At 43.8% G+C, this 461,373-nt stretch carries 391 protein-coding genes, 1 tRNA gene, 3 pseudogenes and 2 riboswitches (2 of these 397 only partly in view); of the genes and pseudogenes, 181 read left to right on the top strand and 214 right to left on the bottom strand.

The window, feature by feature from the left end; genetic code table 11:
• Positions 1-225: the 3' portion of an octaprenyl diphosphate synthase gene (gene ispB / locus CXF83_RS06050; protein ID WP_101091331.1), read on the top strand. It extends 747 nt beyond the left edge of the window; only the last 225 of its 972 coding nucleotides appear in the window; its start codon lies beyond the left edge, outside the window; its stop codon occupies positions 223-225.
• 75 nt (positions 226-300) lie between these two features.
• Here ispB and mdh read toward each other — a convergent pair whose 3' ends face one another.
• Positions 301-1,236: a malate dehydrogenase gene (gene mdh, locus CXF83_RS06045; RefSeq protein ID WP_101091330.1), complete on the bottom strand. Its 936-nt coding sequence runs from the start codon at positions 1,234-1,236 to the stop codon at positions 301-303.
• A 351-nt stretch (positions 1,237-1,587) separates the two neighbouring features.
• On the opposite strand from mdh, the gene argR reads away from it, so the two are divergent.
• Both argR and CXF83_RS06035 read left to right on the top strand, forming a co-directional pair.
• Entirely contained in the window at positions 1,588-2,058 is a 471-nt protein-coding gene (gene argR, locus CXF83_RS06040) for a transcriptional regulator ArgR (protein ID WP_101091329.1), read from the top strand.
• A gap of 161 nt (positions 2,059-2,219) precedes the next feature.
• A complete protein-coding gene (locus tag CXF83_RS06035; RefSeq protein ID WP_101091328.1) occupies positions 2,220-2,690 on the top strand; it encodes a cupin domain-containing protein in 471 nt (156 codons plus the stop codon).
• A gap of 52 nt (positions 2,691-2,742) precedes the next feature.
• Here CXF83_RS06035 and CXF83_RS06030 read toward each other — a convergent pair whose 3' ends face one another.
• From CXF83_RS06030 to CXF83_RS06005, 6 genes are all read right to left on the bottom strand, one after another.
• Positions 2,743-3,675, bottom strand: coding sequence for a Dyp-type peroxidase (locus CXF83_RS06030; protein ID WP_101091327.1), 933 nt, complete (start codon positions 3,673-3,675; stop codon positions 2,743-2,745).
• Positions 3,676-4,003: 328 nt separating this feature from the next.
• A complete protein-coding gene (locus CXF83_RS06025) occupies positions 4,004-5,032 on the bottom strand; it encodes an ABC transporter ATP-binding protein (protein ID WP_101091326.1) in 1,029 nt (342 codons plus the stop codon).
• A 1-nt stretch (position 5,033) separates the two neighbouring features.
• On the bottom strand, positions 5,034-6,665 hold the full coding sequence (locus CXF83_RS06020) for an ABC transporter permease (RefSeq protein WP_101091325.1): 1,632 nt from the start codon (positions 6,663-6,665) through the stop codon (positions 5,034-5,036).
• Positions 6,666-7,145: 480 nt separating this feature from the next.
• The gene (locus tag CXF83_RS06015) at positions 7,146-8,153 is read right to left on the bottom strand and encodes a Fe(3+) ABC transporter substrate-binding protein (protein WP_101091324.1); all 1,008 of its coding nucleotides are present in this window, start codon (positions 8,151-8,153) and stop codon (positions 7,146-7,148) included.
• A gap of 195 nt (positions 8,154-8,348) precedes the next feature.
• Complete coding sequence (locus CXF83_RS06010; RefSeq protein ID WP_101091323.1) at positions 8,349-8,945, bottom strand: glutathione S-transferase; 597 nt, start codon at positions 8,943-8,945, stop codon at positions 8,349-8,351.
• Positions 8,946-8,954: 9 nt separating this feature from the next.
• Positions 8,955-9,704 (bottom strand): ferredoxin--NADP reductase, encoded by a 750-nt coding sequence (locus CXF83_RS06005; RefSeq protein ID WP_101091322.1) that lies wholly within the window; start codon positions 9,702-9,704, stop codon positions 8,955-8,957.
• A 186-nt stretch (positions 9,705-9,890) separates the two neighbouring features.
• Between CXF83_RS06005 and CXF83_RS06000 the strand changes: the two genes are divergently transcribed.
• Together CXF83_RS06000 and CXF83_RS05995 are read left to right on the top strand one after the other, a co-directional pair.
• A complete protein-coding gene (locus CXF83_RS06000; protein ID WP_157822917.1) occupies positions 9,891-10,436 on the top strand; it encodes a histidine phosphatase family protein in 546 nt (181 codons plus the stop codon).
• Between the two features lie 167 nt (positions 10,437-10,603).
• A complete protein-coding gene (locus CXF83_RS05995; RefSeq protein ID WP_101091320.1) occupies positions 10,604-10,798 on the top strand; it encodes a hypothetical protein in 195 nt (64 codons plus the stop codon).
• Here CXF83_RS05995 and CXF83_RS05990 read toward each other — a convergent pair.
• Positions 10,795-11,058, bottom strand: a complete 264-nt coding sequence (locus CXF83_RS05990) for a hypothetical protein (RefSeq protein WP_101091319.1) — start codon at positions 11,056-11,058, stop codon at positions 10,795-10,797. The genes CXF83_RS05995 and CXF83_RS05990 overlap by 4 nt on opposite strands.
• Before the next feature lie 422 nt (positions 11,059-11,480).
• Positions 11,481-13,253 (bottom strand): ABCB family ABC transporter ATP-binding protein/permease, encoded by a 1,773-nt coding sequence (locus tag CXF83_RS05985; protein ID WP_101091318.1) that lies wholly within the window; start codon positions 13,251-13,253, stop codon positions 11,481-11,483.
• Positions 13,254-13,594: 341 nt separating this feature from the next.
• On the opposite strand from CXF83_RS05985, the gene CXF83_RS22680 reads away from it, so the two are divergent.
• Positions 13,595-13,771 carry a hypothetical protein gene (locus tag CXF83_RS22680; protein ID WP_180961007.1) on the top strand — a complete coding sequence of 59 codons (177 nt, stop codon included), beginning with the start codon at positions 13,595-13,597 and terminating at the stop codon, positions 13,769-13,771.
• Between the two features lie 136 nt (positions 13,772-13,907).
• Here the strand turns inward: CXF83_RS22680 and nrfD are convergent, their stop codons facing one another.
• From nrfD to CXF83_RS05960, 4 genes are all read right to left on the bottom strand, one after another.
• On the bottom strand, positions 13,908-14,849 hold the full coding sequence (gene nrfD / locus CXF83_RS05975; RefSeq protein ID WP_101091316.1) for a cytochrome c nitrite reductase subunit NrfD: 942 nt from the start codon (positions 14,847-14,849) through the stop codon (positions 13,908-13,910).
• A complete protein-coding gene (locus CXF83_RS05970; RefSeq protein WP_443018877.1) occupies positions 14,846-15,475 on the bottom strand; it encodes a 4Fe-4S dicluster domain-containing protein in 630 nt (209 codons plus the stop codon). The genes nrfD and CXF83_RS05970 overlap by 4 nt, the downstream gene beginning before the upstream one ends.
• Positions 15,476-15,540: 65 nt before the next feature.
• Positions 15,541-16,014: a cytochrome c3 family protein gene (locus CXF83_RS05965; RefSeq protein WP_101091314.1), complete on the bottom strand. Its 474-nt coding sequence runs from the start codon at positions 16,012-16,014 to the stop codon at positions 15,541-15,543.
• A gap of 89 nt (positions 16,015-16,103) precedes the next feature.
• Positions 16,104-16,523, bottom strand: coding sequence for a DUF2726 domain-containing protein (locus CXF83_RS05960; protein ID WP_232775043.1), 420 nt, complete (start codon positions 16,521-16,523; stop codon positions 16,104-16,106).
• 474 nt (positions 16,524-16,997) lie between these two features.
• Here CXF83_RS05960 and CXF83_RS05955 point away from each other — a divergent pair, with 474 nt between their 5' ends.
• On the top strand, positions 16,998-17,996 hold the full coding sequence (locus CXF83_RS05955) for a LysR family transcriptional regulator (protein WP_101091312.1): 999 nt from the start codon (positions 16,998-17,000) through the stop codon (positions 17,994-17,996).
• A gap of 24 nt (positions 17,997-18,020) precedes the next feature.
• Here the strand turns inward: CXF83_RS05955 and CXF83_RS05950 are convergent, their stop codons facing one another.
• Both CXF83_RS05950 and CXF83_RS05945 read right to left on the bottom strand, forming a co-directional pair.
• Positions 18,021-19,094 carry a LysR family transcriptional regulator gene (locus tag CXF83_RS05950; protein WP_101091311.1) on the bottom strand — a complete coding sequence of 358 codons (1,074 nt, stop codon included), beginning with the start codon at positions 19,092-19,094 and terminating at the stop codon, positions 18,021-18,023.
• A gap of 488 nt (positions 19,095-19,582) precedes the next feature.
• Positions 19,583-20,107, bottom strand: coding sequence for an NADPH-dependent FMN reductase (locus CXF83_RS05945; RefSeq protein ID WP_101091310.1), 525 nt, complete (start codon positions 20,105-20,107; stop codon positions 19,583-19,585).
• Between the two features lie 153 nt (positions 20,108-20,260).
• Between CXF83_RS05945 and CXF83_RS05940 the strand changes: the two genes are divergently transcribed.
• Entirely contained in the window at positions 20,261-21,157 is an 897-nt protein-coding gene (locus CXF83_RS05940) for a LysR family transcriptional regulator (RefSeq protein ID WP_101091309.1), read from the top strand.
• Positions 21,158-21,221: 64 nt separating this feature from the next.
• Here CXF83_RS05940 and CXF83_RS05935 read toward each other — a convergent pair whose 3' ends face one another.
• Positions 21,222-21,992 (bottom strand): hypothetical protein, encoded by a 771-nt coding sequence (locus CXF83_RS05935; RefSeq protein WP_101091308.1) that lies wholly within the window; start codon positions 21,990-21,992, stop codon positions 21,222-21,224.
• Positions 21,993-22,572: 580 nt separating this feature from the next.
• Here CXF83_RS05935 and CXF83_RS05930 point away from each other — a divergent pair.
• Positions 22,573-24,750 carry a cation:dicarboxylate symporter family transporter gene (locus CXF83_RS05930; RefSeq protein WP_232775042.1) on the top strand — a complete coding sequence of 726 codons (2,178 nt, stop codon included), beginning with the start codon at positions 22,573-22,575 and terminating at the stop codon, positions 24,748-24,750.
• Positions 24,751-24,834: 84 nt separating this feature from the next.
• On the opposite strand, the gene CXF83_RS05925 is transcribed toward CXF83_RS05930, so the two are convergent.
• Positions 24,835-25,521: a pseudouridine synthase gene (locus CXF83_RS05925; protein WP_101091306.1), complete on the bottom strand. Its 687-nt coding sequence runs from the start codon at positions 25,519-25,521 to the stop codon at positions 24,835-24,837.
• Between the two features lie 332 nt (positions 25,522-25,853).
• On the opposite strand from CXF83_RS05925, the gene pyrC reads away from it, so the two are divergent.
• Positions 25,854-26,891 (top strand): dihydroorotase, encoded by a 1,038-nt coding sequence (gene pyrC / locus CXF83_RS05920; RefSeq protein ID WP_101091305.1) that lies wholly within the window; start codon positions 25,854-25,856, stop codon positions 26,889-26,891.
• 84 nt (positions 26,892-26,975) lie between these two features.
• Here pyrC and CXF83_RS05915 read toward each other — a convergent pair whose 3' ends face one another.
• Positions 26,976-27,755 (bottom strand): CLCA_X family protein, encoded by a 780-nt coding sequence (locus CXF83_RS05915; protein WP_101091304.1) that lies wholly within the window; start codon positions 27,753-27,755, stop codon positions 26,976-26,978.
• 60 nt (positions 27,756-27,815) lie between these two features.
• Positions 27,816-28,823, bottom strand: coding sequence for an AraC family transcriptional regulator (locus CXF83_RS05910; protein ID WP_101091303.1), 1,008 nt, complete (start codon positions 28,821-28,823; stop codon positions 27,816-27,818).
• Positions 28,824-28,967: 144 nt separating this feature from the next.
• On the opposite strand from CXF83_RS05910, the gene CXF83_RS05905 reads away from it, so the two are divergent.
• The 4 genes and pseudogenes from CXF83_RS05905 to CXF83_RS23040 all read left to right on the top strand — a co-directional run.
• Positions 28,968-30,707, top strand: a complete 1,740-nt coding sequence (locus tag CXF83_RS05905) for an N-acyl-D-amino-acid deacylase family protein (protein ID WP_101091302.1) — start codon at positions 28,968-28,970, stop codon at positions 30,705-30,707.
• A gap of 38 nt (positions 30,708-30,745) precedes the next feature.
• Entirely contained in the window at positions 30,746-32,275 is a 1,530-nt protein-coding gene (locus CXF83_RS05900; RefSeq protein WP_101091301.1) for an arylsulfatase, read from the top strand.
• 132 nt (positions 32,276-32,407) lie between these two features.
• Complete coding sequence (gene ppiC / locus CXF83_RS05895) at positions 32,408-32,686, top strand: peptidylprolyl isomerase PpiC (RefSeq protein ID WP_101091300.1); 279 nt, start codon at positions 32,408-32,410, stop codon at positions 32,684-32,686.
• A 176-nt stretch (positions 32,687-32,862) separates the two neighbouring features.
• Positions 32,863-32,958, top strand: a pseudogene (locus CXF83_RS23040) (peptidylprolyl isomerase); the annotation flags it as partial.
• On the opposite strand, the gene CXF83_RS22495 reads toward CXF83_RS23040, so the two are convergent.
• From CXF83_RS22495 to gshB (CXF83_RS05860), 7 genes are all read right to left on the bottom strand, one after another.
• Positions 32,936-33,091, bottom strand: coding sequence for a hypothetical protein (locus tag CXF83_RS22495; protein ID WP_157822916.1), 156 nt, complete (start codon positions 33,089-33,091; stop codon positions 32,936-32,938). The pseudogene CXF83_RS23040 and the gene CXF83_RS22495 sit on opposite strands and share 23 nt — an antisense overlap.
• A gap of 101 nt (positions 33,092-33,192) precedes the next feature.
• Positions 33,193-34,107: an FAD:protein FMN transferase gene (locus tag CXF83_RS05885; RefSeq protein WP_101091299.1), complete on the bottom strand. Its 915-nt coding sequence runs from the start codon at positions 34,105-34,107 to the stop codon at positions 33,193-33,195.
• Between the two features lie 118 nt (positions 34,108-34,225).
• Positions 34,226-35,524 (bottom strand): DUF3570 domain-containing protein, encoded by a 1,299-nt coding sequence (locus tag CXF83_RS05880; RefSeq protein ID WP_101091298.1) that lies wholly within the window; start codon positions 35,522-35,524, stop codon positions 34,226-34,228.
• A complete protein-coding gene (locus CXF83_RS05875; RefSeq protein ID WP_101091297.1) occupies positions 35,515-35,730 on the bottom strand; it encodes a DUF4266 domain-containing protein in 216 nt (71 codons plus the stop codon). The genes CXF83_RS05880 and CXF83_RS05875 overlap by 10 nt, the downstream gene beginning before the upstream one ends.
• A gap of 3 nt (positions 35,731-35,733) precedes the next feature.
• A complete protein-coding gene (locus CXF83_RS05870) occupies positions 35,734-36,201 on the bottom strand; it encodes a TlpA family protein disulfide reductase (protein ID WP_101091296.1) in 468 nt (155 codons plus the stop codon).
• 513 nt (positions 36,202-36,714) lie between these two features.
• Entirely contained in the window at positions 36,715-38,709 is a 1,995-nt protein-coding gene (locus CXF83_RS05865; RefSeq protein ID WP_101091295.1) for a flavohemoglobin expression-modulating QEGLA motif protein, read from the bottom strand.
• Positions 38,693-39,730, bottom strand: a complete 1,038-nt coding sequence (gene gshB / locus CXF83_RS05860; RefSeq protein WP_101091294.1) for a glutathione synthase — start codon at positions 39,728-39,730, stop codon at positions 38,693-38,695. Before gshB (CXF83_RS05860) ends, CXF83_RS05865 begins: the two co-directional genes overlap by 17 nt.
• Positions 39,731-40,316: 586 nt before the next feature.
• Here gshB (CXF83_RS05860) and CXF83_RS05855 point away from each other — a divergent pair.
• Positions 40,317-41,060 (top strand): phosphatase PAP2 family protein, encoded by a 744-nt coding sequence (locus CXF83_RS05855; RefSeq protein ID WP_232775041.1) that lies wholly within the window; start codon positions 40,317-40,319, stop codon positions 41,058-41,060.
• 166 nt (positions 41,061-41,226) lie between these two features.
• Here CXF83_RS05855 and CXF83_RS05850 read toward each other — a convergent pair whose 3' ends face one another.
• Complete coding sequence (locus CXF83_RS05850; protein WP_101091293.1) at positions 41,227-41,430, bottom strand: hypothetical protein; 204 nt, start codon at positions 41,428-41,430, stop codon at positions 41,227-41,229.
• Between the two features lie 41 nt (positions 41,431-41,471).
• Between CXF83_RS05850 and CXF83_RS05845 the strand changes: the two genes are divergently transcribed.
• Positions 41,472-41,894 carry a TonB-dependent receptor domain-containing protein gene (locus CXF83_RS05845; RefSeq protein WP_157822915.1) on the top strand — a complete coding sequence of 141 codons (423 nt, stop codon included), beginning with the start codon at positions 41,472-41,474 and terminating at the stop codon, positions 41,892-41,894.
• A gap of 252 nt (positions 41,895-42,146) precedes the next feature.
• Here CXF83_RS05845 and CXF83_RS05840 read toward each other — a convergent pair whose 3' ends face one another.
• From CXF83_RS05840 to CXF83_RS05820, 6 genes are all read right to left on the bottom strand, one after another.
• Positions 42,147-42,605, bottom strand: coding sequence for a hypothetical protein (locus CXF83_RS05840; protein ID WP_232775040.1), 459 nt, complete (start codon positions 42,603-42,605; stop codon positions 42,147-42,149).
• Positions 42,606-42,777: 172 nt separating this feature from the next.
• Positions 42,778-42,924 carry a hypothetical protein gene (locus CXF83_RS22490; protein WP_157822914.1) on the bottom strand — a complete coding sequence of 49 codons (147 nt, stop codon included), beginning with the start codon at positions 42,922-42,924 and terminating at the stop codon, positions 42,778-42,780.
• A gap of 42 nt (positions 42,925-42,966) precedes the next feature.
• A complete protein-coding gene (locus CXF83_RS05835) occupies positions 42,967-45,132 on the bottom strand; it encodes a c-type cytochrome (RefSeq protein ID WP_101091291.1) in 2,166 nt (721 codons plus the stop codon).
• Between the two features lies 1 nt (position 45,133).
• Positions 45,134-45,748: a cbb3-type cytochrome c oxidase subunit II gene (locus CXF83_RS05830; protein ID WP_101091290.1), complete on the bottom strand. Its 615-nt coding sequence runs from the start codon at positions 45,746-45,748 to the stop codon at positions 45,134-45,136.
• Positions 45,738-47,147 (bottom strand): cytochrome-c oxidase, cbb3-type subunit I, encoded by a 1,410-nt coding sequence (gene ccoN / locus CXF83_RS05825; protein WP_101091289.1) that lies wholly within the window; start codon positions 47,145-47,147, stop codon positions 45,738-45,740. The genes CXF83_RS05830 and ccoN overlap by 11 nt, the downstream gene beginning before the upstream one ends.
• 3 nt (positions 47,148-47,150) lie before the next feature.
• Positions 47,151-47,483: a c-type cytochrome gene (locus tag CXF83_RS05820; protein ID WP_101091288.1), complete on the bottom strand. Its 333-nt coding sequence runs from the start codon at positions 47,481-47,483 to the stop codon at positions 47,151-47,153.
• 380 nt (positions 47,484-47,863) lie between these two features.
• Here CXF83_RS05820 and CXF83_RS22960 point away from each other — a divergent pair, with 380 nt between their 5' ends.
• On the top strand, positions 47,864-47,989 hold the full coding sequence (locus CXF83_RS22960) for a hypothetical protein (RefSeq protein WP_257982831.1): 126 nt from the start codon (positions 47,864-47,866) through the stop codon (positions 47,987-47,989).
• Between the two features lie 89 nt (positions 47,990-48,078).
• Here the strand turns inward: CXF83_RS22960 and CXF83_RS05815 are convergent, their stop codons facing one another.
• The 8 genes from CXF83_RS05815 to CXF83_RS05780 form a co-directional block, all read right to left on the bottom strand.
• On the bottom strand, positions 48,079-49,365 hold the full coding sequence (locus CXF83_RS05815; RefSeq protein WP_101091287.1) for an NAD(P)/FAD-dependent oxidoreductase: 1,287 nt from the start codon (positions 49,363-49,365) through the stop codon (positions 48,079-48,081).
• A 177-nt stretch (positions 49,366-49,542) separates the two neighbouring features.
• Complete coding sequence (locus tag CXF83_RS05810) at positions 49,543-50,358, bottom strand: ABC transporter permease subunit (RefSeq protein ID WP_101091286.1); 816 nt, start codon at positions 50,356-50,358, stop codon at positions 49,543-49,545.
• Positions 50,355-51,260, bottom strand: coding sequence for an ABC transporter permease subunit (locus tag CXF83_RS05805; RefSeq protein ID WP_101091285.1), 906 nt, complete (start codon positions 51,258-51,260; stop codon positions 50,355-50,357). Before CXF83_RS05805 ends, CXF83_RS05810 begins: the two co-directional genes overlap by 4 nt.
• Before the next feature lie 10 nt (positions 51,261-51,270).
• A complete protein-coding gene (potA, locus tag CXF83_RS05800) occupies positions 51,271-52,407 on the bottom strand; it encodes a polyamine ABC transporter ATP-binding protein (protein WP_101091284.1) in 1,137 nt (378 codons plus the stop codon).
• Positions 52,408-52,518: 111 nt separating this feature from the next.
• Entirely contained in the window at positions 52,519-53,619 is a 1,101-nt protein-coding gene (locus CXF83_RS05795) for a polyamine ABC transporter substrate-binding protein (protein WP_101091283.1), read from the bottom strand.
• Between the two features lie 270 nt (positions 53,620-53,889).
• Positions 53,890-55,239 carry a glutamine synthetase family protein gene (locus CXF83_RS05790; RefSeq protein ID WP_101091282.1) on the bottom strand — a complete coding sequence of 450 codons (1,350 nt, stop codon included), beginning with the start codon at positions 55,237-55,239 and terminating at the stop codon, positions 53,890-53,892.
• A gap of 2 nt (positions 55,240-55,241) precedes the next feature.
• The gene (locus CXF83_RS05785; protein WP_101091281.1) at positions 55,242-56,003 is read right to left on the bottom strand and encodes a gamma-glutamyl-gamma-aminobutyrate hydrolase family protein; all 762 of its coding nucleotides are present in this window, start codon (positions 56,001-56,003) and stop codon (positions 55,242-55,244) included.
• A gap of 470 nt (positions 56,004-56,473) precedes the next feature.
• Complete coding sequence (locus CXF83_RS05780) at positions 56,474-57,022, bottom strand: cupin domain-containing protein (protein ID WP_101091280.1); 549 nt, start codon at positions 57,020-57,022, stop codon at positions 56,474-56,476.
• Between the two features lie 247 nt (positions 57,023-57,269).
• On the opposite strand from CXF83_RS05780, the gene CXF83_RS05775 reads away from it, so the two are divergent.
• Positions 57,270-58,577: an NAD(P)/FAD-dependent oxidoreductase gene (locus tag CXF83_RS05775; protein ID WP_101091279.1), complete on the top strand. Its 1,308-nt coding sequence runs from the start codon at positions 57,270-57,272 to the stop codon at positions 58,575-58,577.
• A 168-nt stretch (positions 58,578-58,745) separates the two neighbouring features.
• Here the strand turns inward: CXF83_RS05775 and CXF83_RS05770 are convergent, their stop codons facing one another.
• The 5 genes from CXF83_RS05770 to CXF83_RS05750 all read right to left on the bottom strand — a co-directional run bounded on the left by CXF83_RS05770 (position 58,746) and on the right by CXF83_RS05750 (position 61,922).
• A complete protein-coding gene (locus CXF83_RS05770) occupies positions 58,746-59,141 on the bottom strand; it encodes a DUF2391 family protein (RefSeq protein WP_101091278.1) in 396 nt (131 codons plus the stop codon).
• Between the two features lie 352 nt (positions 59,142-59,493).
• The gene (locus tag CXF83_RS22795) at positions 59,494-59,682 is read right to left on the bottom strand and encodes a GDCCVxC domain-containing (seleno)protein (protein WP_443018876.1); all 189 of its coding nucleotides are present in this window, start codon (positions 59,680-59,682) and stop codon (positions 59,494-59,496) included.
• A gap of 401 nt (positions 59,683-60,083) precedes the next feature.
• Positions 60,084-60,299 (bottom strand): hypothetical protein, encoded by a 216-nt coding sequence (locus CXF83_RS05760; RefSeq protein WP_101091276.1) that lies wholly within the window; start codon positions 60,297-60,299, stop codon positions 60,084-60,086.
• A 144-nt stretch (positions 60,300-60,443) separates the two neighbouring features.
• Positions 60,444-61,139 carry a haloacid dehalogenase type II gene (locus CXF83_RS05755; RefSeq protein WP_101091275.1) on the bottom strand — a complete coding sequence of 232 codons (696 nt, stop codon included), beginning with the start codon at positions 61,137-61,139 and terminating at the stop codon, positions 60,444-60,446.
• 237 nt (positions 61,140-61,376) lie between these two features.
• Positions 61,377-61,922, bottom strand: coding sequence for a carboxymuconolactone decarboxylase family protein (locus CXF83_RS05750; protein ID WP_101091274.1), 546 nt, complete (start codon positions 61,920-61,922; stop codon positions 61,377-61,379).
• 160 nt (positions 61,923-62,082) lie between these two features.
• On the opposite strand from CXF83_RS05750, the gene CXF83_RS05745 reads away from it, so the two are divergent.
• The 3 genes from CXF83_RS05745 (at position 62,083) to CXF83_RS05735 (ending at position 66,008) form a co-directional block, all read left to right on the top strand.
• Positions 62,083-62,667: a TetR/AcrR family transcriptional regulator gene (locus CXF83_RS05745; RefSeq protein WP_101091273.1), complete on the top strand. Its 585-nt coding sequence runs from the start codon at positions 62,083-62,085 to the stop codon at positions 62,665-62,667.
• 176 nt (positions 62,668-62,843) lie between these two features.
• Positions 62,844-63,857, top strand: a complete 1,014-nt coding sequence (locus CXF83_RS05740; RefSeq protein WP_101091272.1) for an AraC family transcriptional regulator — start codon at positions 62,844-62,846, stop codon at positions 63,855-63,857.
• A 180-nt stretch (positions 63,858-64,037) separates the two neighbouring features.
• Entirely contained in the window at positions 64,038-66,008 is a 1,971-nt protein-coding gene (locus CXF83_RS05735; protein WP_443018875.1) for an alkyl/aryl-sulfatase, read from the top strand.
• 282 nt (positions 66,009-66,290) lie between these two features.
• Here CXF83_RS05735 and CXF83_RS05730 read toward each other — a convergent pair whose 3' ends face one another.
• Positions 66,291-67,157: a TolB family protein gene (locus CXF83_RS05730; protein ID WP_101091270.1), complete on the bottom strand. Its 867-nt coding sequence runs from the start codon at positions 67,155-67,157 to the stop codon at positions 66,291-66,293.
• A gap of 893 nt (positions 67,158-68,050) precedes the next feature.
• Entirely contained in the window at positions 68,051-69,550 is a 1,500-nt protein-coding gene (locus CXF83_RS05725; RefSeq protein WP_101091269.1) for an aldehyde dehydrogenase, read from the bottom strand.
• Positions 69,551-69,833: 283 nt separating this feature from the next.
• Here CXF83_RS05725 and CXF83_RS05720 point away from each other — a divergent pair, with 283 nt between their 5' ends.
• The 5 genes from CXF83_RS05720 (at position 69,834) to CXF83_RS05700 (ending at position 74,871) form a co-directional block, all read left to right on the top strand.
• Positions 69,834-71,174: an aspartate aminotransferase family protein gene (locus tag CXF83_RS05720; protein ID WP_101091268.1), complete on the top strand. Its 1,341-nt coding sequence runs from the start codon at positions 69,834-69,836 to the stop codon at positions 71,172-71,174.
• 118 nt (positions 71,175-71,292) lie between these two features.
• On the top strand, positions 71,293-72,786 hold the full coding sequence (locus tag CXF83_RS05715; RefSeq protein WP_101091267.1) for a CoA-acylating methylmalonate-semialdehyde dehydrogenase: 1,494 nt from the start codon (positions 71,293-71,295) through the stop codon (positions 72,784-72,786).
• 65 nt (positions 72,787-72,851) lie between these two features.
• Positions 72,852-73,223, top strand: a complete 372-nt coding sequence (locus tag CXF83_RS05710) for a cupin domain-containing protein (RefSeq protein ID WP_101091463.1) — start codon at positions 72,852-72,854, stop codon at positions 73,221-73,223.
• Between the two features lie 122 nt (positions 73,224-73,345).
• On the top strand, positions 73,346-74,068 hold the full coding sequence (locus CXF83_RS05705) for a TorF family putative porin (RefSeq protein WP_101091266.1): 723 nt from the start codon (positions 73,346-73,348) through the stop codon (positions 74,066-74,068).
• Positions 74,069-74,526: 458 nt separating this feature from the next.
• On the top strand, positions 74,527-74,871 hold the full coding sequence (locus CXF83_RS05700) for a DUF3634 family protein (protein ID WP_101091265.1): 345 nt from the start codon (positions 74,527-74,529) through the stop codon (positions 74,869-74,871).
• A 52-nt stretch (positions 74,872-74,923) separates the two neighbouring features.
• Here the strand turns inward: CXF83_RS05700 and CXF83_RS05695 are convergent, their stop codons facing one another.
• From CXF83_RS05695 to CXF83_RS05635, 13 genes are all read right to left on the bottom strand, one after another.
• The gene (locus tag CXF83_RS05695; protein ID WP_101091264.1) at positions 74,924-75,112 is read right to left on the bottom strand and encodes a hypothetical protein; all 189 of its coding nucleotides are present in this window, start codon (positions 75,110-75,112) and stop codon (positions 74,924-74,926) included.
• A gap of 136 nt (positions 75,113-75,248) precedes the next feature.
• A complete protein-coding gene (locus tag CXF83_RS05690; RefSeq protein ID WP_180961237.1) occupies positions 75,249-75,833 on the bottom strand; it encodes a DUF3833 domain-containing protein in 585 nt (194 codons plus the stop codon).
• A 14-nt stretch (positions 75,834-75,847) separates the two neighbouring features.
• On the bottom strand, positions 75,848-76,468 hold the full coding sequence (locus CXF83_RS05685) for a chalcone isomerase family protein (RefSeq protein WP_157822912.1): 621 nt from the start codon (positions 76,466-76,468) through the stop codon (positions 75,848-75,850).
• A gap of 42 nt (positions 76,469-76,510) precedes the next feature.
• Positions 76,511-77,026, bottom strand: a complete 516-nt coding sequence (locus CXF83_RS05680; protein WP_101091261.1) for a DUF2878 domain-containing protein — start codon at positions 77,024-77,026, stop codon at positions 76,511-76,513.
• A gap of 1 nt (position 77,027) precedes the next feature.
• Complete coding sequence (locus tag CXF83_RS05675; protein WP_101091260.1) at positions 77,028-78,278, bottom strand: SAM-dependent methyltransferase; 1,251 nt, start codon at positions 78,276-78,278, stop codon at positions 77,028-77,030.
• A gap of 2 nt (positions 78,279-78,280) precedes the next feature.
• Positions 78,281-79,048, bottom strand: coding sequence for a DUF1365 domain-containing protein (locus CXF83_RS05670; protein ID WP_101091259.1), 768 nt, complete (start codon positions 79,046-79,048; stop codon positions 78,281-78,283).
• Complete coding sequence (locus CXF83_RS05665) at positions 79,045-80,322, bottom strand: NAD(P)/FAD-dependent oxidoreductase (RefSeq protein ID WP_101091258.1); 1,278 nt, start codon at positions 80,320-80,322, stop codon at positions 79,045-79,047. Before CXF83_RS05665 ends, CXF83_RS05670 begins: the two co-directional genes overlap by 4 nt.
• Positions 80,322-81,149 carry an SDR family NAD(P)-dependent oxidoreductase gene (locus CXF83_RS05660; RefSeq protein ID WP_101091257.1) on the bottom strand — a complete coding sequence of 276 codons (828 nt, stop codon included), beginning with the start codon at positions 81,147-81,149 and terminating at the stop codon, positions 80,322-80,324. The genes CXF83_RS05665 and CXF83_RS05660 overlap by 1 nt, the downstream gene beginning before the upstream one ends.
• The gene (locus tag CXF83_RS05655; RefSeq protein ID WP_232775039.1) at positions 81,146-81,679 is read right to left on the bottom strand and encodes a nuclear transport factor 2 family protein; all 534 of its coding nucleotides are present in this window, start codon (positions 81,677-81,679) and stop codon (positions 81,146-81,148) included. The genes CXF83_RS05660 and CXF83_RS05655 overlap by 4 nt, the downstream gene beginning before the upstream one ends.
• Positions 81,676-83,148: a deoxyribodipyrimidine photo-lyase gene (gene phrB / locus CXF83_RS05650; RefSeq protein ID WP_101091256.1), complete on the bottom strand. Its 1,473-nt coding sequence runs from the start codon at positions 83,146-83,148 to the stop codon at positions 81,676-81,678. The genes CXF83_RS05655 and phrB overlap by 4 nt, the downstream gene beginning before the upstream one ends.
• Positions 83,149-83,150: 2 nt before the next feature.
• The gene (locus CXF83_RS05645; RefSeq protein ID WP_101091255.1) at positions 83,151-84,134 is read right to left on the bottom strand and encodes a MerR family transcriptional regulator; all 984 of its coding nucleotides are present in this window, start codon (positions 84,132-84,134) and stop codon (positions 83,151-83,153) included.
• A 16-nt stretch (positions 84,135-84,150) separates the two neighbouring features.
• Entirely contained in the window at positions 84,151-85,107 is a 957-nt protein-coding gene (locus CXF83_RS05640) for a YbgA family protein (RefSeq protein ID WP_101091254.1), read from the bottom strand.
• 201 nt (positions 85,108-85,308) lie between these two features.
• Positions 85,309-86,226, bottom strand: a complete 918-nt coding sequence (locus CXF83_RS05635; RefSeq protein WP_101091253.1) for a DUF368 domain-containing protein — start codon at positions 86,224-86,226, stop codon at positions 85,309-85,311.
• 168 nt (positions 86,227-86,394) lie between these two features.
• Here CXF83_RS05635 and CXF83_RS05630 point away from each other — a divergent pair, with 168 nt between their 5' ends.
• Positions 86,395-86,886: a hotdog fold domain-containing protein gene (locus CXF83_RS05630; RefSeq protein ID WP_101091252.1), complete on the top strand. Its 492-nt coding sequence runs from the start codon at positions 86,395-86,397 to the stop codon at positions 86,884-86,886.
• 127 nt (positions 86,887-87,013) lie between these two features.
• Complete coding sequence (locus CXF83_RS05625) at positions 87,014-87,307, top strand: ArsR/SmtB family transcription factor (RefSeq protein WP_101091251.1); 294 nt, start codon at positions 87,014-87,016, stop codon at positions 87,305-87,307.
• A gap of 18 nt (positions 87,308-87,325) precedes the next feature.
• Here the strand turns inward: CXF83_RS05625 and CXF83_RS05620 are convergent, their stop codons facing one another.
• Positions 87,326-87,982, bottom strand: coding sequence for a cupin domain-containing protein (locus CXF83_RS05620; protein WP_101091250.1), 657 nt, complete (start codon positions 87,980-87,982; stop codon positions 87,326-87,328).
• A gap of 33 nt (positions 87,983-88,015) precedes the next feature.
• Positions 88,016-88,777 carry an SDR family NAD(P)-dependent oxidoreductase gene (locus CXF83_RS05615; protein WP_101091249.1) on the bottom strand — a complete coding sequence of 254 codons (762 nt, stop codon included), beginning with the start codon at positions 88,775-88,777 and terminating at the stop codon, positions 88,016-88,018.
• A gap of 113 nt (positions 88,778-88,890) precedes the next feature.
• Between CXF83_RS05615 and CXF83_RS05610 the strand changes: the two genes are divergently transcribed.
• From CXF83_RS05610 to CXF83_RS05600, 3 genes are all read left to right on the top strand, one after another.
• Positions 88,891-89,226: a winged helix-turn-helix transcriptional regulator gene (locus CXF83_RS05610; protein ID WP_101091248.1), complete on the top strand. Its 336-nt coding sequence runs from the start codon at positions 88,891-88,893 to the stop codon at positions 89,224-89,226.
• Between the two features lie 11 nt (positions 89,227-89,237).
• Positions 89,238-89,861 carry a DUF1294 domain-containing protein gene (locus tag CXF83_RS05605; protein WP_101091247.1) on the top strand — a complete coding sequence of 208 codons (624 nt, stop codon included), beginning with the start codon at positions 89,238-89,240 and terminating at the stop codon, positions 89,859-89,861.
• A 90-nt stretch (positions 89,862-89,951) separates the two neighbouring features.
• Positions 89,952-90,422 (top strand): FKBP-type peptidyl-prolyl cis-trans isomerase, encoded by a 471-nt coding sequence (locus tag CXF83_RS05600; RefSeq protein ID WP_101091246.1) that lies wholly within the window; start codon positions 89,952-89,954, stop codon positions 90,420-90,422.
• An 82-nt stretch (positions 90,423-90,504) separates the two neighbouring features.
• Here CXF83_RS05600 and CXF83_RS05595 read toward each other — a convergent pair whose 3' ends face one another.
• Both CXF83_RS05595 and CXF83_RS05590 read right to left on the bottom strand, forming a co-directional pair.
• Positions 90,505-91,722, bottom strand: a complete 1,218-nt coding sequence (locus CXF83_RS05595; protein ID WP_101091245.1) for a M24 family metallopeptidase — start codon at positions 91,720-91,722, stop codon at positions 90,505-90,507.
• Between the two features lie 524 nt (positions 91,723-92,246).
• Positions 92,247-93,440, bottom strand: a complete 1,194-nt coding sequence (locus tag CXF83_RS05590) for an MFS transporter (protein ID WP_101091244.1) — start codon at positions 93,438-93,440, stop codon at positions 92,247-92,249.
• Between the two features lie 288 nt (positions 93,441-93,728).
• On the opposite strand from CXF83_RS05590, the gene CXF83_RS05585 reads away from it, so the two are divergent.
• Together CXF83_RS05585 and CXF83_RS05580 are read left to right on the top strand one after the other, a co-directional pair.
• A complete protein-coding gene (locus tag CXF83_RS05585; protein ID WP_101091243.1) occupies positions 93,729-95,516 on the top strand; it encodes an aminopeptidase P family protein in 1,788 nt (595 codons plus the stop codon).
• 305 nt (positions 95,517-95,821) lie between these two features.
• Entirely contained in the window at positions 95,822-97,120 is a 1,299-nt protein-coding gene (locus tag CXF83_RS05580; RefSeq protein WP_101091242.1) for a DEAD/DEAH box helicase, read from the top strand.
• A gap of 177 nt (positions 97,121-97,297) precedes the next feature.
• On the opposite strand, the gene CXF83_RS05575 is transcribed toward CXF83_RS05580, so the two are convergent.
• Both CXF83_RS05575 and cyaB read right to left on the bottom strand, forming a co-directional pair.
• Positions 97,298-97,681 carry a VOC family protein gene (locus tag CXF83_RS05575; RefSeq protein WP_101091241.1) on the bottom strand — a complete coding sequence of 128 codons (384 nt, stop codon included), beginning with the start codon at positions 97,679-97,681 and terminating at the stop codon, positions 97,298-97,300.
• A gap of 177 nt (positions 97,682-97,858) precedes the next feature.
• Positions 97,859-98,410 (bottom strand): class IV adenylate cyclase, encoded by a 552-nt coding sequence (gene cyaB, locus CXF83_RS05570; RefSeq protein WP_101097988.1) that lies wholly within the window; start codon positions 98,408-98,410, stop codon positions 97,859-97,861.
• Positions 98,411-98,617: 207 nt separating this feature from the next.
• Here cyaB and CXF83_RS05565 point away from each other — a divergent pair, with 207 nt between their 5' ends.
• Both CXF83_RS05565 and CXF83_RS05560 read left to right on the top strand, forming a co-directional pair.
• Positions 98,618-99,259: a peroxiredoxin-like family protein gene (locus CXF83_RS05565; RefSeq protein ID WP_374702322.1), complete on the top strand. Its 642-nt coding sequence runs from the start codon at positions 98,618-98,620 to the stop codon at positions 99,257-99,259.
• Positions 99,260-99,349: 90 nt separating this feature from the next.
• Complete coding sequence (locus CXF83_RS05560; protein ID WP_101091750.1) at positions 99,350-99,997, top strand: DUF2913 family protein; 648 nt, start codon at positions 99,350-99,352, stop codon at positions 99,995-99,997.
• 65 nt (positions 99,998-100,062) lie between these two features.
• Here CXF83_RS05560 and CXF83_RS05555 read toward each other — a convergent pair whose 3' ends face one another.
• From CXF83_RS05555 to CXF83_RS05545, 3 genes are all read right to left on the bottom strand, one after another.
• Positions 100,063-101,901, bottom strand: a complete 1,839-nt coding sequence (locus CXF83_RS05555; RefSeq protein ID WP_101091749.1) for a S8 family serine peptidase — start codon at positions 101,899-101,901, stop codon at positions 100,063-100,065.
• A gap of 763 nt (positions 101,902-102,664) precedes the next feature.
• On the bottom strand, positions 102,665-103,288 hold the full coding sequence (locus CXF83_RS05550) for an OB-fold-containig protein (RefSeq protein ID WP_101091748.1): 624 nt from the start codon (positions 103,286-103,288) through the stop codon (positions 102,665-102,667).
• A 152-nt stretch (positions 103,289-103,440) separates the two neighbouring features.
• Positions 103,441-103,989, bottom strand: coding sequence for a DsrE family protein (locus tag CXF83_RS05545; RefSeq protein WP_232775038.1), 549 nt, complete (start codon positions 103,987-103,989; stop codon positions 103,441-103,443).
• A gap of 116 nt (positions 103,990-104,105) precedes the next feature.
• Between CXF83_RS05545 and CXF83_RS05540 the strand changes: the two genes are divergently transcribed.
• From CXF83_RS05540 to CXF83_RS05525, 4 genes are all read left to right on the top strand, one after another.
• Positions 104,106-105,593: a carboxypeptidase M32 gene (locus tag CXF83_RS05540; RefSeq protein ID WP_101091747.1), complete on the top strand. Its 1,488-nt coding sequence runs from the start codon at positions 104,106-104,108 to the stop codon at positions 105,591-105,593.
• Positions 105,594-105,639: 46 nt separating this feature from the next.
• Complete coding sequence (locus CXF83_RS05535; protein ID WP_101091746.1) at positions 105,640-106,119, top strand: GNAT family N-acetyltransferase; 480 nt, start codon at positions 105,640-105,642, stop codon at positions 106,117-106,119.
• 45 nt (positions 106,120-106,164) lie between these two features.
• Complete coding sequence (locus tag CXF83_RS05530) at positions 106,165-106,419, top strand: DUF2960 domain-containing protein (RefSeq protein WP_101091745.1); 255 nt, start codon at positions 106,165-106,167, stop codon at positions 106,417-106,419.
• Positions 106,420-106,480: 61 nt separating this feature from the next.
• Positions 106,481-106,990: an RDD family protein gene (locus CXF83_RS05525; RefSeq protein WP_101091752.1), complete on the top strand. Its 510-nt coding sequence runs from the start codon at positions 106,481-106,483 to the stop codon at positions 106,988-106,990.
• A 165-nt stretch (positions 106,991-107,155) separates the two neighbouring features.
• On the opposite strand, the gene lptG is transcribed toward CXF83_RS05525, so the two are convergent.
• Entirely contained in the window at positions 107,156-108,214 is a 1,059-nt protein-coding gene (lptG, locus tag CXF83_RS05520) for an LPS export ABC transporter permease LptG (protein WP_101091744.1), read from the bottom strand.
• The gene (gene lptF / locus CXF83_RS05515; RefSeq protein WP_101091743.1) at positions 108,211-109,326 is read right to left on the bottom strand and encodes an LPS export ABC transporter permease LptF; all 1,116 of its coding nucleotides are present in this window, start codon (positions 109,324-109,326) and stop codon (positions 108,211-108,213) included. The genes lptG and lptF overlap by 4 nt, the downstream gene beginning before the upstream one ends.
• A gap of 223 nt (positions 109,327-109,549) precedes the next feature.
• Between lptF and pepA the strand changes: the two genes are divergently transcribed.
• Entirely contained in the window at positions 109,550-111,058 is a 1,509-nt protein-coding gene (gene pepA, locus CXF83_RS05510) for a leucyl aminopeptidase (RefSeq protein ID WP_101091742.1), read from the top strand.
• 814 nt (positions 111,059-111,872) lie between these two features.
• Here the strand turns inward: pepA and recJ are convergent.
• From recJ to brnQ, 4 genes are all read right to left on the bottom strand, one after another.
• The gene (recJ, locus tag CXF83_RS05505; protein WP_101091741.1) at positions 111,873-113,597 is read right to left on the bottom strand and encodes a single-stranded-DNA-specific exonuclease RecJ; all 1,725 of its coding nucleotides are present in this window, start codon (positions 113,595-113,597) and stop codon (positions 111,873-111,875) included.
• A 134-nt stretch (positions 113,598-113,731) separates the two neighbouring features.
• Positions 113,732-114,460 carry a bifunctional protein-disulfide isomerase/oxidoreductase DsbC gene (dsbC, locus tag CXF83_RS05500; protein ID WP_101091740.1) on the bottom strand — a complete coding sequence of 243 codons (729 nt, stop codon included), beginning with the start codon at positions 114,458-114,460 and terminating at the stop codon, positions 113,732-113,734.
• Positions 114,461-114,668: 208 nt separating this feature from the next.
• A complete protein-coding gene (gene xerD, locus CXF83_RS05495) occupies positions 114,669-115,571 on the bottom strand; it encodes a site-specific tyrosine recombinase XerD (RefSeq protein WP_101091739.1) in 903 nt (300 codons plus the stop codon).
• Positions 115,572-115,697: 126 nt separating this feature from the next.
• Complete coding sequence (gene brnQ, locus CXF83_RS05490; RefSeq protein WP_101091738.1) at positions 115,698-117,041, bottom strand: branched-chain amino acid transport system II carrier protein; 1,344 nt, start codon at positions 117,039-117,041, stop codon at positions 115,698-115,700.
• A 497-nt stretch (positions 117,042-117,538) separates the two neighbouring features.
• On the opposite strand from brnQ, the gene CXF83_RS05485 reads away from it, so the two are divergent.
• From CXF83_RS05485 to CXF83_RS05460, 6 genes are all read left to right on the top strand, one after another.
• Positions 117,539-118,270 carry a tRNA1(Val) (adenine(37)-N6)-methyltransferase gene (locus CXF83_RS05485; RefSeq protein ID WP_101091737.1) on the top strand — a complete coding sequence of 244 codons (732 nt, stop codon included), beginning with the start codon at positions 117,539-117,541 and terminating at the stop codon, positions 118,268-118,270.
• A gap of 78 nt (positions 118,271-118,348) precedes the next feature.
• Entirely contained in the window at positions 118,349-119,575 is a 1,227-nt protein-coding gene (gene srmB, locus CXF83_RS05480) for an ATP-dependent RNA helicase SrmB (protein ID WP_101091736.1), read from the top strand.
• A 257-nt stretch (positions 119,576-119,832) separates the two neighbouring features.
• The gene (locus tag CXF83_RS05475; protein WP_101091735.1) at positions 119,833-121,047 is read left to right on the top strand and encodes an efflux RND transporter periplasmic adaptor subunit; all 1,215 of its coding nucleotides are present in this window, start codon (positions 119,833-119,835) and stop codon (positions 121,045-121,047) included.
• On the top strand, positions 121,047-124,205 hold the full coding sequence (locus CXF83_RS05470) for an efflux RND transporter permease subunit (protein WP_101091734.1): 3,159 nt from the start codon (positions 121,047-121,049) through the stop codon (positions 124,203-124,205). Before CXF83_RS05475 ends, CXF83_RS05470 begins: the two co-directional genes overlap by 1 nt.
• 189 nt (positions 124,206-124,394) lie before the next feature.
• Entirely contained in the window at positions 124,395-125,018 is a 624-nt protein-coding gene (locus CXF83_RS05465; protein ID WP_101091733.1) for a TatD family nuclease-associated radical SAM protein, read from the top strand.
• A gap of 167 nt (positions 125,019-125,185) precedes the next feature.
• Positions 125,186-127,405, top strand: a complete 2,220-nt coding sequence (locus CXF83_RS05460) for a PAS domain-containing protein (RefSeq protein WP_101091732.1) — start codon at positions 125,186-125,188, stop codon at positions 127,403-127,405.
• 17 nt (positions 127,406-127,422) lie between these two features.
• Here CXF83_RS05460 and CXF83_RS05455 read toward each other — a convergent pair whose 3' ends face one another.
• The 8 genes from CXF83_RS05455 to tkt all read right to left on the bottom strand — a co-directional run bounded on the left by CXF83_RS05455 (position 127,423) and on the right by tkt (position 137,547).
• A complete protein-coding gene (locus CXF83_RS05455; protein ID WP_101091731.1) occupies positions 127,423-128,877 on the bottom strand; it encodes a hypothetical protein in 1,455 nt (484 codons plus the stop codon).
• A 146-nt stretch (positions 128,878-129,023) separates the two neighbouring features.
• Positions 129,024-129,566: a hypothetical protein gene (locus CXF83_RS05450; protein WP_101091730.1), complete on the bottom strand. Its 543-nt coding sequence runs from the start codon at positions 129,564-129,566 to the stop codon at positions 129,024-129,026.
• Positions 129,559-130,287, bottom strand: coding sequence for a helix-turn-helix domain-containing protein (locus tag CXF83_RS05445; RefSeq protein WP_145991707.1), 729 nt, complete (start codon positions 130,285-130,287; stop codon positions 129,559-129,561). The genes CXF83_RS05450 and CXF83_RS05445 overlap by 8 nt, the downstream gene beginning before the upstream one ends.
• A 304-nt stretch (positions 130,288-130,591) precedes the next feature.
• Positions 130,592-131,332 carry a DUF481 domain-containing protein gene (locus tag CXF83_RS05440; RefSeq protein WP_101091728.1) on the bottom strand — a complete coding sequence of 247 codons (741 nt, stop codon included), beginning with the start codon at positions 131,330-131,332 and terminating at the stop codon, positions 130,592-130,594.
• 450 nt (positions 131,333-131,782) lie between these two features.
• A complete protein-coding gene (gene fba / locus CXF83_RS05435) occupies positions 131,783-132,847 on the bottom strand; it encodes a class II fructose-bisphosphate aldolase (RefSeq protein ID WP_101091727.1) in 1,065 nt (354 codons plus the stop codon).
• A 233-nt stretch (positions 132,848-133,080) separates the two neighbouring features.
• The gene (locus CXF83_RS05430) at positions 133,081-134,256 is read right to left on the bottom strand and encodes a phosphoglycerate kinase (protein ID WP_101091726.1); all 1,176 of its coding nucleotides are present in this window, start codon (positions 134,254-134,256) and stop codon (positions 133,081-133,083) included.
• 107 nt (positions 134,257-134,363) lie between these two features.
• Positions 134,364-135,392, bottom strand: a complete 1,029-nt coding sequence (epd, locus tag CXF83_RS05425) for an erythrose-4-phosphate dehydrogenase (protein ID WP_101091725.1) — start codon at positions 135,390-135,392, stop codon at positions 134,364-134,366.
• 163 nt (positions 135,393-135,555) lie between these two features.
• Entirely contained in the window at positions 135,556-137,547 is a 1,992-nt protein-coding gene (gene tkt / locus CXF83_RS05420) for a transketolase (RefSeq protein WP_101091724.1), read from the bottom strand.
• 518 nt (positions 137,548-138,065) lie between these two features.
• On the opposite strand from tkt, the gene metK reads away from it, so the two are divergent.
• Entirely contained in the window at positions 138,066-139,220 is a 1,155-nt protein-coding gene (metK, locus tag CXF83_RS05415; protein ID WP_101091723.1) for a methionine adenosyltransferase, read from the top strand.
• 96 nt (positions 139,221-139,316) lie between these two features.
• Complete coding sequence (locus tag CXF83_RS05410) at positions 139,317-139,805, top strand: GNAT family N-acetyltransferase (RefSeq protein WP_101091722.1); 489 nt, start codon at positions 139,317-139,319, stop codon at positions 139,803-139,805.
• Positions 139,806-140,323: 518 nt separating this feature from the next.
• Here CXF83_RS05410 and CXF83_RS05405 read toward each other — a convergent pair.
• From CXF83_RS05405 to CXF83_RS05385, 6 genes are all read right to left on the bottom strand, one after another.
• A complete protein-coding gene (locus CXF83_RS05405) occupies positions 140,324-140,557 on the bottom strand; it encodes a hypothetical protein (protein ID WP_101091721.1) in 234 nt (77 codons plus the stop codon).
• Positions 140,558-140,675: 118 nt separating this feature from the next.
• The gene (locus CXF83_RS05400; protein ID WP_157822924.1) at positions 140,676-141,383 is read right to left on the bottom strand and encodes a hypothetical protein; all 708 of its coding nucleotides are present in this window, start codon (positions 141,381-141,383) and stop codon (positions 140,676-140,678) included.
• A gap of 386 nt (positions 141,384-141,769) precedes the next feature.
• On the bottom strand, positions 141,770-141,940 hold the full coding sequence (locus CXF83_RS22485) for a hypothetical protein (RefSeq protein ID WP_157822923.1): 171 nt from the start codon (positions 141,938-141,940) through the stop codon (positions 141,770-141,772).
• A 306-nt stretch (positions 141,941-142,246) separates the two neighbouring features.
• The gene (locus CXF83_RS05395; protein ID WP_101091719.1) at positions 142,247-142,945 is read right to left on the bottom strand and encodes a VC0807 family protein; all 699 of its coding nucleotides are present in this window, start codon (positions 142,943-142,945) and stop codon (positions 142,247-142,249) included.
• A gap of 662 nt (positions 142,946-143,607) precedes the next feature.
• Positions 143,608-143,958: a hypothetical protein gene (locus CXF83_RS05390; RefSeq protein WP_101091718.1), complete on the bottom strand. Its 351-nt coding sequence runs from the start codon at positions 143,956-143,958 to the stop codon at positions 143,608-143,610.
• Positions 143,959-143,966: 8 nt separating this feature from the next.
• Entirely contained in the window at positions 143,967-144,524 is a 558-nt protein-coding gene (locus CXF83_RS05385) for a GNAT family N-acetyltransferase (protein ID WP_101091717.1), read from the bottom strand.
• A 266-nt stretch (positions 144,525-144,790) separates the two neighbouring features.
• Here CXF83_RS05385 and CXF83_RS05380 point away from each other — a divergent pair, with 266 nt between their 5' ends.
• Positions 144,791-145,735, top strand: coding sequence for a GGDEF domain-containing protein (locus CXF83_RS05380; RefSeq protein ID WP_101091716.1), 945 nt, complete (start codon positions 144,791-144,793; stop codon positions 145,733-145,735).
• Here the strand turns inward: CXF83_RS05380 and CXF83_RS05375 are convergent.
• Positions 145,729-145,947, bottom strand: a complete 219-nt coding sequence (locus tag CXF83_RS05375; RefSeq protein WP_101091715.1) for a hypothetical protein — start codon at positions 145,945-145,947, stop codon at positions 145,729-145,731. The two genes, CXF83_RS05380 and CXF83_RS05375, sit on opposite strands and share 7 nt — an antisense overlap.
• Before the next feature lie 78 nt (positions 145,948-146,025).
• On the opposite strand from CXF83_RS05375, the gene CXF83_RS05370 reads away from it, so the two are divergent.
• Entirely contained in the window at positions 146,026-146,439 is a 414-nt protein-coding gene (locus CXF83_RS05370; RefSeq protein WP_101091714.1) for an META domain-containing protein, read from the top strand.
• Positions 146,440-146,521: 82 nt separating this feature from the next.
• Here the strand turns inward: CXF83_RS05370 and CXF83_RS05365 are convergent, their stop codons facing one another.
• Both CXF83_RS05365 and CXF83_RS05360 read right to left on the bottom strand, forming a co-directional pair.
• Positions 146,522-147,820, bottom strand: a complete 1,299-nt coding sequence (locus CXF83_RS05365; protein WP_101091713.1) for a dicarboxylate/amino acid:cation symporter — start codon at positions 147,818-147,820, stop codon at positions 146,522-146,524.
• A gap of 170 nt (positions 147,821-147,990) precedes the next feature.
• Positions 147,991-148,287 (bottom strand): hypothetical protein, encoded by a 297-nt coding sequence (locus tag CXF83_RS05360; RefSeq protein ID WP_443018880.1) that lies wholly within the window; start codon positions 148,285-148,287, stop codon positions 147,991-147,993.
• A 141-nt stretch (positions 148,288-148,428) separates the two neighbouring features.
• On the opposite strand from CXF83_RS05360, the gene CXF83_RS05355 reads away from it, so the two are divergent.
• Both CXF83_RS05355 and CXF83_RS05350 read left to right on the top strand, forming a co-directional pair.
• Positions 148,429-148,872, top strand: a complete 444-nt coding sequence (locus CXF83_RS05355) for a GNAT family N-acetyltransferase (protein WP_101091711.1) — start codon at positions 148,429-148,431, stop codon at positions 148,870-148,872.
• A 220-nt stretch (positions 148,873-149,092) separates the two neighbouring features.
• Positions 149,093-150,625: an EAL domain-containing protein gene (locus tag CXF83_RS05350; RefSeq protein WP_101091710.1), complete on the top strand. Its 1,533-nt coding sequence runs from the start codon at positions 149,093-149,095 to the stop codon at positions 150,623-150,625.
• 53 nt (positions 150,626-150,678) lie between these two features.
• Here CXF83_RS05350 and CXF83_RS05345 read toward each other — a convergent pair whose 3' ends face one another.
• Complete coding sequence (locus tag CXF83_RS05345; protein WP_101091709.1) at positions 150,679-152,046, bottom strand: L-serine ammonia-lyase; 1,368 nt, start codon at positions 152,044-152,046, stop codon at positions 150,679-150,681.
• Positions 152,047-152,187: 141 nt separating this feature from the next.
• Entirely contained in the window at positions 152,188-153,477 is a 1,290-nt protein-coding gene (locus CXF83_RS05340; RefSeq protein ID WP_101091708.1) for a serine/threonine transporter, read from the bottom strand.
• A gap of 577 nt (positions 153,478-154,054) precedes the next feature.
• Between CXF83_RS05340 and yjjX the strand changes: the two genes are divergently transcribed.
• The 5 genes from yjjX (at position 154,055) to CXF83_RS05315 (ending at position 159,130) form a co-directional block, all read left to right on the top strand.
• Complete coding sequence (gene yjjX, locus CXF83_RS05335) at positions 154,055-154,594, top strand: inosine/xanthosine triphosphatase (protein WP_101091707.1); 540 nt, start codon at positions 154,055-154,057, stop codon at positions 154,592-154,594.
• Between the two features lie 159 nt (positions 154,595-154,753).
• Entirely contained in the window at positions 154,754-155,677 is a 924-nt protein-coding gene (locus tag CXF83_RS05330; protein ID WP_232775037.1) for a bifunctional helix-turn-helix transcriptional regulator/GNAT family N-acetyltransferase, read from the top strand.
• A 328-nt stretch (positions 155,678-156,005) separates the two neighbouring features.
• A complete protein-coding gene (locus tag CXF83_RS05325; protein ID WP_101091705.1) occupies positions 156,006-157,049 on the top strand; it encodes an NADP(H)-dependent aldo-keto reductase in 1,044 nt (347 codons plus the stop codon).
• 81 nt (positions 157,050-157,130) lie between these two features.
• A complete protein-coding gene (locus CXF83_RS05320; protein WP_101091704.1) occupies positions 157,131-158,342 on the top strand; it encodes a SufS family cysteine desulfurase in 1,212 nt (403 codons plus the stop codon).
• A gap of 341 nt (positions 158,343-158,683) precedes the next feature.
• Positions 158,684-159,130, top strand: coding sequence for a SufE family protein (locus tag CXF83_RS05315; protein WP_101091703.1), 447 nt, complete (start codon positions 158,684-158,686; stop codon positions 159,128-159,130).
• A gap of 199 nt (positions 159,131-159,329) precedes the next feature.
• Here CXF83_RS05315 and CXF83_RS05310 read toward each other — a convergent pair whose 3' ends face one another.
• Positions 159,330-161,288 carry a TRAP transporter permease gene (locus CXF83_RS05310; protein ID WP_101091702.1) on the bottom strand — a complete coding sequence of 653 codons (1,959 nt, stop codon included), beginning with the start codon at positions 161,286-161,288 and terminating at the stop codon, positions 159,330-159,332.
• 133 nt (positions 161,289-161,421) lie between these two features.
• The gene (locus tag CXF83_RS05305; protein WP_101091701.1) at positions 161,422-162,348 is read right to left on the bottom strand and encodes a TAXI family TRAP transporter solute-binding subunit; all 927 of its coding nucleotides are present in this window, start codon (positions 162,346-162,348) and stop codon (positions 161,422-161,424) included.
• Between the two features lie 251 nt (positions 162,349-162,599).
• Between CXF83_RS05305 and CXF83_RS05300 the strand changes: the two genes are divergently transcribed.
• Together CXF83_RS05300 and CXF83_RS05295 are read left to right on the top strand one after the other, a co-directional pair.
• Positions 162,600-163,754: a membrane dipeptidase gene (locus tag CXF83_RS05300; protein WP_101091700.1), complete on the top strand. Its 1,155-nt coding sequence runs from the start codon at positions 162,600-162,602 to the stop codon at positions 163,752-163,754.
• An 84-nt stretch (positions 163,755-163,838) separates the two neighbouring features.
• On the top strand, positions 163,839-165,020 hold the full coding sequence (locus CXF83_RS05295; protein WP_101091699.1) for an AAA family ATPase: 1,182 nt from the start codon (positions 163,839-163,841) through the stop codon (positions 165,018-165,020).
• 91 nt (positions 165,021-165,111) lie between these two features.
• Here the strand turns inward: CXF83_RS05295 and CXF83_RS05290 are convergent, their stop codons facing one another.
• From CXF83_RS05290 to norR, 11 genes are all read right to left on the bottom strand, one after another.
• Positions 165,112-165,486: a PH domain-containing protein gene (locus CXF83_RS05290; RefSeq protein WP_101091698.1), complete on the bottom strand. Its 375-nt coding sequence runs from the start codon at positions 165,484-165,486 to the stop codon at positions 165,112-165,114.
• 633 nt (positions 165,487-166,119) lie between these two features.
• Complete coding sequence (locus CXF83_RS05285; RefSeq protein ID WP_101091697.1) at positions 166,120-166,563, bottom strand: phosphate-starvation-inducible PsiE family protein; 444 nt, start codon at positions 166,561-166,563, stop codon at positions 166,120-166,122.
• Between the two features lie 111 nt (positions 166,564-166,674).
• On the bottom strand, positions 166,675-167,268 hold the full coding sequence (locus CXF83_RS05280; RefSeq protein ID WP_101091696.1) for a hypothetical protein: 594 nt from the start codon (positions 167,266-167,268) through the stop codon (positions 166,675-166,677).
• A 112-nt stretch (positions 167,269-167,380) separates the two neighbouring features.
• Positions 167,381-167,884, bottom strand: a complete 504-nt coding sequence (locus tag CXF83_RS05275) for a hypothetical protein (protein ID WP_101091695.1) — start codon at positions 167,882-167,884, stop codon at positions 167,381-167,383.
• 120 nt (positions 167,885-168,004) lie between these two features.
• Positions 168,005-168,322: a hypothetical protein gene (locus CXF83_RS05270; RefSeq protein ID WP_101091694.1), complete on the bottom strand. Its 318-nt coding sequence runs from the start codon at positions 168,320-168,322 to the stop codon at positions 168,005-168,007.
• Positions 168,323-168,430: 108 nt separating this feature from the next.
• Positions 168,431-168,751, bottom strand: a complete 321-nt coding sequence (locus CXF83_RS05265; protein WP_101091693.1) for a hypothetical protein — start codon at positions 168,749-168,751, stop codon at positions 168,431-168,433.
• A gap of 96 nt (positions 168,752-168,847) precedes the next feature.
• Positions 168,848-169,156, bottom strand: a complete 309-nt coding sequence (locus tag CXF83_RS05260; protein ID WP_101091692.1) for a hypothetical protein — start codon at positions 169,154-169,156, stop codon at positions 168,848-168,850.
• Positions 169,157-170,785: 1,629 nt separating this feature from the next.
• Positions 170,786-172,723 (bottom strand): peptidase U32 family protein, encoded by a 1,938-nt coding sequence (locus tag CXF83_RS05250; RefSeq protein ID WP_101091558.1) that lies wholly within the window; start codon positions 172,721-172,723, stop codon positions 170,786-170,788.
• Positions 172,724-172,939: 216 nt separating this feature from the next.
• Positions 172,940-173,146, bottom strand: a complete 207-nt coding sequence (locus CXF83_RS05245; protein WP_101091559.1) for a zinc ribbon domain-containing protein — start codon at positions 173,144-173,146, stop codon at positions 172,940-172,942.
• A 45-nt stretch (positions 173,147-173,191) separates the two neighbouring features.
• A complete protein-coding gene (locus tag CXF83_RS05240) occupies positions 173,192-173,509 on the bottom strand; it encodes a cupin domain-containing protein (RefSeq protein ID WP_101091560.1) in 318 nt (105 codons plus the stop codon).
• Between the two features lie 23 nt (positions 173,510-173,532).
• The gene (gene norR, locus CXF83_RS05235) at positions 173,533-175,113 is read right to left on the bottom strand and encodes a nitric oxide reductase transcriptional regulator NorR (RefSeq protein ID WP_101091620.1); all 1,581 of its coding nucleotides are present in this window, start codon (positions 175,111-175,113) and stop codon (positions 173,533-173,535) included.
• A gap of 277 nt (positions 175,114-175,390) precedes the next feature.
• Between norR and CXF83_RS05230 the strand changes: the two genes are divergently transcribed.
• The 3 genes from CXF83_RS05230 (at position 175,391) to hmpA (ending at position 178,394) form a co-directional block, all read left to right on the top strand.
• A complete protein-coding gene (locus CXF83_RS05230) occupies positions 175,391-175,756 on the top strand; it encodes a hypothetical protein (protein WP_101091561.1) in 366 nt (121 codons plus the stop codon).
• Between the two features lie 74 nt (positions 175,757-175,830).
• Positions 175,831-177,087 carry an NnrS family protein gene (locus CXF83_RS05225; protein ID WP_101091562.1) on the top strand — a complete coding sequence of 419 codons (1,257 nt, stop codon included), beginning with the start codon at positions 175,831-175,833 and terminating at the stop codon, positions 177,085-177,087.
• A gap of 104 nt (positions 177,088-177,191) precedes the next feature.
• The gene (gene hmpA, locus CXF83_RS05220; RefSeq protein ID WP_101091563.1) at positions 177,192-178,394 is read left to right on the top strand and encodes an NO-inducible flavohemoprotein; all 1,203 of its coding nucleotides are present in this window, start codon (positions 177,192-177,194) and stop codon (positions 178,392-178,394) included.
• A 130-nt stretch (positions 178,395-178,524) separates the two neighbouring features.
• Here hmpA and CXF83_RS05215 read toward each other — a convergent pair whose 3' ends face one another.
• The 3 genes from CXF83_RS05215 to nagB all read right to left on the bottom strand — a co-directional run bounded on the left by CXF83_RS05215 (position 178,525) and on the right by nagB (position 180,910).
• Entirely contained in the window at positions 178,525-179,196 is a 672-nt protein-coding gene (locus CXF83_RS05215; RefSeq protein WP_101091564.1) for a nitroreductase family protein, read from the bottom strand.
• 144 nt (positions 179,197-179,340) lie between these two features.
• Positions 179,341-179,877 carry an SRPBCC family protein gene (locus CXF83_RS05210; RefSeq protein ID WP_101091565.1) on the bottom strand — a complete coding sequence of 179 codons (537 nt, stop codon included), beginning with the start codon at positions 179,875-179,877 and terminating at the stop codon, positions 179,341-179,343.
• 241 nt (positions 179,878-180,118) lie between these two features.
• Positions 180,119-180,910: a glucosamine-6-phosphate deaminase gene (gene nagB, locus CXF83_RS05205; RefSeq protein WP_101091566.1), complete on the bottom strand. Its 792-nt coding sequence runs from the start codon at positions 180,908-180,910 to the stop codon at positions 180,119-180,121.
• Between the two features lie 467 nt (positions 180,911-181,377).
• On the opposite strand from nagB, the gene CXF83_RS05200 reads away from it, so the two are divergent.
• A complete protein-coding gene (locus tag CXF83_RS05200) occupies positions 181,378-182,007 on the top strand; it encodes a pseudouridine synthase (protein ID WP_101091567.1) in 630 nt (209 codons plus the stop codon).
• Positions 182,008-182,068: 61 nt separating this feature from the next.
• Here CXF83_RS05200 and CXF83_RS05195 read toward each other — a convergent pair whose 3' ends face one another.
• Positions 182,069-184,633 (bottom strand): putative bifunctional diguanylate cyclase/phosphodiesterase, encoded by a 2,565-nt coding sequence (locus CXF83_RS05195; protein ID WP_101091568.1) that lies wholly within the window; start codon positions 184,631-184,633, stop codon positions 182,069-182,071.
• Between the two features lie 516 nt (positions 184,634-185,149).
• On the opposite strand from CXF83_RS05195, the gene CXF83_RS05190 reads away from it, so the two are divergent.
• Positions 185,150-186,226: a hypothetical protein gene (locus CXF83_RS05190; RefSeq protein WP_101091569.1), complete on the top strand. Its 1,077-nt coding sequence runs from the start codon at positions 185,150-185,152 to the stop codon at positions 186,224-186,226.
• Positions 186,227-186,295: 69 nt separating this feature from the next.
• On the opposite strand, the gene CXF83_RS22475 is transcribed toward CXF83_RS05190, so the two are convergent.
• Complete coding sequence (locus CXF83_RS22475; protein WP_157822919.1) at positions 186,296-186,463, bottom strand: hypothetical protein; 168 nt, start codon at positions 186,461-186,463, stop codon at positions 186,296-186,298.
• A gap of 690 nt (positions 186,464-187,153) precedes the next feature.
• Between CXF83_RS22475 and CXF83_RS05185 the strand changes: the two genes are divergently transcribed.
• Positions 187,154-189,676, top strand: coding sequence for a PKD domain-containing protein (locus tag CXF83_RS05185; RefSeq protein ID WP_101091570.1), 2,523 nt, complete (start codon positions 187,154-187,156; stop codon positions 189,674-189,676).
• A gap of 112 nt (positions 189,677-189,788) precedes the next feature.
• Here the strand turns inward: CXF83_RS05185 and lysS are convergent, their stop codons facing one another.
• Both lysS and prfB read right to left on the bottom strand, forming a co-directional pair.
• A complete protein-coding gene (lysS, locus tag CXF83_RS05180) occupies positions 189,789-191,291 on the bottom strand; it encodes a lysine--tRNA ligase (protein WP_101091571.1) in 1,503 nt (500 codons plus the stop codon).
• Between the two features lie 12 nt (positions 191,292-191,303).
• A protein-coding gene (gene prfB, locus CXF83_RS05175; protein WP_180961075.1) for a peptide chain release factor 2 occupies positions 191,304-192,402 on the bottom strand; the annotation gives its coding sequence in 2 pieces (ribosomal slippage) (positions 191,304-192,326 and positions 192,328-192,402; 1,098 coding nt in all).
• 317 nt (positions 192,403-192,719) lie between these two features.
• On the opposite strand from prfB, the gene CXF83_RS05170 reads away from it, so the two are divergent.
• Both CXF83_RS05170 and fdhF read left to right on the top strand, forming a co-directional pair.
• Positions 192,720-193,721, top strand: a complete 1,002-nt coding sequence (locus tag CXF83_RS05170) for a pentapeptide repeat-containing protein (protein WP_101091573.1) — start codon at positions 192,720-192,722, stop codon at positions 193,719-193,721.
• Positions 193,722-194,482: 761 nt separating this feature from the next.
• Positions 194,483-198,757 (top strand): formate dehydrogenase subunit alpha, encoded by a 4,275-nt coding sequence (gene fdhF, locus CXF83_RS05165; protein WP_101091574.1) that lies wholly within the window; start codon positions 194,483-194,485, stop codon positions 198,755-198,757.
• A gap of 100 nt (positions 198,758-198,857) precedes the next feature.
• Here fdhF and chrA read toward each other — a convergent pair whose 3' ends face one another.
• From chrA to CXF83_RS05150, 3 genes are all read right to left on the bottom strand, one after another.
• Entirely contained in the window at positions 198,858-200,039 is a 1,182-nt protein-coding gene (chrA, locus tag CXF83_RS05160) for a chromate efflux transporter (RefSeq protein WP_101091575.1), read from the bottom strand.
• Positions 200,040-200,147: 108 nt separating this feature from the next.
• Positions 200,148-201,323 (bottom strand): glycerol-3-phosphate dehydrogenase/oxidase, encoded by a 1,176-nt coding sequence (locus CXF83_RS05155; protein ID WP_101091576.1) that lies wholly within the window; start codon positions 201,321-201,323, stop codon positions 200,148-200,150.
• 148 nt (positions 201,324-201,471) lie between these two features.
• On the bottom strand, positions 201,472-201,924 hold the full coding sequence (locus tag CXF83_RS05150; RefSeq protein WP_101091577.1) for a MarR family winged helix-turn-helix transcriptional regulator: 453 nt from the start codon (positions 201,922-201,924) through the stop codon (positions 201,472-201,474).
• A gap of 115 nt (positions 201,925-202,039) precedes the next feature.
• Between CXF83_RS05150 and CXF83_RS05145 the strand changes: the two genes are divergently transcribed.
• From CXF83_RS05145 to CXF83_RS05130, 4 genes are all read left to right on the top strand, one after another.
• Positions 202,040-202,465, top strand: a complete 426-nt coding sequence (locus CXF83_RS05145) for an organic hydroperoxide resistance protein (protein WP_101091578.1) — start codon at positions 202,040-202,042, stop codon at positions 202,463-202,465.
• A gap of 252 nt (positions 202,466-202,717) precedes the next feature.
• Positions 202,718-203,164 carry a hypothetical protein gene (locus CXF83_RS05140; protein ID WP_101091579.1) on the top strand — a complete coding sequence of 149 codons (447 nt, stop codon included), beginning with the start codon at positions 202,718-202,720 and terminating at the stop codon, positions 203,162-203,164.
• A gap of 355 nt (positions 203,165-203,519) precedes the next feature.
• Positions 203,520-204,941 carry a thioredoxin family protein gene (locus CXF83_RS05135; protein ID WP_101091580.1) on the top strand — a complete coding sequence of 474 codons (1,422 nt, stop codon included), beginning with the start codon at positions 203,520-203,522 and terminating at the stop codon, positions 204,939-204,941.
• A gap of 95 nt (positions 204,942-205,036) precedes the next feature.
• Complete coding sequence (locus tag CXF83_RS05130; protein WP_101091581.1) at positions 205,037-205,234, top strand: cytoplasmic protein; 198 nt, start codon at positions 205,037-205,039, stop codon at positions 205,232-205,234.
• 15 nt (positions 205,235-205,249) lie between these two features.
• Here CXF83_RS05130 and CXF83_RS05125 read toward each other — a convergent pair whose 3' ends face one another.
• From CXF83_RS05125 to ahpC, 3 genes are all read right to left on the bottom strand, one after another.
• Positions 205,250-206,392, bottom strand: coding sequence for a GGDEF domain-containing protein (locus CXF83_RS05125; protein ID WP_257982795.1), 1,143 nt, complete (start codon positions 206,390-206,392; stop codon positions 205,250-205,252).
• Positions 206,393-206,469: 77 nt separating this feature from the next.
• Positions 206,470-208,032 (bottom strand): alkyl hydroperoxide reductase subunit F, encoded by a 1,563-nt coding sequence (gene ahpF, locus CXF83_RS05120; protein ID WP_101091582.1) that lies wholly within the window; start codon positions 208,030-208,032, stop codon positions 206,470-206,472.
• A 259-nt stretch (positions 208,033-208,291) separates the two neighbouring features.
• The gene (gene ahpC / locus CXF83_RS05110; protein ID WP_101091584.1) at positions 208,292-208,861 is read right to left on the bottom strand and encodes an alkyl hydroperoxide reductase subunit C; all 570 of its coding nucleotides are present in this window, start codon (positions 208,859-208,861) and stop codon (positions 208,292-208,294) included.
• 358 nt (positions 208,862-209,219) lie between these two features.
• Between ahpC and CXF83_RS05105 the strand changes: the two genes are divergently transcribed.
• Positions 209,220-209,918, top strand: coding sequence for a DUF4937 domain-containing protein (locus tag CXF83_RS05105; RefSeq protein WP_101091585.1), 699 nt, complete (start codon positions 209,220-209,222; stop codon positions 209,916-209,918).
• 58 nt (positions 209,919-209,976) lie between these two features.
• Here the strand turns inward: CXF83_RS05105 and CXF83_RS05100 are convergent, their stop codons facing one another.
• Positions 209,977-210,720 carry a spermidine synthase gene (locus CXF83_RS05100; RefSeq protein ID WP_101091586.1) on the bottom strand — a complete coding sequence of 248 codons (744 nt, stop codon included), beginning with the start codon at positions 210,718-210,720 and terminating at the stop codon, positions 209,977-209,979.
• A gap of 311 nt (positions 210,721-211,031) precedes the next feature.
• Between CXF83_RS05100 and CXF83_RS05095 the strand changes: the two genes are divergently transcribed.
• Positions 211,032-211,556, top strand: coding sequence for a DUF3332 domain-containing protein (locus tag CXF83_RS05095; protein WP_101091587.1), 525 nt, complete (start codon positions 211,032-211,034; stop codon positions 211,554-211,556).
• A gap of 87 nt (positions 211,557-211,643) precedes the next feature.
• Here CXF83_RS05095 and CXF83_RS05090 read toward each other — a convergent pair whose 3' ends face one another.
• Positions 211,644-212,381 carry a dienelactone hydrolase family protein gene (locus CXF83_RS05090; protein WP_101091588.1) on the bottom strand — a complete coding sequence of 246 codons (738 nt, stop codon included), beginning with the start codon at positions 212,379-212,381 and terminating at the stop codon, positions 211,644-211,646.
• A gap of 196 nt (positions 212,382-212,577) precedes the next feature.
• Complete coding sequence (locus tag CXF83_RS05085; RefSeq protein WP_101091589.1) at positions 212,578-213,567, bottom strand: 2-hydroxyacid dehydrogenase; 990 nt, start codon at positions 213,565-213,567, stop codon at positions 212,578-212,580.
• Between the two features lie 462 nt (positions 213,568-214,029).
• Here CXF83_RS05085 and CXF83_RS05080 point away from each other — a divergent pair, with 462 nt between their 5' ends.
• The 6 genes from CXF83_RS05080 (at position 214,030) to CXF83_RS05055 (ending at position 221,147) form a co-directional block, all read left to right on the top strand.
• Positions 214,030-214,440: a hypothetical protein gene (locus CXF83_RS05080; RefSeq protein ID WP_101091590.1), complete on the top strand. Its 411-nt coding sequence runs from the start codon at positions 214,030-214,032 to the stop codon at positions 214,438-214,440.
• Entirely contained in the window at positions 214,415-214,954 is a 540-nt protein-coding gene (locus CXF83_RS05075; protein WP_101091591.1) for a class I SAM-dependent methyltransferase, read from the top strand. The genes CXF83_RS05080 and CXF83_RS05075 overlap by 26 nt, the downstream gene beginning before the upstream one ends.
• Before the next feature lie 27 nt (positions 214,955-214,981).
• Positions 214,982-215,272 (top strand): hypothetical protein, encoded by a 291-nt coding sequence (locus CXF83_RS05070; RefSeq protein ID WP_101091592.1) that lies wholly within the window; start codon positions 214,982-214,984, stop codon positions 215,270-215,272.
• Positions 215,273-215,443: 171 nt separating this feature from the next.
• Positions 215,444-216,121 (top strand): bifunctional tRNA pseudouridine(32) synthase/23S rRNA pseudouridine(746) synthase RluA, encoded by a 678-nt coding sequence (gene rluA, locus CXF83_RS05065; RefSeq protein ID WP_101091593.1) that lies wholly within the window; start codon positions 215,444-215,446, stop codon positions 216,119-216,121.
• 89 nt (positions 216,122-216,210) lie between these two features.
• Positions 216,211-216,672 carry a transcriptional regulator AsnC gene (asnC, locus tag CXF83_RS05060; RefSeq protein WP_101091594.1) on the top strand — a complete coding sequence of 154 codons (462 nt, stop codon included), beginning with the start codon at positions 216,211-216,213 and terminating at the stop codon, positions 216,670-216,672.
• A gap of 623 nt (positions 216,673-217,295) precedes the next feature.
• Complete coding sequence (locus tag CXF83_RS05055; protein WP_101091595.1) at positions 217,296-221,147, top strand: S8 family serine peptidase; 3,852 nt, start codon at positions 217,296-217,298, stop codon at positions 221,145-221,147.
• A gap of 93 nt (positions 221,148-221,240) precedes the next feature.
• Here CXF83_RS05055 and CXF83_RS05050 read toward each other — a convergent pair whose 3' ends face one another.
• The 3 genes from CXF83_RS05050 to CXF83_RS05040 all read right to left on the bottom strand — a co-directional run bounded on the left by CXF83_RS05050 (position 221,241) and on the right by CXF83_RS05040 (position 224,613).
• On the bottom strand, positions 221,241-222,347 hold the full coding sequence (locus tag CXF83_RS05050) for a succinylglutamate desuccinylase/aspartoacylase family protein (RefSeq protein WP_101091622.1): 1,107 nt from the start codon (positions 222,345-222,347) through the stop codon (positions 221,241-221,243).
• 32 nt (positions 222,348-222,379) lie between these two features.
• Positions 222,380-223,744, bottom strand: a complete 1,365-nt coding sequence (lysC, locus tag CXF83_RS05045; protein WP_101091596.1) for a lysine-sensitive aspartokinase 3 — start codon at positions 223,742-223,744, stop codon at positions 222,380-222,382.
• 182 nt (positions 223,745-223,926) lie between these two features.
• Positions 223,927-224,106: riboswitch (Lysine riboswitch) on the bottom strand.
• Between the two features lie 78 nt (positions 224,107-224,184).
• Positions 224,185-224,613 carry a DUF3293 domain-containing protein gene (locus CXF83_RS05040; RefSeq protein ID WP_101091597.1) on the bottom strand — a complete coding sequence of 143 codons (429 nt, stop codon included), beginning with the start codon at positions 224,611-224,613 and terminating at the stop codon, positions 224,185-224,187.
• A 568-nt stretch (positions 224,614-225,181) separates the two neighbouring features.
• Between CXF83_RS05040 and arcA the strand changes: the two genes are divergently transcribed.
• Positions 225,182-225,898, top strand: a complete 717-nt coding sequence (arcA, locus tag CXF83_RS05035) for a two-component system response regulator ArcA (RefSeq protein ID WP_101091598.1) — start codon at positions 225,182-225,184, stop codon at positions 225,896-225,898.
• A gap of 340 nt (positions 225,899-226,238) precedes the next feature.
• Here arcA and CXF83_RS05030 read toward each other — a convergent pair whose 3' ends face one another.
• On the bottom strand, positions 226,239-228,479 hold the full coding sequence (locus CXF83_RS05030; RefSeq protein ID WP_101091599.1) for a S9 family peptidase: 2,241 nt from the start codon (positions 228,477-228,479) through the stop codon (positions 226,239-226,241).
• Positions 228,480-228,706: 227 nt separating this feature from the next.
• Here CXF83_RS05030 and CXF83_RS05025 point away from each other — a divergent pair, with 227 nt between their 5' ends.
• Entirely contained in the window at positions 228,707-229,696 is a 990-nt protein-coding gene (locus CXF83_RS05025) for a class 1 fructose-bisphosphatase (RefSeq protein ID WP_101091600.1), read from the top strand.
• 895 nt (positions 229,697-230,591) lie between these two features.
• Here CXF83_RS05025 and CXF83_RS05020 read toward each other — a convergent pair.
• Positions 230,592-232,382: a flavocytochrome c gene (locus tag CXF83_RS05020; protein WP_101091601.1), complete on the bottom strand. Its 1,791-nt coding sequence runs from the start codon at positions 232,380-232,382 to the stop codon at positions 230,592-230,594.
• Positions 232,383-232,822: 440 nt separating this feature from the next.
• On the opposite strand from CXF83_RS05020, the gene CXF83_RS05015 reads away from it, so the two are divergent.
• From CXF83_RS05015 to CXF83_RS05000, 4 genes are all read left to right on the top strand, one after another.
• A complete protein-coding gene (locus CXF83_RS05015) occupies positions 232,823-234,835 on the top strand; it encodes an ATP-binding protein (RefSeq protein WP_101091602.1) in 2,013 nt (670 codons plus the stop codon).
• Entirely contained in the window at positions 234,832-236,211 is a 1,380-nt protein-coding gene (locus tag CXF83_RS05010; protein WP_101091603.1) for a sigma-54-dependent transcriptional regulator, read from the top strand. Before CXF83_RS05015 ends, CXF83_RS05010 begins: the two co-directional genes overlap by 4 nt.
• A 537-nt stretch (positions 236,212-236,748) precedes the next feature.
• Positions 236,749-237,243, top strand: a complete 495-nt coding sequence (locus tag CXF83_RS05005; protein ID WP_101091604.1) for a hypothetical protein — start codon at positions 236,749-236,751, stop codon at positions 237,241-237,243.
• Between the two features lie 176 nt (positions 237,244-237,419).
• Positions 237,420-237,917, top strand: a complete 498-nt coding sequence (locus CXF83_RS05000; RefSeq protein WP_101091605.1) for a hypothetical protein — start codon at positions 237,420-237,422, stop codon at positions 237,915-237,917.
• Between the two features lie 33 nt (positions 237,918-237,950).
• Here CXF83_RS05000 and CXF83_RS04995 read toward each other — a convergent pair whose 3' ends face one another.
• Complete coding sequence (locus tag CXF83_RS04995; RefSeq protein ID WP_443018879.1) at positions 237,951-238,103, bottom strand: hypothetical protein; 153 nt, start codon at positions 238,101-238,103, stop codon at positions 237,951-237,953.
• 9 nt (positions 238,104-238,112) lie between these two features.
• Here CXF83_RS04995 and CXF83_RS04990 point away from each other — a divergent pair, with 9 nt between their 5' ends.
• On the top strand, positions 238,113-238,295 hold the full coding sequence (locus tag CXF83_RS04990; protein WP_101091606.1) for a hypothetical protein: 183 nt from the start codon (positions 238,113-238,115) through the stop codon (positions 238,293-238,295).
• 179 nt (positions 238,296-238,474) lie between these two features.
• Here the strand turns inward: CXF83_RS04990 and CXF83_RS04985 are convergent, their stop codons facing one another.
• From CXF83_RS04985 to CXF83_RS04955, 7 genes are all read right to left on the bottom strand, one after another.
• A complete protein-coding gene (locus tag CXF83_RS04985; protein ID WP_101091607.1) occupies positions 238,475-239,719 on the bottom strand; it encodes a dicarboxylate/amino acid:cation symporter in 1,245 nt (414 codons plus the stop codon).
• A 613-nt stretch (positions 239,720-240,332) separates the two neighbouring features.
• A complete protein-coding gene (locus tag CXF83_RS04980) occupies positions 240,333-241,211 on the bottom strand; it encodes a DUF7281 domain-containing protein (protein WP_101091608.1) in 879 nt (292 codons plus the stop codon).
• A 190-nt stretch (positions 241,212-241,401) separates the two neighbouring features.
• The gene (locus tag CXF83_RS04975; protein WP_101091609.1) at positions 241,402-242,643 is read right to left on the bottom strand and encodes a hypothetical protein; all 1,242 of its coding nucleotides are present in this window, start codon (positions 242,641-242,643) and stop codon (positions 241,402-241,404) included.
• On the bottom strand, positions 242,643-243,266 hold the full coding sequence (locus CXF83_RS04970) for a hypothetical protein (RefSeq protein ID WP_101091610.1): 624 nt from the start codon (positions 243,264-243,266) through the stop codon (positions 242,643-242,645). Before CXF83_RS04970 ends, CXF83_RS04975 begins: the two co-directional genes overlap by 1 nt.
• A complete protein-coding gene (locus CXF83_RS04965; RefSeq protein WP_101091611.1) occupies positions 243,266-246,973 on the bottom strand; it encodes an ATP-binding protein in 3,708 nt (1,235 codons plus the stop codon). Before CXF83_RS04965 ends, CXF83_RS04970 begins: the two co-directional genes overlap by 1 nt.
• 307 nt (positions 246,974-247,280) lie before the next feature.
• Positions 247,281-248,651, bottom strand: a complete 1,371-nt coding sequence (locus CXF83_RS04960) for an alanine/glycine:cation symporter family protein (RefSeq protein WP_101091612.1) — start codon at positions 248,649-248,651, stop codon at positions 247,281-247,283.
• A 186-nt stretch (positions 248,652-248,837) separates the two neighbouring features.
• Positions 248,838-248,968, bottom strand: a riboswitch (glycine riboswitch).
• Between the two features lie 421 nt (positions 248,969-249,389).
• Positions 249,390-250,097 (bottom strand): DUF3581 domain-containing protein, encoded by a 708-nt coding sequence (locus tag CXF83_RS04955; RefSeq protein ID WP_101091613.1) that lies wholly within the window; start codon positions 250,095-250,097, stop codon positions 249,390-249,392.
• 489 nt (positions 250,098-250,586) lie between these two features.
• Between CXF83_RS04955 and CXF83_RS04950 the strand changes: the two genes are divergently transcribed.
• From CXF83_RS04950 to CXF83_RS04940, 3 genes are all read left to right on the top strand, one after another.
• Entirely contained in the window at positions 250,587-251,765 is a 1,179-nt protein-coding gene (locus CXF83_RS04950; protein WP_101091614.1) for a porin, read from the top strand.
• Between the two features lie 72 nt (positions 251,766-251,837).
• On the top strand, positions 251,838-252,371 hold the full coding sequence (locus tag CXF83_RS04945) for an FMN-binding protein (RefSeq protein ID WP_101091615.1): 534 nt from the start codon (positions 251,838-251,840) through the stop codon (positions 252,369-252,371).
• Complete coding sequence (locus tag CXF83_RS04940; protein WP_101091616.1) at positions 252,368-253,138, top strand: PepSY-associated TM helix domain-containing protein; 771 nt, start codon at positions 252,368-252,370, stop codon at positions 253,136-253,138. Before CXF83_RS04945 ends, CXF83_RS04940 begins: the two co-directional genes overlap by 4 nt.
• 161 nt (positions 253,139-253,299) lie before the next feature.
• Here CXF83_RS04940 and CXF83_RS04935 read toward each other — a convergent pair whose 3' ends face one another.
• From CXF83_RS04935 to CXF83_RS04915, 5 genes are all read right to left on the bottom strand, one after another.
• Positions 253,300-254,061, bottom strand: coding sequence for a class I SAM-dependent methyltransferase (locus tag CXF83_RS04935; RefSeq protein WP_101091617.1), 762 nt, complete (start codon positions 254,059-254,061; stop codon positions 253,300-253,302).
• A 58-nt stretch (positions 254,062-254,119) separates the two neighbouring features.
• Positions 254,120-256,510, bottom strand: coding sequence for a penicillin-binding protein 1B (gene mrcB / locus CXF83_RS04930; RefSeq protein WP_101091618.1), 2,391 nt, complete (start codon positions 256,508-256,510; stop codon positions 254,120-254,122).
• A gap of 270 nt (positions 256,511-256,780) precedes the next feature.
• On the bottom strand, positions 256,781-257,671 hold the full coding sequence (locus tag CXF83_RS04925; protein ID WP_101097984.1) for a LysR family transcriptional regulator: 891 nt from the start codon (positions 257,669-257,671) through the stop codon (positions 256,781-256,783).
• A 202-nt stretch (positions 257,672-257,873) separates the two neighbouring features.
• On the bottom strand, positions 257,874-259,154 hold the full coding sequence (gabT, locus tag CXF83_RS04920; RefSeq protein ID WP_101092314.1) for a 4-aminobutyrate--2-oxoglutarate transaminase: 1,281 nt from the start codon (positions 259,152-259,154) through the stop codon (positions 257,874-257,876).
• Between the two features lie 151 nt (positions 259,155-259,305).
• The gene (locus CXF83_RS04915; RefSeq protein ID WP_101092315.1) at positions 259,306-260,763 is read right to left on the bottom strand and encodes an NAD-dependent succinate-semialdehyde dehydrogenase; all 1,458 of its coding nucleotides are present in this window, start codon (positions 260,761-260,763) and stop codon (positions 259,306-259,308) included.
• A 174-nt stretch (positions 260,764-260,937) separates the two neighbouring features.
• Between CXF83_RS04915 and CXF83_RS04910 the strand changes: the two genes are divergently transcribed.
• Positions 260,938-261,879, top strand: coding sequence for a LysR family transcriptional regulator (locus CXF83_RS04910; RefSeq protein ID WP_101092316.1), 942 nt, complete (start codon positions 260,938-260,940; stop codon positions 261,877-261,879).
• Between the two features lie 341 nt (positions 261,880-262,220).
• Here CXF83_RS04910 and CXF83_RS04905 read toward each other — a convergent pair whose 3' ends face one another.
• The gene (locus CXF83_RS04905) at positions 262,221-263,132 is read right to left on the bottom strand and encodes a LysR family transcriptional regulator (RefSeq protein WP_101092317.1); all 912 of its coding nucleotides are present in this window, start codon (positions 263,130-263,132) and stop codon (positions 262,221-262,223) included.
• A gap of 233 nt (positions 263,133-263,365) precedes the next feature.
• Here CXF83_RS04905 and CXF83_RS04900 point away from each other — a divergent pair, with 233 nt between their 5' ends.
• Both CXF83_RS04900 and CXF83_RS04895 read left to right on the top strand, forming a co-directional pair.
• Positions 263,366-264,043, top strand: coding sequence for a glutathione S-transferase family protein (locus CXF83_RS04900; RefSeq protein WP_101092318.1), 678 nt, complete (start codon positions 263,366-263,368; stop codon positions 264,041-264,043).
• A 120-nt stretch (positions 264,044-264,163) separates the two neighbouring features.
• Entirely contained in the window at positions 264,164-265,291 is a 1,128-nt protein-coding gene (locus CXF83_RS04895) for a zinc-binding dehydrogenase (protein ID WP_101092319.1), read from the top strand.
• 814 nt (positions 265,292-266,105) lie between these two features.
• On the opposite strand, the gene hrpB is transcribed toward CXF83_RS04895, so the two are convergent.
• Positions 266,106-268,610 carry an ATP-dependent helicase HrpB gene (gene hrpB / locus CXF83_RS04890; RefSeq protein ID WP_101092320.1) on the bottom strand — a complete coding sequence of 835 codons (2,505 nt, stop codon included), beginning with the start codon at positions 268,608-268,610 and terminating at the stop codon, positions 266,106-266,108.
• A gap of 147 nt (positions 268,611-268,757) precedes the next feature.
• Here hrpB and thpR point away from each other — a divergent pair, with 147 nt between their 5' ends.
• Complete coding sequence (gene thpR, locus CXF83_RS04885; protein ID WP_101092321.1) at positions 268,758-269,291, top strand: RNA 2',3'-cyclic phosphodiesterase; 534 nt, start codon at positions 268,758-268,760, stop codon at positions 269,289-269,291.
• An 89-nt stretch (positions 269,292-269,380) separates the two neighbouring features.
• Complete coding sequence (locus CXF83_RS04880) at positions 269,381-269,692, top strand: hypothetical protein (protein ID WP_101092322.1); 312 nt, start codon at positions 269,381-269,383, stop codon at positions 269,690-269,692.
• A gap of 714 nt (positions 269,693-270,406) precedes the next feature.
• On the opposite strand, the gene CXF83_RS04875 is transcribed toward CXF83_RS04880, so the two are convergent.
• Together CXF83_RS04875 and pepB are read right to left on the bottom strand one after the other, a co-directional pair.
• A complete protein-coding gene (locus CXF83_RS04875; RefSeq protein ID WP_101092323.1) occupies positions 270,407-271,330 on the bottom strand; it encodes a winged helix-turn-helix domain-containing protein in 924 nt (307 codons plus the stop codon).
• A 295-nt stretch (positions 271,331-271,625) separates the two neighbouring features.
• Entirely contained in the window at positions 271,626-272,903 is a 1,278-nt protein-coding gene (pepB, locus tag CXF83_RS04870; protein ID WP_101092324.1) for an aminopeptidase PepB, read from the bottom strand.
• 507 nt (positions 272,904-273,410) lie between these two features.
• Between pepB and sfsA the strand changes: the two genes are divergently transcribed.
• The 10 genes from sfsA to CXF83_RS04820 all read left to right on the top strand — a co-directional run bounded on the left by sfsA (position 273,411) and on the right by CXF83_RS04820 (position 281,468).
• Complete coding sequence (gene sfsA / locus CXF83_RS04865) at positions 273,411-274,115, top strand: DNA/RNA nuclease SfsA (RefSeq protein WP_101092325.1); 705 nt, start codon at positions 273,411-273,413, stop codon at positions 274,113-274,115.
• Between the two features lie 160 nt (positions 274,116-274,275).
• Entirely contained in the window at positions 274,276-274,719 is a 444-nt protein-coding gene (gene dksA / locus CXF83_RS04860; protein ID WP_101092326.1) for an RNA polymerase-binding protein DksA, read from the top strand.
• A gap of 57 nt (positions 274,720-274,776) precedes the next feature.
• Positions 274,777-275,655, top strand: coding sequence for a tRNA glutamyl-Q(34) synthetase GluQRS (gene gluQRS / locus CXF83_RS04855; protein ID WP_101092471.1), 879 nt, complete (start codon positions 274,777-274,779; stop codon positions 275,653-275,655).
• Positions 275,656-275,835: 180 nt separating this feature from the next.
• Positions 275,836-277,137 (top strand): polynucleotide adenylyltransferase PcnB, encoded by a 1,302-nt coding sequence (gene pcnB / locus CXF83_RS04850; protein ID WP_232775035.1) that lies wholly within the window; start codon positions 275,836-275,838, stop codon positions 277,135-277,137.
• Positions 277,137-277,616, top strand: coding sequence for a 2-amino-4-hydroxy-6-hydroxymethyldihydropteridine diphosphokinase (folK, locus tag CXF83_RS04845; RefSeq protein ID WP_101092328.1), 480 nt, complete (start codon positions 277,137-277,139; stop codon positions 277,614-277,616). Before pcnB ends, folK begins: the two co-directional genes overlap by 1 nt.
• Positions 277,617-277,913: 297 nt before the next feature.
• The gene (gene panB, locus CXF83_RS04840) at positions 277,914-278,708 is read left to right on the top strand and encodes a 3-methyl-2-oxobutanoate hydroxymethyltransferase (protein ID WP_101092329.1); all 795 of its coding nucleotides are present in this window, start codon (positions 277,914-277,916) and stop codon (positions 278,706-278,708) included.
• A gap of 60 nt (positions 278,709-278,768) precedes the next feature.
• Complete coding sequence (gene panC / locus CXF83_RS04835; protein WP_101092330.1) at positions 278,769-279,617, top strand: pantoate--beta-alanine ligase; 849 nt, start codon at positions 278,769-278,771, stop codon at positions 279,615-279,617.
• Between the two features lie 474 nt (positions 279,618-280,091).
• On the top strand, positions 280,092-280,598 hold the full coding sequence (locus CXF83_RS04830) for a hypothetical protein (RefSeq protein ID WP_101092331.1): 507 nt from the start codon (positions 280,092-280,094) through the stop codon (positions 280,596-280,598).
• Positions 280,599-280,719: 121 nt separating this feature from the next.
• Complete coding sequence (locus tag CXF83_RS04825) at positions 280,720-281,127, top strand: hypothetical protein (RefSeq protein WP_101092332.1); 408 nt, start codon at positions 280,720-280,722, stop codon at positions 281,125-281,127.
• Entirely contained in the window at positions 281,127-281,468 is a 342-nt protein-coding gene (locus CXF83_RS04820) for a DUF4144 family protein (RefSeq protein ID WP_101092333.1), read from the top strand. Before CXF83_RS04825 ends, CXF83_RS04820 begins: the two co-directional genes overlap by 1 nt.
• A gap of 619 nt (positions 281,469-282,087) precedes the next feature.
• Here the strand turns inward: CXF83_RS04820 and CXF83_RS04815 are convergent.
• The 7 genes from CXF83_RS04815 to CXF83_RS04785 all read right to left on the bottom strand — a co-directional run bounded on the left by CXF83_RS04815 (position 282,088) and on the right by CXF83_RS04785 (position 289,035).
• Complete coding sequence (locus tag CXF83_RS04815; protein ID WP_180961097.1) at positions 282,088-282,858, bottom strand: ABC transporter permease; 771 nt, start codon at positions 282,856-282,858, stop codon at positions 282,088-282,090.
• 2 nt (positions 282,859-282,860) lie between these two features.
• On the bottom strand, positions 282,861-283,805 hold the full coding sequence (locus CXF83_RS04810) for an ABC transporter ATP-binding protein (protein ID WP_101092335.1): 945 nt from the start codon (positions 283,803-283,805) through the stop codon (positions 282,861-282,863).
• Positions 283,806-283,943: 138 nt separating this feature from the next.
• On the bottom strand, positions 283,944-284,477 hold the full coding sequence (gene hpt, locus CXF83_RS04805) for a hypoxanthine phosphoribosyltransferase (RefSeq protein ID WP_101092336.1): 534 nt from the start codon (positions 284,475-284,477) through the stop codon (positions 283,944-283,946).
• A gap of 7 nt (positions 284,478-284,484) precedes the next feature.
• On the bottom strand, positions 284,485-285,138 hold the full coding sequence (locus tag CXF83_RS04800; RefSeq protein ID WP_198553509.1) for a flavin prenyltransferase UbiX: 654 nt from the start codon (positions 285,136-285,138) through the stop codon (positions 284,485-284,487).
• 6 nt (positions 285,139-285,144) lie between these two features.
• A complete protein-coding gene (gene mpl, locus CXF83_RS04795; RefSeq protein ID WP_101092337.1) occupies positions 285,145-286,530 on the bottom strand; it encodes a UDP-N-acetylmuramate:L-alanyl-gamma-D-glutamyl-meso-diaminopimelate ligase in 1,386 nt (461 codons plus the stop codon).
• Between the two features lie 158 nt (positions 286,531-286,688).
• Positions 286,689-287,534, bottom strand: a complete 846-nt coding sequence (locus CXF83_RS04790; protein ID WP_101092338.1) for a universal stress protein — start codon at positions 287,532-287,534, stop codon at positions 286,689-286,691.
• 13 nt (positions 287,535-287,547) lie between these two features.
• Entirely contained in the window at positions 287,548-289,035 is a 1,488-nt protein-coding gene (locus CXF83_RS04785) for a SulP family inorganic anion transporter (protein WP_101092339.1), read from the bottom strand.
• 559 nt (positions 289,036-289,594) lie between these two features.
• On the opposite strand from CXF83_RS04785, the gene CXF83_RS04780 reads away from it, so the two are divergent.
• From CXF83_RS04780 to CXF83_RS04770, 3 genes are all read left to right on the top strand, one after another.
• The gene (locus tag CXF83_RS04780; RefSeq protein WP_101092340.1) at positions 289,595-290,911 is read left to right on the top strand and encodes an anaerobic C4-dicarboxylate transporter; all 1,317 of its coding nucleotides are present in this window, start codon (positions 289,595-289,597) and stop codon (positions 290,909-290,911) included.
• 121 nt (positions 290,912-291,032) lie between these two features.
• Positions 291,033-291,677 carry a 5,6-dimethylbenzimidazole synthase gene (gene bluB / locus CXF83_RS04775; protein WP_101092341.1) on the top strand — a complete coding sequence of 215 codons (645 nt, stop codon included), beginning with the start codon at positions 291,033-291,035 and terminating at the stop codon, positions 291,675-291,677.
• A gap of 206 nt (positions 291,678-291,883) precedes the next feature.
• Complete coding sequence (locus tag CXF83_RS04770; RefSeq protein ID WP_101092342.1) at positions 291,884-292,594, top strand: oxidative stress defense protein; 711 nt, start codon at positions 291,884-291,886, stop codon at positions 292,592-292,594.
• Positions 292,595-292,669: 75 nt separating this feature from the next.
• Here CXF83_RS04770 and CXF83_RS04765 read toward each other — a convergent pair whose 3' ends face one another.
• The 4 genes from CXF83_RS04765 to CXF83_RS04750 form a co-directional block, all read right to left on the bottom strand.
• Positions 292,670-293,836: a porin gene (locus tag CXF83_RS04765; RefSeq protein ID WP_101092343.1), complete on the bottom strand. Its 1,167-nt coding sequence runs from the start codon at positions 293,834-293,836 to the stop codon at positions 292,670-292,672.
• 307 nt (positions 293,837-294,143) lie between these two features.
• Positions 294,144-296,018 (bottom strand): GGDEF domain-containing protein, encoded by a 1,875-nt coding sequence (locus CXF83_RS04760; protein ID WP_232775034.1) that lies wholly within the window; start codon positions 296,016-296,018, stop codon positions 294,144-294,146.
• Between the two features lie 284 nt (positions 296,019-296,302).
• Positions 296,303-297,583 carry an O-acetylhomoserine aminocarboxypropyltransferase/cysteine synthase family protein gene (locus CXF83_RS04755; RefSeq protein ID WP_101092344.1) on the bottom strand — a complete coding sequence of 427 codons (1,281 nt, stop codon included), beginning with the start codon at positions 297,581-297,583 and terminating at the stop codon, positions 296,303-296,305.
• Between the two features lie 122 nt (positions 297,584-297,705).
• Positions 297,706-298,230: a DUF3087 domain-containing protein gene (locus CXF83_RS04750; protein WP_101092345.1), complete on the bottom strand. Its 525-nt coding sequence runs from the start codon at positions 298,228-298,230 to the stop codon at positions 297,706-297,708.
• Between the two features lie 354 nt (positions 298,231-298,584).
• On the opposite strand from CXF83_RS04750, the gene CXF83_RS04745 reads away from it, so the two are divergent.
• From CXF83_RS04745 to CXF83_RS04715, 7 genes are all read left to right on the top strand, one after another.
• Positions 298,585-299,934 (top strand): Na+/H+ antiporter NhaC family protein, encoded by a 1,350-nt coding sequence (locus CXF83_RS04745; protein ID WP_232775033.1) that lies wholly within the window; start codon positions 298,585-298,587, stop codon positions 299,932-299,934.
• A gap of 350 nt (positions 299,935-300,284) precedes the next feature.
• Positions 300,285-300,995, top strand: coding sequence for a DUF998 domain-containing protein (locus tag CXF83_RS04740; RefSeq protein WP_101092346.1), 711 nt, complete (start codon positions 300,285-300,287; stop codon positions 300,993-300,995).
• 8 nt (positions 300,996-301,003) lie between these two features.
• Entirely contained in the window at positions 301,004-301,723 is a 720-nt protein-coding gene (locus CXF83_RS04735) for an RNA pseudouridine synthase (protein ID WP_101092347.1), read from the top strand.
• 478 nt (positions 301,724-302,201) lie between these two features.
• Positions 302,202-302,999: a MipA/OmpV family protein gene (locus CXF83_RS04730; RefSeq protein WP_232775032.1), complete on the top strand. Its 798-nt coding sequence runs from the start codon at positions 302,202-302,204 to the stop codon at positions 302,997-302,999.
• 7 nt (positions 303,000-303,006) lie between these two features.
• A complete protein-coding gene (locus tag CXF83_RS04725; RefSeq protein WP_101092349.1) occupies positions 303,007-303,396 on the top strand; it encodes a DUF3019 domain-containing protein in 390 nt (129 codons plus the stop codon).
• 2 nt (positions 303,397-303,398) lie between these two features.
• On the top strand, positions 303,399-304,103 hold the full coding sequence (locus CXF83_RS04720; protein WP_101092350.1) for a response regulator: 705 nt from the start codon (positions 303,399-303,401) through the stop codon (positions 304,101-304,103).
• A gap of 13 nt (positions 304,104-304,116) precedes the next feature.
• Entirely contained in the window at positions 304,117-305,406 is a 1,290-nt protein-coding gene (locus tag CXF83_RS04715; protein ID WP_101092351.1) for an ATP-binding protein, read from the top strand.
• 1,041 nt (positions 305,407-306,447) lie between these two features.
• Here the strand turns inward: CXF83_RS04715 and CXF83_RS04710 are convergent.
• From CXF83_RS04710 to CXF83_RS04690, 5 genes are all read right to left on the bottom strand, one after another.
• The gene (locus CXF83_RS04710; protein ID WP_101092352.1) at positions 306,448-307,338 is read right to left on the bottom strand and encodes a VirK/YbjX family protein; all 891 of its coding nucleotides are present in this window, start codon (positions 307,336-307,338) and stop codon (positions 306,448-306,450) included.
• Positions 307,339-307,521: 183 nt separating this feature from the next.
• Positions 307,522-307,980 carry a CC0125/CC1285 family lipoprotein gene (locus CXF83_RS04705; RefSeq protein ID WP_101092353.1) on the bottom strand — a complete coding sequence of 153 codons (459 nt, stop codon included), beginning with the start codon at positions 307,978-307,980 and terminating at the stop codon, positions 307,522-307,524.
• Positions 307,981-308,002: 22 nt separating this feature from the next.
• On the bottom strand, positions 308,003-308,776 hold the full coding sequence (ompV, locus tag CXF83_RS04700; RefSeq protein ID WP_101092354.1) for an outer membrane protein OmpV: 774 nt from the start codon (positions 308,774-308,776) through the stop codon (positions 308,003-308,005).
• A gap of 914 nt (positions 308,777-309,690) precedes the next feature.
• Entirely contained in the window at positions 309,691-311,847 is a 2,157-nt protein-coding gene (locus CXF83_RS04695; RefSeq protein ID WP_101092355.1) for a S46 family peptidase, read from the bottom strand.
• Positions 311,848-312,046: 199 nt separating this feature from the next.
• Positions 312,047-313,246 (bottom strand): amino acid permease, encoded by a 1,200-nt coding sequence (locus CXF83_RS04690; protein ID WP_101092356.1) that lies wholly within the window; start codon positions 313,244-313,246, stop codon positions 312,047-312,049.
• A gap of 664 nt (positions 313,247-313,910) precedes the next feature.
• On the opposite strand from CXF83_RS04690, the gene CXF83_RS04685 reads away from it, so the two are divergent.
• Positions 313,911-314,465 carry a TMEM165/GDT1 family protein gene (locus tag CXF83_RS04685; protein WP_101092357.1) on the top strand — a complete coding sequence of 185 codons (555 nt, stop codon included), beginning with the start codon at positions 313,911-313,913 and terminating at the stop codon, positions 314,463-314,465.
• A 129-nt stretch (positions 314,466-314,594) separates the two neighbouring features.
• Here the strand turns inward: CXF83_RS04685 and CXF83_RS04680 are convergent, their stop codons facing one another.
• From CXF83_RS04680 to CXF83_RS04655, 6 genes are all read right to left on the bottom strand, one after another.
• Positions 314,595-316,043, bottom strand: a complete 1,449-nt coding sequence (locus CXF83_RS04680) for a catalase (RefSeq protein ID WP_101092358.1) — start codon at positions 316,041-316,043, stop codon at positions 314,595-314,597.
• 556 nt (positions 316,044-316,599) lie between these two features.
• Complete coding sequence (locus CXF83_RS04675) at positions 316,600-316,842, bottom strand: YgjV family protein (RefSeq protein WP_101092359.1); 243 nt, start codon at positions 316,840-316,842, stop codon at positions 316,600-316,602.
• Positions 316,843-316,949: 107 nt separating this feature from the next.
• Positions 316,950-317,387 carry a PaaI family thioesterase gene (locus CXF83_RS04670; protein WP_101092360.1) on the bottom strand — a complete coding sequence of 146 codons (438 nt, stop codon included), beginning with the start codon at positions 317,385-317,387 and terminating at the stop codon, positions 316,950-316,952.
• Positions 317,388-318,458: 1,071 nt separating this feature from the next.
• Entirely contained in the window at positions 318,459-321,131 is a 2,673-nt protein-coding gene (exeM, locus tag CXF83_RS04665) for an extracellular exonuclease ExeM (RefSeq protein WP_101092361.1), read from the bottom strand.
• Positions 321,132-321,516: 385 nt separating this feature from the next.
• On the bottom strand, positions 321,517-322,188 hold the full coding sequence (locus CXF83_RS04660) for a helix-turn-helix transcriptional regulator (RefSeq protein WP_101092362.1): 672 nt from the start codon (positions 322,186-322,188) through the stop codon (positions 321,517-321,519).
• 200 nt (positions 322,189-322,388) lie between these two features.
• Positions 322,389-323,000: a DUF2238 domain-containing protein gene (locus tag CXF83_RS04655; RefSeq protein WP_101092363.1), complete on the bottom strand. Its 612-nt coding sequence runs from the start codon at positions 322,998-323,000 to the stop codon at positions 322,389-322,391.
• A 201-nt stretch (positions 323,001-323,201) separates the two neighbouring features.
• On the opposite strand from CXF83_RS04655, the gene serA reads away from it, so the two are divergent.
• Together serA and ygfZ are read left to right on the top strand one after the other, a co-directional pair.
• Entirely contained in the window at positions 323,202-324,431 is a 1,230-nt protein-coding gene (gene serA, locus CXF83_RS04650) for a phosphoglycerate dehydrogenase (RefSeq protein ID WP_101092364.1), read from the top strand.
• Between the two features lie 164 nt (positions 324,432-324,595).
• Complete coding sequence (gene ygfZ, locus CXF83_RS04645; protein ID WP_101092366.1) at positions 324,596-325,567, top strand: tRNA-modifying protein YgfZ; 972 nt, start codon at positions 324,596-324,598, stop codon at positions 325,565-325,567.
• Positions 325,568-325,625: 58 nt separating this feature from the next.
• Here the strand turns inward: ygfZ and CXF83_RS04640 are convergent, their stop codons facing one another.
• Together CXF83_RS04640 and CXF83_RS04635 are read right to left on the bottom strand one after the other, a co-directional pair.
• Positions 325,626-326,642 carry a response regulator gene (locus CXF83_RS04640; RefSeq protein ID WP_101092368.1) on the bottom strand — a complete coding sequence of 339 codons (1,017 nt, stop codon included), beginning with the start codon at positions 326,640-326,642 and terminating at the stop codon, positions 325,626-325,628.
• A 111-nt stretch (positions 326,643-326,753) separates the two neighbouring features.
• Positions 326,754-332,048, bottom strand: a complete 5,295-nt coding sequence (locus CXF83_RS04635) for a PAS domain S-box protein (protein WP_101092369.1) — start codon at positions 332,046-332,048, stop codon at positions 326,754-326,756.
• A gap of 654 nt (positions 332,049-332,702) precedes the next feature.
• On the opposite strand from CXF83_RS04635, the gene CXF83_RS04630 reads away from it, so the two are divergent.
• From CXF83_RS04630 to CXF83_RS04600, 7 genes are all read left to right on the top strand, one after another.
• Positions 332,703-333,371 carry an ABC transporter ATP-binding protein gene (locus tag CXF83_RS04630; protein ID WP_101092371.1) on the top strand — a complete coding sequence of 223 codons (669 nt, stop codon included), beginning with the start codon at positions 332,703-332,705 and terminating at the stop codon, positions 333,369-333,371.
• A complete protein-coding gene (locus tag CXF83_RS04625; protein WP_101092373.1) occupies positions 333,364-335,886 on the top strand; it encodes an ABC transporter permease in 2,523 nt (840 codons plus the stop codon). Before CXF83_RS04630 ends, CXF83_RS04625 begins: the two co-directional genes overlap by 8 nt.
• Positions 335,883-337,022, top strand: coding sequence for a lipocalin-like domain-containing protein (locus CXF83_RS04620; RefSeq protein WP_101092374.1), 1,140 nt, complete (start codon positions 335,883-335,885; stop codon positions 337,020-337,022). Before CXF83_RS04625 ends, CXF83_RS04620 begins: the two co-directional genes overlap by 4 nt.
• A gap of 354 nt (positions 337,023-337,376) precedes the next feature.
• A complete protein-coding gene (locus tag CXF83_RS04615) occupies positions 337,377-337,661 on the top strand; it encodes a chaperone NapD (protein WP_101092376.1) in 285 nt (94 codons plus the stop codon).
• Positions 337,651-340,134, top strand: coding sequence for a nitrate reductase catalytic subunit NapA (napA, locus tag CXF83_RS04610; protein WP_101092378.1), 2,484 nt, complete (start codon positions 337,651-337,653; stop codon positions 340,132-340,134). The genes CXF83_RS04615 and napA overlap by 11 nt, the downstream gene beginning before the upstream one ends.
• Positions 340,135-340,159: 25 nt before the next feature.
• Entirely contained in the window at positions 340,160-340,585 is a 426-nt protein-coding gene (locus CXF83_RS04605; RefSeq protein ID WP_101092380.1) for a nitrate reductase cytochrome c-type subunit, read from the top strand.
• Positions 340,586-340,850: 265 nt separating this feature from the next.
• Complete coding sequence (locus tag CXF83_RS04600; RefSeq protein ID WP_332871382.1) at positions 340,851-343,451, top strand: cation-translocating P-type ATPase; 2,601 nt, start codon at positions 340,851-340,853, stop codon at positions 343,449-343,451.
• On the opposite strand, the gene CXF83_RS04595 is transcribed toward CXF83_RS04600, so the two are convergent.
• Entirely contained in the window at positions 343,399-344,289 is an 891-nt protein-coding gene (locus tag CXF83_RS04595) for a universal stress protein (RefSeq protein WP_101092383.1), read from the bottom strand. The genes CXF83_RS04600 and CXF83_RS04595 overlap by 53 nt on opposite strands.
• Positions 344,290-344,411: 122 nt before the next feature.
• Here CXF83_RS04595 and CXF83_RS04590 point away from each other — a divergent pair, with 122 nt between their 5' ends.
• The 3 genes from CXF83_RS04590 (at position 344,412) to CXF83_RS04580 (ending at position 346,524) form a co-directional block, all read left to right on the top strand.
• Positions 344,412-345,614 carry a cation:proton antiporter gene (locus tag CXF83_RS04590; protein WP_101092385.1) on the top strand — a complete coding sequence of 401 codons (1,203 nt, stop codon included), beginning with the start codon at positions 344,412-344,414 and terminating at the stop codon, positions 345,612-345,614.
• Between the two features lie 300 nt (positions 345,615-345,914).
• Positions 345,915-346,175, top strand: coding sequence for a DUF5062 family protein (locus CXF83_RS04585; protein ID WP_101092386.1), 261 nt, complete (start codon positions 345,915-345,917; stop codon positions 346,173-346,175).
• 133 nt (positions 346,176-346,308) lie between these two features.
• The gene (locus CXF83_RS04580; protein ID WP_101092388.1) at positions 346,309-346,524 is read left to right on the top strand and encodes a TIGR02450 family Trp-rich protein; all 216 of its coding nucleotides are present in this window, start codon (positions 346,309-346,311) and stop codon (positions 346,522-346,524) included.
• A gap of 23 nt (positions 346,525-346,547) precedes the next feature.
• On the opposite strand, the gene CXF83_RS22470 is transcribed toward CXF83_RS04580, so the two are convergent.
• The gene (locus tag CXF83_RS22470; protein WP_157822934.1) at positions 346,548-346,688 is read right to left on the bottom strand and encodes a hypothetical protein; all 141 of its coding nucleotides are present in this window, start codon (positions 346,686-346,688) and stop codon (positions 346,548-346,550) included.
• Between the two features lie 115 nt (positions 346,689-346,803).
• On the opposite strand from CXF83_RS22470, the gene CXF83_RS04575 reads away from it, so the two are divergent.
• Both CXF83_RS04575 and CXF83_RS04570 read left to right on the top strand, forming a co-directional pair.
• The gene (locus tag CXF83_RS04575; RefSeq protein ID WP_101092390.1) at positions 346,804-347,691 is read left to right on the top strand and encodes a LysR family transcriptional regulator; all 888 of its coding nucleotides are present in this window, start codon (positions 346,804-346,806) and stop codon (positions 347,689-347,691) included.
• A 108-nt stretch (positions 347,692-347,799) separates the two neighbouring features.
• The gene (locus CXF83_RS04570) at positions 347,800-348,417 is read left to right on the top strand and encodes a hypothetical protein (protein WP_101092392.1); all 618 of its coding nucleotides are present in this window, start codon (positions 347,800-347,802) and stop codon (positions 348,415-348,417) included.
• Positions 348,418-348,431: 14 nt separating this feature from the next.
• Here CXF83_RS04570 and CXF83_RS04565 read toward each other — a convergent pair whose 3' ends face one another.
• Both CXF83_RS04565 and CXF83_RS04560 read right to left on the bottom strand, forming a co-directional pair.
• On the bottom strand, positions 348,432-349,418 hold the full coding sequence (locus CXF83_RS04565) for a sensor domain-containing diguanylate cyclase (RefSeq protein ID WP_232775030.1): 987 nt from the start codon (positions 349,416-349,418) through the stop codon (positions 348,432-348,434).
• A gap of 234 nt (positions 349,419-349,652) precedes the next feature.
• Complete coding sequence (locus CXF83_RS04560; protein WP_101092394.1) at positions 349,653-354,206, bottom strand: ATP-binding protein; 4,554 nt, start codon at positions 354,204-354,206, stop codon at positions 349,653-349,655.
• Positions 354,207-354,328: 122 nt separating this feature from the next.
• On the opposite strand from CXF83_RS04560, the gene CXF83_RS04555 reads away from it, so the two are divergent.
• A complete protein-coding gene (locus CXF83_RS04555; protein ID WP_101092396.1) occupies positions 354,329-355,240 on the top strand; it encodes a LysR family transcriptional regulator in 912 nt (303 codons plus the stop codon).
• Between the two features lie 17 nt (positions 355,241-355,257).
• Here the strand turns inward: CXF83_RS04555 and blaOXA are convergent, their stop codons facing one another.
• Positions 355,258-356,094 (bottom strand): class D beta-lactamase, encoded by an 837-nt coding sequence (gene blaOXA / locus CXF83_RS04550; protein WP_101092398.1) that lies wholly within the window; start codon positions 356,092-356,094, stop codon positions 355,258-355,260.
• 300 nt (positions 356,095-356,394) lie between these two features.
• Between blaOXA and CXF83_RS04545 the strand changes: the two genes are divergently transcribed.
• The 9 genes from CXF83_RS04545 to CXF83_RS04505 all read left to right on the top strand — a co-directional run bounded on the left by CXF83_RS04545 (position 356,395) and on the right by CXF83_RS04505 (position 366,734).
• A complete protein-coding gene (locus tag CXF83_RS04545) occupies positions 356,395-357,555 on the top strand; it encodes a hypothetical protein (RefSeq protein ID WP_101092399.1) in 1,161 nt (386 codons plus the stop codon).
• An 84-nt stretch (positions 357,556-357,639) separates the two neighbouring features.
• A complete protein-coding gene (locus tag CXF83_RS04540; protein WP_101092401.1) occupies positions 357,640-358,206 on the top strand; it encodes a SprT family zinc-dependent metalloprotease in 567 nt (188 codons plus the stop codon).
• A 108-nt stretch (positions 358,207-358,314) separates the two neighbouring features.
• Entirely contained in the window at positions 358,315-359,058 is a 744-nt protein-coding gene (locus CXF83_RS04535; RefSeq protein ID WP_101092476.1) for an endonuclease, read from the top strand.
• 14 nt (positions 359,059-359,072) lie between these two features.
• Positions 359,073-359,804, top strand: coding sequence for a 16S rRNA (uracil(1498)-N(3))-methyltransferase (rsmE, locus tag CXF83_RS04530; RefSeq protein WP_101092403.1), 732 nt, complete (start codon positions 359,073-359,075; stop codon positions 359,802-359,804).
• Between the two features lie 119 nt (positions 359,805-359,923).
• Entirely contained in the window at positions 359,924-360,871 is a 948-nt protein-coding gene (gene gshB, locus CXF83_RS04525) for a glutathione synthase (RefSeq protein ID WP_101092404.1), read from the top strand.
• Positions 360,872-360,889: 18 nt separating this feature from the next.
• Positions 360,890-362,194, top strand: coding sequence for an alkaline phosphatase (locus CXF83_RS04520; protein WP_101092406.1), 1,305 nt, complete (start codon positions 360,890-360,892; stop codon positions 362,192-362,194).
• Positions 362,195-362,336: 142 nt separating this feature from the next.
• On the top strand, positions 362,337-363,365 hold the full coding sequence (locus tag CXF83_RS04515) for a methyltransferase (RefSeq protein ID WP_101092408.1): 1,029 nt from the start codon (positions 362,337-362,339) through the stop codon (positions 363,363-363,365).
• Between the two features lie 182 nt (positions 363,366-363,547).
• Positions 363,548-365,218: a DUF342 domain-containing protein gene (locus CXF83_RS04510; RefSeq protein WP_101092409.1), complete on the top strand. Its 1,671-nt coding sequence runs from the start codon at positions 363,548-363,550 to the stop codon at positions 365,216-365,218.
• 397 nt (positions 365,219-365,615) lie between these two features.
• On the top strand, positions 365,616-366,734 hold the full coding sequence (locus tag CXF83_RS04505; RefSeq protein ID WP_101092410.1) for a site-2 protease family protein: 1,119 nt from the start codon (positions 365,616-365,618) through the stop codon (positions 366,732-366,734).
• A 430-nt stretch (positions 366,735-367,164) separates the two neighbouring features.
• Here CXF83_RS04505 and CXF83_RS04500 read toward each other — a convergent pair.
• Positions 367,165-367,249, bottom strand: a tRNA-Leu gene (locus tag CXF83_RS04500).
• Between the two features lie 319 nt (positions 367,250-367,568).
• On the opposite strand from CXF83_RS04500, the gene CXF83_RS04495 reads away from it, so the two are divergent.
• Positions 367,569-367,703 carry a DUF3149 domain-containing protein gene (locus CXF83_RS04495; protein WP_101092412.1) on the top strand — a complete coding sequence of 45 codons (135 nt, stop codon included), beginning with the start codon at positions 367,569-367,571 and terminating at the stop codon, positions 367,701-367,703.
• Between the two features lie 123 nt (positions 367,704-367,826).
• On the opposite strand, the gene CXF83_RS04490 is transcribed toward CXF83_RS04495, so the two are convergent.
• Complete coding sequence (locus CXF83_RS04490) at positions 367,827-368,444, bottom strand: superinfection exclusion B family protein (RefSeq protein ID WP_101092414.1); 618 nt, start codon at positions 368,442-368,444, stop codon at positions 367,827-367,829.
• A gap of 176 nt (positions 368,445-368,620) precedes the next feature.
• Positions 368,621-369,436: a tRNA cyclic N6-threonylcarbamoyladenosine(37) synthase TcdA gene (gene tcdA, locus CXF83_RS04485; RefSeq protein ID WP_101092477.1), complete on the bottom strand. Its 816-nt coding sequence runs from the start codon at positions 369,434-369,436 to the stop codon at positions 368,621-368,623.
• 395 nt (positions 369,437-369,831) lie between these two features.
• Between tcdA and CXF83_RS04480 the strand changes: the two genes are divergently transcribed.
• Positions 369,832-370,893 carry a porin gene (locus CXF83_RS04480; protein ID WP_101092478.1) on the top strand — a complete coding sequence of 354 codons (1,062 nt, stop codon included), beginning with the start codon at positions 369,832-369,834 and terminating at the stop codon, positions 370,891-370,893.
• Between the two features lie 492 nt (positions 370,894-371,385).
• Positions 371,386-372,417: a porin gene (locus CXF83_RS04475; protein WP_101092479.1), complete on the top strand. Its 1,032-nt coding sequence runs from the start codon at positions 371,386-371,388 to the stop codon at positions 372,415-372,417.
• A 679-nt stretch (positions 372,418-373,096) separates the two neighbouring features.
• On the opposite strand, the gene CXF83_RS04470 is transcribed toward CXF83_RS04475, so the two are convergent.
• Entirely contained in the window at positions 373,097-373,756 is a 660-nt protein-coding gene (locus CXF83_RS04470; RefSeq protein ID WP_101092416.1) for a thiopurine S-methyltransferase, read from the bottom strand.
• 164 nt (positions 373,757-373,920) lie between these two features.
• Positions 373,921-374,271, bottom strand: a complete 351-nt coding sequence (locus CXF83_RS04465; protein WP_101092418.1) for a hypothetical protein — start codon at positions 374,269-374,271, stop codon at positions 373,921-373,923.
• Between the two features lie 279 nt (positions 374,272-374,550).
• Between CXF83_RS04465 and CXF83_RS04460 the strand changes: the two genes are divergently transcribed.
• Entirely contained in the window at positions 374,551-376,353 is a 1,803-nt protein-coding gene (locus CXF83_RS04460) for a serine/threonine protein kinase (RefSeq protein WP_101092420.1), read from the top strand.
• 2 nt (positions 376,354-376,355) lie between these two features.
• Here CXF83_RS04460 and CXF83_RS04455 read toward each other — a convergent pair whose 3' ends face one another.
• The gene (locus tag CXF83_RS04455; protein ID WP_101092480.1) at positions 376,356-376,958 is read right to left on the bottom strand and encodes an FxsA family protein; all 603 of its coding nucleotides are present in this window, start codon (positions 376,956-376,958) and stop codon (positions 376,356-376,358) included.
• Between the two features lie 329 nt (positions 376,959-377,287).
• Here CXF83_RS04455 and cutA point away from each other — a divergent pair, with 329 nt between their 5' ends.
• The 8 genes from cutA (at position 377,288) to CXF83_RS04415 (ending at position 389,784) form a co-directional block, all read left to right on the top strand.
• Positions 377,288-377,611 (top strand): divalent-cation tolerance protein CutA, encoded by a 324-nt coding sequence (gene cutA, locus CXF83_RS04450; protein ID WP_101092422.1) that lies wholly within the window; start codon positions 377,288-377,290, stop codon positions 377,609-377,611.
• The gene (locus tag CXF83_RS04445) at positions 377,608-379,419 is read left to right on the top strand and encodes a protein-disulfide reductase DsbD (protein ID WP_101092424.1); all 1,812 of its coding nucleotides are present in this window, start codon (positions 377,608-377,610) and stop codon (positions 379,417-379,419) included. The genes cutA and CXF83_RS04445 overlap by 4 nt, the downstream gene beginning before the upstream one ends.
• A 230-nt stretch (positions 379,420-379,649) precedes the next feature.
• A complete protein-coding gene (locus CXF83_RS04440; protein WP_101092426.1) occupies positions 379,650-381,284 on the top strand; it encodes a cation:proton antiporter family protein in 1,635 nt (544 codons plus the stop codon).
• Between the two features lie 197 nt (positions 381,285-381,481).
• A complete protein-coding gene (locus tag CXF83_RS04435; protein ID WP_101092481.1) occupies positions 381,482-384,622 on the top strand; it encodes a glycoside hydrolase family 2 TIM barrel-domain containing protein in 3,141 nt (1,046 codons plus the stop codon).
• Positions 384,623-384,698: 76 nt separating this feature from the next.
• A complete protein-coding gene (locus CXF83_RS04430; protein WP_101092428.1) occupies positions 384,699-386,123 on the top strand; it encodes a solute:sodium symporter family transporter in 1,425 nt (474 codons plus the stop codon).
• A 66-nt stretch (positions 386,124-386,189) separates the two neighbouring features.
• Positions 386,190-387,221 carry a UDP-glucose--hexose-1-phosphate uridylyltransferase gene (locus tag CXF83_RS04425; protein ID WP_101092430.1) on the top strand — a complete coding sequence of 344 codons (1,032 nt, stop codon included), beginning with the start codon at positions 386,190-386,192 and terminating at the stop codon, positions 387,219-387,221.
• A gap of 235 nt (positions 387,222-387,456) precedes the next feature.
• Entirely contained in the window at positions 387,457-388,614 is a 1,158-nt protein-coding gene (gene galK, locus CXF83_RS04420; protein WP_101092432.1) for a galactokinase, read from the top strand.
• Between the two features lie 138 nt (positions 388,615-388,752).
• The gene (locus tag CXF83_RS04415; protein WP_101092434.1) at positions 388,753-389,784 is read left to right on the top strand and encodes an aldose epimerase family protein; all 1,032 of its coding nucleotides are present in this window, start codon (positions 388,753-388,755) and stop codon (positions 389,782-389,784) included.
• A gap of 42 nt (positions 389,785-389,826) precedes the next feature.
• Here CXF83_RS04415 and CXF83_RS04410 read toward each other — a convergent pair whose 3' ends face one another.
• Entirely contained in the window at positions 389,827-390,246 is a 420-nt protein-coding gene (locus CXF83_RS04410) for a hypothetical protein (protein ID WP_101092436.1), read from the bottom strand.
• A 541-nt stretch (positions 390,247-390,787) separates the two neighbouring features.
• Here CXF83_RS04410 and CXF83_RS04405 point away from each other — a divergent pair.
• Entirely contained in the window at positions 390,788-391,522 is a 735-nt protein-coding gene (locus tag CXF83_RS04405) for a substrate-binding periplasmic protein (protein ID WP_157822935.1), read from the top strand.
• A 356-nt stretch (positions 391,523-391,878) separates the two neighbouring features.
• On the opposite strand, the gene CXF83_RS04400 is transcribed toward CXF83_RS04405, so the two are convergent.
• A complete protein-coding gene (locus tag CXF83_RS04400; RefSeq protein WP_101092440.1) occupies positions 391,879-394,392 on the bottom strand; it encodes a S8 family serine peptidase in 2,514 nt (837 codons plus the stop codon).
• Positions 394,393-394,871: 479 nt separating this feature from the next.
• On the opposite strand from CXF83_RS04400, the gene CXF83_RS04395 reads away from it, so the two are divergent.
• Both CXF83_RS04395 and CXF83_RS04390 read left to right on the top strand, forming a co-directional pair.
• Entirely contained in the window at positions 394,872-395,297 is a 426-nt protein-coding gene (locus CXF83_RS04395) for a curlin (protein WP_101092442.1), read from the top strand.
• 14 nt (positions 395,298-395,311) lie between these two features.
• A complete protein-coding gene (locus CXF83_RS04390; protein WP_101092444.1) occupies positions 395,312-396,823 on the top strand; it encodes a curlin in 1,512 nt (503 codons plus the stop codon).
• A 54-nt stretch (positions 396,824-396,877) separates the two neighbouring features.
• Here CXF83_RS04390 and CXF83_RS04385 read toward each other — a convergent pair whose 3' ends face one another.
• From CXF83_RS04385 to CXF83_RS04370, 4 genes are all read right to left on the bottom strand, one after another.
• Positions 396,878-397,549, bottom strand: coding sequence for a helix-turn-helix transcriptional regulator (locus CXF83_RS04385; protein WP_101092445.1), 672 nt, complete (start codon positions 397,547-397,549; stop codon positions 396,878-396,880).
• 295 nt (positions 397,550-397,844) lie between these two features.
• A complete protein-coding gene (locus tag CXF83_RS04380) occupies positions 397,845-398,642 on the bottom strand; it encodes a CsgG/HfaB family protein (RefSeq protein WP_101092447.1) in 798 nt (265 codons plus the stop codon).
• A 3-nt stretch (positions 398,643-398,645) separates the two neighbouring features.
• Complete coding sequence (locus tag CXF83_RS04375; protein WP_101092449.1) at positions 398,646-399,032, bottom strand: curli assembly protein CsgF; 387 nt, start codon at positions 399,030-399,032, stop codon at positions 398,646-398,648.
• 10 nt (positions 399,033-399,042) lie between these two features.
• Entirely contained in the window at positions 399,043-399,393 is a 351-nt protein-coding gene (locus tag CXF83_RS04370) for a curli production assembly/transport protein CsgE (RefSeq protein ID WP_232775057.1), read from the bottom strand.
• A 1,183-nt stretch (positions 399,394-400,576) separates the two neighbouring features.
• On the opposite strand from CXF83_RS04370, the gene CXF83_RS04365 reads away from it, so the two are divergent.
• Positions 400,577-402,103 (top strand): catalase, encoded by a 1,527-nt coding sequence (locus CXF83_RS04365; RefSeq protein WP_101092453.1) that lies wholly within the window; start codon positions 400,577-400,579, stop codon positions 402,101-402,103.
• 190 nt (positions 402,104-402,293) lie between these two features.
• The gene (locus tag CXF83_RS04360) at positions 402,294-402,842 is read left to right on the top strand and encodes an ankyrin repeat domain-containing protein (protein WP_101092455.1); all 549 of its coding nucleotides are present in this window, start codon (positions 402,294-402,296) and stop codon (positions 402,840-402,842) included.
• A gap of 116 nt (positions 402,843-402,958) precedes the next feature.
• Here the strand turns inward: CXF83_RS04360 and CXF83_RS22955 are convergent.
• Positions 402,959-403,520 (bottom strand): annotated as a pseudogene (locus CXF83_RS22955) (IS6 family transposase); the annotation flags it as partial.
• Positions 403,521-403,684: 164 nt separating this feature from the next.
• Here CXF83_RS22955 and CXF83_RS04350 point away from each other — a divergent pair.
• From CXF83_RS04350 to CXF83_RS04330, 5 genes are all read left to right on the top strand, one after another.
• On the top strand, positions 403,685-404,260 hold the full coding sequence (locus CXF83_RS04350; protein ID WP_101092457.1) for a YbhB/YbcL family Raf kinase inhibitor-like protein: 576 nt from the start codon (positions 403,685-403,687) through the stop codon (positions 404,258-404,260).
• Between the two features lie 11 nt (positions 404,261-404,271).
• A complete protein-coding gene (locus CXF83_RS04345; protein ID WP_232775028.1) occupies positions 404,272-405,441 on the top strand; it encodes a major royal jelly family protein in 1,170 nt (389 codons plus the stop codon).
• 120 nt (positions 405,442-405,561) lie between these two features.
• The gene (locus tag CXF83_RS04340; protein ID WP_101092459.1) at positions 405,562-406,038 is read left to right on the top strand and encodes a VOC family protein; all 477 of its coding nucleotides are present in this window, start codon (positions 405,562-405,564) and stop codon (positions 406,036-406,038) included.
• Positions 406,025-407,020 carry a glycine betaine ABC transporter substrate-binding protein gene (locus tag CXF83_RS04335; protein ID WP_232775027.1) on the top strand — a complete coding sequence of 332 codons (996 nt, stop codon included), beginning with the start codon at positions 406,025-406,027 and terminating at the stop codon, positions 407,018-407,020. Before CXF83_RS04340 ends, CXF83_RS04335 begins: the two co-directional genes overlap by 14 nt.
• Positions 407,017-407,499 carry an Atu1372/SO_1960 family protein gene (locus CXF83_RS04330; RefSeq protein WP_101092461.1) on the top strand — a complete coding sequence of 161 codons (483 nt, stop codon included), beginning with the start codon at positions 407,017-407,019 and terminating at the stop codon, positions 407,497-407,499. The genes CXF83_RS04335 and CXF83_RS04330 overlap by 4 nt, the downstream gene beginning before the upstream one ends.
• Before the next feature lie 225 nt (positions 407,500-407,724).
• Here CXF83_RS04330 and ssb read toward each other — a convergent pair whose 3' ends face one another.
• The 6 genes from ssb to CXF83_RS04300 form a co-directional block, all read right to left on the bottom strand.
• Positions 407,725-408,411, bottom strand: coding sequence for a single-stranded DNA-binding protein (ssb, locus tag CXF83_RS04325; protein WP_101092463.1), 687 nt, complete (start codon positions 408,409-408,411; stop codon positions 407,725-407,727).
• 369 nt (positions 408,412-408,780) lie between these two features.
• On the bottom strand, positions 408,781-409,161 hold the full coding sequence (locus tag CXF83_RS04320) for a hypothetical protein (RefSeq protein WP_101092465.1): 381 nt from the start codon (positions 409,159-409,161) through the stop codon (positions 408,781-408,783).
• A gap of 135 nt (positions 409,162-409,296) precedes the next feature.
• A complete protein-coding gene (locus CXF83_RS04315) occupies positions 409,297-410,004 on the bottom strand; it encodes a hypothetical protein (protein WP_101092467.1) in 708 nt (235 codons plus the stop codon).
• 886 nt (positions 410,005-410,890) lie between these two features.
• Positions 410,891-412,039 carry a BamA/TamA family outer membrane protein gene (locus CXF83_RS04310; RefSeq protein WP_198553507.1) on the bottom strand — a complete coding sequence of 383 codons (1,149 nt, stop codon included), beginning with the start codon at positions 412,037-412,039 and terminating at the stop codon, positions 410,891-410,893.
• Between the two features lie 56 nt (positions 412,040-412,095).
• Entirely contained in the window at positions 412,096-412,446 is a 351-nt protein-coding gene (locus tag CXF83_RS04305; RefSeq protein WP_101092468.1) for a hypothetical protein, read from the bottom strand.
• 293 nt (positions 412,447-412,739) lie between these two features.
• Positions 412,740-412,928 carry a hypothetical protein gene (locus CXF83_RS04300; protein WP_145991709.1) on the bottom strand — a complete coding sequence of 63 codons (189 nt, stop codon included), beginning with the start codon at positions 412,926-412,928 and terminating at the stop codon, positions 412,740-412,742.
• A 504-nt stretch (positions 412,929-413,432) separates the two neighbouring features.
• On the opposite strand from CXF83_RS04300, the gene CXF83_RS04295 reads away from it, so the two are divergent.
• Together CXF83_RS04295 and CXF83_RS04290 are read left to right on the top strand one after the other, a co-directional pair.
• Positions 413,433-413,639, top strand: coding sequence for a hypothetical protein (locus tag CXF83_RS04295; RefSeq protein ID WP_101092470.1), 207 nt, complete (start codon positions 413,433-413,435; stop codon positions 413,637-413,639).
• Between the two features lie 615 nt (positions 413,640-414,254).
• Positions 414,255-414,950: a hypothetical protein gene (locus CXF83_RS04290; RefSeq protein WP_198553505.1), complete on the top strand. Its 696-nt coding sequence runs from the start codon at positions 414,255-414,257 to the stop codon at positions 414,948-414,950.
• Between the two features lie 1,560 nt (positions 414,951-416,510).
• Here the strand turns inward: CXF83_RS04290 and CXF83_RS04285 are convergent.
• From CXF83_RS04285 to CXF83_RS04265, 5 genes are all read right to left on the bottom strand, one after another.
• Positions 416,511-417,215, bottom strand: a complete 705-nt coding sequence (locus CXF83_RS04285; RefSeq protein ID WP_101089431.1) for a hypothetical protein — start codon at positions 417,213-417,215, stop codon at positions 416,511-416,513.
• Between the two features lie 51 nt (positions 417,216-417,266).
• Complete coding sequence (locus tag CXF83_RS04280) at positions 417,267-417,548, bottom strand: DUF5666 domain-containing protein (RefSeq protein ID WP_101089432.1); 282 nt, start codon at positions 417,546-417,548, stop codon at positions 417,267-417,269.
• A 134-nt stretch (positions 417,549-417,682) separates the two neighbouring features.
• The gene (locus tag CXF83_RS04275; RefSeq protein WP_101089433.1) at positions 417,683-418,819 is read right to left on the bottom strand and encodes a carcinine hydrolase/isopenicillin-N N-acyltransferase family protein; all 1,137 of its coding nucleotides are present in this window, start codon (positions 418,817-418,819) and stop codon (positions 417,683-417,685) included.
• A gap of 647 nt (positions 418,820-419,466) precedes the next feature.
• Positions 419,467-419,808, bottom strand: coding sequence for a YgiW/YdeI family stress tolerance OB fold protein (locus CXF83_RS04270; RefSeq protein ID WP_101089434.1), 342 nt, complete (start codon positions 419,806-419,808; stop codon positions 419,467-419,469).
• Positions 419,809-420,289: 481 nt separating this feature from the next.
• The gene (locus CXF83_RS04265; protein WP_101089435.1) at positions 420,290-421,516 is read right to left on the bottom strand and encodes a serine hydrolase; all 1,227 of its coding nucleotides are present in this window, start codon (positions 421,514-421,516) and stop codon (positions 420,290-420,292) included.
• A 589-nt stretch (positions 421,517-422,105) separates the two neighbouring features.
• Here CXF83_RS04265 and CXF83_RS04260 point away from each other — a divergent pair.
• A complete protein-coding gene (locus tag CXF83_RS04260) occupies positions 422,106-422,474 on the top strand; it encodes a DUF4156 domain-containing protein (RefSeq protein WP_269801703.1) in 369 nt (122 codons plus the stop codon).
• Between the two features lie 178 nt (positions 422,475-422,652).
• Here CXF83_RS04260 and CXF83_RS04255 read toward each other — a convergent pair whose 3' ends face one another.
• On the bottom strand, positions 422,653-423,525 hold the full coding sequence (locus CXF83_RS04255) for a LysR family transcriptional regulator (RefSeq protein ID WP_101089437.1): 873 nt from the start codon (positions 423,523-423,525) through the stop codon (positions 422,653-422,655).
• Positions 423,526-423,635: 110 nt separating this feature from the next.
• Between CXF83_RS04255 and CXF83_RS22465 the strand changes: the two genes are divergently transcribed.
• Positions 423,636-423,773, top strand: a complete 138-nt coding sequence (locus CXF83_RS22465) for a hypothetical protein (protein ID WP_157822878.1) — start codon at positions 423,636-423,638, stop codon at positions 423,771-423,773.
• 187 nt (positions 423,774-423,960) lie between these two features.
• Here the strand turns inward: CXF83_RS22465 and CXF83_RS04250 are convergent, their stop codons facing one another.
• Positions 423,961-425,073, bottom strand: a complete 1,113-nt coding sequence (locus CXF83_RS04250) for an MFS transporter (protein WP_101089438.1) — start codon at positions 425,071-425,073, stop codon at positions 423,961-423,963.
• Between the two features lie 475 nt (positions 425,074-425,548).
• On the opposite strand from CXF83_RS04250, the gene CXF83_RS04245 reads away from it, so the two are divergent.
• A complete protein-coding gene (locus CXF83_RS04245) occupies positions 425,549-426,874 on the top strand; it encodes a phosphatase PAP2 family protein (RefSeq protein ID WP_101089439.1) in 1,326 nt (441 codons plus the stop codon).
• 99 nt (positions 426,875-426,973) lie between these two features.
• Here the strand turns inward: CXF83_RS04245 and CXF83_RS04240 are convergent, their stop codons facing one another.
• Positions 426,974-428,341: an MFS transporter gene (locus CXF83_RS04240; RefSeq protein ID WP_101089440.1), complete on the bottom strand. Its 1,368-nt coding sequence runs from the start codon at positions 428,339-428,341 to the stop codon at positions 426,974-426,976.
• 265 nt (positions 428,342-428,606) lie between these two features.
• On the opposite strand from CXF83_RS04240, the gene uvrA reads away from it, so the two are divergent.
• The 4 genes from uvrA (at position 428,607) to CXF83_RS04220 (ending at position 434,907) form a co-directional block, all read left to right on the top strand.
• Entirely contained in the window at positions 428,607-431,447 is a 2,841-nt protein-coding gene (gene uvrA / locus CXF83_RS04235) for an excinuclease ABC subunit UvrA (RefSeq protein WP_101089441.1), read from the top strand.
• 18 nt (positions 431,448-431,465) lie between these two features.
• Complete coding sequence (locus tag CXF83_RS04230) at positions 431,466-431,783, top strand: hypothetical protein (RefSeq protein WP_101089442.1); 318 nt, start codon at positions 431,466-431,468, stop codon at positions 431,781-431,783.
• A 64-nt stretch (positions 431,784-431,847) separates the two neighbouring features.
• Positions 431,848-432,804 carry a M28 family peptidase gene (locus CXF83_RS04225; protein ID WP_101089443.1) on the top strand — a complete coding sequence of 319 codons (957 nt, stop codon included), beginning with the start codon at positions 431,848-431,850 and terminating at the stop codon, positions 432,802-432,804.
• A 228-nt stretch (positions 432,805-433,032) separates the two neighbouring features.
• Entirely contained in the window at positions 433,033-434,907 is a 1,875-nt protein-coding gene (locus tag CXF83_RS04220) for a DEAD/DEAH box helicase (protein ID WP_101089444.1), read from the top strand.
• A 182-nt stretch (positions 434,908-435,089) separates the two neighbouring features.
• Here the strand turns inward: CXF83_RS04220 and CXF83_RS04215 are convergent, their stop codons facing one another.
• The 10 genes and pseudogenes from CXF83_RS04215 to metB form a co-directional block, all read right to left on the bottom strand.
• Entirely contained in the window at positions 435,090-435,335 is a 246-nt protein-coding gene (locus CXF83_RS04215) for a cysteine-rich CWC family protein (RefSeq protein WP_101089445.1), read from the bottom strand.
• Positions 435,336-435,349: 14 nt separating this feature from the next.
• Positions 435,350-435,727: a GFA family protein gene (locus tag CXF83_RS04210; RefSeq protein WP_101089446.1), complete on the bottom strand. Its 378-nt coding sequence runs from the start codon at positions 435,725-435,727 to the stop codon at positions 435,350-435,352.
• Between the two features lie 119 nt (positions 435,728-435,846).
• Complete coding sequence (locus CXF83_RS04205) at positions 435,847-436,905, bottom strand: c-type cytochrome (RefSeq protein WP_101089447.1); 1,059 nt, start codon at positions 436,903-436,905, stop codon at positions 435,847-435,849.
• A 10-nt stretch (positions 436,906-436,915) separates the two neighbouring features.
• Positions 436,916-437,509 carry a c-type cytochrome gene (locus CXF83_RS04200; protein ID WP_101089448.1) on the bottom strand — a complete coding sequence of 198 codons (594 nt, stop codon included), beginning with the start codon at positions 437,507-437,509 and terminating at the stop codon, positions 436,916-436,918.
• A 105-nt stretch (positions 437,510-437,614) separates the two neighbouring features.
• The gene (locus CXF83_RS04195; protein WP_101089449.1) at positions 437,615-437,998 is read right to left on the bottom strand and encodes a hypothetical protein; all 384 of its coding nucleotides are present in this window, start codon (positions 437,996-437,998) and stop codon (positions 437,615-437,617) included.
• A gap of 148 nt (positions 437,999-438,146) precedes the next feature.
• Entirely contained in the window at positions 438,147-438,260 is a 114-nt protein-coding gene (locus CXF83_RS04190) for a methylenetetrahydrofolate reductase (protein ID WP_374702359.1), read from the bottom strand.
• Between the two features lie 43 nt (positions 438,261-438,303).
• Positions 438,304-438,423: pseudogene (locus CXF83_RS04185) on the bottom strand (methylenetetrahydrofolate reductase); the annotation flags it as partial.
• Positions 438,424-438,460: 37 nt separating this feature from the next.
• Positions 438,461-439,351: a methylenetetrahydrofolate reductase gene (gene metF, locus CXF83_RS04180; RefSeq protein ID WP_101089450.1), complete on the bottom strand. Its 891-nt coding sequence runs from the start codon at positions 439,349-439,351 to the stop codon at positions 438,461-438,463.
• 279 nt (positions 439,352-439,630) lie between these two features.
• Positions 439,631-442,024 (bottom strand): bifunctional aspartate kinase/homoserine dehydrogenase II, encoded by a 2,394-nt coding sequence (locus tag CXF83_RS04175; protein ID WP_101089451.1) that lies wholly within the window; start codon positions 442,022-442,024, stop codon positions 439,631-439,633.
• Between the two features lie 15 nt (positions 442,025-442,039).
• Positions 442,040-443,200 carry a cystathionine gamma-synthase gene (metB, locus tag CXF83_RS04170; protein WP_101089452.1) on the bottom strand — a complete coding sequence of 387 codons (1,161 nt, stop codon included), beginning with the start codon at positions 443,198-443,200 and terminating at the stop codon, positions 442,040-442,042.
• Positions 443,201-443,409: 209 nt separating this feature from the next.
• Here metB and metJ point away from each other — a divergent pair, with 209 nt between their 5' ends.
• Both metJ and CXF83_RS04160 read left to right on the top strand, forming a co-directional pair.
• Positions 443,410-443,724 (top strand): met regulon transcriptional regulator MetJ, encoded by a 315-nt coding sequence (metJ, locus tag CXF83_RS04165; protein WP_101089453.1) that lies wholly within the window; start codon positions 443,410-443,412, stop codon positions 443,722-443,724.
• A gap of 228 nt (positions 443,725-443,952) precedes the next feature.
• Positions 443,953-444,681 carry a sulfite exporter TauE/SafE family protein gene (locus tag CXF83_RS04160; protein WP_101089454.1) on the top strand — a complete coding sequence of 243 codons (729 nt, stop codon included), beginning with the start codon at positions 443,953-443,955 and terminating at the stop codon, positions 444,679-444,681.
• Between the two features lie 30 nt (positions 444,682-444,711).
• Here the strand turns inward: CXF83_RS04160 and CXF83_RS04155 are convergent, their stop codons facing one another.
• Entirely contained in the window at positions 444,712-445,905 is a 1,194-nt protein-coding gene (locus CXF83_RS04155; protein ID WP_101089455.1) for a conjugal transfer protein TraF, read from the bottom strand.
• Positions 445,906-446,535: 630 nt separating this feature from the next.
• Here CXF83_RS04155 and CXF83_RS04150 point away from each other — a divergent pair.
• Positions 446,536-446,742, top strand: a complete 207-nt coding sequence (locus CXF83_RS04150; protein WP_101089456.1) for a hypothetical protein — start codon at positions 446,536-446,538, stop codon at positions 446,740-446,742.
• 12 nt (positions 446,743-446,754) lie between these two features.
• Here CXF83_RS04150 and CXF83_RS04145 read toward each other — a convergent pair whose 3' ends face one another.
• Positions 446,755-447,654 carry a LysR family transcriptional regulator gene (locus CXF83_RS04145; RefSeq protein WP_101089457.1) on the bottom strand — a complete coding sequence of 300 codons (900 nt, stop codon included), beginning with the start codon at positions 447,652-447,654 and terminating at the stop codon, positions 446,755-446,757.
• Positions 447,655-447,855: 201 nt separating this feature from the next.
• Here CXF83_RS04145 and CXF83_RS04140 point away from each other — a divergent pair, with 201 nt between their 5' ends.
• From CXF83_RS04140 to CXF83_RS04105, 8 genes are all read left to right on the top strand, one after another.
• A complete protein-coding gene (locus CXF83_RS04140) occupies positions 447,856-448,575 on the top strand; it encodes an SDR family oxidoreductase (protein WP_101089458.1) in 720 nt (239 codons plus the stop codon).
• 457 nt (positions 448,576-449,032) lie between these two features.
• On the top strand, positions 449,033-449,362 hold the full coding sequence (locus tag CXF83_RS04135; RefSeq protein WP_101089459.1) for a c-type cytochrome: 330 nt from the start codon (positions 449,033-449,035) through the stop codon (positions 449,360-449,362).
• A gap of 174 nt (positions 449,363-449,536) precedes the next feature.
• Positions 449,537-451,249, top strand: coding sequence for a DUF3373 domain-containing protein (locus tag CXF83_RS04130; RefSeq protein WP_101089460.1), 1,713 nt, complete (start codon positions 449,537-449,539; stop codon positions 451,247-451,249).
• A 69-nt stretch (positions 451,250-451,318) separates the two neighbouring features.
• The gene (locus CXF83_RS04125) at positions 451,319-452,692 is read left to right on the top strand and encodes a tetrathionate reductase family octaheme c-type cytochrome (protein ID WP_443018847.1); all 1,374 of its coding nucleotides are present in this window, start codon (positions 451,319-451,321) and stop codon (positions 452,690-452,692) included.
• A gap of 309 nt (positions 452,693-453,001) precedes the next feature.
• Positions 453,002-454,660 carry an ABC transporter transmembrane domain-containing protein gene (locus tag CXF83_RS04120; RefSeq protein ID WP_101089462.1) on the top strand — a complete coding sequence of 553 codons (1,659 nt, stop codon included), beginning with the start codon at positions 453,002-453,004 and terminating at the stop codon, positions 454,658-454,660.
• Positions 454,621-456,777 (top strand): peptidase domain-containing ABC transporter, encoded by a 2,157-nt coding sequence (locus CXF83_RS04115; protein ID WP_232775026.1) that lies wholly within the window; start codon positions 454,621-454,623, stop codon positions 456,775-456,777. The genes CXF83_RS04120 and CXF83_RS04115 overlap by 40 nt, the downstream gene beginning before the upstream one ends.
• Positions 456,770-458,095 carry an HlyD family type I secretion periplasmic adaptor subunit gene (locus CXF83_RS04110; RefSeq protein ID WP_101089464.1) on the top strand — a complete coding sequence of 442 codons (1,326 nt, stop codon included), beginning with the start codon at positions 456,770-456,772 and terminating at the stop codon, positions 458,093-458,095. Before CXF83_RS04115 ends, CXF83_RS04110 begins: the two co-directional genes overlap by 8 nt.
• Positions 458,096-458,109: 14 nt before the next feature.
• Positions 458,110-461,373 carry the 5' portion of a VCBS domain-containing protein gene (locus CXF83_RS04105; protein ID WP_101097980.1) on the top strand. It continues 10,164 nt past the right edge of the window, so only the first 3,264 of its 13,428 coding nucleotides appear in the window; it begins with the start codon at positions 458,110-458,112; the stop codon falls past the right edge of the window.

The raw sequence follows: 461,373 nt of genomic DNA, 5'->3' as shown, positions 1-461,373 counted from the left end.
ACAGAGAAAGCGCTCATTAGAGAAGCGATTGAAAAAGGTGACGGTACAGAGCACATTGAAGTGATTATAAGCGCCTTAAAGCGTTGTGGTGCGCTTGAATATACTGAACAGCGAGCCATAGAAGAGTCTAACAAGGCTATCGCCGCATTAGCTATATTGCCAGAGTCAGAATACAAAACAGCACTAATTTCACTGGCTAAGATAGCCGTACAGCGTAGTCACTAGTTTTATTGACTCAATAAAAACGGAGCCAATTGGCTCCGTTTTTTCGTTAAGGGCTTACATTGTCAAAAGGTAAGCTTACTTAACAAATTCGATACCAAGCTTAATATCTGCTTTTAGCGTATCTAGCATTGCATCACGAGCACTTGCTTCAAATGCGCTAACGTCACCATATGCTAATACTTCTTCAACACCATTTTTACCAAGAACAATAGGTTGAGCGAAAAACTCAGCATGTTCGCTGCCGCCATCTACGTAGGCACATTCAACAACGTTTGCTTCGCCTTGCAAGCCACGAACGAGAGAAAGACCGAAACGACAAGCTGCTTGTCCCATAGAAAGTGTCGCACTACCGCCACCCGCTTTAGCTTCAACAACTTCAGTACCTGCATTTTGGATACGCGTTGTTAACGCTGCAACTTCTTCATCAGTAAAGCTAACGCCTTTAACCTGTGAAAGAAGTGGCAGAATAGTCACACCACTATGGCCACCGATAACGTTCACTTTAACGTCTGCTACGTTTAAGCCTTTTGCTGCAGCAACAAAGGTTTCAGAACGAATAACATCAAGCGTCGTCACACCGAATAAACGGTTCTTATCATACACACCCGCTTTCTTAAGCACTTCAGCAGCAATAGCAACTGTCGTATTCACAGGGTTAGTGATAATAGCGATAAGCGCGGTAGGGCAAGTCGCAGCACACTTTTCAACAAGGTTTCTTACGATCCCAGCGTTGATGTTGAATAGATCTGAGCGATCCATACCAGGCTTACGTGCAACACCCGCAGAAATAAGGACCACATCGGCACCGTCTAATGCAGCAGAAGGATCTTCACCCGCAAATCCTTTTACTTCAACCGCTGTTGGGATGTGGCTTAAATCAACGGCAACACCTGGTGTTACAGGTGCAATATCATAAAGCGACAATTTTGAACCCGCAGGTAGTTGAGTTTTTAATAGTAGGGCAAGCGCCTGGCCAATACCGCCAGCAGCTCCAAGTACAGCAACTTTCATAGTTATCTCCGTCAATTCTCGGATTTTTGTGATTTAGATCCGCTTTTCTAATGGCGCAACAGTACTGGATTCACAACTAAAATTCAATTATCCCTTAGTCGTGTTCATTCTATTCTAGATTCACAATGCCACTTACCATCGCTTTAAACGCCCAGCCCGTCTAGCTTTGCTATCAAATCGCTTGCAAAAGATCAGTATAAAAATAAATAGAATTTATACTCTAATGAATTTAGTACCGCTCAACAAAACAACTCGCTGTGAATTATTATTCAAAAAAACGAATAAAATTTGACATGAAAGGCGAATATAATCATCATAGAGCGGATTTTTTTGAATAAAGAATAATAATATATGCAAACAAGCAAAAATCAGGACGATCTCGTTAGAACCTTTAAGTTGATCTTAAAAGAGGAGCGTTTTGGCTCCCAAAGTGAAATAGTGATAGCGCTTCAAGCTGAAGGCTTTAGCAATATCAACCAATCAAAAGTCTCGCGTATGCTGAGTAAGTTTGGCGCAGTTCGAACCCGAAATGCTAAACAGCAAATGGTTTACTGTTTACCCGCTGAGCTTGGTGTACCAACTGCTGGTAGTCCACTTAAAAACCTTGTACTTGATGTGGATCATAACCAGTCAATGATCGTTGTTCGAACCAGCCCAGGTGCGGCACAGTTAATCGCCCGATTACTTGATTCGATAGGTAAGCCAGAAGGTATTCTAGGCACGATAGCGGGTGATGATACTATCTTTATCAGTCCGTCAAATATCGACATGATTGTGGATACAGTAGAAACGGTTAAATCATTGTTCAATTACATGGATTAACTTTTTCTGCCAGCAAAATAAGGGCGGAAACGCCGCCCTACCTCCCTTTAAGCCAAATGCCAACGCTACCTTTATACAATATATTGAATATGTTATTTTTTATTATATCAATATGGTTATACTGCCAGTAGGGCAGCATTCCTAAGTTGAGGATAATAAAGATGAAAAACAAACTGATTAATGTTTCTGATGTTGGCTGGGAGTCTTGGTCACATGAAAATAATTACGGCAGTGATCAAAAGCACATTGGTGATACTGCTGGGGCTGAAAAAGTTGGCGTAACCATGGAAAAGGTAGCACCAGGCATGGCGTCAGCACTTGCTCATTATCACACTAAAGAAGAGGAACACATTTACGCGATGCAAGGGGAAGCCACTCTCTATATTGATGATGAACCTCATGTTTTTAGCGAAGGAAAATATATCTGCTTCACAGCCAACTCTGGTATCGCCCATAAAATAGTTAATAATAGCGATGCCGATTTCATTTTTTTAGTGGTCGGTAGCCGTGATACCCATGATGTCGTTGTTTATCCCGAAACCAATAAAGTACTCGTCCGGAGTATGAATGAGGTTTATGACCGCAGCCCTACTAGCTACTTTAATAACGATAAAGAAGAACAAGAAAAATAGCAGGCATAAAAAAACGCACTTATTGTGCGTTTTTTTTACAGATTAACCAGGCTTATGCGGATCGTTCTAAAAAATCTATCGATGGCACAAAAAAGGATGACCCTGTTAGTGCTTGAGTAAAATGCATCAGATGATCATGATTACCTTCTGTATCACCATAGATCATACTTTCGAGCATTTTTTCAAAATTCACCGAGTTTCCACACATAGAGATAAACATTAAACCTTGTTCTTTAACCGAACCATAAGGCATGCTTTGACGTAATATTTCCATTGAATTACCGTCATCATCTTTAAGATTAACTCGCTTAATATGACTTGTTAATGGCTTATCTGCAGAGGCGTATTCAATATTTTCAGCTTTGGTACGACCAATGATATCTTCTTGTTTCTTATCTGGCAGTCGATTCCACTTACTCAAATTATGAGCAAATTTTTGTACATGAATATAACTGCCGTTTTTAAACTCGTTATCTTCATCTCCAACCAGTGCAACACTTTGACGGCTGCGGCCCTTGGGGTTTTCAGTGCCGTCAACAAAGCCTGTTAGGTCGCGACTATCCATAAAACGGAAGCCGCGCTCTTCATCTATCAACTCTACGAGTCCATCAAACATTTGACACACTTCATTGGCCACTAAATGGAGAATATCGAAGCGATCACCACGCAGCTGCACAAAGAGATCATATTCGATCGCCGGCGCATCTCTATTCTCTTGATTCATCGCAGGAAATGGCTTTAATTGGCGTGGTCTGCCTACCGGGTAAAGCGCATCCCAATAGTTTGCCCCAACGGCAACAAACCCGTTGAATGCACTATCCGCAAATTGATCTGCAAGATCGTGAATATATTGGGCCACATTTGCAACACATGGGCGCATTTGCGATTCGATACCATCATTAGCATTAAACATTAAATAGACACTGTGCAAATTTCCTTCTGCACAAACTCCTAGTTGTTCACGAGGCATAACCTGACTATCCATTTTTATATGTAACCCTTATTTTGCATTAATCATCGGCAATATTATCTACAACTTTAGCATCTAATAATTCTACCTGACGCACATTAACCAGAATAAAGACTTATATTTAGCCTACTTGCAAAGCGCTATACTTGTGTCACATTGCTTTTGTCTTATAGCATGCGCACGAGTAAGCCGTTAATTAATTTTATATTAAACGCTCTAAACCCAAGCTTACTAAAATTGTCACTAAACGGCGATAAAAACAACACATTAAACGATGAATTAAACTCTCAATGTTTTCTTACCTCACTTCAAACGCGCAGATATTAGGTTAGTGCTACCTCCGTTAGAGTAAAATTAAATGGTGTCGTGTTGCTGTAATTGCCACTTTTTCACCAATATTGATATCTAAGCATTCACTATGGACATCGAGCGTGATGTCATCAATTTGGACCAAATACTGGCAGACATGCCCAAGAAAACGACGCTCAATGACTTCACCTAAGCCCTTGTCGTTTTTAGATATGACTAAGTGCTGTGGCCTTAACAAAAGCTCAGCTTCATCATTTAGCGCCACCATCAGCGGACGGTCACTTTCAATATCACCAATAAGTGTAGACACGGTTTTATCCGCAATCACTTTCGCAGGTAAGTAATTACTAGCCCCTAAAAAGTCAGCGACATACTTATCTTGTGGGCATAGATACAGTTTCTCAGCGTCACCACATTGAACAATTTTACCATGGTTAAACAAAGCGAGCTTATCAGCAAAAACAAACGCCTCATCTTTACTATGAGTTACAAAAACGGCACTTATATTATGTCGCTTTAGGATATGACGGATCTCAAGCATCATCTCTCGACGAACCTTGGCATCTATATTTGAAAATGGCTCATCAAGTAAAAGAACCTCAGGTTCATAGGCTAACGCTCGAGCGATTGATACCCTTTGCTGCTGACCACCCGATAGCTCGTGTGGATATCGCTCCCCTAGCCCGTCCAACTTTACCAGTGACAACATTTTATCTAGTCGCGTCACTCGTTGTGCTTTATTCGCTATTTTCACGCCAAAAAGTATATTTTCTGCCACTGTAAGATGAGGAAACAAAGCGTAATCCTGAAAGATCATGCCGATCCCACGCTTCTCACTGGCGACAAATTTTTTGTCGGATACCACGGTATTACCATTGATTGCGATCTCGCCTTCGGTAATATTTTGCAGACCCGCGATAGCCCGTAACAGTGTCGTTTTACCGCAGCCACTCGGCCCCAACAAGGCAATAATTTCACCTTTTTCAACGGTTAAATCGAGACCTTTCAACACCACTTGTTTTTGGTATTGGCTATGGACATTGCTGACTTGTAAGGTTGCCATACTACTTTTCTTGCTCCAAAGAACGGTTGAGGTATATCAATGGGACTAACCCCACCAACACGATAACAATCGCGGCTAAAGCGCCATGTTCTAGCTGTTCATCAGAGACAAACTGAAAAACATACGTCGCCAAATTTTCAAAACCGATCGGTCTGAGTAACAAAGCCGCCGGGAGCTCTTTCATACACTCAATAAAGACCAATAATAATCCCGCAAATATTCCTTTTCGCAGCAAGGGGACATGCACCCTAGCCAGCAATGCTTTTGGGGTTAAGCCTAACGTTACACTCGCCATATCTAAAGATGGCGAAATGCGTTTATAGCTATTTTCTATACTACCAATTGCAATTGCGGCAAAACGGATACAAAAAGCACAAACAAGAATAAAAACACTACCGGTTAATATAAGTCCCGGCCCTTCAAAACCAAAATATTCAGCGACATCATTAATCGCAAAATCAAGCTGTGTAAATGGCACTAAAATACCAATGGCCAACACGGTACCGGGTAGAGCGTAGCCAGTAGAGGCTAACCTTGACGGCAACATATCGGCTCTTCGAGGACTCACCCTTCTGACAAACATTAAAACAATACCGATGCAGACACAGATCACGCTTACCAATAGCGAAATCCATAAACTATTAAAGCTGTACTCAAAAAATTTGGCATTCCAACTCTCGGCAAAATAACCCCAAGCATATTGCAGCAAAATAGCGAATGGCAGCAAAAAAGCGAGCGTTAATAAGCCAAAGCAGTAGCCAGTAGCCGCAAATGCCTTTACACCACTCAGCGAGTAGCGATCTAACTCTCCTGGTGATGACTGTTTTTGGAAAAGTTGTTGTTTTCGGCGTGCAAAACGCTCGAAACCAATCATAGCAAAGATGACAAACAGCATAATAGTAGAGAGTTTTGCGGCAGCGGTTAAACTGCCATATTCAAACCAAGTATCATAAACAGCCGTGGTTAATGTGGGCACCGCAAAATAACTCACAGTGGCAAAATCTGCCGCCGTTTCCATAGCAACAAGTGTGGCTCCCACGGCTAAAGCGGGCCTAGCCATAGGTAAGCTAAGCCGCCAGAAGCTTTTCCAAGGACTACACCCCATAACGCGTGCGGCATGTCCTAAACTTGCTGATTGCTCCATAAATGCGGTGCGCGCTAGCAGATAAATGTACGGAAAAAGCACCAACGCCAGCATAATTGCTGCACCGCCTAAAGAGCGTACTTCAGGAAAGTAGTAATCATGGGGCGTTTGCCAGCCCAATAGGCCTCGCAGACTTCGCTGCACGGGACCTGCATAATCCAAAAGGTCCGTGTACACGTAAGCGACCACATAGGCTGGCATTGCCAGTGGTAACAATAATGCCCATTGGAAGATGTTTCGGCCAGGGAAACGACATTTGGCCACCAGCCAAGCGGCGGGTATAGCCAGTAGAAGAGCGCCTATCACCACCCAGAACATTAGCAGCAAACTATTGCTGATATAGGTCGGTAAAACGGTATCAATGAGATGACCAAAAACAGCTTCATCAGGCATCAGTGATTGCAGAATAAGCGCGATAAGCGGCATCACGATCAACAGTGCCAATGTGTAGCTTGCAACAGACCAGCGTCTAGCTAAGCCTAATATCATGGTGTCAAATACCTATACCCATCCAGCTTGGAGATGCTCGTTTCAGAGGCGTTGTGCCAGTTCAATTCTAGGCGCATTAACGTAGAAATGGTTATTCCCTTTTAAGTGAGTGCAACAACGAAGTGGGCTTGCACAACGCCTTCTGCGATGGGTATGCTTTTTATATTATTAGAGTGGGCTTTACTCTGTGTTATTGATTTTACTAAGGCAATGACCATTAGCGGCAATCAATGCCTCGCCTACATGGATGTAGGTGCTTAGGTTCAGCCTGGAGCAATGAACCAGTGATTAAAGCCCATTAAACTCCCATCGAATCCTACATCTTCAGGTAGGATGGGTATAGGAGCCATGAAAAATAAAAATATGTAGAAAAAACAAAACCTATCATAAAGATAGGTTCTGAGAATATTATCACGAAGCATTCGCGTTAATGCATTATATAACGATAGCGTTAGCCCAACCTTAAAAGCCTAGCTTGCACTAAAGATCAAACTTCACTTCATCCAATAGTTTTATCGCAGCGCTATGGTATTCAGCTAGCTTATAGATAGGCAAGTCATCAGCTTTAAATTGTCCCCAAGAGGCGACTAACTTCGATGGTTTAACATCAGCTTTAACCGGATATTCCATGTTCACATCAGCATAGGTTTGCTGCGCAGAATCACTTGATAGAAACTCCATCAACTGAATAGCTGCGTCACGGTTTTTAGTGTATTTGGCTAACGCCATACCTGATACATTGATGTGCGAACCACGGTTATCTTGGTTAGGGAAGTTAATCTCAACCGCTTCAGCCCATGGCTTCTGTTTAGGATCTTGTAGCATTTTGCCTAAATAATAGCTGTTGCCAATGGCGATATCACATAAACCTTCGCTTAGCGCTTTAACCTGGGCCCTGTCATTACCTTGTGGCTTACGCGCAAGATTGGCTTTTAAGCCTTGTAGCCATGTCTTAGTGTCTTGTTCACCATGGTGCGCAATCATCGATGCGACGAGAGAAACATTATAAGGATGCTTACCACTTCGGCTGCAAATTTTACCGAGATACTTAGGGTCGGCGAGATCTTCATAGTTAATATCTAACTTACCCAGTCTTTCTTTCGAGCTATAAATATTACGGACACGCATGGTTAATGCATACCACATGTCATCTGGTGAACGGTATTTTTGGGGAATATTTTGCTTTAGCGTATCGCTGCTTGCTGGGATGACAAGATCTTTCTTAACCAACTCCATTAACCGATAGAAATCTGAAGTCAGTACTATATCAGCTTTAGACAAGCGTCCTTCTCGCGACATACGCTCCGCGATGCCTTTCTTTGAAAACACGACATCAACTTCAATGCCCGTTTGCTTAGTAAAGTCAGTCAAAATAGGGTCAATAAGAAAAGCTTGTCGATAAGAGTAGACCGTTAACCTTTCAGCGGCACTAACCATAGTTGCACTACATAAAAGCCCAACCATCATTAGACTGTTGATCATTCTCATTGCCCTACTCCTTTATCAATGTACCTTTAACTACCACGTCAGTGATAATAATTCTCAATTGCAAGTAGGGTAATCAATCAAGGCTGGAACAGCAAGCATTAGTGGTAATTTCTGCCAACAAAATACACCACTTACCTTAGCAAATACTTAATTAACCTCTATTTATTCATAATACTAACAAGCGAAGTCGTGTTGTCACGCGGGCCTTGTGGCAACAAAAGCATCAGCTTTCTGCGCTTCCTTCAGCCAAAGACCGAGTGCAGGAGCCACATTTCGCCAAAGTATATCGGGATGCCTAAAGTCAATGTACTCCAATAGACAAACTAACATGACTTGCAATGCCGTTAACTCAGCAGAGTGAGTGATGCCAATGGTTTCAATCTCTTTTAAGCCTCTTAATAATGCTTGCTCAAATCGCGATGTCCAAAATGCAGAACGCAAACCCTCTTCATCTCGAAGTTGCTCCTGTCTAAGTGAGACCGCACTATCAAAAATACCTTTCAGTAATGAAAAGTGACACTGTTGCGACCAATTATTTACTCTCATTCCAAATAAACGAGACTGGCCAAATTCAGTGTCTAAGAAACGCATAATCACTTCGCTATCAAACAATGCCGAGCCATCATTTAGCTGCAAACAGGGGATCTTTGCTAAAGGGTTAACTCTAAGCAGTTCTGGAGAGTTATCGAAGGGGTTAGCAATAATCTCTTCAATCCCTTTAATCTTGTGGTAGCTAATAAAAACACGGACACAACGGGCATAAGGTGAAGCGTCGGAATAATACAGTTTCATGATCTGACCTTACCAGTATTTTTCGACGGTAACTTGTCCTGGCGCTCGGCGTAAGTTCTTGGCGAGTCCTCTGTTTTTTAGCACCAGCTGTGCATCGGTGATCATTCCAGGATTACCGCAAATCATCACTTGAGACTCATTGGCGGAAATAGTGACGCCCGCTAATGCTTCTATTTCACCACTTAAGAGTCCATCAGGGATCCGGCAACGTAGTGCCCCATCAACAGGCTCTCTTGTGACCAAGAGTACTAATTTAAACTGTGAAGGATATTTGCTTTCCAACGCCCTAAGTAGCGGCAGATAAGCCAAATCCTGCGCTTCTCGAACACCATAGACTAAGATTACTTTCTGATAGTTTTGCCACGGTTCTTCGGTTTCCATCATAGAGATGAAAGGACCAACTGCTGTACCTGTCGCAAGGAACCAAAGGTGTTCACCTTTCTTATCATCTTTAGGTAGCTCATCAAGCGTCATAAAACCTGATGCTTTGGTTGCAACATCAATGACGTCACCGGCAGACAATGCTTGCAGATCTGGAGATAATTGGCCGTCATCCACCGCTACCGCCAGTACCTCAATGTAATCAGTCCCAGGTGGGTTAACCAGAGAGTAAGCTCGGCCGATGCGTTTCTCATCAACGACTCGACTTAATTTAATAAATTGACCCGCGATAAAATTTCCAATATCGACTTTGATTTTTAATGAGAATAACTTGTCACTCCAATCATTCCGCTCAATGACTTTACCTTCAATCCACATAGCTTGCTCCAAAAGTGCGTCGTCGTTTCAGCATAAACTTTTATTTCATATTCAGAAAGATTAATCTAACGCCAACATTTTGTTAGGGACAGTGAACTCAAAGACGCATAAGCTTTAACAACTCAGGCTTTATAGGCGTAACTTTTAGTTATGATAGCCCTCAAGAAAAATATCAAGGACGCCACTATGCCAACCCTATTTAAGGCGATCATCGCCTTTATAGTTTTAACTCTTACCTTCAATTATAGTGCCTTGGCACTAGCACAAAACATAACCGATACCATCGATAGCAAAACTATCATTGTGGTTCGACATGCCGAGAAGCTCAGCGATGGCTCACGTGATCCACTTCTTAGTGACGTAGGCTACCAACAAGCGCAAGCTCTTGCTCAAGTACTAACAGACTTAACCGTTTCTCAAGCCATCGCCAGTAACTACCACAGAACCCAACTGACACTTAAGCCACTCGTCGATGCTCATAACATTAGTCTTACAACTGTCAGTACCAAAGAGGGAATTGAAGCCCATATTGCTGAGATAGTTGCGCTGGTGCAGAGTTCGAACGGCAACAGTGTCATTGCCGGTCACTCCAATACCGTGCCACTGATTATAAAAGCATTAGGAGGCCCACAAATTGCGACCTTAGATGAATCAAGTTATGGCGAGCTTTATCAGTTAACCATTCACCCATCTGGTGAGGTTAGCTTTGAGATATCTCAATTTGGTCAATGACGCTTAATCGCATCCCCGTTTGATGGAATAACCCAAAAGCATGGTCTGATTTCAAGTGAATGAGACTTAGTTTGCGGAATATTTAGTAAATAAGTATTAGCTCAGGTAGGATATACCTCTTTGTGGAGTTAAACTAAATAGTAATCTTTTACATATGAGGCACAGCAATGGATGACAAAGATGCGCCCTCACAAAACATGGGATTGTCTGTAAGTTGTAACAGTTGCGAACGCATGACAGTGATTGAAGGCGAATATATCTGCTACAGAGAGGGGAAAATCATCAGTTTACAACCGATGAAAACACCAGCGCCTAAAATCTTACTCTGTGATGGCTGGAAAATTGGCAAAATCAGCTATTAAGCTGTTAGCATTCCAGCATAATCGCGAGCTGAGAATTTTGGCTCATGCAGCAGTCCTTTTAAAGGGTCTACCGGACTCGCTTTAGCTAAACTCAAACCGCGAGTCGTTACTCTCATGCCGGCACACAATTCAAAATAAACCACTTCAAGTTCATCTGTTTCTAGACCACGCTTTTTAAGCGTCGCCATAATAGCAAGCCAGTCAGTGCTAGCCTTGCTGCCCTGTCCTTCGATATTTACAAGTAGAGGTATGTTTTTCATAGTGACCTTCTCTGTATAATCATGACGTTATACCTATTGTATTAAATATGTCGCCAATTCAGAAACACCCAAACTTTTCAACTCAAAGCGTATTGAAGGGATTATGGAAACTCCCTTGTGAACCAATGCAAAGCAGAAGTGGGATGTCTAAACATTCCCGTTGACTGAATTTCAAAGATCCACATGCTAGGTTGCAAACGTTCGATATAGAATAATGATGAGCTTCGAACTCCCCATGGGGCTCTAACGCTGAATTACCACTGAATGAACCGATATTTTAGGCAATAAGTATTGATGTAAAGCTATTATATGTACACAAGTCTGAACCTAGGCTGAATTGTATACAGAGATATCTTAAAACCACTCACTATAGCCACACCTAATCAGTCACACTATGTAGAAAGGACTTAAATCCTCCATCGTTACTCTTGTTGAATACGCCACAATTTTGAATACAAACCACCGGCCTCTAATAGACTGCTATGAGTTCCCGTTTCAACCACTCGACCTTTGCTCAACACCAAAATTTGATCCGCATCGACGACGGTCGATAAGCGGTGCGCTATGACGAGGCTGGTATGGCCTTTAGCCGCCGCTTTCAATGCCGTTAAAATAGCGTGTTCAGAATGACTGTCCAATGACGAGGTCGCTTCATCAAACACTAAGATAGGGGAACGTTTCAAAATCGCTCTCGCAATCGCAACCCGTTGTTTCTCACCCCCGGACAGTTTCAAACCGCGCTCACCGACACGGGTGTCGCCACCTTCTGGTAGGCTTGCAATAAAATCACTGAGGTGCGCCATTTTGATTGCAGCATCAATTTCATCATCTGTCGCTGATGGGCGACCGTAACGAACATTCTCAATTAGCGTATCATTAAAAAGTACAGTGTCTTGCGGCACGATAGCAATCGCTTGTCGCAAGGTATCTTGGCTTAATTGACGAATATCTTGCCCGTCAATTCGAATACAACCAGAAACGACATCATAAAACCTAAACAGCAACTTAACGATCGTCGATTTACCCGCCCCGCTATCACCGACTATCGCGACTTTTTGCCCAGATTTTATTGAAAAACTAACATCATCGAGAATATTGCGACTATCGTAACTGAAGCTTACATTCTCAAATGAAACGACTCCCTGAGTTAGCCTTTCAGTGTTGGCATTCTCGATATCTTCAATCAAAGGTTCTTTGTCTAATAAACTGAACATGCGCTCAATATTCGCAAATGCACCACGGATCTCTCGGTAAACAAAGCCTAAAAAGTTCAGTGGTATAAAGAGCTGCATCATAAATGCATTAATTAGCACAAAGTCACCAATGCTCATCACGCCCTGTGCTACATCCGTCGCGGCCATTGCCAGCATCAATGTCATCGCGACAGAAATGATACAAGCCTGCCCAGCGTTCAGGGCAAATAACGACAAGCGGTTCTTTCGTTTCGCCTCTTCCCAGTCAGCGAGGGCACTGTCATAACGATTAGCTTCATACTGTTCATTATTAAAATACTTCACCGTCTCGTAATTCAATAGGCTATCGACGGCGCGCGTACTAGAAAGCGAATCCGCTTTAGCGGCATCTCTGACATAACCTGTACGCCACTCTGTTGCCACCACAGAGTATGCACCATAGGCAACCACCGACAATAGTGTAACGGCCGCATAGCTAACACCGTAGTTGTAAAACAGAATGCCCACCACCAACACAATCTCCAATAGTGTGGGGACGATATTGAATACCATAAAGCGCATTAAAAAACTCACCCCACTGGTGCCACGTTCAATATCTCGCGACAATCCACCGGTACGCCTTTCTAAATGAAATGCCATATCGAGTCGATGCAGATGCTCAAACACAGCCATGCCTAAGCGTCGAATGGCACGTTCAGTGACTCGCCCAAACAGCGTATCTCTAACTTCAGAGATAATGGTGTTGAGTAAACGCATACAACCATAAGCAATCACTAACCCTATCGGCACCGCCAGTAGTTCCCCTGGTCCCTTTAACGTCAAGCCATCGACTAATGCTTTAAGCACAAAGGGCAGCCCGACACTTGCTGTCTTTGCCACCACTAAACACAACAGCGCTAAGCCTACTCGTTGCTTAAATTCAAGCAAATACGGCCAGAGCAGTTTGATGACATGCCAATTAAGCTTACCGATAGGACCGTCGAAATATAAAGAGGGACGCATGAACACTTCCAAAAGTTAAACATAAAAACTAAAAATAGATGATATTTAACGCGACTTTATTCAGCTAAAAAGGCGATAAACTTATTCACACCTGTAAAAAAAATGTAAATTTACACTTGAAATATACCGACAAAAAGTACTACTTTAGCACTATCTCTGTGATGTCTTTGGTCACCTAAGGTATTTACTCATATATTTTCTCATAACCTTGTTTAAAGCGGTGCAAATTTTGTTACTCCACGGTAAAGAATTTGATATTCTCTTTGATGCAATTTTAAAAGTGAACAGGATAAAGGGCATCAAAAATGCTCGAGTCAAGCCAACTATCAAAGGATGCAAACATGTTGGATTCATCCAATCAAAAATATCCACCTTTACCACTCATCCAAACATGGATATGGATGATGACCCAATCTGGAAACCCTGAAATCCAAGAGAAAGGTCAAAGCAATCTTATTGCTTCCTTTGGCAGTTTAGCCAAAGCAAATGAGTATCTTATAGAGCAAAATCAACAATAACGAAAATTATTACTGATTTTGCTTTGTATAGTACATACATTAAGGCTGCTCACCTAAAGTGAACAGCCTTTTTTTATCGCTATATGTTTAACACAAGACGCTAGCCTGACATGGTGATAGTGCAGATCGGTCTACACTAGACTCCGGTCATCTGCCCGGTATAAAGAATGAAGTTTCGCAGCAACAGAACCCCGATTAAACTGAAGCTCGCAGTCACAGCGACATAAGCGAACTTTCTGTCTGATGACACTTTCATCCATAAATTAAATGCCAATGGCAACGTTAGACCAACGCCAACCACGCCCCCCCAGAAAATCCAGCCCCAAAAGCCCTCTCCAATTGCATTCAATGCCGCGACCTCACTTTGACCTCCGGATAAAATAAGCCCTACAAAAAAGGTAAATAACAGCATGATCTCAACTAAGATCATCGGGATCTCTATGCGATGAATAAATCGCACCTCAACTCCATTGGGATTACCACGCATTAATACGCCACCAAGAAGGGTCGCCGCGGCACCAGAAGACAAACCAGAAATGAGGAATAACAGTGGTAACACAGGGTTGTTCAACAAAGGAAAACCAATCAGTGCCGATAACAAAAAGCCAGTATAGGCACCAAGTGATAAAGATAAGATCACCAATACACCCGTAATAACATCTTCATGTCGAGCCAACAGTGCCAAGAGTTTGCTTAGCAATGGCAAACGCTGTTTTAGCCACTGCTGGATTGGCGAGCTAAACACGCTACCAATCCACGCGAAGAGCACCACTTGATATGCCAACAGCACCAGAACGCCCATCGACATCACCGATGATGGGTTATAAAAAACCAAGATTTTCCAAAATGCCAATGGCTTGGTTAGGTCCATGACCAAAATCCCTAAGCCTGCACACACAGCAACTGGCGCAATCACTGCTGCAGCCTGAACAAAAGGTGACAGATAGGCTTTATCAGCTAACTTAAAGTGCTTAAGCATAATCGCAAAAAACACAGCCCCGGCCGATAATCCAGCCAAAAATAGGTAAATAGCAATCGGCCAATGCCAGACTAATCCATCAAAATGAAATGCACTCATAGCACTATCTCCCCATCAATCGTCCGCACATGGAATAGTTTTGGTCGAGTCCCTAAGTCTACTTTCTCCCGATAAGTGGGTTTAGACTTAAGCGTTTTAACTAATGCGGAATCAGGATCTTTCAAATTACCAAATACTAATGCATTCGTTGGGCACGCCAACACACAAGCGGGTTGTAAGCCTTCACTTAACTGAGTTTGCTGACAGAAATCACATTTATCAGCCACTTTAGTTTCAGGATTGATAAAGCGTATTTGATATGGACAAGCGGCAATACAGTATTGGCAACCCACACAACGGTCCTCATTAACTGCAACAATGCCTGTTTCTTTATCAATATAAGCCGCCCCTGTTGGGCATACTTTGACACAAGGTGCAGCTTCGCAGTGCTGGCAAGAATGTCGGATAAAACGATAGCTCTGATCGGGGTATTCCCCAAAGGGTCCGCTACGCTCAATCTTGACCCGAGTGACCCCATAAGGAACATGGTTCACTTCGCGGCAAGCATCTTCACAGGCATTACAGCCAATACAGAGGTTTTCATCATGCACCATGGCATACTTGAGGCCACTGTCCTGTTCGGAAGTATTCGCTTGTGGGGCCTTGGTCACTGTATAAACTGACATGCTCGCAATAACACCACCACAGCCTTTTAGAAAACGTCTCTTTGAATTATCCACAGTGCACCTCCTTATATTTCAGCTCGATGACATTTAGCACATGACTGATTAAGCGCCGGACCTGACAGCAATAATGCAGGATCAGTTTCAGGATGTAATTGATGGCACTGACCACAAGAAACTCGTTTCGCATGTACATTGTGAGTCCAATGAACTGTCGCGAGCTGTTGATGCTCATGACACGCTAAACACTGCTGCGCCTGTGTTTTTATAGCGGTGTCACTCTTAGCGCCAAATGCAATAATCGAAGCGCCTTTTCGAGGATGTTTACCTTTTTCACCATGGCAATCTTCACAGGTTAGTGCCAGCCCTTGATTGGCATGTAACCCCAACATTTGACCATTACGTTTATGGCACTTTAAACAAGCACTATTCGCTACTGTTCCAGCATCTTTAGCTAAAGCTGAACTTGGAAAGCTCACCCACAGTAAAACAAACCAAACAATATAGAGTAAGACAACGCCGTAACGGTTAGTAATCGACATCACAAAACCTTACACCGACAGGTGAATACAAAAAGTTTAAGAGAATGAGCGCCAAACAGTATGTTTAGCGCTAGGTTGGACTTGCTTGGTTATGCGGCGAGAGCCGTCTTTATCAACGCTTCATCGCAGTGCTTATACTTATCTAACTTGATGAATTGCACACCAACATAGTCTAAGCACTTCTCAACAAATTTAGCTTGTTCAGGGGAGCTATCATCGGGATTACTAATCACCAACTTTACTGAAGAAGATTCATTGTCGATAACAACATAATCAAGATGGCAATGCTCCATAAAATCTTGAACCTCTTCGTGATTATTAACCGATTCGTCAATATCAACCACATTCACCAATGACGCACCATAAAGAATGTCGTAACGTGTGTTTGCAATCGCTTTTAAGCTTTTTAAAAAGTGCATAGACTCTTTATCAAGTAGATGCGGTTTAATGCTAATTTCAGCCCCAACCCTTTCGACTTCACTTGACTTAAAAAATTTAATACACGTCATAACAAATGTCACAATGACGAAAGGAACAATCAGGAATAAAACAAAGTATATAAAAGCATAACTTAGTATTACGGTGGCGTTCATGATAAACCTCCAATGAATTTATTTACTAACTTAACCCTCGAGTTAATTATTACCCCTCAAAACATGACTTAGCAACAGAGATGAAAAACCTTTTATCAAAAATTAAAACGAGGTCGCAATATCGGTTTCCGACGTTAATAATTACAGATAATCAAAAAGTAGATATAGGACTATCACAATATGGAAAACTATAAATCACATATCACAAAAAGAACAACTTACTAATTAAAAACAGCAAGATACAAGAATGCGCGAATGGGATAGATAATTATTAAAAACATATTAAACACATGATAAATCTTTATTGAATTTAATTGAATTATTATTTTACCGTAAGTTATAATTAATATACTGTAATTGTAAAAGTGGTAATTTCTAGGGGTATTTAATATGCGCAACATAACTATTGATAATCTAGATATGCTAAGCATTAACATTCTCGTCAATTTATATGAAGAGCACTCAGCTACCTTTGTTGCAAAAAAAATGAACATTCCCGCACCTAAAGTAAGTCGTTGCTTACAAAATGCGAGAGTCATATTTAACAACCCGCTTTTTATTCGGAAAAAACATGGATTAATTCCTAACGAATTTACTCAACAACTCTACCCCATCGCCAAAGAAATTCTACAGTGTTCTGACCACCTGCAACAGCTATCCGTGTGCGCCAAAGATTTAAGCAACAGCGAAATCAACATCTATGCGAGTGATATGCTAGTGCAACACCTCCCGCAACAACTCAGCAGCGCTATCAACCAGTCAGATCTGCCCATAAGCTACAAGTTGCACACTCAATCGATTAATGTGTTTAATGATATCAATAACGGAGTCACTGATATTGCAATACTCACAGAATCAAATCCGCAGCTATTACAATTTTATGCCAACAATTTGGATATCGTACCTTTGCAAAAGCTCAACCATATTTATCTAGTGTGCGACTTGCATCACCCCATTTTAAAACAAGAGTTGGATATCGATACCATAGCCAGTTATCCCTATGTTAAGGCGTATAACCTAGCAACTCCTACCTCAGTTGATCCCTTTATATTCTATTGTCAGCAACACCATATCCGCTGCCGACTTGCTAATATAGATAACGTTGATGACAGTCCTAGTTTCCATGACTTGTACCCATTGCTCGCAGATAGCGAAAACCTTGCACTTCTGCCTTACAGTAAAATATATGAGCAAAGTAACTTACTACCTGGGTTACACGTTTGCTGTTTATCAGAAATGGAAACCAACCGACTCTATTTATCTCAGTCTCACCCAACACTTTATCTCGTTAGAGCTAAAGGTAATCATTCCGGAAACTTTGATCGACTAACCGAAGCTCTTAGTCAAATAGTGACTAAGAGTGGGCATCTATATCGTCATAACCAGTAAAACGATCAATTTTTGCGAGCGTATTTAATTATTGTATTGATTGGCTACCATACAAGAGCGCTGCTGACAGTCGGCATCGCACTGTAACGCGGAACAAGATTTATTGGTGCAACATGTCGTCAGAGGTTTAGCGGGGCTGGTTGATGTGGTGATGTTATCGTAATGACTTTGCATCTCCACTAATTTGTCACCTAATAAGTTTCTAAGGCAGTTAACCATCGGAGAGAGCACGCTTTGATGGCAATGCAGATAATAACTGTCACTCGTTAATTCTGGAGCATTGCGCCAATCATCAGAGATATCGACAAAATCAACATCTTTTCTGTTTTCAAAATAATAGTAAGACATTGCAGACACTAAAATACCCACATCCCCGGTCATGCTCACGTGATCAACCACCATACGAACACTTGGACTCTTAAGTACGACCTTAATATCGATATCCTTTGCTTGCGCATACTCCTCAATACGGTGCATCTGATGGCCTTGCAAATTAGAATTTACCAGCGCAATTTTATAATCAAAGATATCTTTCAGTGGTTGAGAAGATTCAAGAATTGGGTGTCCCGTTTTGGCGACAATAAAGAAATGTGTGATATCGCCAATTTTGGTGTCATTTACCATTGGATGATTAACCGGCTCAATAGAAATTGAGCAATCGATTTTACCTTGGCACAATCGCTGACTGACCGTTTCAGACCAAGGCTGTACATTGACATAAACACCACCATCAACACAGCGACATGATTGCTGAATACAATTAAGCACCATTAGTGACCAATGCTCATTTGCCGCAAACGTTAACTCATAGGGGGCTTCTCTTTTGTCTAACGTCGTTTCAATAATTTTATCAAACTGCTGCAATATGGTTTGCACCATAGGAGTTATTTTTAAGGCGACTTGATTCGGTTCAAAGCCGTACTTTTTCCTTATAAACAACTCATCGCCCAGAACGTCTCGCAAAGTTGTAAGCGCTCGGCTCACCTTTGATTGGGTCGTACTTAGCTTCTCTGCTACTGCACTACCATTTTTAAGTTCAACTAAACCAATAAATACCTGCAAAGTAAAATAATCAAGCCGACTGACTTGTTTCAACATTAGTCCTATCCTTTTGCTAACGATTGATATAGAAAAACTCCCCTTTTCTAATGGGGGCTTGCAACACAACGCATCAGTGGCTAAAGCTCCAATATATGATCTGTAACCATCCTTTTTAGCATCTAGACAAAACGAATACAGAGCGGCTTGTCACAATCTAATACTCAACTATACACCTTAATTTTAAATTTATATTTACCCTTTTAAATCAGCTTGTTACCTATAAAAGTAAATACTTAAATAGAAAGGTTAAATGCCAATGCTAATCATTTAAATAGTGTTCGCATTCGCTTTTATAATGGAGGGTATTTCAGAAAATATTTGCTTCAGAGTGCTGGTATTAACAACAAAAATGACTCATTAAGGGGCAAAAAGTAGGATAAATAGAAGGATAGCGGGCATTATTTTGGCAATAAAAAGCCTGATGTTTAAATCAGGCGTTATCTTAGTTCATCAGCCTTAATGAACATGTCTAAAAAATCGGTTTGTTATTTCAACCCTGCTAACGCGGCCACTAATGCTATTTTTAGCTCTGGGTTTCTAAGTTCCTGCTTTTCCATATCAAAGTTATCGAAAAAGCTTGGGATAGAAAGCGAACCTTTTACATCGGCTGCAAAGTACGGTGCTGAACCAGAAGCCGCAGCCAGTACTGAGGATGCGCCACCAGGTCCAGGTGAAGTTGCAAGTAATACCATAGGGGTATTCTGGAACACTTTCATGTCAATACGTGAGGTCCAGTCAAACAAGTTTTTATACGCGGCAGTGTATGAACCGTTATGTTCAGCAAAAGAGATAATAATGGCATCGGCTTCACCTAACTTAGCAAAAAATGTTTGCGCAAGCTCCGGCTGACCTAATAGCTCCTCTCTATCTTGGCTAAAGATTGGCATCTCAAAATCATTGATGTCTAAGATTTCAACTTCAGCACCTTCGACTAAAGAAGCCGCGTAAGTGGCAAGTTGCTTGTTGATTGACTTAGCGCTGTTACTCGCTGCAAAGGCTAATAGTTTCATATTCTGACTCTCTATTCTGTTAACGCTACAGTTAAATCTGCAGCATATTAGGGTAAATTGTCGAAGTAACGATTAGCGACAATCCGATAGAGATAAGTGTATATTACAACTCATACGTGATTAATAACCTTAAAAGATAATAACTATTTCCATATGACTCTTAATAAACTGTTTGATGGCGTAGTAATATTTGCTCAAGTCGTAAAGAGTGGCGGTTTCTCTGCGGCGGCCGAAGCCATGGGCCATTCAACCTCTTATATCAGTAAAGAGGTGAATAAACTCGAAGCACGCCTCGGCGTTAGGCTACTCAACCGAACGACTCGCTCTATCGGGTTAACGCCTGAGGGTGATGCCTATTATCAACAGTGTCAGCAATTGATTACCGACGCCGAGCTGGCGATAGGCTTAATCACCCAGCATGATGTCAGCCCCCGAGGAATATTAAAACTAAGCTGCCCGATAGGTTTTGCGCAAAATCACCTTGAGCCCATCATTTCTGAATATCTGCAGCGCTACCCTAACGTCAGCTTAGAGTTGGACTTAAGTGATAAACGCACTGATGTGGTTGCCGATGGTTACGATCTTGCTATTCGAGCATCATCACAGCTTGATGAATCCAGCCTTATTTGTCGCAAGCTTTATTCCTGTAAAGCCTTTACTGTGGCCTCAAAAAACTATATTTCACGCCATGGTAAGCCTTACCATCCACGCGAGTTAGCCAATCATAATGGGATCTGTTATTCCAATCTAAAATCGCCGAGCCGCTGGGATTATATCGATAATGATGGTAAATCCTTCTCTGTAGATGTGCGTCCTAAAGTCCTCTGTAACAACGGCCATATGCAACTGGCTATGGTGCTTGAAGGTCATGGCGTAGCCAGGCTACCAAGCTTTTATATGCAAGAGGCGTTACAGAGTAATCAACTTGAAGTGCTGTTTGATAACTTTCCAACAATCGACGTTGACGTTTTTGTGATCTACCCGAGTCGAAAACATTTATCGCCAAAAGTTAGGGCCTTTATCGATCTCGCAGCTGAGAGATTGGGCTAACGTGGTTACACAAATAAAGCCGCGAACGCGGCTTTATGATCTCGCTATCTGTATATTTGAGTCATCACTTATCTTTCATCGATAGCTCATCCACTAACCTATATACGGTGTAAGTGGTGGAGTGAAAATTATCAGACCACGCTTTTAACGCCGCCCCGGCTTTAGCTTCATCACCCATATGGGTCGCTAATACTTCCGCAAATGACTTGTCTGGCGGCGTCATGCCAGCGTAATTGTTGTAGGGAATAACTAAACTAAGTCCCCCTTCACCACCAATAGAATCAGCCCATGACCAAGAATATGGCCACTTCATCGCCTTAGCATTGTCACTTAACAGCTTTTTACCCGCGGCAATACCTTTGCTACTGCCCATCTTCTCTTGGTAATTGGTGACTGCAAAATACTTAAACTCTTCACTGTCTTGTGGCCAGTTACTATTTTCGATGTCTAAACGGCTGTAAAAGTGCTCATAATGATGAATATACTGCGCCACATTTGCGTACCAGTCATCGAGGATCTTGTTATCGGCCTGCCACTTTTGATAGCCATCAACATCATTCCACTGAGTACAACAGTAGCGAATAATATAGCGGTCCATGCCGGTGCCGATTGTAGGCCGATAGACTTTCCATGCTCTTGGGTCACCTTGACTTGCACGGAACTGAACATGTTTTATAAACGCGGTTTCAAATGCAGACTCTTGGCCATGGTTAGGTACCATAACCCATACATCAGCAAGTGAATCAGGCTTTGCATCAGCGGCAACGGCGGTATTCATCAACGCCATCATCGCCAATAAGCTACAGGTGAATATCTTAAATAGAATCTTTTTCATTTCTATAATCCTTTCAGTGAGTGAGTTGCAATCACGTCAACATTAAAAGTTAAGAAAACACATTAGAGAGAGTATGAGATTTGAAACATGCCAACATAATTACGCATAAAGCCTAGCAACTATTACTCAATTTGCGAGATCCTAGCGCATTTATTCGTCGCTAGTGGTAGATTTTATTGTTTTCAATTGAGCATCAATAACTGAATAAAAAGCGAGAACATGAGCGTAATACACTGTCTGTTAGAAGATCATTTTCAGCTTAGTAAGTAACGCTAACAATACTCAGCAGTAATGATTTTTTGTGTGACTAAAAAACCTTGAAGTCGCTGGTAAATCAAATTGTTAATACTAATGAGCAAACTTTAAAATATTTACTTTAAAGTTAAAGCTATCTATATCTATAATGAACATGGCTATGTCATACCAGCGCTAGCGTGGCTGAGCTTTAGCTAATATAGGACAGCGTAAACCAAGGTTAAAAACATTTTTAACCTTCAGGGTATTTCAATCGCTAAAACGAACATTTTCAGCTCTACTTTTAATCATTTGAGCTTACCACTAAAACTAAAATAATAATTGGATGGGATCGGTGCTAAAAAAAATACTAGCAATGACCAGCTCGACACAGATGTTAGTGGCCATGTTTTTGGGTTTCGGCGTTGGCCTATTCTTTGGTGAATCCGTAAGCTGGATGGGCACAATTGGCACCAGCGTGATATTACTCATGCAAATGACCGTTCTCCCTTATATCGTGGTCTCGCTGGTGGGCGGTATCGGTAAATTACAAAAGAATACTGCCAAGCTTATTTTCAGCCGCGCGGGACTTATCATGATACTGCTCTGGGGACTGGGGTTGCTCACAGTCGCCTTAATGCCACTTTCATTTCCAGTCGTTGAATCAGCTGCTTTCTTCAGCACCAGTAGCATTGAACCTGTAACCCCCATCAACTATTTCAAACTCTATATTCCATCAAACCCGTTCGAATCTATGGCGGGGGGCTATGTGCCCGCAATGGTGGTGTTCAGTATCGCCATGGGGCTTGCACTTATTGGCATGCAGGGCGAAAATAAACAGCAAATTTTAACCTTTATGCACACCAGTTCAGAGATATTTTCTCGCATCACTCAAGGCTTGGTCAAAGTACTTCCTATCGGCATTTTTGCCATGTCAGCCTCCGCAGCAGGCACTATGGGGGTTGATGAGTTTGCCAGTATGCAGGTGTATTTAATCAGCTACTTTGTGCTCTGTCTGCTACTCACCTTTTGGATTTTGCCGTGGATTGTCGCCTCTTTAACCCCTATCACTTTTGCACAAGCGCTACGGGTCTCAAAGGCTAGCTTAGTGACCGCATTTGCCACAGGGAACATCTTTATTGTTATTCCAGTGATTGTGGAAGAGTGCAAGCAGGTCATGCGTGAACACGATAAATTGAGTGAAGATGGCGCCACCTTGATAGAAATTTTGGTTCCGATTGCGTTCACGTTTCCTAATATTGGCAAGTTAACCGTGATCCTCTTTGTCCTCTTTGCGGGTTGGTTTAATGGCACGCCTGTTGATATCAGTAGTATTCCATCACTTTCTATTAGTGGCTTATTATCGCTATTTGGCAGTGTGTATGTGGCGATCCCCTTTATGCTGGATCTGGTCCATTTACCGTCAGATCTATTTCAGCTATTTGTGATGTCTGGCTTTATCACAGGAAAATTCAACTCCATCGCCGCCGTGATGAACCTGTTTGCACTGACGCTACTCACTGCTGCATTGTTTGAAAAGCACCTTACACTGCGTCCAACTCAATTGCTCAAAATGGGCTTGGGGATCGGCATAAGCCTTATTTTGACCTTGGTTGTATGCCGCGTGGGCATGGGGCTATTTATTCATAGCCCAGAGACCACCAGCGGCGTTATTGCGAATATGCAGGTGGCCGATAAAGTCCCAACAAAGGTCAGTAAACAGTTTCCGGTGATAGGAACAACTCCGCGATCCCCCATTGCTGGGATTAAAGAGATCCGCAGCAGAGGAATACTTAGAGTCGGCTATATACCCAGTAATGTGCCCTTTAGTTACTACAATAACACTGGCAATCTTGTTGGTTTTGATACAGCTATGGCGACTAAGCTCGCGGAAGATCTCAACGTTAAAGTCGAGTTTATTCCATTCAAGAAAAGCAAACTCGCTCAAGCGTTAGACGCGGGTTTTTTTGATATTGCCATGTCTGGTTTAGCCATGGATATTGAGCAGATGGATGCACTCAGCTATAGCAACCCGGTACTGGAGCTGAACTTAGCTCTGGCGACAAAAGATCACTTGGTAAATACCTTTAAAAGCACTGAAAAAATATTGGAACTGGACGCAGTCACTATCGCTTATGTAGAGCACAGCGACGTCGTTGAAGATGCTCGTTTAAAAGCGCCAAATATTAAATTTGTAAAAATAGACGGCTATAAAGATTTCTTTAGACAGAAAAAAGATAAATACGATGCAGTGGTGATCAGTGCTCAAGCAGGCTCAGCCTGGACACTATTCTTCCCAGGTTACGGTATTGCTTTGCTCGAAAGTAAATCACGTTACCCAGTAGCATACGCCGTTGCCCAATCAAACCAATCACTACTCAACTATGTCAATAACTGGCAGCGCTTGCGCAAAGTCGATGGTCACCAAGATGAGATCTATAACTATTGGATGCTGGGACAAGGTGCTGTTGAGAAGCTGCCTCGCTGGTCGATCATTCGCGACGTACTGCATTGGGTAGAGTAAGCCAGCAACGGCAGCGTCAAGCTGCCACCTTGGCTCTTTAATCAACACGAAAACTAATACACTAAAAAATTAACTCGCTCAAAATTACAGAAACTTGGCCACTTCATCGGGGGTAAGGTAGCGCCATTGAGCAAGTTCAACATCAAGTTGTAAGCTGCCAATTTGTTCACGGTGAAGACCATTAACTCGATTACCTACGGCGGCAAACATTCGCTTTACTTGGTGATACTTGCCTTCAGTGATCGTCAGCAGTACTTCATTTTCAGTCACAACCTTAAGATGCGCAGCCGCAGTAAGTTGTGACTCATTTTGCAGTTGAACACCCACTAAAAATTTAGCCGCAACATCGTCGCCAATAGCATCGCGCAGTGTGACTCGATAAGTTTTTGGGCACTGTTTTTCCGGTCTGATGATTTCAAATGACCAACGACCATCATCGGTCAGCAATACTAATCCAGAGGTGTCAGCATCTAAGCGTCCCACAATATGCAGATCCTCAGCTCTATCCACATCAATGCAACGAAATAGGCTCGGGTAATCACCATCGACATTCGAGCTCAAAGTATCAACGGGTTTATGCAGCATGATATAGCGTGAAGGCCGGGCGACTAATCGCCTGCCTTGCCAAACAACAGAGTTGTTCTCATGCACTTGAAATCTAGCTTCGGTAATAACCTTGTCATTCACGCTCACCTCGCCCAGCTCAATACATTGAGTAGCTGCAATACGGGTTAGCTCAGTACTTTTACACAAAAACTTATCAAGACGCATACAGATAAACATTCTTCTTTATAAATGACAGTAGAGGTTAACAGCCATCGGTGAAATAAGTAACTCTATAACGGTTTTCACAGACCGCTCTTTTTATAATCTGTTTGCGCGCCACTACAAAATTAGATTCATATCTACGGATAGGCTGGATCAACTCATAGAATATTGGCGAAACAAATATTTTCAAACAAGCCACGATAACAAGCTTAACGTTACTGTTATCTTCGCAGGTACTGCTATTAAGCAGAGGCGATTTCAGGCACAATATAGCTCGCAAAAATAGCATATAAGAAAGCACCTAATACTTTGTCGTAAACGCTTAGGAACCCTACATGACGCAGCTTACCCTACTGACACCAGACGATTGGCACCTTCATTTTCGTGATGGAGATATGTTGCAAGAAACCGTACCAGCAACCGCAAGATTGTTTAATCGCGCTATCGTGATGCCCAATCTGTTACCTCCTATCACAGATGCAAAGCTTGCCATTGCATACCGTGAGCGGATTTTAGCTGCTCGTCCAGCAGGTTCTAATTTTGAACCTCTAATGACCATTTTCCTAACCAACAATACGACAGAGCAAGACATCATCGATGCTAAAGCCGCGGGTATTGTTGCAGCAAAGCTTTACCCAGCGGGTGCCACCACCAATTCTGATGCGGCAGTAAAAGCGTTAGATTCGCTATTTCCTATATTTGAGGCAATGGCCAGACACGGTTTACTGCTGCTTGTTCATGGTGAAGTGACTGAATCACATATCGATATTTTTGATCGTGAAGCTCTCTTCATTGAGCGCTACCTAGCGCGTATCGTTGATGCCTTCCCAAACCTTAAAGTGGTGTTTGAACACATCACCACTAAAGAAGCTGCAGACTTTGTCATGTCAGCCGCAGATAATGTAGCAGCCACGATTACGCCACAGCATTTACTGCTTAACCGTAATGATCTACTGGTTGGTGGCGTGCGCCCACATAATTTCTGCTTACCGGTTTTAAAACGCAGTACTCATCAAGAAGCGCTGCGCGCTGCTGTGGCGACGGGTTCAAGTAAGTTCTTTTTAGGCACCGACTCTGCCCCACACGAAAAGCACCGTAAAGAATCTGCATGCGGCTGTGCAGGTTGTTATAGCGCTTGGAGCGCATTAGAGCTTTATGCTCAGGTGTTTGATGACTTAGGTGCGTTGGATAAGCTTGAAGGCTTTGCCAGTACTCATGGTCCAGACTTTTATGGTCTGCCACGCAACACGAGTACCGTCACGCTGATAAAAGAGACTTGGACAGTACCGTCAGAGATCATTCTGCCAAACGGCAACCCTATCGTCCCTTTCTTCGCTGGTGAAAAAGTTAATTGGAAAGTGAAGACCGCTTAACGGATCATTTTCACTGTCAGCCAGTTCGAGACCAAGCCCGCTAATGCGGGCTTTTTTGTCTCTAATATCAATATAATCTGTACTTTACTCTCGGCCTAACGCCTCACCCAAGGGTTCAAAATAATCAATCAACACACTGAATATTTGCTGTCGATGTTCGATCGTAGGATAACCGCCAGCATCAAAAAGGTCTGAATGTAAGGTTTCATCCACTAAATAAGGATTACTAATATCAGCATAGGATTCGATACAAGATTCAAACGCGCGCGCCATTAATTCGGTTGGTTTTGAAAAGTACTGCGTGCCATATTGCTTATCTAACGCAATCGCGCGGCAGACATAGTCATGCCCTTCCTCACCATCGTCGCTAAGCATACTCACTTCAAATACCCGTTCTAAGCGTTGGTTTAACGGATGTTTAATCGGCTTTACATCTGCAATCCAACTATGACTCGCAAAAGAGATTCTATTAGATGAGATATGAAATGATTTTGGAGCGATATAATGATCAAAGGCATGCCAAAACTCATGCGCAAGTGCCCCAGCACCCGCATTTTTAGCCAGTGCCAGTTCACGTCTATCCGGCGCATAATGCGCCTGCACTCCTTTTTGGCCACCGGTACCAAAAGCAAGGTTAAGTGTTTGCCGTAAACCGAGCGCTTTAGGCGGTAGCTTTAAAATAAAAGCAAGATCCGCTAAGGAGTCAAAGATCAGATTTGCCGCTTTATCACGCTCCGCATTTTCTACCCACTTGCCTAAGCGGATATGACCTAAGCCAAACACCTCTTTGACATCAACAAAACTGACTTGCTCATCAAAACGGTAATCAGGACCAATGCGATGATATGCCTTAGACTTTAACACTCACTCTTCCAACTAACTTATATTCACCCATTATAATCAAGCAGCAAAGCGAGTCACTGACTATTGTGTGTTTTGCTTGCGCCACTGCAAAGGAGACAGCTGCATCCTATGTTTAAACGATTTAGAAAAAGCACTCACATCGCTAAAGCCCAACACCTCAGATAACAAGGTAATGTCAATTTGACTTGAGGTTAAATGCCAACAGGCAGAACTCACTCTAACGTCCATCAATAACTGCTTAAATGTTAGACCTTTACATCTTAAGCGCCGTTGAAGGGTGCGCCTATTCATATTCAACATTGACGCAATTTCATCAATATTCGCATCCCCCATCCCCATCGTTTGTAAAACTAAAGTTTTAACCTTGCGCTCAATATCGTCACCAAACTGTCCAATGAGGGCCTCTAAATAACCTTCAACTTGAGCTTTATCTTGCGCTGAAATCGATTGCGATTTCTGTGCTAAATAACTGTTATCGAGGACCAGTCGGTCATTTTCCTGATTAAACACCACAGAGCACTCAAAGTATTTTCGATATACCGCACTATCAGATATTGCGGTATGGGCGAACTCAAGTCGGTCCAATTTTACTTGAGGGCCAATAAGTGTTTTAACTAAGCCTAAACACACACCAAAAGATAACTCCTTGTACTGCTTTGCATGGCTTATATCTTGGAACACTTGGTAACGTTCGATAAACGCCGATGAAGCAAACTCACGCAACATCCAATATTCACCCTGACTATGTATCGCCATATAACGCTGCGCATGAATCAAGGCTGCTCTCACTGTTTGGCTTGTCTGCATTATCATGCCTACCGCCCCCAACATCTCAAGCCCTTGTGTCGCCGCTAAACGTAAACCAAAGTCTTTGCAATTTAACTGTTCCGCGCTCAGTTCAAGCAAGTTAATCATGTCCGCAACGGCAATCATATTATCGGGGTTAACAATGTCTTCAGCGGTTAAAGCGCATTGTAAAAGCAAGTGTTCAGCATCACCTCCCAGTTCGGTCACTAAGCCATCAAACCCCACTAACGAGCCACTACGAATGAGATAATCTTGCTGCATCAATACGTCACCTATCAACTAACTGTGATTAGATAATCGCCAATTTGTCACCAAATGACAAGAATGTTAATTAGCTAAGCCTTAATCTGAATGTGTCGAATCGATAAACATAATAAAAACGATTAACAACATTCGGAGTTTTCAATGTCTGCATACGATACCATTATCAAGGGAGCTCGCTATTTTGATGGCACTGGCGCAGCCTCATCTATTCAAAATATTGCGATAAAAAACGGCAGGATAGCCAAAGTATCTAGCTCAAACATTAGTGAAACCGGCTGCGATCATATTATTGATGCCGAAGATAAATGGCTGATGCCCGGTTTTATCGACACCCACACACACTATGATGCTGAGCTGATTGTCAGTCCGAGCTTATCGGAGTCAGTTCGCCATGGCATCACCACCGTTTTAGTCGGTAGTTGTTCATTGAGCATGGTGTGCAGTGAATATGAAGATGCCTCTGATATCTTTACTCGAGTTGAAACCGTTCCTCGTGAAAAAGTGTTGCCTATTCTAAAAAAATACAAAACCTGGCACACACCAAAGCAGTGGGTGACATTTGCTAAAAACCATCCGCTAGGCCCCAATGTCGTTAGCATGCTAGGCCACAGCGATATGCGAGTCGCCGTTATGGGTTTAAACCGTGCCACTGATCGCAATGTAGTGCCCACTGAAGCTGAAATGGTACAGATGGAACGCCTGCTAAAAGAGTCTCTAGAGATTGGCTTTTTAGGATTATCAACCATGTGTCTTAAATGGGACAAACTTGACGGTAATCGTGAATGGTCCAAAAGCTTACCGAGCACCTACGCTAAGTGGAAAGAAGTTTCCCGCCTTAATAATTTAGTGCGCCAATATGACCGGGTGCATCAAGGCGCACCCAACGCAGCCGCCATTCTGCAAATAAACCAATACATGCGCGAATGCATCGGCATTTTCAAGAAGCCTTTAAAGACCACCTTAATTAGTCGAATGGATCTAAAAGGCAGCGTCTATTTGAGTAAAATCACCAACCTAGCCGCTCAAGTCACCAACTTCTTCAATGGTGATTTTCGCTGGCAAGTGCTACCAACCCCCTTCACTGTTTACGCTGACGGTATCGATGTGGTGTTTTTTGAAGAGTTCGGTGCCGGCGAACTGGCATTAGATCTAAAAGACAAAATAGCCCGTAACGCATTACTAAAAGATGAAAAATATCGCCGTGACTTTAGAAAGTTCTACGGTGAAAAACTCAGCCCTAGAGTCTGGCAACGCGACTTTGGTGACGCCATTATTCTCGACTGCCCAGATGAATCCATCGTGGGTAAAAACTTTGCCGAAGTAGCCGATAAAAAACAGATCCATGTGGTCGACCTATTTCTCGACCTCGTTGTGGAATACGGTACTGATCTTCGCTGGTACACCACCGTCGCAAACCACCGTAAGCACGTACTTAAAAACATGGTCAAAGATAAAAAGTCTTTAATCACCTTTAGCGATGCGGGTGCTCATATTCGGAATATGGCCTTTTATAACTTGCCATTAAGAATGCTAAAGCTCGTCAATGAAAGTATCGATGAAAACCAAGCCATTATGACAATGGAGCAAGCGGTATTTCGTATGACAGGCGATCAAGCGCAGTGGTTCAACATTGATGCCGGGCGCATTCACATGGGTGATAGAGCAGACATAGTGATTATCAATCCCGCCAAATTTACCCAAAACCTAGAGCAAGTCAGTTGGGCAGAAATGGAAAACTTTGACCTACAACGCTTAGTTAACCGAAATCCGGGGCTGGTCGAACAGGTATTTATCAACGGGAATCTGGCCTGTGAACATGATGAGATCCACCCTGAACTTGGAAAAAGTATGGAGTACGGCACCTACTTGCCAGCCCATTAAATGCGCCTCATTGACTCAATAAAATACGGATATTAATTATGATAAGCATGATAAAAAGCCTGATTGCCAGCTCTATACTCATCAGTACCGCTAGCGCCGCAGAGCAACCCAATATTCTGGTGATATTTGGTGACGATATTGGCTACAGCAATATTTCCGCCTATAACAACGGCATGCTTGGCTATCAAACGCCAAACATCGATAGCATTGCCAATGAAGGCGCAATGCTTACCTCCTATTATGCAGAGCAGTCGTGCACTGCTGGTCGTTCGGTATTTATTACCGGACAAATGCCTGTTCGCACCGGACTCAGCAAAGTCGGCTTACCTGGTTCTAGCCAAGGAATACAGCCTCAAGATATAACCTTGGCGCAAACCCTTAAAGACTTAGGCTACGCAACCGGACAGTTTGGAAAGAATCACTTGGGCGATCGAGATGAGATGTTACCGACTAACCATGGTTTCGATGAGTTTATGGGTAACCTCTATCACTTGAATGCTGAAGAGGAACCTGAAAATGCCGATTACCCGAAAGACCCGGCCTTTAAAAAACGCTTTGGTCCGCGTGGCGTTATTCATTCCTACGCAGATGGAAAAATTGAAGATACCGGCCCGCTGACAAGTAAACGTATGGAAACCGTAGACGATGAAACCCTAGCAGCAGCCAATGACTTTATCAGCCGCCAAGTGAAGCAGAAAAAGCCCTTCTTCGTTTGGTATAACAGCACGCGAATGCATAACTACACTCACGTCAGCGATAAACATTCAGGTGTAACGGGCTTAGGAGACTACGCTGATGGTATGGTCGAACACGATAACCTGATAGGAGAGTTGCTGGCCCATTTATCCTCACTCGATATTGATGATAATACGCTGGTGATCTATACCACCGATAATGGCCCAATGAATGCCACCTGGCCAGACGCTGCCACAGGTCCCTTTAGAGGTGAAAAGAATACTGGCTGGGAGGGCGGATTTAGGGTGCCGGCGTTAGTAAAGTGGCCCAAGCACATTAAACCAAACTCCAAGTTTAACGGTATAATGTCGTCATCGGACTGGTTTCCAACCCTCACCAGCATCGCTGGTAACTCAGAGATAAAAAAGCAATTACTCGCGGGTTATACCGCCAAAAATGGTAAGCAATACCACAATCATTTAGATGGTTATAATCAAGTCGATTACCTCAGCCATCAAACTGATGAAAGCGCTCGAAAGCAGTTTTTCTATTGGTCTGATGATGGTGAATTACTTGCTATGCGGGATGGCCGTTGGAAATTTAATTTTAAGATCCAAGAAAGCAAAGGCATGGCTGTTTGGACTCAGTCTCAAACAACCTTAAGAATCCCTAAACTGTTTGATCTTGCTACTGACCCTTACGAAAAAGGTGATCAGGGCTTTGGTTACGATGACTGGTGGTATAAGCGTGCATTTGTTGCTGTTCCGGCACAGGTAAAAGTAAAACAAATGTTAGAAAGCTTTAAAGCATTTCCACCACGACAAGTACCCGGCAGTTTTACGGTCGATATCGACATGCAGGATCTTATCAATATCTCCAAGCAAGCTCAGTAAGCTCATCAGCAGCCTTACCGTAAGTAGACCTTCAGCTGCTTACGGTAAGCATTGCTAATATCAACCCTAGCCTCCCCCTTAGATTAAACGGTATAATCGGCCTATTAGTTTCATCATGACATAGGCCTAAACATGGCAAAAACGGCAGCTGCACTGCACATTTTGGTTAAGCATAAAGAGCTTGGCGAAGACATTATTAAACAATTGAACAAAGGCGTTAAGTTTGACGTGCTTGCTAAGAAACACTCTAGCTGTCCGTCGGGTAAAAAAGGCGGTAGTTTAGGCGAGTTCAAAAGAGGCCAAATGGTGCCGCAATTCGATAAGGTCTGCTTCAGCGGTGAGTTGATTACACCGCATTTAGTTAAAACCAAATTCGGTTGGCATGTGATTAAAGTGCTTTACCGTACATAACAGCTTCTAATAAAAGGCCAAATGGGTTATTCCTAGCCCATTCGACAAAACCTGCTTCAGCAGTGAGTTGATTACACCGCATTTAGTTAAAACCAAATTCGGTTGGCATGTGATTAAAGTGCTTTACCGTACATAACAGCTTCTAATAAAAGGCCAAATGGGTTATTCCCAGCCCATTCGACAAAGCCTGCTTCAGCGGTGAGTTGATTACACCCCATTTAGTTAAAACCAAATTCGGTTGGCATGTGATTAAAGTGCTTTATCGGACTTAATAGACTCGGTACTTTTTACTCGCTTGACTAAAGCAACGGCCTTACGGCCGAACAAGTCGTGGCACTTCGCCCCTTCTGTAGTAAACAGCAGTGCAAGAAAGACTGCTAATCTGATGTGAATCGATTCAAACATACCGAATATTCATGCTTTTATAACCCTTTTTTATAAAGAGTTACATCCAACCTGAGTTGTGTCTGCACATGCGCTGACCGCTGGTCATTGGAACCGAGTCTCTATCTAAAACACTTAAACTCTACTTCTTGTTCGCTGAGAAAGGCTTCGGCTTGAGCGCCTTCAAGCATCGCCATGGTTGCTAGCATACCTGCCATGACGCAGTTAGGGGCGAGGACGGTGACCGAACGGGGCGCTTTGACTATGGGATAACCGGTTCTTGGATCGATGATATGGCCAAAACGCTGACCATTTTTTTCGATAAATCGGCGGGTATCACCGCTGGTGGCAAGTGCGCCTTGGCGAATTTCCAGTAACGCCGCAGCGCTATCGAGTCGTTGGGGATTTTCAATGCCCACTTGCCAAGGAGGGGCATCTGCCGCTTTAGAGACTGGGCAAGCGATATCACCGCCAAAGTTAACCAGCACCGAAATAGCGGGCCACTGCTCAGCAAGCAGATAAGCCACTCTATCGACGGCATACTCTTTAGCGATACCGCCAAAGTCGAGAGACATGCCTGCAGGAAACTGCAGTTGATGTTCGTTAAAGCTCACCTTTGAAAAATCGACTAACGCCCTCGCTCGCTCGATATCACTCGCCTTGGGGAACTGACTCCCATCGAAGCGCCACAGTGCCATTAAGGGACCGGCGCTGATGTCGAAACGCCCCTCACTGAGTTGATAACATTGGCGGGCAAACTGCAGCAAACTCGCTGTTTCGGCATCGATGGGAGAGGCTTTCCCCGCGGCATGATTGATTTTCCACAGAGGGTTATCTTTAATGAAGCGGCTAAATTTTTGTTCGATGCGTGCGGCTTCACAAGTGGCTAATTCCATCATGGCACGCGTAATATTTTCATCTTCGTTAGCGATGAGTAACTCACAGGGACTCGCCATCGCACGGAACGAACCTACATGCCCCCAGCTGCGACGACTCAATTGAAAATTAGATGATGCCCTTTGATGTTGAATACTCATTCTCCCGCTTTCAATTTCACTAGACCCTGAATGACTAAAACATCCGCTACAATCACCTTACATGATAGGAGAACGGCATGCTTATCGCTTAATTTACGCGAATTAAGTGAGCTAACATTTAAAACGAGTAACTCACCTGTGCCATGATGGCTTTCACCGCTGGAAACAGATCCTGATCTTGCAACTGGCCGACTAACTCGGTGCCGTTATTCTCTGGGTTCTGTTGATAGTACTCCAGTCGATAACTCATCTCATGACCGCCGGAGAGGCGCTGGCCAAACTTAAGCCCCAAAGTATAACTGCTCATATCACCGATACGGTAATCTGCACTGGCATATTCGGGAAGAGGTTCGTCAGCCATCAGGAAGGGACGATAAAAATTGGCGGCTTGTTGCTGATAATATCTCAGGTGCACCTGCCCATAGAAGCGCCCACTGAAATAGTAGCGATAATGGGTCTCCAGAGTATGGGAGTTTAAGTCCCAATCATCGGTACTATAACGGTAAGAAAAATCGACAACACCCGCATCTAGCGCCCCTTTCGTCATCATATAGAAGCTGTGTTTGAGACGAGAATCCGGACGATTCTCATATAAATAACCCTGCGACGTCCCAGTATCATCTACCTGGCTCAAGATTTTATAAGGATCCGTCATATAGCCCGATATGCTGGACAAGCCGTAGTTTGCCTGAAATACCCATCGACGACTCAGCACCTGGGTAATACTTAACATCATATCCATGGTTTTTTTGTCTTCAGTTCCCTCAACACGAGTCAGATCGAAAGCCGTTCTATATTCCTCTTCGGTATTATAATCTCCTCTGACTGCCATGGCCGAAAACGCTACGGGCTTGCCACCAACCGGATCTATGGTATCGAAGGTGTAAGCACCCGATAACACCAGTGTGGTGTTGTCTTTATTGAAGCTGCGCTCAATTCCAGCATTGAGACCCATAGAGAAATAATCAAACTCCTTAGATCCATTCACACCCACATTGGTTTTCCATACCGGAGACAAGGTTTCAGCCCAGTTTGCGCTCGCCTGCACTCGGGTATCATGAAAGGTATCATCGAGAGGCGTTTCACCTGGAGCAGTTTGATATTGACCATCACCGGAGGGGCGGGTAAAGGTTTGAGTTTCTGCCTGGGCGACAGCGCCAGACGCTGATGCACCGGTCAAGCTATCCACAACCAGTTTCATATCCAATAGAGACTCATCGCCAAATGCTTTCTGCACATTGCCGATAGCTTCAACGGCCTGGACTCTATCTTCCTCACCGTAGTACATGATGGCAGCATCAACTTTCCAATCATCCAACTTTTCTTCACTGGCTTGTACTTGGGCGCTTTGCCCAACCAGAGCGCAACTAGCAAGCGCTAATGCTTTAGCGATATTACTAGGATTCTTTAATTGCATCCGCATCCACCTCCCGCGAGTGAGCGACCACCACTACTCCCCTCTTTACTAAAATAGATATGGTCATCAAGGGCTAAGTCTAATTTCTCGCTGTCGAGCGCCATATCGGCCCGAGCCAACTGATTTTTCTCCCAAGGCTCGACACCCAAGCTTGAACAAGCGGATAAACTGATCGCAATAGCAATAGCAATGATGGTTCGATTCATGAGTTACTCCTTCAGCAATTCAATGATTTCATTTTCATAATCTGCCGATTTTTCTTCAAAAAAACCCAGATGCATTTGTACTAACTCTCCCTGACGATTGAAGATATAGCTGCTTGGCATACCTTGCAGATCAAACTTGCTGGCGACATCTGCTTGCGGATCGAAACGGATATGAAAGTCGGCGGGTAATTTTGATAGGAATTTTTTAGCTAGCGCCTTATTTTCATCTAGGTTAATAGCAACAATGGCCAGTCCTTGTTGTTGGTATTTCTGATGCATTGCATTCATCCACGGAAAAGACTTACGGCAAGGCCCACACCAAGAGGCCCAAAAATCCAAATAGACCACTTTCCCCTTAAACTCATTAAGGCTAACCAATTTGTCTTGAAAATTTTGTACCTGGTAGTCCAACGAAGGCGCGGCACTTAAGCTAAACGCCATAAAGCTCAGTAACAGCAATAATTTTTTCATTATATATCCTGATTTATTATCATTAATCCGTTAACCAAATCGACACATAACCCTAACCCAGAAAATGTGAAAGAAATGTCAATGTTAACTTAGTATCAGCCAATGAAGGGAATATCAATAAAAGCAGGGCTGTCTCTATGTTGAATGAGCCAGAAAGATTAGTTTTAATCTAATGAACTACAGTGAAATTATCGAAACTAATCCTCTGTTGCCGCCGGCTAACAATGCCAGCCACATAGAGATGATAAATGTGTCCATTATATCTGTGGCCTCCTTAATAAGGGCCGATTGATGTAGATATACAGGTAAGTCTTATGAGCATAAAAACATAAAGAGGTTGCAGCTAATTAGGATTGATTACTGATTTTGATATTTCTATTAGCATCACTCTCCCATTAGCGCTTAAGTTCTAACAAGCTGTGGTCCAAAAACGAGTTAGTCATCCCAAAACCAGCTGAAAAAAGCCCTGCTCCATTTCTGGAACAAGGCATTTTTATCGGTATAACACGACAATTAACGAATAGCTGAGACCAGATAATCGATAACTGCAGTATCGGCCGTAGCGGTATGCTGCAGTGCAAATAGCGGCACTGGTTTTTCCAGCATGTTTCGTTCGACCATTTCGTTAATAATAGGCAAATCGAGTAAACCAGCTTTACCTACCAGTAAGTTATCTAGCGGCATAGTTTTACTCAAGTTCACAATATCTCTAAAGCCTTTTAAATAAAGGAAGTCTTTGGTAAAACCACCACCGCGATAAACTCGCGTGGTTAAGGTAAATGCCTGCTCTGTTGTTTGACTATATTCGCGCATTAGAGTGTGGAACGTCATCGAAAAATCTCGCTGCTCCAGCATTAAGTTAACCGCGATCACTCGCATCGCCAGTATTTTCAATCGGCTCAAGGTTAAATTGCCAGAGCAATACTCGCTGTAAATCGCCAACCCCTCTTGAGTATGAGTATTGCCCACTAAGCCAAGAGACAATACCTTTAACTGCTGACGCCTAGCGTTAACCGTGGTCAACATATGCACTCCAAGCTCATGGTAAGCAAATGCAATCAGCTCTTTGCTACTGAACATGGCGTCTTTATTGATTAACAAGCTGCCCTTTTCATTATTAACCATCGCCTTGGCAACCAAGCGAGAAGATTTTTCGACCTTACACTTCAGCCCCCACTCATCCGCCTGCTTTTGGAATGACTCAACCGCATGGTCGGCATCAAAAATAGACGCGTCTTCATCAGCTTCAATGGCTGGCGCACGTAATAAGAACTGAGCATTTGCTATGTCATCTTTATCTGGCTGACCATAATATTTAAGCGAGTTATAAACAAAGTCATCAGTGCCAATAGAGCACAGCAGATCAATCTTTGTCGCTAAGTTATCAATCACATGCCGATAAAGCTGTTGAATGTCAGCATCCATCACGTTTTCGACGGGCAACTTATACAGCAGTTCTCGGAACTGGTACGGGTTCAAATTTAACTGTTTGTAGTTAAACTCAGGCGCAACAGCCCCTTTACGGGCTAAAAACTTTTTACGCTCGCTAGCGATATTAATCGGGTTAATATATTTCAGCGTGGCGACGTTATTGGCCAACTTAAACAAGCTCTTGTCGAGCGATAACAGCTCTGGCGGTAATGTCGATGATAATAGATCAATGCTCCTGACAGACTTACGCTTGCCAAAGCGGCGCATAAAATACGCTGCAGTTTCTGATATCGCTTGTTTAACGCCCGCTTTTAACTCCTCTAACACCAAGGGGTACAACTCGCCCGTGGTTTCGTCCATAAACACTTTCTTCACTTCCACTGGCAACACCAAGGTGTTGTCAAAGTGCGCGTTAATATGCGCAATTAAATAACCACGCCCTTGAAATACTTCATCGGTTGCTGCACGTACATCAAGGTTTGGTAGCGCTATTTTATTCAGCTGTTTTTCAAAATGTTGACAGGTCTCACCCCAGCGCTCGGTATCAATTTGACTAGTGCCAATATTAAATGTTGGCGTATTCGCCTCAATGCGTTGATGATTGTATGAGTGCACATCAAACACAATGCTGTTTTTAAACTGCTTTTCTAAGCGAGCAACCAGTGCCCCGAGCACATTATAAAAAGACTGATGCTTAGCATGGCTCTCACCGCGCTGCTTTGGCGTTAATGGCTTTTGCCAAACCTGCTTATCCCACGCCGTTTTAAAATAGGTCGATAACGTTTTAGGGCGATTTAAGTCGTATTCAAAACGTGAATCGTTGCCTATCAATACAATGGGAAAAGATGACAATAACTCATCAGTGTATGGGTCTTCCTCATAGAAGCGCTCAGGCTTAGTGAGTAAGAAGCTCTTTTTCAGATCAGCTCTCAGGCGGTGTCCATTATGAATAGCCGTACACACGACTGGCGAGTATTCATCAATCTTAACGATGAATGAACCGCCATCGACCTCAGCGTGGAAGCACTCGCCTTTATTGATTAAAGCAATACACTCTTTTTCAGTTAATATGAGCATCGTCGATCGCCTTTCTAAACGCTGTTTTTCTGATGTTTAACGCTTCTTTGGCATTGACCACGCTTTCAACAAAATCAATGACCTTCTTTTGCAGCTTAACGTTGTTCAACTTGTTGATCCGCATGATGCCACCAGGGCTTTGCACGTTAACTTCAATCAACTTTTCGTTAATCACATCAATGCCGACAAAGAACAAACCATCACGCACCAACTTAGGACCGATGTGCTTGCAAAGGGCTTTTTCATTTTTGGTCAGTGTATGCTTAACCACACTGCCACCCGCATGAATATTTGAACGCACTTCACCTGAGGCCGGAATGCGCTTCATAGCACCAATGGGTTCGCCATTGAGCATTAAAATTCGCACATCACCTTGCTCGGCACCTTCGACATACTCTTGCAAAATAACGTAGTTACCGCCCTTACCGCTGTTAATGTAGAACTCGAGCAACGAGTGAAAACTCTTTTGCGCCGCCTTCTCCACCAAAATAACGCCTTGGCCGCCAAAGCCATCAAGTGGCTTCATAATCATCTTGTCGGTCTTCGACTCACGCAGTACTTCCTCTAAATACTCAGGTGTTTTTGACACGTGAGTCACCGGAATGAACTGATTGGTTGGATCGTCAAATGATGCGGTATACAGCTTATTATTAGCAATTCGAAGACCATCAATATCGTTCATGATAAAGACATCATCACGCACTGAATCAAGGAAATTGAGCGCGATGGTGTCTAGCGGAGGGTTGGCACGCATAATAATGCTGTCAAAACCCGCTAACGGTAAACGCAGAGTTTTAAACTGCGCTTTTTTATAAAATGAAACGATATTATTTGGTACCGACTGCTCTTTACTAAACACACGGCAAAACGCACTAGCTTCACTGTCGCGCATGGTTAAATTGCTGGTAGTCGCTAGCGCAACAGTATAGCCGCGTGCAACGCACTCATGGATCAACCGAATGCTAGTATCGGTTTCAGGTTCGATGTTTTCCCATGGGTACATCAAAAATAAAATTTTCAATTGGATCTCTTAATAAAACGGAATGCTCTAAAGATCTTGGGCCAGGACTGGCTTGGGGAGGTGTAGAGTACTCAAAATAAACAACACAATAATTCGGGTGTAATCACCAGAATCCGACTATGACATCTATCTATCAATACAAGTTTGAACTAGATAAGGCGGCGTAATTTACACCGATTTTAAAAAAATGCAAATAAAAAATGCACTGATATTGAGTTTATTTATGGGGTGATAAATCATCTTAAAAATCCAACAACCATTTCATTTAGTCCCCCAAGAGCGCTAACAACTAAAACTCATTATAATCAGCAGATTGACTAGTAATTACACTCGGTTGACAACATACGATATCAAGTTCACTTACCAGTCAAAATTATCGAATAAAGTGCTCAATTTGAGCTATATAGCAGACGTCAGAAAAGTGATCGCCATAACTTAGTAATAAAGGCGCTTCAATGGTTAATATACTGACGTTACATTCATCGGATCCTCTTTCGACATTTCTTTCACAAGTGATTTAATAAACTCATGCCTCCGATATCAGTAGCCTTCCTAACAAGGCACGGTGAAAATAGGTATGGTTCCGATGCATAAAACAGTAGATGTTCAGCAACCTTTTTCTCTTGAGCGCCATATCAGCTACCCGCTAATGCTGTTTCTATTAGTGGCCGCCATTTTTGAATATTTCCAATTCGATCTTAATATTGCTCAGTATTTTTTTAGCCTAGAGGGCGGCGTTGATAGCTGGCCTTTAAGAGGCCAGTGGTTGAGTGAAAATGTATTGCACACCGGTGGTCGCAACTTAGTTATCGTATTAGGCACAGCATTACTGATTTCATTGGGATTAAGCTGTAAAAGCAAACGTTGGAACCAATACAGACGTAACTTACTCTGCTTAACGCTAAGCGTGCTGACCTCAATACTATTAGTGAAGTTTGCCAAAGAGTTCACTCACGTTAGTTGTCCGTGGGATGTGATTCAATTTGGTGGCCAATTTGCTTATGTACCCATTTTTAGCCCCTTACCTAATGGTGCTGAATTTGGACAATGTTTTCCTGGTGGACACTCAAGTGGTGGCTACGCTTGGGTTGCGCTGTATTACTTTGCATTGCAGCTCAAACCTAAACTACGCTGGTATGGATTAGCCTTTGGCATACTCTTGGGCGCGACATTTAGCTTAACTCAACAGCTAAGAGGCGCACACTTCTTCTCCCATGGTTTATGGAGCCTGGCCATATCCTGGTTTACCGCCAGCAGCTATTATTATTTCCTATTTGTGAGAGCCAAAAAACAAAACCGCCTAGAGGCGCCTGAAATAACTAGCCATTAAAACTGAACATAAATATATGATTTTAGAGAAATTACCCTTTATTCCCATTGCCATATAACATTAACAACATCAAGCTAACCCAAACCCAAACCCAAAAACGCCAAGGAGCTAGACTCTAGCTCCTTGGATGAACGCCACAATGCAACTAACTAATAACTCCACGCTGCTAGTCTAAAGCAGGTGCAGCCGTTAATTCGGCCACCCTTGCCTCGCTGCTGGCAGACAGTGTTTTCATCACCCAAATACCAATAAAAATAAACAGTAGCATTGCCACTTCAACACCAATAACAGCTCTAAATCCATCGTGCCATAACTGTATTATTTCCTCGCTAAATATCAGCCAATCAGCGAGTAAAGTCAGTATTAACACTGCAACGGTGGCGAAACCGTTACGACACGAAAACAGTTAACGTGGGCCAATCAAGTGTTAAAAGTTTCGAGCTCGAACTTAACTATCAGCTGAGTGACGAATTAGCTTTGTATGCATCTTTCGGCCAAGCTAAAAGTGAGCTTATTGATTTTGTCATCAGTATTCCTACTGAGACTGGTGCAGTTGTTAACGATCTCTCTGGTAGACAATTTACCGCGCCGGAATGGACTGGCAATGTGGGCGCGACCTACACTGCCGATAGCGGTATCTTTGCCAGCTTAAATGCCAACTATGCCAGCAGTACACCCAACCGTGTTAATCCATATCGAGAAGGACTAAAAGAAGGCGAAGCGGAGTTTGACCTACAAAATGACAGCCGCACCTTGGTCAATATGCAACTCGGTTATGAATGGCAAGATATCGGCCTTTACCTCCAAGGTAAGAACCTGTTTGATGAGGAATAATCACCACTAACTTCACCCGTACGCCGAGCCTAGGAGCCCCTAGGCAAGTTGCGCTAACACTGCGCGGCCAGTTTAGTTTATAAGTAGTAGCTAGATAAAAAAATTAGCCAGCTAACATTACTGCAGACGCTTATTGGCAGCTGATATAGCCGCTACCAATAAGTAAAAACGAACCTGAAAGGTTCGCTTTTTTATGGCTAACGTTATAGATAGAGCGAGTGCTACGGAGAAACTAGCGACAAACTTAATCAGTTAGTTACAAACACATTTTGCCGATTGTTCACAAGGCGCTGCAGCGGCAATAGTGCACATGCCACTGCTGTTGCCAGTGCCAACGCACCAAGCATTACAATCAAATTTATCTGGGTGGCCAGTATCATTAGTGTGTGCGTGCAGCACATCTTTACCTGGATTAGATTCGACAAGTAGGCCATCTTCCATGCAAGCTTCACCAAACATTCTGCCATTGGCAGTGCCTTTTTCATCGGTGCCAATATGACAACCGGCAACGCCAGGTGCGACGCCGTCGCTATCTTTCCACCAAGTCTTTTTTCCTTCCATCCAATCTCTGGGCTGAAAGGCAAATACCCCTTTAGCGCCGGGCATATCTTTAGCACCACTCGATGGGCTCGCATCATGGTCGTCACCTGCAATTGACATTGCAGAAAAAACAACACAAAAAAGCAGTACTATCGTTTTTAAATAAGTCATATCAATTCCTTTAATCTGTTTAATATCCACTATTATCGACAAGATTAATTAGGTTTATTGACCCAAACGACAAATCTTTATGCTGCATAAAATACTGTATTAAAAACTAGCAGTGGCGAGTTGTATTATCAAGTTAGATTATTTAAAGCCGCTTTATAGCGTACATTACAGCCTAGATAAGTCGTACCTTAATACACCATAGCCGCTTAGATTCGATAGTCGTGGTATCGCACAGCACGCTAAAAGAGACAATAAAGACAATCCGCTTCGCTACCACTTTAGCGTCACGTAGAAAACCCAGCTCGTTGTCTTTATACATAAAAAAGCCTGCATTAGCAGGCTTTTTTAATCAGTAAAACTATTAATCAATATTGATATCCGTGTCTTTATGATCGTACATATCAGGCGTTGTATGCAGATTGCCAGCAAAGCCCGCTTTTTCTAGCTTTTGCCGCACAGCTTTAACTTGTGCCGCGGTAACCGGTTCTTCTCGGCCGCCCAGATAGAGACGAACAAAACTAATTAATCCCGCTAACTCACTATCCGTTAATACATTCTGAAAGCTGGTCATTGGCATAAAGTTACGCTCTTCATCCAAATAGGTCGGCGCTAAGCCACGAATCGTCACCGCGATGGTATTGAATGGGTCGCTATGCATGATAATGCCGTTATGGAGCAACGTTGGCGCTATTGGATCGCGTCCTTTTCCATCTTCACCATGACAAGCACCACACGTATCCGCATACAAGGCGTAAGCACTAAACTGCTCTTGTGAGTAGGACTCTGCAACAAAGCCTGTGGGGGATAACTGCTGTTGCCCTTCAGGAATGGTGTTATGCACATCGCCCACCAGCAAGTAGCGTGAAATGGTTTCAATGTCATCACGAGTCATTAAGCTAGTACTGTTTTTCACCACATCAGCCATGCCAGCAAAAGCCGACCCTTTTGATGAATGTCCGGTGTGTAGAAAGTCTGTCAACGACTCTAAATCCCATCGATCTTCATACAGCTCCTGCGCCGTGATGTTGGGCGCATTCCAGCCATCAATGAGGTTACCTTGGAAGATCTTTTCAGGGATCAAGGCTTGCGCTAAATTCCTCGGTGTATGGCACTCAGAGCAATGACCTAGGCCCATCACCCAGTACTTACCTTGCTGCCACTGCTCGAGTTCATCTTCATTAAGCTGAACATGTTCGGGCGCAGAGTACGACAGCGGGTCAGTGTCCATAAATGCAATATTCCAGCCCAACAAACCCATACGGATATTAGAGGGGAAGATCATCGCATTTTTATCATTTTGCCTTGGAACGGCTGTAATCGATTGTAAATAGCTCCACAGATCTTGGGTATCTTGCTCGGTTAGATACTGATAAGAGGTGTACGGCATAGCCGGGTACAAATAACCATGTTTGCCTTTGCCGTCAAATAACGCTGCTTTAAAGTTTGCATAATCATTGTCACCAATACCTTCGCTAAGGTGGGGCGTAATATTGGTTGAGTAAACCGTGCCAAAGGGCGTTTTAAAAGGCAGGCCACCCGCAAAACGTTCACCACTTTCTGAACTATGACACGCCACACAATCCCCTGCATTGGCGAGATACTCACCTCTCGAAATTGATTCAGGGTCAAGTGCTGCAAGCTTTTCATCATACTGGTTTCTTTGCTCAGTGATGTAAGCTCCTATGGCTAATATTTCATTACGGCTTAGCTGCTCAGAAAAAGCTGGCATCAAATTATTCAATCCAAATTCAATAGTGTGCTTTATCTCCTCAATACTACCGCCATGCAACCAAATATCATCGGACAATATTGGCGCCCCGATGTCAGTATTTGCTACCGTACCATCGCCATGACAACTCGAGCAGTACTGCATAAAAATGACTTTACCCAAATCAACTTTCACTTGGGGTGCATTAAGATTTCGACGCTGCAGCGATGCAATGTAATAAGACATTTTTAGAATTTCATCTTCCGACAGTATGTCTTTCCAGCCCGGCATAGCACCATGACGTCCATCTTCGATAGAGTGTAAAATGTCGACTTCCGTACCACCATATAACCAATCATGGTCAATCAAATTAGGAAAGTGCTTTTGTCCCTGTGCATTCGCGCGGTGACAGGCGCCACAGTGATTTTGAAACAATAATGCCCCGCTATTCGTGACGTCAGAGTTTCTCGCCAATGCAGTTAGACTGAGATCGGTTAACGGCGTCATTTGAATATCTAAATCAGTGACTGGCGAGCTAAGTGCATCGTCACTTTGCTCCCACCCCATTAAGCCTGCCCAATTGCCAAGGCCCGGATACAGGACTAAAAAACCTGCGGAAATAATAAATGCGATGAGGTACGACAGATAAAATACCCGCGGTGGAGGTGCATCGTTTTCATCAATACCATCAAAAGTCTCAATGGTTCTATCTTTATCTGCTGTATGTTCAATGCGCCAATATTTAACGACAACCAACGCCATAAATGCGAGAAAAATCAAGATGAATACAATCACCCAGGTGTTCCAGAAAACAGTCATATCAACGCTCCTGATCGCTGGCAGTATCATTGCCTAAGCTTTGCAAATAGTGAATCAAAGCTTCACCTTTAGTCACTCCTTTCACGGCTAGACGCGATCGCTCTATTTCATTCTCGGTGTAAGGCACTCCCAATCCTTGTAAGACGCGCATCTTGGCTTCAATATCGTCCCCAGAAAGTGCTTGCTTGAATAACCATGGGTAAGCAGGCATCAAAGACGTCGGCACCACTTGCCTTGGGTCAATCAGATGCAAACGCTGCCACTGAGCAGAGTATTTTCGACCTAAGTTAGTCAAATCCGGACCGGTTCTTTTCGAGCCCCAAAGGTTGGGAAATTCATAGATATCATCGCCCTCTTCGTTGGGTCGACCATCGCGTTTTACTTCGGGCTCAATGTTGCGCACCATTTGCGTATGGCAAACATGGCAACCTTCGCTGATGTAAACATCCCTACCCGAAACCTCTAAAGCCGTTAAAGGTTTAGCCAACGAGGTAGCCCTTATTTCATCAGTGCGAACTAAGCTAGGTACAATAAGCACCAATATAGAAAAACTGGCAACCACGGTGGTGGAAACGATGAGGATTAAGAGCGATTGCGTAAAGTCTTTACTTAGCATCGGCTGATCCCTCCTGCTCTAGCGAAACGGTTTTATAGAGATTAAATACCATCAGCAGCAGACCCAATACGAAACATGCGCCGCCAAAGAATCGAACAAATAACCAAGGGGCTTTAAAGTCCATCGCTTCAACAAAACTATAAGCGAGCGAACCATTCTCTTGTTGCGCCAGCCACATGTAGCCTTCACCTATGCCAGCAACCCACAGTGCGATGGCATAAAGTGCGACCCCAAAATGGGCTATCCAGAAATGCCACTTAAGCAATCGGTTCGACCAAAGCTTAGTCTTGCCCCACAGCCGTGGGATAAAGTAATAGAACATCGCGATGCCCGACATCGCGACCCAACCCAACGCGGCGGAATGCACATGGCCAATAATCCACTCAGTGTTGTGTGCCAGCATGTTAAACCAACGTATCGCCAGCAAAGGCCCTTCAAACGTCGCCAAACAGTAATAGAGTATCGCCGACATAAAGAACCACATAATGTAATCGGTTTTAAGCTTCTCTTTGTTTTGCAGCAAGGTCATAGCGCTGTTAAATGCACCCGCCCAGGAGGGTAACCATAGGATAAGAGACATCACAATGCCGATGTTCTGCAGCCATACAGGCACTGATGAATAGAGTAAATGATGCGTTCCCGCCCATGTATAGAACCCGACTAACCCCCAAAAATGGATTACAGATAAGCGATATGAATAAATGGGGCGTTCAGAAATTTTGGGAATGAAGTAATAGTTCATGCCGATGATGCCAGCGGTTAGCAAAAAGCCCACCGCGTTATGTCCCCACCACCATTGAACGATTGCATCCTGCGCCCCTGCAAATACCGAGTATGACTTCATTGCAGACACTGGCATCGCTAAATTATTAAGAATAAAAATAAGGGCGACAACAATAATAAAGGCACCGTAAAACCAATTGGAAACAAAGATGTGATTCACTTTACGTTTCGCTATGGTGCCAAAAAATAGCACCCCATAAAGCATCCAAACGAGTACAATTAACAAATCGATTGGCCACTCAAGTTCTGCATATTCTTTACTTGAGGTATATCCCATTGGTAAGGTCACTAGTGCTAAAAACAACACCAATTGCCATCCCCAAAAAACCATCCAAGACAGGCTTTGATTAAACAGCTTTGTTTGACCGGTTCTTTGTACTATGTACAAGGATGTTCCCATCAACATATTCACCACAAAACCGTAGATAACCCCAGAGGTATGCAAGGGTCTCAAACGGCCAAACTGGATATATTCAGAATTGAAATTCAGCACCGGCCAATAAAGCTGAGCTGCTAGCACCACTCCGATAAACATTCCCGCTATGGACCATGCCACCGCAGCCACAATAAAATACCGAACCACTTTGACATCATAAAGCTCCGTGCCTGGTGTCATATACTATTCCCCTTCCTTTTTTGTACCCAGAACCGAGAAGTAGTAAGCAATATCCTGAATATCTTGTTCTGATAAGGCATCAGCCTGCTGCTGCATTAAAATCGCTAAGCCACTGGTACGCTGTCGAGACTGATAGTCTTTTAAGGAGGAGATCAAATAACCCATCTTCTGACCACGTAGATTGGGATAGGGGTCGATAGTAGAAATTCCATCTTCACCATGGCATGTCATACAGACCTTGGCTTTTTGCTTACCAATTTCAAATGACGGCTCATAGTTGGCTTTGGCATCCATGGTGATGAGCGCAAGTACTACTAGCAGGATTATTCGGTTCATTAGCGATTCTCTTATGTTCTTATGCACCCTATTGAAACTAGTATGAATTGCTTAATTTGCCACAAATACCAGTAATAACACTCAAATAAGCATACGTCGCTGATAACGAATCGGTTCACTATAGATGGTCGTAGCCATTGCTAGCTAAGTGAGTACGGGTCAATTTATATGGCCAAATATTGGTGTGAACATTTGCGCTAGTCACATCACGTGAATCTCATAAATAGCAGCTAAACATTCTCATGTTCCTCCCAATAAAATTGCTGTTCGCTATCTTCAAAACACTATTGTTTGTGACCGACATCAAGTAATTATCGCTAAGACTGTGGGATATTGAGAACAAGTAACAGGATATATCTAGCAATTAGAAGAGAATTGAGATGGATTTTATTAAGCATGTTCCGGCATTATTTTATGTTTTATTGGGTATAGGTGCGGTTGAGGTGTTCGTCATTGGTCTTGGAGTGAGCATTAAGAAGCTCAAGAAGCGTTTCTCGAATAACTAACTAGAACAAAGCTTAACTAAACCAAACGGAAAAAGCCTACTCACGTAGGCTTTTTTGTTTTGAGGTGCATTATCAAACTAATATTGTTGTTAAACACCTAACTTATCGCGCATGGTGTAGTACCACGCGCCAATCGCACTAAAAGGCACTTGGAACCTATGGCCACCAGGGAAGGGGTAATGAGGTAGCCCTGCAAAGGCATCGAATCGAGTCGCCTGACCATTAATGGCTTCAGCCAAGATCTTACCCGCTAAATGGGTGTAAGTTACCCCGTGACCACTGCAGCCTTGAGAGTAATAAACGTTGCTGCCAATACGCCCTACCTGAGGTAAACGTGACAGCGTCAGCAGGAAGTTACCGGTCCAGCTATAGTCAATTTTGACATCTTTAAGTTGCGGAAATATTTTCAACATTTTAGGGGTGATAATAGACTTAATATCAGCGGGATCGCGAGCACCATACACCACGCCACCGCCATAAATTAGGCGGTTATCACCCGACAAGCGGAAGTAATCCAGTAGATAATTACAATCTTCAACACAGTAATTTTGCGGCAGTAAGCTTTTTGCAAGCTCATCGTTTAGCGGTGCTGTGGTGATCACTTGTGTGCCACAGGGCATCGCCTTGGCTTGCAGCTTTGGAATTAAGCCGCCCAAATATGCATTGCCTGCAACCACCACAAATTTAGATTTCACGCTGCCATGAGCAGTATGCACCACTGGACTCTCGCCCTCTTCTACCTTAATCACAGCAGAATCTTCGTAAATTTTGCCCCCCAAGGACTCCACGGCATTGGCTTCACCCAATGCGAGATTCAATGGATGAATATGGCCACCACTCTTGTCGAGCAAACCACCAACATACGCCTCGGTATTAACCACCTTACGGATATCATTTTTATCCAAAAGCTCTAGATGGTTCATATGGCCATGTTTTTCCCACAGCGACTTTTGCGACTGTAGATGCCCCATCTGCTTGTCGTTTAGTGCCGCAAACACACCACCATCTTGCAGATCGCACTGAATGTTATACTTGCTAATGCGCTCTTTAATTATCCGCGCACCTTCAAATGCCATTTCACCAAATAGCTTGCCAGCATCTTTACCAACCGTCTTTTCAATCGAATCGATATCGCGGCTAAAGCTATTGACTATCTGGCCACCATTGCGGCCTGATGCGCCCCAACCAATACGAGCAGCTTCTAGCACAGTGACACTGTAACCCATCTCGAGTAGGTGCAATGCGGTCGATAGACCTGTGTATCCGGCACCGATAATACAAATGTCCGTGTCGATGTTGTCTTGTAGCTGTGCACGCTCTGTTTTGTCGTTGGCTGATGCCGCGTAATATGAATTTGCGTGTGGTGTACTGGTCATGGTTTCCGCCTGTCTTTCGTGACTAATTATTGACATAACTTCTGTCCTTTACGCTATAAAAGTAAATTTTTCGATCTCGATAGATGTGCTGATTAGCAACCCATCCCCCTCTACACCGCTCATCATTTTTTACCGCTGACAATGCAGAGCATGCTCTACATTGTCATGGGTTGTTGGCTATCCAGAGCCTGCCCGTTGTTTGGCTTCGGCTCTGCGGGCAAAGTACCAAGAGACAAATGCAATTAGCGAGACAATAAGGATAATCAAGGTCGCTAATGCGTTGATCTTCGGCGACACCCCCATTCTTACTGAAGAGAACACCACCATAGGTAGCGTCGTCGCACCAGGGCCAGAGGCAAAGCTGGCGATCACTAAATCATCGAGTGATAAGCTGAACGATAGTAACCAACCGGCGACTATCGCTGGCGAGATCATCGGTACCGTGATCTGAAAAAACGTCATTAACGGCGTTGCACCCAAATCCTGAGCAGCCTCTTCGATTGAACGGTCTATCTCACGCAGCCTCGCAGATACAACGACTGCAACGTATGCCGCACAAAACGTCGAGTGAGCAATCCAGATGGTTAACATGCCACGTTCCGCTGGCCAACCTAGAAATTCAGCCATATGTACAAACAGCAGCAGCAATGACAAACCAGTGATCACTTCTGGCATCACCAGTGGCGCTGTGATCATATTAGACAAGGTCAGCTTGCCCCAACCCCGCGCAAAACGCGTCATCACAAATGCCGCCATGGTGCCAAGTATTACCGCCATCGTAGAGGCATAGAATGCCACCTGTAAGCTGGTACCTACCGCATCAAGGATCTGCTGATCGCGAAATAGTTCGCCATACCATTTGACCGAAAAACCACCCCAAACCGTCACCAATTTAGATTCGTTAAACGAGTAAAAGACCAGAACAAACATAGGGGCATAGAGAAAGAACATTCCAGCCCACAACATTACGGTAGAGAAACTTAACTTCTTCATGACCCTTTCTCCATTTCACGTGCCTGATAATGATGAAACAGCGTGATAGGGATAATCAATAATCCTAACATTACCATCGCTAGCGCAGAGGCAACGGGCCAATCTCGGTTATTAAAGAACTCTTGCCATAGCACTTTACCTATCATCAAGGTGTCTGGTCCCCCCAACAGTTCAGGGATCACAAACTCACCCACCACAGGAATAAACACCAACATCGAACCTGCAATTACGCCGCCCTTAGATAAAGGCAAGGTGATTTTCCAGAAGGTATTGAGACTACGCGATCCGAGATCTGATGCGGCTTCCAATAAGCTCATATCAAGCTGAGATAAGGTCGCATACAGAGGTAAAATCATAAACGGTAAGTAGGTATAGATAATGCCGATATACACCGCAATATTGGTGTTTAATATCTGCAGCGGCTCAGAGATAAGCCCCGTCCACATCAATATGTTATTGATAACGCCATTGTTGCTCAAGATCCCCATCCACGCATAAACCCGGATAAGAAACGAGGTCCATGATGGCAGCATAACCAATAAAATCAGCAAGGTTTGACTACTCTTTGGCGCTCTAGCAATGGCATAAGCCATCGGATAACCAATCAGCAAACAACCAATGGTGGAAATGGCTGCCATCTTCAGGGAGCTCAAATAAGCGTTGTAATACAGTGAATCATCAAGGATCAGCAAATAATTGCCAAAATTGAGCATGATATTAAGCGATTCTTCAGCGTACTCTAATAGCGGTTCGTAGGGCGGTATCGCCATAAGTGGCGTCGAGAAACTAATCTTAAGTACAATCGCGAAGGGCAGTGCGAAAAACATTAGTAGCCAAAAATAGGGGACACCGATGGTCCAGCATTGGCCTTTGGGTAATCGAAATTTTAACGGCTTTTTCATGATCGATTCCTTATGTTCTAAGGACCACTCCGCTGGTGGCCTCCCAGCTAATGAAAACTGCTTCTTCCCACGTTGGAGGGTCTGAACGACGTTCACGGTTGGTCATGATGGTTTGGATTAACTGCTTATTGGGTAGGCGGATGTAATACACCGAAATTCCCCCTAAATAGGCAATATCTTCAACCACACCGCTCGACCAGTTATACTCACCTTCAGGTTGCTCGCGAGTAATACGGGTCTTTTCTGGACGCACTGCAACCCAAACGGTTTTATCTTCTACGCTGGTTGATACCCCATGCTCAATAAATATTTTTTGTGCCAAGCCTTGGCTTTCAATAATAATATGGTCAAATTTATCGACAGCTATTTCGCCTTCAAATAGATTTACGCTACCAATAAATTCAGCCACCATGCGGCTATTAGGACTTTCATAAATATCAGTTGGTGATCCAGTCTGTGCGATCCAACCATCATTCATAATCGAAATTCGCGCTGCCATAGTCATCGCTTCTTCTTGGTCGTGGGTCACCATCACACACGTCACCCCTACAGCTTCGAGAATATCGACCACCTCTAGTTGCATCTGCGTACGCAACTTTTTATCGAGTGCGCCCATTGGCTCATCGAGTAACAATAATTTAGGACGCTTAGCTAACGAGCGTGCTAACGCCACACGCTGACGTTGTCCACCCGATAATTGATTAGGTCTGCGTTTAGCATAAGCTTCCATATGGACTAGCTTTAGCATCTCTTGCACACGCGCTTCAATGTCTGCTTTTGATAACTTGTCTTGCTTCAGTCCAAACGCAATATTCTGCGCCACGGACATATGTGGAAATAACGCATAAGACTGGAACATCATGTTGATAGGTCGTTCATGTGGCGGCATATCGGTAATGTCTTCACCATCAAGAAAAATACGCCCTTCAGACGGTTTTTCAAAGCCAGCAAGGATGCGAAGTAAAGTTGATTTACCCGAGCCTGAACCGCCTAATAGTGCAAAAATTTCGCCTTTTCTAATACTCAGTGACACATCATCTACTGCGCGCACTTCGTCAAATAATTTACTGACTCGGTCGATCTGAAGTAGCACTTCTCCCTGCGTCTTTATAATCGGTTTATTGGTGACGTCCAAGGTACTAGCCATATTACTTCTCCAACAGATACGCCTTAAGGTCAAAGGCTCATCTCTTTAATATTGTGTCTATTTTTGCCGTTGATCAAAAAGGGCAAGGTAAACACCTTGCCCAAATTCTGATTAATAACCCGATTTCACTTTGGTCCATACACGTGTCAGTGCACGTTGTGATTTCATTGGACGTACATCACCGACGTAAAGGCGATCTAACACCTCTTTTGTGGGGTAGATTGAAGTGTTGGTACGCACCTCTTCATCAACCAACGGCAATGCCGGTACGTTCGCGTTAGCGTAAGCAACATAGTTACTAATAGGCGCTATCACTTCTGGACGAAGGAGATAATTAATAAAGGTGTGAGCATTTTTCACGTTAGCGGCATCAGCTGGGATCGCTAACATATCAAACCATAGGTTTGAACCCTCTTTCGGAATTGAGTACTCAATGACATTTCCATTTCCCGCTTCTTCAGCACGCGCTGCCGCTTGGAAAATATCACCTGAATAACCGAAGGCAACACAGACGTCACCATTGGCTAAATCGGTGATATAACGCGAAGAGTGAAAATAGGTAATATAAGGGCGAACTTTAGCTAAGACCTCACCGGCCTTCTTAAAGTCATCAGATTTAATGCTGTTAGGGTCAAGCCCTAAATAGATGAGTGCCATAGGGATCATCTCATCGGCACTATCCAGTACCGATAAACCACATTTAGACAACTTCTCAGCGTACTTAGGGTTAAAGATCAGCTCTAACGAATCAACGGGGGCATCGTCACCTAATACAGCTTTCACTTTATCGACGTTATAACCAATACCATTAGTGCCCCAAAGATAGGGTACAGAATACTGATTACCTGGATCGGCAGTCTCAAGCTGTGTCATTAACTCAGGGCTCAAGTTTTTATGATTTGATAGCTGGTTTGAATCGAGTTTTTGGAAGGCGCCTGCTTTAATTTGCTTTGCTAAAAAACTATTTGATGGCACAACGATGTCGTAACCTGAACGGCCTGAAAGCAGTTTTGCTTCAACCACTTCATTACTGTCAAACACATCATAAATGACGCGGATCCCTGTTTCTTTATAGAAATTATCTAGCGTGTCTTCGGCAATATAGTCAGACCAATTATAAACTCGAACGACTTCCTCAGCGTAAGTGACGCTGCTGGCCAAGACACTTACTGTGACGAGGGCTAAAGTGGTCACCTTTTTAAAAAGTTTCATGCTATCTCCTGTTTAGCGTAGCAGCAGATAAACCGCTTCTGCTGTTGCTGCATTGTGTTGCCGATTTATCGGCTTTAGTTCTTATTGTTGACCAATGCTACACCTGAAAAACGGCATCGGCAGTGCGTACTGCTTTAGCTTTCATATAGATAACGCTCAATACTCAAACAGCACTATCTATATGAATGACTCCTTTGTATCTGTTGATATTTCTTGTTCAAAAGCACCACTGCTATTCATCCCCAAAATCAATACCAGCGGTGACTATGTTTAAACGGTTAGCAGGAGGAATTTACGCTCCCAAGAGCTAATCACTTGACGATAGTTTTCTAAATCGGCTTGCTTCACCGCAATATAACCATTGGTAAAGGTTTCACCTAAATACTCACGACAAGCTGAGCTTTCAGCCATCACAGCCAGTGCTTCTTCAAGTGTTAACGGTAGGGAAATGCCACTACGGTTTTCGTTGGCACGCCCTTGAACAGGAGTGAAAGGCTTAACGTCTTCAACCATGCCCATATAACCACATAATAGACTCGCAGCTATCGCCAAATAGCTGTTGGCATCAGCGCCAGCAATGCGGTTTTCAACACGTAAGTTTTGCGGAGATGATTCTGGAATGCGTAGACCACAAGTGCGGTTTTCTTCGCCCCATTCCAAGTTAACCGGCGCAGAAGTCCCCGGTAGAAAACGACGGAATGAGTTAACATTAGGTGCGAATAATGGCAATAACTCAGGGATGAACTTCTGTAAACCACCAATGTAGCTATAAAAAAGTGGCCCTTTAGTGCCATCTTCTTTACTGAAAATGTTTTTGCCTGACTTCATATCAACAATGCTCTGATGCAGATGCATCGCACTGCCAGGCTCATTAGTGATAGGTTTTGCCATAAATGTCGCGCAGACTTTGTGCTTAAGAGCCGCTTCACGCAGGGTACGCTTAAACACAAACACCTGATCGGCTAGCGACAGAGCATCACCATGAGAGAAATTAATCTCCATTTGAGCAGTGCCTTCTTCGTGGATCAAGGTATCGATATCCAACCCTTGGATCTCGCACCAATCATACATATCTTCAAATAACGGATCGTACTCATTAGCCGCATCAATCGAGAAAGACTGACGTCCAGATTCTTGGCGACCAGAACGACCAATCGGCGGAATAAGCGCTTGATCTGGGTCTTCATTAATACGCGTAAGATAAAATTCCATTTCAGGTGCAACAACAGGCTTCCAGCCTTTCTCTTCGTATAACTTAAGTACTTTTTTAAGTAGGTTACGTGGCGACAACTCAATAGGGTTTCCCATTTTGTCGTACGAATCATGAATAACCTGTGCAGTAGCTTCGATAGTCCAAGGCAGTTTAAAAACCGCATTTTCATCAGGAACACAAATAAAATCGATATCGGCCGCATCCAATAAAGCGTCATACGCCTCATCTTCAACATAATCTCCCGTCACCGTCTGCAGTAACACGCTTTCAGGTAAGCGCATGCCTTTCTCATCAATAAACTTACCGACCGGAGCAATCTTACCTCTGGCAATACCTGTCATATCACAGACAACACATTCTACTTCAGTGATCTTTTCGTCTTTTAAATAACTAATTAACTTTTTCATTATTATTTTACTCTACTGGCTGCACGGCGCTGGCAAGCCTGGCTAAAGGCTTTAAACATTGCGGTATAAAAAGGGTTATCTAACACTTTCCACTCGGGATGCCACTGAACGCCTAATGCGAAATTTTTCGCGTCTTTAACAGAAAATGCTTCTATTAAACCATCATTTGAATACGCTTCTGGCCGCAACCCAACACCCAAGCGATCAACGCCTTGTGTGTGCACAGAGTTCACCTCTGCGGAGTTGCGGCCCCATGCATCGTGAAGCAACCCCCCAGGTTCTATTTGAACCTCATGCGAAATACCGTATTGCTCTTCAACAGGCGCTGTTTTATCTTCACGATGTTCAATAAAGCCACCGACGTCGTGCAGTTTTTGATGCAAGCTGCCACCAAATGCCACATTCATCTCTTGAAAACCACGGCAAATACCCAGTACTGGAACCCCTGCTTTAATTGCCGCATGAATTAACGGTAAGGTGGTAGCGTCTCGTTTTGGATCATGATGGCTTCCCGCTTCACTTGCAGGGCCATCGAAATGATGGGGTTCAATATTAGAGGGGGAACCTGTAAATAAAATGCCGTCTAACCGTGATAACACGGTTTCTGCTGGGCAATGGCCCAGTGCAGGAATAATTAATGGCCATGATTGCGTTGCATCAGCAATCGCTAATAAATATTTTTCGCCAACAATGTTAAATGGATGCAAACCCAATTGCTGATTGCATGCCGTCACACCAACTACCGCGAGCCCTTCTTCCAACATATAACACCTTCAATCCTTCGTATTCAGAGTTTTTCAATGGTTTTTATAATAGTTTTCATCTTGATTTACGAAATCATTTAATAATGAACAGCTACAACCCGAATGTTCATTTTTTCACACACTACACTTAATTTACAAACTAGGCAAGATCTTAACAGGAAGGAATGAAAATAATCATCAAGCATAAATCGCGATCCATTTAAAACAATAACTTAGACTAACTTATGGTTATTTAGCAGACACATTAACAAGTTATCACAGCAATACTCGAGTACTTTAGTCGTGTTTAATGTTATTGACACAGCTCACACTAAAATTGAAGCTTTGCTTTATATTATTTACACAAATGACAGCCGTTATCATCGAAATGGAGCAGCGCTAGTACGAAGATCGGAAATTTAGGCATAAAAAAGCCTCAGCAACCAGATAATTAATCTAGCGACTAAGGCGGGTATTACATAGGTAGCAGTCTAGAAATTTGCAGGGGTGGTGGCACTCACAATGCGACACGGTGCATCAAAAGGATTACGAAAACGATGGGGTAACTCACTATTAAAATAGTAACTGTCGCCTTCGCAAAGCTCAAATACCTCTTCGCCCACAGTCAACTCGAGTTTACCTTCAATCACCATCGCCGCTTCTTGACCTTCGTGCTTAAGCATCTCTATCCCGGTGTCTGCACCTGGTGGATAGGTCTCGCTCATGACAGACATTGCTCGATTAGGAAAGTCTCGACCAATCAATTTAAAGTCTAAAACGCCATCACCAATATCCAGTAATTCATCGCTACGATAAACCACCTTTTGCTCGCTTGCAGTCTCATCTTCTATTGAAAAAAATTCCACCAATGACAATGGCAATCCTGATAGGACCTTTTTCAATGAACTGACTGACGGGCTGACACTGTTTTTCTCAATCATAGAGATGGTGCTGTTAGTCACGCCAGCACGCTTAGCAAGTTCACGCTGCGATAAGCCTTTTGATTTTCTGACCGTTTTAAGGTTTGCTCCAATATCCAAATTCTTTCCCCTAATTGAAGTTGTCGTTCTATGCCTCCAACAACATGCAGAACAATAAAACGCACCGATTCGCCCCAAAACAATATTGGCTAACTCAAGTCAACATTGCCTATTCTGTTGCGCTAGGTTTGTATTCTACAGGAAAGCGTGTTAAAAATAATGAACATCTGTAAATAATTTATTCATATTCTCTTGAGTATACTGTCACAAGTCCAATTTACAATAAAAACAAATATTTGGAGTAACGATGTCAACTAAAAGCCCGGTGCATAGCGAGCAATATCCCGCCTCATACTACTTTTCAACAGCAAAAGAGTTACACCAATCGCCTCGATTAGAAGAGGTGTTAGATGTTGACGTATGCGTTGTGGGTGGTGGCTTTAGTGGCTTAAATACCGCAATTGAATTGGCTCAAAAAGGCTTTTCGGTGGCTCTGTTAGAAGCCAAAAGGATCGGCTGGGGCGCATCGGGACGTAACGGCGGTGAACTCATTAGAGGCATTGGTCATAATATTGAACAGTTTGAAAACATTATTGGCCGCGAAGGTGTTAATGCCATTGAGCAGATGGGCTTTGAAGCCGTCGATATCGTTAGGAAACGGGTAAAAGAGCACAACATCGACTGTAACTTACAGATGGGTTATTGCGACTTGGCGATCAAGCCAAAACATATGCGAGAGCTTGAAGAGGACTTAGAGCATCTCAATAAGATTGGCTACGGCCACAACATGACTCTGCTCGACAAGTCTCGGGTTGGCGAAGTGGTCGGCTCTGACTTTTATCATGGTGCATTGGTCGACATGGCAAGTGGCCACTTACACCCGCTTAACTTAGCCTTAGGCGAAGCCAAGGTCGCTCGCAGCCTTGGCGTAAAAATGTATGAATATAGCGCCGCTGAGAAAATTATTAAAGGTGATAAGCCTAAGGTGATCACCGCACATGGCGAAGTAAACTGCCAATACTTAGTACTGGCTGGCAACGCCTATCTGGGTCATAAGCTTGAAAGTGATATTGGCGGAAAAGTGCTGCCTGCAGGCACCTATATTCTTGCTACTGAGCCACTAACCCAAGAGCAGTGCGACAGCATCATTCCAAAAAATATGGCGTTTGCCGATCTCAGAGTCGACCTCGACTACTACCACCTATCGGAAGATAACCGGTTACTCTTCGGTGGTTTATGTACCTACTCGGGCAAAGATCCTAAAGATATTGAAGCCGCGTTGCGTCCTAACCTTGAAAAAGTATTCCCGCAATTAAAAGGCATTCGTATCGATTATGAATGGGGCGGCATGATAGGAATTGGTGCCAACCGATTACCACAAATAGGCCGCTTGCCCGATGCTAAAAATGTATTTTATGCGCAGGCTTATGCTGGACATGGCGTGAATGCTACTCATATGGCGGCAAAACTGATTGCCGAAGCGATTACCGCGCAAGCAGAACGCTTCGATATCTTCGCCCAAATTCCTCATATGACATTCCCAGGTGGGCCGCATCTGCGTTCACCTCTGCTCGCCATGGGCATGCTTTATCATCGATTCAAAGATATCTTTTAAATAATGGCTCATCTGCAGGTGTTATTAAGAGTAAAAATACCTGCAGGGCCGTGCTGAAATTTGCAACTAGAACAAGGGTAATTGCCCCCCAACACTCCCCTATACAGACTATCGTGCGGGAGATATTTCCACAGTGACTTATTCAAATAAGCGATGGCTGGCAGCTGTTCACTCTTTGTCGAAGCTATCAACAACAATAGCGCCCATAGAAGCAGGCATAGTGATAACAATAATTCGCCTGAGTGACACTAACGGATCTTCAAATAACGGCAGTTTATTCAAACAAAATAGCACCAATGCAACGACCATTGCCGTTATCAAATAAGCGATAAAAATACGTGAAACAAAAACAATTTTACGAGACTTTATATTCTTTTGGAATACACTCTGATAAGTAAATAACCCGAGAAAAACAACCGATAATATCGATAGCATCAGCAAATTAGGAAAAGGCAAGGTTTCACCTAAGCGCCACGCTTCTTCTGAAAAAGAGATCGGCACAGCAAGTGCAAATGCCCCGACAAAGATTTGACTAGCATCTTCAAAATTAAAGCTCAATTTCATCTGAATCTCCCATATTTTGAATATGCCGTATAAGCATGATCGCCGCCTATATTGTTAGCGACTTTTATTGCTGCTCAAGCGAAACCAAATTTCGAGGTGATGATTGCTGACCCAAGTCGAGGTAGAAAAACAAGTTTAGCAATATAATTGATAAACTTAGAGGTTAAACCTTCTCAAAAAACACCATTAATAGCGACAACTTAGAGTAAGACTTTACCGGCTACAGCCTCAAGTGTGAGCGCTAATAATCGCTGTCGAACTCCTTAAGATTAATGCTGGTTTGTATTTTTAATCACGAGTACAAAGAACCAATACAGGTGAGTCACTGCCCACTAACAAAGCGAGCAAGTGTTTATCCACAACAGCCTTCGCCTTGCTGTATTGGCGGGCACGCAACGCTACCAAAAGAGCAATACACGCAACAATCACCCTTCTTGGGGCGCAATACTTTTCTGCATCCCTTACATTCATAAAAAAACTGGCAATAATCAGTAGGCATGATCTCTAGCTCTTGATGCCCACACTCCGGACAGGTGATCATAGACTCTAGCGTTAGCTCACTCATTTGCATATCCTAATGTAATGTGATGAAAGTAGATGCCCGCGATAGAAAATAAAGCATAGATGTCAGCATCATGCCCTCTCCTCTATGGGTATATACCGCCCGAACAAGTGCGCTAACAAACTCAGTGGAATCCTACTAGCACATGGTATCTAACCTGCAGTATAGCGCTTACTCTTGAGATGATTTAATGAGTGCAATAAAGCCGCCATAAACATCAGCACCACAAAGCCAAGTAATATATACCCAGCAATATAATTCTTTTTCAGCTGCTTAGCTCTTAAAGCACTTTCCTCTCTTGTATGACTTGGAACTTGCTATTAAATGCCACTACTTTTTGCGCTATGGTATCTTTAGAACTAGATTTTTATCACTTGTAATTACAAATGAAGACGCTCCAACACGAGTGCAAAGTCACCTTTGAAAGCATCGATGGTGTATTTGTAATTAGCTGATGAAAATGTCTCACTTTCAAAGTCTAAGTTCAATACCGCATTACAACTAGCCTCATTTTCAAGTTGCTTTATATGGCAGTGCCCTTCATTTTGATCTTTAAAAATTAAGGCTAACACTGCCGGCGTTGATTGCAGTAGCAATACCTACTCGGAGACATTTGCAGTAGATGCACTTAAATGATGACAAACATAATGCTGCTGTTAATTCTGCGACTATCGATGCAGCTACCGAGTCAATTCCAGCCATCAAATAACTGATTAACGATGTTTGATGGTATCAAGCCCCTATAGCGCCGTTAGCTCTGTTAGCTCTGTTAACGTTTCAATAGTCGTCGTTGGCGTTTGCCCCCAGGGGTCAAAAATGGCAGTGGCTGTACGCTTAACCCAAACCGCTTTTAAGCCTGATGACATCGCCCCGAGTACATCGAACGGATTACTTGAAACGAGATACACTTCTTGGTGGCCAGCTTGACTGCTCATATGAGCATGCGCTGCAGTAACATCCAATAAATGGCGATAAACCGCAGGATCAGGTTTAAACGACTTCACATCCTCACTGCTAACAATAGCGCTGAAGTATTCGCGCAATCCAGCATGAGTGAGCAGTGATTCAACTGCAGCACGCTCACCATTTGAGAAAGCAAACATCGGCACACCCATCGCTTTAAGTTGTGCTAGAGCAGGTTTAACATCATCGAAAGCTGGCAAGGTTAAATAGCTCGCGAGCAGTTGCACTTGCTGCGTATCAGATAGCTCGATTTGATAGTACTGGCAGCTGTATTGCAGTGCATCCGCTGTGCACTGAGAAAACCCTTGGTATGTTTGCATTAAGCCGCGACGAAATGAGTACTCTAACTGCTTATCACGCCATGTGTGACTGAAGGCTGTGGCTTGTGAGCCTATCCATTTATCGAGCATGACCACGACACCATGGGTATTAATCAAGGTGCCGTAAACATCAAATGCTAATACCTTTTTCATCCCACTCTCCTTTATACCAATAAACTACGCCCTATAAACGAGGCGCTGTAACCTAATTATTTTTACCAAAAGCGGCTAAAACAAAAATGCCCACCGATAAGGTGAGCATTTAGTGTCGGCCTATAAACGGCTGGCGTCTAGCGCTTTACTGAAGATGTTTGCGTTGAGTGTAGCGATTATCAGCATGACACAATCCCAGCATTCTTTAAAAAGCTCAACAAAATTATTCGTTGCTATTTATTTCCAAGCGAACTGTTCAAACATCTTATCGACTGGGGTTTGCGCAACATGATTTACGTAGTTGCTGATCACTTTCTGTGATAGACCTAAAATGATTTCAAGTACTTGTTGCTGACCATAACCTGCTGCATAAAATGCTTCTAGCTCAGCTTGGGACACGTTGCCACGGTTACGCACCATGCTCAATGTTAAGTCCTGCAGTGCTTGTAGTTTTGGCGTAGGCATTGGCTCGCGATTACGTAGCGCATCAGTTAATGCGCCATCAACTTTCATTGAATGTGCAATGCCAGTATGCGCTGGCACGCAGTAATGACATTGGTGTTCAACATTAATGGTTTGCCATACAACAGTGAGCTCTTCTGCATTAAAAGATGAACTGGCGAATTGCTGGTGCAACTGCGTATAGGCTTCTAAGGTGTTAGGAGATTCAGCCATTACCGCAAACAAGCCTGGAACTGCTCCCATTTGCTTTGCAGCATTCTCTAGAATCGGCTTACTTTTTGCTGGTGCTGTTTCAACTGTATGTAATTTAAAGTGGCTCATAAGGGGTTTCCTATTGTTAGTTTTGCTTCATTTACAAATTCGTTAGCAACAGATCTAGTGGGTCTGTTCCTTGGTATGCAAATAATATAACTAGATTTGAACGATCGTTCAAGTTAAAATTGAACAATCGTTCAAAGCTATTTTTAAGTGAGCCCATTTTATGAGAAAGAATGCTAAGTTCGATCGGGAACAAGTTATTGATAAAGCGACAAATTTATATTGGGAGAAAGGCTTTCATGCCACCTCAATGCGTAATTTGCAGGATGTTATTGATATGCGTCCCGGCAGTATTTACGCCACCTTTGGTAGTAAGGAGGGTTTATTTAAAGAAGCATTAGCTCGCTATACTCAAGCTGGCATCGATCAACTGGCACTTTCTAGCGCCGAGGCAAGCTCGCCTATTGAGGCATTAAAAGCCTTTATGAAACTGATTATCGTTGAAAAGCAAGGCAGCGCGCCAAGCGCTATGTGCATGCTCGCTAAAACGGTCGCCGAGCTAACCGATGAACATCTAGAGCTTTTAGAGGCTGCAAAACAGTCATTAAAGGTAATGGAACATGAGTTCGAAAAACTAGTAGTAGAAGCACAAACTATGGGCGAGGTCAGTACAGACAAAGACGCTAAACAACTAGCACGCCATATTCAGGTGCAGATCTCAGGCCTACGCACCTACAGCAGAGCATCCGATGGCGATGCACCACTGGCGCAGATGATTGACGATATATTTGCTCACTACCCTTTTTAGCGGTTCTACCACATTCGCTTTCTAGCAAGAGCGAGCAACACATTACCGTTGTCGAAGGACTAAGACTAAAACCAGGCTAATGTCGTAAACAATAGTGATTTTACGATTCTACGCTTATGATGAAAATAGTGAGTATGAGTAAGTATCTTGTAATGAGTCGTTTTAAGTGAGTATCTTTGACTAACCCAAAATACAGCACGATTGCAGCTTGGTCCTTAGCGATCGCTCGCGCGCTAAGTGCCAGTAATATTAACGCCAGTGCTGTATTTAGTGATGTAGGATTAAGCCTTGCCAAGTTAGAATCCGAGCCTGATTCTCGAGTCGCCATCGATAAAATGACCTTGCTTTGGCAAGTAGCTGAACATGCATCAGGCTCATTGTCCTTTGGTTTAACTGTGGGCCAATATGCTTACCCAATACACTTTCGCTCACTAGGTGCATTGATGATGAGCAGCGATACCTTAGCGCAAGCCTTCGAAACCCTTCCTGATTATTCTGCCTTAGTCAGTAACTCTGCCGTGATTAGTTTACAACGCACACCGCACTTGCTCGGTTTCACTATTATTCCGCTTAATGGCGTTGAGATTAGTGCCTTGGCCATAGATGCATTTTTTTCCAGCTTAATGCTGCACGGCAAACAGATGATTGGCCATAACGACTTTGTGCGGAAAGTAGAGTTAATTAGACCCGCGCCTAAATCACAACAAGCTTGGTTAGATCTCTTTGATTGCCCAGTGGTTATGGCTGCTGCTGATAACTGTATGTGGATGGACCGCGCTATGCTTGAGCAAACTGTTATCAGCAAAGACCCGCTATTAGCCCAGCACAATGAAAAGGCGGTACGCCAATATTTAGATAAGATGCAGGCGTTAAATTGGCAGGAAAAGACCAGCCAAGGGATCCATGCACTATTGGTGGATGAAGAGCCCACCGCATTGAAAATTGCACAGATGTATAATATCAGCGAGCGCAGCTTAAGCCGTTATCTGCACCTTGAAGGCACGGGGTTTAGAGACTTACTGAAGTTAAAGCGTCAAGAGCTCGCGCACCATTATCTCGCCAATACTCAAATGCCAATCAGCAGCTTATCTGACACTCTAGGCTACAGCAACGTGAGTAATTTCAGCCGTTTTTTCCATGCTTGGAAAGGCATTAGCCCGTCAGATTATCGTAAGCGCAGCAGCCGCTAATTTTCGGTCGCCAGCATAATTGGCGGAAAATGATAACGGACTAGTGAACAATTTGTAATAACTTATCAGTAATTGTTAATTTACTTACCTGTGAGTGCGCCCATGCCGACTAACACCTTACCGCAACGCCCCTTTAAGCTAAGACCGAATAGGCAGTTATTCATTGGCAGCTTAGCGGCAATGTTCCTGCTTGGTTGTCAGCCCACTCAGACAGAGACTCATGATCAAAATGCTGATGATTTTGGTTTTACCCCAGCAAGCACTCACACTATCGACGCCAATAATGCGGTGTTAGCAGAGCTACCCTTTGCCAACAAACAAGACTTTGAAGATGCTAAGCGTGGCTTTATAGCCAGATTACCGCAATTGATTGTTGTTGATGAGCAAGGCAACAAAATCTGGGATAGAACAAGTTACGACTTCATTGAGGGTGATGCGCCCAACAGTGTTAACCCCAGCCTTTGGCGACAAGCAACACTGAATAATATTGATGGCCTATTTGAAGTCACCACCGGGGTATACCAGCTGCGTGGATTTGATTTAGCCAATATGACCGTGATTGCTGGTAAAACAGGCTGGATAATTGTCGACCCTCTTACCACGGCCGAAACCGCCAAGGTGGCATTGGAATTCATAAACCAACAGTTAGGAAAGCGGCCTATAGCGGCGATTATCTTTACCCATAGCCATATGGATCATTTTGGCGGCGCACTAGGCTTACTTGAAAACATTACGCTTGGAAGCAATGCACTTAAAAACAGTGCGATCGAAGAGATTGATATTATCGCCCCAGCAGGCTTTATGCATGAAGCCACCAGCGAGAATGTCATGGCCGGTACGGCAATGAGTCGACGCGCCATGTATATGTATGGCAAGCAGTTACCACGCTCGCCCCGAGGGCACATTGACTCTGGCTTAGGCAAAGAACCCGCTTTTGGTCAGTTCGGGATCTTAAGCCCAACCACGGTTATCGCTCAAGATTCAGCACAGATTATTGATGGTGTTCCGTTTGAGTTTCAGATTGTTTCTGGCTCAGAAGCCCCTGCAGAGTTTACCTTTTACTTACCAGAACAGCAGGCGTATTGCGGCGCAGAATTAGTGTCGAAAAACATGCACAACCTTTATACGCTGCGCGGCGCCAAGGTTCGCGATGCGCTCACCTGGAGCAGCGCGATTGACTCAGCACTTACCGCACAGCGCGATACTCAGGTTTACTTTGGCAGTCATCACTGGCCAATCTGGGGCCAAGAGGCAATCAACAGCTTTTTGGAAAAGCAGCGTGATACCTATAAATATATCCATGACCAGTCAGTGCGGATGCTCAATGCAGGTTTGACTCCAGCAGAGATCGCCGAGGCGATTGAAATGCCACCCGCCTTATCTAACACCTTTGCCAGTCGCGGCTATTACGGCACCGCTAAGCATAATGCCAAAGCGGTTTATCAGGCTTATTTAGGTTGGTATGACGCCAACCCCGTAAACCTAGATCCTCTGCCAGCAGTGGCTTCAGCAGCAAAATATGTCAAGTTGATGGGCGGCGCTGACAAGGTGATTGAGCAAGCCAATATTGCGCTTGATGCCGGTGAATACCGTTGGGCAGCAGAGCTGATTAATCATCTTGTCGTTGCTGATGACGGCAACAACCCCGCAAAAGCGTTGCTGGCGAGCGCTTATGATCAGCTCGGTTATCAAGCCGAGTCCGCACCTTGGCGCGACGTATACCTAAGCGCCGCCTATGAACTACGCCACGGTAGCCCAGAAAAGGGCATCGATTTAGCGTCAATGAAACAGATTTTACTGCGTTCGCCCGTGGAAAACTTCCTGCAATCAATGGCATCAAGGGTGATTGGCCCAGAGGCGTTTGGCGAAGAGTTTGAGCTTAATATCAACTTCACCGATATGGATAAGAACTACGTACTGACGCTGAAAAATGCAGTGTTACACCACAAACTAGCCCCCAAGTCAGCCACCGCTAATGCCACACTCAACATCAGTCACGAACTGTTTATCGACCTGATTATTGGCAGCGCAGGAGTGTCAGATGTGTTGTTCTCGGATGAGCTGCAGATCGAAGGTAGTAAAATAGATCTAGCCAGTTTTTTCTCTAAACTCGACAAGCCAAAAGGGGTGTTTAATATCGTGACGCCATAAGGTTAGTGGGTTATAGCTTTGAGTGGCTAACTCGTTGTTTGGATGCTATAAGATAGTCACTTCGTAATCAGCAAAACTCTCTTAGCTCACCAATTGCAGTGTGTTTCTTTACAAGCAAGGTAACCCGATATTTCCTGACTCACTTTTGGACAAAAATGTTTTAGCGCTGAGGCTCTAAAAGAGACGACTGGGATTAGGAAATGTATGGTAATTACATAAAGTATACACTGACCCCTACATACCCACGCTTGTTATGATGCGCTATGTATAAGAAGCTAATGCCTAGCTCTTAGGCCTAAGTGTTTCGATGATTTGAGCATCTACCCAATAGATATCAATATTGCCATTATCATCAATTCCTCTGTTAAATAGGATGTATTTACCGTCTGGCGTTACGCTTGCGTAAGCATCCCATTTGTCAGAGTTGACGCTTTCTCCCATGTTAATAGCAGGGCCCCAAGTAGCATCATCTTGTCTGAAGCTGATATAGAGATCAGAACCCCCAAACCCTTCAGGTCGCTCGCTGTCCCAAATAAGGTAACTTTCATCTGGTGCTATGAAAGGGTGCGCCGTCCACTCTCCGGTATTGAAATTGTCACTCATCAGTTGTGGCTCTGTGCGCTTTCCATTTTCGAGTGCTGATATTCGCAGAACATCGCCACCTTTATAATCATCATGCACATAGGTTTCTTTGGCGGAAGCCGATAGGCGCATAATGCCCCGATCTTCCCTGTCAAACATGGGTCCAAGGGTATTACGCTCGCTCCAACCATCGTTGAGCCGATCTTTATAGCCATCAGCCATATACATGCGTGTACCGTCTGGGGAGAAGGTCACTTCGCCATTACGGGGAAACTGTAAGTATTTCTTCCAGACGTCGTCTTGTTGACGAAATCCGATCACGATTATTTTTTTGCCATCGGCCGCTCTGGTTGTGTAGTAGAACTCTTTCATGCCGGGTGCAAAGACGCCTTCGATTTCCCATCCGTCCTTGGAGATCACACCAGGTGCAAAAGGCTGGGCTACCAAACCAGGAGTTTTTTGCCCCATATAGGGCCCTTTTAAGAGAGGGAAGTTGCTTTGAGCAAAACTACTGCTACTCAACACACATGGGAGTAATAGCGCTATAGAGATAAAAAATCGTTTCATTTGAACTCCGTTTCAGACCTTTAATCATTAACTGTAGTGGTCTAGCGGCAGAATGACTGCCGTAAGGTGTTAGCCCTCAGTATTGACTGAAGGGGTGATAAGTAAGTCCAAAATAGTGAATTTTCTGCACCAAAGCCATACTGTATCTGTAACAAAAGAATACTGAGTCACAGGGTTGTATGAGAAAACCAATTCAGGGTCAGATCTTGTATTTTGCGCTTCACATTATCTGAATTATCGCAAAACTGATAAGCAGGGCGTAAACAAACTAAATCTGTAGCAAGCTTTGGGGCAAGAGTGAGTGACAAAACTAACAGAAAACGCAAATTCCCCATCGAAGTTGCCGAAGTATGTTGGAAACTCTTTATAAACCAAAGTCGCATAATGCCCACACGGTCTTTCCCGTGCATCCATGCACTTCAAGACATTCAGGCATCCAGCCTATCAGACGTGGGTATAGCTTTCGCGGGACAGGTCGTTCCTTGCCATCAGACCCATATGGATATGGTAAATGTCATTATGATGTCGGGAACATCATTGACCATGCCACCACGGCATTTGTAAATCCATTTACAGCAGATGTCCCATCGGAAGCGTTAGGCTATTTCGAATCAGTATGAGGCCTGTACTTAAGGCTGGTAACTTCGTCTAGGGCGTTGAAGAATTGACTCTTATGAAATCAAGAGCGGGGACAAGCGCTTTCCCCCTTGGCTCGATTCTTTACAAAAGAATGGGCGACGCGCCACAACCTTGCTCAAGCATAGCTTGATATTCTAACCATTGTGGTTCCAATTGCCTGCGCTAAATACATCTGCTGATACTTCTGGCGCAACAGATAGAAAAGCCAGCCATTCTCATGGCTGGCTAATGACAAAGCTAATGACTACAAAAGTTTAATCTAGCGAAATCCAAGTGGCTTTGATTTCGGTGTATTTGTCAAAAGCATGCAGTGACTTATCACGACCATTACCCGACTGTTTATAGCCACCGAAAGGCGCTGTCATATCACCGCCATCGTAATGGTTAATCCACACCATGCCACTGCGCAACGCTTTGGCGGTCTTATGGGCTTTGTTGATATCTGCCGTCCAAACGCCAGCAGCTAAGCCATAGATACTGTCGTTAGCAATGGCAATCGCTTGCTCCATTCCCTCAAAAGTGATCACCGATAACACTGGACCAAAAATCTCCTCTTTGGCGATAATCATCTTATTATCAACGTCCGAGAAGATAGTCGGTTCAATATAGACGCCACCTGAATCTTGCATCACTTGGCGACCACCAAAGTTGAGCGTAGCGCCTTCATCTTTACCGGATTGAATGTAACCCAATACGTTATCAAGCTGCTGCTTATCGACCACTGCACCTGATGTGGTGTTTGGATCTAATGGATGACCCGGCTGCCAGCTTTGTAACTCTTCAGCAATCAGTCCGATAAGCTCATCTTTTACGCCCGCTTCAACTAACAAGCGAGAACCTGCAGTACACACTTCACCTTGATTAAAGGCTATCGCGACTGCCGCGGCTTGGGCCGCTTTCTTTAGATCTGGGGTGTCGTTAAACACAATATTAGGGCTCTTGCCGCCCGCTTCTAGCCAAACACGTTTCATGTTCGACTCACCTGCATAGACCATTAACTGTTTAGCAATCTTGGTTGAACCAGTAAACACCAAGGTATCGACATCCATATGCAGTGCCAGTGCTTTGCCAACAGTGTGACCAAAACCTGGCAGTACGTTGAGTACACCTTTAGGAATACCGGCTTCGATGGCGATTTGCGCGATACGAATAGCGGTTAAAGGTGACTTTTCTGATGGCTTTAATATCACACTATTACCCGTTGCCAATGCAGGCCCAAGTTTCCAGCACGCCATTAATAGCGGAAAATTCCAAGGGACAATCGCGGCAACCACACCAACAGCTTCACGGGTGATCATACCGATCTCATTATGTGCAGTGGGTGCTATTTCATCATAAACCTTATCGATAGCTTCGCCAGACCAGCGAATAGAGCGAGCTGCGCCAGCAACATCGACAGCGCGAGAATACTGAATTGGTTTACCCATATCTAAGGTTTCAAGCAGGGCCAGCTCATCAATATTTTCATCTAGCAAATCGGCAAAACGAATCATTATCTGCTTACGTTTTACAGGAGGAAGATGCGCCCACACACCACTTTCAAATGTTTCTCTGGCATTGCTAACAGCAATATTGGCGTCAGCCTCATCACAACTAGCCACTTTAGCCAGTACTTTACCGTCGATAGGACTGATGCAATCAAAGGTCTCTTTAGACTGTGATTCAACGTAATCACCCGCAATAAATGCTGCGCCGTTAATTGACATTGTATCTGCGAGTGTTTGCCACTGACTGCGATTTTCTGGTGTGCTCATGAAGGCCTCTTAACACTGAATTTAATTATTAGAATTGTTTTCAATACGGTAATTTTGCCTATAAATAGCAAATTCCCGCAGTAAGGTGTTGCCCAAGATTACGCTTAATGACGCCTAAGTTTCAATATATTTTACAAAAAGTTCACTTTTGCTATAAATAAATGCACAAAAAGCTTTCATGTTCATTATTTCTGACATAGCATAGCAAATATCAACCGCTTGATTAAAAAAGCAACAGATACAAAAAAAACAACAATAATTAAACTGAATCAAGGTAGATGATATGGCAGATTCACAGACGCAACATCACAGCGAAACACCGTCTTTATCAAATTACTGGATGCCTTTTACGGCCAATAGACAATTTAAGTCTAATCCACGAATGTTGGCCCAAGCCGAAGGTATGTATTATAGAGACACCGCTGGTCGCCCCATATTAGATGGCACTGCAGGATTATGGTGCTGCAATGCCGGTCATGGACGCAAAGAGATCTCAGAAGCGGTGTCTAAACAGATCCACCAACTGGACTTCGCCCCCTCCTTTCAGATGGGTCACCCACTTGCATTTGAACTCGCTGAACGCCTAGCGCAGATAAGCCCTGAAGGTCTTAATAAAGTTTTCTTTACTAACTCAGGTTCTGAATCTGTCGATAGCGCACTTAAAATCGCACTCACCTATCACCGTGCCAATGGTCAGGCAACTCGAACGCGCTTTATCGGCCGTGAGCTTGGCTATCATGGCGTAGGCTTTGGGGGTATTTCAGTGGGCGGTATTGGGAATAATCGTAAGACATTTAGCCAACAGTTACTACAAGGTGTTGATCACCTTCCGCACACATTAGACATGAAAGAAAACGCGTTTTGTCGCGGTATGCCTAAAACCGGTGCTGAAAAAGCAGAAGCACTTGAACAGCTTGTTGCGCTTCATGGCGCAGAGAATATCGCGGCTGTGATTGTTGAACCTATGTCAGGCTCTGCTGGCGTTATCTTGCCACCAGAAGGCTATCTGCAAAAACTACGAGAAATCACTAAAAAGTACGGCATCTTATTAATTTTCGATGAAGTGATTACCGGCTTTGGCCGGGTGGGCGATGCATTTGCTAGCCAACGTTGGGGTGTGACTCCCGATATGATCACCACAGCTAAAGCACTCAATAATGGTGCGATCCCTATGGGGGCGGTACTGATTGATGACAATATTTACGACGCCTGTATGCAGGGACCTGAAAATGCCATTGAACTGTTTCATGGTTACACCTATTCCGGTCACCCCGTTGCGGCAGCCGCTGCTATTGCCACTCTTAATATCTACGAAAATGAAAAACTATTTGAACGTAGCCGCGAGCTTGAAGGCTACTTTGAAGATGCGGTGCATAGCTTAAAAGGCTTACCGAATGTTATCGATATTCGTAACATAGGCTTAGTCGGCGGCATTCAGTTTTCTCCCAGTGACAAAGGCGCAGGTAAGCGAGGCTTCGGTATATTTGAGCATTGCTTTGCTAATGGCACATTAGTGCGCGCGACTGGCGATATCATTGCGATCTCCCCACCTTTAATTATCGATAAACACCAGATCGATACCATCATTAACACCTTATCGGATGCGATTACCGCTGTCGGTTAATCTCTGTGCCTATTGCATGTTGTCGCGCCAGTTTGCGCGAATGATGTCATAGGCGGATCCATTAACACTCATTAACACCCTTGGTTCCCAGCAGGGAATAACATTAGGATTTTGCGCTATGCACACGATTAACCATTACATTAATGGCGGCCACACATCGCCTAGCCAACGTACACAAGCGATTTTTGAACCCGCAACGGGAGAGCAACGCGCTACCGTTTCTTTAGCCAGCGCAGCGGATGTTGTAGATGCAATTGAAATAGCAAAAAAGGCCCATGAGTCTTGGTCTAAAATCACCCCGCTAAACCGGGCGCGCGTCCTGTTTAAGTTCAAGGCGTTAGTCGAAGCCAATATGGATCAGATGGCCGAACTTATCACCCGCGAACACGGAAAAGTGCTTGATGATGCCAAAGGTGAAATTATTCGTGGTCTTGAAGTGGTTGAGTTTGCCTGTGGTATTCCTCATCTACTCAAAGGCGAACATACCGAGCAAGTTGGCGGTGGCGTTGATGCTTGGACACTCAATCAATCATTGGGCGTGGTAGCGGGTATTGCCCCGTTTAACTTCCCGGTGATGGTGCCAATGTGGATGTTCCCTATCGCAATTGCCTGCGGTAATAGCTTTATCATGAAGCCGTCTGAAAAAGATCCAAGCTCAGTCATGCGTATGGCTGAACTCCTTACCGAAGCGGGCTTACCAGATGGTGTATTCAACGTTGTTAACGGTGACAAAGAAGCGGTAGATACGCTACTCACCCATAAAGATGTACATGCTATTAGCTTTGTCGGCTCCACCCCAATTGCGGAATATATTTACGCAACGGCATCGGCACACGGTAAACGCGTCCAAGCATTGGGCGGGGCTAAAAACCATATGGTGCTGATGCCAGATGCTGATTTAGATCAGGCCGTTGGCTCACTAATGGGCGCTGCATACGGCAGTGCTGGCGAGCGTTGTATGGCGATATCTGTGGTACTGGCAGTGGGTGATTCAGGTGATGCTTTAGTCGAAAAACTATTGCCTCAAATCAAGTCGCTAAAAGTCGGCAACGGTGTCACCCCAGAGATGGACATGGGACCACTTATCTCTGCTCAGCATTTAGAGAAAGTCACTAACTATATTGAAACGGGCGTGAACGAAGGCGCCAAGTTACTCGCCGATGGTCGTCAGCTAACAGTGACGGATCATGAACAAGGCTACTTCTTAGGTGGCTGCTTATTCGACCATGTCACACCAGAAATGACTATCTACAAAGAAGAGATTTTTGGCCCTGTACTCGCCATTGTGCGCGTCAAAGATTACGCCGAAGCGCTGCAACTCATCAACGACCATGAGTTTGGTAACGGCACTGCGATCTTTACCCAAAGCGGTGAAGCGGCGCGCCATTTCTGTCACCACGTACAAGTGGGTATGGTCGGCGTCAATGTCCCTATCCCTGTACCGATGGCGTTCCATAGTTTTGGCGGTTGGAAACGTTCGCTATTTGGTCCTTTGCATATGCATGGTCCAGATGGAGTGCGCTTTTACACCAAGCGCAAAGCGATTACCGCGCGCTGGCCTCAGCCAAGCAAGCAATCAAAAGCTGAGTTTGTAATGCCAACGATGAAATAGCCCCTAGATGCGCAGTTAACGCTGCGCATTTGCTATTTGAATATAGGAATAAAATGGACAGTTCAATGACCATAGGTATCGACTCAATCATTAATTTTGCAGCGATCAATACTGCTGTTGAACGTTACAAACTCAGTGTCGAAAAAGTATTGCAGGGCGACCCTGAGCAGCACTTACAGAATCATTACTCAAGTGACTGCGATCAATTCCATGTCGGTGTTTGGCAGGGTGATATAGGTCGCTGGAAAGTTGCTTATAGCGAACATGAATATTGTGAAATTCTATCGGGTGCCAGTGTTATCACTGACAGTAACGGTACTCAAATGACCGTTAGAACGGGTGATAGATTTGTGATCCCAGCCGGGTTTAAAGGTACTTGGGAGGTACTTGAGAGCTGCCGTAAAGTATATGTGATTTTCGAGCCTAATCAGCAGTAAAGGAATGTGAAATCATTATTTAGCCATGAGGTCGTAGCTAACGCTGCTGTTTGGCAAACCGAAAGATGCTTAAAACATAAAAATAGAGCATCTAAGTCAACATAGTAAATGGAGAAACTACCGTGTATAAAAAATTCAATAAAAAACGGATTGCCCTAGTTGTCGGTCTTACCTTATCAACAGCGCTAATTGCACCTCTAGCCCAAGCTGAAGTGTCAGGCGAAATTGGCGTCACCAATGATTATCGCTTTCGCGGTGTGTCACAAACCGCCGGTGACTTTGCCGTGCAAGGCAGCGTCGATTTCAGCATGGACAACGGCCTATTTTTAGGTGCTTGGGCAAGTAACGTAGATGATGACAGTTATGATGCTGATGTCGAAATCGATATCTATGCAGGCTACGCTGGCGCTTTTGGCGAAGATGATGCCGTAGAATACGATGTCACTTTGACTTACTACACTTATCCAGGACAAGATGAAAGCACACAGTATTTAGAAGCCTCTGTGGGTCTTTACTTTGCTGATTTTCATCTAGCGCAGTGGTACACCAACGACTACTCCAATAAAGACATATCACTTAACTATACCGAGCTAAACTACTCTTATGAAATTGCTGAAAACTGGAGTATTGATGCTCACGTAGGTTATAGCTATGGTGACGGTGCTGACTATGATTGGGGCGAAAACTATGCTGATTATTCTATTGGCGTCTCGACAGAGTTGGGCGGCGTGGCGTTGTCTGTAGCCTGGCTAGACACTAACCTAAGCAGCGAAAATATCATCGACTCTTCAGAGCCTTGGAGAAATGACGGTACTGTTTTAGCATCAGCAAGTTACGCTTTCTAAACCCGTTGTTGCGAACCTGATCCCTCCCTATAAAAACCGCCTAATGGCGGTTTTTTTATGAGACATTCACCAAAGCTCAGAGTGATGACCTTAACTTGGGTATTAAAATAGCCTCGCCATTGCAGGACAGTTAACTAACCTTGCACTAATACTTACTTAAATTAGCATGTTCCTCACTGCGCTCTGAAAAACCCGCGTTTGATTATCTATTAGGTCAGCCTACTACTGACACAACACCGATCACCCTTGTATGTTTGAAGCGATCATACTTTTTCATCCTTTACAGAAAATAGACCGACACACTAAATCCCTTGACTACACTAAAGTAGATCCTAGTGATCGAAAGATTACAAATCTTGGCAAACTGTGCTCTGGCTACTTTAAAAAAATGACCAGCCAGAGTATCTTAGCCTTAAGGCTCAAGGTTTAAAAATTGGATTAAAGCAAAAGGAATAAATATGACGCCAACACTAGTTAAAATCGCTGTTATTGCTCTCGGTATTTTTTTGGTCTACAAATTGATTTTCAGCGGTAAGAAAGGATTAACTGTATTTGAGATGCACTTTAAAGAGGGCCGACTCAGCTCCCACAAAGGTAAGATCCCAGAAAAGTTTGAAAAAGAGTGTCGCGCTATCGCTAAATCTAACAAGCTCACTTGCACCGTTAGAGCGGAAAAGCTCGGTGGAGTCAGGCTGCATGTGTCGGCGAATGTCGGCGATGACGTCACTCAAAGGATCAGAAATATGTTCCCGTTTGAGTATTATGATAAAAAGCAGGTCGATAATAGCCGTAAAACATCTTAACGATTGCGAGCTTGAGAGCGTAAATTTGATTTACGCTCGATTGACTTTTTGCCTATTTTTTCTCTTTCTCTTCCGCTTCTTTGGTCAGTTCGTCATTAATGATAGGCGTACTATCATTTACCATAGGCGCCTGCCTTGAACTCATCACGTCGTCATCAGAACTGGCTGAGACAGAATAACTGGCATTGGAACCACAGGCCGACAATACAAAAAGCGCTGATAAAATAGCGACAAATTTCATTAACAATTCCTTTTTAATAACTTGAACTTATAACCTTGAGGCCGTAATTAAGAGTTCAGTTGAATACCCTAACGGTTACCCTACATGAATTATTGGCTGATAGTAAATGCGATTTCTTACTATTATTCAGGTCGGCTCAATCCACTGCTATGGTCAAATCGGAAAAATCTGCCGTTGGTTGCTTGGTGATAACCAACGTGACTTGTGCCATGGTAATGCCAAACTTGATAATATCGCTGCGATTGATAATGGTATTTTCATCTACTAGATACATCCAATCATCGAAGCGTACTTGATATTCACTGTCATCAACGGGCAATAACATTTCATACTCCCACTGCAGTGCCATGCCAACAGCGCGGCCAGTGGCATCACCTAAAATATCATTTGCCCCACCAGAATAGTTGCCCTCACCTAAGCTAACGATATTCCAAATGCGAGTTTGCTTCTCGCCGTCATCATAGATAAACCACTCTTTTATCTCGCCGTTATCACCATCCCAGCGGGCAAACATTTTGACGGTGAAACGCCGTACAACATGGCCACTAAAATCCTCAACCACACCGTGGGCCGTTAGCGAACCATCAAAAAACTGCTTTAAATCCAAGTTTGGAGTGCTATCTTGGTAATCTTCAATATCGCGACTGGTGCACGCATTAAGTAATAGTGCGACGCACAGGGTAAACAAAACCCTAAATGACGCGATAGCCAAAAATCTGATGTCTTTCTGTTTGCTTAACAATCGCATGCGACCTCCCCGAGTAGCTGTTTTCTAAGGTCTGGGCGACTGGTTTGATCCGACAACCAAATCGATAAGAAGTCGTCACTAAAACCTGCAGGCATCGCCTTGGACAGTGGTTTTCCGTTGAAATAAAATTGGCTAACTTGCGGACTCATCACCTTAAGGCTCAACTTGTCACCTTCTGTAACATCAGGCCAAAGCTCACTAAGAGTGGTTTGCCACAGCAGCTGACGGTTGTCGTCTAGGCCGAGATGCTGCCATTGATCTAACGTTGCTTCGAGCAAACGTGAACTAGGGATATCTTGGTAGTACTCAATGTCTAATACTAGCGGATACTGCCCTTGCCTATAAGCGCCATCAGGCGTCAGTAACCTTGCTCGGTAAAGTGTAAACCACCACCACTGCATCTCGCCTCGCCCCACTTCTTGAAATGATGCAACACTGGCTGCAAAACTCTGCTCAACTTGAGCGTCTACTGTAGAGGGTAAATCTGGCGTGGGATTAGGAGGAATGGTGTGAGTCAGCTCCTCAACCGGCCCCTCTTGCGCAAGGCAAGCAGCGCTAAACATGAAGACGGTCAATAAGATAGTGCGATTTACAACAGAATAACCCATGTTAACCATTCCTATAAAATCATCCAGAGAACAAACGGGGCGTTAATCCTTGAGCATTCGCCTGCTGATATTGACGAATATAGGGAATATTACGATCCAGATGGCAAACAAGATCATTGCACTGCTTAAATACTCCAGCGGCAGGTGAACGGCATCAAAGCGCGCTCCGGCTAAATAGCTGATACAGCCAAACACGCCTCCGAGTAAAGCATTGATATACCATGGTAGTTTTTGAGTAAACGCCAAACTGTAACCTAGACTGATAGCAAAGTGACACCAAAGTAATATGAGCCAGTAAGGTGTCTCACTAAAATGAAAAACACCGCTAAAGATCAACCCAGAATCAACAGCGATCCCCAACAGCACCACTTTCAGCATTAGCATGAAATCAAGCTGCATCCGGCTTGATAAGATGAAATGAAACAACAACAAACCTAAGCTAAGTCCCAATGCGCTATTTTGGTACAAAATAGATAACCACCACACACATTGGAACATTAGCAAATTAACGACCGTTAAATATTGCGATGCTAACTTATCGACCCAAACCTGAAACATATTAACCCTGTTGCTGCGTAGGGCGATATTGCGGTCTAACCGCGACTAGGTGAACTGCACTGGTGGTGCGTTCAAGGAAGCCACCTTCACAATAACTTAGGTAGAATTTCCACATACGGATAAAATCATCGCCATAACCTAGTGCCTTAATTTTTGGTAACGCAGCGTCGAAATTGTCCTGCCAGTCCTTGACGGTTTTAGCATAGTCCAAGCCCATATCATCCACTGACCAAGTGACAAAATCAGTGTGTTTAGTCAGTTCATTGGTCATGCGCGTTACAGACGGTAAACAGCCGCCAGGGAAAATATAGCGCTGAATAAAATCAACACTCTTGCGATAACTGTTATAGCGCTGATCGACGATGGTGATCGCTTGAATTAACAGGCGTCCATTGGGCTTTAACAGTGCTTGTAGTTTCTTAAAGAATCCGGGTAAGTACTCATGCCCTACCGCCTCAATCATCTCAATAGAAACCACGCGATCATACTCTCCGGTTAAGATCCGGTAGTCGTCTTTAAGCAAGGTGACACTGTCCGTTAACCCTTCCTGTATCACTCGCGCTACTGCATATTCAAACTGGGCATCTGAAATGGTTGTCGTTGTCACTTTCACGCCGTAGTGCTTAGCAGCATAAATGGCGAGGGCTCCCCAACCAGTGCCGACCTCAAGCAGCGTTTGCCCAGCTTTCAAGTCGAGTCGCTCACAAATAGTCTTAAGTTTATGTTGCTGTGCTTCCTCTAATGAAGCGTCAGCATGCGGATACAACGCACTTGAATACAGCATTTCTTTATCAAGAAAGGCTTGGTACATGTCATTGCCTAAGTCGTAATGGGCCAAAATATTCTTCTTTGAGCCTGCTTGCGTATTACGCTTGAACAGATGAGCGACTCTGCTAAAAGGTGTGGTCAACCAAGATAACTTCTGCTCTAATTTATCCAGCAACGGCAAATTTTTGGCAAAGATCTGTACCACCTTGGTGAGATCGGGACTGGTCCAGTCGTTTTGAATGTAGGCTTCACCCGCACCAATAGAACCAGACAACAAGATCTGCCGATAGAAACGGGGATGCTTGACGATTAACGTTGCATGTAGATCTGAATCCTTGCTGCCGAACTCATAGCTATTATCGCCGTCGATCAAACTTAAGTGACCATCGGCTAGCCCTGGTAATACGCTTAGCAATAACTTTCTCGCTAAGCTATCGGGTAAAGCTGCGCTAGTCAGACTTTTCTTGGTTACAGTATTGTCCATTATTATCTCTCCGCTGACTTGTCTGGATGCCCAATAAAAGGCACGCGCTTTATAAATAGTTTCAGTGCTTGCCAATAGATCCCTTGCACTATTTTGAGTGTCATAAAGGGGAACTGCAGCAGCATTGTGCGTAAACTATGGTGGCTCATCTCCCGTCGAAATAGACACAAGTTAACATCAAATAATTTTTGCGTACTTCGGTTCTCAATCCCGACTTTGACAGACGAAGATGGCGGCTCTATGCGCCATATGTATTTCATGTTTAAGTCCATAAAGGGGGACACATGAAACGCCTTATCACTGGGCTGCGGATTATTAAGATCAACAAGGTAATAATGACGTTGATTCCACGGCGTATTACTGACTTCAGCCAACATGTATCTGACGTCGCTACCTTGGTAGCAAAAGAAACAATTAATCGGGCTAAAATAGATGCCAAAGTGCCTTACCTGACCCACAAAAAGCACTCGTTCACACTCAATATCGCCGCCTAACTCATCGACTTTATTCAACACTCTTACTTTGAGGTTATCCGCGATAATAGCGGAGTCAGAAGTCTTTACCTGTTCATTTAGATAATCTTTTTGATTAAACATCAGTGGCGCAAAACCTGTGGTTGAAAATAACCAACTCATCTGTTCGATCACGTTCAGCTCGTCAAGATCGAGCACCAACATTGCTATTTCATAATCAAAATTATGTTTGCGTGGACTATAACGTCGATGCTTAACATCTCCTTTATATATACCGCTATTTAGCTGGATATTCATAGGCGTAGCCCAAATGCTTCACACACATCAAATGCGCTGTGAACGCCATCTTCATGAAAGCCGTTATACCAGTAAGCACCAGCAAAATGAGTATGATTAACGCCTGAGATCAATGACTTTTGAGATTGAGCTAGCAAGGTTTGTTCATTAAATACCGGGTGTGAATAATTAAAGCTGCGCACTATTTTGTTTGTATCAATTAGCTCAGACTGGTTCAAGGTGACGCAAAAGGTGGGCGCATCGCTAGGTAGACACTGCAATATGTTCATATTGTAAGTCACTGAGGCTTGCTTCTTGGTATCACCATCTAAGCGATAATTCCAACTTGCCCAAGCGGCCTTACGCTTTGGTAATAAAGACTCATCACAGTGCAAAACCACTTCATTATTTTGATAAGTCAGTTTACTCAATACTTGTTGTTCATCCTCGCTGGCATCACTTAGCATCGCCAACGCTTGATCGCTATGACAGGCTAAGATCACCTCATCGAATTGCAACCACTGATCGTTGACCTTAATTTTCACGCCTGCATCATTGCGTTCAATCGCATTAACAGGGCTATTCAAATGAATAGAGGAGGCAAAAGGGGCGGTTAAGTCAGCAATATAGCTACGAGATCCGCCTTCAAGTACATACCATTGCGGTCTGTCGGCAATATTTAACAAGCCATGATTCTGAAAGAACTGAATAAAGAATCGTAGCGAAAAGGCTTTCACATCCTCTATGCTCGATGACCAAATAGCCGCGCCCATAGGCAGTATGTAATGCAAACTGAAGAACTCACTAAAACGCTCTTTATCGAGTAATTCACCTAATGTTTGATAAGCATAATGGTCGTCTGAGTATGCTTGATTACATAACTTGTTAAACCGTAAAATCTCTCTAATAAACAGCCAAAAACGAGGGCGGAATAGATTGCGCTTCTGCGCAAAAAGGCTAGACAGGGTGTTGCCATTATATTCAAGTTTAGTCAGCGAGTTGTGTACGCTGAAACTCATTTCTGTGGCTATTGCCTTAACCTCAAGGCGAGCCAGCAACTGTTCGAATCGCGGATAGGTGCGATCATTAAACACGATAAAACCAGTATCGATAGCATAGCGTTTGCCATCCATATCGACATCGACAGTCGCGGTATGCCCACCAATATAATCATTAGCTTCAAAAACACTGACATCGTGCTTCTGCGATAAAATATACCCACACGTAAGACCTGAAATACCCGATCCAACAATGGCAATTTTTTTGCGTTTATTGCGGTTTGCTGCAGATTCCATTAGCGCACCTTCCTATTATCTGTCGGCTTATTTGAATGCGGGTTAGCCTCAGGCTCAGTCACTTGTTCCACAGCTGATGCTTGACTTGGCTGGACCATTTTTTGCCAAATACCGCGGGGCAACAAGGATATAAATTTTAAAATGAGGGTAAAGCGACGTGGAAAGTGTATCTCTTGACGGCCTTTATCAAGACCTTGTCTTATTGCTACTGACGCTTGAATAGGCGTTTGCTGCATTGGCATCGCAAAATTATTTTTATCAGTGAGTGGGGTCTTTACAAACCCAGGGCAAATAACACTCACGCCAATGCCATGAGGCTTTAGATCCAGCGACAAACTACTGGCCAAATATTGCACTGCCGCCTTTGATGCACCATATGCCTCAGCCCTTGGAAATGGCAGATATACCGCACTGGAGCCCATTAAGCCAATACGCCCTCCCGTTTTAATTAAGGGTATAAAAGCCGCTAAACAGTGCCCCATAGAGATCACATTGGTGCGAATGACTCGCTCGAATAACTGGCCGTCAAAATGGATAGCATCATCAACATACTCACAGGTCCCTGCATTCAAGATGACTAAGTCGAGCTGCATTTTATCTGCTTTTATCAAGTCGGCTTGTACGCCGATGGCGTCAGTATCATTAATATCAAATAACAGCTTCTTTGCGCCAGCAAGCGTGGCTAGCCCTTGCTCATTACGGCCACAGGCATAGACTTGCCAGCCTTGCGCTAAATAGTCATGAGCCAGTTGCAAGCCTATGCCTGAACTCGCACCTGTGATCAGCACGCTTTTTTGTGTTTGGGTTGCCTCTGTCAGAGTGGTCATTTAGCCACCTTTGACTTGATAAAACCAATTAATCCACCAACGATAGGCAGCTGTTCATAAAGCATTGCACCGAGATCAAAATAGTCTTGATGATGATGAATTTTATCGGTAAACATCAGTAAACTCATGCCATCAACGCTAATGCCGTTACCCGCATTCAGCTTAGGGTGAACTAAGTTCATGGTCCATTTTAATGCTGCAGCACCGTCATCTCGCACCACTTGATGTATAACAAAATCTATCGATTCAACATTTTGATAAAGCGTTTCAAAGTAACTTGTTAGTGCGGTTAACCCAGCAATTTTATGCAGTGGATCAATAAAACAAATGTCTTCCGAGTAGATATCACCAAGTAACCCTAGGTTGTCTTTATTGAGCTGTTGATAGACAGAGACAAAGCGCTCAATAATCTCTTGAGACAGGATATCGACACTGGCTTGTTGGCTGTCTAATATCGCATTAGCGCTATTATTGACGGCGCTCATTGCGGCGACCGAAACTTCCATGGTTGTATCTGCAGTGATTGTCATCCGAAAATCTCCTTATCTAAATCTATCGCTGCCACTGGGTTGTTACCGCGTTTCATCGCAGCCAACTCTTTTAACGCTCGCTCACGGGCAAGTTTGTGATCGACGATCGGGCAAATATAGTGACTATCTGAAAAAAGTTGCGCTTGGGTCGGTATTTTAAGTTTATGAATTAACTTCAAATCCACACCTTCAAGCTCTGGTAGATAGTTACGAATAAACTCACCAGTAGGATCAAACTTTTCACATTGTGAAATCGGATTAAATACTCTGAAATAGGGTTGAGCGTCACAACCTGTGCCCGCAGACCATTGCCAACCACCATTATTGGCGGCCAAGTCACCATCGATAAGTTTCTGCCTGAAGTAACGTTCGCCCCAGCGCCAATCAATCAGCAGATGTTTAGTCAGAAAGCTCGCGACTACCATCCTTAAACGGTTATGCATCCAACCTGTTTGATTTAGCTGACGCATCGCCGCATCCACCAGTGGATATCCGGTGCGGCCATCACACCAAGCTTTAAACTCTGTTTCATTATTTCGCCAAACGATATTGTCGGCTAATGGATTAAAGTTCTGCGCTTTTGAAAGCCGAGGAAAGGCCACCAGCAAGTGACGATAAAACTCTCGCCAGATGATCTCATTTAGCCAGCAACGGCCGGGGCTTTCATCGTGGACTAATGCATCGGGATAATGACTGAGCAGGGCCACAATGCATTGACGTGAACTGAGAATGCCGACAGCGAGATAGGCCGATATTTGGCTGGTGCCATCAATTGCAGGAAAGTCTCTAAACGCCTTATAGTCTGCCGCTTTAGTTAACGCGAATTCTCGTAATTGGGCTAACGCCGCATGTTCTCCAACAGCCCAAGCTTTGCTGCACACTTTTGCACACTGCAGTCGAACGGGCTCAGTCACCCTGATAGGCGCAGCGATTGCATTAGGAGTAACGAGTGTGTGTATTGGCTTAAATCTGGCTATTTCACGCCACTTTTTACCAAACGGGGTAAAGACCTTATACATCTTTCCCGCTAAGTTGAGCACGCTCAATGGGGCTAACAGGCAATGCTGCTGATATAGGCTTAAATTCACCTTTGCGGCGACAGCGAGATCGCGCTGACACTCATTAAACTCAGGCTCACTGCTGGCAAATACACTATCGACCTGCCACTGCTCAACATATTGTTTTAGATATGCTGGAATATCGTCAAAGGTATTAAGGTGATAAACGTCCAACGGGATCCCAAGGGCGGCAAGAGCGACAGCCAATTCATTTAGCTGCCGTTCGATAAAGTCCAACTGAATTGGCGCTACATCATGTTGCAGCCACTGCTGCGGCGTAGCAATAAAAATAGCCCGCAGCAACAGGCCCTTGCTTACTGCATGTTCGCAAGCCGCCATTAATGTTTGGTTATCTTGCACCCGCAGATCGCTTCGAAACCAAACCAGTGTATTTACCTTTTCAGCCGCCATAATTAGTCATCCTTGTTTCCACTTAATCTTGTCTCATTGTTCGGTGTCATTATTTCGATATCGGTATCAACAATGCTATTCACTACCCCATCCTTAGCCACAATGTCTTTAATACTGAGATGACTTAGGCCCAAGCGTTGATTCACGCTTTTGGCATAGATCCCCACCAGATTGATACTGCCAAGATTGGATTGCATCAGCAGCTCAAACTCTCGTCTATCGACATTATTAAACTGGGGGTGAGCGATCAGCAGTATCTGTCTCGAGGGTATTCGTTGGGCAATAAACCCCAACTCACTAACCTTGGTAATATTAATCTGTTGATGTTTCACTTTATAGGCACTCAGTTCGGCAGAAAGCATCAATGGACTCCAATGGGGTTCCTTGCCAATACAGACCAATAGCGTCATGGCTAAGCTATCTTCTTGTAGCAATGCCAACCGCCGCGCCGAGAAATGGGCTGCCAATTCATTACTGAGCCAAGCTTGAATACTTGCAGCATCCTTTCGCTCTCCCATCGTTGCTTCATGTCCACTTAACCAGGGCCAGTAAAGGCATGTTTTTAACACGCTAAATGGGTAGAGCGCTGTTAATACGTTTAATTTTTTATGTAAGTCAGTGGCATTAAAATCAATACAGCACTGATTCAAAAAGATGATATTTTCCTGCCAAAAACTCATCTCAACAGCACTCAGCGAGGTATTGTTAGCCAGAGGTTTGGCCGCCGCTTTGATAACTGAAGCCTTAAGAAAGGGTTTTACTTTACTAATAGAGACCCCTTTATTGAGCCAATAAAGGATCTCTTCGATTTGCATTAAGTGTGCGTGGCTATAAAGCCGGTGCCCCTTTACTGTTCGCTTAGGGACAACTAAACCATAACGGCGTTGCCACGCTCTTAATGTCACTGGATTAACCCCAGTACGGTCAGCGGCTTCACCTATAGTGAGCCACTTATCTTCCGCAATGAAAGGCTTAACCGGAGTCATAATTGTGCCCGCTAACTTAGTACGCGTAACGCAGTTTAAGCTCTTCTGGATGCGGATTCAGATAGACTTGATTCTCAATATAAGGCGTTGGAAACTCACGGATATAATGGTTAATCAAGGTCATTGGTACCAAGATGGGTTGCAAACCTTGGTTATACTTTAAGATTGATTCAGCTAGCTCCTCTTTCTGCGCACTCGATAAGTGTTTTTTAAAGTAGCCTTGCATGTGCTGTAGCGCACTGGTGTGATTCTTTCGAGTCGCTTTAATCTTAAGGATCTGCATAAAGCCAGTGAAATACTCTTCAGCAATTTTCTCTAAATCACCGGTCATATCCGCTAGTAACGGTCCCAGCTCGCGATACAGTTTCGGACTATGCGCCATTAGCATGTATTTATAACGCACGTGGAAATTTAAGACATTACTCTTAGTAAAACCAGACGCCTGCAGGCAATGCCAATCATGATATGCGTAAACGCGAGTGAAAAAATTCTCACGAATAACCAGATCATGTAGCCTGCCCTCCTCCTCAACAGGTAATAGAGGATAACGTTCCATCAACTTACGCGCATAAACGCCAATGCCTGATTTCCAGCCATTATTAGTCCCGAGCTTGTATTCCGTCACACGTTCCATACCGCACGTTGGCGATTTAGCACACAGAATGTACCCCCCCAAAAAGCCAAGTTGTTCCACTTTTTTTGTGCTGAATTCATTTAGTTTATCGGTAACATCAATTGAGCCATCGGCACTTTTAACATAAATAACGTCACCGTCTTTTTCAAGTCGAACCGACTTTCTTGGCGCGCCCATACCTATCGCCATTTCAGGGCATACAGGGACATAATCAAAATGAGGGGCTATCTCTTTGCGGCAATAGCCTGATGCTTTATGTCCGCCGTCGAAACGGACTTTCTCTCCAAGTAAGCAGGCGCTAATCCCGATTTGAATTTTGTCTGAATTAAAATGGCTCATGATATTACTCCCTTAATTTTGAAGTCATTACGCAGCATACTTGTACAAGGATCACTTTTTTGTACAAGTGTGAAATTCAGTATGGCACTCCTTTGAATTTTGGCAATAAAAACGCCAGCTAATTGCTGGCGTTTTTATTGATTAATAAGCAGATTTGAGCTTGTTAGCCTTATTCTTAGCGCTCTTTATCTACAATCCTTCTTAACGTTCTTTATTAGCAAAGCGTTCTAAACCCCATACCACTAAGATACCGGCTAACATGGCGATAACGGCATAGGTAAGCAATGACGCTTGTCCCGTTAGGTGTTCATACTGCAATGGCGATAGGATACGTTCATCCAGCGGCACCATCTCTCCTTTAGAGTTTTCTCGAAAACTGAGCACCTCTTTCCAAGGCCAGATCTTACCTAACGTCCCCAGCATTAACCCGGTTAAAAACACTAACGTTGCGTCATGGTATTTACGTAGCAATAGCGATAACACCCGGCTAAAGCTTAATAACCCAATAACGGCGCCTACAGCAAAGGTGACTATAATGCCTATATCAAAACTCTTCACCGCGCCCATAACCGAGGTATACAACCCCAATAGCAATAAGATAAAGCTCCCTGAGATCCCCGGTAAAATCATTGCTGTAATCGCGATACAGCCACCAAAAAATACATTTAAGTAGGTCATTTCAAGGGCAATAGGCTTTAGCATGGTTATCCCCCATGCGATAACAAAACCTAGGCCAAATAACACCACTCTTGCCGCTGTAACACCTTTGACCTGCTTGAGCATATGTACGACTGAGATAAGGATAAGCCCAAAGAAGAAAGACCAAACAGGAATGGGGTGGTTATGCAGCAGATAAGTAATTAGCCGCGCCAGGGTAAAAATACTGGTTAGGATCCCACCGAAAACACAGACCAAAAAAGGCCCATTGATATGTGAAAAAGCCGCTTTAACACCCTGTTTTCTAATAATTGAAATCAAAGAGGGGCTGATCCTGCCAATACTCTCTAGCAAGGTATCTAAAATACCTGTAATAAAGGCGATAGTACCGCCCGAAACACCCGGTACAACATCTGCTGCGCCCATTGCCATCCCTTTAAGGTAGGTCTTTAAATAATTCACTTTATTCCCTAATTCAATCAAAACTAATTACCCGCAAAATTATACGTCTCAATCCCATACAAAGGGAAATGAAGTTTGCCATTTCCCTTTGTATATAATCTGACGCTAGTAATTGATGTTAATTCAATGTTAATCTCATCCGACCAGTAAAGGTTCACAAGGAAGAAGATGAGCAACTCAGTCCACAACAACAAGCCGACAAAAGTGATGTCACTCTACAGGCGTGTGACCCGATTGCCCTTTGGCAATAAGATATTTTCACTCATGGTCTGCCGAATGGCGCCTTACTTCGGTACAGTTAACCCTTTTATTAGTGAATTAAAAGTGAATAAATGCGTTTGTCTCATTAAAAAACGCAAATCAGTTCAAAATCATATTAAAACGGTACATGTTATAGCGATCTGTAACGGCCTTGAGATGGCGATGGGCACGATGGCCGAAGCCTCTATTCCAAACCATTTACGCTGGATCCCAAAGGGGATGAGTGTTGATTACACCGCTAAAGCGGGTAGCGACATCACCTGTGTGGCAGAAGTTACGCCTGAGCAATGGGCTGTGGGTGATATGTTAGTCGCTGTCACGGCTTACGACACAGAAGGTGTAGTTGTGGTGCGGGGATCGATTAAATTATGGATCTCAGAGAAACCACCGAGAAAATAACGCGCCTTAATCGCCGGCTAATGAAATAACCCTTCATTGGCCGAGTATATCCTGCTATTATTTCGGTAATTACCGAAACATAGACACTTCAATCAAGTGTCTAGCGTAAACCAACTGAATTGAGCTTATGAACATTGACGTCGCGGCCAAAGCACTAAAAGAACTTGGACACCCAACGAGATTGACGTTGTTTCGCTGTCTTGTAAAAGCGGGATATGCAGGCTTACCAGTCGGGCAACTGCAAGAAACATTACAGATCCCTAATTCAACCTTGTCACATCACCTCTCAAGCTTAATGTCTGCGGGACTCGTGAAACAGCAAAGAGAGGGACGAGTGTTGCATTGTATCCCTCAATTTGATTGCTTAGACGGGCTAATTTCATTTCTGCAAGAAGAGTGTTGTACCGACGAGAAATGTTAAGCACTGAACAGTTAACACTTACTCTGCAAGGTAGAGATGCCCCGTTTTGACAAAAATAATGGTGTCCTGTTCAACAAAAGGAAAATGCTCACTCATATGTGGGCTCCGCAACCAAGTGTATTGCGGGTAAGTGCCATGCTCATCGTTAAACTCACCGCTAATAACAAAGATCTCCTCGCCGCCAAAATGACGATGTACTTGAAAACGCTCTCCGGCAGGCCATTTTACCAATGCCACATGTTCATGCTCAAACTCATGCAGAGGCATCACCTGTAAACCGCCCATTCCTTGACGCCAATCATGAGTCTGAGTGCTCACCCTGACGGTCTTTAAATCACGTTTATCAAACTGATTTAACTTAACCAGCAGTACACAGCCATCTTCACTATACGGCGCATGAGCGCTCCCCGGTGGGTTACGAATATAGGTGCCCGCTGGATAATCACCCTCCTCATCAGAGAAAACTCCCTCCAGCACTAAAATCTCTTCACCATAAGGGTGGGAGTGACGCTTAAAGCGAGCACCAGCTTGATATTTAACGATGCTGGTCGTATGGCCACTTTCTGCTGCAGCGCGTTCAAGCGGCTTACGAAATACCGTAGGAGAAGGACTGTCTAACCAGGGTGATTCTTGGGTTTTAATAACCACTTTTTGACTTAAGTCCATATTTAACATCAATAGCTCCTAAACGTTTTATTCAAATAACGATTAATTACGGCCTGCCATAACGCCGCCATCGACATCCCAAATAGCCCCAGTCACCCACGCTGCTTGATCTGATAATAGATGCACAATCGTTTGCGCCACATCAATTGCAGTACCGACTCTACCAATAGGGTGAAAAGCATCGAATCCCGAGATAGCCTCGTCCAACTCTTCAGGCTTAATAAACGCCGCATAGATGGGTGTTTTAACCACGGCTGGCGCAACAGCATTCACACGGATATTGCTATCAGCCAGCTCCATCGCCATATGTTGTGTCAGTGCATGTAATCCAGCTTTGGCCATTGAATATGCTGATGATGGCGTGGCTTTAACCGCTTGCTTAGCCCACATAGACCCTATATTGACGATACTGCCGCCACCGTGCAACTGCATATTACCCGCAACCACTTGCGACACTTGGAACAGAGCTTTATTGAGTTGCATGTAAATATCGTAGTCAGCAGAGGAATGCGCTAAGAAGGGTTTTGGGTTGAAGTAACCTGCCGCATTCACTAAGTAATCTATTTTACGCTCAAGTGTGCTTAACGCTGTGGCTAATCGCTCTACATCGGTCGCCTGCTGCAGGTCAGCTTGTATTGTGCTTACGGTGCCCAAAGCTGATAGCTGCGCGGCGGCAATATTGAGTTTATCTACATTGTTGCCGATGATAATCACATCTGCCCCCTGCTTTAGCAGCAGCCTAGCCGTTGCCAGACCGATGCCGCTTGATCCACCGACTACGATGGCTAGTTTTTTATCATTCATCTTGTTACTCATAAGGCTCACTCATCTGATTTAGTGTGGTAACCTTAATCAATGAATATATGTCTGAATAGTAAGCACAAATTAGTACCATAGGTACTTTTTGGTACATATTTATGAATCTAAAAGAAAAATTAATTCCAAGAAAATCTGGACCAGCTAAAACAGCAAGAATGGTAGAGACGATTGTTGGCTGTAAATGGTCACTAACGGTCTATCAGCTGCTGGAAGATGACATCAATCGTCCTGGCGAGATGGTAAAATCGGTAGAGGGTTTAACCACAAAAGTCTTGAACCAGTGCTTAAAACGCAATATCGAATTTGGTATTTTGCAGAAAGTCAGCTACCCAGAGATCCCACCACGAGTCGAATATAACGTGACCGACTTTGGGCAAAAGTTTGTGCGCATTTTAAAAGACTTAGAGTCACTGCAACTTGAGATAGATAACTAGAAGAGGACACCATGCAACAAGGCGTACTGACCCGATGGGATGATGCAAAAGGCTTTGGTTTTATAACCCAAGCCAACAGCAGTAATGACATTTTTGTACATGTATCCAGTTTCAAATCAAAAGTTCAACGCCCTAAAAATGGCGATATCATTAGTTTCAAGAATACTAAAAATAGTAAGGGCAAGTCGCAAGTCAGTATGGCTAAAATCATAGGGCAAGCCGCGGGCACGACAAAAATGGCTAAGCGTTCCGCTAAATTAAGCATGGTCAGTCTATTTGCGATCACTGCCATCATCAGCGCAATCGTACTTTATCAATTTGGTTTACTGCCGCTAACCGCGCTTATCTACATGCTCGTAATGTCTAGTATGACATTTATTGCCTATGCACTGGATAAACGCGCCGCACGCCAACAGCGCTGGCGTGTTAAGGAATCGACATTACATCTTTTTTCCCTGCTTGGTGGCTGGCCAGGCGCCCTGATTGCGCAGCAACTTCTTAGGCATAAGTCGGCTAAAACCCCGTTTAAAGTGCTGTTATGGCTAACCATACTGCTTAACATTGGCGTTAGCTACATCGTTCTCTTTACGCCACAGGGCGCTGAGCATTTTCAACAGATCCAGCGCATGCTCTAAACGACTGTAGATTTACCTGTGGGTATCGAGTCTATATGATTGCAATCAAGCTGAATTTAACTCAAACAAACTCAACCAAAGTGAATTAATATGAAAATGATATTAGCGGTAGTCGTCATTGCCGGCGTGATTTTTTACTTCTTTACCTCAATGAATAACCAAAAAGTGTCAAAAGAAAATATTGAACTAGGCAATGCCTTTCTTGCTGAAAACAAGTTAAAAGAGGGCGTATCAACAACCGCCTCAGGCCTGCAATATCAAGTATTGGCCGCCGGTGATGGCACTGTTCATCCAAAGGCGAGTGATACCGTCACGGTTCACTACCACGGCACACTTATCGATGGCACTGTATTTGATAGTTCAGTTGAGCGTGGCGAACCTATCGACTTTCCACTTAACCGCGTGATTAAGGGTTGGACTGAAGGGGTACAGCTTATGGTTGTTGGTGAGAAAACTCGCTTCTTTATTCCCAGTGAATTGGCCTACGGTAATCGCAGTGCCGGCAAAATTAGCGGCGGTTCAACACTTATCTTTGATGTAGAGCTTATCAGCATCGACTAGATCGCATCATTAGCGGTATAAAGACAATAAAAAGCCCGAATGTGCAAACATTCGAGCTTTTTTTAGCCTCTAAAAAGCGGCCTTACGCTTCGTAACCGAACGGATCATCGATTGAGTGAGCAGGCTTGGTAAACCAAACAGCGCCTTGCTCTGTCATGTAAAAATGGTCTTCATGACGTACACCAAACTCACCCGGTACGCATAACATAGGTTCATTACTAAAACACATACCGACAGCTAATGGAGTGTGATCGTTAAGGACTAAATACGGCCATTCATGAATATCTAAACCAATGCCATGACCAGTACGGTGTGGCAAGCCGGGTACGTTATAACCAGGGCCAAAACCTGCTGCTTCTAAAGTATCGCGCGCTGCACGATCAACACTTGCACATGACACGCCAATGTTAGCGGCATCAAACGCGGCTATTTGCGCATCTTGCTCGTACTGCCATAGCTCACGTTGACGTGCACTTGGCTCACCATAAACATAGGTACGGGTGATGTCAGAATTATAACCAAATAGCTGACAACCCGTATCAATCAATACTGTATCGTTGAGGTCTAGCGCTTTAGGGGATTTAACCCCATGCGGATAAGCGCTGTCTTCACCGAATAATACGATGCAAAAATACGAGCCAGCTGGAATACCGGCTTTAATGTGTGCAGCATTAATAAAAGCTTCAACTTCGGTAGTGGTAATGCCCTCTCGAAGTATGCGTGCGACCGATTTGTGTACTTCTAGTGTTAAGTCTTTAGCACGCTGTAATAAGCTCAGCTCAGGCGCTGATTTAATCATACGGCAACCTGCGGTTACCGCCTTGGCACTGACATAATTGTATTGTGGGTGTGCTTGACGGACTCCGTCAGAGATAAAGAAAGCGGTCGATTCGTCGATGCCCACATCGCCTGCTTCAATGCCCATACCTGCTAATGTATTGCCAAACAATTCAAAAGGGCTTTCATCTTCTAGCCAAGTATTAACCTTGCCTTTAATCGTCATATAACCCAGTAGCGTATCAACCTCAAAAGCAGGCGCAATATACTCAAGTTCACCTTTAGCAGGAATAATGGCACCCACCATACGTTCACTGGCATACCAACGTGTGCCCGTATAGTAGTAAAGGTTTGTACCCGCATTAATATATATTGCTGCAATACCTTCGGCTGCCATAATCGCCTGCGCATTAGCAATGCGTGCCGAATATTCTGCATGAGTAATTGGCGCTGCGCCTTGGGTCATATCAGTCAGCTTGGCTAACTCTTGTTCTGCGGTTGAACCACCTACACCTATTGTCATTTCATTACCCTTACTTTAAAAATTAAACTCTTATACCTGATTAAAGCCAGCAATAAGCCTAATCAAATATCTGATGAATTACGCATTCAGCCCATTGGCTCGACCGTTACAGCTTTTTATACGGCCTATTTATATGCCATAAGACTACGTCGATATATCTGTCACACTTTCTAGCATAAAATATACAAAACGTCAGTACTAATTAACTGTAATTGATAAATACTTACTAAGTAGCTGTCTTGAAAAACAATAAAAGATAAATATGGGACCATGCTAAAAAGCTAACATTGGAATAATTAGAAGTGATGAGCTGTATTGCAGTAGATGAACCTTTCAAGTGAGTCGTTAATCTCATCAATAAAAAAAAGAGCGACAATAGCTCCTCTAACAAGGCTAATGTTTGTATCAACTCCTCCGATAACGTTTGTTAAAGTAAAAAATAAATTAAATCAAATAGAAAGAATCACTTCAGTTGTGTCTCGTTAGCCAACAGAGTGCATTTTACAGCTAAGAACTAACTCAATTTATAAGCGTTCTTTCTGCAACATTCGGCTTTTAGAGAACTTCCACCAAGCAATTAATAGCAATTGAGCGGCGATAACAGGCAAACAAATTATCAATAGAATTTCCCAGCCAAGTGCATGAATAACCCATCCAGCGCTGAGCGATGCCATTGCCTGAGCACCAAAAATAAAGGTATCGTTAAACGCTTGCACTTTATAACGCTCATCAGTGTTGTAGCAACGAGGCAACAAGGCGGTGCCCGCCACAAATAGAAAGTTCCAACCAATGCCGAGCAATACTAAAGCGGCCCAATAATTCAATAGCTCCCGCCCAAGCAGTGCCGTAATGATCGTGACCACATAAGCCAACAACCCTAACAGCATCATTTTTGATACCCCGATTCGCGCGACTAACACCCCGCTGATAAGCGAGGGGAGATACATCGCGATGATGTGACTTTGAATAACCCACTTGGTATCGGCCAACGAATGATGCTCGATATGATGCATATGCAGTGGCGTTGCCGTCATCACAAAGCTCATCATGGCGTAACCCAGCGTGGCGCCAGCTATCGCTACCCACAGTTTAGGTTGAGTCAAGATAACGGCAAGCGGGCGTCCAGTGGCTTTAGTCGCCTTACGGCTTGAACTGCGATCGATTTTAGGCTCTCGATAGAAACATAAAATAGTGGCGGCTATCAGGCTAACGATAGTTAAAAATGAAAAAGCCCCCACATAGGCCTGATCTGATATCACGCCACCAAGCACAGCCAACTCAGGCCCTATTATCGCCGCAACAAGACCACCGAGTAATACCCGCGAAGCCGCCTTAGCCGCTAATTGTTCAGACACCGACTCCATTGCCGCAAAGCGATACTGCTGCACCACGGCACCCGCCGATCCCAATAACATACCGCTTAAACAAAATAGGACAAAATCTTGCTTAGATGTTGCATAAGCCGCCAACATTCCTGACGTAGCTGCCATCAATGCTCCAGAGATAAAGATAGGCTTTCGACCAAAACGTTGCATCAACTTAGAGACAGGTAATACCGATAGCGCTACCCCCACCACCATCGACGCAATCGGCAATGTCGCCAGTTCAGGTGATGGTGCAATATCAGCACCAATTATCCCGCCTAACAACATCATCATTGGTGTTGCACTCATCGCAAACGCTTGCGCCAGTGTCAGTACCCATACATTAAATGGCATAACTCGTTCTTATCCTTTCGCTACATCCATACACTGTAACGGACATAGCCGTTAGCGTAAGTGATAATTATCGCTTTTGTTAATAACATAGTCGCACGAATGACCTTGCAACTCACCTCTGTAAACCTTTGATAGACCGGAACGTTCCTATGGAAGGTTACAAGATCGCTAAATGCTGCTGCCCTTGCCGACTCAAGTTGTGATAACCTCCGCGCTAAATAAGTACACATTTAACAGCCTTCAGCCAACCTTACCTTTGCCGCTCAAGTGCTTAATTATGGAGTCATCATGTCTATTACTATTGCCGCCCGCTTAAGTGCTATTCGCCGCGAAATGGCTAAATCTAATCTCGACGCCTTTATTATTCCTCGCGCAGATGAATACTTGGGAGAATATGTTCCCGCTCACAATGAACGGATGTTGTGGACCAGCGGATTCACCGGTTCAGCAGGCATGATCATTGTATTAAAAGACACAGCTGCAATCTTTGTTGATGGTCGTTACACCGTGCAGGTTCGCCAACAAGTCGATGCCGAATTATTTGAATACCTCAGTTTGCACGAGACTCCGCAAGCGCAGTGGCTCACAGAGAAGCTTGATGCCAAAGCCAGTGTTGGTTTTGATGCCAGATTGCACACGCTTTCATGGTTCAACAGTACGCAAGCTACCTTGAATAAAGCACAAATCGAATTAGTCGCTGTAAAGGACAATCCAATTGACCTCAACTGGAGCGACAGACCACAGGCTTCAAACGAACCGATCATGGCGTTTAGCGAGCAAAGTGCAGGCCGAAGTAGTTTAGAAAAACGCACCACGATTGGCGCTGCAGTTAAAGTTGAAGGCGCTGACGTTGCCATTATTGCCGCCTTAGATTCATTCTGCTGGTTGCTCAACATTCGTGGTAAAGATGTACCACGCTTACCTGTCGTCCTGGGTACAGCCTTACTGCATGCTAACGGCGATATGGTGTTATTTACCGATGTAACCAAACTACCAAACGGTATCGAGCACCATGTGGGCAGCGGGGTTAGCTTTAAGACAGAAACCGACCTTGAAGCTGAACTGGCTAAACTGTCAGGCAAAAAAGTGCTCGCCAGCCCAGACACCACTAACGCCTGGTTACAGATAACCGCCAAGAACGCAGGCGCTGAGCTTGTTGCCGGTGCAGATCCCGTTGCATTGCCTAAAGCAAAAAAGAATGAGGCTGAATTGAGCGGGATCAAAGCCTGCCACATTCGTGATGGTGTTGCCGTTAGCCGTTTTCTTGCTTGGCTAGATAGCGAAGTCCTCGCTGAGCGTTTATATGATGAAGGTCAGTTAGCCGATAAACTGGAAAGCTTCCGTCTTGAAGACCCGATTTATCAAGAGCCGAGTTTTGATACTATTTCAGCCACTGGCGCTAACGCCGCAATGTGCCATTACAACCATAACGATGGCACACCTGCACAGATGGAAATGAACAGTATCTATCTGGTCGATTCTGGAGCTCAGTACCTAGACGGCACCACAGATGTTACTCGTACGATTGCCATTGGTGATGTTACCGCTGAGCAGAGAAAAATGGTCACGCTGGTACTTAAAGGGCACATTGCCATCGACCAGTCTAAGTTCCCACAAGGCACCTCCGGACAGCAGCTAGATTCTTTTGCACGTCAATATCTATGGCAGTACGGATTCGACTTTGATCATGGCACTGGTCATGGCGTTGGTCATTACTTAAGTGTCCACGAAGGGCCGCAAGGTATCGGTAAAAATAGAACTCCTGTGCCTTTAGTCGCCGGTATGGTGCTATCTAACGAGCCAGGTTACTACCGTGCTAACGAATTTGGTATTCGTCTCGAAAACCTCGTCACGGTAAGACCATCAGTGGCATTAGCCAACGCTGAACGCGACATGCTTGAGTTTGAAGTACTCACCTTTATCCCCATGGATGCACGCCTCATTGATAAAGACTTACTCACAAGCACTGAGCTCAACTGGTTTAATCAATACCACCAACAGGTGCGTGAAAAGCTCAGCCCGCATATGCACGGTGATGATCTAACTTGGCTAAATAAAGTCACTGCGGCAATCTAAAGTCGCCGTTTATCAATAAAGCAGCGTTTCGACGCTGCTTTATTGCAAATGTAATCTCTGTACATTCATCAGTAATTCAAGCGATTAACTCCTATCTACTCAATGCGCTTCGAATTGAGAAATCCAGCCGCGACAAAATGGGCTGTATCGTTCATGCCATCAGCATAATTTGCCAAATGAAGTAATAAAAAAACTGCAGGTTCTAAGCGAAAGTTTGCTATACTCCGCCACCGCCATTTTAATGGTAGACAAGGCGTTAGCGCTGTACGCTAGCGGTTGAATAGTAGATTATAGGACCCCTCATAATGAGATTTGAATCTTTTAGTTTTGCTCCCGAGATTTTACGTGCTATCTCTGAATGTGGTTATGAAAAAATGACTCCTATTCAGCAGCAAGCAATCCCAGCAGTGCGTCGTGGCCTAGATGTATTAGCCAGTGCACAAACCGGTACCGGTAAAACGGCGGCCTTTGCATTACCCATCTTGCAAAAAATGGTTGATAACCCAAGCGACACTCAACGCTCAAATACCCGTGCGCTGATCTTAACCCCAACGCGTGAACTTGCGTCGCAAATTGCCGACAATGTGAATGATTACGCTAAATACTTAGACATTAATGTCGCCACCATATTCGGCGGCGTTAAGATGGAAACCCAAGCGATTAAACTTAAGCGCGGCGTAGACATTATTATCGCTACTCCAGGCCGCTTACTTGAGCATCTCACCGCCTGTAACTTAAGCTTGTCTAATGTCGACTTCTTGGTACTCGATGAAGCTGACCGAATGTTAGATATGGGCTTTAGCGCTGAAATCCAAAAACTGCTACAAGCAGTGAATAGCAAACGTCAAAATATGATGTTTTCAGCGACCTTTTCTGCTCCGGTTAAACGACTCGCTAGCGAGATGATGGTAAAACCAACTATCATTACAGCTGATAAGCAAAACACTACCGCCGATACCGTAAGCCAAGTGGTTTATCCTGTAGAGCAACGCCGTAAGCGTGAGCTGCTGTCAGAACTCATTGGTAAGAAAAACTGGAAGCAAGTCTTGGTCTTTACCGCGACTCGTGATGCTGCTGATAAGCTAGAAAAAGAACTTAACCTTGATGGTATTCCTACTGCCGTTGTCCACGGTGAGAAAACCCAAGGTACCCGTCGTCGCTCTTTACGCGAATTTAAAGAGGGCAAAATGCGCGTATTGGTTGCAACTGAAGTTGCCGCTCGTGGACTCGACATTCAAGGTCTTGAATACGTCGTAAACTATGACTTACCCTTCTTGGCTGAAGATTACGTTCACCGTATTGGTCGAACAGGTCGTGCCGGTAAATCAGGTGTGGCGATCTCATTTGTGAGCCGTGAAGAGGAACGTACTCTGCACGACATTGAGAAATTAATTGGTCAGAAGCTACGTCGTGTGACGATCCCAGGATACGAAGTGGGTAGCCGTGACGTGTTGATCAAGCATCTGCAAACTCGCCGTAGTTTCGCGAAAAAACAGCAGCGCAGTGATAACGCAGGCGCTCAGGTGATAGGCGAGAAGAACATGCAAGGTCGCCGAGTTAAGGTCAAAAATGCCTCACCTGCTAAAATTAAAAAGATAAAATAATCTCAGTACGAGCTGTACTAATTTAACATTATTTTATAAACAGAAAGGCACCTATGGGTGCCTTTTTTGATTGTATCATCGTATTGTTGGAATTCAGCTGCGATAGATAATTGTCAGCAGATAATGATGCTTAATCGCTTTGGCTGTCAGCTTAAACAGATTTGTTATAGCGCAGGCTCAACTTGGCAGAAAATGCGTCGTACATATTTTATTTCCGTCTAGGTCTCGCAAGTAAGCAAGATACAATTTACGTTCTCCAGCTCCACGAACGCCAGGAGGCTCTTCTATTGCAATGCCGCCATTTGCCATCCCCACGCGATGCCATTCATCAACAACTTCAGGACTGTCCGCGAGAAAACCAATCGTCATACCATTTCCATGACTAGCTTCTTCACCGTCTATTGGTTTCGTCAAACCCAACACACCTGATGGGCTAAAGTACATACAACGCCCTTTCTCATCGATGACACCCTCGCTGTAACCAAGCACCTTCATGATCTCATCATAAAATACTTTTGAACGAGCTACGTCATTTGTACCAATCATTAGATGGCTAAACATACACTTCCTTTTAGATTACTTTGAAATTTTCAATCTAATTTAGAGGGATCACATATCGATGTCTATGAGTAACGTCGATTTGCTGCTGTACGCGGCAATAACCTGTGCTGAACGCTTTAATGACCAAGCCAATGATACTCTATGCCGAGTGTAGTCTGCATCGTGTTGATTGCTTTGTTATACCGTAAGACTTTCTGAGTAAATTTTTCGATATGAACGATGCTCTAAATCCGTCGAACTCAGACCAAACTTGCTTGCTAAAGTAATCAATTCAGACCTATAACTTTCGAGTAAGCTCTCCTCGTCAGTCATAATAGCAAACTCGGCAAAGTCACCTAACCCATCAAGATTATCGACAGTCATATGAAACTTACCAACAAAATAAATACTGCGTGTTTTCTTCATCGCCAAAACAACATGATAGCCCATTGTTTTAAGCATACTTTTTGCTTTATTAGCATCGGTAATATTTGTCGCTTCACAACGGTCGGCTTCAGGTCCTTTAACTATCCAAAGCTTAATTCCTGATGGCTCCATTTCACGAATACAAAGGCTTTTATTTTCCGCTAGAAGCTGCTGTTCAGAAGTATCAAAATAACAATCAGATTCTAGATTATCTTGAAGCATGATTTCATGCTCCATTGAATTCAATGTCACTAAAAATTGAGATTTAGATGCTATGCGATATTTTAACTCGACTTCAAACTTGCCTTCGAAATGTTCTGTCATGGTAATTACTACTTATAAAAATGGATAGATTAACGTATTAATCATCTGATTCTATTCAATTATTTTAGATTTTGATATGACTTTTCTTAAAAAGTAAGGTGCAGCTTGATGTATTTGTGGTTCCTATCGCCTTTCCACAACAATGAAAGTTATTGGCGCTTTTCAAGGTCTAGTGTTATTAAGTTAGTAACCCCTAAACTCAAAGGTATAATAATAATGTTAAAAAAGACCTTCACTGCCCTGTCAATATTGTTGTTTAGTTTACCCCTATTAGCTAAACCTATCGCGACCGACGAATTAAGCGTAATGCCTTTAATGAATGGCCAAACCATTCCGTCTGCATCGCTCAAAGACCTCAATGGGGCTAGCGTCGATATCGCTAAGATCACTGCGGGTAAACCAACAATTATCTTTTTCTACCGTGGTGGCTGGTGCCCTTTTTGCAATTCACAAATGGGTCAACTACAGGCGATAGAGCCACAACTACTCGAAATGGGTTACCAATTAATTGGCATCTCTCCTGATACACCTGAAAAACTCAAAGCATCAATGACCAAGCAAGACCTTACTTACACACTGTTGTCTGATGCCAGTTTAGAGACCACTAAAGCCTTTGGTTTAGCCTACTTTACCAGCGCTAAAACTACTGAACGCTATATGAGTAAAATGAAACTTGAAAATGATCTATGGCAAACTCCACAGGGCGAAAAACGGCTAGTACTGCCGGTCCCTGCCGTTTATATCAGCGATGCTAAAGGATTGGTGCATTTCCAATACGTAAACCCTAACTTTAAAGTTCGTCCTGCGCCTGAACTGATTGTTACAGCAGCAAAACTGGCACTTAAGTAAATCAAAGTACGGCTATATTAAGGCATAGTCGTTTATATTAGGTATAATGCCTCCGCCGTCCTCTATACTCACTTTCACGGCGGAGATCTCATGTCCGATATCAATTATAACCAAGCCATTCTTATTTTTGCTAACGCAGGCCTAGCCGCGCTGGCTGAATCAGCAGACACTAGCAGTAGCCTAAAGACCCCAGCAGGTGAAAGCCATTTCTTATGCAGTTGGATGGTTACCGCGCTTAAAAAACGTAGTTTTTCAAAACTACTCGCTGAAGATCTTACTTTTTGGATCCGCCAAGCTCGTAGCATGGGTGCGAACGCAGAGCTAAAGTTACTGCTGCAAAAAATTAGTCAGCAGTACACTTATATTGCCGATAAACAGCAGGGTCTAGGCTTATCTTTAAAGGCGATGCTGGCAGAGTTAGAAAGCAGTGATTGGCTGATTATTACCGACCAAGAAGTGACTAAAAAGCTCAAACTTAATAGTGACGGCAACTGCAGCCTTATCATCTCAGATGAACAATTTACCCAACGAATTGATGGCGACGAGCTGATAAAACCTATAACATTTTATGTGCGCGCACCTGAGCAAGCTTTTGCTGAGATCGCCTATAAACATAATCTACTGTTAAGCGCTGGAAACAAAAAGACCTCACTGATTAAGCACCATAAGACTTATCGGATTTGGCCTAAAAACGTGCAACCTGCGCTCACCATATTGCAACCATTAAGTGATTCCTAGTCTCTACAAACTGCATTAAAAAGGCCTGCTAACGCAGGCCTTCTTGTTTTCTAACTAGGGGCTATTTAGAATGTTACGCTAACATCGACACTGCAGGTTGTGGTACCTGTATCACATGCCTTATAGATGTAAGTACCACCACCTTTGGTCGAAATAATATCAGTATATGTAACGTCGCTTGAAGAAGTACCAACAATGCTTCCATTACGATAAACATCAACACTATTGCCAGCTGCGCCACTAAAGCTAAGATCGACATACTTAATGCCTCTTTGCTTATAATGAGTCTCAGTGACACTTAGGCCATCGCCAGTTCCTGGATCTCCACCGCCACCATTATCGCCCCCAGCGCATCCGTTAGTGGTTAAGTATGTGTCCGCCGCCGCTGCGTCGATAATACCGTGACCAAAATACACATCATGGCCATTTGCACCACTGTCCATTGCAGATGCATTCAGTGCGGCGCGAATTTCAGTTCCAGTACATTCACTATGGTTAGACCATACTCTCGCTGCAATCCCCGATACGGCAGGCGTTGCCATTGAGGTACCACTCATAAAGCCGTAATCAGAGCTGCCAATAGCAATATCAGCAGTACTTGCTGCAATGAGAACGGCTCTGTCTTCAAAAGCTGCGCCAACGGCTGGGATTGTAGTCGCATTGGTGTCACCCAATGTGCCATAAAGCATGCCCGGCTCGTTATTAATAATAATGGCGCCGATACCGCCTGAGTTTTCGCAATTAAGCACTTTATCGTGGAAAGAGATAACGCCGCGGTCGATCATACACACCATACCGTTAGCCCCGCCATCTGTTGCTTCGGCAGTGTCCATGAAAAATACACTCCCGTCTATTGAACCCGCGTTCTCCATTGCAGAACTTGAGTATGCAGTACCATCCACGGTCATATTTGAGGCTGTTGCCATACCCGCTGGGTAAGTCGATAAAGTATCAACACCACCTGCTGCAATCTCTACGCAAATACTGGTATCCGTTTTCTGCTTCTTACCTCGGCCAGTTGTACAAGTTGGAAACTGTGAAAAATCAGCGATATCGTTATTGGCATCATTAGCGCCAACCATCATCACCGAAGGATAACCTGCAGGATACGAGCGTACACTGTTGCCATCGTTACCAGCAGCCGCAACTACAAGACCACCCGCATCAGTGAAAGATTGAAACGCATTCGATTCTGTTGAATTTGAACCGCCACCACCCAAGCTCATACTAATAATGTCGGCACCAGCGGCACTACATAAGTTTGCGGCATGAGCGAGATCAGATGAATAACCCCAGCCATCGGCATTGAATACTTTGATAATGTGCATCTCAATGCCGGGTGCCATACCGACAACACCGAAACCATTATCAGCCGCACCAATGGTGCCCGCGACATGAGTACCGTGTGGTCCGCCATTTTCATCCCAGCTTCCTGTACCACTGTCGCTGTCACCATCGATATTATTCCAATCGAAATCATTGTTAGATCGATCTAAACCAGAATCGATAATACACACCTTCTTATTGGTGCTAGTGCTGGCATCGAAAGCAATATCGTTCACGTTAGACTGATCAATTGCGTAGGGAGTGATTTGCTCTGTCATTGGGTTACCAACACTATCACTGAATGACATCAATGAACGACGTTGATCCACCTCGACTAACTTAATATGTGGGTTATTGAGTAAACCTTTCACTTGTGCGAGATCTTTACCTGAAAATGTTGCCGCAATAAACCCATTACCATCGAGGTTTAACTCGCCACCCATCTTCTTTGCCAATGCTTTAACAACACCCTTTTTGCTATTATCCACTTGAATAACATATCGCTCACCTGCTGTTACTGCCGCTGACGCGCCAACAGAAAGTGCTATTAAGGTCGCTGCAATTTTTGTCAATTTCATAAATGTCGCTCCGAAAGGTTTACAAAGGGCTCTTTAGTGGCCCAATTAATTATTAGATTCTTTAACTACAAACGCTCCACTTGGCAGTGGGAGCCACTAAGCGGGTTTATAAAACCTAGCACAAGGATTTAAATGCAACAACTCATTAACAAAGGTAAAGATTGTCAGTGCGCATTTTATGAATAGAATTTGTAGAACAGATTCATCTACCCAGATGACTTTATTAATAATTTTCAGTCTATTAATGTAAGGATAAATATATTAACTGCAGATAAAGCGTACTTTTAATGACTATAAATTCAACATACTATTTTTGAATTTATACCTATCAAAAAAGTATTAGTCACTTATTTAGCCGTTAAACTTTAAGAGGGGGTGAGGAGGTGAAACACTATCTTGTCACTGCACTATACCCGTTCTACCTGAAGATGCAGGATTCAGTGGGAGTTTAATCAAAGCATTGATTGCAAGTAATGGTCGCTCCCTTGGTAAAATCAATAATCTAGAGTAAGCCCCACTCTTAATATAAAAAGCATACCCATCGTAGAATGGGTATATAAATTAATGCCCGTTTTCGGAGCCATTCAGTTATGAATGCTAAGACGCTGGGAAGGTGGAAGCCATTAACGACTTTGAGCTCTGCCACTGCTCGATATACTCAATTCGCTATTGATTGGATATGCGGGATTAAGAGGCCTTGCGCGAGCTCCACTCTAGGACATTTCGTAGGAAGGAGAACTTCCTTTTAAGTTCAACATACTCGTTAAGATTCAAGTTTCGCTGCGCTCCACACTTGTCCCTTTCTTTTCAGCAACACCACTTGCGTGCCTGTCGGAAACTCGACACCATCGCTCTCAGGCTCCACTAACACGTAATGTTGCTGCATATAGTCATCTTTAACCACGGCTTCACTCGGACTACCCTGCACCGCCTTACTCGTCGTCAACGTGCCAACACAGCCGTTAAGGTCTTCAACCGATACAGCCAAAGATTCATTCTTTGGCAAAATATCAGCCAGTTTTCCACCGAAAAAGTGGCAGCATAACGCCATTAATATCAAAGAAATGGACAACGAGAAGAATTGGGGGAGCAAGCTGTTGAACCAGCTCTGAGATAAGTAGTTAAATGAAAAGCCTGCAATCGCAAAGCTTAATAGCGCTAAGACTAACCAAATGAGTAACGGCAGCCGGTTAATGCACAACCAACTAACAAGGCCGCTAACAGCTGCTACATCGGCGTTGCCGTCATTGGGTGTCCAATCATCAAGTAAGCCTAAGAAACTGGCACCAATGACGAGAGATAAGCTTTCTACAATTCCGAGTACAAATACGATACACAGCGAAATGGTATAAGGTAAATTATCTTGGCTTAATAGAATTGAAACCATTAAATCCTCCATGAACACAATTTATCCGCATCATCCTATGCGGCGCAGGGCGTCAATGCCCTGTAATGTGGCTTAACTTCATAATTAGTATAAATTATGAAGTGTTTGAGCATATCAAACTTTATCCGATAGCCAAACACAATAATGTACACTTAAAAAGGATTCAAGCTATAGCCTTGTTGGGCAGCAATTGCATGAGCCGTCATGGCAGACAATGCCATATCCACACCCGGTAATAATTGCGCCGAAGAGACATCATAATACGCCGCACTTTGACCACAAACGTAAAAATGAACGCCAAGCTTGGCAAGCTTACTTATTAATTCAGTATTGCCATTGGGCTTTGACTGATGAGATTGATAAAACTTATTATCAGTAAAGTCAGCGACCGCACTGCCGTGCACCACCATCATTAACTCAATATTCTTTAACGGTACTCCCTCACTAACATGCATATTAATAAACCTCGCCAGCGTATCTAGGCTGCGGTTAACCTTACCGGGTTCTGCCGCTGTACTCATATCGAATACCACTTTCATCTGCATATCCTTAGGGATCATCAAACGACTTTCGACTTTTGCAATTTTTCCATACTGAGTCAGTACGGGTCCTAGTTTAAAGGCGTCACTGCCCGCCATAAGATTAAAACTACACAGTAAAAAAAATCCGCTAAGAAAATAAACACTCTGCTGTATTTTCATTTTGTCTCTCCCTCGTCATTAGCTATTTGGTTGATAAAACTCTGCCGTAAATCACGCTTATTTAGCGCTTTATATCGTGCTAGCATAGTTAAATTAATCACTATCAGCTGACTCTTATGAATCAATCTGCACACAAGCACTATGCACTTCTTTGTGAACACTTTCAGAGCATTAGCCATTTTGAACATTTAAGCGCCCTCGGCGATTGGGATCAAGCGGCAATGATGCCTACGGGCGGAGGTGAAGCCAGAGGTGCTGCAATGGCGGAACTAGCCAAACATATTCACTCACTAAAAACGGCGCCGATGCTAGCGCACACCATTGCAGAAGCTGAATTAGAAAACCTTAATTGGCAGCAAAAAGCCAACCTAAGAGAGATCCGTTACCAGTACCAGCAAGCCAATATTGTGCCTGGCAGTCTGGTTGAAGCAAAAACAAAAGCCGCTTACCACTGTGAGCAAGCTTGGCGAGAGCAGCGTAACCAAAACGATTGGCAAGGATTTAAACCCAATCTTGAAAATGTATTAGCACTGTCCAAAGAAGAAGCTCAGATCCGCGCGGCAGCACTCGATATCTCTCCTTATGATGCGCTGCTAGATAAGTTTGAGCCCGGTATGACGTCAGCCAGATTAGAGCAGATATTTGGCGGGCTAAAAAGTTGGCTACCGGGCTTAATTGAGCAGGTCCAAGACAAACAGAAACACCAACCTCATTATGCTATCCCCCATACTGCGAGTGCAGCTCAAGCTCTATTCAGTCGAGATGTAATGACCTTACTTGAGTTTGACTTCAACCACGGTAGATTAGACACCAGCAGCCACCCTTTTTGCGGTGGTGTAGCCAGTGATGTGCGCCTAACGACGCGTTACGATGAAGCTGACTTCACCAGTGGATTAATGGGCGTAGTTCATGAAACGGGTCATGCAAAATATGAGCAAGGCTTACCTCTTGAATGGCGTGGGCAACCCGCTGGACTTGCTCGCTCGATGGCTATTCATGAAAGCCAAAGCCTATTCTGTGAGATGCAATTAGGGCGAGGTGCTGCATTTTTAAAGCAGTTACAGCCTAAGTTAACACAACGTCTAGATTGCAATCTCAGCCATGAACAACTGCTCAACATCTATTCTCGCGTCACGCCAGGTCATATCCGAGTGGATGCTGATGAAGTGACTTACCCATGTCATATTTTGCTCCGATTTGAAGCAGAGAAAGCCTTAGTCGCTAACGAGCTTGCCGTCGCTGACTTGCCTGATTTCTGGTCTGCACAAATGCAATCACTATTGGGAATTAATACCGATGGCGACTATAAAAATGGCTGTATGCAGGACATTCATTGGGCTGTAGGTGAAATGGGTTATTTCCCAAGCTATACGCTAGGCGCGATGTATGCTGCTCAGTTTAGAGTCGCAATGGAGAAGCAATTAGGCTCGATTGAAACACTTATCGACAAGGGAGAGCTTTCATCAATCATGGGTTGGCTCAACAACAATATTTGGTCTAAAGGGAGTTTACTCACAACCGATGAATTGGCACTGCAAGCCACTGGTGAAAACCTCAACCCAGAGCACTTTAAGCAACACTTAATCCAACGCTACAGTGCATAGCGACTGAAGAGTAATGATCCAGCTTACCCGGTAATAGGAAGTGAAAATGAAGTTACGCAATATCGAAAGCGCTGATTGGCCAACAATCCTTGAGATCCAATTAGAGTGTTATCCTCAAATTGAACCTGAATCATTAAAGGTTTTACAGAGTAAATGGCTAGCATCACCACAATCTTGCTTTGGCCTCGAGCTTAACAATCAAGTAGTGGGTTATTGCTTGGCACACCCTTGGGTGGCTAACAACCCACCTTCACTAGAACAGCAGTTGAGTGCTATCAAAGCCGCTAACACGCTTTATTTGCACGATATAGCCTTGTCAGCTAACGCCCAAGGCAAAGGGGCTGGAGGCTTGATATTGGGCAAGTTGAAACAGTTTGCGCTACAACAGGGTTATGCGACTATCAGCCTCGTCGCCGTTCAAGGTGCAGATCGTTATTGGCAACAACAAGGGTTTGAAACCCACGCTATTGATAAAGATCTCAGCGGCTATCCAAGCGACGCCTGTTATATGATTTATACCTTATAGCGTAGATTTGTTATCATATAGCCAATTTCAAAAGAGAAGATAACCATGGCCACTAGAATCACCTATAAGTTCAAGGGTAAAGCGAAAGAGATAAACTTTGCTTATGACAAATTTCACGACATATACGAAGCTGTAGCGGCTGAAGAAGGCATCGATTTAACCCGTTACCTGATGATGGCACAACAAGTTGAAACCACGTCTAAGGGTTCATCTGCGGTAAGAGATTTCCGTAACAAAGAGTTTATCCGCTTCGGTTTTACCGATATCTATTACATCAAAGATGATCCAAAAGCGCGTTAAACTAATAGATGCTTTCTTTTCGATACCAACAAATAAAGTGATATAAATGACTGCGACTTCAATGCCCAATAGCGAACACGCTAACTTTCCAAGAGCGGGATTTTTTAAGCGTTTTGGCGCGATAATGTATGATTTACTTCTTGCTGTAGCAGTCTACATGGTTGCTGGTGCGCTAGGTTTTGGTATCTTCACTGCACTAGTCTCTGCCGGTTTCATCGACATGGCAGGACAAGAAATGGTGTCTGATCTTTTAAATGACACTCCGTTGTATAAAGGGATTTATCAATTCTGGATTGCACTATGTGTTGGTGTGTTCTACATCAGCTTTTGGAGTTATGGTGGCCAAACGCTCGGCATGCGTGCTTGGAGACTTAAGGTCCAACATCCTAACGGCCAGAACCTCAGCATGGTGACAGCTGCCGCGAGACTCGTGTGGTCATTACTTGGGATCGGTAATTTATGGATCTTGATTAATGGCGATAAACTAGCGCTTCAAGACATGATGACCCGTTCAGAAGTCGTTGAGCTATCGAAAGAAGCAAATCAGATGCGTAATTGGCGCGGCGTTTAACGTAAACCCTAGCTGCTAACGCTAAAACCAAAAAAGCCAATCATCGCCCTTGTAAAAGACGCTTTATTGGCTTTTTTATTACTCTTTTTATTAGCGCTTTATGACATAAGCAGGTAATTAAAGGCTCTTATCAAGAGTGTTATGAGTGTTATGAGTGTTAGCTTATCACTTGCGAATATAATACAAGGCGGCGGCACTAAAGATGACCGCTGGCATCCCTGCGCTAATGAATGCAGGCAAGCCATAAACAATGCTTAACGGCCCAAAGACCTCACTGCAAATATAAAAGCTAAACCCAGCAACAACCCCTAACAAGACGCGTGCGCCCATGGTAACTGTTCTAAGCGGGCCAAATACAAAAGACAACGCCACCAACATCATTACCGCTATCGTGACCGGCTGCATTAACTTACGCCACAACGCCAGCTCATAACGAGCCGATGCTTGATTGTTATTCTTTAGATAATCTAAGTAGTCCACCAAACCTTCAATAGATAACGACTCGGGCTTAACAGACACCACACTTAACTTTTCTGGCGTAAGTGACGATACCCACTTATCTTCTGCTAAGTTGGTTAACACCACTTGGTTGTTCTTAAGCGAGGTTCTTCTGACTTCATACAGCTGCCAATACTTATCTTTATACTCTGCTTTTTCTGCGTGCACAGTACTCGTAAGGTTGGTGGTGTCACTAAATTCGTAAAGAGTAATATCGCGTAAATGATTGGTATCGACAACGCCGCCAATATTAACGAACAAGTCACCGTCTTTAGCCCAAACACCTCGATTAGATTCGATTAGGCTGCCGCCAGATAACTTGGTACGTTGAATCTCTTTCGCGCGCTGCTCTGCAACGGGGGCCACAAATTCTGACAGTAGCATCACCAAAATCATCAACGGAATCGCGGTTTTCATAGCAGACATGGCGATTTGTAAGCGCGACAAGCCAGATGACTGCATGACCACTAATTCAGAATTAGATGCCAACATTCCCATGCCAATCAATGCACCCAGCAGCACTGCCATGGGGAAAAACATTTCGATATCGCGTGGGATCAAGAACAACACATAGATACCAGCATCTATCATGCTGTAAGTCCCTCGACCGACTAATCTTAGCTGGTCGACCCACTTAATAATCCCTGATAGTCCAGTCAAGATCAGTAGTGATAAGGCGGAGCTGCTAATAAGGACCTTGGCGATATAGAGATCTATAATTCTCATGTGCTTGACGCCTTTTTACGCTTAAACACATTAGACAGTTTTGCCCCCGAAGGTCGCTCTTTTCCGAGCAACAGTAAGCCAATGGCCAGCGCCGAAGCATGGATCCACCACATCCCTAAGAACGCAGGGATAACCCCATCTTCTAATGACTTACGACCAGCAACCATTAATCCAAAGTATCCCAAATACAGCAAAATAGCAGGGAACATCTTGGCAAACTTACCTTGGCGGTTATTCACCCGCGCCATAGGGACAGCAATCAATGTCATCAATGGGATGGCTAAAGGTATCGCTAAACGCCAATGAAATTCAGCCGTGGCTTCAGGCGAATCGATATCCATCAATTCACCAATAGGCAATGCCGACAGTTTACGCCTACGCTCACCGCCCTCCTGCTCCTTGATTTGCATCTGATAACCACCAAATTCAACCACTTGATAGTCAACACGCTTGGGGCTTCCTTGGTATTGCACCCCATCTTCTAACTGTAATCTTTGTCCACCCGTTGCGTCTTCAACAACTTTACCCGAACGTGCAACCACAACGTTGGCTAAACCTGTTTCATCATCAGGGTCTGGCAGCTGCGCCACGAACACCTTATCGAGCTTATTATCTCGACCAATACGTTCAACGAATAATACTGCACGGCCATTGGGACTGGTCTGGAATCGACCTTGTGTTAATGCCGCAAGACCCGCTTCTGACTGTGCATGTTCCAATACTTGGTTTTGCTGCTCTTCCGCCCAAGGAGTGACATATATCGACAAAAAGCCAGTAAAGACCATATTCATCAAGGCAAGCAGCAAGGTTATCCGGGTGATGTACCATTCACTGATACCAACGCCATGTAAAATAACCATCTCATTTTCAGAATACATACGGCCATGAGCCAGTAAAATACCTAAAAATAGACTAAGGGGGAGTACTAACACCGTCAGGAACGGCATGTTGAGCCCTAGCAATGTCATCACTAAGGAAGCAGGAAATTCGCCATCTGAGGCATCAGCGAGCACTCGCACGAAATGTTGGCTAATAAAAATAGCTAACAGCACCAAAAGTACCGCTATTTGTGCCTTTAAAACTTCTCGAATCAGGTATCTAAATACAATCACAGGGAGGATCCGGTCTCTAAACTTTGAATTATGCTGGTATCAATACAACTTTCATGTAAACTGTCTACTTTTAGTAGTTTTGTAACCAACAATCACATAACATGGCTAGAGAAAACACCTGAAAAATCTATTCTAGGGTGCGCCATGTTCAGGCCCTTTTTGGGCACAAGCAGACATTATCTAATAAATAATAAAATTTGTCTTTAAGAATCTAGGAGAACCCATGGAGTTTAGCGTAAAGAGCGGTAGCCCAGAAAAACAACGCTCAGCTTGTATCGTCGTAGGTGTATACGAGCCAAGACGCTTGTCCGGTATCGCCGAACAGCTAGATAAAATCAGTGAAGGCTACATTAGCAACCTACTTCGTCGTGGCGACTTAGAAGGTAAGCCTGGACAGATGTTGTTACTGCATCATGTGCCTAATGTGCTTAGCGAACGTGTGCTTTTGGTCGGTTGTGGTAAAGAGCGTGAACTAGATGAACGCCAATACAAACAAATTATCACTAAGACCATCAATACCTTGAATGAAACGGGTTCAATGGAAGCCGTTTGCTTTCTAACTGAATTACACGTCAAAGGACGCGATACGTACTGGAAAGTACGTGAAGCCGTCGAAAGCACACAAAACAGTCTATATAGCTTTGATGCGCTAAAAACCCGTAAAGGCGAGACTCGTCGTCCATTGCGCAAATTAGTGTTTAACGTACCGACTCGACGTGAATTGACCGTTGGTGAACGTGCGATTCAACACGGTATGGCCGTTTCTGCTGGTATGCATCTTTGCCGCGACGTAGCAAACATGCCACCAAACATCTGTAACCCAGCTTACCTTGCATCGCAAGCTCGCCAAATGGCTGAAGCCACTGAAAACCTAACAGTAACAACTGTAGGTGAAGAGCAGATGGAAAAGCTAGGAATGAATTCATACCTAGCAGTGGGCCGTGGTAGTGATAACGAATCTGTTATGACCATCATGGAGTACAAGGGCGCTGTCGATAATACACAGAAGCCAATTGTACTTGTTGGTAAAGGACTCACCTTCGACTCAGGTGGTATTTCACTTAAACCAGGCGAAGGCATGGACGAGATGAAATACGACATGGGCGGCGCTGCTGGCGTTATCGGTGCAATGAAAGCCTTGTGTGACATGCAGCTTCCTATCAACGTGATTGGTATTCTAGCGGGCTGTGAAAACATGCCTTCAAGCAATGCATATCGTCCTGGTGATATTTTGACGACAATGTCAGGCCAAACTGTTGAAGTATTAAATACCGATGCAGAAGGTCGCTTGGTGTTATGTGACGTATTAACCTACGTTGAACGATTTGATCCTGAATTGGTTGTCGACACTGCAACTTTAACCGGCGCATGTGTTATTGCATTGGGTAAGCACGCATCAGGCCTGTTCTCTGGCCATAACCCACTAGCACATGAGCTACTTAATGCCGGTGAGCAAAGTGGTGACAGAGCGTGGCGTATGCCTTTGTGGGATGAGTACCAAGAGCACTTAGAAAGCCCATTTGCGGATATGACAAACTTGGGTGGACGTCCTGCAGGATCAATCACTGCAGCTTGCTTCCTATCTCGTTTCGCTAAGAAGTATAACTGGGCGCACTTAGATGTTGCCGGTACTGCATGGAATAGTGGCGCTAACAAAGGATCTACGGGTCGTCCTGTACCCTTGCTTACTCAGTTCTTGATCAACCGCGCAGGCGTTGACCAAGGCGAGTAATTTGCTTAAGCAAAATCACTTATCTAGCATTGCCAGATAGAACAAAAGCCAGTTGTTAATTCAACTGGCTTTTTTAATGCTTTGTGTCACTGAACAATACAAAATGAAACTCATTTTTGGACAGAAATTAGTTAGCTTCTGGCAAAAGTGGTTCCAATGACCTGCGGTCAGCGCATGTGCAGACGCAACTGAGGCTCGCTGCAACTCTTTATAAAAGAAAGGGTCCATGTGAGCTCAATGAAGACATCAGACCTCCAAGGACGGAGGAAATGCCAAATTCTGTATGGAACAGAATTGGCCATGCCATCAAAGGCCTCAGCCGCATCTACACTGGTTTCGAAAAGCACAACGCTCCAGCTCCTGCATTTTCAATTTTAAAACAGAAATCTAACCCCCTAACTACTTAGGCAGCTAATAACACCATCTTCCCCGTTGGAAATTTTCGCTTTTCAGACAATTTCGCCGGGGCGCAGAGGGATTGACTCTTATGACATCAAGAGCGGGCGCAAGCGCTTTGACCCTTGGCTCGGGTGTGGGCGAAGCGCCACGACCTTGGTCAAGCGCAGCTTGATAGGTATTGCTTATCTAGACTAACGACATACTGGCAAGCATTGTGGCATTTCCGTGTTAGGAAATGCCTTACCGCGGCGGTATAAATTAAAACACCAATTATCCAGTGTAGATACGGCCGTGACCGTCCATGACATGGACGTCATGGCCGAGCTTCCAAGGATGGACTTGCAGCGTGTCACGGCAGTGTCTGCACATATGCCCTCTGCAGGCGATTAGGTTCACCTTTATTCAAAGGTAAACACTACTTTGGCGCGATCTGCTCCACCATCAACTGCAGGGTTTGATTACCTCTAAACTCGTTCACATCTAATTTATACACGATCTCAGCATGCCCGATACTGGCATCAGGCCAAGTCTTCAAATCAACATTAAAGGCAATAGCATCAAGCATGATGCGGCCACACTCCGTCTCTAACACCAACTTTAAGTGCTTCTCGCCCACAATACGCTGCTGAATAATTCTAAAATGACCGTCGAACAAAGGTTCAGGAAATGATTGCCCCCAGGGGCCAGCATTACGCAGCTCAGTGGCCAACTCTAATTTAAACTGCTCTGGGATCAGTTCGCCATCGGACACCAACTCCCCAGTTAATAACTCAGGGGCTAGCACCTCACGTATAGCTTTATCATAGGCATCAGCAAACAGTGAAAACTGCCCGGCTTTAATCGACAAGCCTGCCGCCATTGCGTGGCCACCAAACTTTAAAATCAATCCGGGGTGACGACTGTTAATAAGCTCTAAAAGATCACGCATATGCAGGCCTTTAATTGAGCGAGCAGACCCTTTTATCTCACCGTCGCCAGCATCAGCAAAAGCGATAACCGGACGGTGATACTTATCTTTAATCCGCGAGGCGAGAATACCAATGACGCCCTGATGCCAATCGGCTTGGAATAGCGCAATGCCCCAAGGCAATTCACTTTCGTTAAGCTCGACACTTTCAAGACTCTTAAGCGCTTCTTGCTGCATTCCAGTCTCAAGATCGCGCCGTTCTGCATTTAAGCCATCAAGCTCCGATGCCATTCTTCTGGCCAGAACGATGTCTTCACATAACAGGGTTTCAACCCCGAGTGCCATTTCGTCCAAGCGCCCTGCGGCATTCAATCTAGGGCCCACAGCAAAACCAAAATCAGAGGCTACAATGCGTGACGGTGTGCGTTTAGCTACCTCTAATAGCGCGGTGATCCCAACGCGACAGCGGCCAGCTTTTACCCGCTGCAATCCAGCTTCCACTAAAATGCGATTATTAGTATCCAACGCCACAACATCGGCGACCGTGCCTAAAGCGACAATATCCAATAACAATCCAAGGTTAGGTTCGCTAATACCTTGCTGTTGATACCAATCTCGCTTTCTCAGCTCGGCCCGAAGCACCGACATCAAGTAAAATGCAACTCCAACACCGGCGATTGATTTACTGGCAAATTGGCAACCGTCCTGATTGGGATTAACAATGGCGTCAGCTTCTGGCAAAGAATGACCCGGTAGATGATGATCAGTAATGACCACCGTCATGCCGAGCGCTTTCGCCGCTTTTACACCCTCAATAGAGGAGATACCATTATCAACAGTAATGATCATCTCAGCGTTTTTCTGGGCAGCAACCGCTACTATTTCAGGGCTGAGACCATAGCCATAATCGAATCGATTCGGGATTAGGTAATCAATATTTTTCGCGCCCATCATTTTAAGCGCAAGCATACAAACACTGGTGGAGGTGGCACCATCGGCATCAAAGTCACCCATAATCAGGATCGACTTTTGCGCCGCCATTGCGTCAGCAACCAGCTCTGCTGCGTGATCAATCCCCAACATCGTATTGGGTCTCAACAGCTTGCCTAAGCTAAGCTCGCACTCATTAGCGCTAACACCGCGGCTAGCATAAATCTGCTTTAACAATGGGGAATATGAATCAGGTAAGTGGCTATCATCCACTTTTGCGCGGCGAACAATCTTATGGATCACAGGGCTAACTACCTCAATAAAATGACTGAACCAGCATAACAAAGACTGTTAAAGAAGGCTTTAGAATGAACATAAAAAAGGTGAGCTTAAGCTCACCTTTTTCCATACATAACGTTAGTGCTTGCGCTGCAAGATTACTGCGCCGCTTCTAGCGTTCTTAATAGATCTTTAGGTGGCTGGTACCCTGGAACAAGGCTGCCATCTTCAAGGATGATAGCGGGAGTACCATTGATACCAAATGATTGACCCAGGTTATATTGCTCAGCAATTTTCGCATCACACTTTGCATTTAGTACACGCTTACCGGCTTTAGCATCGCTCATCGCTTTTAGCGGATCAGCTGAACACCAAACGGCTTCCATCTCATCAGCATTAGCCGATGGCACGCCAGCACGCGGGAATGCTAAGTATCTAATCGTGATACCAAGATCATTGTATTCATCCATTTGATTATGCAGCTTACGGCAATAACCACAGCTCACATCAGTAAACACAGTCACAACATGCTTTTCATTTTTGGCTTTATAGACCAACATATTCTTTTCGAGTGGCTTCATCATCTCGATACGCGGGCCAGCCATTGCAGCTTCCGTTAGGTTTTTCATGCCTTTGTCTAAATCGTAAAGCGTGCCATGCATCAGCATAGTGCCATCTTTACTGATGTAGAGCACACCGCGGTTGGTTAAGGCTTCATATAACCCAGGAATAGGTGACTCTTTAAACGACATGACATCGACACTTAATGCCTCTGACAACTTCTTTTCTAAAGCGGCGGTATCATCATTTTTGGTGGTAGACCCGGCAAGGGCAGCAGGGGCGATTATCATTGCAATGATCAAAGAAAATGCTCGGGTGAACTTCATTGGATATCCTATTCTACGTAACGGTCAATTTAAGGGTGTAAAGATTAGACCTTGTCTGGGGCTGAAAAGTTACAGTCTCATGCTAGTTAAAGCAAATATTTTGCTGTAACTAAATCATACAGACGTGAAACTTATCAAATTATTGGCAAATCTCTGAGTTAGAAAGTGTCATTATTACGGCTTGATCCTCACCAATAATCTACAACTCTTAACCTCTAGGGTGATGTTCGCTATGCAAGCTGGCTAAGCGAGCCGTTGCTACGTGAGTATAGATTTGTGTGGTCGATAGATCACTATGACCTAGGAGTAACTGTACCACTCTTAAATCCGCACCATGATTGAGTAAATGAGTGGCAAAGGCATGCCTTAGAGTATGTGGTGAGATAGCCGTGGCGATGTTAGCCCTTAATGCATAAAGCTTAATTCGATGCCAAAACGTTTGCCGTGTCATCTGTTGCGCCCGCTTAGACGGGAACAGCACATCACTTTGTTTACCTTTAAGCAACTCGGTTCTGGCATATTTTAGATAGCTTTCAACCTCTGTGACGGCTAATTCGCCCAAAGGCACTAAGCGCTCTTTGCCCCCTTTACCCACAATGCGCACCAGCCCTTGACGCAGACTAATTTGCTCCATAGTTAATCCAACCAATTCAGACACGCGCAGTCCCGTGGCGTACAAAAGTTCAAGCATCGCTTTGTCACGGCACTCAATTGGATCTTCTTCATTGGGTTCCGATAATAATCGATCGATATCATCTTCACTCAAAGAATCCGGCAGTTTACGCGCTAACTTGGGAGATTCTAGCAGCGCCATCGGATCACTACTTATCTGTTTGTTGATCACCAGATAACCATAAAATCCTCGCAGACTACTCATCATCCGCGCGCTACTACTTTTAGCGAATCCTTTATCAAAACGGACAGCAAGGTAGTCACGCACATCGAGCTGACCGCTGCCAATAAGATCTCCAGCATGAAGCTGAACATAGCGGTCAAAATGGCGCAAATCGGTTCGGTAAGCGTCCAACGTATTGTCACTTAAGCCTTTGGTTGACCACAAGTGGTCAAGGAAAAGATCGATTACGGGATCGGGGATGTAGTCAGCTGGCACCCAAACTCTCTTAGATTATGTTGCGATTAGATAAAAAAACGGCGATGAACTAATAATTCATCGCCGTTATCTTATGATATCAAGCCTGTGTTTGTCATCTCACTCAAGCAGACTACCGTTAATGATTTAGCTTACAGCCACTGCTGCTTGCTCTTTCTTCATCATCAAACAGGCAAATATCGTCATTGCAGTAGGTAATAACCAAGCCATACCTTCAGTATGCAAAGGCATAAAGTTAAACGCACTAACATCAACACCTGCCGCTTTAATACCATCGATAATACCGAAGAAAAGCGCAACGCTAAGCACGATTCGATGAGCCGCTTCAGGTTTAGCAAAACGTTCGGTTAAGAAGGTGACCGCCACTAAAGCAATTGCGACGGGGTAAACCGTCATCAATACTGGGATGCTAATACTAATAAGCTGTGCCAGCCCGACGTTAGCAATCGTCGCGCAAATCACGCTCAAAATAACCACAAAACGGCGGTATGAGATCTTAGGTAATAACTCATTAAAAAATTCGCTACAAGCACTAATCAGTCCAACAGCGGTGGTTAAACAGGCCAATGTCACAACCGTGGACAATAGCACTAAGCCCGTTGTACCAAACTCATGAGTCACATAGTTAGTTAAAATTACCCCGCCATTTTCAGCACCCGCCGCTAAATCGCCCGCGGTAGCGCCCAAATAGAATAAAGCTATATAAACAAACGCTAAGCCACCTGCAGCAATGAGAGCGGCTTTAATTAAGTAGCCCGTCTGCGCTTTAGGATCTGTTATCCCTTTCTTACGCAGAATATCGATAATTAAAATACCAAAGATCAGCGACGCCAAGGTATCCATGGTGTTATAGCCTTCCAATACGCCCTTCGTTAACGGGTGAGTTTGGTACTCACCGACAGCAGCAGCAACCGGACTTCCTGGTAAAAAGATAACCGAGGCCGCTAAACCGACAAGCAACAATATAAGGATAGGCGTTAATACCTTGCCGACATTATCCAGCAGTTTTCCTGGGTACAGTGCAAATACCATGGAAATACTGAAGAACATTAATGTGTAAAGAAGTTGCGCGACGTTTAGGGTAATACCAGCAATCATAAAGGTCGCTTCGGCATTGTCTAAGAAAGGTTTAAAACCAACTTCAAAAGCAACTAAACCGGTTCTTGGCGCGGCGAAAGCAGGGCCTATAATGATAAAAATAGCGACGGCAAGTGCGGTGGCAGCAATGGGAGGTAATAAGCTCATAATTTTACCGTTGGCTTTAGCAACAGCAATCAGCGTAATAAGAGGCAGTCCGACTGCGGTGACAAGAAAGCCAAACATGGCTAAGGTCATATTTTCGCCAGCCAAAAAACCCGCTAACGGAGGGAAGATAAGATTTCCCGCCCCTAAAAAGAACGCGAAGGTCATGAAACCCAACCCTAACGTATCTGCAATACTCATTTGATTATTTTGCACTTTATGCCCCATCTTTATTTTTTATTGTTAACAATTTCATCTCATCACGCCTTTACAGCACCACTTTAGGATGACAACTATTAATGTGTAATATTTGGTTTACACAAGCCAGTGGTAAATACGACCTAAGCTTGGCTACTTTATGAACAACAGCGAAAAAGCGGTCACTGTAATTGCTATAAAACTGGTTTACAGTCCCTAAAAAGAGGCTTTGTCCTCTCTTGGGGGCGCATACTATTATCAGACTCACAACCATTTAACAAGAATCGCGGCCGAATAATTGCCACTCTCGATACAAATAATAACGCCCTGTTAACACTTAATTTTCATCACTTACATTCAACCCATTTATCATCTAAGCAAGAAACATCCACCAGTTCGCCTATCAAATGCTTAAAAACGAGTAAACACAGGCCCTCGCCGTGGACTAAAACAGCAATGTCTATCTTGATTGTGCTTAGGATGATTTAGCGTACAATTCTGTCACTGACCCGCATTTTGTAACTTACATGCCTTTTAGCTTTAAACAGTTTCATATCGACGACAGCCGCTGCGGCATGCCTGTCAGCACCGATGGAGTTCTTCTCGGCGCATGGGCACCATTAACGAATGCCAAAACCATATTGGATATCGGTACTGGAAGCGGTTTGCTGAGTTTAATGGCTGCTCAACGCAGCCAAGCGCAAATAACCGCTATCGAGCTGGATCTAAGCGCAGCGCTCGATTGCCAGCACAACTTCAATCACAGCCCTTGGGCCGAAAGGTTAACCCTGCTAACAAGTTCCATTCAACAGTACTGCACTGAGGCGATAGAACTGCGTTTTGATCACATCATTTGCAACCCCCCCTATTTTGGCAATGGCCCACGATCGAGTAGCCAGCTAAGAGCCACAGCGCGTCACACTGACAGTCTGAGTTTTGATGAACTGTTAAGGGCGATCAGCTCTTTGCTCTGTCCAATAACAGGCCAAGCGAGCCTTATTTTGCCAACCACTGAAGCCACTCAACTACTCAACCGACTCCATAAATACCCGCTAGCCCTTAGACACTCGGTGACCGTCGCCAGTGTTGAAGGTAAGCTACCCAATAGACAGTTGTTGCTCCTAGTCGTATCAAATGACACAAATACGCTAATTGATCAGGAGGTTAATTCAATCTCAACCTTAGCGATTCGTCAGAGAAATGGTCAGTACACCGATGAGTTTGTTCAATTCACAAAAAGTTTTTATTTAAAGCTGTAGCGATCGGCGATCTAATCGTTTCAAGTCGCTCGTGAAACCTTTATAATGTGCGGCTATTATTTATTGAGATGCCAACGCATGCTATTTGAAGATCTCCAGCTTGACCCTCGTTTGTTAGAGTCACTAAAAGCAATGGGCCACAACAAGCCCACTACGATACAACAACAAACAATTCCAGTTGCCATGGAGCAAAGAGATATTCTTGCTCGTGCGCCAACAGGAACAGGGAAAACAGCGAGCTTCCTATTACCTGCTATGCAGCACCTGCTCGACTTTCCACGTCGATTCGGTGGCCAAGCTCGCGTATTAATTCTGACTCCAACACGAGAGCTTGCCAGTCAAATTCATCGCTATGCATCTCATTTAGGCACTGGCTTAAACTTCGATACCTGCATCATTACCGGCGGCGTTCCTTACGCGGCTCAGGAAGATGCATTAAAAGGCAATGTCGACATTTTAGTCGCCACACCAGGCCGCTTAATGGAATACCTTGATAAAGGGTTATTCAATGCCGAAGAGGTTGAAGTTTTAATTATCGATGAAGCCGACCGTATGCTGGATATGGGCTTCTCTGCCGCAGTGGAAACACTCGCTATCGAGTCTGTTGGCCGTAAACAAACCATGTTGTTCTCTGCCACGCTTGAAGGTAGCGACGTAGGTCGTTTCTCACATCAGTTATTAAACAACCCTGCCAAGGTTGAAGCAGAAGCTCCTCGCAGCGAAAAAGCCAAGATCCACCAATGGGTCCATATCGCTGACGATAAAGCCCATAAATTTGCGATGTTATGCGCTATTCTGAAACAAGAAGAAGTGCAGCGCACTATCGTGTTTGTTAAAACACGTGAATCGGTTGCCAGTCTTGAAGGCTTATTACAGAAACAAGGCATCACCTGCAGCTTTATGCGCGGTGATATGGAGCAAAAAGCACGTTTTCAAGCCTTAGGACGTTTCACTAAAGGTGAAGTTAACGTACTACTTGCCACTGATGTCGCTGCACGTGGTATTGATGTAGATGACATCACCCATGTCATCAACTTTGATATGCCACGTTCAGCAGACACCTATGTTCACCGTATTGGTCGTACTGGCCGTGCTGGCGCAAAAGGAACGGCGATATCACTCGTTGAAGCCCATGACGTCCGTATTGTTGGCAAGATTGAACGCTATATTGATCAGCCATTAAAGCGTCGTTTTGTGAAAGATCTTCGCCCTAATAACAAAGAGGCTAAGCCTCCAGGGAAGAAGAAAGTACAAGACACTGGCAAGACTTATAGTAAGAAAAACAAGAAGAAGAAAAAGAAGTAAACCTCGCTTACTTGCTCTTTTAAAAGGATCACTTAATGTGATCCTTTTCTGTTTCTAGCCGAAAAAAATCTCACCCAACAACCTCCCCCAAAAATCTTAATGTCCATTATTTATGCATTAGCGCCTTAAAAAACCACACATGTTAGGGTTAACGCCATAAATTGAAACATTTTATATACAAAAAACAATATCGTGTTCGCGCTGAGTCTGGTAATTTACGTCAAAGGAAAGGTATTACATGGAAAAGCGAAATTATAATGATAAAAAAAGTAATCAGAAGGGCTTCCCCACTATTTATTCTTGTTTTCTTTATTGTGGCTGCGCAAGTACTTATCAGCACTAAAGAAGCACCTGAACAAAAAGCAGATGAAGCGCCCATCCCAATTGTTGATGTTATGGAAGTTCAACAACAAACAGTGTCGCTCAATCTGCCCTCTTACGGTATCGTCAGTCCTAAATATAAAACCCAATTGGTCACTGAAGTTCAGGGCCGAATGCTTAACATATCCAACAAATTCGTTGCCGGTGGTGTCGTTAAAAAAGGCGAAGAACTCGCCGTTATTGAGCCTTCAGATTATGAAGCCGACCTAATGCAAGCTCAAGCTTCTGTAGCACAGGCCAAGGCAGCACTTGAAGAGGAACGCGCAAAGGGCGAAGTGGCTAAAAATGACTGGAAAGGATACGACGGCGGCATTCCCCCAGAATTAGGCCTGCGTCTGCCGCAGTTAAAGCAAGAGCAAGCCAATGTTAAGTTTCAACAAGCCGCACTCGCTAGAGCAGAGCGAAACCTTGAGCGTACCGTTATTCGCGCGCCTTTTGATGGCATCATCAAGGCGCGAAATGTGGACCTTGGGCAGTATGTCACCTTAGGCACTAACTTAGGCGAACTTTACGACACTCAAATAGCAGAGATCCGCTTACCACTTTCAAATAATGATTTAGCCTATTTAGAATCAGTCGAAAACCCCGATACAGAAGTCACTTTAAGTGCCGATCTTGCGGGTAAGATTGTAACTTGGACAGGCAAGATTATTCGCAGCGAAGGCGTTATCGACGCAGAAAACCGCATGGTTTATTTGGTCGCTGAAGTGAAAGATCCCTACCTTAGAGGCACTAGAGTTGATGGTCAACTGCCACTCAAATACGGCAGTTTTGTCAGCGCCGTCATTAAAGGTCGCACTGTTGAAGGTATAGTGAAGTTGCCACGTTATCTGGTACGTCATGGAACCGTTACCCTCATTAAAAAAGATAACAGCGTTGAGATCAGAGCCGTCAACGTCGTCCGCACCGATCTAGAAAATGTCTACATCAAAGATAGCTTAGCCAGCGGAGAGCGCATTTCAGTAACTAACCTGACCAATGTTGAAGATGGCCAATTAGTCAAAGTCTTAGGCGAAGAGAACAGCTCGATTTTAGAGGGTTCTGATGAGCCGGCACCTCAAGAAAAACTCGCTAGTAAAGGTGAACAATAATGGCTGCTGAAAAAGGGATGATCGCTTGGTTCGCTAGAAACAATGTCGCATCCAATCTATTAATGTGGGTCTTGTTGATAGGCGGTCTATTTAGCACGGTTATTATTAATAAAGAGATTTTCCCGACCTTTGAGCTTAACTACCTCAACATCTCAGTCGCCTACCCAGGCGCAGCACCACAAGAAATCGAGGAAGGCATTAATATCAAGATCGAGGAAGCGATCCAAGATATTAACGGCATAAAGAAAGTCACATCGGTTGCCAGCGAAGGGGTGGGGTCAGTTACCATTGAAGTGGAAGATAGCTACGATCCACAAGATATCCTCGATGAAGCCAAGCTACGAATTGACGCTATATCCACCTTCCCCGTCAACATTGAAAAGCCCAACATTACCCGTCTTAAACCTGAGAACAATGTCATTTGGATCTCGGTCTATGGTGACCAATCTCTTAGAGAGATGAAAGAGCTGGCCAAGACCATTCGTGATGAAGTCGCTGCACTGCCCGCGATAACGCGAGCCCAGGTGACTGGCGTACGTGAATACGAAATTGCGATTGAATTATCGGAAGATAAACTGCGAGAGTACGGACTCACCTTCTCTCAAGTAGCACAAGCAGTACAGAACTCATCAATCGATCTGCCTGGCGGTTCAATTCGCGCTAAAGATGGCGATATTTTACTGCGTACAAAAGGACAAGCTTACACAGGTGACGATTTCGCTCAAATTGTGGTGAGTAGTCGTCCCGACGGCAGCCGCGTAATGCTGCCACAAGTGGCGACTATCAACGACGGTTTTGAAGAGAGACTCGAATACACTCGCTTCAATGGTCAGCCCGCGGCAATTATTGAAATATTGAGCGTTGATGATCAAAACGCGTTAGATATCTCTGCACAGGTAAAAGAATACATTGAGCAGAAACGCGAGTTCTTACCGACCGGCGCTAAACTCGATACTTGGGGTGACTTAACCCACTACCTAAAAGGTCGATTGAACATGATGCTGTCAAACATGTTTTATGGTGCCTTATTAGTGTTTGTTATTCTGGCGCTATTTTTGGAAATTAAGCTGGCGTTCTGGGTAATGGTAGGTCTACCGGTTTGTTTCTTGGGCGCCATGTTGGTCATGCCATTAGAGCCATTCTCACTGTCGATTAACTTATTAACACTATTTGCCTTTATTCTAGTGCTAGGGATCGTGGTGGACGATGCCATTGTCATTGGCGAAAGTGCCTATAGTGAAATAGAGCGATACGGGCATTCACTTGATAATGTGGTTAGAGGTGCCAAGAAAGTCGCGATGCCTGCGACATTCGGTGTACTCACCACCATCGCGGCCTTTGTGCCAATGTTGATGGTGTCGGGTCCACAGGGGATCATCTGGAAATCTATCGGCATGGTGGTTATCCTCTGTTTAATGTTCTCGCTATTGGAATCGAAACTGATTTTACCCGCACATTTAGCCCATATGAAACCACCCAAGCCACGTGATCAATTGGGCAGGTTAGGCCGTTTTAAAGCGGGTTTAAATGACAAGGTGCAGTACTTTATCCATAACAATTATCGCTCATTTTTAGAGCGCTGCATTGTAAATCGATATAACACCGTCGCCATCTTTACCGGTGTACTCATCCTGTCTATCGCACTGGTGGTTAGTGGTCAGGTACGTTGGGTGTTCTTCCCCAGTATTCCGTCAGACTTTATCCAAGTTCAGCTGCAAATGGATGAAGGTAGCTCAGAAGAAAATACCCTGCAAGTGGTTCAAGAAGTAGAGGAAGCACTCTACCGCATGAACGATGATATGGAAGGTGAACTCGGCTACCCGGTAGTAAAACACAGCTTTATTAATATGAGTTCTCGTACTTCTGCATTTATTTTTGCCGAGCTCACCAAGGGCGAAGAGCGCACTGTTGATGGCGAAACCATCGCTTCAGCTTGGCGTGAACAACTGCCTGAACTGCTTGCCGTTAAGAAACTCAATATTAATGCCAGCACCAATGACACTGGTGGCGATATTGCCTTTAGACTCACCTCAAGTAATCTTGAGCAATTGTCGCTTGCCTCTGCAGAACTGAAACAAAAGCTGCGAAGCTACGAAGGTGTTTACGACATTGCCGACAACTTCTCCTCTGGTAGCCAAGAGATCAAACTAAAGATCAAACCAGAAGCGGAAGCGCTTGGACTGACGCTGTCAGATCTAGCTCGCCAAGTTAGATACGGTTTCTACGGTTATGAAGCGCAGCGGATCTTGCGTAACAAAGAAGAAGTTAAAGTGATGGTGCGCTACCCACTTGAACAACGCCGCACAGTGGGTCATCTCGAGAATATGCTGATCCGTACACCAACCGGTGCAGCGGTGCCTTTTGGAACAGTTGCCCAAATTGAGCTAGGTGATTCGTACTCCTCCATTACTCGAGTGGATAGCAGAAGAGCGATAACGATTACCGCCAATGCTGATACCAACAAAGTGGAACCCTCCAAGGTTGTGTCAGAAATTCAAGAGGATTTCTTGCCGATACTGGCAAAAAAATATCCGAATATCTCGACTGCACTCGATGGTGGTAGCGCCGATGAACAAAGTGCACTTGTTAGCTTGATGCAAGGATTCTTCTTTGCGCTATTTACTATCTATGCACTCATGGCCATTCCGCTAAAGTCATATAGCCAACCTCTTATCATCATGTCGGTGATTCCGTTTGGTATGATTGGCGCGCTATTTGGTCACTTTATCCTCGGTCTAAACATGAGTATTTTGAGCTTGTGTGGCATTGTTGCTCTTGCGGGAGTGGTGGTGAACGATTCATTGATTTTGGTCGATTTCGTTAACCGTGCGCGCGCAGAAGGCCATTCGATAGTGCAATCAGCTGTCGACTCTGGTTGTTACCGATTCAGGGCAATTATCTTAACCTCACTGACAACATTTGTCGGCTTAGTGCCTATTTTGTTAGAGAAGAGCTTACAGGCTCAAATCGTTATCCCGATGGCCGCCTCTCTTGCATTTGGTATTTTGTTCTCAACCGTAGTGACGCTAATTTTGGTGCCTTTACTGTACATAATCCTTGATGATATCAAACGCACTTCTAGTAGATTCTATCAGTGGTGGTGGCAACCAAAAGCTGAAGCTGAAGCTGACCAGTCACCAGAGCAGGTATCAAACTAGAGACACTTTATTATTGTACTGAATAAAAGGAGGCCAATGGCCTCCTTTTTTACGCCTCCAACATTAGCGACCACTAAATACGTATCAATCGATGTTCAGTGGAGAAAAATAGAAATACTCGATCCAGCAAACAGAATAAGTACAGTGCATTCGCTAAGCTGAATCCCCTTTTGCTAGCGACCCAAAATAATGACAACGACTGCACCGACACAAACTGAAGCCACCCTTGTTTATGATATCCGTACCAGTCGCTATTTGAACATTACCGGCAGATGCACTTTACGTTGCCAATTCTGTCCAAAACATAATGGCAGCAAACAGGTACACCAATATCAACTAGGGCTCGATCGTCAACCTAGTGCTGAAGAAGTGATTGCACTGCTTGGCGATACCTCTAAATTCGATGAATATGTTTTTTGCGGATACGGAGAGCCAACGCTTAATTTGCCAACATTATTAAACGTAGCGAAAGAGATAAAAACACGAGGAGGCAAGGTAAGAGTCAACACGGATGGATTAGGCAATCTATTCCACAAGCGCAACATTCTACCTGAGCTAGCAGAATGTATTGATAGCCTGTCAATATCGCTTAATGCCGATACCGCCGCCAGCTACCAAGCGCATTGCCAACCTAAATTGAAAGGCGCTTATCCCGCGGTACTCGAATTTATAGAACAAGCCCCACGTTATATTGCCGACGTACAGGTTTCAGCCATTAACGGCTTAGCCGGTGTCGACATTGATGCCTGTCGAGAATTAGTCGAAGCAGCAGGCGCTACGTTTAAGCAAAGGGAGTTAGACGTCGTAGGTTAAAGGCACATTTAACGACTCAGCGACTATTCTATCGAGTCCGTTAAACATAACTTCAGCCTCAGCCTAGAGCAGAGGCAAAGTAACGGTGCACCAAGGCTGAATTAATTACATATATAGCCGAATTGGTATAACATGGCGTTTATAATAACCATCAGAATTAGCGATTGATGTTAACCCGAAAATTACCTCTACTTATCAATGCTCAAGGGATCCAGTGGTCCCAACAACGAATTTTGGCAGCGGCAAGTCAAATCGGCATATTAATAATATCGGTTATTATTTTTACGAATATTATCATCACTTTAGGTGAGAGACGTTTACAAGAAGACTGGGCGACACAACGCTACAGCGAGCTACAAGCTGTTGGTACTCTGATTGCTGACAAAGTCTCTTTCCAGCAATTTAGAACACAGATGTTTGCCACCTCAGAACTATTAAATCGTTACATGAAACTCCCGAGTGAGCCAAACCTAGCCAAGTTACAAGATAATTGGCACATCATTGTTGATAACATCCCTGAACTGCTCGGTATTGCGTTATATGACCCACAAGGTCAACTCAAATTTGCCACCGATGAAGAGTTTGGCCATCACGCACTGCCACCGTCTTTACTGGGAAATTCACGTAATATGGGCGGCAACGAGATCTACACCTCCCCGCTCGAATTTAGCCCAGTTAATGGCAAATTAGAGCCCTATTTGTATCAGCTTGCTTGGCTGGAGAATCCAGACCAAACCGTTAGAGGTTATTTGGTCGCCTATAACTCAATGTCACGCATGTTGCAAAATATTAAGCCTGCTTATTCCAGTCAACAAGCACCGTTAATGATGCTCGACACACAAGGTTTGCTCTACTCCGGTGTGATCGAATCACCCACTATTGGTCGACTACCTGAAACGATGGGCGGCAGCCTTAAGCAATCTTACCCTGCACTTTGGCGAAAGATTGCCGCAAGTAATTTCGGCCAATTCCACGGTGACGATGCCACGTTTGTTTACCTTAAAGTCGAGTTGACCACTCAGTATGAGACTCGCCGTGAATACTTTTTGCTGTCCTACGTTAAAAACGATGACATTGCAGCCAAGTTTGAACAGTGGCGTAATATCCTCATGGGGGGCGCTACCCTATTCACCTTGTTAGCCTGTTTTGTCATTTACCTAACCCATGCCTATCGTATGGTTCATCGCTCTCGTGACTTCTGTATTGATCTCGCCAATCGACTATTCAACACCGATTCTGGTTACATCATTGTCAATGATGCGGGTCGAGTGCTCAGTGCCAACCCTATGGCTGCTAAGCTACTCTCTCTTCAAATAGATGAACTGTCTGACCGTAGCTTACAACGCATATTACACATGGACGATGATCAATTTCATGCCCTGTCAGAACAGTTAATAGCTAACCATGAGTGGCAAGGCGAGCTTGATAGCGATGCTTCAGAGTGCGCTAGATTGTCAGTAAGACTTCGACTTGAAATTGATATGAATAACGGTCAAAACTACACCTTAGTCACTTTTGAAGATGTCGGGGAGCTAAAACATAGCCAAGAGGAAGCAAAGTTAAATCAATTGCTCAATGATAATCCAATAGCCACGGTTCTCTCAGATGCTAAAGGTGTCATCATAAAATCTAATCAGGCATTTAATACGCTGATGCAGGTTAAAGATAGCCGTAAGCTACAAATTACCGATCTGCTCAATGAAGAGTTTAAACAAAAGTGGCCGCAAATATCACAGCAATTGATGATTAAAGGCACTTGGCAAGGTCAGATATTCTCATCAAACAATCGTGCTAATGACGCCTGTATGTTGGCAACATTGAAGAGCCATTTAGACAGTTCAAACGATATTGAATATATTGTCTGTACCTTTGAGCGGGCTAAATCAAGACTCCATGCTAATGACCCAAAAAGTTTAGTGCCACATCGCAGTACCATATTTAGCGATCGCCGTGATCTTGAACGTTACTTTAATGATATGAGCCAAGCGAAAAAAGACTTCTCAAGTCTTATGTTGCTCGATATTGCCGCCGAAGGCATGCTCAGCCACATGAGTGATAGTGGCCAACTAGAAAGTCGGCAAAAAGAGGTCGAAATACAGTTATTAAGGGAGCTACCAAACCGATACCAAATGTCTCGCTGGCAGCTTGGTAAGCTCATTATCATGTTACCCGATACAGATTCAGACCAAGCGCATTACTTTGCGATTGATACCCTTGCCAAGCTCAAAGACAATGGGCTAGGAGAAGGTATCTGCATCGGGATAGCTGCCTACCAAGGTGGGCAGGAGCTCGAACAGTTCTTGAGTAATGCAGAAGTCGCCCTTAAACGGGCCAAACAAACTGATGAGCAAAATATCTGCCAAGCATTTACCCGTCAGATGTTTTAAGCGGCTAAATGGATCCTTTAGCTGGGGTGAGTCTCAGCATGTTCGGCTGCAGCATCGGGTGCTAGCAGCTCATCTTCATACGGTGCTTCATCCATATTTCTCATCCCAGAAGGAAGGTCACTTTCTGTGATTTCAATAATGGTAGAGCGATTCATGGTTATCTTATAACGTGCATACTGAGGTTCATCACGCCCCTCTTTTAACACAAGAATAAGGTTAACTTGATATCGCCGCTCCACAGATTCATTACTAATCTTACCCTCATGTTCCTTATAGATTTTTGCTTTACCACGTTCCAAATTTCGAGCAAAGGGCACTAAGCTAAAGTTGACCTGTTCTTGGATCCTTGAGTACCCCGCTAAAAAACCTTTAGCCGATACTCGAGTATGAATACCGTAATGCAAAATCTCTGCATCCACTTTATTTTGACTATGGCGCCTTTTTAAGATCTCGGAAACCTTAATTGGCAGCTCGTTTTTTCGCATAAAGTCGAGCCACATTAGTTGCTTAGCAATAGGTAACTTACTAGTGGTATCTTGCAGTAAACGACTCCAGCGAGGACGGCCGCGCTGTATTAAGCGCCACAATGCATTACGAATGTCGTCTTTAAAGATCTCTCTGAAACCATAAATCACTGCAAGAGTGAGCACTAAGGCAATGGTTAAACCACTAAATACACCTTGGGCTTTTATAATCAATGTTGAAACCACCAACATAACCATCGCCGTCGCAATACCCGTAGTCATCTTTTTAAGGCCTACCCCTAACGGTTTAAGCTCCTCTTTTAGCACCACCCCTTGTTGTATTAACCGACGTAGTAGGTGCATTTTATTAGCGATACGATTGGGATCTTTTATGGTCTTAGAGGAGTTATATTTATGGGCGTCTCGGTATTGTGATTCCGCTCGACACAAGGCCACGACACTTTCCGTTATCTCGTTAAAATCACTGCTTCTAGGCGCATGAGCCAGTAATTTCAATAACCGTTGTTCACACAACCACGACAAATAATTATCGGCATTTTCGAAATAAGACTTCCACTTTTCATCACTGGGTTCATTTCGCCTAAAACGCTTGAGTAGATGAATAACCTGCTCACTTAACTCTTCAAGCGAGACGTAAAACTGCTCTAAATCTTCAACTTGAGAAAGTTCTTTACTGTCCGTTTCAATGGCAACTGCAAATTGATAAGCAAATAAATTGAGGTAAAGTCTGAACTCCTCTACCGTGCGCTTTTTTTGACTCACAAAACGACTTTGCACTAGCGGCAGGTGTAACCCAGATGAGTAATATGAACGTCGGCCAGTAATAGAAGAATGATAGTAGTCGTCTTCATTCAAGCTTTGGGAGTTAATTCCCATCTCTTTAGGCAGGAAAAAATACAGATCTAAACGACGGTTGTCGCCGACTTCCATCTGGTGCAGAAATTTAATTGATAGTGATTCTTCTTGCTTAACTCTAACTTTAGCCACAAATATCCTTTAAATGCATTTCAAAACAAATACATCGGACTGATAATTATAGTCTAATACGTATCGAGAAAGTTAAACTCAGTTAGATTTTTTAAAAGAAAAATCATAACAATGAATAAAACTTCACCATTAAAGTTCATGCCAAATTACTGTATTTCACATGCCCAAAGCGCATTACGTTCACTGATTTGAATAATGACAGAACCCTGAGATTTATCCATCTCTAACACTTTAATGTAGAACGGCTGCCCATTACGTTCATCACCATCATTGATAGATTTTTTGACGATATCAATTGTTTCCCCCATATAATCACTTATCTTTTCTAGAAATTTATCATGCTTTAAATCAGCATCTTGTAGTCTTATTTCATAAGTTAAAATGGGGGCTGAAATGTGTACAAGCTCACCATAGGATGTCATTTCAGCTTGTTCACTACCATGATGAGTGTAGACAATGTGGAACTCAATTTGTTGACCCACTCGATGAACATCAAACTTTAAACCACCCGATAAGAACATCGATTGCTTGGCATCATAAACATCTGAATGACAGACCAAACTAATATCTTCATTGGGCTCAACCAAATAGTCCAATGCCATACACAGCCCCAGAATAAAGATCAAGGTGACCAGTATTGGCGTTGAACTAAAACCGATAAATAACGCTTTGGTTAGGCTTCTATTCACAAAAACCTGCCGTTTTTAGCCAAGAGTCGTTGATAAAATCCCAGTTTCCTTCGATGTTCAATACTTTAAAGTTCCTAAACGCCTCGCCTTTATCGACGTTATCTTGCATCACGAAATTAAGCATGTTCCCAGTTGGGGATGAAGCTACATAGATTTGATGCCAGCTCACCTTGTTACAACGCTCTATTTTCATTGCGATATTTTTAAACCGTGCTTCAAAGGTGAATAGCGCTTCATTTGATGAGTAGATCGGTACTAACACTGACTTTTTGTCATCGAGTAATAGTTTCTCAGGTAGGGAAAAGCGGATACAGGGCGTCGTTTCAAAATGCGTTGCTAAGAACACCACGAGCATGACACCAAGCAGCAAAAGCATAGAGAATTGTTTAATCGGCAGTGCTTCATAGGGGCTATTCTGCATCTGCACTTTCGCTTTGGTATGCAGTAGATAACCTTGATTAGTGACAACCTCTATTATCGAGGCGGTATCACTGCCTAAGAATGCTTTTATGTGCGTTATCGCCAGTGCGATGTCTTGCATCGTCACAACCAGCGGGAGCAAATTGAAACACAAAGATTCAGTCGATACGACTTGACCTCTAGATGACATCAAATCACGCATCACTAGAAATTCAATATTCGATAAAGGGTGCGTTTGAGCAGTCTCAGTGTTCACCAACTGCTTTAACTCAATATCAAATCTGACTGGACCTATAAACACATTAACCACTCTGACAATTTCAATGGTTGTCAGTTTACTGTTTATCGGCCTTTACGTCCGTGATCAATCAGTGCTAGGAGAGTGTCAATTACACTTTCGTGAACTCCACCACACTAAGTTTATTTAACAATCACAATCACTTAATACAAGCTGTAACTTTTGTTGCGTGAAGGTGTACTACGATACAAGCAAGCACAAACAACCTATGCATTGTAAACACAAAAAAGTACATTATAAAAAAAGACACCTATGGAATAGGTGTCTTTTAACAGATAAATCTCAAACGTTATTTACTGCGTTATCACTAGAAAGCGTATAACAATGTCATGTTTGTTTCGGTATCTGTGCTTTTCTTATCGTCTAACGGCTCGCTGTTATATCGAACAATAACCGCAAATTTCATTGCTAATGCGCCAATAACGTTCGCTGTAATCGCTGTTTCTGAACGTCCTTCTAAGCTATCGCCATAATCAGCAATAAATTGCTGACTAAACTTAGAGGTTTCACTAATATCGTAGCTAAAGTTCATTGCACCGTGTGCCACTACGCTATCTTCATTATCGTAACCCAGTAAGGCCGACTGCTCGTCATCAAGCTGCTTATAAATGTAACCAGGACCGACTTCAGCACTAAGGTACATATTGCCACTGTCGATAAATTTATGACCGTAACCAGTAGAAGCAATGGCTTTGAAATCATAACCCGTAAAAGGGTCAACTTCATAATTACCGGTGATATACATATAGTTCTTTTCATCGAACTTATAATCACCTTGAACGCCAGCGTAATAACGTTTAGCCGTCACTTCACTGGTATCTTCTTTATAAAGGCCTTCAAATAGGTATTGGTTTTCCCAATTACCAAGCTCTTGCATCAACTTTAAACGCGCTTTTACTGATGAAGTATCAGTATTACCCGTTGTTAACGTCGCGCCTAATTCAGCTTCACCAGCGAAGGTCTTATCGCCTTCTACAAAGTCAGCCCCAGCATGTGCAGCAAAAGGAGCCGCCATGACGACAGCCATTGCCGTTAGTAATGTTTTCATTTTGTAACCACTCCGTTCACTCAATACCCTAAAATTCGCCGCGATATTAACATTTAGCGCTGTAAATTGAAAACCTACCGCATCATTATCTAACTGTTTTATCACTCAATCTAGATTGCTAGAATCTGCACTCAGCGATTTTAAAAATCAAACACTGAAATATTCTTATATTTATCCAAACAACTTAGGGACTGTATTATTGCTGACAGCCACAAACCGTTTTAACCCCAGAACAGATAAATTAGCCATGTGAAACACCAATTTATCAGTCCTCATCTGCTGACAATACCGAATTATCGGCTGAGTTTCAGCTCAATAAGTATTGATGCTAAAGAAGTTCAAATTGGGCTGCGACAATGGCAGATATCACCTCTTTTTGATAAAAAAATACCTGCACTAGGCAGGTATTTTTATCTAAGACGCTTATTTAAGCGCCATTAGCAGTAATGCTTACTTAATCTGCGGATCAAGTTCGCCAGACTGATAAGCTTTATACATCGCTTGCAGCGACTTAGGCTTGATCTTAGAGCCCATACCAGCACAACCAAAGGCTTCGTAACGAGTAGTACAGATGTCTGCCATTGCTTCCATAGACGCCTTCAAGAATTTACGTGGATCAAATTCTGTTGGGTTTTCAGCAAGGAACTTACGTACTGCGCCCGTTGATGCTAGACGCAAATCAGTATCGATATTAACTTTACGTACGCCGTGCTTGATACCTTCAACGATCTCTTCTAGCGGTACGCCGTAAGTTTCAGGAATAGCACCACCATATTGGTTAATAATTTCTAACCATTCTTGTGGCACTGAAGATGAACCGTGCATCACTAGGTGAGTATTGGGAATACGTGCATGGATCTCTTTGATACGGTCAATACGTAGCACGTCACCGGTAGGTTTACGGCTAAACTTGTATGCACCATGGCTAGTACCAATCGCGATAGCGAGTGCATCTACGTGAGTGTCAGCAACAAAACGAGCCGCTTCTTCAGGTGTCGTTAGCATTTGATCCATGCTTAAGATACCCACAGCGCCAATACCATCTTCTTCGCCAGCTTCACCGGTTTCTAAGCTACCTAGACAACCGATTTCACCTTCAACAGAAACACCACATGCGTGTGCAAATGCCACGGTACGGCGAGTCACGTCAACGTTGTAATCGTAAGATGCAGGTGTTTTACCATCCGCCATCAAAGAACCGTCCATCATTACAGATGACATACCCAATTGGATTGAACGCTGACAAATATCAGGATCGGTACCATGATCTTGGTGAATACAGACAGGGATATCTGGGTACTGCTCAAGTGCTGCAGCCATTAGATATTTAAGGAACTGCGGACGAGCATACTTACGTGCTCCCGCTGACGCCTGAACAATAACAGGGCTGTCTGTCGCTTCAGCTGCTTGCATGATTGCACGCATCTGTTCTAAGTTGTTAACATTAAACGCAGGTACGCCATATCCATGCTCTGCTGCGTGATCTAACATTTGACGTAGGGAAATTAAAGCCATTTTTTACTCCAATAATAGGGTGATTTGACTCACCGAGGTCGCTATCGTTTGGATTGATTTTTATGCGATTAAGTCATCAGCATTCTTGCTTTAAACTCAACTGCGGTTACTGGTATTTATTATAGTTTTTATATTGCTGATTTTGATGACAGCATTACTGGCGGCTAGTTTACTCTCGACTAAAATCGATTAAAACCCCTACCAGTAACCCATCTAACAAAAACTGTGTTTTCTTACTTACCACGGCTCTCTAGCATTGCCACAGCAGGAAGTTCTTTGCCTTCTAAAAACTCAAGGAAAGCACCGCCACCGGTTGAGATATAAGACACTTTATCTGCGATACCATACTTATCAACGGCCGCTAAAGTATCGCCACCACCGGCGATAGAGAAGGCATTAGATTCAGCAATCGCTTGAGCGATACGCTTAGTGCCTTCACCGAATTGGTCAAATTCAAACACGCCCACCGGGCCATTCCAAACAACCGTGCCCGCATTTTTGATAATTTCAGCTAACGCCGCTGCGCTATCTGGACCAATATCAAAAATCATATCGGTATCTAGCACTTCGCTAACATCTTTAAGTGTCGCTGTTGCTGTCGGGCTGAACTCACTTGCAACGACCACATCAGTCGGCACTGGAATGTCACCGCCACGGCTTTGGGCGTTAGCCACTAAGCGCTTAGCTTCATCAATCAAGTTAGCTTCGTATAGGGACTTACCCACTTTATGACCGGCTGCAGCAACGAAAGTATTAGCAATACCGCCACCCACAACGAGCTGATCAACTTTAGTTGATAAGCTTTCTAGTACCGTCAGCTTAGTTGACACCTTTGAACCACCCACAATCGCCACCATTGGGCGCGCTGGGTTATCAAGTGCTTTGCCTAAGGCAGTAAGCTCACCCGCGAGTAAAGGGCCAGCACATGCAATGGGAGCATGTAAACCAACACCGTGAGTCGATGCTTGTGCTCTATGCGCGGTGCCAAAAGCATCCATAACGTATACATCACAAAGGGCCGCCATTTTCTTAGCTAATGCTTCGTCGTTTTTCTTCTCGCCAACGTTGAAACGAACGTTTTCAAAAACAACCACTTCACCGACTGCAGCGTCAACACCATCAAGGTAATCACTGGCTAGGCTAACCGGACAATCTAGCGCTTTTGTTAAGTAATTAACCACTGGCTGCATTGAAAACTCAGCGTTAAACTCACCTTCAGTTGGACGTCCAAGGTGAGACATCACCATCACAGCAGCACCCTTTTCAAGCGCAAGCTTAATGGTTGGCAGCGATGCACGTAGACGCGCATCACTTGTTACCACACCGTCACTTACAGGCACGTTGAGATCTTCACGAATAAGCACACGCTTACCTTGAAGGTCTATGTCTTGCATATTAAGAATCGCCATTTCATGCTTCCTTACGATTTAAGTTAAAGTTAAAAATTAAAGTAAAAACAAAACTGGATGTTGACGACGCGGGACGGAACACCGAGTCAGCAAACAAATATCTTAGCCTAAACGTTTTTGGCAGCGCGTACTGCGCTGATCATCTCTAAACTGGTATCGAGCATGCGATTAGCAAAGCCCCATTCGTTATCACACCAAAGTAATAACTTCACCAGATGACCATCGCTAACGCGAGTTTGCGTACCATCGACAATGCTTGAACGTGGGTCATGGTTAAAATCACACGACACTAATGGTTCATTAGTGTAGCCAACAACCCCAGAGTACGAACCTTCGGTAGCCTGTTTAAGTACCTTGTTAACTTGTTCGATATCGACGCGCTTATTGAGCGTAACGGAAAGGTCGATAGCGGTAACATTAATGGTTGGAACACGTACTGAGATGGCTTCAAACTTATTTTTCATGTGAGGCAAGATGCGCTCAATACCACGGGCCAATTTAGTATCGACGGGAATAATCGATTGTCCGGCGGCGCGGGTTCGACGCAGATCATCATGATAAGCATCGATCACTTGCTGATCATTCATCGCTGAGTGGATAGTGGTAATAGCACCACTTTTTACTTGAAAATGTTTATCGAGTACATCAATCACTGGCACAATACAATTGGTGGTGCAGGAAGCGTTCGATACTATGGTATGTTCAGCTCTTAGCAGATCATGATTCACGCCATAGACAATGGTGGCATCCACATCACTTGATGATGGGTTGCTAATAAGGACTTGTCTCGCACCCGCTTTAATGTGCGCCTCGCAAGCTTGCCTGTCGTTAATCACTCCGGTAGCTTCAAACACAATATCAATGCCCATCTCTTGCCAAGGCAAGTTTTCAGGGTTGGGTTCATGTAACAGCTTAATAGCATCATCACCAATGATCATATGTTGATCATGTAATTTAACTTGGGTGTGAAAACGTCCATGGGTAGTGTCGTACTGGGTTAAGTGCAGCATCGCTTCAGGCTTTGCCAACTCATTAATCGCCACGATTTGAATTCGATCGCGTTTTTCAGACTCGTAGACCGCACGAAGAATTGAACGCCCGATACGGCCGTAACCATTAATAGCGACTCTTATCATTAACTATTTTACCTTTGTTACTGGCTGATTTCTTGATACAACAACGGCCTACCGCAATTGGTAAGCCGTAGTATCATAGAGCATCAATAGACGCAATCGACAAACTAACCTAATGGCTAGTTTGCCTGTGCATCATTAGCTTTATTGCTAAAGCTAAAGCAAATTATAGACCGTTAACGGTTGCTACAACATTCTCTACTGTAAAGCCGAAGTGCTTCAGCAAGTCTCCACCAGGGGCTGACTCACCAAAGGTTGTCATACCAACAATAGCGCCGTTGAAACCAACATACTTATGCCAGAAATCAACGTGAGCGGCTTCAATAGCCACACGCTTAGTCACGCTGCTTGGCAATACTGACTCTTTATAAGCAGCATCTTGCTTGTCGAACTCGTTAGTCGAAGGCATAGAAACAACACGTACTTTCTGACCTTGTTCTGTAAGCGCCGCAGCTGAATCCATTGCTAACTGAACTTCGCTGCCGGTAGCAATAAGGATTAAGTCTGGCGTACCAGCACAATCACTCAGTACATAACCACCTTTAGCCACGTTAGCTAATTGCTCAGCGCTGCGTGCTTGTGCTTTCAGACCTTGGCGACTAAAGATGAGTGATGTTGGAGCATCACGACGCTCAATAGCACTCTTCCAAGAGACAGCTGTTTCTGCTGCATCACATGGACGCCATACCGTCATGTTAGGTGTCATACGCAAGTTAGCAAGTTGCTCAACTGGCTGATGAGTTGGACCATCTTCACCTTGACCGATAGAGTCATGGGTATAAACGAAGATGTTCTGAATGCCCATCAAGGCAGACATACGGACTGCGTTACGTGCATATTCCATAAACATCATGAACGTTGCGCCGTAGTTGATGAAACCACCATGCAGTGATGCACCATTCATAATGCCGCTCATACCGAATTCACGTACACCGTAGTAGATGTAGTTACCGGCTGCATCGTCTTGAATACCTTTAGAACCAGACCATAGCGTTAAGTTAGAACCGGCAAGGTCAGCAGAGCCGCCAAGTAGTTCAGGTAACATAGCACCGAAAAAGCCAATCGCGTTTTGTGATGCTTTACGGCTGGCAATGCCTTCCGCTTTATCTTGAGACTCTTGAATAAAGGCGTTTGCCTTTTCTTCAAATTCTGCAGGAAGTTCGCCCGTGATAACACGACGCTTATATTCAGCAGCTAGCTCAGGGAAAGCAGCAGTATAAGCTGCAAACTTCTCGTTCCAGCTTGCTTCGTTTGAAGCGCCAGAATCTTTAGCATCCCAACCTTCATAAACGGTTTCAGGAATTTCAAATGCAGCGTGATCCCAACCAAGGAACTCACGTGCAGCTGCAATTTCAGCGTCACCCAGTGGTGCGCCGTGGCAGTCATGGCTGCCAGATTTGTTTGGCGAACCAAAACCGATGGTGGTTTTGCAACAGATCATTGTTGGCTTGTCAGTGACAGCCTTAGCAGCTTCGATTGCCGCGCGGATAGCATTGCTATCGTGGCCATCTACGTCAGCAATAACATGCCAGCCGTAAGCTTCGAAACGCTTAGGTGTATCATCGGTAAACCAACCTTCAACATGGCCATCAATAGAGATACCGTTGTCATCCCAGAAAGCCACAAGCTTACCAAGACCTAACGTTCCTGCTAATGAACATGCTTCATGAGAGATACCTTCCATCAAACAACCATCACCTAAGAAGCAGTATGTGAAGTGATCAACAATATCGTGACCTGGCTGGTTGAACTGTGCAGCCAATGTCTTTTCAGCAATCGCCATACCAACCGCGTTACTAATACCAGCGCCTAATGGGCCAGTCGTTGTTTCAACACCTGGAGTGTAACCATATTCAGGGTGACCCGGTGTTTTAGAATGCAACTGACGGAAGTTTTTCAACTCTTCAATTGGCAATGCGTAACCCGTAAGGTGCAGCAAAGAGTATATAAGCATAGAGCCATGACCATTTGATAATACAAAACGGTCACGATCAACCCACTCAGGGTTGTTTGGGTTGTGCTTAAGGAAATCATTCCATAGCACTTCAGCGATGTCAGCCATCCCCATTGGTGCACCTGGGTGACCAGAATTGGCTTTTTGAACGGCATCCATGGTTAATGCACGGATTGCGTTAGCGAGTTCTTTACGAGATGACATGCTCTCTCCTGCGTAGTGTTGGGGTATTGAGGCTTAGATCTAGCGAAGGAGGCAGCAACTTTGGTATTTGCTTTACCTTCACTACAGCAAAATTTGGAGCCATATTTTCGCCTACTAGACTGTAGGACGCAAATTTAATTCGCCCAGAATGAAAAAATCGATACATATTAGCCAATAGCGATGACAAGCTAACCATATTTAACAACACGTTAACCCACCTTTAGAGCACTAAATCTTAGTTAAAATAAGATATTTATCTATTTGCTAGCGAACCCAAGGTGCATTGATCATTTTTTTATCAGAACAAGTACCAAAATAACACCGCTAACAACAACTTTATCAGCAACTTATACAAACTTCAGCTTATTAACCATGTATTTATTAAGGACATAATAGCGTGGATTACTGCACAAAATTAACTGAAAGGGGGTGTCTTCTTTTTTGTTTTCCACTAAGATAGCCGTCTAGATGTAGATACTTCTACACATTCAAATTGTATAAAGACGAGATTTTCCATCATGGCAAAGCACTTGTTCACCTCTGAGTCTGTCTCAGAAGGTCATCCAGATAAAATCGCCGATCAGATTTCTGATGCGGTATTAGACGCAATTTTGGAGCAAGATCCAAAAGCACGCGTAGCATGCGAAACTTATGTCAAAACTGGCATGGTTATGGTTGGCGGTGAAGTGACTACTTCAGCCTGGGTTGATATCGAAGAGATCACCCGTAAGACCGTACGTGAAATCGGTTATACCCATTCTGATATGGGTTTTGACGCCGACTCTTGCGCTATATTAAATGTCATTGGTAAGCAGTCTCCAGACATTAACCAAGGTGTTGATCGCGCAGACCCTAAAGAACAGGGTGCCGGTGACCAAGGTCTTATGTTTGGTTATGCCAACAACGAAACTGACGTACTTATGCCTGCGCCGATCACGTATGCACACAAGCTCGTGAAACGTCAGTCTGAAGTACGTAAAGACAAGACGCTTTCGTGGTTACGTCCTGATGCGAAAAGCCAAGTGACTTTTGCTTATAACAGTGATGGCAGCATCCATGGTATCGACGCCGTTGTGCTTTCTACACAGCATAGCGAAGACGTCAACCAAGCCGATCTCATTGAAGGCGTAATGGAAACCATCATCAAGCCAATACTACCGGCTAAGTGGTTATCTAAAGACACTAAGTACTTCATCAACCCAACTGGCCGTTTTGTTATCGGTGGTCCAGTAGGTGATTGTGGTCTAACCGGTCGTAAGATCATCGTTGATACTTATGGCGGTATGGCTCGTCACGGTGGTGGTGCTTTCTCAGGTAAAGACCCATCAAAAGTTGACCGCAGTGCAGCATACGCAGCACGTTACGTTGCAAAGAACATTGTTGCAGCCGGTCTTGCTGATCGTTGTGAGCTACAAGTGTCTTATGCCATTGGTGTTGCAGAGCCAACATCAATCAGCATCGAAACATTCGGCACTGCTAAAGTGGCTGAAGAGTTATTGATTGATCTAGTACGTCGTCACTTCGACCTACGTCCATATGGCTTAACAGAGATGTTAAACCTAGCCCGCCCAATCTACCTTGCGACGGCAGCATATGGCCACTTTGGTCGTGAAGAGTTTCCTTGGGAAGCAACAGATAAAGCAGAAGCACTCCGTGCTGACGCAGGTATTTAATCGTTATCGATTAATTCAGTGTTGTTTGTCCAACGCTAATAAAAACCGCCTAAGGGCGGTTTTTTAATGCCATAATTTCAGCTTCCAGCAACAACAATGAGTATTAAAGTGCAATTAACTTGGTTAGCGGCTAATGATCGCATCGAGGTGAAGAAGTTCTATCACCAACATATGCCCTATGCACGGCTGCTGCAGAAAGAGTCACTCTGCGTGTTGACTCAAGCCGACTCGACTTCGGCTAATAGCGTTGAAATCACTTGTTCTAAAATTATTTGCTCTGAAATAGTAGCCAGCGCCCGTATTCGACCGATCGGCCAATTATCGATTCTTACAGGTATGTTGGTACATCCTGATTTTCGTGGTCAAGGTGTTGGGCATCGGTTGATGCGCCAGCTTTCGCCTGTTCTCTGTGATGGTAAAACTTACATTTTTGCCTTGGTGCATTTAGAAGGGTTTTATGCGCAACATGGGTTTACTGTCATTGAGGACGCACCAAATGACATTGCGCAGTTGTTTTTGAAGTATCAAAGGGGTAGTGAAAGGTTGGTGTTAATGGGGTTAACCCCTTTAAATCCTTATAGTTAGACTGCGTCTAACAACTAACTCAATCAAGTTCCGCTTGATAAAGGTCGTGAGCTTCCAGCTCACACACGGGCAAAAGGGGTACAACAGCTTCCCCCTCTTGCATCACCCGAGCCGCCCCGACGAAGTTGTCTTCCTCGTACTTATTCGAAATAGCCTAACGCTTCCGATGGGACATCCTGTCCCGCGAAAGCTATGCCCACATCCGTGTGGGCATTACGGACTTTGGCTTATAAAGAGTCTTCAACGTACTTCGGCAACTCCGATGGGGAATGGGTGTATTTTGTGGGTCTGTAATGGCTTGTTAGTCATTAGATATCAGACCAAAGGGTACAGATCGTTATTGGACAGAAACGATTTAGAGCTAAAGCTCTTGGAGTAATGAATTTCATTAGGGAAAATGTGGTAAACGGATATGTGGTAACGCCCCAATAAGGGGCTAAAAATAGTTGGTTAAAATAAGCGACGCAGGAGCAAAAACCAACTGTTTTTAGTCCTGCTTAATTGGCTTGTTATACGTACTATTTACGACTGTGTTCTTTTATGGATTTATTAATTGCATCTACTTGCTCTTGTTTTCGTTTACGACAATCAACTCTATCTTGAGCGTGGCCTTGCTCACATTTTGATGATGCGCCATCACTCGCTATTACAGCCGATGTTCCTGAATAAACGGCATCAAATACAGGGTTACCAGTATAAATACTGCCGCATGAAGTCAATAATAATAGACAGGTGAAATATAAAATCTTCATGAATCACAGAATCCTTGTGGTACGTATAACGCCCACATTAAGCGGACTGAAATTGTTTGCCAAACTTGTTGAGGAACGAAACATGGCAAACTGTTTTAGTTCCGTTTAAATTGACTTGTTATGCAGTTTCCTCGACAGGCAATTTAATTTCAAGAAGCTTGTTAACATCAGCGACATTACAAAGCGTTGTAATATCACTGATATCTCCAACATCCAAAAGTAACGGTTCTTTACCTGTAACTCCAGTATCAAAAGCAAAACGGTACTCTTTCTGATGACAGTACTCATTTCGCTTTTTAAATACAGCCTCTTCTTCTCCAAAAGTACCACTGAAAGAATCTGGATTATAGTAATCGACTAAGCATGCATTTAACCCATAATTGTTCTTTTCTGTTGCGGCTTTAACACGCTCAACAAATTGTGTGAAATTTGTAACTACAACAGCATGCTTTCCTAAATTTAAACAATCCTCAGGGATTTCTAATTGCTTTTTAAAAGCACCTAAGCTTTCATGTGATAAGCTTTCAAATTCACCACTGTGTGCTGCATATATACAAAAGACATTTAGATGATCATGCCAATTCATTTTGACAGAAACTGGCCCAGCTAAATCAGTCAATGTTCTTCCATTAATCTCAAGTTTAATTTGATCTGGTTGGAACCAACTGACAACTCCTTCATGCATATCTCCACGGTTAGAGTATTGGTCTTCTTCTAGATTTCTAAAATAGGAAAGTCTGTTTGCAAAAAGTTTTCCATTTCTAAAGTCGTTAGCGTATTTTTCATCATCAAAAATTTTCACTAGGAAAAATATAGTTTTCTTCAAGCTACCTCCAAGAACTGCATAACATTTTAATATACGGCTTGCGCGTTTTGCCAAACCTTGTTGAAAAATCGTGCACAGTAAAAATGCTTAAAAGTTCATGAATAACAGCTTATTAAACATTTACGCTTAAGATTGTATCCAATACACCTAGGGAGAAAAGTGAGTCGCACACTTTGCTTTCCGGTTATCTGAACTTTTCATGAACGCACACTTACATCTTACTGAATTTATACAAGTTACTAACACTGCACAATAGTAAAGCGTGAATTGAATCTAAGAAAGTGATCTGTTTCCACAAAAAAACCAATAATACTGTATTTCCAAGCACCCTTTCTTACTTAATCTAATGCTGCTTGCGTCTATGACGTTTGAGCTTTTCTGACTCGTTATGGGCAAAAGTAAGTTCCAAAACTAACAGAAAACACCAGTTCCCCATCGGAGTTGCCGAAGTGCGTTGGAATAAATCGCGTGATGCCGACATGGATGTCGGCGTAGCTTTCGCGGGGCAGGCCGTTCTTTGGCATCCATGCCATCACGGCATTCATGAATCCATTCACATCAGATGCCCCATCGGAAGCGTTAGCGATTTATCCATAAGCACAAGGGTGACAACTTCGTTAGGGGCGCTGAGGGTTTGTTAAGGGGGACAAGCGCTTTCCCCCTTGGCTCGGGTGCGGGCGAAGCGCCGCGACGTTAATTGTTAGACGCAGTCTAACTTAAAGGTCAGGCGTTGCCAGATAAGTGGCATGGCCACGACTTTAGTTGTTAGACGCAGTCTAACTTAAAGGTCAAACGGAGTTTGATTTACCCGCTAGGGTGCGGGATGGAATCCCACGACGTTGGTCAGTTGTAACCTGACACAACTATGACTTATTTGCCAAAACCTCTTCCAGTTTAAGCCCGGTTAAATCATGGATGGTGCGCCATAAATAATAAAATATTCCCATCATCATCAACATAGACGGCAAGGCTATCATCGGGTAACTGTATAGGGTCAATTGTCCCAACTGTTCATTAAACTCAGAGGTACCTGTTGGGCTAGTGACGATCCATTTAGCCAGTACATAATTCATAATGGCGGAGAACGCGAACGAGCCCGCAACCAAGTAGGTAGCCTTCATTAGTCGCTGCTCAAATGCAGCCACGCAATTGGTTTGCAGCAGTCGCTTGATAATCTTGTCAACATCCATCACCGCTGGATTAAATATGATAGCTTTAATTAATGGCTTAGAGGTGAAGGTCGAAATAATGACTGCAATGCCAATAGCGGCTGGAATGGCGGCCTCTTTGATTGCCAACCACTTAAGGTCTAGTGCCAGTAAACCAATCCCACCGGTCAACAGCACATTGGCTAATCCAAGCAAGGCAATAAAATTAAACTTCTTATATTTTATCAGCTCAAATATGCCCCAGCCCAGTGGAAAGCTTAACGCTAACATTAATCCACCACTCGCCCCTAACTGATCTTCACCACTTAGCTTCATTAGAATAAAAGCGGGGATAGCAATGCTCACTAACAGGTCAACCAATGGCCGAGGTTTATGTGTCGATGTACTACTCATATGTTGTTTTCCAGGCGAAGTTTGCAAGCTTCGAAAAATTTAAAGATAAAAACCATTACTGCAACTCTTATGATGCCAGTATCGATACTCACTAACGTATAGCTGCGTCGAAATACCTTGTTCTACATCAAATGTCACTCTTCATCAAACATTGTTGAGACAGAGCTGACTGGTGACTGTAACGTAAATAAATGAAGGTCAGCTTAAATTTTCTAGAACTTCGATACTAAATAGCAATGACTTGAAACAAGTGGGGTCAGAGAAACTTTAATCTTCAGAACTAACAGAAAACACCTGTTCCCCATCGAAGTTGCCGAAGTACGCAGATAAAAATACGGTAGATACCTTCACTCGTATAAACAGTAAACATCATTAACTAACCTCAACACCTATAACGACAGAATCAAATCTCCCCCGTTGGAAGTTTCGCTTATCAGAAATTTCGCCGGAGCGCTGAGAGATACCCTGATGAAATCAAGAGCGGGCGCAAGCGCTTTGCGCTTTGCCCCTTGGCTCTGCTCTTGATTACTAGAATGGGCGAAGCACCACGACCTTTATCAAACGAAGTTTGATTGATTTAGTTGTTAGACGCAGTCTAACTTAAAACTCAAGCGCAGCTTAGTATCTTAAAAAGCTAAACCGTTTTCAGCCCGAAAACACCTTTAACAATGGTCAAAATGCGAATTTTCCATGCACATAAACGATACCTGTTGCATCGACAAAACCGCTGGCTGCAGTACCACTATCGATTCCGCATCAATAACCGCTAGATCTGCCACTTCATCAATCTTATTAGCATAAGAGTTAGTGCGACCACAATAGATAAAGTGCTTCTTCCAACGCACTAGATAACTGTTTTCCTGCTTACCATCAACCATTAATTCAGCTTCCAAGGCGTGGCACTCCTCGTCTTTTTCCGTCAATACCGCGACAACCAATTTAAGGTTGTCGTAAGCAGGCAAATTTAATTGCTGATAAGGCGCAAAGAATGAAGCAACAGGTTCAGACAACATAAATATCCTTAGAAAAAGCTTTCAGTCGTTGGTAACACCAACAGATAGTAATCACGCTCATCGAAACTAATAAAGTCGACAACTTGCATGCCTCCTTTACGAGTATGTGCAGCAAAAGAAGCGCCATTATCTTCAGCAATAAAGGTCAACATATAAGGCAACTCTTTAGAGACTGCTTTTCGGACAAACTTCACCAGCGCTTCAAAAATGCCTTGGCCACGGTAGTCGGTAGCAATCCAAATGGGTCCGTACTGGCAACAATTTTTTTCAGTCAATCTTGCCTTGTCATATTCAATTCTTGATAAGCGATTGAGTAAATTACGATAGATTGGCCACTGCTTAAAGAAAGCCCAACGTCCAGCAATAACATAACCCACAATATGCCCGCCAAGCTCAGCAACGACAACCCAATGTTGAGTCACCAGACAGGTTAAATCTGCTTGGCTAAACGATTGCCCATCAAGGCTGCTATTTCGCTGTTCAATCGACAGTTCATCTTGTAACTGACTTTGCTCTAAAGCCGCAAGAGGCAAGACATCTTCCAGCGTCGCTAACCGAATATTGATATTTTTCTTCCATTATTTTTTAGAGTAATGACACTAACTACAACGGCTATTATATCAAGTTTATCGCGCTAAAACGTGCCCATTAACAACATGCAATATACAAAGCTTAACCATTGTGATCCGATGAGCGCTAATTAAGCAGATCTACACAACATTTTCACTAATTTTACATTTAAACAACTTAGTAAACACAGTATAGTACCGCGTCATTCATGCATTATTTTATGCTGACTTCTTAGCATAAATAGTCACTAGCGAGTTTAATCATGTTAGCCCAGCACATAGATCAAAACATTTGGCTAAGAGAGCAAGACCACCCTGCTGTAAGCATGACAAGGTGGCAACTACAAGTCGATTTACTTAACGACTTGTATCGTGCAAAAACCAGTCTTATCGTACAATTTTCAGCTGAAGATGCGCAAATAGTTTGCGGTAAAGCACATGCTGACAGCCCACTAAAAACAGGCTTGTTATTGGAAAACTCACTACTGATTGGGCCAGTAAATTCAAGCAGCTGCTATGGTACAAGCTCATTAATACCCAATGAGATTGGCGCACTTTTTTCACACTATGAGCAAGTATTGAGTTTGCAGCTATCTTGGCCTGATGGTCGAGTGTTCGGTTGTATTTTAATTTGTGATCCTGACACCACTCAAGCTTCATCCGCTTCACTAACGGTGATTGAATCGGTGCGCTCTTTGCTGCAAGGCGAACTAAAGCAAGTGTACTTAATGCAGCAAGTGCGACGCTTATCGTTTCAAGATGAAACCACTCAAATGCTAAACCCATATGGCTTTGGCCTCATGGCGCCAAGACAGCTGAGTTTGAGCCGACGTTTTGGCTCACATGCTGGGATCATCATCATTGAAATGATCGACAGTCCACTGATGCGTAATGCTCCGCTATCGGTATCGCAAAAAGCACGATTATTGGCACGCATTATTGCAGAGAGCTTACGAGAAGCTGACATGTCAGCCCGTATCGAGGAGAATAAGTTCATCATTTTAGCTTTTGTCGACAGTGAACCGAATTTAGAGACCCTCATTATTCGTCTGCGAAAACAGATCACTAGAGAAGCTGGAAAGTTAAGTATCGTCGTCGGTAAAAGCTTTTTTACACCCGATGCACAGCAGTCTCTAATACCGATGCAACAAGCTGCCGAGGACGATCTCGAACTGCGTCGCCAGTCTTTAGTCACCAAGCCCTATTGATCAGGTGTTTGATCCTTCGCCCATTGTAGAAACAACGCAATGGGAAAGGGAGACATCATCACCATCCCTAAACCCGCTAAACTGGCAATAATCGTTATTCCTGTTACTTGTTGCTGCATTTCCGTAAAGAAAAATAGCCCGATGCCGCATAACAGCATACTTAGTCCGACCCAATGCAGCATTTTGAGGTAATTAATTACATTTTTTTGCACTAACAATCGCCTTATTTCAGTTGGTTTTGAGCTAAAATACTTACAACATATCGATATTAATCACTTTGGATCCGTAAAATGATAAAACAATCCCTTATCGTAGCTGGTTTGCTACTAGGTTTATCCGCATGCCAGTCAACTCAGCAAGTCCAAATCGAGGATTTAGCTATTGAGGGGACATGGCATATTGAAGTTGCAAACGGTCAACCTGTTATCGACTATAGCCCAGCTCAACTGACTTTCGAAGCAGAAGGTAAATTAACGGGCAACAATAGCTGTAATAATTTCTTTGGAAGTTATGTTTTATCGGGTCAATCGTTGCAGCTTCAACCCGCGGGTAGCACCATGAAAGCCTGTGTTGATGCCTTAATGGCACAAGAGCAACGCGTTATGCAGGCGATGCCTGATATCAGCCAAGGCAAGCTCAGCAAAGGCAAACTACTGCTGCAAGATACGGACAATAAAACGCTATTAATACTCAGTAAAAAATAACTATTCGTCGCTCGTATTAACGACTAAAACCCAATAACAAAAAAACCGCCTAAATAGGCGGTTTTTTATTATTACTTAGCGACTATGACTTTAGCTTCTCAGCAATTTCTGCACTCTCTTCCGCGCCGGCATTATAATGTTCGATGTTGAGTTCGCCTTCTGATTTGGCAATCACAGTGGTTGCGACTAAGTCACCAGAGACATTCACCACGGTGCGGGCCATATCAAGTATACGGTCAATACCTGCAATTAACGCCACCCCCTCTAATGGCAAACCAACCGTGGTTAACACCAGTGTTAGCATCACTAAACCTGCACCGGGAACACCCGCGGTTCCAATTGAGGCTAACGTCGCGGTGAGGATAATCGTGATGTAATCCACCCAGCTAAGGTCGATACCAAATGCTTGGGCAACAAACAGTGCAGTCACACCTTGGTATAGGGCGGTTCCATCCATATTGATGGTGGTACCCAGTGGCAATACAAAGCTAGAGATTTTTTTATTCACCCCTAAATATTCATTGGCACACTTCATACTTACTGGCAACGTACCTGCCGAGCTAGAGGTGGTGAATGCGACCGCAATGGCATTACGGATCCCCTTAAAGAACTGTAGAGGATTTAGTTTGGCGAAAACAATTAATACAATGCTGTAGAAGCCAACAATATGTAAGAAGCAACCGATATACACTGCCACAATGACTTTAATCAATGGCATCAACATACCCACACCATATTCGCCAGCCACCCATGCCATAAGGCCAAATACACCGTAAGGTGCAAGTTTCATCACCATATCGGTTAATTTGTACATCGCTTCAGCGAGGCTTTCGAATACTTTTATCGCAGGCTTGCCATGGTCACCAATCAGTACCAGAGCAACGCCTAGAGCAACGGCAAATACAATCACTTGCAATATCTGACCACTGGCGAGTGCTGCGATAGGGTTAGTCGGCACGATATTAATCAAAGTTTCCATCACCGATGGCGTCGCTTTAACAACCTCATCAGAGGGTCCAGCGACCATACCTAGGCCTTTACCCGGTTGTAAAAAGTGACCCACTGCAAGGCCGACAGTTATCGCTATCGAGGTGGTGCCTAAATAGAAGGCAAATGACTTAAAACCGATACGCCCCATCTTGGCTGTATCTTGCATCGATGTGACACCCACAATAAGCGAGCAAAACACCAAAGGGACAATAAGCATCTTAATGGTATTAACAAATAGGGTTCCAATTGGCTTTAATACGGTTGCTTGTTCACCAAAACCGACGCCGGTTAAGATCCCCAGCAACATACCGATCAGGATCTGCAGCCACAATGGCACAGACATCCAGCTTGACCACACTTTGCCAAAAAGTGAAGTTTGTTGTTTTGACATAATTAAACCTTGCAACAATTGGAAAGGAAGACACAAGCAAATGCATGCTTGAAAAAATAACGCGGCAGTTTAGCATAGGCATTAAATGGCAGGGATGATCTATATCACGCTGACCCCTTCAATAAATTAGTCGCAACGATTACGCCTAGGTCATTAAGGAATTCGTAATTTTACGCCTCAAATTTTGAGTTTTTCTCATTTTTAGAGAAGTGCATTGTGTGCAATGCTGCTGGCGGCTGTTCTCGCTCAATTAAATAACTCCAGTAGGCATCATCAAAGCCACTAAATAACTGTTTATGCTTTCCCTCTGAGCGCAGGATAAGCCACCACCAAACGAGCCCCCAAACGCCAAAAGTCAGCAGGGTCGCCACAAAATGACGCGGGTGATTAATCGGTTTAAACGTCTGAATCTGTTGTTCGCTGCCAGCATGACGGCTTTTGTCACCGGAAGGGGGCGTGTTATCCATCATCACCTCAACTTTCTTTAACCTTAAAAAAAGTGTAGCAGAGTGAGACTTTAGTCGAATGCCAATCAATCAATATAATCGAAAAATTGCAATTTAAAATTATCACGCATGGTAAAGTGACTCAAAAAAAAGGGATATACCATGATAATTCGTAAAGGCCAATCTACCGATTTACAAGCGCTAATTAACTTCAATCAAGCTATGGCACTGGAAACAGAAGACCTTGCGCTCGACACCGATGTACTAACAAAAGGGGTTCATACACTCCTCACATCGCCAGAAAAAGGTTTTTACCTGGTGGCTGAAGTCAATGGGGAAATAGCAGGTTCATTAATGGTGACTTTTGAATGGAGCGACTGGCGCGCAAAAGACTACTACTGGATCCAAAGTGTCTATATTCGCCCTGAGAATAGACGCCAAGGGATCTACAATAACCTCTATCAAGCCGTTAAAGATATTGCCGCTCAAAATGGCGGTGCAGCAAGCTTTAGACTTTATGTTGAGCAAGATAATACTAAAGCGCAACAAACTTACAGCGCATTAGGCATGGAGCAGAGCTATTACCTAATGTACGAAGAGAAATAAAAGGCAATTGTGCCCAGGTGCCGTCACCTGGGTGAGTCAAATCTGTTTCACCGCACTATCCCAGCGACGTTTCCTTCCACCATTTCTCACACACTCGACAACAGCTATACAAAAAACAAACTAAGCACATGAAAAATTATATCCATACCAGATAGTTGTATTAACACACTCCTTAAATATCGGCTATCATACACTCTGAAATTCTTTGTCTAAATGCAATATGCGCCAATTAAAGCAACTCAAAAAACAGATTCTATCTTTGCTACAGATAAAAAAATATCAGTGGTTGGTTTCCCTATTACTGTTTGTTACCCCATTTGCCATTCTGTTCCCAGCGGAGCCTGCTTTTATAAGCTACAGCATTAATTCACACGTCAATGATACGCTCAAACAAATAACCATTAAAATAAATAGCATAAGCCGAATCCTACAAGACAAAAAGCTGATAAATAAACTCAATTTTGACTGCAAAACAGATGATATTGCACTGTTGAGTAGCCAGGATTTTAATCCTCTCTATGTCAGAGTCATTCAACTTGAATTAAGCAACGGTGAAAAATGTTCAAATTTTGGGTCTGCGATCATTAAAAATATGAGTCCCGCCATTTTTGTCGCCGAACATAACTTCACTCTGGCCTCGACAGTTAGCCACCAGTCACAAAGAAGAGAGACTATTTTAGTTCAATTCCATGGAGGGCATAGATTACTCACTGTGATCAATAGTCGCGTCCTCAATAATTATCTAGATTCCGAGTGCGCCGATTGTTATCAACTCAAATACTCAGTCCCAGGCCTTCCTAGCATGATCCGAGGCGAGCAAGAGTTACAGCAAAAGAACCATCACTACTCAACGAGCAGTTATTACTCCAATAAGGACTACAGCATCACCTTGCATGCTGGTGACAGGCTCTATGAAGAGCTCGAAGAGGAGGTCGATGTTTACCTGTATATTTCGAGTTTCATCATAGCCATCTTGCTTAATATCATGTTTTGGAGCTGGTGCTCCTCCAGAGCTTCTCTCAAAGGCATGATCATTGCTGCACTAAATAATAATGAATTTATCCCTCATTATCAGCCAGTGATTAACAGCAAAACGGGTAAGGTCATCGGTCAGGAAGTGCTTATCAGATGGCAACTCAAGGACAAGAGCCTAATTCCTCCAGGGCAGTTTATTCCTTACGCTGAGGAAAATAATCTGATTATTGCTATTACTGATAATCTTTTAGAGCAGGTCTATCAGGATCTGTCTGAGTTAACTGGCTGGGTCAGTATTAATATCGTCGCTAAGCATCTGGAGCAAGGTTTACTCTCCCCGTGGCTCAAAGACCGCGACAATGAACTGATAAAACGACTGAGCTTTGAGCTAACGGAGCGGGAGCAGATTAAACAGTTCAAGGAAGCCGAATCTGAAATTCAATTAATCTCTCAGTTTTGTAATGGGGTGAAACTAGATGATTTTGGTACGGGGTATGGGGGCTTTAGTTACTTACAAAAACTGGGTGTGCAAAGCATAAAGATAGACAAGATGTTTATCGATACGATTGGTACCGACGATCTAAAGTGCAGCGTGCTCGATGCTATTATTACTTTCGGCCATAAGGCGAATTTAGAGATGGTTGCTGAAGGGGTAGAAACCAAAGTCCAGGTAGACTATCTCGCCGGAAAAGGCATTAACCTAATTCAGGGGTTTTATTACGCCCAACCAATGGCGAAAGCTGAGTTAATCGACTTTTATCGGAAAAATAAACAATAAAAAAGGCCATCGAAAATGGCCTTTTACTTGCAACTATTTTAGCCAGAAGCTATTTAACCGCAAATACTGGTGACTTTAATAGCCAGTCCACCTTGGCTCGTTTCACGGTACTTAACATGCATATCTTTGCCTGTTGCATACATAGTCGCGATCACTTTATCTAGGCTCACTCTCGGCTGGCAATTACGACGCATCGCCATACGAGAAGAGTTAATTGCTTTTACTGCAGCAATCGCATTACGCTCAATACAAGGTACTTGCACTTGGCCTGCGACCGGATCGCACGTAAGCCCTAAGTTATGCTCCATACCAATCTCTGCCGCCATACAGACTTTCGCAGGGTTGCCGCCCATAATTTCTGCAAGACCTGCAGCAGCCATTGAACAAGCCACACCGACCTCGCCCTGACAACCCACTTCAGCACCAGAGATAGAAGCGTTGCGCTTATACAAAGAACCAATTGCTGCAGCAGCCAAGAAGAACCGCGTGTATTCTTGCTCACCCACAGGCTTAATAAACTTGTCATAGTAAGCTAAAACAGCGGGAATAATGCCCGCTGCGCCATTGGTTGGTGATGTCACCACACGGCCACCAGCGGCATTTTCTTCGCTGACAGCCATAGCGAACACATTAACCCAATCAACGATCTCCATTGGATCGTTAGACAGACTTTCGCCCGTTACCAGCTGGCGATAAAGCGCTGGAGCACGGCGTGGAACACGCAGCGGCCCAGACAACACGCCTTCGGTATTACAGCCTTTTTCAATGGCCGCATGCATGGTTTCCCATACATCAGCAAAGCCTTTATAGATATCGGTTTCGCTGTTAAATGCCAATTCATTTTTAAACATTATCGTGCTTATGCTCATGCCTGTGTCTTCACAGATAGCGAGCAATTCATCGGCATAATTATACGGGTATGGCACTTCAATTGGATTCTGTGCTTCTTTGCCAAAGTGAGCTTCTTCAACAATGAAGCCGCCGCCTATTGAATAATAAGTGTTGCTCATGATTTTTTCATCACCAGCGTAAGCGTGAAGCGACATTCCATTTTCGTGCATTGGCAGAGCATAGTTATGAAAAATAACCGCATCATGGCCAAAGTCCACTAGGCGTTGTTCTTCGCCCATCGGCAAGGTTTCAGTCTGTTCCACTTGAGCAATAAAATGTGGAATCGCATCGATATCCACTTTTTGAGGTGTATTTCCACCCAAGCCCATAATAATGGCGATATCGGTATGATGCCCCTTGCCCGTTAACGACAAAGAACCAAAAATCTCAACACTCAAACGTGTCACTTGATCAAACTTACCAGCTTGACGTATATCGTCGATAAACTCTTTAGCGGCCTTCATCGGCCCGACAGTGTGAGAGCTCGACGGGCCCACACCAATCTTAAAAATATCAAATGCGCTAAACATAGAACTACCTCAAAAAAGGAGGAAGGGTTATAGATTTTTTAACCCAAGGTCAAACATTGATGGAACTGTGACACTAAAATCTCGGGGATTGATGCTGCCAATAACAACGATAAATACCCGAGTAGAATTCGTAGCAATAATCTATGAAACTAAGCCAAACAAGATAGCCGTGATAGCAAGTACGCCCGCAATCACCACAAAAATGTTGCTCACTCTGCCACGGTACGGTGCTAATGCAGGCACTTTATGAATCGCATACATAGGCATAAGGTAAAGAATCGCCGCGATAACCGGACCACCTAATGCTTCAATCATGCCTAAAATACTTGGGTTGATAATCGAAACACCCCAGATAGTGAAGAACATAAAGCCTAAGATAAACTTGTTCAGCTTCTTATCTGACACGTCTTTTTTGCTACTACGAAGCTGCTTAGTAATAATACCTTTCATGCCTTCTGTTGCGCCCATATAGTGGCCAAAGAAAGAAGAAAAGATAGCGACAATAGCGATGATAGGGCCAAGGTAACTTACAAAATCACTTTCATGCATGTTAGCTAGGTAAGACAAAATAGGCAGGTTGCTTGCTTTTGCTTCTGCAAGTTGTGCTGGCGTTAGTGACAATACGCAAGAGAATACAAAGAACATCACAAAGCCAACTAACATCATCGTGGTGTTTTTTAAAATAGTGTCAGCTTTACGCGACGCATTCTTACCATGTTCACGCTTTAATGCCACTGAGAACTGTGAAATAGCGGGTGAATGGTTAAAAGAGAAGATAAGCACTGGAATGGTTAACCACACAGTACCCAAGAAAGCACCCGTGCTAGGAACAACATTTAATGCGTCCATTTTCCAACCGGGGATCAAGTAAAAAGACATAAATGCCAAAATAGCGACTAATGGGTATATCAAAATCTGGGTCACTTTAAGCATGAATTTCTCACCTGCAACCATCACTGACATCATGGCAATGATAAGGACACCAGAAAGAATAAAGCGTGGTGGTGAAGCCATGCCTAGCTGATTAACAATAAAGCTATCAACCGTGTTAGTAATACCTACGCCGTAAATGAGAACAATTGGATAGATGGCTAAGAAATACAACATGGTAATGGCTTTACCCGCACCTACGCCGAAATACTCTTCTACTACATCGGTAATATCACTACCTGGTTTCTTCGATGAACACACAAAGCGCGATAAGGCACGGTGGGCAAGGTATGTCATAGGGCCAATAATTACCGCCATTAATACCAATGGCCAAAAGCCCCCCATTCCTGCATTAATAGGCAAGAATAAAATACCGGCACCGACAGCCGTACCAAATAAACTCAACATCCAAGTCGTATCTTTTCGGGTCCAAGGGAGCGTATTTGTCGCTGCTACTTCGTTTTGGGCCACTGGTTGTGTATTGATCACGTCGTTTTGCATTAGCTTTACCTTGAAAGGTGTTTTCAACACCTGTAGATGTATATCTAAGGAATGATTTCGCGATTAAGGTAATCCTAATGCAGGGGCTATAAATTGATCTGTATGCGTATTATGTAATTGATTTTCATAATATAGCGATAACGTGAACCGCATCACTTTCTTTATGTAATAAATTTTCATTTATACTGAAGTTTAGTAACTCAATTGAACCTGAATTTAACACTGAGTTTACCTATTTCATTCGATGCTGATATAAATCTGTCAAAGTACAAAAAAAGCCAGCGGACATAGATCTCACAATGAGCAATTTAGAGATCTAGCCCGGCAAACTAGGTACCGTACTTGAGGTAAGTCACACCTTTTTAGCCCCTGATTCTAGATCGGATTAGTCAATCTAATGATTAATATAGATAAATATTTGTAGCCTATTTGTTAGCCAGCCAATAAAGCTACTAAATAGCCTCAATTAAGCAGTGACATTACGCCGCCTAAAAGTTATAAATTGACAATAACTAACAGCTCCCGTACACGCTATACGAGCCGTTCGCATTATCTACCTAAAGAAGTAATACAATTCATGACACAAATTATTCGAGTGATTGTCGGATCTAAAAATCCAGTTAAAGTGGGCGCAGCTAAAGCAGCGCTAACGACCTTATTCCCAGAGTCGATGATTGAGTGCGAAGGCGTGCATGCCCCCTCTCTTGTCGCTGAGCAACCGATGACTGAAGCTGAAACTCAAGCTGGAGCGGTTAATAGAGTCAAATACTGCCAAAGCCACTATCAAGCAGATTACTATCTTGCGATGGAAGGCGGGGTTGATCTATTTGATCATGGCCCTGCAACCTTTGCTCATATTGCCATTGCTCACAATGAACAAGTCAGCGTGGGTCGTAGCGCACTGCTGCCACTGCCAATAAAGGTATACCATGCACTGACTCAAGGTGAAGAACTTGGTAATGTAATGGATAGCATGTTTGATACCGTTAATATCAAACAAAAAGGCGGGGCTATAGCACTGCTAACTCAAGGGCATGCTACACGTCAAAGTGTCTACACCCAAGCCATCATTCTGGCAATGGCCCCAATGCTTAATCCTGAGATCTACTGTTTATAACCAGCGTAATTTGTCTGTACTTGGTCAAACTCTATCTCTGTTTGATCAAGTCAGTATTAGCCGTTAGTTTATAACTTTAAATAAATGTACTTGATTTTATTACATAGTCCTCGTAAGTTAGATGCTACTCGCAACTAAATGCCCGTGATGAAACCAGATATGCCAAATCCCCCTTGCCAAGCTTCACAGTTACGCCGTCTTTCCAGACAACTGATCCGCCAATTAGGACTGTTAGATGCCGCTTGTGGTAACCAACCGCTATCTCCCGTCCAAGCACACACCTTAATTGAGTTAGGGCAAAGCTCGTATTCGATAAAGCAGTTAGCTGAGAGGCTAAACATTGATAAGTCCAATGCTAGCCGTGCGGTAAGCCACCTCGTTGACAAGGGCTTTGCCAAAACGGCCGCTAACCCCAAAGATAGTCGTAGCCTAATGGCACAACTCACCTGTAATGGTAAAAAACAACTACTCAAACTCGATGAACAACAAAATCTGCAGTTTAACGAGATCATGGCGCAGCTGCCCAACGAGCATATAACCCAGATAGAAAGTTCACTTCGCCAATACAATAAAGCCGTTATGCGGTCTAAAGCTCAGTTTGGTTTTATCATCAGAGAGATAACAGCCCATGACAATGCTGCTATGGCACAGATCATTCGTCAGGTTTCAGCAGAATATGGGTTAACGGCAGACAAGGGCTATGGTGTGTCAGATCCAACGCTGGACGACCTCACCGAAGTGTACCAAGCAAGTAATGCCTGTTACTGGGTCATCGAGTATCAAGGGAAGATTTTAGGCGGTGGTGGAATAGCGCCACTGAACAATCAGCCTGGGGTGTGTGAGCTGCAAAAAATGTACTTTTCACCCGCGCTACGTGGCAAAGGCTTTGCTAGACGACTCGCATTACAAGCCATCAAATTTGCGACAGAGCAAGGGTTTAATGCCTGCTATTTAGAAACAACAGCGAATTTAGTTGAGGCGATAAAGCTCTACGAATCGCTGGCATTTAAGCATATAGATGCACCGCTCGGTGACACAGGCCATGATGCCTGTGAAGTGACCATGTTACGTGACCTATCCTGAGCCAAACAGAGCGAGTGTATTAAGTTGATAGTTTTTGTGATAAAAAATTGGTAGCCTCAAGTTAAGTAAGCTGAACTTGAGGCAAGAAGCGCCATTTATTATTGCCCTCATCCTTGTCGAGCTTTCGAGTAATAGTCCGTTATTACCTACCTTCCCCCGCCTTGGCATAGGCAGTAATCTCGGTACTAAGCTAGAATTTATGCTAAATCAATAATTTAATGTTTAAGTTCTGATCTCAATTTAGATTGGTTCATTCACCTGACATTCATCGATCCGCGTTCAGGTTAAGTCATCTTTTGCTCGTTCTCAGTAATAAGTGAGTTGCATTATGGAATATAAACGTCTGCCACACTCAAGCTTAAATGTTAGTAAAATCTGTTTAGGGACAATGACGTGGGGTGAGCAGAACACCCAAGCTCAAGCATTCGAACAGTTAGACTACGCGATAGGTGAAGGAATTAACTTCATCGATACCGCTGAAATGTATCCAGTCCCCCCGAAAGCAGAAACCCAAGGTGCTACCGAAACCATTCTTGGTAACTACCTCAAACAGCGCGGCAACCGAGATGAACTGATTATTGCCAGCAAAGTTTCAGGTCCAGGCGGTAAGAGTGACTATATTAGACCAAACATGTCTCTGGACTGGCGTAATATTCATCAAGCCGTTGATAGCTCACTACAGCGATTACAACTCGATACCATCGATCTCTATCAAGTTCACTGGCCCGATCGTAACAGTAACTACTTTGGCGAACTGAGTTATGAGCAGCAAGATGATGGCGAGCAGCAAACCCCCATTATTGAGACTCTTGAAGCGCTAGCCGATCTAGTGACTGCGGGGAAAATTCGTTATATCGGTATTTCCAATGAAACTCCTTGGGGTTTTATGAAGTATTTGCAGCTGGCCGAGAAACATGGCTTACCTAAGATTGTCTCAGTGCAAAACCCTTATAACCTGCTAAATCGCAGTTTTGAGGTCGGAATGACCGAAATAAGTCACCGTGAAGAGGTGCCGTTATTGGCCTACTCTCCGCTGGCCTTTGGTGCATTATCGGGCAAATACCTCAATGAGCAGTGGCCAAAAGGTGCTCGCTTAACACTGTTTAAACGTTTTGCTCGCTATACCGGATCTGCAATGGCGCTCGAAGCGACTAAAGCTTATGTTGAGCTCGCTAAAGAGTTCAATATGAGCCCTGCACAAATGGCATTGGCGTTTGTTAACGCGCAAAAATTTGTTGGGTCTAACATTATAGGTGCAACCAATATTGAGCAGTTAAAAGAAAATATCGACAGTATCAATTGCAGTATTTCACCAGAGTTAATGCTACGCCTCAATGAATTAGCGCAGACATATCGCCTGCCCTGCCCATAATAAACAGCTTTAGCCTTGCATTAGTCGTGCAGATCTTACAAGATCTGCGCGCCTTTTATATTTATACCTCGGATCAGATTAATGGATCTCACAATGTTACGGTCACAATTTCCTGCGCTCGCCCAATCTAACAACGGTTACCCGTTATGTTATTTAGACACTGCAGCCACTAGTCAGAAGCCGCAACAAGTGATTGATGCCATGAATCACTATTATCATTTTGATAATGCCAATGTGCATCGAGCAGCACACCTCTTATCAGCGCGTGCGACCACACAATATGAAGCGGTACGCGACAAGCTATGCCAGTTTATTCAGGCTCGCCGTCGGGAAGAGATTATTTTCACCCACGGCACTACAGAAGCAATTAACATCGTTGCCAATGGGCTGACATCTCAACTTAAACTGGGCGACCTGATCTTAATTGATGCTGCAGCACATCACGCCAATATTGTGCCATGGCAAGAACTCGCTAAGCGCACTGGCGCGATAATAAAGCCAATCCCATTAACGACAGATTGCCGTTTAGACAGCGCAGCATTTGATACTTTGCTACTCGAAAAGCCTGCGATAGTGGCACTCGGCCATGTGTCTAATGTGTTAGGCACGGTCAATCCAGTGAGCGATTTAGTTGCTAAAGCCAAACAGGTGGGCGCTATCACCTTAGTTGATGGCGCACAAGCGATTGCGCACATGAGCGTTGATGTACAAGACATTGATTGTGATTTTTATGTGTTCTCTGGCCACAAAATGTATGGCCCCACAGGCATCGGGGTTTTATACGGTCGCTTTGCACTATTAGATAGTCTTAGTCCGTTGATGACGGGTGGAGAGATGATTAAAACCGTCAGTTTTAGCGGCACTGAGTTTAATCAACTGCCCAATCGACTCGAAGCTGGCACTCCGCCAATCGCTGAAGTTATTGGTTTAGGCGCAGCAATTGATTTCATCGACGCACAGCCCAAAGCGCAAGTTAGCGCCGCAGAGCAAACGTTACTTATCTATTTGCAAGACTCGCTCAAAGCCTTGGGCGATGTCGTACTCTATGGCGCTCACAGTGACAATCTCGGTGCCGTTGCCTTTAATCTTGCAGCTGAACACCATCAAGATGTCGGGATATTATTAGATCAGCAAGGTATTGCGGTACGCTGCGGTCACCACTGCGCCATGCCACTGATGCAGAGTTTACAGCTTAATGGCTGCTGCCGAGCCTCTATTGGTATTTATACTAATAAGGCTGATATCGACAACTTTATTACTGCAATGCAGTCAGTGAAAGAGTTGTTGCTTTAGGATCGAAGATAACAGCTGAGACGGTTAAGAGCCGATACTAAGTGCTAGGAAAGCAGAATAGAGCTAAGACGGTAGTAACTGAGACGAAAGAGCCGGAAAGTCGAAGAAGCTAGAAAGCAGGATAATGCTAAGACGGTACTAGCTGAGACGAAAGAGTCGGAAAGCTGAAGAAGCTAGAAAGCAGGATAATGCTAAGACGGTACTAACTGAGACGAAAGAGCCGGAAAGCCGAAGAAGCTAGAAAGCAGGATAATGCTAAGACGGTACTAGCTGAGACGAAAGAGTCGGAAAGTCAAAAACGGTATTTTCAAATAATCATTCACATTAAAGTCAGGTCGAATATGAGTCAGCAAGTCCAGCCAACAAAACAGCAATTTCTCACGCTAGCACTGGAAGCTGATGTATCAACGACAATGCAGCTGTTTGAAAATGCCGGTAACTGGCAAGAGCGCTATCGTCAGATTATGTTGCTCGGTAAAACCTTACCTAAATTGCAAGATGAACTGCGGAACGAGTCTGCTCAGGTTAAGGGCTGTGAGAGCAATGCTTGGCTGTATCATTGCAAGATAGAGGGCAAACATTACTTTGTCGCAGACAGCGACGCCCGTATCGTAAAAGGGCTTATCGCACTGCTATTAATTGCCTGCAATGGTAAAACCAGCGCAGAGATAGCACTTTTTGACCCTAACCCGTATTTTAAGCAGTTAGGGCTTGAAGGCCAATTAAGCCCGTCACGCACCAATGGTTTACTTGCCTTAGCCAAAGCGATTAAAAGTGAAAGTGAATAAAAACACTGTCACCCGCTAAACTTGTCAGTGAAGCGCTCTCAACTAATATTTCTCGATGAAGATCTAAACATTAAGATCCTCTATTAAGAGCTCAGTATTAAGCGAGTATCGATAGCTAAGCCAATCCCACGAACCGAACCGATGTAATCAATCGTTCCACGATCGATTCGAGGGGCTTACTTAAGCTGAGCTTAGGCTATTATCCCCCTACCTTCGCACGCGTTTTCCACTGCAAGCCAATCAAAGCTAAGATCACTAATACCCCCACAAAGCCCGTACTGAAGGGATCAAATAGCACCCACGGCGCAGCTGAAAATGCCACCAAACGTTCAACATTTGAAAGCGGACGTAATAGATAACCTTCAATCGATATAGCGATGGCGACAATGATGGTTGCCGTCTGCACGATAGCAAAAGCAAACGCCATCATGCTGGCCTCAGGATTTAGTAGGTCGGTATAGGCCATCATGATGGGGATCATAAACAGTCCACCCGCAAGCTTAAAGGCTTCAACTGAGGATTTCATCGGGTTAGCATTGGCAACACCCGCCGCCGCAAATGCCGCCAGCGCAATCGGAGGGGTAACATTTGACGTTTGAGACAGCCAAAACACAATCAAATGTGCCGTGAGCAATGGCAAGCCAAAGTCTCCCAACATAGGCACCGCCATTACCGCAAGTACAATGTAGGCGGCAGTCACTGGTAACCCCATGCCTAACACTAATGCCACAATGCTTATCAAGCCTAATGCCACCAGCATATAGCCGCCGGAAAACTCCATGACAAACTGGGTAAATTGCAGCCCTATGCCTGTTTGGCCCACTACGCCAACAATAATACCCGCTGCGCCGCACGCAACCGAGATAGGCAATGCCATTAAGGCACCACTCTTCATTCCCGAGATAAACTTACTCAAACCAATACGGCTGTGTTTACGCAGTGCTGCGGTCAGCAAGATCGCGGCGCAACCTGCAACCCCAACTAATAACGGCGAGTAAGCCATCATCAGTAACGTGGTAATAATTGCCAAAGGAATGAGATGGTGAGCGCCTTGCTTCATCACCGTCATCACGGCCTCTGTGCGACTGGCGGCTTGTAGATTTAACTTACAGGCCATTAAGTGCACGTAGAGCAAGGTACAGAAGAAATAGAGTATCGCCGGCGCTATCGATGCCAACATAATGTCGCTGTAGGGCACCCCCGTAAACTGCGCCATCACAAAGGCGCCAGCACCCATAATCGGTGGCATTATTTGCCCTCCAGTTGAGGCCGCCGCTTCAATTCCCGCTGACTGCTCCGGCGTGTAGCCCAGCTTCTTCATCATAGGAATCGTCACAGAACCTGTCGTGACAGTATTGGCAATGGCAGAACCTGAGATTGAACCGAGTCCAGCGGAGGCTAATACCGCCGCTTTAGCTGGCCCACCGCGATATTTTCCCGCGATAGAGAACGCCAAATCGATAAAGAACTTACCCGCGCCAGTCACCTCCAAGAAGGCGCCAAATAACACGAAAATAAACACCGTTGTTGCGGCAATACCGAGTGCTGAGCCAAAGATACCGTTAGCAGAGAAGATCTGAAACTGAACCAGTTCTTGCAAAGAATAGGCTTTGGTCGCCAAAGCACCTGGCAACATATCGCCAAAAGCACTATAAGCTAAAAACAGCGTAGCAATCAGCACCATTACCCAACCGACAGTACGGCGGCAACCTTCTAGTAGTAGCAGTACCAAGGCGCTTCCAGCCACTAAATCAGCCGTCCCTAAGCCATACAGTAGATGATCGATGTCGTTGTAATCGAAAATCAGCATGCGGTATCCCGCAAATACCGTTAAGCCACATAAGGCTAGATCCGTCACCCGTCCCAGCATATAGCCCTTGTTATAGCGATTACTGATCAGTGGGTAATGTAAAAAGATCAGTACTAGCACCCAGCATAAATGCACTGGACGAAAATAGGTCGCTGAGATGGTCGATGTGATCCCTTGCCAAATTTGGAATGACGACAGCGCGACGGCAATCGCTAAAATGAGGTATCCGAAAACCTTTACCGCGGTTTCATAAGGCAAGGTGTTAATCACGTCCTTACTGCTATCAAGCTGATCTGCCTGACTGCTCGTCTCTTGTTCGTTAACCTCTTTATCGTCAACAGGGGTCATATTGTGTCCTCAAGGCAGCTTAACGTTGTTATTAGTCAAGGTTAAACAGCCTAAATAGCGCAAAGGCAACTATTAGCTGCCTTTGTCGATGATGCAATGCACCTATTGAGTTAGGTGCTGATTATCAGTGAATTTACTGGCTCAGTGAGTCTAAGTACTTTTGCGCGCCAGGATGTAATGGCACACCTTGTAGACGGTTAGCATTTTCTGGCGTAGTGGCATCAGCAACTTTAACCACTTTTTGCACCTCACCCATGTTTTCAAAGGCGGCTTTAGTCAGGTTAAACGCCATCTCATCGCTCATATTGGCACTCACAACAATCACATTCCACACACTTAACGTCGATACTGCACCCACACTGTTATACACATCAGCTGGGATCGTATAGTTACTATAGGCTGGATTTTGTTTAATAAACGCAGCACTTTCAGAAGCCGATACTGGGATAATATTGATCTTATGAGTCAACGCAACTTGAGTCACAGCGCCCACACCTTGGCCGCCCACAATAAAACCTGCATCGATTTGACCGTTCGCTAGCGCGTTGGTCGTTTCGGCGTAATTAAGATAAACCGCTGTGATATCTTTTTTGACATCAATACCAATCGACTCAAGCAATGCTGCCGAGGTCACTGCGGTACCACTCGCAGGTGCGCCCAAAGAGATACGTTTGCCTTTAAGATCTGCCAGAGAAGTAATGCCTGATTTTTCTAAACTGATGGCATGTACAAGGTTTGGATAAAGTGCAAACAAGGTTTTCACTGGCATGGCACTTCTGAATTTCCCCTCACCTTTATAAGCATCCAGTACCACATTGCCCATGGCTATTCCGGCGATCATGTCACCACGAACCACTTTAATGGTGTTCTCAACCGAAGCGGCTGTCACTTCCGCTTTCACATTTACGTCAGGAACATTATCAGACCATACTTTGGCTAATGCCCCACCAAAAGGGTAATAGATCCCGCTTTGACCACCGGTGCCGATTGAGTAATTTTCAGCCTGAGCCGACGCAGGCAATACCAACAGTAGTGCAAGTGCTAACGCGCGATAAAACATAGCCTTCCCCTTAATTTTGTTCAATTTTATACCTTTGCCACTTCAAAATATTCGTGTTAGAAGTCGTTTGCGCATGTATATTAGACTTTGATTTAAAAGCCTTTAATTATTAATGATTTCACTTCAATTTGGCCTCGATAGTCACTTAAGGGTCAAGTATTGTCAAGATATCGAATAGTCGAAGTCGATAGGATACTATGGGGGGATAACAATAAAAGTAGGCTAATCAAGGTCTACAGTGGGAGAAAAAAATGCAACCGCTAATCAATCGACGCCAACTTATTAAAGGTCTTGCCGCTGGCACCGTCTTAAGCCAGCTTGGCCCACTGCCTGCTTTAGCCAGTGAAAACAAACGTCTGTTTGTCGATGGCCTCTGTTTTCTTCCCGACGATTTAGCCGATCTGGGTGCATCGGGTATTGATGCTTATCTTTGCGATATATCAGCCATTGAGGCGATGAAACAAACCGATGGCACCACCAACTACAAACGGACTTATCAGGCTTGCATTAAAAGCATATCAGCGGCAAAAATCCGAGTTGAAGCCAACAGCGACAAACTCATTCTGGGGCTAAATGCTAATGACATTAACCGAGCCAAGCAGTCAGACCGCACCGCGGTGTTCTTTCAGATCCAAGGAGCTGACTGCGTAGAGGGCAGCATTAATAACGGTTTAAGCCAAGTCGATGAATTTCATGCCAAAGGGTTAAGGGCGTTGCAACTGACTCACCACTACGGTAATCAATTTAGTGGCGGTGCACTCGATAATGATGCTAGTGGCGGGCTTAACCTACCGCTAACCCAAGCGGGTGAGGCGCTGATTAACAAGCTAAATGATAACCATATTCTCGTCGATGTCAGCCATTCAAGTCCCCAAGCTGCATTAGATACTGCCAGGGTTAGCCGCTCCCCTATCGTTCAAAGCCATGGCGCAGTGCGTGCTTTGGTTAATCATGCTCGCTGCAGCCCAGATGAAGTGATTAAAGCGATTGCCGATACCGGCGGATTGTTCGGGGTGTTTATGATGAGCTTTTGGCTTACTAACGATAAAGTGCCAACGGTTGATCACTATATTAACCACCTAAAACATGTCGCTAATGTTGGGGGTATTGATGCTGTCGCCATTGCCAATGATTACCCACTGCGTGGCCAAAAGAACTTACTCAAGCTTAATAACAATAACGCTGAAGGGGTGAAACAGTACCTTAGTTGGTGGCATAGCCTGCGTGAGAAAAACGTGCTGGGCTACGACATTGAACCTGAACATGTCGTGATCCCAGAGTTGAACGATATTGACCGCATGAATCGTATTGATCTAGCCTTAAGTAAAGCCGGCTTTAGCAGTAATGATCGCGATAAGATCATGGGGCAGAACTGGCAAAGAGTACTCAGTGATGTATTGGTCTAATGATGCAGACTCAGTTAGCGCATAGACAGCAATAGTCTTTGGCAGTTAAAGTGGCAAGAGATCCAATTGCCACTATGAATATATATGCTGACCACACTCGCCATTCAAAACTATCGCTCTTTACGGGATGTCACTATTCCACTGGCGAAACTAAACCTTGTCACTGGCGCTAATGGCAGTGGCAAATCTAACTTATATAAAGCATTACGCTTACTTGCTCAAACAGCACAAGGCGGTGTGGTTAATGCTTTAGCGCTTGAGGGAGGCTTAGATTCCAGTTTCTGGGCTGGACCAGAGAAGCTATCGCGTGCCATGTTAGCGGGAGAGACGCCTGTTGAGCCAACAGTAAGGCAGCAGGTTAAACGGCTCAGGCTCGGTTTTGCTAGCGATGAATTCAGTTATTTGATTGAGCTTGGGTTACCAAAGCCTGATTCCACTACGTTGTTTGGATTAGATCCGCAGATTAAACGTGAAGCCATTTGGGTCGGTAATTCATATCGTCCAGCCACCGTATTGGTTGAGCGGCGTTCAGCATTAGTCAAAAGCCGCACTGAACAAGCAAAGCAAGCGGGCTGGCAAACACTCAATGTACACATGCAGCATAGCGACAGCATCTTTACTGAACTTGCTGACCCTGAGCGAACGCCAGAGGTCATACGCCTGCGAGATAATATTCGCGCCTGGCGCTTTTACGATCATTTTCGCAGTGACTGCGATGCCCCGGCAAGGAAGTCACAATTAGGTACCCGAACGCCAGTGCTACATCATGATGGTAGAGATCTAGCATCAGCTATCCAAACCATATTTGAAGTTGGTGACCGAGAAGCCTTTGATACTGCTTTGAGTGACGCTTTCCCCGGTGCACATGTGGTTATTGAATATGAATCTAATGGCATGCTAACCCTGAAATTTCATCAACAGGGTCTGCTTAGAGCACTGAATGCCGCTGAATTGTCTGATGGCACCTTACGTTACCTTTTACTGGTTGCCGCCTTACTAACGCCAAGACCACCAGAATTAATGGTCCTTAACGAACCAGAAACCAGCTTACACCCGGATCTGCTGCCAGCACTATCTCGACTTATTGTTAAAGCCTCAGAGCGTTGCCAGTTATGGGTTGTGTCCCACGCGAATAGGTTGATTAACTCACTCAATCAGTTTGAAGATTGCAATTTAATTGAACTGGATAAACAGCTCGGGCAAACAGAGATTATTGGGCAGGATATATTGAGTAAACCAAGCTGGCGTTGGCAAAACCGCAGCTAACTCGCTGCGGTAATCTTCTTAACAGTCATGTTTTTTATTGGGACTGACCGAGTGGAATAATCGCGTAATGCGAGGTCAGTCGAATAACGATTTAGAGTGAGAAGTTAGCAATCGTTTTTTGGATGCCCACCACATCAGTGCCTCTTTTTAGCTCTTTGACTAATGGCTCTTTTTGACCAGAGATCCACAACTTTAACTCTGCATCCATATCAAATCTGCCCGCGGTTTCTACTTCAAAATGGGTTATCGCTTTATAAGGTACTGAATGATAACTCACCTTCTTACCCGTCATGCCTTGCTTATCGATTAAGATCAGCCGCTTATTGGTAAAGACAAACATGTCACGCACCACTTTATAAGCGAGGCTCAATGACTCATTGTCTGCCATTATCGGACTAAGTTCTTCAGTCAGCTCTTCAAGGTTGACCTCTGAAGCATTTCCCATCAGCGAATCTAATAATCCCATTTTATTTTCCTTAATATTGAGTCAACGTTATCTCAGCGACAAACCACTGCAGCAGTTAAGAACTTAACCGCTATTGCGAATTTAATCCAATCAAAGTCGTCAAGTACAATGGGTAATTAACGGGTCAATGCTTATGAGTTACCCCTCGATTACAGCACAATCAGAAAGCACCTTGCGGACGATGAATAATTAAGTTTGATCACTTTAAACACGTTTTGGACAGAAATGAGATCGCTTAGCAGAACAACTTGGGAATAATTGGGAGTCATCCCGGCAAGGCTTCTGGGCCGGGTTCTAGTGCCATTACCTAAAACATCTACTTATGATGGAAAGCAGCTCATCCACTATGTTCCTTTGTAAACCGCCGTGAATACCTCCATGTAGGCTCTGCTGAAAAATCCCTTTTTCAGAAGCTTGCACGTTCCACAGCAGATGATCTGCCAGCGAGTTCAGAGTAGCGTCTAGCTCATTTCTGAACATAAATGAGTTAGTGCTAAAGCTCTTGGAGTGATGAATTTCATAAGGGAAAGTATGGCCATCAGATATGCGGTAACGCCTTGCTAAGCGGAAAAGAATAGTTGGATATATTCGCGAAGCGATGGCCAACTGTTATTTTTCCTTTTAAGCAACTTGTTATACATTTTTACCTCTATAGCTAAACTTAATTAGCGCATAACAACCACCTAGAGCAATAATGATAAGCCCCAAGCCAACTATTGCCAACGGTTCATATTTTTCTAAATCGAGTAAGATCACTTTTCTAGAGACAGCTATAACTGCTACTAACAAAATAATTTCTGCATGAATAACATTTTCTTTGAAATACATTTCTATTGTTTCTATAAGTTCAAAACCAATAAGGATAATAAAAAAGAAACCAAATATTTTAAGCAACTGATCTATTTTCACATGCATTAAACCACCTGCAGAATCAAATATGTCAGTATAAAGAGCAATTGCGAGCTCAAATATCGAAATCCCAACGACTATATACATAGCAATAAGAACAGAAAATGTCATACATTTCTTTACAGTACGCATTAAAGATACTGCTTTGTTGATACGTTCGTCTACCACTTAAATACTCCTAAATGTATAACGCCTTGCTAAGAGGCGAATAATTGTTAGCTAAAATAAGCGAGGAACGAGCAAAAGCCAACCGTTTTTTGTCCGTTCTTGAGCGCCTTGTTAGGCAGTAACTGAAACGCCTATAATTTCAATGATTAAGATAAATACAGTTACTGCAATTAGCAGCAAAACTAAGCAAATAATGCTTGTCCATAAAATCCCCCAGTTTGACTGGTATTTTAGCCCTTCAGATATTTCAATATCTTCTTTAGTAAACTGGAATTTCTCAACTAATGCTTTAGTTATAGTTACGGTCAGTAATGGGATTACTATATTTGGAAAATTATCTGGCAAAAATGGCAAAATTAATAACAAAGAAAAAATAATGATACTGCCTAATGCTATAGTATTTTTTTTGCTCTTTTCACTTTTTAGTACTTCAAAGTTAGTTTTGAGGAAATAGAGTGAAGCAAAAGGGCCTCCAAGAAATGCTCCAAGAGCCGCCTGAGTTGGCGAATAAACAACCCCTGTCACCCCAATTAATTTGGGATTAATCGATAGTTTTGTATTGGATTCTGACTTTTTCGCGAGTCTTTTATTTCGTTCTTCTTGGACTTTTTTAGTTCTTTCTGGGTACGCTTCCCTGTCTATATGTTCAAGTACATCTTCCAATTCTTCTAAATTGGAGTTTTCGTAATCTGGTTCAGAATTCACAATATATCCTTACTGCCTAACGCCCTAATAATGGGCAAAAAATTGTTGGCTAAAATGTTGAGGAACGAAAACAGCCAACTGTTTTTTGTTCTTATTAATTAGCTTGTTATGTTTACAAATGCGTTTCAATAGTAAATGCCATATTCATATTTGTTGCTGCTTCTCTATTTTTTTTAATATAGTAACCGGCATTCAAAGGAGATAACCGAGAACTGATAGTATTTCCGCATTTACCACATTTATGTGTTGCTTCATTATTTGACCATGCGGTTAATGGACTAATAGTTCCTCCATCAGCCCAACATGTTGGGCAATATGGTATGCCCGTAGGTTCATTTTCTGAATTAGTACAATATCTAGCACCAAGATAACCAACTGTTTTTATTTGGTTCAGATTTTGTTCTTGAAGCTCTTTAATGAGTTTGTCTTTCTCATAAATGACATCGTCGAGATCTCTAATAGTTTTCTTAGCTTCTGACAATGAATCAATTATTTCTTCGATTTTAACTTTTAATAAAGCTCGGTCTAAGGCGTTATCAGCTTTAGCAATGAATGAGCCAATATCCATAGCTGTTTTGATACTATTTAATGCTAGTTGAATTTCTGCAAGTGCCACTGACTACTCCTTGTAAACATAACGCCCTAATAATGGGCAAAAAATTGTTGGCTAAAATGTTGAGGAACGAAAACAGCCAACTGTTTTTTGTCCTTATTAATTAGCTTGTTAGGGTTACTTTTACCCAAATGGTGATTTAAAGCAACCACGTTTATACTCTTGAATTATTATGTCAGCGCTGAAGCTTGCGATACCACTACCTGTAGCTAGTTTATTTAATGGCTTTAGAGCTTCAGAAGAATAACCATTAGCAAGTAAATGACTAGCAGCCCAACATATAACCCACTCATTTTTGTGATTGAGTAAAGGAAGTAGATTGGGCAACTCTTTAATATGAGTAATGGCTTCCTGCATTTTGTCAAAATGCTCAGAATCATTAGTTGAAGTGCCATCTCCTTTGGCTATAGCTGACTCACAGAATTGTTCAATATGCGACATACGATCCTTGTAACCCTAACGCCCTGCTAATAAGTGAACCGAGTGCTGGCGGGCGATTTGCTCAGCAAATGGCATGACAGCCTTGGTGAATCTGAATTTAGCAGCTTGTTATACACCACGATTGATAAAAGCAAAGCGCCCCGTAACTCGCTGCCCTTTTTTTTTACCACACCAAAATTTGTATAAAGGGTATATGCCAGCAGAGCCAAAAAGTGAAAAAAGGAATCCTAAAAAGCCATACACTGCGGAGGAGAACAGAAACATTGATGATTCAACCTCTGTAGAGGTTGCGACTGTAGTGACAACTAAATGCATTGCTACAGCTGAAGTAATAGCAACACCAAAGCACACCCATATTGCAACAGCCATAAAGGAATAGAAGTCTAATTGCATTCTTGCTTCCTGACTGTATTGCTCACTAACTTCCATTGTTAATCTGCACTCCATTTGTGGTGTATAACGCCTATATAAACCGCGCGAGGAACGAGCGTCGGGCGGCCGAAGGGCGCGAATTTAATATTATTGTTAGAAGTCGGCAGGTAAGGCTTCTTTCCATAAAGCCCGCTCACTTAATCTTTCTTCTTTACTATCATACCAATTACGAAGTTCAGTGGCAGCATCAATCCATTCTTTAGGATCTTTAACTTTATAAACCATATAGTCATGATTCACTGCATCAGCCCAACAATCAAAATAGTATCTTAATGCAGCCTCTTTGCCATTAGTGCCTAAGATTAAATCGAGATCATCATATATATCGCCAAGCTGATATGAATTTTTCTCTCCAGCTTCAATCGCTTTATCCAGTAAAACTATAACTTTTCTATGTACCATAATTTAAGACTTCTAACATTTTAATATACGGCTCGCGCGTTTTGCCAAGACATGTTGAGAAAGCGTGCACAGTAAAAAGTCTGAAAAGTTTATTAATAACAGCTTATTAAACACTTACGCTAAAAATTGTATCCAATACACCTAGGGAGAAAAGTGAGTCGCACACTTTGCTTTCCGGTTATCTGAACTTTTCATGAACGCACACTTACATCTTACTGAATTTATACAAGTTACTAACACTGCACAATAGTAAAGCGTGAATTGAATCTAAGAAAGTGATCTGTTTCCACAACTAAGCCAATAATACTGTATATCCAACCACCCTTTCTTACTTAATCCAATGCTGCCTGAGTCTATGCCATTTGAGCTCGTTTCTGACTCGTTACGGGGCAGAAGTGCGTTACCTTCAGACAAAGGTGGTTCCAATGACTTGCGGTCGCGTATGTGCTGACGCAACTGAGGCTCGCTGCAACTCTTTATAAAATAAAGGGTCCATGTAAGCTCAACGAAGACATCTGACCTCCAAGGACGGAGGAAATGCCAAATTCTGTAGGGAACAGAATTGGCCATGCCATCAAAGGCCTCAGCCGCATCTGCACTGGGTTGGAAAAGCACAACGCTCCAGCTCCTGCATTTTCAATTTTAAAACAGAAATCTAACCCCTAACTACTTAGGCAGCTAATAACACCATATTCCCCGTTGGAAATTTTCGCTTTTCAGACAATTTCGCCGGGGCGCTGAGGGATTGCCAAGGGGCGTAAGCGCTTTGACCCTTGGCTCTGGTGTGGGCGAAGCACCACGACGTTGACTTTGCTTACGGTAAAAAGCTCTGTCTTACAAATCGACTAACCAACTTTGGGGCAGAAGTGCGTTACCTTCAGACAAAGGTGGTTCCAATGACTTGCGGTCGCGTATGTGCTGACGCAACAGAGGCTCGCTGCAACTCTTTATAAAATAAAGGGTCCATGTGAGCTCAACGAAGACATCTGACCTCCAAGGACGGAGGGAATGCCAAATTCTGTAGGGAACAGAATTGGTCCTGTTTCCGAAGGCCTCAGCCGCATCAGCACTGGGTTGGAAAAGCACAAGATCCCAGCTCTTGTGCTCTCAATTAAGAGCACCAAAGTCACCATCCCATAGAACGAATAGAAAACACCGGTTCCCCATCGAAGTTGCCTAAGTGCGTTGAAGAAATAGCCGTAATGCCCACACGGACGTGGGCATAGCTTTCGCGGGACAGGCCGTTCCTTGGCATCTGACCCATATGGATATGGGAAATGTCTATATGATGTAGGGAACATCGTTGACCATGCCATCACGGCATTCGTAAATCCATATACATCAGATGTCCCATCGGAAGCGTTAGGCGATTTTTGTTGGGGTATGAGGCCTGTACTTAATGCATGTAACTTCGTCGGAGCGTCATGGTGGATGCAAGGAGGATAAGGACGAACAGTCCTCCTTGCCCGGGTGTGGGATGGAATTCCACGACCTTTATCAAACGGAGTTTGATTATCTCCACCTCTGGTGTGGGCGAAGCGCCACGACTTTGCTATTAATAAAAGCTCAGGCGCAGCTAAATAAAACTAATAAAGACCCAAACAATTTTGGGTCAGCAACAACTAACAATTACTCAGAACGTACCTGTCTGTTTTCAGCAACCACTAGCATTTCGCATTTAGGACAATCGAAAACCAGCTTCAATACATCTTTGCCTATCTCTAATATCATAGGGTCGGCTTTAATGCCGGGAACCTCTTTTGGGCATAAGTTGAAATTAAAGCGCAGGCAGTGCTTAGTCACCATTAATGGCACATCTTCAGTGATGCCATTTTTCTCATAGGTATCTTGAATTTCGACCACCCCATGGCGTTGATAAAACGCCTTGGCTTTGTCGTTGGCCACATTGCCTAAATAGCTTAAGTGTTTAACCGGGTAAACCGCTTCTTGATTGTATTTCCAAGCTTTAGGGCGTTGATAATCATTAACACGAGTCTGCTCTAATGCCGCCACAGTATCACGTCGTAAGCCGTTCAAAACTGAAGTAGGGATAAACCAAGTTTGCGCTGTTTCAATATTCATCTTGCGCGCGGTAAAATCGGTGCTACCGAGCTTGCCTAGCTGTTTACGCAGCCCTTTTAAGGCTTTTTCGACATCCGTTGCTGCCGTTTTTTCGAAAACCAATGATTGCACCGCACTGTGACCATAAATATCGGTCATGGTCAGTGACACGCCATCAATGGTATCGGCTAATAGCAAATCGACCTCAATAATACGCTTGGCTGACTCTTTCGCTAATACCGCTTCAAATGCTTGGTTGTGATTACGGTAAATAGTCATACCGACTTTGAGCTCTTTTGGCATTCGCAGCAAAAATAGTTTAAGACCGTCAACACGGTTAACACGCATGCCTTTTAATTTATCATCGGACTGTTTAGCTTCGGCAAAGTTACTCGGGAAGAAACATAATCCGTCACCATTATTAAAACTAGTATCGGAGGTCACTTCGATAAAGTCTTTCTCTATGCGCTTAACTTTTGCCACTTCTTCGCCAATATATTTAGGCGAACGAAAGTCATTCATGCCCTGGCTACGCTCATGGACAAAGTAATCTGTTTTACCGCGGTTAAAGGTTTTTTCAGGATCGGGGGTAAAACTGTGCTCGCTGCGGCCGTGTGATGAGGCGTTAAACTCCGGGCGTCTAGCAATAATTTTGTCTAACTCTTGACGATAATGTGCTGTCACATTTTTTACGTAGCTTAAATCTTTAAGGCGACCTTCGATCTTAAATGAGCGTACACCAGCATCAATAAGCGCTTCTAAGTTATCGGTCTGGTTGTTGTCTTTAAGTGAAAGCAGGTGTTCATTCTTTGCCAATACGTCGCCTTGGCGGGTCTTTAAATCACCCGGTAGGCGACATAATTGTGAGCATTCTCCGCGGTTCGCACTGCGGTTACTGAAAGAGTGACTGAGGTTACATAAACCACTGTAAGCGACACACAATGCTCCATGAATAAAGAACTCGATTTGCATATTAGTTTTAGCCGCTACATCTCGAATTTGGCTTAAACCAAGTTCACGAGCGAGTACGACTTGTGAAAAACCGACTTGCTCTAAAAAAGCGACTTTCTCTGGATTGCGGTTATCCATCTGCGTACTAGCATGTAGCGCAATCGGAGGCAGGTCGAGCTGAAGGATCCCCATGTCTTGTACAATCAGTGCATCGGCTCCGGCTTCATAAACCTGCCAGATGAGCTTCTGCGCCGCATCGAGTTCACCTTCATTCATCAAGATAGTGTTAATAGCAACAAATACTTGGGCGTGATATTGATGAGCAAAGGTACATAGTCTGGCAATGTCTTCGACACTATTGCCTGCGCTAGCACGGGCACCAAAAGCGGGGCCACCAATATAAACCGCATCGGCACCATGGCGGATAGCTTCAATACCAAAGTCAGCATTTTTTGCAGGCGCTAATAACTCAAGGCGATTAGAGTGGCTCTCTAGCGGCGGCAGTGGTGCGGTATCGGGCTTATCATTCGGTCTGAAGATGCCAACATTGCTCATAAAAATCACTCAAAAAAGAAACACTATTATTTGTGCGGGCATTATAGCAAAAATCTGAGATTTGGCATTAGCTAATGTATGCAAGCCTCCCTCGTTAAAAGCGCCAAGCGGCACACTAGCTAATGGGTTTTAGCCGTTAAATGACAACTTCAATTTAAGCAGTTGATAAAGCTTTTGTTATCGCCAGTTATCCTTGGTTAGCCTGCCCTGTTCCTGTTAGGTGAACAGGTCGAATGCATTACCCAGTGCTGAGGATTTACCTTTATAAAACTCGGTGTAGCTGCAGTTACTGCATGTAACGGCGTAGTATCTTTTATTCTGCATATCGAAAATACGCGACCAAAAACCACCCGACACACGGATCTCACCAGTATCGAACTCTTTATGATTACACTTAATACAGGTCCACTTATCATGTTGCATAGCTGCTCTTCTCCATAATGATGATCTGATGTTGGCTGACAGTTGTTAATAATGTACTGCTAGCCAAATAGTTTCGGTTTCCTCACTTGTCCAAGCCACCCGATGTTTCACATGGGCTTTAATGGTTAGATGCTCACCTTGATTTAAGCTGACCATCTCACCATGTTCAAATTCTAGCTTGGCAGCCCCTTGCACCACCATCACCCACTCACTTTTGGCTTGATCGTACCATTGACCTTCCGCGGTAACATGTGCGGCAGAGATAATGCGTTCGATTAAAACGCTGTCCGTTTTCACCAGCGGTTCAAACTGTTCTAGGGTTAGATCGCTAGGCAGGTTATCAAGAATATGCTGTTTATCCATTTAGCCTCCAGTCATTTACGCAATTAAAGCGGGTTAACAACAATACTCTTACTCACTCTGACCCCCAAGCGCTTTGCAAGACGATTTAGATTGGCACGATCCATCTGTAATTGATTAGCTGTTGCCGACCAATTACCTTGTTGCTGGGTTAGCGTCTGCAAAATCAATTGCCGTTGAAAATCATCGGTTTGCTGCTTTAGGTTACCAGTGTCTTGCGCTATCTGCTTCTCTTCCACCGGGCTAGACGCTTCGCCAAGAGCGGTATTAGGCAACACTAGCGCAAGATGGGTGATGCCAATGCGCACAATCGCTGCAGCACTGTCACTTCTCGCTCTTAGGGCGGCGCGGCTAATAACATGTTCTAGCTCGCGCACATTACCCGGCCAGTCATACTGATTGAGCATTTTTATCGCACTCGGCTCTAGAGTTAGTTGACTCATACCCAATTTACGCCGGGTTAATTCAATAAAGTAACCACTGAGCAGACTAATATCTTCCTCACGCTGCCTTAACGGCGGCACGATAACGGGGTACACGCTGAGACGATGATAAAGGTCGGCACGAAAACGCCCCTGCTCAACTTCCACTTTGAGCTGTCGGTTAGTGGCCGCCAGAATACGCACATCAACATACTCAACGTCATCTTTACCAACGACTTGGATCTCTTGATTCTGTAAAGCCCGTAATAACTTACTCTGCACTGCAAGTGGTAACTCGCCAATCTCATCGAGGAATATGGTACCGCCACTGGCGAGGCTAAATTTACCGATTCGGTTTCGGTCCGCTCCCGTAAATGCGCCTTTAACATGGCCAAAGAGTTCGCTTTCGATAAGGCTTTCAGGCAATGCAGCACAGTTAACGTATACCAAAGGGCCTTCACTGCGGCTCGATTGCCTGTGCAGCGTTCTCGCCACCAGCTCCTTACCTACACCAGTCTCCCCCTCAATTAAGATTGAGAAATTAGACCCGGCAACCATCTCTATTTCACGCTTGAGTTTAAGCATGATCTCGCTATTACCAATCAGCTCACCACCATCTTTAACTAAAGCCTCATGGGTTAATTCAGCAACAACCTGTTGATTATGTTTAGAATGCTGTTCGAGCTTTTGCAGTAAAATGGCTGTATTCAGGGTGGCTGCAGACATTGCAGCAATGATGTCTAATGTTCGTTTGGGGATCTCATCAAAGACATTGGGAACCATGCTGTCGAGGGTTAACACTCCAATGAGCTTATCGTTAGCAAGCAGTGGCAGCCCCATACAAGCATGCACCGGCAGATCGCCATCATGGGACAGCAGTAAACCATCGTAAGGATCAGCCAATTCACTATCCGCAGCAAATCTCACTGGTGTTTGCGATGCACAAATTTTCTCAAACCTTGGATGAGCAACCGTTTCAAAGCGGCGACCTAAGGTCTCTTTGGTTAGCCCTTGCTGTGCCAGCGGTTTTAAATACTCGCCCTGCACATGCAACAACACCACAGCATCACAAATGACGGCATGACGTACAGTATTGAGCAAACGCTCGTACCTGTCGTTGGTTGTGAGGCTATTAGTGAGATCTAAGGCTAGTTGGACTAAGGCGGCGGAGGATATTTCACTCACAAGAATAGTAAACCCAATAGATTGTAACTGTCGCCACCATATCACGGCTCTCGCCAACACTCAAAACAACCCTAAAGAGTCTTAATGACTACAAAAGTGTGAAGTCAATATGACTACATCAAACGAATCTACAATCTAAATGCGAGTAATAATCACTACTTTCAACATTGGCACGCTTATCGCAATGTCTTTAATTAAGATAGATTCTAATCCGACAAATGGCTTTAGATAAACAGCGAAAAGTCGAAACGGCAACACTTACTTATGGAGCAATGTCATGATAGCCAATCAAACAATGCCCTACACCCATGAAGATTTAGTTGAAGAGTTAACTCATCTTCAAAGCAATAAGCCAATGCTGGTATCGAGCGGTTTTGCAGTTGAAAATCGTACCTTACAACAAATAAGCACGGCATCGAATACGTTTTACTCCCATGCCCTTACCGGTGGGAATGGCACCATGTTCATCGCGGTTATCGGCCTGCTACTGTGCATTTTAGTTGGTTATTCCTATGCTGATAGCTTTTCACTCTGGGCGCAAGTGGCCAGCCACATTGGTTTAATTCTGTTTGCTACAGCGATAAAAATTGGCTACGTCATGCGTTGTGTTGGACTCGATGGTATGGGTCATATGCAGTTGTAATGCGCAAAACTAAAGTGCCAACACTGCAACTTTTAATTAGATAAACCAAGCTTAAACGGAAACCTATTAAACTAATGCAAACGATTAATGAACCTAAGACCAAACAGGTGCTGTCTTCAAGCGGAGAAGTGGAAATGATAGCAATTGAACCCGGACCAAAATTGACAAAACTTGCCAGCCAGCCGTTATGGGATCTGGCCTTTAGACCTTGGTTTCTAGCGGCGGCGCTGTCGTCAGTGGTCAGTATCACTGTTTGGATATTGTTTCTTCACGGACAATTTCTCGGTCTCGCCACTGCGGGACTTAGCCCGGTGATATGGCATATTCATGAAATGCTCTTTGGTTTTGGGGCGACGATTGCCGTAGCCTTTTTGCTTACAGCAGCCCAGACTTGGACTAATCGCCGCAGTATAAATGGCTTGCCATTAATGATGCTGACATTGATATGGCTGGCAGTAAGAGTATTGATATGGTCAGCAGACCCGAACCTGCTTATGCTTGCGGTCGCATTGCAAGCAACTTGGTGGCTAGTCTCTATTGCCTATATCGCGAGCATGGTTATCAAATCCAGTAGCAACCGCAACTACCAATTTATTCCGTTACTTCTCGCTATGATGGCGCTCAATATCGGCTTTTTACTGGCGGATATTAATGGCCATACAGAGTTGGCGTTACACCTTTCGCGTAGTGCTATTTTACTGTTCGGTTTGTTAGTCGGCATTATTGGCGGGCGCGTTATTCCTTTTTTTACCGGTCGAGGCGCTGATAACGCCAACGTTAAAACGACACCTTTACTCGACAAGTTAATCCCTATTGCCACCTTGTTAGGCGTGACGGTATTTTTTACGGGTTACTTTATTCAGCTGCCTTTCACCCCAGCACCACTGCTCATTTTAGCCGGTGTATTGCACTTACTTCGTCTGCTTAATTGGAACAGTATCGCCACGCTTAAAGTGCCACTACTCTGGTCGTTACACGGCTCTTACTTGGCATTGGCACTGGGTCTGATTGCACTTGGCTTAAGCTATCATATCGAGTTATTACGTTTTGCGGATGCACTACACCTCATCACTGTTGGCACCATTGGTGCGATGATCTTAGCCATGATCGCTCGCGTATCGTTAGGGCATACAGGCCGAGCTCTTAAACCCCATTTTTCAATCAATATTGCTTTCATGCTCATACTGCTCGGCGCACTAGCGCGAGTTATCTTACCCTTGGTGCAGCAACCTATTCTCGCATGGGACATTAGCGCACTTTGTTGGATAGTCGCTTTTAGCCTATTCCTATGGCACTACAGCTCGATACTGTTGAGCGCGAGACAACAATAAAATTGGTTTTACACACGTTAAAAACACCTGTTTAAAATGACACCCTACCTATGTTGCTAAGCCCGCATAGCAACTTATAAAGAACAATTATTAAGGATATTTAGATGTTATCTGAGAAACATATCAGCATAGTAAAAAGTACAGTTCCATTATTAGAATCAGCAGGAACAGCGATTACCGAACACTTTTATAAGCGCATGTTTGCCCATAATCCTGAGCTAAAAAACATCTTCAACATGAGCCATCAGCACTCTGGTGGACAGCCCGCGGCACTTTTTAATGCCGTAGCAGCCTATGCAAAGAATATTGATAACCTTGGCGCATTAAGCGGCGCGGTAGAGCGTATTGCCCACAAGCACACCAGTTTTAATATTCAACCTGAACACTACCCCATTGTCGGCCATCACCTACTTGAAACATTGCGTGAACTGGCGCCAGATGCCTTTACACCGGATGTAGAAGAGGCTTGGGGCGCTGCTTATGGCGTGTTAGCGGGCATCTTCATTGATAGAGAAGCAACGCTTTACCACAGAAGTGCCACTGAAGTGGGTGGTTGGCAAGGTGCTCGAAAATTTGAAGTAATCGAGAAAACGTCTGAATCAGAACTCGTCACCAGCTTTGTGCTCGCCCCAGAGGATGGCGAAGTGGTTATTGATTTTGAATCAGGTCAGTATCTTGGCGTTAGCGTGGCACCGATTAACCACGATTACCAAGAGATGCGTCAATACTCATTATCAGATAAACCAAACGGCAAGCAATACCGTATTTCGGTAAAGCGTGAAGCAATAGGCGTACCTGGCGTGGTCTCTAACTATCTGCATGACCATATCCATGTTGGCGATAGCGTTGATATTTACCCACCCGCTGGTGATTTCCACTATGAAGAGCGAGAGGCTCCTGTGGTACTGATTTCTGCTGGTGTCGGAGTCACTCCAATGCAATCTATGCTGGAGATGTTGGCCTCTAAATCGTTTGCAAAACCCGTGTTTTACCTGCATGCCTGCGAAGGTGTAGAGCAACATTCATTTAACCAACGAGTGGAAGCATTGGGTAAAAGTTTGGATCTACAGCATCACACTTGGTACCGCGATATTACTAAATCAAATGAAGTTGTGGCGGATAGCAACATCCATCAGGGCTTTATGAACTTTGCCACAGTTAGAGATTCATTGCCTATCGATAATGGCGATTACTACTTATGTGGCCCCGTTGCTTTTATGCAGTTTGCCAAGCAACAACTGCTTGAGCTCGGCGTAAAAAGTGATCGTATTCACTATGAAGTCTTCGGTCCTCACGCTTCGCTATAGCGCTGAGCATAGCAAGCCCTGCTCCTCCGATTAACAAAAATGGACGCGATTAAGCGTCCATTTTTTCCTAAACTGACTCTCTCCGCCCCTCCAAACTGCGGCAAAAACAACCGTGAAAGTTCTACAGTCCCTAGATGAAATCGCTGATATCTGCTAATGATTTCTTTTGCAGTGCGTGTTCTGGCACGGTTGCCTCTTCGCTTGGATACCCTGCAACAATCAGCATATAAGGTCGTTCATTTGAACTATCTCGGCCACACACTTTGCTTAAAAATGACATAGGTTTTGGGGTGTGCGTTAAAGTGCCTAAGCCTGCATGATGCAGTGCTTGGATCAAAAAACCGGTAGCGATGCCAACGGATTCATGAACGTAGTAATTGGTCTTCTGCTCGCCCTCTTCTTCAGTACGTTTTTTACTGAAGATAGCGATTAACCAAGGTGCATGTTCAAGGTAAGGTTTATCCGCATTGGTACCTAGCGGTTTAAGTGCATCTAACCACTCCTCCCCTGCTCTGCCCGCATAAAATGCCTGCTCTAACGCTTCGGCCTCATGACGTATTTGCGCCTTAATCTCAGGACTATTTATCGCCACAAAATGCCATGGTTGATGATTAGCACCATTGGGCGCGGTGCCCGCTGCCAAGATGCACTTTTCGATAATAGCTTTAGCTATGGGTCTATCAGAGAATTTGCGGATCGAATGACGCCGTTTCACCTCTGCATAATTTTTATCTGCTCGAGCAAGCATCTCTTGTTCTGAATATTCAATAAAATCCGTTAACGGATGATGAGCTTCTGTCATGTTATTTTCCCACTTTAAGTAACACGCCTTACTTTAACCGCACGTAAACATATCCAAATTAGTTAATTAGCTAGAAGTGACCATCTCCGTATAATGTTAAACCTGCAAATACAGACCCATACTTGGACTCCTTTCCAGCAAGCACTATTCTGCCTCAAGTACCTGCTTAAGCTGTACTAACCCTTGATTCAAATCGTTACCAATCATGGTTTCAAAATCCATAAACAAAAACAGCAAATTCATTGGATAATCTAAATGCCCATCAAAACCCCATTTTACTAAGGTCTGATCTGTGCTGGTTGATTCGGTGGTCATAAAGGCCAAATCGGTCGATTCAAAAGGGGAGTAAAACCGCAATTCAAAATCAATACGCTTGCCTTCATCGATGCGCATAATCTCTTGTTCACCGACACCCACCTCCTCATTATCGCTCTCCCATCGAGACACAAAACCGACAGTTCCATCAGTGCCGAGATACCTCTTTGTCATATTGGGATCCATCTGTGCCCATACACTGAAGTTTTCTTGATTTTTAAGATACTTCACATAATTAAAGACTTCAGCAGTAGGCTTATCGATCGTTATATTCGTGATAACCGAATACTCTTTTTGGACAAATAGCGCGATGATAAACGGCAATGCTATCAGCACTAGAATCACGATTAAAATTTTCTTCAGCATAATTTATTACTCCAATTCCTTTAGATTTAGAGTATACAAATATTTAACATAATAGAAGTTATCACTCATTGTTTTTATACCATCAGCTATAAGCGGCTTTAACAGTCAAAAAGGACAATCAATTTGCCATAGAGGCCAAGCTAAACTTGAAGAGAGTGAAAATAGAGTTGGTGAGATACGCTAGCCATAAAAAAGGACAAGCAATGCTTGTCCTTTTTTATACGTTATTGATTACTGATAGCTACAGGCCTAATCTTGCCATCAGCTTTTGATTTTCCGCTTCAATATGTTTGTAAAAGTCACAATCAGATAAACTTGATGCGGCCGCTTCGTCAATAACCAACACCACATCTTGGTGCATCTGCAGCGCAGAAGCCGGGCACGCGGCTGTTAATGGCCCTTCGACTGTTGCTTTAATCGCTTCAGCTTTGTTTGCGCCTGTTGCCAACAAGACTACTTTCTTGGCATCCATGATCGTACCAATCCCCATGGTTATCGATAGATGTGGTTGGTATTCATCGGCTTCAAAAAATCGAGCATTGTCGTCAATAGTCGCTTTTGTTAGCGTCTTTACCCGCGTTCTCGACATCAAACCAGATGACGGCTCATTAAAGCCGATATGGCCATTACGGCCTATCCCCAATAGCTGGATATCCACCCCACCAGCAGCGCTTATCTGTGCTTCATAGCCATGGCATGCGGTTATAGGATTCGCCGCATCACCAGGAGGAACATGGGTGTTAGTCTGATCAATATCAATATGATCAAATAGTTGCTGCTTCATAAAGTAGCGATAGCTTTGAGGGTGCGTACCCGCAAGACCTAAGTATTCATCAAGGTTAAAGGTGGTGGTATGAGCGAATGATATTTGCCCCGCTTTAGTCGCCTCGATTAACTGCTGATACAAGGATACTGGTGTAGAACCTGTGGCTAATCCCAACACTGAGTCTGATTTTTTGTGCAGTTGTTTAATAAAAATATTTGCGCCATATGCCGCTACCGCAGCACTGTCTTTTAATATTACGATTTGCATAAAATTGATCCAATGAAAGTGAGAAATTAGCAGCGCCAGTCGATCTGCACTCGCCTATATCGAGCATCACACACTCACTCTAGGTTAGCTATCGTACTGCCAGCTAAATATGTAACATAACTATAACCTCAAATGACAACGCTGTCATTAGCTATTGTGGCTTCAATTACTAAATGACCACTGCTCAACAATTGAATATGAACTTCTCTGATTGTAGAAGAGATTATCAATCGATTAAATCCCCATTGTATTAGCTATTGAGCCAATTCAGCACCGTTTAAGATTTTCAATTAAAAGCTCATTGTTCAACTCATGGTGACTCGCTCATAAGTTAATCCAAAGCAGGAGTGGCATGCTTGAGTCATCCCCGCTGAATCTTGCAGTGTCAATTGGCTTGGGAATAAAAGTTTACGTATAATCACCTTAAGTTCAGATTAACCCAATAAAGCCAACTAAGAGCGATATTAATGCCCTCAAGCACGCTAGACAAAATCGAGTTGAAAGAAGCGGCTGATAGCGCTCAGCACTTTAAAATATTTAAGCCATACGGTTTTTTAAGCCAATTTTTACCTGAAACACGTAAAAGCAAAAAGCTACTGGGTGAGCTATTTAGTTTTCCCGAAAAAACCATGGCTATCGGCCGACTTGATCATGACTCAGAAGGCCTACTATTACTGACAACCGACGGTATGATGAGCCACTTGATCCGCAGTAAGAAAGTCGAAAAAGAGTATTATGTTCAGCTTGATGGCGATATATCTGCCAACGCGATATTAGCGCTGCAAAACGGTGTTGAAATTGGGGTAAATGGAGAGAAGTATCAAACGCTACCCTGTAAAGCGTTCAAGTTAGCAGAGGAACCGCAATTGCCTTTACGGGGCCGTAAGATCCGCGATCCAAGACACGGCCCAACGAGTTGGGTCTCGATTACATTATGTGAAGGTAAGAATCGCCAGATTAGAAAAATGACTGCCGCGGTAGGATTCGCCACACTGAGGCTGGTGAGGGTGAGAATTGGTGATATAGACATAGCGACAATGCAAGCTGGCGACGTGATCCCCTTGCTAGATTTTAGCGCCGTACTTAATCATTTATAATTAGCCACTTAAATTAGTCACTTATAAGTGGCTGCTACAACTAATCGCTTATCATCAACCGTTAACACTCATCATTAGGTGAGTCGTTAATACAGCCCTCATTTACGAAAAAGTGATTAAGTTCTGCCGCCAGCTTTGGCTTACTGAATAAATAGCCTTGGGCTTCATCACAACCATAATCCGCTAAGAACTGCGCTTGTTCTACGGTCTCAACCCCTTCAGCAATCACTTTTAAGTTAAGTGAATGGCCCAAGGCAATAACCGCTTTGGCGATGGCGGTGTTATGGACATCATCAGGGATATCTCTCACAAAGCTTTGGTCTATTTTCAGTTTATTGATAGGCAGTTTTTTAAGGTAATTGAGGGACGAGTATCCGGTGCCAAAATCGTCAATCGATAACATAATCCCCATGTTCCCGAGCTTAACCAGATCGCGACCGACTGATTCAGGATCGGTCATCATGCAGCTTTCGGTCACTTCAAGCTCTAATCTATTTGCCGGTAAACCTGTGGCTTTGAGCACTTCAGCAACTTCGTTGACAAAATTACGCCGTTGCAATTGTTGCGCTGCTACGTTGACTGCAATGCGCACAAAATCTTTGCCCTCAGCGAGCCATCTCACACCTTGCTCACAAGCTTGTTGTAATACCCAGCGGCCAATCTCTTGGATCAAACCAATTTTTTCAGCGACTGGAATAAATATAGCCGGAGATATTCTGCCTAATACAGGATCTTCCCAACGCAATAATGCTTCAAAGCCACTTAGCTGCTGACTGCGACAATCAACTTTCGGTTGATACACCAAGTACAATGCGTCTTGAGACAGCGCATCATGTAGCGCACTTTGCAGTTTAAGGTGCGCTACCGACTCATAAGTTAAAGATTCGGTGTAAAAGGCGTAATTATTGCGACCATCGTGTTTAGCCCTGTGCATAGCAGCATCAGCATTAACCAAGAGCGTACTCGAATCGCGACCGTCTTGGGGATAGATAGCCACCCCCATACTGGCCGTCAACCGCACTGGTGCATTGTCACCCAGTAAAAACGGCCGTTCAAAAACGTGTTGTAGCGTACTGATCCTTAGTGAAAGCATATCGCTACTTTCAATACTGGGGAGGATCACCGCGAACTCATCTCCCCCCAGCCGCGCAACAGTTGCTAAGCTGCCTAAAGCAAGGCTTAAACGATGACTTAATTTGACCAACACCTCATCACCCATAAGGTGACCAAAGCTATCATTGATCTGCTTAAATAGGTCGACGTCGATGTAAACCACGCCTAACTGATATTCACTTCTATTTGCCAGTCTAATCTCTTGCTCTAACCGAGAGGTTACCGCCATACGATTAGGTAGTTTGGTTAGTGGGTCATGAAAGGCTAAATGGACCAACTCCGCTTCGTTTTTTTTCTGTGTCGATAAGTCAGCAAAAACAGCAACGAAGTAACGGATTTGATGTTCATCACCGTACACGGCACTGATCGTCAATAATTGTGGAAAAACCGCACCATTTTTATGGCGATTCCATATTTCACCGTGCCACTTGCCCGTGTTTAACAGTGACTTCCATAGATTGTTAAAAAATGCTTTATCGTGACGACCAGAATTAAACATCTTCGGATTTTGACCGATTAACTCACTTTTATCAAAGCCAGTAATATGAGTAAAAGCACCATGAGCGTCGATAATATTGCCACCAACATCGGTGATCAACACCCCTTCCACAGAGTTTTCGAATACGCGAGCGGCAAGTTCTAGCTGATCTTGCGCCGCCTTATGCGACGAGATATTACGCGAGATCCCAATGATGCCAGTCAGTTCTCCAGTATCAGCCACAATCGGCACTTTGGTCGTTTCTAACCATGATTCAACATCACCAATATCCAGACCTTGGCACTCTCCAGCCGTAATCTGTACACCTTTGGTAACCGATTCTTTATCGCCATCAACAAACTGTTTTGCTAATTGAGGATTAAATAGTTCTTCGTCCGTATGATTAAGGATCTGCGCACGAGACATATCCCAAGCGACCTCGACACTATGGTTAATAATTACATAGCGTCCTTGGGGATTTTTCATCCATACATGTTCTTTCATCGTATCGATAAACTGCTGCAAGCTGACCTTTGTTACTGCTGTTTCAGCATCATTTTCTCGCTGGATACTTTTCCGGTAATGGCGATAAATGCTCAAGAGATCAAGCTCAAAACTATCAGCACATTGTTTTAGTAGTAGCCTTAAATCAGCTTTGTTTAGCGAGTGAGTATTTTGCTTTGCCGGTGTAGTAAGGCATAGGTAACCAAAGAGTGCTTGAGAAGGCCAATGGATTGCCACGCAACAGCTTAAACCCGATTCAAATAAGCTATCATTGGATGCGGGTTGGGCGGTTTTAGTTGAAGTGTTTGAAAAAGAAGATGTTGAAGACGCGTTATTGAGATCTGATGCAGCACAGATTTGACAGAGATTTTCTAAATTATCACGATCAATGCCTACCGCCGTAAAAGGCTCTAGGCAGTCATCTTGATTAACCTTCAATAGGCCAACTCCACAACAAGAAATGCGTGCCAGCATGTCAATGGACTTCCGCCACTGTGCTTGCTGAGTCGTAGAGATATTTATCACTATCATTCAACACTCCATCCAATTAATGCGAACGAACCAACGCACTATAACCATATAACCTGCCACAATATCCTGTAAGGGCAAACATTTATAGTCCAAAAATCACTTATTTAACATTAATAGAATATTTCGTCTGAAGGGGCCTAAACCTCAAACAAACGAAAGATTATTAACTCGGCATAAGAGTATAATTTACCGTCGCCACGTTACTGATAGGTTACTGATAGGTTACTGATAGTTAAATCTAAATATAACTAATATGCTTTTCATCACCATATTCAACTTTAAGTAACCAATAAGGACGATGCTAGTGCTCAAGCAGCTACAACAAGCTTAACCCGTTAACACTCAAGCTCAATGACGTCTCACAGAAAAGTACCGCTAAGTCTGGGCAAGCGATAGCTCTCATCCACATCAATATGGATCAATTGAAGTCAGCCTAATAAGCGGTCATTATGCACTCACAATGGACAGCTTTAGGGCATCATCAACTTAAGATGCCGAAAAATGGATCTTCACAATATGAAAAAACTCCTCTTTATCTTTTTAACCCTATGCTCTTTTGTGGCTCATGCTAGCTTTGACAGTAAAGAATCTATCTACGCGAACTTGCTCACCAGCCAGAACTTACAAAACGTGAAATTAGGGGCAAAAGCACTACACCATGATTTACCCGATAATGTTCAACTGTGGGACTTAGCGGCATTTACAATTTGGTCTATGAATCACAATGGTGATAAAGAAGATAAAGAATTTGACGACACTATCTCTTGGTTAGCCAAAGCTATCGGGGAAAGTAAAAATGGTCGATATCAACAATTACTCAACCAGCAACTAAAACTTGCCCAATCAAACAAGATAAAACGCTATTTTAAAAGCGCCATAAAAGCACTTAATAATACTGAGGTGCCGCAATTTATTGCCGCTGAATATACAGCACAAATCGCCCCCAGTAATCCCAAACATATTCGTGCCACTGCAGATAATTTTGAAAGAATTAGAACCGGTGACACCTTAGAAGTCGTATTGTCGCTACTAGGTAATCCTGATGGCGTAGGCCAGTATATTCGCAGCTATAGTCGCCCCTTTATTGGCCGCCAAACGTTTCAGAATTTGCGTCTGTCCTATATCAACTTTGGCTCTATGGAGCTGAGGTATGAGGACACTCACTGGATAGTTGATCTTAAATCTAAACAGACTAATGCCGACATTTCTGCTGTTACCGCAGAGTACCGCGACCTGTTATCTCGCCTTGTCAGCAACGATGTCACTCAAATACGCGCAGCGGCAAGAGAAGCTATTAAGTTACCGTTAACTGATCAGGCTTCGCTCGACCATATCGCGCAATACATTTGGGATAACCAAGGCACCCAAGATGGTCATTTTGCCGATTCTCTCGCTTGGCTGTGCAAGGTACTCAGCAACAGTAAAAATGGCCGCTATAAAGAGGTATTGGATACGCTGGCGCAGAAACCTATTCACAAGAAAATAACCCGTTATGCCGCCAAGACCGCGAAACAATTATCCAGCAGCACGCCAGTTTTCACACCTGCAATAAAAACGCAAACTGCAAACACCGCACAAGACGCTAAGCTTTAAAAAAACATTCAAGACCTAAATATAAAAACCAGCCTTGTGGCTGGTTTTTATGTTTAGATAGCGCTTAAATTACTTAATAAAACAATACTTAACGCCACCGCGATACTCGCAGTAGCAATCGACTGGGTTCGCTGCACAGTAGCGCTGCTCATCTTGCATTGGATTGGCATTCACCGCAGCAACAAGTCCTAGACCTAGAGATAATGTTGTCAGTAATGCGAGTATTTTAGTTTTCATAATCATCCTTAATTAAGACCAACTGCAAACATCTAGCCTAGTCAATTTCATCGCGTCGAATAACGCGGTACAAAATAAGAATAAACGACTACACATCCGCAAAACAATAGCCTGAAAGGCTAATTTAGTTTCGAATATAGCGATCCATATTGTCCCCAGTCAATATTATTCACTGGCATAAGCAAGCCCAGCGGGGTTAATGGTCGACTAACAAGCTCAGCACTGGAGGAATCAAGATAACGACTTAGCAAGTGCAGAGAAGCGTTTAATATTCCCCCACGGATGGAAAATAAACGACAGGGTTGCCGATGGGGCTTAAGGATCATGCACAATGACAATGTAAAGCAAACACATTGGTTCGGAGTGGCTAATGCTATTGCTGATATTTATGCGTAGTCATCTCAAATGAGACGGTTACATGGCTATAAATTATTAACCAGTCTAATGGCCAATAGTAGGTGATATCACTATAGCGATAACGTCATTGAGTCATTATCTCTTTTTTAATAAAAATAAGATCAAGAAGTATTGATTTTTAGTTATAAAAATGTAAATTCGTTACAGTTATTTACACATAGTAACCTCAAGACACTGCATATTTATTGCAAGTGCTTAAAAAGGAATTCAAGCAATACCCAATCTTTATGTAGGCAATAGGTTTACCAATAAAAATTATTATAAAGGTAACGTATGTCTCAAAAAATATTAACTTCCTTGGCTGTATTTCCTCTTACATTAGCCTTAACGGCTTGCGGTGGCGGCGGAGATGAATCCGCACCCACTCCTCAGAACCAATTACCACAAATAGCACCTATTGAAGGACTGACAGTCAAAGAAGGATTATCGCTGACGATCAGCGCCAGTGCTTCAGATAATGATGGCAGTATAGCGAGCTTTCAATGGCAGCAAATGGCAGGTATTGCGGTACAGATGGCCGATATCGATACTGCCAGTGTAAGCCTAACAATCCCCACTGTAGACGCAGATCAAACGGTGACATTCAAGCTTACGGTGACTGACAATGACGGAGCGACAGCTTCAACCTCAGTAGATGTGCAATTGCTCAACAACTTAGCGCCAACAGTGAGTATTGCAGCACTTACTCAAGTTGATGAAGACAAGACTTACACTATTACAGCCACAGTAGCGGATGAAGATGGTGATATAGCTGCGACACAGTGGCAGCAAGTATTAGGCAGCGCAGCGGTACTTTCTGGTGAAATGAGCGACACACTCACCATAAAAATGCCTAAGGTTGCGCAGACTGAAGCCGGGCAGCTTAAATTTGTCGCCACCGATGACAGTGGTGAAACCACTGAGTTACTGCTTGATTTCACTCTCAACAATACCCACCACAATATCGAGCTCTCAGGTAATGCCAATAACAATGGCGCTATCGTTAGCGATAGCAGTATTACATTAACCCTTAATGATCAGAGTTTTGTCACCACAACCGATGCCGATGGTAATTATGTGTTACCTGTTGATATCGATATATTACAGAAACAAGGTTCCTACAAATTAAGCGCCGATGTGGCTCAAAACCCACTAGTACGTACAGGTCTAATTGCCGAGTTACTGCAAAATATCAATCAAGCTGAGCCTACATCCAATAAAGCGACAGTGCAAAAAGTAGCTTCCCTGCAACAGGCTGCAGCAATAAACGGCAATGTACAGGCCGATCTCAACAGTTTAACCACCGCAGACTACCTGTATTTAATCACTCTTTTTGGTAATAGCGACTTTATTACTGATGCAAGCGTTGATGCAAAAGTGCTAGCCGCACGTTATAAAAATATCGACACTGAGTTGCTGTTAGAGATAGCAACAGCATTGAGTTATGCCGCGGATCAAAACCAAACAGTACCCACCAGCAATGGAATGGTAGGGCTGCAGGAATACTTAAGCGGTATTTATGCCGATGATGCCGGTAAAGCGCTGTTTGATTCGTTGTTAAGTCATCAAAAGCAACACACTGGCAATAAGACGAATGACTTCTTAGCCAATGGTAAAACCTATTACGCCACCTTAGCCAGCGCACCAGGTACCGTTAGATTAGGGCTTCCATTTAACTTATCCTACACGTTTGCTGAGGACGGCCTTTTCACACAACAGAATCTTGACGAAATCACCACAGCGAGTTGGTCGGTTGATGGGAGTGGCATTGTAGTTGATACCTCATCTTGGTCAACCCAAGTTCAGTCTAATTGGATAGAAGGGATCCAAGATCCAGCCACTTGTACCTATACACCAATAAGTAAACGTTTTGAGATGATAAAAGGCCGCTTTAAAGGTGTGCAACAAGCTGTCGAAATCTTTAAGCGTCATCGAGTGTGCGTAGATAGAGATAATGGCGCTGAGGTTGCCAACGAAATCATCGATGAAGAGATGTATTTCACTGCCTTTAATATCGATGACGTAGAAGCTTGGCAAGAGAAAGATCTACAGGGGCAAGCTATTGTCTTTGAACACTACTCTGATAGCGCGCTGGCATTAAATCGTCTGCAAAACACATTACCTGCAATGACCTATCAGTTCGATGATAATGGCAGCGGTTCGGTGTTGGAAGATAACGCTAATTTCACTTGGCTTATCGATGCTGATGGCGTGTTAACAATGAGCTTTAGCGACTACAGCATCCGCTGGTTAAAGCTGTTTGATGATCGCTCTGATCGTAAAGGTGGCGCATCGGTATTTGCCCTGTATGAAAAAGGCGAAATCAATGTACAGTACACTAATATGGCGACGACACTATCAGCATCGAGCTGGCAAGCCAGTGATTTCGTGGGTAACTGGGATCATGGTTTTAGCAGCAGTCAGCCCAAATATGATGTAATGGGTTACGGGATCAAATGGGAGCTGTTAGCCGACGGTAGTGCGAACCTAAAAGCAACCTCTGTAGATGGCAGCATTTTGTACAAAACAACGCCCCTGCATTGGTATATGGAGAACAACCAAGTGGTTCTATACCGTTCACTTGAATGGTTAAATGGTAACCCAACCAGTAGTAATTGCGATCCTCGTAGCGATAGTAACTGCTTCTATCGTCAGTACAGAAGTTGGCAGTTATTAGGTCAACATGGTAATCGCTATTACGTGCTTGAGTCTCTCTATGACAATGGTAATCCTTGGCAAGATGGTCCATTAGCACTAGAAGATATTGCTGTGCATCACCGTACTAATTTTTATCAGCCATTCAAAAAAGGGCAGTAAACTTAAAATAGGCTTCAAACATTGAGCTTTTAAGCCTTTTAAAGCATAAAAAAACCAGCCTGAAGGCTGGTTTTTTGTTTTACTCAAAGAGTAAAAAGTTTGCGACTAACGATTAAGCTTCAGGGCGCATCGCTGGGAACAAGATCACGTCACGAATGGTGTGCGTGTTAGTAAACAGCATAACCAAACGGTCGATACCGATACCTTGACCTGCAGTAGGTGGTAAGCCGTGCTCTAGTGCGCGGATATAATCTGCGTCGTAGAACATTGCTTCGTCATCGCCTGCATCTTTCGCGTCAACTTGCGCTTTAAAGCGGCTGTCTTGGTCTTCTGCATCGTTAAGCTCAGAGAAACCGTTAGCCACTTCACGGCCACCGATAAAGAACTCAAAACGGTCGGTGATGAAATGGTTTTCATCGTTACGACGTGCAAGCGGTGAGATATCAGCAGGGTAGCCAGTAATGAACGTAGGTTGCATTAACTGAGTTTCAGCTGTTTCACCAAAGATCTCTTCAAGTAGCTGACCACAAGTCCAGAACTTCTCGATTTTCATGCCAAGGCTCAGAGCCAATTCACGCATAAACTCAACGTCTTTAACTTCTTCATAAGTCATAGACTGAATCGTTTCGTTGTCTGGGTTGTACTTCTTAATCGCATCCAACATGCTCAAACGAGCATATGGGCCACCGAAATCAACAGTATGCTCACCGTACGGAAGTTGTGGAGAACCACAAAGTTCAGTCGCGATAGAACTTAGCATCTCTTCAGTAAGATCCATTAGATCGTTGAAGTCAGCGTAAGCCATGTAGAATTCCATCATAGTGAATTCTGGGTTATGACGTGGAGACAGACCTTCGTTACGGAAGTTACGGTTAACTTCGAATACACGCTCAAAACCACCAACCACTAGACGCTTAAGGTATAGCTCTGGTGCGATTCGCAAGTACATCGCCATATCTAGTGCATTATGGTGAGTTTCAAACGGACGTGCAGTAGCGCCACCAGGAATGCTGTGCATCATTGGTGTTTCTACTTCCATGAACTCTTTTTTAATCATAAAGTTACGGATAGAAGAAACCACTTTAGAACGCATAATGAAAGCATTACGTGATTCTTCGTTAACGATTAAGTCAACGTAGCGCTGGCGGTAGCGTGTTTCTTGGTCTGACAATCCGTGGAACTTTTCAGGCAGTGGACGCAGTGCTTTAGTTAGCAACTGGTACTGTTCCATGTTCACGTAAAGATCGCCTTTACCTGAAAGGTGTAGCTTACCAGTGACACCGATGATGTCGCCAATGTCTAAACCTTGGAACGTCGCTTTAAGATCTTTTTGAACATCTTTACCTGCATAGGCTTGGATGCGGCCAGAGACATCTTGGATAACCAAGAATGGGCCACGCTTAGCCATAACACGGCCAGCAATTGAACGCTGAATGTCCATGCCTTCAAGCTCTTCTTTGGTATAACTACCATATTCAGCTTGAATATCTGCCGCTTTATGTTTTCGATCGAAGTTGTTCGGGTGACCGTTTGCTGGGCAGTTCGCGCGAATGTGATCTAACTTGGCTCGGCGTTCCGCAATTAACTTGTTCTCATCTTGTGTTTGTTCAGTCATCTTCTTCTCTCGTTAAAGGCCAGATTTAAGGCTAGCTTCAATAAACTTGTCCAGATCGCCATCTAAAACGCTCTGGGTATTTCGGTTTTCAACACCGGTACGTAGATCTTTAATACGTGCATCATCGAGCACGTATGAGCGGATCTGACTGCCCCAACCAATATCTGATTTGGCATCTTCGGCGGCTTGCTTATCAGCGTTTTGTCTGAGCATTTCTAGCTCATACAACTTCGCTTTTAACTGTTTCATCGCAGCATCACGGTTCTTATGCTGCGAACGGTCATTCTGACACTGCACGACAGTGTTAGTGGGCACGTGAGTAATACGAATCGCTGATTCAGTCTTGTTCACGTGCTGACCACCCGCACCCGAGGCGCGGTAGGTATCAATTCTGAGATCCGATGGATTGATATCAATCTCAATCGAGTCATCAAGCTCTGGATAAACAAATACCGAGCAAAAAGAGGTATGACGCTTACCTGATGAATCAAACGGTGACTTACGCACTAGACGGTGTACGCCAGTTTCAGTACGCAGTGAACCAAAGGCATACTCGCCGGTAAACTTAATGGTGGCGCCTTTAATACCGGCAACATCACCATCAGTCACTTCAATCAGTTCAGGTTTATAGTCGTGAGCATCGCCCCAACGCAAGAACATACGCAGCACCATATTGGCCCAATCTTGCGCCTCAGTTCCGCCAGAACCTGACTGAATATCTAAGTAACTGTTTGATATATCGTGTGGACCTGAGAACATGCGGCGGAATTCGAGTTCCTCTAACCGTTTCTCAAGATCATCTAATTCTGTACTGGCATCATTGAAGGTGTCTTCATCGTCCTCTTCAATGGCAAGTTCTAGCAATCCTTGAATATCTTCTAGACCGCTATCCATATCGTCGATAGTTTTAACTATCGCTTCAAGCGACGCACGCTCTTTGCCTAGCGCCTGAGCATTTTCTGGATTATTCCAAACTTCCGCGTTCTCAAGTTCTCTGCTAACTTCTTCTAGACGCTCACTTTTAGCATCGTAGTCAAAGATACCCCCGAAGAAGGTCGGTACGGTCAGCGAGCTCCTTGATTTTGAATTTAACTGGATTTACTTCAAACATGATTTAATCAACTTTTTAATTAATTTTACTGACGACAGATAACAGCAGAAAGAGTCCGCGTCTATCGTCTCAATTATCAATAGATACACAGCCGACTATTTTAACCCATGCATGGGTTGAAACCTAGCTGCAAAAGCAATCAAAACCGCAATTTTATTCAACATTTTAAACTTAGGTGACATAAAGCCACTTTCAGCCCTCTATTCTGCCATTTAACAACAACGCGCAAAATAAGAAAACGGTGAATTCATTTGCAAAATCTGCAAATCAACCACTCCATTACTATAATAAAAATACCGTTAAAGATTGAGGCGATTATGCCATTGATCCAGCCATCACATGAACAAGCTCTGACATGTCGCTATCATGAAGACAACGTCCATATTTGCCACGAACCTGCCGGTGATTCGGGGTTATGTTATTGGCATGATCCTAAATTTATTAAGAATAGGCCTGAAGATATTCAACTGCTTGAACTGTATGCAAACCGCGGTGGTCAACTCAGGGGCATCAGTCTCAACCACGCTAAACTCGCCGGAATTGACTTAGTACGTCACCATCAAAAAATCGGCTATGACCTTAGTAACGCCGAACTCTATCGCGCCGATTTAAGCGGCGGGCACCTGTTCAACATAAACTTCAGTAACGCCAGCTTGATGAAAGCAGACCTGCGGGAAGCCAATCTGCATTGCGCTAATCTTAGTGGCTGTAATTTACTCGGCATAAAATGGGTCGGAGCTAAGATAGAAAATATGCAAGCAGGCAACGTCTTACGCCAAGAAAAGCTGGCTAATGTGGCGGAGCAAAATGGCCATAAAGAGCAAGCATTGGACTACTTTCAACAAGCTGAAGAGATCTATCGCGATCTACGAAAAGCCGCTGAACGTGAAGGCCTGTTCGCCATGTCTGGCAAATACATTCGTAAAGAACTCACCATGCGGCGCCACCAAATGCCTAAGCGTTGCCTTAAACGCTTTCTTTCAAAAGCAATTGACCTATTCTGTGGCTATGGCGAAGCCCCTTTAAGAGTCATTGTCTTCTCGCTTGCACTGATCCTTTTCAGCGCTATCCTTTATTTTTTCACAGGTCTAAACTTTGATGGTGAGATACATCAGTTTAATTTAAATAATAGCTTTTACAGCAACTTAATTGTTTTTCTTAACTGCGTATATTACTCGGTAGTGACCTTTACCACCCTCGGTTATGGCGACTTTACTCCGATTGGCATTTCCCGCGCTATTGCCGCTTTCGAAGCCTTTACCGGCAGCTTTACTATCGCGTTATTCGTAGTGGTATTTGTAAAAAAGATGACCCGCTAAGGAAGACAAGAACAGCCTTCTTGTTCGAGTCTTTATTATAATTGGTGAAGCACCACTGCGTTGAGCAAGCACAGCTTCATTAGCTCAAAAGGCTAATGCGCAGCTAACAAACTTTGGGACAAAAGTGCGTTACCTTCAGGCAAAGGCGGTTCCAATGACCAGCGGTCGGCGTATGCGCAGATACTTCCGTGACACGCTACAAGTCCATCCTTGGAAGCTCGGCCATGACATCCATGTAATGGACGGTCACGGCCGCATCTACACTGGTTTCTAAAAGCGCAAACTCTCGGTATCTAAGTTTTTAAATTTGAAAACCCAACTCTAGAAACCTACCTCTTTACTAACAAATAACACCAATTTTCCCCGTTGGAAATTTTGCTTTTTAAATTTAGCCGGGGCGCTGAAGGATTACCAAGGGGCGCAAGCGCTTTGTCCCTTGGTTCGGGGGTGGGCGAAGCGCCAAGACTTACCTCGGCCGTAAGGCCGCATAAGCAGCCAAGTCAAACACAAACCCTACCTAGCTCACACTTACAAACCTACACCCACAGGTTAGTGCACATTTCCATCAGCCTTTGTGAATTCACTAGCAAATACAGCAGAAAAATAAGCGCCAATTTCTGCGTAAAAAAAGTGCGAGGGTATACTCAAAAGCATCAAGTATCGTCGAGTCCATACTCAGAGCGCGCACTTTGACAATCGAGGCTTAGCGTCTCAATAAAATGTCGAAAGCTGTGCACCTCAATAACTAAAAGGCCCTTGCGATGAAACAAATACGTATTGATGGCATAACCCTTACTGCCAATCAACAAGATACCCTACTCGATGTAGCGCTTAACGCTAATATCGCGATCCCCAATTTGTGTAAAAGCCCTGCAAGCTCATTGGTCACCAACACTAAGCAGCACTGTAATCTCTGCCATGTTGAACTTAAAAATGCAGATGGCAAGCTCAACACCGTTCGCGCCTGTGAAACCAAAGTCGCTGATATTGACTCACAATATATTGACGTTATCACTCAATCAGCCGCACTCAGTAAACAGCGTAAAGCCGCGTTACACACCATATTATCTGACCACTTTGCCGACTGCGAAGCACCATGCCAAACCGCTTGTCCTGCGGGGGTCGATGTACAATCTTACCTGCACCACATAGCACAAGGCGACCACCGCGAAGCGGTTAAAGTGATTAAGCAAACGCTGCCACTTCCGTTGTCGATTGGTCGTGTCTGCCCCGCTTTTTGCGAAACAGAATGTCGACGTGGTCTGGTTGACGAACCCGTGGCTATTCGACAGCTAAAACGTCACGCAGCGGATCTGGACATTGAAGGTGATGCCCCTTACGTGCCCCCTAAAAAGCCGGCCACCAACAAAAAAGTCGCCATTATAGGCAGTGGCCCAGCGGGAATATCAGCAGGTTATTACTTGTCGAATAATGGCCATGATGTCACGGTATTCGAGTCCATGCCGCAAGCTGGAGGTTGGTTAAGATACGGCATTCCAGAGTATCGTTTACCTAAAGCCATTCTGGATAAAGAAATTGATCTGTTATGCAAAAATGGTCTGGATATTCAGACTAATGTTCGCTTGGGTCGAGATATTCATTTAAACGGTTTACTGGCCGATTTTGATGCCGTTTGTCTGGCAATTGGTGCGCAAAAAGCCGTGCCAATGAACTATCCCGGTATCGAACTCGATGGGTGTTATTTAGGCGTTGACTACCTTAAAGATTATTGCACTGAGAAGACCTATAAAACAGGCCAGAAAGTGGCCGTTATTGGCGGCGGCAATACCGCCATCGATTGCGCTCGCACGGCAAAACGTGATGGCGCAGATGTGACCTTAATCTATCGTCGTACTCGCGATGAGATGCCAGCAGAGCCTTATGAAATTCATGAAGCTGAGCAAGAAGGCATTAAGTTTCATTTCTTAACCAATCCAATTGAAAACCATAGCGATGATGCTGGCCGAGTTAGTCAGGTCACATTCGAAATAATGGCACTCGGTGATGCCGATGCTTCGGGTCGTCGGTCGCCAAAACCCACAGGTGACACCTTTGTTGAAGCCTTTGATACCGTGATCCCTGCGGTTTCGCAAACACCAGACATGAGCTTTTTAAATCATCCAGACAGCAAATTAGCGACCGGTGAAGTGGCGCTGACTCGATGGAATACATTTGAAGGCTGTGAACATACGATGTCTGCTGGGCTTTCCGCAGGACTCGATAAACTGTTTGTCATTGGGGATTCTCGAACAGGACCCGCCACTGCAGTTGCTGCTGTTGCCGATGGCAGAAAAGCTGCCGATGCCATTGAAAAACTGCTGACACAAGGGCTGACTTGTGAGCTTGATAAACAGCTATTTAACTCCAGCAAAGCCGCCAAAATGAGCCAATTAGCCACGCTTGGCACCGATGCGCTTTACCCCGATACAGAGCAGCAATTACGCAGTAAAATGCCAGAGCTTGCAAAGCTACAACGCGCGCTTAATTTCAGCGAAGTAGAACTCGGTTTTGCTCCCGATGAAGCGATGAAAGAGGCGGCTCGTTGTCTTGAGTGTGCTTGTCAGGTCAACACCGACTGTAAACTGCGAGATTACGCCACCGAATACAAGGTCAAGGCAGTAGAGCTCGATAGTCAAAATGCCCAGCATTTTAGTGTCGATACCAGCGCACCCTTTATCACTTTCGATGCCAACCGCTGTATTAGCTGCGGCGCCTGTGTTGAAACCTGTAAAGGAGCCAGTGGTCACAATGCTATCTGTTTTGAAAAAGACCATTACCACGCACTCCCCTTTTCTACGGACACAGCCCAGCGCAATGCTCCGAGAGTGGGCTTTAGCGCCACCATGAATGACAGTGATTGCGTACAATGTGGTAACTGTGTGCAAGTTTGCCCAACGGGTGCTCTGGTCGATTCTCGCGATAAGACGCAGGGATTAACCGCTGAGCTTAAGCAACCATTGGAAACGGTCTCAACTATTTGTACCTATTGTGGTATTGGTTGCCGTGTTGAGATGCATGTCGATAAACAAAAGAATCAAATTCGCCACATCAATGGCGATAAAAACTCCCCCGTCAACGCTGGTATGCTTTGCGTTAAGGGCCGTTTTGGTTTTGACTTTGTCAACAGTGACAAGCGCCTAACAACGCCACTTATTCGTAAAAATGGCGTGCTAACACCAGCCAGCTGGCAAGAAGCGATTACGCATATTGGTAATCAATTTAGCAAAATTAAAGCCGTGTATGGGGCAAAATCAATAGCGGGTTTGTCATCGGCCAAGGCCACCAACGAAGACAATTTTCTATTCCAGAAACTGTTTCGCAGCGTTATTGGTAACAACAATATCGATCACTGCGCTCGACTTTGCCATGCATCAACAGTTACGGCGCTCCGCGAAAGCATAGGCAGCGGTGCCATGACCAATGACATTCCCAGCATTAAAGATTCGGATCTAATATTTATCATTGGATCCGACACTGAAAGTGCTCATCCCATTATTGCTTCACATATTAAGCTGGCAATAAAGGATCATGGTGCACGCTTAATCGTTGCCGACCCTAAAAGAGTCTCAATCGCTGATAAAGCCCAGCTTTATGTTGCGCAAAAGCCAGGCACAGATGTGATGCTGTTGAATGCAATTATGCAGCAGATTATCAAGAATGATTGGCATGATTTAGACTATATTCAACAGCGTGTCGATGGCTTTAGCGACCTTTTTGATGAAGTGATGAGCGATGACTATAGCCCTGAAAATACTGCAATAATCACCGGAGTAAAAGCAGAAGATATCGTTGAAATTGCTCGTCTCATTGGCACCGCTAAAAAAACCGCTATTTATTATGCGATGGGGATTACCCAACATACTTCTGGCCATGACAATGTCACAGCAATCTCTAACTTACAGTTACTATGCGGCAATATAGGGATGAAAGGCGCTGGTATAAACCCTCTGCGTGGCCAAAGTAATGTACAGGGCGCTTGCGATATGGGCGCGTTGCCTAATTACTTTAGTGGTTATCAAAAACTGGATGACCCGTTAGTCCAAATGCGCTTTAGAAAAGCTTGGGGCAAAGACGATCTGCCATCAGAGATAGGAGTGTCGGCCACCGAGATGATGCAGGGGTTGACCCATGGTTCACTCAAAGCCCTATATGTCATGGGTGAAAACCCTGTACTGAGTGACCCAGACCAAAAGCATGTACTTGCAGGTTTAAAGGCCTCTGAGTTCATCGTAGTACAAGATATTTTCTTAACCGAGACTGCCGAGCTTGCTGATGTGGTATTGCCTGCCGCTGCGTTTGCAGAAAAGCTGGGACACTTTACCAATACCGAACGCCGAGTGCAGCAGCTACTCCCTGCGGTGACTCCTCCAGGAGAGGCCAAGAACGACTGGGAGATAATTCAACTTATTGCCAAACAAATGGGTGAAGACTGGCATTATCAAACAGAAAGACAGATCTGGCATGAGATAACCGAAGTCACGCCGCAGTATCGTGGTATTACCTGGAAAATGATCGACAGTGAAACGGCCAATGGTCGCCAAGGATTGCAGTGGCCTTGCCCAGCTGAAGGTCACCCAGGCACGCCAATACTGCATAACAAGCAGTTTACCCATGGCAAAGGCCAGATGCGCCCAGTGCAATATAGACTCCCGGCTGAAATGCCGTGCGCTGAATACCCACTGATACTGTCTACAGGGCGCTTACTCGAGCAGTTCCATACCGGCACACTCACCCGTAAAACCCCGGGGCTTAATGAGCTTGGCAAGCCCAGAGTGATGATCTCGGTATTTGACGCAGAGCAACTGCAAATACACAACGGCGACAGACTTAAGTTGTCGACCCGGCGTGGTGAGATTGAGATAGATGCGTTTGTGACTAAACGTGCGCAAGCCGGTGTTATCTTCTTGCCATTTCATTTTGCAGAGTCCGCAGCCAATAAACTCACTATTAATGCCTTGGATCCCGTAGCCAAGATCCCAGAATTAAAAGTGTGCGCTGTAAAAGTTGAAAAGGTGATGGTAGTCGAATCAGCCTAGGGGCTGATATCGCCACTGAGCGATTACTGATATCAAAAAGCCGCAGAGAATATCTGCGGCTTTTTAGTAGCACGATGAACGCTTACGTTATCATTTAACGTTAAGTGATGACCGCAGAAATTAAGCCACCAGAAATTGCAAAACCCGCCACCAGAATAAAGATGTTGGGCTTGAATATTTTAAACAGACCAAAACCTAATATCACCAGTGCCATATCCAATGGCGACAGTACAGCACTGCTAAAGATTGGGTTATAGAGGGCCGCTAACAAGAACCCCACCACACACGCATTAACCCCGGCGATAGCCCCCGTTATCTTAGGTCGACTACTAATCGCATGCCAGCTTTTAAGCGCGACTAACATCAACAAAAATCCAGGTAGGAAAATCGCTAAAGTCGCCACGAGTGCACCAACTAACGGTTGCGACACCCAAATTTCAGCACCGAGAAAGGCCGCCAACGCAAACATAGGTCCAGGGACTGCTTGTGCCAAGGCATAACCCGTTAGAAACTGATCGTTATTGATGGTGTCACCAATACTCGATTGCAGTAAAGGCAAGACCACATGCCCGCCACCAAACACCATGCTACCCACTTGATAAAACTGACTGAATAACTCGGTAAGATTGCTAATTCCTGCTTGCGTAGACAGGCCTATTGCCACTAAAGATGCTATCAGCAAACCCGCGAAAAGACTCAACCAAAAGAAATTCAGCTGCACAGGTGCTTGTACTGGAGGATGTGTATCACTGTCGTCAGTCGCTGAGAGGTAATAGCGGCCAATAATGGCAGCGATTACCAATAGTGAAAATTGAATCAGCATTGCAGGTTGCAGTAAAATCACCACGCAACTAAATACCATCAATAACTTCGCTTGTTTACGTTGGCAAAATTGCTTAAACATAATCAAGATGGCATCAGCCACCACCACCACGGCCAACAACTTAAGGCCATGTATCACGCCTTGAGCCATTGAATAGTCCAGCCATTGACTGCTGGTTACCGCTAATAAGAAAAGTAAAATAAACGACGGCAGCGTGAAACCTAAAAAAGCAGCAAGGCCGCCTAATAAGCCGCCTCTATGATAACCGATAGCAAAACCAACCTGGCTCGAACCTGGGCCAGGCATAAACTGGCTTAGCGCCACCAGACTGGCATAGTGCTTATCATCAAGCCATTGCAGCTCCTGCACAAATGTCTGTCTAAAATAGCCTATATGAGCCGCGGGCCCGCCAAACGAGATTAAACCAAGAGAAAAAAATCGAATAAATATCTGTAGCATGGTCAACTTCCAAAGTGAAAACGGCCAAAGAATATGACATAAAGGTGACAGTTTAATGAAGCGCCCAGCACAAAGCTAAATTAGTTTTAGCGACAAAGCTTAATGGGCTTAATCCAGTTGCAATTGATTGAAGTCTGCCAATGCATTGCGGCTGCCAATATGCGACTCAAGCCATCCAAGCACTTCGACAGCGGTGGTTCGATAAGTCGTCAGTTTGCCACCATAGAGTGTGAGCAGATGCGGATGCGATGAGCTGGTTTGCTGCAAAGTGTCACGGGGGCGATCAAACGCATTTCCTTGCTGCTTTGGCAGCACTCGCACTCCACAGAAGGTTTCCAAAACACGAGATTTCAGACTGTCGACATCCCCCATAGATGGAAAATAATGGCCATAAATACCCAGTAAATAATCCACTTCGGATTCAGTGGGCGTTGGTCGTCCCGTCATTTCATCAAGCACGACTTCGGTGGTGCCAATCAGTGTTTTGCCATTCCATGGCATCACAAAAATAACCCGTTTATCGAAACAAGATTCAAGATATAAAATGCCATCGTTTGCCGCTATATCCAGTAATAAATGGCTACCTTGCACCCATTCGATAGGCACTGGTGACACGACAGGCGTCACACAATTAAGTACATCATTAACCCAAGGCCCAGCGGCATTCACCACCGCAAGCGCTTCGACTTCATGTTGTTGCCCTTGGCATTCATAACGCACAACACAATGTCTTTTCTGGTGCTCTATTTGGATACATTTAGCATGTTCAAGTACATATGCGCCCATACTACGCGCATTTTTCACCACAGATTCGGTGAGTCGCTTATCGTCTGTTTGAGCGTCCCAATACTGGTAAAGCGCTTTAAGCCCGTCAAGTTTAAGCCCCTTTATTTTTGCCCAATGCACTGACGGAATAGACTTAAATTGGCCTAGAGAATCAAAATTGCTCAGCATCGAATATAAGCTTAGCCCCGCTCTTATCGCTATAGAGCTTCTGCGACTATCTTCATAAACAGGAATGTAAAACGGAATAGGATTGACTAAAGAGGGCGCGAGTTTTAACAGTGCCCGACGCTCTGCAAGAGATTGCCTCACTAAAGCTAGCTGGCCAGTCTCTAAATAACGTAAGCCACCATGAATAAGTTTGCTGGAGTTAGCAGAGGTTTGACCGGCAATCACGCCCTTTTCCAATAACGTGACACTGTATCCTGCTGCAGCCGCACACTGAGCAATGCCTGCACCATTAATACCACCACCAACAATAACTAGATCAACTGCTGACATTTCACCTCCTTATGTAAAACCTAACCTACTTGGCATCGAACTTAAGTCGCAACTAACATTCTCGCTTCCTTGAGTATTATCTGAATTGCCGGCAGTCACAACTATTAACCGCATTACCATTCATCTCAAACGGCACAGCTAACCCCCTTTACCCCTTTGAATGGCTAAGTTCGGTGTAGATATCATCACAAAGTGATTTTAACTGGCTCAACTTTTCAACCGAAGTTTTTAACTGGCACATCATCTGCTCTGGCACCTTTTCAGCTGCAAGTTTTAGCGTTCTCGCCGCATCGGTGATATGCAGCACTCGGACTCTTTCGTCGAGTTCACTGCGTCCTCTAAGCACCATACCTTTGACTTCCAAGCGCTTAAGCAGCGGTGTTAGCGTACCTGAGTCTAAGTGCAGCGCGTTGCCCAGTTCCTTCACACTGATGCCATCATTTTCCCATAGCACCATCATGACTAAATATTGTGGATAGGTAAGATCTAACTTTTCCAGTAAAGGTCGGTAAGCCCTCACCATCGCATTTGTTGCACTATACAGCGAAAAACACACTTGATTATCAAGGCATAGCGGATCGCGTGTTTGCTCAATTGACATTTATTTGAATCCTTTAAAACTTAATTGCGCACAATATACTTGCGTTAAACATAAAAATCGATATAAACTTGCTAGCAATTGAATTGCGCGCAATCTAAATACTTAAGGATTTACCATGAAAACTATTTATCAAACAACTGCAAACGCAACCGCTGGACGTAACGGTGTCGCTAAAACAGAAGATGGCCTACTTAATGTCAATCTTAGCTACCCAAAAGAGATGGGCGGTGCGGGCAATGCGACTAATCCAGAACAGCTTTTTGCAGCCGGTTATGCGGCATGTTTCTCCAACGCCATATTACACGTTGCACGAGAGCAAAAAATAGTCATCAATGCTGCACCCGTTAGTGCAACCATAGGGATTGGTGCTAATGAGTCTGGCGGATTTGCACTGACGGCTGCACTGACCATTGAACTCGACCTTGAACAAGAGTCGGCGATAGAATTGGTGCGTATCGCTCACCAGGTTTGCCCTTATTCGAATGCTATCCGCAATAATATTGATGTTAAATTAACCGTGAATCAACAAGTATTAAAATAATTCATCTGGCTAGAATACAGTCAATTTGTTGTCATAAAATGGGGCATTCATCAAAGCAGGCGAGTATTGCTGGGCGACCATTTTATGACGCTTTACCTAAACAAGATCCTTACCATACTTTAGTCGTAACTAAAGCGTAAAAGATCATTGCAATCAATGCCGCAATAACATAAATTCCTCTGCATAAAATCAAGGAACATTCTGCTAAAACTGATTTTTAAAGACTTATATTTTACAAAGGAATGCTAAAAAATGAAGTTTATAGTCATAATTGGCTTTATCATCGCCAATTTAACTGCAGTCAATGTGATGGCACAATGCGGCGAAAAAACACATATTGCCGATATCCCCTATGCGAAAAACAGCTCTTACTTCAGCACTGAATATAGCGTTCAACTTGACGACATAATGGCTCACTATCAGTCGCTATCGGGTTATCTGTTGCTAGAGTTTAAATTGAACAAAGTGCAACATAACGAAGACGTCAAAAATTACAATAAATGGCTAGCGAGTAGAAGGATTGATCGGATTAGAACTTACTTGAATAATGCTGCTTATCCAGCGCCGATTATTAGCCGTATTTTAACCGCCAGCAACCAACCCGAGCGTTCTGTTGCCATTATCTGGTGTGACACACAAGTCAATGACACCACCCCTCAGGTAGCAAAGTTCAGTGGAGTCACTCCTAACTCTCAATAAGCCAAAATATTCGATAAAGCTAGCTGAACAGGGGTTAAATCATCATCGAGTCAACAAGCTTGATGATTAGCCCTTCGACCAAAGCAATAGCTACCGCCCGATCGACCAAAACGTGTTATTAACACTAAAACAATCAATCATAAGCCTCTTATTTATTCCAAGCTGAAGTAACTGATTATAAAATAAGTTAAAAGTTTCAAAATATTATTAAAAATCGGTGGTTGTTCCCAAAAGTGATTTATTCGAGAATTCGCCCACATATTTGACACATTAATTTATCAATTAGGCCTCAATTCAGTAAAGTATCTAATACCAATCGATTCAATCACGCTTCTTCTGCCCATTTGGAGTTCCTATGGCCAAATATATTTTACTCTTAGTGACACTGCTATTTTCGAGCTTCGCACTCCCCACCTTTGCTGCCTCGGCAACAGAACAACCCACCGTTTGGCATTACACTAATGATGCAGGAGAGCTAAAAGTTAAGCTGTATTTTTTCTGGTCACAAACCTGTCCACACTGTAAAGAAGCACATCCCTTTATTGATAGTTTGCCTGAACGTTATCCCTGGATTGAACTTGAAGATCATATGATTTCAGATCCAGAGACGATGACGATTTGGCAAGAAATTGCTAAACAAACCGGCACAGAAGCTCGCTCAGTCCCTTACTTTGCCAGTGGAAAAAAAGCCGTCATCGGTTATAGCAGCCAAGCCGTAACCGGAGAATTTTTAGTTGATCGTTTAAAATCATATTACATTTCACTTGGGGGGAAACTCACAGCAGAAACCGCCAGTACACATGCGGCTGACACACCAGCCAGCTCTGGGGCTTTCTTTGAAACCTGCAGTGAATCTGCCAGCGCTGGCACTTGTGATTTAGGGATTGATAGCACTAGCGAAATTAGCACATCAGATGTGCAGCCAGTTGAGTTACCCCTTATCGGAGTCGTTCACCCTGAACAGATGTCATTACCGCTGCTAACGGTGGTACTCGCGGGCGTTGATGCATTTAATCCATGCGCATTCTTCGTATTACTGTTTCTTTTATCTATCATGGTAAATGCAAAGAGTCGCACTCGAATGCTGATTGTGGGTGGGATTTTTGTCTTCTTTTCCGGTTTTATCTATTTCATTTTCATGAGCGCATGGCTCAATATATTCCAACTCCTCGGCGCGGGAAGCGACGGTGGCTGGATTATTCTAGGTGCGGGTATGCTCGCCCTTGTTGCCGGAGCGGTGAATATAAAGGACTACTTCTTTACTAAAGGAGAAGTCACCTTATCGATGTCAGCCGAAAATAGAACTGGCCTTATCAAGCGCATGGGTAAACTCACCAGTGCTAGCAGCATGACCGCAATGATTGCCGGTACCGTAGTGCTGTCTATTCTTGCTAACGCTTATGAATTACTGTGCACAGCTGGCTTTCCAATGATCTATACCAGTGTGCTTTCAATGCACGATCTTCCGACAATGGAACGCTATATGTACCTTGCGTTTTACAACATTGTTTATGTGATCCCACTGGCCATTATCGTCATCGCTTTTAGTGTCTCTTTAGGAAAGCGTAAGCTCACTGAAAAAGAGGGACAGACCCTAAAATTAATGTCCGGCATTATGATGGTGGGTCTAGGAGGAATGTTGGCAATTGATCCTACGGCTTTACAGAATGTGGTATTGGCGATTGGGCTTATCTTAAGCTCTATTGTTATCACCTTTATCATCACTTTTACCCGCAAAGCGATTGAGAAAAAAAACAAAGCAAGTTCGGCTAAGTAGTACGGGATTCGGCGTTACATACTGTAACAAGGAAACACTTAAGCGATAGTGTGTAGCGCCGATATAACATTAAATCCCTATATCACGAGTCCACTATGAGTATTTCATTATCAACCCCAAACCTTGAGCCGAATATGAGTCATGGCAGCGTAGGTTTAAAAGTTGCACAGATGTCAAAAGAGCAGCAAAAAATTGAGGGCGATATTGCGCTTAAATTGATTGAGTCTGCTTTGCCACAAACGGCACCAGCCCCTGTTGGAAATACAGGGCATATCATTAGCACTAAAGCCTAGTACTAATAAAGAGCGCTAATGCTTAGTGTTCTGCTCATCGCTACAAACCGTATTTCTACCGGCTGATTTAGCGCGATACAACATGCGATCAGCCATTTTAACAAGATTGTCTTTACTCATCCCTTGCTCCCACTGAGCAATACCTTGCGATAATGTGACCCATTCTGAGACATCAGAACAGGGGTGGATTAGTTCGGCTTCTGCTAGCAAGCTTTTGACCTTTTCTGCCACGCGGGTAGCACCAAGCAGATCAGTATTGGGCAAGGCGATAACAAACTCCTCACCACCATAGCGTGCAACGAGATCTCGAGGGCGGCTAACAGCCGCGCTGATAATCTCAGCGACTTTAACTAATTGGTCGTCGCCCGCTTGGTGTCCCAATGTGTCATTTAGGCGTTTAAAGAAATCAATATCGAGTAAAATAATCGATAATGCATGGTTATTGCGTTCAGATGCACGGAGCTCTTGCGCCAATATTTCATCAAAGTGACGACGATTACTGATATTCGTCAGGCCATCAATAAGCGCTAACCGTTTAAATTGTTTTAGTAACTTTTGCTTTTCGAAATCTTGAATGACCGCCTTAACGAACCATCCAGAAATGATCTTTTGCCCTGACATGATAATAGCCAGTACACAGACAAACTTGATAAGTGGAAATACCGGCGCGTCAGGATACTCATTCAATCGATAAAAACAGGAAAACAGCAAGAAGGGTAAAACCGCCAGTAACATCACTTTGCGATTGGGAAGCAGCGCAAATACAAATACCAACGCAAGAATATCGGCGAGCAACTCAATACCCGGCAGTGGCCTACTGGATAATTGCACTAAGCCATAGAGCAAATAACACCAAGCCACCACTAACAATATCAGGAAGGTATAACTCTGTTGACTCGTCACGTCATTCCAAGCCAACAATTTCATCACAAAAAAAACGACTACTAATACCGTAACGGGCGCTAACTCAGGCAAGATATCTTTGATGTTGTAGAGATCATGAGCGAAAAAATAAATGTTTAGTATGACCACTACCGCTAAAAACAACGTCATATACATCGCCCAAAAAATACCTTGTTGAAGAATATTTTGAGTTTCGATTTTAAGCTGATGTTTATATTGATTGCTATTCAGGGCAATTCTCCACCGATGAGGCACTTATAGCCTCTATGTTAGTTGAATTTCTCAATAAAAAAAGCCAGTAAATACTGGCTTTATACTTATTTTGTCAGCAATTATGCCGCGATAGATTCATCGACATCGTGGCGAATAAGGTAATCAAATGCCCCTAATGACGCTGTTGCCCCACTGCCCATCGCGATAATGATCTGCTTATAAGCGGAGTTTGTCACATCACCCGCTGCAAATACACCTGCAAGAGAGGTTTCTCCTTTAGCATCAACAAGGATTTCACCACGCGCCGTCATGTCGATGGTTTCTTTAAGCCACTCAGAGTTAGGCACTAAGCCGATTTGAACAAATATGCCATCCAGTTCGACATGATGAGTCTCTCCCGTCGCTCTATTGGTGTAGTTCAAGCCGTTCACTTTCTTGCCATTACCAGTCACTTCCGTTGTCATTGCTTGAGTGATTATTTTAATGTTGCCCATTGAGTTTGCTTTACGCTGCAGTACATCGTCGGCACGCAGTGTGTTATCAAACTCTAATACTGTCACGTGCTCAACAATATTGGCTAAATCAATCGCAGCTTCGATACCAGAATTACCACCACCAATAACCGCCACACGTTTACCTTTAAACAGTGGACCATCACAATGTGGGCAATAAGCAACGCCGCTGCCACGGTACTCTTGCTCGCCGGGCACATTCATTTCACGCCAGCGGGCACCTGTTGCTAATAATATTGTTTTGCTGCGTAGCACCGCACCACTTTCAAGCGTCAGCTCAAATAATTCACCAGACTTGAGGCTTAATGCACGTTGGTTATCCATAATATCAACATCATATTCATGCACGTGAGCTTCAAGATTCGCCACCAGCTTTGGCCCTTCAGTCGCTTTTACTGAGATAAAGTTTTCAATACCGACAGTTTCAGCGACTTGGCCACCAAATTTATCAGCAACAATACCGGTACGTAAGCCTTTACGCGCAGCGTAAATGGCAGCCGATGCTCCAGCGGGCCCACCGCCAACGATTAGGACTTCGAATGGCTCTTTTTCATTAAGTTGCTCAGCTTTTCTACCTGCTGCATTAACATCTAGTTTATTGAGAATTTCAACGGTACTAATGGCACCCATTGAGAACTGATCGCCATTTAAGTACACCGAAGGCACTGCCATAACGTTGCGTTCGTTCACTTCGTCTTGGAATAACGAACCATCTATCATCACGTTAGTTATTTTAGGGTTAATCGCCGCCATCATATTTAGCGCTTGCACCACTTCAGGACAAGTTTGGCAACTCAGCGACACGTAAGTCTCGAAGTGATATTCACCCGGTAACTGACGAATTTGCTCAATCACATCTTGCTCAAGCTTGATTGGGTGACCACCACTGTGTAACAAGGCTAATACTAAGGATGTAAATTCATGCCCCATTGGTAAGCCTGCGAAAGTAATTTGACTGGTGAGTTGTGGATTAATGACTGACATAGAAGGAGTACGTTCGCCGACCTTCTCAACGACTGAGATCAGCGGTGACAAGCTATCAATATCGGCGGCAAGCGATTTAAGTTCCTGCGCCTTAGCACTGTCATCAGCAGACACAACAAGCTCAACTGGGTGTTTGAGGTTCTGCAGGTAGGTATTCAGTTGATTCTTTACATTTGCATCTAACATGATGATTCCTAATTCTGAAAGCGTGACACATCGACGAAATGCTCTGTCGCTTGGGCAGATAGATTTCGACCTAAAAATAAAAGATGATGTTGAAAATAAAAAGATAACGGGTTTGATGTGTAAAAAGGGGTCAGCTCAGGTTTCAGGGGAGCCAAAGCTGACCAACTTACCTAATGTCTACTGATGTTCTAGATAACAAGCTTGAATATCAATACTGATAAACAGGCCGTTATCTAGATTTTCACGTTAATACTGCTAGTTAGATCTTACCAACAAGGTCAATCGACGGTGCTAGTGTTGCTTCACCTGGCTGCCATGCTGCTGGACAAACTTCACCGTCGTGAGTTGCAACATACTGAGCAGCTTGGATTTTACGTACTAGTTCAACTGCACTACGACCAATACCTAGGTCATGTACTTCAGCAACTTTGATTTCACCTTCTGGGTTGATAACGAAAGTGCCACGAAGTGCTAGGCCATCTTCTTCAATCATCACACCAAAATTACGTGTAATTGCGCCAGTTGGGTCACCAATCATTGGGTACTGGATTTTATTGATAGTGTCAGAACTTGAATGCCATGCTTTATGAGTGAAGTGTGTATCAGTCGACACTGAGTAAACTTCAACGCCCATCGCTTGCAGCTTCTCGTAATGGTCAGCCATGTCGCCTAATTCAGTTGGACAAACAAAAGTGAAATCTGCAGGGTAGAAGAAAACAACTGACCACTTGCCTAATAGGTCTTGCTCTGTCACTGAGTGAAAATCACCTTTATGGAAAGCAGTTGCAGAGAATGGCTTAATAGTTGAGTTGATAATTGATTGAGTCATGTAAAGCTCCGGTCTAATAATTTAAAAATAAATGGGATATTTCTATTTAATTCAACAAACTGAGATGAGTGATGATGAGTCTCTGTAAGCCAGTTCGTTTTCGATGTGAGAATAATAGCGGAGTGACGAAAATTAAGATAATGGATAAAACCTATTATCTTAATCTATTTTACCGAATAGAAGTATAAGCGCCGAGCTCGAATGTAAAGGCAATCGTTCTATGCTATTTTCGATGGCGATCGATGCACCTTATGCACTAGGTGTTTTTATATGGCAATAGCCGCCGATAACGATTGACGGGGCTTTGTCACTCAACCGGGGGATTAACCTCAGCGAGATAAACAAGAAAGGTTTACCAATGATCGTTAAATACATTAACTGCCACGTTAAGCCTGCGTTGAAATCAACCTTTAGTGAAGGGCAGCGTTGCTGGCAACGTACTGCTGAGTCAGATGGTTTTATTGCTCAGATTGGTGGATGGCAAGACGACAGCGCTATTATCTTGGCTTTATGGGAGCGCAAAGAATCCGTTGAACATTTTATGCAGCTATCTCATGACGCTATCGCTGAGGACGCCAATCAACAAGATAGCTATAACAGTCTTGAGGTTGATTACTTGCAGCAGGTTTTAGACATTCCCGGCCATCACAGCGCACTCTTGGCAACTCGCGGGTCCGCTACCTCTTCGCCAACATCACTAACTGCACCCGATCAGGCATTGGCAGCAGAGTTAATGAAGAGTGCGCAGTTTATTGGTATTACCCAGTGCAATGTCACAGCAGACAAGGTTACCGACTTTATCCAGCAGCAAATCAACTTGTGGAATCCGGCAATGGCAGCGGTGACGGGCATGCTTGGCGGTATGCTATTACGTTCAAGCTCAAAGGGTAACCCGTTTGTAGTGATCACTTATTGGTTAACCGAAGCCAGCCACCAACACTATATGCAACACGTATATCTCGACATCCAAGCAATCGCGAATCAAAAGTCGTTAACTGAGCACGTACAGGACCATCAATTGAAAGTCGAACCTCACTGGCGCTTCGCTCACCCTTAAATAGATCTGTAGCTACGTTCGAAAGTGGATAAATCCAGGTCCGTTGGGTATAAACAGCTTACTCCCATAAATCAAAGCGGGTAAGCGAACGGGCCAATGGGAAGTCCAATTGGTTCGATAATGCTTGTGCGTGATGTTTTAATGCGCTCGAGCTGATGTCACGTCTGGTTTTCCCTGCAATAACAACCCAGTTAGCACTGCCTGTAAGACAGGCTCTTACCTCAACAAAATGCAGTTCAAGATAAGCCAGTAATTCCCGATTCTTGCTATGTTCCTTCCAACAATTCAACACTAGGTAACCATCGGCTTTTATCAACGCTGCACATTGGGCGATAAATGATTCAGATACCTGTGCCACATCAACACCTTCAGCGCTATAAATATCAGTGAAAATGATATCAACCCGTTTGTGATCGCCAAGCACTAAAAACTGAGTCGCATCTTGATTAATCACTTTCAGCTTTTTGCTTAACGGTAACTGAAAATAGCGTTTAGCTAAGTCAATCACATCAGCCCTGAGCTCAACAGCGGTCAGCTTAATCCCTGCATCAAAATGGCGTAATGCATGGATAAGTCCCCCACCACCGAGTCCGAGTACAATGGCACTTTTAGGTTGGCTATACAGCAATACTAATAACATGGCTTGCACGTAAGTATGTTGCGGAATATGTGGCGCAGCTTTAAGTAATTTACTTTGCTCGTCGTTTTCACCAAAGGCCAAAATTCTCGACTCTTTATCATCTAAAACAATAAGTGGGCCATACTCATCTTCGGTTTGGTGTAATACTTGGTAATCAGACATGCGCTCTCCATTAATAAGGCCGCTATTATGCGTGAAACTGAACGGCAATAGAATGCCCTGTAATAACCGTTATGTTCCGCTGACAGTGCCACCAGCGCATACGCAATAACAACCACAACATGAGTACCACCAATTAATCACAACTTAACAAGTAATCAAGCGTTGCCCCAATGCCGTTATCACCCCACCAAAATAGATAACACACGCAACAATGATGATAAATGACGAACATTGAAACGTGACAAGGTTCTCATTTCATTTTTAACTAATACATACAATCTGCATCCCGCTTAAATCACTTGAATTTATAAATGAAAAAGAAAATATCCGCGCTTGCATTAACCGCAATACTGACCAGCCAACTTAGTGGTTGCATGGGACAAATGGGCTTAAGTCAGATGGTCACTAAAGGCAACTTAAGTGCCGTTGATAACCGCTACGGTCGTGCAGGTCTATTTGTGTTAATGAGCCCTCTGTACGGTATTGCGGCAACTGCAGATCTATTTATTATTAATAGCGTGGAGTTCTGGACTGGCACCAACCCAGTAACAGGTCGCTCGCCAGCGGTTGTGGATATGCCAGTAGAAGCCATTTTTAAGGTCAATCAACATTTAAATAGCGATTTGACCACAGCGCCCCTACCTGAAATAAAACTCACTAGCGCAGCACTAGAAGCCAAAGATGAAAACACCCTGTTGATGACCTTGTTATATGAAGATGGCAGTCAACAAGTGATGTCCGGGATCAAGCAAAATGAGCATGTCGACTTTTACTTGGATAATGCGTTTATTACCCGAGTGAGCCTAGAAGAGCTAGCCGCTTACCAACAAAGCTAATCTTAGCGATAAGCGCCCCAAAGGCGTCGCAAATAAAAAGGTCGATCAATCATCGCCCTTTTTACGAGTAAAGCTGAACTTAGAAAACTATTTCAACGTCCGCTGAAAAAATGCCACGGCTTTAAGGTACATTTCCAATGCAATCGCAGGATCATATCGCTCCCCTTCATCACGCATAAAGGCATGCTGTGCATTGACCTCTATCCAACTAAAGTTGCGTTCAGTCGCCTCAAGCTTAGCGTAAAGAAGCTTACGCCCTTCACTCGATACATGCGGATCTTGCTTACCAAAAACCATCACTAATTCTGCCGCAATATCTGCAGTACGCGATAGTGAGTCGTTACCTTTTTGGCTGGGTAATGTATTGGAATGAATATCGGTTGGATATAAACAGAAAGCGCCAAGAATATCAGGATTAAGCGCAGCGCGATAAGCTAAGTGCCCGCCAAGACAAACTCCCATACTACCAACCTGGCTGCTGCAAAAACTCAAGCTTCGAGCAAAATCAACTAAGGCTTCTGTGTCACTATCGTGTTGCTCTAACGGCTTAGCAAATTTATCGGCATTGCCTTTATCTTTACCAGCTTCATCGTAGGCCAGCACAGTACCAATCGAGTTTAGTTCATGAAACACTTCTGGTACCAGCACTACAAAGCCATGTCCAGCGAGTATGGCTGCAGCACGCGCTATTGGCGCTGTTTGTTGAAATATTTCAGAGTAGAAGATAATCGTTGCAAACTGACCTTCGCAATCAGGGCGATATAGATAAGTTCGCATAGTGCCTGTAGCTGTCGAAATATCATGGGTTTCTTGAGTGATGATCATCGGCTTTATTCCTTAGATTCAGTCATAGAAGCTAATTTGCTACGTGAAAGCAAACTCTGTTCTATTATGTCTTTCTATTGGGCAATTTCAGCCTCTAGCCTAAAACAACTCACTATTTTTAGCCACAAAAAAGCAGAATCGACTTATGTGCTACTAACACAAAGAGAATTCTGCTATTTGTTTAACGGACTCGCTATTAAAACAGTTCGTTAGGGCACTTCTCACCCGCTAATAATTGCTTAACATTGGTTAGCGTAGTAGCAGCAATAGCCCCTAGCGCTTCTTCCGTTAAGAAAGCCTGATGCCCTGTAAAGATAACATTGTGGCAAGCCGATAAACGTCTAAACACATCATCTTGAATAATTTCGCTCGATTTATCTTCGAAAAACAACTCTTTTTCGTTCTCGTAGACATCAAGTCCTAATGACCCCAATTGACCCGTTTTAAGGGCTTCCATCGCATCTAGCGCGTTGAGTAGCCCACCACGACTGGTGTTTATCACCATCACTCCGGGCTTCATTTTAGCAAAGCTTTTTTCACTCAATAAGTGATGGTTGTCTTCCATCAATGGGCAATGAAGGCTAATCACATCACAGATAGGGTACATCTCATCAAGCGTGACATACTCAACGCCTAAGTCGATCACTGCCTGGCTCGGGTAGGGGTCATGTGCAATCACCTTACAGCCAAAACCCTGCAGGACTTTAATCGTCGCAAGACCTATTTTACCCGTACCAATCACACCAACGGTGCGACCATGCATATTAAAACCCACCAAGCCCTCTAGTGAGAAGTTGGCATCACGGGTACGTTGGTAAGCTTTATGAATTTTGCGATTCAAAGTCAGCATCAAGGCAACGGTATGCTCGGCGACTGATTCCGGCGAATACGCAGGAACGTTGACCACTTTCATACCTAAACGCTCTGCTGCTTCCAATCCAACATTGTTGAAGCCAGCGCAACGCATCGCAATAATTTTAGTGCCACCTTTTGCCAGCTCCACCAAAACCTCTTCGCAAAGAGAGTCATTAACAAAAGCACAGATCACTTCAAAGCCTACGGCCAACTTTACCGTTTGCATGCACAAGCGGTAATCAAAATATTCTATATCAGCACCGAATGCACTATTGGTGCGGTCAAAATGCTGCATATCGTAATGCTTAGCGCTAAAAAAACCGATTTTCATTGCAGAACCTTATCCAAAATAAGTAGATAATATGGAGAGTAAGTTTATGTGATATTGGGAACTTTGTCGCGCGAGCCCTTAAATGTGTTTTAAAAGGCAGATAAATAAAAGCGAGCTCCTGACAGCTCGCTTACCCGCTTAATCATGTTTAACCGCAGGCAGAGGACTGCGCCAGTGTTAAACCTTTAGGATTGATGTAGCAATGAATTGTTAGCTATCCGTAGAGATTTAAGCAAGTAGCAGTACGTTATCACTATACATTCGGCAGTATTGCTCGTTAGTTCACATTTATTATGTTCAATGTTATGCCTTAAAACTGATATCCAAGCCATTTAGAAATAGCAATTGCTATAAGATCAGCTTGTGATTGATCGCGATAATCAAGCTGTGATCAATCTCAGCTTATCTTTAGGGCAATTACTGATAAGCTTTGCCTAAATAGAAAGGAGCACGCAATTTATTATGGCTAGAAAAGCACTCTCAGAAAAACAATTTTTGGTCCAACGTTTTTCCAAAACCACATTACGTGCCATCCATATTTTAGGGGTCACGGGTGCGGGCGGTGGCATTTTGATGCACGTCCCCCAAGATCAATGGCTCGTTTACTGGATTATGGCCATGAGCACGGGGGCCGCAATGATGTTGTGGGAAGTCGTTCGTGACTGGCGCTGGCTCATTCAATTAAAAGGTGTACTCACAGTTGTTAAACTAGGACTGCTCTGCCTATTCATCCCTTTTGCCACTTATAAACCTGAACTGCTGATCACGGTTGTGTTATTGTCGGTTATTGTCTCCCACGGGCCCGCAAGCCTCAGACACTTTTCAATCGTACACGGACGCAGAATTGATGGAAAAAAAGAAGTTAAAGGCTAATGCCGCACCGCTAATTAGCCAGTTTACTGAACTAAAAGACTTTGTCGCCGCCAGTAGCCATGTGCTTGACTTAGCCTGTGGCACCGGTCGAAATGGCAACTGGTTTGCGCAGCAAGGTTGCCACGTTACCTATTTAGATCGCGATTTAAACAGGCTTCAGCTGAGTGATAACACTGCAGAAGTCGAGTTATTGCAATGGGATCTAGAAGCTGACGACGCGCACACTCTGCCTGCTAACACTTATGATGTAATCGTGGCCTTTAACTACTTACACCGGCCACTCTTCTCACAGATAATGGATGCTATAAAGCCTGGAGGCCTCATTATCTACGAAACATTTACCACCCAACAAGCCACCATCGGTAGACCACGCAATCCAAATTTCTTATTAAAAACCGGTGAATTGAAAGCTTTATTTGCTAACTGGCGCTGCCTACATTACTCTGAGGGTCTGCTTGGTGAATTAACCAACGCAAGTTATAAAGCGCAGATAATCGCGCAAAAACCTCTGTAAGCACTGCTAAAGGATTGATAGCAATTTATGTTTCCATACCCTGAACACTACCGCGTTGCTGCACCTCCGATTATTACCGGGGCCATGGTTGTATGGGCACTATTAAGTCGCTTAGTATTTGGTGATGCCAGTACCTATAGCCTTTATCCACTATTAGCCCTATTTCCACTGGTCATATTATTGCACCTGATACTTATATGGGATGCCAGAAGTATGGGCCGACTCGATCAATCTTTCTATGCACTCGTGCATTGTTCACTTGCCTTCGTGGTATGGACTTTTTGCATCATGCACGTCAACGGTCATGGGTTCTCTTAAGCCTTCCTCCTTTGGCGTCAATCGGTACTGTTACGTTAACGCCCCTCAAGCACAGCCATGCCCTACATATCTGCGTATTATGACCCCTTTATGATATTTCAGGGTGAATCTGCTTGCATGGAGAACAGCCAAAGAGGTATCTTTGCGGCGCATTTTTAAAAAGGTTCTACCATGACTGATTTCGTATATGCTCCGCCCACATCGCCTTGGCTCGACATTTTGCACCAAGACAAAGATATTATGGTGCTCAACAAGCCTTCAGGCTTATTGTCGGTGCCTGGTCGCGCGGCTGAACATCATGATAGTACCTATAGCCGTGTACTCGCCGAATATCCAGACGCTAAGATAGTGCATCGACTTGATATGGCCACCTCAGGCGTCATTGTGGTAGCGCTGCTGCGCAGCGCTGAATCTGAATTAAAGCGACAGTTTAGAGACAGAGAAACCGCAAAAACTTACTATGCGCGCGTTGCAGGTCATGTAAAAGCCGACACTGGCACCGTTAACCTACCTTTGATTTGCGACTGGCCTAATCGACCTAAGCAAAAGGTTGATCATCAAATTGGCAAGGCATCACAAACTCATTATGAGGTTATCAGCCGTGCCAAGCGCTCAACACTGGTAAAGCTCACCCCCATCACCGGTCGCTCTCATCAGCTACGAGTGCATATGATGGCGCTAGGTCATCCGATTTTGGGTGATAACTTCTACGCGGACCCTTTAGCAAAACGTTTAGCACCACGCTTATTACTGCATGCCCAATCGCTAACCATTACTCATCCATACTCGAAAGAGCCAATGACATTTAGCTGTGAAACACCTTTTATGTCGGCGGAAGCAGAACAGTAAATCCTTAGGGAAATACTGAAAAGACTAGATTATCAATATAAAAATACGTAAATTGTTTTAATTCACTTTAAAAAATATGCGTATTTATTATGGAAACCTCATTTCAAAGAGATTCACTCGACAACCAGATCCTTTCTGCACTGATGAAAGAAGCGCGAACCCCCTTTGCTGAGCTTGCCAAACGCTTTGGTGTGAGTGCTGGCACCATCCATGTTCGCGTCGAAAAAATGAAACAAGCCGGAATTATCACAGGAGCACAAATTACGGTTAACCCTAAAGCACTTGGCTATGATGTCTGTTGTTTTATCGGCATTAATTTGAAAAGCGCGGGTGATTACCCTGCCGCGATTTCAAAGTTAAATGCGCTAGAGGAAGTGGTTGAAGCGTATTACACTACGGGTAATTACAGCGTGTTTGTCAAAGTGATGTGCCAATCTATCGATGCCCTGCAGCATGTACTCATTAATCGCATTCAATCGATTGATGAAATCCAATCTACCGAAACCCTCATTAGCCTACAAAATCCAATAGTTAGAGCGGTAAAGCCTTAATAATGACAGCTAGCTAAATAATAGCCGCATATATCGAGATGATACTATGCGCTATTAAGCATGGTCCAATACAAAACAGCTAACGGCCCACAACTCAAACGCATTAAAACAACTCACTTGAAGAACCCATTGCTCACTTAAAATTCTTCAATAAAGTGATTCACATCGTGGCCTTCAACAATAGAAAAACATATTCAATTGCAAAGAATTGCCCCTACTCCAATGCAAAGTTTATTACACTAAATTAGAGCGTTGAGACGACATTTAATGAGCGTCATAACGCCTACTTTGTAAATAAAACATTACAACCTGCTGAGAAATCATTACATTTCATCATTAACATGGATTATGTCATCACTTAATACCATACCGACTAAGTTATAAAAATCCCACGGCTCCTATGGTTAAGCACTACGGCTGCCTATAGCGGTCAAATAACCAGCCAAATACACCATACTGGCAACATAAAGTGATATTTTTAGATACATTTGTTACCAAAGTGAATCTTTTGTGCTACAACGGCTAACTCCACTCTATGAAGTGGGCGAAAAATCAATACAAAATAAAAATAACCGAAGCCCATGATGGTTTTGGAAGTTGACCAATTGACAAGGAAAATCGTTGTGAAAACAAAACTATCAATAGCCATATCGGCTGTGCTAATTTCCAGTACAGCAATCGCTGCAAACACACAGTACACAGCAAAGTCTTACGCTCCTGAAATTCTTTCTGCTGATCAGTATAAGAAATCTCAGTCAGCACCAAGCCAAGTTGCGCCTCAAAGGTTCATCATTGAATTAGAATCACCTTCACTTTCTATGTACAAAGGCGGCATTTCAAAACTTGCAGCAACAGCACCGGCAAAGAAAGGGCAGAAGATTAATGTTCAATCATCACAAGCTCAGTCTTATTCAAGCCATCTAGTTCAAGAGCAGAGCAAATTTACTTCTGCGCTATCAAAAGTATCAGCCAACACTAAAGTTGAACGCCAATTCAAAACATTATTCAACGGTGTAACTGTTGTCGGTCAAGGCTTGTCAATTGATCAACTCATGGCAGTTCCTGGCGTTAAAGCTGTTTACCCTGAAGCCATGTATGAAATTAACATGGATGCATCTCACGAAGTCATCAACAGCCAAGCAATGTGGACAGCTGTAGAGGGTATGGAAAATGCAGGTAAAGGCATCAAAGTCGCTGTCATTGATGGCGGTATACGTCCAGAAAATCCAATGTTTGCAGATACTGGTTTTGAAGCTCCAACAGGGGCAATGCCAACAGACGATTACTGCTCAACGGTTGACACCACTTTTTGTAACAACAAACTAATTGTGGCACGTTGGTCACAACCAACCTTCGCTGTATGTCCTGATGAATATATGAGCCCACTAGGTTTTGGTGGTCATGGTACTCACGTAGCGGGTACAGCTGTTGGTAATAAAGTCAAAACAACATTTAAAGATGTTAACGTAACGCTATCTGGCGTTGCACCTGCTGCATACTTAATGGCATACAAAGCTCTTTATTCTAAAGCTGATTGTTCTGGTGGTTCAGGTTCAAACATCATGTTGATGGAAGCACTTGAGCATGCCGTCAACGATGGCGCAGATGTCATTAACAACTCTTGGGGTGGCGGTGCAGGCGGCGATCCAGCAAACAGTCCTTATAAGACAATGTTTGAAGCGGCTGAAGCTGCGGGTATCGTAGTTGTATCAGCTGCTGGTAACGATGGTAACGGCGCAAAAACAATTGGTTGCCCTGCTTGTATCGAATCTGGCATAACGGTAGCTAACAGCACTACTGGTCGTTTCTTCGCCAATGGCTTTAATGCCGGTGGTGATGAATTACTCGCGATTGAAGGCAATAACGGTCTCCTCGAAACGGATATCACTCTACCTATTATTGCATCAATGACTGTCGATGCTGATAACTTTGAAGGTTGTACAGCGTTTGACGCAGATGCATTCAAAGGCGGCATCGCGTTAATTTCTCGCGGTACATGTGCATTTTCTGATAAAGCTGCAAACGCAGAAGCGGCTGGCGCAGAAGCTATGGTTGTTTATAACAGCAAACCTGGCGCACCAATTAGCATGTTCATGCCGGATGCAACTTTACCAGCAGTCATGATCTCTCAAGAAGATGGTGAGGGCATACTGGAATCAGAAGCGGCTTCAGGTACTATCTCTGCAGAAGTTCAGCGAATTGTGGCTAAGTCACTAGCTGACACAATTGCAGCAACAAGCTCACGTGGTCCAAACGGCAATGAGAACATCCTTAAGCCTGATCTAGCGGCACCAGGAACAGACATTCTGTCTGCATTCTCTCCAGATGATGGTGGAGAAGATTTCAACATGATATCTGGTACAAGTATGGCTAGCCCACATGTTGCAGGTGCTGCAGCGTTAATGGCTCAACTACATCCAGATTGGACTGCGAACGACATCAAAACTGCTCTTACATCTACTGCTAAGATGGAAGGGATTTTAGATGACGACGCAATAACACCAGCATCACCTTTTGCTATGGGCGCTGGTCGTATGGATTTAGATGCGGCAGCTAAAGCTGTACTGACATTCGACAAGCCTTCTATTGCTGCAGACTCTTGTGTTGGTCCATGTACCTTTACTCGTACTGTATACAATAAGAGCGATGAAAAAACCTCTTGGACTCTTTCTGCTGCAACGGATAGTGCAGGTATATCTGTATCTCCAACTAGCCTAGCGCTTGAAGCTGGTGCATCAGCGACCTTTACAGTGACTGTTGACTCAACCTTTACTGAATATGGTTCTTGGATCTTCGGCAACGTTATGATCAAGAGCGATGATGGCAAACAAGATGCTCACCTACCTTTAGCTGTAATGGCAAAAGAGTCTAGTGATTCATCTCTCATCTCTGCTGTCACCACCGCAACAGATATCAAAGCAAGCGATGAATTCCCAATTAAAGTAACTGTTAACAACTCAGTATTTAAAAACACTGTAACGGTTAACGCTTACGCTCCTGAAGGGACTGCATTAACTTCTGCTGACGATGTCACTATTACCAAAAATGGTGCTACTCAGAATGGTTTAGAAATTAATGAAGAGCTCGGATTGGTAACTTGGGTTGGTAGCCTAGATTTACCTGAAATGGGAACAACCAGTGGTACTGGCACTTTCCCAAGTATCTTTGATCTCGACTTAGCTTACGTTCCAGCTTGTACTGAAGGTTGTGATGAAAAATCATTTACTTTCAATACTCCAGAATATCAATATAACGGTGCAACTTATACTCAGATTACTATCTCTGATAACGGTATAGCACTTGTTGGTGGTGGTACAACATCTGGAACTTGGAACAACAAAGAGCTACCTGATAGCGCAAATCCAAATAACATCCTAGCGCCATTCTGGTCTGACTTTGACTTATCAGATGGCACAGCGACTGATACTGGTGGCGGTGAATTGGGTATCCAATTTGTCACTACAGCTACAGATACTTGGATTGTAGTTGAATGGAAAGATGCTCAGCTATATGCAGATGCATCTGGCGATAAATATAGCTTCAGCATTTGGATCAAAACAGGCGACACTGAAACAGTTTCATTTAACTACTTTGCCGTGCCAACAATGCCAGCTAACGTCACTATTGGTGCCGAAAACATCGGTGGTTCAGTGGGTACTACATACCATTACAACGGTGAAGGCGGATCTGTTACTGCCGGTGACTACGTTGATCTAACTAGCACTGCCGCTGGTAGTGTTGAAGTTAACTACATGGTTAAAGCAACAACATTCAACGCAGGTCAAGTTGATATGGCTGAAGTTGAAGAAGAAGGTACTGTTGATTTCAATGTATTAGAAAATGACACTATGGACCAAAAAGTAGCTCGCGCTTCAATTACTGGTGACGGTATGACAGCTAATGCTCAACGCATTATCGATGTTATGCCAGCAGGTATGTTCTCGAAAGCTGTTGTCGTTGAAGAACCTGCAAATGGTAAAGTCACTATCGCAGCAGATGGCATAGCTACTTATACGCCAAATGATGATTTCTTTGGTACTGATAGCTTTACCTATACAGCAGAAGATGAAGATGGCAGCATGACTGAAGCAACAAAAGCGACTATCACTGTTACCAACATTAACGACGCACCTACTGTCAGTCCATCAGAGACTATAGCTCTTGCAGATTCTGTTGTTACTGCCACGGCTAAAAGTCAAGATGTAGACGGTGATGATTTAACCTACACTTGGACCCAAACAGCAGGTACAGCTGTAACATTTACAAATAGCGGGGCATCAATCGTATTTACAGCACCTTCAAATGTTGGAGATCTTGTATTCTCTGTTGTCGCTTCCGACGGTGTACTTTCAAGCGAAGCAGGTACTGCAACTGTCTCAATAAGAGCTAAAGAAGAAAAAACTTCTGGCGGTTCATTAGGTTGGTTAGCACTAGTACTACTTCCGTTTGCGGCACTACGTCGTCGTAACAAGTAAGTTGTAATCTAAAAAGTAAAAAGGGAGCCAGTGGCTCCCTTTTTTATTGCTTATTAACTCATCCAATTGACTAACCTTTGCTGATTTAGCTTTCTACAAATCAAACACATTGGTCATCAGCTTGTATAGCTCAGTCCCTTGATAGACTGAAGCAGAAGCAAAGTGGAGGATAGGCACACAATCTTGTTCGAGGTATAGCGGGGTTAACTCCTCTTCAGTGCCATAACAATCAAGCCTTAATATATTGGCCAGAGGTTGATTAGCTTTTAACGGTTCGCCGGGTTGCGCTAAATACTCAACCATACCGCCTTTCGGTGAGTGGTATTTTTTGTAGTCTTTCAGTAAGCAGCCATAACGTGCCATTACCGCAGGAGCCACTTGATCAGCCATCACGCCTCGATGACTCAAATAGGCTAAAATCCCCAGTGCATCTTCTCGGGCGTCATCCATATCGATACGCTCTTGGCTCGCCAGTTCCAATGTAAAAGCCGACACTGCTACATTCAATTCTCGCTCTTGTGTTGCGGCATACTCCACCAACTCCCACCATGGACAGAATGCGGCTTCATCCATCGCGCCACCAAAACTATTAGGCATAATTAAGCTATAAGGGATCGAGAAGAATTTAGCGGAACTTTGTGCGTATTCAGGGCAATAAAGATGCTTACAAGACTTAGGCCCGGTATGTAGGTCAATCACTATGTCCGCTTGATGCGCCAACATTTGTAAGCTTATAGCCAGTCTTTTACCCGTTGTCACCCCCCAAGGGTTCGCCAAGTGAGCCTGGCAAGACGCTATAAGCTGTAGCCTAAAGGCTTGGTTGAGCAATTCATCACTTAAATGGCAATGCTCTGAGTACCAATTTGGGATATCTATCTGGTGATCTAAATATTCTCTGTTCCAATTAACACCGGTGATAGGATCAAAACGGCCTAGCGTAAATTCACCACTCTTTTGATTGATACCTAATGGATTTGCCAGCGGCAGTAAGGTGATCTCCCCCCGAACATCCATAGCTTCCAACTGTTTCATCAGCTGGAATATCACTGCGTTGCCTTGCACTTCTGCTCCATGAACATTCGCTTGCAAAAACACTTTTGGCGCAGATGGATCTTTTGCGGCCAGATGATACACAGGCACTCTCAATTCTTGCCCCGTCGCCAGTTCTCCAACGATTAAGCTAGATTGGGTAAATTGCATCATGTGCAGTCTATTCCTTGGGTAAACAGTAATTAAGATTCAAACAGGTTTTCATGCAAAGCACGAATAACATCTGCAGCTTCTGCCTCTTCAACCAATACACACAGATTATGAGGGCTCGCACCTTGGCAGATCATTCGAACGTTATGCGGCTCTAATACTTCAAACACCCGGCGACATACCCCCGCCGTTGAAGCGATTCTATTACCAATCACAGCCACTAATGCCAAACCGTCTTCTACCCGCACGCGGCAATGCTGAGAGAGTTCTTGCAGTAAAGGCTCACTTAACAGACCGTTACCACTCGAGTCAGAGCCGGTTTTATCGAGTGTTAACGCCACATTCACTTCAGAGGTGGTGATGAGATCAACACTGATTTTATGCCGTGCCAACGTTGCAAACGTCTCCGCTAAAAAGCCTTGTGCGTGTAGCATTTGCAAGCTGTGCAGATTCAATAATGTTTGATCTCGTCTTACGGCAACTGCGCGATAAACTGGCTCGTCAGACACCTGATGTCGGATCCAGGTACCTCCTTGCTCTGGTGCCCAGCTAGATCCTACAAAGACTTGGATTTTTTGGCGTACTGCGGGCAAAATAGTGGCAGGATGCAGCACTTTGGCACCAAACGTGGCCATCTCTGCCGCTTCATTAAAACTTATCTCAGGTATAGGCTTAGCATTCGGGGCCAGTCTTGGATCCGTAGTATAGATCCCAGCAACATCAGTCCAAATCTCAACCGAGGTAGCACGCAGTGCTTCTGCAAGTAGAGCAGCGGAATAGTCACTGCCGCCCCTGCCTAATGTCGTTGTAGCCCCCTCAGCATCGGCACCAATAAACCCCTGAGTCACGATCACTTGCGATGCTAATAGAGGGGTTAAATACAGCGCTGCAAGCTCAGATATCGCCTCAATTTGTGGTTCGGCACGGCCATGGTGACTGTCCGTACGCATCACTTGCCTTACATCAAATGCTGAGGCCGAAGCGCCTTTTTCTCGTAATACTGCAGCAAAAAAAATCGATGAACACATTTCGCCTTGAGACAACAGCTCATCAACAACAGCCTTATGGCGAGTTAGCACTAGACGTTCAGCTAGATCTGAAATATGACTGAGTACCGCATCAATTTTGGCAGCAACATCACTTGGGTTCCCTAATCTATCGAGAATTTGATATTGAATAGAAGCTATCTGCTTAATTAACTGCTTACGATATTCATCCGTTGTTGTAGCTTGGGTTAGCGCAACGAGTTTATTAGTCACCCCACTAGAAGCACTCACCACCACCACTTTAGTGGCGGTGTTATTGATGATGATATCCGCACAGCGATGCATAGCATCGTAATCTGCAACAGAGGTACCGCCAAACTTAGCAACGGTTAACGTATGAATTACGGACATAAAGATGCCTCCACATGGAGTGAACACAATGTCGATTGCATATCGTTAAAAACTAATATAGATACTGATATAGAAACAGGTATAAAAACTGAGAGAAAAACTAACATGAATAAGCTCCGAACTAACTTCGTTCGAAGAGCCTGGTGCTAAGATATGCACCCCAGAGATGGGAAACAGCGATCGTCACCAGAAGCTCTCCACCATAATATAGGTGACAATCGTCAGGATTCAGCCTGAACGACCAATACATAAGACAGTGCCAAAACGTCTTTAGTATCTCGGCGTTAATCTCCATCATGAATGGTCAATGGGGTTTGGTCCCCTTTCATTCACTACCTAGTTAACGCTCCTCTTCTGTACTCAATTTGTACACAAACCAAGAGAGTAAAAAGTATATAAATAACACGTTCAAGTCAAACGAAATTTATACAACTTAAGAATTACACCCGGTCTGGAAATTCATGAACCACGTTGACCCGCGGCGAGAAAGCGCCGAGCGAAGTTTCCTGCCCTGACAATAAGCATGGGACCAATTGCAACTGATCATCTTCTACGTAATAGATAGCGTTTTGGTTGAACTGACACCCTAATTCGATTGCTGACGCTTTATCGGTCGACACCGCCCAGCTCTTTTCCATGTGTTTACGATCTTGCGATGCCCCCACCATCGCTCGATAGGGTCGACGTAACATGAGGATAGCTTGCTGCAGCTTTCGATCTAGCAGTCGATTTTGGCAAGGAGTAAGCGTCTTACCTCTTGGATTGTGTGCAGTGATGATTGCAAAAGATATTTTAGAGGACAATCCTTGCGTGATCAGGAATTGCGTTTCTTGATAATAGCGCCAAAGGCATTCGACTGACTGGTCCATTGCTAACAAACTCTCCACTTGAGGTGATTTTATTATAGCTAAATCGTTAGGACTCGCTAGGCGCGTGATATAGCTCACAGTAAATAAAAAATTACATTGTATAAATATCAGTCACTTAGGTGTAATATAGTGATCTAAGTCATGCCTTGGCGTAAATTTGTTAACATTTCATTTGTTAACAAATGCCTAAAACGAGTACAATGGGTCTTGTTGATTGACTCTCACTGCATACATGTAATGACACACTTTGTTACATATATCTGAAACAGATAGAAGAGTAATCCACACAGCTGTATCAAATGTGATCTATGTTTGATTTAACATTTAAACTTCAAAAAAAAACAATAGTTAAGGAACTTCTTGTACTTATTGTTTATCGAAGAGAATACAGTTTACGTTTTCCATATGTGAGATACCCATACTTTACTTATCATGAAGTGTGTTGCCGTTTCAGAATATATTTTGAAAACACCAACGTGTATCAGTGAAATATCAGCATAACTAGATGGAGTATAAAAGTACTTATACTCATGGTTAGAATAGAATTGACAGAAATTAGGTAATTAATATGCAAAACCCGCACATTCTGATTGTTGAAGATGAAGCCGTTACCAGAAACACACTTAGAAGTATTTTTGAAGCAGAAGGATATGTGGTATCTGAAGCCAATGACGGCGCTGAAATGCATAAAGCTATGCAAGACAATAAAATTAACTTGGTCGTGATGGATATTAATCTACCAGGTAAAAACGGACTTTTATTAGCCCGTGAGCTTCGTGAAATAAATAACATTGGCCTGATCTTCCTAACGGGCCGTGATAACGAAGTAGACAAGATCCTTGGACTTGAAATCGGTGCAGATGATTACATCACTAAGCCATTCAATCCTCGTGAATTGACTATTCGTGCTCGCAACTTACTAACACGTGTCAATAGCACTGGTGTTGAGTCTGAAGAGAAAAGCGCTGTTGAGTTCTACCGTTTCAACGCTTGGAGCTTAGAAATAAACAGTCGTTCTCTAGTCAGCCCACAGGGTGAGTCATATAAGCTGCCACGTAGTGAGTTCCGCGCTATGCTGCACTTTGTAGAGAACCCAGGTAAGATCCTTAGCCGTGCTGACTTGCTAATGAAGATGACAGGTCGTGAGCTTAAGCCACATGACCGTACTGTAGACGTAACGATTCGTCGCATCCGTAAGCATTTCGAAAGCTTGCCTGATACGCCAGAAATCATCGCTACGATCCACGGTGAAGGTTACCGTTTTTGTGGTAACTTAGAAGACTAATTCGATAATCGAATAAAATAAAAGCCAGTCATTTGACTGGCTTTTTTGTTTCTAAAATTTGTGTTTTAAAATAGTAAAATTTACTGCGTAAAAAACAATATAATGCTTAATTAAACCTTAAGTGTATTCAACACTAAGCTAAACATTGGTAGCAGATAAACACCATTTGTCAAATATGCTAACCATACTCCTATATATATTTAGGAGTATAGTTCCATTCTGCCTTTGGCTTTTTTAGAATAAATAGTCTTATTATTAACGATGTTTAATCTTTAGTTAATAAAATATAGGCAAAGAGTCATAAAAAACCTCCATGCCTATTTTTAACTTAGCGATAGTACTATTTCAATTCACGCTCTAAGAAGTCAGCTAAAGAACGATATAAGTGCACTCTAACCTTCTCGCCGCGCATAGAGTGTTTTGAACCAGGGTAATCAATCATCTGGAATAGCTTACCTTCATCTTGTAGAGCTTTATAAACTCGAGTGCTATTTTCAAATAGTACATTGTCATCTGCCATACCGTGGTACATCAGCAGTCCAGACTCGTAGCCTTTCACATACGGCAATACACTGCTCGCCTCATACCCTTTAGCATTCGTCTCTGGGTGGCTAAGATAACGCTCGGTGTAATGCGTATCGTACAGTGACCAATCAGACACTGGCGCTCCGGAGATAGCCGCTTTAAAGTAGTCTGGCGCTTTAAACAAGCTCATTAATGCCATATAACCGCCATAGCTATGGCCGTAGATAGCAATATTGTCGCCATCAACAAAAGGCAAACTGCGAAGGTAATCGACCCCCACCTTCTGGTCGTTCACTTCAGCATCACCTAACTGCTTATAGATGACATACTCAAACTTAGTACCACGATGAGCTGAACCGCGGTTATCCAGTTGATAAACGATAAAACCCTGCTGCAGTAGGTGTTGAGTAAAGTAATCTTGATGACTCCAACTGTTTGTCACCAGTTGAGCATGTGGGCCGCCATAAACACGCACCACCACTGGATATTTCTTACTGGCATCAAAATGGGTTGGCTTAAACATTCTATATTGCAATGCTTGACCATCTTCAGCGGTTAACTCACCAAACTCCGGTACTTGCCATAAACCAAAGTAGTCATACAGCGGATGTCCTGGCTTGACTTCGTTTTGCTCTACCCAAGCAAGGCGCTTGCCAGAATCGTCATGTAAGCTCACCTGAGGTGGTTGCGATAAACTACTGAAATAGTCCAAGTAGACAGCTTGATTGTCAGCAAACACCGTTGAGTGCATACCAGAACGAGTACTGATTGGCTCGACCTTGCCACCCGCAATAGCGACGCGGTATAACTGCTTCTCAGTCACTTTAGTTTGGCGGCCAGTAAAGTAAACTTGGCCCGCTTTTTCATCGATAAACTCGACGTCATCAACCGCCCAATCCCCCTTGGTGAGTTGACGAATAACATTGCCATCCAGTCCAATCAAATAAAGGTGGTTAAATCCATCACGCTCAGATGCCCAGATAAAGGCTTTTTGTTGCTTTAAAAAGTGCAGATCATCATTGAGATTAACCCAAGCTTGGCTGCGCTCTTGCACTAAGTTTTTATTGCGCTTGATGTCATCAATATTGACCACTCTTAAATCGAGTGATTGTTGATCACGACTTTGCCATTGGTACGACAACTGCTTGCTATCAGGTAACCACTTAACCCGCGGCAGGTAGATATCAGTCTCTTTGCCTAAATCGACCCAAGCGACCTTTTTGTCGTTAAGCGACACTACGCCAAGTTCAATTTTAACGTTGTTTTTACCCGCATAAGGGTAACGTTGCTCAGTCAGCTTGATGCCATCTGCATAAATTTCATTGCGCGTCACCAGCTCCACGCCAGACTCATCAATGCGGGTATAAGCAATCGCCGACTCATCCGGTGACCACCAATAGCCCGTCATGCGGCCCATCTCTTCTTGCGCGACAAACTCAGCCATGGCATTTTTGATTGCCCCGCCGCCATCGGTTGTTAGCGCAGTCACTTTCTCGGTTTTGAGATCAAGCACATACAAGTTTTGCTCACGCACAAAAGAGACCAAATTGCCCTTAGGAGACAACCTCGCATCGGTTGCAAAGCCTTCACTGGTATTAAGCAGTTTGACTTGGTTACTATTAACGGAGAAATAATACAGTTGGCCAGATGCAGGGATAAGGATAGCTTGGCTATCATCGGCCCAGAAGTACTCCATGATCCCTTGCCCATAGATGCGTTGGCGCTCTCGGCGTGCTTTTTCTTCATCCGATAACTCGCCCGCTACCAGCTTGTCAGCATCAAGCAATAAACTCTGCTTACCGCTGGCCACATCCATCTGCCATAGGTCATAAAGGTGTTGATCATCTTTACGACCCGCTAAATAGGTTACCCGCTTACCGTCTGGCGATAACTTAAGTCCACGAGGACTGGTGCCCGCAAGTGCAGGAGAAGCATACATACGTTCGATAGTGAGCGGGGTATCACCGCCCGCTAATGCTGTAGATTGTGCAACTGCTGTCGATGCCATCACCATAGGGAGAGTAGCAAGCAGCAAGTTCATCCAATTTTTTTTCATTATTATTCCTTGGATAACACGTTGTTAAAACGTGCTTTGACTGAAAATTCGCCTACATTGTGCCTCAATCATCACTAAAACAAAAACAATGCACACAATATGCACAGGCGCGTGTGCTTTACAGCTGAAAAAACTGCCATTCTCAGGTATCATCGCCGACAATAATAAGTTTAAACCCTCAAATCTCTAACTCAATTTAGTGTGATTAAATTGTCATAGGAAACAACATGCAGACTCTGGCTGAAAACCTGACATCGCAAGCGATTTCTCCCTCTCTTGAAAAACTGATCCTGACCTTAGCTGAAACCTCAATCGAGATCAGCCATGCCGTTCGCCACGGTGCTTTAGCCGGCATTCTGGGCGCAACTGAACAAGAGAACGTTCAAGGTGAAACCCAAAAGAAACTGGATATCATCACCAATGATATGCTCAAAGATGCGCTAAAAGCTGACGGTACAGTACGTGGCATTGCGTCTGAAGAGGAAGATTACGTCGTTGATGCCGATGCTAACGGTGAGTATCTAGTGTGTTTTGATCCACTTGATGGTTCATCAAACATCGATATCAACTCATTAGTCGGCACTATTTTCTCAGTACTACCTGCACCCGCTGGCGAGTTTTCAGAAAAGAGCTTTTTACAAGCAGGCCGCAATCAAGTTGCTGCCGGATATGTGCTTTACGGCCCATCAACCATGTTGGCACTGACGACGGGTAAAGGGGTGCAGTTGTTTACCCTAAACCCAGACACTAACGAGTACCTGTTAACTGATCCAGCGATGAGCATCAGCAAAGACACGGCTGAGTTTGCTATTAATATGTCTAACCAGCGTTTCTGGGAAGCGCCAATGCAGACCTATATCAGCGATCTGCTATTAGGGACAATTGGACCGCGTGAAAAAGCCTTTAACATGCGCTGGATTGCCGCCATGGTCGGCGATGTTCACCGCGTGCTTTGTCGCGGCGGAATTTTTACTTACCCAACAGACAACAAGAACCCTGACAAGCCGTTTAAATTGCGCTTGATGTACGAAGCGAATCCAATGTCTTTTCTTGTTGAACAAGCAGGCGGTAAGGCTTCTACCGGTTATGAAACCATCATGGATATTCAGCCTACAGCGATCCATCAGCGTGTTGCCGTGATCTTAGGCTCAGCTAACGAAGTTGACGTTTGTCTTGAATATCACACTCAAGATTACAGCGAAGAGCCGACAATATAAGATTCTAGGAGCTAGAAGCTAGGAAGAGCTAAGACGGCACAAGTTAAGACGGAACGGCCGGAAAATCTGAGACGGAAAAGATTAAAGAAGGTTCTATGCTTGAGCATTAGCAGCTTCTAGCAGCAACTCTAAATGAAAAAGCGCAGTTCCTTTTGGGGATTGCGCTTTTTTTGTGGCTTTAATTTGGACAAAGCTAAATTCTGCATATTGATAATTTGTCCTCATCCAATAACCTGCGGTCGGCCATGTGCAGACGCTGCTGAGACTCGCCGCAGCTCTTTATAAAGAGAGGGTCCATGTGGGCTCAACCAAAATATCTGACCTCCAGGAATGGAGGGAATGCCAAATTATGTCGGTAACATAATGTGCCTTGTTTCCGAAGGCCTCAGTCGCTTCTACACCGAGTTATAAAAGCACAATCATTCGGTATTTAGGTTTTCAATTTAAGAATGCAAAAGTTACCGTCACTTTAAACTAACAGAAAACACCTATTCCCCATCGAAGTTGCCGAAGTACGCAGATGAAAATGCCGTGGAACCATCATGGTCTTTCCCGCGCATCCATGCACTTCAAGACATTCAGGCATCCTGCCTATCAGTTGATGGTTCAGGTTCAGGCTCGGGGGTACATGGATGTACCATCTGAGCCGTTAGGCGATTTTTATTGGAGTATGAGGCCCGTATCTAATGCATGTAACTTCGTCGGGGCGGCACGGGCGATCCAAGAGGGGATTGCTGTTGATCCCCTTTTGGCCGAGTGTGAGCTGGAAGCTCGCGACTTTTATTAAGCGCAGCTTGATATCTCTAACCCCTTAAGCAACTTATGACAAAAGTTGCACATACAAAAAAGCCCTCATCTATACAGATGAAGGCTTCATATTAAGAGTAACTAAAAGTTAGTTTTTCTTAGAGTAAATCGCTGCGTTCTCACCAGCCATTCTACCGAAGGTGACGATGTCAGAGATTGCGTTACCACCTAGGCGGTTAGCACCATGAACACCACCAGTCACTTCACCAGCGCCGTATAGACCAGGGATAACTTGCTTCTTAGCGTCCATAATTTCAGACTTAGAATCAATCATCACGCCGCCCATAGTGTGGTGAACACCAGGAGTCACTTCAATTGCGTAGTAGTTACCTTCGTTCAATGCACGAGGTAGGTTTGGACGTGCAAAGTCAGTATCTTTACCACTAGTCACAAGGGTGTTGTAACGAGCGACAGTTTCAGTCAGTGCTTTTCCATCGATGTTCTCTAACTTGCCAAGCTTAACTAGCGAATCAGCACTTGGTACAACACCTAGACCGATATACTTATCAATCTTGCTTAGTGACTTACGGACTGAGTCATCAAAGATTAGGAACGCAGACTTACCAGTTTGGTTCAAGATAGCTGCTGAAGCCTTATCACGTGTAGTGATTTCGTTGACGAAGCGCTTACCTTCGCGGTTAACCAAGATTGCACCGTTACCACGTACAGCTTCAGTCACCATCACACCACCTTTAACAGAAAGTGTTGGGTGAGCTTGGATGTACTGAAGGTCAACCGTAGCTGCACCTGCATTTTCCGCAACATCGATACCGTCACCAGTAGCACCTGGTTGGTTAGTTGAAATAAAGCCTTTTAACTTAGGATCAAGTTTTGCTACACGCTCGTTGTTCTTAGCGAAACCACCTGTTGCTAATACAACAGCATCTGCTTTGATCCAGTAGTAGCCTTTATACATGCCTTTAACGAGTAGGCCTTTAACATTGCCTTCATCGTCTTTTAGGATTTCAATACCGCGAGTGTTCATGCGCATATCAATATCGCGCTTAACAGCATTATCGTAAAGCACTTGAATAACGTGAGCACCTACACCAGCGCCACCCGTTGGACGGTGAGAACGGTTAACTGATGCGCCACCCATGCGGCCAACGTCATCTAAATCAGCACCCATGCCAGTCAACCAGTTAACTGAAGCTTTAGAGTGAGATGCAAGTACATCAACCAATGCTGGATTGTTTAAGTTACGGCCACCTTTCATGGTGTCTTTAACCATCAATTCAACACTGTCTTTAATACCTTTGGCTTTTTGCTGATCAGTCCAAGCGGCGTTCATACCACCTGCGGCTAACTTAGCGTTACCACCGATGACGGGCTCTTTTTCAACAAGAATGACTTTAGCGCCGTTATCAACCGCAGAGACGGCAGCAGAGAAACCTGCACCACCAGAACCAACAATAACAACATCTACAGTATCACGAGGCGCTGCAGCGAGTGCTGCTTGACGCTCAGACTTGTCTTTCAACAACTCTTTGATGCTAGGTTCGTTACGTTCCCATTTCTTTGTATACGGCATATCAAAATCGAAGCTATGGCAAGAATCACAGTAGACCATCGATTTTTCGTGAGCGCTGTGACAAGAGGTACAAGCCACTTCGCCTGGGAAATGAGAGTCATGGGCATTGTAGTGCTCATGTTTGGTTTCTTCAGCGACTTCTTCTAGCGTGCCGTGACAAGATACGCACTGAGCGTTCTCGAAAGTTAAGCTATCGTTTGATAGTTCACCATCTGGCATGTGGCAGCTATCACACTCTTGGTTTTCACCGTGGAATTCTGCCAAGTTGTCAGCGGCAATCGCACTTGCCATAAAGCCTGTTGAGCCGAGAAGTGTGGCAATACACACTGCTTTTTTAAAGTTTTTCATCTCAAATCCTCACCTTTACCCAACTGCATCGCAGCGAACAAAAGTCATCACTATAATTTCGACAATCAAAAGTGTTGTCGTTAATTTTTAAATTCATCACTATATTGCGGCTGATACAGGCGTTGCTCAACTGAATCCCGTGATAACAACGCTAAACTGAACACTTGATCACAGCCTGTAAATCACCTCATGCAAAGATGCATAACTGCATGGTCAGTTATGCAAAAATGCATAACTCTATGTTATCCCGCTCACACATCAATGCCGACAGCACCCAACTATTTTAGTTAATGATAGACAATAGAAACCTCTGCGTAGCTAAATAGAGTGCATAAAGCTGAACACCTAAGGTGATGTATAGCCAAACGATATGTAAATAGGTAGTTAAAGCGAGAATCTCAGCACAGTTATGCTCTATAAGCGCATGCTAAAATTGGCTTATGAAAATATTAGTTAACTTATTCTGCACTCTCAGTCTTTTGACTCTCCCTCTCATTGCACAGGCCGCAGCCCCCCATGAAAAGCAAAGTATTGTCTTTGGAGTTCACTCAAAAACAGCTCCGCTAGAGTGGCGTAATAATGGCGTCGAACAAGGCTTTAACCTGGAATTGATGGATAGGATTGGTCAACTAATAGGCAAGCGCATCGTCGTTAGACGTAAGACATTTCAGCAATTACTTGCCGATGTACACAATCCTGAATCATTGATTGATGTGATTGCCGTGGTGAGTCCGGTGACGATCGATCGCGATCTCAGCCAATCAGATCCCATTTATGCCACCCATGCAAAAGCCTACACCCTGCAAGGAAAGTCATTTATTGACGGCTGGAACGACCTAAAAGGGAAGCGTGTCGCCATCAAAAAAGGCGCTTGTGTCGATGTGTACATATCAGGAAAACTGCAAAATTTTAAAAGAGTCGATGTCGATCTTTATGAAACGGGTTTTCAGCTATTAATAAAAGGCAAAGTCGATGTGGTGATTGCCGAAAACTTTGTCGCAAGACGATTAATGCCTTTATATCCCTCAATTCGAAGTTCTAGCGACCCACTCATTTACGGCGCGTTTAATTTTATAAGCAACCATAAAAATGCCGTGTTAATGGATAAAATTAATGATGCATTAAGGCAGCTAAAACTGTCAGGAGAATATGACCGTCTCGTCAATAAGTGGTTTGGTACTGGCCGTGAGAAAGTGGATCTTAACTCTGCCCAACAAAAAATACTGTCGTTGGCTATTTTCGTCAGCCTTATCTCTGCGATAGGCATGTTACTGACGGGTTACATCAGTCTGAACTTACGCAGACGCACCACAGCGCTAAACCTTGAGTTAGCACAGCGAAAAAAAGCAGAAACGGCTATATCTAATCTCTCTAAACAGTTCCAATCGGTGTTAGATGGTATTCCTCATGGGGTCACTCTATTTAATCGAGAGGGTGAGTGCTTATGGAGCAACGACAATAACCAGCTGCTGAGTAATCCTCTGTTTCACTATGAAGATGGTCAACCTTTTACACTTTACCCAACCTTGATTGAAGCACTCGATACGGATAAATCGACCATTGCAGATATGATGATTGAAAATCAGTATTGGCAGTTACAGCTGCATCCTATCGGTGATAATCAAGCGGTTATCTTGCTTGAAGAAACGACAGAACAGCAGCGGCTGCGCCAAGCCAATAACGAAGCCAGTAGGCTGGCCTCACTAGGCGAGCTATCTGCGGGTATCGCGCATGAAATTAATAATCCCACCGGTATTATCGTCCACTCCATTGCGTTTATTAATGATGCCCTTACCGACCTTTCAAGCGCCGCTGATAGCTATCAAAAACAAAATCCATTTTGGAATATTGCCGGCCTAGAACCTACATCCGCCATGGCAGAACTCAGTTTGAGTAGTCAGTCGATCCTTGAAGGCGCCGGACGAATTAGCCGCATCGTAAGTGACCTAAAGCGTTACGCTTTGCCAACGCTCACCGATGCATATCAAGCTATCGCACTTAATGAAGTGGTGCTGGTATCTTTACGCTTAACCGCTAACCAAATAAAACTCTTGAATGTCGCCACTGAACTGCACAATCCAAGCCCAATCATTAAAGGTGATGCACAGCAACTCAACCAAGTGCTGATTAATTTGATTCAAAATGCCTGCCATGCCATTGAACTTGATGCCGAGACTTATGAGCATGACCAGCATATCTTGATAAAGACCAGCGTAGAGGAGCAATTTGCTTGCCTAACCGTGATAGATAAAGGCCAAGGAATGGACAGAGCGACACTGCAACGGATCACCGAGCCATTTTTCACCACCAGACGCTCCAATGGTGGCAGTGGTCTAGGTTTATCCGTTTGCAGCCGCATTATTAAAGAACATAAAGCCGATATGCAGATTGAATCACGTATTGGCCAAGGTACGGTCATTACCCTTCGTTTTCCATTGGAGTCTCAAACGTGAAACTTGCCAGAAATATCCTACTTGTCGACGATGAAGCATCTTGGTTGCGCACCTTATCAATTACGCTCAATCGGTTAGTGCCCGAAGCAAAAATTGATACCTGTGTTGACAGCAGACAAGTGATGAACCGTCTTGAGGTGAGTGACTACGCTTTGGTATTACTGGATCTGACGATGCCATTTCACTCAGGTGAAGAACTGTTGGATATGATCCGCAATGCGTTCCCTAATACACGGGTCATCATTGTCACTGGCGTTAATGAAGTCGATACCGCAGTCCGCTGCATTAAACATGGCGCGTACGATTATTTTATTAAAACCGACAATGTTAATGATCTGGCCAGAACCGTTCGTCGTGCCTTAGAGGTTGTCGGTCTGGAACGCAACTATTTAAGAATAAAAGAGAGCTTTCTAAGTAAAACCTTAAGTCAGCCCGAAGCGTTCAATAATATTCTGACTTGCGAGCCCTCCTTGATCGACCAGTTCCGTTACTTTGAAGCCGTTGCACCCAGCCCAGAGCCAATCTTGATCCAAGGAGAAAGCGGCACCGGCAAGGATGAATTCGCCAAATCAGGCCATCTACTTTGTTGCCCTGACGCGCCATTTGTTAATGTGAACCTTGTAGGAATAAGCACCTCTGCGTTCGAACTGCAGCTATTTGGGCAGATCAAGACCCTCGAAAATGGCCAAGTCAGCGCGCAAGCAGGTGTATTACATCAAGTGCAATCAGGCTTACTGTATTTGAATGAGATTGGTGATTTACCGATAGAAGCACAAGCAAAGCTGGTCGATGTGATTGAGCATAAACAATACTATCCAATTGGCAGTGATAAAGCCTATCCCGTACTGTGTAAAATCATCACCTCGACACAGCATGATCTGCTCGCACTAAGCAAAGCCGGCAAGTTTCGAAACGATCTCCTATACCGGTTACGATCTCACACCATAAAGCTGCCACCATTAAGGCAACGTCGGCTCGACCTATTCATGTTGATTAATCACTTCATCACCCTGGCAGCAGATGAGATGAACTTGTCTAGACCACAACAACCCAGCAGCCTTGCCGCACAATTAGCCGAGTATGAGTTTCCTGGAAACTTACACGAACTTAAGGGAATGGTGTTTGATGCGGTCAGCAGAAGCGATGGTATTCAACTCAACATTACCCCCTTTATGGAAGCCATAAATCTCAATAAAGCCGCTCCCGATGATAAATGCCAGTTGGTTTTTCCAAAAGAGCTGCCGACATTAGCGCAGATGGGCGACGCACTGATAAATGAAGCCATGAGCCGCACAGCCAATAGCCAAACTGCAGCAGCAAGAATGCTCGGCATTAGCCAAAGCGCGTTAAGTCGACGACTTAAGCAAGATAAATAGACTTCACTATTATTGAACATTTATAGCTAATGCTCTCTACTTAGGTAGAGAGCTCTCCGCCTTGTCAGCATAGTAAAATCCGTCTCTAATCAGGTTCAATATCAATCCGTATAGATCCGAACACTCTGCTATAACTCAAACTTCTCAACATTACCCCGATGATTAAATCAACCGTAATTATCTTTTGAAAACACATAACCAATCGTAAAATCACTTCCGATTACTTTAAATATTTCGAGTTCTACGAGGCTAACGGCACATTAACTCTAGTGCTTCACTCAACAACGAGAATCAACAATACAACAACAAACATCTTCTAAATTACAACGATAAGCCAACTTTCATTTGAATTAGTCATAATTTAAAGCGCTACCAATAAGATACTCACTTTATTTCGTCAAAAATACGACTAACGCCATTATTGTGACACCAACAGCTAGATAACATCTATAACAACTGATACAGTTGCGCCGTATCGTATTTAGCCGAAATTCTGAGTTCTCCTTGCAATATATATTTACCTAATAGGACATCATTTTGAAAACGTTTATGCTTTTACTTAGCTTGTTTATCGTGGTTCCCGCAAATGCAGCATTCTTTGGCGATTTCGTTTTAGAAAGTGATATCCAATCACACCATCTTCAAACGGTACAAAACGGTAATGTATTATTATTTCAATGTGATACAAATAATACAGAGATACAAACAATCTTAGATACTCAGAGTTTCTATGCTTACCATGACGATCCAAGTATTCTAATACTCGAACTCAATGGTTTAAGACGACAGTTGAGTGGTGAAGGTTCGGATTCAATGTTTAAATCCTGTTTTGACTGTGATAATGAACCCTTGCATACGATACTTGATGAAATCAATAGCTCTGTAGATGGCGTACTTAACCTCGAAGCTATATCACTAAGCTCAGGTATCAGCAGTAATGCGAGTTTTAACATTCATCAACTTGACAAAGCGATGCTCGAATTACGAAAAAACTGTCAACAACTTTCAATGAAAAGTTTAAACCGCTTTTAATCACGACTTCCTATATCTTCAAGCTAGATGAAATACAAATGGCATGATTCACCAACATTTTTTATAAAACTAGCGGTTTCTATCGCTTAACTATTCAAATTTATTTCTGCTGTGGTAATATGCGGCGGATTAGAACACGCTCATAGGATGGGCACTTTAAAAATCAAGGATGAATAGTGAAACCTCTCCATATATTAGTTTATATCTTAATCGCTATACCAAGCTTTATGACGCAAGCTGAACCCTATAGCAATTTAATGATTAGCTCATCTGCGTCAAATTCGTCTCTGCTTGTTTCACAAGAAAGTAACACTCTACTTCTTAGCTGCACTTCTATCGATACCACGATTAAAACAATTCTCACCACCAGCACTCCTTATGCTTACTACGCAGATGACAGTTTATTGATTGTTAATTTAAATGGTATTCACTGCCAAATGCGTGGACAAAGCTCAGCCTCTACGTTTGTATCTACCGAAGGCTGTGAGCCAGAGAAAAGTAAAATGCTGCGTAAAGAGTTCCAGTCAAATAACCCTCTACATCTAGGGTTAGAAGCTGTTTCCATGAGCTCAGGAAGGAGTTCGTTGGCAACATTTTATATTGATTCAGAAGCTGCTGAACTAAAAGCCTTTTTCAATCAGTGTCAAAATACCACCCTAGAAAATGCCAGCTAATTACTGACATTTCAAATGTAATAACCTTTAGTATTAAACCATCGCGAATGTCGCTTCAGTGCACTTTTCTGTCTCATCAATAATGGTCAGCACTGCGGTATCGCCAACCATGTGACATGAGTTAAGGACCATATCGATTAAGCGATCTAACACTGCTGTTATAGCAAATGCTTCAACAGGAAACACCAAGATTTAATGGTTAAAACAACTCTTACCATTAGCACTCCTTATGCCTACTACAAAGATGATAGTTTATTGATTGTTAATTTAAATCATATTCACTGCCAAATGCGTGGACAAAGCTCAGCATCGACGTTTGTATCTAGCGAAGGCTGTGACCCAGAACAAGATAAAAATATGGGGCAAGAGCTTCACTAAAATCCCCCTCTACATCTTGGGTTAGAATCAGTTTCGATGAGTTATGGAAGAGGTACATTGGCAACATTTATATTGATGTTAGAGCCACTGAACTAAAATAGTTTTAAAAAAAAGTAAAAATTTAGCCAAAAAAAATGCCAGCTAAATAGCTGACATTTCAAATGTAATAACCTTCAGCGTTAAACTGTCGCTAATTTAGCTTCAGCACGCTTTTCTGTCTCATCAACAATAGTCAGCACTGCGGTATCACCAACCACGTTACATGAGGTCAGTACCATATCGATTAAGCGGTCTAGCGCTGCAACAATAGCAAATGCTTCGACTGGTAAACCCATCTGATGGATAAGCACACCAATCATCACCATTCCGCCTCCAGGAACGCCACCAGCGCCAACAGAGAGCAAGAAGATACTAAACAGTAGTGCAGGAAGCTGATCCATGCCGATTGGAGCACCAAACGCGTTTGCGACAAAGAAAATAGCAATAGTGATGTAAATCGATACCCCGCCCATGTTCATGGTGGCACCGAGCGGAACGCCAAATCCAGCAACAGCACGATTAACGCCAAGCTTTTCGGTCAGGGTGCGCATCGTCACTGGGATTGTTGCATTTGAACTTGCCGTTGATAGTGAAAACAGGATCTGTTCACGGGTCTTACTGCGGAACTCTTTCGCCGATACAGGCGTAAACATGCTTACCGCAAATGGGTATACCACAAAAATCCAGAAGAGTAGCAAACTTAAAATCACCACTAGGTATTCAAGCACGCTACCAAATATGGCAGCTTCAAGTGTTGCACCGAGTTTAAGCATTAATGCAAACACACCGATTGGTGCAAGCTGCATCACCACGCTAATCAACTTCATCATAATGTTGTTAGCAACCTGAAAGCCACTGACTGCACTTTTAGCTGTCTCGCCAAGCGACTTAATCACCCCCCCCAGCAGCAGAGCCATAAAAATAACTTGCAGCATATTGCCTGACGTAAAGGCGGCGACTGGATTGCTCGGTACAATGCCGACGATAAGTTGAACTAAGTTTGGTAACTCAGTTGCGACAATATCGACGCCACCATTGCTAGACATATCAACCCCTTTACCCGGAGCCAATAACAAGGCTACCGTCAAAGCCGCAAAAATGGCCACTAACGTGTTGATGATATAGAAGCCAAAGGTTTTTCCGCCCAAGCGACCAAAACTGTTGAGATCTTTAAGCTCGCAAACCCCACATACAATGGAAACAAAAACCAGCGGTACAACTAACATCATGATCATGTTGACAAACATGGTGCCAGCGCCAGAGGCGATATCGACAACAGTGCCAGTAAAGAAGCTGATATCTGCGAGAGAATATTGAATAATCGATCCGAGGATCAGACCGGTAAACAGACCCATAAAGATCCGCGTTGAAAGTGATTTAGTCATTAACTTGCCTTATATTCGACATGTCTTATCGCATGTCTTCTATTGCCTTCAATCATGACGACTTAGTACTAGTCGCCTATTTGTGGTTAGGATAGTGAAACATGCTGGCAATAAATTCAATAAAAAACACCGAATTACTTTACAAAACAAACTTATAACAAATTAGAATACCTACACTAAAGCACTGTATAAAATCAAAAAAAACCCTCAAAAAATACAAGTAACCCAAGAAAATACCTACAGAGGCAACATTCACACAACACTGACTTATTTTTCTTTCAAAAAAAAGCAGTTTAAATCACCTGAAACGGCGTGGATCGCAGAGCTAAAAACTACCAATACCATAGCAAGCAAACTAAGTCACTACCCTGTGGTGTTAGGCAGTTTTATATAAAGTGATTACCAGTCTATTTTATACTCGAGCAGCGACTTGGCGCACACTTTAGCGCCGATTACATCGCTAGCAAATGTTGCAGCTTAATACTGAGGTGATACCGAACGATACAGCCCTATAACGCTAATCAATAATGATAACGTCTTTAAGGAGCCTTCAAGGAGAGGATAGTTATCGCAAGAACATCTCAACAAATGACGGTTAATAGACAACCTTCGTCTACAAAGCAAATAGCTGCAACGGCAAATGATGACTTAGCATATGCTCCTGCTTCAGTGTTAGATGTTGCTGATTCATTAACAATAAAGCCAACTGACATTGAGCGGGTAACGGCTGTTGACGGCCCAAATAAAGACGTGCTTCGTTTTGGTTATGCCACTCTTGCTCAATTCCTTCTAACCCTACTGTAATCGCTATCGCCGCCTCACAATCTGCTGGTGACAACCAGTAATCCGCTTGGCTGGTGTAAGCGATCTCAATGCCCTTTGGGTCTAAATCGCTAAAACAGACCAGTTTATAGCTGGCGTTATGTTGCCAACGCCTAAAAAATTGATAGGCAGTTCCGGTTTGCTGGCTGGGCTTTACGTCACCACGGTATACCCACAATGCATCTTTTAAAGCCTCTGGTAGGATGAGCTGCGCCAAGTTAGCCATTAATGTCAGGTTCTCCACCAGCACGATGTATGGGTGTTCAATACTGTCGATTTCGTCAGCTTTTATTGACAGTCCCAATGAAGAAAATGGCGATTTAGCGATCAGTTGTTTGTTGATTTTCAAACCATTGATGCTGTTAATGAGAATAAAGTCACGGCTAACAGGGTAGCTATTTAACTTCTCATTTCTATCGGTCTTTGAATTGTCATGTCGACTTTGTGGTTCTGGATAGGGGTCAAACTCAAGATGCGCGTCCAACTGCTGTTTAACTTTATTAATGAGCCGTATTTTATCAGCGATGGCGTAAGTGAAATAGCCAGCTGAAAACACACCAAAATCATAGTCCGACTTTAGGCGTTTTAAATACTCTTTACTTGGAATCTTGTCACCTGCAGAATATTTACGCAGCAGTTTTTGGGTATCGTTAAACAAGCCTTTTTGCATACATAACCTATATTCAAAGCGCGATTTTCAAACGTTGTTTATTTAGCACTGCTGTCATTCATCGGCAAGGCCGCCGTAACCCCATCCCTGGGGCTTTGCCTTACATCCATGCTGATGAAGACCTACTTTATTCAGATGGATAAAATTCAGACTCTTACAAATTGAACAACCGCAATAGAGAGCACAGCGATTAATTTAAGCCGATCACCACATCGTGGTAGCTGAAGTTATCGGATGTCCCCGCAAGTTGGACCCCTTTCATATTGATGCTAAACGCGGCTTGTTGTTCATTGGTTAGCTTGCAATAGCAGCTAAACACCAATTCAATCCAGGCTTTTGGCTTGATGCTATGAGCATTTTCTTGCCAATCATTCTGTGACTGTCGCCAAAATACTAAGGCGGAGATGGGGGCATTAGTCGTAATGACTTGCTCAAACAGCAATTCAGCTTGCAGATCAAAAAAGTCACTTTGATAGCGCACTCGCTCTATCGGCTTAAGCTCAATGTCTGCAGTCTCTCGCTCCTTCATATCCTGAGCCATAGATTGCTTTCGCAAGGCTTGAACTAACTGAATAAGCGGTGCTTCTAACGCGGTATTACGCGTATCAACATAAGATTTAAGCGCCATCGCCGGGGCTAATTTTAAGCCCTCAGGCAATTCAGGGTGCTCATACAGATTATCGCTTAGATCAAACTCAGGGTGCTGACGTAAAAAACGCGCCATGCTGCGCAGTTGATTGGCCTTTTTCTCATCACGACGTAAGCGAAACAGGCTCAGACGCATGTTGTCGATAATGAAACGTAGCCTTGGCAACACTTGGTTAAACCAATAGACAAAACCGGTAATTTTACGAGCGAACTCATTTGGACACGGCCAGTTTATCCACTCATAACAAGCTTCTGGATCAATTTGTTGCAGCTCGGTCAGTAGATTCTGTGCATGGTTCAAGTAGCGCTCGTTTTGTCTTATCTTGTTCGCTAGGCTACTGACAAAACCAAACTGGCTCACAATACCGTAATGCATATTGTCGAGGTTATTGTTTAAACCATCTTTGGTTTCATATAACAGATCGTCAAGTTGTTCTAAAAACAGATCGGCATCTTCAGAATGATTAGCCTGTACCGACAGTTGATAGTCTTTCACCGTTTCGTCCAGCGCTTCAATCACCTTGCCCATGTCGGTTAACTGACGATAACTGCTTTGCTTGCGCATCAAACGATTAAGCATACGTTTAAAGTCTGTGGTGACCCTAAACTCACCAGCTTCATCATCAGGGCGCAGTAGACCCGCCTTGTGTAAGGTCGAAATGGTTTTGCCATCTTGACTGTCTGCTGCTATCGAGCCGTAGACATAAGCGTTAGCCAATAGCTCATCGTTAGCGCCTATTTTTCTCAGCAGCGCTGCAACCTGTCCTGCATCAAAGCCTGCCATTAGAACAATAACTCATCTTGTTGTTCGGTCTGCTCATCCGGCAATTCGACTTGCTCTGAATCATTTAAAAACTCAATTAAACAGTAAATAAGATCAAACCGCGCCGTGGCGAAATAACGACTACTACCGGGGTTTTTCCTAACGAAATAGTGCATATCTTCGAGCTTATTAAATAAGGTCGCAAGCTGCTCTCTGGTTTCTTCTTTATTGGTTTTAAACGGCTTAATCGAGGTCAACCGTCTAAGTTGATCGCGTAAGGTTTGATCTTGCTCGAACGGTTCGAATAGTGCGTTAATATTAACGACTGATTTTCCATGCAAGGGCAGATCGGCTTGGGTCGCAGTCAGCAGTAAATCTAAGAATTCAACTAACGGTCTAAACACACTGCGCATTTCATTAAACAGCGCTGACAACTCGGCAGAATTACTTTGATCCACTTGCATAAAGGTGCAGTAATAGGCATCCGCACTGTCGAGGTAAGTTAGGTTACGATCGAGATTTGACAAAAAATCACTGACTCGTTCAAACTCACTGTCGACTTTAAGGTAGGTAAACTCTTCAGCAAAAGCGGTTTCGCAAATCACTTCTCCAGTGAGCAGTTTTTGAATCGTCTGTTTAAACATTATAACTCCTGCTTAGCGGTCGCCGTTTGTTGCTGACTGGCTCGGTTTGCCAAAAGTTCATCGAGGCGCGACTGCGGTATTTCAGCATGATAAATTTTATTATCTTTCAACTTATAGTGTCTGTCGTATAAGGATAAAATATGACGATCGGTGGACGGCGAAGCCGATAAAATGTGAATGTCATTATCACTAAACATTTTCAATAACAGATCAATATTTTCAGCCGCCAATTCACCCAGCTCATCCACTGGTAAAATGATCTGACTGCCAAATTGGCTTTCGCCACGCAGCATCCCAAGCAAGCCTGCAAACAACGACAACATCGCCAAATACGATAGACCCGTCGAGCTCACTTTTTTGAGCTGACGTGCATTACGCGCATGTTTAACCTGGCCTTTTTCAGTGATGGTAAATTCAATATCAAACAGATTGCAGTGGTTTAATACAAAACCTTCGCTAGGCAAGTACGTCGCCAATTTTTGCATCGCATAAACAAGATCGTCAGGGATCTCACCAACACCGTCGCTTAATTGATCGCGGCATAGATCATAGGCTTTTGAAAACTCTTTTAACGATCCCCAGTATTCCAACTCTTCTTGCTTCATCACTGTGGTGACGCTGATCTCTGCTAACGCATCAAAATGAGCAAGCCCTGTTACCTTAGTCGACAGCTGCTTACCTATCGTTTTAATTTGTCTAGCAAAGTTCTCAACATGCTGATAAAACTCATTGATCATGGTGGCGTTAACCGACACCAACTGGTAAGTGTTTTTTTGCTTTTGCTGAGCACTGCTTAACAGCTCGACGATGGGCTCTCGGTATTTAAACAAACTTTTTGCGGCACTAAAGTTATCGTGTTCAGCCACCAGCTTTTGCCAGTTATCGTACAGATCGCTGCTGGCATGTTTCTTTTTAAAACCGTCGTTAAACTTATTCAGCTGCTCGCCTAAGCGTTTTTCAATCACTTTAAATTGATTGAGCCAATCGGCGCAAAAACTCACACTAAGATCCGCTTGATTATGCGGTTGACCAGCAGACTCCAACGCTTCAATGCCCTGCTTTTCACAGTGACGTTGGCTGTCCGCTAATTGATTGAGCAACTCCTCGGCATAGGTTTTTTTATCATTCAGTTTTTTAATATCGCTGCGTAGCGCTGTGATGTCACTATTGAGTCGCACGTTAGCATCTTCAAGCTGAGTCTCAATACTCCGCTGCTGTACTAATCGATTCTGATTTTGCTCAACTAAACCATCACGATGACAATAGCGGTCACTCATAAAGTGCTGGTAGTGATGTGCCTTTTGCTCAAACACAGCACACTGCTTCAACGCTTGCTCTATCGCCTTGCGCTCTGTGGTGCGTTTATCGACCTCTCCGTCTGGATCAAGTTTGGCCAGATCGGTGTTTTGCTGCTTTTTCAGATCTTTTAAACGTTGCTTATAGTTCGCGTCACTCTCTGTGCTCTCCTCCACTAGCAATGCCAGCTGGCTATCACGATCGCCTTCTACCACCATACGTTTTTCAAGTAGCTGATTATGCAGTTCATGGCGCTGTTCTTCAGCATCATCTGTATACTGTTGTTGCTGTTTGACTAAGCGCTTCTGTTCAGACTCTAGCGTTTTGAGTTGCTGATTAACAGCATCGGTATAAGCCTTAATCGCCACGGCTTTTTTAACCTCAAAATTCTCTTTTTGCACATTTAGCTGCTGCAAATTGAGTTCATTTTTGGTCAGATCCTGCGTCGCCGTTGCGCAATCAGCTTCCGCTACAGAGATCTCTTTGGTTAATAAGCCAATATGCTCATCGAGCTGTTCAATTCGAGCAGCCTGCTCAGTTATTTTATCCCCCAAGGCTTCACACTTTTCTCGTAGTTGGATCTCATCGAGAAACAGTGAGTCATTGCTCTGTAAAGGCGCTAGATCGAGAGAAAGACCATAAAAACTGTCGCCACCGACCCATGTAGGGGCTAGATCACAACGCGTTAACTGCTCGCTTGTCAGTAAGCGACCAATGTTATCTTTCCAGTTTTTTGCTTGTGCTTCGTTATCAAGAAAATACTGTAACGAGCCATCAGCAGGAATAAGCTGTGCACGTACCTGCTCATATTCCGTCGAGAGCCCCTCTAACTGACGTTTTTCTTGAGCATATTTCTCTAACTGATTATCGCGGCGCTTGATTAGACCGTTATATTGCTGCAGCGCTTGAGAATGCGCTTTATACAAACTGTTTTGTTTATCTTTAGCATCACTTAACGCTTGCGTGTTTTGCTCGATATCTTGCTGCAACTCTGGGGCGAGCTGCACTTGATTGAGCTGCACCAGGGATAATTTTTGCTGCTCTAGTTTAAGATCACTTTCTAGCTGCTGTTTCTTCAGCTGCAGGGCAATATTGCGCCCATTCAGTTGCTGCTCTAGTTCGCGATTTTGTAACCGATCAACATCAATGATTTTAGTGAGCTTTTGGGTGGCAACCTCACGAATACTGGTGACTTTCGTTTGATTGTTGGTTTGATCTTGAAGGTGTTGAAATTTTAATGTTTGGATCAGATCGGCAAATTTTTGCTGCAACTTATTAATATTACCTTCAAAGGCATTAATAATCGCATTGATCTCATTAAGCTGATCTTGGATATGCGGTGCTCTGTCTGCTTGCAGCTGATAATTTGCCGCATCATCATCGTCATACTTCATCTTGTCAGTATCGAGTAGATCAATCCGGCTTTGATCGCCCTCGATATCTGCCTTTAAGTTAGACACCTGCTTACTCAATGCTTGCTTGGTCGTTTCTAGTTCATGTACCAAAGTTGAAAGCTGTTGTTGTGCCTGCCTTTTCTTTTCAGCGCTGGTCTCTTGTTGTTCATTGAGGCTTACTTGATGGGCTAGTATTTCAAAATGCAGGTGCTGAAGCTTGTTCAATAGACTATCTAGGCTATTAAATTCACCCTGCCACAGGCCAATTTTATCTGCTACTTTTTGTACCGCACGGCTCGCTTGAATATCAGCCAACCAACTGCTGATGTCCTCTTTATTGAGGCTTATTTGCTCTTTCTCTTCCCCTGTACCTCGGGCAAGATAGTCACTCGCGATAGCCACCAGCATACGTTTCACAGCTTCAAAATCGAGGTTCTTTTCGATGGTGCCGTTAATCACTTTATCGATATGCGGACTAGACTGTTCACAAAAGCTGTAGCGATTTTGCAGTTGGCGTACATCTTTTAATTTTCGGCCGCTGCGGAGGTTTTGGATCACTTGACGGTACTTTTCAACGGCCAGATAGCTGGTTGAGTCACAGCCTATCTGCCGATAAAAGCCTTCAATTTCTTTCATTGATCGACGTTGATGATTATCGCCAATAAAGTGTTCACTGTTATAAGCCGCATCAATAAATTTATACTGCGCGCCGCGACCATCGCTACACACGAGTACCATGCACGTTTGCCCATGGGGACGTTGATACTCATAGATCAACATACTTGAAGCACGTGGCAGATAATAATCGACAAAATTACGTGCCTGATCAACCTTGCTGACAATGTCACTTGGCCGCATGCCATAAAATAATGGCAATAAGCGCATTAATGAAGTTTTACCTGCACCATTGGTTCCCTCTAACTGCGTGTGGCCGCTTAAATCAAGCTCATTAACTTGCCCCTTCCAAAAACTGTCAATGATGATAATACGCAGTAAAGAGTAGCCTTGTTGAGCCATGAACATTCCTCATATGAGCGATTTTTACGCCATTACAACGTAAAAAAGGGTAAGCCGGATAATTTATAAGGATTGAGCTATATTGTCGATAGCCAAGTCCTACTTGAACAGGTATTTGGCTAACTTTATTCCGTTATGCGGCTGCATAAAGGACTTATTTAAGCAATTTAGCGAACGGTGTAGAATTAATGATGCTTAACTCGTTACGCCACGGCACTAACACGAGACATCATAATAAGTCACTTTACTCCCCATAAACGCGCAGTGAAGTGACTTAAAACCCAGATTAATGATTAGTGCTTAGCCCCTAGTGTTTTAGTTCGTCAAGCACAGCAGCGCGACGCTTGGCAAAGTACTTATCCGTCTCAGCAATAATCACATGCCTTAAGCCAATTAACGCGATCAAGTTTGGGATCGCCATCAAGCCGTTGACTGTATCCGCTAACATCCAAATCAGATCTAACTGAATAAAAGCACCTACGGCAATCAAGCTTAAAAAGGTCAACTGATATAGTTTCACGCCTTTTTCACCCAAATAGTGACCCGTGAGGTAATACCAACAGCGTTCACCATAATAATTCCAGCCCAAAATAGTGGTAAAGGCAAAACAAACCAGTGCGATAGTCACCACGTATTGGCCAATAATAGCTGAGCCACCAGCGGCAAATGCGGCACTGGTCATTGCTGCTCCGGCAGTGTCGCCACTCCACACTCCGGTGATAATTAACACCAGCCCAGTCATAGTGCAGATTAAAATAGTATCGAAAAATGTCCCCGTCATGCTCACCATGCCCTGCTCAACAGGTTCATTGGTTCTAGCGGCAGCCGCCGCTATAGGTGCGCTACCTAAACCCGATTCATTTGAAAACACCCCTCGAGCGATACCTATTTGCAGCGCCTGCGCCACTGTGGCCCCTAAAAAGCCACCAGCGGCTGAAATTGGGGTAAAAGCCGAGTGCAGCACAAGTTGCAGTGCAGGCAGTATTTGATCGGCAAACATCACTAAAATCCACAGGCAAGCAAACACATAACCTAACGCCATTGTCGGTACGACCTTTTGCGCCACATTGGCGATGCGCTTAACCCCGCCTAATGTCACCGCTGCCACCATTAAGGTCAGCACAATGGCCGTTACCCACGCCGGGACATCAAAGGCGATAGTCATGGCATCACTAATGGCATTCACTTGGGCAAAGGTACCGATCCCAAAGAATGCTACACCGACACCAAATACGGCAAAAATTTTCGCCAGCCATTTAAGGCCGAGTCCGCGTTCAATGTAATACATAGGCCCGCCCGCAATGTTGCCACGGGCGTCGGTGGTACGATATTTTACTGCCAACATACACTCGGCGTATTTAGTCGCCATGCCAAAAAAGGCGGCGAGCCACATCCAAAAAAGCGCCCCTGGCCCCCCAATTTTAATCGCGGTAGCAACGCCGACAATGTTGCCGGTACCTATGGTGGCCGACAATGCAGTACAAAGCGCAGCAAAAGAGGTTAAGTCGCCTTTGCCTGTAGCGGGTTTAAACAGCAAACTCAGGGCTAGCGGGAGTTTAAAGACTTGAATAAGTTTAAGTCTAATCGTGAAATAAAGACCGGTTCCGACCAGTAGGCAAAGGGTAACAGGCCCCCAAACAATGGCGTTGATATCGGCTAGTAGTGCGTGGTAATTCATGGTGTTCCTCGAATATTAAACAACGTAACTTGGTATAAAGTTATTAATAATCGGAGGAGAAAAGAAATGGCTGGTGTTGGCCGCTGCTGATCGCAGCGAGCGGTTTATCTAACCCAATAAAAGGCAGAAAAGGCGCAGCAGCAAACGACAGTGACTAATATCGGGTTGATAATAGCTAACACAGTCATCCTCTCCTCTGTCCTTTTGCCTGAGCGTTTCGCGCTAACAATGTTCTGTTAGCACTTTCGCCTTCGGCGCTGTGTGGCAAATAAAGCTTGCAACGCTTATCTGTTCACAGTCTCTCCAGAGGCTCGTCCAGTAACAGTCCTCACCACAATGTGGCACCTGAAAGAGTCCTTAATTTGAGCGCTACGCTATACATTAATATAGTGAAGTAGGGCTCGAAACTAAGTTGCCTCGTCGGTGTAGGTATACCAATTCCATTGAATAGTTGCTCTGAATTGAGCACATATTTATTGGAAGTGGTATTTATCCCTACTCTCCTGCTACCTTCATCCGAACGGATCCACTAATAACCGCATCTAAACACGATCAATAGGGTTAAATAGAATGCGTTATCTCACCGCTAGCCTCAAGTGAGCTAACTCACACTTTAATCACTAAAAAGCCCGCAATCGATTGGCTGCTGATTTAATCAGCAGCCTAAAACAAAAAACCGACTAATCGCTAGTGCGATCAATCGGTCTGAATGCTATGCCCGATAACGGGCCTGTCTTTCTAAGCGCTATAGCTGATTCGGCGCTCTTCGTATTTATCAAACATCTGCTGTGCTTGGTCATCAACGTATGGGCGTAGGCCGCTCATCACCAATGTCTTAATTCCGGTGCCTACCAAAGTGTCACCACTGTGGAGCTCAAACGTTAATGTGACATCGCCACGCTTACCTTGGATCTGTAAATCTTCCTTCACTAACGTGAGCTCAACTTCGGTAAAGTCGAGCGTGGTTAAATCAAAAGACATGCTTTCATAAATAACTAGCGGCCTTGCGGGGTTGATCATCATTTGGCGCTGTTTCATCATCGGCACCAAAATATGCATAAAGTTAAGGCCTGAAAATGCGACATATTTACGAATAAATGATTCAATCTGAACATCACAATGTCTAACATCACCGCTGCGATGTACGTTTAAATAGCACTTTTCTTTGTCATCGTGAATATCGAAATCTTCATCTACGGTAACGGGAAACTGTAGCTTTACACCTTCACCAACCATGCCGGCAAAATTAAACGTCATTTTTTGGCTAAGACCGTATTCATTCAATACCAGAGAGAAAAGCAGATCGCCTGGTACACAAAAGCGCTTTGCGGCAACGTCATGAATAGGATTGAAATCTTGTGCAACGCTTTTAGCAAACTCACTAGCCTGTTCAGGAGCGATTAAAATAGACTGGTTTGTTTTTTTAAAGAAAGAACTTAGAAACATAATCACTCAACAATCTTGTTAGCCTGTAAAATGGGCAAGCATTGTATACCACGATCAAAAATTGACTCACCCGATGACTTAGCATGATGGCCCCACACCCCCAATTAGTCTAGGTTTTAACACGTTTATATCACCATAAACGTTAACAAAAAATTCGCTACTTTAAGAATCTACAGCTCAAAACATCACTAAAACCTTACTTTTACTATGCCTTTGTTCCATCTGTTTAGCTTAAACCAAGCGTATCAATTTCACACATTGAGTAACGTAAAGAAAAGTGTAACAGCGAGCACCCTCCACGACTAACACTCAAGTCATTGTTTTAATAGATATAAAATCAAACGTTACAAATATCGAATACGGACCACTGATACAGTTTATTTACAAACCTTGATCTTAATCATAATTTGAATGAGAATAGTTTGCATTATGTTACTCAGTTGATAAACTCCTCACAAAATTTATAACCCGCTCTAACAAAGGGACCGAATGATGATGAAAAAAACGTTACTTGCTACTGCGCTAATTAGCATGTTTGCGGCTCAAGGGGCTTATGCTTCGGATGAAACTGCTGAACTACGTAAGATTATTGAACAACAGCAGAAAGTCTTACAAGATCTTGAAAGACGTCTTGATGAAACTGAGAAGCGCGTTGAAAAAACGGCTGATGTTGTTGAAGAGTCAGCTTCTGAATCTAAGAGTGCTACAACGATTGGTGGTTATGGTGAACTTCACTATAACAACATCACTAATAACAAAACTGGCAAAGATAAAAAAGAGTTCGACTTCCATCGTTTCGTGCTTTTTGTTGGCCATGAGTTCAATGACAGCACACGCTTTTTCTCTGAGCTAGAAGTTGAGCACTCAATCTCTGGTGAAGGACAAAACGGTGAAGTAGAACTCGAACAAGCTTACATTGAGCATGACTTTAATGACATGTTTACTGCTAAAGCAGGTTTGTTCTTAATGCCTGTCGGTATCATTAACGAAACTCACGAGCCACCAGCATTTTACGGTGTTGAGCGTAACCCTGTTGAGAAAAATATCTTACCAGCCACTTGGTGGGAAGCGGGTCTAAACCTAAACATTCAAGCAGCTCCAGGTCTTGCATTTGATGGTGCAGTGACCTCAGGCCTGTACGTTGATGAGTCATACAGTATTCGTGGCGGACGTCAAAAAGTGTCTAAAGCAAAAGCGGAAGACTTAGCTTATACCGCACGCATTAAGTACACCGCCGTACCGGGTCTAGAATTAGCCGCTACAGCTCAGTACCAGTCAGATCTAACTCAAGGCCGTGCTGGTGTTGAAACTGCATCAGCAACATTGTTAACGGCTCATGCTATCTACACTATCAAAGGTTTCACTGTTAAAGCACTATACGCTCAGTGGGATATCGATGGTCAAGAAGCAAAAACCTTAGGTCGTGATGATCAAAACGGTTACTACATTGAACCTTCATATCGTTTCAACGAAAGCTTTGGTGTGTTTGCTCGTTACAACGAGTATGACAACAATGCAGGCAACAGCGATGATACTAAAGTAGAGCAAACCAACGTGGGTATTAACTACTGGTTGCACGAAAACGTGGTATTTAAAGCCGACTATGAAAAAGTGGGTGGCGCTAAAGATGCTGACGGATTTAACTTAGGCGTTGGCTACCAGTTCTAATGTAAACTCAGCTAAAAATGAGTGCTCAAATTCGAGCACTCATACATTTACCACCACATGAGCTAGATCAACATGAAACTACCTCTCGTTATATTATCTGTCTTATTAAGCTGCTCATTGATGAGCGCTGCAGTAAATGCTAGAGGGACCTACCAAAAGCCAGAAGAGTTTATAAGCCAAGCCTTTAATGCTGAAGTGCCTAAAGCTAAAGTATTCTGGATTGACGAACCCGCTCAACAAGCAATTGAATCTATCCTCGCCCATAGCTATAAAAAAATGCGTCTACGCTACTGGCAGCAAGCTAATGAAAGCGTTTGGATTATGGATGAAATAGGCAAAGAATCCGCCATCACCGTCGCCATTCATGTCAAAGACAGTGCGATTGCCCAGACAAAAGTACTGGTTTATCGAGAAAGTCGCGGCGATGAAGTCAGGCATGACTTCTTTACTGATCAGTTTAAATCAGCCAAACTCAAGCAAGACTTGCAACTCGATACACATATCGATGGCATAACAGGCGCAACGTTATCCGTTCGAGCGTTAACAAAGTTATCTCGAATAGCCCTGTATCTAAACGACTATGTGATTAAAAAAGATAAAGAATGACGCGAAAACATCCAAGCTTAAGAGTAAAACTGTTACGACAATTACGCCCTTGGCACCGCAGAATAGGTATTTTTTCGACCTTATTCGTCATTTTCATGGCCGTTTCAGGCGTACTGATCAACCACAGTAATCACCTTTCCCTCGATACCGCTCAAGTAAAACAAAGCTGGCTGCTTGATTACTACGGCGTAAAAGCACCAAAAGACGTTAATCTTTATCAGCAAACGCCACACAAACTCATTAGTGCTGGTAACCAAGTGTGGCTTGATGAGCAATTAATTCTAGAAGCAAATGCATCCGTATTGGCGGTTGTCAGTTATAACTCGATGATTGTGGCTGTGGATACTAGCCATCTCTACTTGCTGTCTCAGCAAGGTGAACTACTGGAAACGCAAGATAGCGCGACAGGTTTGCCCTCTCATATACAAGCACTTGGGTTGCAAGACAATCTGTGGCTAAAAACACCATCGGGACTGTTTGTCGCTGATAACGATCTTATTGATTGGTCACAATCTCAACCTCTTGCCGCTATTCCTTGGGTTAAGACCTTAAATAATACCGATAGCAATGACATAGCGGAGCAAATACGCGCCAGTCGCCTGCATTGGGAGCGGGTATTACTCGATCTACACAGTGGCCGTTTCTTCGGTGCGTTAGGCCCTTGGCTGATGGACTTAGTTGCCATCGCCCTTATTATCATGTCATTGACTGGCTGTTATATTTGGCTGCAGCAGAAACCAGTAAAAGTTAAGCGACGTAAAAAATAATTGGCAGTAACCCTGGATGAAAAGCAGCCAAGTACAAGCAGCCCTGCTGAAGTCCAATTTCAATTGGCCGTTATCTTAAGTAGAAAACCTTATACAGAGAGCTTTAAGCTAGAGCCTTGCAGATAAATATCTTATATGTGCTTCTTGACCGACTCACTCCACTAATCAGCTTTTTTGGCAACAACAAACCGCACACTACCTCGTTTTTCATGGCTATTTGAGCCAAGGTTGGATAGTAAATCAACGCAGAAATCTGAGTACTTGTCACCCAGTAGTTCACTCAGTTTTTGCATTCGGCTTAACCTTGCTGACCAGCCTTGAATAACATCTAGGCTCGCTGCGCCTGAAAAATTAAGCTCGGGATCGGTAACATTATTATCTACATGGATTATCTCAAATCCGGCTGCCAGCAACATACTCTGCATTTTGTCACCAAAATTAAAGTCATATAAGCCCGATTGATATGACGCTAACTCAAACTGCCGCACCCTTTCATAATAGAGACTGTCTTTACTTAGATTTCCAGAGATAAAGCAAGCGACATCTAATAAGGCTATCCAACCGTCAGGCGCTATTATTGAATGCAACTGCTTTAGATACTCTTCTGGGCGAGTTAAATAAGATAGTGAGTAGCTTGCCCAAATGCCGTTAACTAGCCCTAAAGACGAATAATCAACATTCAGAAAGTCACTATGAATGAAAGTTTCGTTATTGGTTTTGCTTGCCTGACAAAACTGTACAAACTCCTTATTGAGATCGATACCGACCACACGTTCGACCTGCTCTGAAAAGGTACGCGACACGTCTCCTACAGAACAACCAAGATCAACAACAGCATCACTCGACGTTAATGGTATGAAGTTCAGATATTGCGGCCAATCTCGCCATAATTGTTGTTTTTCGTATTCTTGAAAAAGGTTCAATAGCGACTCCGTAGACTTTGCTAAAACATAACCACACTACGCTATGTCATTATTAAAATTAACTGCCAATCAGCTTTTTCCACCACGGCAATGGCTCGCCGCAATTAGCGGCGGGTTGGTAACTCTCCCGCAATGCTGGTACACGCATGACATTGCCGCAATCAGCTTCTTTTGCCACTCCGGTATCACGTTCAAAGTATCCCTGTACCACGCCATCGACTGGCGCCATCCGCAAGCTCAGAGGTGGACGATTCTTCAAGAAAGCTTGGTATACCGCCATCGCGCCACTACTACCATAGAGATTAGTTTTTCCGTTATCATCTCGCCCCACCCAAATAGCTGCGACATTACGCTCATCAAAACCAGCAAACCAAGAGTCTCTGGAATCATTACTGGTACCGGTTTTACCCGCGAGAGTGGTACGCGGAAAAGCATTGCCTAAACGTTTAGCGGTGCCAGCTTCTACCACTTGAGTCATCGCATATTTAACCAAGTAGTTACTCGCTGCTGGAATAGCTTGAGTGGCGTTAGGTCTTGATGCTACCAGCGGCTGGTTGTTAGCATCCAATACCGTGGTCACTGAATTTAGATGGCGATAGCGACCATTATCAGCGATGGTTTGAAAGACTTGCGCCACCATTAAGGGCGAACCATTAACCGCACCGAGTAACATTGACGGATACTCTGGGATCTTATCTTTCCAACCAGCGCGATCGAGCGTCGTTGCAACGCCTGCCACACCTATTGCCATACCAAGATTAACCGTGGGTACGTTCATCGACTTTTTAAAGGCTGTCAGCAAAGGCACTTGACCGCGGAATTTTTTATCCACATTTTGTGGTGACCAGGTTTTGCCTTGACCATTTTTAAGGGTAATTGCCTGATCCTTTAGTGGAGTGGCAAGTGTGTATTTATCGGGTTGATTGAGGGCGGTGGCGTAAACAAACGGCTTGATTAAAGAGCCTATTGGTCGACGGATCTCAACGGCGCGGTTAAAGCCCTGGTAACTCGGCACTTTATCGCCAACCATGGCGGCAATACCGGCGGAATATTTATCAGTAAGCACCATGCCGACCTGTAAGGACTTGTTGTTTTTACCTAGCTGTTCAAGGGTTTGTTTAACCGCTTTTTCAGCGGCTTCCTGCGCCATAGGATCCAGGGTGGTATACACCTTAATCCCTGATTGTTGTAACAGTGCATCACCATATCGCGTTGCTAATTCATGCCTAACCACAGCAAAAAATGCCGGCAGTTTTTGGTGCACTGGTTTATTTGATTTTCTCAAGCCTAATGGCGATTCAACCGCGGCCTCATACTGCGTCACATTAAGTTCACCCGCCTCCATTAACAAGCGCAATACCAAATCACGTCGTTTCTGTGCCCGCTCGGGATAACGCCAAGGGTTATAGTAGGATGGTCCTTTAATCACTGCGACTAAAAAGGCTTGTTGTGGCATTGTCAGCTCAGCGATTGGGCGGCCGAAATAGAATTGCGATGCCAGCCCCATACCGTGTACTCCACGAGACTTATCTTGTCCCATGTAGACTTCATTGAGGTAAGCCTCGAGTATTTCATCTTTTTGATAGCGAAAATCGATAATAATCGCCATGAGTGCTTCGCGCAGTTTACGGATAATCGAACGCTCGCTCGACAGGAAGAAGTTCTTCGCTAGTTGCTGAGTGAGAGTTGAGCCCCCCTGTACCGTTCGTCCAGCACTAATATTGACCATAGCAGCACGTACAATCGCAAACGGATTGACGCCGTGATGTTCATAAAAACTGCGATCTTCAACCAAGATAAGTGCATCGATAATCGAATGTGGCATCTTTGCCTTTGTCACAAATAACCGGTCTTCGCCATCACCGGTGATCATTCGGTCCAATAAAACCGGCTCTAGGTGAAACACGGCTAAATGGCGTTTGTCGCTACTTCTCGTCACCGAGCTCACACCATTCGAGTCAAAGGTGAGCATCACTCTTTGCTCTGCTTGATCACCTTGAGGATGTAAGAAAGGTCGGCGCCAAAGATCAATTTTGGTTTTAGAGGCGGAGAATTCACCCACTTGACGCGGATTAGCCACTTTACGGTAACCGAGTAACTTAAGCTCAGACATCAGTTGACCATGACTCACGGCCGCTCCAGGATACAATGCCATCGAGCGACTAAACACTTGCGCCGGTAGGTGCCACTTTTGTCCTTCAAATTTACGTGCAATAATTTGATCTAAATAGATGCCATAAGCTGCAACAGCCACCGCGCCAATGACTGCTAGTTTCCAACTGATAGACCACAATTTACGGCCCCAAGTGGTTTTATTCGATGATGGTTTTTTGGGTGTTGCCTTTGTCGATTTTTTAGCGCCTTTAGCAGCTAAAACTCGTTTAACCGGCGCTCGTTTTGGCGCTTTTTTCGGTGTAACTTTTGGTTTAGGTGTGGCTTTATCTGTCATGACGGTTCCGCGGCCTAGCTCTAGATGATTTAGAGCTGCAGGTCTTTATGGGTAAATATACTCGGTTGCATTATGGCGAGGGCATCTGGCCAAAAAGACTTGGCAACAAATGATTGAATTACGCTATACCCTCTTACTCACATTCATTTCAAATGCAAAATATCACAATAAGCTGGCAACCAAGAAAATGAAAAAATGAGACTGGATTCTACTATATCTTCGGCACAAGAGCATGCGATACCCATTCCATTAGATACGTTTTTATGGATTTTACGGGAGTAACTCTTGTTTTATAAAATCTAAAAAAACTCTTATTTTGGGTGAAACAAATTCCCGATTTTGATAAATGGCATAAGTTGAGGTTAACTTTTCAGATGGGCTAAAAGTCAGTGAAGGCATGATGACCGATAATTTTCCCTGCTTAACATCTTCTTTAACCGCCCAGCGTGGGATAAGCGCGATACCGGAATCATTGATGATCAGTTGCTTTTGACCATTAACAGAGTTTATCGTGATGCGATTAGACAAGGGGATTGGCTGTGCGGCATCGCCTAACAGATACCACTCTTTCCAACCCGCGAATCCATAGCATAAACACGTATGATCTATTAATTCATTTGATGACAGAGGTACGCCGTATTTTTTCAAGTAGATCGGGCTGGCACAAAGTATAAAATTATTATCCTGCAGATGTGTCGCAACCAGATTAGAGTCATGCAGCAGTCCGCTTCTAACCGCGATATCGATATTTTCATCGACCATATCCACTACACGTTCAGTGAGCTCAAGCTCCAACTTTATTTCCGGGTATTTCTCCATAAACCTAGTGACTAGCGGTAAGATCACCATTTCACCAAATCCAACGGTCAAACTCACTCGAAGAACACCCCGAGGTTTATCCTGCAAATCGCTAACGGCTCTTTTCGCCGAGTCAATCTCAGAAATTATTCTTTGGGAATATTCGAAGTATTTCCTTCCGGCCTCCGTTAGCCCCAAATTTCGTGTATTTCGGTTTAATAATCTCACCCCCAGTTCTTTTTCCAGTACGGCTATTTGTCTCGATATGGAAGAAGGCTGAATATCATAAAAATTGCTCGCGGCTGAAATACTTCCTAATTCGGCTACCGTATTGAAATAATGAATTCTGGTGAGTTGACTCATTTGTTAATAGCCTTTTAGACAAAACTAAATTTACTTTAGCTATATGGTAAACCTTTTTAATCAAAAAATAGTAGCGACATTCAATTTAATCGGCGGCGTAAAAAATGCGAACATCGATGATCAATGCCACGAGGGGGGCTGTTTTAAAAAAGTAGAACTTGGCAGAACAGATCCGCCAAGTTACTTATTTCAAGCCGCTTGATTAATCCGCTAATTTGCTAAACAACTGGTTAAACTTGTTTAACCCCTCATAGATCAACTCGTCAGATATGGTCAAAGCAGGCAAAAAGCGGATCACGTTGCCATAAAATCCGCAGGCTAGCAGGATCAACCCATGCTCTGCAGCCTTGGCAATAATCGCTTGCGTCAGCGCAGGGTTAGGCTGTTCACTGTCAGCATTGCTCACCAACTCGATGGCAATCATAGCGCCTTGATTTCGCACTTCACCAATCAAATGCGAATAGCTTGATTGCAGTAACGTTAGCTGTTCATTAAAAATTTGGCCTATCTGATCTGCGCGCTGAACCAGCTTTTCCTCTGCAATGATCTCAAGCACAGCAAGTGCTGCAACGCAGCCAACTGGAGAGCCACCGTAAGTGCCACCAAGACCGCCAGGTAAAGGAGCATCCATGATCTCACTCTTACCAACAACCGCAGCAATAGGAAAACCACCCGCGATGCCTTTGGCCATGGTGATCAAGTCGGGTTCGACATCGGCATGTTCAAAACTGAACATTTTACCGGTACGGCCAAAGCCCGTTTGGATCTCATCGGCAATCAGCACGATGCCATGTTGATCGCACAAACTGCGTAATGCCTGCAAAAATGCTACAGGGGCGATATAAAAACCACCTTCGCCTTGAACTGACTCGACAATAATCGCCGCTACATCGCTTGGCGCAATATCGACTTTAAACAAGTTGTCTAACGCTTTGAGTGACTCTTTAACCGACACATCATGATAAGCCATTGGAAAAGGCGCATGGTAAATATCACCAGGAAACGGACCAAATAGATGTTTATAAGGGCTTATTTTACCCGTCAACGCCATGGTTAAATTAGTCCGCCCATGAAAGCCACCATTAAAGGCAATGACGCCACGGCGGCCAGTATGGGCTCTGGCTATTTTGACGCAGTTTTCAACCGCCTCCGCCCCCGTGGTGACAAATATGGCTTTTTTGTCACTATCACCTGGCGCTAGCTCTGTTAATTTCTCAGCCAGCTCAACAGCGGATTCATAGGGATTAATCATTACACAGGTGTGGCTAAACTTATCAAGCTGCGCTTTAACTGCAGCCACCACTTTAGGGTGACTATGACCCGTATTACAAACAGCAATACCGGTACCGAAATCAATATAGCGATGACCTTCAACGTCCCAAAGCTCAGCATTCAGTGCCTTGTCCACATAAACGGGGTAGACATTGCCTTGACCACGGGCGATAACCTTCACTTTTCTATCTTGTAAGCTGCTGTTTGTCATTACTACTATCCTATTATCGAAACTGCCTGAACTAGCGGTCTAACCCACCCATGCACGGATATTTGATTTCCATCATTAACGATCTAAGCCGTTAGCGGTCTAATCCACCCATGCACAGATATTCGATTTCCATCATTAACGATCTAAGCCGTTAGCGGTCTAAGCCACCCATGCACAGATATTTGATTTCCATATAATCATCCAGGCCATATTTAGAACCTTCGCGACCATTTCCCGATTGCTTAACACCACCAAACGGCGCCGCTGCATTTGAGATAATCCCTTCGTTTACACCGACCATGCCGTACTCCAATGCTTCACCGACGCGCCATACTCGGCCAATGTCTCTGGAATAGAAGTACGCCGCTAAGCCGTACTCAGTGTCATTGGCCAATTTAATAGCCTCTTCTTCGGTATCGAAGGTGATAATGGGGGCTACTGGTCCAAAAATTTCATTACTTGCCAATGGCATATCATTGGTCACATCCGTTAAAATAGTCGGCTCATAGAAGTTATTGCCCGCAGCGCCATGCTTGCCTCCAGCAATGAGTTTGGCACCCGCCGCGATAGTTTCTTGCACCAGTTGATGTACGCCAGCCAGCGCTTGTGATGTGATCATCGGGCCTAAATTGACGCCCTCAGTAAATCCATCCCCCATCTTAAGCTCAGCCACTGCACTGGCAAACTTATCGGTAAACTCTTGGGCTATGCCCTTTTGCAGCAAAATACGATTGGTGCACACACAGGTTTGTCCAGCATTTCGATATTTAGAGATCATTGCCCCCTGCACCGCCGCATCAATATCGGCGTCATCAAACACAATAAAGGGCGCATTTCCACCTAGCTCCATAGAGATTTTTTTCACTGTGCTAGCAGCTTGGGTCATCAGTATCTTACCCACGGCAGTCGATCCCGTGAAGGTAAACTTGGCGACATCAGGGTGCTGAGTCAGCACTTTACCCATGCCAACAGCATCTTCACCCACAACCACATTCAATACCCCTGCAGGCACACCAGCACGCTGTGCAAGTTCTGCCATCGCCAGCGCCGATAAAGGCGTAATAGGTGATGGGCGCACTACAAAAGTGCATCCTGCAGCCAGCGCCGCCGCCGCTTTACGAGCAATCATGGCATTGGGGAAATTCCAAGGTGTAATAGAGGCCACGACGCCAACGGGCTGCTTAATCACTATGATGCGCTTATCACCCGCGGGTCCAGGAATCGTATCGCCATAGACACGTTTACCCTCTTCCGCAAACCAATCAATAAAGGCGGCACCATAGGCGATTTCACCTTTGGCTTCGGCTAAAGGCTTGCCTTGCTCCAACGTCAAGATTCGACCGAGATCATCTTGGCTTTCCATCATCAGATTAAACCAACGACGCATAATAACCGCGCGTTCATTGGCTGACTTCTTAGACCAAGCAGGTAGCGCTTTTTTAGCGGCTAATACCGCGGCTTTAGTTTCTTCGATGCCAGCATTACTGACTTGTGCCACAACTTGGTCATTGGCAGGGTTGATAACATCAAAACGCGTAGCCCCTTCAATCCATTGACCGTCAATGTATGAGCTGAGCTTAACTAATCCAGAATCGTTAACTTGTTGCATAATCACTCCAGCGGGCTGTTTCATCTGATGGTGGCACCCGTTTGTTCATTAAAAATGAAACGGATACTAAAAATTCATATTGCTATTGAATAGCAAAATGAACTCAGGTTAAATACAAAACAATAAACCTTATGTTTTACCGCTATCAAACATTATATTTCTGTAGGTGATCATTTGATTAAGACGACGCATAAAAGCTCCATCATTCCAAAAGCGGTGACTGAATATGATCTACGTTTGCTGCGTATTTTCAGAACCGTGGTTGAGAACGGCGGTTTTTCAGCATCGGAAGTTGAACTTGGTGTGACCCGCTCAACCATTAGCGTGCATATGTCAAACCTAGAAAGTCGCATGAAGCTTAAATTATGCAGTCGAGGCCGCGGGGGGTTTGCATTAACGGAAGACGGTCAGGCGGTATATCATGCCTGCATCGAGCTATTTGATTCGCTGAATGATTTTTCAAGGCTCATTAATGGCTTAGGAGAAGAGTTAAGTGGTGAGCTCATTATATTATGTGCCGACCAACTCGATTCTCGCATGCAGATTAAGTTAGCCGAAGTGGTGAGAAGGATCCATACCACCCAACCTCAATTGCACCTTGTACTCGACAATGAAGCGCTTAAACATATTGAAAAATGCCTACTTAAAGAAAAAGCCCATATCGGTTTACTGCCCAGTTATCAGCAGGTCGAAGGGCTAGATTACCAAACGATTTACAACGAACCTATGTACCTTTGTTGCAGCGACTCTCATCCATTTTTCCAACTTAGTGACACCGAGATCAGCGCTGAAATGTTGGCGTTAACCCCCGCAGTTCACCCCGGGATTGATATTGATTTGGAGGGTAAAGAGCAATTAAAACAGTTAAATTTATCAGCCAAGGCTTATCAGTTTGATACCCGTAAAACCTTAATACTCTCTGGCTGCTATATCGGCTATCTGCCACTCAGTTACATAAAACAAGAGTTAGCAGCCAACCAACTGAAGATTATTCACCGCAGCAGCGCCCGTTATCAGTTCAGCTTATCGATGGTGTCCAAGCACAATCCACGAGAGACCAGTAAAATCGAGCTATTAAAAACAGTGTTTAATGAAGTCTTTAGCCAAGAGGGTTAGAAGTCTTTAACCAAGAGAGTTAGAAGTCTTTAACTAAGAGGGTTAGAAACCTTTAACCAGAGAGTTAGGAGCCTTTAACCAAGATAATTAGGGGGCCTTTAACCAAGAGAGTTAAAGGTTATTCGGCGGCGAATTTTTTCTTCTCGATGCAGGGTTTGATGATTGTTAGATACTGTTTTTGGAGAGTTGCTAAACACGTTTTTGAACAAAAGTGCGTTAGAGCATTAGTTCTAGTTAACCTGACATTGATTAGAAAAAGTAACTTAGTTTATGTTAAGTCCTTAATCTGCAGGCCCCTTCTGTATCGTGCAAAATACAAAAACTGACCCCAAAGTACTTGCTCAACTCTCAATTGTTACTTTTATTCTTTCAACTAGAAAGTCTACTGCCGCTTTTACTTTTGGAACTAAGTAGCGCTGTTTTTGATACAACAGATAAACGGCCATATCAGCATTTTGATTGATAGCTAACTCATGCTCAAACTTAAGTTCATGTAATTCTCCAGACTCTAGATATGGCGCTAACGCCCATCGAGTAGACATTAAAATACCCTCACCGCTACAGGCTTTTTTTGCCAACCAAGGTCCGTTATTTGAAATCGCGACCGCTGGCCCTGAAACATCATGCCATTGACCGTTCATATGACATAACCAAGGCGTTGGCCCTGATGGCGCTTTAAAGTAAAGGCCATTATGTTGCTTTAATTCCATCGCATTATTAGGCACTCCGTACTTCTCTAAATAACTTGGTGAAGCGACAGGAATAAAACCATTGTCCATGAGTCTTATCGCTAACACTCGTTCATTTGGAGCGTAACCACCGCGAATAGCAATATCCACATCGTCACGTCCAAGTGTCGATAGCTCGTCACTTAAACTGACATCTAATACAATTTCAGGATATAACTCACTGAATTCATCTAACAAAGGAAGCAATATCTTGTCACCAAAACCCACCATCGAACTGATACGTAAACGCCCCATCGGCGTTGTTTGGTAACACCGAACCGTTTCATTGCTTTGTTCTAGTTGATTCAATATTTGTTGGACATCGTTATAATAAATTTGCCCCACTTCTGTCAGTTTCACGATTCGAGTCGAACGCTTTAACAGTGTCGCTCCTAGACTCTTTTCGAGATCAGCAACTCGTCTCGACAACGAAGATGGCGGCACATTGAAAGTACTTGCAGCCTTGGTAAAGCTACCCGTTTCGACGACTTTACTGAAATAGCGTATTGCACGTAGATGATCCAACAGGCTTCTCCATTAAATGAATATCTGAGTATTTAATTATTACCGCTCATTATTGTCTTTAAAGCAATAGTGATTGGTATTTCCCCATATATATAACCTGATTAAAACAAGTAATAATAGGTTTAACTTAAACATTGCAACCATGACCTTGTTGCAGCGTGATAAAGACTGGACGTTAATTGCGCTTTGCTGGCAAAAGAAACCACCTTTACGTTTATGACGGAAACTTATTTATGATGACTTTGCACGGTTTTGCCGCTAGCAACTATTACAACCTAGTGAAACATGTACTGCTACACAAAGAACTGCCGTTTGAAGAAAACCTGATTTACGGTGGTAGTGATGAGTTAATGGCAATTAGTCCTGCCGGCAAGGTTCCTGTAGTCACAACGTCTGAAGGCCTTCATATTTCAGAGTCGAGTGTGATTTGTGACTTTATTGAAGAGACGTACCCTGTCAGCCCTCTCTACCCTGTAAATGCCACAGAACGTGCGGTTGTGCGTCAAATAATGAAAATAGCAGAGCTTTATTTTGAACTGCCAAGCAGACGACTAATACCTTATGCGTTGTCAGGCACGGCAGCACCTGACGCAGTTAAGGTTGAAGTTCGCCAAGTATTAAACCGTGGAATTACGTCCTTAAGTCGCTTGTGCCAGTTTTCACCTTGGATAGCAGGTGAACAATTCACCATGGCTGACATCTACGTTTATTACGTAAACACCATCGTTAGCGCCTTTGGCTCTAGCCAACTTGATTGGGACATACTTGCAGAGGTTCCTGGAATGAAAGAGTGGAACACCTCAATGAGTCAGTCCGCCATTGCCCAAAGCGTAGAGGCAGATCGCCTAGCAAACATGCCCGAGTTTCTCCAAAAGGTAAAAGCTCAGTTTCAAGCAGCAAATGCACAATAGTGCTTAGCGATAAAAACAACCAATACTAAAATATTGACTTAAATTAATTACGAACAAATTACGGCCAATACAATCACGTTATTGGTTCAACGAATTTAGTTATTTGCAGGAGCAAACGGCATGAAAGATACCAACATTCAACTGACTTCAACAATCAGCCAAGATAATAAATTAACACTGGCTTTAAAAGACATCGACATGCCACAACCTTCTGCCGATGAAGTGGTTATTCGCATTGAAGCAGCACCATTGAACCCGTCAGATTTAGCCGTTTTGTTCAGCGCTGCTGATATGACAACAGCGACACAATCAGGCTCAGAGCAAAGCCCTGTCATTACAGCTGATGTTCCCGCTAAATTCATGCCTGCGGTTAAAACCCGTGTGGGTAAATCAACTCCAGTTGGCAATGAAGGTGCTGGAACTGTAGTTGCAGCAGGTTCATCACCTGCGGCACAAGCATTAATGGGTAAGACTGTTGCAGTGATTGGTGGTGGGACTTATCGTCAATTTATATGCGCTAATGTGCAAAGCTGTTTAGAGTTAAAAGAAGGCACTACGGCTAAAGAAGGCGCATCTTCTTTTGTTAACCCGCTTACCGCATTAGCGATGGTTGAAACCATGCGCGCTGAAGGCCATAAGGCCATCATTCATGCGGCAGCTGCGTCTAACCTTGGTCAAATGTTAAACCGTATTTGTATTGCCGATGGCGTCGATTTAATTAACATAGTACGTAAAGCAGAACAAGAAACGCTGTTGCGTGATATGGGCGCAAAATATGTTGTTAACTCAAGTAGTGATACCTTTCTTGCTGACTTAACCGCGGCAATTATTGAAACGGGTGCAACGATTGCGTTTGACCCCATTGGTGGCGGTCAATTAACCAGTGACATTCTTAACTGTATGGAAGTTGCTGCTGCACGTGATATGACAGAGCACAGCGTATATGGCTCAGACATTTTCAAACAAGTTTACATCTATGGCGCATTAGACCGTAGACCTATTACGCTAAATCATAACTTCGGTTTTGCATGGGGTATCAATGGATTCTTGTTATTCAATGCACTCGGTAAACTAGGAACTAAAACAGTGATTGCGATGCGTCAACGCGTTGCAGAAGAGATCAGCACCACTTTTGCTAGCCACTACACACATGAAGTGTCATTAGCAGAAGTATTAAAATTACAATCAATAGCGTCTTATTCTAAACAAGCGACAGGTGAGAAGTACTTAATTACACCTCAAGGATAATCACGCACTAACTGATTGAATAAAAGCAGAGGACGATTATAGGACTCTGCTTTTTATTTGGTAAGCCCTCTTTTCAGAGCACGACACCGATTAGAAAAAGTAGTTGAAATGCCTAGAATTGAAATGTGATGAGCTAATACTCTAACTTGGAAAGGGGCATAAATGCGTTAGCTGCTGACCAAAGTGGCTCCTATGAACTGCGGTCTGCGTATGTACAGACGCAGCTGAGGTTCGCTGCAGCTCTTTATAAAAGAGAGGGTCCCTGAGACATTTAACCTCCATGGACGGAGGGAATACCAAATCCTGTATGGAACAGAATACGCCCTGTTTCCGAAGGCCTTGGCCGCATCTACACTGAGTTTGAAAAGCACAACAGTTCACCATTTGAGTTCTCAATTTAAGAATAAACAAATCACCGCGCCGCAAAACTATCAGAAAACATTGATTCCCCATCGAAGTTGCCGAGGTCATTGAAGATAATCACGTGATTGAGGCATGAATGCCGAGATAGCCTTAGGTGAGCCATGGATGGCGAATATGAGGCGATAGGGGTTTTCGAAAATGACGGAGGATAAACAACTTCGTCGGGGCGGCACGGGACTTCTTTTGTAAGAATTAGGCAAGAGGGGATTGCTGTTGATCCCCTTTTGCCCGAGTGTGAGCTGGAAACTCACGACCTTTATCAAACGAAGTTTGATTACTTCTGTCTTTGATGTAGGCAAAACGCCACAACGTTCTCGGCCGCGAAGCCGCAGCTTTAAAAGCAATAAACTAAATGCTGATTTTAACTAAACCCAATTCTAATTAGCCAAAATTACTTTTGGGCGAACGTCTTCTTCTTGGTAAATTTAGTCGGCTGAGTATTAGCCGGATCATCTGGCCATAGATGCCTAGGATAACGCCCTTTCATCTCTTTTTTGACATGTTCATAAGGCCCTTGCCAAAAACTGGCAAGATCAGCTGTTAACGCCAAAGGTCTACGTGCTGGAGACAATAGCTCCATAGTGACCACTAACTTTCCCTGCGCCAGTTTAGGACTTTCCTGCATACCTAAGGCCTCTTGTAGCCTAACACTGAGTCGCCCACGTCCGTCGCTGTCGTATTCAATCTTGGCATGGGTACCTGTCGCCATAAGCCACTTGGTCGGCAATAAAGTCTCAAGGTGCTTTTGAGTAGCCCACGGCATTTGGTTTAGCAGTAGCGTGTAGCAATCGACTTGCTGCAATTGCGTCAAATTGCGCACATCATCTAAATAGGGTTTAAGCCAGTCATCTAACTGAACGATTAACGTATCATCATCAAGTAATGGCCACTCGTGCGACGTATCCAAATTAGCGGCGATAGCCACTCGATAGCGTAACTGCTCAATGCGCTCATCAAACTTAAGTAAGCCAAGACCGTTAAGGCTGATTTGTTCCACAATAGCGTTTTTAATAAGCCGCTTGTCGAGATTTTTTATCGGCGTTTTACTCAGTAAAATTTGTCCCACTTTTCGCTGTGTTTCAGCAAAGAATCGGCCTTTACTGTCATCCCAACCACAATATTCTATGGTTTCAACTAAACCTGACAGTTGGCCTGCCAATAATTGTTCATTCAACGCGCTAGCGAGATACACTTTACCGTGGCTGCGGCCTTCAGTTTCTTGAAAGTCTGCAATCACTAACCAAGCTTGCCCAGAGAGTGCATCATCAGCGGCCAATTCAACGCCTGAACCGCTTGCAAGTTGGTAACCACTCACTCCGCGCCTACGGGCTACTCTGTCTGGGTAGGCGAACGCCAATAACAGTGAAATATCATCACTCGCTGCCTGTCGAGCCACAGTCGTTAGCGTGTGGTTTGATCCTACTGAAAGACCCAAAGTTTTGAGCCATTGGCGGATCTGCTTTGCAGATTCAGAAGCTAATGCTTCGGCAAAATAATGGCTAATATCACAGCCTTTGCGACTACGACCTCTAGACTCTAATGTGCCCGCAATAATGCATGCCAATATTGCTAAATCATCGTCACCATTTTGCATTGATAAGCTTTTAGCCTTCAACAACATATGCGCTAAACGCGGCTGGCAGCCCAACTCGTAAGCGGCCCTGCCATGAGCGGTTATAACGCGTTTGCTGTCTACCATTTCAAGGGAAGTGAGTAACTGCCAACTAATATTCTCATTAGCCTTGGATGGCAGTGTCAGCATGGGGAGTTCTTTTAGGGACTTAACGCCCCAATAGGCGCCATCAAGCACCATCGAGATTAGGTCGGTGTGGACGATCTCGGGTTCATCGGCTTGGATCAGCCTGCCGTGCTCCTCTTGGCTCCAGAGTCGAGTACTAAAACCTGCCATTAAACGTCCTGCACGGCCACTACGTTGCGCAGCAGAGGCCTGACTGATCCGTTTAAGCGACAGTCTTGTGCCGCCCGTTCTAGGGTTAAAACTGGCTTGCCGTTTATAACCAGAATCGACGACTTGTGTTATGCCTTCAATGGTCAAACTCGATTCGGCAACGTTGGTGGCCAGTACCACTTTACGTATCCCTGAGGCTGGCGGTGCAATCGCCAGATCTTGCACCTTGGCAGGCAAGCTGCCATATAAAGGACAGATGCTAAATTTAATCGGGTCCAAACGAGGCGTGAGCAGATTTTGTAATCTTCTGATCTCACCTTGCCCTGGTAAAAATGCCAGTAAAGAACCTGTCGTTTGCGACGCTAACGCCTCAAGGATCACTTTGGCCATATGATCTAGCCATAAAGATTGTACTGGCGCGGCGCGATAGCTTTGCTCGACCGGAAAACTGCGGCCTTCACTGCTCAGCGTGGTCGCATCAGGCATGAGCTTAGCAAGTGGTAACCCCGACAAGGTTGCTGACATCGCCAATATTTTTAAGTCTTCGCGAAAACTCGATTGGATCTCCAACGCCAGCGCCAAGCCGAGATCTGTGGTGAGATGACGTTCGTGGATCTCATCGAAAATAACCAATGCGATCCCAGTGAGCTCAGGGTCACGCTGGATCATCCGAGTGAGCACGCCTTCTGTGACAATTTCTAAACGAGTATCACGGCTAATCTTTGACTCACCTCGTACCCGATAACCCACTTCACCGCCCAGCGTGCAGCCACGCTTGAGCGCTATAAACTGGGCGACATTACGCGCCGCTACTCTGCGCGGCTCTAGCATTAAAATCTTGCCGTCAATTTCATCCCAATCTAGCATCGCTAGCGGCAGTGCTGTTGATTTACCCGCACCTGTCGGCGCCTCAAGTATAATTTGATTACACTGATTAAAGGCGGATCTGATTGGTTGTAGTAACGTTTGAATGGGTAATGAAGTCACAGGGTTCTTTTCGTTATGCGGCTCAATATGACACTTTAAATCATGGCATATTGAAGTAATAATTATCCCGCAGTGTACGCTAAAAGCCTCTGCAGGCTAAACTACCCATAGATCTTTTCTCTCAACAAAACACAGCGGATCTAAAAAATGGCAGATAAAAGAGTATTTTTAGGCTTCTCATTGACGCCGAAACAAGCTCAGTATATTGAAGCGATACAGCAGCAACTGCCGATAAGCATTAGATTGGTGCCTCGTGACAACTTGCACATGACCTTGGCTTTTTTAGGACAAGCCAGCAATAAAACCATTGATGCACTGATCTTAAGAGTTGACGCCCTCAACAAACCTCGTTTTAAAGTTACACTCGATCTTATTGAGCATTGGCAAAAGCCCAAAATACTTTGCCTTAAAGGAACTGCATCTGATCCTAATCTAATGGCGCTGGCTAAGACAGCGCAATTGATTGCTCAGCAGCACGGCCTTCATCAAAGTGAACATCACTATAATCCACATATAACACTGGCTAGAAAAGCAAAAGTCATGCTCAATGATGTTACGTTTCAACCGATATTATTACAGCCAACGGTACTGCACCTTTTTGAATCGTTTGCGGGTACAAATGGCGTTGAATATCCGATACTGCATTCTTGGTCACTGAGCGATATCAATTCTATTAAATAGTTGCTCATTCAGCGGGAACAAGTATTAATCTTTCTCGCTTTCGCAAAGTAAGCTAATCTATGCCGCATCAGCGTCAATAGGGTTAAATCATGACAACATCGCAAATTACTAAAGTACAACTTACCGATCTTTTATCATCTTGGAAACTCGGGAAAATTTCAGCCGAAGAGCTGCAAAATTGGATGGTGACGCATTACGATCCACCAGAAGTGGTTATTGGTAAAGGTGAGCCGGAATGGACTCAAGAAGCGATGAATATCGTGATGAACGAATATGAAATTGCAAAAACGGACAAATTTCGCTTAGACAATGCCCAGCACGCTATTGATTTTGTCAATTGCAGCGAAGCAAGCTTCAATCAAACTAAGCATCTATTTATCCACGATGGTTTTCTTGATTAAACATTAGGGGCTGTTGATCTTTCACGGTTGTTTTTGCCGCCGTTTATTGGCTATTTTGACAAGACGGAGACTATGTCGTTTAGTCATTCTCCACAAATAGCCTACAACACCGTAAAAATAGCAGAAGCGCGGCCCTTAGGGTTCGTTTCAATGCTTTTAGTCTTTTATGACTAGAACGCGTTACGCGCTTTTCGCTTAGCTAGCAATCCTTGACCTAAAATCATTATTCTTTACGGGAATGAGTCGAACAAAAACTAAGCTCGAAAGATCAACAGCCCCCCTAGATTAGAGAGTTAATGCGGTACTGAACGAGCGACTTAAACAAGTACTGAACATTAACTTTTTTGCAAAAAAATGCCACCTATATGTAGGTGGCTAATCGAAGAACTGTGAAAACTTTTCATTTAATGGTCAGTAACTTTTAAGACCATAGAAGGGTATTAGGAAGTATTAGCGCTAAGTCTTAATGACTTGTTAACCATATAAATATCATAGAGATCTCAATTTACCCATTGAGAAACTCTGAATTAGTTTGAAATATTATGAATTTTAATTAAATACATTTAAATCAACGCTTTGAATGTTAAATTATTTTTAGCTTTGGCTGGTATTAATAGGTATTGTTTCGATAGGTTTTTAATTATTACGAGGCTAAATACTTAAATGTCTTACTTTTTCTTTAGATAATTCGCTTTAATGAATCATCTGCTTCTTTTAAAAATGAGCCAATATCAACTCATACAAGGCATCGCTATCAATAACAACGGCTTGACCACCACTCTGAGCAATGGCATCAATCACGCCGGGTGACTCCACATAAGTGTACAGATAAAAGTCAGTATCATATCCAGCGGCACGAATGGCTTGCAGCAGCTTAAGCCCCGCGAGTGAATCACCATGCCGTCCCATATCTGAAATCACCGCTTGGTAGTGATACATAGATAACAGCATGAGCGCTTCTTCTGAGGTGACAGTGTTATAAACACCAATATTTTTCTCTTCTAAATAGGCTTTTTCAGCCAAGTTATTCTCAGGGTGATCGTCAACCCAAAGTACTCGACCCAGGGCTTTTGTTGGCTCACTATAATTGAGATTTTTCGTTTGTGTCGTGACTGAATCGCTATTGGCTCCGCCTAACCAAAACTGGAAAATCAACGCGAGTACCAGCAATAATGCAATCAATACTTTAGCAAAAATTTCCCACCATGAAATAGGCGCAATTTTTTTACGTCGCTCAATAAAGGGGGCCGAAGTGAAGGGTGTCTTTTGTGCTGCTTGAGAGCTAGCAGCAAGACCATCTGCAGTTGAAGGTTGAGTCTGCAGTGAGAGCTGCTTTCCGAGTACATGTTCGAGCCGATAACCTCGACCATGAACAGTCTGAATCAATGGTTCTGAATAACCTGCTTTACTAAAAATCTTACGCGTATCTGAAACCAGTTTAGACAATGACATGTCCGACACCACTGTGCCTACCCATATTTTGTCTAAGCAATCTTGTTTTGAACAATATTCTGGATAACTATTAGCGAGCAACTGAATAAGCATAATATTACGCTCATCAATAGCATAAATAGTGCCATTAATTAACACTTCGGCTGTTTCACGATCGATAGAGAATTCACTAAAACTAAGCTTCATGGACGGCAAACCAACACTTAAGTAAAAAAACCAATAGTTAACAATAATGCAACATAAGTGCTGTTTTAGCAAAGACTGTTTTCAGGGGGGACTCACTTAAAAGAGCGGGAATTTGAATCATGGTCATTTCAGCAAGATAAGTATTAACTTTTATAATCAGCGGCCTATCACGCTAAAAAGTCAGCTATAAAAAAGCCACCTATAAATAAGGTGGCTTCATAATAGAGATATTACTGTATATAGCCTGCGCTACAGTAAAGACACAATCAATGTTGTGCTCCTAATACTCTAAAGACTAGTCTTCCAATAATCCAGCAATCGTCAGTACGCCATGAGTCGTTGCACCTGCAGCCCATAATGCATCACCTGAGTCTGAGAATGCCGACGCGAGATCAACGTGCAACCAGTTAGCATCTGGGGCAACAAAGCGCCATAGGAAACCCGCTGCATTTGAAGCACCACCGGCACCGCCACCCTTCATCGCTCGGCTGTTAGCAGTATCAGCATAAGGACTTGGACAACTGTCCATATGCCAAGGATCAAGTGGCAAAGGCCAAACTCGCTCGCAAGCGGCAATGGCTTTTTGTTGCGCTAATGCCAAGATTTCAGCTTTAGGAGAGAAAATAGCATTGTAGTTAGTGCCAACCGCCATAACGGCAGCACCCGTTAGAGTGGCAGCATCGATAATTAATGACGCGCCCGTTTCTGATGCGGCTTGCAGACCATCAGCCAGCACTAAACGACCTTCAGCGTCAGTATTAACCACTTCAACAGTTACGCCATTTTTGTAGGTTAAAATGTCGCCCAGCTTATAAGCATGGCCACTGATTAAGTTCTCAGCGCAGCATAAAAAGAGCTTAACGCGTTTGTTAAGGCCTGACTTAATCGCTAAACCAAGTGCGGCGGTTACGGTGGCTGCACCGCCCATATCGCACTTCATGCCGAGCATACCTTCTGAACCTTTAATGCTGTAACCACCAGAGTCGAAAGTGATCCCTTTACCCACGAGTGCTACAGCAACGTCGGCATCGGCTGCCGATGGGTTGAAATCAACTTCAAGCAATGCAGGTGGACGTTCACTACCACGGCCTACCGCGTGGATACCTATCCACTGGTGTTCTAATAATGCTTCGCCTTCAATAATGCGGTAGCTAATGTTGTCGCCGCCAATATCACTCAACCATTTTGCCGCTTCAGTGGCTAACACCATTGGTGACAAATTTTCCGGCGTTTCGTTAATCAATTTACGGGCAAAGTTGGCACTCTCTAAACGGTTGGCAAGTAAGGTCTTTGCCGAATCGTCACCGGTCCACTGTATTTGTGGCTGCTTTTTAGCGGTAGCAAAGCCTTGAGCAAAGGCCCATTGCGCATCAACAGTCCATAAGTTGCCTTCTAGTGCAACGGCACTAACGCCTTGTCCTTGAAGCTTACGGGCAGCTTGTTGCACTTGACGCTGAATATCCCCCGCTTTGATATGGATTGAAGCCACATCGTTTTGAAAAGTAACATTGGCTTTTCCCCAGTGAGCAGCAGGTACTTCTTGGGTGAGGGTAACTTTCATTAAATTCGTCATTTTAGGTCCTTAAAATGTGAATCGATCAGCAAGGGTGCTCTCGACTCGTTTATGATACCAATCCTATTAAACATCTAGTCAATTCAGAGCCACTCAAGCTTTTCAATTCAAGGCACATTGATGAAGAAATGGTTATTCCCTTTTAATTCAATGTAACGTAGAAGTGGAATGCCTGAGTGGCTCACGTAGTGCGGGTTTCAAAGCCCTGTATGCTACGTTAGATGCTCTCGGTATAGAATAACTATTAACTTCAATCATCCGCCTGGCTTACAGAGCTTTGAATTCCCGCTGAATGCTCATATGTTTGATGAGATTGGTATTATTTTTAGCTGAGTTTACTGGATCGCCTGTAATATCTAAAGTCGGGTATTAAATAGTTGAGCTCATTTTAGAATACTAACCGTTTCTTAATTATTTAATCTCAACCCGTACCTATGCATTATTCTCCAATCCTCCCGAAAAACTCTGTTAATCTAGCGGCAATATAGTCGTCATTAGGTAGCTAAAATGGAGTTTAACCCCGTATTTGATAGTGGGATCCTCATTCAACGATATAAACGTTTTCTAACCGATATCACTCTCGAGGATGGCAGCGAAGTGACTATCCACTGCCCTAATACTGGTTCGATGCGTAATTGCTTATTTCCAGATAGCAAAGTGTGGTTTTCAGTCTCTGATAACCCAAAGCGAAAATATAGCCGTACTTGGGAGCTCGCTGAAACGCCAAGTGGCGATATGATAGGCATCAATACTGGTCGTGCAAATACCTTAGCCGAAGAAGCGATTAATACCGGCGTAATAACAGAACTAACCGGTTATGCGTCATTACGCCGCGAAGTAAAGTATGGTAGTGAAAACAGCCGAATAGACATCTTATTAGAAGGTAACAACAAAGCCAGTTGCTATGTAGAGGTTAAAAGTTGCACCTTACTTGAGCATGGGCAAGGATACTTTCCAGATGCGGTGACCACTCGTGGCCAAAAACATTTACGCGAATTGATGGAAATGGTGACCTTGGGCCATAGAGCTGTATTATTGTTCGTTGTGCAGCATACAGGAATAGATTCCGTTAAAGCTGCAGCGCATATTGATCCTGTTTATGCTGCATTACTCGATGAAGCATATTCAGCTGGAGTAGAGATATTAGCCTATAGTGCCGAGCTGTCGCCCTCAGCGTCCCGTTTGGTTAAATCCTGTCCAGTTAAGCTCTAATTCAGAATATACAGTTGAAATTGTTCTTAATAGAAGACATAGTCAAAGAATCGAGTGCAGATAATATAAATTATTTGCCTATCTCGAGGGTTTCTGGTATAGATAGCGCCCGTTATTATACAGACGCCCTACAACGCAAATGATTAACAGGAGATGCGTTATGCCAGAAGGCACTAAAAAACTCGGTGTGCTCGCTATCGCAGGTGTATTACCTTACCAAGAAAAGCCCGGTGAGGAGTACATGAACGAGGACCAGTTGGGTCACTTTAAGACGATTCTTGAAGCTTGGCGTAACCAATTGCGCGAAGAAGTTGACCGCACTCTTAACCATATGCAAGACGAAGCGGCTAATTTCCCAGATCCTGTCGATCGTGCAGCTCAGGAAGAAGAGTTTAGTTTAGAATTACGTGCTCGCGATAGAGAACGTAAACTAATCAAAAAGATTGAAAAGACGCTACAGATAATCGAAGAAGATGATTTCGGCTTCTGTAACTCTTGCGGTATCGAAATCGGTATCCGTCGATTAGAAGCTCGTCCAACAGCCGATCAATGTATCGACTGTAAGACGCTTGCTGAGATCAAAGAAAAGCAGATGGCGGGATAATCGCTATCTTAAGGTGCGGAGCGTTATGCTCCGCTCTTTTGTTTCTAAATGTCTCTAATGGTTAACTCAACAGCTTATATCGGTCGCTTTGCACCGTCCCCTTCTGGTCCACTTCATTTTGGTTCATTGATTGCTGCCCTCGGCAGTTTTTTGCGTGCGCGTTCCATGAATGGCCAGTGGTTGGTGCGTATCGAAGATATCGATCCACCACGAGAGATTGCCGGTGCTAGTCATCAAATTCTTAGCACATTAGAAGCGTACGGCCTGCACTGGGACAACTCAGTAGTCTATCAAAGCCAACGCCTTGATATTTATCAGCAACAGATCACCCAATGGCTGGCGACAAACCAAGCTTATTATTGTCAATGTAGCCGCAAGCAGATAAAAGCCATGGGGGGCAGTTATGATGGCCGTTGCGGAAGACTTGCGCAGCCGCATAAAGTGGGCGCTATCCGTATTCGCAACCACTATGGCGTGGCACAATTTTTAGATCAGATAAAAGGTGTGGTTAAAGTCGATAGTCAATTTGCTGCTGAAGATTTCATTATTAAACGCAGTGACGGCCTCTACGCCTACCAGTTAGCGGTGGTGCTTGACGATATCCACCAACAGATCACCGAGGTGGTGAGAGGCTCAGATCTGCTCGAGCCCACTTGCCGTCAAGAAAGTCTGTTTAAACTGTTGAAGCATCCAAGTCCAAATTGGCTTCATCTGCCGTTAGCATGTGCAGAAAAAGGCCGCAAGTTATCCAAGCAAAACCATGCGGCAGCAATTGATGTTGTAAAGCCGCAAGCCAGCATTAATGCGGCATTACGCTTTTTGGGCCAAACAGAAGTGACCCCAGAAAGACAAGCCAGCAAGATGCTAGAACAGGCTATCAGTCAGTTTGATTTAAGTAAGGTACCAAGGCAATCTGAAATACTCCTTGTTACGTAAACTGAATCGTATACTCATTGAGCTTTAATTGGGTTATCATAGCCCACTTGTTTTTACCTTAGTAAATATCCAAATCAGAGGTGTCCCATTTTTCGCCGTATTAGCCAATTCTGTAAGCAGTTATTTGATGATAGTCCAAAAGCTGAAGAAAATACTCAGGTCGGTCTGAGTTTAGAAGTTGTGCCTAGAAAAGCGCACTCAATTTCTCGTAGACAGATCAGCGACAATGCGATCAAAGTACTCTACAGACTTCATAAGTCAGGCTTTAAAGCTTACTTGGTCGGTGGCGGAGTACGCGACATTCTATTGGATATGCAACCTAAGGATTTTGATGTGGTGACCAATGCCACGCCAGAAGAAATTAAGCGATTATTCCGTAACTGTCGCCTCGTTGGTAGACGCTTCCGTCTGGCGCACATTGTGTTTGGTCGTGACGTTATCGAAGTCGCTACACTGCGTGGACATCACGTTGATAGCGAAGAGAAGATCTCTAAGACCAATGAATCGGGTCGACTATTGCGTGATAATGTTTACGGCACTATCGACGAAGATGCTGAACGTCGTGATTTTACCGTCAATGCGCTCTACTACGATATTAGCGACTTCTCTATTCATAGCTACGGCGGTGGATTACAGGATTTAGAGTCACGCACAATCCGTCTTATTGGCGACCCTGATACTCGCTATCGCGAAGATCCGGTACGTATGCTTCGCGCTGTGCGCTTTGCCACCAAGCTCGATATGACAATTGAATCTGCAGCAGCAGATCCAATAAAAGGCTTAGCGCCTTTGCTAAAAGATATCCCTGCGGCGCGTATGTACGAAGAAGTGCTAAAGTTATTCTTCGCTGGAAAAGCAGCCCAGAACTACAACATGATGCGAGATTTCGGTTTATTTGCGCCGCTATTTCCGTTAGTAGATTCACTACTGGATGAAGCGCCTCACGGGCCCATTGCTAAATTGCTGCAAGAGATGATGGAAAATACTGACTTGCGTATTGAGCAAGAAAAGCCAGTCACTCCCGCATTCTTTTATGCTGCGCTACTCTGGTATCCACTAACACAGCGTGCGGACGATATCGCACTCGAAAGTGGCTTAAGCCTCTACGATGCTTATACCGCAGCTATGGGCGATATAATGGAGCAGCAGTGTCGTACAATTAGTCTCCCGCGCCGCTTTAGCTCTGTGACAAAAGATATATGGCAACTACAGCTACGTTTTGAGCGTAACAAAGGCACCAAAGCCTTTAAATTTATTGAACACCCTAAATTTAGAGCCGCTTATGATTTACTCTTATTACGTGGCGAAGCCGAAGGTGGTTCCGTTGCCAAGAATGCAGCATGGTGGAAGAGCTTTGTCGAAGGCAGTGAAGATCAGCGTAATGTTATTGCTAAGTCGAGCAATAAAGGCGGCCGTAATCGTACTTCTCAACGTCGTCGTTCTAAGCCTTCAGACCAAGCAGCACCTAAACCTACAGAGTAATGATTCAGGTCTATGTTGCATTGGGGGCTAACTTAAGCCAACCCATCGAACAACTCAACAATGCTTGCCAAGCATTGTTGAGCATTGCCGAAGACAATTCATTTAGCATCTCCCCTTACTATCGCTCAGTGCCCATGGGCGACGTTCAGCAACCCGATTACGTTAATGCGGTTGCTGGCTTTAAAACAGATCTCGCCCCCATCCATCTGTTAGATGCATTACAAAAGATTGAAAATGAACAAGGCCGACTCAGAACACTGCGCTGGGGGCCTAGAACCTTGGATTTAGATCTACTGCTATACGGTAATGAGCACATCAATCTACCTCGGCTGACCGTTCCCCATTATGGAATGAAACAACGTAGCTTTGTATTAGTGCCATTATTTGATTTGACTCCAACACTCATATTGCCAGACAAAACACCGCTGGGCAGTTTGATCACCGATTGTTTAACCGCAGAACTGCAGCTGGCACATTAATAGCCATGCCATCAAATGCTTCGAACCCACACTCGATGAGCATACTTGCACTGCCGCTGTTGATGACCTCAACAAGGAACACCATCCCTGCAAACAGGTTTGAATTAAAGCGCTGAGAACGCTAAATAGCTCACAGACTTAATGGCACAAATGCAAAACCTATCCCTATAAGTCATTTTTAAGTTAATTTTTTGATAGAATACCCACGTTAGTACAGAAGTTTGATTCCGAGATCATTGAAGTTCAGCCCAACTTGGCATATAACAACTCAACAAATTAGGTTTTAAAATTACCACTATGTCCAAAATTACGAGTTCCACACTGAGAACCTTCAAGAGTGAAGGCAAAAAATTCACTGCATTAACGGCTTATGACGCCAGTTTTGCGAACGCATTCGATAGCGAAGGTGTTGACGTACTATTAGTCGGTGATTCAATGGGAATGGTACTCCAAGGACATAACGACACACTCCCGGTTACGGTTGACGATATTGCCTACCATACTCGCTGTGTTCGTCGTGGCGTTGAACGTGCATTGCTTATTGCCGATATGCCCTTTATGAGTTACGCGACACCTGAACAGACCATGATTAACGCGACGACGCTTATGCAAGCTGGCGCCAATATGGTAAAAGTTGAAGGTGGCCACTGGCTACTCGAAAGTGTCAAGATGCTAACCGAACGCGGCATTCCTGTATGTGGCCACTTAGGCTTAACGCCGCAATCAGTACATGTATTTGGTGGCTTTAAAATTCAAGGTCGTGATGCCGATAATGCGCAGCGTATTCTTGATGAAGCCAAAGCGATTGAAGCAGCAGGGGCACAACTCCTCGTTGTTGAGTGTATTCCCGCGCCGTTAGCTAAAGCCATTACTAACGCATTAACTATTCCCGTTATCGGCATCGGTGCAGGCGCAGATACTGACGGTCAAATCTTAGTTATGCATGATGTCTTAGGCATTTCAAGTGGTTACATTCCACGTTTTTCGAAAAACTATCTAAAGCAAACTGGCGAGATCCGCAGCGCTGTTCGTGCTTATATTGACGAAGTCGCACAAGGTGTTTTTCCAGCTGAAGAACATACTTTTAGCTAAGTGGTTCGACTATCAGCTTATTTCAGTATTCATATTTGTCAGTGTTAGAGCACGAGTATCATGATCACCACAGAATCGATTAGCGTTATTCGCGAGCAAGTCCGCGCATGGCGTATCAAAGGCGAAACGGTTGCCTTTGTCCCGACAATGGGCAACTTGCACCTTGGGCATATTACCTTAGTTAAAGAAGCGAGATCACGCGCAGATCATGTGATCGCTTCTATCTTTGTCAATCCAATGCAATTTGGCCAAAACGAAGATTTAGACGCGTATCCAAAAACCTTAATAGATGATCAAAAGGCCTTGATTGCGGCGGGTGCAGAGCTGCTGTTCACGCCAACGCCAGCCATCATCTATCCTAAGGGAATGGACGTTCAGACTTTTGTTGAAGTACCGTTAATCTCTGATCAATTGTGCGGCGAAAGTCGCCCAGGTCACTTTCGCGGTGTAGCAACCATTGTGTGTAAGCTGTTTAATATCGTTCAACCCGATATTGCCGTTTTTGGGCAAAAAGACTTTCAGCAACTGCTCGTGATAAAAACCATGGTCGAAGACCTGTCTATGCCGATTGAGATTGTAGGCGTAGAAACCATACGTGAAGCCTCAGGCCTTGCGATGAGTTCGCGTAATGGCTACTTAACGTCAGCACAAAAGCAGCAAGCGGCGGTACTCAAGCAAACCTTAGACAAGATGGCGAATGAGCTTTGCTTAGGCAAGCAGATTGATGAGGTTATAAAAGCTGCGCAGCAAGTTATTGCCTCAGCAGGCTTTAGAAACGACTACCTCGATATTCGTCATGCTAAATCCTTCAACAAAGCGCTGAGTAACGACAATGAATTGGTTATTTTGGTCGCCGCTTATATGGGCGAAACGCGATTAATCGATAACCTAGTGCTGCAGATTAATTAGACGCTGCACTCCTATCTTGACTATATTTGGCTCAAAGCACCTGCTCTGAGCCATTTAATACTCCCTCCCATTAAAAATGTTCCCATCGATTTATCAACAACTGATTCAAGCATGACTATCTCAGATTTTAAGCCCCATCGCGCGACATATACCGTCAATTGAAAGCAGGAAGTCAGATGCAAGAAGTGGGCGAAGCTGAGCTGAATCCAAAGAGACTGATTACGGGGGAATAACGCGTCAATACTTTGAACATTAGTGACTCAATAACTCACGCCCCCTATCAGCAGTGCGCTTGCCACTGCACATTGATTCATATCAGTCGAGTGTCAAAAAACTGGTGTTATGGTCTGAGTTAAGCCATAGTATATTGGTCATCCAGTAATCATTTATACATAATAAGTGTTGTAGCCTAGAGACTGAAACACACGCTTATAGTGATTAATAATCATTGAGTCGAAAAGGATATTTAGCCCAATGGCGAAAGTTATATTCTCAATAATTTGCTTAATACTTAGCGGATACGTTGAAGCAAACAGTATTTTTAAATGCATTAAAGATGACAAGATTGTCTTTAGTCAGCACTCCTGTCCAAAAGAGTTTCGTCAACATAAAATAGAGTATGTACTGGGTATCACCACTGAAACGGATTCAGACAAACGCCTCAGCACACTCGACCCTCTGCAAGTGTTATTACAGAAAGAAACCATTTCAAAAGAGCGTTTACTGCAGCTATTAGAGAGTGAAATGTATCGCTTGAAGCAAGAGAATAGCTATTTTGAAATATTAAGAGCCAGCGAGTTACAAAAGCTAGAACGTAATCGATATTGGCAGAAAAAGGAAAGCACCGATCCGGAATATGCCGAATCAATTCAAAAGATGAATTTGCACTTCGACAACCTCATCACCAATAATACCACCACAATTATTCTTCTGGATGATCGTAAAGAACAAATTACCCAAGAAACCACAGAGTCACAGTAACGGCTGGGGTATAAACCAATATTGCTTGCAGATAAACGCCACAAAATAGATATCAACAGCATATTTTGAACAACGCTAGGGTAATATTCTATGAGTCCAGTAGCAAACACTCGGTAACACCATGCGCAAACTCAGTTATATCGCCCTATTCATATTTGGACTGTTATTGGGGGCTAGTCTCGCCTACATCACCTTACAAAAGGTTATCGCTAGTCGCGGTGGAATCGGGATGCATGGTTTTGTTGCCACGGCAAATAAAGTACTTCAACAACGAGAGATTACCGAACTGTTAATCTGCTCAAAATTGGCAATGAATGCTGGTCATAAGATTGATAATATAAGTTTAAATATGCGCTTAAATACACTGCTAAAACCTTATGATAACGGTCATCAACGCGCCTTTTATGTGTTGGTTTATATTAAAGGTTACGCTTTTGGCGTCGCTGATAGCATCAAAGATAAAATAAAAGCTTATGACGATTACGCCTGCCAAACACAATACTCTTGGCTTCTAAAACAGGAACACTAATGACAATCACATTAGCGCAAGTTAACTGGCCTATCGTACTACGACAACAAAACAGCAGTGAACTGCTACGACTTGAAACAATGCATGACTGGCTAGAACAAACAGGCATGCTTGGTGTGTTAACAGGGAGCTTTATTGTCGATTATAGCGGTAACAGCTATCTGATTGCCGAGGACAGCCCCATCAAGATCCACTTGGCTTCTCCGCAACTGACACTAGCAGAACTGCGTCAGTCTGTTCAGCAATACGCTAGTCTTAACGGTCATTGCTGTACCAGTAAACTAAATCTCAATACCATTGCGCAGTTATTCGATATCGTCGAATTTATCGAGCAGAGTTAGCGCATAGTCGTACACAAAAATAAACCCATAAAAAAGCCAACTATATCGAAACGGATAGCGACGCACTCGTATCGTTTTACACTCAATACCATTGCGTATTGATTCGATATCGTCGGATTTATCGAGCAGAGTTAGCGCTTAGTCGTACACAAAAATAAACCCATAAAAAAGCCAACTATATCGAAACGGATAGCGACGCACTCGTGTCGCTATACACTCAATACCATTGCGTATTGATTCGATATCGTCGAATTTATCGAGCAGAGTTAGCGCTTAGTCGTACACAAAAATAAACCCATAAAAAAGCCAACTATATCGAAACGGATAGCGACGCAGTCGTGTCGTTATACACTCAATACCATTGCGTATTGATTCGATATCGTCGAATTTATCGAGCAGAGTTAGCGCATAGTCGTACACAAAAATAAACCCATAAAAAAGCCAACTATATCGAAACGGATAGCGACACACTCGTATCGTTATACACTCAATACCATTGCGTATTGATTCGATATCGTCGAATTTATCGAGCAGAGTTAGCGCTTAGTCGAACACAAAAATAAACCAATAAAAAAGCCAACAATTTAATTGTTGGCTTTTAAAGTCATTACACTCTCTATTAGCTTCTCAAGCCTATTCCGCGCGAGATAAGGTAGTAAGCTAAACTCCATAACCCGACACAGAAGCCAACCATGACTGCAACTGACAAAGGAACACTGATGTCGGCATAGCCTAAGAACCCAAAACGGAATACGTTAATCATATATACCACAGGGTTTAATGCCGATACCGCTTGCCAAAAATCGGGCAGTAACGATAGCGAATAAAACACGCCACCGAGATAGGTCAATGGGGTCAAAACAAAGGTAGGAACAATACTGATATCATCGTAACTTTTTGCAAAAATGGCATTAATGAGTCCACCTAAGGCAAATAAAACTGCCGTTAAGAACACCGTAATCGCCACCAATCCAGCATGCTGTATGGTGATATCGACAAAGAACATCGCCACTAACGTCACGATAGCGCCCACAAACAAGCCACGGACAACACCGCCGCCAACATAGCCTGCGATAATGACATAGTGCGGCACAGGTGCAACGATAAGCTCCTCCAAGTTACGCTGAAATTTAGCGCTAAAAAAGGAGGATGCCACATTAGAATAAGAGCTGGTAATCACTGCCATCATGATTAAACCTGGCGCGATAAACTCCATATAAGAGACACCGCCCATCTCACCAATGCGTTTACCCACTAAGTTACCAAATATCAGGAAATACAGGGTCATACTGATCGCCGGAGGCACCAAAGTTTGGATCCAAATACGGGTAAAACGGTTTATCTCTTTGGTTAAGATACTTTTAAAAGCTGTAAAATACAGCGCTCTCATATTCATTTTCCGCCCCCAGACACTTTACCTTTTTCGACTAACTCAACGAACAGTTCTTCTAAGCGATTGGCCTTATTACGCATCGACAGCACTTGAATATTAAGCGCACTCAACTGTACAAAAACATCATTAAGACTCTGCTCTTTTGCCACATCAACCTCTAAGGTATGTGGATCTGTTAAGCGACACACCGTCTGCTCAAGCGCGGGATTTTCATTCAAGTCACAACCCAAATCAAGAATAAACGTTTCCATATTCAAACGGCTAAGCAACGACTTCATGCTCGTGCATTCCACCAGCACACCTTTGTCGATAATACCGATATTGCGGCAAAGCATTTCGGCTTCTTCTAAATAATGAGTGGTGAGAATAATCGTCACGCCCTGCTCATTTAGCTCGGTGAGAAAGGTCCACATAGAGCGACGCAATTCAATATCTACACCCGCTGTTGGTTCATCTAAAATCAACAATTGTGGCTCATGCATTAACGCGCGCGCGATCATCAAACGGCGCTTCATGCCGCCAGAGAGTTCACGCGCTGGACTGTTGCGTTTTTCCCACAGGTCAAGTTGACTAAGGTGTTTTTCAGCACGTTCTAGTGCCACCTCTTTCTTAACGCCGTAGTAACCCGCTTGATTGACAACAATTTGCTGTACCGTTTCAAACTGATTAAAATTAAACTCTTGAGGCACTAGGCCAATACTGAGTTTGGCGAGTTCAAGCTCGTTATCAATATCATGTCCAAATACAGACACTTTTCCCGAACTCTTTTGCACCAAAGAACTAATAATACCAATCGTCGTTGATTTACCTGCTCCGTTAGGCCCAAGTAGCGCAAAAAAATCGCCCTTATTCACTGTTAAGCTTATGCCCTTTACTGCCTCAACTCCGCCTTTATAGGTTTTTTTTAAGGAGTCGATAACTAAGGCGGCTTCTGTATTTGCCATGGTTATTCCAATCACTCTGTATTAAGTAAAAAAAACTCCCGCAATAGCGAGAGTCATTAGTATCGATTGCGCTTCTAGCTCAATAATCAGTTTAACGCCAATAAGCATCAAAACCCGACCTAAGCTATAGAGACAATATTAATCTTCTAGCGGAATCACTCTCGCGATGTAAGGTAAGTTACGATACTGCTCCGCATAGTCGATGCCATATCCAACGATAAACTCATCAGGGATGGTAAAACCGATAAAGTCGACAGGCACATCAACTTCACGACGTTGAGGCTTATCAAGTAAGGTACATAGCGCTAAACTTTTTGGCTCGCGGATCATCAGGATCTCACGCACCTTGTTAAGGGTATTACCAGAATCAATAAGATCTTCCACAATCAGTACATCACGCCCCTGGATCTCGGACTGTACGTCTTTAAGGATTTTTACGTCGCGACTGCTTGTCATCGCATTGCCATAACTTGATACCGACATAAAATCGATCTCTACGTGGCCTTTAATACGTCGACAAAGATCTGCCATAAACACAACAGAACCCTTAAGTAGACCTACCATTAACAGGCGGTCACTTTCGGCATAATGCGTATTAATTTGCTCAGCCAAAATATCCAATTTTTGATCGATCTCTTCTGCAGAGATCATCACTTCAATGGTGTGTTTCATAAAACTCTCAATAGTCGATGTCGTTGGTATTATGCTTGTCATAACCCCAACGATTCGTTAATGCATGGTCAACGCCCAAATGGTCAAGAATTCGGGCGACCATAAAGTCTACCAGATCTTCAACCGATTTGGGATTATGATAAAAGCCTGGCGCTGCAGGCATAATGGTTACGCCTAAGCGAGAGAGCGACAACATATGCTCTAAGTGTATGGCACTAAAAGGAGTTTCTCGAGGAACCAAGATTAATTGGCCTCGCTCTTTTATTACAACATCAGCCGCTCGTTCGAGTAAATTATTACTCATACCCGTTGCAACCGATGCTAATGTCCCTGTACTGCACGGACAGATGACCATCTGTTTTGGCGCCGCAGAACCCGAAGCTGGCGGCGAAAACCACTCCTCTTTACCCAATACAATGAGCTCGCCAGCCACGTCGCCAAACTGCGCTAATAACTGTGCTTGCGCTTTATCGCTATTGGCGCTTAACTGCAGGCCTTGCTCTGTGGCCAATACCACTCTCGCGGCTGATGAGATCATCAAGAACACTTGATAATCACTTCTCAACAGTGCTTCTAATAATCTCAGGCCATATGGAGCGCCCGAGGCGCCAGTCCACGCCAGGCTAATAGACTTGTCTGCTTTATGGTATGTCACACTCATGGCTAGTTATTTACCTGTTTTAGTGTTTAATTGTGCCAGCAGCTTTTGATGTAATCCGCCGAAGCCGCCATTACTCATAATGATAATAGTATCTCCACTGCTCGCCTGAGCGACGACCTGCTCTATAATCTCATCAATATCATACAACACAGCAACTGGCACCGAGGCTGTGGCCATTGCGGTGCTAATGTCCCAGTCAATATTGCCCGCTTGATATAAAAAGACATTGCTAGCCAAAGCCAATGAGTTTGCCAAGGTGTCCTTGTGCACGCCGCTCTTCATGGTGTTCGAACGCGGCTCTAAAATCACCGTCACCTTACGCTGGCCCACTTTGGCTCGCATACCCGCTAGAGATGTTGCTATGGCCGTTGGGTGATGCGCAAAGTCATCATAAACTTCGATACCGCTTATAGTACCAAGCAGCTCCATGCGGCGCTTAGGAGGTGCAAACTTGGCTAACGCTTCAATGGCGGCATCAGGCTTAACCCCAACGTGCCTCGCTGCGGCAATTGCCATCACCGCATTTTCGATATTGTGCTGGCCAATGAGTTCCCAATCGACAACCCCCTGCAACTCACCATTGTAGAAGACTTCAAACTGATGAGCATCATCGCTAAGATTATGAGCATGCCAGCCGTTAGTCACGGCATTTAAATGATATGTCTCTTGCTCACTCCAGCAACCTAGCGCGATGACTTGCTGCACACTTATCGCATCTGCTGGCCAGATCACTTTTCCTTCACCAGGAACCGTCCGTATTACGTGATTAAACTGGCGTTGGATCGCTTTAAGATCATCAAATATATCGGCGTGATCGAACTCTAAGTTGTTGATCACCAGAGTACGCGGTTGATAGTGGACAAACTTAGAACGTTTATCAAAAAAGGCGCTGTCGTATTCATCAGCTTCAACCACAAAAAACGGCGAACCGCCAAGGCGAGCCGATACCCCGAAGTTTTGCGGTACACCACCAATCAAAAATCCCGGCTCATAGCCACAGTCTTCGAGGATCCACGCCAACATACTCGAGGTAGACGTTTTACCATGGGTGCCAGCAACCGCTAATACCCAGCGCTCAGCCAAGATGTGCTCTGCTAGAAACTGCGGGCCAGAGGTATACTTAAGGCCGCGGTTAAGCACTGCTTCAACGCAAGGATTACCTCGGCTCATAGCATTGCCGATCACCACAAGATCGGGCGCATCATCTTCATTTTTACCCAATTGAGTAGGATCGAAACCTTGGATCAGCTCAATACCTTGCTCTTCTAGTTGAGTGCTCATTGGCGGGTAAACATTGGCATCGCTGCCCGTTACCTTGTGCCCTTCAGCTCGAGCCAGCAACGCGAGGCCGCCCATGAAGGTGCCACAGATCCCTAAAATATGTACGTGCATAGTGGTCGCTCTGGAGTTTAAAAAATCTAGGTTATTCTAACCAATTGCGGCGGGGTTTGTCAGTTAACTCGTGTTTAACTCACTTTTAAATATGGCTGACGCTGTGGTGCGGCTAAAAAATAGAGGAGCTGATTATCGGCTCCTCTATCTCTGCATAATTAACGGATTAACAACAAGGGTACGCTGCTTTTTATCAGCACTTGCGTGGTGTTACTGCCGAGAAAGTACTGGCGTAACTTTGTGTGGCCATAGGCCCCCATCACTATCATCCCAAGCTGTTGTTGCTCTTGGTAATCGAGTAATGCGCTATCTACATCTCCAGTTAACACTCGCTCTGTCACCATGATCCCTGCCTCAGTAAGCTGCTGCGATGCTTGTTGAAAAGCTGCGCTCTTGTCACCAGAGCCATCAACCATCACCAAATGACACTCCAAACCGACAAGCAAAGGCGTCTTGATAGCCTTTTCAATCAGCTTGTCACTGGTTGCACTACCATCAAAGGCGATCATATAGGAGCTTGGCACTTCGAAGCTTTCGCTGACCACAAGGGTATGGGCCTTAATCGTTCTAATCACACTTTCAAGCTGTGAGCCTATTGTTTTAGTGCTGCTATGATCTTCACCCGACCTCCCCAGCACTAACACCCTCAAATCATCTTCTAGATCCATTAATGTGTCGAGTAAACTGCCATGGCGTTGTAATTTATGGATATCACTCACGCCTCGCACTTGCGCTAACTCTTCTGCATCTATCAGTAACTGCTTACCATGCTTAAGCGCCACTTTACTGCGCAGCTCATCAAGCTCTACCAGTTCATTGAGTAGGTCTTCTTGGCTACCAAAGCCAATTTGGCCCGACAATTCGCTCACCACAGGTCTGGTGGCTTTATCGAGCACATGCAATAACGTTAACGGTGCTTTCACTTTGTGTGCAACCCAAGCACTGGCTTCACAGGTGGCTAGAGTCAATTTAGAACCATCAATACACGCAACTATATTCTTCATCTGTATCATCCTCTTAGTGTCCAGCCAGTAGTCTTTCAACTTCTTCGGGCTTATCGTGTACCCCAAATTTATCAACAATGGTGCGAGTCGCTTGATTCATACCAATAAGGTTCACATGTGTACCCTCTCGACGAAATTTAATCACCACTTTATCCAATGCAGATACCGCCGTCACATCCCAAAAGTGAGCCGCCGATAAATCGATAGTGACTGACTCTAATACTTCTTTAAAATCAAATGAATCGGTAAATTTATCCGATGACGCAAAGAACACTTGGCCAATCACCCGATATTCACAACTGTCACTTTCACCGATATTATTCCTAACCACCATCATGCGACTAATCTTGTTGGCAAAGAATAAGGAAGCAAGCAGCACTCCAACAAATACACCGATAGCCAGATTATGAGTGGCTACCACCATAGCAACCGTTGCCAGCATCACAACATTGGTCGACAGTGGATGTTTTTTCATATCGAGAATGGACTGCCACGAGAACGTACCTATGGCCACCATAATCATTACCGCGACCAAGGCGGCCATAGGGATCTGTTTTAACCAGGGTCCAAGAAAGACCACCATTATGAGCAAGAATACACCCGCCGCTAAACTCGATAGACGTCCACGTCCGCCGGACTTTATATTAATCATCGATTGACCAATCATGGCGCAACCCGCCATACCACCAAGAAAACCCGTAAACACATTGGCAAGTCCTTGCCCCTTACACTCACGGTTTTTATCACTATTGGTATCGGTAAGATCGTCGACAATCGTCGCCGTCATCATTGATTCTAATAGTCCGACGACCGCGAGTCCCATGGAATAAGGCAATACAATCAGTAAGGTTTCGAAGTTTAACGGCACATCAGGCCATAAGAATATCGGTAAGGTATCAGGTAAGTCTCCCATATCACCCACGGTACGCACATCGACATTAAACATCATAGCAAATGCTGTTAACCCGACAATACAGATCAAAGGAGAGGGGATTAATTTGCCAATAACAGGCAGATAAGGGAACAGGTATATGATTCCAAGACCGGCTAATGTCATCGCATATACGTGCCAAGTCACATTGGTAAGCTCTGGTAATTGGGCCATAAAAATCAGTATAGCCAATGCATTTACAAACCCTGTCACTACCGATCGCGATACGAATCGCATCAAATTACCGAGTTTTAAATATCCCGCTAAAATCTGTAGTAATCCCGTCAATACTGTTGCTACCAACAAGTATTGCAAACCATGATCCTTAACTAGGGTTATCATCAACAGCGCCATTGCTCCCGTTGCCGCGGAGATCATACCTGAACGGCCACCGGTGAAAGCTATTACCACTGAAATACTAAATGAGGCATACAAGCCGACTTTGGGGTCGACACCCGCAATAATCGAAAATGCGATAGCCTCTGGAATGAGGGCTAACGCCACAACGATACCCGCAAGCAGATCGCCACGGATATTAGATAACCAATCAATTTTGAAATTTTTAAACATTGAACTCTCAGTTTACGCACGGCAGTTCGCACCAGAGATTAGACTGGAGTGATATGCGTGCTTTTTTGATAAAATTTTGGCGCGGAAAACTGCCGTAGTAATCGACAACGAATTAACAAGCGCAAAGAAGTAAGCGTGATGCTTAGTTAGCAATGAAAGCTATAGGGAGGGCGAAACGTTAAGGTGGCGTCATTAACACAATGAGTAATTTCCTCTTAAATTATAATAAGGCGCGATTCTACACTTAAAAGTCAGTCTATAAAATAGACAGCATCACTTTTTCTTATTTTATTGTTGCATCTCCCCAACAATCGTAGAAATCACTGCCTATATTCAAGCCCTCAGAAATGTGATTAAAATATTGCCGTTAAGTTAGTTCACGTTTCTTATCAATAACAGCCATGATCCAATGCGCTGTATCACCTTGCTGAACACAGACTATTTAAGCAATCCATAACATACGGTATAAGTCAGTTATCACTGGGTTATTTGCTTATCAAATACCCACCATCATTTACGTAAAACACTGGCTTCAGCTCACTACTTAAAGGGACACACCATGTTTTTTGTGCATATGCTGTTATTGTTGGCCATCATCTTTGTCGGGATCCGTCACGGCGGTGTTGCCTTTGGCCTTTTAGGTGGCTTGGGTGTCTCCATTCTTGCCTTTGTATTTGGCGTTGCGCCAGGTTCACCGCCAATCAACGTCATGTTGATCATTCTTGCCGTGGTTGCCGCATCAGCCACCTTAGAAGCGACTGGCGGTCTAAAGCTACTGGTCCGCTATGCCGAAAAACTACTGCGTAAACACCCAAACCAAATCGTGTTTCTGGGTCCTTTATGCACATACTCCTTAACTGTACTTGTGGGAACGGGGCACTCAGTCTATCCATTACTGCCAGTGATCTACGATGTCGCATACAAGAAAGGCATTCGGCCTGAGCGTCCACTCGCTATCGCAACCGTTGCTTCGCAAATGGGGATCACAGCCAGCCCTATTGCCGCCGCTGCCGCCGTTGTTATTGCCACCTCAATGGAAAACAATCTTGATATTGGTTTGATGGATGTGTTGTTAGTCACCATACCTTCAACATTAATCGGTGTACTGGTCGCCTCAGCTTGGAGCTTAAAGCGTGGTAAAGATCTCGATAAAGATGAAGAGTTTCAAGCTCGATTGCTGGATGAAGAGTTTAAGAATAGTCTCATTGATCCGGATATTGAAACCGATGATGTCGCCAAAAGTAACAGCATCGCCAAAAAAGGGTTAAGTATCTTTCTACTCGGCATATTAGCCGTCATTGGCTTGGCAATGTTTAGCAAAGAGTTATTGCCTGAAGGCGTGAAGATGTCTGTCGCCATCCAGTTTATGATGCTTTCCGTTGGCGCGATGATTTTACTTGTCACCAAGGTAGATCCTAAAAAGATAGTGAGCAGTAATGTCTTCATCGCAGGTATGACTGCAGTGATCATTATCTTTGGTATTGCATGGCTTAGCGACACTATTATTAGCTATCACAAGAGCTATCTAATTGAGTCTGTGAGTGACATCGTCCATGCTCATCCTTGGTCATTCGCCATTGCGATGTTTGTCGCGTCCATCTTCTTGAAGAGCCAAGCTGCAACCTTAACCATAATGCTGCCACTGGGTTTCTCTTTGGGGATCCCGGCACCAGTGCTTATCGGCGTATTACCCGCTTGCTATGCTTATTTCTTCTTCCCGTTCTACCCGAGTGATTTAGCGGCGATTAGTTTCGATAGAACCGGCACCACCCATATTGGTAAATATGTGTTGAATCATAGCTTTATTGTGCCTGGTTTTATTGGCGTCGGCACAGCAACATTTATCGGCTACTTCATTTCAATGACCATTAATTAACAGCTAGATCACTAAGTCAGTCGATACAGCTTCAAATTAGGCTAATTATTGTTACTCTAGATAGCATTTAAAGGCGTCCTCAAAGGGCGCCTTATCGATCTATAGAAAAATTGAGAGCGGTATGAGTCGAATGTTTAGTGAGAGTGACAGCGAGGTCTTAGCCGATATTATCCGACTACGCCGCGATGTTAGAGGTAATCGTTTTAATGATAAGCCCGTCTCAGATGCGAGTATCGATACGCTGCTAAATGCCGCCATGCAAGCGCCTTCAGTTGGATACTCGCAGCCTTGGCAATTTGTGGTTATTCGCGACTCAAACATTAAACAAGCAGTGCAGCAAACGTTTGTTGCAGCAAATGCCCTTGGCAGTGAGCAATTTACGGGGGATAAACGCGCTCAGTATGATGCGCTCAAACTCGAAGGGATTTTAGAGGCTCCAGTTAACTTAGCGGTATTTTATCAACCCAGTGAAACTGCAGTTCTAGGGCAAACAAGCATGCCAGAGATGGGTAAGTTTAGTGTTGTTTGTGCCATTCAAAACCTGTGGTTAATGGCGCGTTCGCTCAATATTGGTGTCGGTTGGGTCAGTATTTTAGACCCGTTAAAGGTCAAGCAAGCGTTAAATGCCCCCGAAAGCGCTGAACTGATAGGTTATCTCTGTATAGGCTATGTCGATAAATTTCTGGCCGAACCAGAACTTAAGCAAAAAGGTTGGCAGCAAACCAAGTCTGCTGCTGAGGTTATCTTCAAAGACGGCTTTAATTAGACGACTTTTTCAGCTTTGTCTGTTCACCCACCTCAGCTAGCACCTGTTGATACCCTAGCTCATAGGTTCAATTTCTTGAGTGAGCTTAGCCAACCGTGAATAATAAATTAAAAATATAACCCTTTTCCCAAAAGCTCACGTTTATAGCTATTAGAAGCCAACCCCGTTTTATCTTGGCGAATTTTAGACTTACTTTTGGAGTTACTATGATTAAATCATCTCTTGCAGCACTTATTTCAGCTTTAGTCCTATCGGCCAGCATTACCGCCCCAGCGCTTGCCGCCGATATTAGCTTTGCGCATCTTGAAACCATAGGCACTAGCAATATCCTCGCCGAAGCAGACATGGCAGAAATAAACGTGGAAGTCGTGATTAAAGCGGAAACAGCAAAAGCTGCCAAAGTCGAGTCGGATATCGCCGTGGCTAAATTTATCGAACGTTTAGAAAAAGCAGGCGTTAGCAGCAAGCTAATCCAAAGTGCCAATATCAACCTACAACCTCAATATCACTATGAAAAAGATCAGCCTAACAAACTGATTGGCTACAGTGCGAGCCGCCGCGTAACTGTGACAGTTGTCGATCTAACCAACCTCAATAGCATTCTAGATACCGCGCTTGAAGAGGGTATTAACCGTATTAATCATATCGCGCTCAAATCAAGCAAAGAGGCGCATTATCTTCAACAAGCAAGGCTTGCAGCGATTAAAGATGCACAACACAAAGCGGCAGAGTTAGCCCAAGGCTTTGGCGAAGAGCTCGATGGTGTATGGCAAATTCGCTATTTCGACCAACGTCCAGTTCAGCCAGTGATGATGAGAATGAATGCTGAAAGTGACAGTTATAATGTGCCTAAAAGCTACCAACAAGGCCAAGTCACTATTCAAGATAGAGTAGAAGTCACCTATCGATTGAAATAACGTCAGCTAATCAAAAGGCCCCTCAAACTGTATAACAGCTTGAGGGGCCTTAATCGTTATTAATCAATCGGACACTTACAAGGTATAGCGAATACCAATCGCGACACCATCATCTTCTGATTTTGCTTGCATCGCTTCATTTTCAGGGTTATCACTACTGAAATCACTAAAATCAACACGGCCTTCCAAGTAGATCACCACACTGTTATCCCAAACATAGTGCACGCCAGCCACGGCAAACTGACGTTTAAAAACATCACCAGGATGTTCTGCCTCATAGTCATCACCGGCCTCTAAGACGTTGTAAGAGGCAAGCAGCTTGATATTATTGTCTAAGTAATAGGAGATCAGCGTTTCTAAACCTACCGACTCTTGCAAGAAACGGCCTAAGTTATCTGTATCGTGGAATTCATTTTGGTTGAGGTTCATCGCCGCATATAAGCCATGCTCATCCCAACTGCCCCAGGTTAGACCAAAGCCATAGATATAGTCGGTCTCGGAAATAACCCGACCACTGGCCGTAGTGCCTTCTGGTTCACCGATGTTACCGCCAGCGGTAAGCACTAACATCTCTGTCGCTTGGTAGGTCAAACCAATACCATAAGTATTATCGTATTCTGTCATCACCAATCGATTCGGGTTATTACTACCATCATCTTCAATATCTGTGGTACTGCTTTTTAACTGCATTTGCGCCGCGATCCCTAAATCACCCCAACTATTACGATACTGAATCACTTTATCACCACGACCGACACCATTAATGGCACCGTCGGATTTGTTATACGTATAAGTACCGGATGCATTACCGTCCCATACAAAACCATAGTTGGTGTTGTACACAACGTCGTACCATGCGCCCCATTGCTTACCAATTGAGATCGACCCATAGTCATTGTGACTGACGCCAACATAGCCTAAACGGTTATTTAAAAAGTCACCGCTTTTGGTCTCAAAGTTACTTTCACTGCTATAGGAGATCGTTGCATTACCAAAGGGATTTACGCCCCACTCCAGCTTGACATAGCTTTTCCAATCATTGGACATTTCACGGGTAAAGCCGAAATTAATTCTTGAGCTGCCATTCACAACCTCTGTAACATCTTGTGTATTAATAACTCGTGCATCAACGAAACCACCAATCTCAAATGCATTTTTATTGTCTTTAAATACCTCAACCGCGAAGCTTGTCGGCATAAAAACCAACGTTGCGAGGGGCAATACTGCTAGCGCTTTTTTCATAAAATCTCCAACTTTGGTTATTTTTATATTCAGCTTTAGCGTACTTCGCTAGCGGCTCTGGGTATTATGATCCGAGATGGTCGCTTAAAAACTGCACTCGCTAAATAGAAAACATAGCAAAAAATTGGGTAAATACAAGTTGATAGCCAGTGAAGATTTTTAATATTGGTGTTCTAGAGGAGGGGTTTACATATTTGACAGTGCATGCTTCAGCATTAACAAGAAAATGGCGAAGTCGATCACTACTTACTTGGGATTAAATTGACCGCAGCGAGCCGCTACGGTCGTTAGGTTTTAATCCTAAAAACTAGGCACATAGCCGTGCAAGATAGACTTTGTTCTTACCGGAAAATTTAGCTTTATAGAGCGCTTTATCAGCCTCTTTAAGTAATGCTGTCAAGCTAGTGGCTTGTTCATTGAGTACCGCAATACCTAGGCTTATCGTCATTTCAATGCTGACATCATCAAACTCAAACAGCTGCGATGCAATAGCACTTCGGATGCGTTCCGATATTGAAAAAGCTTCTTCCTCTGAAGTATTAGACAGCACAATAATAAACTCTTCACCACCAATTCGTCCGACTAAATCATGCTTTTTTAACCAACGTTCAGCCCGTTTAGTCACGGCTTGAATAGCCAAGTCGCCAACATGGTGGCCAAAGCGATCATTAATACTCTTAAAGTTATCAATATCAAAAATAATAACCGATGCCGACTGTTGTTTTTTAATCGACCTTTCAATCATTTTCTCACCCGTTTTAAAGGTATAACCTCGGTTAGCGATACCCGTAAGAAAGTCGATTTGAGCACGATGCTTAAAGACTTTTCGCGAATGCATTAAAAAGAAGACTGCCGCCAATAGCACTGCTGCCACTAACACAACAATACTCATTTTAAGCTCATTAATGCGCTCTTTATCTATCACAGCTTTGAGATTCAATTCATTGATTGCTAACTTATTGGCAAGTCGTTCGTTCTCAAAATCAGCCAATTTAGAGTTATGGTCAAGTGCAGAGTCGATAACTTCGTTATCGATGATGTTCTTATTGTGCTCTCGCTCTTCATCTATCACTTTTAAAAGGGTATTCACCGCCAATAAATAATTTTTATTGTCGAATGCAATAATGGCATCGGCAGTCAGTAGCATACTGCCCATATTGGCTGGAAAACGTTTATCTTGCAGGAACACTCGCGCCATACTAGCCGCTTTGTCAGGCTCACCAATTCGCATATAAGCTAGCGCTAAAAACAGATGACTAGAGCTTACAAAATAGCGCTCCTGCGTTGTTTCTTTAAGAGCAATTGCTTTTTCTAGATAGGTGACGGCCACGGGGTAATCAAAGGAGCCGAGTGCGACACGTCCAGCATTGAGATAGGCAAAAAAATAGAAATCTTTAAATTCTGGTGCGGCTTCTGCTAATGCTAATTGTGCGGCAATATTCACCTTGGCTTTATCCCAATCACTCAACTTGATCGCAGAGCTAACCATGTTGTGCTGCATGTTAAACATGTCTTCTTTATCGTCTACGGTTTGCCACGTTTGATAGGCCTTATTAAAGTTATCATAAGCACGTTTATGTAGCCCTACCGTACGATACAGGGTACCGGTTGCATTATAAATCATCGCTTTGCGGTGAACATCGAGTTTGTCACTCTTATCAACAATCATCATGGCTTCGTCGAGTAACGCAATCCCCTTATGCACTGTCGTCGCGGTGTAATAGCAAAAGGCATTTTGTGTGAGTGTTTTTGCCAGCAATGTTGGGTTATTATTCTGTCTTGCAAAAGCCAGCGCCTTACGACGATCGATACAATAAACGGCGGGATCATTTGTCTGTAAATATACTGCGAAGGAGCGCTCTAAATAGCTATCGATCAGAATATCGCTAACCGTTAATGATTCAACTAAAGCAATTCCCTTATCATAGCTTGCGATCGCTAAATCTAACTGACGGGTTTTCTCATACAACTGACCATAGAGAAAATACAAGCGGGCATTATCATTGGGTGTCAGCTGATTAGCCTCAATGTCGAAACTATCCAGTAACTTAAGTCCTCCCGCGGGGGAGTCTTTGCTAACCAATACTTCCAATTGGGTCAGAATGTCATTGGCTTGCGCTGTAGAAAATAAAGTCATGGAGATAGAGATAAGGAAGCTAAAGGCCGCAATTATCATTTTCATATGCATATACAGCCCTGTAAAACAGACTTTTTAAGTGTAATTATTTTTCAGAGTAACACATGGGAGACATTTGTATAGTTTGTTGATTTAATAAGGTTTACCTGCCTTAGCGTCTCATTATATAGTCAATTTATTATATTGAAAAACAAGCTCGTTTCGACATGATAATTTGGTTAAAAGGTCATTTTTCAGTTATCAATGCTGCAAACTAACCATTTAATAGTCTGAGTTGAAACAAAAAAGGTTAGCAAGCTTGCTAACCTTTTATTCAATCAATGACCGCATTAACACGCATGCGCTAGTGCTTGCTCTACATCCGCAATAATATCGTCAATATGTTCAATCCCCACAGAGATCCGCACCAAATCTTCTGACACCCCAGCTTTTGCTAGCTCGTTAGCATCTAGCTGTCTATGGGTCGTCGATGCGGGATGGCATGCCAGTGATTTAGCATCGCCGATATTGACCAATCTTAAAATCATCTGCAATGCATCAATAAAGTGCCCACCAGCCACTTTACCGTCATCCGCTTTAATACCAAAACTGATGATCCCTGAGGCTTTTCCGCCAGTAATTTTATGGCAGTTCTCCTGAAATGGACTGTTTGGCAGCGCAGCGTAATTCACCCACTTCACCTTAGGGTGCGCTTCTAAATACTGCGCCAAGGTTAATGCATTGTCGCAATGGCGCTCCATTCTCAGTGCCAGAGTCTCTAACCCTTGTAGCAATAAGAAAGCGCTTTGCGGCGATAGTGCAGCGCCTGTATTACGTAACGGCACCACACGACAACGGCCAATAAAGGCAGCAGGACCAAAAGCTTGGGTATAGACCACACCATGATATGACGGATCCGGTTCATTGAGCAGTGCAAAACGTTGTGGCTGCGCCGCCCAATCAAACTTACCACTATCAACAATCGCCCCGCCAATTGTGGTGCCGTGGCCACCTATATATTTGGTCAACGAGTGCACAACGATGTCAGCGCCATGTTCAAATGGTCTGCATAACACCGGAGTCGCGACCGTATTATCAACAATTAATGGCACACCATGTTTATGAGCAATTTCAGCTAGTCGCTGCAGGTCAACGATATTGCCGGCAGGGTTACCAATTGACTCACAAAATAATGCTTTGGTTTTATCATCAATGAGTGCATCTAATCTGTCGAACTCATCGAAACCCGCCATACGGACCTCAACACCTTGTCTTGGTAAGGTGTGAGCGAATAAGTTATAGGTGCCGCCATACAGTTGGCTGGTACTGACAATGTTGTCGCCCACTTCAGTCAGAGCTTGAATCGCATAAGTGATTGCCGCCATGCCTGAAGCAAGCGCTAACGCAGCAATTCCACCCTCAATAGCGGCTAGGCGTTGTTCTAGCACATCGGTGGTTGGGTTCATGATGCGAGTATAAATATTACCCGGCACTTTAAGATCAAATAGATCAGCGCCATGTTGAGTGTCATCAAAGGTATAAGAGGTGGTTTGATAAATAGGGACTGCAGCGGCTTTGGTTGTCGCTTCCGATTTATAACCATGGTGCAGTGCTAAAGATTCGAGTTTCATACCAGCTAAATCCTATTCCATTTGAATGAAATATGAACATAACAAATAGCCATCTAGAAGTCTAAATATATTTTAAACTTCTAGATAGTGAGTATAAAACGATAAAAGAAATGATTGCAGGTTTAGATGCTGTCGAGTAACTCTGGTTCAAACTGCTCTGGAGAGACACTTATATCCAGCTCAGCGATTCTGGCATTCAGCTGGGCAATATCTTTTTCGACTGTCGAAATGGTTAACGTGTTGTCATCCAAGCTATAAACTTGCTTCAGGCTGGCAAAATAAAAACTCAAGATGATAAAAGCATTTCTGTCATTATTATCTGCTGCCAGTTTAATTTTAGCCAACTTACGATAAATTTGATTATTGAGCTGCTTTAAGCGCCAAACATAATACACTTCGCGCATATAGGGCTTTTGCTTTTGTGAATGTAATACCCCACTGCAGAGCACTATCGCCATAATCACACCGATAACGTTCAGGTGAAAATTGCCAGTCGAGCCACCAGGAGTTGCGGCTGTTGCGCCAAGGAAATGAATTAACAATGTCCCAAATACCAGCGAAAGTATCGCTAAACTCGCGACAAAACTGCTGATCACAATATTGGTATTCTTACGATAGCTTCGTTTATCAATATGCATTAATTGCATCCGTGGCTCTCAAGGTTAAGCGGATAATAAGGCGGTTATTCTAGCATCCTAAATATTAGAAAATCCTCTTTGTTACGCTAAAATATTTGTATTTATGCCACAACCTTGGCAAGTTAAGTTTTTACTGAAATAACAGTGACGAATCCAACCAAGCTCACAATTTTCACTAAACGACTTCTTTAGCGGTAAAAACATCTAGACGTCTAAATTGACAGGCGGCTCTCGATCTCATATCCTCTCAGCTATTGAGATGTACCATTCTGTGATTTTAATCATTTAAAACACAGTTTGTTCCAGCTAGGAGGGCAATGGGGACAATGGTTCGATGACTGATTTAATAGAAGAGAGATAACATTGACGAATTCCAACAACGCTCCTAAAGCTGCAGCAACTGACGTAATAGCGCCATCGTTTCTAGCGCTAACACCACTTTTTCTATTTCTAACATTGTTTATTGGTGCCGGGCTTTACTTCCAAAACCAAGGTGTCGATTTTGCTTTTTATCAATTGCCCAGTGTAGTCGCTATTCTACCTGCGATTATCTTTGCCATTATCATTTCTAAGCAAAGACTTAACCAATCAATCGAAACTTTTTTAGCCGGCATTGGTCACTCCAACATCATTGCGATGTGTATGATCTACCTGCTTGCAGGTGCATTTGCGGCAGTAGCAAAAGCAACCGGTGGCGTAGACGCAACGGTTGCACTCGGCTTGTCATTGGTTCCTTCTAGCTTATTGCTACCTGGCTTCTTTGTGATTGCCGCCTTCATTGCCACAGCCATGGGCACATCAATGGGCACTATTGCCGCGGTGGCACCTATTGCGCTTGGCGTTGCAAATGAAGCACAAATTGATTTAGCGATTATGGCTGGCGCAGTCATTTCAGGCGCGCTATTTGGCGATAACTTATCCATCATTTCAGATACCACCATCGCAGCGACTCGCACTCAAGGCTGTGAGATGAAAGACAAGTTTAAAGAAAACCTTATCTTCGCTATTCCAGCCGCGATCATCACTTTGATTGTGTTCACCCTGGTTGGTCAAGGCCAGGCTGACGTAGCAGCGCAAGAGATAGACTTCATTAAGGTGATCCCTTACCTCACTATTCTGTTTTTAGCCGTCGCTGGCTTGAACGTATTTGTCGTCCTTACCATCGGTATTTTACTGGCCGGTGTCACTGGTTTATTGACCATGGACTACGGTGTCATCCAGTTTGGACAAGATATTTACGCTGGTTTTGGCAACATGCAGGAGATCTTTATTCTCTCTATGCTGGTCGGTGGCTTAGCAGCACTTATGCAGCAACAAGGTGGCCTATCGTTTGTTAGCAAGCAGATTGAAAAACTAATTACACGTTTTTCAAAAGCCAAAGGCGAAGCATCATGCCGTGCTTCAGAGCTAGGTATGGCAGGTATTGTGGCTGCAACCAACACCTGTGTTGCTAACAATACAGTGTCGATTGTGGTCACTGGTGATATCGCTAAAGATTTGGCAGAAAAGCATGGCGTGACCCCAAAACGTGCAGCCAGTATTTTAGATATTTTCTCATGTATTATCCAAGGTTTGATCCCCTATGGTGCGCAAGCACTATTAGTCGCATCAACCTTTAGTTTGTCACCATTTGAAGTTGTTACTCATGCTTGGTACTGCATGATCCTCGCAGTGGTCGCGGTACTTATTGTGGTTTTTCGCAAGCGAAACTAAATAGCATTATTCACCTAAGCCGTGGTTAACGCACTGACTAATTGAAAAGAGCACCTTATTCAGGTGCTCTTTTTTTGTTTAGCTCACAAATCAATGAGCTTGTAACAGTAGTAATCGTTTATAGCCTGTGATGCGCAATGCACTCTTGTTACCTCTATTCTAGAAATAAGCATATTTTTATCGCCATTGGATCAATCGAACGATTTGCGTAAGGAGAATTAATCAGGCACGTTGGTCTTAGCTCAGAATGAATAATATTCTCATTAAAAAGAGTGCATCACAGCACTGCTTTTTGCCATAATAACCGCCCCACGCGAGTAGCAGGATGAGTCATTTTATGGCGCACAAGTATGGAAGATAAGATTAAGTATCAATCGATGCAGTATGATTTGCACCGATTAGTCGTACTGACTATTTTTTTTGGTGCCCTTATCGCTGCAATCGGCGTGTCCATTTCAACTTGGGCAGAATATCAAATCATTGGTGATGCCGTTTTTAATCGTCGCGCTGATGTTTTAGGCGACTACAACCATGCCAAACTCGCTTTTGTATTCAACATCGCCTTGATGATCACAGGTATTTGTATCATGCTCGCGATGTTCGGACTCTACTTACTCAAACAAGGTTTTTTTAGCCACTACTTATCCTTAATCGGCGGTTGGGTCGGCATCTCAGTCCTATTAATGGGAATGTTCCCAATTAACTATCTTGATATGCATCGCCTAGTGTCGACCAGTTTTTTACTCGGCACTGTGTTGATGTACTTCCTCTGTATCACCGATAGACTCAGCCAACACTCTGTTTGTAAGGGACCCATTTTTTGGTTGAGTATTTTGGGGTTTATTACCTCATCAAGCCTCGTGATTCAACTCGATTGGAATACTCTCGATTTTGTCCCTTGTCAGCACGCTGAAGCTGGCCGTTGTTGGGTTGCTATCACCATGTGGATTCAAACGAGTATTGTGATGCTCTGGTGTTTATCTTTTGCATGGACTATCCGCAAAATAGCGATTAAAAACTACCTCGAACTGTCACAACGTTATCTTACCGGAGAACAATAAATCCAACTATGAGACTCGCTAAATACCTCGCCTTAACCGGTTGCTGTTCGCGCCGCGCCGCGACTCGCTTAATCAGAGATGGCCATGTAATGATTGATAGCCGCCTCGCGAACCACATTGATACCGTGACGTTACTCGAGACACCCGACGGCCTGCGTTGCCAAGAGCAACTCTTAGTCAATGGTAAGCTCATCGCCGCCGTTGAAGCCAAAGCTTATTGGTTATTCAATAAAGCCGTTGGCACCGATAGTCGCCTGCTCGCTGACTTGCCTAATAGCTTGTGGCATTTACTGCCTGAATCGCCACGACTGTATCCAGTGGGGCGTCTCGACAAAGATTCTCGCGGTCTATTGATGTTAACCAACGATGGTGAACTTGCTCACCAATTAATGCACCCTGATTTTGGTCACTGCAAGACCTATCACGTTACAGTGGACCGACATTTCAGTGATGAATTTCTATTACAGATGGCCGCTGGAGTTAGCTACAAGGACGTTACAACCCTGCCCTGTAACATGAGTCGTTTAACTGACGATAGTTATCAAATAGTCCTCACCCAAGGGCTAAATAGGCAAATACGCCGTATGTCACAGGCACTCGGGTATAAGGTTATCGACCTCAAACGGATCTCTATTCAAAGTCTGACGTTAGCTGATTTAGCGGAAGGTGAAATGCGCCAATTAACAGAAGCTGAGTTGTCTCAGCTAAAAGCATCATTAGCAAAGTAGCACTAATATTAAAGAGTAAATTCTCCAATACTCATCCATCGTCAATGGCCTCCCAGACTTACCGCTGCAACAATCGCTGTACACATACACCCAACGTGCTGCCAGCTTTAATGTTTTGAGACTTTTATGTGCGCAGCCTTGCGCTTCATGGTTATAGCTTTGTATAATATTTCTCAGCCATTTAACGTGATAGAGCGTTCTATTTTTGGCATATACGGCTGAGTCCAGTCTGCATTAGCAGAACAAAAATCTAGCTGATGCCACTCATGGTGATAAATGCAGGATGAAAGTCCCTCCACGAATCGGAAATTAAGGACGTAATGAAACATGATGTCACAATGGAGTGGAGCTTCGTTTTGCTAACTAAAACCCCAACAACTTATCTAATATGTGACGCCATCTCATGATTAATATTTGTCGTGATATACGGCAGTGTTTCCTTCAAACACTGCTCTTAATAATGATTTTTATTCCTGTAATGGCTTCAGCATCTGATATTGCCAGCAGTGTCACCGGTGGAGTCGATAATCGCCTTGCTAACGGTGGTTACTTTGAGCTCGGGGCTAGCGTTTACGGCGTTAATAAAGTCGATATTCGTCAAACAGATTATCAAGCTGTGCAGCCATCATTATTGATTAGCGGTATGTACCAGTACAAAGGGCTATTTGTTGAGATGGTGCATCAATCTCAAGATGGCATTAATTTAGGATTTAATTTCTGGAACTCTGATAATTGGTCACTCGATTTTTTAGCCGCAAATCTCAAAAGTACTTGGGCACGGCCAGAAGATGTCGACCCCTCCACTCTCAATGAAGCGGGCCGTAACGCTTATTTATTGTCTGAAGAGTCTCTCTATGTTGGCGCGGGATTTCGAGCTACACGTTATTGGGATGGCAATTACGTATTTCAGTACCGAATAGTCAGTGACTATTTGAATGATCAAGGGATCCAAAGCACAGCCCGACTGGGTAAGTCTTGGCAAGTTCGAAACTGGAACTTTCATGCATTAGGCAGCATCGAATACTCGTCATCCACTTTGAATCGCAATCTTTTTGGTGTCGGTAGCGATGAAGCTACTGAGCTATTTCCCGAGTACCATCCAGGCAGTTCGTTTAGCTATGGCTTGGAAGTCGGCGTCGCTTACCCCATTAGCGAAAGTTTTGTATTCCGCGCGATGTACCGCGTCAATGTGCTGCCAGATGAAGTCACTGAAAGCCCCTTTAATCAGGCTGATTATGTGTCGTTTTTTAACGCCTCAATCAGTTATGTATTTTAGGGGACACATGAATAATTTCTATCTGTGCTTAGCGCTCCTATTACTCTTTAACCCAACAATAGCTTGGAGTGAGGAGTCGTCAATCGTCTTTACCGCAACGCCGGAACGCTGTGTTGCGCTACATAAAGGCCAAACTTGCTATCAAGATGTGTTGTTCCGCTGGAAAACGCCAGAGGTTGGTCACTATTGTTTAGTATTGTCTCAAAGTCAGCATCAGCTCGCCTGCTGGAATGGAGCCGCAGTACAAGAATATCCATATAGTTTTGAAGGGGATAAAACCACAACTTTTAGCCTTGTGAGGAGCGATGACGCTAGATCTCTGGCAAAAGTGAAAGTCGTTGTTACCTGGGTCTATAAAGCGCCTAAACAAAGTCAGTCAGGTTGGAGATTATTTTAAGAATGTCAGTTGAAAAACATATCTTAATCGTCGAGGACGATGCATCACTGGCAGAATGGATCAGTGATTACCTCCTTGAACACGGCTACGGGATCACCGTTGCCAGCCAAGGTGACTATGCCTTAGAGATGATCGCTGAAGAGCAACCAGACTTAGTGTTATTAGATGTGATGCTGCCGGTTAAAAACGGATTCGATGTATGCAAAGAAGCAAGAGCCTTTTATTCAGGCCCGATTCTTTTTATGACTGCCTGTGTTGAAGATGGTGATGAAATTCAAGGGCTAGATGTTGGCGCTGATGACTACCTCACTAAGCCTATTCGTCCACAAGTCTTACTAGCACGCATTAAAGCCTTATTACGCAGAGCTAATGATGACAAGATCAAGCAGCAACTGGTGTTTGAATCTTTGATACTCGATGCAACGGCTAAGTCCGTTACGGTTGGCCAAGAATCGTTAGAGTTGAATGCCAATGAATTTGATGTATTTTGGTTATTGGCTTTAAAGGTAGGCCAAGTTGTTAGCCGCATCGAACTCGTCTCTGAGCTACGCGGCTTTGAATACGACGGTCTGGATCGCTCAGTCGATATCCGCGTGTCACGATTACGAAAAAAGCTGCTCGAAGCTCAAAATCAACCCTATAAAATTAAAACCATTCGCGGTAAAGGCTACCTATTTTGTCGTGATAAGGGAGAGACTGACTCATGATCGGTTTAACGTCATGAGAAAGTTAATCATCTCATTAGTGCTTGCGGTTTTGGCCACGATTACCAGCCTAGGCTGGTCGATTAGTGAATTTGCCGCACTGCAAAACCCAGAGACTGAAACTCCCAGCACCACTGAGCACCTCGCGGCATTAACTCTTTTAGGCGTTGCTCTGTCACGGAGTTTAGATAATGAAACTGCCAGTAATACTCCCTTTATCGACAACTGGAACCAGCACAATTCAGAGCAATTATCACTCATTGCTGAAACTGAATTTTTCTTGCCTGAACCGCTTAAACTACAGTTTGATACCGAGGCATCCCTGATGCTAGAGTCCGATGAAGGGATCTCGTTGCATTACCTGATGCCCAAGACAGGCCAAGTACTCAACATTAATACAGGCCTAACGACACCAGTGGATGCCAATTCAGATCTTAACGAACTTTATACCATGCTCTTTTACGGCGGAGTCGTTGTGATTATGCTGGTGTGGGTATCGCCTTTAATCCGGCAATTGCTCCATTTGAGCAGAGTGACTAAAGCCTTTGGTATGGGAGAGTTGCAACAACGGATGGCTGTGAATAAGACCTCTTACATTGCCTCGATTGAGACTGAATTCAACCGCATGGCCGATCGGATCCAACAACTGCTCGATGACAATAAACTGCTTAGCCGAGCAGTCTCCCATGATCTAAAAACTCCGATTGCCCGACTTAGATTCGGCATTGAAGCGCTAGAGGAAACTAAAAACGAGCAGTTACGAGTTAAGTACTTCCGGCGGCTTAATCAAGATCTAAACACCATGGAAGAGTTGGTGATGACGCTGCTCAGTTACGCTCGTCTTGATCAAGCCAATATACAACCAGAACTGCAACCCATAGAGTTAAATACTTGGCTGCAAAGCAAACTTGCAACCCAAGTAGACTGCAATCACTCGCTCGAGTTTATCCCCTATACGCAGCCGCTAACCGTCAACACAGATCCTAAATATCTGTCGATGCAAGTGAGTAATCTACTCAGTAATGCCGAGCGGTTTGGTCAGTCAAAGGTGCAAGTATTAGTAGACATTGAAGATGATGCAGTGTGGATACATGTTGATGATGATGGCCAAGGCATTGATGCAGAGGAAGCGGAGCAAGTGATTAAGCCTTTTGTGCGCGGCCAACAAAGCCGAGGCAATGCGGGTCACGGCATGGGTTTAGCAATTGTTAATCGCATTGGCGTGTGGATGGGATCGCAACTATCCATTAGTCGTGCTCCTGCATTAGGTGGCGCACGTATGTCGCTGCAATTTAAATTACATTAAAGTGTATGTTCACATAAACACAGTGAGTATGTGAACATAAATGAGCTAAAACATTGACTAATTCACCGTCGCGAAATCATATTTAGCGAACTATTCTGCCGTCATCCAATGTTCACCTAGTGCTGTGTTAAGAGTAAATAAATAAAATGCCCCCCCTTTCTCCCCGAGGATTTTATTGAAATAGATCTGTTTCTCCAGAAAAGACTGAACCACTAGTACTAACTAATGTATTCATCTGCCTTTCTTGAATGAGTAAACCTGTATACATATTTATCCCGTCATCACTAGAACCGTCGGTTTCACTATCAAAAACGAGTATTAGCTTTAAACTTGGATCTAAGTTTTTAACCACTTAATTTAAATTAAAACAATACTCTGTGCCTAAGCCTTACCCAATTTAAAAATACATTAACAGCCTTCAAAGCCGCTAAAAAATAGGTTGCACCTTTATTTTAAATAACAAGTTAAACCTACTTAATTAACCCACCAAACATATTAAAAATTAATTAATATCCATATTTGGAAGTTTTAATTAGCGTTGAGTCGCTGTTATCAATTGTTTTATCTGTGAAATGGTTACAGGGGGCGTATTTTTAAAAAGAGTTGATAGTATTAGCGCGCTCCATAATTATCAACCAACGGGATAAGCATGTCTATTTACCTCATTTTTAACTTTCAATTATTAAAAGGTAAAAACAATTAGATTACTTTCTCATCATTAAGATCTAGTTTACCCCCATATAATAGCGAGAATTTATGATTATTAATCGACAACTTAAATAAAAATACTTTAGCGCTTAGAAATAGCTCTATCTTTTAATCCTGAAAATAATAATCAGCTTATGGTTTGTTTAGTTCAACGGAATCATTTCCACTATAAGCTGAAAGTAATATAAAAACTCACCTTAAAAGACACCCGCTAAATACCAGAGGAAGAGCCTCACTGGAATATAAGTCTCCGAACGAGGTCTTTATGGAGCATTTTCTCGCAACATAATGTGCATTTAGGCTGCCGGAGGGGCGATATTACCCCTTGTGCCATTAATCATACCTTTCTATGTATTCATCAAGCGTATTCTTCAGCGATTGGCCGTAGCCATCCAGCCACGTATAGCGTTCACGATACATTTTTCGTTTTGGTCGCTTGATATCTTCCATTGATTTACGAGCAGAATTAATCGGTAGTTTGTAGAAAAAATCATCATGAGATTCACCATTATGCTCTTCCCACAAGCGGTCATAATTAAGATTAATTGTTTTTCTTCTTCTTTTTAGACCGTAACGTCTAGCAGTATATATATGCCTTGAATCCTTTACGGCATATATATCTCTTATTCCCAGATTAATGGCGAGTAAGCGTAATGTTTCGACCATAAACGATTTAGGACGTAATCCATAAATCGCCTTGGTAAATAATCGGCTAAAACCATTATCATGAGCCCCGCCTTGTACACAGCCAATATAAATATCATTATCGACAACTGTAAATGAAACAATATAACATCTTTTGTATTTTGAGTCTGTAAGTGAAAGAGTAAGTTCCCCTTCCATTGTCGGATTCAGATGAAATGAAAGATTGATTAAATAATATTGATCATCAATATCTATCCTGTGAAGTGTTAATCGACTATTATATATTTGATGGCGAGCGTCGGCTGAAAATTTGCGTTCAAACCAGTTGTAGTGGTTAATTAAAATTTCAATAATTTCTTTTTTACTATGTCCAGTTCGTAAATAAGGCTTTAAAAATTTAGTCAGGAAATCTGGTTGATTTTTACAGAGTGCTTTTCGTTCACCATGATAGAAATTGTCATTCATCTTTTTTATGTGAGGGTGGTTAAACAAAGTTCGAATGATGAATTTAATTATAAACTTTATCTTCCCCTTGCTTTTAAGACTACTAGCCTCAATCGCCATACCAATTATATTCATGATGTTTTTCTCAAATTTTTAATTCAAATAATAAATGCATAACTTTAATATTGAAACAATACAGCGCTATAGCTGCGTCAGGAAGAATACCCCCCAACAGGTACATATCTGGGGAGGGGGGAGTTATTTAAAGTGCTTTATTAAAGGCGCTATAAATAATAAGCGGCGCCAAAATTTAGATAACTAACCTTCAATACTGACATGGCCAATAATATAATTGGTGTCATACACTCGAGAGCCAGTGTTAGGATCTTTACTATTTAGGCCAGTAACTTCTACGACAGTTGAGGTTTCTTTATCAATAGTAGAACTGCCCCAAAGTAGATCATTACTGCTGGTTGTACCGACACCGAATTGACCAACAGAATCGCGATTGGTCTGCTCGTTAGTGAAGGTAAAATAGGGGAACCCAGCCTGTTGACACAGTTCTGCAGACTTAAGCATGACGTACTTTCTTGTCAATGCTCTGTCTGTATTAGTGTTGCCGACAAAACTAATTTGCCAGCTGTCTGGTGCTATCTGCACCGTTTCAAATCCTTTTCCGAAAGACCAAAAGTTTTTCTCTGTATCGTAGGGTGTCGCGCAAGCAGCTAGCATGAGTGCTAGCCCCACAATCACGAATATATTTTTAAATGATTTCATTGGTTTTTCTTATCCAGATTGATTAGAAGCTATAGTTCACGCCTAACGTCGTAACCCACTGATTTTTACTGTCGATAAGGGGGGAATCAGCCATATCCGTGCCTAAGTGCGAATATCCAGTAGCCTGAGTGATATCGAGATGCTCAGTAATAGGAACGACCAAGGCATAACCCGCTTTATAAGCAAATGCGCCGCTGCCTTTATAAGCGGAGCGTTTAGTTGTAGCATCAGACTTTGATACACCCGCGTAGTAATCAACATAGTCTTTACTGAAATAATGTACGCCAGCGTAAGGTACGATATCTGCGAAGCCTATATTCATTGGGTGGTAATAGGTTACGTCTGCTTGATAGCCATCGTATACACCGGTTACATCGTGCTGAAATTTAGTCGAAAATGTGCCTTTACCGAGATGAATATCAGCGTTTAAACCTAAATCACCGCTAACCTTACGATCCTTCATGCCCTTTAAAATATCGGCATCGCTAGAGTCAAAGCCTGGGTTTGCCACAACAAAGGCACTGAAGTTAATTTTGCTATCGTTATCACCAAAAAAGCGGTAGTTAATGCCTGCAAGATCGGCGTTAAAGTCTTCGCCATGGTAACCACCGTTAAGGTAATAACCAGTTTTATGGTCTTGGCCCTTATAGAATTCACTGCCAGTCGCAGCGCCTGCTCCTGCAAAATATTGGCCTTGATGGCTGTATATATTACCGTTACGAATATAGGTATTACCGTCAGCTACGGCGTGGCTAGAGACCAAAATTGCTGTGATAGCGAAGCATAATTTTTTCATTTTCAAATCCTTTTTTACATCTGTCGAGTGACTGTGAGGCCACTATATTCGACTTGTAATTTGGACTCTGTATCCGAATGTATCCTAGCGGTACATTTGGTTGTGCTACCCGTCGGCATTGTTCAGCAGTTAAAAGTTTACATTGGGTTTCAATCATCCATCTGTGGTTCCAATTGCCTGCGGCAAGCGTATGTGCAGATACGCCCGTGACACGCAGCAAGTCCGTCCATGGAAGCTCGCCATGACATCCATGTCATGGAGGGTCACGACCGTATCTGCACTGGGTTAGAAAAGCTCAAGACTCCAGCTATTGTGCTTTCAATTAAGAAAATCGAAGTCAGTACCCCATGTAACGAATAGAAAACACCAATTCCCCATCGAAGTTGCCGAAGTATGTTGAAGAAAGAGCCGTAATGCCCACACGGTCTTTCCCGTGCATCCATGCACTTCAAGACATTCAGGCATCCTGCCTATCAGACGTGGGTATAGCTTTCGCGGGACAGTCCACTCCTTGGCATCCATGCCATCACGGCATTTGTAAATCCATTTACATCAGATGTCCCATCGGAAGCGTTAGCTATTTATCCACAAGCATGAGGCCTGTACTCAACGCATGTAACTTCGTCGGGGCGTCATGGTGGATGCAAGGGCGAAGTTCATTACGATGAACTCTTTGAGCGAGAGCCATGGAAGGCGAGCTGGCTTTTGAACAAGGAAGTTCTTGATAAGGACGAGCAGTCCTCCTTGCTCGGGTGTGGGCGAAGCGCCACGACTTTTATCAAACGGAGTTTGATTATCTCAACCACCAGCGTGCGGCTGAACTCCCTATCCCACGCACAAGATACAAAAAAGCCGAAACACCTAAGTATTTCGGCTTTTGCCATTCAAACAACCATTAATGATTATTCAAATCATTAATGCACAATTTCCATCTCTTCAAGCAAGTTATCTGCATGATCAAGGTACTTCATCACCCAAAGCATATAACGACTATCTACCTGAATAGAACGGTTAGTCTCAGGATCGTAACCCCAATCACCAATGATACTTTCGTACACACCGTCAAACAGTAGACCGACTAGCTCTGCACGACCGTTTAAGGTCGGTGAACCTGAGTTACCACCGGTGGTATCAAGCGTAGATAGGAAGTTCACTGGTACAGAATCTAACGACTTCACATAGTAATCGCCGTACTGCTTATTCTTAATAAGTTCAAGCTGCTTAGACGGCGCATCGAATGGATCGGCACCCGTGTCTTTCGCCAAAATACCTTCAAGGCGCGTAAACGGTTCTGCGCGCATGCCATCTTCAGGCGAGTAACCTTTAACATGACCGACTGTGACACGTAGGCTTGAGTTGGCATCTGCGTAAACTGGCTTACCTTGCTCACGGTTATAAGCGATGATGGCGTCCATATACATAGGACGAACCTTCATTAACTCACCCGCATGCTCCTTGTCTTTCTGCTCTTCTTTCATGTCTGTGTCATACATGGCAACAGCAAACTTGATGAAAGGATCGTTAGATTTGTTGAAGTCTGTTACTGACTTGTCCATCCACGTTAAACGCACATCTTGTTTATCAAGATCGGTTTTGGCGTACATCTTATCCAGTGTCTTTTGCAGCTTCTTGGCATCGAACTTCTTGCCAATACCAAAAGCGCTATCCAGTGCCTTCACTCGCTCATCAGCAGGCAGTGCCGCATAACGACTGAGTAAATCAAACAGTACGGCTTTATCAACACTTGCCGCATAACGACGGTCGATACGCTCCATGCTTGATTTAAAGCGGATCATGTCGCGCTCTTGGTAACCTGGTTCACGCGCCATATCGTCTAGCGTTTTCTCATTGGCTAAACGATAGAGTTTACGTGCCGTTGGCACCATAGTGGTGTAACCGATGTAACCTAAGATAATGTCGCGAGCTTGATGCTCGTTACCTTCGGCAATCAACTTATCGAGCTTGGCAAGGGTTTCGCCATACTTGGCTTTGCGCTTGCTGTCTTGGTTGATCCAAGTGGTTAGCTCTGCTTCACGCCCTTTTCGGTCAGCCAACATAGTCGACTTACCGTAGAACTCGATCATTGAGGTAAAGTTTTTCGCGTAATTAGCAAGACCAGCGATTAAGCTTTCGTACTTAATACGCTCATCACTGCCCTCTGGTGCGGTTTCTTTAATAATGTCGATAAAGCGTTCGCGCAGCATTTTTCCTTCTGGATACGCCCATTCAAAGGTGTTTTCCACTTCATTGGCTGTGCGGTAACGATTGGTACGGCCTGGGTAACCTGCCACCATCACAAAGTCACCGTCGCTGACGCCTTTTGCCGATACTTTCAAGAAGCTCTTTGGCTCGTACGGTACGTTGTCTTGGCTAAAATCTGCTGGCTTACCGTCTTTAGATACATAAGCGCGGTAGAAAGAGAAGTCACCAGTATGGCGTGGCCACATCCAGTTATCGATATCGCCGCCGTACTTACCCACGCTTGCTGCTGGGTTATATACTAAACGCACATCGCGAATTTCTAGCTGCTTAACTAAGTAATACTCAAGACCGCCGTGGAAGCTATAAACCTGACAGCGGTAGCCATCTTCTTTTTCGCACTCTGCGACTAAACCTTTCTCTCTTTGCTCAATGCCTTGATAAAATGCGTTTCCTGTCTTGCTCTCAAGTCCCGATTTTATTTTATCGGTCACCTCGCTAACGTCTTCGGTAACGAAGATGCGCGAACCCGGTGTTGCCGCAAGCTCTTCGCCGAAAGACTTAGCTAAAAAGCCATCACGCAGTAAGTTTTTTTCAGGGGTTGAGTTGTATTGAATTGAGCCATAAGCACAGTGATGGTTCGTCACTACAAGGCCTTTTGGCGACACAAATGATGCCGTACAGCCGCCAAGGCTGATCACGGCATTCATTGGAAATTCGGTGAGTTTTGAAATTGAGTTAACATCTATTTCAAGTCCCTTTGCCTTTAGCTCGTCTGCCATGGCAGGAAGTTGGTAGGGTTGCCACATACCTTCGTCAGCTACTGCACCAAAAGAGGTCGCCATAGCGACTGTCAAAAGCCATTTCTTCATTTTGTTAAGTCCATTTTTTAGATATTTTAGGATTATTGTTATTTTTACTTGCTGTAATATCGATTTATGAGACGGCTAGATACAAAAAAGCCGAGCCCAATATGCAAATATTGATGCTCGACTTTAGCACAAGATGTTAGCCAAGAAACAGACTCTAAATTAATCTGTTACAAAGCGATTACTGTATGTTGGCAACGCTTTATAAAGCAACCCACAACTGCGCGGCAATAATCCCTGCACCTAGCAAGCCTGCAATGCCCATGGCAGCGGTTCCGCCACTGACTTGATAACCGCCTAAGTTTTGCTTACGTTGACCAAGAGCCATGACTATAGGTAAGAAAATAATCATCACCACCAATGGAATAGCGGCAAACCCGAGCACTTTAAAGAAGCCGTCAGGGTAATAAAGCGCACACAAGAGTGGTGGGATAAAAGTGATGAGCCAGGTTTGAGCTCGGCCGAATGCATTATTTTTTGCACGCGTTAGCTCCGCCACATAATCAAACAAACTCATGGTCACGCCAAGGAAAGACGTCACCAACGCGAGGTTGGCAAATAGGTCGATAAACTGCTGTAAAATAGCCGAGTCAGCGACCCCTTGAAGTGCAGTGACAAGCAAGGGTAGTGAGCCTTCAAAACCGTAAACTGTTTTGCCACCCAGCGTGCCTAACGTCACCATTAACCACAAAATGTAGCAAACCAATGGAATGGTAGAACCAATAATAAGCACTTTACGCAGTGACACCGCATCACCATCTAAATAGCGCACTATGGTCGCAATACAAACGTGGAAACCAAAAGAGGTAAACACAATCGGAATAGCCGCTAACCACAAGTTAGTTAAATCACTGCCGCCAACCATGCCTGTAGTTGAACTATTCATCATCAGGCTCATATCGACTTCAGGGAGTAGATAGGCAACCACTATAACTAACAAGGCGATCATAGAGGTGAATAACACACGCGAAACTTTATCAATCCAACGTACACCCACCGCAATGAAACCACCAAAAATAGCGGTAAACATCAATACAGCAAGTTGATTGTCCATTTTCATGCCAACCAGTTGCATCTTAGACTCTAGTAGCGATGAGCCCCCCATTAGATAGACCATGGTTAACGCAAATAATAAACTTAGAAATGAGCCACCTTGAATAAGTTGACCGACTTTACCCAAAGTTTTACCCGTAATGGCATGTACATTTAGACCAACGCCTGCACGTAAGTTAATTTCGAGCATTAATAACGAGGTATAGATAGATACCCCCCAAATTAGCACCAATAAAAACAGTGCTGGGATAGTACCTAAAGAAGCAGTAGCCAGTGGCAATGCCAACATACCACCACCAATTGCCGTTCCAGCTACAATGGCGATAGAGCCAAGTATTTTTGAGTTCACAAAATTGTCCTGTTAGATTTTATAATTTATTTTTGGTAGGTCAGATTTAGAACGACTTTGAGGGAGAGATCTTTTCGCACGTTAACAATACTATTAACAGCCCCCAATCGAATCTGGTCATCATCAACCTTAGCGATTCCAATTGGCCCCAACGGCTTAGTTAAATAATATGGATATTCACCTTATCAACTTTGCCACTGAGGCGGTATAAATCGAGGGCAATATCGATAAGATTGTTTCATTACGACTCTTTCTCTAAAAAATGACTGTTAGCGACATTAACAGCTACGAACCGCGTGGGCAAGACATCGGCATAGCATAAAATCAACTTAGTACGAATCGACAATAAGCTTGTAAAGCCTTAGTAACAGTTAGTTTACGTTTGACTTTTTTTGCTCAATTTTGAGGCGTTGATAGCTTTTTTAGCATTGATATTGGTCCACTAACCACTATAATGCTCGCCTCTGCTTCGGGGGAGTAGCTATCAATCTTTGCAATAAGTGTGCATCGATTGAGTAAGTATCAACATAATTGGCCATACGCCGTGGTACTTACAGTTAATGACTTATGTCGTTAACCCAGCAAGACCTGAGCACAATGCCACTCATATTGGGGAGGGGTGTATTGTGCTTGGAATTTTGCCTCCCCGATATAGGAAATACTATTGGAAGCCTTTCTCGCCTCTACCTTTACTGTTGCTATCGCCGAAATCGGTGATAAAACTCAACTACTCGCGCTGGTTTTAGCCGTACGTTTCAAAAATAAGACCGCCATTATTCTTGGCATTTTTCTATCCACACTTGCAAACCACTTTGCCGCTGCTTGGTTAGGCCAATGGGCCATCGGTTATATTAACCCTGATATTGCGCGCTACTTAGTTGCGGGTTCATTTTTTGCGATCGCACTGTGGGTGCTTATTCCCGATAAAATCGATAAAGAGGAGAGCCGCTTTTACGCGATGGGGCCTTTCTTAGCCACTTTCTTCCTATTTTTTATTGCCGAGATGGGCGATAAAACTCAAATAGCCACCGTAGTACTTTCCGCTAAATATGATGCACTTGCCATGGTGGTGATGGGCACTACGCTGGGCATGTTGATTGCCAATGTTCCAGTGGTCATCGCCGGTCACTTTAGCGCTGAAAAACTGCCTCTGCATTGGATCCATCGCGGCTGCGCCGTACTCTTCGCCTTACTGGGTGTGGCAACGTTGCTGTTTTAACCGTTGCGCTAACAACGAGTTGCGAGCTAAGGCTGAGATAACGCTCAGTTCTTAACCCGCAACTTCGGTTTTTAGCTGTATTTGGTGCTTAGCTTATAGCCCCTAGCGACTTTTAACTCGCTGTTGCCTTTACTTAAGCTCGTCTGCACTAATACCGAGCACCTTAGCAAGACCTTCGCCGTAAGCGACATCAGCCTTCATACAGTTCTGGATGTGTCGGATCTGAATGTGTCGATCAGCGCCGCCAACTTGAGCTGCCGTATTGGCAAACAATCTTTGCTGCTCATCACTTCCCATCAATCTAAACAGGTCTCCTGCTTGACTGTAGTGATCATCATCCTTATGGCTATAAGCATCGGCATCACCATCTATCTGCATTGGTGGCTCACTAAAGTCAGGTTGTTCCTGCCATTCACCTTGAGAGTTTGGCTCATAACCTATTGTGCGGCCCGCATTACCATCGGTGCGCATAAGCCCATCTCTGTGATAAGAGTGGAACGGACATTTAGGTGCGTTAACTGGAATATGGCTATGGTTTACACCCAGGCGATATCTCTGGGCATCACCGTAGGAGAACAAACGTCCCTGCAACATCTTATCCGGTGAGAAGCCAATACCAGGTACGATAGTTGTCGGTGCAAATGCAACCTGCTCTACGTCCGCAAAATAGTTATCCGGATTACGGTTAAGCTCTAGTTCACCCACTTGGATCAAAGGGTAATCCTTGTGCGGCCAAATTTTGGTTAAATCGAAAGGATTAAACGGACAGTCACCTGCCGCAGTCTCTTCCATTAACTGAACATATAAGGTCCACTTAGGGAAATCACCTTGCTCAATTGAGTGCAGTAGATCCGCCTGATGACTTTCACGATCGTTAGCAATGATTTCAGCGGCTTCTTTATCTGATAAGTTTTGGATCCCCTGCTGAGTCTTAAAGTGGAACTTCACCCAGTAGCGCTTATCATCTGTGCTGATGAAGCTGTAAGTGTGAGAACCAAAACCGTCCATATGACGATAAGACTTAGGGATACCACGATCACCCATGGTCATAGTGATCTGATGCAGAGCCTCTGGCGATAACGTCCAGAAATCCCAGTTATTGTTAGCACTACGCATGTTAGTGTGAGGATCACGCTTTACTGCATGGTTAAGATCTGGGAATTTAAGTGGATCTTTAAGGAAGAAGACCGGCGTGTTGTTACCCACTAGATCCCAGTTTCCTTGTTCGGTGTAAAACTTAATCGCAAAACCGCGAATGTCACGCTCAGCATCTGCAGCACCTCGCTCACCAGCTACAGTCGAGAAACGAACAAACACTTCAGACTCTTTACCAACAGACTCAAACATCTTAGCCTTAGTAAACTCGCTGATATCATGGGTCACGGTGAAACGACCAAAAGCGCCAGAACCTTTAGCGTGCATACGACGCTCAGGGATTACTTCACGGTCGAAGTGAGCTAGCTTCTCAAGAAACCAAGCATTTTCAAGCAACATAGGACCGCGCTTACCTGCTGTTTTAACATTTTGGTTGTCAGATACTGGGGCGCCAAACGCTGTGGTCAATTTCTTCTTATCCATAATAAACTCCTAGAACTCACATCAATCATTATAATAAAGTCGGTTTTCAGATTTAAATATTTAATATATTAGTATGAAAACAAACGGGCTAGAGGGCATGTAAACAAAGCGAATTATCACGCTTAGCATTAACCCAAGTTTCGATCAGGTCATAAATAGTTGCCATGGTACAACTCCTAAAATCTGCATAACGAGTAACTATGTCGATGGAGTAATAGTAGTCGCTCATAGGGAAACATTAAAACGATTAGATTAGATGAGCTCAAACTGTTTTGACGATTACGACTGTAATAGTATGATTAGGCCGGTGATTTATGCAGCTAAGGGCTGCACTTGTTCGACCAATTTTAAGCTGGAGTTTGGTAGAGAGAATGTGGATGGGGTTTTACCTTTAACACCAGATAAAAGATTAACTCAGTGGCGAGGCTATGCCTTATAGGTAATAGGTTTAATCAGGGGCCAGGTAATCCATGACACTAAACAAGCGCTTTAAGTTAATAATGTTTGCAGCGTGGCCTGATACTATCAAGCCACTATAGAGCCACTGTCATGCTTTTTATTCTGGGGTAGCTTTGTCCGCTTTATAGAGCCTAACGATATAATAAATATCGATGAGCACGATAAAAAAGTTAACTAGAGCCACTGGCAATGCATCAATCGCTAAGCCATAAGCGACGAATAAAGCCGCACCCACCAAGTTCCACCAACGTAACTTTTTGATATTCGACATCATCAGCGATATGGCAACCACCACCGATGCTAAATACCCTACCCATTCCCATATTGTTGCGCTATCCATTTTAGCTCCAAGGCTTACAAAAAAACAATACATTGAGTATGGGCAATAGTTTACTAATGCAACAGCTTACCGCTCAATTATTTGTACTTTACTGCGCGTTAAACAGATTAACGTTTTACCACCGCCGCAGTCATTCGAGATATGCAACACAGTTCGCCTGCACTATTGTGGATCAACACTTCCCATACTGAGCTGCGCTTGCCAAGATGCACAGGTTTGGCCGTTGCCGTTAACATGCCATTGCGTGATGCCTTTAAATGGTTAGCATTAATCTCTTGGCCAACGCAGTAATACTGCTCAAAATCGACCGCGAAATTTGCCGCATAGCTGGCGACGGTTTCGGCCAAAGCAACATTAGCGCCGCCATGAACGATACCTAAAGGATTATGTACAGCAGGTGATGCAAGCATTGTCGCCTTCATATAATCATCACCAACTTCAGAGATCGTGATCCCCATCGTTTGCATCAGTGTGCCTTTACCATGCATCCCTGAATCCATTTTGGCACATGTTTCTAAGCTTACGGGTCTAAACCAAATCGACATCTGTTACATCCATTTTTTGTAGTTATTGTTAACAGTTTACTGCCTAAGTAAAAAAGTTTAAATAGGTAAGATGAGTATAAGTCTTTGATCATTATGCGGCAGTTCATCGCGTTGACCATAACGGTAACGCTTTATTGATTTTTGGCAAAGTGGAAGGTTATCGGTGTATAGAATAGGCGCGTGATTGAGCTTATTATTTAGGTGTCGATACGTTTTCACGTCCAACTTATGTGCCTAACCACGCGCCATAGGGTAACTGGTCGTCTGAACTGAAATGGTTGAGAATTACAATTATTGAAATCTAACTTTATCAGCACTAGCTTAACTAAGTGTTAAAGTCGATTGTCAATCTGACACCCAGTGTCAGCTAAATATTTTCATTGAATGACTGTGTTCGCTTTAGCGCGCTGTAAATATTTGTCATCAATATGATTGGCTGTGCATTAGCAGCATTGGTTAACTGCAATACCGACCCCTCTGTACAGTCATTAAGTTAGCTGCTTGGCTGTTTCGAGAATACTAACTCTAATTTTAAATAGCTACATAGCCAAAAATGATGAAAACTTCCATACATTTTCAACTCACAAAACCTTGCTATGGATGCAGTGTATACAGCAACATTTTTGCTGCAAGCAAATTACGTCGATTTAGCACATAAAAGTTATATTTTTACCCTGCTAAGGCATAGAAACATTGATTACAACAATAAAGCTAACAAAGGTACTCGCGCACGAACTGAATACGTACAAAATAGATACGTAAACCACTTATTTACATAGATATATTAACAATAGCGATATACTACAATAGTGATTCATAAGAGGTGAGCAATCCTTTCTATGACCTAGTTGTGATCAAAGCACTACTAAAAAGAAAGTTTTAAACTACTTTTTTTACACGTTAATGAGCCGTTAGTGCATTAAGCTGCCATTTGTATCGATTTATAGTTAAAGACGAGTGATATCATTGCTATCGGTAGCCTAATTAAGCAATAAAAAAGCCACCTTTTCAATTAAAGGTGGCTTATCAGTTGCTCTAATACCAGCAGGCTAACCCGTGGTTAGTTTGCCATTAGTGCTTACGGCGACGTAAGCCAAATAGCGATAGCATTAATAGGCTTAGATAACCCAATGAACCACCATCGTCTTTCTTTGGTGGGACAACAGGTACAACAGGCTCTACTGGCGCTGGATAGCTCAGGGCAATAATCACAGGATCATGGTCTGAAGAGCGGAAGGCATTATCAGAAATTTCGATATCGCCTTGGTTATACGCAGAATACTGGAACAAGATAGATTCAACCGAGTTGATATGCCAATCTTGAATGTCTACCAGTCTCGCCGCAGCACTTGCATTAGCTAATGCATGATCTAAGTTACCCAATTCGCCACTGTAGCTGTATGAGTAGGTACTAGCACCATGAGCCTGAGTATTAAGGTTAATTAAGCCGTAACCTTTGTCAATCTTACTACCCGTTTGCTCATAAACTTTACCTTCAAGCGTCGTCCATGAAGCAGAAACTATCTCACGTTCGGCAGTTGCAGCATCATAATCTGTCAAGACAGCGATAGGATCTTCCATGCCATAAGCATTCATATCACCGAGAACCAAGATATCACCCTCAATATCTTTGAGTGATTCACCGATAACCTTGGCTGCAGAAACACGGAACTCGTTACAGTGTCCCTGTAGATCTGCTGGATCATTCTTCTCTGCAAATTCAGCCCAATCTTCTAAGCAGCTTGAGCCTTTAGATTTCAAGTGGTTAACTAAAACTGTTAACTTCTCATCATTGATCTGGAAAGTCTGAGCTAAGCTGTGACGTTGATACTTGTTATAACTAGGGCTAGTTTCAGCATCATTACCTTCACCGCGGCTCATCACTCCAGCAGGAGCATGTTGCTCTGGAGTCTCGATAACAAACGCATCACCGGCAGGCTTAACCTTACTTGGGCGATACAGCAGTCCGACAGTAATTGCGTCGCTACCAATGAACTTACCTTTGTACTTATCAGCTTCGTTTGCTTCGATAAACTTATAAGCATCGATAGCAGGTAACTCAGCGTTCAAGGCATTGACCAGATACTGAATCGAGCTAGTTTCACCGAAACCATTATTCTCAATTTCCATCAAACCAACTACATCAGCGTTCATCTCTTTTAGCGCACTAACAATCTTTGTGCGCTGCTTTAGATAATCTTCTAATGTATGTGCACCACGACCACAACTCTTTTTAGCTTTATCGGCATCGGCTTGATCTTTACAAGTGGCATTCAATGTACCACCAACATCACTGTCACTGGTGAACAGATTCAGAACGTTGAAGCTGGCAACGCGGATATCGCCCATAGTAGCAATATCAGGTGTTGACGATCTGTCGTTATCGCTGCGTAAAATGTCACTTGTAGCAATCTGGTTGGTTGCTACAAGATGATACTTCCCATAGCCATAACCGATCATGCCTTCTAGGTTTGTGATGGTATCTCCAATACGGATATATCCAGTCTCTGCGTTGAAATCGGCAAGATAGGGAACGGTACCATTTGGTGCTTTGATGCTAGGAATAATTTGCAGTTGGTTGGCTTTATTTTTCGATTGAATAGCGGCTGCAGCATCTGAACCCGGCGCTTCAACTTGAGTCGCCTTCATCAATGGCGCTTTATGCGACAAGACAAGACCCAGAGGATCGCCACTGCGACCATACATACTGGTGACCTTCATATCTGTAGCCAGATCGAGCTTAACTTTCATTCCCTCTAAACGCTCAAGGGTATTAGAAAGTCTTTCGCCTTCTACAATATAAAGCGGCTCAGCCGCAGGAACTTCGGCATTTCCATCAGTAGCAAAATTATCTCCGACATCGGTGATACGTGTCAGACCATAACTTTCTTCAATCTTACCCTGAACACAAACTTTAACACCCGGTTGAATCGCTTCATCTGCAGATCCATTGGTGTTCACAAATATGCCGTCAGAAGTGAATAGAGACCCATCGCCATCTATTTCCTGCAGATAGAAACCTTTTTGGCTATCTGCTCGAGCGGTCACAACACCGATAACGGTGTAATCGGCATCAGTCTTGTACTTACCATCTGCAATTAATGGACTCTTGAAGCCGGTACCTTGAACATCATAGATTGGCGTGAATGTAGCACCTGTACAGCTGAATGCTGGCACTTCAGGTTCAGGACCAGGACCCGCTCCACCAACGAAGTCGCCGCTGCGAGCTCCGAGTCCAGCTAAATAGTTTGTTCCTTTATCAATCCACTCACTTTCAACCCAGACGGCTTGAGGTGCTGTAACAGCATCACTACGTTGAAGGGTGACATCTTTAGCGAAATTATCAGAAGAAAGAATGCCGACCCTATCGATTACAGTCGTGCCATTCATTAAATCAACAGCGTCATTCCCATTAAAGGTCATCTTGGTACTGGTAAGCTGATCAATGCCCGCATCTAAAGGAATGTCTGTAAGGTTATGAACCACTACTTTGGTTCCATTAGCAGCTAATGTACCACTTAAGGTAGCCATTAACGAAGCTGCGGCGGCACCATTACCATGTCTAATCAAAGTGTAGCCAGATAAATCTACCGCCGTATCTCCAGCGTTATAAAGCTCAATCGCTTTCTTGTTACCACCACTGCCTTCTACATATTCACTAATAATTACATCTGCGCTCGCCATCATAGGCAGAGCAGCAGCTATTGACAGTGCTAATACTGACAATTTTTTAACATTATCCATTTATTCAACCCCATTTTTATAATATTGCCGCTAATTTTTATTAACGTGCACGGGGATTCTTACAGAGAAAAGTGACAAAAAGAAGACGCCTACGTCACATTAATGCCGTTAACTGACTGTAATAAAAGGAAAAAATAGACACTTAAACGAACAGCACTAACATAAGTAACAAAAGACCTACTTAAATCAGTGGCTTAACAAGAAACAGTAGGAAGTAAAACGTAGGTTTAAAAATATTAAAATTTTCACTAAATAATTTTAATATTTTAGTCATAAACTCCACTTAGTCAGTAAATTTCATATAAAAACACTAATCTGCCTGAGTTTAGCCAGCCACAGTCACAAAAAAACGACCCGTAGGTCGTTAATTTTTACTGAATTGGTATTAGCCTACTGCATGTAACTTTAATTGATTCTGATAAGGCTCAGCCCAACGTAATAACTCAACACGGTTACGTGCATGGGTTTTTCTAAAAATGGATGAAATATGTGCCTTAACAGTGTGCTCACTGATACACAATCCTGTAGCAATTTCTTTATTGCGAGCTCCGCTGGAAACCTGTTGAATAATGGTTTTTTCTCGGCGGGTTAATTGTTGGAATGATTCAGAACCTTCGGTTGATAATGCTCGTGGGGTATCGATTTGACTCACTAATTGACGGAACACACGGCTGATCAAAATTCTGTCATACCATAGTTCATCTGCTAGGACTTTTCGTAAGCCCGTGAGCTGTAAATCCATTCGTTGATCTGCAAACAGTAAACCTCTAATGCCCAATAACAGCGCAGACTCTTCATCTAAAGAATCCTTGCTCACATTATAAAGTGCCACAGGCACATGCTTAACCAGCAATGAAGCAACCAAAGGGATGCCATTACAGTCAATCGCAGCACCTTGTTGAGAGATAAGGTAGAAACTACTGCTATCAGCGCTAGGTTCAAGTTGCTCAATATCTGAAACCACTCGCGTCTTCAATCCAATTGATTCTGCAAGCATAGCCAGGTGGCAAGGTGCAGCCACCTGATGAAGAAACACCACTTCATCAATATTATTCATCACTTCTCTCCCTGAGATATTTCACTTAGTCCATTTAATGCTTTGTAATAATTACCTTTAACCAAAAGAACTAATACAAAGCAGACTAAGTCAGTCTACATAGAGTTGACCTAGTAATAAAGTATGCCGGATGAAAATCATTTAACAGAAACAGTGTAAAGACTAAAGTGGACATATAATTCAGGGAAATTAACGGATCCTTAAACCTGTGGTTTCATCTTAATCGCGATCAATTTGTTATGGTACTGACTCAACAATATTATCGCAGCAATCGCCCCTACTAATGCCATTGCCATGTCAGATTGCGTATCCCAAACATAGCCTTGTGTACCGAGAAATGCTTCAGCATCTTCGCCGGTAAGCGCAGCGACCCACCATTCAATAAGCTCGTAAAGTGCTGAGAATGCCAACGTAAAACAAATAGCCAAAAAGTTACACCAAGCGCCAAGCTTAACGACACCTAAGCGGATAAACACTTCTCTAGCTAAAATAACGGGAATAAATCCTTGCGCAAGATGACCGACTTTATCGTAGTTATTACGGGTCGTCCCCGTCCATTGTGCAATCCAGTCAAACAAAGGAACTTCGGCATAGGTGTAGTGGCCACCGACCATTAAAATCACACAGTGAATAAGGATCAAAACATAAGCCAAGCTCGTTAGGGGAAAGCTATTACGAGTAAAAGCAAGGATTGGCAGTGCAAGTAATGCCGGTAAAACTTCTAACAACCAAGTGAACTGATCTTTCGGCTCAATTGCAGACCACAGCAGAACCAAAAAAAAGATAACTAGCCATGCAATGCTTTTATTCAAAATATCTCTCCCATATACGATATTGTTCTTAATTTAGAATAAACACTTTAGCCATCCAGCCCTCTACACCGAGTTAAAAAAGTGCTACTTTGTTTATAGCTTGACAGTTTATACCTAAACCACGCTAGCGGTTGAATTTAGTCGTCTCTGCGATGAGCTTAGATATACATAATACAAATAAACCAAAAGGGTACATAAATCATGGCGAAACACTCGCTGGACAAGGATAAGATAAAAATCCTGCTGTTGGAAGGCGTCCACCAATCTGCGGTAGATGTATTCGAACGAGCGGGTTACACCAATGTTGAATACCACAAAGCAGCACTAAGCGAAGAGGATCTACTCTCTTCGATTCAAGATGCGCATTTTGTGGGTCTTCGTTCCCGTACCCAACTGACTGAAGCGGTATTAAGTCACGCTGATAAACTGGTCGGTATTGGTTGTTTCTGTATCGGTACCAACCAAGTGAGCTTAGCTGCTGCTGAAAAACTGGGGGTCCCCGTCTTCAATGCACCCTTCTCTAATACTCGAAGTGTAGCTGAGTTGGTGCTGGGCGAGATCATCATGTTGCTGCGTGGAATTCCTCAGCGCAACGCTATGGCTCATCGAGGCGGCTGGCTAAAAAGTGCAGCAGGCAGTTTTGAAGCACGCGGAAAAACACTCGGTGTTATTGGTTATGGCCATATCGGTACCCAGCTAGGTATTCTTGCTGAAACCTTGGGCATGCGGGTTATCTTTTATGACATTGAAGACAAGCTACCTTTAGGCAACGCGCAACAGGTACATTCAATGGAACAGCTACTGTCGCTTGCCGATGTAGTCAGTTTACATGTACCAGAAACACCGCATACCAAAGAGATGATTGCTCACGCTGAACTGGCTTGTATGCGCAAAGGCAGTATCTTAATTAACGCTTCACGCGGCACCGTTGTCGATATTGATGCGTTAGCCGCCGCGCTCAAAGAAGAACACCTGTCAGGTGCAGCAATTGATGTATTCCCTGTCGAGCCAAAATCGAATAACGATGAGTTTGTCAGCCCATTACGTGGGCTTGATAACGTGATATTGACTCCTCATGTGGGTGGTAGCACGGCTGAAGCACAAGAAAACATCGGTATAGAAGTGGCTGGGAAACTGGTTAAATACTCTGATAATGGCTCGACCATGACCGCAGTTAACTTCCCTGAAGTTTCATTAGCGCCACACTCAGGTACCTCGAGATTGCTACATATTCACCGTAACAGACCCGGGATCCTTATCCAGATTAACTTGGCATTTGCAGAGAAAGGCATCAACATTGCCGCTCAGTATCTACAAACAACAGCTGAAATAGGATACGTGGTGATGGAGGTTGATTCAGATAAAGCTGATGAGGCACTCACCGAAATGCAAGCGATTGAAGGCACAATTAGAACTCGACTACTTCACTAAGTCAGTCCTATTTAGCTGAAATCAGTTTCAGCGGATCTTCTAAGGCCGTACAATTCGATATTGTACGGCCTTATAGTTTTAATAAACTTGCGGTATGCAACTTTTCGCAGCCTATGATTAGCGTTACAATCATCACTCTTCTCGTTTAACTCTTGGACTTGCTCATGACCCTGTCAACTTCTCAGCCTAACTGGCCTTTAAACGGACAACAGCCTTCCCTTATTGTGTCCCAGTTATCTCATTTAGGTTTAATGTCGGTAACGGGAGAACAAGGCCGCAGCTTTATACATGGTCAAGTCACTGCCGACATCAGCTCACTTGAAGACAATCAATGGCGCTGGGGCGCACATTGCGATCCTAAAGGGAAAATGCTTGCCACCTTTAGAACCTTTGCGAAAGACGGTACCCTATTTATGATGATGCCAAAACAGACTTTGGCATTAGATCTATCTCAATTGCAAAAGTATGCCGTATTTAGCAAGGCTGACCTCACTGATGTGAGCGATGACTGGCTACTTTTAGGCGTTGCTGGTGAGCAAGCATCAACTTGGTTAACCGAGCAATTTGGGGCATTAAACGACGAGCTGACGCTTATCGACAATGGCATGATCATCCAAGATGCTGGCCGTTTTATTATTGCAATCGAGCAATCGAGTGTAGAGCGTTTCAATACACTGACTGAAGCAGTGACTTTTGATGCGACGGCATGGCAAGAGCTAGAAATATTAGCCGGTTACCCGAATATTGGCGCTGTGCATAATGCTAAATTTGTGCCGCAAATGTGTAACCTGCAAGCGATTAATGGCATTAGCTTCAACAAAGGCTGCTACATGGGCCAAGAAACTATCGCTCGAATGAAATACCGCGGTGGCAACAAACGCGCACTCTATATTGTCTCAGGTACGGTATCAGCTGAATTAACCGCTGACAGCCAATTAGAGATAGCCTTAGAAGAGGATGCTGGATTTCGACGCGCTGGTACCATTATTGAAAGTGTTCAACGAGATCAGCAGGTATTGTTTACTGCAGTGTTAGCCAATGACACACCGATGGGCGCCACACTGAGAATCGCCGGTGATGATACATCACAACTTAGTGTCATTGCCCTGCCATACTCTTTGGAAGAGAGTGACTAACGAGTACTGTAATAAAAAAGGCGCCTAAGGCGCCTTTTTTATGGACGGTATAAAGTCGTTACGTTTCATGATGCTCATCGCGAATTTGCGTGACCTCTGCCAAAATGTGTTTAAAATGCTCGACCAGCTCAGGGTCAAAATGTTTGCCTGACTCACTCTCGATAAGTGCCATTGTATCGGCAACGGTCCAAGCTTTTTTGTAGGGTCGAATCGAGGTTAATGCATCAAACACATCGGCAATTGCCACTATGCGACCTTCAATGGGAATGTCCGTCCCTGCCACGCCATTTGGGTAGCCACTGCCATCCCACTTCTCATGGTGACTCAAGGCGATACGTTTGGCCATTTTAAGCAATGGATCTTTATGTTCGCCAATAATTTTGGCGCCTATTTCTGCATGACACTGCATCTCTTTCCATTCATGTTTATCTAATTTCGCCGGCTTTTTTAATATCGAATCAGGCGTGCCTATTTTACCAATATCATGCATTGGAGCGGCATTGTAAATGAGCTCACAGTACTTGTCTGGCAACCCAGACTGTACCGCCAACAAGCGAGCATAATGGCTCATCCTAATAACATGTAGCCCGGTTTCATTGTCTTTATATTCAGCAGCTCGCCCAAGACGTCTAATAATCTCAAACCGTGTCTCTTCTAGCTCTTTTGTCCGTGCTTTTACTTCCTGCTCAAGCAGCCGTTTTTGATCATAAAGCGCAAGATGGGTTTTTACCCGCGCTTGTACCACAGGAGCACTCACTGGCTTAGTGATGTAATCAACTGCGCCCAGCGCAAACCCTTGGGTCTCATCTGCGGTTTCAGCCAATGCGGTAACAAAAATAACCGGTATATGGCTAGTCAGCGGGTCAGTCTTTAAACGCTCACACACCTCGTATCCATTCATCCCAGGCATCATCACATCGAGTAAAATAAGATCAGGGGCATTTTTTTGCGCTAACGCGAGTGCTTTAGGGCCATCAATAGCCACTTTAATCTTGTAGTCATTACTCAAGATCCCCACCAAGATATCGATATTACCGGGGGTGTCATCCACAACTAAAATGGTGGCTATGTCCATTAAACCTACTCTCCTTATTAGACCCAAACGATGAATCAAGTATAGTCAGCTTTAAAACCACGCGCGTTTCAAAGCGCTGTATTTGGTTACCAAAAAGCTGAATTTAACTCTCTACAAGTCAAATAACGACTTAATCAGCTCGGCGGCATCATCAAATTGGTAGCGATGGATCATCGCTCGCGCTGGGCTGATTTTATGCCACATATCTGCGGTCACCTGACCTTTTATTTCGTCCATTTTGTCAACGGCATCAGAGTCAGCATCTTCCAACATGCTCAGTAATACTGCTGCCGCGGCAGCCAGTTCAACATCGGATAAAGTCTGACTTGGTGTGCTCTGCTCAATTAACGCATCATGATTGGGGAGCTGCGACATCCACTGAGATATGGCATCACAAATAACGGCGATCAGCTTTTCGAGTTCGACTAATTCAGCAGCAACATCCGCTTCACTTGAAGCTATTAACTTGGTTTCAATGACTCTAGCCACTTCAACTAACTTAGGGGCACATAAGTTACCCGACACCCCTTTTAAGGTGTGTGCATAGCGAATGGCATCCTCAGTTTTACCTTGGCTTATTGCTAATTCAATCTGTTCAGCGGTATGCATCTGCCCGCTATAGAAACGCTCGAATATGCGTCTATAAAGACGAATGGAGTTTTGGACTAACTGCAAACCTTTATCCACATCAAGTTCTGCATGTTGCGGCCAAAAAAGCACTTGATCGTCTACTTCGGTCTTATCAAAATCGCTGGCCAATACCTCCTGCTGACCATCACCTAGATACTCCAACAAGGTTGTATAGAGCAGCGACACCTCTATCGGCTTGGCAATATGAGCATTCATTCCTACTCGTAAACACATCTCTTTATCGCCCGCCATTGCGTTGGCCGTCATCGCCACCACTGGCAATTCTGCAAGTTCAGGGATTTTACGTAATGCCTGCGTGGCCTGATACCCATCCATTACTGGCATTTGGCAATCCATTAAGACCAGATCAAATGACTGCGTCGCTAGCTTTTCTAACGCGATTTGGCCATTATCTGCAATCGATAAGATAATCCCTACCTGCTCGAGAAATTCAGTCGCGACCTCCTGGTTCATATCATTATCTTCAACGAGTAAAATACGCTTGCCTTTGAGCTGTGCCAGTAGCACTTGGCTAATGTCAGTGCCCTTACGCCGTACTGGCATGGCGCCATTTTTACCCAGCGATGACATGATCCCATCAAGTAAGCGCGAGGCACTGATAGGTTTAGTAATGTAACCAGCGATACCACTGTCATTAATATTATCTGTAAATTCTGTATTTGCGTGGGCTGATACGATAAGTATTTTAGGTGGGGTATCGCTGCCATCGATGATGGCAGCCGATGTTTCTAAGCCGTTCATCTCTGGCATTAACCAATCAATAAGGGCGACTGGATATTGCGTAGTCTTGCATCGTTCTATGGCTTGAGCACCACTCTTTACGGTATCCACTTCAAAGCCCATACTTTCAAGCGTGGTACGTAAAATATCACGGGCAGTGGCATTATCGTCTGCCACTAAAATACGTATTCCTTCTAACTCTTGGCCCACTTTTAACAGTTTATTGTCAGCCACTTTAAACTTAACAGTGAAGAAAAAGGTACTGCCATTACCGAACTGACTTTCGACACCTATTTCGCCACCCATCAGCTCCACCAGCTGTTTACAGATAGCCAGACCAAGACCGGTACCACCGTATTTACGCGTCGTCGATGCATCTGCCTGACTAAAGGATTTAAACAACTTATTGCGCTGCTCTTCCGTGAGACCGATACCATTATCTCGTACGCTAAACCGCAGTGTAATCGAGTCGTCAATCTGCTCTAGTTGGCTAATAGAAAGCAGTATTTCACCTTGTTCGGTAAATTTAACCGCATTATTCATTAAATTAATCAGCACTTGCGACAGCCGCAGTGGATCACCTTCGAGCTGCCTTGGAATATTGGGCGCAACAGCAAACAAGAGTTCCAACTGCTTATCCGCGGCTTTAACCGAAAACATGTCACTTAAATCTTCGAGCATGGTATCTAGCTGGAATGGCACCGATTCTATATCAAGCTTACCCGCCTCAATTTTTGAGAAATCTAAGATGTCATTAATGATCCCCAGCAACGACTTTGAGGCTCGATCAATTTTCTGTACATAATTTTGCTGCTTATTGTTTAACTCTGTTTGCAGACACAGTTGAGACATGCCGATAATGGCATTCATTGGGGTGCGGATTTCATGAGACATATTAGCTAAAAAGTCACTCTTAGCTTTACTGGCTGCATCGGCTGAATCTTTTGCCTGTGTTAACTCATCCGAGATCTGTTTTAGCGATGTGATATCAGACATCGACAGCACGGCAGAGTTGAGCTTACCGTGTTTATCTTGCAAGCCGGTTAATGTCACATCCATCCACATCACATTGCCAGATTGGCTCAACAGACGGATCTCCGTGGTCACGCTACTGCCGCCATTTTTCATCAACTCTGTAAACATCGACTTGGCCGCATCGCGATCATCATTATGGTGATAATCAAAGAACGAGGTGCCTTTAAGATCGGCTGATGACAGTTGCATATAATGGCTGAATTGCTCGTTACAATCTAAGATCGCACCGCGATCATCCACATTCACAATACCAATACCCGCGTTATCGAATAACGCTCTAAAGTGGGCTTCACGCTTAGCCAACTCTTTGTCTATCTGCTTTCGCTCAGTAATATCCATCAGGTAGCCGTTCCAGACGATGCTGCCATCGGCTAATTGATTACCGTGCGCTCCCGCTTGCAACCAACGAATGTCCCCCATTGGGTGGCGATAACGAAACTCTTCTGTCCAGTGTAACCCTGACTGGCTAGCACCAGATAATGCTTCAATAATATGCGAACGCTCATCGGTGATAATACAATCAGCAACCAGATCGAAATTGTCGACCACTTGATCTCGATGAAAGCCCAATGTGGTAATGCAGGCACTTGATAAAAAGGTGAACTCGCGATCACTGTTTGATCGCCAATGCAACTGGTAAACGGTACTCGGGATCGATTCCGTTATTGTTTCTAGCTGTTGTTGGGATTGCGCTATTTTCTCTTGCGCGACCTTACTATTGGTGATGTCGTTAATACTGCCATCAAACCAAAGAGCAACACCCTCAGCGTTATAGATCGCTTTACCCTTTTCATGTACCCAATGAATACTTGCATCACGGTGTTTGATCCTATATTGCACTTCAAAGCTTTTTTGCTCGGCTAAGGCTGTTTCTATGGCATTATTTGCCGTGACGAGATCTTCCTCAACAATCAGACTGGTAAAGCTGCGCTTATTGTTCTCAATAAAGTCAGAGGCTGGATAACCACTGATATCGCCAATATTGTCGCTAATATATTCCATCACCCAAATGTCTGCGACACGAGTACGATAAACGGCACCGGGAATATTAGTCACTAAACCACGGAAACGGTTTTCGCTATCTTTTATACGCTTAGCAATCTCTAATTCTTCGGTTATATCACGCACGGTGGCGGCAACTTGGCGCTGGCCGTCGGCATCGACAGGTAATAAACCAAGGCTGATCTCCACCGGAAATTTGCTACCATCAGCTTTCAGTGCCATCAAGTCTGATGCTAGGCCTAGGCCCATTTTTCGATCTCTACCTTCTGCAACAAACTTGGCTCGCAAGTCGGCGTGCTGGGGTCGAATCGAATCTGGTACCAACAGATCAACCGACATCGTCAGCATTTGCGCTTCTTCATAGCCAAATAGTAACTGGCAACGACTGTTGGTAAATACCAACTGCCCAGCTTCATCAACAATGAGCATCGCCTCTGGCGCAGATTCAAGTACCGCATTGGACCACGCCGCCGCAGAAAATGTCTCGGTCACATCATTAAATAGCATTTCAACGGAAAGCAGCTCTTGACTGTCAGACAGTAACGGCTGCATAAAAACATCTAAACGGTATAATTTTCCTTTAGTATCAAGCATTTCAATTTGGTGAGGCGGAACATTCTTACCGTGTAATGCCTCATCCATATAATGCCAGTTTTGATCATTAATCGGGTTATCGGAGAACATTCTCTGGTACTTACGCCTGAATAACTCAGGGCTGACGCCAAGCACCTTCTCAACGCCTGCGCTTACTTGGGCTATTTGACCATCAGGTTCAATCGAGCAATAAAAAGATTTATCGCTCATACCATCAATTAATTTGGCAAAGCGGTTACCACGAGAATCAAGCAAAGCTTGTTCGCGCTCTTCTAGCACCTGCGCCATATCATTGAACTTATCAGTTAGGGTAATAAGTTCACTCGCAGCCCCCCGAGGTTGATCCAGTCGTTTGGTTTTTCCTGCGCCAAAAGCAACGATTCCCGCTTCCAATTCTTCTATTGGACGCGTTAGTCTTCTGGCCGTCAGGTAACCCGTGAGTAATAACACCGCAGAGATAAGCAGCAAATTTAATGCTAATGAAGAGAAGCCAAGTAAAAAATTATTATGTAGATGTTGTTGTTGGGTCATTATAATAACCCGCCAATTTAGGGCAGGGACAACACCTACACTCGCCAAGAAGGTGCCACCGGAGCTGTCTTGCACCTGGCTATAACCTGCAAGGCCACTCTCGATTAACTCAATAAAAGGTTGGTTATCGGTAGATTGTGCTAACCATTTATCTGCTCCCCTTTGCAACAGCAACGATTGATCCGCGTGATAGATAAGCTGGCCTTGGTCGTCAAGCACCACGATTCGTTCTGCTGCCACATTCACCATTTGAGGAATAGCATTCAACGCCAGATCGACGGTTATGACCCCAGCGAAGGGTTGTGACGGACCAAAAGGCTGCGAATAACTGATCATCAATGCATTACCGGCACCTTCGTCAAGATAAGGACTAGACCAGTAGCCATTGATATTATTTATCGCTTTAGTCCACCACTCCCACGAACCGTCAGTGTAGTCATAACCATCGATGCCTATATCGATGATATTGATCTTCCCCTTGTCTCGGTAAGCATAAGGGGCGAACAGCTCTCTCTCACCAATCGATCCCTTTTGAAAGGCAATAGCACTGCCATAAAAATCAGGATGTCTATCCAATCGACGGGTTAATAACAGTTTGAGTTTATCTTCATTGTTGAAGAGTGATTTGGTATTCCCTTCACCCAATAGGTCTGCAATCGAGCGGGTATCATTTTGAGCAGAAAGTAGAAAAAATTGGATCCTGCGGGCAATATTTTCAGCCTTTTTTTCTAGGTCATCATAAATGTATTTCTCTTCAGCTTGGTAATTAAACCAACCATTAATACTGAATACGACGGCCATTATTGCAATTAACGGTAAAGCTATTTGCGATAAAATTCGGCTACGAAAGGTGCGAAGTCTGCTCATATCCATAATCCACAGTGCTATTGGTCATCATGAGTTAGGTAAAAATATTGTAGTTGAAGCTACTATTACTTTTGATACTCATGCGTAGTCAGTTAATTAAAAAGAGGAAGTCAGTGCTAGCTCAATATCCAAACGGTCTCGAAAAGGGAATGACCATTATCTCGACCACAGTCTTGTTCAGTTAGCGTACGGGAACTCTGAAATGAGCATGTTAAAGTCGCTTAGGTATACGCCGTGATCCATAGTGTAGACAAGACTTGGAGCCAGTACCTAAAAAGACATCAATAACATTTTGATGATGCTAACCATTTGATGAATAGTAAAAATAGTACAAATTTCACTCAGCAATTACCTAGTAGACTCAACATAGCAGTTGTTCATTTGGACTACAAATTATTTTGCTTACATTTTAGCTACATACCGCCAACTCAATTAAGCACATTCACCTATACAACACATATTTGTAGACTTGAAGAGTTTAGCGCTACAGGACTTAGATAAATGGTGCTAATAATCAGCGATCTAAATATAACTTTGATGCGTATTTACACTCGATTGCATGCTAGATTAGTTGTTGTCAGCTAAATAAATAGTTTTTGAGCAAAACCAAGGATATCACTGCGCAAGTTTATGCCGTGCGGGGTCGATAAAGGAGTTGTTATGGGTAACAGTATCGTGGCGTTAAAAGCGGTATCTAAAGGATTTAATGACGGCGATAAATATCATCAAGTGCTAGATGATATTAACCTACAACTTGAAAGTGCAGACACTGTTGCACTAACAGGACCCAGCGGCTGCGGAAAAAGCACCTTGCTTAACATTATCGGTGGTTTTGAATTTATCGATAGTGGCATACTTTCGCTATTCGACAATGACACCACCCCTTGGCAAGATAAGCAGTGGAGCCAATTTCGGCGTCAGCATTTAGGCGTTGTCTTCCAGCAGTTCAATCTACTCACCCCGCTCAATGTAAAAGACAATATTGCTTTTTCTTTACGCTTGAATCGACAATCGTGGACACCATGGTGCGATCATCTGCTCAAGCAGTTAGGCTTAGACACCGTGAAACATCGTCATGTTGAAACGCTTTCAGGCGGACAACAACAACGCGTCGCGATTGCTCGAGCCTTAGCGCATCAGCCCAAATTACTGTTAGCCGATGAACCCACGGGTAATCTTGACGAAAAAGCCGGTAAAGAAGTAATGCAACTGCTAACTGAACTCGCTCGCGAGTCTAATACCAGCATACTAATGGTGACGCACAGTGCTGAGTGCGCGGCATTCATGCAAAGACGCTGGCATTTAGAGCAAGGCCGCATCAATGAGTAGCCAATTAGGCTTAACCGTTCGACTCAGCCTGGCTGTTTTTGCTCGGCATTACCTCAAAGCTCTCTTACAAGCAGGTGCTATTTTATTGGGTTTTATTTTGGCAGTAATGCTGCTAATTGGGGTGCGTGCCACTAACGAAAATGCAGTGCGCAGCTACTCACAAGCGACCGAGCTATTAAGCCAACGAGCACAACTTATTTTAGCGCCCGTCGCAGGTAAAAAAGTCATCGCTGATTCGGTCTATATCATCCTGCGTCAAGCTGGCGTAACGCAATCATTGGCTGTATTATCAGGTACCGTCACAGATAGCAAAGGCCAGCGCTGGGATATTCAAGCCAGCGACCTCATCGCCGCGCTCTCAATACAACAATACCAGAGCAAATCCAATGACACCGCAAAACCCGCCAAAGTATCAATGCTTTCAAGTGGCATTCCGCTAGCCAAATTGCTCTCTGGCAAACCTTATATACTCATGAGTGAAAGTCATGCTGAGCAAGTTGCCCCAAAAGGCATACTCGAACTCGAAGGTGTCATGCTGTCAGTCATTTCAGTTAGCGACGAATTCGGTCTAGGGAATGCCATTTTAATGGATATTTCCCTCGGACAGCGGTTACTCGACCGTCCAGGGGAACTGAGTTATATCGCGCTCTTTGGCAATGCCAGTCAATTAACCGCAAGAGTCAGTCAAATATTTAGTCAGCAAAGCGGTAAGCAGTTTGAGTTAGCGCAGCAAGATGAGGGAGAAGGACTCACCAGTTTGACCCGCAGTTTTCATTTAAACCTCACGGCAATGAGCTTACTCGCCTTTGTTGTCGGGCTGTTTATCGCTTATAACGGTGTACGTTATAGCTTATTAAAACGACAAAAGTTGTTAGTGCAACTGCAGCAGCAAGGTGTCCCACAACGCGCATTGTTAATTGCACTTTTTCTGGAGCTATTTGGCTTAGTCATTATGGGGTCGGTGCTCGGTTTTATCTTGGGCTTACAGTTAAGTCACTGGTTACAACCGATGATAGCGTTAACGCTTGAGCAGCTTTATGGTGCCAGGCTGTTACCGGGCTTATGGCAGTGGAGTTGGCTCTATCAAGCTATTGCACTCACTTTTGTAGCAGCCATATGTGCATGTTTACCGCTGTTTAATGCGTTGGCTAAACAGCCACTCGCGCGCAGTAGCAGTCGTTTTGAGCAACAACGCTATGCGGGTAAATATCAACGAATACTGTTTGTAACAGCAATAGGTTTACTAACACTAGCCGCAACACTTTTTCCCTTTAGCCGCGACTATCAACATAGCTTAATCCTGTTGGGTGTTGTCACGGTTGCCATCCCTCTATTACTGCCATTATCACTGCAACTTTGCTTGTCTGTTGCCGCACGTGTAAGTCGTAATGGCTTGTGGCAATACGCAGTGGCTGAGAGTAAAGAGCTAATTGCGCCATTGTCGTTAGCAATGATGGCCATGTTACTTGCACTTACCGCCAATATATCGATGAACACCTTAGTAGGCAGTTTTGAAATAACACTTAAGAACTGGTTAGATGCTCGCTTATATGCCGATATTTATATTCGCCCACCCAATGACAAAATCGAGGCGACCCAAACACTGTTAGCCAAACAGGCTAAAGTCAGCGCCGTTTATGGCCAATGGGTGCATAAAAGTCATTATCAGAATGCGCCAGTCAGCCTGATGACACGAGATGTTCACTCACTGAGAAACAGTAACCAAATGAAGGCACAAGTAGATAACTTATGGCCGCAGTTTTTTGAAGGCCGTGCCTTGATGATCAGCGAGCCAATGGCGATTAAGTATCGACTTGAGGTGGGCGATCTTGTCTCGTTACCTGAATTTAAAAATGCCTCACAGCCACCTTTACCTATCGGGGCGATCTTTTATGATTACGGTAATCCGTTAGGGCAAGTGATTGTCAGCCAACATACGTGGCAGCGATTAGCATTGCCGAGCAGTCCCACCAGTATCGCCGCCAGCTACACTGGAGAGATAGCCGAGCTTGAGCAGATCTTACAACAGCAAATACCGTTATCGGCGGCGCAGATGTATAACCAAGCCAAGATAAAACTACGTGCGCTGGAGATTTTTAAACGCACTTTTTCAATAACCTTAGTGCTCAACAGCCTAACACTGATGGTTGCAGCCATCGGACTGTTCAGCGCCTGTTTGATGCTCACTCAAGCAAGACAGGCACCATTGGCTCGACTATATGCACTTGGCGTCAGCCGCAATCAACTGCGCGGCATCGTATCATTGCAAATGCTGTTGATTGTATTGTTCACCTGTCTACTCGCATTACCCGCAGGCGCACTGCTTGGCTACCTATTGATTAACAAAGTGACCCTGCAAGCCTTTGGTTGGAGTATCGCCATGGTGTGGGACTGGCAAGCTTATTTTCAAGTTGTGCTTATCGCGCTTGGGGCAAGTGCGCTGGCAGTGCTACTGCCGCTCTATTGGCAAACCCGTAAACCGCTGATAACCAGTTTGCAGCAGGAGGCATTATGAACAGAGTCTTACTCTCGGCTTTATTGATAAGCTTTATTAGCGTGTTCATTACTGCCTGTTCGCCTGCGGCGTCGCCTTCAACAGGCATGGGACAGTTACTCGATGGTAATGCCCAAGGTTATACTCCCGTCACGCCAAATGTCAGTTTGCAGTTTCCAGCTGATCATATGGCACATAATGATTTTAGGCAGGAGTGGTGGTACCTCACCGCCAACCTTGAAACAGAATCAAAAGAACAAGTGGGACTCCAGTGGACTCAGTTTCGGATCGCACTTTCACCACCGTCAGCACCACCTGCTCAACAAGCAGATAGAGCACAGCTAGCCAGTAGCGCCATCGATAGCTCACCTTGGCAGACAAAGCAGCTTTATATGTCCCATACCGCCGTCACTAGCAAGAGCAGCCATAAAGCTGAAGAAAAGTGGTCTCGAGGTCACCAGAGTATTGCTGGTACACAAGCAGAGCCGTTAACCATCCGTCAAGATGATTGGCAATGGCGCAGTCAAAGCAAACAGCTATTTCCGGCCACATTAAATGTAGCAAGTTCAGATTTCAGCTATCAACTGCAACTGGATACAACTGCACCTTTTCAACTGCAAGGCGATAACGGTTATAGCGTAAAAAATGCCGCTGGCAGCGTCGCCTCCTACTATTATAGCCAGCCGTTTATCACGGTGACAGGCAGCCTGGTAAGAGATGGAAAGCGAGAAAAGGTCAGTGGGCACGCTTGGTTAGACAGAGAGTGGAGTTCGCAGTTTCTATCGAAAACTCAGCAAGGCTGGGACTGGTTTGCGATTAGATTGGATAGCACCAGCACCCTAATGCTGTTTCAGCTTAGGGATGACACTGGCGACCAATCTCATTTTTACAGTGGCAGACGCATGTACCAAGATGGCCGTGGCCATAATATCAGTAATCAACAAATTACCATGACAGCAACCGCATGGCAGCAAACACCATCGGGCAGATACCCTGTCCAATGGCATATCCAGATCCCATCGGAAAATATCGATATTACAACTACCCCGCTGAATAACGATTCCAGTATGCCGCTCTCTATCCCTTATTGGGAAGGCCCTATCGATATTAGCGGCACACATAATGGAACGGGTTATATGGAGCTCACTGGATATTAAGCATCAAATCTCTACTCGGGCCTGCATAAAGGCCCGCTACTGCTAACGACTGCCGCTACAAGTAAACCTTAAATAAGAATGGTTATCATTAATCAAGCTTTTGAATATACTCATTATTTAATGTAGCGCAAGCTAACATTCTAAATGGACAAAAACCAATCAAGCTTCTAATCTTTATTGACAAATTTGAGAACTAGATCACCTAGAAAAAGTTGATCTTGGTCGATAAAAAACCTCATTACCCCTTGTGAGGTATACCCACAATTTATTTGAGGTCTAGACTCAATATAAATCTTGGTAAGTAGCCAGTCATTTTTATGCAATGTTATTTACCGAAACGAAGAAGGTAAAAAGATGAGCAAAGAATTTCATATCACCAGCTTAGTTGTGCACGCCGCGAGTAAGTCTGTTGCAGATATCACCCAGCGCTTATCTGCGCTTGAAGGCGCCGAAATCCATGCCGTTACCGATGAAGGCAAATTTGTGGTCACCTTAGAAGGTGAAACACAACGCTCTATCCTCGATAACGTTGAAGCTATTAATGCCTTTGAAGGCGTTATTAATAGTAGCCTAATTTACCATCAAGTCGATCCAATCGATCCAGTAGAACAGAAGAGTGAGGAACACCATGAGCATTAGCCGTCGCGAGTTTCTAAAAGCCAACGCTGCAGTTGCCGCCGCAACAGCCGTAGGTGTAACTCTGCCAGTGAAGATAGTCGAAGCTGCAGAGCAAAAAGATAGCATTAAGTGGGACAAAGCACCTTGTCGTTTTTGTGGCGTAGGTTGTAGTGTTCTTGTAGGCACAGAAAATGGCAAAGTCGTCGCGACTCAGGGCGATCCTGAAAGCCCTGTGAACAAAGGCCTTAACTGTATTAAGGGCTACTTTCTATCTAAGATCATGTACGGAAAAGACCGTCTAACCACGCCTCTTTTACGCATGACTGACGGCAAATATGATAAAGAAGGTGAATTCACTCCAGTCAGCTGGGATACCGCACTAGACACAATGGCTGATAAGTGGAAACACACACTTAAGACTAAAGGCCCAACTGCAGTCGGTATGTTTGGTTCAGGCCAATGGACTATTTGGGAAGGTTACGCTGCCTCTAAACTACACAAAGCGGGCTTCCTGACTAACAATATCGACCCTAACGCTCGTCACTGTATGGCTTCTGCTGTAGGTGGCTTTATGCGTACCTTCGGTATCGATGAGCCAATGGGTTGTTATGATGACCTTGAAGCCGCTGATGAGTTCGTCCTTTGGGGCGCTAACATGGCAGAGATGCATCCAATCCTTTGGGCTCGTCTTTCTGATCGCCGCTTAAGCAGCCCGACCAGCCGCGTACATGTATTGTCAACTTACCAAAACCGCAGCTTCGACTTAGCCGATAACGCCATGGTTTTCCGTCCTCAGTCTGACTTAGCGATATTGAACTACATCGCTAACTACATCATCCAAAATGATGCTGTTAATAAAGACTTTGTCACTAAACACACTAAGTTTGCACTCGGTACTACCGATATTGGTTACGGTTTGCGTCCAGAGCATCCGCTAGAGCAAAAAGCTAAGAATCCAGGTAGCGGTAAGTCAGCGCCGATTAGCTTCGACGAATACGCTAAATTCGTTAGCACTTATACGCTTGAATACGCTGCTGAAATGAGTGGTGTAGAGCCAGAAAAACTTGAATTAATGGCTAAGGCTTATGCCGATCCAAAAGTGAAAGTAATGAGCTTGTGGACCATGGGAATTAACCAACACGTTCGTGGTGTTTGGGCTAACAACATGCTCTATAACATCCACTTACTAACAGGTAAGATTGCCACTCCTGGTAACAGCCCATTCTCACTAACGGGTCAACCATCAGCCTGTGGTACTGCGCGTGAAGTGGGTACATTCTCACACCGTCTGCCAGCAGACATGGTCGTTAAGAATCCTAAGCACCGTAAGATCACCGAAGATCTATGGCAGCTGCCTGAAGGCACGATTCCGCCAAAGCCCGGTTACCACGCGGTATTACAAACGCGTATGCTTAAAGATGGCAAGCTGAACTGTTATTGGAATATGTGTACTAACAACATGCAAGCCGGCGCAAACATCAATGAAGAAATCTACCCAGGGTTCCGTAATCCAGAAAACTTCATTGTAGTGTCAGATCCCTACCCAACCGTTACCGCGATGGCTGCTGACTTGATTCTACCTACCGCGATGTGGGTTGAGAAAGAAGGTGCTTACGGTAACGCTGAACGTCGTACTCACATGTGGCATCAACAAGTTAAAGCACCGGAAGGCGCTAAGTCTGACTTATGGCAGCTAATGGAGTTCTCTAAGCGCTTCAAAGTGTCTGAAGTTTGGCCTGCTGAACTTATTGCTAAGAAACCAGAATACGCTGACAAGACGCTTTATGAGGTGTTATTTGCCAACGGTGTTGTCGATAAGTTCCCAGCTGATCAGTGTAAAGCGGATCTCAATGATGAGTCTGACGCCTTTGGTTATTACGTTCAAAAAGGTCTATTCGAAGAGTACGCCCAGTTTGGACGTGGTCATGGTCACGATCTAGCCGATTTCGATACTTACCATGAAAACCGCGGTGCACGTTGGCCTGTGGTTAATGGTAAAGAGACGCTACGTCGCTTCGTTGAAGGTAGCGATCCGTATGTCAAAGCAGGTGAAGGCTTTAACTTCTACGGTAAGCCAGACGGTAAAGCGGTTATCTTTGCACTACCCTATGAGCCTGCTGCGGAAGAACCAAACGAAGAGTACGATATCTGGTTATCAACCGGTCGAGTTCTAGAGCATTGGCATACTGGTTCAATGACAGCCCGTGTACCTGAGCTATATCGCGCTTACCCAGATGCACAAATTTTCATGCATCCAGAAGATGCTAAAGCACGTGGCGTAAAACGCGGTGACGAAGTGATTGTAGCCTCGCCTCGTGGTGAAGTTAAGACAAGAGTAGAAACTAAAGGCCGTAACAAGCCGCCAAGAGGCGTGGCATTTATGCCGTTCTTCGATGCGCGCCAATTGGTCAACAAGCTGTTACTCGACGCGACAGATCCTCTGTCAAAAGAGACAGATTTCAAGAAGTGTCCAGTTAAAGTGACTAAAGCATAACTAACCCATAAGCGGAGATAAACTAATGAAAAAATTATTGACTGCAGCTGCGTTAGTGATGGCGCTCAGCGCATGTTCAGGCCAGCAAGCAAATACGCCAGCAGAGCCTGTTAACATCAATTCACTTGGACAGTCTGCAATCACCGAGATTCGGGCAGCAGACCCTGCTGCAACGTATCCCAAACGTGGTAAGTCGATTGAACGTACTTTTGTACATCAACCACCGATGATCCCACACAAAGCGGGATACCCAATTACACTGAAGAAAAACGGCTGTATGAGTTGTCATAGTCCAGCAAAAGCAAAACGCATGAAAGCGACCCAGATCGATCCGTCGCATTTGCTTGCCGATGCCAAACTGAACGATCATTACTACAACTGTACTCAGTGTCACACACCGCAAGCTGAGAACAAGACCGAATTGGTTGAGAACACATTCTCAAACAACTAAGTTAGTAAGCTATTTACTGAGCTTGAAAATTAAAAACCACCTCAAATGAGGTGGTTTTTTTATCGGTTAAATTTATCTTTAACGATCACCTCCCAACCCCATAAAATTAAGCAGTAAATTTCTAACAGCTGTTATTTTGTGGACTTAATCCAGCTCTAGACACAAAAGCCCTATCAAGCCTTGATACTGGTCAATTAACATCCAAATTAACTGCCTTGCTCTATCATTATTGACTATAGATCAACTGACAACACAAAACTGAATAGTGAGAGGAGATGTGGTCATTCCGGGGTTAACGAGCAAGCAGGCGATAATGCTATTGAGGCAGTATGGTGAAAATAGTTTGCCTAAACCGCCAAAAAATAGTTTCTTTCGACTGTTTATGGTCCAGTTTCGTAGCGCATTCATTTATGTGTTATTGGTGGCGGTTATTGTTTGCTTACTGCTTGGCCAGCTTATTAATGCGTTCTTTATCTCGGTAGTATTACTGCTTAACGCGCTCATTGGCGCCATTCAAGAATACTCAGCACAACAAGCAGCCGATTCATTAGCGCATATGGTGCCGCAGCAAAGTAGAGTACTCCGAGATGGCCATCCGGTACTCGTTGACAGTAAAAGCTTGGTGCCTGGTGATTGGGTTATCCTCAATGGCGGTGACCGTATCGGTGCTGACATCCATCTTAAACAATCCAGTCAATTTCAGGTCGATGAGTCGGCTCTCACCGGTGAATCCGCTTCTGTCAGTAATAAGAAGCAGGCTTTTGCCGGCACCTTAGTCACCCATGGCCGAGCCGAGGGAGAAGTCTTCGCAACAGGAACCCACACTCAGATTGGACAGATCGCCGACTTAGTCCATCAGGGCGGCAATACTAAGCCGCCACTGATGCAACGAATCGATCAGTTCACACTGCGCATCGCGATAGCCATCATCATTATTATTGCGCTCATATTTGGCCTGACCTTAATGCGGGGTGCCGCCCTCTCTGATGTGTTTTTACTCGGCGTGGCATTGGCCGTATCTGCGATCCCTGAAGGGTTACCCGCAGCGATCACTGTCGCTCTCGCTATCGGCATGAAACGAATGGCAAAAGCCAACGTAATCGTCCGCAAATTGGTGGCGGTGGAAACGCTAGGTTCCTGTACCTTTATCGCCTCAGATAAGACCGGCACATTAACGGTCAATGAGATGACGATTGGGCAAATATGGCTTGCGAACGGGCAGAGATATCAGGTGACGGGAGAGGGATTGAGCCCGACAGGTATTGTCCAATCTAAGGATAACAAGTCCCCTGCTGACTTAACGCTAGACCCCGCACTCAAACAGTTAGCCACTGCGGGAGTGCTCGCCAATGAAGCGCATCTGGTATTTGAAAAAAATGAGTTGCACGCTGATGGCGATGGTGTTGATTTGGCTTTCCTCATATTAGGTCACAAACTCAAACTGCCCTCTACCACGCTGCGGCAGAAACGGCTGACCCTTTTTCCCTATGAATCAGAAAAAGGCTTCAGTGCCAGCATTGATGATAGCGAGCTAGGCCCATCAATCTCAGTCAAAGGTGCGGTAGAAAAACTTATCCCTATGTGTTTGCTTAGCTCAGAACAGCAGCAAATCATTCTCAGGAAAACGCATTCGATGGCTATGCAGGGCTACCGGGTACTCGCATTAGCTCGCGGCTTAGGTAACCCCGTAGATAGTCATTTCAATGATCTCGAATTTCTCGGGCTTGTTGCCATGAGTGACCCCCTTAGACCCGATGCCATAAGTGCGATCGCCTCCTGCCGAGAAGCACAAATCAAGGTCGCTATGATCACCGGTGATCACCCTGCTACTGCGCTAACGCTGGCACAACAGCTTAATATTGCCACAAAGGATGATAGTGCGATAACAGGTCTGGCTCTGGAAAAAGCAATGCATCAGGGTGAAAGTGAATTTGATCAACTCGTCTCTAGTCACAGGGTGTTTGCTAGAGTTAAGCCTAAACAAAAGATGGAGATCACTCAATCGCTTATCAGGCAGGGAGAGTTTGTCGCTATGACCGGAGATGGCGTCAATGATGCACCGGCCCTCAAACACGCTCATGTCGGTATTGCCATGGGGCTCAGGGGAACCGATGTTGCCAGAGAAAGCGCCGCATTGGTCCTCACCGATGATAAGTTTAGTTCGATTGTAAAAGGGATCATCGAAGGGCGTATCGTCTATAACAATATTCGCAAGGTGATTTATTTGCTCATCAGTACTGGTGCAGCAGAGATCTTCCTTTTTATTCTCAGTGTGTTATTTGCACTACCGATCCCGCTTTTCCCACTGCAGATCCTCTGGCTGAATATCGTCACTAATGGGGTGCAGGATGTCGCACTCGCCTTCGAGCCCGCTGAAGGTAAGGAGCTATCTCAACCGCCACGATCACCAAAGGAGCCCATTTTCGATCGTTTAATGCTCGAAAGAGTTGTGACCAGTGCACTCACAATGGGCTTGGTAGCATTTGGTTTATTTGCTATATCGCTAAACATGGGCGCTGATGAAGTGGAAGCTCGCAACCTCACGCTTATGTTGATGGTGTTATTTGAAAATGTACACGCGCTCAATAGCCGTTCTGAACACAGGTCGCTACTGCAGATCTCTTTGTTTAGTAACCCTATCCTGCTTATCGGCATCCTTGTGGCCCAAGGGATCCATATTGGCGCCATGTATACCCCTGGACTAAATGATGCACTCCAGCTTAGTCCCATCAGTTTAGGTCACTGGTTGATCTTACTCGCCACAGCTTCAGTGCTCTTTATTGTGGACGAGGTACATAAAAGGTACTGGCGTATTAAACATCATCCGAACTTGGTAATCCCAATAGCTGATCATCGGCCGGAATAACCAACACGTTGCTGCGCACACGGCTGATAATGGACTCAGCCATGTTGCCAATAACATAGCCAAAAATACCGCGACGCTGACATGCTCCAAGCACTAAGTCTCGCACCTTAAAACGGCAGGCAAGCTCATAAAGGCAAAGATCAGGTTCGCCAACAGTAATGTGAATGCAGTCAGGATCGAGATCTAGTTTAGCTAATTGATGTTGATATTTTTGATAAGCCTCTTTGACTAATGTGTTGGTATTGATCAAGTCCATATCGCGGATCAACTTAGGCACTCTAATGACAAAGGCTAGATGTAGTTTACTGCCCTTAGCTTTGGCTAGTGCCTTACCATGCTTAATAACCAATTGATTAAGTTGTTTTTTAATAGGCTTATCACTACCCAGATCGACTGCCATCATGACGGCATTGCCCCTATGCAATGGGTTATCTGTCAGTAACATTAACGGAATTTTGACATTACGGATCAAATTCCAATCAACAGGTAGATAGTGATCCGCATGATGTACCGCTTTTACCATGAGATCGAAACCATGACGAATAGAATGATAACAGGCATGTTCAGACAGATCTTTGCTCCATACGCTATGGACGGGGACATCTTCTGCCTGCAATTTTTCCAGTTCGCCTTCCACTTTCGCCTCTCGCTGCTTCATCATATTCTTATGCGCTACAGCTGCAAAGCGAGGGTTGTAATACTCTGCGCTGCCAAAATATTCAAAACTATAAGCAAAAATTTCTGCACGTTTACCCAATGCGTTTGCCAATTCTATTCCCGTCGCAATAGCATCGGTATGAGATTCCTCTCTTTGCGAAATAATAAACACCTTGTCCATGGTTTACTCCTGCCATTATTACCTTACTCTAGCTTAGACAAGCATATGCGTCCTCGCCTCAGGATGACGCATATACATGATCAAGATCAAAGCGCTGTTATTAACAAAATAAGGGGGCAACAGTGGCAATAGATAGCTTTGTCATTTCCATTTTTCTTATTCTACTTTTTGGCCGCTTGCTAGGGGAGCTTGCTCGTCGATTAGGCTCCCCCGCCGTCGTGGGGGAGATTATGGCGGGACTGCTGATTGGCCCCTCGATTCTGGGCTGGGTTACTCCGCATAATACTCTGTCGGTTCTGGCTGAATTAGGGGTGATTTTACTGCTATTTGATATCGGCTGTGATACTTCCATTAAGCGTCTATATCATGCTCGTGGACACTCAACCTGGGTAGCATTAAGCGGTATTTTAGTTCCTGCTGTGGTCGCCAGTGCTGCCGCTGCATACTGGCTTAATTTACCCTCATTTACTGCGCTATTCTTCGGCTGTGCCCTAACGGCCACCAGCATTGGAATATCAATACGAGTGATGGCTCAAGCAAAACAAACACAAACGATTGAGGGCCAAGTGATCTTGGGCGCTGCCGTAATAGATGATATCGCTGGGGTAATATTACTGAGCATATTATTGAATTTTCATGATTCAGGCAGTTTAAGTGTCGGTTCGATACTCATATTAACCATTAAAGTTATTGGGTTTTTACTTATCGCTCCACCCTTTGCGCGCGTATTGATTTATCTAGCACGCGGCCTTCAGCCTCAGTTTAACCAATCCGGTTACGCTGTTTTTATCGTGATCACTCTAATCTGTTTATTTGCATGGTTAGCTCACTTATTCGGTGCGCCCGCACTATTAGGTGGCTTTGCCGTTGGAATGGCATTATCTAAGCAGTTTATTTCGCCGATAAACCGTTACCTACGCAATCCTTTTCATTTTACTCATCAACTGGAAAAGTCGACCAAACCACTCATCGATATTTTCGCACCGATATTTTTTGTTTATGTTGGCATTACCGTTGATCTAAGCCAGCTGGAACTCACTACAACAGGCTTACTGCTACTACTTTGGCTGGCACTGATCGCCATCTTGACTAAACTCGCAGCCGGTCTAACAGCAAAGGGATCATGGCGAAGAAAACTCATCATTGGCTGTGCGATGGTTCCTCGCGGTGAAGTAGGTCTAGTGTTTGCTGAAATGGGCCGCCAAGCCAGCATCATTTCACCTAAGTTATTCACCGAATTAGTCATGGTTATCGTCGTCACGACCATCGCCGGACCGCTCATGCTAAAGTGGTCACTCAAAGGACAGAGATTGATCCATAAGTAAGTGCGTCTACGCACGATACATGATAATTCTAGTTAACTGTTCATCAAGATGTTGATGTTCAATAATCGGTCGAAGAGGAAGTCCTAGACTCTTTGTAGAAAAGTACATTGAATAATAAGCATTTGCCTAATCACCGCGGTATATAGGCGATAGTATAAATAGCCAGAACATGATTCTGTTCAATGACAATAGCTGCTGATTTCAATTTATTAAACAGCCTTATTCAGCGTAATGTCTCTTGCCTTCGCTCTAGATTCAGGTAACGTTAGAGTTATATCAATCGAAAGAAGAAGCGCTTATATGAAGTCTGGTAAACATGATGTACAGCTACTTAAGCTCGCGATGGAAATCGGAGTAGGTTACGCCAAGAAAAGAGGCTTTGCCGACTTTGGTCAAGGTATTTCCCCCAAAGACAAAGTGGAATGTATTTACCGATTATTAGTAAAAGACAACTTGATTCAAGCTTTGTCAAAAGACAAAGAAGATGGTCCAAATATGAAACACAAATTAGTGCTGTGGATCAGCCGTCAACTTCCCGAAAACCACGAATTACTGAACTAATATATTCCGCAATCGAGCCTGTCGCATCTAATGCGGTAGGTTCCCCGCTAATCTCGCCAACAACGTCACCAACAACGCCATAAATAATACTTCGGTGTTGATCGATCATGAGCCGCTTTACGTATTAATTTTTATGAATAAAATAAATCCTAAAAAACTGCTCCAAAGTAAGTGGACCGCACTAAAGCCTATGCAGAAACAGAAGCACTTTATGGTCACTAAAATGGAATTTGATGAAATGGGAGATGTGGAACGCTGCCAAATTGAAGCGGTATTAACCCGCACTCAATATGACATTAATTGGCGCGAGCTAACCGACGAAAGCTGTTGGATATTTGGTTGGAAATAAGCCGTTCGATACTCGTAAACCACTTACAATGTTTCTTTACTAGGCTCTTCAACTGAACATTTCTGCTCATTAGTATCAGCTTGTTTCTTTTGTGCACAATCTTGCTCAAGTGGCATTGCTGCTAAATATAGTGCTTGGGCGAATAAACCTTGGTATGACTTCATGTTGACGACCTCTCAAAACTGGGATAATTGGTTGGATATGTGCTTGAGGTCAAAGTAATCTGGTTCAGACTATTAGTAAAATGAATAATAGCCATCAACTAGATTCCAAATAAGCATGAACATCCAAATAAAAAGTTTACACTGCTTCCTAACCCTAGTCGAAGTGGGCAATTATACTCGGGCAGCAGAGAAGCTTCATCTCACTCAACCTACCTTAACGAAGATGATCCAACGCCTTGAAGATAATCTCGGCCAGCCTTTACTGATCCGAAATAATCAAAAGGTGATTGCCACCGAAGCAGGCAGAGCTTTAGTGTGCACAGCGCAACAAATAGTGGGCCAATGGCACCGACTTAGGGAAGATCTCAATAACTTAAATGGATTACAAACAGGCCAACTTAGGCTTGGAGTATGCCCAATGATGGGCGAAATGATCATCGAATTAGTCGCAAATTTTCGACAGAAATATCCCGGAATTGAACTCAGTATTCAAGAACTCGGCGGCTTTGGTGCAGAGCAGGCGCTGTTAAATGACAGTTTAGATTTGACCTTTACCGCATTACCGACAACACATGCTCAGGAGTTTAACAGCTTAGATCTTAAGGGTTACCCCTTGCTTGCTTGCATGCCAAAAGATCACTTACTAGCTAAAAATGAGAGTATTAGCTGGCAAGATCTAGCGCCTTACCCATTCATCTTATACAACGATGATTTTTCACTGACAAAGCTTATTTATCGATTAAGTCGCGCTGCCAATGTCGATCTTAACATTGCCGCTCAAAGTGGCCAGTGGGACTTTATTGCCGCCATGGTTGAAGCCAAGATGGGCGTGGCTATTTTGCCTAAACCTATCTGCCAGAAAGTTAATTCAGAAAACCTTATTTATAAAACTCTCTCGCCGCAACTAACATGGGATTTAGCACTTATTTGGCGGAAAAATTTACCCCTTACACCTGCCGCATCAACTTTTTTAAAACTAAGCAAGGAGTTAAGTGCAAACTAAAGCAAACCATTGGCAGATCGAATAGCTAGTAACGTGTAGCGATTCGGTACATTCGTTATCATCACCGCATTGACAAATTCTGTCTAACAAGAAATTGCGGAGCTAGATATGACAAAACTAATTAATTTATTTAAAACCAGTATCTTGGGAGGGTTTCTTGTGGTCTTTCCTTTGTTACTGTTATATCTCATGGCAGATGAGTTAATTGATCTTTTGATCGGCCTGTCAGATCCTTTAGTGCAACTTTTACCGAATTCGAGCATGAGATCAGACGTTGATCCATTCGTGTTAGCACTACTTGCATTAGGCCTGACCTCATTTATTTTTGGCCTTTTTTTAAGATCGACTTTTATGACTAATCTATTTACCTGCATTGAGCGTAATACTATAGGTCGCTTAACCCTTTATCGCTCAATAAAACAAATAGCGAAGGGCATTTTTCGTGATAATAGCTCCACAGAAGCCCACGGACAGAACGATAGCGGCTTTCGAGCAGCATTGCTTTGCAACAACGATGGTAGCCAACAATTTGCTTATCTTATTGAGCAGGATGACAGATATTCTACGGTACTTATCCCTTATGCCCCCGCAGGATTCACTGGACCAGTAAAAATAGTTAAAAATGAAAAAATTGTGGTGATTGAGAACAGTATTGGTGATGTTAGCGCCGTATTAAGTCAATGGGGCAATGGAGCATTAGCATTGACTGCAAAACATACTCGATAGGTTTTACGGGAACGTTAGGAGCATAATAGAAAACAGTTTTTCCCCTGACGTTTCACTTGATACATAGCCTTGTCAGCTTGTTCATATACATCGCTAAACAGCTCGTTTTTACCAAAAACGGCAATGCCGATACTCAAGCCAACCTTAATACTGTGATTTTCGATATTTAAGGGCTGTGCAAATAACTGCAGCATCGCATTCGCCACTGTTTCTAATTGTACACTGGCTTTTGATGGGTATAGCACCACAAACTCATCGCCTCCTAAGCGCGCAATATCGGTTGTCTGCCCTAGATATGAAGTTAAAATATTAGCAATACGGATCAACAAGCTGTCACCAAACTTGTGACCATAGTGGTCATTATTGGCTTTAAAGTCATCCAGATCGATAAACAGTAGCGCGCCACCTGCACCCTGTTGTAATTTTGACTGTTCAAAGGCCTCCATTAACGCTTTACGGTTCAATAAACCAGTTAGAGGGTCTTTGTGTGCCAGTTCAGCCAAACCCATTTCATAACGCTTCTCTTGGGTGATATCGATATGAGTTCCCATAATCCTAATCGGATGACCATGTTCATCAAATTCAACAATTCGGCCGCGATCTGACACCCAACTAACGCTGCCATCCTTATGTAACATTCGGTGAGTCACTTGGTAGGAGTCTGTCTTGCCTTTAACATGGTCGTCAAAGTTGGCGACAACCCAATCACGATCTTCTGGGTGCAAGTTACCCTTCCAACTATCGACATGAGCGGCAAGTTCATCGATGGTATACCCCAATAACGACCCCCATTCCATATTGAACATCGTGAGGTTACCTGACGGAATATGTTGTTCCCATAAACACAAACCTGTGCCATCTAACGCCGCATTTAGCTTTTCTTGCAATACAGCATTTTGTCGAACAAGCTCAGCCTGATCATCTCTAAGCTGATTATTTTCTTGTTCCAGAGTGCTAAGCATTTTTTGCAGCTTGGCTTGTTCAGTCTTAGCTTGATTCATTAATCGTAATACTGATGAGGTCAGCCATTCAGCCCCTCATCAATTGAGCCCTTATGCTTATGATTCAATCATTGAAACTACTGTCATCGTTTGTTAAACACAAGCTTATTAGTACTATCGACTGACTATCCGTAAAAATAAGGTAAAAAAATACCCACATAAAGGTGGGTATTCAAACTGTTTTTAAATGCTAAAACAACGCACTAAGATCAGTGCGTTATTTACATTCAATATCTACGCGACTGGCGATACTACAAACAGTAATTCACCCTGTGAAACCTGCTGAGCATTACTATTAAGAATGCGCTCGATACGGTATTGCTTATCTTCAGGGTACAGCACAGCGTTCTTACGGTTAAAGCCTGCGAGTGTTAGTTGCGAGAACATCTTCATTGCTTCTGTAAGCGCTAAAGTCTGATCCACTGTAACTATGTCGCCTTCTTTAACGAAGTCTGCTTCACCAGGTGCTGGAGAGGTATAGAAGATACCTGCACCTTGCGCCATCACCTTAAGTTCATTACTTTCGCCAACACGTAGTGATTCAGTATCAACACCGACGGTTTCTGCAGCTGCTTCCATCTCGGCGATAAGCTCAGGAATATCAAGCTCAGCCATAAAGCGTGGCAGGTAGTTGGTATCATAAACGCCTTCATTGAAGGTGCCATCTTTAAGGATGCGAGTTAACAATGGAATGTTAGTCGCAATGCCCTTGATAACAACTTCGTTTGCAAGGTAGTCATGAAGCTTGTTAATGACATCTTCACGGCTTTCACCACGACAGATGATCTGTGCAATCAAGCTATCGTAGTAAGGTGATACTTCTTTACCTTCACCCGCGATAGAGATGATTTCAATATCATCACGCTCTGGCATCTTATATTCGCTAATCAAACCTGGGTTTGGTATTAACTGCAATATGCCATTGCTATCAAGCGCTGCTTTCTCAGCCGTGACACGCACTTCCATCGCATAACCGATGCTTTGTGGCTCTAAATCTGCAATAGAGCGCCCTGCTGCAATATCAAAACCGGCACTGACAATATCGATGCCTGATGTTGCTTCTGTTACTGGATGCTCTACTTGCAGACGGGTATTCATCTCCATAAAGTAGACTTCATTTGCGTCTAAGTTATAGATGAACTCTACCGTACCCGCCCCCATATAATCGGTTGCATCACCTAATAAACGCGTATATTCCAGTACTCGCTGTTTTAGCTCCTCAGGCAACATTGTTGAACCTGATTCTTCAACCACTTTCTGGTTGTTACGCTGTACAGAGCAATCACGTAAGCCAAGTACTTTAGTGTTACCAAACTGGTCACGCAGCAATTGCACTTCGATGTGACGTAGTGAAGTTACGTATTTCTCTAGGTAAAGATCACCGTTACCAAAGGCCGCAGCGGCTTCGGTAGAAGTTTTTTGGAAAAATTCAATCATGTCTTCAGGACGTTCTACAACCTGAATGCCTTTACCGCCACCACCTTGTACTGCTTTAAGCAATACTGGGTAACCAATTTCAGTGGCAACGTTTACCGCTTGCTCTGCATTGGTCAAAATACCGTGGCTACCAGGAACGACAGGTACGTTTTGGTCTTGCGAAGTTTTAATCGCATTCGACTTGTTACCCATGGTCGTCATGCTGTGAACACTCGGGCCGACAAAGTTAACGCCATTGTTAACACAAAGGGCTGCAAACTGCGGGCTTTCTGATAAGAAACCGATACCAGGGTGCAATGCATCAACATTTTCGTATTCAGCCACTTTCAACACTGAATAAGCATTGAGGTAACTTTCATCAGAGGTGTTACCACCAATACAAACTAGCTTGTCGTTCGCTTTTAACATGTCAGCAGGCACTGATGTCATATCAGGGTCTGATGCAACCAACACGACATCAATCTTGTTGTCGTGTGCTTTACGAATAAGCTTAACCGCGGTACAACCACGAGCATGAATCAATACTTTATTGATTGGCTTCATGAGTGCGCGAGGATCGTTCTGAACAATCTCTTCATCTTCAACAGACATTTCAGGTACAAGCGTCGACAGGGCATTACCAATGATGGTGCTAATATTACCCGTCGGCTTCGGCATCAATGGGTCGATGCTGCTTAGCTGGTCATCCAACGTGGTGGTGAATGGGTTTTCAACGAGGGCATTCATCGCGCCAGGGACTTTCGACAAGTAGTTAGACAGTGTCGCCGTCGAAGGTAAGTATGCAGGCACAACCATTTGACCCGCAAACGGCATGTTGGTGCCAGACAAATAATAAGTTTGCACCAGAGGATGCGTCACGAAACTTGCCTGTGCGCCACCGGTACAGTCACCATAACCAAACATCAATACTGGCAACTCATTGTCACGAATAAAGCGAGTGATACGGTCGTTAACAACAGCCATTGAGAATAGTGCTGCTGCACCTTCTTTGGTCTGCATACCGCCAGAGCTGATAAAACAGATAACCGGTAACTTACGCTTAGCACATTCAATTAATAACGCGCTGAATTTTTCAGCGGCAGCCATATCGAATGCACCCGCTTGGAATGCCGTGTTTGATACCGCAACACCGACGCGCATTGGCTTGCCATCTCTTTCGAAATCAGCAAGGCCGGTAATCAAACCACAAGGGCGAATACCTTTATCGAGTGCATCTTCAATAGAGAGACGGAAACCAGGGAAATTAAGCAGGTTAGCCGAAATTTTATCACCGTTGATCTCTTCAAATTGAGTGAAGAACTTAGCAACAATCGCCTCCCAACCCATTTTTCCTGCGCGCTTTTCATCGCGAAGTACTTTTTGGATCAGTAGATCTTGGTAACCCATGGTCAAACGGTTCCAGAAGTCTTTACGACGACCGATACGTACAGGGTTAATGGCGCCAGTGTATTCATTGTTTTCTTCTTCACTGTCGAAATACTCTGGGAGTAAACGCTCGAAGAAGTAAGTTAATATAACAAACAGACTGTCGTTCAATTGTGGGAAACCAACGCTCTTCCACTGCTCTGTGCGAGTCAACAGTTCTGCGCGGTTTGATTGCGACATAAAATACTTAAGCCACTTGTAGAACTTGCTCTTATCGTTAGCCACATCTTGTGTAGACAATGCTCTATCAATTGAATCATGTAGCAAGTTATCAACTGAACTACGAGACAAGCTCTTAGACATCATCGCTTCTTTCGCGATTGATGCTAAGTTACCCACAACGTTGTCATACAGTGCGTTGAATACCAGAATATTGTGGCATTGCCAGATAAAGTCTTCGCGCAACTCATCATGGATAATAACATCGAGAACAGTTAGTTGATTTAGCTCAGGCCAATCTGCTTGAGTGACTTCAGGTGGTAATGTCTCAAGGTAGCTAATAAGCCCTTTGAAGTTGTTTTCAGCATTACCTTTCCAGCGGTGAAAGAGCGACCAACTGATGTTAAAGATAAGGGCTTTACGCGCTTTCTTATAGTTCTCTTTTGGTTCACCCAAAATCAAACGCGTTAGCATATTACGTTCGGTAGATACATCATCACGCTTGGCGATGAAGTTACCCCAAAGCTTATTCAACTCTTCGTCATAAACCAGCTTATCTGGGTTAGATAACCAAGATTGGAAAACTTTGTCCTGTTCTTGTTGAATACGCGCTAACAAGTCACCTTCAGGCACACTGACTTTAGATAGACGACCATACTGTTCTTGCGAGATAGAATGGATACGGCTACGCAGTGTTAAGTATCGCAGGTAACGGTAAGTGCTACCAAACAGGTTTAAGTGCATCGTTGGGTTGTCAGCAACCGCAAGCTCTGCATTGACCTCTAGTGCTGCTAAGTTTTTAGAAGGGTCTAAAAAGCGCGCTAGACTGCGGTCATAGTGTTCACGTAAATCATCAGACTCGCGAACAAACTGCACAGCGGCTTTTTCAACAGCTTCAACACTGCTGATAATCGCACGGCGTAGGTTATGTTGGCGCTCATCTTTGTCTGATGGCGAGAAATCGACGATACCGTCGATACAACCCGATGTGTACAGCTCTTCTGGCGAAACGCCCACAGATTTTGCACATTCCTGCCAAGACAAGTTGTACTTGCGCGCAATGCTTTGTAGGCCTTGTGGCTGAATCGTGTTGAAGATACCGTCACGCAGTGACAATAGAATGTTTGCAGCAGCCAGTGGAATAGCACCACCAGAGTAACCAGCACCAATCACGATACCGACTGTAGGTACGTCAACATTGGCACTCTCCGCAATCGCTTTAGAGATTGAGTGAGCTTGGTTTTGGCTGTTAGCGATTTCACCTGCATCAGCACCTGGAGTGTCAATAAGGTAGATAATAGGCATAGACAATTCGGCAAAATGACGAATCGCTTTACAACACGCTAAGTGATGTTCAGGCATCCACGCGCCGTTAGCCGTTGTACGCTCTTGTGCAATAAAACCGATACGGCGAGTACGAGATCCAAAATTCAGTTCAATCTCTGCACTATAAAAAGGGCCGCTGTGAGTTTCGGTAATAAGCTTACCTTTAAGATCCGCAATCATGCGTTTAGCACCAGGGCGGTTTTTATCTTGCGTCGGTTGGATCACCTTAGTGACATAACCATCGACGTCTAATCCAGCCAAATCTTTTAGATTGGCTTGAATGGTATCGTCACCGAGAAGGCCTTTTATCTCCTCAGATAATGTCTGTTTACTGTGCTCAGGAAACAAAGAAAAGTCTTTTGCCAAATGCTCTGCTTTTAGAAAAAGCGGATCTGCACTTTGGGCTTGAGTCATGTTAACGGGCTGATTTTTGCTGGTCATCGAAAGATCCTCTGCGTTTAGCCTCTGAAATTTTTAGCCCGTAAATATAACTTTGTTATCAGGTCAAATGCTATTAAACTGCACTAGACGCTTTGTTCCATTTTTGAGACAGTGAAGATAACATGCCAGATTTAAACGGTATGATGCTGTTTGCAGCGGTAGTTAGAGCTAAAGGGTTCTCTCAAGCCGCCCGCGAAATAGGCATGCCAAAATCAACCATTAGTCGTAAGGTTGCCCAGCTTGAAGAGCAGCTAGGGGTTCGGCTTTTACAGCGAGATACCCGCAATTTGAGCTTAACTCAAGTTGGCGCGCTTTTTTATCAGCATTGCACCAGTATAAGCGATGAAATAGAAGCTGCCAAAGCGACTGTCGAAAACACTCACAATGATGTTTCGGGATCGTTGCGCGTTGCTATTCCTGTGTCTTTCAGCCAAGAACTCATTGCGACATTATGCAGCGGTTTTATGCGACTCTATCCTAACGTAGAGCTTGACGTGCAATTTACTGATAACGATATTGGTTTAGTGGGTGAAGGCTACGATATCGCGATTAAATATGGTCCATTACAATCGTCCGATTTAGTCGCCAGACTGTTATTTGAACGCCAACCCATATTGGTGGCAAGCCCTAACTATTTAAAAATTCACGGTACTCCAGCTAACCCGCAAGAGTTAGCCGCTCATAGTGGCATATTACTAGGGACCTCTCGCTCAGCCCCAATTTGGCCACTGGGTAAAGGCGCCAGAAAAACCATGGTCAACTTTAAGCGTAAGGTCAGGGTTAATAGTGCAGTGATGGTTAAGCAGTTAGTCATGGATGACTTTGGTATCGCAATGCTCTCCAATTCCGTCTGTAAAAACGAATTAGCCAGCGGCTCACTGGTCCCTATTTTACAAGAGTGGCCAATGGAAGCCTTTAAAGTGTATGGCGTCTATTCCAGTCGTCGTCAGCTGGCGACCAATATCAGCGTTTTTCTAGATTTTTTCCATAAACGTTTTACCAGCCAAGAGTCATTACAATCTTTGATGGTCTAGCTTTAGTTTAAATTGATTTAGATGACCTGCTCAAATTGCAGGATCTGTTTCACTAGCTTTTGCCTAAGGTGAGCTTGTTGTATGTTGGCAAGATCTAGATTTAGCGCAAAGAAGACTGTGCTTTCACCTTTCTCTACCCAACCCACCCACCAGCCAATATCCGTTGCGCCATTGTTCGCATAACCTGTCTTGGCATAGATGGCATAACTGTCAGCGGATTCTGTTAGCATCACTTGCTTCATTATCGATTGCGAACGCACACTTAAGGGCAACGTATTGCCATGCAAACGCTGCAGAAACTGAATTTGTTCAATAGCACTAATTCGAAGCGAGCCCTCTAACCAAAACCTATCAAGCCCTCCGCCTATCAATTCATTACCATAGTTTAAGCTAGCTAACATATTGGACATTCGCTGCTTACCGATATCACGAGCAATCTGCTGAAATATTGGCACCACTGAGTATTGAAATGCACTAGAGAAGCTATGGTCTTGATTCCATGAATTAAACGAACGCGGTTGCTTATCCCAACGGTATTGATCCTCGGCATCGGTAACCACACCCAATTCTAGCGCGATCAAGCCGTTAGCTATTTTGAAGGTAGACGCAGGAATAAAGCCTGTTTGTGCCCTTAACAAATTATTGGTTAATAACTGCCGTTTTTCAGCGTTAAATAACACCAATACGCCGTTAACATCACTGCCACTGAATATAGGATCCCAATTAGCAGTATACTCAGGCTCTGCCACAACCGAACCTAACAATACTTCGTTAGAGATCTCATCATTAGCATCAACAATTAACGCTATTGCCGCTAATACAATCAGTAAACCTAACAAAAATATCCTAGCCATTTATTCTGTCCTTTGCCTGTTTTAAGTCATTACTTGGGCCGTTCATTAGCATTATCATTGCGGCGTCATCATGTTTTTTATCATAGCGGTTTTACGCTTGAACTTTATGGCGATAACAGGATAAATAGTGGCCAAAAAGTGGCAATATTAACGATGTTTAAATCATCATTTCCTCACCGCTTTCAATGTAACTCTCGCTAAGGCATACTAAAAACCGTAATTTAATAGCCACTGAATGTTGTTTTTTTAACGTTAACTCGCCCGTGACTCAGGCAGCTTATAATAAGAAAGGATATCGCAATGAGAACACCTAGCATGGCGTTAATGGCGACTACGCTATTAATCGGTCTAAGCTCAACTTCCGCCTATGCAAAAGTCGATGTTGAAGAAGCTCGACTCCCCGCAGCAACGGCAGCCATGCCAGAAGTGGTTAACCGTTATCAAGCTTTCGTGACTAATCTGTCTGAAAAATATGTCCAACACTCTGATGAGCTAAAGATCACCCAAATGGTGGCGCATCAAGGGTTACGCTTATGGCAGCAAGCCGTTAGAGATGTGCAATCAGGTCATTTAGACGATCGCTCTCTTTATTGGAACCGTCTCGCCATGCGTGACCTATTAAAGACTCAAGACCCCGATTTTAAAATGGCAACTTGGCAACGAGATATTCTTATCAAGGCTGTCGAAAAATCCTCTCGTGGCTTAAGTGATATTCAGTTTAAAGATGATGCCGAGATTAAAATATTGCTCACAGGCTTCGATCCTTTTTTCCTCGACCGTCATATCGATCAGAGCAATCCGTCAGGGCTGGTCGCTTTAGCACTTGATGGCTATCGCTTTAGCGTGAATGGCAAACAAGCCCAAATAGAAACGGTTATGATCCCAGTGCGATTTGCCGACTTTGACGAAGGATTAATTGAATCCATATTAACCCCCATTTATCGTGACAACAGTGTTGATATGATTTTTACCGTCAGCATGGGCCGCGATGAATTTGATATTGAACGTTTTCCTGGCCTCAATCGCAGCGCAGCAGCTCCCGATAATCTCAACGTACTGACAGGCGCAGACAAACAAGCCCCTATGGCACCGCTGTTTAATGGTGGCACACTCAATGGGCCTGAGTTTGTTGAATTTTCATTACCTATAGCAGCGATGCAAACGGTTACTGGCCCATGGAAAGTTAACGACAACCACACTGTTTCCACTCTAGCAAAAGGCCAGTTTCAGGCGAAGTCGCTAGCTGAGCTGCAAAGTGCAACCTCAGTGGAGGGCTCTGGCGGTGGTTATCTATCAAATGAGATATCTTACCGCGCCATATTGCTACAAAAGCAGTTCAAAAGTGTTATTCCAGTCGGTCATATTCACACCCCTCGCATAGCCGCTTATGACGTTAAAATCGAGCATGATATTGTTGAGCAAGTCACCGCCATGGTAGAGGCCGCGGCGACAACGCTATAACCTTTTCTGGTGTGGCACTATGCACTCAGGTAACATTGATGGGCTCGCCCTTTGCGAGCTCATCAACCGTGAGTTACCGATTCAATGTTCAAAACGCTTAACCCTTTTAAGTCCAAGCGGATATTAGCCGCAAAACCTGCCAACCATCCGGCAGTGCCTTTTGCCGATCCACTGCAACAGTGTATCGCCACCCAAGTGGAACATTGTTATCAGGTTGCAGAAGCAACATTAGGGCAGGTATTCCCACGCCCTGAGATCAACTTTAAACTGCGCGGAAAAAGTGCGGGCACCGCTCATTTACAACTTAATAAGCTACGTTTTAATCCACAGCTCCTACAAGATAACCAACAAGCTTTTATCGACGATGTTGTACCACATGAGATCTGTCACCTACTAAGCTTCCAACTTTATGGCAGAGTAAAACCTCACGGGGTGCAATGGCAGCATTTAATGCTCAAGCTTTATAGTCGCCAACCTCGCACTACACACAGTTTTAATACACAGTCTGTTGAGGGTAAAACCTTCGAATACTTGTGTGGTTGCGGCAGCGTCAATCTCAGCATTCGCCGTCACAACAAAGTACTACGTGGTGATACTCAATACCGTTGCCGTAAATGTGGCCAAAACCTGCGTGATGCCATTAAAAATTAAGCCCATCAGCCACTAACAACATTGCCCCGAATTCACAGCTCCCTTACAATCTGCCCAAACGAGCATCAGTTTCGTTACTGGGATTAATTTTAGGGATTACGTTTGAAAATATCGATATTCAAAGTGCTCATACTAGCGCTTAGTCTTATATGGCTCGCGCCGCTACCGAGCTTTGCCTTAGCAAAACACCCCACCAGTTTTAGCCAAGCTAAAAGGCTCGCTAAAAAGCTCTATGTAGAGTCGTTACCCATTACCAGTTTCTATTGTGGTTGTGACATTAAAATTAACGGCAAAAAATGGCAAACTGATTTTAACCGCTGTGGTTATCAAGTGCGCAAGCAGCAAAAAAGAGCCGCTAGAATAGAGTGGGAACATGTTGTTCCCGCTTGGGAGTTTGGCCATCAACGTCAATGCTGGCAACAAGGTGGACGAAAAAACTGCGGCAAGAACGATAAACTGTTTAAAAAGATGGAATCCGACCTACATAACCTTGTGCCAGCAGTGGGTGAAGTTAACGGTGATCGCAGTAACTATCGATTTAGTCAGTGGAATGCTCAGCCTGTGCAATATGGTCAATGCAGAATGAGCGTTGATTTTAAAGCGCGTAAAGTCGAGCCACCGAGCTACACCCGGGGCAAAATAGCGCGAACTTATCTTTACATGCAAAGCGCATATTCTTTGAAAATATCCCGTAGCCAATTAAAGTTATTTAAAGCATGGGATAAAAGCTATCCAGTTGATACTATTGAGTGCAAGCGAGATCAAGAAATTGCAAAGGTACAAGGTAATCACAACAACTTTGTGCAAGCTCATTGTAAACAGTTAATCTCAGCAACAAACATCGCAGAATAAGGCTAAACCGTACCATGAGAGTTCCAAGAATTTACCAAGCGTCTTCACTGGCAATTGAGCAAACGGTATCACTTCACGAAGAAGCTGCTGGGCATGTTGGCCGCGTACTTAGAATGGCTGCGGGTGAGCAAGTCTGTTTATTCAACGGTGATGGCCATAATTATTTGGCTGAAATCGTTAGCGCCAGTAAGAAAAATGTCGCTGTGAAGGTCTTATCTTGTGAAAGCAATGACAGTGAATCGCCACTTCATCTGCATTTAGGTCAGGTGATTTCTCGCGGTGATAGAATGGATTTTACCATTCAGAAATCGGTCGAACTTGGTGTGAATACTATTACCCCGTTATTCTCAGAACGCTGTGGGGTGAAGCTGAGCGGCGAACGTTTAGAAAAGAAGATCCAGCAATGGCAAAAGATTGTGGTTAGCGCATGCGAGCAATCTGGTCGAAGTGTCATCCCAGAGGTTCGCCCAGCCATGCAGCTCATCGACTGGTGTGCAGAAGAGACAAGGTCGCTGAAACTGAATCTACACCCTAGAGCATCTCATGGTGTTAACGGTTTAAGCCTGCCCAACAATAAAGTCAGGCTGGTTATTGGTCCTGAAGGCGGCTTATCTGCAACTGAAATTAGCATGACGGAAACACACAAGTTTACCGATGTCCTGCTTGGACCAAGAGTGTTACGCACCGAAACCGCAGCACTCACGACAATAAGTGCCTTACAGCTAAAATTTGGTGATATTGGTTAATATTAACTGTCGCAATATCTCAATCAACACTGCCTATGTTTAATGGCGTTTGACTATAAAAATACTGGTCAGGCTTCATGTTAACAGCAAAAACGAATACAGAATAAGGAACACGCTCCATGATAAAACTCGGTATCGTGATGGATCCCATCAGCGAAATAAACATCAAGAAAGATTCAAGCTTTGCCATGTTAATGGCAGCGCAGTCCCGTGGTTATCAGCTGTTTTACATGGAGATGAACGACTTAGCCATGGTGAATGGTCAAGCAATGGCAACCATGCGTGCACTCACGGTAAAAGAAGACCCACAGGACTTCTACCAATTAGAAGATGCAATTGATACACCGCTGGCCGATCTCGACGTTATTTTAATGCGTAAGGATCCGCCGTTTGATACTGAGTTTATTTATGCGACTTATATGCTTGAGCGCGCTGAAGAGCAAGGTGTACTTATCGTCAATAAGCCGCAAAGTTTACGCGATGCAAATGAGAAACTATTTACCGCTTGGTTCTCTGAGTTTACTCCTGAAACCATCGTCACCCGTGATGAGCAGCGCATTCGTGCTTTCCATAAAGAGAAAGGCGACATCATTCTTAAACCGCTCGACGGCATGGGTGGCAGCTCTATTTTCAGAGTTAAAAAGGATGATCCAAACTTAGGTGTCATTATCGAAACCCTGACCCACGAAGGTCAACAATATGCAATGGTACAAGCATTCATTCCAGACATTACCGCCGGTGACAAACGCATTTTGGTGGTAGATGGTGAGCCAGTGCCTTACTCATTAGCGCGCATTCCACAAAAAGGCGAAACCCGTGGAAATTTAGCTGCTGGCGGTCGCGGCGTCGCACAGCCCCTATCTGAATCTGATTGGCATATTGCGCGCACGATTGGCCCTGAACTCAAAAAGCGTGGCCTTATCTTTGTGGGGCTCGACGTTATCGGCGATAAGTTGACAGAGATAAATGTCACCAGCCCAACCTGTATTAAAGAGATTGAAGCAGCTTTTGATGTCGATATCACTGGCATGTTGATGGATTCGATTGAAGCTAGAATCAACAAATAATCAGTTCAAGGACTCGGTATGACTTTTAGAAACACCTTTACTTGGGTCCTTAGTGCCCTTGCCGTTTTGCCACTGTATGCGACCGCGAATATCGATATTCATCAGGCGCCATCGCGCCCTAAAAACATGATTATTATGGTCGGCGACGGCATGGGCCCTGCTTATACAAGCGCCTATCGTTATTTTCAGGACAACCCTGATACCGAAGAGATTGAGCAGACTGTGTTTGATCGCTTACTTGTGGGTATGGCGTCAACTTACCCCGCCAGAGAGAGCGGCTATGTCACCGACTCAGCGGCATCTGCAACTGCACTTGCCACTGGCTTTAAAAGCTACAATGGCGCAATTGCTGTCGACATCAATAAACGCCCCTTAACCACCATCATGCAGATGGCTAAAGCGCGCGGTATGTCTACCGGCGTAGCAGTAACAGCTCAAGTGAACCATGCAACTCCCGCCGCCTTTTTAGCGCATAACGAAAGCCGTAAAAATTATGAAGCCATCGCGGCGGATATGCTTAAATCTGATGCTGACGTGATCTTAGGCGGTGGACAAAAGTACTTCTCTGAAGCTCTTTTAAGCCAGTTCAGTGCTAAAGGTTATCAACACATTACTGAATTAGCGCAGCTCGACAGCATTACTCAGCCTAAAGTACTCGGGCTCTTTGCTGAAGTGCAACTGCCTTGGGTGATTGATGATACTGATGCCAATACCTTGAGCAAGCTAACGCAAAAATCATTGGATCTGCTTTCTCAAAATGAAAAAGGATTTGTGTTACTGGTTGAGGGTAGCTTGATAGACTGGGCTGGACACAACAATGATATCGCCACCGCGATGGCTGAAATGCAAGGTTTCGCCAATGCCATTGAAGTGGTCGAGCAGTATATTCGTCAACACCCAGATACGTTATTAGTGGTCACCGCAGATCATAATACTGGCGGCTTATCTATTGGCGCGAACGGCGAATATCAATGGGACACCAAGCTGCTAAAAGGCATCAGTGCGAGCCCTGCTAGCATTGCCACGCACGCTATTGCCGCTGACGATTGGCAAGCTGGTGTAAACCAACAGCTTGGATTCGACGTCAATAGCACTGAGTTACAGCAACTAACAAATGCTCGTATGCAGGGAAAAAGTACATTAGAAGTCGCCCTTAAAAAAATCATTGATACTCGCAGTTACACCGGTTGGACAACGAGCGGTCATACAGGTGTTGACGTCCAAGTCTTTGCGATGGGTCCTGCTGCAGATCTATTCAAAGGCAATCAAGACAATACCCACATTGCTGAAAAAATGATGAGCTTATTGCCAAAAATCAACTGATTTCCGTCAATATACTCAGGTTGTCGATGTACTTAAGCCACCTCTCAAAGTTTGATGGGTGGCTTTTTATTGGCGAGTTAAAGTGCATATTTAGGTGGTTTGGGTATAATTACACTCACTTGTTACCAGACCTTGAAAACTCATGCTAACCAATGCTTCGCAAGCCCTTCTTAGAAATAGTCATTTAGTTAACGGCCACTCTGTTTTAGTACTCAATTATGAAGGCGATACTCTACCTAAAGCATTATTAGACAGTGCCTCAAGCGTGAGCGCTTTAGCCTTAGATTTCCATCACCACCTTATAATGCAGCCCCACGCAGCAACTAATCTACAGCTGTATTTTGGCCACAAACTCCCTAACCAAGAACGCTTTGATAGCGTTATTGTGTATTTCCCTAAAGCTAAAGCATTAGCACCTTACTTATTTAACCTTGCAGCCAAGCATCTTAAACTACAAGGGCAATTGATTGTGGTTGGCGAGAATAAAGGTGGAATAAAGTCACTGCCTAAGCTACTGCCAGACTACTTCGACAAAGCCTTTAAAGCGGATAACGCTCGCCACTGTATTGTATTTACCAGTGAACTCGATCGCGAAGCGCCAGAAATAAAAATACAAGACTGGTGCAGCAAGTACCCAGTGCAAACACCTCAAGGTGAAATTACTATTTGCAATATGGTCGGTGTATTTAGTGAGAAAAAACTCGATGAAGGCACTAAGTTATTACTCGATAATTTACCTAATATGCGCGGAACCGTACTTGATTTTGGTTGCGGTGCAGGCGTCATTGCCGCGGCATTATTAACCGCCCAACCAAAACTAAAACTTGAATGTGTCGATATCAATGCGATGGCGTTGCTATCTTGCGAGCTCACCCTGCAGGCCAACGGGCTTGAAGCTGAAGTATTTGCATCTGACGGTATGGCACAAACCACCAAGAGCTACGACGGCATTATCTCCAATCCTCCCTTTCATGACGGCTTAAACCGTCTCACCACTATTGCCATCGATTTTGTAAAAGCCAGTGCTGAAAATTTAGCGAAAGGTGGCATGTTCCATATTGTCGCTAATCGACACCTCCCTTACTCAGACTGTATTGCTGAAAAATTTGGTAGCGTTAACGTCGGAGCTGAAAATAGCCGGTACAAAATTTACTCCAACTTGAAACGCTAAAATAAAATATAAAAGTATGGTATAAATATTTAACTCGTTGAATATTTATACCAATATCATTGTTACCTCTTAGCTGTGAGTTTAGTCTCAGGTTATATGCCTTATACTTTCATGGCTGTGTGTTATGTGGTTATACTCGACCCCAATCTCTTTATAATAATGAATAAATGATAGGGATCTTCATGCTGCACCCAGAGCTCATAGAATTAAGCACAGACGGCGAAAAAGCCGAGTTAAAGTTGATCCCTAACACCCATGGTCCTATTACTGAAATGGACTTGATGGGACTGCTAGCGCTCCCTGGTTTTTCCAATCTATTACCGCTAAAAGAAATCATCAGCAAAGCCGTTATTCAAGTAAATCAACTTTGTAGCCAAGATGATGGTCAACATGAGCTATTTTTTGCCATTGCACAGCGCCGAGATGCCAGCATTAGTTTTGAGCTCTCAGAAGACAAAATGCAAGCATCAATGACCTTAACCGCAGCCTACGGCGGTCAAGACGTCACCCTCAAAGATATTTTACAAAACTTAAAGTTACAGCAAATAAAGCTCGGCCTTAGCAAGCCAAAAATCGATCTCTCATTAACGCAATTCTCATCACTACAACCGGGGGAGCAATGTAGCAATATCATTGCCCAAGGTCGCACTGCTGTACAAGGACAGTCAGCTCGTTTAGAGCGAAAAGTACTACTCGCCCGAGAACGCCTATTGCAACCCCAAGAGAATAGCGACGGCAGTGTCGATATGCGTAATCTGGGGGCTGTGATCACGGTAAAACCAGGCAATGCACTTATATTGAAACACCCTGCGACAGCAGGCGTCGATGGTTACAATGTTTGTGGTAATAAGCTGCTTGCCAAACCGGGCAAAGATCTCAAACTCGTTGCAGGCAATGGCACCAAATTTTGCGATAACAATGCCAACTTATTAATCGCTGCAGTCGCAGGACAACCCGTGGAAAACAAACTGGGGATGCAGGTTGATGATGTATTACAGATAAAAGATGTTAATGTCGGCTACGGACATGTCGACTTTAAAGGCAGCGTATTGATTACTGGCGACGTTGGTGAGGGCATGCTGGTAAAGAGTTCAGGCGATATCACCGTGATGGGATTTGTCGACTCAGCAACCCTTATTGCCCAAGGTGATATTACCGTCAGCAAAGGCGTTATAGGCCGGCAATTAAAAGAGGGCGAACTATCCACGACCCTAAAAGCACAAGGTCAGATCAGCGCTCAGTTTGTGCAATATTCAACGCTTGAAGCTATAGGCAATATCTTAGTCACTAAGCAATTGCTTCATAGCCATGCTAAAACTAAACAACAGCTGACGGTCTGCGATAGTACCGGCCGTCGTGGCGATTTAGTTGGCGGAAAAGTTGAGGTTGATAAAGGCTTAAAGGTGGTCGCTATTGGTGCTACCGCGGGGACTAAGACAGAAATATTCTGTGCTATGAATATCAGTGAGTTCAAGCAAGATTTAGTACAACTTAAAGACAGCATTAGCTCTATGATGGTGGCCATTTCAAACATTGAAGGGCAACTCGGCAATCTGCCACCCAAAGCTCAGTGGCAAGACGATGAAATGATGGTAGAACAAGTCAAAGTGATGCTTGAGGAAAAACGTCGAATTGCCAGTACTAAACTGCAAGAGCAACTCGAATATGAAGCCATTCAGCAAGAGATAACGGGTTACTATAAAAACTATAGAGTTGACGCTTTAAAGCATGTTTTTGCTAATATTGAAATCCATATTGGCGGAGCATTTAACCGCACTCAACGAGAGCATGGTCCTTGCAGCATCACCAATGACAATCAAGAGATTAACTTCGACTACAGTCTTAAAAAGTAACTCACTACAGAGTAAAACTAGGATCCGTTATCTTATATACCTAAACGACCTCAGGATTGAGCATGTCAAGAATTGACGAAATTCAAGGCCGTTAATCTCAGCTCTGGCATCCTCGGTACTGCTCCATCCGTTATTCTACCTCCTGAATCTGACCGCCAAGGAAGGTGGAAATGTCTTATTTTGTATGGAACAAAATAGACCATTCAGTCGTGCTTCGCTCTACCTTTTGCATCCATATCGTCGGAACTCAATATTTATGTCTTATCAATAGAGAACGCAGCAAAATGTTGCTTCTCGTCTTGCCCTTCGGGAGCTCTGAAACGAGCATGTTGAAGTAGCTTGGGGATAACGCTATTTGACGGCATAATAACGTTACTTTAAATCGTTGAGATATGACGTGGAATTATTGAACATTGACTGCCTTGGAAAACCTCTTCGCCTAGAGGGATCGATGGCAGGTTGGCAACAACTCTTTTGGGGCGATACCTTAGTCTCAGTGATCCAAGCAAGTACTGAGAATGAAGGCTTTAAAAGCCATACTTTCGAACTTAACACTGCCGCCCCAACCGCAACTGATGCGCTTGAAGCGCCGCAACAGAAAACGCTAAAGATCACCTTAGAGACCGATCTCACTTGGCAGCCTTTTGTCATCGATTATCGTCTTCTACATGATGAACACATCATCAGTAGTGGCCAACGCAACACCAAAGACATTGAGCAGCAAGTACCGACTATCGCCATTGCAGAGAAAAAGCAATTTAGTATGGTGGGCTTAGCGTCGCTAGGTTTCAAACTGCTCAAAAGCGCCAAGGTGATTAAAGTTGTTCTCGCGGGGGCCAGTGTTGCCGCCTACTCTTGGTTATTTTCGTTTCAGTTTGCACTTGCGTTAATCGCGTGCTTAGTGTTTCACGAATATGGCCATATCCGTGCTATGAAACACTTTGGCATGAAAACCAAAGGTATTTACCTCATCCCTTTTATGGGGGGCTTAGCCCTCAGCGATGAAAAGATTAATACTCGCTGGCAAGATGTGGTGATCTCGATAATGGGGCCCACTTTCGGCCTGCTCATGTCTATCGCAGCATTAATTGCCTACTGGGTAACCGGTAACATCTTTTTTGCCGGACTGGCCGCTTTTAACGCCCTGCTCAATCTGTTTAATTTGCTGCCAATCTTGCCGCTCGATGGTGGACATATTTTAAAAAGCATCAGCTTTTCAATGAACAGCGTAATGGGGCTAGTCGCGTGTATTGCAGGCGCTGCGGTGGGTGTATATATCAGCTATACCTTAGGCTTAGCGCTATTAGGCTTCTTACTGCTTATCGGTAGTGCTGAAATAGTGTTTGAATGGAAAGCTCGGCACCAAAGTCACTTGTTACCACTCGATCGCTACGGGCAGATATTTTCTACCGTATGGTACCTAGTCACCGTTGGCTCATTCATCGGCATTATCTGGTACTTTGCCGGTAGCGGTGACGATATGCTAGCGCTACCTTTAGAGATCCTAAAGAGTTAATAATCAGCTGTTTCATAAAAAAGGCATTCATCACGGATGCCTTTTTTATATCAGAGACTAGTGGCCGATGTACTTATCTAGAAAGGCCAATATCTTATATATTAACCTCAATAATGCTCTCTTCCTTGTAGAAACCACACCCTCTTACTTTAACCAGCCACTCGTCAGAGTGTTAAGCCTCATCTAAAGCGTCCCACAGTGCCAATGCATGTTCGAAATTAGCCCAATGATCATCCTCTCTATGAATCATCAGCACCGGCGCTTTAGCTTATCGACATGGTGCACGGGCGATTGACTGCGCTACATCGGTTAGATGGAAAAAAACTAGCGTTGAGGAATGACGAACAAAGGGGAATTACAGTAAAACCACAAATTTTAGACACAAAAAAACCGACTTAATGTCGGCTTGATTATTTCTCTTTAAGAGAAATGGTACCTGAAGACGGACTTGAACCGTCACTTCTTTCGAAATCGGATTTTGAATCCGACGTGTCTACCAATTCCACCACTCAGGCTTTGTTACTGTACTCAAAGAGGTGAACCTCAAGGAGTGATGCGGATTATACCTGTGGATATAGGAATGGCAAGCACTTTGATTTGACTTTTTCATCAACTGAACAAAATTCAGACTCAAGTGCCGTAGATTGCATCTAATCGGCGTTAAAAACTTACTTTAGCTAACAAGATAATTAGTGAAACGTGATCAATACCATCCTTATTAACAATAACGCATCAAATTTCTAATAACAGAGCGCTAACTTGACTGAGATCAATTACTGCTGGTTAGGACAGGAGTACTTTGGCTATGAATTAATAAGAAAGAGGATTTCGCACATGGCATTCTGGTTAGATTTGATGTTTGGCAACGCTATCGGCTTGCTATCAATGATCGTTATTTTTAGTACGATAGGCATCGTTTCCTATCTAATGTGGATGTTCTATACCAAGTCTGCGGATCCTGAGAACTAATCTCCAACGTTCTATTAATGCAGGGGGCTATTTGCCCCCATTTTTTTGTGCTGTTTTTATATCAGAGCACAATGCCTTTCAGCAATAACTGGCTGTCTATTTATATTTCCGTAACCACAATTGTTATGCGGCGTGCTTACGTGGTGTGACAAAGCTATTGATAAACTGCGGACGGGCTTTAATCAGGTTTTTCATCTGTTCAGGGCTTGGCTCACCGATAGGGAAACGTAATACTTGACGATTTAAGTGCTCTCGCGCACGCATCGATATTTTAAAGTCTGCAGTTGAACCTTGAATAGCGTAGTGCTTCTGGTTTCCAAGACGCTCCAAGATACCCGTTGTAGATAAACTTTTAACGGCTTGCTCAGCTTCAGGCAAGGTTAAAATCGTTTCACCTTGTAGAAAGAATTCTCTCAGTAAAGCACGTTCGATAGGGTCGAGCAGTTTAACCTTCTCTTCAATCACTTCAACTGATCGTTTGTCACTTAAATAGCTAATCGCTTCGTCGAGAAAATAATTGAGGATCTGCGTCAATAAATAGGCTGCACCTATAATCAAGCCTAAGCCAATAAAATGTGCATAACGTTCTGCAAATTCATCAAGCTTAATTGATGCTAATAATGTGACAGGGCTAAATAACAGTGCCGCACATGCTAATGAAAGCCACAGCATTGCTTTAAATATCAATTTTTTAATTGATATTTCTTTAAAAGAAAGTGCAGCGAAACTCATTTTTTGCATAGCTAAATCCAGTGTCAGAAATCTGTTATTAGCTAGATAAAAGCAAAAAATATGCCAAAGATCGCGTCAAAACTATAAGGATCAAATTATTTAGTGCAAAAACGGTTCACCGCCAGAAAGACAGCATCTGACCGTGAGGAAGAGAATAAGTATCATCAGCTAGATACCTATAATGACTATAATGATTCTGTGAGCTTTGCTTTAGCTGCGAGCTTAGTCAGTACTCGACTGACAGCCACAAAACCAAAGGTGCCCGTCACCACGGTAACCGCACCAAAACCAGAAGCACAATCCATACGCATACTGCCATCTGCCGCAGCCTTCGTATTGCAAACCGAGCCATCTGCTTGTGGGTAAACGAGCTGCTCAGTAGAAAATACCGCTTCAATACCAAATCGACGAGCAACATTTTTTGAAAAATTATACTCACGCCTCAGTAAATTACGCACCTTAGCCAGCAGAGGGTCTTGATAGGTTTTCGCAAGATCTGTCACCTGCACTTGGGTCGGATCTGACTGTCCACCCGCACCACCCACAGTTACAATCGGTAACTTTTGGCGTTTACACCAGGCTATTAGTGCTGTCTTGGGTTTTACCGCGTCAATACAGTCAATAACGTAGTCCAAATCGCCACCAGCCTTCTTACCTTGAAAATAGGCTGATAAATTGTCGACGGTAATAAAGTCTTCAATTTCATTGACGATACACTCTGGATTTATTTGCTTTAGGCGCTGCGCCATCACTTCGACTTTAGATTCACCAATGGTCTCTTTTAACGCGTGTAATTGACGATTAGTGTTAGTAACACAAATATCATCAAGATCGATCAAGCTGATTTGGCCTACACCACTTCTTGCCAGTGATTCAGCGACCCAAGTGCCGACACCACCAATGCCTACAACAACCACGTGAGATTGCGCAAAATAATGCAGTGCTTCTTGACCATATAAACGGCCAATTCCAGCAAAACGATTTAAGTAGGCGTCTGACAACATTTGATTTTTCAAGGTAATACTCGATTGGGAGATGTAATAGATAGAACGCGATGGTCGATTTTATCTCAAATCTGCGTAAAACTCTAAAGTTTTACCATCAACAATGAGAGCTATGTGAACAGCTTTGGCCAAAAAAGGTAAACTAGGAATATCATTGTAACTACTCATCTCATTTGAATTAAATGCCTGTTTAATATAAGTAAACAACCATGACCAATATCACGCATCATCAGCAGAACATGATCAAGATCACGCATCTAACTTTTCTTTCAATGTATATTTTGGCCGAAAATACAGCTTCAGCTTGGTTATTCAGCTAGTCAAATAGCCGAGATTGCAAGCCCAAACTTAGTATTGCAACACGCTACAGGAAGATGAAGATGAAAATAAAAATGAATAAAACGGTTCTGTCCGCCACGATTATCTCAGCACTAGCCGCCACCTCTTTTACAGCATTAGCTGATGGCCCTAATTTTTATGGCCGTGCTGATCTTGCAATCACCAACTCTGATATGGGTATTGCAACTCAAAACCAAAAATCTGGCACCATCATCGAAAACAACTTCTCTTGGTTAGGTGTTAAAGGCACTGAAAAAATTAATGATGGATTAGAAGTTGTTTATCAAATGGAATTTGGTGTCAGTAACTTTGATAATTCTGGCGATACCTTCGCTGCGCGTAATACATTTATAGGCCTTAAGTCTGCCGCTGCGGGTACCATACTTGTCGGTCGTAACGATACCGTGTTCAAAGCTGCGGAAGGTGGATTTGACCTCTTCGGTAATACTAACTCAGACATCGATCTGTTAGCTGCAGGCCAAACACGTAGTGCAGATGGCTTCACTTACTACTCACCAAAAATCGCCGATCTAGTGACCTTGAATGCCACCTACTTGATGGATGACAACTACGACCAACTAGATACTGATGGCGAAGAAAAATACACTGATAATATGTATGCCCTTAGTGCTACCATTGGTGATAAAGCCCTTAAAGCACAAAACTACTACGTATCAGCTGCCTATAATGACAGCATTGAAAATGTAACCGCTTACCGTGGTGTTGCTCAAGTTAAACTTGGTAATGTCATTCTTGGTGGCTTTTACCAAAACAGTGAACACGTTGACAGTAAGTATGACAATTTAGAAGGCGATACTTACTTTGTAAACGCCGCCTATGTAATGGGTAACTTAAAGCTTAAGGCCATGTACGGTGCCGATGACTCAGGTCTAGGTAAATATGTTAGCCGCTATGTTGGTGGCAATGACGGTTCACTGGAAACGGTTAGCAATGTCGACATACAACAATTCAGTGTTGGCGCAGACTACCGTCTAAGCAAGAACATGCTCGTTTACGGCCACTATACTAAATATGATGGTGACATGATGCTAAGTAGCGTCAAGCAAGACTTAAGTGACGACATCGTCACTGTTGGTGTGCGTTTAGATTTTTAGCAGCAATATCTAATTAATAAAGGCAGCAAAAGCTGCCTTTTTTATTGCCGCTAATTATCAAAACACAATTAAATGCAACGTAAAAGCAACATTTCAGACATCTCAGCCAACTTTGGTGCTACAAGCCGCTCACACTAATTTTTAAAGCTTCAACATGACCAGCAATATCTGCTACTAACGCTTTCAAACTTGTAAATTAAGCATTAATAATTTTAATCGAAGGTCACTGCTATACCTCTTTAGAGATACATTGTTAAGGTGTTTTTTATCTAAATGACCACTTAGGCAACCAAAACAATTTAATCACCACAAAAAAGCAGCAATTCTATCGTGGAAAACTAAAAACTTGATCTAGCCCACAATCTCATAGCCATAAAACTGTAATATTTGCTCCCACAATTGTTATGAGCTCGGATGCTTGTAACAAAAACAAAAGTTTATGTAAAAAACCATAAGAAACGTATAAGAACTAAGGTTCTGGGAGCAAATGAAATGAAAAAGACACTTATCTCTGCATCAGTGGCATCAGTTTTAACCCTAGCTTCTTTCGGCGCGCTAGCCGAAAGTCCTAGCTTTTACGGCCGTTTAGATCTATCTGTAACCAATTCAGATGCCGGTGCAACTACCCAAAATAGTAAATCAGGCACCGTTATTGAAAATAACTTCTCTCATGTAGGTGTTAAGGGTAGCGAAAGCTTAACTAGCAACATCGACGTTATTTACCAAATGGAGTTCCAAGTAGAGAACACTACTAACTCTGGTGATACTTTCAAAGCTCGTAACACTTTCTTAGGGCTTAAGTCTTCTGCTGGTACAGTACTTGTTGGTCGTAACGACACAGTATTCAAGCAAGCTGAAGGTGGCGTTGATTTATTTGGTAACTCAAATGCCGATATTGACCGTTTAGTTGGTGGTCAAACTCGTGCTGCTGACGGTATCTGGTACTATTCTCCAAAGATTGCAGATTTAGTGACGCTAAACGCAACGTACTTAATGGAAGATAACTACATTGATTCTGAAGATAAAGATGCTGTATCTTCTTATGATGACCAGTACGCACTAAGCGCGACTATTGGTGACAAGAAACTTAAAGCTCAGAACTACTATGTAGCTGCAGCTTATAACACTATTGGTGGCATCGATGCTTACCGTGGTGTTGCTCAAGTTAAATTAGGCGACTTCAAAATCGGTGGTCTGTTCCAGAACACTGAAAGCCAAACAACTGACCAGGAAGGTAACTCTTACTTCGTGAACGTTGCTTACAACCTAAACGGCGTTAACCTAAAAGCTGAATACGGTAAAGATGAAGGCGGTTTTGGTAAGTACTACAAAAACATCACTGCTGTAGATGGTACTGACGTAAATGTTCAAGTTATCACTGTTGGTGCTGACTACAAGATCTCTAAATCAACTCTAGTATATGGCCACTATGCTATGTACGAAGGCGACCACAAAGTGGGTACTGCTAAAGTTGACCTAGAAGATGACAACATCTTCACTGTTGGCGTTCGTTACAACTTCTAATCGATTGAGTCTTAAGACTCTCTAACGATTGAAAGCAAAAAAAAGCGACCTTTTAGGTCGCTTTTTTAATGGCTGGAATAACTGGAACAAGCTAAGACGGTTAACAGCCGAAACCGCTAAGACGAAAAGTGCCAAGACGAACGCTGCGCTACAGATGACAGAACGTTCACAGGCTCACTTACGGAACGCTTCGCTGACGATAAAAAAAGATAAAAGATAAAAGATAAAAGATAATCAGCGACTATCTTTTCCGGCTTCACCGCCTTTGTTCAGCTTCTACTAACTTTGTTCGGCTTCTACTAACTTTGTTCGGCTTCTACCGACTTTGTTCGGCTTCTACCGATTTTGTTCAGCTTCTACCGACTTTGTTCGGCTACTACCGATTTTGTTCAGCTTCTACCGACTTTGTTCGGCTTCTACCGACTTTGTTCGGCTACTACCGATTTTGTTCAGCTTCTACCGACTTTGTTCGGCTTCTACCGACTTTGTTCGGCTTCTACCGACTTTGTTCGGCTTCTACCGACTTTGTTCGGCTTCTACCGACTTTGTTCGGCTCCTACCGACTTTGTTCGGCTTCTACCGACTTTGTTCAGCTTCTACCGACTTTGTTCGGCTTCTACCGACTCTTAATCGGCTCCTATCGTCTTTGTTCGGCTTTAATCCGGCTCTTAATCAGCTCTTACGCTTTTCTCGTTAACTTATAAACCGACTCGGTTAACGAAGACACCTGCTTTTTCACGAAGCGTGGGTTATCACTTAGCACATCATTTGTCACTAAGCATTCAATCTCAAACTTATCACTCATGTTTGCCATGACCCAATCCTCCGATACCGCAAATGGCGGACCATTAAGCTCTGCTTGCGGGTAATCTAAGGTAATTAATAGCCCTACACTCCCAATAGGGATCAAGTGAGCAAGTTGCTTTGCGTAGTTAATTCGCATCTCTTCAGGCCAAGCGATTAGCGCTGCTCGATCATAAAAAGCTACGGTACTTGCCATCTCAGCACTGTGCAAAGTGAAAATATCACCTTGATAAATAGTGATCTGTTCGGTGTGGTAACGCCGATGTTCAGCCGTTTTATCGACGCTATAAGGTAGGTCATTATCTTGATAAAACTGCGACACTGCCAGGTCATTTAACTCACAAGCCAGCACATCATGACCTTGTTCAGCTAAAAAACACATGTCTAAAGATTTACCACACAAAGGCACAAACACTTGGGCGCTTGCGGCTAGGTGCAACTGGGGCCAATACTGAATTAATAACGGGTTTACGGCACTGAGATGAAAGCCGATTTGTTGGGCATCCCATTTGTCGTGCCAAAAGCTTGGTTGCATAGCGAAGGTCCTAAAGTATTAAATAGGGTATATCCTAAGGCTTGATATATTTATCGTAAAACAGAAGGGAAACCACCGCCTAGCGATATCTCAAGTTTGGTATACCACGCTTACCTATACTTTAAAGCCAACACTCTAGATTAGCAAAAGGAAAACCAAGCTGATTATTTAGCAGAAATATTTAACGCTTTTTGTACATTTTTCAGCCAGGTACAGTTTTCACATTCACAATGACGACGAGACAAATGGTGTGGACTAAGGCTCGAATCAATAAAATCGACAGCGACGAGTAACTGCTGCTTAATCTCTTCTTCGGTTTTTTGATCGACAGCTATGGTTTCATCATTGTGATTCATCCATGTGCATTCCATTCCTTGATGACAATTGATGCACTGCATGTCGGTATGATTGAAAAATCCCGCATGTGGACATTGATTCAACTCCATCGACTGAAGAATACGCTGCCTAGGATACTCGAGTAACTCGATCAACCGCGACTTATCTAACCCTGACATATAATCACCCTTGTGCAGATTGCACTTACTCAATTAAGTTTATATCTTCCATATTAGTACTGACTTCAAGATTACCTTTCTCTTATTGTTACAGAATTGATGTACATCAATATCTCTTCCGAAATAATTAGTTAGGTGTGACTGACTCCTCCCTTTTAAACAGCAAATTTTTTCTTCTGATTCAATCAGCTTGGACTATCGCGGCTAATGTTGATTTAATAAGGAGCATTAATACTAATTTGTTCATTCAGTGGGAATTAGTATAACAAGGAGTGAGCATTGCAAACGCCCGAACTACAGCACTTTTATATCTCTGAAGAGCAATCGATCTATCTGCTTGCAGCAAATGATGCACGTAAGCATCGCGCGTGGATAAGACTCTGTAAGCAGCAACTCAGTAAGCTCGGCTATGAAGAGTTCGAGTTAGTGGGTAAAGGTGCTTATGGCTTTGTATTTGCGGGGGTTAACGCACAAGGCCAGGCTCATGTTTTTAAATTCTCTCGCTTAACGCTACCGCAGCATGTGCAGGATAGGCTTGAAGAGGAAGCCTTCATGCTGTCTCAGGTCATTCATCCCAATGTGCCCCCAGCAATCAAATTTCAGCATGTGGGTAAGCAAGGTATTCTGGTGATGGCCAGAGCACCAGGAGAGGACTTAGAGCAACTCTGTTTACGTATTGGCGCTCTGCCTGTGGCAATAGTGATGAACATTGCACGCCAATTAGCGGCGATCCTCAAGTATTTACATAATGGCCGACCGCTTATCCATGGCGATATTAAACCGTCAAACCTAGTTTATGATCTACAAAGCCAACATTTGTCTTTAATTGATTGGGGCTCTGCGGTATTCGCCCAGCGCGACAATGACGGCAATCCCGTAAACGGCAATGTAATGGACTTAATGTCGAGCGATCATCAGCATACTAATGCCCGTATGGGTGATGTGTATTTTATCGGTGAAGAGCAATTGAATGGGGCACTGTCGAGTCCACGATTTGATGAGCAAGGCGTCGCTGCAACACTCTATGCATTAGCCTCCGGTCAAGCCAGTCGCTTTGGCAGTAAAGTCATTCCTGCCACCAGCATTGGCTTACCCGTTGAACTTGCCAAAACGCTGGATGGTATGCTGAGTGAAGATCCTATTCAACGAAAGAAAGCGGGTGATTACTTCGTCAAAAGCATGGCACATAGCCATAGAATGCACCTGCCAGAAATCAATACAGGACCGCTTATCGCTGAGATCCCTGTTTGGGTATTGGCGAGCAATAAAGAAGTTGAAACGGTGAGCTATAGCTCACGTAAAGCCTTTCTAAAAGAGCACAATGCGGACGACCCCATCGCCAAAATGGATGACCTACAGTTAGAGAAATACTACCGTAACTTTATGGCGGGTATGGGCGATACTGAAAAAGGGTTTATCGCCGCGGTGGGGCGTTTAGCGCAATATGACATCGTTGGTGGCTTGGCTATTCATTGGCGAGAAAACGGGGTATTTATTGATTCTAATCTTGCGTTATATAATGAAAGTCAGAAGAAAGCCTTAACAATCTCGGTCAATAACATGGTCACTCTGGCCTGCGGCATTCACCGTATCGGGGTATTTAAAGCCTGTTTCTTTAACGCCAGAGATACTCTGCATATTGAGCGGGAAGACAGCCAGCAACCCTTTATCATGGCTTGCGAACAACAGCTCCCTTTTGAAGTCGGTGATGTGCCCTCTTTGGAAGATCGATCCAGACTGCACTCTTACTTTGAAGATGGTCGCGATCCAGAGGAAAATTTAGAACTTCCAAAAGAGATCATGACTGAACTTGCGATAATCAACCAGATCCATCATACCGGCTGCATCATCTTCGAAGCACTGCCTAACCACATGAAGATCCACAGCTACTTACGCTTGCTTAACCCGAGAAAACAAGCGGCATTTCGTGGCTGTTTAGACCGAATTTTAAGTCATGTCGATAAAATACAAGGCAAAGGGGTATCAGGATTTATGAAACTTCCCTATAAAAACACCCGCAAATTTAACCATGTAGAACGTAAACCGGATCTCTTTTATCCGCGAAATCCGAAACAGGGCTAACGCTATGGTTTAGATTTAGGTTCTGGTTTATCAGCTGGATGTTTGTTGTCGTCCTCATCAAAATCGCTTTCAACTTGGTGGGTTTCAGGACGTTTATCACTAGGATCCACTTTGCGTTCAAAGTCACCATCAAAAGTGTTGTTATCATCAAAGGGTGATTGACCACCTTGCTGACCAAATGGATTACCTTGGCCGCCCATGCCAGCGCCTGGACCAAAACCCGCCTGAAAGCCGCCATTGGCTTTAACTTTAAGCTGCATTCGCTTGTAGAAATAACCCGCGACAGGAATTCGAGTAAAGGGGGTTAACAAAATCAAGCCCAGAAAATCGGTGACAAAACCGGGAATAAGCAACAGTAGACCTGCGACCGCTAACATCATGCCCTCAACAATTTCCTGCCCTGGCGCTTCGCCACGAGCCATCTTTTGTTGTACTTGCATCAAGGTGCTAATACCTTGACTTCGCACTAACGACACGCCGACCACGGCGGTAAAAATAACCAATCCCACGGTGGTCCAACTGCCGAAGGCTTCACCCACTCGGATCAGTACAGATAGCTCCATTACAGGCACTAAAACAAAAATTATTAACAAAATAAAAAACACACTGACCTCACATTTTTTTGTGGTGATGAAAACTAAATTGGGGTTAGTCGGTCTATTTTCAAGTCGCATAGCCAACTCTCGCCTAATACAGGGTTGAATTATGACAATAAACAGGTGAATCGCCAGTGTTTAAGCTGAAATGCCTAAGCATTTGTAAGCAAAAACTACTGGTATCACTATTTTAGCAATGCCTTAATGCATGCTTTAGGCAAAACACGTAAAGTACCGTTAGTGGTAATCGCAGCAACAAGCTTACCTCAATAACCTTAAAGCAGGTTTAATCTGTGCAGTGCACATTGAGCAAGCCATCAACAGGAAAGATGTGTTTAATGGACAATGAATTCTTACTGGTAATGACCACCAGCCCAGACGAAGCGTTGGCTAAATCTTTAGCTCACACGCTAGTACAGGGCAAACTTGCTGCATGTGTACAGATCTCATCCTTGATGACATCCGTATATGAATGGCAAGGTGAGATTTGTGAAGAAAAAGAGTTCTGTTTACAGATTAAGTGTCTCGCCAAGCACTACGCAGCGATTGAAACTGCAGTATTGGAACTGCATCCCTACGATGTTCCCGAGCTAATAGCAGTACCTGTAACACAGGGATTGCCAGCCTATTTTGATTGGATAAAAGAAACCACACAGCCATGAAAAAAATCATTACTCTGTTTTTAGCCTCCCTGCTACTGCTTAGCCCGTTAGCGCATGCCGAAAACATTTTCAATACCAATAAATTCTCCTTTTTAAAGGGCGAACCTGAACTGATGCCTGTCGATCAAGCATTTGTTTTCGACTTTCAACAAGAAGGCAATAAGGTCAAAATCAGCTGGGTTATTGCCGACGGCTACTACATGTACCGCGACAAACTCAAGTTTGAAGCTGATGGCGCAGTACTGGGCGAAATAGCGCTGCCTAAAGGTAAGTCTCACAACGACGAGTACTTTGGCGAGCAAGAAGTTTATTACTCTTATGTCGAAATGCCGGTTGCAATAAAAGAAGCGGCGGCGGGAGACACACTCAACGTCACCTTTATGGGTTGCGCCGAAGGTAAGCTCTGCTTCCCACCGACCAAACGCACCGCAGTGCTAACCGAAGTTAGCGCCAATGACGGCATACTCGATATACCCGGTAGCGAGGCCACTGCCGCTAGCGATACCGACGTTGTCCCAATTACACAACAAGATAGCTTAAACCAAATGCTTGCAGGCGATAGCCTTATTTGGACCTTGGTGATCTTCTTTGGTTTGGGCATTGGACTGGCATTAACGCCGTGTGTGTTCCCGATGTATCCCATTTTGTCAGGCATCATTGTCGGCCAAGGAGAAAAGCTCTCTACCGCTAAAGCCTTTGGCTTGTCGATGGTTTATGTCCAAGGTATGGCAATCACCTACTCGTTAGTAGGACTTGTTGTTGCCTCCGCTGGCATGAAATATCAAGCGGCGTTGCAGCACCCGGCTGTACTGATTGTGCTGGCGATATTATTCTTCGTTTTAAGCTTATCAATGTTTGGCTTGTACGATCTTAAACTGCCATCGAAGTGGCAAGAGAAGATGAATTCAATATCGAACAGCCAAAAAGGCGGCAACGTCATTGGCGTGTTCTTGATGGGCGTTATCTCAGGATTAGTCGCCTCGCCTTGTACTACGGCTCCCTTATCTGGTGCACTCATTTATGTGGCACAAACTGGCGATCTACTGCAAGGCTTCTTAGCGCTATATGTGTTGAGTATGGGCATGGGAATACCGCTGCTTATTATCGGTACCTCTGGCGGAAAAATTCTACCAAGAGCCGGGCGCTGGATGGATATCATCAAGACCATTTTTGGTTTCCTACTGATTGCGGTCTCTATCGTCATGCTAGGGCGAATTTGGCCAGGCTTTATCTCCGATGTCTTATGGTCACTTTGGGGCGTTGTTTTTGTCGGTTACCTAATGCATCAAAATAAGCTAACGGAATTTAGCTGGAAACAAACCACCCGAGCAATACTACTGTTGCTTATTTTCCTTGGGAGTTTCTCCTATGGTATGCAAGCTGTTATGAATCATTTTGGCTTTACGTCTCATGCCAACGCTAACCTAACTTCAGCGCAGCAAAGCCATACATTTAAGCGTATTAAGTCGCTTGAAGATCTCGACAGTGAGATTGCAGCAGCTTCAGCACAAGGTAAAACAGTGATGTTAGATCTCTACGCTGACTGGTGTGTTGCTTGTAAAGAGTTTGAAGCCATCACCTTCAAAGATGAAGCGGTAATGGCACGTATGGACAAGATGGTACTGCTACAAGCTGACGTCACTAAAAGCGATGATATCGATGTTGCTCTACTAGAGTATTACGACGTTTTAGGCTTACCAACACTGCTCATGTTTGATGAAAGCGGCGCCATAAGAGATGACTTAAGAGTGACCGGTTTTATGCGTCCTAAAGCATTTGCCGAACACCTTGATCATCTGGTGAAGTAACAACACAAAATTAGGCCTCTGTACTAAATTACCCTTTCATTTGGGCATTTGGCAGAGGCTTTTTTATATCCATAATTTGCATCTCTTTTTTGACTTGCTTGTTAATTTATAGCAGCTGCCCAACATCTACCTTCAGCCGATAACAAACTATAAATATTTACTAATTTTCAGTTCAACTTCATAAACTTCTAGTACAATGGTGCATCAATATAAGCTTTGCAAGGAGCACCATGGAACCCGCGATACTCATTATCACCTTAGCCTGCGGCATGTTAGTTAGCCGTGTGGGGCTGCCCCCATTGATCGGCTATTTAGTAGCGGGATTTGTGTTGTTTCTGTTTGGGATTGAAGAATCCAGCCTACCCATGTTAGAACAATTGGCTAACTTGGGCGTCACCCTACTTTTGTTTGCCATTGGCCTTAAACTGGATATTCGCAGTTTATTTAAAGTAGAAGTTTGGGCAGGCTCCAGCCTGCATCTGCTTGGCTCCATGCTGTTTTTCATTCCACTGTTGAAGCTATTAGGCTTACTCGGCTTAGAGCAACTGACCGGGCTTGAACTAAACCAGCTCGGGTTGTTAGCATTTGCCTTGAGTTTTTCGAGTACCATTCTTGCAGTAAAAATCTTAGAAGATAAAGGTGATATGGAATCCCTTTATGGACGCGTTGCGATTGGTATCTTGATTATGCAAGATATCTTTGCCGTCGCTTTTTTGACGATTTCTAAAGGGGATATCCCCTCATATTGGGCGCTAGGGTTGTTGTTACTTCCCTTAGCAAAACCACTAATTTACAAGTTATTTGACCGCGTTGGACACGGTGAGCTGCTGGTCCTTTTCGGCTTAGTCATGGCGTTAGTGATGGGCGCATGGTTATTTGAAATAGTCGGCCTAAAGCCGGATCTCGGCGCGCTGGTCATTGGTATTCTATTGGCGGGACACCCAAAGTCATCAGAGCTGGCAAAGTCACTGTTTTACTTTAAAGAGCTCTTCTTAGTCGCCTTTTTCCTTACCGTGGGTCTCAATGGTCTCCCCTCCTTCTCAGATATCGGCTTAGCGGCGATATTGGTACTTGTGGTACCGATAAAAATCATGTTATTCCTCTATCTGTTAACGCACTTTAAATTGCGTTCACGTACCTCGCTGCTAACGTCCTTTAGCCTAGGTAATTACAGTGAGTTTGGCTTAATTGTTGCTGCTGTCGCCACCTCAAAAGGCTGGTTACCATCGCAATGGATGGTCATTTTAGCCGTCGCGTTAAGTTTTAGCTTTTTGTTTTCTGCACCGCTAAATATTGCTGCTAATCGACTTTATCAAAAATACCAACGTCGATTACAACGACTAGAGAAACACCCGTTACATCCAGAAGACCGCCCTATCCTTGTAGGTAATCCAAGGTTTCTTATTCTGGGTATGGGCCGAATTGGTTCGGGTGCATATGACGAGTTAAGAGTGCAATATGAAGGGGAAATCCTTGGCGTTGAACACAAGCAAGAGTTGGTCGACTTTCACCATAAACAAGGGCGTAATGTGGTTCAAGGGGATGCCTCTGATACCGACTTTTGGGAGAAACTGGATAAAGCCCCTAATCTAGAATTAGTGTTACTGGCAATGCCGCATCACGTAGGTAACCTATTTGCAGTTGAGCAGCTTAAGCGCCTAGATTACCAAGGTAAACTGAGTGCTATCGTGCAGTATAAAGAAGATGCTGATGCCCTGAGTGAATCAGGTGTGCACAGTGTTTATAACCTATACGAAGCGGCGGGTGCGGGTTTTGTTGATCATGTGGTCAAAGAGTTACTCAGCCCTCAAGGCGCTGTACCTGATCACCCCGAAGCTGTGAATCACCCTCGAAGTGACCGTTAACTCACCTTTACAGGCTGATAAAGTATACACCTAGATATATTGTATACATTATTCTTACTATCACGTATGTTGTTTGGCACAATAAAAATAATGCCAAATAACATACGATGCTAACCAAAAATAACAATCAACCGTTCATAGCCTTAACTTGTCAGCCAAGCACGCAATATTTTTACGCTAAGTTGATTGGGTTAATTATGCTAAGCCTAGTGAGCCAATTCTCACAAGCTCAAGCTGAGCGATGGCAAGACCACCTTATTTTCGAACAAAACAAACAAGCTCCCCACGCCAGTTTTTTTGCTTACTCATCGTTCTCAAAAGCGCTCGATGATGATTACAAAGCCAGTGGCAACTTCCTCGACCTTAATGGCCGTTGGCAATTTCATTACGCCAAGAACCCCTTCTCTACCCCTGTGGATTTTGCACAAAAAGACGCTAACCTAGATGATTGGCAAAGCATTCTGGTGCCGGGTAATTGGGAAACTCAAGGCTTTGGTCACGCCATCTACTTAGATGAGCGTTACCCTTTTACCACCACTTGGCCAGATGCCCCCGAAGATCATAACCCGACAGGCAGCTATCGACGTCATTTTGAGCTGCCTAAGGCGTGGCAGCACAAACAGGTATTCTTGCATATTGGTGCCGCACGCTCTGCATTGAGTGCGCATATCAATGGCGTTGAAGTCGGGTATAGCCAAGGCGCTAAAACCCCAGCTGAATTTGATCTTACGCCCTACCTTCAGCAAGGTGACAACCTCATCGCGCTGCAAATAATACGCTGGAGCGATGCCAGCTACCTTGAAAGCCAAGACATGTTGCGGGTCAGTGGCATTGAACGAGATGTCTATCTGTACGCCACCGAGAAACAACGTATCGCTGATATTGATGCCGGCTACACACTCAGCCAAGATCTCTCTAACGCCAATATGGCCATTAACATTAAACTTAATAACCATGCAAAAGCGGCCATAGAGACGCAGCAGCTCAGCCTTCGCTATCAACTGATTTCTCCGCAAGGCATTAGCATCAAACAAGGCGAGCAAGCTGTCTCAGCATTTAATGAACATCATAACCAAATCATTGATTTCAAGGTTCAGCAGCCCAACCTTTGGAGCGCTGAAACACCGGCACTCTATCAACTACTTCTGAGCCTTAAAGCGGCTGACGGTAAGCTCCTACAAGCAAGCAGTCAAAAAGTAGGCTTTCGCCGCATCGAAATAAAAGCGGGTCAGCTGTTAGTTAACAATAAAGCCATTACCATCCGCGGTGTCGATAGACACGAAACTGACCCAGACCATGGCCATGTCGTCAGCCGTGCCAGCATGGAAACTGACATTCGCTTAATGAAGCAAAATAATATTAATGCTGTGCGCTCCAGCCACTATCCTAACGACCCTTATTGGCTCAGCTTAACCGACAAATATGGGCTGTATGTCATTGATGAAGCCAATATCGAATCTCACCCACTGGCGATTAATGAAAATACACAGCTAGGCAATACCATGAGCTGGTTGCCCGCCCATAAAGCACGGGTAGAGCGTATGGTCGAGCGAGATAAAAATCACCCTTCGATTATCATCTGGTCTTTGGGTAACGAAGCGGGTGAAGGCACATTATTCGAAGCATTATACGATTGGGTAAAGCTGCGCGATCCAAGCCGCCCAGTGCAATATGAACCTGCGGGACAACATGCCTATACCGATATTGTCGCCCCTATGTATCCGTCCATTGAACGACTGACAAAATATGCCAAGGAACATACAGATCGCCCGCTGATCATGATCGAATATGCCCATGCTATGGGTAATTCGGTGGGTAACCTACAAGACTATTGGGATGTAATTGAACGCTACCCACAGCTACAAGGCGGCTTTATTTGGGACTGGGTTGATCAGTCTTTGGCCTTTAGCAACAAAAACGGCCAGCGTTATTGGGCTTACGGCAAAGATTATCATCCTGATATGCCAACCGATGGTAATTTTCTCAATAATGGTTTGGTTGATCCAGATCGCAACCCACACCCGCACCTCAGTGAAGTCAAAAAGGTGTACCAACCACTGCGTTTCAATCAATTTGTAGCCGCGACGAAGACAATGAGCTTTGAGCTCGAAAATCGCTATGACTTTATAGACACTCAAGGGCTGCGTTTAAAATGGACTGTTGAGCAAGATGGTAGTGAGTTTAGCAGCGGCGTAATGGCGGTGCCTATGGTTGAAGCGGGGCAATCTAAACTCATCACTTTGCCCATTGGGCGCTCGCGCTTCAATAAACAGCATGAATACCTTGTGTTATTAGAGGTACTCGTCGATAAGCCACAACCCATGCTGCCCACCGACCATCGCATCGCTTTTGCCCAATTTCCACTGCAACAAGCAACCGCTAAGCCGCAAAAATTAGCTAAGGTCATCACTGAACATGACCAATTTTGGCAATTAGGCGGCAATGAGACACGCTATTTAATCTCCAAAAAAACCGGTTGGCTCGCCGATATTAAGCAAAATAGCCAATCGCAATTAACGGCCCCATTAATGGCTAACTTTTGGCGCGCCCCTACTGACAACGACTTAGGTAACCAAATGCCTAAGTGGGCTGGTGCATGGCAAGATGCCGCTCAGGAGCTGACGCTGATTTCGATTAAGCGCAGTGACCCATACAGCATTGAGGTTATTCAGCACCACGCTACGCTCGATTTTACGCTTAGCAGTCGCTACCAAATTAGCACTGATAAGCAGTTGCTAGTACAGAGCAAATTCATTCCAGGCGATATTGAACTTGCCGATCTACTGCGCTTTGGCTTTCAAACACAGCTGCCTTTCAGTCAGCGCTTTATGCATTACTTTGGGCGTGGTCCTGAAGAGACCTATGCTGATAGAAAATCAGGTAACCCTATCAGCTGGTTTGCACTGTCTATTGATAAAGCCTTTCACCGTTACTCTAGACCACAAGAAACAGGCCAAAGAACCGACGTACGCTATGTGGCGGTAACAGATGCTAACGGTAATGGCTTGCTGGCAAAAGCAGGACACGCAAGCGAGACATTACAAACCAGTCTGTGGCCTTTTGCCCAAGCGGATATCGACTTTAGACAAGGCGATGCCTCAGGTTCAGCGTCAGGACTGGTGCCCGTAACCACTAACCATGGCGCAGAGATCCCTATTCGGGATTTTGTCACTTGGAATATTGATTATAAGCAGATGGGCGTAGGTGGGGACACATCATGGGGCAGGCAAGTTCATCAGCCTTATCGCATTAAAGCCCAGCCGATGCAGTTCAATTTTAGTATTGAGCCTGTGGCTGCTAACAGTGACATTCAACACCAAGCAAGAACAAAACCTTAATCACAGGGAATAATTCGAACCTAAAGTCAGTTGTTAATTGGACCTAGGGGGAAGATATTGATAATAAAGGATAGACATGGAACAAGTTATTCAGCTGGTCATATTTTTGGGGTTAACAGCATTAGTCGGCCTAATCACTTATCTGAAGTGCCGTAAAATAGTGCGAGACAGCAGCGACAGCAAAGACTACTTTCTTGCTGGCGGCGGCTTAAGCTGGTTTGTCGTTGCAGGTTCACTCATGATGACCAATATCAGTGCCGAGCAGATTGTGGGCATGAATGGCGCCCAAACCCTATTGATTGCCTGGTGGGAAATCTCCGCAGCAATTGGCTTAATCATTCTCGCTAAGTGGCTGATCCCCATCTACTACAAGTACAATTGCACCACTACAACTGAGTTACTTGAGCGTAAATACAATGACAAAGGGATCCGCGCAATGGTCTCAGTGCTGTTTATGCTTGGCTATGCCTTTATCTTGCTTCCTGTGGTGCTTTATACCGGCTCACTGTTTATGAAGTCAATGTTTGGCTTATCCATTTCAGTCATCGCTCTAGCCATTATTTTTGCCATTGTGGGTGCCATCTATGCCATTTTCGGCGGACTACGCGCGATTGCGATATCCGATAGTTTAAATGGCATTGGCTTGATACTCATGGGCATTGTGGTGTCTTATCTAGCATTAAACGCCGTCAACTGGGATCTCTCTGGTGTGCCCATTGAGCGACTGACACTGATCGGTGATGACCAATCTGATATTCCATGGCACACCTTGCTGACCGGCATGATCTTCATTCAAATATTCTACTGGGGCACCAATATGGTGATCACCCAACGAGCGTTAGCGGCAAAGTCTGTCGAAGAAGCACAAAAAGGCCTCTATGCCGCAGTAGTGATGAAACTAATCATTCCAATTATCGTCGTGTTACCCGGCATTGTGGCTTACAAACTATACGGAGACATAGGTGATGTGGCCTACGGTAGATTAGTCGGCGATATACTACCAAGTTGGATGTCTGGCGCATTTGCCGCCGTAATGGCAGGTGCGGTATTGAGTTCATTCAATTCATGTTTGAACTCAGCAGCCGCATTGTATACCTGTGACATCCACCAAAATTATATCAACCCAAACGCTAATGTGAAAAAGATTGGGACTCGGGTTGCTCTCGTCTTTACCCTAATATCGGTGGCATTGGTGCCTGTATTTGCAGAATCGAAGAGCATTATCTCTTTGCTGCAACAGCTTAATGGCTTGTACTCCATGCCAGTGTTGGCGGCATTTATCTGTGCGCTGGTGTTTAAGAATGTCAGTGCCAAGGCGATTAAAGTCGGTTTAGTATTTGGGGTATTAGTTTATGCAGTGTTTACCTTTATTTGGAGCCCATTCCACTTTATCCACATGATGGCCATCACTCTCGTTGCCACTATTTCAATGACACTGTTTTTAAGTCGATTTGTGTTCTCAGCGCAAGCAGACATCACTCCGCTGACGGCTAACTCATAGCCAAAAAGAATCGCAGGGTCTGTGCATTACAGCCCTATTAAACACATAATATAAAGGATTAGTGAGATGTTTGATCGTGATGACCACCCCCACAGACGTTTTAACCCGCTAACCGAGCAGTGGGTGTTGGTTTCCCCACATCGAGCAAAACGTCCTTGGCAAGGGCAAAGGGAGTCAACAAGGGTAACGACCACAAGCAAATACAATGCTGAATGTTACCTTTGCCCTGGCAACAAAAGAATAAGTGGCGAGCGAAATCCAGAATATAGTTCACCGTTTGTATTTGCTAACGATTTCCCGGCACTCACATCAGACACGCCGCCCGCACAGCAAGATGATCCACTTTTTGCGTTGCAATCTGTTACTGGCACCAGCCGGGTTATCTGCTTCTCTGCCGATCATAGCCACACCCTACCTAAGCTTTCTATTGCACAACTTAGCGCTGTATTCGAATGCCTCGCCAAAGAAGTCAGCGAGCTAGGTAAACACTATCCTTGGGTGCAAGTGTTCGAAAACAAAGGGGCGGCAATGGGGTGCTCCAACCCACATCCCCACGGCCAAATATGGGCCGTCAGCGAGTTGCCTAATGAGGCTGTAACCGAGACCCGTACACAATTGGCATATTATCAACGTCATCAACGCAAAATGTTGTTTGACTATGCCAGTAAAGAAATAGCCAACACCGAGCGAGTCGTCATAAACAATGATGACTGGCTAGTGGTGGTGCCTTGGTGGGCGACTTGGCCATTTGAAACCCTGATTTTACCGCGCTTTGAAGTCGCTCACTTAGACAAACTTACGACCAGCCAGCAAGTTTCATTAGCGACCATAATCAAGTCATTAATGACACGATACGACAACTTGTTTAACACCAGTTTCCCCTATTCTATGGGCTGGCATGGAGCCCCGTTTGACCAGCAACCTCACCCGGAGTGGCAATTGCATGGGCATGTGTATCCCCCTCTACTGCGCAGTGCCGATGTAAAGAAATTTATGGTGGGTTACGAGATGCTAGCTGAAAGCCAGCGAGACTTAACAGCTGAACAAGCCGCAAGCCTACTACGAGCTCAGTCTGAAGTTCACTATGAAAATCAATAAAAAACTCAGTTACATATCAGGTAAAGTCGTGATATAAAGCTGATGAAGTGTAAATAAACATTACAGCTCACGGACAGGGTAACCCAGTAAACGGTTTATTCACTTTCATTAGCAAACGACTTTACGCCGCCACTAAACAGTTAGGTACAAACCGCTTGTTAAACATTAAACGGTTATTAATAAGCTAAAGCAGATATCGCTTTCAACAGAATGACAACTTTCGGAAAAGTAAACCATGTCCAATCCAGCTCAACGAGCCAATAAACTTTTTGTACAAACATTCGGCACCCTAGCTGATACGCTCTATTTTGCTCCCGGAAGAGTCAATTTAATAGGCGAACACACCGACTACAATGACGGTTTTGTGTTGCCAGCAGCGATAAACTTTCACACCATCATTGCCATAAAGCGTCGTGAAGACAGCCAGTTTCGCGCAGTTTCTGATGCCTTTCCTGGCGAGATGAAAGAATGGACCTTCGGTGAAGAAGGTAACAAACCAGAGTCACCAGAATGGGCTGATTACCTTAAAGGCTTTAGCTCGGCTATGGCGATATCAGGCCTCGCAACCAAAGGTATGGACTTAGCGATAGTCAGTAACGTGCCTCTCGGTGCAGGCCTCTCCTCTTCTGCCGCGCTAGAGATTGCTTTTGGGACAGCGATTAATGATGTAAACCAAATACAACTGTCACCTCTGGCGATTGCCCAACTGGCTCAGCGCGGTGAAAATCACTACGTGGGTTGTGCATGCGGTATTATGGATCAAATGATCAGTGCGCTGGGTCAGCAAGATCACGCATTATTAATAGACTGCCTTGATCTCGATAGCGAGGCTGTCAGTATCCCCGAAAACTTAAGCCTGATTATTATCAACTCTAATGTTAAACGGGGTCTGGTTGAGTCTGAATACAACCTGCGCCGCGAACAATGTGAACAAGTTGCTGAGCACTTCCAACTAGACTCGCTGCGTCACCTTGAACTCGCCGACCTTGAAGCGGCAAAAGACCAGCTCAGTGATGTACATTATCGACGTGCTAAACATGTCATTACCGAGAACCGTCGTACTCAAAATGCCGCATGGGCACTGGAGTCGGGCAACATTTCGCAGCTAAGCACATTAATGGCCGAGTCACATATCTCTATGCGTGATGATTTTGAAATCACCGTACCTGAAATTGATTTTCTGGTTGAGATAGTATCGAGTGTCATCGCCGAAAGAGGGGGGGTACGGATGACTGGCGGCGGTTTTGGTGGCTGTGTCGTCGCCTTAGTCGATCATGAATTGACCGATGCTGTCGTCGAAATCGTTGAACAACAATATTTGGAAAAAACAGGCATAGAAGCCACTATCTACTTATGTTCCGCATCGGATGGTGCCAAACGGCTCGATAACTAACTTGGTAATTAGCTCGACAATAAGCACGGTAATCAGGCACTAACAGCTGGCGAGATGAATACGTATTCATCTCGCTAAATAAAAATATTAACCGCAACATAGCACGCTGTAAAACTTCGCTTTTAACAAGGATAAACCATGGTACGCTTTCGCCCTCTAGCCCCTTGGAACGATCCTCGCGGTGACCAAGTTGAACGGATTATCATTGACAACGGCATCCTCGCGTTAGAGGTTCTGAGCTTAGGCGGGATCATTCGATCATTGTGGACCCCAGACCGAGATGGCGAGCGTGGCAATATCGTTTTAGGTTGTGACTCGGTCAGTGACTATTTAGCCCAAGATGCACATCTAGGCGCTATTGCTGGCCGTTATGCCAACCGCATTGCCCACGGTAAATTCTCAGCAGATGGTCAGCAATATCAACTTGATATCAATCAAGCCAGCAATTGTCTACATGGCGGTAAAGAGGGGTTTAATCGTAAGCACTGGCATTTAGGTCAACTGCCAGATGGGGTTCGCTTAAGCTTGGTGAGCCCCGATGGCGACATGGGATTTCCCGGCAAGTGCACTGTTCAATTAGACTATCGCCTTGTGGGAAAGAACCTTTACATAGAGATGCTGGCAAGTACCGACAAAACCTGTCCAATAAGCCTCACGCAGCATAGTTACTTTAACTTAGACGGTAGCAACAGCAGTTTACAACACGCTCTGCAAGTAGACTCAAACCAGTATCTGGCGATGAACGATGTTGGTGTACCCACTCAAATTTGTGAAACCGTCAATAGTGCCCTCGATCTGCATCAAGCCACACAGTTACAGTCGTTTATAGGTGCAGAAGAGTTTACTGCCACATCAGGGATTGATCATTGTTACTTATTACCCCAAACCGAACCACAACTGCAAAGATTTGGTCGTTTGAGTTCGGTAATAAGTGGCCGTGGTATGACGCTCTACACTAACCAACCGAGTGTTCAGGTCTACGGCGCTAACTTTTTGCAGGGTACGATAGGAAAAAACCAACAGCGGTTATCGCAATATCAAGCCGTATGTTTAGAACCTCAACAAATACCGGATGCACCTAACCAACCCGAAATAGCAGGTGACGGCTTAACGAGACCAGGCAAAATTTATCATCATATCAGCCGCTATCAGTTTGATAGCGAAGCTTAAAAAAATAGCGCTAAAGCGCTGTTTCTCGTTAGACTAACGATGTTAGTCATCCAAATCATCATTTGACCAACCACGATCAAAATCATCGTCATTAGTTGATTCTGTCTCTAACTCTGCTTCTGGCTCAATAATGGGTTCAGGTTTTGGTTTTTTAGTCACGCTTGCCTTAGGATTATTCGCTTCTACCCAGCCTGAATGCTTCTCCATAAATGCTTCTCGAGCAACATTCCACGCCGCTCCGTAATGTTCTTCCGCGGTTGCTAAGGCCGCAGCCGATAGCTCATGCAAATGAGGTTTAACAATCCCTTCCTCATACTCAATAATAGCGTCACGCGTCGTGTTATAAAAGTAGACTCTACCCGCCGGAGCCTCGGGAAATAGTGTGTCATAAATGACCACGGTATTACCACGTGAGGTGATCAGTTCACCGTACCAAACTGGTTTTTTTGACGAATTATACATCGATGCCAATGCCCTTGAATCAACACATACCCAAAAAATATAAAGTAAATATTGCTTTCATTTACTTAAGTTTACTCAATGACATACCACTGAGGTGTTAGCCTTATGTTTGCCGTTTACTGTCTCTATTTCAGTAGTACAACTTATAGGTTTATCATCAAGAATTTGAAAAACATTTCATGCTTTTTATTGCTATTATCGAATTTAGTTCAAAGCCGTCGTTATTCAAGTTTTTATCAGAGAATAAATTGCAATAATGCGATATAAAATACTAATCACTTTTATATCAACAGCTTAACTTAAACTAAAAATGATACATTTAAGTTAATCTGGAGAGCATAGTGCTCTGATAACATGACAGAATGATGTTAGGCGGGAAACCTGTCACTAAATTCAACCTCAGTGTGAAACGCTTGACCCCCCTCTCAAGCAGAGCATCTAGCACGATGTAAATTAGATCTCGTTAATTTACCAGCGTCTTAAACTTTTATTTGCTAAACTGCAAAATAATTTCTCATACAAAAGTGCTACAGATATTATTTTGAAGCTTAAATTATTAATCATTTTGTGTTTGAGCTTTCCAGTCCAAGCAGAGCAGATTGTTATCGCGTCAGATATCTGGTGTCCCTATATCTGTGCAAACAATTCGGGTTATTTTGTCGAACTCACTCAGCAAGCATTTTTAACGGTGGGAGTTACGGCTAAGTTTGAGACTATTCCATTTAAAAGAGCCTTACGACTCGCGCAAAGGGATAAAATTCATGCCGTGCTGGCAATCAACCAAGAGTCTATTAAACGCTGTAAATTACAAACTTCCAATATAGTATTAGGCCAGAATACCAATGACTTTTACGTGCATGCTTCCAATAGCTGGCAATATTCAACATTGACCGACCTTGAGGACAAAGCGGTCGCCAGTATTTTAGGATATAACTATGGTGACGAATTAAATCAATATCTAGAACAAAGTCCTCTCAGCTTTTATGCCTCTGGTGAATCACCATTCAAAACCAACTTAAACCTGCTCATAAAAGATCGCGTCGATGTGTTGCTGGGAAACCGCTATGTGGTAGAACACACTGCACAAGTATTTGGCTACTCGGAGGATATTAAGTTTGCTGGTAGTGACGGGAATTCTACGTCTCTCTATGTTGGCTTTAGTCATAAAGATCTTGAAAAAAATTACCAACATAAGTTTGCCGAAGGGATAGAAAATATCAAGCAGTCTGGCCAATATCAGGCCATTTTGAAGAAATACCATATCGAGCCTTGGTAACCTCGCAACTCCATATGCTCATAAAAAAGTCGAACCGTTAGACCCTATTTTTCTATTAAAATTATAATTTAATGACTTTTTCACCCATGCATTGGATCAATTCAGTGTGGGTCACATCATCTGGTGCTTTACCGTTAAGCAAGTTATGTTCGCTATCACATTGACCACTACCAAGTGCGAGTAATAGCCGCTGATGTTATTGAAGGCATGCTGGGTTTCGCAAATATCAACACAAAAACCTGAAGTTGTTCGAGGTGAGTTCTTTATTTTAAATAACGACTCACTCATCGCTAAAGTTAACAGCAATAAAAAAAGCGGCCCGGAGACCGCCAAAAGACAAGTTAACTAATAATTAGTTAGAAAGTCGCAACGATAGGTTCTGAACACAAGCTACTGCTGGCTTCACAAACCTTGTACTCAACTGATGCAGCAGCATCGCTGAAACGATCGCGGTAACGACCGTCATTTGCAGTTGTCGCAATGGCATTGCCATCACGATAAATCACCACTGACTCACCAGATGCGCCACCCCATGTTAAGTCAACTAATGCACTGCCACGACGAGATAACTTAGCTCTTGCCACTCCAGCAGTAATGCTATGCTCAAACACTTCGACACTCATGGTCGCAGAATCACTGTTGCCTTCTGCATCTATAACAGTCATCGATACAGTGTAAGTACCTGCTGTATCATAGGTATGAACAGGGCTCATCTCTGTTGACGTTCCAGCATCACCAAAGTCCCAGCTATAGCTGACAATATCGTCATTCATATCTGAGCTTGCGTTTGCAAAGGTGACATCTAAACCATCAATGGCATAACTAAAGCCTGCCACTGGTGCCTGCGGCGCTGCATCACCAACACCTGAGATCACCATTCCCCAGCTATTTAAGGTACCAGTATCGGATCCAACGTTATCATTAACCGCTAATGTCCACGTACCTGTCGCCATTTCTCCATTAAAAGCACTTAAGTCCCAGCTCTTAACGATGTCATCCGCACTACCACCTTCACGGTTATGCAACACGGCTTCGGTTCCCATTGGTGAAGTTAATGTCACGGCTAAATCACCAATCCAAGAGTGAGAAATATCAACGTCTGCATTCACCCCAAAGACTTGAACATCATCAGTAATAACAATCGTGCTCACCAAACCTGCAAGGTCATTATCTGGAATGGCTACTGACTCATCATTTGCGTAAGTGAAGTCCTGAATACCTTGTGGTAATACCGTCAGTGATACAGCTTTACTCTTCACTGTACTGCCATCGTCACCCGATACTGTAATGGTGTAATCTCCCCATAACGCATCAGCAGCCGTGGCAACATCAACGGTAAAGCTATCACCAGTCACTACGCTGTCGCTTGAAAGTGACACTCCCGCCAAAGCCGGACTCACATCAACAGTCAACGCAACGGTGCCATCCCAACCTGCTACACTGCCCACACTAAAGTCAAAGCTTGCAGCACTGCCAGCTTCAACAGTTTGTGCCGTAGGAGAAACACTAAAGCGATAGCTTGGTTCTGGATCGGCAAGATCAAGCGCATTTGCTACGTTTAATCGTGTTCCTGCAACTGTTTTCCCCGTCAATCCTGCATTCACATCGCCAGAATCCATTAGTAGCTGCTTCATCTCTAACGGGGTCAGGTCAGGATTAATAGACCAAACTAATGCCGCTGCTCCCGTCATATGAGGGGTAGCCATCGAAGTACCAGAATAAGTCGAATAGGTATTACCTGGTGTTGTAGATAAAATAGCGGAACCAGGCGCTCCCATATCGACACTCGTCAAACCCCATTGTGAAAAGCCTGACATATTGTCATTTCGATCAGTACTGGCAATTGACATCACAACATCAGAATCATAGCTGGATGGATAATGCGGGCTAGCATCGTTATCGACAGCATCGTTACCCGCTGCAGCAAAGAACAATATCCCTGCATCACCGGCAGCTTCAATAGAGTCTTTTACTGCTTGGCTAAATCCACCACCTCCCCACGAGTTGTTTGTCGCTTTAATATCAACCCCATGGTTTAACTTAAGATCTGTCATATAGTCGATACATGCTATGGCATTTGCTGTAGAACCTGAGCCACTAGCATCAAGGAACTGACACCCTATAATGCTGACATCCCAGTTCACACCAACAACACCAACACCGTTGTTACCCTTCGCTCCGATAGTACCTGATACGTGAGTACCATGACCGTTACCATCCATGGGATCACCACTGTTGTTAACAGCACTAAAACCGTGAATATCATCGACAACACCATTACCATCATCATCAATACCATTACCGGCTATTTCATTAGGGTTAGTCCACATATTAGCTTGTAAATCAGGGTGGTTATAATCAACACCCGTATCAATAACACCCACGACAATATTGGTATCACCGGTCGTGATGTCCCAAGCTTCTACTGCATCAATATCGGCATCAGTAGTTCCGCCATCTTGCCCTGCATTATTAAGCCCCCAAAGTGAAACAAAATCAGGATCATCAGGCGTGCCAATCGCTTTTAGTACATAGTTTGGTTCTGCATACTTTACCGCTGGATGGCGACTAATCATTTTGATTGCTTTCGCAACATCTGAGCCTGAGCGCAGTGAGAGACGAGCCAATTTTCCGCCAAGTAAGTTTGAAAAACGATCGTCTACGCCATCAGCATTGATATCACGAACTGAGCCTCGTACTAATCGCTGTGCTGAAGCACGTTCGCTCATCGTAGTGTTATCTTTATAAACAACAATGAGTGAGTCTTTCACTATTTCATGCTGTGCAGGCCCCTTTGCATAAACAGGTGCCGATGATACGGCAATAATGCCTGCGATTGCCGAAGCAAGTGGTGTCAGTTTCTTAAACATATAACAGTCTTCCTATTAATCCTTTAAATTTCCCCGAACCGGTACTGCAAATGCTCTGAGTGCCATCCATAGCCACATAAAATACTGACCGCTGAAAACACTTTGCGCATATCCGGAAATTGTTAACGTAGGGATTGTTGCCATAGCCACTCTGTTTTTAAAAGAGCCCCCCAACCCTTTAACACTTAATTACTAATCCCATGGCATTAGTAATCTCTTCCGCATTCGTAAAATAATTAAATAAACACTATATTTTTCAACAGAAAATTACCGAAATTAACAAATTTCCATGTCGGTAGCTTACGTTGAATAAATAGACCTTTTTCTGATTGCTGCAAAAATTCAGCACTGTAGCTTGAGTCACTTATCTGGCGAGAGCTGTCATATACAGTCCCTTACCAGCAAGCCGTAAAGCAGGATTAGTAACTTAAACATTAAGTTTTCTACTGCCTATTTACACCAATACCAAGGGGCGTTAAGTGTCAGTTTTTAAAACGATTGGACTCACCATTGCGCTATTGCTGCACTCAGTGCCGACAAGCGCTACTGAACTCAACAATCAGAGCACCGAGCTACCAATAACACTACAAACACTGCTTGAAAGTACTGGCCGAGAAAATGTTATTAACCTCGTTCAATTAGGTGTTCTAAACCATGCAAATCTGAGTCAATCAGGCGCTGGTAATGGAGCAAACTTAATCCAAATGGGTAGCAACAACCACGCTGACATTATCCAGTATGGTCAAGATAATGAAGTTGAACTTTTACAAGCTGGAGCTGATAACCGAGCTAACATCACCCAAATTGGTAATGATAATTTAGTGCAGATTAATCAGTTAGGAAGTGCCAGTTTTTCGATTGAACAGATTGCAGACGGCGCAGCAATCACAATTACTCAATACTAAACAGGGAGCATCTAATGAGATCGCAAACAAAAAAAACCATGATTGCACTAGCGATTACCGCAAGTTTTAGCCTTAGCAGTAATGCATTTGCCGACACATCAAACACGGCCACAATTACACAAACTACCGTTACCGCTGGCAGTGTTGTGGGTCAAGACGCCACTGTGATCCAAACTGGTGACTTACATATCGCAGACGTCAACCAACAAGGTGATAATCAATCTGCAATCGTGATCCAGAATGGAGTTTGGATAGAAGCTTATGTTGACTCCAAGGGTAACGGCAACACTGTTGACGTCGACCAGGCTGATGATTGGCATATAAGTACCACTAATATTGATGGCAACGACAACAAAGCAACGGTCATGCAGCTCGACTTCTTTAACGAAAGCACCACTGATATCACTGGCAACGGCAACACGAGCGACGTGATGCAAGACGGTGCTCAAAATGAGGCGGTTGTTGAGCTCTTAGGTGATGAAAACACGAGTGTTGTGAACCAAGAGGGTAGCAGTAACTTTGGTGTTTTTAGAGTTGAAGGCAATGGTAACGATGGTGACATCACTCAAATGGGCGATAACAACGTTGCCGGTTTAGTGTCGTTAGACATTACGCCAAACGTTGGTAATAACAATGATGTTGAAGTCTACCAAGAGGGTAATGGTAACTTAGGGGCTGTGAAAGGTGTGGCCGGTGACGACAATAATTTTGTAGTCTCTCAAGAAGGTGATAACAACACAGGTTTTGTATATTCGCTGGTTGGTTCAGAAAATGAGATTGAGATTGACCAAGTTGGTAATAGCAATACGGCATACTTTGCTTTTACCGCTGGTGATGACAATGACATTGAAGTGAATCAAGACGGTAACACTAACACGATTGGTGATTCCTTAACTGCTGAAATTCAAGGTAGTGATAATGTCTTGCGTGTAGACCAAGATGGCAATAATAATGGAGCTGAATTTCAGATCCTAGGAGATGAAAATAACATCTCTTTAGATCAAGAAGGCGAAACTAACTTTGCTACATTCGCCGCTTATGGCGATGATAACGACATCAGTATCATCTCCGATGGTGACAATAACACCGCTGTTGCCTTTACAACTCTGGATGACAACCAAATTGAGATCTCACAAGAAGGCGATGACAACTACAGTTATGCTGACGTGACAGGTTTTGGTAACGAAGTCGATATCGAACAAGATGGCAACGAAAACGAAGCCTTAGTAACAGTGGTCGGTTTTGACAATACTGACGTTGAGATGACTCAAGATGGTGATATTAACCTCATTGATTTGATTATTGTTGGCGATGAAAATAGCGCGTTAATAGCTCAAACTGGCGACGGCAACTGGGTCGGTGGCGAATCTGAAGAAGCGTTCCGAGTTGATGGCGTAAACAATAGCCTAACGATTGCACAAGTAGGTAATGATAACTTCGTAAGTGGTTCTCAAACCGGTGCCAATAATGCGATTTCAGTCAGCCAAACTGGTGACTTTAACAGTGCGACAGTAATGCAAAACTAAATTATTCATCCATTAAAAAGGGAGCTTAGGCTCCCTTTTTTTATACTTGTTATATTAAGAACATAACTCAAATTGGCTTTGATAGGTTTGCGCCCAACGCAATAACTCAACTCGATTACGCGACTGGGTCTTTCTAAATATTGAAGATATATGTGCTTTGACTGTGTGTTCACTTATACATAGTTGATGTGCAATTTCTTTGTTTCGTGCACCACTGGACACTAACTGAATGACGGTTCTTTCTCGGTTGGTCAGCATTTGTAGCATAGCAATCGTATCTTGATCTTGAGCCACCTCGTTATTGCTATCTAAACGTTTCATCAAATGACTAAACATTTCACTCAGTAAACCCCGTTCATACCAAAGCTCATTCGCGACCATTTTTTTAAGCCCTGTCAATAACAGGTCCATGCCTTGATCGGCATATAAAAGGCCTTTTATTCCTAGCAGTAGTGCTGCTTTAGGATCTAAAGAATCCCGTTCTACCTGATACAATGCGATTGGGAACTGCGACACTAATCGAGCTGCGACGATTGGAATGCCTTTGCTATCTAACGCCGTGCCTTTTTGGGCTACCATATAAAAGCGATTACAGTCTTTTGCAACAACTAGGTCAGAAGGCTTTTTGATTACCCTGGTTTTAATACCAATAGAATCCGCTAATATGGCCAAGTGGCAAGGCGCGGCAACTTGGTGGATGAAGACTAGTTCATCTATTTTACTCATTGAGCTCTCTCCCTGAAATGAAATCATCTAACGCTATAGATGAACCACCCATACTTGTCCTTATGAATGAATGCTCTTTATACTCTAGGTTACCCAAGAGAATTTAACATTAATACAACAATTCAGTATTAATAGCTATATAAAAAGACCCTTACAACTGAAAACACCATACAAATACAACTAAACCATACTTACGACTAAACTGCTTCATATCAATAGTTTAACGACATAAAACGCAAAAGATAGCGGTAAAATAAATTTTACCGCTACTGAAAAAACCAAATAAGGAAACACTTTATGAATTGGCTGGAGTAAGCTCTTTAGCGGCTAATGTAGCTGAATTCCAATAACCCATTTCAAGTCCTTTTTCTACCAATTCAGATACCGCTAACTCAATAGCTTGCAAGACACAAAACTGTACGGGTTCATTGGTTGTAAAGCCAATTTCAGCTTCAGCGAGTCTATTTAGGCTCGTAAATCGAATCAGTCCTGCTCGCATTTCCTGAGAAAACACCCGCTTAGTGGTTGATACCGACATCATTACTTTACCCGTATGAACATCGACAGCACGAAGATAGATCGTCACTTGGTCTTCCCTATACATCTCGGATGCACCAATACCATAGTACTCAACTCCCGACCCACCTGTACTGATATTTGTTTCGTAGCTTATAATGCCGCCTTCTAACAACAACCTGGCATTGGTCAGTTGTGGCACATCTTCTTTTTTGGATTTATTAGGTTGTTTCTTGGTGATTTTTCGTTCGGTTAACAGGTTTTGTAACCCTTCTCGTTCCACTGGGGTAAACCACTTAGAGTCCAATAATGTTTGCACCAACATTGATGTCGCTCCCTGCGTTACCGCAGTAGAAAAAGAACTCACGTTTTGCTGTGGTTTATATTGCCCGGTTTGATCCCTAAAGGAATATACCGCGACAGGAATTGGGTACTTTGGGCCTGGTTTTGCCACTAATTGCCGCATCGTTTCACTGGTTGGATTGAGCTGTGCTTCACTGATATTCAACTCAGGCTTGGGAATAAGGCTACAAGCGGATAAGCTGCCGAGTAACAATAGGCTAATTAATAATTTCATCCGTTATCCTCCGTAAGAAGGCATTTCAATCACGGTTACCTCACCTGTCAGTAGATTAGTAATCGTTAACATCACACCACCGCCTATTGAGGCAACTTCAATCCTAAAGTCTCCAGTATCATAAGTACCATCTGTAATTTCCCCACTGGCAACGCCACGAGTAATGGTATTCATGATGTTTCGCTCTAATGACTCTTTAAAGCGAGTGACAAAATCTTTTTCAGCATTTTCTGCAGTATGGTCATTCTGTGCATTGGCTTTATTCAGCAGGTAGGAGCCATTTAATGCTGAACCGCCGAAACTAGGGTTAATCGGGGTATAAACTAATTCGGTGGCTTGAAGAGGGCTTGCTACGAATAAAGTAGCGAGAATTAACATCCTGTTATTCATTGTAATTATCCTAATATCCGTCAGCATTATCAGCAAACTCAGCTGTAATTGCATTTGCTCTAACCTGAGCCAAATAATCAATTGTCAGTAAAATGGCTTGTTCTGCTCGTTCCTTTATCGGGCTAGCTCTGCGTCCAAAGTGAGTTCTGTAAATGGTAACGCCATTAACTTCTAAGCGAAGCAACGTACCAGCCTGAGGGAAAACAGTTTCATAAAGCGTGACATTAAAACCCTGAGTAAACGGCAGATCACGCCAATAACTTGCGTAATAAAAGCCAAAGTCCTTACCAAAGCGAGTTAATGTGCGGTCAATCATGAGACCACTGATTTCAATGTCACTATCTTCAGCCATCGATGGCATCGCGCTACTAATAATCAATAGCAATACCAGTAATATTCCTCGCATATTCAGCACAATCCTTGTTGAATAATCTGCAACCGACTCACCGCTAATTTGATTTGATTCAAATTGAGAACTAGCTGCTCTGCGTCATTTTGTTACCCTAACAGCAATTGGTGATAGTTAATGTCTCAAACAGAACGAATTACCCGTCAAAATGAAGAACCAACACAAAGGAGTAGTACTTTTAGGTAGGGTGCCGATATTAAAATAAGGGGGGTTGAAGCAATAATAAAACCTTCGCTTATAATGGGTTAGTTGTATTTTAGATACCTATTTTGACACTTTTAATTTATATCTGTCTTAGAACGGCAGTTCATGGTAAAAATCAAAATCAGCAACGGAGTGAATGAACCCTAGCGATATAGAGACCAAAACAGCACCACAGTAACTCTAAATTTACACTTACCAAAAAACGTCAATTAACCAGTTGTATGAGCACGGAAATATTCTTAATTTTTATTATCCTGCGCATAAATTGACAGGTTTTATGAAAGCTAATCAGATTTGTTTGTTAAAAGTTTAACTAATAGTGAAGATGATGCATTTACTTGGCTATAAGCGCCTCTAAAGCAAAATAGTAGAAGCTCCCCTCATATAGACGGTGTGGTTTTTTACCTGAAAAAGAGGCTGTTGTTTTCATTGAGGCGAGAAGGATCAATGACCCGTCAAAGAAAATTATGAGATCTATAGTGACGTAAAACGGTTACTTGAATCAGACAACAGAAATCACATACTAAAGTCAGTATATAAAGTTATTAGCATTAAAAAACAATATATTGTGTATTTGGCTGATGTCTGGCTATAGGCTCCGCGTAGAGAGTCTATCCCTTTCTGGTGGTGCTCATACCCCGTTTAACATGACATTAGTCTAAGTCAGTTTCCATATCGGTCAATGTTTTTTGCAAATATCAGTAACTCATTATTGTTAATCAATGGCTTAACCTGTACCCGTTGTCGTTTTTACCACTTTTTGTATTTAGACCTAGAATACTAAAGAGAATTAAAAAATCTAAATGAAATATAGGCCTAATAGATTTTAACAATTCGCTCAATCGATAAAGATCGCTTCTTTTAATCTCTATTTCCGTTCTACACTGATTGCAGGCAGAAAGAGCGTGTGTTGTAGATAATGAGAATCCCAATGGATCTAACAAGAAAAAGCTGTTTAGTACTATCGATGAGTCTGGCATTTAGTGTCCAAGCTGAAACCTTAACCCGTGACAATGGTGCCCCTGTAGGCGATAACCAAAACTCAATCACTGCAGGCAGTAACGGCAGCGTGCTTTTACAGGACGTTCAGTTGATTCAAAAACTACAACGTTTCGCTCGTGAACGTATTCCTGAGCGTGTTGTTCACGCCAGAGGTACTGGTGTGCATGGTGAGTTTGTTGCCAGCGATGACCTTAGTGGACTAACGCAAGCAGCACTTTTTTCTGAAAAAGGAAAAGTAACGCCAGTATTTGTTCGCTTTTCAACGGTTATCCATTCAAAAGGTTCACCGGAAACTTTACGTGATCCTCGTGGATTCGCGACACGCTTCTATTCAGAGCAAGGTAATTGGGATCTCGTTGGTAATAACCTGCCTGTGTTCTTCATCCGTGATGCCATTAAGTTTCCTGACATGGTGCATTCACTAAAGCCGTCACCTATTACGAATATCCAAGACCCTAATCGTTACTTTGATTTCTTCAGCCATGAAGGCACCGCCACCAATATGTTGACCTGGGTTTACACCAATTTAGGCACGCCATCGAGCTACCGTAAAATGGATGGCTGGGGCGTACATGCCTATAAGTTTATTAATGATGATAACCAAGTTAAATACGTGAAGTTTCACTGGAAGAGCCAGCAAGGTGTTGAAGGACTCAGACCGGCAGAAGTCACACAGATGCAAGGTAAAAACTTCAACCACCTAACCGACGATCTGTATAGCGAGATTGGTAAAGGCAATTTTCCTAAATGGGATCTAAAAGTCAAAGTATTAGGCCCAGAAGATCTCAGTACGTTTGATTACAACCCGCTCGATGCAACGAAAATGTGGCTTGATGTGCCTGAAACAACCGTAGGCACAATGACCTTAAACCGTGTTCCGGGTAACTTCTTCCAAGAAACCGAACAGGCCGCGTTTGCTCCTTCCAACTTAATCCCAGGTATCGAGCCATCGGAAGACAAATTGCTGCAAGGGCGTATCTTCTCCTATGCCGATACACAGCTGTATCGTTTAGGCGCCAACTTATCACAGCTGCCGATTAACCAAACACGAGTGAAAGTTGCGAATCACAACCAAGATGGTGCATTGAACTACGGCCACACCACGAGTGACATTAACTATCAGCCAAGTAGTCATTTAGCACTCGCTGAAGATAACCGTTACCGCTCAGGTAATACGCCAGTGTCTGGCACCGTGCAGCAAAAAGTCATTGGTAAGCAAGATAACTTTACTCAAGCAGGGATCTTTTATCGCAGCTTAAGCAAGCAAGATAAGAGTGATTTGATCACCAACTTATCTGGCGACCTTGGTCAAGTAAGAGACAGTAATGTTAAGCATCAGATGTTGAGCTACTTCTACCTCGCTGACCAAGATTTTGGTAAGCGACTCACTAAGGCCGTTAATGGTGATTTAAACGAAGTGAAGCAAAGAGTAGAATATCAGGAAGGCCTAATGTAACAATCAATCGATATTTAATACTAAAGGGCAAGTATTAATACCAATCAGTATAGGAAGTACCCAGTAAGCCCCGCAAGACGTAATTTTGCTCTTTTCTGCCCTGTTTAGAGTGCGTCTTGCGGGCAACCGGAAATCACCAAATAAATATTCAATACCAATGATCGACATCTTTTAATCGAGGGCCAGTTCAATGTTTAGCTCACTGTCACTGAAATCAATGTTTTTTTTACTCTGTGCTAACTTAGGCGCGAGTATTATCACCTCAGCGCTTTATGTCTCTTATTCACTCGCTGCACCACTTGCAGCCGAGCACGCTCACAAAGAAAAGCCTGCTGAGCAAACTATCGAGAAACAGACTCAGTTACTCATGGATTATTACTTTGCCGCTGCCAGAACTGGCGATGTTGAGGTGTTAACTCACTTTATCGAAGCTGGGTTTCCTGTTGATCAACGCAATGGCCAAAGCTATACCGCGCTGATGGTCTCTGCCTATAACGGTCAAGAGTTGGCAACCGCGGCATTACTCGAACAGGGTGCCAATGCTTGCCTGCAGGATAAGCGGGGAAATACTGCGATAATGGGCGCAGTGATCAAAGCAGAGTTTTCAATCATGAAGCAGCTTTACAGCCAGGAGTGTGACACTGAAATGACCAACAAATCTGGCATGTCACTTGAAGACTTTGCCACCTTCTGGGGCCAAAGTGACAAACTAAGAGATGCTGCTTCTGTCTCAAACTGAGGTATCGGCGCTATAATTTGAGGGTACGGGGTCTCACAGGTGCAATTAGGCTGCTAAAAAATTAAATTGTTCCCATGGTGTCATCTTTTCAGTGGTGTCCATTTACCCTTGCTTAATCATGGACCAAAGCTCAACGCCTGCCAATGTTGATTGGCCCTTACCCAAGACTTCCGACCCAAACATTGATGTATTTTGCCTTTCACTTTTCGATGACTTTGCTCGACAATATTATTCAAATATTTAACCGCCAATACCTCGATCATCAACTGCATATGTCCAGATAACCAAAGACGAATATTGACAGTACCTAATGCCGCGGCATTGGCACCACTTTTATCAATGACCACCTTTCAGGTAAGCCGGGCTAGTTGATGGCTTTATTGAAAAATTCCCGGGTGCTAGCTCATCACGAGTTTCACTCAAATAAAAATCAATAATAACGCCGTACTTGTCCACGGTTCGATAATAGTAAACCCACCGACCTTTTACGTTTATGTAGGTGTCGTCCATTCGCTACGAGCCAGAGACTCGACACTTTCTGTTCCTGAATATACCTTCGAGTTTCGGCGCATATTTGATAACCCAACGGTTCAGGTTTGAGTGGTCAAGATGGATATTTCGCTTAGCGAACATCTCCTCAATTCCACGGTAACTTAGTTTGTAGGCCAGATAATAGCGACCTCCCTACATGATGATACCTGATGAGTTGTTACTTATTTGTTGTGATTTTACAAGCATTTATTAGACAATATTTTTTGAAACTCATTCAATCCACATGCTATTTATCAAAATATTTTAATTGCTATGCTAAGTCTCTAACAAACTATGAGTGTAAACATAACATGAAATTAACCCGCCTATCTTGTTCCAATAGTATCCTTTTGGTTACTGTTATTTTGGCCGCCAGCATTAATAATGTTATGGCTGATAACAGTACCAAGAGTTTTAATTTAAAAAGCAGCTTGAGTAATAATTCAACTATTCCGCCTAAGTATTATTGGAACCAATTTGGCTGTTCGGGCGAAAATCTCGCTCCAAGTTTAACTTGGCAAAATGCGCCAGCTGGCACCAAAAGCTTTGCCGTCACCTTTTATGACAAAGATGCACCGACAGGCAGTGGTTTTTGGCATCGGGTGGTGTATGACATTCCAGCACAAGTATCCACGCTTCCTGGTGGCGTAGACGGTGGAGAATTACCCAGTAGTGCCGTTGAAGCGAATACCGATTTGGGTAAGCCTGGCTTTATTGGACCTTGCCCGCCGGAGGGGCGTCAACACCACTATGTGTGGACTGTCCATGCTTTGGATGTGGCGCAGTTACCTATAGACAAGGGCGCAACGCCTGCTTTGGTGGGATTTTATCTTTGGCAGCATAGGCTAGCCGATGCAAGCTTAACCTTGTTAGCTGGCCCACGTTAAGGAGAATAAAGATGATAAAATTTTCCGATTTAATGGTATCCCCTATACGATCAAAAACATTGGTGTTATTGATAACCAGCCTGTTGAGCTGTCACACATTGGCAGTAACAAGGACAGCGCCGCTGGCAAAAATGGAAGTTTTTGCCGAACTAGATGGGGCCGTAGGCGGCATTACCTTCACATCGACTGACAGATTGATTTTCAGTTATCACCCTTTTTATCAACCTAAGACTAAGGTTTCTGAGCTTTTAGCTGATGGCAGCAGCAAGCCCTTTCCCAATTCAGATTGGCAACAATGCCATGACCTACAGGGTAAAGCCAAAGATCCTGATACTTGCCTTAATTGGGTTTTGGGTTTGCGAACTGATGATCAAGATAGAGTCTGGCTATTGGACTCTGGTCAGCAGACACCACGCATTGAACCTAAATTAGTAGCGTGGGATACCAAGAAAAATCAATTAGACCGCATTATTCACTTGCCAGCGCCGGTCTCGCTTGCAGAATCACAGCATAATGACTTTGTTATTTCATCAAGGCATCAAACAATAGTGATTGCCGATGAAGGCATTGCCACCGGCCCCATAGGTGATAAAGCCGCATTGGTAGTCGTAGACTTAAACACTGGTATTAGCCGTCGCCTACTACAGGGGGATAACAGTGTAATGCCTGATTTGCAACGGCCACTTATTATCGACAAGGACTCAAAAAACCGTAAGCAGATTGAAGTCTATGTGGGTGCCGATGGTATTGCTTTAGATAAAACACAAACATGGCTCTACTTTGCCCCCATGAATAAAGACAAAATCTACCGCGTGCAAATGACGGATTTAATCAATCCTTCGCTTACACCTGCGGCACTCTCAGCCAAAGTGGAGACCTATGCCAACAAACCTAATAACGGCGGCTTAAGTATCGATGAAGCCAATAATTTGTACCTGACGGAAGTGGGTGAACGAACCATTGGAGTGATACCCGCTGAGTCTCGTCAGTACCGTACTTATGTGCATGATGAACGTATGGTGTGGCCCGACGGCGTGAGTTATGGCAAGCAAGGTTATTTGTACTCAGGCGCCGCACAATTACCGCTCTCAGCGCCTTTCAATAATGGCAAAGCTGAAAACAGTCCACCTTATTACATTTTCCGTTTCAAGCCTTTGGCTGCGGGCGTTCGCGGGAATTAATCTTATCGGCTTACGCCAAGTACTGAGCTTAATTGAATTTACTCACGTAATTCGTTTGAGTTGAAACCGTTTGGCTCCGCACTTGGCAATGCTGAGTCAATACTGCCAGAGGATAACAATATGAACATAATTGGATTAGACCACTTTACTATCAGAACCCCAAAACTGGTTGAGACGCTTGCATTTTATCAAGTCATTCTGGACTTGAAACTAGGTTGGCGGCCACAGTTTGGTTTTCCTGGCCATTGGCTCTATGCCTCGGATAAACCCATCTTGCATTTAGTGGCTGCGGGCGATCAAGCGCTACAGGTTTATTTAGGGGAGAGTAGCAACCTCTATGGTTCTGGGCGTGTTGATCATTTGTCGTTTCGCGGCACAGATTTACACCAGATGCAGCAACATTTATGTCAGCAAGGGATGACTTTTCAGGAACGAATCGTGCCCGAAATTGGTGAACATCAGTTGTTCCTCGAAGATCCGAATGGCATCAAAGTAGAGGTGATTTTTCCCTATGCAAAGCACAACACCATCGTAGGGATTGCGATGGACAGACTCACCATTTTAGATACTAAGGAGATTGAGCATGCCAAAGATTGATTCTTTTAGGCGACAATTATTACAAACGCTGGGGCTGGGAAGCTTGGCATCTTTAGGGTTATTTCACCGAGGCGCAATGGGCATGAGTTCACAGAATGAGAGTACAAGCCTGAATAGCAAAAGTGCACAGGGTGAGCAGGTTATTCGCATGGGAGTGACGGACTTGAGTTTCCACCGCGTTACCGCGGCTGTAGTGGCTCAGGTAATAAGAGTTATGGGTAAAGAGGTACAACGAAGCTATGCACTGCATGAGGCTAATTTTGATCGGCTAGGTGAAGGCAAAGTGGATATGGTTTGTTCTGCATGGCTACCTCATAGCCATGGGATTTATCGACAACACGTTGAAGAGCGAGTACCTACGCAGCAACTCGGGCTGCATTATGAGCCCTATGCGCTCTGGGGTGTACCCGACTATGTGCCTGCAGAATTAGTGTCGAGCATTGAGGATTTACTCAAACCTGAAGTCCAGCAACGTATGCGGCCGACAATTCAAGGGATTGGTGAAGGCGCGGGAATTACACGCTTTTCTAAAAATATCATGGTGCAATATGGATTAACCGCGGCGGGTTATCAATTTAAAACTGGCACTCAGGCTGATTGTGTCGCGGCCTTTGAATCTGCAGCAGCGGTGAATGATTGGGTGATTGTTCCTCTGTGGCACCCTCAGTTTTTACATCACCAATACCGTATTCGTGAGCTTCAGGATCCAAGAGGTTTGCTCGGTGGTAAAGATAAAGCAGTGTTGCTTGCCCGTAAGGTGGAGCTAACGCGTAATTTCTCGCCGGAACAAATTAAGGTACTCGATAATATAGTAATGTCGAATCAAATTGTTGCAGAGCTCGATTATGCGGTTAATCGACAAGGGATGACAGAAGATGAGGCTGCAGCGAACTGGCTGATGACCAATCCTCAGCATTTGACAACTTGGTTAGCACCGCTCCTTGATCCAACGAAGACCTTGTCACACCAGGCGACATTATGATGATCACTCCTGAATCGCGGTTAATGACCGCAGGGGTTACATTACCTCAAGTCGCTAGGGGACTAGGGAATTACGAGCCCTATTCAATCGTCGGCAACCAGTTAATGACCTCGGGGCAGTTTCCCTATTTAAAGGGCATGCTTCAGTATCAAGGACAATTGGGAGCAGAGCATACCGTGAGTGAGGGATATGCTGCATGTCGTCTTGCAACTCTCAATGCCATTGCGCAATTAAAACAGGCTTGTGGTGAGCTTACGCGGATAAAACAAATTTACCGTTTGGAGGGTGTGTTGAATGTCCATGAATCTTGCTTTGAACATCCAAAAGCGCTTGATGGAGCTTCGGATCTTCTACTTGAAATATTTGGTGAAGCTGGGCGTCACAGCCGTATGATTTGGACAAATCCTGTTATGCCGCTTAACAGTTTGTGTTTAGTATATTTATTTGCCGAACTCTATCCTGATGACGAGCAAAAGTAATAAACGGTGTCTTAAGTCCAAGAGCGGAGTTTACCTCATTTGATGAGGCTAATAAGGCAATCGGGCATTACATAACCACTCCTTTTCTGACACGATTTTTAACCGCTAGTCTAATATAGGACATATTTAAACAAACGAAAGTGTCAGAAAAAGAAAAACCCAGTCATTAGACTGGGTTTAAATGTATTTTACAGCTTATTCTTACATTACTGTAATTACAGGGATCTAGAACGGGATATCGTCATCCCAACCATCATCCAAATCTGGAGTCACGTTTTGCTGTGGCTGTGGAGCAGGACGCTGCTGAGGTGCAGCTGGTGCAGCTTGAGGCTTAGGTGCATAACCACCTTGCTGTGGCGCTTGGTAACCGCCTTGTGCTGGTGCTTGTTGCTGTTGTGGTTGCTGGTAACCGCCTTGTGCAGGAGCTTCCTGAGGCTTAGGTGCATAACCACCTTGCTGAGGAGCTGCTTGCTGTGGCTTAGGTGCATAACCACCCTGTTGAGGTGCTTGCTGTTGTGGCTGCTGGTATCCGCCTTGTGCTGGTGCACCAGGAGCTTGACCTTGACCACGACCGCCTAACATTTGCATTTGACCGCCTTGATCGACAACCACTTCAGTGCTGTAACGATCTTGACCACTTTGGTCTTTCCACTTACGCGTCTGTAGCTTGCCTTCAAGATACACTTGAGAACCTTTACGCAAGTATTCACCCGTGATTTCAGCCAATTTGCCAAACATCACTACGCGGTGCCATTCTGTGCGCTCTTGCTTTTGACCTTGTGGGTCTTTCCAAGATTCACTTGTCGCCACGGTAATGTTGGCTACGGCATTGCCGTTCGGCATGTAACGAACTTCAGGATCTTGTCCTAAATTACCTACCAAAATTACTTTATTGACACCACGACTGGCCATTGAAATCTCCTGCTAAATTTATAAATTTTTACTAATCGACAGAGCGTAACACAGCTCTGGCTTCTCTCAAATCGAAATGCTCATCTACTTTTAAATAAGCGACTTTCGACACAAAGTGAGTTGACTATAAACGATGAAGATAAGAAGTAACTAAATGGCGAATTTTAAACAGGTTAAGGAACTTAAACTCTGTCATTAGCAGCTACTTCCCTCAAGATTATCAAATAATATCGACTAAATATCATAGACCACAAAATGATCTGCTTTAGATCTCCTATCACTCAGAGAAAGCTAATGAGTACAGCAGACAGTAAAAAGCCCGAGTCATAACACTCAGGCTTGTAGATATTACCAATTTAAGTTTGGCTATCAACGTTTACAGTCCTTTTGATCTTTGAGTGCAAATGGGTTCTCTATACATAGATTATGAGCCTGCTGCATATATTCACGCTGCACCGCCTCTTTCTTCGATTGAACTTCCTTCTGCTTATGGTAAAGCGCCAAACGCTCATCCAATTCAATCTCCACTCTTTCTGACAATGCCACCTGACACTCAAAGTCAGTACTAGCACAAGCTATCTCTGCATTAGCAGAGCTGGCCAGTACAAAACTAAGCATGATGACTGGCAATCCAATAGCAAGTGCATTTGCGATTTTAGATTTACGTTGACTATAAAGTGGTAACTTCGGCAGTAAAACTGAGCGCGAAGCAATTGCTTTATAATTAACAGAGTATCCTGTTGATTCCATGATGTTCCCTTAATTCGGTTTAACGTTATAAAAAGATGGTAAGTTATTGGTGGCAACTCATTAAAGTGACTCTCGATGCTTTCCCTTGTATAGAATTTAGAGCATCGAGGTACCATTAACTAAGAGCTGTTGCGATTAAAACTTGTACGTTAGACCAATAACTGTTTTAGTTTCCCACTCACCTTTCAAACTATCTGATGATGGTACTGCTACTAATTTAGGCTCCGCTGTATCAGCGCGGCCCGCTTTTAAGTACACATTGAAATTGTCTGACACTTGGTAACCAGCGACGGCGAACACTTCACGTTTCTCATCTTTGAAGCCTTCAAAGCGATCTTGAGTGAAGGAAGCTTCAACACCGGCACTTAGGCCATTGTCAAAGATGTAGCCAGTACCAATTTCGCCACGGTATTCTTTAACAGTGCTATTGGTAAAAATTTCTGCCCCTGCAGGCGTATAACCCGAGAGTTCAGGTGTTGGACCTTGAAGCTTAAGACGGTCTTTGCGCATTGCACGACCTTCGACATAGGCGTAGAAATTGTCAAAGTTAGTTTGTACCTTGATACCGCCACCTAATCCGCCTTTATCAAAGCCTTCACGCTTACCATCTTCTAGGTTACGTTCGCCAGAGTATGCCGTTTCAGCAGCAAAGAATGGGATAACCGATACTGCTCCAAAGTTGAAGTCGTAACCTAGTTGAGTTTCAACATTAGTGTGCTTATCTTGTGTAGTGAATTCTGCTTCGACTTTACCTGTGAAGCCGTTGAGTACTTCTGTATTTGCACTTGCTGTGCCTACAGATAGCGCGAGTAGTGTTGCGATAACGATTGCTGACTTTTTCATAATGTTCATCCTCATAGATTTGATTTTTAAGTTATTTAGCAAATCGAATTATTTCGTAAGCTTGCTAAGTGAGGCTATTTTCACATTGATAAGCGAATTCATTAAACCAATTACTATATGCATATCGAATAGGTTGGGTGATTGAATGATTAAAGTAGTCAGCTCTGATTCAGATTGAATCTGATGCTTGCTATGTCAATGAAGCTAAACCGATGAAATAGCTAATATGGCAATAGAACATCCGACATTTTTTACAGAAGGGAATATGAATCAAGACTGATTTAAGCAGTCTTACTCAATATTATTGAGTGTCTACTCGCGCTTAGGCTGCCAATTAAAAATTGACGTGAGCGGTGAATATAGGAGTGACAGGCTACATAGCTTTCCAGCTTAAAAAAGTACATTTCATCAGCACTAATTTGGCCAAATAACCTCTAATACCATCTTTATAAAACCCACAGCTATCATTGGCGACGATTGCGGTTTTGGCCCTCATTTTGAAGGCCAAAAAGGGCCAACAGAGTGGCCCTTTTATCTGACTGAAATATGAATCCCTAGATCCATTCAAGTGTTAGCGATAGTGCGGACTCTATTGCTGCAGCTTGATTTTGTGCTCAACGAGAGTAGCCAGAGCTCCTGTTAAAACTGCAACTCTCACTTATTGTATTAGCACGCTAAAGGAAGAGGCTTAAAGAACTCCCGAGTCCGCTGTAGTATGACGAAGAATAAGCCGTTATTCCAAATCACTCCTTTAAGCTTACATACTGAAGCGTTTTAGATTATTAGTCTGTGTCTAATCACTTTGTACTCAAGCATGATTACTTGAGGATTCTTATGCGGAAAAGGAGCAACAAAGCTCCTTCTCGAATAAAAAGTTAGCAGGCAACTACCAAGCCCCACCAAACTGCAAATACATGGTCCACTCTTCTGGCCCTTTGGCAATATCTATACCGGTTCTTAAACCAAGTTGGCGTGCTAGCAGATATCTAAAGCCAGCTCCTTGAGCATTTTGCCATTCAGCCTGATTAAAACTTTGATCGTTATTAACCGCTTTACCGGTGCCAGCAAAGCCGAGTATTGTCCATCGATCATCGATGTCATAGCTAACTTCAACTTCAGCAAGCGCGGTATTGTCAGCTTGATAGCGCATTGCCGCCATGCCGCGCATATCAATAAAGGGCTTAGCGTAAAATGGTGCACCGTCTGTGGTTGATTTAGCATCAAGTCGCATAGCAACGCCCCACTTTGGTGCCACTCGATGATAGGTCTGAACAAATGCATGATAATCCTGATAGTCAAAGTCACCACCAACACCTTTGCCATGCATATTGGCTTTGAGACCCGCTTTGGTTCCTGTCCTAGCTGAGAATTGGTTATCACGACTATCGTATGTGACCTTAAGGCCTACGTGTGCGTCATTACTGTCCAGTGCGAGAGGATCGACGCCAGGCAGCATCGAAGACATATCAAAAGATGCTTCTGAATTCATATTGACGTAATCGGCACCAAGAAAGAAGTTACTGCCCGCTATTCTAAAATCGATATCTTGAAAGAAGTACAAGCCCTTTATATTAAAGTTGTTGGCTTGACCTGATGTTTCACCATAGTATTTCAAGTTAAACTCAGCACCAAATATACCGCCTAAGTAACGTATATTGTCGTCTTGCCAGTTTCCGGAGTGGAACACACCAGCAAGTTTACTGCCGTTACTCGTCGCTGCACCAACAACACCCGTGACACTGGGTGGAATATTAGTGACTTCATCGGGATATAGTTCTCGCTTAGCCTTCTGCTCATCAGTTTCATGAAAGAACAACAACGCAGCACCACCGCCCGTCCCTACTGCCGGCTCTGTAATAATCAGTGGAATAGGCATAAAGCCTGCTGAGTTATCCAAGATCCACTGACTTGCATCTATACGCCCATCTTTAGGATCGGTAAAACCATCCATAAAGCTTGCAGAGGCAAGACTAGGCAACATCATTAGCGATATCGCGGCTGCAGTTAAAGCGGGTTTAATACTACGATTGTTCATGTTGACTCCCCCAAGGAATACACGCGCAGAGATCACTCGGCGCGTAAATTTGACTATTAGTCGTTAAAGATTATGTCATCGGTAATGGCATCTTCAATTGCCATATCATCAAGCTCATCCATGATTAGGCCATCCTCGAGATCTCGCATGTCTCGCTGACAGCGGTCACGCTTGATCTCTCCTTCAATAAGCCCGTCAAGTGCACCAACGGCAGCACCAATTTGTGCTCCACGCATAGCCCCGCCTCTACCATCAGCTATTGCACCCAAGCCGGTGCCAACGAGACCACCTTCTAAAGCGCCACCGACCATCTCTCCCAACGTATCGTCGCAGTAATCTGCATATGAGCTAGTCGCTACGCAAGTAAGTGCAAGAGTGGCTGTCAGTAATAGATTTTTAAGTTTCATAGTCGTACCTCATGTAGTTAGTGTGTAAATCTTGAGGCTATTTTACTCAGCAACAGCCAATACAAGGAGTTGGTTACCATTCGAAAATCGAATGGTTTATTTTGAGTTGATAAAACCATAAAGGGATAAGCACACTTGCATTGTTGTGAGCTATTTATATGAGTGCTGTATTTGTCATAACATTTTTATGAATAAGTATTATTGAGAGAGCTTAGAGATAAGAGGCCTAGTTGAAGCTAAGCCTGCTTTGAAAAGAAAAATGAGCAGCATATAGAGCAAAGGATAATCAATAGCTATAACATCACTTCTGCTGAAATAATCTTAAAGCCCTTCAAGTCCTCGCTTACTGCGCGGCGTGTAACTTGTACTTTAGCGCCTTGAAGCGTTCTATCATTGACAAAAACTTTGTCTGTTAGACGCTCGCTGGTGTGCTTATTCTTGTGCTGATAATTAAAACTGTATCGCACTAGATAAATCATCAAGGGTTCTCCCATCTTAATAAGTAAGGCTTCTCAGTACTGCCTATTTTGAGAAGCGGCCTAACCCCAAGTCATGATGTTTGCTAAACCTTGCCCTGCCAACCTTCTTCATTTAACACACCTATTCTCTGTTAGATGTGGCTTAAATAAGCTGAAACTCGCTGTAAAGAGATCTAAATTCATGCAACAGCTAATTCCATCAGCAGACAATCCAACGGGTATTAACACCACCTGCTTTATACCAGTACAAAATAGGAAGACTAAAGACGCTAGCATCTAATGAACTCTATCTAATTGTTTAAATTTAACAAACCTTAGTTGGGATCTCTTCTTACCTTATCGGAGTTAGCAAACTTTCCTAAGTTAGTAACTATTGGTGAAACGAATACATAAAAGCTTGATTGAGCTAGTCCTCAAGATGCTATTCGTTATTCGAATACAATGTAGTTATTGGTATAAGTGTTTTGATTGGATAATAGCCGCAGACAAACATTGAGGAGCAATAAAATGTCAAGTAAACACTTAAGTTCACTATTAAATAATGTTCTGCAACAGCAGCAAAATCCAAATAACAAAACAGATAAGACAAACATGCTAGATAAGGCGGTAATTTTCATTACAACTGTCTCTTTATTGTCCTTTTTTGTTATTTATGAAACGATGCTAGATGAACAACTTCATATCCAAACATTGCTAGAGAATTTTTTATTGTAGTACCTCTAACTACAATGTATGTTCAAAGTTCAATTCACCTGAGTTCCATTAACGACAAAGTTCCATTAACGACAAAGTTCCATTAACGACAAAGTTCCATTAACGACAAAGTTCGACAAAGAATATATGGCTAAATATGTAAAAATATAGTCAGGCGAAAACTTAACAACACAAGTTGATTATTAAATTCCCACAATCTAATTCTGACATCACTCTAATGCTAATTCAGCTAAAAATAGTAGTACCTATCAAACTATTAACCTGCGATTTGAAAAATATTATCTAGCTCTAAATACACCCTGCGTTAATTACTCACCTTATGACATCAAAAACAAACAACCTAAAAATGTAATTAATCTCTAACTATTAGTTAAACTAAGTGCTTAACCTCTCCTACTCTACAAATAAAATACTTCATGAGTTATAAATTAAACACTCCGTGAATACATGGCCAAAAGATTAAATTCTACGAACAACAATATAACCTAATGACTATTTAAGACCTCAACATTACAAAGTATTCGATTTAGCAATAATACCTAACTTAATCTATTTCTTACCTTCTGGGATACTGGCGTCAGTTAATTATAACAACCTAATCCCAGAGGAATGACCATGAAAACACTTAATTCAAAACTGACAGCAACAGTCGCAGCACTATCTATCGCTACCTTATTCTCATTTAACGCTATGGCAGCTGAGCCTGAAGCAGAGGTGAATTATGGTGACCCTACCGCGAGTTTCTCTACTGTTGGTATTTCAGCAAGTAAAGATACCACCCAACTAAATGGCATGATGGGATTCGGCAGCAATATTTTCTCATTGGATCTTGCAGCTGATAACAAAACCGGAGAGATGAATGGTCGTGGGCGCTACTTCCATGTCACCGATGGCCTTGGATATTCAATAGATGTACTGGCTGATGCCAACTCTCAAACAGTACTTGGTGGACTTATCTATAAGTTCCAGGTCTCTGATAATATCTCAATTTTCCCGATGTTGAGTGGTGGTGCAACACAAGTTAAACGTCCAATGGAAGATAACAAGTACGACCGCTCAGGTATTGCACAAGCAGGCGTGTATGCCATGTATGGATTTGATGCTGGTCACTGGCTGTACGCTAACCCCAAAACGACTTATCACTTAAAAAACAAAGAGTTTATCAACCAAATAGAGGTCGGTGGTGGCTTTATGGTTACAAATAACATCTCTGTGGGTGCCAAAGTTGAATATACTGCTGAGCACAAAAATCAGTTTGGTAGCATGAAAGCGGATACTGTGACTTGGTTCCAAGCAAACTACTACTTCTAAAGCTAAGGCTCTATTATTCATAATAAAAACACCGCTAATTAATATAGCGGTGTTTTACATATTATAGATAACCATTCTAGTTACTACCGACTCTCTCTTTGTCGATTGCTATAAGCTCCGCTCTAACAAAATACTATCTTAGTAATAATCAATTCATCCGACATTTTCGCCATCGCTCACTAATGCCAATGCTGTAGAGTGGCGTTACCATTGTGAGTGTCGTTGCTACACATCAGTGACACTCACTAACTTGTCTACTGAAATACTCTATGGCTAATAAATGGGTATTGCTTATAGCTACCGACAAGGTGCAATTTATTGTCACATCACCGGTGAAACTTGATCACAAAATACCTAACAGAATATTTCATTAACCACATCGACAGTATGCCCTTATTGGTCGCGATGAGACTAATAGGCAGCTCTCAAGCTAGAGTTCAAAACTTCCATAGGATAACGCGGTATCTCCCCTGCATCACCGAATTAAAACCTGTTGATAGCTCTATACAAGAGAGGCTTGCCAGTAACGCCATCAACCACAATATTGGGAACGGGCAACGAAAAAGGAGTAATAAATATAGCTCGCGAAATAGCATCTTCAAAGGGTGGGCTGATTAATGCCGTTAAGCACGAAAGGATCCAGAGTCGAACTTGTAGGCTCATTTTATTTAAAAAATGAATTAGATCTATTACCCAGCGAGTTCATTCGCTAATAAATACAATCATCAATCACTATTCAAGTTTCCCAATCATGACTAGTCATAGACTTTCACGCGTTGAGCGAGTCTAAGTATAATTAGGGATATCTTTGCGAGCCTTGCAGCGGCTTCTATATAGATTATATTAGCCTTGATAGTTATGACGTTTAAATTTTATTTAAACGCTAGGGTGCCAATTTCCTCTCTGGTGGCGTCAAGCGCACTTTGACCTGCCATCCAATATTTTGCGTGAAAAATGCTATTGCGCCCAATAGCCAAACGATTGGGAGCTTAGATAAATGGCTAAGCTAATAGATTAAGGAGCAGTAACGACGTAAGTGATAGCGTCCTCTGGCCCGCCAAAAGAAGCTTTTATCGTGATTGGCTTACCGACTTTTTGGGCCGTTGCAGCAATCGTTATTTGAGGAATACTAAATTTTAAAATGCTTGTATTACCTAATGACCAAGTTGCTTCATTTGACACTAACCTAGATGAAATATCGCTATATTTAGTGGTTGCAACAAAAAGTCCTCTCTTTTTAATAACGCCAGTTTTATTAGCAAATTAATAACGAGTGATATCGACAGCTACTGATCTTAACGTAATTATTACTGGCGACTTTGGCTTTGAAGAACCGCTTGAACCGCCACAACGGATTCACATTAACAAGTAATTAATTTTGTCGAGCAGGTCATTTTATACCTTCTAGAAGTGGATTATAGATTCTAATCACTTTAGCTAAAAAATAATTTCTGTTAACGTTCCCCAACCTTTTATTAGATTATTAGCAGATAATTTCAAGATAATTAAGGGAACGTTTTTATATTGACCACTATTGGTAACCCAGGCTATTAAAGCTCATTAAATAACGCAAGAAATTGAAAATGATCTTCTGTCTGCGCGAATATCTGCCATTGTGTCATTTGCAAAATCTTTTGCTTGACGACTATTTGAAACATCAGGATCTAATTCAATCAAACGTTCAAAAGCTAATTGAGCCTTGGCATCATTATGTTCGTCTACAGCAATCAATGCCTTCAACCACACGCTGGCTAATTTAGCACTTGCTACACTGCTATTTTCGGCCGCTGAAGCATACACTCTAGCTTTTACATGATGACAATCTCTTAAGGCCAAAATACCATCAACATTGTCTTTCCCATACGCTCTTTCAAGAAGCGGAACGTCATCTAACAAGGCATTGTTTGCGGTCATTGTAGTGCGTAACTTCATTTTATCTTCACTACGCTGTTGCACTTTATCAAGTTCAAGACGCTCTTGTTCAATTCGAAGTTTTTGTTGTGATTCACTTTTGGCAATCACATTGGCTTTTATAGCTTCTTGTTCTTGCGCCTTGGCGCCACCAACGAGTGCACCGCCGACTCCGCCAACGGCTGCACTTACAATAATATCTTCGGTATCACCACCTAGAATAAGTGAGGTAAAGGCTCCTAAAGTAGCACCTGTTTGTGCACTTTTACCTACTTGTGTACTAGGAGATGCGCAAGCCGTCATACCGACCGCGACGGCTAATAGCAGCATTTTATTTTTCCAGTTTGCGTTCATTTTGGTTCTCACCCTTTCAGTTTATTAAGGTTTAAAATATGAAGCACTTTCTTAGTCGTCTAAATCAATCTCTGTAGCGACCAACTTATTATTTAGATATATATAATCCACTTCGACATACATACCAGGACGTAAATCTGAAAAGTTCATTCGTGAATTTTCGATACGTGTGCGGTTATCAACCAATAACTTAGTGTTATGGATCTCAATTGTTTGCTGTTGATTATCAACTGAACTAATAATACCTTCTATTTCAGCTGCGATTGCTGACGAGCTTAGATAAATCAGTGAAGACGTAATGATAATGGCTGTGTTTTTAATTAATTTTTTCATGTTAAATTCCTAGATGTTTTTACAATTAATATGGTTTTATCTTGTGTCAAAACAGACTCAATTTTTTACGAGTATTCAAATGAATAAATTGTTATTCAATGAGTAACCCCTTTAAAGAGGTTACTCACTTGACCTTAGAAACAAACTTGCGTGTATTCTGAGAAGAGTGGGTTGTCACCTGCTACATAAGCACAACCATTCACAGTATCGAAGATGACAGACTCGACAGTCACGAAGTCAGAGCTATATTTTGTGATGTTAATAGGCTTTTGCTGCAAGATGTACTTCATGCCATTCACATCACGCTCTTTTGCATAGCTAATGAAAGTATTACCTGCATCTTCACGAGCGAAGGTATCAACAAATTTTTCATTGGCTTGGCGCAAAGGTGTATGAGATAAAAATTCAGCACGCATTTCTGCCGTATGATTGGCGTGAGCAATACCGCCTTCACCACGAACGATACGAGTACCATTGGTTGTCATTTCAATTGAACCATAGTCGCCAGAATCATCTGCCACGGTAAAGTTTAATGAGACGTGAGTTGTGTAATCTTTAAGTTTGTTAAAGGCCTCTTTCACGCTGGCAGACGATGTAATAGCGGCAAAAGCGGCATCGGTAGTGATGACATTTTGAGTGTCAACAGTTGCTGATGCTCCACTTGGCTCCCCCATGAAGTTAAGGACTGCAGCAGTGTGTTTGCCCATACCTTGGAAGTGACCACCATCAGTGGCTAAGAAAATAGTGTCATCTGTTTTAATGACTGAAGTATCACCTTCATGTAAAAAACCAATGTTCAAATCATTGTTTAATCCGACAATACCCGTTTCGGCAAAGGCTAGGGTTGTGCAGCCATTCATCGATTCGGCGGCTTTTTGTAATGAAGCAGTATCGTCAGCATTAACAAACCCTTTGTTGATGTCCCAATCCGCTTGTGCGATGGCCGCGAACAACATATGAACGGGTACGCCTCTAATTTCAGCTTGGCGTTCCATGATGGCAACATACTCAGGTGCGACTTTACGGTTATTTTCAACTGCATTTTTTGCAATTTCGATGACTGCTTGCTCTGCTTCACCACGAGGCATAGTCGCTAACTTTTGGGCTATGGCTTCGCTACCTTGACCGGTTAAGTCGACAATGACGGCGCCATTCTGTACTGCAGTACGCTCTGGTTGATAGTAATCAAGTACATCACCCGCAACATTAGCCGCTGCAACATTGAAAGAAAGAGCTGCGATTGTGGCGGTTGCTAAAATAGACTTTTTCATAATGTAATTCCTTCAAATGTTTTTTAAATGCGATTTGATTTCGTTTTGATGGAGTAATAATACGAGACAAACAGAGATACTTTAAGTTAGCTATTATTCGAATATCGAATGGAAAGAGATGCGGCTCAGAATCATATGTGGATACTGAGTTAAAGGAGAGATTAATGATGGCAGGTGTCCGTGCTAATACCGCGGAGCGAACATTTGATTAAAGATAATTTGTTTCGGTGGCACCAATAAAGTGAGGTGTATGAGCAGTAGCCTCTATTCGCCATCCATATTAAGAAAGGCAAATGTGAATTGATAAACTGCTTCGTACGTTGATAGTGCGATGTAGTCTGATGTAGTCTGATGTAGTCTGATGTAGTCTGATGTAGTCTGATGTAATCAAACTTCCAGAATTACACGTTATTAAAAGTGCAGACGATTTTACAAGCAAATAGTCTTTAATATTCATACTTGCATGAGTGTAATAAGGCCAAGACTGGAAAGACTCGGCTGGTATCTCTTTCACATCATAACCAGAATAAAAAGTAGCTTGATTAACTTAATCAGCTGCTTGCTCAAATAGGGGGGCTTTTTAATAAAAAAAGGCCATGTAATCAACCTATAAACTAACTGGTTGACTGCATGACTGACTGATTACCTTATTGGGCTAGCGCCAGATGATGAACATCTACAACTGTTTTAGTCCACTCTTTATCTATTTCGCCTGCTATTCTAATCTTTGTTGAAGGCGTGACAGCAATGCCGTTCAACTCTTCATGGTCAATTTCAACTTCAACTTCGCCTGTCGCATCTTTAAAAATGTAATGCTCAGAACGAATCTGCTTAACGAGATATCCTTCCAAAGTAACGTATTGATCGTCAGACATGCTTGCAATGGATTTTACTGATGATGCTCCGCTAGATGACCCTGTTCCAATAAACTCAGCAGAAACTGTGCTGGATAACATGGATATCAATAAAATGCTGATTAGTTTTTTCATGGTAACTACCTCTGTATGTGTTTGTTTGTTTGTTATTAATGTAATTTCTTCAAATGTTTATTAAATGCGATTTAGCTGCGTTTGATGGAGTAATAATACGAGACAAACAGAGATATTCTAAGTTAGCTACTATTCGAATAACGAATGGCAAGCGATGCGGCTCAGAATCATATGTTGTACTGAATTAAGGGAGAAATTAATGATGCTTGGTGACCGTACTAACGACCGCAGCGTGAACATTTAATTAAAGGTCGTTCGTTTTGGTGGAACCAATAAAGCGAGGTGTATAAGCAGTAGCCTCTATTCGCCATCCATATTAAGAAAGGCAAATGTGAATTGATAAACTGCTTCGTACGTTGATAGTGCGATGTAGTCTGATGTAATCAAACTGCCAGAATTACACGTTATTAAAGGTGCAAACGATGTTAAAAGCAAAGAAAGAGCTGACTTCAGCTCTTTCAATCTTGCAGCTACTTAATGCTTACTTACGCAGCTGTTCGATGATTGCGACACTTCGCTCAATAGTATCTACTGCTTTTTCTGCTTCAACATTATCAGCCCAATCTTGCTGATTAATGACCGTTATACCGTTAGTCATATCACTGAATGCAAGCTGACCGAATGAGCCGAATGACACGATAATGTTTTTATCTGCAATGGTGTACGACTGCATGTCGTAAGTCATTGCTCCAGCAGCTGAAAGCATAGTGCCTGCATCAGTTTGATTTAGCACATCGTTGCTTGTATCTGCTAATTCTTTGTAGAAAGATACACCCGCTTTTCCTTGCGCTATATACTGGGCGAATAAAGCATAATCCACCGCGCTAGTATTAATACCAAACGAGGGTGACGTTGTGCCATCAGAGGTTTTGGCTATCTCAATAATATCGTGACCACCAATCTCTTCATGTAAGTCCCCTAATAATACTTGGAAAGGTTTTCCGTGTACTTCAGCAAGTATCAGTCCTAGGGTATCCGTGTTCTGGTCAGTGTAATCCCAGTGTTCACCGCGCTTAAATTTACTGGCCTTAGCCGCTTTGATGGCCTTTAAGTGACCGACCGGTTCTCCAGCATTTTGCAAGCCAATTTCTTTTTCCCACTCATAACCGTTAGACCCTGGAGTATGGTAATTACTTAATGCTTCTATACCACTGTCCATAATGGCGATACTGCGAATTGTGGCGCCACCAATGATAGAGCCTTTCAGTTCCGGCAGGTATTGCTCTGCCTTAACGTCTAAGTCAACAAGACCTGCATCAATTGCTTTACCTAGCAACACACCAACATAGGTTTTAGAGGCTGACTGGAGATTATTAACCATCCCTTTTTTGAAGCCGTTGTCGTAGTGCTCGGCCAATATTTCATTGTTTTTCATCACAACGAAGCCTTTGGTGTTTGTTTCAATTAAGTTGTCACGAAAACTTTGACCGTCTTTAAATTCTGTAGACAAATCTAATGAATGAGAGACTGTTACAAGCGCTGGATTAGAAGATGCAGGCATTTCGTATACCCCGTAACGTAAGTAGTCTTTAATGTGCATACTTGCATGGGTGTAATAAGGCCAAGACTGAAAAGACTCAGCTGGTATATCTTTCACGTCATAACCAGAATAAAAAGTAGCTTGATTAACTTCATCAGCTGCTTGCACTGCACCCATTGTTGTTGCTAAAGCAACTGCGATGACGATTGCTTTGATTGATGTTTTCATAATGTTATTCCTTCAAATGTTTATTAAATACAATTTAATTTCGTTTTGATGGAGTAATAATACGAGACAAGCAGAGATACTTTAAGTTAGTTACTATTCGAATATCGAATGGGAATAAATGCGGCTCAGAGCCAAATGTGGACACTGAATTAATCATGGTAGCTGTCCGTGCTAACGACAGCGGAGTGAGCATGTTGTTAAAGGAGATTGTGTCGGTGGAACCAAAAAAATAAGTAATATGATCAACCAAGGTTATTCACCTCCCTTATCAAGGGGAGCTATAGCCTTTCGTACAGTTTGACCTTCACTCCATTATTACTGTCATTCTAAACCTCCTTAGATAGTTAACTCAGCGGGCTACTTCATACGCAAAGGCTTAATCCTTGATGTCGGTCTCTGTACTTATTACCTCGCCAATTAATAACCCTGAGCCTCCATTACTCTACCTATTGAATCGTTTACCTATTCGACTTGCCAGTACATCCTAACCAAATGATTCAGGAAAACGATGAGGAGATCACCTCAACCAAGGAATACCGTGAATCAAAAAACAAATATTGATTGAGGAAATGATTATGAAAAAAGTTTTATCGCACTTGCTTTAGTAGCGCTAACGGGTTGCTCAGCTAACCAACTTGACGGTAATGCCGCTTCTATTAGAATAATGGACGCAGAACCGCAGAACTGTAATTTTCTCGGTGAAGTCGATAGCCCACAAGGGAATTGGTGGACAGCAGACTTCACTGCTGATCGCGATATTCTGATCGGGGCCCGTAACGAAGCTAAGAATCAAGCTGCAGCGCTAGGTGCAAATGTCATTGTATTAAAGAAAAGTGTCGATAATAGTAACGAAGGAATCGAGGCTTATGGTAGTGACAAAGGCGCTGTAATTTCAAGCACCAAAGGCACCTACAGCAGTACTGTGATTGGAGAAGCTTTCAACTGCCCACAAAGCTAATTACCACTATAGAAAACACGTAATCAGCCTAACTGCTTACGTGTTCTTATAGAATAAAGAGTAACGGAAAACATATTCTAAATAAGGTCTTCACATTGCTAAAAATCGATAAGTGTCAATTAGCCAGAAGATAAAACTAGGGCTATGGTTTGCTCTGTAAATACAGTCGAAAATGACGTTATTTAGTCAGTTCTTCAATGATAAAGTTAGCGACTGGGCCATGTTGTAAATTAGAACGCCAAGTTATTTCTACCGTACTCACCATTCGAGAGCGTTGAAATTCAGGCATAAATTCAATCAGAGTGCCAAAAGCGAGTTTCTCATCTAAAAGACCTTTGGGAAGAAAAGCCCAACCTAGCCCTTGCTCAACAAGTCTAATGAGATCATCTTGATCATAAGCCTGCCAGATTTGCTGGGACATCTTAGTAATAGCCGAAAGCGCACCATTTTCAATCATACTGCTACAAACGATTTGTCGTTCAGCAATTAATGTTTCATTATCGACGAGTTCCATATCGGCAAATTTAGAATCAGGACTGCATACACATGTCCATTCAAGTTCGTAAAAATTAACGAAATCTAGATTATCAGGCACAGCCTTTGAAGGAAGGCCAATCCCAATACTAACCTCGTCATTTAAAATTGCTTTAGACAAATGCTCGCCACTCAGTTTAACAAGCTTAACTTGAGTGAAGGGGAATTTTTGTGCCATTTTTTCTAATGTTGAATCGATAGTATAAAGAGGGACTAACGGATCCAACGCAATTGTTACTTGATCTTCAACCTGCTCAACCGCACCTTGCGCATAACTTTCTATTCGTTCCGCTTGGCGTAACAAGATTTTAGCTTGTTGATATAATCGCTCCCCTTGCTCTGTCAAAGTGGGGTATTTAGTTGAACGATCAAAAAGTGTCACCCCAAGATCTAACTCTAAATTACTTACACCAATACTCACCGAGCTTTGGCTTTTTCTAATATGTCGTGCTGCTGCAGAAAATGAACCTTTTTCTGCAGCAGCGATAAATGCATTTAGCTGTTCTAAATTGAGCATGTTTAATCCATTCGATGACTTGATGGGTACCAATCAAAACCATTCGCACAGCCTTGACAAGATGAACTCATAAACAAACGTAACACGAACTAAGATCTAAAGGAATGACGATGAAACCATCCCTTTTGGTACTATCAATTACTGTATTTTCAACTACAAATTTAACCATCACACCTGTGCAAGAGCCAATTAATGATGGTGAGCTTACTGCCTGCTTCAACGGCGCTGATAGCACTCGTTATATGTAAAACCAAAAAATGACTATCAAACAGCAAAAAAATGATGAGCTAGGTAGAAGTAGCTGCTGGCTTTATCTTTGCTGAGACTTGGATTCAAGCTAATAGCGACTTCTCACTAGAGACCAGCGCACAGATACTAGCAGTGCCAAATAGTGCTGCTTTTCTACGGTATAAAACATAACGTATCCTGAACTCGCTAACCTTTCTCTGTAAAAACTTTTCTCTTTGATAATAATGGGAGAATACACATTAACGTAATAGCCAGAAAAACAACCAGTTCAGACAGCACCCAACCTCTTAGTAAAATATAGGGGCCCAATGCAGCTCCTGTTGTTTGAGCTGCCACCGATAACCTAATAATATCCCCTTGCTCGTCAGTTTCAGAAATAGTCCCCATAAACAGCGGCAGCAAGAAATTCCAAAACATCATGAACAAACTAACAGCGACAAAATAAAGTAACTGACTTTCGGTCGTAAACAACAGGATGATGACTCCAGCTTGTGCAAACAACGCTGAAATAGTTAGCATTTTTTTATATCTACTTAGAGATGCTAAGCTCGCTAAAATAGCCCCCACCAAGCTAAACATCGTCCCCATGGCCAAGATCCTACCTTGCTCTTTTGGCTGAATAAGCAGCTTGTCTCCCACTACACTCAACATTGACCAGCAGCCAGAATGGGTCAAAAGAATCATGAATACTGCAGCCAAGGCTAATATTTTAGTATTTAGATCAGCAGTTCCAACACTGAATTGCTCCAAGGGTTCAATAATCTCAAACTTTGGTAAAGCAAGCAGTAAGATGCTAAAGCTAGCTAATAAGAAAAAGAAGCTATCGACACCAAACTCTTGTATCACATAGGGTAATCCGAGGAAGAGTAATCCGCTATATAGCATCTGCAGCGCAATAGCCTTACCAAAGGCTAAATCGGGGTTCAGCTCTTGAGATAACGACTCATAACTTAAAACAAGAATAACCCCTGCCGCAACGCCTGAAATAGCCCTTAATGCTAAAAAAATATTGATATCATCACAGTAAGCACTCGCTAAGTGCGTTGCTGCTAACACAATAATAGCGAATGTTTCATTAATCCTGACAGAGCGAAACCGAACTAAGAAGTAGCAAAGAATTGAAGCAAGTGCAAAGCCCATCAACTCAACTGTTGCTAAATAGCTAAGGTCATAAACTGAGGTCTCAAACTGTACTGAGATTGCATTTAAATAACTGGGTAACAACAAGAATATACTAGAGGCGACAGCAAGTTTAATGCTCGTGGATAAAGATTGGAACTTGTTTGAATATAGGGTCACATATCAGCCTAATAACAACATATCAGAAAATAACTTTAGCCAATATCAGCTAATATGTAAACAATGTGAACTAAGTGAACTAAGTGTTACCTAGCCCGATTCAATAAAGTCCATACATTAGAATATGCTTGTTATCTCAATGCTGAATGATCACTATTTCTTGCATCAATTTATAATGAAAGATAAATAACCCACACGGATTTAACAGTAAAGATATTGATTTTAAAAGATAATATAAAAAACAACAACGAGATAATAACAATAAATCTTACGTAATTTCTATTTACGCTCATTAAAACCAAGCTAATTTCTACATAATGAGTGACGCACAGCAGAGTAAATGGATGAATGATTAGCTTTCACTCTTACAAGGATCACTTGTTAAAAACCAAAGAGATATTGCATCCTAGCAACAATGCATTAACCTTATTCCAGTTATTACAATTTAATCACGTTTTGTCTTTAGGATTATTATATGCATTTTCAGGCTTCTGTTATTAGTCGAGCAATCGCTGCGTCAATTTGTCTTATATCTATGCCGAATATAGCTGAAGCACAGAGTGAGATTTTTGAAAGTCAATCAGGCACAATTTCGGAGGTTGGCGATATTGTACAAATAGCCCTCCCAGCCGGAGCCTTGATTGGTAGCTTATGGATTGGTGACACAGAAGGTGCCTGGCAGTTAACCAAAGGCGTTGCCACCACTGCAGCTATTACTCACACTCTCAAGTTTGGCTATGAGCGCCTCAGACCCGATGGCAGTGAAGCAAACTCTTTTCCTTCCGGCCACACTTCTGCGGCATTTTCTGGCGCGGCTTATATCCACCATCGATATGGCAACGCATGGGGGATCCCTGCGTACGCAGCAGCAGCCTTCGTCGGTGGCAGCCGCTTGTGGTCCAACAGACATTATGTCGATGATGTATTAGCGGGTGCCTCTATTGCGGTCATGAGCAGCTTATATTTTACCGATCCTTATAATCGAACAGATCTTGTGATTGCACCAAGCTTTGGTGAAGACCATATAGGCTTAGCCATGAGTTATACCCCCGGCCTTGCGGGCAATAAAAGTCAGCCATCATCAAAAGGAAGTAGCGGTTGGGGTGAAAAAAAGAGTGAACTTAAACACAGCTACTCACTGTCAATTGGTGGCTTTAACACCAAAGAAAATACTATTTACGAACAGGGTCAAAGTAGTTTTGATCTTAATGATTTCAGCAAAGAGTCTGAACCCAATACTTATGCTTCAGCACTGCTAAAATGGGGACTCGATGAGCAACAATACCTCGCTTTTGAATTCACCCCATTGGAAACCAGAGACACTGTAGTATTAAAAGAAGATATAAACTTTGGCGGTAAAAACTACTCAACGGGCAGTGAAGTCATTTCAGCCTATCGTAGCTGGTCGCTGTCTGGTGACTATATGTTTAAGTTACTTCCCGACAGTGCCTGGAAAGCGGATGTAGGGGCTGGATTAACTGTTGTCGGTCAATCTATTCGACTTGATAATTACGATGGCGATAACTTAAGTGAACACGATGATATCTTTATCGTTCCGTCTCTTGCTGTCGAGGCTGGCTATCAATTTACCGAGAGTATTTCTGCAAGTGTTGGCTACAAACTATCGGGTTTATCAGATTATGAGTCCGACTCTTTATGGGGAAGTATTGCGTACCAAATAAGTGAGCGTTGGTCGACGTCATTATTCTACGGGCAATTTGCACAAAAGACTGATACCGATGAATATTATAATGATGCGATATTTGATTTTGGTGGTTTTTCTGTCGATTATTCTTTCTAAACTATGACTAAGAGCGATCTTACTAAGAACAATATTACTAACCTACTGATAGCAATATTGCTCTTAGTTAAAATGACATCTTACTTTATAAGGCGTCCGCTAACTGGCAGAACCAAGTACCGCTCGCGCTGCTTTCAAATCGAAATGGTCATCTACTCTTAAATAAGCTACTTTTTCTTCAAGTACCACTATGGCCTCAACGACGCCAATTAACGCTGACAATTCTGTTGCCATTGCTTTTGCACCGGGTCTGTCACTGACCTCAGCCTCTAAGGTATAACTCTTCAGCAACACTGGATTTTTCATACCCAAAGTCAGTAAAAACCAAACGCACATTAAGCCCAATGCAACCGCAAAGACCCCTTCAGCGCCCACAAGCTGATAGGCGCCACCACCCAATAAACCACCGCAAAATGCGCCTAAAAATTGGCTAGTAGAATATACGCCCATTGCAGAACCTTTATCGCCAGCAGGACAAAACTTAGCAATCAGACTTGGCAAAGAGGCTTCAAGGTAATTAAAACCGGTAAAAAACAGCACCACTGCAATACTCAATACCAGCAGATTGTCGGCAAATAGTGCCATCGAACCCAATGCGGCCATCATGAGCAGCAGTGCAATTTGAAACGTTGCTTTAGTATTATTACGCTTAACACCAATAATAATCAGCGGCACCATTAAGAAAAACGCGCCCATAAATGCTGGAAAATACAGCATCCAATGTTCCTCTTTGGCAAGCCCTGCATCGACTAAATCCAAAGGGAGTGCAACAAACACCGCGGTTAACACCAGGTGCAAAATAAAGATACCAGCATCAAGTCTAAATAATTGCGGGTCGACCAGCATGCGACGCAGCTTTTCAGGTGCTGCGACGGTGTCGCCTTTAGGTGCTTGTGAAATTGGGTCTGGCACTAATAACTGTACGATCAACATGCCTAGAACAGCTAAGCCTGCGGTCATAAAGAATAAGCCTGACAAGCCTAAATGCTGCGCAACAATGGGGCCGACTAAGAGTGATAATGCAAAGGAGAATCCAATACACATGCCGATAATGGCCATCACTTTAGTACGTTGTTCATCGCGGGTTAAATCGGCGGCTAACGCCAGAACCGCTGCGGCAATAGCGCCCATACCTTGCAAGGCTCGCCCCGCAACAACGCCATAAATAGTGTCGGCATTAGCAGCAACCAGACTACCTAGAGCGAAGACCAACAACCCGATTAAGATAATGGGTTTACGGCCGTATTTATCAGATAAGATCCCCATAGGGATTTGAAGAATTGCTTGCGTTAAGCCATAGGCACCAATAGCAATACCCACCCATAATGGTGAGAAGCCTTCTAGATGCTGTCCATAAAGTGCGAAGACAGGCATGATCATAAATAGACCCATCATGCGTAATCCAAATACACTCGCTAAAGAAAATGCGACTTTTTTCTCAGTCTTGGAAAGTCCGTTATTGGCCATTGCCCCCGCCCTGATCAGTGAACTCTAATTAAGTCGCGCAGTTTACCACGAAGTTTTTCATTAACCCAAAAGGAAAAGCAAAAGATGTATACTCAAGTCACCTTTTGAGCATTAACTGCAAAGCCGCATGCTCGCTTGGTTTCCTTTGTTTTTCCTGCAAAATCCACATATGTCTCCTACAATTGATAACTCACTTTGTCTATTGCCTCGCCCGGATTTGTGAGATACTTAACCACTTTTTTCGGCTTTGAGATCTGAACGCTAGATGGAATATATTGAAGTACGTGGCGCTCGAACCCACAATCTTAAAAACATCAACCTAACCATTCCCCGTAACAAACTAATTGTTATCACCGGGCTATCAGGTTCAGGCAAATCCTCATTAGCATTCGATACCTTGTATGCTGAGGGGCAACGACGCTATGTAGAGTCATTATCCGCCTACGCTCGTCAGTTTTTAAGTTTAATGGAAAAGCCCGATGTTGATCACATCGAAGGCTTAAGTCCCGCTATTTCTATCGAGCAAAAATCGACTTCTCATAACCCACGTTCGACCGTGGGTACGATTACCGAAATTTATGATTACTTAAGACTACTATTTGCCCGGATCGGTGAACCGCGTTGTCCAACTCATGGCGAACCATTAGCGGCGCAAACTGTCAGCCAAATGGTCGATAAAGTCCTTGAGATGCCAGAAGGCAGTCGCCTCATGTTACTTGCCCCAGTGGTTAACGCCCGTAAAGGTGAACACGTAAAGCTACTCGAAGGCTTATCGGCACAAGGTTATATTCGTGCTCGAATTGACGGTGAAGTGTGGGATTTAACCGATCCACCAGAGCTCGACCTACATGTAAAACACACTATCGAAGTGGTCGTGGATCGCTTTAAGGTCCGTGATGACATTAAACAACGCTTAGCTGAGTCATTCGAAACGGCACTGGAACTCTCTGGTGGTATTGCCAAAGTGACCAGTATGGACCCTGTAGAAGGTAAAGCTAAAGCAGAAGAGCATGTCTTTTCGGCTAATTTTGCCTGCCCTGTTTGTGGCTATTCCATGGCAGAACTTGAACCGCGTATATTCTCGTTCAACAACCCGGCAGGGGCTTGCCAAACCTGTGATGGTCTTGGTGTTCAGCAGTACTTTGATCCCGAAAGAGTGATAACTAACACTGAACTGTCACTTGCGGGCGGTGCCATTCGAGGTTGGGATCGACGTAACTTCTATTACTTCCAAATGCTCACCTCGTTAGCCGATCACTACAAATTTGATATAGAGAAGCCCTTCGAGCAACTCACAGATGATGTCAGAAAAATTGTGCTGTATGGCTCTGGAACACAAAGCATCGCGTTCAAATATATCAATGACCGCGGCGATGTCGTGGTCAGAAATCACCCTTTCGAGGGAATTTTAAATAACATGGATAGGCGTTACCGCGAAACAGAATCCAATGCGGTACGCGACGAACTCACCAAGTTTGTTAATACTCAGTCTTGCCAAAGCTGTGGCGGCTCACGTCTGCGTGAAGAAGCGCGTAACGTTTTCATTAATGAGCTCAATCTGCCGGTGTTAACACATTGGTCTATTGGCGAAGCCATGAACTATTTTGACAATCTTGAGCTAACAGGTCAGCGCGCCCAGATCGCCGACAAAATCTTAAAAGAGGTGCGTGAACGTTTAGGCTTCTTAGTCAATGTAGGCCTTAACTACCTTAGCTTATCGCGCTCTGCCGATACGCTATCAGGCGGAGAAGCTCAGCGAATTCGTCTTGCAAGCCAAATTGGCGCCGGACTTGTGGGCGTGATGTATGTATTAGATGAACCCTCTATTGGCTTACATCAACGTGATAATGAACGTTTGTTGCAAACGCTGATTCATCTGCGAGATCTCGGTAATACGGTTATTGTGGTTGAGCATGACGAAGATGCCATTCGCATGGCCGATCATGTGATTGATATCGGTCCCGGTGCAGGCGTACATGGTGGACAAGTTATTGGTGAAGGCACGCTGCAAGATCTGCTGGAGTGTAAAGAGTCTATTACTGGCCAATACCTATCGGGTGAAAAACAGATCCACATTTCAACCGCGCGAACCGAATTCGATCCAGAGCAAATCATCGAGCTATTTGGTGCTTCAGGTAATAACTTGCAAGATGTTGATTTACAGATCCCTGTCGGACTATTCACGTGTATTACTGGGGTTTCCGGCTCAGGTAAATCGACCTTAATTAACGACACTTTTTATAAAATTGCCCATATAGAGTTAAACGGCGCTACCGTTGATGAACCCGCACCCTACAAGAGTATTGTCGGTATGGATCATTGCGATAAAGTGGTCGATATTGATCAAAGCCCCATTGGCCGCACACCGCGTTCGAACCCCGCAACCTATACCGGTATTTTCACTCCTATTCGTGAACTATTTGCAGCGACACAAGAGTCACGTACTCGAGGTTATCTACCAGGACGCTTCTCATTTAATGTCAAAGGCGGTCGTTGTGAGGCTTGCCAAGGTGATGGACTGATTAAGGTGGAGATGCACTTTTTACCCGACGTCTATGTGCCCTGTGATGACTGTAAAGCTCAACGCTATAACCGTGAAACGTTAGACGTACGCTTTAAAGGTAAAAATATTCACGAAGTGCTACAGATGACAGTAGAGGAAGCGAGACCCTTCTTCGATGCCATTCCTGCCGTAGCGCGTAAGCTACAAACCCTCATGGATGTTGGCTTGTCATATATCCGTTTAGGACAAAGCGCCACTACACTCTCTGGCGGTGAAGCTCAGCGAGTTAAACTGGCAAAAGAGCTGTCTAAACGTGACACTGGTAAAACGCTGTACATATTGGACGAACCCACGACTGGATTGCACTTTGCTGATATCCAATTATTGCTCGATGTATTGCACCGCCTTAAATCCCATGGCAATACCATTGTGGTCATTGAGCATAATCTAGATGTGATTAAGACGGCAGATTGGATTATCGATCTCGGCCCTGAAGGAGGTTCTGGTGGTGGTACAATTTTGGTAGCAGGTACCCCTGAACAGGTCGCTGAAAATACTGAATCTCATACAGCTCGCTTTTTAAAGCCGCTTTTAGCAAAGTAAAAGAGACAAATTAGCTTAATGCCAAGTAGTAATATTTTATTAGCCACAGGCCTAGTGTTCACACTAGGCCTGCTCATTTTGGCTGTGGTTGACCCATTGTTTGGTCAATGTAAATCCATCAAAGCACGAGTGATTGACAGTAATAATCAAACCAGCACTATCGCACTGCCTAATGGTTCAGTCGCACGTGTACCTATAGGCAACTTAGAGGAAGAATCGCATGTACAGGTTGGGGTAAAACAGCGCCTATTTTCAGGTACTAGCGAATACAAGCTAACCTCCCCCCCTCCGTTGTTGCTCAATGAGCACGCTAGCGATAAAAAAAAGTCGCTATAGCAAAGCGATATATGTAGGGTAAACGTCAAAGTAATATTTATATTGACTGGCATAGGGAAATTGCATGCGATGTTTATTAGCGGCGATTGTTTGCTCGACTCTTATTGCTTGCAGCAGTGTTCCTCACTGCAATACGCATCCACAATCTCATTGGGCTGACCATACTCAAATCAGCGCCGATATAACACAACTGGCCTCAAATGATTTTGCAGGACGGGATACCGGATCAGAGGGGGCTGCCTTAACAAGGCGTTATCTCATTGATCGCTTTCAACAGATTGGCCTTACACCATGGCAAGGCGACTACCAGCATCCCTTTAGTTACTCAGTCTCTTTTTCTGACAAAGTTGGGATTAATATTGCTGGAGTAGTATTAGCCCAAACACCGACAAAGCAATGGCGAATAGTGTTGGCGCATTACGACCACCTGGGCAGCAAAGGATCGCGAATTTATCACGGTGCCGATGATAACGCCTCCGGGGTATCAGGTTTACTGCAATTAGCTCAGCACGCGGTCACTCAAGCAAGTGATATCAATCTACTCTTCGTCGCGACCGATGCCGAAGAACCGGGATTATACGGCGCCTACGCGCTAGTTGATAAGTTTACCGAAGTTAATACCCAACCCCGAATATCCCAAATAGAGCTTGCCATTAATTTAGATATGATAGGACGCCCCGATAGACGTCATGCTATCTATATTGAAGGGGCAAGGCGCTTTGACTCATTTAAACTCATGCAACAATCTATAACGCAGTCAAACCAACTTTGCGTTAAAACCAGACAGCCGAGATCATTTGATGGCAGTGTCATCAGCGTTGATTTTTTAAGGGCATCTGATCATTACCCTTTGCATAAAGCAAAGATCCCTTGGCTTTACTTTGGGGTACCCACGCATAAGGATTATCATCAACCGAGTGATACAGCTGATAAAATAGATATTAGTTTTGTTGCTGCTGTGGCTGAATCTGCTTACCAACTACTGATTATTGACAGTTTACTTCTCCAAAATAGTCCTTAGAAACGATGATTATTGATTTTCATGCCTAGTTAAACCACTAATTGGCCTACAAATTGCTTAGTAATCAATAAAAATAGCAGCATAAAATGGTAATACCAATTGCACCCTGCTATAATAATCGGCTTACTGATAAATGTTTCGGTGCGGGAAGTCGACACGGGGTTGATTTTCTGTCTATAAAAACCCAGGCGTAAATATTGCGCTCGCTATTCCACAAGGCTACAACCCATGTCATCCAATGAAAAAACTTTCCGCGAACTCGGTCTTTCCGAGCCTTTGTTGCGTGCTCTTGACGAGCTCGGTTATGAAAAACCAACGCCAATCCAAGCCGCGAGTATCGATCCTCTCATGGCCGGAAAAGATATTTTAGGTCAAGCACAAACAGGTACAGGTAAAACAGGTGCATTTGCACTACCTCTACTGAACCGCATTGATCCAAAGACTAATTCTCCACAAATTTTGGTACTTGCACCAACACGTGAACTTGCAGTGCAAGTTGCTGAAGCTTTCGCAAGTTATGCAAAATTCATCCAAGGTTTGCACGTTCTGCCTATTTACGGCGGACAAAGCATGCAACAGCAATTAACGGCATTACGTCGTGGACCACAAATTATTGTGGGTACTCCTGGTCGCGTTATGGACCACATGCGTCGTGGTACTCTTAAGCTAGACTCGCTTAAAGCGATGGTGCTTGATGAAGCCGATGAAATGCTAAAAATGGGCTTCATCGATGATATCGAATGGATCCTTGAGCATACACCTAAGCAACGTCAACTCGCGTTATTCTCAGCCACTATGCCTGAGCAAATTAAACGTGTTGCGGGCAAATATTTAACTGAACCTGTACACGTTAAGATTGCGACAACAACTACTACTGTTGAAACAATTGAACAGCGTTTTGTACAAGTATCACAACACAATAAACTAGAAGCGTTAGTACGTGTTCTAGAAGTTGAGAAGACTGAAGGTATTATCATCTTCGTTCGTACTCGTAACAGTTGTGTTGAACTCGCTGAAAAGTTAGAAGCTCGCGGTTATGCTTCATCACCACTACATGGTGATATGAATCAACAAGCACGTGAACGTGCAGTTGATCAGCTTAAACGTGGCAAGCTAGACATTATTATTGCAACCGACGTTGCAGCTCGTGGTCTTGACGTTGAGCGTATTGGACACGTAGTAAACTACGATATCCCATATGATACTGAAGCTTACGTTCACCGTATTGGCCGTACTGGTCGTGCTGGTCGTACAGGTATGGCGATTCTTTTCGTTACACACAGAGAAATGCGTATGTTGCGCACTATCGAACGTGCTACGAATAGCCGCATCTCACCAATGGACGTACCAAGCCCAGAGACAGTGACTGAACGTCGTCTTTCTCGCTTAGGTGAGCAAATTGGCGAATTGATTGCTAAAGATTCTTTAGACTTCATGAAAGGTGCAGTCGCTAAATTATGTCAAGAGCTAGAAGTTGATACTGATTTACTTGCAGCAGCTTTGCTACAGCAAGTTCAGAAAGATCGTCCTCTACAATTGCCATCAATCAATGAGCGTCAGCGCGATAGCCGTGATGATCGTAACACTCGTGACCGCAATGATCGTAGTGACCGCGCTCCTCGTGAACGTAGTGACCGTCCAGATCGTCCACGTCGTGAATCTCGTCCTACACCGTCTAGTATCGGTCTAGCTGATTCATTGAAGGACAACCCAGATGTTAAGATGTGCCGTTATATCATCGACGTAGGTCGTGAGAATGGCGTTGGCGTTGGTAACATTGTGGGTGCAGTAGCGAACGAAGCAAACATCGACAGCCGTTACATTGGTCAAATCCAATTGTTTGATCATGTCACTGCGATAGACCTTCCAGACGGAATGCCAAAAGACGTACTTGATCACCTTAGAAAAGTACGTGTATGTGGCCGTCCATTGAATATTCGTGAAGCTGCGGGTGAAACATTCGAGAACACTGCAGGTGGTGGTGATAGCCGTCCAGCACGTCGTCCTCGTAAACCAGCAGGTGCTGGTGCAAGTACTGGTGCTGGCGATCGTCGTCCTTCTGGTGACAGAAAGCCGCACCGTAAAGGTCCAGCTGGCGAGTAATTTCGCAAAGGTAACAGAATAATGTCAGTTTCTACTTATGAGAAACTGACCTATATGTTGCAAACATAAAATCAATTTTATCCATCCGTGGAAAATTGACATAAAAAAGGAGCCTATGGCTCCTTTTTTGTTTTCGAATTTCTATCAATTAACCGTCGTGGCTACGCACCCTGTAAGCCCTCTTAATCGACTCTTTTGTACTGTTGAGTCTCTTCTTGCTGCTTCAATGCCTTTATACATGCCTGACAGAGGCAGGATTTAGACGCTAATAGAGGATTAACTCGCTCTGCACTTACCGCAAGCTCAAGTGCAGCCTTAGATGGAAATGCTTGCGAACGACACCAACATTGTTCAATGCTCTTGCCCTGCAATACTGAACAGCGATTTTGGGACTGACATAGTGGGCAAATGGAAGGATCTGTCGTCATAATATATTGTCCGCTTATTTGACTAATCGATCTGCGGGATGATTTACCCCGTCACAAAGAGTCACGCCAGTTAACTCGTAGGGGTTAACCCCCTCAATACAACCCACATTAACACCAAACTGGTTTGGATTTGAGCGCCGTTGATGGTGGGTATATATTCCGCACACGCTACAAAAATAGTGTTTAGCGGTACCAGAATTGAATTGATACAGCGATAGTTTATCCTTACCCGCAACGACCTTAAGCCCATCAAGCTCAGCAGAAGTGACGATGGTGCCACGACGCCTGCACATAGAGCAATCACAGCGTCGCAAATCAATAATGCCATCAGGTAGGTTAAGCGCTAATTGAACCGCACCACAATGACAACTGGCTGTATGTGTCTGTTTCATTGTTGCTCCTTATGCTTGCAGGCCGTTAATGTAACAAAAAGGGCTCGCGTTAACGAACCCCATTTCTAAGCAAAATAAATCCCAACTTAGCGTTAGAGATCTAACCACCAATACAGCCATTAATCACTGCGTTTAGGGTTATTCCCATAAGCTTTGCTACCAAGTTCAGGTTTACCGTCAACACTGCTGCCATAGTAGCCCTGGTGCTTATGATACTTGCCTTTCAGTTGCTTTATATCACCGGTAAATCTTGGGTCTTGTGGGCGCTCTTGTGCATTAATGTATGCCGCAACGTCCCAAGCTTGTTGATTACTCAACTGAACACTTTTGCTGAATGGCATGTTTTCATAAATAAAGTAAGCCGCGGTATTAACCCTATGCATACCCGCGCCCCAGTTAAAGCTCTGTGGCCCCCAAAGTGGTGGTAATGAGTAAACCCCTGCACTCTCATAGCCTTGACCATCTGCGCCATGACAAGACTGACAATGAGCCTGATAAACCTCACTACCGCGCTTAGGTGAGTACGCCAGCTTAGGCGCGACAATTTTAGGAAATCCCTTCCCTGGCAGTGCAGCACGCTCAGGCTGAGTCATTGCAGTCTTTACGGCTTCAGGTAGTGGCATATCTTCGCGCTTCCCCCCTTTAATTAGGTCACTATCAGATAATTCAGCCACTGCTGTCGTGATTCCAGCTTGATCCATTAAGCCACTCATGCCGAGCCAGTAGGAATAAGCAGAGAGCGCAACCAGCTCTTTGCTGCCTGACGCTGGCGGTGTGCCATTCATTGAGTAAGTGAAACACCCTTGAAGACGCTCTTCATAGCTATTCACTTTATCGTTTTTCTTACGATAGGCTGGATAGGCAAAATAGGCAGCCCATAGCGGTGCAGCATTAGCGCGGCGGCCAGCATCCATATGGCAGTTAGAACAGTTGAGATTATTACCAACATAGCTATCTCGCATCTGCTGTGAATTAACAAATAACTGATAGCCTAAGCGAACTTTATCGCCAAACTCACCTTGGGGAATCGAGCTTAAATCTCTAGGGACTAAATAAGCTTGACCAACTTGCTTGGCCTTAGCAATAAGCTCAGTCTGTTTATCCGGCAGTTCTTGCGCTTGTACCAGCAAGCTAGGACTAAGGCTAATAATGAGCCAACTTAAATGAGATACTTTCATGGTTAACCCCTTATTTTAATTCTGCGAAATACTTCGATAATGCATCAATTTCGGCACTGGTAAGTTTGTCAGCAATGGTCCCCATCACACCATCTTGATCGCCACTGCGGGAATCTTTCTGCCACGCTATCAACTGGTTCTTAATGTAGGATGCTTGCTGACCTGCAAGCCGTGGAAATTCGCCCACACCAAGCCCTGAAGGTCCATGACAGGTAACACAAGCTGGGATGACTCGTTGCCAATCGCCTTGATAGACTAGCTGCTCAGTTGGATTTTCATATACCGCTTTCTCACCCCGTAGATGAGGTGTAACGATAGGCACGTCGAATGATGAAAAATAGTCAGCAACAGCATAAACAGCATCACCTTGGAGGGTCATTGACATAGGCTGCATGGTCGCATTCTGTCTTTTACCGGTCTGAAACAACTTAATTTGTTTGGCGATATAATCAGCAGATAGCCCTGCTAATCTTGGGCCAAGAGGCTCTATGCCTTGCCCTTGAGGGCCATGACAACTGCCACACAGCGCTGCCGAAGGCGGCATAGCCGCATAAGAGGATGCACTTAGCACCAATAAAGCACACGTTATCAATCCACGTTTCATTTTTATATCTCCATCAGTTGATGGTTTTAACAATAGCGCTTCTGAAAAATAATTGCTCATTAAACAGTTAAATCAGAAGGATATCGACTTTTAAAAGAAAAATGACTATGAGAAGTTAATTTTATACGCTAATGCTCGACACTCTAGAAAGTAGCTGCATTCCGCGAAAGGGTCTTGCTTAGTGCATTCCATTATGACTACTCCATTACCTCCCAATTGCTGCACTTTATACTTTAAGTCGCGCAACAACATGGAATAACCAGGTTTGGGGGAGTTCGGCGCTTTTTGACAATAAGATGAAGCCACATCTCCAATCATTTGTGAATCGAAACTGTAAATTTCTTCTACCGAGTACTCTATAACTTTTGTGGCTTTAAGCGTGCCTCCGACATATTCAGGCGTGACATTACTTTGAAACTGCACTCCCTGACAGCCCGCCAAATAGAATAGTGCGCAAAAAACGGCCAGAGCCTTCGCTTGATTATCCATAATCTACCTTTCCTTTGAAATAGATAATGCTAGCTTAAAATATCCTCTTATCTAAATAACCTTAATCTAAATAGGTTCAATAAACAAAAAAACCAACAACCTAACAAGTAGGCTATTGGTTTATTCTCGCTGACTAAAGAGGATTTGTTTATTTACCTGGGCGAACACCAAGAGTGTGGCATATCGCATAAGTCAGTTCTGCACGGTTCAGCGTATAGAAATGGAAATCTTTAACCCCTTCTCGAGATAAGACTTTAACCATGTCCAATATCAGAAACGTTGGTTCCTAAACTACAACGGGTTTGCTATTTACCTGGGCGAACACCAAGAGTGTGGCATATCGCATAAGTCAGTTCTGCACGGTTCAGCGTATAGAAATGGAAATCTTTAACCCCTTCTCGAGATAAGACTTTAACCATATCCAATATCAGAAACGTTGGATCCTAAACTACAACGGGTTTGCTATTTACCTGGGCGTACACCAAGAGTGTGGCATATCGCATAAGTCAGTTCTGCACGGTTCAGCGTATAGAAATGGAAATCTTTAACCCCTTCTCGAGATAAGACTTTAACCATATCAATCGCTACGTTGGCTCCGACCATCTGACGGGTTGTCGCATCATCTTCAAGGCCTTCAAATTGGCGGTGTAACCAGCTTGGAATGGATACATTAGTCATGGCCGCAAAGCGCTTAGTTTGGTTGAAGTTAGTCACTGGTAGGATACCTGGGACAATTTCAGCATCGATGCCTGCTGCAGCGCAGCGATCACGGAAACGTAAATAAGATTCAACATCAAAAAAGAACTGTGTAATCGCGCGGTTAGCACCTGCGTCGATCTTCTTCTTAAGGTGGATAAGATCTGCTTGAGCATTGCTTGCATCAGGATGCACTTCTGGGTAAGCCGCAACAGAAATATCAAAGTCTGCCACCGAGCGTAGCAGACGAACGAGATCATTAGCAAAACGTGTTGGTTTGGCACTGCCTTCAGGCAAATCGCCACGTAGAGCGACGATGTCACGAATACCGCTATTCCAATAATGCTTAGCCAGCTCTTTGAGTTCTTCATCACTCGCATCCACCAATGTTAGATGCGGAGCTGCAACTAAATCAGTCTCTTTTTGAATGCGTTCAATCACGCCATGAGTACGATCTCGAACCCCCGAGTTTGCACCGTAAGTAACAGACACAAATTTAGGATTAAGTGGCTCAAGACGACGAATAGAGTTCCACAATAGCTTTTCCATCTCTGGAGTCGAAGGCGGGAAGAATTCAAAAGAAACGTTTATATCATCTTTTAGCTCAGATAAGCTCTGGTTCAATGATGTCGCATGTTGTGCATGATGAAAGCCCATTTCTATTTCCTCTACTTCAACTCGTTAGTCTAGCCATTTTCAATATAGCCGTTTGGACGTCTATATGTCCATATACTAGAGAAACTGAGATTGAAGTCAAGTGTAAAAAGCAGGCAAGTGCGTTTTTTTCTTCGGACAATAAAATAGCCCGCTAATTCAGCAGCAGAATGTACCAATAGAAATCGAATACGCAGGCCTTAAAACCAAAAAATGCATGCCAGCGTAACTGACATGCATTGTTTAATTAATCGCTTAGCTGCTTCAATCAGCCTTACAATATTATTCCTGCAGTAAGTCTCGGCAAATATGCGCTAAGTCAGATTGCACCGCTGCTGCAGTCACCTGTCTTCCGGCTCCAGGCCCACGAATAATCAGTGGATTGTCTTGGTAGAACTGGCTGCGAATAACAAACACGTTATCGCCCGGCGTTAAGTTGGCATACGGATGACTATTATCAACCCATTGCAGACTCACTTCGGCCTTTAATTTACCATCAACTCTATCTAACGCGGCGACATACCTAAGCACTTTATCTTGCTCAACTGCAGCTAAATACTGCTGTAGCATATCGTCATCAAGCTCATCAATACGTGACAAAAATTGTGCTAACGGTAGCTCGGCAAGATGCTTAGGCACCAATGACTTAAGCTCAATATCTTCAAGCTCAATTTCTAAGCCAATTTCACGTGCCAAAATGAGCAACTTACGCTGCATATCACGACCCGATAAATCATCACGTGGATCGGGCTCTGTGATCCCCAATCCTCGTGCTTCAACCACCAGCTCAGAGAAGGGTTTAACTGCATCATAGTTTTCAAATAACCAACATAAGGTACCTGAAAATATGCCACCGACCGCTTCTATACTGTCACCGCTGTTATGCAGATCATTAATGGCATGTTGTATCGGAAGTCCGGCACCACAGCTGGCGTTATAACGCCAAAACAAGCGGCGATTACCCAGTTGTAGTTTTAGCTCGCGATAAAAAGGCAGTGGTCCAGATCCTGCAAGTTTGTTGGCACTGACAACATGAATACCGCGGGCAAAAAACTCCGGGTATTGCAGCGTTAGATCGGCGCTGGCACTGATATCAAGCGCGATAACTTCATCACACTCAAGTGCTTGTAACTCATCAAACAAGTGACTGTACTGCCAAGGTGTTGCATCTTGCTCAAATACTGTTTTCCAAGAATCCAGTGCTATTCCCGTATCGCTAATCAAGGCTTTTCGGGAGCTAACCAGCCCGACAAGCTCAACACTGGCCTCAATCTCTTTATTTAAGGCCGCTCGTGCGCCGTTAAATAGCTCTATCCAAGCTTCACCAATATTGCCGACACCCAAGAGCAATACGCCAATACGTTTACGCGGGCCAGCACATCGACGATGCACTTTTTGAGTCAATAAGTTCACCTGCGATTGCGGCACTAATGTCACCAAGCTCATGCCGTCATTAAACAGCGGGCGAGCATTACGGCTGAGTAATCGAGCAAAGCCACGACGATAAAGATCCGCATCGGCACTCACTAACGCAACCAGACCAAAATCATCTCTAATTTGAACATCAGTAATACCGAGCGCTTCGCGATTAGCATCGAGCAACGCTTGAACTTGCTTCTGATTCTCAAGGGTAACGGTTAATTCAACCCGCTTTTTCGCAAGCGACCAATGCGCTAGCGGATAAAGCCCTGAATCAGTTAGCAAACTTAACAATGCAGATAAAGCCCCATTCAACTGAATGTTAAACAGTGACACCCGGTTTAGATTAGTCACCACTGGCGCACTGGCTGACGAGCTTTTAGGCGCTATCAGCGTAAAGTCGGTATGTGATGCATAACTTGAGCGAACAGCAAGACTCACTTCAGTATCAAACAAGGGTTGCAAGGTACGATTGTGCAATACTGGCGAACCTAAATGCGCCAGACGATTGGCCTCGTCTAACGAAAGGCTGCTCAATAGCTTGGCATCATTAATCTTATTCGGATCGGCGTTAAATACACCCTCAACATCGGTCCAAATCGTCACCCGTTCAATATCCGCCAAACTGGCAATTAGCGTGGCACTAAAGTCAGAGCCATTACGGCCTAATAACAAGGTATCGCCCTTGTCATTGGCACAAATAAAGCCAGTGATAATGAGTCGTTCATTTGGATGAGCTGCAATGAGTGTTTGCACTCTTTGACGCGAGTCTTGCAAGCGGATCTGCGGCACTGCGCCTTCATCAGCAATCAGTAAGGTACGCGCATCAACATCAGATGCAGCCACACCAGACTCTCGTAATAACGCCGCCAGTAAACGGGACGACCAGCGCTCACCAAAACTCACCACTTGGCTACTTTGGTAATCGTTGATAGATTCTATAGACAACAAGCTGATCAGTTGCGCTTTATCGTTTGATAGTCGCTCTCTAAGCGAGCGAGCTTGCTCATTCGACAATAACTGTTCGATCAGCTTTTGTTGAAAACTAATGAGTATTTGTAGCTCTTCCTGCCATAACTGCTGAGTCGTGCTCAACTCAAGTAATCGATACAGAAAGTTAGTGCTTTTTCCTGCCGCAGAAACCACGACAAGATCGTCACTGTTACCATGAGTCAGGAGAATATGTGCAACGCGACGATAGCAGTCTGCGTCAGCTAAACTGGAGCCACCAAATTTATGTAAGTGACAGCGTGCCATCTTAAACCCCTTTAATTAACAAACGACAGCTGCATTGAGTGCAGCTTCAATATCGGCAACAAGATCGTCAGCATCTTCAATACCAACTGAAAGACGAATAAGGGTGTCTTTAACCCCTGCTTGTGCGCGTGCCTCAGGATCCATCGCTCGATGCGTCATGGTTGCAGGCACAGCCACTAGACTTTCTACTCCTCCGAGGCTTTCTGCAACAGAGAAATAATTAAGATTTTTTAAGAAAGCGACTAACTGTTCCTCCCCGCCTTTTAGCTCAAAGCTGAGCATGGCACCAAAGCCTTTTTGCTGCTTGGCAGCAATTTCATGACCAGGGTGATCTTTAAGGCCGGGGTAATACACTTTCTCTACCGCGCGATGACGGGTAAGAGTAGCAAGGATCCGCTGCGCATTCGCCTGATGTTCACGAATTCTCACTGCAAGTGTTCGAATTCCGCGCAATGTTAGATAACTATCAAATGCACCGCCGGTAAGCCCCAAGGTATTTGACCACCAATGCAATAATTCGCCCAGTTCAGCATCTTTCGCCACCACGGCACCGCCGACAACATCACTGTGGCCATTGATATATTTTGTGGTCGAGTGAATAACAATATCAGCACCCAACAGCAGAGGCTGTTGCAAGATGGGCGATAGAAAGGTGTTATCAACCACAACAAGCGCGCCAACTTCATGGCTGGCAGCACTGATCGCCGTGATATCAACAACCCGTAACAATGGATTTGACGGTGTTTCTAGCCACACCATCTTAGGTTTGTTAGCAATGGCTGTTGCCAATGCCGCTGCATCGGTTTGATCAACCACTTCAAGTTTAAACTGGCCTTTCTTAGCAAGATTGGTAAATAGACGATAACTACCGCCATAACAATCATGAGGTACCACCAACAAATCATCTGGCCCAAGTAAACTGGTGGCTAAGGTGATTGCAGCCATCCCAGTGCAAGTCACAACGCCAGTACAGCCTTTTTCGAGCTCAGCAATAGCGTCACCCAAGATTGACCGAGTGGGATTGCCTGAGCGGCTATAATCGAAATCTCTTGGATTTTTGTGGCCATCAAAAGAATAATTGGTAGAAAGATAGATCGGGGGTACAACCGCACCGTGTTGGGTATCGGACTCAATGCCTTGGCGTACAGCTACAGTGGCTAGTTTACGCTCGGTCATGTACTACTCCTCTTGCTATATTTTCTTACTAGGGATGTCTGGACGTCTAAATGTACCTAAGCAATTCACCCTAGTCAACCAGTTTAGCCGTTTAGACGTCTAAGCATTTAGAAATCTATTTGCATTTGTCATAAAATAGAGGCAATAATTTGACTGTGCTGCATAAGAGGTTAAAATCTGCCCCGCATTTAAAAATTACAGGTGAGTCAATGACTGAGTGGAACGGCGATTATATCAGCCCATATGCTGAACACGGAAAAAAGAATGAGCAAGTTAAAAAAATTACTGTCTCTATTCCTTTAAAAGTACTCAAGGTGCTTACCGATGAGCGTACACGCCGCCAAGTGAATAACTTACGTCATGCCACCAATAGCGAATTGCTCTGTGAAGCGTTTCTACACGCCTACACAGGACAACCGTTGCCAAATGATGGTGATCTATCAAAAGATAGGCCGGATAGCATGCCTGCGGAAGTTAAACGCTTGATGGATGAGATGGGCATTGAGTGGGAAGAGCTAGAGTAAACCAGCTCAGTATTTGCAAACAAGGATCACAAAGCGGTCCTTGTTTGCATTCGCTCGAGTAAAAAACCAGAAGCCGCGCCCTTCGGGTTCGTTTCTGTGCTGCTATTTTTTTATGACAAAAATGCGTTATGAGCTTTCGCTCAAACCTTGTCATAAAATCATTATTCTTTATTACAAAGACTCGAACAAAAAATAAGCTCGAAAATTTAACAACCTCTAGGTAGCCAAATGTTAGAGCCAAGCACGCTCATTCTCGCCTCAATCATTATATTTTGTGGTGCATTAACACAGAGTTTAATTGGCTTTGGTTTAGCTGTCATCGCAAGTCCGCTGTTATATATTATCGAACCCTCCCTAGTGCCAGCATCAGTCATTATGATGGGATTCTCTACCGCTGTATTGACGCTTTTTAGAGAGCGTGGTCAGCTTGAGTTCAACGGACTGCAGTATGCGCTACTGGGACGTATTCCTGGCGGTATCTTAGGCGCTACGCTTATCGTAATAGCCCCTCAACCTATTTTAGGGCTGGCAATTGCTCTTATCGTTGCGCTCGCCGTTGGCTTTAGTTTGATGAAGTTTAGTATCCCGGTGAACCGTGTAAGTCTGTTTATTGCTGGGATCCTCTCAGGCGTCTTTGGCAACATTGCCGCCATTGGTGGTCCGCCGTTGGCAATATTACTCGCAGGTAAAGATGCCGGCCAGTTTAGAGCAGCCCTTTCAGCTTTCTTTATTTTCAGCTCAATGATTGCTTTGACCATTTTGGGGTTTGCAGGGCTGCTAAAGCTTGAGCATTTGTGGGCATCGTTAATGCTATTGCCCTCAGTCATATTGGGCTATGCCGTTGCAGGCAGATTGGTAGGCAGAGTCGATAAACAAAAAACCAGAGCTTTCACTCTGGTTTTATGTAGTTTCAGTGCACTTATCTTAACGATTAAATCGGTTATCGAACTCAGTTAACTCAGCTATAAATCGATAAATCATGGCGTGTTAGAAGTGATATGAGGTTTGCAATACGCCACCGATGGCTTCATCGCTGCCAAACATCCCAGTAAAGTCTAGGAAAAATGATTCTCCAAAAGCAAAGCCAGAACCAATAGAATAAATGTTAGCCGTTGAATCTTTCATGTCGTGACGATAGCCCACTCGCAATGACATCCAGTCAAATGCACGTACTTCGCCTCCTACGCGCCAATATTGGGTGCCATCAAGTTCTTTAAACTTCTTATTCTCAATTAAATCAACATCGGTAGTGACCGTTAATCGCCTCCAGTCATAAGCAACACCCGCGGTAACTAAAGGCTCAACACTGTAGGTAAACTTTTGCCCTTCAACTTCAATGGTATCGACATCTTGGCTAATCAAATTTCGACCTGATAAACCAAAGACTAAGCCGTTGATAGGTTCAATAGCCACACCGACATCGACATTGAAACTGGTTTCATCGTTACGATATTCAACATCATCAAAGTCGCTGGCAGAGAAGTTGTTCGCGCTAGCGCGATAGTTATAAGTGTCAATGCGTTGGAACTTAGGTGATATACCGACAGAGATCGGCATATTAACGATAGAAAGCGGGAAACTTAACGCAATACCTAAATCAGAAACAGCGCCTCCAATAACTTGACCACTTGACGCTAAGTCTGTCACTGCAGGCGGATTATTGGCATCTAAATTCGCCAGCGCATCAATATCAGATTGAGCAATGTCGGCAACACCAACGGCGCTAACATAACTTTTATAGAAAATGGCCATTGGCATTCTTTGATGCGGAATGGCCACGCTAAAGCCAAGACCAGCACTGGCATAAGCTGATGTGCCTTTTAGTGATTCTAAATCGAGGATCAAATCATCTCTGTAAACATCAATATTGGCACTATTACCTGCATCTATGGCTGCGGCTAAACCATCATAGGAGCTAATAAGAGAGTCGAATTTATCAATCATGTTGTCGCTGTCGGCCATATCAACACCCAATACCGGCATCAGTAATACAGCTGAGTTATCTTTGTGCGCATTTAAACCGAGAAGAGCAGGATTGACGAATGCAGCCCCCTCATTATTAGATGATGCAACACCTGCGCCGCCCATCGCATCGCTACGGGCCTCATAATACTCTTGCCCTGAATAGGCAAAAAAGCTGGGGATTAATGCACACAATAGCGCTAATTTACGTAGTTTCATCCATTCCGCCCTTTTTATGTCCTTAACGCTTTAACACCAATACGGCCCAAATCGAAAAAAGGTCTTAAATTGTTTTTTCTTATTAGAGTTATTCTAAGCCAAAAAAAACAACTATGGGATAAAAAGTTAACCTTAAAACAACATTTTTATTACCAAAGTTTCATCCAAGTATTCAAATATCTTCAATCACTTGCAGTAAAGAGCGATTTTTACTGACTTATCTCCTCATTAAGCAAACGATTCCAGTGATTTATTTAATTAGCGCAGTGCCCTCACCTAAATGTCGAAGGACTCGACCAAATAGGCACTGAAACTGATGACTGTGATCATTAAATCTAGTCCCTAAAATAATGTTAACAATGCCATCTTTAGTCTCAATAAGTAGCCTACAGACATTTTCTAAGCTCACTTCGTTGATAAACGGTTGCCACAGTGGTCATCAATATTAGTTAAAGCAAAGCCTTAACTAATTCTATCAACTAATGGGCTTAATATAATAAACACAGCAATTGAACAAAAATCATCTATATTGAACAATAGGGGAAACTTTTGAGCACCGCTGTGAGTCTACATAAATAGGTTAATGTGGCACTTAACCTAGCCAACACGCTGTTAAAAACAGGAGTGACTATGCATCTAATCATGAAATCTCAGTTCGACGAACTTCGCCTTAATGATGAGTATGAATACAGCACCAATGATAGAGGCGGGAAGAAGGTTGTTAAGATCTATAAAGACGGTGAGCTCATAGCAAAAAAAATTGCTATCAAACATTCAGTGCAATACTTTGGCGTTACTGGCGTTGAAGCATTATTACAATCAGAACCAGAACACTGACCGATATAAAGCTTAAACATAATCATTGAAGTGAGCAGTGGTAAAACTAATGAACTCGCGCAATCGGGCAGGCTGGAATTTGTCTTTATTGTAAAGTAGGTATAGAGGCGTTGCGGGAATCATCCAATCGTCAAAAACGTGTACCAATTCACCTTTGCTCAACTCATCAATACAATAAATCTCAGGCAATCGCACTATACCTTGCCCCGCTAATGCACTGCTTTTCATTACCCTGCCATTTTTACAACGAAACTTACCCGTAATTGCCACGTCGGTTTTTTGCTTAACATCCTCTTTTTGCAGAAAGCTCCAGTGATTAACCGTGCCGATAATGCAGCTATGCTCGTTCAGTGCCTTAGGGTGTAAAGGCTTACCTTTTTGCTCAAGATAACCAGGTGCAGCCAGTGTGCAGTTATTAATATCCATCAACTTACGCGCGACTAAACCTGAGTCCTCTAACTCGCCCATACGAAAGACCAAGTCAAAATGATCTAACACCAGATCAACTCGCTGACTGCTAAAGTCCAAATTAATGCTGATATTAGGTTGCGCACTCATAAAGTCATTAACCAAGCGGGTAACAACCTCCTCACCGATATAACCGCCAACGCAGTTAATGTTGATGTTGCCCTGTAAGTTCTGCGCATTATCAACAGTTTGAGCCACCGCTTGCTCCACCACATCCAACGCATGCTGACAGCGCTCGTAAAAGAACTCACCTTGATCGGTTAGCCTTTGCGCCCGAGTAGTACGCGTTATCAAGGTCACTCCAAGATAACTTTCTAGTTGGGTCAGTTGCTTGGATAGGTGCGAGCGAGAGCATGCCAACTGCTCTGCAGCCAAGGTAAAGCTTCCCTGCTCGGCAATCACGGTAAATGCTCTCACATCTGCTAAATTTAAGTCTTTGTACATTTGATAGCTTCTACCCTAAAACGGAATAACCAGCTTACATTACACTCATTCAATTAGGAGTTATATGTAAACAATGATGTTCGCTATGCATTATATATCAACAATCGACATATCGTTAAAATACTCCCAATTCGACATGATTAACGTAGAAACTGCCTACTCAATTGCATGACTGGCGTAATACATCTTACTGAGGTTTATATGAAACAACTTATCGTAATTACTGGTGCATCTTCAGGTATCGGCGCAGCAATGGCACAAGCATTTAGCGCTAAAGGTCATCCACTACTGTTACTTGCTCGTCGCGTTGAGCCTATGGAAGCACTAAAGCTTGAAAATGCTTTGTGCATAAGCGTTGATGTTACTGACGCTGCAGCAATGAAAAGTGCGATAGCAGCAGCTGAAGCTAAATTTGGCCCCGTTGGCGGCTTAATCAATAACGCCGGTGTTATGTTACTCGGTGCTGCTGATGTACAAGATCCTGCAGAGTGGAGCCAGATGTTGAACATCAATGTGATGGGTGTGCTTAATGGCATTCATGCTGTTCTTGCAGACATGAAAGCCCGTAAAACAGGCACTATCATTAACGTTAGCTCTATTGCTGGCCGTAAAACGTTCCCTAACCATGCCGCTTACTGTGCAAGTAAATTTGCTGTTCATGCACTAACAGAAAACATCCGTGAAGAAGTAGCAATGGACGATGTACGCATGATTACTATCGCCCCTGGCGCAGTTGAAACAGCTCTGCTTAGCCACACGACGAATGAAGACATTAAAGCAGGCTATGAAGAGTGGAAAGAGTTCATGGGTGGTGTCATTGAGCCATCAGCAGTTGCAGACGCTGCGGTATTTGCCTTTGAACAACCACAAAATGTGTGTGTTCGTGAAATCGTATTAGCACCCACCCGCCAACAGCCTTAATCATTATCGCTGTGGTAATCATGCTTGTTAAGAGGTAAATACAGTCCTCACAGTCATGACATCCTAAGCTATCAAATAAAGCCCTGTTAACGAAAGTTAGCAGGGCTTTATTTTTACCGTGTATTAACGAATTAATATCACTTTAGAGATAGCTGAAAAACAGAAATGTGATCTTAATCGGTTGCAAAAAATCGATATAAATGACCGAATTAAAATTAATCTACTACATAAAAAAATAAAAATACCTATAAAACAATAACAAAAGAAAATATAGCCCTATACATTAGATTTATTTCAATGATATTTTTATCAATTAGATTTTTATCATGAAAGTGATCGAGCTCAACTATTCAGTAACACCTCCCTGCTAAATTAAGCAACAACACAGGCGCATCTTGGAAGCATTCTGTTAACCACGCGAAGGACAGCGTAAAAATATAAAAATAGTAAGGAAATGATGATGAAAACAATCACAAAAATCGGAATAGGTTTTGCTCTAGCTCTGTCTTTAGGTCTTCAAGCCCAAGCCGCTGATGGCGGTAACCCTAAAAAAGGTAAACATCTGTATAAAAAAGAGTGTAAAGCCTGCCATAGCCAAGGTGATATCGGTGGAGAAATGACCCCGATGACAAAAACCATGAGTCAGTGGGATCGCTTCTTCAAGCGCATGAAGCACAAGGGTGATCAAGAAGCGTTCAATGCGCTATCAAAGAAGGACATTAAGGACATTCAGCAATTCCTATATGACCATGCAGCCGATTCCGACCAACCACAAACCTGTGGCTAGCCGCATGAAGGATTAAGTCCTTCTAACCAAGTTAGAACCAAACATTAAATTAAATAAATGGGGAATGCCTCAGGGCCTAATGCTGCCAAAAATCAGCTAATCCGAGGCCGTTCCTCAACATCAATCGAGGTTAACCATATAAAAAGTGGTTAAAAACTCGAAAGGAGAGATGTTATGCGTACTCTAATTTCACTGCTTGTTGCCAATGCGCTTGCTTTATCTGGTAGCGTTTATGCTGCAGAAAACGATGCTCAAAAAATGGCAGATCTTAAACAACAACTTGAAGACATCACTAGCGAATTAGATGATCTTAATGATCGTGTCGATGGCAACGAACGCCATACAGCATTAGATAGACTGCTGATCACTGGTGATTTCCGTACTAAAGCTCATACACTGCACTATCAAAATGTGACTTGGAATCCCGCGATTAAAGTCAACTTCAGTGACTTTGGCGCCAAAGCCATGTCTGGCGTATTTGGCTCTCCGACCGATGGTAATTCACCGCTAGGCAAGATGATGGCGGCCGATCCTAATCTCGCCGCAGCCTTCCAAAGCGGTCAACTGCAAGGTGTTATGCCCTATTCGTTGGCACAAAAAACCACGCAAGACATCGACAATGACATCTACTACACCACTCGCCTTAGACTTAATCTAAAAGCCAAAGTTTGGGATAACGTCAGCTTTGCGGGTCGTTTATCGATGTTTAAAAACTGGGGCGATTCCACCGGCGTTAAAGTATTTGATTCTTGGAACTCATTTACCATGGATGGCACCAGTAGCGGTAGCCCAAGTGGTGACTGGCTTAGAGTTGAGCGCGCTTACTTTGATTGGAAAAATATCAATGGCTCTCCGCTTTACCTGTCAATTGGTCGCCGCCCATCAACCTACGGCCCGCCAACCCAGTATCGTGAAAATGAAAAGCGCGGTGGCACACCTTCTGGCCACTTAGTTAACTTCAACTTTGACGGCGCCACCATGGGCTATCACCTCGGTGATATTACTGGTGTTGAAGGCCAAGTTGTGCGTTTTTGCTATGGTCAGGGATTTGAATCGCAATGGGGTAATGGCGAACTCTTCGGTGACATTGTCACTAAAGATACCCATCTCGGCGGCTTTAATATTGATGCCATTAACGATGGTAAAAACTTCCTCCAGTTCACCCTATTTGGGGCAATGGATGTCAATGATGGCTTTAAAGGCACCATGGCGTTCCCTACCCAACTGGCCAGCATTTTTGCGCCAACCATGTACCAAGACATGCAAAAATTCGACAACTTTAACTTTGTCACTCGAGTACAACCTAGCGGCGTGATTGGTGACTTATACCTCGGTGGTATCGGCTTCTCACGTGAAGAAGATAACGACGTGAAATGGTTCGTCTCTGGCGGTTGGACTCGCGCCGACGGCAATGGCAACGCGGGAATGTTTGGCGGCATGTTAAGTGATGCCGTATTTGAAGCTAAGCTCAATTCTGACGGCACCGAGATCATCATGATGCCAAGTGCTGCCGATGACAGTGGTCCAAAAGACGGCTACAGCATCTATGCTGGTGTGCAGATCCCAGCGCCTTACGGCAAAGTTGGTTTTGAGTACAACTACGGCTCTAAATATTGGACACCATTTACTCAAGCACAAGATGATCCCATCGGCAGTAAGTTAGCCACTCGCGGCCATGTTGCCGAGGCTTATTACATGTTCGACATCAACCCTAATATGTTCATTAAACTTGCAGGGATTTATTACGATTTCGAATATACCGGCAGCGGCACACCGGTTGGTGCACCACAAGAAGTAGATGATGTTATCGCGGGCACTTCTTACTCAATGCTACCAGTGGTCGACACCGCTTACGACATCAACGCTTCTCTCACCGTTAAATTCTAAGTTAGGTTAATCCCCCCGGCGCTAGCCGGGGAAGGAGTATTAAAAATGAAAAGAATCATCATACCAACCATGGCGTTAGGGCTGCTTGTCAGCGCTCAATTCGCCATGGCGGCCAATCCTCACAACGAATATGTGCTGGGGCCTTTTTCACAAGGCTCTGAAGTCACGACTCAATGTATTGAATGTCATGAAGATCACGCCAAAGACTTTATGAAATCATCACACTGGACTTGGGAGTTAGAACAGAAACTACCAGGGCGCACGGTTAAACGCGGTAAGAAGGATGCGATCAATAACTTCTGTACCTCAATATCAGGCAACGAACCAAGATGTACCAGTTGTCATGCGGGTTACGGTTGGAAAGACAATAACTTTGATTTCACCGACATGACCAAAGTAGATTGCCTTGTCTGCCATGACACCACTGGCACTTACATCAAAGATCCGGTAGGCGCTGGCGAAGCATTAGCAAGCGTAAACCTTCAGCGAGTAGCACAGAATGTCGGCGCTCCTGTGCGCGATAACTGCGGTACTTGTCATTTCTTTGGTGGTGGCGGCGATGCCGTTAAGCACGGCGATTTAGACTCTTCTATGTCTTATCCCGATAAAAGCACTGACGTACATATGGATACCGACGGCAATGATTTTCAGTGTCAAGCTTGCCATACCACTGAGGATCATCAGATCACCGGTAATGCCATGGGCGTTTCGCCTGGTGGTCAAAACCCGATTGGCTGTGTTAACTGCCATGAAGCCACGCCGCACAAAAATAAAAAGCTCAACACTCATGCTGCAAGTGTCGCCTGTCAAACTTGTCACATTCCGTTTTTTGCGCGTAATGAACCGACTAAAATGAGCTGGGATTGGTCAACTGCCGGTAGCGATCTTGAAGAAACTAAAGATCAATATGGCAAGAAAAACTACCAGAAAAAGAAAGGTAACTTTGTCTGGGGCAAGATGGTTGAACCAGAATACGCTTGGTATAACGGTAGTGCTGACGCCTATATGGTTGGCGACAAAATGGACCCAAGTAAAATCACTAAATTAACTTACCCATTAGGTGATATTAGCGATAGCACGGCCAAGATCTATCCTTTTAAAGTCCACCGCGGTAAACAGATTTATGACAGTAAACAAAACATATTTGTCACTGCAAAAGTTTACGGTGAAGGCGGATATTGGACAGACTATGATTGGGACAAAGCAGCCAAGTTAGGTATGGAAGCCAATAAAACGCTAGTAGAAAAGGGCATAAGCTACAGTGGTGAACACGGCTTTGCAGCAACCGAAATGTGGTGGCGTATCAACCATATGGTTTCACCAAAAGCTGACGCTTTGAAATGTAGCGATTGCCATAACAAAGGCACCCGCATGAATTGGAAAGCACTCGGTTACGAAGGCGATCCGATGAAGAATAAGGCTGGGTTAAGACACACTCAATAATCTCATCATTGATAGTACTATTTAACGCATCTATCGCTCCAATAGATTCGTTAAACGTCAGCCGGCTTCCCTGCAAATTTGCCGGCTGACCCCCCTCAGTAAAACCGCACACATTCAAACGCCTTTCATCAACAAGCTAACATCAACTCAGTTCAAGCAATTCAATCATCGTCTCATTGACAAAAAAACCGACAAAAGTTGCTTTATTTTTACACTAAGATGTAAATACTCTGTTAAGTTTAATAAGTTAGCTAAAGCTATACTATTATTTATACACCTTTTTCTGACTGTCCAAGGATGCGATAAGCGATGAGAGAAAACTTCAGTTTACTAAACAATAATCGCGCTAAGGCAGAGTTACTGCTCTCCTCCACGTTCATCAATTTACTGTCTCTAGCCCTGCCTTTTACCATGCTACAAATATACGACCGTATATTGCCGAACCAAGGCTACGGCACCGCGAGTGTGCTCGTATCCGCTGTCGGGGTCGCGATTCTATTAGAGTTACTTTTGCGCTATGCCCGCAGTTGGTTGTTGGCCTCATCTGCCGCCAATTTTGAACTGCAAACCACGACTAAAGTTGTCAATGCGTTAATGCAATCTGACTATCACCATGTGGAAAGCTTAGGCACGGGTAAAGTGTCCAACGGGCTTGCCAGTATTGCGGCGATGCGCGAGCTTTATTCAGGACAAGCCTTAGTGGCATTAATGGATTTTCCCTTTGTGCTCATTTTTTTAGCATTGGTCGCCTATATCGGCGGTCCATTGGTGTTCATTCCTATTGCAGTGTGGGCGGTGATCGGTGGGCTGGTTTTCCTCATTGGTAAAAAGTTAACTCGCGCCACGCAAGATTTAGCATTAACCGATAGCGAACGCTCACGCATGTTGATATTGGTGTTATCGGGATTAACCACGGCAAAAGCATTGGCGATGGAGTCGCGCCTATCATCCATCTACAGTGAAATTAACTACCGCCGCCTTAAACAACAACAGCAAGTCGATTGGTTATCATCAAAACTGCAAGAGCTCATTCAAGGCGCGTCTCAAGGCACTACATTATTAATCGTCCTTATCGGCTGCCTCGAAGTGCTCAATGGTGATCTCACCACGGGGGGGTTGGCGGCTTGCTCCATTCTAGCGGGCAGAGCGATAGCACCGCTAAGTGCTATTATTAGTTTGCGTTCACGGCTTGCCAGCGCCAATACCGCCATGAACCATGTTAACGATCTGGCTGAACTGCCCCAAGAAGTGTTTAAAGGCACCACTAAGTACCAACAGAAACTGCCGATTGGACCTATCAATTTTGACAGTATCGCCAGCTCTCAAGTGGGCGCGAAACTCAATAATTTCACGCTATCCATCCCCAGCGGCAGCTTAGTCACTGTCACATCAGATCCACTGACTCATGCCAGTTTACTCCTCAGTGTTATCGGTGCATTTCATCATTTAGAGCAAGGTTCAATAAGCATTGCAGGTGTTGAACAAAGCGAACACCAAGCCAATGAGTACCGCCAGTCAGTGACCTATGTTTCACCTTGGCCAACACTTTTTGCGGGCAGCTTATTGGAAAACATGACCCTATTTAGACCCGAGCGAGAGTCACTGGCGATGGAAGTTGCCGAGGCACTAGGACTCACCAGTAGCATCGCCCAACTGCCGTCGGGTTATCAAACTGAGGTTGGCGTAAACGATAGCCAAATGCTCAATAAAGGCGCGGTGAAACTTATTGCGCTGGTAAGAGCTATCGTACAGTCGCCCTCTATTTTATTACTCGATGAACCGATGATCTCACTCGATGCCGACTCTCAAGCAAGGCTGGTTAATGTGCTCAATCACTATAAAGGCCAGATGACCATTTTATGCGCTTCTCACTTTAGTGAACTCGCTAACAATAGCGATCTACGCATCAATATTAGTGAGCATGGCGAGTGTCAGGTTTTGCCCGCGATGCAGGAGGTTCAGGCATGAACTCTATCAGCCAAGCCAAGTCACTAGAAGAGAGTGAGAACACACTAGCGTCTCCTGAATTAAAAAATATATTAATCGCACTTTTTCAGCAGCTAGGGTTATTTTCTCAGGCGAATAATTTGCTCAGTGATGAAGCAATTCAGAGTATCGACACGGTAAAATTCGCTAACCTATTAAAAAAACATCACATTGGATTCTCGGTCTATAAGACGCACAAAAATGCTATTTCACAGGCCATTCACCCTTTTATTATTGTCCCTGATAATGAACCTGCAGTCATGTTAAGGCGTAGAGGTGCGCAATATGAAATGTTCAATCAGCAATCTGATCAGTGGCAAGCAATAAGTGCTCAAGAGTTACCCCTCATTGGGCATATTTTTGTGATTGAAAGTCTACCTGCAAGCAAACAGAATATTCGCGCCTTTGCAGCGCATATGAGCAAACGCACCAAGTGGTACCGCCCGGTATTTTGGCTGAGTTTACTCTCCAGTATTACCGGGCTGGCGGTGCCCCTCTTTACCATGGCCGTTTATGACCGCGTCATTGGCGGACAAGCACCGGATGTACTGCCCACCATCGCCCTTGGTGCAGCACTGGCTTTGGCCATTTTAGTGATAACACGCCTCACTCGAGCTAACCTGCTAGCCACCACCAGCAACCGATTTGCACGTGACCTTTCAGATATCACCTTTAGACGGTTATTGAGTATGCCGCTGATGGTGTTGTCTCGAGTGGGTTTGTCGAACCATATGGCACGGATGCGCAATGCGGAAAAAGTACGTACCTTACTTTCCGGCCCTGGTGGTGCAGGTTTAGTTGACCTTCCTTTCACCGCTATCGCACTGATCACCATCGCGCTACTCAGTGGCTGGTTAGTGATAGTGCCGCTGGTGATGTTATTGCTGTTTTACTTAGTGATGAAAGCCGTCAATAAATATGCTCAATCAGCTGCGCCCACCATTAGTGGAGATTATCAAAACTCTATTAATGAACTCGCCAAAAACCTGCTACAACTGAAAACCAGCGGCGAAACTGATGGCTGGAATACTAAGTTTGCCAGGCAATGCAAAGAGAACTGTCGGCAAAACTTCCTCTACGCTAAGCGCAATGGCTTAAACGCCGCCGTCGCCCACGCCATGAGTTTACTTACCGCGCTAGTTACCGTTTTTACAGGCATCTTCTTAGTACTCAACCAGAGCATTAGCCCTGGTGCACTCATTGCCTGCGTCATGCTGATTTGGCGCATAACTGGGCCTGCACAGTTAGCATTTTCATCACGCCAGAAAATTACCATGATGGATATGGCAATAAAACAGTTTGACCGTTTTATGCAAGCAGGCACGGAACACAATGAGCTCAGGCTCGATACACCAGCGACTCAAGTCGCACCTAAGATAAGTTTTCAACACGTCACTTTGCGTTATGGTGCAGAGGTCGACCCCGCCCTAACGGGTGTCAGCGTTGATATAGAACCCGGCGAAAATGTCGCTATTATTGGGCCTAACGCCTGCGGTAAAACCTCGATGTTACTTGCTGCCATGGGAGTGGCAGAAGCGCAAGCGGGATATATCACGGTGAACGGCAAAAACCTCAAGCAATATGACCCTGAAGCATATCGACAATGGGCCGCATTTTGCCCCGCCGAGCCCGACCTTTTCCCTGGTACCTTGGCTGACAATCTGCGCATAGCGAAACTGGACGCGACCGATGAAGAGCTCATCACCGCAATAAAAGCGGCCGGGGGTGAGTCGCTATTCAAAGCATTAGGAAATGATCTGAATATCAGTCTGTTTAATCGTGGTCATACGCTGTTATCAGCCGTAGAAGGAAGTTATATCAGTTTAGCGCGAGCACTATTGAAGCAATCAAGTTTAATCATTCTCGACGAACCCATCGCCAATCGTAATCCTGCAGCTAAAGCCCAACTGCTAAAAACATTTAGCGCCCTCAAAGGCAAAAGCACCGTGCTATTTACCAGTCATGACCAAGAGTTGATCCAGCAAGCTGACAAGGTCGTAATTTTAGATAAAGGTGCCGTTGTTTACGCAGGCCCTATTCCAGAAAAATCTGCTCAGCCACCGCAAGCATCATCTCAGGAGAACCTCCCTAATGGATAATCGTCAACTAGCGAACCGAGTATGGCCTGAGCATGAATTTACCGATGCGATTGAAGCTCCCGCAGAAAGAAAGTTAATTAAGCGCATCATCTTTTTGATCACAGGTTCAGTGTTAATCATGTTGTTGTGGTCACTGTTTGCCGAGGTAGAAGAGATCTCCAAATCCAAGGGGCAAGTTGTTCCTCTTGGCCACCGACAGATCATTCAAAGTCGCGCTGGCGGCACTATGGCCTCGGTGATGGTAGAAGAGGGAGATGTGGTTAAAAAAGGCGATGTATTAGCCAGCTTTGTCTCGATTGACAGTCAATCAGCAGAAGAGGAACTCGCCAGTAAACGCGCAAACCTGTTACTTAGAATTGAGCGCTACGAGTCTTTTATTGACCAACGAGAGGCTAATTTTAGTGAGTTTGAAGTTGAGTACCCACAATTGGTCAAATTGCATACCGCATCACTGAGCCGCATGAACCAAGAGCGAGTAGCAATGCAGCAACTCTCAGAGTCTGACATCGCTAAATCTCAAGCAGAAATCGATGGCCTCTTAGCTGAGATCCCACCGCTAAGCGATCAAATTAAAACCGCAGAACAAACGCTAACAATGATGCAGTCGGTTACCGCAGAGCAAGCCGTATCCAAGCTAAGAATTTTAGAGTCGCAACAAAAATTAGATTCCTACATGCGCGAACTGAGAAGCATGGAGAGCAAACAACAGGTTCTGGCTAAAAACTTGCTCAATTTAGAACAACAACTAAACCAGAAAAAAGTGACCTTACTCAAAGAGGTCGGTGAGAAACGTACCGATGCCCAAGCAGAACTGCTTGGCATTATCGCTCGCTTAAAATCATCAGGCTCTCTCGTCTCACAAAATACCATTATCGCTCCTGTCGACGGCATTATTCAGTCTATCCCCTCCTCATCGACAGGCAGCGTGATCCAGCCCGGTGGCACAGTAGCGGTCATTGTACCAATGACAAAAACGGGCTTAATGGAAGCCAAATTGTCACCTCGCGATATAGGTTTTGTGAAAGTGGGTCAGCCGGTAAGGATTAAAATTGATGCATTTGATTACAGCCGTTATGGCGCCCTCGACGGCATTGTAAAACGCATCTCTCCAAGTACCGATTCAGATGAAAAAGGCGGGGTATTTTACAAAGTGCAAATTGCCATTGATAAGCCCTATTTTTCGGATAAACCCGGCCGGTTCGACTTGATCCCAGGGATGACAGGTGAAGCTGACATCGTGACCGGAGACAAAACGGTATTTCAGTATCTCTGGAAACCGGTATTTACCAATGTGACAGAAGCTTTTGGTGAGCGCTAAAGAGGAAGTAGATAATGAGTCATGACGATAAAAAATCCACATCAAATACTAAGACACCAGAAGCCATTGAAGCGGAGAAAAAACAAAGAGAATTGGAAGCCAAACAAAAGGCTAAACAGCTTGATAAGGACGTCGCCCGTTTAAAAGCTAAAGAACTTCGAGATAGTGGCGCTAAAGCCAGTACTATCGGCAATAAAGATCTGGTCGCTGATAAATCTTGGAGTGCTGCCAGCACCACAGTAAAAGACGATTCAAGTACAGCTGACAATGACGCCTCACCTCTCGATGACTCTCATCAATCACAACGTTCAAATAGTGAAGCGTTACAAGAACAGTCATCTACAGCCCAAACTAGCAAAGACAATTTAACCGCCCTAGAAACATCACAAAATGGACAAACTCAGCAAACGGCAAGTAAACGTCCTCAAGGCTCTAGCGAGACTACAGGCTTAAGTGCAGGGGCGCATTTTCATGCAAGCTCTAGCAAAGGCCCAGTGTTAAGCACTATTGCTCACCCTTTAACGTTTACCGCTAATGAACATAACCAGCCTCATTTTACCATTGCTATGACAACCGATACTGGTGTGCATCAAGTCACTGAGCTGCAGAGTAAAACCAGCTTAATAAGCACTGGCACTGGCACTGGCACTGGCACTGGCACTGGCACTGGCACTGGCACTGGCACTGGCACTGGCACTGGCACTGGCACTGGCACTGGCACTGGCACTGGCACTGGCACTGGCACTGGCACTGGCACTGGCACGCATGAAAAGCCATTGGCTATTAATAGTCAACAACAAATTCAGCAAGTTAAAGAAGATTCTAGCACTGATGTGGTATCAGGATCGTTACATGCTCAAGGCCACAACGCAGCTCAAATAGAATGGAGTATCGCCAACTCACAGGGGCAATTTGGATTAATTAACATCGACCCCGCCACAGGCCAGTGGCACTACCAACTCAATAATGCTTCTGCTGCCACAAATGCTTTAGCTGAAAACGAACATCACACTGAGCAATTTATCATTACCGCCACGGATGCCGAAGGAAATCACGTTGAAACGATTATTACAGTGGAGGTTGAAGGCAGCAATGATCTACCGACTATTTCAGGTACTCATCATGCGGCGTTGAATGAGCACGGAGCAATCGATACTGCGTCAGGTAGCTTAATCGCAACAGACTCGGATCATGGCGATAGTGTTAGCTGGGCAGTAACCAATGGCCAAGGTCAAATGGGATCACTAACTATTGATCCCAATACTGGTGGTTGGCAGTACCATTTAAATAATCAAAACCCTAATACTCTTGCGCTTAATCAAGGCCAAAGCGCCACAGAAACCTTTACCGTAACGGCGACCGATAGTTCGGGTCTGCCCGTATCACAACAAATTACAGTGCAAGTTAACGGCAGCAATGAATCAGCTCAAATTGCTGGCACTACGACGGGCTCTATTACAGAAGATAAAGACGTATTTATTGATCAAAATGGCGAGCAATTAAAAACGACAGGTCAGTTAACGGTTACTGACCCCGACTCTGGCCAAGATCAATTCACAGCAGATCACCAGCAAGGCCAATATGGCGAGTTGAGTATCAATAATAACGGCCATTGGACTTACACCGCCAACAACGGCAATCCACAGATCCAAGAGCTTAAAACGGGTGAAACCGTTACTGATACTTTGTTGGTGCATTCAGTAGATGGTACCGAGCAGAAAATTACTGTCACCATTAACGGCACAGATGATAAAGCCGTCATTGGCGGAACTTCAACTGCAAGCCTGATTGAAGATAAAGACCTTGCCAGTGGCGGCACTTTGCGCGCCGATGGTCAGTTAACGGTTACTGACCCCGACTCTGGTCAAGATCAATTCACAGCAGATCACCTGCAAGGCCAATATGGCGAGTTGAGTATCAATAATAACGGCCATTGGACTTACACCGCCAACAACGGCAATCCACAGATCCAAGGGCTTAAAACGGGTGAAACCGTTACTGATACTTTGTTAGTGCATTCAGTAGATGGTACCGAGCAGAAAATTACTGTCACCATTAACGGCACTGATGATAAAGCCCTCATTGGCGGAACTTCAACTGCAAGCCTGACTGAAGATAAAGACCTCGCCAGTGGCGGCACTTTGCGCGCCGATGGTCAGTTAACGGTTACTGACCCCGACTCTGGTCAAGATCAATTCACAGCAGATCACCTGCAAGGCCAATATGGCGAGCTAAGTATCAATAATAATGGCCATTGGACTTACACCAGCAACAACGGCAATCCACAGATCCAAGGCCTTAAAACGGGTGAAACCGTTACTGATACTTTGTTGGTTCGTAGCATCGATGGCACAGAGCTGAAGATCATTGTCACCATTAACGGCACTAACGATCTGCCCGTTGTCAGCCATATTACCTCTAAGATCGTTGATGAGGGTAGCGCAAAGGTGACAGGCCAGATCGCGTCACACGATCTCGATCATGGCGATAGCGCAACCTTCAGCACCACATATCAGCATGCGGGTTTCAACTTAAATACCGATGGCAGTTACACATTTGATCCCACCAACCCAAGTTTTGAGTATTTAGCTGTTGGTGAACATGAAACCCTGATCATTCCGATTACAGCCACTGATAATAATAGTGGCCAAAGTTCTCCGCAAAACCTCGTTATCCGCATCAACGGCACTAACGATCTACCCGTCGTCAGCCACATCAGCTCTAAAATAGTTGATGAAGGTAATGCAAAGATAACAGGTCAGATCGCAGCGACCGATCTCGACCATGGTGATACAGCAACTTTCAGCACTAGCTTCAGCCACGCAGGATTTATCTTAAACTCTGATGGCGGTTACTCACTTGATCCCACCGATCCCAGCTTTAATCATTTAGCGGTTGGTGAGCATGAAACGCTGATCATTCCAATCACTGCTACCGACAATAATGCGGGCAACAGTGCACCGCAAAATCTCATCATCAGAGTCAACGGCACTAACGATCTACCCGTGGTGAGCCACATCAGCTCTAAAACAGTTGATGAAGGTAATGCAAAGATAACAGGTCAGATCGCAGCTACCGATCTCGATCACGGTGATACAGCAACTTTCAGCACTAGCTTCAGCCACGCAGGATTTATCTTAAACTCTGATGGCGGTTACTCACTTGATCCCACCGATCCCAGCTTTAATCATTTAGCCGTCGGTGAGCATGAAACGCTGATCATTCCAATCACTGCTACCGACAATAATGCGAGCAACAGTGCACCGCAGAACCTGATT

Source organism: Shewanella sp. Choline-02u-19, from assembly GCF_002836205.1.
Lineage (GTDB): Bacteria > Pseudomonadota > Gammaproteobacteria > Enterobacterales > Shewanellaceae > Shewanella.
The sequence above is the reverse complement of the archived record's forward strand: the minus strand, read 5'-3'. Positions and strand labels throughout refer to the sequence as shown.

Excerpts from the sequence above, each read along its gene's own strand:
- mdh (WP_101091330.1), bottom strand. The coding sequence starts at position 1,236 with ATGAAAGTTGCTGTACTTGGAGCTGCTGGCGGTATTGGCCAGGCGCTT.
- argR (WP_101091329.1), top strand. The coding sequence starts at position 1,588 with ATGCAAACAAGCAAAAATCAGGACGATCTCGTTAGAACCTTTAAGTTG.
- CXF83_RS06035 (WP_101091328.1), top strand. The coding sequence starts at position 2,220 with ATGAAAAACAAACTGATTAATGTTTCTGATGTTGGCTGGGAGTCTTGG.
- CXF83_RS06030 (WP_101091327.1), bottom strand. The coding sequence starts at position 3,675 with ATGGATAGTCAGGTTATGCCTCGTGAACAACTAGGAGTTTGTGCAGAA.
- CXF83_RS06025 (WP_101091326.1), bottom strand. The coding sequence starts at position 5,032 with ATGGCAACCTTACAAGTCAGCAATGTCCATAGCCAATACCAAAAACAA.
- CXF83_RS06020 (WP_101091325.1), bottom strand. The coding sequence starts at position 6,665 with ATGATATTAGGCTTAGCTAGACGCTGGTCTGTTGCAAGCTACACATTG.
- CXF83_RS06015 (WP_101091324.1), bottom strand. The coding sequence starts at position 8,153 with ATGAGAATGATCAACAGTCTAATGATGGTTGGGCTTTTATGTAGTGCA.
- CXF83_RS06010 (WP_101091323.1), bottom strand. The coding sequence starts at position 8,945 with ATGAAACTGTATTATTCCGACGCTTCACCTTATGCCCGTTGTGTCCGT.
- CXF83_RS06005 (WP_101091322.1), bottom strand. The coding sequence starts at position 9,704 with ATGTGGATTGAAGGTAAAGTCATTGAGCGGAATGATTGGAGTGACAAG.
- CXF83_RS06000 (WP_157822917.1), top strand. The coding sequence starts at position 9,891 with ATGCCAACCCTATTTAAGGCGATCATCGCCTTTATAGTTTTAACTCTT.
- CXF83_RS05995 (WP_101091320.1), top strand. The coding sequence starts at position 10,604 with ATGGATGACAAAGATGCGCCCTCACAAAACATGGGATTGTCTGTAAGT.
- CXF83_RS05990 (WP_101091319.1), bottom strand. The coding sequence starts at position 11,058 with ATGAAAAACATACCTCTACTTGTAAATATCGAAGGACAGGGCAGCAAG.
- CXF83_RS05985 (WP_101091318.1), bottom strand. The coding sequence starts at position 13,253 with ATGCGTCCCTCTTTATATTTCGACGGTCCTATCGGTAAGCTTAATTGG.
- CXF83_RS22680 (WP_180961007.1), top strand. The coding sequence starts at position 13,595 with ATGTTGGATTCATCCAATCAAAAATATCCACCTTTACCACTCATCCAA.
- nrfD (WP_101091316.1), bottom strand. The coding sequence starts at position 14,849 with ATGAGTGCATTTCATTTTGATGGATTAGTCTGGCATTGGCCGATTGCT.
- CXF83_RS05970 (WP_443018877.1), bottom strand. The coding sequence starts at position 15,475 with ATGTCAGTTTATACAGTGACCAAGGCCCCACAAGCGAATACTTCCGAA.
- CXF83_RS05965 (WP_101091314.1), bottom strand. The coding sequence starts at position 16,014 with ATGTCGATTACTAACCGTTACGGCGTTGTCTTACTCTATATTGTTTGG.
- CXF83_RS05960 (WP_232775043.1), bottom strand. The coding sequence starts at position 16,523 with ATGACGTGTATTAAATTTTTTAAGTCAAGTGAAGTCGAAAGGGTTGGG.
- CXF83_RS05955 (WP_101091312.1), top strand. The coding sequence starts at position 16,998 with ATGCGCAACATAACTATTGATAATCTAGATATGCTAAGCATTAACATT.
- CXF83_RS05950 (WP_101091311.1), bottom strand. The coding sequence starts at position 19,094 with ATGTTGAAACAAGTCAGTCGGCTTGATTATTTTACTTTGCAGGTATTT.
- CXF83_RS05945 (WP_101091310.1), bottom strand. The coding sequence starts at position 20,107 with ATGAAACTATTAGCCTTTGCAGCGAGTAACAGCGCTAAGTCAATCAAC.
- CXF83_RS05940 (WP_101091309.1), top strand. The coding sequence starts at position 20,261 with ATGACTCTTAATAAACTGTTTGATGGCGTAGTAATATTTGCTCAAGTC.
- CXF83_RS05935 (WP_101091308.1), bottom strand. The coding sequence starts at position 21,992 with ATGAAAAAGATTCTATTTAAGATATTCACCTGTAGCTTATTGGCGATG.
- CXF83_RS05930 (WP_232775042.1), top strand. The coding sequence starts at position 22,573 with ATGGGATCGGTGCTAAAAAAAATACTAGCAATGACCAGCTCGACACAG.
- CXF83_RS05925 (WP_101091306.1), bottom strand. The coding sequence starts at position 25,521 with ATGCGTCTTGATAAGTTTTTGTGTAAAAGTACTGAGCTAACCCGTATT.
- pyrC (WP_101091305.1), top strand. The coding sequence starts at position 25,854 with ATGACGCAGCTTACCCTACTGACACCAGACGATTGGCACCTTCATTTT.
- CXF83_RS05910 (WP_101091303.1), bottom strand. The coding sequence starts at position 28,823 with ATGCAGCAAGATTATCTCATTCGTAGTGGCTCGTTAGTGGGGTTTGAT.
- CXF83_RS05905 (WP_101091302.1), top strand. The coding sequence starts at position 28,968 with ATGTCTGCATACGATACCATTATCAAGGGAGCTCGCTATTTTGATGGC.
- CXF83_RS05900 (WP_101091301.1), top strand. The coding sequence starts at position 30,746 with ATGATAAGCATGATAAAAAGCCTGATTGCCAGCTCTATACTCATCAGT.
- ppiC (WP_101091300.1), top strand. The coding sequence starts at position 32,408 with ATGGCAAAAACGGCAGCTGCACTGCACATTTTGGTTAAGCATAAAGAG.
- CXF83_RS22495 (WP_157822916.1), bottom strand. The coding sequence starts at position 33,091 with ATGTTTGAATCGATTCACATCAGATTAGCAGTCTTTCTTGCACTGCTG.
- CXF83_RS05885 (WP_101091299.1), bottom strand. The coding sequence starts at position 34,107 with ATGAGTATTCAACATCAAAGGGCATCATCTAATTTTCAATTGAGTCGT.
- CXF83_RS05880 (WP_101091298.1), bottom strand. The coding sequence starts at position 35,524 with ATGCAATTAAAGAATCCTAGTAATATCGCTAAAGCATTAGCGCTTGCT.
- CXF83_RS05875 (WP_101091297.1), bottom strand. The coding sequence starts at position 35,730 with ATGAATCGAACCATCATTGCTATTGCTATTGCGATCAGTTTATCCGCT.
- CXF83_RS05870 (WP_101091296.1), bottom strand. The coding sequence starts at position 36,201 with ATGAAAAAATTATTGCTGTTACTGAGCTTTATGGCGTTTAGCTTAAGT.
- CXF83_RS05865 (WP_101091295.1), bottom strand. The coding sequence starts at position 38,709 with ATGCTCATATTAACTGAAAAAGAGTGTATTGCTTTAATCAATAAAGGC.
- CXF83_RS05855 (WP_232775041.1), top strand. The coding sequence starts at position 40,317 with ATGCATAAAACAGTAGATGTTCAGCAACCTTTTTCTCTTGAGCGCCAT.
- CXF83_RS05840 (WP_232775040.1), bottom strand. The coding sequence starts at position 42,605 with ATGACTTATTTAAAAACGATAGTACTGCTTTTTTGTGTTGTTTTTTCT.
- CXF83_RS22490 (WP_157822914.1), bottom strand. The coding sequence starts at position 42,924 with ATGTATAAAGACAACGAGCTGGGTTTTCTACGTGACGCTAAAGTGGTA.
- CXF83_RS05835 (WP_101091291.1), bottom strand. The coding sequence starts at position 45,132 with ATGACTGTTTTCTGGAACACCTGGGTGATTGTATTCATCTTGATTTTT.
- CXF83_RS05830 (WP_101091290.1), bottom strand. The coding sequence starts at position 45,748 with ATGCTAAGTAAAGACTTTACGCAATCGCTCTTAATCCTCATCGTTTCC.
- ccoN (WP_101091289.1), bottom strand. The coding sequence starts at position 47,147 with ATGACACCAGGCACGGAGCTTTATGATGTCAAAGTGGTTCGGTATTTT.
- CXF83_RS05820 (WP_101091288.1), bottom strand. The coding sequence starts at position 47,483 with ATGAACCGAATAATCCTGCTAGTAGTACTTGCGCTCATCACCATGGAT.
- CXF83_RS22960 (WP_257982831.1), top strand. The coding sequence starts at position 47,864 with ATGGATTTTATTAAGCATGTTCCGGCATTATTTTATGTTTTATTGGGT.
- CXF83_RS05815 (WP_101091287.1), bottom strand. The coding sequence starts at position 49,365 with ATGACCAGTACACCACACGCAAATTCATATTACGCGGCATCAGCCAAC.
- CXF83_RS05810 (WP_101091286.1), bottom strand. The coding sequence starts at position 50,358 with ATGAAGAAGTTAAGTTTCTCTACCGTAATGTTGTGGGCTGGAATGTTC.
- CXF83_RS05805 (WP_101091285.1), bottom strand. The coding sequence starts at position 51,260 with ATGAAAAAGCCGTTAAAATTTCGATTACCCAAAGGCCAATGCTGGACC.
- potA (WP_101091284.1), bottom strand. The coding sequence starts at position 52,407 with ATGGCTAGTACCTTGGACGTCACCAATAAACCGATTATAAAGACGCAG.
- CXF83_RS05795 (WP_101091283.1), bottom strand. The coding sequence starts at position 53,619 with ATGAAACTTTTTAAAAAGGTGACCACTTTAGCCCTCGTCACAGTAAGT.
- CXF83_RS05790 (WP_101091282.1), bottom strand. The coding sequence starts at position 55,239 with ATGAAAAAGTTAATTAGTTATTTAAAAGACGAAAAGATCACTGAAGTA.
- CXF83_RS05785 (WP_101091281.1), bottom strand. The coding sequence starts at position 56,003 with ATGTTGGAAGAAGGGCTCGCGGTAGTTGGTGTGACGGCATGCAATCAG.
- CXF83_RS05775 (WP_101091279.1), top strand. The coding sequence starts at position 57,270 with ATGTCAACTAAAAGCCCGGTGCATAGCGAGCAATATCCCGCCTCATAC.
- CXF83_RS05770 (WP_101091278.1), bottom strand. The coding sequence starts at position 59,141 with ATGAAATTGAGCTTTAATTTTGAAGATGCTAGTCAAATCTTTGTCGGG.
- CXF83_RS22795 (WP_443018876.1), bottom strand. The coding sequence starts at position 59,682 with ATGATCACCTGTCCGGAGTGTGGGCATCAAGAGCTAGAGATCATGCCT.
- CXF83_RS05755 (WP_101091275.1), bottom strand. The coding sequence starts at position 61,139 with ATGAAAAAGGTATTAGCATTTGATGTTTACGGCACCTTGATTAATACC.
- CXF83_RS05750 (WP_101091274.1), bottom strand. The coding sequence starts at position 61,922 with ATGAGCCACTTTAAATTACATACAGTTGAAACAGCACCAGCAAAAAGT.
- CXF83_RS05745 (WP_101091273.1), top strand. The coding sequence starts at position 62,083 with ATGAGAAAGAATGCTAAGTTCGATCGGGAACAAGTTATTGATAAAGCG.
- CXF83_RS05735 (WP_443018875.1), top strand. The coding sequence starts at position 64,038 with ATGTTCCTGCTTGGTTGTCAGCCCACTCAGACAGAGACTCATGATCAA.
- CXF83_RS05730 (WP_101091270.1), bottom strand. The coding sequence starts at position 67,157 with ATGAAACGATTTTTTATCTCTATAGCGCTATTACTCCCATGTGTGTTG.
- CXF83_RS05725 (WP_101091269.1), bottom strand. The coding sequence starts at position 69,550 with ATGAGCACACCAGAAAATCGCAGTCAGTGGCAAACACTCGCAGATACA.
- CXF83_RS05720 (WP_101091268.1), top strand. The coding sequence starts at position 69,834 with ATGGCAGATTCACAGACGCAACATCACAGCGAAACACCGTCTTTATCA.
- CXF83_RS05715 (WP_101091267.1), top strand. The coding sequence starts at position 71,293 with ATGCACACGATTAACCATTACATTAATGGCGGCCACACATCGCCTAGC.
- CXF83_RS05710 (WP_101091463.1), top strand. The coding sequence starts at position 72,852 with ATGACCATAGGTATCGACTCAATCATTAATTTTGCAGCGATCAATACT.
- CXF83_RS05700 (WP_101091265.1), top strand. The coding sequence starts at position 74,527 with ATGACGCCAACACTAGTTAAAATCGCTGTTATTGCTCTCGGTATTTTT.
- CXF83_RS05695 (WP_101091264.1), bottom strand. The coding sequence starts at position 75,112 with ATGAAATTTGTCGCTATTTTATCAGCGCTTTTTGTATTGTCGGCCTGT.
- CXF83_RS05685 (WP_157822912.1), bottom strand. The coding sequence starts at position 76,468 with ATGGGTTATTCTGTTGTAAATCGCACTATCTTATTGACCGTCTTCATG.
- CXF83_RS05680 (WP_101091261.1), bottom strand. The coding sequence starts at position 77,026 with ATGTTTCAGGTTTGGGTCGATAAGTTAGCATCGCAATATTTAACGGTC.
- CXF83_RS05675 (WP_101091260.1), bottom strand. The coding sequence starts at position 78,278 with ATGGACAATACTGTAACCAAGAAAAGTCTGACTAGCGCAGCTTTACCC.
- CXF83_RS05670 (WP_101091259.1), bottom strand. The coding sequence starts at position 79,048 with ATGAATATCCAGCTAAATAGCGGTATATATAAAGGAGATGTTAAGCAT.
- CXF83_RS05665 (WP_101091258.1), bottom strand. The coding sequence starts at position 80,322 with ATGGAATCTGCAGCAAACCGCAATAAACGCAAAAAAATTGCCATTGTT.
- CXF83_RS05660 (WP_101091257.1), bottom strand. The coding sequence starts at position 81,149 with ATGACCACTCTGACAGAGGCAACCCAAACACAAAAAAGCGTGCTGATC.
- CXF83_RS05655 (WP_232775039.1), bottom strand. The coding sequence starts at position 81,679 with ATGACAATCACTGCAGATACAACCATGGAAGTTTCGGTCGCCGCAATG.
- phrB (WP_101091256.1), bottom strand. The coding sequence starts at position 83,148 with ATGGCGGCTGAAAAGGTAAATACACTGGTTTGGTTTCGAAGCGATCTG.
- CXF83_RS05645 (WP_101091255.1), bottom strand. The coding sequence starts at position 84,134 with ATGACTCCGGTTAAGCCTTTCATTGCGGAAGATAAGTGGCTCACTATA.
- CXF83_RS05640 (WP_101091254.1), bottom strand. The coding sequence starts at position 85,107 with ATGAGCCATTTTAATTCAGACAAAATTCAAATCGGGATTAGCGCCTGC.
- CXF83_RS05630 (WP_101091252.1), top strand. The coding sequence starts at position 86,395 with ATGAGCAACTCAGTCCACAACAACAAGCCGACAAAAGTGATGTCACTC.
- CXF83_RS05625 (WP_101091251.1), top strand. The coding sequence starts at position 87,014 with ATGAACATTGACGTCGCGGCCAAAGCACTAAAAGAACTTGGACACCCA.
- CXF83_RS05620 (WP_101091250.1), bottom strand. The coding sequence starts at position 87,982 with ATGTTAAATATGGACTTAAGTCAAAAAGTGGTTATTAAAACCCAAGAA.
- CXF83_RS05615 (WP_101091249.1), bottom strand. The coding sequence starts at position 88,777 with ATGAATGATAAAAAACTAGCCATCGTAGTCGGTGGATCAAGCGGCATC.
- CXF83_RS05610 (WP_101091248.1), top strand. The coding sequence starts at position 88,891 with ATGAATCTAAAAGAAAAATTAATTCCAAGAAAATCTGGACCAGCTAAA.
- CXF83_RS05605 (WP_101091247.1), top strand. The coding sequence starts at position 89,238 with ATGCAACAAGGCGTACTGACCCGATGGGATGATGCAAAAGGCTTTGGT.
- CXF83_RS05600 (WP_101091246.1), top strand. The coding sequence starts at position 89,952 with ATGAAAATGATATTAGCGGTAGTCGTCATTGCCGGCGTGATTTTTTAC.
- CXF83_RS05595 (WP_101091245.1), bottom strand. The coding sequence starts at position 91,722 with ATGACAATAGGTGTAGGTGGTTCAACCGCAGAACAAGAGTTAGCCAAG.
- CXF83_RS05590 (WP_101091244.1), bottom strand. The coding sequence starts at position 93,440 with ATGCCATTTAATGTATGGGTACTGACACTGGCGCAAGCGTTTGCGATG.
- CXF83_RS05585 (WP_101091243.1), top strand. The coding sequence starts at position 93,729 with ATGTCTATTACTATTGCCGCCCGCTTAAGTGCTATTCGCCGCGAAATG.
- CXF83_RS05580 (WP_101091242.1), top strand. The coding sequence starts at position 95,822 with ATGAGATTTGAATCTTTTAGTTTTGCTCCCGAGATTTTACGTGCTATC.
- CXF83_RS05575 (WP_101091241.1), bottom strand. The coding sequence starts at position 97,681 with ATGTTTAGCCATCTAATGATTGGTACAAATGACGTAGCTCGTTCAAAA.
- cyaB (WP_101097988.1), bottom strand. The coding sequence starts at position 98,410 with ATGACAGAACATTTCGAAGGCAAGTTTGAAGTCGAGTTAAAATATCGC.
- CXF83_RS05560 (WP_101091750.1), top strand. The coding sequence starts at position 99,350 with ATGTCCGATATCAATTATAACCAAGCCATTCTTATTTTTGCTAACGCA.
- CXF83_RS05555 (WP_101091749.1), bottom strand. The coding sequence starts at position 101,901 with ATGAAATTGACAAAAATTGCAGCGACCTTAATAGCACTTTCTGTTGGC.
- CXF83_RS05550 (WP_101091748.1), bottom strand. The coding sequence starts at position 103,288 with ATGGTTTCAATTCTATTAAGCCAAGATAATTTACCTTATACCATTTCG.
- CXF83_RS05545 (WP_232775038.1), bottom strand. The coding sequence starts at position 103,989 with ATGAAAATACAGCAGAGTGTTTATTTTCTTAGCGGATTTTTTTTACTG.
- CXF83_RS05540 (WP_101091747.1), top strand. The coding sequence starts at position 104,106 with ATGAATCAATCTGCACACAAGCACTATGCACTTCTTTGTGAACACTTT.
- CXF83_RS05535 (WP_101091746.1), top strand. The coding sequence starts at position 105,640 with ATGAAGTTACGCAATATCGAAAGCGCTGATTGGCCAACAATCCTTGAG.
- CXF83_RS05530 (WP_101091745.1), top strand. The coding sequence starts at position 106,165 with ATGGCCACTAGAATCACCTATAAGTTCAAGGGTAAAGCGAAAGAGATA.
- CXF83_RS05525 (WP_101091752.1), top strand. The coding sequence starts at position 106,481 with ATGCCCAATAGCGAACACGCTAACTTTCCAAGAGCGGGATTTTTTAAG.
- lptG (WP_101091744.1), bottom strand. The coding sequence starts at position 108,214 with ATGAGAATTATAGATCTCTATATCGCCAAGGTCCTTATTAGCAGCTCC.
- pepA (WP_101091742.1), top strand. The coding sequence starts at position 109,550 with ATGGAGTTTAGCGTAAAGAGCGGTAGCCCAGAAAAACAACGCTCAGCT.
- dsbC (WP_101091740.1), bottom strand. The coding sequence starts at position 114,460 with ATGAAGTTCACCCGAGCATTTTCTTTGATCATTGCAATGATAATCGCC.
- brnQ (WP_101091738.1), bottom strand. The coding sequence starts at position 117,041 with ATGGGGCATAAAGTGCAAAATAATCAAATGAGTATTGCAGATACGTTA.
- CXF83_RS05485 (WP_101091737.1), top strand. The coding sequence starts at position 117,539 with ATGCCTTTTAGCTTTAAACAGTTTCATATCGACGACAGCCGCTGCGGC.
- srmB (WP_101091736.1), top strand. The coding sequence starts at position 118,349 with ATGCTATTTGAAGATCTCCAGCTTGACCCTCGTTTGTTAGAGTCACTA.
- CXF83_RS05475 (WP_101091735.1), top strand. The coding sequence starts at position 119,833 with ATGATAAAAAAAGTAATCAGAAGGGCTTCCCCACTATTTATTCTTGTT.
- CXF83_RS05470 (WP_101091734.1), top strand. The coding sequence starts at position 121,047 with ATGGCTGCTGAAAAAGGGATGATCGCTTGGTTCGCTAGAAACAATGTC.
- CXF83_RS05465 (WP_101091733.1), top strand. The coding sequence starts at position 124,395 with ATGACAACGACTGCACCGACACAAACTGAAGCCACCCTTGTTTATGAT.
- CXF83_RS05460 (WP_101091732.1), top strand. The coding sequence starts at position 125,186 with ATGTTAACCCGAAAATTACCTCTACTTATCAATGCTCAAGGGATCCAG.
- CXF83_RS05440 (WP_101091728.1), bottom strand. The coding sequence starts at position 131,332 with ATGAAAACATTACTAACGGCAATGGCTGTCGTCATGGCGGCTCCTTTT.
- fba (WP_101091727.1), bottom strand. The coding sequence starts at position 132,847 with ATGGCTTTAATTTCCCTACGTCAAATGTTAGATCACGCAGCAGAGCAT.
- CXF83_RS05430 (WP_101091726.1), bottom strand. The coding sequence starts at position 134,256 with ATGGCGATTCTTAATATGCAAGACATAGACCTTCAAGGTAAGCGTGTG.
- epd (WP_101091725.1), bottom strand. The coding sequence starts at position 135,392 with ATGATAAGAGTCGCTATTAATGGTTACGGCCGTATCGGGCGTTCAATT.
- tkt (WP_101091724.1), bottom strand. The coding sequence starts at position 137,547 with ATGTCATCTCGTAAAGAACTCGCTAACGCAATCCGTGCATTAACCATG.
- metK (WP_101091723.1), top strand. The coding sequence starts at position 138,066 with ATGGCAAAGCACTTGTTCACCTCTGAGTCTGTCTCAGAAGGTCATCCA.
- CXF83_RS05410 (WP_101091722.1), top strand. The coding sequence starts at position 139,317 with ATGAGTATTAAAGTGCAATTAACTTGGTTAGCGGCTAATGATCGCATC.
- CXF83_RS05405 (WP_101091721.1), bottom strand. The coding sequence starts at position 140,557 with ATGAAGATTTTATATTTCACCTGTCTATTATTATTGACTTCATGCGGC.
- CXF83_RS05395 (WP_101091719.1), bottom strand. The coding sequence starts at position 142,945 with ATGAGTAGTACATCGACACATAAACCTCGGCCATTGGTTGACCTGTTA.
- CXF83_RS05390 (WP_101091718.1), bottom strand. The coding sequence starts at position 143,958 with ATGTTGTCTGAACCTGTTGCTTCATTCTTTGCGCCTTATCAGCAATTA.
- CXF83_RS05380 (WP_101091716.1), top strand. The coding sequence starts at position 144,791 with ATGTTAGCCCAGCACATAGATCAAAACATTTGGCTAAGAGAGCAAGAC.
- CXF83_RS05370 (WP_101091714.1), top strand. The coding sequence starts at position 146,026 with ATGATAAAACAATCCCTTATCGTAGCTGGTTTGCTACTAGGTTTATCC.
- CXF83_RS05365 (WP_101091713.1), bottom strand. The coding sequence starts at position 147,820 with ATGTCAAAACAACAAACTTCACTTTTTGGCAAAGTGTGGTCAAGCTGG.
- CXF83_RS05360 (WP_443018880.1), bottom strand. The coding sequence starts at position 148,287 with ATGGATAACACGCCCCCTTCCGGTGACAAAAGCCGTCATGCTGGCAGC.
- CXF83_RS05355 (WP_101091711.1), top strand. The coding sequence starts at position 148,429 with ATGATAATTCGTAAAGGCCAATCTACCGATTTACAAGCGCTAATTAAC.
- CXF83_RS05350 (WP_101091710.1), top strand. The coding sequence starts at position 149,093 with ATGCGCCAATTAAAGCAACTCAAAAAACAGATTCTATCTTTGCTACAG.
- CXF83_RS05345 (WP_101091709.1), bottom strand. The coding sequence starts at position 152,046 with ATGTTTAGCGCATTTGATATTTTTAAGATTGGTGTGGGCCCGTCGAGC.
- CXF83_RS05340 (WP_101091708.1), bottom strand. The coding sequence starts at position 153,477 with ATGCAAAACGACGTGATCAATACACAACCAGTGGCCCAAAACGAAGTA.
- yjjX (WP_101091707.1), top strand. The coding sequence starts at position 154,055 with ATGACACAAATTATTCGAGTGATTGTCGGATCTAAAAATCCAGTTAAA.
- CXF83_RS05330 (WP_232775037.1), top strand. The coding sequence starts at position 154,754 with ATGCCAAATCCCCCTTGCCAAGCTTCACAGTTACGCCGTCTTTCCAGA.
- CXF83_RS05325 (WP_101091705.1), top strand. The coding sequence starts at position 156,006 with ATGGAATATAAACGTCTGCCACACTCAAGCTTAAATGTTAGTAAAATC.
- CXF83_RS05320 (WP_101091704.1), top strand. The coding sequence starts at position 157,131 with ATGGATCTCACAATGTTACGGTCACAATTTCCTGCGCTCGCCCAATCT.
- CXF83_RS05315 (WP_101091703.1), top strand. The coding sequence starts at position 158,684 with ATGAGTCAGCAAGTCCAGCCAACAAAACAGCAATTTCTCACGCTAGCA.
- CXF83_RS05310 (WP_101091702.1), bottom strand. The coding sequence starts at position 161,288 with ATGACCCCTGTTGACGATAAAGAGGTTAACGAACAAGAGACGAGCAGT.
- CXF83_RS05305 (WP_101091701.1), bottom strand. The coding sequence starts at position 162,348 with ATGTTTTATCGCGCGTTAGCACTTGCACTACTGTTGGTATTGCCTGCG.
- CXF83_RS05300 (WP_101091700.1), top strand. The coding sequence starts at position 162,600 with ATGCAACCGCTAATCAATCGACGCCAACTTATTAAAGGTCTTGCCGCT.
- CXF83_RS05295 (WP_101091699.1), top strand. The coding sequence starts at position 163,839 with ATGCTGACCACACTCGCCATTCAAAACTATCGCTCTTTACGGGATGTC.
- CXF83_RS05290 (WP_101091698.1), bottom strand. The coding sequence starts at position 165,486 with ATGGGATTATTAGATTCGCTGATGGGAAATGCTTCAGAGGTCAACCTT.
- CXF83_RS05270 (WP_101091694.1), bottom strand. The coding sequence starts at position 168,322 with ATGTCGCATATTGAACAATTCTGTGAGTCAGCTATAGCCAAAGGAGAT.
- CXF83_RS05265 (WP_101091693.1), bottom strand. The coding sequence starts at position 168,751 with ATGGAAGTTAGTGAGCAATACAGTCAGGAAGCAAGAATGCAATTAGAC.
- CXF83_RS05260 (WP_101091692.1), bottom strand. The coding sequence starts at position 169,156 with ATGGTACATAGAAAAGTTATAGTTTTACTGGATAAAGCGATTGAAGCT.
- CXF83_RS05250 (WP_101091558.1), bottom strand. The coding sequence starts at position 172,723 with ATGAGCAATGTTGGCATCTTCAGACCGAATGATAAGCCCGATACCGCA.
- CXF83_RS05245 (WP_101091559.1), bottom strand. The coding sequence starts at position 173,146 with ATGCAACATGATAAGTGGACCTGTATTAAGTGTAATCATAAAGAGTTC.
- CXF83_RS05240 (WP_101091560.1), bottom strand. The coding sequence starts at position 173,509 with ATGGATAAACAGCATATTCTTGATAACCTGCCTAGCGATCTAACCCTA.
- CXF83_RS05230 (WP_101091561.1), top strand. The coding sequence starts at position 175,391 with ATGATAGCCAATCAAACAATGCCCTACACCCATGAAGATTTAGTTGAA.
- CXF83_RS05225 (WP_101091562.1), top strand. The coding sequence starts at position 175,831 with ATGCAAACGATTAATGAACCTAAGACCAAACAGGTGCTGTCTTCAAGC.
- hmpA (WP_101091563.1), top strand. The coding sequence starts at position 177,192 with ATGTTATCTGAGAAACATATCAGCATAGTAAAAAGTACAGTTCCATTA.
- CXF83_RS05215 (WP_101091564.1), bottom strand. The coding sequence starts at position 179,196 with ATGACAGAAGCTCATCATCCGTTAACGGATTTTATTGAATATTCAGAA.
- CXF83_RS05210 (WP_101091565.1), bottom strand. The coding sequence starts at position 179,877 with ATGCTGAAGAAAATTTTAATCGTGATTCTAGTGCTGATAGCATTGCCG.
- nagB (WP_101091566.1), bottom strand. The coding sequence starts at position 180,910 with ATGCAAATCGTAATATTAAAAGACAGTGCTGCGGTAGCGGCATATGGC.
- CXF83_RS05200 (WP_101091567.1), top strand. The coding sequence starts at position 181,378 with ATGCCCTCAAGCACGCTAGACAAAATCGAGTTGAAAGAAGCGGCTGAT.
- CXF83_RS05195 (WP_101091568.1), bottom strand. The coding sequence starts at position 184,633 with ATGATAGTGATAAATATCTCTACGACTCAGCAAGCACAGTGGCGGAAG.
- CXF83_RS05190 (WP_101091569.1), top strand. The coding sequence starts at position 185,150 with ATGAAAAAACTCCTCTTTATCTTTTTAACCCTATGCTCTTTTGTGGCT.
- CXF83_RS22475 (WP_157822919.1), bottom strand. The coding sequence starts at position 186,463 with ATGAAAACTAAAATACTCGCATTACTGACAACATTATCTCTAGGTCTA.
- CXF83_RS05185 (WP_101091570.1), top strand. The coding sequence starts at position 187,154 with ATGTCTCAAAAAATATTAACTTCCTTGGCTGTATTTCCTCTTACATTA.
- lysS (WP_101091571.1), bottom strand. The coding sequence starts at position 191,291 with ATGACTGAACAAACACAAGATGAGAACAAGTTAATTGCGGAACGCCGA.
- CXF83_RS05170 (WP_101091573.1), top strand. The coding sequence starts at position 192,720 with ATGCCATTGATCCAGCCATCACATGAACAAGCTCTGACATGTCGCTAT.
- fdhF (WP_101091574.1), top strand. The coding sequence starts at position 194,483 with ATGAAACAAATACGTATTGATGGCATAACCCTTACTGCCAATCAACAA.
- chrA (WP_101091575.1), bottom strand. The coding sequence starts at position 200,039 with ATGCTACAGATATTTATTCGATTTTTTTCTCTTGGTTTAATCTCGTTT.
- CXF83_RS05155 (WP_101091576.1), bottom strand. The coding sequence starts at position 201,323 with ATGTCAGCAGTTGATCTAGTTATTGTTGGTGGTGGTATTAATGGTGCA.
- CXF83_RS05150 (WP_101091577.1), bottom strand. The coding sequence starts at position 201,924 with ATGTCAATTGAGCAAACACGCGATCCGCTATGCCTTGATAATCAAGTG.
- CXF83_RS05145 (WP_101091578.1), top strand. The coding sequence starts at position 202,040 with ATGAAAACTATTTATCAAACAACTGCAAACGCAACCGCTGGACGTAAC.
- CXF83_RS05140 (WP_101091579.1), top strand. The coding sequence starts at position 202,718 with ATGAAGTTTATAGTCATAATTGGCTTTATCATCGCCAATTTAACTGCA.
- CXF83_RS05135 (WP_101091580.1), top strand. The coding sequence starts at position 203,520 with ATGGCCAAATATATTTTACTCTTAGTGACACTGCTATTTTCGAGCTTC.
- CXF83_RS05130 (WP_101091581.1), top strand. The coding sequence starts at position 205,037 with ATGAGTATTTCATTATCAACCCCAAACCTTGAGCCGAATATGAGTCAT.
- ahpF (WP_101091582.1), bottom strand. The coding sequence starts at position 208,032 with ATGTTAGATGCAAATGTAAAGAATCAACTGAATACCTACCTGCAGAAC.
- ahpC (WP_101091584.1), bottom strand. The coding sequence starts at position 208,861 with ATGACTCAATCAATTATCAACTCAACTATTAAGCCATTCTCTGCAACT.
- CXF83_RS05105 (WP_101091585.1), top strand. The coding sequence starts at position 209,220 with ATGATCGTTAAATACATTAACTGCCACGTTAAGCCTGCGTTGAAATCA.
- CXF83_RS05100 (WP_101091586.1), bottom strand. The coding sequence starts at position 210,720 with ATGTCTGATTACCAAGTATTACACCAAACCGAAGATGAGTATGGCCCA.
- CXF83_RS05095 (WP_101091587.1), top strand. The coding sequence starts at position 211,032 with ATGAAAAAGAAAATATCCGCGCTTGCATTAACCGCAATACTGACCAGC.
- CXF83_RS05090 (WP_101091588.1), bottom strand. The coding sequence starts at position 212,381 with ATGATCATCACTCAAGAAACCCATGATATTTCGACAGCTACAGGCACT.
- CXF83_RS05085 (WP_101091589.1), bottom strand. The coding sequence starts at position 213,567 with ATGAAAATCGGTTTTTTTAGCGCTAAGCATTACGATATGCAGCATTTT.
- CXF83_RS05080 (WP_101091590.1), top strand. The coding sequence starts at position 214,030 with ATGGCTAGAAAAGCACTCTCAGAAAAACAATTTTTGGTCCAACGTTTT.
- CXF83_RS05075 (WP_101091591.1), top strand. The coding sequence starts at position 214,415 with ATGGAAAAAAAGAAGTTAAAGGCTAATGCCGCACCGCTAATTAGCCAG.
- CXF83_RS05070 (WP_101091592.1), top strand. The coding sequence starts at position 214,982 with ATGTTTCCATACCCTGAACACTACCGCGTTGCTGCACCTCCGATTATT.
- rluA (WP_101091593.1), top strand. The coding sequence starts at position 215,444 with ATGACTGATTTCGTATATGCTCCGCCCACATCGCCTTGGCTCGACATT.
- asnC (WP_101091594.1), top strand. The coding sequence starts at position 216,211 with ATGGAAACCTCATTTCAAAGAGATTCACTCGACAACCAGATCCTTTCT.
- CXF83_RS05050 (WP_101091622.1), bottom strand. The coding sequence starts at position 222,347 with ATGCAATTTACCCAATCTAGCTTAATCGTTGGAGAACTGGCGACGGGG.
- lysC (WP_101091596.1), bottom strand. The coding sequence starts at position 223,744 with ATGTCCGTAATTCATACGTTAACCGTTGCTAAGTTTGGCGGTACCTCT.
- CXF83_RS05040 (WP_101091597.1), bottom strand. The coding sequence starts at position 224,613 with ATGGACCAGTCAGTCGAATGCCTTTGGCGCTATTATCAAGAAACGCAA.
- arcA (WP_101091598.1), top strand. The coding sequence starts at position 225,182 with ATGCAAAACCCGCACATTCTGATTGTTGAAGATGAAGCCGTTACCAGA.
- CXF83_RS05030 (WP_101091599.1), bottom strand. The coding sequence starts at position 228,479 with ATGAAAAAAAATTGGATGAACTTGCTGCTTGCTACTCTCCCTATGGTG.
- CXF83_RS05025 (WP_101091600.1), top strand. The coding sequence starts at position 228,707 with ATGCAGACTCTGGCTGAAAACCTGACATCGCAAGCGATTTCTCCCTCT.
- CXF83_RS05020 (WP_101091601.1), bottom strand. The coding sequence starts at position 232,382 with ATGAAAAACTTTAAAAAAGCAGTGTGTATTGCCACACTTCTCGGCTCA.
- CXF83_RS05015 (WP_101091602.1), top strand. The coding sequence starts at position 232,823 with ATGAAAATATTAGTTAACTTATTCTGCACTCTCAGTCTTTTGACTCTC.
- CXF83_RS04990 (WP_101091606.1), top strand. The coding sequence starts at position 238,113 with ATGGTTAAAACAACTCTTACCATTAGCACTCCTTATGCCTACTACAAA.
- CXF83_RS04985 (WP_101091607.1), bottom strand. The coding sequence starts at position 239,719 with ATGACTAAATCACTTTCAACGCGGATCTTTATGGGTCTGTTTACCGGT.
- CXF83_RS04980 (WP_101091608.1), bottom strand. The coding sequence starts at position 241,211 with ATGCAAAAAGGCTTGTTTAACGATACCCAAAAACTGCTGCGTAAATAT.
- CXF83_RS04975 (WP_101091609.1), bottom strand. The coding sequence starts at position 242,643 with ATGGCAGGCTTTGATGCAGGACAGGTTGCAGCGCTGCTGAGAAAAATA.
- CXF83_RS04970 (WP_101091610.1), bottom strand. The coding sequence starts at position 243,266 with ATGTTTAAACAGACGATTCAAAAACTGCTCACTGGAGAAGTGATTTGC.
- CXF83_RS04965 (WP_101091611.1), bottom strand. The coding sequence starts at position 246,973 with ATGGCTCAACAAGGCTACTCTTTACTGCGTATTATCATCATTGACAGT.
- CXF83_RS04960 (WP_101091612.1), bottom strand. The coding sequence starts at position 248,651 with ATGAATTACCACGCACTACTAGCCGATATCAACGCCATTGTTTGGGGG.
- CXF83_RS04955 (WP_101091613.1), bottom strand. The coding sequence starts at position 250,097 with ATGTTTCTAAGTTCTTTCTTTAAAAAAACAAACCAGTCTATTTTAATC.
- CXF83_RS04950 (WP_101091614.1), top strand. The coding sequence starts at position 250,587 with ATGATGATGAAAAAAACGTTACTTGCTACTGCGCTAATTAGCATGTTT.
- CXF83_RS04945 (WP_101091615.1), top strand. The coding sequence starts at position 251,838 with ATGAAACTACCTCTCGTTATATTATCTGTCTTATTAAGCTGCTCATTG.
- CXF83_RS04940 (WP_101091616.1), top strand. The coding sequence starts at position 252,368 with ATGACGCGAAAACATCCAAGCTTAAGAGTAAAACTGTTACGACAATTA.
- mrcB (WP_101091618.1), bottom strand. The coding sequence starts at position 256,510 with ATGACAGATAAAGCCACACCTAAACCAAAAGTTACACCGAAAAAAGCG.
- CXF83_RS04925 (WP_101097984.1), bottom strand. The coding sequence starts at position 257,671 with ATGAGTCAACTCACCAGAATTCATTATTTCAATACGGTAGCCGAATTA.
- gabT (WP_101092314.1), bottom strand. The coding sequence starts at position 259,154 with ATGACAAACAGCAGCTTACAAGATAGAAAAGTGAAGGTTATCGCCCGT.
- CXF83_RS04915 (WP_101092315.1), bottom strand. The coding sequence starts at position 260,763 with ATGCAACAAGTTAACGATTCTGGATTAGTTAAGCTCAGCTCATACATT.
- CXF83_RS04900 (WP_101092318.1), top strand. The coding sequence starts at position 263,366 with ATGATGACTTTGCACGGTTTTGCCGCTAGCAACTATTACAACCTAGTG.
- CXF83_RS04895 (WP_101092319.1), top strand. The coding sequence starts at position 264,164 with ATGAAAGATACCAACATTCAACTGACTTCAACAATCAGCCAAGATAAT.
- thpR (WP_101092321.1), top strand. The coding sequence starts at position 268,758 with ATGGCAGATAAAAGAGTATTTTTAGGCTTCTCATTGACGCCGAAACAA.
- CXF83_RS04880 (WP_101092322.1), top strand. The coding sequence starts at position 269,381 with ATGACAACATCGCAAATTACTAAAGTACAACTTACCGATCTTTTATCA.
- CXF83_RS04875 (WP_101092323.1), bottom strand. The coding sequence starts at position 271,330 with ATGAAGCTTAGTTTTAGTGAATTCTCTATCGATCGTGAAACAGCCGAA.
- pepB (WP_101092324.1), bottom strand. The coding sequence starts at position 272,903 with ATGACGAATTTAATGAAAGTTACCCTCACCCAAGAAGTACCTGCTGCT.
- sfsA (WP_101092325.1), top strand. The coding sequence starts at position 273,411 with ATGGAGTTTAACCCCGTATTTGATAGTGGGATCCTCATTCAACGATAT.
- dksA (WP_101092326.1), top strand. The coding sequence starts at position 274,276 with ATGCCAGAAGGCACTAAAAAACTCGGTGTGCTCGCTATCGCAGGTGTA.
- gluQRS (WP_101092471.1), top strand. The coding sequence starts at position 274,777 with ATGGTTAACTCAACAGCTTATATCGGTCGCTTTGCACCGTCCCCTTCT.
- folK (WP_101092328.1), top strand. The coding sequence starts at position 277,137 with ATGATTCAGGTCTATGTTGCATTGGGGGCTAACTTAAGCCAACCCATC.
- panB (WP_101092329.1), top strand. The coding sequence starts at position 277,914 with ATGTCCAAAATTACGAGTTCCACACTGAGAACCTTCAAGAGTGAAGGC.
- panC (WP_101092330.1), top strand. The coding sequence starts at position 278,769 with ATGATCACCACAGAATCGATTAGCGTTATTCGCGAGCAAGTCCGCGCA.
- CXF83_RS04830 (WP_101092331.1), top strand. The coding sequence starts at position 280,092 with ATGGCGAAAGTTATATTCTCAATAATTTGCTTAATACTTAGCGGATAC.
- CXF83_RS04825 (WP_101092332.1), top strand. The coding sequence starts at position 280,720 with ATGCGCAAACTCAGTTATATCGCCCTATTCATATTTGGACTGTTATTG.
- CXF83_RS04820 (WP_101092333.1), top strand. The coding sequence starts at position 281,127 with ATGACAATCACATTAGCGCAAGTTAACTGGCCTATCGTACTACGACAA.
- CXF83_RS04815 (WP_180961097.1), bottom strand. The coding sequence starts at position 282,858 with ATGAGAGCGCTGTATTTTACAGCTTTTAAAAGTATCTTAACCAAAGAG.
- CXF83_RS04810 (WP_101092335.1), bottom strand. The coding sequence starts at position 283,805 with ATGGCAAATACAGAAGCCGCCTTAGTTATCGACTCCTTAAAAAAAACC.
- hpt (WP_101092336.1), bottom strand. The coding sequence starts at position 284,477 with ATGAAACACACCATTGAAGTGATGATCTCTGCAGAAGAGATCGATCAA.
- CXF83_RS04800 (WP_198553509.1), bottom strand. The coding sequence starts at position 285,138 with ATGAGTGTGACATACCATAAAGCAGACAAGTCTATTAGCCTGGCGTGG.
- mpl (WP_101092337.1), bottom strand. The coding sequence starts at position 286,530 with ATGCACGTACATATTTTAGGGATCTGTGGCACCTTCATGGGCGGCCTC.
- CXF83_RS04790 (WP_101092338.1), bottom strand. The coding sequence starts at position 287,534 with ATGAAGAATATAGTTGCGTGTATTGATGGTTCTAAATTGACTCTAGCC.
- CXF83_RS04785 (WP_101092339.1), bottom strand. The coding sequence starts at position 289,035 with ATGTTTAAAAATTTCAAAATTGATTGGTTATCTAATATCCGTGGCGAT.
- CXF83_RS04780 (WP_101092340.1), top strand. The coding sequence starts at position 289,595 with ATGTTTTTTGTGCATATGCTGTTATTGTTGGCCATCATCTTTGTCGGG.
- bluB (WP_101092341.1), top strand. The coding sequence starts at position 291,033 with ATGAGTCGAATGTTTAGTGAGAGTGACAGCGAGGTCTTAGCCGATATT.
- CXF83_RS04770 (WP_101092342.1), top strand. The coding sequence starts at position 291,884 with ATGATTAAATCATCTCTTGCAGCACTTATTTCAGCTTTAGTCCTATCG.
- CXF83_RS04765 (WP_101092343.1), bottom strand. The coding sequence starts at position 293,836 with ATGAAAAAAGCGCTAGCAGTATTGCCCCTCGCAACGTTGGTTTTTATG.
- CXF83_RS04760 (WP_232775034.1), bottom strand. The coding sequence starts at position 296,018 with ATGAAAATGATAATTGCGGCCTTTAGCTTCCTTATCTCTATCTCCATG.
- CXF83_RS04755 (WP_101092344.1), bottom strand. The coding sequence starts at position 297,583 with ATGAAACTCGAATCTTTAGCACTGCACCATGGTTATAAATCGGAAGCG.
- CXF83_RS04750 (WP_101092345.1), bottom strand. The coding sequence starts at position 298,230 with ATGCAATTAATGCATATTGATAAACGAAGCTATCGTAAGAATACCAAT.
- CXF83_RS04740 (WP_101092346.1), top strand. The coding sequence starts at position 300,285 with ATGGAAGATAAGATTAAGTATCAATCGATGCAGTATGATTTGCACCGA.
- CXF83_RS04735 (WP_101092347.1), top strand. The coding sequence starts at position 301,004 with ATGAGACTCGCTAAATACCTCGCCTTAACCGGTTGCTGTTCGCGCCGC.
- CXF83_RS04730 (WP_232775032.1), top strand. The coding sequence starts at position 302,202 with ATGGCTTCAGCATCTGATATTGCCAGCAGTGTCACCGGTGGAGTCGAT.
- CXF83_RS04725 (WP_101092349.1), top strand. The coding sequence starts at position 303,007 with ATGAATAATTTCTATCTGTGCTTAGCGCTCCTATTACTCTTTAACCCA.
- CXF83_RS04720 (WP_101092350.1), top strand. The coding sequence starts at position 303,399 with ATGTCAGTTGAAAAACATATCTTAATCGTCGAGGACGATGCATCACTG.
- CXF83_RS04715 (WP_101092351.1), top strand. The coding sequence starts at position 304,117 with ATGAGAAAGTTAATCATCTCATTAGTGCTTGCGGTTTTGGCCACGATT.
- CXF83_RS04710 (WP_101092352.1), bottom strand. The coding sequence starts at position 307,338 with ATGAATATAATTGGTATGGCGATTGAGGCTAGTAGTCTTAAAAGCAAG.
- CXF83_RS04705 (WP_101092353.1), bottom strand. The coding sequence starts at position 307,980 with ATGAAATCATTTAAAAATATATTCGTGATTGTGGGGCTAGCACTCATG.
- ompV (WP_101092354.1), bottom strand. The coding sequence starts at position 308,776 with ATGAAAAAATTATGCTTCGCTATCACAGCAATTTTGGTCTCTAGCCAC.
- CXF83_RS04695 (WP_101092355.1), bottom strand. The coding sequence starts at position 311,847 with ATGAAGAAATGGCTTTTGACAGTCGCTATGGCGACCTCTTTTGGTGCA.
- CXF83_RS04680 (WP_101092358.1), bottom strand. The coding sequence starts at position 316,043 with ATGGATAAGAAGAAATTGACCACAGCGTTTGGCGCCCCAGTATCTGAC.
- CXF83_RS04675 (WP_101092359.1), bottom strand. The coding sequence starts at position 316,842 with ATGGATAGCGCAACAATATGGGAATGGGTAGGGTATTTAGCATCGGTG.
- CXF83_RS04670 (WP_101092360.1), bottom strand. The coding sequence starts at position 317,387 with ATGTCGATTTGGTTTAGACCCGTAAGCTTAGAAACATGTGCCAAAATG.
- exeM (WP_101092361.1), bottom strand. The coding sequence starts at position 321,131 with ATGGATAATGTTAAAAAATTGTCAGTATTAGCACTGTCAATAGCTGCT.
- CXF83_RS04660 (WP_101092362.1), bottom strand. The coding sequence starts at position 322,188 with ATGAATAATATTGATGAAGTGGTGTTTCTTCATCAGGTGGCTGCACCT.
- serA (WP_101092364.1), top strand. The coding sequence starts at position 323,202 with ATGGCGAAACACTCGCTGGACAAGGATAAGATAAAAATCCTGCTGTTG.
- ygfZ (WP_101092366.1), top strand. The coding sequence starts at position 324,596 with ATGACCCTGTCAACTTCTCAGCCTAACTGGCCTTTAAACGGACAACAG.
- CXF83_RS04640 (WP_101092368.1), bottom strand. The coding sequence starts at position 326,642 with ATGGACATAGCCACCATTTTAGTTGTGGATGACACCCCCGGTAATATC.
- CXF83_RS04635 (WP_101092369.1), bottom strand. The coding sequence starts at position 332,048 with ATGGATATGAGCAGACTTCGCACCTTTCGTAGCCGAATTTTATCGCAA.
- CXF83_RS04630 (WP_101092371.1), top strand. The coding sequence starts at position 332,703 with ATGGGTAACAGTATCGTGGCGTTAAAAGCGGTATCTAAAGGATTTAAT.
- CXF83_RS04625 (WP_101092373.1), top strand. The coding sequence starts at position 333,364 with ATGAGTAGCCAATTAGGCTTAACCGTTCGACTCAGCCTGGCTGTTTTT.
- CXF83_RS04620 (WP_101092374.1), top strand. The coding sequence starts at position 335,883 with ATGAACAGAGTCTTACTCTCGGCTTTATTGATAAGCTTTATTAGCGTG.
- CXF83_RS04615 (WP_101092376.1), top strand. The coding sequence starts at position 337,377 with ATGAGCAAAGAATTTCATATCACCAGCTTAGTTGTGCACGCCGCGAGT.
- napA (WP_101092378.1), top strand. The coding sequence starts at position 337,651 with ATGAGCATTAGCCGTCGCGAGTTTCTAAAAGCCAACGCTGCAGTTGCC.
- CXF83_RS04605 (WP_101092380.1), top strand. The coding sequence starts at position 340,160 with ATGAAAAAATTATTGACTGCAGCTGCGTTAGTGATGGCGCTCAGCGCA.
- CXF83_RS04595 (WP_101092383.1), bottom strand. The coding sequence starts at position 344,289 with ATGGACAAGGTGTTTATTATTTCGCAAAGAGAGGAATCTCATACCGAT.
- CXF83_RS04585 (WP_101092386.1), top strand. The coding sequence starts at position 345,915 with ATGAAGTCTGGTAAACATGATGTACAGCTACTTAAGCTCGCGATGGAA.
- CXF83_RS04580 (WP_101092388.1), top strand. The coding sequence starts at position 346,309 with ATGAATAAAATAAATCCTAAAAAACTGCTCCAAAGTAAGTGGACCGCA.
- CXF83_RS22470 (WP_157822934.1), bottom strand. The coding sequence starts at position 346,688 with ATGAAGTCATACCAAGGTTTATTCGCCCAAGCACTATATTTAGCAGCA.
- CXF83_RS04575 (WP_101092390.1), top strand. The coding sequence starts at position 346,804 with ATGAACATCCAAATAAAAAGTTTACACTGCTTCCTAACCCTAGTCGAA.
- CXF83_RS04570 (WP_101092392.1), top strand. The coding sequence starts at position 347,800 with ATGACAAAACTAATTAATTTATTTAAAACCAGTATCTTGGGAGGGTTT.
- CXF83_RS04565 (WP_232775030.1), bottom strand. The coding sequence starts at position 349,418 with ATGAATCAAGCTAAGACTGAACAAGCCAAGCTGCAAAAAATGCTTAGC.
- CXF83_RS04560 (WP_101092394.1), bottom strand. The coding sequence starts at position 354,206 with ATGACCAGCAAAAATCAGCCCGTTAACATGACTCAAGCCCAAAGTGCA.
- CXF83_RS04555 (WP_101092396.1), top strand. The coding sequence starts at position 354,329 with ATGCCAGATTTAAACGGTATGATGCTGTTTGCAGCGGTAGTTAGAGCT.
- blaOXA (WP_101092398.1), bottom strand. The coding sequence starts at position 356,094 with ATGGCTAGGATATTTTTGTTAGGTTTACTGATTGTATTAGCGGCAATA.
- CXF83_RS04545 (WP_101092399.1), top strand. The coding sequence starts at position 356,395 with ATGAGAACACCTAGCATGGCGTTAATGGCGACTACGCTATTAATCGGT.
- CXF83_RS04540 (WP_101092401.1), top strand. The coding sequence starts at position 357,640 with ATGTTCAAAACGCTTAACCCTTTTAAGTCCAAGCGGATATTAGCCGCA.
- rsmE (WP_101092403.1), top strand. The coding sequence starts at position 359,073 with ATGAGAGTTCCAAGAATTTACCAAGCGTCTTCACTGGCAATTGAGCAA.
- gshB (WP_101092404.1), top strand. The coding sequence starts at position 359,924 with ATGATAAAACTCGGTATCGTGATGGATCCCATCAGCGAAATAAACATC.
- CXF83_RS04520 (WP_101092406.1), top strand. The coding sequence starts at position 360,890 with ATGACTTTTAGAAACACCTTTACTTGGGTCCTTAGTGCCCTTGCCGTT.
- CXF83_RS04515 (WP_101092408.1), top strand. The coding sequence starts at position 362,337 with ATGCTAACCAATGCTTCGCAAGCCCTTCTTAGAAATAGTCATTTAGTT.
- CXF83_RS04510 (WP_101092409.1), top strand. The coding sequence starts at position 363,548 with ATGCTGCACCCAGAGCTCATAGAATTAAGCACAGACGGCGAAAAAGCC.
- CXF83_RS04495 (WP_101092412.1), top strand. The coding sequence starts at position 367,569 with ATGGCATTCTGGTTAGATTTGATGTTTGGCAACGCTATCGGCTTGCTA.
- CXF83_RS04490 (WP_101092414.1), bottom strand. The coding sequence starts at position 368,444 with ATGCAAAAAATGAGTTTCGCTGCACTTTCTTTTAAAGAAATATCAATT.
- CXF83_RS04480 (WP_101092478.1), top strand. The coding sequence starts at position 369,832 with ATGAATAAAACGGTTCTGTCCGCCACGATTATCTCAGCACTAGCCGCC.
- CXF83_RS04475 (WP_101092479.1), top strand. The coding sequence starts at position 371,386 with ATGAAAAAGACACTTATCTCTGCATCAGTGGCATCAGTTTTAACCCTA.
- CXF83_RS04470 (WP_101092416.1), bottom strand. The coding sequence starts at position 373,756 with ATGCAACCAAGCTTTTGGCACGACAAATGGGATGCCCAACAAATCGGC.
- CXF83_RS04465 (WP_101092418.1), bottom strand. The coding sequence starts at position 374,271 with ATGTCAGGGTTAGATAAGTCGCGGTTGATCGAGTTACTCGAGTATCCT.
- cutA (WP_101092422.1), top strand. The coding sequence starts at position 377,288 with ATGGACAATGAATTCTTACTGGTAATGACCACCAGCCCAGACGAAGCG.
- CXF83_RS04445 (WP_101092424.1), top strand. The coding sequence starts at position 377,608 with ATGAAAAAAATCATTACTCTGTTTTTAGCCTCCCTGCTACTGCTTAGC.
- CXF83_RS04440 (WP_101092426.1), top strand. The coding sequence starts at position 379,650 with ATGGAACCCGCGATACTCATTATCACCTTAGCCTGCGGCATGTTAGTT.
- CXF83_RS04435 (WP_101092481.1), top strand. The coding sequence starts at position 381,482 with ATGCTAAGCCTAGTGAGCCAATTCTCACAAGCTCAAGCTGAGCGATGG.
- CXF83_RS04430 (WP_101092428.1), top strand. The coding sequence starts at position 384,699 with ATGGAACAAGTTATTCAGCTGGTCATATTTTTGGGGTTAACAGCATTA.
- CXF83_RS04425 (WP_101092430.1), top strand. The coding sequence starts at position 386,190 with ATGTTTGATCGTGATGACCACCCCCACAGACGTTTTAACCCGCTAACC.
- galK (WP_101092432.1), top strand. The coding sequence starts at position 387,457 with ATGTCCAATCCAGCTCAACGAGCCAATAAACTTTTTGTACAAACATTC.
- CXF83_RS04415 (WP_101092434.1), top strand. The coding sequence starts at position 388,753 with ATGGTACGCTTTCGCCCTCTAGCCCCTTGGAACGATCCTCGCGGTGAC.
- CXF83_RS04410 (WP_101092436.1), bottom strand. The coding sequence starts at position 390,246 with ATGTATAATTCGTCAAAAAAACCAGTTTGGTACGGTGAACTGATCACC.
- CXF83_RS04400 (WP_101092440.1), bottom strand. The coding sequence starts at position 394,392 with ATGTTTAAGAAACTGACACCACTTGCTTCGGCAATCGCAGGCATTATT.
- CXF83_RS04390 (WP_101092444.1), top strand. The coding sequence starts at position 395,312 with ATGAGATCGCAAACAAAAAAAACCATGATTGCACTAGCGATTACCGCA.
- CXF83_RS04385 (WP_101092445.1), bottom strand. The coding sequence starts at position 397,549 with ATGAGTAAAATAGATGAACTAGTCTTCATCCACCAAGTTGCCGCGCCT.
- CXF83_RS04380 (WP_101092447.1), bottom strand. The coding sequence starts at position 398,642 with ATGAAATTATTAATTAGCCTATTGTTACTCGGCAGCTTATCCGCTTGT.
- CXF83_RS04375 (WP_101092449.1), bottom strand. The coding sequence starts at position 399,032 with ATGAATAACAGGATGTTAATTCTCGCTACTTTATTCGTAGCAAGCCCT.
- CXF83_RS04370 (WP_232775057.1), bottom strand. The coding sequence starts at position 399,393 with ATGCCATCGATGGCTGAAGATAGTGACATTGAAATCAGTGGTCTCATG.
- CXF83_RS04365 (WP_101092453.1), top strand. The coding sequence starts at position 400,577 with ATGGATCTAACAAGAAAAAGCTGTTTAGTACTATCGATGAGTCTGGCA.
- CXF83_RS04360 (WP_101092455.1), top strand. The coding sequence starts at position 402,294 with ATGTTTAGCTCACTGTCACTGAAATCAATGTTTTTTTTACTCTGTGCT.
- CXF83_RS04350 (WP_101092457.1), top strand. The coding sequence starts at position 403,685 with ATGAAATTAACCCGCCTATCTTGTTCCAATAGTATCCTTTTGGTTACT.
- CXF83_RS04345 (WP_232775028.1), top strand. The coding sequence starts at position 404,272 with ATGATAAAATTTTCCGATTTAATGGTATCCCCTATACGATCAAAAACA.
- CXF83_RS04340 (WP_101092459.1), top strand. The coding sequence starts at position 405,562 with ATGAACATAATTGGATTAGACCACTTTACTATCAGAACCCCAAAACTG.
- CXF83_RS04335 (WP_232775027.1), top strand. The coding sequence starts at position 406,025 with ATGCCAAAGATTGATTCTTTTAGGCGACAATTATTACAAACGCTGGGG.
- CXF83_RS04330 (WP_101092461.1), top strand. The coding sequence starts at position 407,017 with ATGATGATCACTCCTGAATCGCGGTTAATGACCGCAGGGGTTACATTA.
- ssb (WP_101092463.1), bottom strand. The coding sequence starts at position 408,411 with ATGGCCAGTCGTGGTGTCAATAAAGTAATTTTGGTAGGTAATTTAGGA.
- CXF83_RS04320 (WP_101092465.1), bottom strand. The coding sequence starts at position 409,161 with ATGGAATCAACAGGATACTCTGTTAATTATAAAGCAATTGCTTCGCGC.
- CXF83_RS04315 (WP_101092467.1), bottom strand. The coding sequence starts at position 410,004 with ATGAAAAAGTCAGCAATCGTTATCGCAACACTACTCGCGCTATCTGTA.
- CXF83_RS04310 (WP_198553507.1), bottom strand. The coding sequence starts at position 412,039 with ATGAACAATCGTAGTATTAAACCCGCTTTAACTGCAGCCGCGATATCG.
- CXF83_RS04305 (WP_101092468.1), bottom strand. The coding sequence starts at position 412,446 with ATGAAACTTAAAAATCTATTACTGACAGCCACTCTTGCACTTACTTGC.
- CXF83_RS04295 (WP_101092470.1), top strand. The coding sequence starts at position 413,433 with ATGTCAAGTAAACACTTAAGTTCACTATTAAATAATGTTCTGCAACAG.
- CXF83_RS04290 (WP_198553505.1), top strand. The coding sequence starts at position 414,255 with ATGAAAACACTTAATTCAAAACTGACAGCAACAGTCGCAGCACTATCT.
- CXF83_RS04285 (WP_101089431.1), bottom strand. The coding sequence starts at position 417,215 with ATGAACGCAAACTGGAAAAATAAAATGCTGCTATTAGCCGTCGCGGTC.
- CXF83_RS04280 (WP_101089432.1), bottom strand. The coding sequence starts at position 417,548 with ATGAAAAAATTAATTAAAAACACAGCCATTATCATTACGTCTTCACTG.
- CXF83_RS04275 (WP_101089433.1), bottom strand. The coding sequence starts at position 418,819 with ATGAAAAAGTCTATTTTAGCAACCGCCACAATCGCAGCTCTTTCTTTC.
- CXF83_RS04270 (WP_101089434.1), bottom strand. The coding sequence starts at position 419,808 with ATGAAAAAACTAATCAGCATTTTATTGATATCCATGTTATCCAGCACA.
- CXF83_RS04265 (WP_101089435.1), bottom strand. The coding sequence starts at position 421,516 with ATGAAAACATCAATCAAAGCAATCGTCATCGCAGTTGCTTTAGCAACA.
- CXF83_RS04255 (WP_101089437.1), bottom strand. The coding sequence starts at position 423,525 with ATGCTCAATTTAGAACAGCTAAATGCATTTATCGCTGCTGCAGAAAAA.
- CXF83_RS22465 (WP_157822878.1), top strand. The coding sequence starts at position 423,636 with ATGAAACCATCCCTTTTGGTACTATCAATTACTGTATTTTCAACTACA.
- CXF83_RS04245 (WP_101089439.1), top strand. The coding sequence starts at position 425,549 with ATGCATTTTCAGGCTTCTGTTATTAGTCGAGCAATCGCTGCGTCAATT.
- CXF83_RS04240 (WP_101089440.1), bottom strand. The coding sequence starts at position 428,341 with ATGGCCAATAACGGACTTTCCAAGACTGAGAAAAAAGTCGCATTTTCT.
- uvrA (WP_101089441.1), top strand. The coding sequence starts at position 428,607 with ATGGAATATATTGAAGTACGTGGCGCTCGAACCCACAATCTTAAAAAC.
- CXF83_RS04230 (WP_101089442.1), top strand. The coding sequence starts at position 431,466 with ATGCCAAGTAGTAATATTTTATTAGCCACAGGCCTAGTGTTCACACTA.
- CXF83_RS04225 (WP_101089443.1), top strand. The coding sequence starts at position 431,848 with ATGCGATGTTTATTAGCGGCGATTGTTTGCTCGACTCTTATTGCTTGC.
- CXF83_RS04220 (WP_101089444.1), top strand. The coding sequence starts at position 433,033 with ATGTCATCCAATGAAAAAACTTTCCGCGAACTCGGTCTTTCCGAGCCT.
- CXF83_RS04215 (WP_101089445.1), bottom strand. The coding sequence starts at position 435,335 with ATGACGACAGATCCTTCCATTTGCCCACTATGTCAGTCCCAAAATCGC.
- CXF83_RS04210 (WP_101089446.1), bottom strand. The coding sequence starts at position 435,727 with ATGAAACAGACACATACAGCCAGTTGTCATTGTGGTGCGGTTCAATTA.
- CXF83_RS04205 (WP_101089447.1), bottom strand. The coding sequence starts at position 436,905 with ATGAAAGTATCTCATTTAAGTTGGCTCATTATTAGCCTTAGTCCTAGC.
- CXF83_RS04200 (WP_101089448.1), bottom strand. The coding sequence starts at position 437,509 with ATGAAACGTGGATTGATAACGTGTGCTTTATTGGTGCTAAGTGCATCC.
- CXF83_RS04195 (WP_101089449.1), bottom strand. The coding sequence starts at position 437,998 with ATGGATAATCAAGCGAAGGCTCTGGCCGTTTTTTGCGCACTATTCTAT.
- CXF83_RS04190 (WP_374702359.1), bottom strand. The coding sequence starts at position 438,260 with ATGGTTAAAGTCTTATCTCGAGAAGGGGTTAAAGATTTCCATTTCTAT.
- metF (WP_101089450.1), bottom strand. The coding sequence starts at position 439,351 with ATGGGCTTTCATCATGCACAACATGCGACATCATTGAACCAGAGCTTA.
- CXF83_RS04175 (WP_101089451.1), bottom strand. The coding sequence starts at position 442,024 with ATGGCACGCTGTCACTTACATAAATTTGGTGGCTCCAGTTTAGCTGAC.
- metB (WP_101089452.1), bottom strand. The coding sequence starts at position 443,200 with ATGACCGAGCGTAAACTAGCCACTGTAGCTGTACGCCAAGGCATTGAG.
- metJ (WP_101089453.1), top strand. The coding sequence starts at position 443,410 with ATGACTGAGTGGAACGGCGATTATATCAGCCCATATGCTGAACACGGA.
- CXF83_RS04160 (WP_101089454.1), top strand. The coding sequence starts at position 443,953 with ATGTTAGAGCCAAGCACGCTCATTCTCGCCTCAATCATTATATTTTGT.
- CXF83_RS04155 (WP_101089455.1), bottom strand. The coding sequence starts at position 445,905 with ATGAAACTACGTAAATTAGCGCTATTGTGTGCATTAATCCCCAGCTTT.
- CXF83_RS04150 (WP_101089456.1), top strand. The coding sequence starts at position 446,536 with ATGCATCTAATCATGAAATCTCAGTTCGACGAACTTCGCCTTAATGAT.
- CXF83_RS04145 (WP_101089457.1), bottom strand. The coding sequence starts at position 447,654 with ATGTACAAAGACTTAAATTTAGCAGATGTGAGAGCATTTACCGTGATT.
- CXF83_RS04140 (WP_101089458.1), top strand. The coding sequence starts at position 447,856 with ATGAAACAACTTATCGTAATTACTGGTGCATCTTCAGGTATCGGCGCA.
- CXF83_RS04135 (WP_101089459.1), top strand. The coding sequence starts at position 449,033 with ATGATGAAAACAATCACAAAAATCGGAATAGGTTTTGCTCTAGCTCTG.
- CXF83_RS04130 (WP_101089460.1), top strand. The coding sequence starts at position 449,537 with ATGCGTACTCTAATTTCACTGCTTGTTGCCAATGCGCTTGCTTTATCT.
- CXF83_RS04125 (WP_443018847.1), top strand. The coding sequence starts at position 451,319 with ATGGCGTTAGGGCTGCTTGTCAGCGCTCAATTCGCCATGGCGGCCAAT.
- CXF83_RS04120 (WP_101089462.1), top strand. The coding sequence starts at position 453,002 with ATGAGAGAAAACTTCAGTTTACTAAACAATAATCGCGCTAAGGCAGAG.
- CXF83_RS04110 (WP_101089464.1), top strand. The coding sequence starts at position 456,770 with ATGGATAATCGTCAACTAGCGAACCGAGTATGGCCTGAGCATGAATTT.